This window comes from Wenzhouxiangella sp. AB-CW3 (assembly GCF_014725735.1).
In the GTDB taxonomy this organism is placed as follows: domain Bacteria; phylum Pseudomonadota; class Gammaproteobacteria; order Xanthomonadales; family Wenzhouxiangellaceae; genus Wenzhouxiangella.
This window is the reverse complement of sequence record NZ_CP061368.1, coordinates 834,750-1,296,122: the sequence shown is the minus strand read 5'-3', so window position 1 is coordinate 1,296,122 and position 461,373 is coordinate 834,750. Positions and strand designations below refer to the sequence as shown.

Sequence of the window (461,373 nt, the reverse complement as noted above, 5' to 3'; positions counted from 1 at the left end):
TCCGTCGGTGGTTCGGTACCGGTACTCGACGAAGGAGTCGATACTGCACCGGGTGCTGTAGCCTACGACCTCTCCGCTGTCGCCATAGACTCGGAAGCCCGGAGGATCGGAGGCATCAACGTTTGGCTGAACACCCAGTTCGGCCGCTACCGAGCAGACGAAGGGCTGCTGTTGCGGACCGGAAAACAGAGGACCACTGATCGGATGCGCGGTCACCTCGACACTGCCGCCCGGCACGATGGAAAACATGCCATTGGCGAACCGGAAGTGCCATGCTTCGATCGTATTGCCGCCCTCCCTCAGGCCCTCGACCCGATACCCAGACCCACGTTTGATGTGGCGCGGATCGGTTGCAGCCAGTTCACCATTGACCATGATCAGACTGCCCAGGTAACCGTCCGGGCCATCAATCGAGATCAGCACGTCATTGCCGGTGACCTGGTCAGGCTCACTGGATACCACCGTGATTCCGGCGATGGACAGCGGGTGGAAGAAAAAAAGCAGGAAAAGACAGAAAAACACATGGCGAGCCGATGTCCGGCTGCGTGGAACAATGATCATGGCAGATCTCCCTCTATTGGTGACCCCGCCCCTTGTTTTGCCGTCGCGCCCTGAACCGCCTGCCCCAATCTAATACCCGGAGAGTCTCCGGTCAAACGCCCTCGCCCAACCCGCCTGTTGAAAGCCGACCCTGATTTTTCAGTCTTCGGCCCCGATCAGTTCCAGGCTGAGTTCGCGCAACTGCCGGCGAGCCTCGGCATCATAGGCCTGGTCTTGGGCACGGCGGGGGCTGTGGTCGCGAAAGTAATGACCACTGCCAACCTCGTCGGTAACCAGCTGCATGACGGCATCCGCGCCTTCATCCACGGTGGTCTGCGGCTCGATGCCGGCCCGCCGCACCATGTAGGTATCCATGAAGGTGGCCGGGTGCAGGGCGTTGATGGTCACGCCCGTGTTCTCCAGGCGCTCGGCCATGTCATAGGCATGGAGAATCTGGGCCAGCTTGCTCTGGGCGTAAGGCCGCCCGATCTGGCTCCCGTCGGGCTCCCAGTGCTCAAGCATCACATCGTCGAAATCGATTGCGGCCTGGGCGCCGGAAGAGACATTGATGATGCGCGCCGGTGCGCCAGCCTCGAGCAGTGGCAGCAACTGCTCGGTGAGCAGGAAATGAGCAAGATAATTGACCTGAAACACCGGCTCGACGCCATCGACGGTGCGCTCCATGCCGTCCTCGGCCGAGCCGATGCCGGCATTGTTGATGAGCAGGTTCAGTCGCTCGAAGTCCCTGTTGATGCTTTCAGCCAGCTCCCGCACCCGGTCCAGTTCGAGAAAATCGGCCCGGCGAAACTCGGCACTTCCGCCCTCGGCCTCGATTTCGGCCACCACGTCCTGGCCACGGTCAATATCGCGTCCATGCACGATGACGTGATGGCCCATGCCTCCTAGCCTGCGCGCCACTTCCGCACCCAGTCCCTGCGTGGACCCGGTCACCAGCGCCACCGGCTGGTCTCGCTCCGCATCATCGCCCGCGCCAGACGCCGAATCGGAGGCCGGATCGCCCCTGCCCCCTGCCTCATGGCATCCGGTCAACAACAGCATCATGAGCAGCACCATCGCTATGGGAAGCCGGAAAGCCGACGGGGTTGTCATGGTCGTTACCTGCATCATGCATCTCCTCGTTGAAACTCGCTCCGGGACCTGGAATCGTGCCGGAACGCAATCGAGCCCCTGCAGTCTATCAGGCCGCCGTCGTGAACGCTTTTTGCGCCGCTGACGACCGGCACGTTATATTAACCGGCTTGTCCCGAGGTTTCGCTCCAGCATGAAAACGATCTCCGTACGCGGCGCCCGCACCCACAACCTGGCCAATGTCGATCTCGACCTGCCGCGCGACCAGCTGATCGTGTTCACCGGCCTGTCGGGCTCCGGCAAGTCATCGCTCGCCTTCGACACCATTTACGCGGAGGGACAGCGGCGTTACGTGGAGTCGCTGTCGGCCTATGCGCGCCAGTTCCTGTCGATGATGCAGAAGCCCGATATCGACCATATCGAGGGCTTGTCACCGGCCATTTCCATCGAGCAGAAGGCGGCCAGCCACAACCCTCGCTCCACGGTCGGGACGGTTACGGAAATCCATGATTACCTGCGCCTGATGTATGCGCGCGTGGGCACGCCACGTTGTCCGGATCACGATGAAGTGCTCGACGCCCAGACCGTCTCGCAGATGGTTGATACCGCGCTGGGCTTTCCCGTGGGCAGCAAGCTGATGCTGCTGGCGCCGGTGGTGCGCGGACGCAAGGGCGAACACCTGCAGGTGCTCCAGGAGCTGCGCGCCCAGGGCTTCGTGCGGGCGCGGGTCAACGGAAAGGTCATCGACCTGGATGACGATCTGCCGAAGCTGGAGCTGCGCAGGAAGCACGATATCGAGGCCGTGGTCGATCGCTTCCGGGTGCGTGACGATATCGCCCAGCGCCTGGCCGAAAGCTTCGAGACGGCACTGGCGCTGGCTGACGGCCTGGCGATCATCGCACCCATGGACGAGGGCAGCGAGATGGCCGAGACCCTGTTCTCGGCCCGCTTCGCCTGCCCGGTGTGCGACTACAGCCTGCCGGAACTCGAGCCTCGCATGTTCTCGTTCAACAATCCCAACGGTGCCTGCCAGACCTGCGACGGGCTGGGCGTCAAGCAGTACTTCGACCCCGAGCGCGTGGTCGGCAACCGCGAGCTGTCTCTGGCCGGCGGCGCCATCCGTGGCTGGGACCGTCGCAACGCCTATTATTTCCAGCTTATCCAGTCGCTGTCGCGGCATTTCGACTTCGATATTGAAACCCCATTCGGCGAGCTGCCGGAAAGAATCCAGCAGGTCATCCTGCACGGCAGTGGCGAGGAAAAGATCGCCTTTCGCTATCTATCCGAGCGCGGCAGCCAGACGCGCAAGCACCCGTTCGTCGGCATCATTCCCAACCTGGAGAAGCGCTACCGGGAAACCGAGTCGCGCATCGTGCGCGAGGAGCTGTCGCGCTATATCTCCACCCGCGCCTGCCCGGAGTGCAACGGCCAGCGTCTGGGTCGCGCGGCCCGGCATGTATTCATTGCCGGCACATCGCTGCCCGATGTGTCGAGCTGGTCGGTCGAGCGCTGCCTGGCTTTCTTTCAGGAGGTCGAACTGGACGGCTGGCGCGGCGAAATCGCCGGACGCATTCTCAAGGAGGTGCGCGAACGCCTGCATTTCCTGGTCAACGTCGGCCTCGACTACCTGACCCTCGACCGGCAGGCCGATACGCTGTCCGGCGGGGAAGCCCAGCGCATCCGTCTGGCCAGCCAGATCGGCGCCGGGCTGGTCGGGGTCATGTATGTGCTCGACGAACCATCCATCGGCCTGCACCAGCGTGACAACGCCCGTCTGCTCGAAACCCTGACACGGCTGCGCGATCTCGGCAACACGGTCATCGTCGTCGAACATGACGAGGATGCCATCCGCACGGCCGACCACGTCGTCGACATAGGCCCCGGGCCGGGCGTTCATGGTGGACAAATCGTCTATAGCGGCACACCTGAAGGGCTGATCGGCTGCACCGAGTCCATGACCGGCGACTATCTCTCGGGCCGGCGCGAGATCGCCATCCCGGAAAAGCGCCACAAGCCCGATCGCAAACGAATGTTTCGCATCGAAGGCGCGACGGGCAACAATCTCGGATCAGTCGACCTGGAACTGCCGGCCGGCCTGTTCGTCTGCGTGACCGGCGTGTCAGGCTCGGGCAAGTCGACCCTGATCAACGACACCCTCTACAAGGTACTGGCACGAGAACTCAACGGGGCGGCCGAGACGCCGGCACCTCACACGGGACATTCCGGACTGGATTTGTTCGACAAGGTCGTCGATATCGATCAGAGCCCGATTGGACGGACGCCACGCTCCAACCCGGCCACCTACACCGGCCTGTTTACTCCTATTCGCGAACTGTTCGCCGGCACCCAGGAGGCGCGTGCACGCGGCTACAAGCCCGGGCGCTTTTCCTTCAACGTCAAGGGCGGGCGTTGCGAGGCCTGCCAGGGCGATGGCGTAATCCGGGTCGAAATGCACTTTCTGCCCGACATCTTCGTGCCCTGCGATGTCTGCCAGGGCAAGCGTTACAACCGCGAGACCCTGACCGTTCAATACAAGGGCAAGAGCATTCACGAAGTGCTGGAAATGACGGTCGAGGATGCACTGGAGTTTTTTGAACCGGTACCGGCCGTGGCCAGGAAGCTGCAGACGCTGATGGATGTGGGCCTGAGCTATATTCAGCTTGGCCAGAGCGCAACCACGCTTTCAGGCGGCGAGGCACAGCGCATCAAGCTTGCACGTGAGCTGTCCAAGCGCGACACTGGCCAGACGCTCTACATCCTGGACGAACCCACCACCGGGCTGCACTTCCACGACATCAAGCACCTGCTCGAAGTGCTGCACCGCCTGCGCGACGAGGGCAACACCGTGGTGGTGATCGAGCACAACCTCGATGTCATCAAGACCGCCGACTGGATTGTCGATCTGGGCCCAGAGGGCGGCGAGCGCGGCGGCCAGATCATCGCCACCGGCACACCCGAACAGATCGCCCGGACCAAAGGTTCCTGGACCGGCGAATACCTAGCCGGGTTATTGCCAATCAAACGCAAGCGGAGGAAGTCAGCCTGATGTCGGAATTCAACATTCAAATCGACGTACGCTGGGGTGACATGGACGCCTTCGGTCACGTCGGCAACGCGGTCTACTTGCGTTATTTCGAAGAGGCGCGGGCACGATGGATGGAGTCTGTGGCCAGTCACTGGCAGGGCGACGCCAGCGGCCCGGTGGTGGCCAACATCAACATCAACTATCGCCGGCCGCTGCACTGGCCGGCACAGTTCGAGGTCACTCTGAAACCGCGGTCACCGGGACGATCAAGCATCAAGCTGGAGCACGAGATTCGCATGATCGACCCGTCCGGCAGCACGGTCGTGCATGCCGATGCCACCTGCACCCTGGTCTGGATCGACAAGAAATCCGGCGAGCCGGTGCCGTTGCCGACCAGCATCCGCGGACTGGCCGCGGAACAGCACTAATAGCTACTAACCCTTCTGCCCCAGGCGCTCCACCAGCGCTTTGAGGGTGGCCTGGGTCGGCTCGGAAAACCAGCCAGCGACAAAGGCATCAATATCCAGGGCCTCGCGACTGTCGAACAGTGCGGCGAGATCGGCCCGGCACAGGGTCCGGGTGGCACGCATGGCGTGGGCGGGCAATCCCAACATCTCCCGGCACCAGGCCACAGCACGTTCGACAACCTGCTCAGGTGCCGCCAGCTCATCGACCAGACCCAACTCCAGGGCCTCGGCTGCCGGCACCATCTGGCCGGCCACCAGGTGGCGTTCAGCCGGATAGACGCCGATCAGTCGAGCCAGCGCCTGGTGTATCACCGGCGGCACGACCAGGCCCACCTGTACCTCGTTGAGGCCCAGCTGAAAATCACCCTCGGCCTGCACGCGGTAGTCGCTGAACAAGGCGATCACCGTCCCGCCGGCCGGGCTGTGACCGGTCAGTGCGCTGACCAGGGGCACTTCAAAGCGGGCGACCCGCTCCAGAAGTCCGAAAAAGTCCTGCCAGAAACTGTGCATGCCGGCTTCGTCCAGGGTCAGAAGCTCGGGCACATCGAGTCCGGCCGAGAAAAGACCGGGCCGGCCCGAAAGCACCACGGCACGGGCACCATCTGCTCCGGCCTTGGCCAGTGTCTGATCGAGCCGAGCCACCAGCTCGGGGTTGAGTGCATTGACCGGCGGGCGATCCAGTCGCAGTTCGAGAATGTCGTCGGAGTGTTCAATGGTTTCGAGCATGATGGCCTATTCATCCGGGTTCAGACTGACCCGCATTATGCACGAGACGCTGTCTCCGGATTCTGAGATAATTTCATCTCGAACCCAGACAGATGCCCCTCATGAGACACTTGCGCTACTTTTTTGCCGCCCTGCTGTTTTTCGCTGCCAGCACCCTGCTGGCCGATGTCGCGCTGGAGTTCGAAGATCCCTGGGCGCCGCTCGCGCCGCCGGGGCGCACCATGGCCGGTTTCGTAACCATTCACAATCATGGCGACAGCGATATCACCCTGGTCGATGCGCACAGCCCGCAGTTCGGTCGCGTGGAGATCCACACCATGAAAATGGATGACGGCGTGATGCGCATGCGCCGCCTCGAAGAGCTCGTGGTCGAGGCCGGCCGTCACATCATCCTTCAGCCCGGCGGACGCCACCTGATGCTGTTTGAACCCGAAAGAACTTTCGAGGATGGCGATCAGATCGACATCGAACTGGTCGACGATCAGAACCAGCGCCATGTGCTCACCGCCACGGTCAGGCCACGGGACTGACTCTTCCGGTCACTGAACGCGCTTCCACGAATTACAGAATCGCCTTACCATTGATGCGGTCAACCTGACCGGATCAATGCGTGTTCGAGACCGAACCGACAACCACTGCCCTGCTGCTGGCCGCGTTTGGCTTCCTGCTGCTGCTCAGCGTACTGTTCAGCCGCGCATCGGAGCGCATCGGCATACCGGTGGTCCTGGTCTTTCTGCTGATCGGCCTGCTGGTCGGTTCCTATCTGCCCGAGCACTTCGTCGATTTCGACCTGGCCTTTCGCATCGGCACCATGGGTCTGGTGCTGATCCTGTTCGATGGCGGCCTCAACACGCCGTTTCGCCAGGTTCGACGCCACCTGGCGCCGGCATCACTGCTGGCCACGGTGGCCGTGGCCGGGACCGCGATACTGGTAGCCGCTGTCGCCTGGCTGCTGGGACTGGGCTGGATGGAGGCCATGCTGCTCGGCGCCATTGTCTCGTCCACCGACGCCGCGGCCGTATTTTCCTCCCTGCGCGGTTCCGGCATCCAGTTGCGCCGGCGTGTCGGTGCCACGCTGGAGCTGGAATCCGGCCTGAACGACCCGATGGCGGTCATACTGACGCTGACCGTGACCACGCAACTGCTGACCGGGGAACCCTTTACGCCCGCCGGCTTCGTCGCCGACGTGGCGCTGCAGCTGGCCATCGGGGTGGTTGCGGGCGTGACCATCGGATGGTTGGGCACCCGCTTGCTGGCCCGGATTCGCGTGCCCGCCGCCGGCCTGTACCCGGCCCTGACCCTGGCCCTGGCCCTGCTGGCCTTCGGCCTGCCCACCATTTTCATGGGCTCGGGCTTTCTGGCCGTCTATATCGCCGCCCTGATGCTGGGCAATCAGCGCCTGCCCTACCGCTCCGGCATACTGCGCGTCCACGACGCCATGGCCTGGCTGGCCCAGATCTCCATGTTCCTTGTGCTGGGCCTGCTGGCCGTGCCGGAACTGTTGCTGGCCGCGGGCTGGCAGGGCCTGGTCCTGGCCCTGGCATTGGCCCTGATCGCGCGCCCCGTCATGGTGGCCCTGTGCCTGCTGCCGTTTCGCTACAGCCTGCGGGAGACCGGCTTCGTATCGTGGGTCGGCCTGCGCGGAGCAGTTCCGATTCTGCTGGCCACGTTTCCGGTACTGGCCGGAGCCGAGAACGGCATGGAGCTGTTCCACCTGGTGTTCTTCATCGTCGTTGTCAATGCCCTGATCCCCGGTGCAACCGTGCGCTGGGCCGCACGCCTGATGGGCATGGAACAGGCCGGTGCCGAGCGCCCGACCCCGGTGCTGGAAATCAACGCCATCGACAGCCTGCCGGTGCAGATCATTTCTTTCCGACTTGATCCTGCGGCCATGGCCACGGGCAACCGCGCCGGCATGCTACCCCTGCCCCAGGGCGCCGATATCCTGTTGCTGGTGCGCGAGCGCCAGGCCCTGCCGGTCGACGCCGATACCGTGCTCGAGGCCGGTGACCATGTGCATGTCATGGTCCGTCCCGAAGACAAGCGTGCCGTGGAGCTGATGTTCGGGCTGCGCGAGGAAGACTGAACGGCCATAGCTGCCGGCCTGCAGGGAACTGGCCGTGGATCAGTCGGCCAATTGCATGAGGATGGCTGCCGTCGCGCCCCATACCAGACGAGGCGAACGGGTGGCCATGGAGACCAGCTCGTAGTGATGATGCCCCCGGACCACCCGGTGCCGGCGATAGCTTTCCTGGCGGATCACCACCTGCCATGGCAGACTGAAGATCGATTCGACTTCTTCGGGACAGGGGTGCAATCTGGCCTCTGGGCTGAGGCGAGCCACAACCGGCACCACCCGGTAACCGGAAATGGTGTCGTAGCGATCGAGCAGACCCAACGGCTCGATCATGGCGGTATCGATTCCGATTTCCTCGCAGGTCTCGCGCAGGGCCGTTTCGACTGGGAAAGTTTCGGGTTCGCGGCATCCACCCCCGGGAAGCGAGACCTGGCCGGCATGATGGGGCAACTGCCGGCTACGCACCGTCAAAAGCACCTCCGGGTCATCGCTATCGATGATTGGCACCAGCACGGCCGCAGGGCGCGGATGCCAGGATGCGGGCTCAGGCGAGCGATAGCCTCTTACGGGAAGTCCGGACAGTGGCTGTTCGAGCGGATGAAGCCGGCGGGCCAGATCCCTGATCCAGCCCGAAGGCTCAATCATCGAACAAACGCTGGGCCCGTCCGGGCAGATCATCCATGATCTCGCGTCGCTGCTGATCGCTGTAGCTCAGCCAGGCGGCGATCTCTTTGCCGCTGCGGAAACATCCCACACAAAGCTGCTCGGGACCCAACGTGCAGGTCCCGATGCAGGGCGACTCGACCTGTGGAATCGGACAGACCGGATCGTTCATGCCGAAGCTTTAGTTCTGACCCGGCGCCTGGGCCGCTTCATCCATGTCTTCCGGCTCGCCGATCTTGACCAGGCGGATGTCGAACTGCAGGGCTTCGTTGGGGCCAATGACCGGCGGATCGCCACGAACGCCAAAAGCCAGCTCCGGCGGGAGGAAGACTTGCCACATGTCACCTTCACGCATCAGCGGCAGCACTTCCTGCCAGCCCTCGATAACCGAGTTGACCTCGAACACGGCCGGCACGCCCCGAGCAAAGGAGCTGTCGAACTCGCGGCCGTCGACCTTCGATCCACGGTAGTGAACGGTGACGACATCGTCCAGGCCGGGACGTTCGCCGTCACCTTCCTCGATCACGCGGTACTGCACACCGCTAGGCAGAGAGACAATACCGGTGCGCGACAGGTTGTCTTCGAGAAACTGCTCGGCTCGATTCTGGTTCTCCTCGGCCAGCTGCTGAAAGGCCTCCATGCGCTCCTGGCGAATCTGCTCCTGCAGTGCCATCATGAGCTGGCGCATCTCCTGCACATCCACCTGTGGCTCGCGCTGCTCATAGGCATCGCGGATGGCCTGGAACACAGCATCCAGGTCCAGATCAATGTCATAACCACCCAGTTCGGCGCCAAACTCGTAACCGATGGAGTAACCGAGCTTGCCGGCCTCGGAGTCCAGATCCTGCGCCGACAGTGGCGCGGCAAAGACCAAGGCCGCAACCAGGGCCATGATTGACTTGTACATGCTTCCTCCGACTTGAAGAGCTTTGATGTTCGTGGGCGAAAAAACAGGCATTGTACCTGACCATTCGGGCATCTGGCCACGCGCAATGCTTTCGGCATTGTCCGGGCTGCAATCTGGTTCGTGCAGGCAATGGACTCTTTCCGGTACATCGAGGTTCCCGCCCCAGCTCGGGTTAAATTCACCCCTTCATTGGCTATTTTCGCCGCACCCAAACCAGGCAGCACTCCAAGTTACTGATTTTACGAGCGCCTCACTTTTGGCATGGCTCATGCTTACTGATGGGCGAGATCAATTCAAATCCTGAACACGCAAGGAGTGAGAACAATGGGCATCTTTTCGCGCATGGGCGACATCATCAACGCCAACCTGAACGCAGCACTGGAGAAAGCCGAAGACCCGGAGAAGATGATCCGGCTGATGATCCAGGAAATGGAAGACACCCTGGTCGAGGTGCGCTCGGCGACAGCCAAGTGCATTGCCGAAAAAAAAGAACGCACGCGGCTGCTCAAGCGCCTGGAACAGCAACGCACCGAATGGGAGCGCAAGGCCGAGCTGGCCCTGGACAAGGGACGCGAGGACCTGGCCAGGGCGGCCCTGGCCGAGAAGACCGCCCTCAGCGACCGTATCGACTACCTGAAGGAAGAGCTGGCCCAGTACGAAGACCAGCTGGCGCGCTATGACGAAGACATCGGCAAGCTGCAGGCCAAACTGACCGATGCGCGCAATCGCCAGCGTGCCCTGGTCATGCGACATCGATCGGCCAGCCACCAACTCAAGACCCGCAAGCACATCTACAACGACAAGGTCGACGAGATGCTGCACCGTTTCGACTCGGCCGAAGAGCGCATCGAGCGGATCGAGTCGGAGGCCGAGTCGCTGGACATGGGTCGCAAGGGCCAGTCACTGGAAGCGGAGTTCCGCAAGCTTGAACGTGACGAGCGAATCGAAGCCGAGCTAGAGGCGCTCAAGTCGAAGCACAAGCAGGGGTAAAACGTCATGTGGTTTGACAGCCTGTTTCCACTGCTCGTCATCTTTCTCATCATCGTCGCCCCGATCTGGCTGATTCTGCACTATGCAACACGCAACTCGGCCAATCGGCGGCTCAACAGCAAGGATGAAGCAATGCTCGAGGAGCTCATCGAGAGCGCGCAACGCATGGAGGATCGCATCCGCACACTGGAGCGCATTCTTGATGCCGACACCCCCGAATGGAGGAATCGGACATGACCGACTACAACCCGCAACGCCCGAGCCGCAACCGTCTGTATCGGGACAAGGACCGCGCCATCCTGGCCGGTGTCTGTGCCGGGGTGGCCGACTGGACCGGCGTCAATCGGATCGCACTCAGACTGATCGTGATCCTGCTGGCGATCCCATTCACTCCGGTCATCATCATCGGCTACCTGGTGATGTGGATTCTGGTTCCAAAGCGACCGCGCGATCTTTACCGCGATGAACGCGAGGAGGCGTTCTGGCAGGAGGTCCGCCGGGCGCCGCGCGACGGTGTCGGCCATCTCAACCGGCGCTTCCGTGATCTGGACGAACGACTGCAGCGCATGGAAGCCTGGTTGACCTCCAGCGAGTACCGGATCGACCGCGAGCTGCGCGACTGACCATCCGGCTGCATTCGAGGGAGCACGACATGCATTGGTTCGCCATCATCGCGTTTCTTCTCCTGATGGTTCCGGCCGCCCTGGCCGGAATCATCTCGGGCCTGGCCCAGTGCCTCAGTCACCAGCCCGACCCGGATGCCATCCTTGAACATCTTGGCGCCCTGCTGGAGGTCGTGGGTCCGTTCGGCTCCGGGCTGCTACTGATGATTTCGGGACTGGCCGGACTGGCGCTGACCCTGGCCCTGCTCGGCCGGCAGCGCGGGTAACCCCGGACCGGGCCCCCAAGCACCCCCCTCGCGCCTACAATAGGCGCGAATTCCAACCTCAAGAGCCCTATCCATGTCCCATGACAATCTGCTGATCGACGATCAAGACGGTGTTCGCACACTGACCATCAACCGCCCCGATAAGCTCAACGCCCTCAATCGCCAGACCCTGCTGGAGCTCTTTCAGGCCATTACGCAGGCTCATGGCGACGACCAGGTCCGCGTGATCGTCCTGACCGGCAGCGGCGAGAAGGCCTTTGTGGCCGGCGCCGACATTGGCGAGATCCGCGATCAATCCGCCGTACAGGCCAGAGCCTTTTCAGCCATGGGCCAGAACCTGATGGCAATCATCCAGAACCTGGACAAGCCGGTTATCGCGGCCATCAACGGCTTCGCGCTGGGCGGCGGCATGGAACTGGCCCTGGCCTGTCATCTCCGAATCGCCTCGGACAAAGCCCGTCTCGGACTGCCAGAGATCAAGCTGGGCATCATGCCCGGATTTGGCGGCACCCAACGGCTGCTGCGGCTGGTCGGCACCACGCGCGCACTTGAAATGAGCCTGACCGGCGAACCCATCGATGCCGAACGTGCCCGCGAAATGGGCATCGTCAATCGAGTGGTCACCCCCGATGCGCTGAAGGCCGAAGTCATGCAACTGGCCACACAGTTGGCCGGATCGGCGCCGGAAGCCGTCAGCGGCATCCTGCAGGCGGTCAACCAGGGGGCCGACACCGATCTCAACACGGCCCTGGCGCTGGAAACCGCGCGCTTTGCACTGTGCTGCTCGACCGAAGACATGCGCGAGGGCACAAGCGCCTTCCTGGAAAAACGCCAACCCGAATTTCAGGGCCGGTAGCTCAGTAGTCCGAGAACCCGATCTCCCCGGCATAATCCAGCTCACCGGCCTCGACCCTCAGGTCGAGCCGGTTGGCCGGGGGTGGCAAGGGGCAGGTGGAATACTCGGTAAACGTGCAGGGCGGGTTGTAGCTGCGGTTGAAGTCGAGCACCGTGCGGCGCTCATCATCGGGCATGGCGGCATAAAGAAACCGACCGGCGCCGTAGGTCTCATGGCCGGTGGTGCGATCGGCGAAGATGAAAAACAACTCGTCGCTGTCACGATCGGCAACCGCCTCAAGCCGGTATTCGCGACCATCCACCCTGAACACCGCAGCGCCCAGATTGGGTTCGTCGATGACATCTCCAAGCACGCTACCGACCGGCAGGGTCGTGCCTTCCGGGTGGTACTCGAACCGTGCCTCGACAACCCAGGCCGGATCGAAATCAAAATACTCCAGCCCCTGGAAATCGACGCGTGCCGGCGACTGGGGCCAGCGCGTTCGAACGGCCAGCCGGTCACCACGCGCGACCAGCTCGATGCGTACTTCCTCAGCGGTCAGGTAAGCCGAATCGGCATCCCGTGGATAGAGCTGCCAGTCATCGCCGGACTGTCCGTCGACCAGCAACGCGACCTCATCGCTGGAGGGTTCGAACCGGGCCTGTGCCTGTCCGATTGTCAATCTCCCCCACTCTGCCGGCCCGGCCGGCATAACCAGGTCGGCGTCGGGGTCACTGCCAACGACATGCTCGCCGGCCGCGGGGAACTCCAGCCCAACCAGACTGAGCCATCCGTAGGGTTCGGTCAGCCGTTCGAGCCGGTCCTCGCGCCATGCCATGGCCGCCGTCTCGGCCTGTTCGGCGGATGCAAGCAGATCATCAGTGGGCAACTCAACCGCTTCATCCCTGGAGCAAGCCATCAGCACAGCAGCCATCAACAGGGACAAGACAATCTGCAGCATTGACTTCATGGGTAACTCCGAGCCTGGCATCAGTTTCGGCCGTAAATGTCTTCAAGCCGTTCGATATCGTCTTCGCCGAAGTAGCTTCCGGTCTGGACCTCGATGATTTCGACATCGGATTCGCCCGGGTTTTCCAGGCGATGAAGACTGCCCACCGGAATCTGCACGGTCTGGCCGACCTCGAGCAGAAAGTCCTCATCGTCGAGACGAACCCTGGCCGTGCCGCCCACCACCGTCCAGTGCTCACTTCGATACTGGTGGCGCTGCAACGACAGCACACCACCGGGGCGAACGACCAGGCGCTTGACCTTGCAGTCATCGGCATCCTCGAGCACGGTATAACTGCCCCATGGCCTGTGCACGGTGCGGTGATGGACCGCGGCATCATGAGAAGAACGCATCAGTTCCTCGACCACCGCCTTGACTTCCTGGGCGCGATCGCGACTGGCAACCAGAACGGCATCGCCGGTATCGACGATGACGAGGTTATCGACACCAACCGCCGCCACCAGCCGACGCTCGCCCTGCACAAAGGTGTCGCGGGTGTCAACCAGCACCGCTTCGCCCTGGATGCGATTGCCCAGCGCATCGGTCTCGTACAGATCAGATATGGCCTGCCAGGAGCCGATATCGCTCCAACCGCAGTCCACGGGTACGACCGCTCGTCGACCCGCCTTCTCCATCACGGCGAAATCGATAGACTCCGGGCGCACGGCAGCAAAACTCTCTGGTTCCAGTTCTACCGGCTCGTGCTCCACGTCACTGGCCCGAAAACACAGCTCAACCTGCTCCTGTATATCGGGGGCATGCTCGGCCAGGGCATCCAGGATGGCATCGGCCCGGAAACAGAACATGCCGCCGTTCCACAGGTACTCGCCGGACTCGTAGTAGCGGCGGGCCGTATCCGGATCGGGCTTCTCGACAAAGGCTTCGATCTCCCGACCGGCTTCACCCAGCGCACGACCGGACCGGATGTATCCATAGCCGGTTTCCGCATGGGTCGGCGTAATACCCAGGCAGGTCAGCCAGCCTTCGGCGGCCAGCTCTCGGGCCTTGGCCACTGCATCAGAAAAGGCATCGACATCACGCACCATGTGATCAGCGGGCATGACCAGCAGACAGGCCTCCGGACCAAAACGCGCCTGCACCCAGAGCGCGGCAGCGGCAATAGCCGGCGCGGTGTTGCGGCCCTCGGGCTCGAGCATGAAATGATGCTTCGCCTCGCCCGCGGCCTGCTGGTACTCATCACGCGTCAAAAAGAAATAATCGCGCCCGGTCACCGTCAGGGTTTCGGGAACATCGGCCACCGCCAGCGCGCGACGAACGGTGCTGGCGGCCAGGGTCTGCCCATCGACCAGCCGCATGAACGGCTTGGGATGGGCCTTGCGCGATACCGGCCATAGTCGAGTACCGGCACCACCCGAGAGAATCACGGGAATGAGCATGCAACGTCTCTCCACTGATCCAGACATTCCGCCAGGGCGGCCCGCGCATCCGGCAGGGGCCGGCCGGTCCACTGTTCATATCGACGACCATCCAGCACCGACCAGGCCGGCCGCTTCGCCTTTTGCGGCCACTGGTCACTGCTGATCGGTTCAACATCAACCTCATGGTTGATCATGCCACGGCCGGCCGCCATCTGCACAGCTTCCAGCGCCAGTTTATGCCAGCTCATCGCCCCCTGCCCGGCCACGTGCATCAACTCGGGCCGCTCGACGCGTTCTGCCGCGCGCTCGAGCAGCACTAGCGTGGCATCCGCCAGACTGCCGGCCCAGGTCGGTGAACCCACCTGATCCGACACGACCTTCAGCGACTGACCTCGCGCCGCACGGCCGAGGATGGCCGAGAGAAAGTTGCCCGGCAAGGCGCTGTAGACCCAGGCGGTGCGGAGTATCAGTGCGCGGCAATCCGTTGAGATTATTGCCTGCTCACCGGCCAGCTTGCTGGCACCGTAAACGGACTCCGGCGCCACCGGATCGTCCTCGCGCCAGGGACGACCGGGTTGGCCGCTGAACACGTAGTCGGTCGAGTAGTGAACCAGCAAGGCATCATTGTCGCGGCACCAGGCGGCCAACCACGCCGGCAGGTCGCGGTTGAGCCGATAGGCGGCTTCGCCGTTGGTCTCGGCATCATCAACCGCCGTGTAGGCGGCGGCATTGACAATAACCGAAGGGCGCAGCGAATCAAGCAGGCTGACCAGCGCGCTCTGGTCTGCCAGGTCACAGGCATGATCGGCGCAATTGCGTGCGCAAGTCGCCAGGTCGTTGGCCCTGGCACGCAGGTGTTGCCCAAGCTGACCATTGGCACCCAGCAAGAGACGACTCATGATGGCAGACGATCGGCTGACAGCTCGGACAGGCGCGGCGCGGCCTCGTCCTTGGCAGACAGACCCGACGGTGCCAGCGGCCACCTTACACCGATATCCGCATCGTTCCAGGCGATGGCCGCATCGAACTCGCCGCGATAGGGACGGGTACAGAGATAGTTGAACGTGGCCGATTCGCTCAAAACCTGGAAGCCATGAGCAAATCCCTCCGGGACCCACAACTGACGATGACTGTGTGCATCCAGTTCCACGGCCGTCCACTGCCCGTAACTTGCCGAGGACGGACGAATATCCACGGCGACGTCAAACACCCGGCCGTGGCTGACCCAGACCAGTTTGCCCTGCGGTTCGGGCCACTGGTAATGCAGTCCGCGCAGCACGCCCTTTGCGGAGTGTGAGCAGTTGGCCTGGACGAACTCCGGGCCGATACCATGCTCGGCGTAGCGCTCTGCGCGCCAGGTTTCGAGAAACCAGCCCCGCTCGTCACCGAAGGCCGTGGGCTCGATGACCAGCACGCCCGGCAGATCGGTCGGCGTCACTTTCATGGCTGATCGGCCGTTCGGGCAACCATGCGCAGGTAATCACCATAGCCGCTGGATGCCAGGGGCTCGGCCAGTGCCAGCAGTTGATCAGTACTGATCCAGCCCTGGCGAAAGGCAATCTCTTCCGGGCAGGCCACGCGCAGACCCTGGCGCGATTCCAGCGTTTCGATATAGCTGGTGGCCTGCTGCAGCGACTGGTGCGTACCGGTATCCAGCCAGGCATACCCCCGCCCCATGCGCTCGACGGTCAGGTCTCCGGCATCCAGGTAACACCGGTTCAGATCGGTGATTTCAAGCTCGCCACGCGCCGAGGGCGCCAGGTCGGCAGCAAAATCACAGGCCCGCTCGTCATAGAAATACAGGCCGGTCACGGCATAGTTCGAGCGCGGCTGGGCCGGCTTTTCCTCCAGCGATCTGACTCGCCCCTGCGAGTCCATTTCCACCACCCCATAACGCTCCGGGTCGCTGACCCAGTAGCCGAAGACCGTGGCTCCCTGCTGCCGCTGGCTGGCCCGTTCGAGCAGCTCCCGCATGCCACCGCCGTGAAAGATGTTGTCGCCCAGGATCAGGCAGGAGGGCTGCCCGTCGATGAAGTCCCTGCCGATGATGAAGGCATCGGCCAGGCCTCTGGGCTCATCCTGCACCGCCCAGGACAGTTCGATACCCCACTGGCTGCCATCGCCCAGCAACTGTCGGAAAAGTGGCTGCTCGTGAGGGGTGGTGATGACCAGTATCTCGCGCAGGCCCGCCTGCATCAGCGTCGAGAGCGGATAGTAGATCATCGGTTTGTCGTAGACCGGCAGCAACTGCTTGGAGATGACCTGTGTCAGCGGGTAGAGCCGGGTCCCGGCTCCGCCGGCAAGGATGATTCCTCTTCTGTTCATCGGGGCAAGGGGAGTTTTGAGTGTGAAGTGTGAAGTGTGAAGTGTGAAGTGTGAAGTGTTAAGTGTTAAGTGTGAAGTGTTAAGTGTTAGAGGTGGATTTTATTCGGGTGGTGCCTAGTCTTTGGGAGCGGTAGCGGCCGTCTCGGATGCGTTGCCACCAGTCGCGGTTGTCCAGGTACCAGTCGATGGTGGTGGCCAGGCCCTGGGTGAAATCCACTGAGGGTGCCCAGTCCAGTTCTTGCTGCAGTCGACTGGCGTCCACGGCGTAGCGGCGGTCATGGCCGGGGCGGTCGGTAACGTATTCGATCAGTTCGCGTCGCGGGCGGTCGGCCGGGACGCGCTCGTCAAGCAGGTCGCAGATCAGGTGGACGACATCGAGATTGGCCATTTCGGCGTTGCCGCCCACGTTATAGACGCGCCCGGCCTGCCCGGCATCCAGCACCCGCTCGATGGCCCGGCAGTGATCGGTCACGAACAGCCAGTCACGGCGCTGCTGACCGTCACCATAGACCGGCAGGCGCTCACCCTCCAATGCATTGATCAGCATCAGCGGAATCAGTTTTTCCGGAAACTGGTAGGGGCCGTAGTTGTTGGAACAGTTGGTGATCATGACCGGCAGCCGGTAGGTCCGGTGCCAGGCACGGGCCAGGTGATCGGCAGCCGCCTTGGAGGCTGCGTAGGGAGAGTTCGGCGCGTACCGGTGTGTTTCGGTGAATGCCGGTGCATCCGGACTCAGCGTTCCATACACCTCGTCGGTAGACACGTGCACGAATCGAAAATCGCTTGCTCGGCCCTGCCAGTGATCCAGCGCTGCATCCAGCAGGGTCTGGGTACCAACCACATTGGTACGAATGAAAGCGCCCGGGTCGTCGATGGAGCGATCAACATGACTCTCGGCGGCAAAATGGACGATGGCGTCCGGATCATGCTGGTCCAACACGCTTCGCACCAGGGCAGCATCACAGATATCACCGTGGATGAATACATGCCGGTCTTCCGGAAGACCGGCGATCGACTCACGGTTGCCGGCGTAGGTCAGCAAGTCGAGGTTGATCACCCGGCACTCGCTGTGCCCGATCAGGTGATGGACGAAGTTGGCACCGATGAAACCGGCGCCGCCGGTGACGAGTATCGTTCGCATGGTTCAGACCCGTGGTCGGAAACTGTGGCCGTATCGAATCAGAACGGAATGTCGTCTTCCAGGCCCGCGCCCCCATCATCCGGCGGACCACCGTAATTGTCACCCTGGTTATCGTAGCTGCCACCCGGCTCGCCCATCGGCGCGCTGCCACCGCGGCTGTCGAGCATCTGCATCTCGTTGGCGACGATCTCGGTCGTCCACCGGTCCTGCCCATCCTGGCCTTGCCACTTGCGGGTCTGTATACGACCTTCGATGTAGACCTTGGAGCCCTTGCGAAGATACTCGCCGGCAATCTCGCCCAGTTTCCCGAACAGCACGACCCGGTGCCACTCGGTGCGCTCCTGTTGCTGGCCGGTCTGGCGATCGCGCCAGCTCTCGGAGGTTGCAATCCGGATATTGGTCACGGCATTGCCGCCGGCAGTGTGACGGGTCTCCGGATCAGCACCCAGGTTGCCAATGAGAATCGCTTTGTTGATACCTCGGGCCATGACTCGGCCTCTCCTTGTGCGTTGTCAACTGAATGCGCTGAAGTCTAGCACAGCCCCGCCGGCTGGCCGCCGGGGAAATCCCTCGCATCGCGTAGGAAAACGCCCCGTATAATTGTCTTCCATGGAGCCCATTTCGATGCCAACCGAACCGGTCTGCCTGGACGATGTACTCAGCCTGGCCGAGACCGACCGTCGGGCGGTGGATGCCCTGATTGCAGATCGACTCGATTCCGATGTCGTGCTGGTCAACCAGATCGGCCAGTACATCATTGGTGGTGGCGGCAAGCGCCTGCGCCCTCTGGTGCACCTGCTCGCCGCCCGCGCTTCGGGCTACACGGGCCGGGATCATGTTCAGCTTGCTGCCATCATCGAGTTCATCCACACATCCACCCTGCTGCACGACGATGTGGTCGACGAGTCGTCACGCCGCCGCGGCAAGGAAACCGCCCATCGCATCTGGGGCAATGCTGCCTCGGTGCTGGTGGGCGACTTTCTGTATTCACGAAGCTTCCAACTCATGGTCGAACTCGACCACATGGAGATCATGCGCATTCTGGCCGACACCACCAACACCATCGCCGAAGGCGAAGTGCTGCAGCTGATGCAGATGGGTGATGCCGGACTGGGCGTGGACGACTACTTTCAGGTCATTTCCGACAAGACCGCCTGCCTGTTCGCCGCCAGCGCCCGGCTCGGCGGGGTACTGGGACAGCTTGATGAGCAGTCCTGCGAACGCCTGGCCGATTACGGGCTGCTGCTCGGCCAGGCCTTCCAGATCACCGACGACGTTCTCGACTATCGCTCTACCGACGGTGAGTTGGGCAAGAATGTCGGCGATGACCTGGCCGAAGGCAAGGTGACCCTGCCCCTCATTCTTGCCATGCGCGATGCCGAGCGCGACGACCGCCGCCGACTGAGCGAGATGATAGAGGCCGGCGGCAGCGACCAGCTCGACGATGTGCGTCGTGTCATGGAAGCCACAGGGGCTCTGGACCGGGCAATGTCGGAAGGCCGGCGCCTGGCCAGCCAGGCCAGGGACGCACTGTCGGTTCTGCCCGACTCCCCCCAGCGCCAGGCGCTGGAGTACCTGGCTCGGCACGCCGTTGACCGAACCATTTAGAGCACCACGGGCCCGGCACCCCGAGCCTGTTGGTCTTGCTCCTATTGCGGCTGCCTTGCTGAAACTCCTCGAGCAGCGGCAGCAAACCGCTCTCCCCGCTCCTCGAAGTCACGAAACTGCGGGAAACTCGGGGCACCCGGCGACAGCAGCACCACACTGCCCGGCCGGCTGAGACGACGGGCGCGTTGTACAGCCTCCTCCACGTTCTCGACGGCATGAATCACCAGCTCGGCCGGTCCGATACGGTCACGAAACGCCCGGCCGATGGCAGCCCCGTTATCCGGCAGCGTCAGCAAGGCCTGCAAACGATGAATTCGACTCCACGCGATGAGCTCCGACCAGTCGGCCGATCGATCCTTGCCCCCCACGATCAGAATGACCGGCACGTCCCCGAGCGCTTCAAGCGCGGCTCGTGTCGCATAAGGACTGGTCGAGATCGAGTCGTTGATCCAGCGCACGCCGTTCGATTCAGCCACCACTTCAAGCCGGTGCGACAGTGGCCTGAACGTCTTCAAAGCCGACAGCATGGACTCGAGGTCCAGACCCGAACGCCGACCGGCCTCCAGGGCCAGTGCCACGTTGTCGAGATTGTGCCTCCCCATCAGGCTCAGCGAAGCGGTCCCGCTCAACTGCTGATCGTCCAGCCAGAGCGCATCCTCGAGACGATGGATGCAGGGCGGCCGATTGGCCGCGATTCGCCCGGGAATGCCCTCGGTCGCCGCCATCAGTACGGGATCGTTGGCATTGACCAGCAAGGGCCGACCTGCCAGTAGCGCGGCCAGGCGCAGCTTGCTGTGGACGTAGTCATCCAGGCTGCCGTGCCAGTCCAGATGCTCCGGAAACAGGCGGGTCATCAGGCCCATGGCCAGACGACCCTCCAGGTCGGTCAACTGGTAGCTGGAAAGCTCCAGCACCACCGTTTCGGCATCGGTATCAAGGTGCTCGATCAGGGGAATACCGATATTGCCGGCCAGCAGGCTGTTGACACCGGCCTCGCGAAACAGGTGAGCCAGAACCGATGCCGTCGTGCTCTTTCCCTTCGAGCCGGTAATGCCAATCACGGGCACATCGGCACGTTCGGCCAGCCAGATCGAACTCGGGTTGATGACCCGGCCACCGTGGCGACGAAACTCGACCAGCGCTGGATGATCGACCGGCACCCCGGGCGAACGCAGCAAGAGTTCGTAGTCGAGCAAGTGGGCGTCAAACGGACCGATACGTGCCGGCACTTCCTCGGGCACCGATCCGGCCTCGATCAACACCGTCAGGTCGATATCGGGATCATGCCGCTTCAGCGCCCGAACCACGCCACGTCCCTCGCGTCCGTAGCCCAGCACACCCACACGGTGGCGACAGATGAATTCAAGCGTCGGCGAGCAAGTCATCCGGGATCTGGTGCGGTCCGTCGGGTCGGCAGAGTTGCGTCAGGGCCGGCAACGGTTCCGGCGGCAACTCCGGCAGCAACTGCCGCACCACGGCATGCGACGACCACATCGATGATGGTTCGCCCAGCGAAGCGAGTGCGACTCTGGCCTCCACCGCTTCACCGACACACTCGAACGGCTTGGCGCCGTCCAGGGCCAGCAGTTGCCTGAATCCATCAACCTGTTCGGGGTCATTCAGCAGGTCGCGGCCGAAAATGCCAACCAGCGCATCAGGCGCCATAAACGGTGCCAGGGCCAGGAACACGAAGTGACATTTGGGGCAAGTGCCGCACCAGCGACGGGTGCGCGCACCATCGAGGTGAAAGTTGCGGTTACAAGAGGAAAAATGAGCGTGGTAGGAATCCAGCTTGGCGAAATCACGGCAGATGGCCAACTCACGATCACGGCGCAGCAGCGAGAATACCGCTGTATCGGAAGCCACGTATCGACCGATCCAGTCGGACAGCATGCGTTCGAAAGAATAAGACTTGGAGAACTGGTGATTGACCGCCCTGCCCTTCGCGTCAGTCAGGGTCTGCTCATCGGCCGAACGCTCATTGGCAAACACCACCCGACCGAAACCAGCCAGCACGGCAAAAACCAGCAAGGCTGCACCATTGATTGCCGTGATCGGCACATGGCCATTCCATGCCCCCCTGCGATTGAGCTCGCCGAGTTGCGGATCAATGCGTCGCTCGATCACTCGGTGGTCGGTACCGGCGCAGTCTGCAACCTCACCTATAAGCGCGGCCTGCCCGACCTGTACGGTCACTGGATCGGTGCCCGCACTTCGCAAACGCTCCAGCGCCACCAGGGAGTCCTTGCCGCCGCCCATGGGCAGCAGCGTTCGCGCACCATCGTTCAGGCACGGCGGCTCGGACACTTCGGCCTGCCGCCCCGGAAACGCGGGAAAGTCGGTCACGTCCAGATCATTCTGCCAGGCGAACTCGGCCAGACCTTCGCGCCAGAGCCGACTCAGCCACGCCGACTGCCAGGCATCGGGTCGACGGCCGGCAAAGGTCAGCCGGGATGGACAGCCGGCCTTCCAGTAACTGATTCCGGCACTCCAGTGCAGCAGATCCAGAGCCTGCTCCAGTGCCCGTATTCTTGGCGGATCGAGCCGGAATGGCACACCTGGAAATCGAAAGCGCTCGGTCAGTTCGAGGTGATCCAGCCGGTAGTCCAGGCGCAGCCAGCCGGTCTCGACATCCAGCGCCCGGGAGACAAAACAGAACTCGACGCTGGCCTGGCGCGACCAGTCAAGACCGGCTTGAATGCTGGCTGGTTCAGCTGCCGGCTTCGGCATTCGCTCTCTCCGGCCGATCATCCGGCCGCGCCCGCGGCCACGCCCGCAACACGGCGTTGACCAGTGTGGCCAGCGGTATGGCAAAGAAAATGCCCCAGAACCCCCAGATACCGCCGAAGACCAGCACCGCAATGATGATGGCAACCGGGTGCAGGTTGACCACCTCGGAAAACAGAATGGGCACCAGCACATTGCCGTCCAGCGCCTGGATGATGGCGTAGGCAATCATGACGTACCAGAAACTGGCCGTCAGGCCGAATGTGATCAGGGCGACAGCGGCCACCGGAATCGTGACCACGGCGGCACCAATGTAGGGAATGATGACCGAAAAGCCAACCAGCATCGACAGCAGCATGGCAAACGGCAGGTTCAGCAGGGAGAACACGGCATAGGTCACCACCCACACAATCAGGATCTCCAGCACCTTGCCGCGGACGTAGTTGCCGATCTGGGCGTCGACTTCTTGCCACACACTGGCTACCAACGCCCGATCTCGCGGCAGATAGGACCGGATCCAGGCCACCAGCACGGCCTTGTCCTTGAGAAAGAAGAACACCAGCACCGGCATCAGGACCAGGAAAACCAGCAGGCTGACCATACCCATCACACCCGACAGCGACACCAGCGTGGCCCCGTAGTTGACCAGCTCGGCTCCGAGATTGTCCAGCATGCGGGAAAGCTGCTCTTCGGAGATCAGCGCCAGTTGCCGCTCGGCCTCCTCGGCGGCAATGAGCTGATCCTCGGCAGTCTCTGAAACCGGCCGGACATCTCCGTTGGCTGGCTCGGCCGGCGCCACGATCTGGGGATATCGATCCGGCAGAGTGGCCAGCCACTCCTGCGCATCGGCGATATAGCCGGGCAACTGCTGAACAATAACGGCCAGCTGCCTTGTCAGCATGGGCAGTACGCCGAAAATCAGGAATAACAGGGCGGTCATGAACGCTGCGAAAACGCTGATCACGCTGATCAGGCGCGGCAGACCAAAGCGCTCCAGCCGCTGCACTCCACCCTCGAGCAGGTAGGCAATGATCAGGCTGGCGACCACCGGGGTCAACATGCGCCCGAACAGGATCACCGCGACCACGCCAAGCACCAGGAACAACGCGAGGATCACGACCTGGGGATCGGAGAAGTGGCGCTGGTACCACTGGCTGAAACGGTCAAACATGGGTGGATTATAAAGCCTGGCTGCAAGAACAACAGCCCGCCCGGCCTGCCGGTCCCGGTGACCTTCCCCGCAGGAGGCCACCGGGCGCCGTTGCTTTCACTTTCAGGAGTGTTGTTTCAAGCGGGGATTCAGAATGCCATGCTCCAGGCTGCCTGGACCTCCAGCCCCTGGTCCAGCTTGTCGCTGACCACACCCAGCACGTTGCCACCGAATGCGTACTCGGGCGGTGCATAAGCGGCATTCAGGTGAAGCCTGCCCTGATTGATGCCTTTGGAAACACCGACCAGCATGGAGTTGCGAGCCAGCTCCGGGCTCAGGGCCGAAGCCAGCGAAGGCGCCGTTGGCGTAGGTTGTGTGCGGGTGCGATAATCGAAGAACAACTCGAGATCGTCGTCATTGCGCCAGCTCCAGCCAAGGTTGTAGACCATCAGGTCGTCCCAGACAAACCGCGGACTGCCGCTGTCGCCGAGCAGCGCATTGAAGCGAGCTGGCAATGAACGACTCGGGAACGCCCCGATCTCGCTGTAGAAGATCTGGGAAATCCCCAGTCTCAGCCGCGTGCGTTCGGTGGCATTCAGCTCCAGACCCAGCTGCAGTCGCGATGGTATGTCGAGCTCGGCGTGAGTGCCATGAACACCCCGCACGGTGGCGAACTCGCTCATGTCGATGCGCGACTGAAAAGCAGCCTCAAGCTGCACGTTGTCCAGCAACTGGCCGCTGAGCGCAAAGCGCAGACCGGCACCGTGAACGACTTCGCTGCGAGTCGGATCATCGATAAGGATCGATGACGGCATGCCAATCAGGTCATCGCTTTCGCGGAAATTCATTTCGGAAGCACCGAAACGCTGGCTGGCCAGAATGGCCGATACCGTCAATGCACTCTGATCGCTCATGCGATGGGTGACACTGGGCATGATCAGCGACTGCCGGAATCGATAGCCATCCGGCAAGCCGTCGCCCGAACCGAAGTCAGTCATCATCAGGCTGGAGCGCGACTGGCGCAGCGACATGCGCAATGAGCCAGAGTTTTTGCTGTCGGCCAGCATGCCTTGTGCAAAGTCAGGCACCAACAAATGCTGATCGAACTCCAGCCAGCTGACTCGCGGCTCATCGACTGTGGTCAGCCGATCCAGTTCGGGAGTCAGTTCATGAATCAGATACTCTTCCCAGGGCCCCAGCTCGAAGCTGACCAGGAACCAGCCCAGACCGGCATAGGGTTGAGTCTGCCAGCCATGCGCGGCCGAAGTCGGCATGGCATTCGCCACCGCGGTCGTGCCCAGAAGGCTGGTCAACAGAATAATGGTCGCAAAACGGTGTTTCACGGGAGTCGGAAGTCTGGTCTTGGCGCTCAGTTTAATCCCTTGCTTGGCAAAAATACAACGTTTAGGCAATGTTTTTTTTCGGCGCTCACAAGCCCTTGTTATTATTGCCACCCCGCGCCCACCAGATGTTGCAAATGAACAACAGGCCCTGCGTTCTGACGATTGCCGGTTCCGATTCCTGCGGCGGTGCAGGCATCCAGGCCGACCTCAAGACGTTCACCCATCACGGAGCCGAAGGTGCAAGCGTACTGACCGCCATCACGGCCCAGAACACTACCGGCGTAGCCGCGGTAGAAACACTCCCGCCTCAAATGGTGCGCGATCAACTTGATGCCGTGCTGTCCGACCTGCCCATCCGGGCCGCCAAGACCGGCATGCTGGCCAATGCCGCCATCATCGAAACACTGGCCGCGGGACTGGCGGCGGGACCATCGCTTGAACGGGTCATCGATCCGGTCATGGTCGCGACCAGCGGGGCGCGCCTGCTGGACCAGGACGCCGAGCGGGCACTGATCGAACACCTGCTGCCGGGTGCGGCGCTGGTCACTCCCAACCTGCCCGAAGCGGCCGCACTGACCGGACTGCCCGAGGAAACGCATCCCGAACGCCTTGCCGAGGCCATCCTGGCCATGGGCTGCAAGGCCGTGCTGGTCAAGGGCGGACATGCGCGCGGCGCGCGAATCGAGGACTTGCTCGTCACCCCGGCGGGCAGCCACAGGATGTCACATGATCGTCAGGACAGGCGCATCCATGGCACCGGCTGCGCGCTATCGGCCGCCATCACCGCCCGGCTGGCCGGGGGCGAAAACCTGCAAACCGCTGTCGGTGGGGCCATCGAGTGGCTGCAGCGCATGATCACCGGCGCCTGGCAACCCCTGCACGGCAATCTGGCGATGCTGCCGTTCGGGGCCAGCAGTAACCCGGCAGGTATGTAGGTCGCATTCAGCCGGGTTATCGAAACCGGGTCATGACCCCAGGCGTTCGCAGATCGCGTCGGTAAAGGTTTCAGTCGTGCCGCCTCCGCCCAGGTCCGGTGTTGTGCGGTCGCCGGCCTCGATCACCTCGGCAATAGCCCGGCGCAGGCGTGCCGCCTTGTCATGCTGGTCCAGATGCTCGAGCATCTGGGCGGCGCCCAGCAGCAACGCACAGGGGTTGGCGATACCTTTCCCGGCAATGTCCGGCGCCGAACCATGAACAGCCTCGAACATGGCCGCACGCTCGCCGATATTGGCGCCCGGGGCCAGCCCCAGGCCGCCCACCAGCCCGGCACAGAGGTCCGAGATGATGTCGCCGAACAGGTTGGTCGTGACCAGCACGTCGAACTGCTCGGGCCGCATCACCAGTTGCATGCAGGCATTGTCGACGATGATGTCGCCGAACTCGATGTCAGGGTAGTCGGCCGCCACCTCGCGGGCCACGTTGAGGAACATGCCCGAAACATCCTTGAGAATATTGGCCTTGTGCACCGCAGTGACCTTCTTGCGGCCGGCCCGGCGCGCCAGGTCGAAAGCAAACCGGATGACCCGCTCGCACCCGGCACGAGTGACCACCATCTTCGATTCCGCGCGACTGCCGTCCTCGGCCGTCATGGCGCCCTCGGCCAGGTAAGCGCCTTCGGTATTCTCCCGCACCGTGATGAGATCGATACCCTCGTAGCGTGAAGCGCTGCCCTTGAAACTGATCGCCGGACGAACGTTGGCGTAGAGATCGAAATGCTTGCGCAGTGCCACGTTGAGCGACTTGAAACCGCCACCGATCGGTGTAGTCAGCGGGGCTTTCAATGCCACACGGGTTCGCTCGATCGAAGCCAGAGTCGCGGCCGGGAGCAGTTCGCCGATATCTTCCAGCGCACCCAGCCCTGCTGGCTGAAAGTCGTATTCCAGTCCTGCATCCAGCTGATCGAGCACGCGTAGCGTGGCTTCCATGATCTCGGGGCCGATCCCGTCGCCCCGAATGACGGTGATTTGCTGCGTCACGCCTGAATATCCCTGGTTGTCGGTGTGGAACCATCGCGCCCGGACAGAAGACTGCCCGGCCTTTGCAAAAAACGCGGGCCGTTGCAGCCCGCATATAACCAAATATTATACCGCCAACAGAGACTGTCGGGAGGGTCGACGGCCGGTTTCAGACGGACCGGACTCAGACACGCAACAGGCGCTCGAGCGCCTCTTCCTGGTCCAGGGCATCCAGGTCGTCGAAGCCGCCGACATGCGCTTGTCCGATAAAGATCTGCGGCACGCTGGTCTGACCGCTGCGCGCCTTCATCTCCTCGCGCTTTTCAGGGGCTGCATCAACAGCCACCTCGGTCCAGCTCACACCCTGCTCACGCAGGAGTCTGCGGGCCCGTTCGCAGAACGGGCAGGTGCTAGTGGCATACATCAAGACCGGTTTGTGATTCAAAAAAGTATCTCCAGTGTCGGAATAACAAGAACCTGATTACGCATATTTCTCGGCCATTGTACTGACTTGTTTTTTGAAACCGCAGATCAACGCAGATTCTCAGCGTTCATCTGCGGTTCCCAAATTTCCCGCCCGGAAGATGGTTGAACCATCTGAATAATCAGGTATCCGCATTAATCCGGCACGCGGTCGCGCCGCATGAACCGGGCCGGATTCACCCCTACAAGGGAATGCTATAGACCAGGTCATCGCCATTGTGGAACTCGATCTGTCCGGCCTCGGGATTGTAGCGAAGTCGCACCTGCGCATCGGCGCCATCCAGAGCGATGTAATCGCCGGCGGCAATGCGAACAGCCTGCCCCGAATCGATCTGATCGATCACCAGGCCGGCACGTGATGCCGGTGAATGCCGGGCATGACCAAACTCCGGACCGGCCAGGACAATGCCATAACGCGGCTTGCCGTCCGGATGATCATTGCTGGTCATCACGCCCAGACCGAACTCGGTGGGAGCACTGCCGCCGTTGACAATATCGATGCCGCGCACCGTGGCCGGCCGATCCGAGTAGTTGAATCCGTTGACCTCCATACCCACCGCAGGACGGCCGTTGTAGCTCACTGCAATACTGTTCGACCCCCAGACGATGCCGCCCTCGCCATCGTTTTCTCCGTACAGCGTGGCCCCCACAGCCCGACCCCTGCCCTCCAGTCGGGCCATCGCGCCAAGCCCTCCGGTATCGACCTGCTCACCTTCCGGCACCACGGTGTAGAAAGCGGAATTGTCGAAACTGTCCTCGGTGGCCGTTGTGGCGACCAGCAACGGTGCATCTCCGGTGCCATCCTCCATGCCCCAGATACGCAGAATCGGCTTGGTGCCATCGCCCAGCACGACTGAACCGGCTGCCGTTCCCAGCATGGCGGCGACGAAAGAAACCAGGGCGACACTGCCCAGGGTACCCAGTGACTGCTGCATCACGCATCTCCACAGTTCGGTCAACCGCTGAAGCTAGCCCGAACCCCCTGCCGGGTCAAGCGACCGGCTGCAGTGTCAGATGCACCAGTCCGGTTTGGCCAGGCCACCGTACTTGCATGCCAGCCTGACCGGGCCGTCGGGGAACAGGCGATACAGTTCGCGACTGGAACCGGAGCCGAACTGCTCGCGCCACGCGGCAACAACGACCCGCATCAGTGGCGGATTGCCATAACGCTGATGGTGGTCACGCACCATGCGGATCAGCCACCAGTGCTGTTTGCCCAGCACGACACCGTCACTCGCCGCCAGCGCCTCGGCCACCTTGATCGACCACTGCTCCGGCCTGACCAGGAACCCCTCGTCATCCAGCACCACGGGGGCCCCGTCTCCGTCAAGCAACCGTCCGGGCATATCGCTCACAGGCGAATTGCTCCGCGGCTGCCTTCGAGCAAAGCGTGAACCCTCGCTGGCTCCAGGGCGACCGCCTCGATATCGGGCACCCGCGTGGCACCGCAATAAAAGACATCTGCCAGGCTGAAATCAACCAGTTGCCGCCAGGCCCGGACTTTCTCGCCGACCAGATGTTCGCAGCCGGCGCCCGAAAACAACACGGCAATCGGCAGCTCAAGGCTGGCCCCGGCAAGCACCAGCTCCAGCACTTCCTGGCTGTCGGGATCCGTCGGCGCCGAGGCGACAATCACCACCCATGGCCCGGCACCCACACCCGCTCCCTGTTCATCGTCGAAGCGAAAGCCACGCGCCAGCCGATGCCAGAACCAAACCAGGCTGGAGCGCTCGAAAGGCTCATCAAGCGTATCGTCGGTTCGGCGCTGCCATGCCGCGGAACAGACTTCCAGGGACAACCGTGGCGCCTGAATCCGGCGCCAGCGATCGGAATACGGTGCACTGGCCTGCATCACCCCGTCGCCGTGAAAAAAAACCACGATTTCACCCGTCACACGCTCCAGCAGATCGACCACGCGCTCCACTCCGGCCCGGCCTGCCGACGTGTCGGGCGCTGACCGGGTCAGCACAATGGTATTGTCCTGTGGCATGGCTTGCATCAGACTGTTCGACGCGGCATTTCGGCGTGGGTGAAACAACGTCCCGGTTTTCTGGTCTTAAGAGCGCAATGAAGAAACTGTTCTCCAAACTGACGCTGATGGTCGGCATTGTATCGCTTGCCGGCCTGGTCGCGGCGCAATCGGTGCAGCTCCCTGACATGGGCGGCACGTCCACGCGTGTCCTCCCCCCCGATGCTGAGCGGACCTTTCCGAAAGACATGGAACGGTTTCTCAGGGCCAGCCGGGTACTGATCGAGGACCCCATGATTCGCGGCTTTTTCGAGGACATGGGTTTTCGCCTGGTCGCTCAGTCCAGCCGCCCCTCGGCCCACTTTCATTTCTTTGTCATCAACGACCCGACCATCAACGCCTTCGCCGCGCCGGCCGGGGTGATCGGCCTGCACACCGGGCTGATCCTGACCGCTCACGATGAAAGTGAAGTCGCCGGCGTGGTGGCCCACGAAATCGCCCACATCACCCAGGATCACCTGGCCCGCGGCATGGAGCAGGCACAACAGGTGTCCCTGCCGACCATGCTGGCAACGCTGGGCCTGGCGCTGGCCGCCGGCGCCGCCGGGGCCGGGGCCGATGCCGGGCAGGCCATTCTGATGAGCGGCATGGGACTGGCGCAGCAGTTCCAGATCAACCATACCCGCCAGGCCGAAGCCGAAGCCGACCGCATCGGTATCGGACTGCTGGCACGGTCCGGATACGACCCGCATGGCATGACCCGCTTCTTCGAACGCCTGAACTCCGTCTCGCGTGCCATGGGTCAGGGCCCGCCAGAGTACCTGCGGACCCACCCGCTGACCGTCAACCGCATCGCGGAGGCCCGCGACCGCGCCGTGTCGCTCAAGGAGCGGGAACTGCGCGAGCCACGCGATGGCGAAGCATTCCACTTTGTGCAGGCACGGTTGCGGGCACTGATTTCGCAACGACCCGAGCAGGCCGAACAGTTCTTCAAGGCCAGACTGCAGGACGGTACGCGCCCGGAACAGGCCATGCGTTACGGTCTTGCGCTGACCTATGTGCGCGAACGTCGCCTGGACGAGGCCGCCGAACAGATCGAGTACCTGCACTCGAAAGATCCTGATCGCCAGATCTATCGCCTGCTGGAAGCCGACTGGTTGCTGGCCAGCGACCAGATCGATGACAGCCTGAAGCTGCTTGAGTCGCTGTACAATCGCTACCCGGGCAGCCGCATGGTCACCACCCAGTACGCCGAGGCATTGATGCACGAACGCGAACCGGAGCGAGCTGCACGGGCAGCCGACGTGCTGCGGCGCCACCTCAGACGTCATCCCGATGACCTGCCCATGACCGAACTGCTTGCACGGGCGGCCGATCGAGCAGGCGAACCGGTGCGCGCAACCGAAGCCCTGGCCGAGAGCTATTACATGCGTGGCGGTGTCTACGAGGCCATCGAACAACTGGAGCGCCTGATCCAGCGCGATGATCTCGATTACTACCAGCGCGCCCGGATCACTGCACGAATCGACGAACTGCGAGCAGAGCAGGTGCGACTCGGCAATGCCGGACGAAGGCGCTGACCTCCTCGCATTCAACCTGACGAAACTCATGCATTCATGGCGACCCAGCGCCTCGACCGAGGCCCTATGCAAGCGCGCAAGGCTGGTGGCCCGCATGCGCTCGTTTCTCGACCGGCGCGGGCTGACCGAGGTCAGCACTCCCCTGGTCACCGCTGGCGGCGTCACCGACCCTCACATTGAAAGCACGGCACTTGACCGCTCTGACGGCTACCTGAGAACCTCGCCGGAGTACTGGCACAAGCGCCTGCTGGCCGCCGGCTTCGGGGATCTCTACGAGCTGGGGCCAGTGTTTCGAGACGGTGAAAGGGGACGCCTGCACCAGCCCGAGTTCACCTTGCTGGAGTGGTACCGGGTGGGCTGGGACTGGCAGGAGCTGGCCGCGGAAGTGGTCGCGCTGATCGAGCATTGCCTGGACAGGCCGGAAGCCGGGCCGCCGGCATTCTGGCGCAGCTGGCGGGACTGCTTTCTCGATCAATTGGGCGTGGATGCGCTCACGGCCGAGCGGGAGCAGCTGGAGAATATCGCGGGCGAGACACCGCCGGGCCTGACCCGGGACATGCTGCTCGACTACCTGTTTGCCACCCGGATCCAGCCGGAATTCCCCGCAGACCGCATCACCATCGTGCACGATTATCCCGCCTCGCAAGCCGCGCTGGCCAGGCTCAAGCCCGCCGATCCGGCGGTTGCCGAGCGCTTCGAGGTGTTCGTGGGACCGGTGGAACTGGCCAACGGCTATCGCGAGTTGCTCGACCCGGAACAACAGCGCAACCGCTTTGAGCGCGACAACCGGATACGCCGGGAGCTGAAGCGGACGGTCATGCCCATCGACGAGGACCTGATCGCGGCACTGGAAGCCGGGATGCCGGATTGCTCAGGCGTGGCACTGGGAGTCGACCGACTGGTCATGCTCGCCACCAATGCCCAGCACATCACGGAGGTGATGTCCTTCCCCTCACCTCACCCCGGCAGCCCGTGATCGTCCAGGTAGTCGTCAATACGCCGGCTCAGCTCCGCCCAGGTCAGCATGGCACGCTGGGCCAGACTGAGCCGATTGGGGTGCAGTAACCGGCGCAGCTCGGCGACGGGCCACTCGACCGGCTGCTCGTCAGGCCCGACCATGACCACCACCTGCTCGGGATCAAGGGCCTCGACATCCGCAACGGCCGCTTGCAGTTCCTGCGGCAGCAAGGGCATGAGTGGCTCACCCAGGCCCGATCGCATCCCGACCAGGTACCCGCAAACCGACTCACCCTGCACGGACTCCATGCAGGCAATACCGGCCGGTCTGCTGCGGGCAATCAGACGCCCGTCCACTGCCTTACGGCCATCACCTGTCCGAATGAACTTGCGCTGGCTGTGACCCGCATCGTCTGCAACCACCAGTTCCGTAATGGCAACGGGCCAAAGCGGGATCAACGCATGCCGGGCCGGCAGGGCCAGGGCAACCAGCGCCAGCACCAGCAGCGCGACCCCCAACAAGCAGGCACGGAGCAAAGGGACTATTGCAGACATATCCGGTGCCGAATCGCTCCGCCACCGGAAATGGCAGCGCGGACAACAGCGAATGCGGGGCTGCCCCGCGGCGTGCCCATACCTGAACACATGATTGTTCGACCCCCTGCAAATGCAAAAATCAGCAATAGCCGTTTCAAGGCTGGCATCATGCGCAAAAATATAGCACGATAGCACCGTATAATTGATTCGCCCGGCTCCGGCAGGGGGGGCCGGGAATCTCTGATCAACCATCGCGTGAAGTGCCATGCGCGGTTGGATCGGGGCTTCTCAGGTTCGGGGAACACTGCGGGCATGGAATAACTTTGCCGGAGCATTCATGCAGGACGCTATAACGGTGCGGGCTGCCCGCACATCTGAAATTCCGACACTGGCCAAACTGGTCGAAACACGCCTGCCCGACATGATGTCCGGCACGCGCCTTGGCGGCAGTATCGAGTCGCGCCTGGCCAGTCTCGTTCCGGACCAGGCGCTGCTGGTGGCCACGCGCGGTTCCCGCCTGGCCGGAATGATCGCCCTGGATATTGACCACGCGCGCATCCTGGCCTGCTATCTCGACCCGGACAATGCCTCGCCCGAGACCCCCAGAGAGTTATTCGCCAACATCGAAAAGGTGGCCCTGATTTTCGGCATACGCCGGCTTTACGGCGTGGCTCGCCGGCGGGTTTCGGGTTTCATGAAATCTCTCGGCTACGAGATCGAACCTGGCGCCGATGCGCAGAGCAAAACGCTGGAGATCAGCAAGAATCTAGTGGCCGATGCCGACGAGGAGTTGACTCGTATTCTCAATCTGGGCGACGAGATCGGTCTGCCGGAAAACTACGGCCGGGCCCATCGAATGCCGATGGTGCGTGAGGCCCCCGAACTGGTGCCGGCCGGACTGGACATCTTCAAGCGCGAACAACGACTGATCCCGGCCGCCGCCGATGCCTGGTCAAGCATGAAGGTCGCCGCCACCAACGCCGGCGTCGAGTTGCAACTGGTTTCAGCCTACCGCAGCATCGGCTACCAGATGAATATCCTGCGCAAGAAACTCAATGAAGGCCGGACGCTCAAGCATATCCTGCGCGTCTCCGCCGCCCCGGGCTACAGCGAACACCACAGCGGACGGGCCATCGACCTGAGCACCATTGACTGCAAGCCGCTGGAGGAAGACTTTGCCGAAACCCGGGCCTACCAGTGGCTCCAGGCCAATGCCCGCTTCTTCGGATTTCGCGAGTCCTATCCTCGCAAGAACCGTCACCAACTCGCCTGGGAGCCCTGGCACTGGTACTACTTCAAGCCCTGATCTGCTGCCAGGCATCCAGGGCGCGTTGGCGGGAGCGTTTCAGGTTCACGATGGGCGCAGGATAGCCAAGACGAGCTGAAGCCTCCCGATCCAGCGGCTGGTGGATGCGCTTGCCCTTGATGCTGGCCAGCTCCGGGCACCAGGCTCGCACGTATGTGCTGTCGGGATCGAACTTTTCGCCCTGCAGCACCGGATTGAACACGCGGAAGTACGGTGCCGCATCGGCGCCGCAGCCCGCCGTCCACTGCCAACCCTGGGTGTTGTTGGCCAGGTCGGCATCGACCAGCGTGTCCCAGAACCAGCGCGCGCCCTCCTGCCAGGGAATGAGCAGGTTCTTGGTCAGAAACGACGCCACGACCATGCGGACACGGTTGTGCATCCAGCCGGTCGTCCACAGCTCGCGCATGCCCGCGTCCACCAGCGGAATGCCGGTTTCCCCACGCTGCCAGGCACGCAGGTCGTCCGCATAGTCTTTCTGGCCGCGCCAGGGGAATCGATCAAACGATGAATTGAGTGGCTTGTCCGGCAGCTCCTGACAGTGAAAGAGCATCTGAATCGAGAACTCCCGCCAGGCGATCTCACTCATGAAAGTCAGCGCCCCCTGCCCCGTAGGCAGTTCACCGGCATCGTCCAGTGCCCGGGCAACCTGCCACGGCGAGACCTCTCCGAAGTGCAGATGGGGTGACAGCCCGGATGTACCTGCGATACCCGGTCGATCACGACCTTGGGCATAATCGATCACTGTCTGTTCGACAAAACCTCGCAGGCGACGCCCGGCCCCTGTCTCGCCGGGTTCCCAGCGCTCACTGAAGCCGCCGGCCCAATCCAGTCGGGGCAGGAGTTTCAATTCATCCAGTGCCAGACTGACCGGCCAGCGAGCCGGTGGTGCGAGACGACGCGGCTCGGGGCGGACAGCTGGCACGATCCAGTGCCTCTGCATTTGTTTCCAAAACGGCGTGAAGACGCGATAGACGCCGCCATCGGACTTTCGCAATTGCCAGGGCTCGAACAACACCGAACCGTTGGCGCTCTCCACCTCAAGGCCGTCCCGGTCCCGAAGTGCGATCTTGATCCGCCGGTCACGTTCGACCAGCGCAGGCTCGTAGCAACGGTTCCAGTAGACCGCGTCGGCGTGACAGGCCCTGCTGATCCGACGCAGGGCCTCGAGCGAATCCCCATGGGCCAGAATCAGCCGACTGCCGCGCTGCCGCAGACGCTCGTCCAGTGCTGCCAGCGAGTGATGCAGCCACCAGCGGCTGGCTGCCCCCGGCGACCAGTGACCCTCGGCATCCGGGTCCCAGATGAATACCGGCACGACACGGTCGTGGGACCGGCGCGCCTGATCAAGAGCGGGGTTGTCGGCCAGACGCAGATCCCGTCGCAGCCAGACGATGGCGGTGGATGGCATGTAGCCACTCCGTATCGAGTCAGAAGCAAGAGTCTAACTGCGTAGACAGCGATAGCGTGTCATCACGGTGGCAAGCGGCCTCAGGAGCTGTTCTGGCGACGCTCCTTGCGCACGGCATCGGCGCGACGAGCCTCCAGGGCTTCGAGGTAACCATCCTCAAGCCCAGTGACGTACTGGCCACTGAAACAGGAGCTGTCGAAACCGGTCAGCCGCTCATTCTTGCCGCGCACGGCTCTTTCCAGATCACCCAGTTCCTGGTAAATCAGGCGATCGGCTCCGATATGCTCTCGTATCTGCTCCTCGCTGCGTCCCGAGGCAATCAGTTCACTGGCCGCCGGCATGTCAATGCCATAGACATTGGGGTAGCGTACCGGCGGCGAGGCCGAGGCCAGGTAGACCTTCTTGGCGCCGGCTTCACGAGCCATTTGAACGATCTGTTTGGATGTCGTGCCACGCACGATGGAATCATCGACCAGCAACACGTTCTTGTTGCGAAACTCCAGCGAAATGGTATTGAGCTTGCGCCGCACCGAGCGGGCCCGCTCTTCCTGGCCCGGCATGATGAACGTCCGGCCGATATAGCGATTCTTCATCAGGCCCTCGCGATACTTGGCGCCCAGCATGTGTGCCAGCGGCAGACAGGCCGTGCGCGAGGTATCCGGCACCGGGATGACAGCATCGATGTCGTGATCCGGCCATTCGTTCAGGATTCTCTCGGCCAGGGCTTCACCCATGCGCAAACGCGCCTTGTAGACCGACAGGTCGTCGATCATGGAATCCGGGCGGGCAAAATAGACAAACTCGAACATGCAGGGGCTGTAGCCCTCGGCGCGGTCACTGACATGCCGGTGCAACTCGCCATCCACGGTGATCAGCACGCTCTCTCCGGGGGCCAGATCACCCACCAGCTCGAAGTCGAGAATATCCAGCACGACCGATTCGGAGGCCAGAATGTACTCCGGACCGTCGGGTGACTCCCGCCGTCCCAGCACAATGGGTCGAATGCCGTGCGGATCACGAAACCCAAGCAAACCCACGCCGGCAATGACGGCCACGGTGGCATAGCCGCCACGGCAACGGCGAAACACGCCATCGACGGCATTGAATACATCGACCGGATGAATCCCGTTGCTGGTGTGCTGGCTCAGTTCGTGGGCCAGGCAGTTGAGCAGCACCTCGGAGTCGGACTCGGTATTGATATGCCGCCGGTCTTCTTCGAACAGCTCGCGGCTGAGCACTTCACTGTTGATCAGGTTGCCGTTGTGCCCCAGCGAGATGCCGCAGGGTGAGTTGACATACATCGGCTGCGCCTCGTCTGGCTGGTCCAGCCCGGCCGTCGGGTAGCGCACGTGACCGATCCCGTACTCGCCAGTCAATCCGGCCACCGACGACTCGGAGAACACATCGCGCACCAGTCCCAGCCCCCGGGCTGAACGCATCCGGCCACCATCGAGCGTGGTCATGCCGGCGGCATCCTGACCGCGATGCTGCAGGATGGTCATGGCGTCATACAGACGGGCGGCAACCGGCGCGCGCCCTGCGATACCTACGATTCCACACATATCAGGCTTCAGTCTCCGTCACGGACTCCACGGGCAGGTAGGCCTGGATCGACTCGGGAAAGAATCCGACCATCCAGATACCCAGCCGTTCAAACTCGGGCAGCAGGGTTGACTCCCGCCACCATGGATCTTCGACAAACGGGGTGAATGTCGCCAGAATCACCCCAATCGTCACGATAGCAATGCCCCGCAGGGCACCAAACAAGGCACCGAGCAGGCGATCGGTGCCGCTCAGGCCGGTTCCGTCAACCAGCCTGCCAAGCAGATAGTTGATCAGACCACCGATAACCAGCACCACGACAAACACGGCCACGAAAGCCACGATCACCCGCACCGAAGGCACGTCTATCGTGTCTTCGAGCCGCACCGATATTGGCCCGGCAGCCTGCAAGGCCACGTAACCGGCGGCAATCCAGACCAGCAAGGAAAATACCTCGCGGATAAAGCCACGAAAGAGACTGACCACGATCGATACCAGGCAGATGCCCAGAATCGCATAATCGGCCACGCTCATGGATGGCTGACCACAATCCCCTCGAGCCCGGCTTCATCCTGCAGCCTTGCGCGCAACTGGTCGGCGTCATCGCGCTCTGAGTAGCTTCCGACACGAACGCGGTAGATGGTTCGTCCACCGGAGACCTCCTCATGCTTAAAGGCTTCGAAACCAAGCTCCGACAGGCGTGCCATGAGACGGTCGGCGTTGTTGAGGCTGGCAAACGAGCCTACCTGTACCGCGTAGCCGGCCGGCACCTCATCGGCGGGAGCCACGCCACGCTCCCGCGATACGATGGCGGGTTCCACGCCGGCCACCGTGGCCGCAATCTGGCCACGCGCAGTCTCGGCATCCTCTCGAGATGCGTAGGGACCGGTTCGCAAGCGCCACAATGTGGCGTCATCGCGAGTCAGGCTATCGAGATGAACAGCATGACCGAGGCCGTCAAGCCGCTCGCTGATACGCTCGGCCGAATCACGCTGACTGAATACGGCCACCTGAACCTGCCAGTCACCATCGGCGACATCCTCGACGACCGGCTCGGGTGCAGGTTCGGGTTCCGGCTCAGGTTCCGGTTCCGGCTCAGGCTCAGGCTCGGGCAGGGGGTCGGGAACCGGTTCGGTTGGCGGCGCTTCTTCGACCAGCTCTTCTTCGGCGGGCATTTCCTCCGGTTCGGGCTCCGGCCTTTCAGCCGGTTGCGGTGGAACCTGGGGCTCGGGTTCAGGTGGTTCGGCCTCGGTCTGCTCCGGCACCGAGCGGACCTGGTCGGGATCCAGTGCCAGCCGGACCGTGTCATCGGGATCGGCCGGGCGCTCAGGCAAATCGAAATCCAGCTTGCGGGGGACACGCTCTTCTTCACCCCCGTCAAACAGCATGGGCAGAAAGATCACGGCCAGGGCGATCAGGATGGAGGCGCCAATCAACCGCTGCTTGAGTACCTTGTCCATTTCGCTAGCCTTGCTGCATGAGGGTGGGCCAGGCTTCGGCTACGGTCCGGAAGGAGCCGAAAACCACGATTCGGTCTTGCCGGCGGGCGCGAGCCAGCGCCCGTTCCAGCGCCCGCGGTACGGATTCTACCGTTTCCCGGCCTCCGGAAACAGGAATCGCGGCCAGTCCGGCATCGATCTGTTCGGCCGATTGCCCGCGATCCCCCGTCAAACCGGCAATCAGCCAATGATCGACAGCGTCGTTCATTACGCGACCGATTGCCTTGACGTCCTTGCCGGAAAGGGCTGCGAATACTGCCAGGCAGCGGCCCTGGTCCGATTCGAGTGCGCTGGCCAGGGTGCGGGCAGCGGCGGCATTGTGCGCCACGTCAACGATAATCTCCGGGGCCGAACCGAAGCGCTGCATACGCCCCGGCAGGCTGACCGTTCGAAGTCCGGCGGACAGGGCCTCCTCATTCAGGTCGAGGCGATGCTCCAGGGCGACCATGGCCGCCACGGCACAAGCAGCATTGGCTTCCTGCCAGCGACCGGGCAGTGCCGGCCGCGGCAGGTCCAGCACGCGCTGACCCAGCTCGACCCGGAGACCGGACTTTACTCGGCGCCACTTCAGTTGCCGCCCGGCCAGCATCATGTCGGCCCCGGCGCGGGACAGACTCTGCTCCAGCGCGGGCGGTCGACGCTTTTCACCCACGATTACCGGGCGTCCGGAGCGCGCGATTCCGGCCTTCTCGCGGGCAATGGCGGCACGCGTACGCCCCAGCCACTCGGTATGATCCAGGCCGATGGAGGTCAGCACCGCCACATCGGCGTCAACCAGGTTGACCGCATCCAGCCGACCACCAAGACCGACCTCGAGAAACAGCACGTCGGGCTTCATGCGCGAGGCCAGCAACAAGGCGGCAAGCGTGATGTGCTCGAAGTAGGTCAGCGCCACCTGGCGCCGTGCCCGTTCAACGGCTGCAATGGCCGCGGCAATCCTGTCATCCGGAGCCAGCGCACGGTCAAAACGCATGCGCTCGGCGAACTGCAGGATATGCGGGGAGGTATAAGCGAACGGCTTGAGACCACCGGCAACGGCCATGGCCTCCAGCATGGCGACCACCGAGCCCTTGCCATTGGTCCCGGCCACCGTGACCACCGGACAGTCGGGCCGCGCGATATCGAGCCGATCGGCCACCTCGCGAACCCGCTCGAGCCCCAGATCAATCCGCGACTCGGGGGTTCGCTGCTCCAGCCGATCAAGCCACGTGGCCAGCGAGATGTCGGACAAACTGCTGAACCCCGCCGTTTACGACGGTTCGTCAGGGGCGTCGTTTTCGAGCAGCTCACCCTCTCGGGCTGGATGCCGGCGCCCCCCCAGCAGCATGGACAGCAGGCTGTGAATCCGCTTGCGCAGTTCGCGCCGGTCGACGATCTGGTCGATGGCGCCTTTCTCCAGCAGGAACTCCGAGCGCTGGAAGCCTTCGGGCAGCTTCTCCCGCACCGTCTGTTCGATCACCCGCGGGCCGGCAAAACCGATCAGGGCATTGGGCTCACCGATATTGATATCTCCCAGCATGCCGAGACTGGCCGAGACACCGCCGGTGGTGGGGTGAGTCAGAACCGAGATGTAGGGAAGCCCTTCCTCGGCCATGCGCGACAGCCCCGCCGAGGTCTTGGCCATCTGCATCAGCGAGAACAGGCCTTCCTGCATGCGCGCACCACCCGAAGCCGAAAAACACACCAGCGGCAGCCCCCGATCCAGGCATTCCCGGGTCGCCCGGGCGAAGCGTTCGCCGACCACCGAGCCCATCGACCCACCCATGAAACGGAAGTCGAAGGCACAGGCCACCAACTCCATATCCAGCAACTGCCCTCGCAGGGCAACCAGTGCGTCGCGCTCGCCGGTGGCCTTCTGACTGGCATGGATGCGATCACGGTATTTCTTGGTATCGCGAAACCTGAGCCTGTCAACCGGCGACAGTCCGGCGCCGATCTCGATGTGCTCACCTTCGTCAAGAAAAGCCTCCAGGCGCGCACGCCCGGTCAGCGCCATGTGGTGGTCACACTTCGGGCATACGTTAAGGTTGCGCTCCAGTTCGGGACGATAGAGCACGGCATCGCAGGCCTTGCACTTGGTCCACAGTCCATCAGGCACCTTTCGGCTCTTGCCGCCCTCGGTGCGAATGCGTGCGGGCATGAGTTTCTGGAACCAGCTCATTGTCAGGCAGTCCGCTTGGTCTTGTTGGTTCTTGAAGGCGCGTTATTTTCCATCGACTCGCGAATCGGAGCAAGGTATTCATGCGCCGTGGCCACGGCCTGCTCGACATCGATGCACTCGCCCAGGCGACTGACCAGTGCCGAACCGATGACCACGGCATCCGCTGCCCGGGCGCTGGCGGCGGCCTGCTCGGGGGTGCGAATGCCAAAACCCACGGCCACCGGAAGATCCATGCGCGAGCGAATCCGAGCCACGGCCGGAGCCAGCGAATCGGTATCCAGAGTGGCAGCGCCGGTCACACCCTTGATAGAAACGTAATAGACAAACCCGCCGGCCAGCGTCGCGGTACGCTCCAGACGCGACTCGGTGGTCGTCGGTGCCACCAGGAAGATCTGGTGCAGCGAGCGTTGCGCCAGCGCCGACCGCATGTCGGCGGCCTCCTCGGCCGGGCAGTCGACGATCAGCAGGCCATCGACGCCGGCGTCTGCCGCCTGCTCGACGAACCGCGCCACGCCTCGGCGTTCAATTGGGTTGGTGTATCCCATCAGGATGACGGGGGTGTGCGGATCGTTGCGCCGGAACTCCGCCACCATCGCCAGCACCTCGTCGAGATGGGTACCCTGCTCCAGAGCCCGCGCACAGGCCTCCTGGATCACCGGCCCGTCGGCCATGACATCGGAAAACGGCATGCCGACTTCAAGCAGATCGGCACCGGCCTCGACGGCGGCATGCAGCACGGGAACGGTGGCCCCCGGCTGCGGATAGCCGGCAGTCACGTAAGGGATCAGGGCCGTGCGGCCGCTTTCCTTCAACTCGCGGAAACGCGCATCAATGCGATTCAAAACTCGATTCCCTCCAGTTCGGCCACGGTATTGATGTCCTTGTCACCGCGTCCGGAAAGATTGACCAGCACAATGTCATCGGCGCTCAACGTCGCGGCGAGTTTCATGCCATGGGCCACGGCATGGGCACTTTCCAGCGCCGGCATGATGCCTTCCCGACGCGTCAGCTCATGAAATGCGGCCATGGCCTCCTCGTCGCTGATGCCTACATACTGCGCTCTGCCACTGTCCTTGAGCCAGGCATGCTCGGGTCCGACACCGGGGTAGTCCAGACCGGCCGAGACCGAATGGGTATCGCGGATCTGCCCGGCTTCGTCGTCGAGCAGGTAGGTGCGCGACCCGTGCAGCACGCCGACGCGTCCGGCACACAGGCTGGCGGCATGAGCATCGCCGTCCAGTCCACGACCGGCCGCCTCGACGCCGTACATGGCCACCGACTCATCTTCGATGAAGGGGTGGAACATGCCCATGGCATTCGATCCACCGCCCACGCAGGCCACCAGGGCCGAAGGCAGACGCCCGTACTCTTCCAGCATCTGAGAACGCGCCTCGCGCCCGACCACGGCATTGAAGTCGCGCACCATGGCCGGATACGGGTGCGGGCCGGCCACGGTGCCAAGCACGTAGAAGGTATCGTCCACGTTCGTGACCCAGTCACGCATTGCCTCGTTGAGGGCGTCTTTCAGCGTCCTTGAGCCGGCATCCACGCTGATGACCTCGGCGCCGAGCAACTTCATCCGATAGACATTGACCGCCTGACGGCGTACATCCTCCGCGCCCATGTACACCACGCATTCCTGCCCCAGACGCGCAGCCACCGTGGCCGTAGCCACACCATGCTGTCCGGCACCGGTCTCTGCGATCACGCGCTGCTTGCCCATGGCGTGGGCCAGCAGGGCCTGGCCAACGGTATTGTTGATCTTGTGCGCACCGGTATGGTTGAGGTCCTCGCGCTTGAGCACGATACGCGCACCACCGGCTCGATCCGTCAGGTTCTCGGCGAGATACAGTGGCGAGGGCCGACCGACAAAATGGGCCAGGTCGGAGTCAAGACGGGCGACGAATTCGGCATCCGACAGGTACTTTCGCCAGGCCGCCTCCAGCTCTTCGAGCGCAGGCATCAGGGTTTCGGAGACGAATTTGCCGCCGAAAATTCCGAAATGCCCAGAGGCGTCGGGCATGGGTCCGGAAAGTACAGTCTGTCGGGCTGGTTCAGCCATTTCTCACCGCCTTGATGAATTGATCCATCAGCTTATCACTCTTCACGCCCGGACGGACTTCCACGCCACTGGAGACATCGACTGCGTCCGGTTTCAGTCGACGACAGGCTTCGGCAACATTGCCCGGGTGCAGTCCGCCGGCCAGCACCCAGGGTCTGCTGATCCGCGGCACGCGATTCCAGTCGAAGGTTTTTCCGCTGCCCCCCATGCCACCGGCGCCATGCGAATCCAGCAGCAGTGCATCGGCTGACTCGAATGCAGCCACGTCCGGCGCCCCGCCCGCGCCCATGGCCACGGCCTTGATCCACGGCCGCCCGAACTGACGGCAGAAATCGGATTCCTCGCCGCCGTGAAACTGCAGCCAGTCCAGCCCCACCTCGTCGAGCACCTGTCGAATCTGCCCGGCCCCGGCGTCCATGAACAGGCCCACGCGGCTGACGAACGGCGGCAGTGTGCGACAAATCGCACGCGCGGACTCAATATCGACATTACGGGGCGAGGCCGGCACGAACACCAGGCCGATGGCATCGACGCCGCTCCTCGCGGCCGCCAGTGCGTCCTCGCTTCGGGTCATGCCGCAGATCTTGATACGGGTCATTGTGACAATCTCGCTGGAAAGCCGACCTCCCGATGGGTGGGCAGCTCGGGGTAGTCGGGATAGCCCGGTGCCAGAAAGTAAAGCCCTTCGGCCGGCGCGGTCACGCCCGCGACCATCCGGTCGCGGGCGGCCAGCACATCGGCCGCCCAGGACACCGGGCGCTCTCCCCGGCCAATGGCGATCAATGTTCCGGCAATGTTTCTGACCATATGGTAGACAAAGGCATTGGCCTCGATGTCAATGACCAGCTCGTGGCCATCGCGGCGGACATCCAGACGATGAACCGTTCGCTTCGGTGACCTGGCCTGACAGCCCACCGCCCGAAAGCTGGAAAAATCGTGCTCGCCAATCAGCGCCCGGGCTGCTTCATGCATCCGTCCGGCATCCAACGGATGCCGGACCCAGGCGACTCGTCCACGAGCGATGGCCGGTCGAACCCAGCGATTGAGTATACGGTAGCGATAGTGCCGTCGGTTCGCCCGGAAGCGGGCATGGAATTCCTCGTCGACTTCACGTGCCCACAGCAGGCTGATCCCCGGGTGCAGGTGGGTGTTGGTGCCCAGCACCCACGAGCGTTCGTTGCGAACGGCCGGGGTATCGAAATGAACAACCTGGCAGACCGCATGCACGCCGGTATCGGTGCGGCCGGCGCAATGCACGGTAACCGGATGATCGGCCACCCGGCCCAGCGCCGTCTCCAGGCACTCCTGCACCGTCGGCGACTGGCGCTGACGCTGCCAGCCGAAAAAGCCACTGCCGTCGTACTCGACTCCTGCAGCCAGTCGCATTGCCGTCTACGGTCGACCGGCTAGAGCTCGTCGAGCAGCTTGCGCGCCTCGGCCTGCTTCTCGGGCGACGCTCCGGCAACCACCTCTTCGAGGATGGTGCGGGCAGATTCCGCCAGATCGACCGACATGTAGGCTCGCGCCAGATCGAGCTTGACCTCGGCATCCTCGTCACCGAGTTCTTCCTCGCCGGCATCCAGTGCCTCGGAGGACAATTCGGACCTGTCCCCATCCGGCCGTCCGGCCTCCTCCTGTTCCAGGGAGAAGGGATCTGCATCCAAGGACTGATCGTCATCTTCGATCTCTTCTTCGACCCCGGTTTCGACGTCATCCGGCGTCTCGCTTCGATCATCAGACAGGTCGCCCTCGAAATCCAGTGAAAGGTCTTCCATACCATCACCGGCGTCTCCGGCCTCGGCATCGGCCACCGAATCCGACAGGCTGTCGTCAGATTCCTCGTCGCCTCGGACAGCGTCGCCCGGGTCGAAGTCCAGCGACAGCCCGGCATCGACGCCCTCTAGTACATGGTCATCCTCATCGGCGTCGTCGGCGGCCTCATCCTCGGATCGATCCGTGTCGAGGATGAAGTCGAAGCCCTGATCGGCAGCTTGCGAAGTCTCCTGCGTATCGGGCTCGTTGTCAGCCGGCTCTTCCGGCAGCACATCGGGAACCGACAGTTCGAGAGCATCTTCGTCACCGGCTTGCGAATCCGTCGTTGCCGGCTCTTCCTCGTCATCGTCGAAATCCAGACTGAAGTCGTCGACGTCCGCTGACGCTGTATCCGTTCCGGAGTCCTCGACCTCGGCGGGTTGTTCCGACTCATCGATGGTATCGAACGTGTCGTCATCTTCGGAGTAGCGGCTGAACTCCAGATCATCGTCATCGTCGGCCGGCTCGTCGGCGGCGGCAAAGGGTTCGGGCTCATCGAGCCGGTTGGCCAGTTCGCCCAGATCCAGGTTCTCGCCCAGCTCACGCTCCCGGCGGGCCTCGTCATTGTCGGCGGCAGACGATTCATCCGCCGCGCCTACCGATTGCCTGTCGGATGCCTCGTCCTCGTCTTCAAGATCATCATCGCTATCGAACATGCTGAGCATTTCGTCGGTTCGACGAAGCAACTCGTCCTCCTCCTCTTCATCACCGGCCGGCTGGTCATCCTGTTGACCGTACCGTTGGCTTTCGGGGCGATCGGCGTCGTCAACCTCATCGGGCTCGTCCATCGTCACCGGTTCTTCAGGCGGCGTCAGCATCGGGTGATCGGGCGCGTGCACCGAGGCCAGTTCCAGCGCCTCGCGCCAGTGCTCGTCGTCCTCGTCGTCGACGTGCTGATACATCTGGTCAAGCGCGTCGGCAAAGCGCTCACTGTCTTCCTCTGCGCCCAGCACCTTCAGCAGCGCCAGGTGATTGGCCAGGTTGGCCGGATTGGCCGCCAGTGCCTTGCGAGCCAGTACCTCGGCATCGTCGACCGGCTCGGCGGCAGACATACCCGCACCTTCTGCGGCCAGGCGGCGCCGACGCAGGACCAGCAACACCACGGCGGCCACCATTGCCAGGAACAACGCCGCACTCAAGGCGATCCAGGTCAGGGGCAGTGCATCGCGTCCCGTGGCCGGCTCGGTTTCGGCCACGGCGGGCTCCGCGACGTCAGCCACCGGCTCGGGTTCGGGCTCGGCCACCGGCTCTTCGGTCTCTTCGACCGGGGCCAGCTCGGTGTCACGCTCTGCCAGTTCGGGTTCTGTTTCAGGCGCCTCGTCGGGAACGGGTGCCGGCTCTTCATCGACGTCAACCAGTTCGCGCTCCAGGCCCTGGAAATAGGCATCGACCGCATCGCGACGGCTCGGCGCCGGTTCCTCGTCCTCTTCACGCTCGCGTCGAGCCTCACGCAGGCGTGCCTCCAGCTCCGCGAGTGACTCTTCGGCGAAGGCCAGCCCCGCCATGTCGCGGGTATCCAGCGCCTCGCGGATCTCGGCCACGTGGTCCTCAAAGCGCTCGGCTTCCAGCCCCTCGGTGACAATCTCGTCCTCGAGTTCATCCAGCGCACCGCTGACCCGCTCAACCTCGCCATCAGACACCGCAGCGCCCTCGGCAAACGCGTCGTCCTCGGGGGGCACCACATCGAGCCGGTGTGCGGTTTCCTCTACTTCCTCGGCGGGTGTCGGCGCCGGCTCGGCGGGCTCTTCGACTTCCGGAACGGCGGCATCGGCCACCTCCGGGACATCCTCCGTCGGCGCCGCATGCTGCCAGGCCTGCATGTGTTCACGCACCCGCTGCTCGGCCTCCTGGCGGCCCACGGCCCGAACATCATCCAGCTCGGGCATGGTGAGCTCGGCGCCGCTGCGCAGGCGGTTGATGTTCTCGTCCATGAAGGCATGACGGTTGCGCTCGTAGATGGCCAGCAACACCTGGTCCATGCTTAGTCCCGGCTCCGGCCGCCAGTTGAACGCAATACTCCAAAGGGTGTCCCCCGAGGCCACGGTCACCGTGTCGTCAGCAGCCGGGGCCGCGGCCGGCTCGGGCGCGGGCGCCGGTTCCGGCTCTGCTTCTGGTTCCGCCGGCTCCGGCGCGGGCTCAGGACGTTCCGCAGGCGGTGGCGCGGGTTCGGGCTCGTCGCGCTCGACCACTCTTTCGTCCGCTGGCTCCGCCGGTGTTTCCTCGGCCGGATCAACCTCGTCAACGCGCCGAATCGGCGCGGGAGAATCAATCGTGGGCGGATCAAGAAACAGGGTGTACTCGCGCAGAATCCGGCCACTGGCGAAGCGGGCATCCAGCAAGACCTGAACGACCGGATCATTGACCGGGCGCTGCGATCGCAATTGAATGGTCGGTGGTTCGGCAGAACGGTCTATGCTGACATCCAGCCCCAGGGCCAATGCCTCCGATGGCAATCCGATTCGCTCGTAGTCGGAAGGCGAGGCAGAGACAACGGTCAGCGCCTCCACCGCATCGGAGTCGACATCCAGCAGGCGTATCGACACGTCCAGCGGCTGCCCCAGGTAAGAATCGACGCGCGCCTCTCCAAGCCCCAGCGCTCTCAGGCCCTCGGCGGGAAACAGCAACACGAAACCGCCGATCAAGGCGACGAGAGTCATTCGAAGACTGAAATTGGACATTGGCGCCGGCACCCTCTTTTCGGTCAATGGATCGCCCTGGTGGCTGGGGTCATCGGTACTCGATCCGATACTGTCATGATGCGTGCTCCCCGTCCTTCCGGAGAGCCAGATCCACTCTGGAAGGCAATTCGACAGCCCGAAGACCACCGCTGACCTCGTTGATATTCAAGCGAGTATACCAATGACTTCAGGCAATATGGAAGCAGCGGATCAGACGCCCCACCCGATCAGTTGCGAGCACGACCGGCCAGGTACTCGGCAATCTGGATGGCGTTGAGTGCCGCACCCTTGCGCACGTTGTCGGCCACGACCCAGAAACAGAGGCCCCGCGGATGGCTGATATCACGCCGCAGGCGGCACACGTAGGCCGGGTCGTTTCCGGAGGCATGAGTCAGCGGTGTCGCCAGTTCTTCGCCCTGCATGACCTCCACGCCCGGCGCGCTGGCCAGCAGTTCGCGTGCCTGCTCGACATCCAGCGGCTCGACCGTTTCCAGGTGCACGGCCTCGCCGTGACCGAAGAACACCGGCACACGAACCGCCGTGGCATTGACCGCGATGTCATCGGTTCCGAGAATCCGGCGGGTCTCGTTGTGCATCTTCATCTCTTCTTTCGAGTATCCGTTGTCCTGCAGCACGTCGATCATGGGAATGACGTTGAAGGCGATCGGGGCATTGAGCGCCTCGACTGTCGGATCCTTGAAATTGAACCGATCCTTGCTCTGCTGGGCCAGCTCCTCCATGGCCGCCTTGCCGGCGCCGGAGACTGACTGGTAAGTGGCCACGTTGATGCGCGACACGCCAGCCGCCCGGTGCAGGGGCGCCACGGCCAGGACCATCTGAATGGTCGAGCAGTTCGGGTTGGCAATGATGCCGCCACCCGAGAAGTCGTCCAGCACATCGGCATTGACCTCGGGCACCACCAGCGGGCAGTCGGGGTCCATGCGGAAATGCGAGGTGTTGTCGATGACCGTACAGCCGGCCTTCGCCGCGCGGGGCGCATGCTCGGCCGAAATACTGCCTCCGGCCGAAAACAGGGCAAAATCCCAGCCGCTGAAGTCAAACGTGGCCAAGTCCTCGACCGTCAGACTCTTGCCGCCAAACTGAACCTGGCGACCGGCAGAACGACTGCTGGCCAAAGCCGCAATCTCGCTGATCGGAAACTGACGCTCAGCCAGCAACTCCAGCATCACCTCACCCACGGCCCCGGTCGCGCCGACCACGGCCACTCGAAATCCTTTGTTTTGTTCGCTCATGCGTCCTTGTATCCGGTTTGGGGTCAAAGAAAGTGTGAAGTGTGAAGTGTGAAGTGTGAAGTGTTAAGAACGGCTTGCGGGTTGGGCTTTGGGTGCTTGGGGTTGAGGGGGCTACGGTGGGTTTCGGAGACTCAAAATTCAACTGCAAAACCCCAACTGAACCCCTGAACATCTAATGCCCAAACACCTAACACCTAACACCTAGTCACTTCACACTTCAAACTCTCTGCTCACGTCGGAATCCTCGGCGCCTGTTCCCCCACATCCCCGCACTGGGCGCGGTTTAGCAGGTAGTGGTCCATGATCACCAGGGCCAGCATGGCCTCGACGATGGGCACGGCGCGAATTCCGACACAGGGGTCATGGCGGCCGGTGGTGACGATTTCAACCGGCTGGCCGGATGTGTCCACCGTTTTGCCCGGCAATCTGAGCGACGAGGTTGGCTTGAACGCCACCGCCACCTCGACCGGCTGGCCGGTGGAAATGCCGCCCAGGACACCGCCGGCATGATTGGATTCGAATCCTTCCGGCGTGATCTCGTCGCGGTGCTCGGTGCCTTTCTGCGCCACCGAGGCGAAACCCGCACCGATCTCGACCCCCTTGGTGGCATTGATGCTCATCATTGCCGCGGCCAGGTCGCCGTCGAGCTTGGCGTAGACCGGGGCACCCAGCCCAACCGGCACACCTGTGGCCCGAGCGCGGACCAGCGCGCCCACCGAGTCGCCGGATTTCCACAAACGCTTCATGTAGTCTTCCAGCGCGGGCACCCGATCGGCATCGGGGCAGAAGAACGGGTTGGTCTCGATGACCGATGCATCGAAATGCTCATCACAGACTTCCTCGCCAAGCTGGCCGAGCCAGCCCGTGATTTCCACGCCCAGCTGCTCGCGCAGGTATTTCTTCGCCAGCGCTCCGGCCGCCACCCGCATGGCCGTCTCGCGCGCCGAGGAGCGCCCGCCGCCACGATAGTCGCGAATGCCGTACTTATGGTGGTAGGTGTAGTCGGCATGGCCAGGACGAAACTGCGCGGCGATCTTCGAATAATCCTTCGAGCGCGCATCGGTGTTGTGAATCAGCAGCGCGATGGGGGTGCCGGTTGTCCGCCCCTCGAAAGTGCCGGAGAGGATCTGAACATCTTCGGCTTCCTTGCGCTGAGAAGTCCAGCGGCTCTGTCCGGTCGCCCGCCGCATCAGCTCGGCCCGGATTTCCTCGGGCGTGATCGCCAGGCCCGGCGGAAACCCGTCCAGAACGCACCCGATCGCCGGCCCATGGCTTTCGCCGAAGGTCGTGATGGCCAGAACTCTTCCAAACGAGTTATTCATCTGCATGTCCGCAAAATTGCGGCCGCCCCCGGCTAGAGATTGGTGTAGTTGGGGCCTGATCCGCCTTCCGGCGTGACCCACTCGATGACCTGGTACGGATCGGCAATGTCGCAGGTCTTGCAATGCACGCAGTTGGCAGCATTGATCTGGATGCGCTTGCCATTCTCGTCCTCGACCTTTTCGTAGACATTGGCCGGACAGAAACGCGTGCAGGGGTTGCCGTACTCTTCCTCGCAGCGGGTAAAACACACGTCCGGCTCGATGATTTTCAGATGCACCGGCTGGTCCTCGTCATGCGCCGTGGCGGCAAAGTACACCGAGGCCAGGCGATCGCGCGGCGGCAGATCGCGCTCGACAAAGTCGTAGTTGAAGCCCTGTTCGTCGAGCTTGCGGAACTGTTCGTGATCGGCATGGTTGGGCAAGGTGCGCGGCAGCTTGCCCGCGGTCACGGTCTCGACGGCCGCGGTGGTCATGCCACGCCACAGGCCCTTGTTGAAACCGGGGCGCACATTGCGCACTTTCTTCAGCTCGGCGACGACGTCGGACGCGCGCAGCCGGGCATCGAACCCTTCACTGGACAGTTTCTCCGACAGGTGCTCGGCAGCCAGCATGCCGGACTTCAGCGCCTGGTGGGTACCCTTGATCTTGGGCACATTGAGCAGACCGGCCGAATCGCCAATCAGCATCGCGCCGGGCATCTCGACCTTCGGCAGCGACTGGTAGCCCCCCTCGACCAGGGCGCGCGCGCCGGCCGACAGGATCTCGCCACCGCCCAGCATCTCCTTGATCATCGGGTGATGCTTGAACTGCTGGAAGGCCTCGAACGGGCTGAAGTTCGGGTCCTGGTAGTCCAGCCCGCAGACAAAACCCACGGCCACGCGATCCTTGTCGAGGTGGTAAATGAAGCTGCCACCATAAATCTCGCCAGGCAAGGGCCAGCCCACGGTGTGCTGGATCAACCCGGGCTCGACGCGACCCTCGGGCAACTGCCACAGCTCCTTCATGCCGATACCGTAGGTCTGCGGATCGCTGTCGGCGTCCAGCTTGTACCGGGCGATCGCGCGCTTGGACAGGTGCCCGCGGCAGCCTTCGCCGAGCACGGTCACGGCCGCGCGGATCTCGATGCCCTGCACATAGGTATCCTTGTAGTTGCCTTCCTTGTCGACCCCCATGTCGCCGATGATCACGCCCTGAACCTCATCTTTGTCGTTGTATGACAAGTCGGCGGCGGCAAAGCCGGGAAACAGGTCAATACCCAGCGCCTCGGCCTTCGGTGCCAGCCAGCCGCACATCGCGCCCAGCGAGACGATGAAGTTGCCATGGTTCTTCTGCTGCGGCGGCGTGGGCAATTTGCGTGAACCGGTCTTTGACAGCTTCAGGAACTGGTCGCGACCGGCCGGCACGCAGATCGGCGGCGGATCATCGCGCCAGCCGTCAATCAGCGCATCCAGCGGTTCAGGTTCGATCACCGCACCGGACAGGATGTGGCCGCCGATTTCGGCCGCCTTTTCGATCACGCAGACATTGAGGTCGTCCTTGAGTTGCTTGAGCCGAATGGCACAGGCCAGCCCGGCCGGACCGGCACCGACAATGACCACGTCGTATTCCATGATTTCGCGTTCGGACATCGGGATTCTCGATTGCGAGGGCAGCGCCTGATTATAACGAACCGGACTGTCCCGTCCGTAACAGTCGTGGCCAGAAGAGAATTACCGAAGCAGCGGCTCGAGTTCCGGCCATAGACGATCAAGCATTCCGGGCTGGGCTTGGGCCGCGGGGTGAATGCCGTCGGGCATCATCATGCCGGGCTGGTCGAACAGTTCGTCGAGGAAAAAGGGAACCAACTCGATGTCATGACGTTCCGAGAGGGCTGGATAGACCTCCTCGAATCGACGCACGTAGGCCGGTCCCAGGTTGGGCGGCATGCGGATCTGCATCAGCGCCACTTTTGCTCCCGAGGCCTTGCCCTTTTCGATGACTGCCGCAAGATTGTCCTTGATCTGGCGCGGGCTGAGCGCGCGCAGGCCATCATTGCCGCCCAGTATGATCAGCAGCACATCGGGGTGATGATCGGCGAGCAGGTCGTCGATCCGGCTGGCGGCACCGGCGGTCGTCTCGCCGGAAATGCTGGCATTGACGACCTCGTAGTCATCGCCCAGGCGCTCGGACAGCAGATGAGCCCAACCGGCTTCACGTGGCATGTTGTAGGCATCTGACAGGCTGTCGCCGACCACCAGCAGCGTGCGCGCCTGCAGTGGTACGACGGCGCAGGCAAGACTCAGTACCAGCAGCGACAAGACCAATCTGGAATATTTTTTCATCATGAAGCACTCAACCCGGGAAATCCTCTCGTGTCAGCATGTCGGCTTTGCCGTCGACGCCCCCGGCGGGCGGCTCGTCATTCTCGACGATATCACCCTCAGCCTGAATGCAGGTGAAACCATGGCCATCGTCGGGGCGTCGGGGTCGGGCAAGACCACCCTGCTTGGCCTGCTGGCCGGACTGGAATTGCCGTCCTCCGGCCATATCCGGCTGGCTGATGCTGATCTCGGAGCCCTGGACGAAGATCAACGTGCCACGCTGCGACGACGTCAGGTCGGTTTCGTGTTTCAGTCGTTTCACCTGTTGCCCAGCCTCACCGCGCTGGAGAATGTCATGCTGGCGCTGGAGATTGCCGGCTTTGACCGCGTCAGGGACCGGGCCGTCGAGGCTCTGACGCAGGTCGGACTGGAACACCGCATGGCGCACTATCCCCGCCAGATGTCGGGGGGTGAGCAGCAGCGCGTGGCCATCGCACGTGCATTCGCCGGCAACCCGGACATCCTGTTTGCCGATGAACCCACCGGCAACCTCGACCGCCGCACCGGACAGTCCATCGCCGACCTGCTGTTCGAACTCAATCGCGACCATGGCACGGCCCTGATCCTGGTGACCCATGACCTTGAGCTGGCCCGGCGCTGCGGTCACATCGAGGAGATCGTTGACGGCAGGCTGCTGGAGTCGCCAGTGGAATCGGAGCGGGCGTGAACCCCGTCGTCCTGTCTTTTCGTTTACTGACCCGCCAGGGGCGCTCGGGCGCCCTGGCCATGCTGGCAGCCGGCCTGATCGTGGCCACGGCCGCGCTGGGCGCGGTCAGTCTGTTCACCGATCGCGTCGGTCGGGCGCTGGAACGGGAGGCCGGTGAAGCACTGGCTGCCGACCTGGTGGTGGCCGGACGCGAACGGCTGCCGCACGAGTATTTCGAGCGGGCCGAACAGTTTGGCCTGGATACCGCCGAAATCATTCTGCTCAGCACCGCCGTGTTCGTCGGCGACGAAAGCCAGCTTATTGATGTCAAAGGCGTGGGCGGCGGTTATCCGCTGCGCGGCCGGCTGCGCATTGCCGATCGCATCGATGGCGAGGAACAGACGGTAAGCCGACTGCCCGAGCGCGGCACGGCCTGGCTGGAACCTCGTGGCCTGCGGGCACTGGATGCCGAGACCGGAGACGTCACCGAACTGGGCTACAGCGAGCTGGTCATCGACCAGGCCCTGCTGTTCGAGCCCGATCGCGGTGGCGGTCGTTTCATGCTCGCGCCGCGCATGATGGTGCATCTCGACGATCTGCTCGACAGCGAACTGCTGGGCCCCGGCGCCCGTGCCCGTTATCGTCTGCTGGTCGCCGGCAGTGAATCGGCCGTCGATGATTTTCGCGACTGGGTCAGCTCGAGACTCGATGACAACCAGCGACTGATCACCGTGGCCGACGCGGAAGATCAGACCGGCGCGGCGCTGGCCCAGGCCAGTCGTTTCCTTGGCGTGGCCGCCCTGACGGCCGTGATCCTGGCCGCCGTGGCCATTCTGCTCTCGGCCATGCGATTCTCTCTCGCCCAGCGCGACCTGGTCGCCCTGCTCAAGGCTTTCGGCGCCAAGAGCGGTGCGGTCATGGCATCGATGTCGCTGATGCTGCTGTGGCTGGTGCTGATCAGTATCGTGGCCGGGGGTGCGGCCGCCCTGGTCGCCCAGGAACTGATTGCCAGGATTCTGGCCGATGGGCCCGGCAGCAACCTTCCCGGGGTGCGCTTTGGGCCGCTGGCCGGAGCCGGTGCATTTACCCTGCTGCTGGCTGCCGGTTTCGCGCTGCCGCCGCTTCTGAACCTGCGCGGTGTGCCACCGATGCGCATCCTCAATCGCTCGCTGGACCGGCGCATTGGCATCTCGCGTTTGTTGTGGCTGCTGCCCGTGGCCGCGGCCCTGTCGATTCCGGTTGTGCAGCTTGGCGATACCCGACTGGCCCTGATCGTGCTGGGCGCCAGCGCCCTGCTGGCTGGCAGCCTGGCCCTGTTCGGCTGGCTGGCCATGCTGGCCAGTGGCCGGCTGGCACGACGTGCGCGGGCGGCATGGCGCTTCGGACTGGCCGGTCTGCAGCGACGACGTGGCGCCGGCATCATCCAGGTCACCGCCCTGGGCCTGGGTCTGATGGCCCTGCTGCTACTGGTCATCGTGCGTGCCGAAATGCTGGAGCAGTGGCGGACCAGCCTGCCGGCCGACGCACCCGATCATTTCGCCGTCAATATCCAGCCCGATCAGGTCGACGAGGTCGAGCGCATGCTGCGCGACGCCGGGGTGATCAATCTTCAGGTCCGACCCATGGCCAACGCCAACCTGGTGGCGATCAACGGCAAGCGACCACCGGACGATCGCATGGCCGGCCAGGTCAATGTGTCCTGGATCGATACGCTGCCGCCAGCCAACGAAATCGTCGCCGGGCAATTCTTCGATGCCAGCACCACCGGCGAAGTCTCGCTTGCACAGATGTGGGCCGAACGTCTGGGCGTGGGGCTGGGCGACGAACTGACATTCGAGTCGGGTGCGCGCAGTTTCACCGCCACGGTCACCAGTATCCGCGAAGTGGACTGGAATTCGTTCAACGTCAACTTCTTCATCCTGCTGACGCCGGAGGCCGGTCAGATCCTGCCGCACCAGAAGATCGCCAGCTTCCACCTCGGTGATACCGACAGCGACCTGCTCAGGCAACTAACGCGCTCCTGGCCGAATGTCTCGGTCATTGATATTGGTGCGATCATCGCGCGCGTCGGCGAGATCATCGACCAGGTCAGCCAGGCCGCCCAGGTGGTATTCTTCTTTACCCTGCTGGCCGGACTGGTGGTGCTGCTCGCCGCCCTGGAAGCAACCCGGGACGAGCGCCGGCATGAAGCCGCGCTGATCCGGACACTGGGCGCCGACAACCGCATGGTCGGTCGCGGACTGCTGGTCGAGTATGGCGCCATGGCGCTGATATCCGCCGCGCTGGCCACGGCGGGAGCCGGCATCACCGGCTGGCTGCTGGCTGCGGAGTTGTTCGAGTTCCGCTATCAGCCTTCGGCCTGGCTGTTCCTGGCCGGCTTCGCTGCTTCCGCCCTGCTGATCGTGGGCAGTGGCTGGCTGGGCAACCGGTCGGTACTGCGCACACCACCGGTGAGAATCCTGCGCACGGGACACTGATCGCATCGTCATGCAACAGGAGCACACCCAGAATGCCTCGGTGCGCGATCACAGCGATCCGCACGCGCAGTTGATACTGGAAGGCCATCCCTGGCGGGTGGTCTGGCACATGGCCTGGCCGGCCGTGGCAGTCATGATGGCCCTGGGCCTGAATATGGTGATGGATGCCGTCTACATCGGTCAGTTGATCGGCGAACAGGCGCTCGCCGGTGCCGTCCTCGCCTATCCGATTACCCAGATCACCCTGGGGCTGGGTTCACTGGCCGGCATCGGGGGTGGCGTGGCGCTTTCGATTGCCATCGGCCGCGGCGACCAGGACACCGTGCGTCGCCTGCCGGGCACGGCACTGGCCATTTCCGCGGTTCTGGCGCTTCTTTATGCACTGGCTGGCGGCCTGTTTGCCGAAACCCTGGTGTTCGGTATGGGCGCGCGAGAAGCCCTGATCGACATCGCCGCCGAGTACCTGCGCGCATCGGCTCTGGGCGGCATCGGCGCCATTGCCGGCGTCACGCTGAACATGCTGCTGCGAGGCGAAGGCAAGATGAAGCTTGCCGCTGGCTACATGGGCATCGGCCTGGTGGCCAATATCATCCTGACCCCGGTTTTCATCGTCGTGTTCGACTGGGGCGTGGCCGGAGCAGCCTGGGCAACCAACATCGGCAATGCCATTGGCGGTGTGCTGGTATGGCGTCGCTACGTCCGTGGTCATGCCAGCTACCCGGTCGATGCCCGTTTTTTTGGTCTGCCGCGCCGGCTCACCGCTCGCATCGTCCGCCTGGGCACGCCCGCCATGATCATGAGCTCCATGGGACTGGTGCAGGCCATCGTGGTCTTCAACGTACTCACGCGCATCGGCGACGAGCACGACATCGCCTTTTTCGGGGCGGCCTGGCGTCTGCTGCTGTTCATCATCACGCCACTGTTCGGCCTCATGCGCGCCTTTCAGCCGGTCGCCGGCATGAATTACGGCGCCGGTCAATGGCAGCGGGTACAGCGCCACTACTGGACCTTTGTGGCTGCCGGGGCGCTGATGATCGTGCCGATCTGGGGGCTGATGAACCTGTTCCCCGAGCCGGTATTGGGGCTGATGCTGCCCGAGGCCAGCTTCAGCGCCACGGACCTTCATCATTTCCGGGTGCTGATGCTGGTCCTGCCGGTCCTGCCCATCGTGTTCATCGCGCTGGCGCTGCTGCCGGCCATCGAGCAGCCGGGCAAGGCCACCACGGTGTCGGTTTCGCGCCAGCTGCTGCTCTACACACCGGTGATGCTGGTGCTGCCGCAGTTGATCGGGGTTGGCGGAGTGTACTACGGCTCCACCGCCATCGATTTCCTGTGCGCACTTTGGCTGCTGCTGATCGTGCTGACCACTTTTTCCGGGCAGCGGGCGAACTCGCGCCGCTGGAGCCAGTCGCTGCGCTATTAGCCCGGCAACCAAACAGGTTGCTGGGTTAATGCCCGGACGGAACGGCCGGGGCCGCGAAGCGAAGGCATTTTCGGACATATGCCGCAAATGCCGCGCAACGAATACCGTAGGTATTTCGTTGCCGGTTTAATAGTGTAACGTGGAGTTGTCGACTCAGGCACACCCTGAAAGTTACAGGATTAACGACGGGGTACACTAGAATCCCTCCATGCCCCGCTTTGGAGTATGCGCATGTTCCGATCCGTCCTGGTGCTGGGATACATCCGCGGCATCCGCATCGAAATCCACGTCAGCTGGCTGATCATCTTCGTTTTGCTGCTGGCCTCCCTGGGGACCGGGCTTTCGCAGGCCTACCCCGACTGGTCGATAACCGCGGTTGTCATCACGACCGTGCTCACGGTCTTGCTGTTTTTCGCCAGCATCCTGGCCCACGAACTGGGACACAGTGTTGTCGCCATCCGCCGTGGCATTCCGGTGCGGGCCATCACGCTGTTCATCTTCGGTGGCATGGCGCAGATCAGCAGGGACTCGGAGTCGGCCGACGACGAGTTCTGGATCGCCATCGCCGGCCCGGCAGTCAGTTTCGCCCTGGCCGCCGGGTTCCTGATGCTGTCGCTTCCCGCCGCTCAGATCAGCGAGCCACTGTCAGTGGCCATGAGCTGGCTGGGTCTGATCAACCTCATCGTGGCCATCTTCAACCTCATCCCCGGCTTTCCCCTGGATGGCGGACGGGTTTTTCGCGCACTGGTCTGGAAGTTTACCGGCGATGCCGCCCGCGGCATGCGCGCCGCGGTCATGGGTGGCCGGCTGGTCGCCTACGCCCTGTTCGCCGTCGGGCTGTGGATCATGCTGGCCATGAACAACCTGCTGGGCGGACTTTGGATCATGATCATCGCCTGGTTTCTGCTCAACATGGCCGAGGCCAGCGGCCGCGACTACGGGATGAGAGAACGCTTGCGCGGCCTGTGTGCCCGCGATCTGGCCGATCGCAACCTGCCACTGGTTTCTCCGTCCACGCCGGTCGACGAGTGGGTGCACGACCACATGCTGGCGGGCGGGCTTCGCGCCCACTTCATCGGCGACAGGAACAAGGTAGTCGGGCTGGCCACGCTGTCCGATGCCCGCAAGCTACCGCGCGAACAATGGCCGCAGACGACCGTGGCCGACATCATGACACCGGTCGGAAAACTGGTGCGGGTATCGCCCGACAGCAGTGCCGAGGACATACTTCGCCTGATCAACGAGCACAGTCTCAACCAGGTGCCGGTCATGGACGACGACCGGGTCATTGGCTGGATCGACAGGCGCCGGCTGCTTGGCACCATCGAGCTGCACCTGGAGCTGAAAGCCTGATGCGGGCCATGTTGCTGGAACAGGTGAGCGCCATTGACGAGGTCGACGAGCCACTGCGCGCTGTCGAGCTTCCGGTGCCACAACCGGGCCCGGGCGAGGTGTTGATCCGTGTCCATGCCTGTGGCATTTGCCACACCGAGCTTGACGAGATTCACGGCCGCGTGCCCGCCCGACTCCCCGTCATACCGGGCCACCAGGTGATCGGCACCATCGAGGCTCATGGGCCCGGAACCGAGGACGCTCCGGCGATTGGCCAGCGTATCGGTGTGGGCTGGATATTCAGTGCCTGTGGCCAGTGCGATCGCTGTCTAGAAGGTCGGGAAAACCTGTGTGATGCGTTTCACGGCACCGGCTGTCATGTCCACGGGGGCTATGCCGAGTACATGACCGCGCCATCGGCGTTCGTCCACCCCATCCCCGGGCTGCTTGACGACATCGAAGCCGCACCGATGCTCTGCGGCGGGGCCATCGGCCTGAGAAGCCTTCACCTGTGCAAGCTGACCAACGGTCAGGTACTGGGCCTGACCGGCTTCGGCGGCTCCAATCACCAAGTCCTGCAACTGGCCCGCATCCTGTTACCCGACAGCCCGGTCATGGTCTGGGCGCGCAATCCGGACCAGCGCAGGCAAGCCCTGGGCTCGGGAGCCGACTGGGCCGGCGACACCGAGGAACAGGCCCCTCGACAACCCGATGCCATCATCGATACCACGCCGGCCTGGAAACCGGTCATGGAGGCACTGCGACAGATTGCACCCGGCGGACGTCTGGTCGTCAACGCCATCAGCAAGGAATCAGACGACCGGCACCTTCTGGCCGATCTGGATTACAGTCGACAACTGTGGCAGGAACGCATGATCCGGTCAGTGGCCAACGTGACCCGGGAAGACATCCGGGGCTTTCTGGAGATTGCAGCAAAACACCGTAGCCTGCGCCCGGTGACCCGACGCTATCGGCTGGAGCAGGCCAACCAGGCGTTGCGGGAGATGCAAGACGGGCAGATCCGGGGCGCCAAGGTGCTGGACCTGACCGCCTGAACCGCCCCCGACAGAAACATCAGCGCTTGCGCACGTCCTGAAGAATCTCGAAGCGGGCAAACTGTTGTTCACCCGGCTTGTCATCCTGACGATTGCCGGTTCGCTGATTGCGAAGCACACCCAGGTATTTCATGTCCGAGCCCGGAGCCTGCCGATATACCAGCAAAACCTTTCGCGTCTGGGGAAGCTCGTGGTCGGCAATCACCGTCAGATGGGCATCATTGTCCAGCGCCGCGACGGTCACCTTGGTGAAGCGGCGTTCATCGTCACCGACGCCAGAAATCGCACCCTGGAAGTAGGTAGTCTGACCGCGGCGTTCAAGGCCCAGCTTGGTGGACAGCGAAGCACACATCTCCTCGGCGCGGCGAACTGCATCGTCGGTCAGCGCTTCATAGAGTTCCTTGTCACGCGGCATAGGCCCGCTCCTGCCTGGAGGTTCACCCTATTATAGTGCTCCAGTTCACAAATTGAACAGCATGACCTGTCACGAATTCAGCTTGCGCTGTCTGGCCCACCAATCGAGCCGCCTGGCGACCTCACGCTCGAAGCCGCGCTCGGCCGGCCGGTAAAACTGCTGTCTCGACATCTCGTCGGGGAAGTAATCCTGGCCGGAAAAGCCCCGCTCGGTGTCATGGTCGTAGACATAGCCCTGGCCTCGACCCAGTTCCTTCATCAATCCGGTTGGTGCATTGAGAATATGGTCCGGCGGCATCAACGAGCCGGTATCGGCCGCCGCACGCATGGCCGCCTTCTGGGCCGTGTAAGCCGCGTTGGACTTGGGCGCGGTGGCCAGGTAGAGCAGCGCCTGTACCAGGGCCAACTCACCCTCGGGTGATCCCAGCACCTCGTAGGCCTGGCGCGCCGACAGGGCCTGGACCAGCGCCTGCGGATCAGCCAGGCCAATATCCTCGGAGGCAAATCGGATCAGGCGCCGGGCGATGTAGAGTGGATCCTCGCCACCGGCAAGCATACGTGCCATCCAGTACAACGCGGCGTCGGCATCCGAGCCCCTGAGCGACTTGTGCAGGGCCGATATCAGATTGTAGTGTTCTTCACGATCCTTGTCATAGACCGGTGCACGGCGCTGAATCAGGCGGGCCAGTGACTGCTCGTCGAGCTGTTCATCGGCAACAGCCAGGTCGGCGATGGCCTCGACCGTATTGAGCAGGTAACGGCCATCCCCGTCGGCCATGGCCAGCAGCATTTCGCGGGCCTTGTCGGTCAGCGGCAAGGCCTGTTTCAGGTGCGCCTCGGCACGGTGCAGCAGGCGGCCCAGCGCCGACTCGTCGAGCCGCTTGAGCACCAGCACCTGCATTCTCGAAAGCAGGGCGGCATTGAGCTCGAAGGACGGATTCTCGGTAGTGGCCCCCACCAGCGTGATCGTGCCGTCTTCCACGTGCGGCAGAAAGCCGTCCTGCTGGGCCCGGTTGAATCGATGAATCTCGTCGACAAACAACAGCGTGCCCCGGCCGTTGCCACGACGGACTCGCGCCGCCTCGAAAATCTTCTTCAGATCCCCCACCCCGGAAAAAATGGCCGAAATCTGAACAAACTCGAGATCGCCGACCCGCGCCAGCAGACGCGCAAGCGTCGTCTTGCCCGTACCCGGCGGCCCCCAGAACACCAGCGAAGCCACCTTGCCGGAATCCACCATACGCCGCAGCGGACCATCAACCCCCAGCAAATGATCCTGCCCGACAACATCATCAAACGAACCGGGCCGCAAACAATCCGCCAACGGACTGCCAACCCCACCCGCCGAAGACTCCTGACCAGAAAAAAGATCACCCATCACACCATCCTACCCAACCAAACCCCACACCAAACCCCACACCAAACAACCAGAAACTAAAACCACACCTCACCCACCCCGTCGTCCCGCCCGCAGAACCGAAACCTACCACCCCCGGCACCTGCACGGCAGCCATTGCTCAACCCCATGCCAGACCCACCGTGCGAGATCCCGGATATCGCCTACGGCGATTCCGGGACGACAAACCAAAATCACCCAACACCTACTCACTTCACCCTACTCACTTCACCCTTCACCCTTCACCCTTCACGCTCCCCACTTCACACTTCACACTTCACACTTCACACCTAACACCTAACACCTAACACCACCCCCCCGTGCCAAAAACCCTCCTCCTCTCCCCCTACCGCTCCGACAGCCACGCCGCTTGGGCCGACTGGTTGCAGAACCATATCACCGGGGTCGACTGGCAGGTACTGGAATTGCCCGGACGCCACTTTGCCTGGCGCATACGCGGCAACCCACTGAGCTGGCTCGACGAGATCCCGCGCGACCCACCCGACCTGCTGCTGGCCACCTCCATGGCGGACCTGGCCACCATTCGCGGCCTGCATCCGCAGCTGGCCAGGGTCCCGACCTGGTACTACTTCCACGAAAACCAGTTTGCCTACCCGGCCAGCGACCGGCAGATCACGTCCATCGAGGCGAGCATGGTCCAGGTCTACGGGGCACTGGCCGCTGATCGCGTGTTCTTCAACTCAGCGTTCAATCGCGACAGTTTTTTCGCCGGTCTGTCCGAACTGCTGGACAGGCTGCCCGACGGCGTGCCGGCCGATGTCCTGACGCGGCTGGAAACTCGCTCGGACGTGCTGCCCGTGCCGGTCGCGCCAGTGCCGTCAGCAGACCAGCGTGACCACAAGCTGATCGTCTGGAATCACCGCTGGGAATATGACAAGGCACCCGAGCGCTTCGCCACGGCCCTGATAGAGCTGGCGGAAGCCGGCATGGACTTTCGCCTGGCCCTGCTTGGTCGACGGCCCCGCAAAACCCCCACGGCACTGGCGCACCTGCGCCGCACACTGGGCGATCGAATCATCGCCGACGGCCATCTGCCGGCGCCGGATTATCGACTGCTGCTGGGGCAGGCCGGTATAGCCGTGAGTACCGCCATCCATGAGTTCCAGGGCATCGGCATGCTGGAAGCAACCAGTGCCGGCGCTCGCCCGCTGGTACCCGATGCGTTGTGCTACCGCGAACAGTATCCTTCGGAATACCGGTATCGGCCCGATGAGGACGGCGCCTTGGCAAGGCGCCTCGGTACCTGGCTGCAGGTAGGGCTGCCGCCGGCATGCCGGGTCGATGACTGGCTGGCCCCGGCGACAGGAAAGCGCTGGCAGATCCTCCTCGACTAGAGTTGATGCCTTCTGCCTGTCAGGAAGAGTCGGCCGGCTCCTCAATCAACTCACGATGCACGCACACGGCCGTGGCCCCGGGCTGAATGCGCTTGCCCCGGGCCTCCAGGTGCGCCCGTGTGATGGACGCCCCGTAGAGCAGAATCAGCGAGGAGTAGTTGACCCAGAGCAGCAACAAAACCAGCGATCCGGCCGCACCATAGGTGGAGGCAGTTGCGGTATTGGCCAGGTACATCGCGATCAGCGAGCGGCCCGCGGTAAACAGGACGGCCGTGATCAGGGCACCGGCCAACACGTCTCGCCAGCCCAGCACCACGTCGGGCAATATTTTGAAAATCGCCGCGAACAGCATCGTAATGACGGCCAGTGAGACTGCCATTTCAATGCTCACCATGGCCCAGCCAGGCACCGGCAACCACTGTTCGGCAAAAGCCATGATCGCCCGCATGGCAACGCTGAGCAGCAGCGAGACCATCAGCACGAAACCGATGGCCAGCACGATGGTCAGCGACAGCACCCGCGCCTTGATGAAGATCCACAGGCTGTTCTTCGACGGACGAGGCGCGACATCCCAGATCTGGTTGAGCGACTGCTGCATCTGAGCAAAGACCGTCGTGGCACCCAGCACTATGGCCACAATGCCGGCCAACGTGGGCCAGATGCCGCTCTGCTCGATCTGGGAATTGACCACGGCTGTCTGCACCACCTCGGCCGCCTGTGAGCCGAGCACTTCCTCGAGCTGATCCATCAGCTCGCCCTTGGCCGCGCGCTCGCCCAGCACCAGCCCGACCACGGTGACGACCACGATCATGACCGGTGCGATCGAAAACACGGTAAAGAAAGCCAGGGCAGCGGCATAGATGAAGGCCTGGCTCTGCAGCCAGTTCGATGCCGCGGCGACGAGAATGCTGCCCCAGTAGCGCACAAAGACGAGCAAACGTTGAACTGCCGATAATTCCATCGTGCAAGCATAGCGTATGGACTATGATCAGGCGCTCACCCCTGCAGCACATGAAGCTGGTCATGGCACGAGTACTGGTACTGAAGCATGTGGTAGCCGAACCGCTGGGTCTGCTCGATCCGATGCTGCGCGAGCGCGGCCATCGCATTCGCTACGTCAACTTCGCCCGCGACCCGGATGCCCGACCCCGACTGGATCGCTACCAGGCGCTCATCGTCCTGGGCGGGCCGATGCAGGTCGACGATGCCCAAACCCACCCCCATCTGCTGACCGAATGCCACCTGATCGAACAAGCCATGGCAGCCGACATGCCGGTACTGGGCATCTGCCTGGGCGCCCAGCTCATGGCCCATGTGCTGGGGGCACCGGTGGGCCCCTGCGAAGAACCCGAGATCGGCTGGTACGACCTCAAGCCCACCAACGTCACGTCACACGATCCGGTACTCTGCCCGCTGGAAGATCGGAGACCGGTCTATCAATGGCACCATTGGGGGTTTGACTGCCCGGCTGATTCGGTTTCTCTGGCGGTGTCCGACCAGTCCGGCTGCCAGGCATTCCGCCATGGTGAACGCGCCTGGGGGTTCCAGTTTCACCTCGAGCTCGACGAGCGTCTCATCCGGCGCTGGCTGACCCTGCCCTTCTATCGCAAGGACCTGGCCGCAGCGGGCCTGCGCAAGACACCGGAGGACTTGCGCGAAGCCACGCAACAGCATCTGCCGCAATCACTGCAACTGGCCGATCAGGTCTTTGGCAACTGGCTCGGGCTGCTCGAGAGCCCCCGGCGACGCGTGATTCTCGGTTCCCGTTAGCTATTATTAACCCGGCACGAATGTAGATCGCATTCAGCCGCAGTGTGCGCTTCGGCAGCAAGGCAGCGAAACGCCGCTGTAGCACTCCTACAGCAAGTTTCGATAACGCAGTCTGCCGAAGCGCACACTGCGGCCTGACTTTTTAGAATCAGATAGTTAGGGACTTCAATCAGGGCCCGACTCTGCGTTCTCGCTCTTGCCAAGGGAATCACCCTTGGCGGCGAGCGACGCCTTGATTCGGGCCCTGATTGAAGCCCTGAATGTGATCTGCATTCGTGCCGGGTTAATACTTACCCGGCAAAGCCGGAGGACATTTACTCGAGCCCCAGGTGTTCGATTTCCAGTGGCTCGCCAGGCTCGGGTGGCTGCGGTTGGATGTGCCAGTCCTCGCCGAGTTCTGCGGCATCATCGAGCACGGCCAGGATATGATCCATGGCCTGCCAGCCATACGGCAGAATGGGGACGTACTCGCCGGCAAAACCCGGTACGGCCAGCAAGGCATCGAAGTGCTGCGACTGCTCCACCTCCCAGTAGGCTATTCGGGCGCCGTTGTTGCGGGCCATGGTGACATAGGGGCGGCTGCTGAAAGCCACCGGAATCAGTCCATCATCGCGGCCATGAACCACCACCACGGGAATATCAGGCAGCACCGCGCTGGCCTGGGTGGCGCGCAGGGCGGCATGCAAGCTGTCGGATTCGGGGCCGTTGCCATCGACCAGTTCACGCAGGCACTTGAGGCCGGCAAAAGTCGAATCATTGCCGTCGGCCATCGTGTCGACGATTTCAATGCCGTTGCCGGGCGCAATACCGGAATGACTGCCCCACCAAGCCTGGCGCTGGGCGGCAGTGGCCTCCGCCGCCTCCAGAGCGAATCCGCAGGGCATGTCAAACGGCCCGCGCTGGAGGTAGGACGATGCATAGGTCACCAGCACCGAGCGCCACAGATCCAGGGCGATATTGACCGCGCTCTGGCTCAGGGCCGCGTCGTCAAAACCGGCCTCGGTCAGCACATCACGCGCCGCCGAGGGACTGGGCTCATCCAGCAGCCCCGCTTCGGCCAGCGACTGGCAACGAGCCTGGCCCATCACATCCATCGGTGACTGGCCCATGGGCACTTCGTCAAGAAAATCGGCATCGGCCAGCAGGCAGGGCTGGTAAAGCGCGGCCAGGCTGGCATAGTCAAACAGTGCCGGCTGTCCCAGCGGCGTGATGTTCGGACTCACGGCCACCACGGCATCGAGCAGGCCGGAATCGTCGATCTCTGCTGCCCGCAGGACTGCGTTGCCGCCGTTGGAAAGGGCAAACCCGAGAACACGCACCGAATCGGCATCGAGTTCGGCATCCAGCACCGAATCAATGACATCCAGGCCGAAGGCCGCCGCGGCAAGCACGTGCTGACCCCAGTCAGCTTCGGGCTGGTCGCCCGAGTGAGCATGCCGCATGCCCACGGTCGCGGCCGGTTCCTCGAGCGGCGCGAATGCCAGGCCCAGTTCGGCCTCGCCGGACTCGACTCGCCGCCCTGCCAGGTCGGTCCCCGTGCCATCGGAGAAATCGAAGATATCGGTACCGGCCGCCTTGTCGGTATAAGCCACGGCACAGCCACGCTCGAATGCCCAAGGCGCGGCCACGGCAATGGCCCCGTATGTCCCACGTGAGCCCGATGCCGGGCTGACAACCAGGCAGGCCGCATCGGCATCAAAGCTGTCGGGCAACTGCAGTGCCACTCGGAACGGCTGGCTGGCATCCGGCAGGGTCAGGAAGGCATGAAACTCATGTCCGGGCACTTCGGGAAGTCCGTCGAGCAGTCCGCCCAGGCCGGCGGCCGGTGACAGGGTGCCAATGCCCTGCCAGTTGGCATGAACGGCAAGGCGCCGCAACTCGGCGGCAGAGGGGGCTTCAGGGTCGGCAGGCGCCGGTGCAGTGCCGGTCAGATCCGCCACGTTCAGGCCGGCACTGACCAGATCATCGCCATCACGGTGTTCGGTCACCCGCACCGGAAAGGGAAACTGCAACCGCTCTGAGGGATCGGCGGCCACCGCCTCGGCGGGCGCCTCCTCGACCGGCTCCGGTGGCGGCTCGGGCGCCTCACAGGCGGCCAGAACAAACACCGCCCCGGCAGACAGCAAAAGCAACTCTTTCCTCATGCCCGCGTTTCCTGCAATGGTTGACCAACCATCACTTTAACAAGTCTCCCGCGCGACCCGTCATGGACTTTGGTACAGTCGGCACGCCCAGCGTCGTCTGCTAGCCTTTTCACCCGTTTCTGACAAGCGGCAGACATCGCCATGAACATTCTCATCACCGGCGCCGGCAGTGGCATCGGCGCGGGTATTGCCCACCACCTGGCCGGCGGGGGCCACAGCATCGTCGTGACCGATCTGGACGAGGGCGCGGCCGTCGCGGTCGCCGGCGAGATCGGTATTGCCGGCGGCCGGGCCATCGGACGGGCACTGGACGTTACCGATGATGCCAGTGTCGAATCATTGCTGCGGCAACTCGATCAGCCGGTGGACGTGCTGATCAACAATGCCGGCCTGCAGCACGTTGCCGCGCTGGAGGACTTTCCGATGGACAAGTGGGACCAGCTCGTGCAGGTCATGCTGACGGGCACGGCCCGGCTGACCCGCGGCCTGTTACCCGGCATGCGCCAGCGGGCATTCGGGCGCATCGTCAATATCGGGTCGATCCACTCCCTGGTGGCCAGTGCCTACAAATCGGCCTACGTGGCGGCCAAGCACGGCCTGATCGGCTTCTCGCGCGTGCTGGCGCTGGAGACGGCCGACACCGACATCACCATCAATACCGTCTGCCCGACTTACGTCAAGACACCGCTGGTTGAAAAGCAGATTGCCGACCAGGCCCGGGTGCATGGCATCTCCGAGGATGAAGTCGTCGAGAAAATCATGCTCAAGCCCATGCCCAAGGGGGTGTTCATCAGTTTCGAGGAGCTGTCCGGCATCTGCGAATTTCTCATATCGCCGCCAGCGCGCAACATCACCGGGCAGGCCATCGTGGTCGATGGCGGCTGGACCGCGACCTGATCGACACCGGCCCAGCCTCGACTTCTGGCATCATGGGGATTCCAACACGAGGATCCGCCCAGGGCCAGCCTGTCCGACATGACCACTCGAGTGCTGATTGCCGACGACCATCCGCTGTTTCGTGCCGCCCTGACCCAGGCACTTCATTCCAGCCTGTCGGATGTCGACATCATCGAGGCGGAGGATCTGCCTTCCACCACCGAGCTGCTGGAAACCGAACCGCCCGTCGATCTGCTGCTGCTCGATCTGCACATGCCGGGCAATCACGGCCTGGCGGGACTGGCCTCGATTCGCTGCATGTTCCCCAGCGTGGCAGTGGTGGTCGTTTCGGCCAACGAGGAACCGCGCACCATCCGTCACGCTCTGGATCACGGTGCCGCGGCCTACATTCCCAAAAGCACGCCCCTGCCGGAACTGACCCGGGCGCTGGAGACCGTGCTCGATTGTCGCGAATGGGTGCCCGCACACCTGCAGCATGCCGTCGAAGGACTCGACACGGATGACGAGGATCTGCTGCTGGCCGAGCGCATCGCATCGCTTACACCGCAGCAGTTCCGGGTTCTGGCGCTAGTCGCCGACGGCCAGCTCAACAAGCAGATCGCCGCCAGGCTCGATATCCAGGAACGCACTGTCAAGGCTCACATGAGCGAGATCCTGCAGAAGCTCGATGTGCGCAACCGGACCCAGGCCGGCATTGCCTTCCGCCGGCTGGAGCTGGTCGATCCGGCCTCGAGAATGGAGCGGAGCCCGGGCTGAGCCCGGCCCCGCAATGACCTCAGAGCTCTGGCAGAATGCGGTACATGGCATCCAGGCAGGCCCGGCCCAGGTGACGACAGCGGCCCGGTGACCAGCCGATCTCTGGCACGGGCCGGTCGGCGGTGTCCTTGAATGGCATTTCCAGGGTCACGGCTAGGCAGTCGAAGGTCTCGGCCATGTAGTCGGAGTTCTTCTTCATGTCGGCACTGCCCGGTGCATCCACCTCGTAGCCGTGGTCGGTCTGGAAATCCGGCGTGATCGCGGCCAGCAACTGCTTGAAGTTGTCCAGCTGACGCTGCTTGTGCTCGTTCCACGAAGGTGTGCCCTCGGGTCCGGCAATGAAGTTGTACGGCAGCGCCTCGTCGCCGTGCACGTCCAGCGCGAAATCCACACCGGTCTCGTGCATCTTCTGGCGCGTGTAGTACACCTCGGGCGACTGGTCCGCACAGGGTTCGGCCCATTCACGGTTGAGGTTGCGGCCATGCGCATTGGTGCGCAGGTGGCCGCGCACGGCGCCATCGATGCACATGTTGGGTACCAGGTAGACCACCGCCTGTTCGAGCAACTCGCGCGCCACCGGATCTTCCGGGTCCAGCAGGCGCTCGACAAACCCTTCCACCCACCATTCGGCCATGGTCTCGCCGGGATGCTGACGGGCGATGACCCACAGCTTCTTGCGACCTTCGGCCGCTTCGCCGATGGTCAGCAGGGTATGGGCATGGCCGTCGGGTGTCGTGCAGAGTGTCTCGGAGAGCACCCGGGAATGCTCCAGCGCCGAGGAGATCAGCTGCTGGTGCTCGCGCAGGCTGTAGGGTGCGAAATAGGCCACGTAGACGACGTCGGATTCCGGGCGGTGCCGGATGACCAGCTGCTTGCCGTCAAACTCGGTATCGGTACGGAACCAGTTCTCCAGATCGGTGCTGACCACGGCCTGGTAGTTCTCGAATCCATCCGGGTAAGACACTTTTCCGGCATTCTCGATAACCATGGTGCAGTCGGTATCGCGCGCGTCGCAGAGCTGGAAGAAAAACCACTGCATGTGCTCGCCACCGGCGTCGGGCCGGATCTTCAGGCGAATATCGTCGGGTGTGTCGGCGGACGACACTTCGATGTTGCCACCGTCAAAATTGGAAAGAATGCGCATGGTTATGGATTACCAGTTGGAGGCTCAGCGGTATACTGGGGGCATGATAGACCAGATGCAAATCGTTCGGCACATTGTGGATCGACTGCCGCAAACACAGGCAATCTACCTGTTCGGCTCCGCGGCAACAGATGAAATGCTGCCGGGCAGTGATGTTGATATTGCCGTACTGTTGCCTCCGACTGTGGCGCGAGATGCCAGCAAGCTGACCGGCAGCCAATTGCATCTCGACCTCGAATCAGGACTCGCACGCGACGTCGATCTGATCAACCTCAGAGAGGCGACGACCGTCTTTCAGAAGGAAATCATCATCAACGGAAAGCGTATTCACTGCCCCGATGTCAACGCCGCCGACGAGTTCGAAATGCACGTGCTGTCGCTGTACCAGAAGCTCAACGCCGAACGCGCCGAAATCCTGGCCGAGGGCCGATCCTCCGGTCGCTTTCTGCAGACATGAATGATGTTCTGGTCAACAAGAAGATCAGCATCGAACGCTGTGTCCGACAGATTCGAGAGTACTATCGCCTGGATTCCGATTTGCCCTTTGAACGGGATCATCTGCGCCAGGATGCCATCGCGATGAATCTCCAGCGTGCCGCTGAGCTCTGCATCGATATTGCAAATCACTTGGTGCGCAAGAGAAAACTGGGATTGCCCCAGGACAGCCGAGACAGCTTTTCCCTCCTCAATGAGGCCGGAATCATTGGCGATGAGCTGGCCAACAGGCTGAAGGGCATGGTCGGTTTTCGCAACATTCTCGTGCATGAGTACCGAAAACTGGACCTGGACATCATGGTGGATGTCATCGAAAACCGGCTTGACGGCTTGCTGGAGTTTGCCCGCCTGGCCCTTGAAGCAGACTAGGGAGCCCGGCTTGCGTCTATCTGGCCGAACACCCGGTCGACAACCTCCGTGAACTTGTCATTCAGAGAAGCTGCAAGCCGGATGTCCCTGCATTCGTACGGGTGCCGCAGTTCAAGGCTGGCGGCATGCAGCAGCAGGCGGTGGCAACCCAGGTGCTGCCGGAACAGGCGATTGTGGCGACCATCGCCGTAGGTGGTATCGCCAATCAGGTGATGCGAAATGTGCTTGAAGTGGCGCCGGATCTGGTGACGCCGTCCGCTTTTCGGAACCGCCTCGACCAGCGAATAGCGCACGGTATCATGCTCACCCATGGGAAATGGCAACTCGGCCTTGGCCAGCCGGCGGTAGCCGGTTTGTGACGGCTGCCCTTCTGCCGCTGTCTTGTGTTTCTTCAGCGGGTGGTCGATTTCGCCCGCCGCATCCACCCAGCCGCGAACCACGGCCAGGTAGCGCTTGTCCACGCTCTGGGCCATGAACTGCCGGCCCACGGCGCTTGCTGTTTCCCGGTCGAGCGCAAACAGCAGCACGCCCGAGGTGGCCCGGTCGAGGCGGTGCACCGGCCACACCTTCTGTCCAATCTGGTCACGCAGCAACTGCACCGCGAACTGCCGATCGGTGCCCAGCTTGCTCTGATGCACCATCAGGTCGCAGGGCTTGTCGATGGCGCACAGCCACTGATCCTGATAGACGATGCGAAATCGAGGGGAGGATTCCAGGCTGACAGTCATGAGCAAAATTCATTGATCCGGCGGCAAAAAGGGCAGCGAAACGCCGAATCGTACCTCATTGAGGTGCCTGGTGCCCGCCACCATGCCGGCGACGCAGCGAGATCTTCGTCGCCGGGAAACCACGGCGATTTACCCCGCTCAACTGGCCGTCTGGCGCCCCGAAAACAGGCTCCGAAGCCCACGAATACCACCCTCCCGCAGGCGTTGGAAATGACGCTGATCAATTCCACGCGTCCGAAAAAATGCAAAAGTTGACCGAAATCAAGCTTGCATAATCGGACTGGCTACTTGCATAATCAAACTTAAAGGTTGCGTAAGTGGACCTAACGGACCAGCTCAGCTGCCCGGTTACAAGGGAACGACAACCCCTAAATCTACAGCCGAGGCTGCAGAAAACATCAGATCAAAGAAGGAATTTCACGTCATGCGGATATTTTGGAGCCTTACCTGTTTTCCGATCGCGATTCTGTTCATCATGCCGTCCGTCACAGTTGCAGAGGATGAGGAGCCAGATGAGCGGGTTGAAGTCGCCCGAGCGGTGCTGGATAGAGTCACCGTGACCGCACAGCGGATCGAAGAAAGCCTCCAGGATGTGCCCATTGCTGTATCGGCAGTCGAAGCCGAAACCCTGGAACAATCCGGAATCAGCAACGTGGATGACCTGAGCATGCGAGTGCCGGGGCTGAGCATCGGCCGCTTCAACCCGGCCCAGCCACAGATCTACATTCGTGGAATCGGCTCCACCGACCAGTCGGCCTCGGGTGACCCTTCTGTCGGTGTATTTATTGATGGCGTTTACATCTCCCGCCATGGCGCAATGGATCTCGATTTCTTCGATCTGGAGCGTGTAGAAGTACTGCGCGGACCCCAGGGAACACTATATGGCAAGAACGTGGTTGGTGGCGCAATCAACTACGTCACCCGGCCACCTTCCAGCGAGTTCAGCGGGCGCGCCGAAGCCCAGTTCGGAAACTTCAACCGGCAGGATTTTCGCGGGCTGGTCGAAGGCCCGATTTCGGATAATGTCAATGCCAAGATGACGCTTAACCGGAACAAACGTGATGGCTACTCTGTCAACGCCACCACGGGCAACGATCTGAGTGACGAGAACAGCATTGGACTCCGGGGGCAACTGCATTTCTTGATGGACAACGGCCTCGATATCCTGGTCTCGGCCGACTACAGGAAGGCCCGACTGGCTGGCACCAATCGCGAGTGCGTCGGCGAACAATTCATCTTCTTCCCCTGGTTTGCCCCAGGTTCTCCGTTTGCCGCCTCCCCTTGCAGCTCCGACCCGTTCGTCAACGAAAAGACCGAGGATGGTTTCACCGACACCGATGTCTGGGGCCTTTCGGCCACTGCGACCTGGGCAATGGACTGGGCCGAGCTGACCTCCATCACCTCGTTCCGGCGCGCAGAGATTGACTTCAAGGATGACTTCAGCGGGTCAGATGCCCCCCTGGTCATACGCAATGTCAATGACGACAGCGATCAGTGGACCCAGGAGCTTCGCCTGACCGGCGGCGATCCCCAGCAATTGCAGTGGCTTGCCGGATACTACTTCCTGTATGCCGATATCGACCGGCTGGAGAACAACGATTTTTCCGGAAATGATGTTCCTCTTGAGCTGCCACCGCCATTGAGTTTCAACCCATTCTATTTCCAAAGCAATAAGACGACCAATCATGCCTTCTTCGGCCAAGTGACTCGTGCCCTGACTGACCGCCTTTCATTGAAAGTGGGAGCACGCTACACCTGGGAAGAAAAGCGCGCAAATATCCGGACCGAGGGCTTTGACCCCACCGGAACTTTTTTGGCGGAACCCTATGATGTCAGCCCGAGCGAAACCTGGTCTTCGTTCACGCCCATGGTATCTCTCGACTATCACTTTCATCCCGGCGCAATGGCCTACGTGTCTTATTCCGAAGGATTCAAGAGCGGAGGCTTCGATGGCACCGCACGTGATGCCGAAGCAGCTGAGCGCGGCTTCGATGAAGAACATGCACGCCAGTTCGAGGTCGGGCTGAAGTCCCAACTTCTCGATGACCGGGTACGTTTGAATCTTGCCGCCTTTCATATCGACTATTCCGACCTGCAGGTCTTTCAACTTGTCGATGGCGCGTCACTTGTCGTGTCGAATGCAGCTGATGCCACCAGCCAGGGCTTTGAAGCCGAGGCCTGGGCCGTGCTCAGCGATAACTGGCGCCTTCAGGGAAGCTATGCCTATCTTGATGCCACATACGATACGTTCATCAATGAAGATGGCCAGGACTTCAGCGGCAACCGTCTGACCCGATCACCAGAACACAGCTACAACGTCGGCCTGAATTACGACTCACGCATCGGTGACAACATGCGCTTTTCTGCACTGGCCGAATACAGTTACCGTAGCCGAATCTTCTATGACCCGGACAATTTCCCCCTGGTTGGTGATTCCTCGGTAGGACTGCTCAACGCTCGAGTCACACTAGGGGTTGGTGACCACTGGTCATTCTCGCTCTGGGCGGATAATCTGACCGATGAAGTCTATCGACTCAATGTCATTGACGGACGCGGCCCGTTCAACCTCAGTGAAAGCGGCTCGGCAGTCATAGGCCCGCCTCGCATGTGGGGATTGACGGCCGATTATCGGTTCTGATTCTGTAGAAGACGCTTCAATCTATTGTGGTGCTGACTGTCCGCCCCAGCAGGCAGCATCGACCCTTGACCGGAGATCCCCCGCTGGATACTCCGGTCCTTTTCGGCAAATGATTTTCGGCCGGGAATTATTAGCCCAGAAAGCCAGCGGATCTGCTCAGCCACATGATCTATTCGGCTCCCCCGTCGAGAATGGCCTCAGTGGTGTCCGGCTTGATCGGAGACTCACATTGACTGCATATCACCAACCCTTTCAGTGGCTTTCCGCATGGGTCATGTCGGAACAACAACGGTGGACCTTCCGGACCGGAGTACCAGCGATCGCCCCATTGGGTCATGGCCATGAGCATGGGGTAGAGGGAAAACCCCTTTTCGGTCAACAGGTACTCACTTCGAGGCGGACGAGACTGATACTGACGCTGCCGGAAGATCTCCATTTCCACCACGCGCTTGAGACGATCAGTCAGTATATTGCTGGCCAGTTTCAGGGTCTTCTGCATTTCGTCGAAACGCCGAATGCCGAAAAAGCCCAAGGCCACGACCTGCGGGGTCCAGCGATCACCGATCAAGTCAAGCAATTGTCCGGACACGGGAAGCGCCTGCCTGGAACTGGATGCAGCCGTCGTTCTTCGACGACGTCGCTTGTTGCGCATGATCCAGCTAGCACCCGGGCCATCGCGAAATGTCACTTCCCGCGCATCGATTGGCTTGCGGCAATCGGCACAGACCATGACCGGCGTTATCGCCTTTCCGCACCCCAGGTGCCTGACTGCCGGCTTATTGAAACGAGGCACCCATTGCTGCTGCCAGGCCAGCGCCATCAAAGCGGTGTCAAACAGGTCCCGCCCCTTTTCGGTCAACAGGTAGTCCAGGCGTTGATTGGGGGTCGAAGAAGGAGCACGCGACAGTATCCCTTGATCAACCAGCATGCGCAGGCGCGCACTCAACGTGCTGCGAGGAATATCGAGTCGACGTTGAAAGTCCTCGAAGCCGTGGACGCCGAGAAAGCATTGCTGAAGGATCACTACAACCCAGCGATCACCGATGACCTCAAGCACCCGATGTATTGAACTGGCCTTGATCAGATGTCGAGTATCCACAGGAGTCCCCATCGCTACAAATTGCCTTGCAATAACCGGATGGGAATCGTAGCATAACCTTAAGTCCAGCTAAGAAAGTAACTTTAATGAATTCCTTTGAACGCCTGATGGGCGATCTGCGTTTACCGCTGATCGCGGCCCCCATGTTTCTCGTATCCGGTCCGGACCTGGTCCTGGCAGCATGTCGTGCTGGCATCATTGGCGCTTTCCCCGCACCCAATGCACGCACCCCGGAAATCTTTGCCGAGTGGTTGCAGGCCATTCGTGAAGGACTTGCCGACACTGGCCACCCCTGGGCAGTCAACCTGGTCATGCACAAGAGTTATGCCCGTCGCGACAGCGACCTTGAAATGACCGTTGCAGCCAAGCCGCCTCTGGTCATCACCGCACTGGGCAGCCCACGCGATGCGATCGAGGCTGTTCATTCCTATGGCGGACTGGTACTGGCTGATGTCAACAGCGTCGACTTTGCCCGCAAGGCGGTCGATGCCGGTGCCGACGGTCTGGTGCTGGTCAGTGCCGGAGCAGGCGGACATACCGGCCAGGTCTCCGGTTTCGCGTTCGTGGACGCGGTCAGGCAGTTCTTCGATGGTCCGCTGGTTCTGGCTGGATCAATTTCGACGGGCCGGGCCATACGGGCAGCCGAGGTACTGGGAGCTGACATGGCCTACATGGGTACCCGGTTCATCGCGACACGAGAAAGCCTGGCCAGTGATGATTACAAGTCCATGCTGGTCGAAGCCGGTCCTTCCGACATCGTTTGCTCACCGGCCATCACGGGTGTTCCGGCCAACTGGCTCAAGCCCAGCCTGGCATCCGCCGGCTATGATCCGGACAATCTGGAAGCAGGCAAAAAGCCCAACTTCGACGACCCGCACCAGAGCCTCAAGGCCTGGAAGCATGTGTGGTCTGCCGGCCAGGGAGTGGGCGCGATCGACCAGGTACAGACCGTCGCTGAACTGGTCGACCAACTAACCGAGGAATATCAGGCCGCCTGTCAACTTCCGGTCGCTGGAAAGCGCTCCTGAAGTGGACTACAGCCGGATCGACCGACACTCAGAACTTCTTGCACTTTTTAGAGGATAGAGTACATGCATGAACATAAGTACCCGAAGGTAGAAGAACGCGTACGTGAATATGTCCGACGCGGCTGGTGGGGCGAAACGACACTGAGCGACCTGCTTGAACAGGCAGTCGCTGCGCATCCCGAAAGGATGGCATTGGTCGATCAACCCAACCGGGAGAGCCTGGACGGTGATACCCCAAAACGATGGACCTGGGCGGAGCTCAGCGATGAAGTCGAGACCTGCGCGCGCGCATTATCCAGGCTGAACATCGGTCGGGGCGATGCAGTGGTCGTGCAGTTGCCCAATGTCGCCGAGTTCGTCGTTCTCTACCTCGCCTTGGCACGCATCGGAGCCGTCATCAGTCCGGTACCGGTGCAGTACAGCCGTCATGAGCTGAGCATGATTGCCGAGGCACTTGAGCCGGCCCTGTTTATCGGGATCACCCGTTTTCACGACCACGATCTGACCCAGGCCGCCAAGGCGGTCGGCTTCCGGCAATGTGTCTGGCTGGGCCCGGAACCACCCGATGGCGACGCCCCCTTTTCCAGCCTGCTCGATCAGGCCCGATCGGAAACCGACACGCCGCCGGTCAATTCGAATGCCAATGACATCATGACGGTCTGCTGGACTTCAGGCACCACCGGCTCCCCCAAGGGTGTGCCGCGCACGCACAATCAATGGATGGCCATTGCTCCGGCCACCTACGAGGGTGCGGAGATGCGCGAGGGCGATGTGCTGCTCAATCCGTTTCCGTTCGTCAACATGGCAAGCATTGGCGGGTTTCTGATCAACTGGCTGCGTTGCCAGGGCACGCTGGTTCTCCATCATCCACTGGAATTGCCGGTTTTCCTCAGCCAGATTCCTCAGGAAGGGGTGACTTTCACGATTGCCCCGCCGGCTCTGCTCAACATGCTGCTGAAAAACGACGAGTTGATGAGCCAGTTCGATTTGTCCAACCTGCGCTGCATCGCATCGGGTTCGGCGCCCCTGTCGCCCTGGATGGTCAAGGGCTTTGCCGACAAGTACGACATCGGCGTGGTCAACCTGTTTGGATCGAACGAAGGCGTCAGCCTGGTCAGTGGCCTTGAGGACATGCCGGACCCAACCCTTCGTGCCAGCTATTTCCCGCGCTTTGGCGTCGATGGTATCGAATGGAATGCCAGTGTTTCGAAGATGGTCAGCACCCGGTTGCGCGACCTGGAGACCGGCGACATCATTACCGAGAAGGGGCAGCCCGGAGAACTCGAGATCAAGGGCGCGACCATCTTCGACCACTATCTCGGCGACACTCCGGACAATCCCGAAGTCTTTACCGACGACGGGTACTTTCGCACCGGCGACCTGTTCGAGATTTCCGGCGATGGCAATCCGCCGCCGTTCTACCATTTCGTCGGTCGCAGCAAGGACATCATCATTCGTGGCGGCAACAACATTTCGCCCGACGAGCTCGACACCATGCTGGCTGCCCACCCTGCCCTGGCCGAAGCGGCCACCGTAGGCTATCCCGACGAAGACCTGGGCGAGCGCGTGTGCGCATTCGTGGTCCCCAAGCCCGGCGAGCAGGTGAGCCTGGATGACATTACCGGTTTCCTGCGTGAACAGGGGCTGGCCGTGTTCAAGTTGCCCGAGCGCCTGGAAACCATCGACGCCCTGCCGCGCAATGCACTGGGCAAGGTGGTCCGTGACGAGTTGCGTCAGCAACTATGAGACCGGTCTATATCCTTGGTGGCAGCCAGAGCGACTTTGCCCGCAACCTCGCCCGCGAGGACCGGGAACTGTTCGACCTGTTCCGGGAAGTGCTGACCGACGGCCTGGAGCAAACCGGTCTGGCGCCAGATCAGATTGGCGTCGGTCACGTCGGCAACTTCGTTGCCGAACTGTTCACCGGCCAGGGCCATCTGGGCGGCTTTTTTGCCGAGGCGGACACCCGCTTCGACGGCATGCCGTCCGTACGCCACGAGGCGGCGTGCGCATCAGGTTCCATGGCCCTTCTGGCTGCCATGGCCGACATCGAAAGTGGACGCTACTCCTGTGCCTGCGTGCTCGGGATCGAGCAAATGCGCAATCTCGATGGGCAAACGGCTGCCGACCACCTGGCCGCCGCCGCATGGCGCGGGCACGAAAGCGAAGAGGCGCGCTTCCTGTGGCCGGCACAGTTTGCCGAGCTGGCCCGGGCCTACGATGAACGCCATGGTCTGAAGCGAGAATGGCTGGTGGAGCTCTCGCGCAATGCCTTTGCCAATGCGCGCAGGAACCCGCTGGCCCAGACGCGAAAATGGACGGTGGGGGCAGCCCAGTTGTCGGAAGACGATGAAGCCAATCCACTGATCGAGGGATGCCTGCGCAAGCAGGATTGCGGCCAGATCACCGATGGCGCCGCCATGGTCGTCCTGGCCGATGCCGACTTCGCCAGCGCCTGGTGCCGGAGGCATGGTCATGATCTGGCAACCATTCCGAAGATTGCGGGCTGGGGCCACACCGGTGCCCCCATTCGTCTGCAAAGCAAGCTCGATGGCCAAGCTGCTTCGGGCGCCATGCTGCCCCACGTGGCCGGGGCGTTCTTTGCCGCTCTGAAACGGGCCGGACTGCAGGACGCGAGTCAGCTGGATGCCATCGAACTGCACGATTGTTTCAGCATTACCGGTTACATGCTGCTTGATCACCTGGGACTGGCCCCGCCGGGTCAGGCCTGGCAGGTGATCGAGCGCGGCATCGGCCTGGATGGTGAATTGCCGGTCAATCCCGGCGGTGGCCTGATTGGATTGGGTCACCCCGTTGGCGCAACCGGCGTCAGGATGCTCAACGATGCCGCACGTCAGGTCCGTGGCGAGTCCGGAGACTGCCAGGTCGAAGGAGCCCGTCACGTGGCAACACTCAACGTCGGTGGCAGTGCGACCACCGTTGCAAGCTTTGTGGTGAATCGATGAATGCAATGATTTTCGATGCGGTGCGAACACCGCGTGGTGCGGGCAAGGCCGATGGTGGCGCCCTGGCCGATGTGGCACCGCTGGAGCTTTGCGCCCAGCTGCTCAAGGCCCTGCCCGAACGGACCGGACTGGATCCGGCAAATGTCGAGGACGTGGTCCTGGGCTGCGTGACCCAGATCGGCGATCAGGGCGCGAATCCTGCCCGCATCGCGGTTCTGCATGCCGGCTGGCCCGACCCGGTCGCCGGCATGACCGTCAACCGCTTCTGCACCTCCGGGCTCGATGCCTGTGCGCTGGCCGCTGCCCGGATTCAGTCAGGTGAGTGCGGGATGCTGGTTGGTGGCGGGGTCGAATCAATGTCGCGGGTGCCGATGTTCAGCGATCAGGGCGCCTGGTACAGCGACCCGGCCATCATGAAATCGACCCGCTTCACACCGCTGGGCATATCGGCCGATCTGCTCGCCACCCTGGAAGGTTTCAGTCGCGAGGACCTCGATGCACTCGCCCTGGAGAGTCAAACTCGCGCGGTCAGGGCAAGATCCGAAGGGGCATTCGACAAGCACCTGGTGGCGGTCACCGCCCCCGACGGAGAGGTCGTGCTCGATGCCGACCAGCCGCCGCGCGACGGCCTGAGCATGGAAAAACTGGCCGGCCTGCCGGCAGTGTTTGCCGAAATGGGAGAGAAAGGTGCCGATCGCCGCGCCCTGACCGCCTTCCCCGACCTGGATCGCATCGAACACCTGCACAGCCCCGGCAACTCGCCGGCGCCGGCCGACGGGGCCGGCCTGGTCCTGATCGGATCCGAGCAGGCCGGCAACGACAGCGGCCTGGCACCGCGCGCCCGGATCCTGGGATGGGCAAGCGCGGCGGCCGATCCGGTGCTGATGCTCACGGCCGCCGAAGATGCCACCCGAAAGGCCCTGCACAGGTCGGGACTTGAAGCCGGAGAGATCGAGCGCTGGGAGGTCAACGAAGCATTTGCCGCCACCCTGCTGCGTTATCGCCGGGAATTCGCCATCGACCCCGATCGACTCAACGTCAATGGCGGCGCCATTGCCCTTGGACATGCCATGGGTGCCACCGGCGCCATGCTCATCGCCCAGCTGCTCGATGCCCTGGACGCCTGCCAGGGGCGTTACGGCCTGGTTGCGGTGGCCGGCGGTGGCGGGCTGGGCAGCGCCATGGTTGTGGAGCGTCTGCCATGATCAACAGCAATGATGTGATTGGCGCCTGGCGGCTGCTGGCCTGGGAAATCGACTTCGAGGGCCTTGATGAGCCGGTCCATCCGTTCGGCACAGATCCGATCGGCTGGCTGGTCTACAGCGCGGACGGTGCGATGTCGGCCCAGTTGATGAGTGCGGGGCGAACTGGTCTGGGCGGACGGTCGATTCGCAAGCTGTCCGACCAGGAGCGAATCGATGTGCTCGAAACCTTCTTTGCCTATGCCGGCCGCTACCGGATCGAGGGCGATGTCATCATCCACGAGGTGGATGTGGCCCTCAATCCCGACTTTATCGGTCAGGACCAGCATCGCAAGGCAGTGCTGGAAGATGACCGCTTGATTCTCACTGGCAATGAAACCGATGCCCGGGGCCGCCAGCGTCGACATTGCCTGAAGTGGCAACGCATTTGAGGAGCAGATTGATTGATGAATTTCGAACCCACCGGAATCGACCCCTTGCTTGATGAGGCCCTGTCGGCCATTGCAACCCGCAGCGCGTTCAGCGGTTTCAAGGAGTCGGGGAGCAGCCGCATCCACGGTACCGAGAAGCCGGCCGCCGGAAAAGCCGCGTACGAGGCCTGCCTGGGACAGGCGTTTCGCCTGGATGACAGCGAAGCCGACTTCATTGCGGCCGAGGAAGTCTCTCCGTTCACCGGCGAGGCCCTGGGCATTCGCTATGCCGGTCCGGACCCGGACCGGCAGTTCGCCGCCGCTCGCGCGGCCATGAAAGGCTGGGCGAGCGCTTCGGTGGAGCAACGCATCAAGCTGTGCGTCGAGATGCTCCGGCAAGTGGATGAACACGGCTTCGAGATCGCTCACGCCATCATGCACACGGCCGGTCAGAGCTTTCCAATGGCCTATGCCGGCAGTGGCGCCAATGCGCTCGATCGTGGCCTGGAGGCGGTGGCCTGGTCATGGTTGATGATGAATGCGCTGCCGTTTCAGGCCAGCTGGCAAAAGCAGGTCGGCGCCGGCGACCCGGTGCGCCTGGCCAAGCGCTGGCGTCTCATGCCGCGCGGACCGGCGGTGGTCTTCTGCTGCGCTTCCTTTCCAACCTGGAACGGCTACCCGGCCATGATGGCCAACCTGGCCTGCGGCAACCCGGTTCTGGTCAAGCCTCACCCCACCGCGGTGCTGCCGATGGCCATTGCCGTTCGCATCATACGCAAGGTGCTGGCCGAAGCGGGATTCGATCCGGGCCTGATCCAGCTTGTGGTCGACAGCTCCAGCAAGCCCCTGGGCAAGGTGCTGGTCGAGCATGACCAGGCTGCCATCATCGACTTTACCGGCAGTGCCCGATTCGGATCGTGGGTCGAGCAGCATGCCGGCAACCGTCCCTGCTATACCGAGACCAGCGGCATCAACACGGTCATCCTGGATGGTGCCGAGGATATCGACGCTGCACTCGATTCGGTGGTCAATACCCTGTGCCTGTTCTCAGCCCAGATGTGTACCAGCCCGCAGACGTTCTACGTGCCTGCCAGTGGCATGAGCGACGGCAACGGTCGTTGCCTGTCAGCCGATGAAGTCGAGGCGGCGCTGGCCGGGCGCATCGATGCACTGGCCGCCAACCCGAAAAGGGCGGCCAGCGTCATGGGCTGCATCCAGTCGCCCGCGACCCTGTCGCTGATCGACGAGTGGACCGGTTTGGCCGAGTCCGGCCGCTACCGCCTGCTTCATCGCAGTGACCATTACGCGCATCCGGCTGGACCCGATGCCCGCACCGCGACCCCGCTGGTGCTCGGCCTGGATCTTGAAGACGGCACCGCACCTCAGGAAGAGGTTTTCGGGCCGATCGCCTTTGTGATCCGCACTGCCGACCGCGATCAGGCCCTGCAACACGCCGCCGACAGCGCGCGACGTCACGGCGCCATCACGGCCTACCTGTATTCCACCGATGAGGACTACATCGAGTCGGCCACCGATGCGTTCGCCTGGGCCGGAGCCGCACTGACCTGCAACGTGACCGGCAACATGCCGTTGAATTTCTCGGCCGCTTACAGCGATCTGCATGTCTCCGGCCTCAACCCGGCCGGCAATGCCACCCTGGCCGAACCGTCGTTCATTACCGGACGCTTCCGCTACGCCCAGGTGCGCCGGCCACTTTCGGGGGACGGGGATGAGTGAAACCAGCCACCCGGCATTCGACCTGAGCGGAAAGGTGGCCCTGGTCACCGGTGCCTCGCGCGGCATCGGCGCGGCCATCGCCACCTGCTATGCCCGGGCCGGAGCACGGGTCGCGGTAACGGCGCGAAGCCTCGAGTCTTTGCAGGACATCACCACTGCCATCGAAACCGATGGCGGGCAGGCCCTGCCGCTGGCCGCTCACAGTGGTGATCGCGATGCGGTGAACCAGGCCCTGATCGAAGTCGAAAAAGCCTTCGGCGGAATCGATATCCTGGTCAACAACGCGGCCACCAATCCGCATTTCGGTCCGGTACTAGATGCCGACGAAACGCTCTGGGACAAGATTCTCGATGTCAATGTCAAAGGCTATGCCCGCTGGGTTCGCGCCAGTGTGCCGGGCATGCGTCAGCGCGGAGGCGGCAAGGTCATCAATGTCGCATCCATCCTGGGGCTTGCACCCGGTGAAGGCATGGGGTTGTACGCGATCAGCAAGGCCGCGGTCCTGATGCTCACCAAGGCGCTGGCCACGGAGCTGGCCGATGACGACATTCAGGTCAATGCCCTGGCGCCGGGCTTCATCAAGACCCGCTTCAGTGCCGCACTGTGGGCCGATGAAGCGCGCAGCGCGGCATTGAACTCGCGCATTCCGCAAGGCCGGGTGGGCGAGGCAGGAGAATTGACCGGCATGGCCCTGTATCTCGCCGCGCCGGCCTCATCGTTTACGACCGGCTCGGTCTTCGTGATCGACGGTGGCCACTGTGCCGGCAGCCTGAACATCGGAGGATGATTTCACCATGATGCATCTGACCCCCATTCCCTCGTTTCCACCGGTCAGTGATGAATTCAGCGCGCGCCTGGAGCGGCTGCGCGAGTTGGTCGACGAGGTGCTCATTCCGCTCGAGCCGCTGATGCTTGGCCATCAACAGTCCGAGTTCGAATCCGCCCTGGAACAGGTTCGGGCGCGAATGCGCGAAGAAGGATTCTGGCTGCCCCAGGTGCCGACCGGGCACGGCGGTCAGGGACTGAGCCTGTATCAGCATGGCCTGGTCAGCGAGCAGCTGGGCCGCAGCCTCGTCGGGCATGTGGCCTGCAACTGTCAGGCGCCCGATGCCGGCAACATGGAAGTGCTGATCGAGCGAGGCACGGACGAGCAGCAAGCGACATTTCTGAAGCCGCTGCTGGCCGGCAAGACCCGCAGCGCGTTCGCCATGACCGAGCCCGGACATGCCGGTTCCAACCCGGTGGTCATGTCGACGCGCGCGCGCCGCGACGGCGAGGAATACGTCATCGACGGTCACAAGTGGTATACGACCGGCGCCGATGGCGCCGCCTTCCTGATCGTGATGGCGGTGACCGATCCGGACGCACCGCCCCACCAGGCCGCCAGCCAGATCATTGTCCCGGCCGACACGCCGGGCTACGAACTCGTCCGCAACATTCCGGTCATGGGCGAAACCGGCTGGGGACATCACTCGCATGCCGAGGTTCGCTTCAACAAGGTACGGGTGCCCCTGACCCATCGAATCGGCGCCGAGGGCGAAGGCTTCAGAATTGCCCAGGAGCGCCTGGGGCCGGGCAGAATTCATCATTGCATGCGCTGGCTGGGTATCTGCGCCCGCGCCTATGAACTGGCCGGGCAGCGGGCGGCACAGCGCCAGTTGGGTCCGGACCGGATGCTGGCCGATCAGCAAACCATACAGAACTGGCTGGCCGAAAGCCGGGCCGAGATCGAGTCGGCCCGACTGCTGGTTCTGGACACCGCGGCGCGCATAGACCGGGACGGACAATATGCCGCCCGCAGCGCCGTGTCCATGATCAAGTTCCATACCGCCGGCGTTTTGCAGCGCGTGCTCGATCGGGCATTGCAGATTCACGGCGCCCTGGGCATGTGTGACGACACGCCGCTGGCCTACTGGTATCGGCACGAACGGGCTGCCCGCATTTACGATGGCCCCGATGAAACCCACAAGATGGCACTGGCCCGTCGTCTGATTCGGGATTTTGCGACATGAGTGCCCGTGACGTCATCGAGGTTCGACCGGATGAAACCTTCGACGAAGCCAGGCTGCTGGCGTGGTTGCGCCAACAGGAACTGCCCGGGCTCGAGGGGTCCATGCGCGTGCGTCAGTTCGGCGGCGGCAAGGCCAACCTGACCTATCTGCTCGAATTCGACCAGGCCCGCTACGTCCTGCGTCGCCCGCCGCTGGGTGAGATCCCCAAAGGCGCTCACGACATGAGCCGGGAGTATCGGGTCCTGTCCAGACTGCATCGCGAGTTTCCACCCGCACCCCGTGCCTGGTTGTTCAGCGACGACCACGACATCATCGGCGCCGACTTCTTCATCATGGAGTATCGCCAGGGGGTGGTCGTGCGCGAGCAGATGCCGGCCGAATTCGCCGCGCTCGATGATGCGCCCGAGCGCATGAGCTTCGCCCTGGTCGATGCCCTGGCCGATCTTCACCGGGTCGATCCGGAACGGGCGGGCCTGGGAGAACTGGGGCGGCCGGAGGGGTTCATCCAGCGCCAGGTCGAAGGCTGGTACAAGCGCTGGCAAGCGGCTGAGCTGGATCCGGTCGAGGAAATGGATCAAGTGTGCCACTGGCTGCGCGAGCACCTGCCCGAGAGCCAGCGCGTCTCGCTGATCCACAACGACTACAAGCTCGACAATGCCATGCTGGCAAGCGACGACCCCGGTCGCATCGTGGCCATATTCGACTGGGACATGTGTACGCTGGGCGATCCTCTCAGCGATCTGGGCGCCCTGCTCACCTACTGGACCCAGGCTGATGATCCGGCCGAGTTCCGCGCCATGGCCATGATGCCGATCGATCCCCGCTTCCCGTCACGTGAGCAACTTGTCGAACGCTACGCCAAGCGCTCCGGCCTGGATGTCAGCGCCATTGCCTTCTACCACGTGCTGGGGCTGTTCAGGCTGGCCGTCATTCTGCAGCAGATCTTCATCCGCTATCACCGCGGCCAGACCCGGGACCGGCGTTTCGCCGGTTACAGCGAACTGGCCGGCCTGGCGGCTCGTCGAGCCCTGGCCACGACCGACCGGAGCACACACGACAAGGCTTGATGCAGCAGGCCGGCTCGCTTGAAGCGACGGTCGATATTCGGTAGACTTTAGTTACTTTCATAAGCAGACTTTCCTGCTGTCGGAGAGTCGAACCACGAGGAGATACAGGAATGAGCCAGGTCAACATGTCAGCCCGGGAAATGGACTATTCCCCCGAGGCGCCATTCGGTCAGGAATACGGTCCGGTACTGATGGGACCATTTGCCCCGGTTCTGGAGGAAACGGTGCTCGATGACCTGGAGGTGGAAGGAGAAATCCCGTCCGATCTCAACGGCGTCTACTTACGCAACGGTCCCAACCCGCGCTTTCCGCCACAGGGCCGCTACCATCCGTTTGACGGCGACGGCATGATCCATGCGGCCCACTTCGAGAACGGACGGGTCGTTTATCGCAATCGCTGGGTCCGCACCGCCGGCCTGGTCGAGGAAATGCAGGCAGGCAAGGCTACCTACTGGGGCATTCGCGAAACGCTCAAGGGGCGCGACGACAAGCGTCTGAAGGATACGGCCAATACCGATGTGATCGGCCACGGCGGCATTGCCCTGGCCAGCTGGTACATGTCCGGTGATATCTACAAGATCGACCCGGTCACGCTCGAGACCCTCGGCACCGCACCCTACGCTCAGGGACTGGGCGGAGGCTATTCAGCACACTCCAAGGTCGATGAAAGCACCGGCGAGTTGATGTTCTTCGACTACTGGAACGAATCTCCGTACATGAGCTACGGCGTAGTCGGCGCGAATGGCGAGGTGAAAAACCACGTCCCGATCCAGTTGCCCGGCCCGCGGCTGCCGCACGACATGGCCATCACGAAGAACTATTCCATCCTGCACGACCTGCCGCTGTTGCATGAAGAAAAGGCGCTGGCGGCCGGCCGTCACAAGCTGGAGTTTCATCCAGCAATGCCGACCCGTTTCGGCGTCATCCCGCGCTACGGTGATTCGGACTCCATTCGGTGGTTCGAGTTTTCACCCTGCTTTCTCTATCACACGGTCAATGCCTGGGAGGAAGGCGATGAAGTGGTCATGGTGGCCTGTCGCTACATGCCGGCACGAACGACCTCCGGCGACATCGATTCCAACCGCACCGCCCGTGACATCGCACAGCTGAAGATGAATGCGCGCTTGTGGCGCTGGCGGATGAACATGAAGACCGGCCAGTGCAAGGAAGAGCCCATCGACGACCGCTACAACGTCGAGTTCCCGTCCTTCCGGGCCGAGCACATCGGGCAAAAGACACGCTATGCCTACCTGGTCGACCATAATCCCGAAATACTGCACTGGACGGGTATTCGCAAGTTTGACACCGACACCGGCCAGTTGCTGGGGTCATTCAGCGATGGCCATGAACATTCATGGTATTCGGAGCCCTGGTTCGCGCCGGCCGATGGCGGTAGTGCCGAAGACGATGGCTATGTCGTCGTTTTTCGCTGGGATCAGGCCAATCGCGAGCAGCAGCTGCAGGTATTCGATGCCCGCGATATCGATGCCGGCCCGGTCGCACGTGTGAAAATGCCCGTGCGCGTGCCATCGGGTTTCCACGCCTGCTGGATCAACCGAGAACGCATTGCCGATACTCGCAGCGCCTGATCGGCATCCCCGGATCGAACAGATCGATCGGCAAGCAACAGCTGGCCACGATCTGTCGATCCGCTTCCGACGCAGACGCGGAATTTGCTCGGAAAAGACAAGGTTTCAGGGTTCAGCTTTCAGGTTTCAGGATGCGAACGGATCGTTTTCCCGAAACCTGGAACCTGAACGCTCTCCTACTTTCGTTCAAACTCCACCACGCGCGTGTAATCGGCCGGGTAGACCCCTTCCTGCAGTAACTTCGGGCGCAGGGTGAAGCGCACTTTCAGGGCGTCGGGCTGGCCATCCTCGCCCAGCGTGAACCACACGAACTTCTTGCGCTGGGCCGGATTCTTCCAGTGGCCGCGGAAGGTATCGTGGTGCCAGTGCTCCAGCGTCAGTACCTGGCTGTCGTCGTCCCAGAAGGTCACGGTAAGTTCGCCGTCGACCAGCTCCACCTCGGCGCTGTCGTAAAGCGGGTCATGGTATCGACCGGCATAGGCACCCAGGTCCTGGCTGGGGCGTGTTCCCATCTGCCGATCGGCATGCACCGCCTCGCGCGCTTCGCGGGCTTCCTGTCGGCGCTCGGTGTAGTCGGCATAAGCCTCATCGGCCCAGTCCTGTTCCTCGAAGCCTGCGACACGATCGATGATGTGCTTGAAAACGGGGTCGCGCATGGCGGTAAAGGTGTTGGCGCTCATGACAATGCCCAGGTCGAGTTCCGGCAGCAGCCAGATCTGGGAATTGAAGCCGTCGGTGGCGCCGCCATGACGCAGCACGTGATGACCGCGATAGCTGGCGATACCCCAGCCCAGCGCATAGGCATTGACCGACTGCTCGTCCTGGTCGAACCCCGTCAGGCTGGAAGGCGAGTGAATACGGGCCATGACCTCCTCGTCGAGGACGGTTTCGTCATCCAGCACGCCGGGCTCACCCAGGTTGAACCGCATCCAGCGCACCAGGTCGTTCATGCTGGTATTGACCGCGGCAGCCGGCCCCGAGTAGCCCCAGTCACGCCGCTCGATGGGCACCAGCTCACCGTCGATATCCTGGTGCGGCAGCGCGGCGTTGTCGCCAAGCTCATGAATGGAGGTATTGCTGCGATTCATGCCCAGCGGCGCGAACAGGCGGTCAGCCAGAAAGCTTTCCCAGCTCTCACCCGAGACCCTTTCGAGCACCTCTCCGGCCACCGTGTACATGGCATTGGAGTAGACATAACCCTGGCGGAAGGGCTGTTCGAAATCATGATGGCGCAGGTGTGCCATGAAATCGGCACGCGAGCGCTTGGGCATGAAGGTCAGCCGGTTACCGAACAGTCGCCCGACCCCGACCCGGTGACTGAGTAGGTCGCGCACGGTAACCTGGCCGGTGACCCAGTCGTCGCTCAAGCGGAACTCCGGCAGGTGATCGACGACACGGTCGTCCCAGTCGAGCTTGCCCTCTTCAACCAGGATGCCCAGTGCCGTTGCCGTCATGGCCTTGCTCAGGCTGGCAACCCCGAACTGGGTGTCGGCGTCGACCGGGCGTCCATCTTCCAGGCCCAGGCGCCCGAAACCGCGGGCATAGACCAGTTCGTCCTCGTGCACCACGGCGATGGCCAGGCCGGGGACGTTCCAGCGCTCGCGTTCGTTCTCGATCCAGTTGTCGAGCCCCTCGAGGGCATCGGCCTGGACTGTCAGCGCGGCAAGGCCAAGCAGCGTGGCTGCCGTCCATCGGGTGATCGTCATAGTGTCGACCTGTGTCTGAACCAGTGCGTCATGGTAGCCCAAAGTGGGGAGTTGGCACCGGGCGGTACCGGGCGCAACGGGAGGAAAGGTGCAATCGGCCTGGTCGCCAGGTGAATGCAAAGGGGCGTTTTGGTGCCACCGAAATCAGGATAGAGCCGAGGCACGCTGCCTGCCTTCGAATGAGCTCACTGCCACGGATAGTACGGCCGGATTGGAGCTGAAGTCCGTTGCATCTTTCCTCCCGTTGCGCCCGGCACTGCCCGGTTTGTGAGGGGAGAGTTCAGAAAATAAGGATCATGGCAGGGCCATCAGCTTTCGCCGGTTCAACTATCGTGAAACCTCCAGCAGCTTGTCGATCACCCGGTTGAACACGCGCCGCTCTTCGGGATCGAGTCGCTCCAGCAGACGTCGCTCGTAGTCCAGGGCGGCCGGGGCGATGGCGTCGAAAACCTTCACGCCTTCCCTGCTCAGGCGCAGGTGCCGGGTGCGGCGATCGGCATCGCTCTCGCGGCGTTGCAGCAGATCACCATCAAGCAGTCGGCGAACCGCGCGGCTGACGGCAACCTTGTCCATGGCCGAGCGCTCGGCCACTTCGGTGGCGGTCAGATCGGGGTAGCGGCCGAGAATGGCGATCACGCGCCACTCGGTCACGCTCAGGCCAAAACGCCCGGCATAGGTCTCGGCGATGCCCCGGCTGACCTGGTTGGACAGCACGGAGAGCCGATAGGGCAGAAATTTTTCCAGCTCCAGCATGGTCGAATGAGTGTGAACCGGCTTGAAATTAGTTTCAAATGTAACTAATATCGAGGGCAGTCGCAAGACACGCGAACACGCAGACAAACATCACCAACAGATTCGGGTAGTTCCCCAAGGAGAGCCGACATGACCGAAGCACGTCCCAATCCGCTGGGTGTCCAGCAGTTCGATTTCATCGAGTACGCCGCGCCGGACGCGTCGCTGCTCCACAACCTGTTCAAGAACCTGGGTTTCACCGCGGTCGCGAAGCACAAGTCCAAGCCGATCACCCTGTATCGCCAGGGCGACATCGACTTTCTGGTCAATGAGACACCGGACTCTTTTGCCAGCGATTTCGCCGCCGAGCACGGCCCCTGCTGCACCGGTTTTTCGCTGCGCGTGGCCGACCCGAAGGAGGCCTACGAAAAGACCCGCGCCAATGGTGCCAAGGATATCGAGCACAAGGCCGATACCCTGGCGGTCGACACCCCGTGCATTTCCGGCATCGGCGGCAGCGTGCTGTACCTGACCGGCGGCAAGGAAGACTACGAGAAGGAATTCGAGTTCGATCCTTCCGTCGACCGCAACCCCGAAGGCGTCGGCCTGACCTTTATCGATCACCTCACCCACAATGTCTACAACGGCAACATGGGCGAGTGGTCGGAGTTCTACACCAAGCACTTCGGCTTTTACGAAGTCAAGTACTTCGACATCAAGGGCAAGGCCACCGGCCTGAAGTCACAGGCCATGACCGCGCCCAACGGCAATATTTCCATCCCGATCAACGAGTCGGAGGACCCGAAGAGCCAGATCAACGAATATCTCGACGAGTACAACGGCGAGGGCGTCCAGCACATTGCGCTGTATACCGACAATATCTACGACACCGTCGAGAAGCTGCATGCCGCCGGCATCGACTTCCTGGACACGCCGGGCACTTACTATGACGTCATCGACGAACGCATCCCGGGCCACGGCGAAGATCTCGAGCGCATGCGCAAGAACTCGATTCTGATCGATGCCGATCGCAACGACAGCAGCAAACAGCTGCTGCAGATCTTCACCAAGACCAACATCGGCCCGATCTTCTTCGAAATCATCCAGCGCAAGGGCAACGATGGCTTCGGCGAAGGCAACTTCACCGCGCTGTTCGAAGCCATCGAGCGTGACCAGGAGAAGCGTGGGGTGTTGTAAAGGCGGTAAAAGGTTAATGGTGAAAGGTAAAAGGACTTTTCCTTTCCACCTTTCACCTTTTACCTCTCACCTTTCACCGCGCAGCGAAAACGGAGAGAGCATATGAAAAAGTGGATCAGTCACCCCAAAGTGGAAGGTCGCAGCAGCCGGCAGGCGCATGCGAATCTGCCGGAGGGCACCTATGAACGCGAGATGGGCAAGGAAGGTTTCTTCGGCCCGGCCTCGCATATGTATCACACCCACATGCCCACCGGCTGGAGTGACTTCGAAGGTCCGCTGCAACCCCGGGCCTTCGATGCCACGAAGATCGGTGAAACGGCCGATTCTCCCTGGTCCGCCAAGGAACTTCTGCACAACGCCCATACGCGCATCCGTTTCTGGAAAACGGGCGGCAGCATGGCTCACCTGGTACGAAACGGCGACGGCGACGAGTTGCTGTTCATCCACGACGGCACGGGCGACCTGTACTGCGACTACGGCCACATGACCTTCCGCGACGGCGACTACATCGTGCTGCCGCGCGGGACGATGTGGCGCATCGAGTCCGACGGGCCGGTCGAGGGCCTGCTGATCGAGGCCACCAACTCCAGCTACATGCTGCCCGACAAGGGGCTGGTCGGCCCGCACGCCATCTTCGATCCAGCCATGCTGGATACTCCGGAGATCAACAATGCCTTCCGCGCTCAGCAGGGCGAGGACGAATGGAAAGTCGTGGTCAAGCGCCGCAATGCACTATCGACCATCACCTACCCTTTCAATCCGCTCGACGCGGTCGGCTGGAAGGGCGACCTGATGCCGGTCAGGATCAACTGGCGCGATATCCGCCCGCTGATGAGCCATCGTTACCACCTGCCGCCGTCGGCCCATACCACTTTCGTGGCCCATCGCTTCGTCATCTGCACCTTTGCACCGCGTCCCTTCGAGAGTTCCGAGGACGCGCTCAAGGTGCCGTTCTTCCACAACAACGACGATTTCGACGAGCTGCTGTTCTACCACGCCGGCAACTTCTTCTCGCGTGACAACATCCATCCGGGCATGATGTCGCTGCACCCCTGTGGCTTCACCCATGGCCCGCACCCCAAGGCCATGAAAAATGCCTTCGAGCCCAAGGCCAAGGCCACCGAAGAAGTCGCCGTGATGGTCGATACCCGCGATGCGCTGGAAGTCACCGGCGAGGCGGAGAAGATCGAATTCAAGGAATATGTGAATAGTTGGAAAGGATAGGACACAGGGTTCAGGTTTCAGGTTTCAGGGCGGGCTTTGATTGTTTTGGATGCCGCTCGAGCCTTTAAGGTATTTTCGGGCTTCGAGCCTGCTTCAGTGCAGTCCGGAGCCTCCCCTGAACCCTGAATCCTGAACCCTGAAACCTTTCCTGCCAACCCCGGCACCGCAACCGAATCACCCATCAATCATCTGATCAAAGGCAACGCATCATGAAACTGGCAACCCTCAAAGAAGGCGGTCGCGACGGTACGCTGATCGTCGTCAATCGCGACATGACCCGAGCGGTGGAGGCGAAGGATATCGCCGCCTCGCTGCAGGATGCACTCGACGACTGGGGCCAGACCGCGCCCCGGCTCAACACGCTCTACGATGAACTCAATGCCGGCAAGGTCGAGGACGCATTTGACCTGGACATGAGTGAGCTGGCTGCTCCCCTGCCCCGCTGCTACCAGTTCCTCGACGGCTCGGCCTACTTGCCGCATGTCGAGCGCGTGCGCAAGGCACGTGGCGCCGAGGTGCCGGAGAGCTTTTTCACCGACCCGCTGATGTACCAGGCCGTGTCCGACGGCTTCATGGGGCCGCTCGACGACATCGCCATGGCCTCGACCGAATGGGGCATCGACTTCGAATCCGAGATCGGCGTGATCACCGACGACGTGCCGATGGGCGCCACGCCCGAGGAATGTGCCAGCCACATCCAGCTGGTGACCATCCTCAATGACGTCTCGCTGAGAAACCTGATTCCCGGCGAACTGGCCAAGGGCTTCGGTTTCCTGCAGTCCAAGCCGCGCTCGGCACTGGCCCCGGTGGTCGTGACCCCGGACGAGCTGGGCGATGCCTGGCAGAACGAGAAGCTGCACCTGCCGCTGCTCACGCACTTGAACGGCGAACTGTTCGGCGAACCCGAAGCGGGCGAGGACATGCAGTTCTCCTTCGCCGAGCTGCTCGCCCACGCCGTCAAGAGCCGTCCCCTGGCCGCCGGCACCCTGCTGGGCTCGGGCACCATCGCCAACCAGGACACCAGCAAGGGTGCGTCCTGCCTGGCCGAGAAGCGCATGCTGGAAATCATCGCCAACGGCAAGCCGGAAACGCCGTTCATGCAGTTCGGTGACAAGGTGCGCATCGAAATGAAATCCCGCGACGGCGAATCCCTCTTCGGAGCCATCGAACAGGAAGTGGTGCGATACGAGCGCTAGTGGGCCACGCGGCCAACTGGGTAGCACTCAGCCGTCGCACAAGCGTCGTGGGCAAGGCGCGCGAGCGCAGGACTGGCCGTCGCCAATTCAAGCGAGCGGAACACGTGCAGCGGCTCCACTCGCAAGGCTTCATTCGCTACGCGAAAGTCGCCATGCGGTTTCGCCTGCCCTGCCCACGGCGCTTGTGCGACGGCCCTTCGGGAGTCACTGTGCTGGCGCGACTCGGCGTTGCGTTTCCTGGCAAGGACGCTCCATTCCCTGCGAAACGCGCCTTGATTCCCGCCAGCACAGTGGCTCTGAGCGTTACCTTATTATTAACCCGGCACGAATGTAGATCACATTCAGGGCTTCAATCAGGGCCCGAATCAAGGCGTCGCTCGCCGCCAAGGGTGATCCCCTTGGCAAGAGCGAGAACGCAGAGTCGGGCCCTGATTGAAGCCCCTAACTTTCTGATTGTCAACGACCACCGGCTAAAGCCGGTGGCTTGCTGTTACGGCTCAAAGCCGGATCGATCGGCCGTTCGGCCGATTGAAACCACCTCGAAATCATCGTCCGGCTCCGGGGGCGTCTGATTCTTGATGTATTCCTTCCATACGTCGTCGGTCACGTTGCCGCTCGACGCAACCCAGTAGCCCCGGGCCCACAGGTGCTGGCCCCAATACCGCTTCTTTAGTGCCCGGAACTCCGATAACAGCTTGTGGGAACTCTTCCCCTTAAGATACTGCACCGCCCGAGACACCGACAACTGCGGGGGAATACCAATCAGCATGTGCACATGGTCCCGATTGATCGAGCCGGCGTAGATGATCATCTCCTTGCTCATCGCAATTTCACGCAACAGCGCCCTGCACCTCAGTCCAACATCACCGCCCAGCACCTGATAACGGTACTTGGTCGTCCACACCAGGTGGTACTTGCAATCCCAGACCGTATGGCTGCCGCGCTTGTAATCCTCCATCGCCTCACAATATCATCCATCGCCTAAAGGCGAGGGGTTTACGGATCCCCTATCGGGGACTCTAAAAAGTCAGGCCGCAGTGTGCGCTTCGGCAGACTGCGGCTGAATGCGATCTACATTCGTGCCGGGTTAATAACCGCATGGCCCACTAGCTAGTTGCCGCTTCTCGGTCCTGCCTTCTATCAGGCATTTGAACAACCGAGAGTCCGGCTACTGCATTGCCAGAACCCGGGCCGCTTGAGACCGCGCCATCCACCACCACCCCCGCTTCCTTACGCTTCAGCCACAACCGCTCGATTTGAGGGGAGGGAGAAGAGAAACACAAAACCATCTAGTACCCCCAAGAAACCTTCTCCAACCTTTCAGGCGGGTGGTATGGGGTATTTCCTGGTCGGTCAGGACAGCGGAAACGTTCTATAGACTAGCCGTACCATCCGTTGGAATGGTGTCACTCGAACGCTAAAGGGGTTGTCCGGCACGATCCTGATTTCGGTGGCACCAGAACGCCGCTCCGGCCCCAATCTAGCGCCTATACCGATTGTCCTGACCGACCAGGAAATACCCCATACCACCCGCCATGCCCCCTAACTCCCTGTGGGAATGACCAACTCCGACCCGGGGTGGATCACGTCTCCGTTTAGGTTGTTGACCTGGCGCAGCCGGCTGACCGAGACCTGGTATTTCTGGGCAATTGTTCCCAGGCTGTCGCCACGCTGAACGACGTGGCGCGAGGGCTTGCGGTTGTTGGCAAACCAGGTGCCCTGCGGTGCAGTCTGTTGAAAATGGCGCTCGACTCCCGAGGTGATCGCACGGGCGACCTTGCGCTGGTGTTCGGCCGTACTAAGTTCCTGCTCATCACGCGGATTGCTGATAAAGCCGACCTCGATCAGGACGCTGGGAACATCGGGTGAGCGCAGGACGACGAAGTTGGCACGCTCGACACGATCGCGATGGCGGTGACGCACCGTTCCAAGCTGATCGAGGATGGTTTCGGCAGCACTGTTGCTGTACTCAAGCGCCGCACTCTGCGACAGATCGAGCAGCACGGAACTGAGCACATCATCGCCCCGGTCCAGATTGACGCCGCCGACCAGGTCGGCCTTGTTCTCGCTTCGGGCCAGAAGCCGCGCCGCCTCGCTGGACGCGCCGCTGCGCGAAAGCACGTAGACCGAGCTGCCGCGCACTCTGAAGTCCTGAAAAGCGTCGGCATGAATCGACAGGAAGAGGTCGGCGCGGGCCTTGCGGGCCCGGTCGTAGCGCTCGGCCAGTGGAATGTAATAGTCGCCGGTGCGAATCAGCACCGCCTGCATGCCCGGCGCTTCATCGATGCGCCTGGCCAGTTCCTTCGACAGCGCCAGCGTGATTTCCTTCTCGAAAGTGCCACCCGGACCGATCGCGCCAGGATCTTCACCGCCATGACCGGCATCGATCGCGACGATCATGTCGCGCTCGCCATCGGTAGAAGCCGATCGTACTGCCTCTTTCACCCGCTCACCCGGAGAAACGGCTCCTTCCGGGTACAGGTCAATGACCAGTCGGTGCCCATGGTCTCCGGCCGGCTCAAGTAGAAAACTCTGGGGGCGGGCCTTGTCGTCGAGATCAAAGACCACGCGCAGATCACTGCCGTTGCGCGCTCCATGGCGAACCCCCTCGATGATGCCGCTGTACTCGCGGTCAAACGTGAGATCGCCATCGATATTGGCACTACTGATGTCGACCACCACCCGATGAGGGTCGTCCAGCGTGAACAGGCGATAATCCACACGGCCATCAAGATCCAGCACGGCCCGCGTGCTTTCAGGCCCCGACCAGACGCGCAGGTTCTGCACCTGCCCGGCCTGGGCCAGCGCCCAGCCTGCCAGCAGCACAAATACGGTGCAGATTTTGAATATTTGCATGATGCGACCCCGCCCGGTTCCTCGCGGTTTCACCAATCATGCACCCTTCAAAGGCTTTTTTCAAGTGAAATCGGAAAGATACGGCGACTTCCGAGAAACCGGTTTCAGGTCATCCGAAAAGCCCCGGAATCAGGCGTCAATGAGTCGGATGCCCAGCTTCCTGCTCAGCCCCGGTAGCTGGCGGGGATGGAGAATATCGGCCAGGCTGTACTGATCGAGCGTATCCAGGAACGCCGTACGCGCCTCTTTGAGCATGCCCGTAAGCCGGCAGCTGCCCGTGATCACGCATTCGTTGTCCGGACGCAGACACTCCACCAGGCCCAGGTCTGGCTCCATGGCCCTGATGAGGTCGCCGACCATCATTTCCTCGGGTGGATGCGCCAGCGTCAATCCGCCACCCACGCCACGTGTCGAGACAACGTAGCCTTCCGCCGCCAACTGCTGGACGACCTTCATCAGGTGATTGCGTGACACACCATAGGCCTCCGATATCTCACGGATGGTGCAGCGTCGGTCCGACTGCAGGCCCAGGTAAATCAGGACGCGCAGCGAGAAGTCTGTGTACTGAGTCAGGCGCATAAGACAATTCTAACCCAGCACTGGTCAAGAAGGTGGCACCACATGCCGGTTCACTGCATTCGATATACTCCCCGACCAATGCCAGCGACCAGGCCCTGCACCCATGACTGATTCCACGACGCCCGATCACGGATCCGCCGGAGCCACCCCTCGCCTGCATGAAGGCGGCTCGACCACTCACGAGGTCATCAACCAGCCGCCCCCGCTACCAGCCCACAATGCATTCGACCAGCATCCTGCACTGCGTGAGGCCCTGCAGCGCGAAGGCGGCCAGGCCTTCGAAGGCCAGGTGGTGGAGTACGGTCGCGTTGCCGGCCACGACATTCTCAGGCTGGGTGAGCAGGCCAACGAGCACTTGCCGCGACTGCAAACCCATGATCGGCACGGCCGGCGGGTCGATCGGGTGGAGTTTTATCCGACCTACCATGAACTCATGGCGCTGGGGCTGGGTCATGGACTGGCCTCGCTGACCTGGTCCGGGCGCCCGGGCGCACGCGTGGCCCGAGCGGCCATGATGTTTGTGCACAGCCAGTTCGAGGCCGGCACCATGTGCCCGATCACGATGACCCACGCGGTGCTGCCATCGCTCAGGCTGCAGCCGGAGATCGCCGCGGAGTGGGAGCCTCGCGTACTGGCCAGTACGTACGATCCGCGCTTCCTGCCGGCCGAACAGAAGAAGGGCGTGACCCTGGGCATGGCCATGACGGAGAAACAGGGCGGCTCGGATGTCCGCGCCAATACCACGACTGCCACGCCCCTGGGCGAGCCGGGCCCGGCCCGGGAGTATGAACTGGTCGGTCACAAGTGGTTCTGCTCAGCACCCATGTCCGATGCCTTTCTGACCCTGGCCCAGACCGAAGCGGGGCTGAGCTGCTTTCTGGTGCCGCGCTTCAGACCCGACGGCAGCCTCAACCCGTTTCATCTCATGCGCCTGAAAGACAAGCTGGGCAACCGTTCCAATGCCTCGTCGGAAGTGGAGTTTCCCGGCACCTGGGCGCAGATGGTCGGCGAACCCGGACGCGGCGTGGCCACCATCATCCGCATGGTGGCCGAAACCCGCATGGACTGCGTGATCGGCTCGGCTTCACTGATGCGACAGGCAGTTGTCGAGGCTGTGCATCATTGCTGTGGCCGATCGGCCTTCGGCAAGCGACTGGTGCATCAGCCTCTGATGAAGAACGTGCTGGCCGACCTGGCCGTGGAGTCGGAGGCGGCGACGGTACTGGCCCTGCACCTGGCCGGACTGGCCGAGCGCGGCGAGTCTGACGAGCAGTCGGCCCTGATTGCCCGCGTGGCCACACCGGTGGCCAAGTACTGGGTCTGCAAGCGCGCCGTTGGCGTGGCCTATGAAGCACAGGAATGCCTGGGCGGCGGCGGCTACGTGGAGGAATCCATCCTGCCACGCATCTACCGCGAGGCGCCCGTCAATGCCATCTGGGAAGGATCCGGCAATGTGCAATGCCTTGACGTGCTGCGCGTGCTGCAACGCGAACCGCGTTGCCTGGATGCCTTGATGGCCCGCCTCGAATCCCACTCCGGTGACCACCTCGGGCTGGCACACAGGATCGCTGCCATCAAGAAGGCCGTCAGCAGCGGCAGTCAACTCGAGCAGCAGGCCCGCCGTCTGGTCGAAGACATGGCGCTGTGCCTGCAGGCGATATTGCTGATCGAGTCCGGCAGCACAGCCGTTGCCGAGGCCTTCGTATCCGGCCGCCTGCCGGCCGGTCATGGCCTGCTGTTCGGCAACCTGCCCGAGTCAATCGATTTCGACACCATTGTTTCCCGCACATGGCCCCCGGCTGAGGCATGACACCACAACAATCCGCACGCAAGACACCCGACACCCTGGTCATCCTGTTCTGGGTGGCCCTGGCGCTGGTCGCCCTGAGTTTTCTGGTTCCGGCCGGCAGTTTCGACGTCACACTCGATGCAGACGGCAACCGCCTGCCAGTGGAGCTGTCGAGCTTCGAGTTGAGCGACGAGGGCCCGCCCGGCACACCGTTGTTCAATGCCGACCCGGAAAGAACGGGTTTTCTCAATGCCCCGTTCGAGGGCCTGATATCGGGGTCGCGCTACTCGGCAGCCATCGGCATCATGGGCTTTCTGCTGGTCATCGGCGGCGCCTTCGGCATCATCATGAAAACCGGCTGCATCGACCGCGGCATCCGCGCCCTGATCAGCCGCACCGAGAAAGACCCCATCGTCATCCTGCCCTTGCTGTTCTTCCTGTTCTCGCTGGGCGGGGCGATCTTCGGCATGAGCGAGGAGACCATCGCCTTCGTGATTCTGCTCGCGCCCATCATCGTGCGCCTGGGCTATGACGCCATCACCGCCGTGCTGGTCACTTTCGTCGCCAGCCGGGTCGGCTTCGCCGCCAGCTGGATGAACCCGTTCAACGTGGCCATTGCCCAGGGCATCGCCGATGTGCCGCTGCTTTCGGGCGCGCCGCTCAGGGTCGTGATGTGGATTCTGTTCACGCTGGTCGGCATGGCCGTGACCATCTGGTGGGCACGGCGCGTCTATGCCAACCCGGAAAGCTCCCCGGTCCATGAGTCCGACCGTTATTTCCGCGAAAGCGAGGTGACGGCTGACACCCACGGCGATTTCGACTGGCGAGACGCCACCGCTCTCACCCTGATCGTTGCCGGCATCGCCTGGGTGATCTGGGGAGTGACGATGCACCAGTATTTCATTCCCGAAATCGCGGCACAGTTCTTTACCATCGGCTTTGCCGTCGGCCTGCTCTATCTGCTTCCAGGCCCCCATCGGATGGATGCCAATCACCAGGCCCGCGCATTCCGCGAGGGCGCGGCCAGCCTGATTCCCGCGGTACTGGTGGTCGGTCTGGCCAAGGGACTGGTGCTGCTGCTCGGTGGCACGGATCCGGATCAACCCTCGGTCATGAACACCATTCTGTTCTTTCTCGCCTCCGGGCTGACGCATGTGCCAGAGATGATCTCGGCCTGGCTGATGTTCTTCGTTCAGGCACTGATCAATTTCCTGGTGCCTTCGGGTTCGGGCCAGGCCGCCCTGACCATGCCGCTGATGGCCCCGCTGGGTGACCTGGTCGGCGTGAGCCGACAGATCACCGTGTTGTGCTTTCAGCTGGGCGACAGCCTCACCAACCTGATCATCCCCACCTCGGCCACCCTGATGGGTGTTCTGGGAGCCGCCCGCATCGACTGGGCCATCTGGGCCCGCTGGATCCTGCCCATACTCGGCATCTACGCGGCCCTGGCACTGACGTTCATCGGCGTGGCGGTGGCGATCGGGTATTCGTGAATCCAAGGTTTCAGGTTTCAGGGGTCAGGTTTCAGGATTCAGGGCGGGCCTGGTTATGTGTTTGGAGCTGCTTCGAGTTTTGTCATGCCTGAAGGGTGTGAAGCGGCTTCCAAGATAATCGAAGCCCACCCTGAAAGCTGAACCCTGAAACCTTTGCCGTGTTAGACTGACGGGTTCATCTCAACCCACGGAATATCAATGCAAATTTCCCAGAACTCCGTCGTCTCCATCGACTACACACTCACGGGCGACGACGGTCAGGTGATCGACACCTCCGAAGGCCGCGAGCCGCTGGTCTACCTGCATGGGCACCAGAACATCATTCCCGGCCTGGAAAAAGCCATCGAAGGCGCATCGGAAGGTGACGAGCTCGACGTGGCCGTCCAGCCCGAGGAAGGCTACGGCCCTTACCGTGACGAGCTGGTGCAGGATGTGCCGCGTGATGCTTTTGCCGGTGTCGACAAGGTCGAGCCCGGAATGAGCTTCCGTGCCGAGTCCAACGCCGGACCGATGACGGTCGTGGTGCGCGAAGTGGGTGACGACACCGTAACCGTCGATGGCAACCACATGCTCGCCGGTCAGGTGCTCAACTTCAAGGTCGCCATCAAGGGTGTGCGCGAAGCCACCGAGTCGGAGATCGAGCAGGGTACGGTCGAGGCTGCCTGACCACCCGGCACCCGGCCGAACGGGGGTGGAATCTGCTCCCGTTCGTACTCGATTACACATCCGGCATGACCGGATTCCGCTAACATGAGCTGACGATTCCACATGACGGGACCGGAGGCGAATGAACGACAAGCAAGCGGACTGGCACGCACTGGAAACCAGTGCGGCCATCGACAAGCTGGCCACGTCCGAAAAGGGCCTGTCGCAGGATGAAGCGGCACAGCGGCTTGAAAAACATGGCCCCAACTCCCTGCCCCGCGCGCCGCGCCGCCCCGGCTGGCTTCGATTTCTCTCCCAGTTTCACAATGTCCTGATCTACGTCCTGCTGATTGCCGGCGTTGCTGCAGCCGCGCTGGATCACTGGGTCGATGCCGCGGTCATTCTGGCTGTCGTTTTGATCAATGCCGCCATTGGCTTCATCCAGGAAGGCAAGGCCGAGAAAGCCATGGAGGCGATCAGCGAGATGCTGGCGCTCAAGGCGCGCGTGCGGCGCGGCGGCCAGTGGCGAAGCATCCCCGCCGAAGAGCTTGTACCCGGCGATATCGTCGAGGTTCGTGCCGGCGATCGGGTACCCGCCGATATCCGCCTGCTTGAAACCCATGGTCTGCGCGTCGACCAGGCCGCACTGACCGGCGAATCGGTTCCGGTCGGCAAGCGTGCCGAGGCCGACGAGGAAGACACCGACCTGGCCGACCGGCGGGCCATGATCTATTCCGGCTCGATGACGACCAACGGCCAGGCCACCGGGATGGTCACCGTTACTGGCGAGAAAACCGAACTGGGTCGAATCAGCGACATGCTCCAGCATGTGGAGCAGCTCACCACCCCACTGTTGCAGCGCATCAACGTATTCGGCCGCTGGCTGACGGTGATCATCCTGCTGCTCACCGTTCTGGTCATCGGGCTGGGCGCACTGTTCCACGGCCTGCCGCTGTCAGAGGGTCTGCTGGCCGGTATTGCACTGGCCGTGGCCGCCATTCCCGAGGGCCTGCCGGCCATCATCACCATCACCCTGGCCGTTGGCGTTCGCCAGATGGCCGACCGCAAGGCCATCATTCGCCGACTGCCGGCGGTGGAAACCCTGGGTTCGGTCAACACCATTTGCAGCGACAAGACCGGCACACTGACGCGCAACGAGCTCAAGGCCCGCCACGTGGTGCTGCCCGATTCCGACTTTCGACCGGAACAGGAACAGTCCGAAGCTCCGGCCGCCGACGCCCTGCTGCAGGCTGGCGCGCTGTGCAACGACTTCGAGCCCGGTGGCGACGGCGGCGATCCGCTCGAACGCGCGCTGATCGAGCTGGCCGAGGCCGGCGGGCTGGATATCGAAACGCTCAGAGCCAACCACAAGCGGCTGGGCCTGATCCCTTTCTCTTCGGATCACAAGTTCATGGCCGTGCACACACCCGGGCTGATCAGCGTCAAGGGTGCCCCGGAAGCGATACTGGAACTGTGTGACCGGCAGTATGCGGAGGATGAAACCGAAGCGGTCGATCTGGACTACTGGCAGAACCAGCTCGAGCAACTCACCAGCGAAGGCCTGCGGGTACTGGCCGTTGCCCGGAGAGATGTACCGGAAGATGCCGAGGCTCTCCAGCCCGAAGACCAACTGGAACAGTTGTGTTTGATCGGCCTGGTGGGCTTTGCCGACCCCCCACGTGACGAGGTGCCCGCGGCGGTCCGCGAATGCCAGGACGCTGGTATCCGCATCAAGATGATCACCGGCGACCACGCTGCCACGGCCGTGGCCATCGCCCGTGAACTGGGCATCGGCAACGAGAACGCGAAGGCACTCAGCGGGCGGGACATCGACGGGATCGACGACGAGGAGCTGGCCCGGAGGGTCGGCGATACCGATGTATTTGCGCGCACCACGCCGGAACACAAGCTCAGGCTGGTCAAGGCATTGCAGGCCCGACGCGAGGTCGTGGCCATGACCGGCGACGGCGCCAACGACGCGCCGGCCCTGAAGCGGGCCGATATTGGTGTGGCCATGGGCATCAAGGGGACAGAGGCTTCAAGGCAGGCGGCCGAAATGGTGCTGGCCGATGACAATTTCGCCACCATCAAGGCCGGCGTGGAAGAAGGCCGCGGCGTCTACGACAACATCCGCAAATCCATTCTGTTTCTGCTGCCGACCAACACCGCGCAGTCACTGGTGATCATCCTGGCCGTGCTGGCCGGCCTGGCACTGCCGATCACACCGGTCCAGATCCTGTGGGTCAACATGGCCACCGCCATCACCCTGGCACTTGCGCTGGCCTTCGAGCCGCTGGAGTCGGACGTGATGAAACGACCGCCACGTCCCATCAGCCAGGGGCTGGTCACCAGTTTCGTGGCAGTGCGCGTGATCTGGGTGGGGCTATTGCTGACCGCCGGCGCCTTCTCGCTCTACGGTGCGGTACTGCAAGCCACTGACAACGAAGCCCTGGCTCGAACCATGGCAGTCAACGTGCTGGTCGCCGGCCAGATCTCCTACCTGTTCAATTGTCGACGCTGGCAGGCACCCAGCCTGGCCCTGCAATATCTGTTCGCCAACCCATGGGCCTGGGTGACAGCTGGCCTGCTGATTGTCATGCAGCTTGGCTTTACCTATCTGCCGTTTGCCCAGAATGTCTTCGGCACCGCCTCGCTGCCGGCCAGTGCCTGGGCTCCGATTGCCGGCTTTGCCCTGCTGGTGTTCCTGCTGGTTGAGCTGGAGAAACTGATAACCCGCCGCCTGCGGCTGGACTGGGCATCGCCGGGCGGGTCGGTCTGAATGTGCCGTTTCAGTCCTGCCACACCAGCCGGTCCCTGCCCCCGGCCTTGGCGCGATAGAGTCGACGATCAGCCTGCCCGATCAGTGCATCGGTATCGATCTGGTCGGACTGGAACTCGCCGGCGGCCACCAGTCCACTGCTGGCCGTAATACTGTAGGTCTTGCCATCGACCTCGAAACGGTGCTGGCGAATGGCATCCAGCACCCGTTCCATCGTGGTCACTGCGGCGCTGGCTTCGATCTCGTCAAGAACGATCACGAACTCTTCACCACCGTAACGTCCGACTACGTCGTTGCCGCGCGATGCCCCATCTACCACCCGTGCCATGGATTCAAGCACGGCGTCGCCAGCCAGGTGGCCATGACTGTCGTTGAACTGCTTGAAGTGATCAATATCCAGCAAGGCCAGGGCAAACGGCACCCCTTCACTGCGATAGCGCTCGATGACCTGGCGCAACCACGCCAGCAGATAGCGACGATTGAACAGGCCGGTCAGCGGATCGGTCTGCGAACTGCGCGTCAGCTCCTGCTCCAGCCGCATCTTCTCGAACACGTCGGAGAGCAGGTTGGCCAGCACAATCAGCAGTGAATCGAGTTCGCGCTCCCAGGTATGCGGCTTGCAGGCATCAAACCCGAAAAAGCCAATCATTCGCTCGCCGGTCTTGAGCTGCATGGTCACCAGCGTCTCGATCTCCTGACCTTCAAACAGACGGCGCTCGGACTCGGCATCAGGGGGAAGGGCTGCAACATCACGGATATAGAAGGGCGTGTTGCCCCGCATATGTTCCATGGCCTGGGCGAACCACCATGGATAGTCAGCCCGGGCAAGCACGGCATCCTCTTCCCGGGTCGGTTCAACCCGCTCTGAAGACCATTCATGAATCAGTTCAATCCGGTCGTTGTTGTCGTTGCTGCGATAGATGTATGCCCGATCGACATCGAAAAAACGTCCCAGCTTCCTGAGCATGTGCTCCATCACCGCATCGATCCGGTTGATGGGCGCATTGAGAATGTCGCTCGAAATCTCGGCGATCAGGCTGCGAAAAGCATGCTGTCGGCGACGCTCCTGTTCGGCTGCCCATTCGTCGGTCACATCGCGGGCAATTCCGGAAATACCCTCGACCTGCCCCTCATCATCGATCAGCGGTGCCGCGTTGGAAGAAAACCAGCGCTCCTGACCATCGAGATGGAGCAGTCGGAACTGTGTCCCCTCGATACTCTTGCCCTGCCCGGCGACTTGCTCGACCAGGTCTCGGACCACGCCAGCATCATCCGCATGGACAAACTTCTGCAGCGGCCGCTCGGCCACCGCCTCGCGCCGATGCCCGAGCATTTCGGTCCAGTTGGGTGAGACATACTCGATCCGTCCACCCGGTGAGAGGTGGTACACGATGTCAGTGGCATTTTCGACCAGCATTCGGAACTTGCGCTCGCTGGCCATCAGCCGCTGCTCGAGCCGGTAGTGTTCGGTCAGGTCGTAAATCGTCCCGACAGTCATCGCGCCCTGGTCGAGAAACACCACGTCCGCGGTCAACTCGACCCAGCGCACCTCGCCATCGCGACGAATGATCCGGTAGCGATACTGTCCCGGCACCCGCTCGCCCTGCTGGCGTGCCCGTGCCCGCTGCAGCACGAACTTCCGGTCGTCAGGGTGAATAAAGCCCGCCAGGCTGCGCCCCAGCAACTCCTCGCGGGCATAGCCGGACAACTCGACCAGGGCATTGTTAACCGCGGTGAAGCACTCTCCCTGCATCAGGAAGATGCCGGCACCGGCATTCTCGAACAGGCTGCGGAACAGCTCTTCCTGTTCACTGAGTTGCCGGGTTCGCTCGGCCACCTGCTGTTCCAGCAGTCGGCGCCGGCGCACCAGAAACACGGCATAGACCAGCAGGGCCAGTACCACGCCGCCTCCGGCAATCGCCGGAAACAGCCAGACCGGCAGCACTTCAACCTGCTCGCTGCGCATCCAGCGTTGCAGCATCCGACGCAGATCCGCCTCATCCAGGCTTTCCAGAGCCTGGTTGACCTCTCTGAGCAGCGCTTCATCGCCACCCCGTACAGCGGCATGCAGAGAATTCTGGTACAGGCGCACCAGGGGACGAAAGGCCGCAGGCTCCCGATGCATGTCCAGCAGGTACATGCCCACCGGGTAATCGGCCACGAAGACACTGACCTCGCCGGCCAGGGCCGCCTGCACCATGCGGTCGTTGTTGGCATACTCGCGCACGGCCACGTCGGGGTGGTGCTCGCTCACGAACTCCAGCTCCATGGAGCCGGCCACCACCCCCACTTCGAAATCGACCAGGTCCCGGGTACCCATGAGCGGCAGCGAGGCCTCCACGAAGACAAAGGCACTGAGCGGCATCAACTCGACTGAAAAGTCCAGCAGCTCCTCGCGCTCCCGGGAACGGAACAGACCACCATGCACATCGGCCCGGCCCTCGGCCACCTGGGTGATGGTGTCGGGCCAGTCCACCAGCCTGAACTCGACTTCCCACCCCCTCTGCTCACCCAGTTCGCGCCACAGATCGATCAGCAGCCCCTCGGGCTCGCCGGCATCGTTGCGCCAGGCAAACGGCGGCCATGCGTGGTCCTGTGAGACGATCAGGGTCCCGGAGGCATCTCCCTCATCACCCGCAACCGCGCCCGACAAGACGACGAGCAGCGGGAACAACATTGCGCACAAGTGCCTTCGACAGCCCTGTTCAGTGCAGGTGGAAAACAAGAAGCGCCCCTTGCGGAATTCCTGAATCAACACAGTTTACTGGATCACCGCACCCTCCGGTGTGATTCAGGCATAACGGAAGCCGCGGACTCCCGGCACCAGCAGCAGCGGCACGATGACCACCCAGGCCAGCAAAACAAGCCCCATCGTCAGCAGGCTGACCTGCCAATCGAGCAGCAGGCCCAGAACCACCGGCCCGGCCGCGGTCGACAGCACCATCAGCGCGGCATACACCCCTCGAATCATGCCAAGCTGACGGGTCCCGAACAGTTCGACCCACACCGCACCACTGATCACACCGTTGAGACCGGCGGTCATTCCCAGCCCCGCGAACATCAGCCACATGGCCGGTCCGGCCGGAATCACACCAAGCCCCAGCACACCGAGACCCGCCGGCAGCAGGTGAAAACGCAGCAGGGCTCGCGCACTGAATCGATCGACCAGTCGCCCCCCAGCAAATGCCGCCGAGCCCTGCATCAGGGCGAACAGCACAAAGCCCGATGCCACGGCCGTCAAGGACCATTCCAGTCTGTCGGCCAGCGCGCTCTGGTGCAGAAACAAGGCCGTGACCACGAATGGCGGCACCAGGACCACGGCCAGCACGCGCAGAAAACTGCCATGCACAAACAGTTTGCGGCGCGTCATCCATTCGGGCGGCGTCCCGGAGGCTTGGTGCGCGTCGTCACCACCACTCCCTGCCAGCGGACGGGCCATCCACCACAAGGCCGGCAGCGCAACAAGTAAAATGCCTGCGCCCGCGCATAACCACACGCTTCGCCAGTCCATCCAGCCCAGGGCAAAAGCCACCAGGGGCGGGAAACTTGCCTCACCGAGGATGAACCCGTAGGTCGCCATGGCAACGGCGCGGCCGCGGCGCTTCCGGGCATAGCGGCCGGCGGCCACCACCGCCAGGTGCCCGATCAGGCCCTGCCCGGCCAGACGCACGAGAAACAGTCCGGCAACCAGCCATGCCAGCCCGGGGCTCAGACCGATCATGAAGGCGCCGATTGTAAGCAGACAGGCGGTCAGCACGATGGCACGGCGCATCGGCAGATAATCAGCAATCGCACCCAGCCAGAACATCAGCAAGCCACTGGCCAGGGTGGCCAGGCCATAAAAGCTGCCCAGCGCCGTTTCGCTCAGCCCGAACTCGGCTCGAAAGCCGCTGCCGAACAGGCCGATGAAGAAGGTCTGCCCCACCGATGAACACAAGGCCGCGGCCAGCGCGAAACGACCGGCGGGAGGAAGACCCTGAACAGGGGAATGATTCAATGAATGGTCCGAAAAAGTCTGCCCGCGAATCATACTAACCCGAGCAGCGATGATGATCTCGAGCGACTCAGCCAGCCCCGGACCCGCGGGGCTGGCATGTCATCGTTGTAGCTCTCGTTCCTTAGAATCGACCCTTAGAATCGACCATTCAATCTCAGCCACATACTGCGCCCCGGCTCGGGCACCCGGCTAGGCTCGGCGCCCAGTTCGGCCAGGCCCTGCTGAATGTGTTCCGCGTAGTGGCGATCCAGCAGGTTGTCGATGCCCGCGGTCAGCCTGATACTGTCGGAAAAGCGGTAACCACCGTAGATGGACAGCACCGCAAATCCCGGGGTCTCGCCCGAATCGAGTGAGTAGATGGTGCCGTGCCCCGGATGGATGCGATCCTGGCGTGCCACCGCGCGCAGCAGCCCACCGGCCGACCAGGTGCCATCGTCGTAGTCCACACCCAGGGTGCCCTCGAGCGGTGGGGTCTGGGCCAGCGGCACATTGTCGGTGTCGTTGTCGCTGCGAACCCAGGCCAGCGTGGTCACCAGCCCGACACGATCGCTCAGCTCGTAGCTGACATCCAGTTCGCTACCCACCGTGGTGGCGTCCACGTTGCGCGCCTCAACGGCATGCTCCCCCGGCACACTGACCAGGATGTAATTGTCGAGCTTGCCGTAGAACAGCGCCAGCGTACCGCTGAGACGGTCGCCCGCGTAGCGCAGACCGGTATCGAACTGGGTCAGCACTTCCGAAGACAGGTCGAAGTCACGCCGTCGCTCCCAGAAGTCGGCGGCCCGCTCGGCCCGACCCACGCCGGCATACAGCATGACCGGCGCGGCAGCCAGCTCATGGCTGTAGCGCGCAAAAGCGCTGGTCTGTCCCGAGCGGTCCACCGTGCCTTCAGGCGCACCACCCAACCCCCCTTCGGCCAGCACCTCGGCCCGGCTGCGATCCAGACGCAGGCCGGTGGTGAAGCGACCCTGATCGCCTGCCGGGCGTGACAGTTCGCTGAACACACCGTACTGCCGGAACTCGATGCTGTCATTGCGTGGCACCTGGCGGAACTCGAATGCCGACGGCCCCATCAGGCGGTTGGCGCGATGGGTGTCATCAAGTCCGTCCACCCCGAACGCCAGCTGGGTGTCGTCGGCAGGCAGCAGTTCAGACGTCAGTCGAAAGCCGCGTGTGCGGCGATCCGGGTAGCTCACCATCGGCATCCCGGGCGGTTCACGCAATGTGAAGTTGTCCATGACATGGTCGATGTGGTTGTAGTACAGCATGGCCTCGACCTCCTCGACGTAGCGACCGAGATCGCGACGCACCGCGCGCAGCGACACTCCGGTGCGGTCGAAACTGGAGCCGTCCATGCCACGATCATCGTAGGCTGCCTCGGCATCGGAACGGTCCAGGCCCACCTCGACCAGGGTGTGGTCGTCCGGTCGCCATCCGAACACGCCCGAGGCGCTCCAGCGCTCGTACTGCGAGTGCACGCGGCGACCGTCTCCGGCCCTGTAGTCATCCTGTTCAGACCAGGTGCCAATCACGCGGCCATACCCGGCACGACTGCCAGCACTGGCCTCGAAGGTGACATCACGCCGGCCGAAGCTGCCCAGCGTGGTACTGGCATAGCCGGCCAGCGGACGCTCGTCGAACACCGGCTCGGATCGTTCGAAGCGCACCACGCCGGCCGCACTGGCGCCATGGCGCACCGACTGCGGCCCCTTGAGCACCTCGATGCTGTCATAGGCTTCCGGAAACACGTAGGCGGTGGGCGGGTCCATGCGTCCGCCACAGCCACCCAGGTTGGTGGTGCCGCCGACCAGAATGTTCAGGCGCGAGCCACCCAGTCCTCGCAACTCCGGGTCGCCACTGGTGCCGCCCTTGCGACTGAGCGTGAAACCGGGGATGGACTTCAGGTAGGAACCGCCGTCGTGAGCCGGCAGCGGGAGGCGCGGCTGACGGGGGTCGGTGCTGAGACTGTAGGGGTCGATCATCAGTGGCGCGGTCACCACGATGGTGTCCATCACCAGCAGCCCCCGCAGGCGCTCACTGATCAGATACCCCGATTCATGTTCTTTTCGTTCGTCCTCGTGGGCATCAATGGCTGTTGTCCAAGCCAGCGCGCACGACAATACAACGGCTGGCAGCATGCCAACTGCAGGTCTGTTCATGATCTTGAATCTCCTGTTTCATAGCGAGCCGGGCGCTGCAATGCCGCGGCTCCGAAAAACTCGATTTCGGGAGTGGGTCAGGAGATCGAGACAGGAGGTGCACGAGTGGGTGGAAGGCCGGTGAGTCGTTGCCCCGCATGATCCACCGCGGCCAGGAAAGGCGGCTGGTGAACGGGAGCAATGGTGGCCAGCGAGTCCGGTGTCGGCACCGGCACGGCGCTGGAGAACACGGACTTCCAGGGACACTCCGGCGCATCGTCGTGGCCATGGCCATCGTTACCATCTGATACAGCCACGCCATGCAAGCCGCCGGAAGGGCAAACCTTGAGACCGTCCTCGCTGGGCATGTAGCCGTCGACCACCGCACCCCGCGCCAGAATGGCGAGCAGCAGAAACGGAAGCCAGTAGCGGTTGTAGCGATCAGTCACGGTCGGTGCCAGGACCTGGAAACGGCGATGGGGCAATAGTAGCGTCCAATATGCATCTTCATTATGATACAGATCAAATCGGACAACTACTTGCCGCGCACGAAACGACGAATCTGACGACGCTGGCGCTTGTCGGGACGCCCTGCCGGCCCCTCACCCGCCGCACGCTCCTGGCGCCGCTGCTCGATCTGCTGCTCGCGCGCCTTGCGGCCGGCTTCGGTTTCGGCATACATCTCGCGGGCCAGCGGCGCCGATACCCGGCGTTCGCCCAGTTGCTCGACGATCACCTCGAAGACCAGTTCACCACGGGTAATGCGCAAGCGATCGCCCACGCGCACCAGCCGCGACGGCTTGGGGCTGGCGCCGTTGATCTCGACCTTGCCGCCACGCACGGCCTGGCTGGCCAGCGAGCGGGTCTTGAAGAAGCGGGCGGCCCATAGCCATTTGTCTAGTCTTACGGGGGGCATGGGGATGAGGGTTAAGTGTGAAGTGTGAAGTGTGAAGTGTGAAGTGTTAAGTGTTAGGTGTTAGGTGATGGGTTAGTTGCGTTCTTCCAGGCGTTGGAGGCGTTGGTTGATGTTGCGTAGTTCGCGTAGGACTTCCTGGCGGGCCAGTTCTTCTTCGTCGGCGTGGATGGATTGGGTGGCTGTCACGATGATGGCGATGAACAGGTTGAGGACCATGAACGAGGAGATCAGGATGAAGGGTACGAAATAGACCCAGATCCAGGGATAGACTTCCTGCATGGGGCGGGCGATGCCCGATGACCAGGACTCCAGCGTCATGATCTGAAACAGGGAAAACAGGCTGGCGCCCAGGTTGCCCCAGTACTCCGGGAAGCTGTCGCGGAACAGCATGGTGCCCATGACGGCGAAGACGTAGAAGATCAGCACCAGCAGCAGCGCGGTCCAGCCGATGCCGGGCAGCGAACGCATGATCGATTCGATGATGGCGCGCAGACGCGGAATCTGGGACAGCAGCCTGAGCACGCGCAACACGCGCAGGGCACGCAGGATCTCGAACGGGCCGGCGGCCGGCACCAGCGAAATACCTACGACGAAGAAGTCGAACAGGTTCCAGCCCGAACGGAAGAAACGCGGGCCGAACGCCACCAGCTTGAGCAGGATCTCGACGACAAATACCGCCAGGATGAGGGCATTGGTGGTCAGCAGCAGGCCGCCAGCCTGCGCCATCACCGCCGGCGAGGTCTCCAGCCCCAAGATCACCGCGTTGATGATGATCAGCGCGATGATAAAGCGGGTAAACGGAACGCCTTCGACCCAGTGCCCCAGGCGAATACGCCAGGGGGCAAAGTCTGTCGTGTCGATATCAGGACGAGGCGGCATGCTGCCCATCCCCGCTGTCGTCCTTGCCGGCCCTTGGAGCCAGCGCCTCGACCAGCAGGGTATTCACCCGGCGCACGTAGGCGGCCGGATCAGCCAGCTCGCCACCCTCGGCCAGCAGGGCCTGGTCAAACAACAGTTGTGAGAGCTCGCCGAAGCGCTTGTCGTCACTGATCCCGTCCATGGCCTGAAGCAGTGGGTGACCGGCGTTGATCTCCAGATCAGGCTTCGTTTCAGGCACCTCCTGGCCGGCCTGGCGCAACATCTTCTGCATTTGCAGCGTCATGCCGTGCTCATCGGCCACGATGCAGCCCGGGGACTCGGTCAGACGTGTGCCCGGCTGCACATTGCCGACCACATCACCCAGTGCCCGCTTGATGCGCCCGGCCAGTTTCGAGGCCGCTTCGTCGGGTTCGGCTGCCTCGTCATCCAGATCCAGCTTTCCACGGGCTACCGACTTGAGCTTCTTGCTCTTGTACTCGTCCAGGTGGGCGACCAGCCATTCGTCGATCCGGTCGGTCAGCAACAGCACTTCGATGCCGCGCTGGCGAAAGGCTTCGAGGTGCGGGCTGTTCTGGGCCACCTTTAGCGAGTCGGCCGTCAGGAACCAGATGGTGTCATCATCTTCGCCCATGCGCGACAGATAGTCGTCCAGACCAACCGTCTCGCCTGCGCTGTCTTCATGGGTGGAGGCAAAACGCAATAGCGAGGCAATGCGCTCGCGTTGCTCGAAGTCCTCGATCACGCCTTCTTTCAGCACCGACCCGAATGCCTTCCAGAACTGCTCCCAGCGCTCACCGCCTTCCTTGGCCAGCTTCTCGATCAGGTCGAGACTGCGCTTGACCACCGTGGCGCGAATCTTCTTGAGCAGCGGACTGTCCTGCAGGATCTCGCGCGAAACATTGAGCGGCAGATCGGCCGAATCCACCACCCCGCGCATGAAGCGCAGATAGCGCGGCACCACCTGTTCGGCGGCATCCATGATGAACACACGTTGGATATAGAGCTTGACGCCCTCGCGTTCATCGCGGTTGATCAGCATGTCGAACGGCGCCTGGCCCGGCAGGTACAGCAGCAGGCTGTAGCGCTGGCTGCCCTCCACATGGTGATGCGCCCAGCTCACCGGTTTTTCCGTATCGCCGGTCAGGCTGGAATAAAACTCCTCGTATTCGGCCTGCTCGATGTCGCTCCTGGGCCGCGACCACAGCGCCTGGCTGTCGTTGACGGTGGCCGCGTCCTCATCCTTGCCGGCCTCGGTCAGCCGGATCGGGAACGCGATGTGATTTGAGTAGTGGCGGATAATGCGCTCGATCTGCCAGCGATTGAGCAAATCCCGATGCTCTTCACGCAAGATCAGCGTGACGCGGGTGCCGTGGTCGGCCAGCTCGCAGGGCTCGATTCGATACTGGCCATCTCCAGCCGATACCCAGCGCACCCCCTGCTCGGCTGTCGCTCCGACACGGCGGGTTTCCACCTGGACCTCGTCGGCAACGATGAAGGCCGAATAAAAACCCACGCCGAACTGCCCGATCAGGCTGGCATCCTTTTTCTGGTCGCCGGTCAGCGACTCGAGAAACTGGCGGGTGCCCGAGCGCGCGATGGTGCCCAGGTTGGCCACCACCTCATCGCGACTCATGCCAATGCCGCGGTCCGACACCACCAGCGTGCCGGCCTCCGGGTCGATGCTCACGTCAATGGCCAGATCCTGGTCCAGTCCCTTGAGGGCCTCGTTGGTCAGCGCTTCGAAACGCAGCTTATCGCTGGCATCCGAGGCATTGGAAATCAGCTCCCGCAGGAAGATTTCCCGATTGGAATAGAGGGCGTTGATCATCAGCTTGAGCAGCTGATGGACCTCGGTATCGAAAGACCGGGTTTCGGCACTGAATGCTTCGCTCATGTCACAACTCGACGAACAGCTTGAGAGACGGGACAAAATTGGGCCTCGTCGGGGCCGTTTTCAAGTCGTGCCACACCCGCCCGGGCCCGATTTGCATCGAGCCGCCCCTCCCCGCATAATAACTCGCTGCCCGTGACGACGGGCCTGGCCGGAAAACGGATCCACGAGCCGACATGCGGCCAAGCGGCTCGCGGGCGTCATTGCGCCCGCAAAAACCAGCCAAAACCACAAAGAATCGCCATGCGTCATCGTTACCAGATCACGATCACCGACTACCGCGGCGCGCGCCACTTCACCCTGAGCCAGCTGATGCGCCGAACCCTGGCCGGAATCGTGGCCGGGCTCGCGCTGATCTTCCTGGGCGGGTCGCTGATGATACATATGCTCGCGGGCAAGGTCGGCAGCCTCAACGCCGAGGTCGACGAGCTCCAGGCCCTGCATGACACCATTGCCAGTAGTAACGCTGCACTGCTGTCCGAGCGCGCCCAGCTCCAGGACGAAGTTGAAGACAAGGCCCGCGCCCTGTCGGCCATCAGCGCCGAGATAGACCAGATCGAGATCCTGGTCGGACTGCAACCCGAACCCGAGCGCCCGCTGGTCCAGCGCATCGACACCGCCAGCCAGACCGCTTTCGAAAAGCGCCTGATGCTCGAATCCATACCGTCGGGCTACCCCGTGGAGTCCGGCCGGGTCACCAGCAGCTTCGGCATGCGACGCCACCCCATTCACGACCGCATGGCCAAACACGGCGGCGTCGACCTGCGTGCCCCCCGCGGCACCCCCATCTACGCCACCGCCGACGGCCTGGTGGAATGGGCCGCCAAGCACCACAACAGCGGCCTGGGCAAGATGGTCAAGCTGATCCACAACTACGGGTTTTCGACCGTGTACGGGCACCTCGACGAGATCAAGGTCGAATCGGGCAGCTACGTCAAGCGCGGCCAACTGCTGGGATATTCCGGCAACACCGGCGCATCGACCGCCCCACACCTGCATTACGAGGTCCGCTACTTGCAGCGGCGGCTAGACCCCGCCCCCTTCCTGCAGTGGTCACTTGAGGACTACGATGTTTTGTTTACCAAAGAGGATCGCGTTCAATGGGAATCATTAGCCGAGGTCGTGCGCAGAACGGCCAGCGTGCCGGAACGACCGTCATTGCAGCAGGCACAAAGCTGGTCGGCGACCTTGCCCTGACCGACAACCTGCATATTGACGGCCGCATCGAAGGCACGGTGCAGTCCGATGCCGAAGTAGCCATCGGCGAGCAGGGCAGCATCGACGGCGAAATTCACGCAAGCCGCATACTCGTCAGCGGCCACTTTCAGGGCAACATCGAGGCCGAACGGCTGGAAATCGCCGCGGGTGGGCGCGTTGACGGCGATGTAGTCGTGGGCGAACTCATTATCGAGTCCGGCGCACAGTTCAACGGCTCGAGCAAGATCCGCGGCCAGGAACCACCACGCCAGCTGGGACACATGAGCGACGGGGAAGCAACCGAAGAATCAGAAGAATCAGCAGCCGACCAAGGGACTGACAACCAGAAAGACAGCAAGAAGCCCGCAAAAACCTCCTGACTGGCCCCTGACCCCACTAATGTGCGGTCATCACGATCGCAGAGCCCGCAAAAACAGAAAAGGCCAGCTCGGAGGCTGGCCTTTCGCTATGCAAAGCGCTGGAAAACCGGATCAGGCGCGAGCGCGGTTCCGGGCGCGGCCGGTCAGCTTTTCCTTGATGCGGGCGGCCTTGCCTTCCAGATTGCGCAGGTAGAACAGCTTGGCGCGACGCACCTTGCCCCGACGCTTCACCTTGACCGACTCGATCAGGGGGCTATAGGTCTGGAACACACGCTCCACCCCGGTGCCGTGGGACACCTTCCGCACGGTAAAGGCCGAATTCACGCCGCGATTGCGCTTGGCAATCACCACACCCTCAAAGGCCTGCAGTCGCTGGCGATCGCCCTCACGCACCCACAGATTCACGACGACTGTATCGCCGGCACCGAATTCCGGGATTTCCCGCTCGGTCTGTTCCTTGTTGATTTCGTCGATGATGTTGCTCATGACTGCTCTTCCCGAATCGTTCAAACAGGCCTCATGACGAGGCAGACAAGCCGGCAAGTATAACCGATCCTGCCACTTCATTGGAAGACCCATTCCCCTCCGGATTTACGCGCCCCCGGCGCCCTCAGGCCACTACCCGGCGCCTCGAGTCCCTGCCGGAGCAGCCACCGCCCCCGAGGGGGGGCTGTCGCCATTTGGGCCAGACGGACAGTTGCGGTCATGGGTACGTCATTTGCGGTCGGTACAGTCTGATTCGGCTGAGTGAACTCGGCGGACCATGGAGACCTGATTGAAGATCTCCGGTGACCGGGCCTGGATGTCTGGCCACCCGGATCTTTGGGATACGAAAGCAACCTTCCAACCATGAGGAAAAGATCATGCTGAGTCGATTTACCCACATACCCTCTACCTGCCTGGCACTTGCCGCCATTCTAGCGATTGCCACGAGCATACCGGGAGCAACTGTTGCCCAAACCGATGGTGCCACGACTTCCGACACGATGACCTTGTACATCGTGCGTCACGGACAGACAGACTGGAATGCACAGGACCGGATTCAGGGCGATACGGACAACCCGCTCAACGATACAGGCATTCAACAGGCAGAGCAGGTCGCGGCACAACTGGGGGGCGGTCACAGTCGATCGGATTTATCCCAGCGCGCTGGTGCGCGCCATTCAGACAGCCGAAACCATCGCTGACAGCATCGGCGCCAAGGTCGTGCCTGACGAGCGTTTGAACGAGCGCTCTCGAGGGATTTACGAGGGTCGAGTTCAGTCCGAAGTGCGGTCCGAATTTCAGCCACGCTTCGCCGCCCTTGATGACGACATGAATGGCGGAGAAAGCCTGCGATCCATCGCCGAAAGGGTCGGAGCATTCACCCGCGAAATGGTTGAAAAGCATATGGGCCATACCGTGATGGTGGTAGGACATAGTGGCGTGAACCCGCTTGTGATTGGAGAGCTGATCGACCTCGAACCCGAGCGTGCCATTGCAGAAGTCAGACAAGGCAACGATGAAGTCTACAAACTCGAAGTCTCCAGCAACGGAGCGGTAGCCATCTGGAAGCTCATTCCGGAAGATCGCCTGGAACAGCTTTGACAAGAACCTGGCTGCCCCGGGCCCTCCGGGGCAGCCCAAGCAGTAAATATCCCCCGGCTTTGCCGGGGGATATTTACTGCCCACCTGATTCACCACCCGCCCTGCTGCGGCGCCGCCAGGCCCAGCGTCTGCGGCGTTTCGCTCGGTCGCAAGTCCTCACCGTAGCAGTGGCTACGCCTCCGGCTTGCTCGGTCGCGAAACACCAGAGCCACAGGACCTGACGACCCCTCCCGACGGACGGGTGGTGAATCAGGTAGGTCAATACTGGCATCCAGCGCCACCCAGACATGCTCGAGGATCCAAACAAATTGAACACTGCGCCATCAGAGTAATCCTCGTCAATAAGCAAAAACCAACGATTAATGCCAGGCTCAAGATCATGTATCGGTCTTGATATGTTTCCCGACCTTTTTCGGAATGAAAAAGAGGACTATGGTCTTGACCCGCTTTCGTGGACACCTGATCCTTTGAGAATAGGAGGTGTTCCAAATGCCAAGATCCCATTCCCCGTATCCGGAGGAGTTCCGCAAACAGATGGTCGATCTGGTCCGTTCAGGCCGCACGCCCGAGTCACTGGCCAAGGAGTTCGAACCAACCGCACAGTCGATCCGCAACTGGGTCGTCCAGGCCGACCGCGATGAGGGCCGGCGCGGCGACGGTCTGACCTCGGCCGAGCGCGCTGAACTGACGAAATTGCGCGGTGAGAACCGGCGGCTGCGCCAGGAACGCGAGATCTTAAAAAAAGCCGCGGCCTGGTTCGCCAGGGAGAGCGAGTCGTCCCCGAAGAAGGGTTCCGGTTCGTGAGCGCTCACCGGGCCGAATTTCCGGTTGCCACGATGTGCCGGGTGCTGGGTCTCTCCACCAGTGGGTACTACGCGTGGCGCCGACGCGATATCTGCCGCCGCAAGCGCGAGGACGCGCGTCTGTTGGCGCGCATTCGCGCCCATCATGCGGCCTCGAAGGGCCGCTACGGTGCGCCAAAGATCCACGCCGACCTGGTCGAAGAAGGCTGGCAAGTTGGTCGCAAGCGGGTCGCGCGCCTGATGCGCGAAGACGGCCTGGTGGGCGTGACCCGGCGTCGCTGGGTAGTGACCACCCGACGCGGCCGGACTGACCGTGCCGCCCCGGATCGCGTTGAGCGAGACTTTACGGCCGAGCGTCCGGATCAGCTCTGGGTCGCCGATATCACCTACATTCCGACCTGGTCGGGTTTTCTGTATCTGGCGGTGGTGCTGGACGTGTTCAGTCGCCGGATTGTCGGCTGGTCGATGGCCGGTCATCTGCGGGCCGAGCTGGTGCTCGATGCCCTGGAGATGGCCATCCGGCGCCGGCAGCCGAGTCGGGTGATCCACCACTCCGACCAAGGCTGCCAGTACACCTCGCTGGAATTCGGCGAGCAATGCCGCAAGGCCGGGATAGTGCCTTCGATGGGCAGCGTTGGAGACTGCTACGATAACGCCATGGCCGAGAGCTTCTTTGCCACGCTCGAGTGCGAACTGCTTCAGGGCAGCCGGTTCCGGAACCATGCGCAGGCCCGCCGGGCTGTGTTCGAGTTCATCGAAGGCTGGTACAACCCTAGGCGTCGACATCAGAGTCTCGGTCAAGTCGCACCGATGGAGTTCGAGAAGCGCTATGCTCAATTCACTTCAACCCCAAAACCTGAACTGTCCACTGAAGCGGGGTAAGACCATTCCTTTTTAGCTGTTTATGGGACAGCAGTGATACTGCTTGAAACTGGCATCCAGCGCCACCCAGGTGTCGGCTTCCACCATATAACGACCGCCTGACGGGATATAGTCAATGGCCGCTTCGACCCAGACATGCTCCAGGATCACGTTGGTGACCGAACTGTTGTTGCTTGAGCTCATGCCAACCGGAATGCCGCCGGCGCTGGCATGTTGCATGGCGGCGTTGACGTGGCGGAAGTTGCCCATCCAGTTGGTGAACTTCCGCGCCACGCTCAGTTTTCTACCTCTCGTTATGCCCCCCCTAACGAACCTTTCATGGACGCTTGGGGCTTTATGGCAAGAAATATCGCCAAACCAAAATATGCGCATAGCAAGACGGTCATTAAGAGCCACAAGCCGTACTTATCGGGCGTCCAAATAAAATATGACAAACCAGCTGTCGTTGTTGCCAAAATGGCGTATTGGGCCAATACTGCCATCCGCTGTGAAGCCGGCGGATACTCGGCGATCCTTTGGTCTTCCTCGGCAAAACCTCTCTCTTTCTTCTGGGTATTTAGAAACAAGTAAAATATCATGGATTTTCTAGAAGAGTGAATCACCAAATGCAAGAAGACCACCACATAGAGGTTTGCCATGATAATCCCCGCCAGAAACATGCCAGAACCAATCGCAAGTATCACAGAAAGACAAACCCACATTACCCCAACAGCACATATCAACCACCTCTTATAACATGTTTCAGAGGCAATGATTGCCAATGCGACGGGTGGAAGTACGGCGGACCACAGAACAACTTTTGTATAGGACTCTCTCATCCAAATCACTCCGTGTCTGGACAGAACAATTTATTCCAGCAATCGCTTCCGCAAGGGCAACCGCAAAAGCCGAGACGAGCACTAGCACGATCGTTACAAGCACTACCGCACCAAGTGTAGACAAAAACAGACTCAAAGCGACAAAGATAGCAAGTATCGCTAGTAGTGTTTGGAAAATGCGTGGATCACAGCCAGCATCACTTAGGACTGTGTGGGCCTCTATAAGAGCATGTACCGCCGAAATTAGCGTATAAATGGCTAGCGCTATCAACAACCACAAGGGAAGTACTTTTCCTGCACCGCCAACAAACAGCATGAATGATGATGAACCCTCAGGCCAGGAAAAGCCCCCATTCCTTCCCCCATCAATCATATAACTCCCGGCCCCGGTCTCCGGGTCGGTCAGAATATATCCACTCCCCCGCCATCCCGGTACGGTAATGGACGCTTCATGCACAAGCGCCTCATAGCCAAACTGACTCACAGCCCGCTGAATATCCTCCCGTGAAGCTTGACTGATACTGATCTCGGCCATGACATCGTTGAGATTGTCTTGGGTTACCCGAAAAACCCGCTGCCCCTCGGCCTGGGCTATTGCAATGGCCGCGACCGCACTCACCCCCTCGACCGGCTCCTCTTCGGTGCTGAACTGTTGTTCGGGAACCACATTCTCAAGGATGCTCTTAAGCATACCCAAAGGCCGGGCGGCCTCGGTGCGCTGACTGGCACTGCCATTGTGCTTGGTCAAGTGACTCGGCACATAGTCTAGATCCATATGCACCCCACCGGCATCCAATGCCATGGGCATTCCGTAAACATATCTGACCCAAGGCTGGTAGCCATAGGTTCCCACACTCAGGTTGGTTCGATACTCCGCACTCATCTGGGCCGCCATTAGTCCTCCAAGCCCCTCCAGTTGGGCATGATAGGCCAATACGCCGGCGTAGAATAAATCCCCCATCAGGCGTTCTCTGTCGATCTGGTCGTACTGGTCTTCAAGCTCGTTCTCGAGGATGTGCTGGGCCTCCTCAGCACGCTGTTGTGCCGCCTCCAGCGCGTGAGTAGAAACACTCCCCGCATTGGACATGATCGCCACGTAACTCCCCTTCGGCACCGGCGCCTGAAACGGGATCGCCCACTTGGTGTTGCCCGCCAGTTGCTGCACCTCGAACGCCAGCATGGTCTCCCCCTCTGTCAGGATAGTTGTCGTCTCCTCTAAAATAGTCTCCAAGAGGGGGCGGACAGGAGCTGACAGTGAAGTATTCAGAAGAACGCAGAAAATCAGTGCTGGCCAAATTGTGCCCACCACATAATCGAACGGTCCGAGAAGTCGCCGCTGAGGAAGGCATTTCTGAGCCGACGGTGTACTTGTGGCGCAAGCAGGCTCGGGAGCGCGGAGAGCTGTACCCCGATGCCGGATCTGACGCCCAGGGCTGGAGTGCTCGGGACAAGTTCGCGGCCGTGATTGAAACGGCTTCGATGAACGAGTCTGAGCGCTCGGAATACTGCCGCAAGCGCGGCCTGTATCCTGAGCAGCTGGCTGCTTGGCGTCGGGCCTGCGAGCAGGCCAACGACTGGGCCGAGGAACGCACCGCCAGCCAAGTGAAGGCTGACCGGGAACAACGCCGGAAGATGCGCGAACTCGAGCGCGATCTGGCACGCAAGGAAAAGGCCCTGGCGGAGACGGCTGCCTTGCTTACCTTGTCAAAAAAAGCCCGGGCGATCTGGGGGACGGAGAGGACGAATGATCAGCACCCCGGATCGCCAGAAAGCTGTTGAGCTGATCGACGAGGCCAGAACCGCTGGCGCCCGTCTCAGGCCCGCCTGCCAGGTGCTGGGCATCACGGCACGCACTTATCAGCGCTGGACGGCTGATGGCGGCGTGCGCGCCGACAAACGGCCTGAGGCAGTGCGCCCGTTGCCTTCTCACGCGCTCAAGCCTGAAGAACGGCAAGCGATTGTAACGGTCTGCAACGAGCCCGAGCACGCTTCCATGCCGCCGGGCCAGATCGTGCCGAAGTTGGCCGACGAGGGCCGCTACCTGGCCTCTGAGTCGAGCTTTTACCGCGTACTGAATGACGAGGACCAGCAGCACCATCGCGGTCGTGCCCGCAAGCCTGCAGCGGCCCGGCCGCCAGCGACGCACTGTGCCGATGCGCCCAACACCGTTTGGTGTTGGGACATCACCTGGTTGCCGGCCGATATCCGTGGGCGCTTCTTCTTCCTGTACCTGATCATGGATCTGTTCAGCCGCAAGATCGTAGGCTGGGAAGTGCATGATAGCGAGAGTGCCGTGCTGTCCAGTGAGCTGGTGCAGCAGACGGTCTGGCGGGAAGGCTGCGTCGATCAACCGCTGGTCCTCCATGGTGATAACGGCAGCCCGATCAAAGGTCAGACCGTCCAGGTCATGCTCGGCAAGCTGGGTATCACGGCCTCGTTCAGCCGACCGCGGGTCAGTGATGACAATGCCTTCGTCGAATCGTTGTTCCGAACCTGCAAGTATGTGCCGGACTTCCCGAAGACTGGCTTTGCCTCGCTGGAAGCGGCACGCGAGTGGGTCGCGCGCTTTGTCGAGTGGTACAACCATCAGCACAAGCATCGCGGGATCAACTACGTCACCCCGCACCAGCGCCACACTGGACAGGACATTGAGATCCTGGCCAAACGCCATGCCGTCTATCAAGCGGCGCGGGACAAGCATCCACAGCGCTGGAGTGGGGATACCCGCAACTGGTCTCCGGCAGGAGCCGTGTAACCGGTCATTCGGGGCCGTTCTTCCCCAAGCGGATGTGGGCCGCTAACCTGCTCCCGAACTCACCAAGGAGCAAACCATGTCACGCACGACCCGTATCCGCCGATCTGCTGATCAATGGAGAAGTCTGATTTCCAAGCAGGCTGATAGCGGCTTGACTCAAAGCGTCTTCTGCCGACGCGAGGGGCTTTCATTGAGCACCTTTTGTAACTGGAAACGCAAGCTGTCATCGGAATCTGACTCTCGTGCCGAGGAATCGGCAGAGTCTGAGCCATGGATCGACCTGGGGGGTCTGGCGGCAACTGACCCTGGCTGGGACATTGAGCTGGACCTCGGTAATGGTGTGTGCCTCCGCTTCCGTCGCAGCTGATGTTCTTTCCAGAAGACCGTGTTCGAGTGTGGCTGTACGCGCGGCCCACCGACATGCGCAAGCAGTTTGACGGGTTGGCGGCACTGGCGCGCAACCAGCTCAATGAAGACCCGATGAGTGGTCACCTGTTCGTGTTCATCAATCGCCGACGGACCTACATGAAGGTGCTGTACTTTGATCGTGGCGGCTACTGTCTTTGGTCCAAGCGACTCGAGCAAGGGCAATTCAACTACAACTGCCAGCGTGGCGAGAAACAGGCCTTGAGCTGGACGGAGTTGAAGCTGTTGCTTGATGGTGTTCAGGTCCAGAAATCGCGTCAGTTCAAGCGCTATCAGCATCCTGTCGGCGCTGTAGCAAGGTATAATGCAGCCCATGGTTGAGGCCACTTCCAAGACGGATAGCACGACGAGCGAGAATGTCCAGTTGCGTAATGAGAATGACGCGCTGCGCGAGGAGCTTCAGTCCGTCAAGCAACAGCTTGCCTGGCTTCAACGTCAAGTCTTTGGGCGCAAGTCCGAGAAGCGCCTGATCGATCAGGATGCCCGTAGCGGACTGCTGTTCAATGCGTTGCCTGAATCAGAATCCCCGACACCGACTGAACAAGTCAGCTATACCCGTCGCAAGGGTGCCAAGGAACGCGGTGATGCGGTTACCGACTCGGGTCTTCGCTTCAACGAGGACGTGCCGGTCGAAGTGATCCATGTAGCGGATCCGGAGGCCGAATCGATCCCCCGGGAGCACCGTGAGGTGATCGATGAGAAGGTCACGCATCGTCTGGCCCAACGGCCCGGTAGCTACGTGGTGCTGGAGTATCGCCGGGCCGTGGTCAAGGACAAGCGTAGCGACCACATCCACACCGCACCCACCCCGGCCAACGTGCTGGAGGGCAGCCTGGCCGATGTCAGCTTCCTGGCCGGCCTGCTGATCGACAAGTTCTGCTATCACCTGCCCCTGTACCGTCAGCATCAGCGGCTGGCTATGAGCGGCATTACGGTCAGCCGCAATACGCTGACCCAACTGGTTGAGCGAGCCATCAGGCTGCTCAAGCCCGTTTATGATGCCCAGCTCGAACACATCCTGCGCTCGAAAGTCCTGGCGATGGACGAAACGCCGATCAAGGCTGGACGTGGCAAGCCGGGCAAGATGAAACAGGGCTGGTTCTGGCCGGTGTATGGGGAGGATGATGAAGTCTGCTTCATCTTCTCCGACTCACGCGGCAGCAAAGTCGTGACCCAGGCTCTGGGTGAGCACTTCGATGGCACCTTGGTGACCGACGGGCACTCGGCTTATACCAAGTATGTGGACCAACGTCCTGCCGTCACTCATGCCAACTGCTGGGCGCACGCCAGACGCAAGTTCGAGGCGGCGCTGAAAGCCGAGCCCAAGGCTGCCAACGAGGCGCTGGAGCTGATCGGTCAGCTCTACCAGATCGAGCGCCAGATCCGCCAGAAGGATCTGCATGGCGACAAGAAGCTGACTTGGCGGGCCGAGCACAGTCTCCCGGTCGTCAAGGCCTTCTGGGCCTGGTGTGATCAGCAGCGTCAACGCATGGATCTGGCCAGGTCCAGCCCTTTGCTCAAGGCGCTCGGCTATGTGGCGGGGCGTCAGGCCGCTTTGCAGGTGTTCCTGAGCGACCCCGATGTCCCGATCGATACCAATCATCTGGAGCGGGCCCTTCGGCCGATCCCGATGGGCCGCAAGAACTGGCTCTTTAGCTGGTCGGAACTCGGCGCTCGTCATATCGGCGTGATCCAGAGCCTGCTGGTGACCTGCCGGCTGCATGAGGTCGACCCCTACACCTACCTGGTGGATGTGCTACAGCGCGTCAACGAGCACCCGGCCAGCCGGGTCGGAGAGCTGGTGCCACAGGTCTGGAAAGACACGTTCGCTGGCGAACCGCTGGTGTCGGACTTGCAGAGGGTCAGTCGGTAACGGTCTGTAATGACCGGTTACGGAGCCGTGTGGTTGAACCCGGAAAAGGAAAAGCAGCCGGAAAGTCAGGCTGCATGAGTATGGAAAAGGCGACTTCTATCTTGACAACCACCGTACCGCCGTAGTCGAAAGCGGAAATAACAACGTCTATCCGATACCCGGGCGGCCACTGTCCGCAGCTTTGCTCGTCCTGGCATCGGGAATTGAGCAAATTCGTCCACGAACGGAGTGGAAATGGTCGTCCAGTCGACGAAATTGAGGAAATTGCCGAGGTAAAAGTAGCGAAACTCGACAATCTTTGATCAAAAACATGCGATTTCTCTACCGCTCGCTTACTGTGGACAGTGTGGACAGGACACCTGGTTCTTTCTCAGAAACAGCTTGCCGCACCTTTCAAGAGAACGATCGTATGTACTGTTGTGGGTAAATTGCACTACAACTTGTTACAAGTACAACCCGGACAGCAATGGCATGTCATGTCTCCTTTTCACACTTCGAACCCCCTTTACGCCGTTCTTTCTCAGCTGATGTGTGAAAATCGCCCGATGCAAAGATTAGCAGTATACCTAAAACAAATACAACCATGGCAGCCTTAAAGGAGGCCTCAAAAATCCCCATAACAAAAATAGGGCCACTAATGGCAACGGCCCAACCTAAATAGGAAATAAACTTCTTCATACTAGCTCACAAATTACGTTACTCGATACACGCTGAAATCGCATCCATCCTATTCGAGAATTTCCCTGTTAATGCTGCCAAGGCAATTGCCTGAAGTCCACCAGTAATACCGCCTGTTTTGAAAGCGGCAATAACGCTAGCAATAGCCAGACCGATGAGTCTCCCAACGTTTACGCACTCTTGCTGCGCATCCGAATCAAACACTTGATCCGCATAGCTCATCACAATCAACAAAACAGGGAGCAACGTTCCCAATATTAAGATCAGAATCCCAATTACTGCAAAAAGACCAAAAGGTATCGCCGCAAAAACTGCGATGATCATTGCTGCCAATGCAGTCCCTTGCGCCATGCCAGTCAACATAGCGAGGAACCCACCATTCTTCCCCCCATCAATCATATAACTCCCAGCCCCCGTGTCCGGGTCGGTCAGAATATACCCACTCCCACGCCAACCCGGAACCGTGATCGGCGCCTCATGCACAATCGCCTCGTACCCAAACTGTGACACCGCCCGCTGAATGTCCTCCCGTGAAGCCTGACTAATGCTGATTTCGGCCATAGCTTCGTCAAGATTGTCCTGCGTAACATGAAACACCCGCTGCCCCTCAGCCTGGGCTTTGGCAATTGCGGCGACTGCACTCACCCCTTCGGCTGGCTCTACCTCGGTACTGAACTGTTGTTCTGGAACGACGTTTTCAAGGATGCTTTTCAGCATCCCCAATGGTTGTGCCGCTTCAGCGCGTTGGCTCGCCGATCCATTGTGCTTGGTCAGGTGGCTTGGCACATAGTCCAGGTCCATATGCACACCACCCGCATCCAGCACCATCGGCATGCCGAATACATAGCGCACCCACGGCTGGTAGCCGTAGGTGCCCACGCTCAGGTTGGTTCGATACTCCGCGCCCATCTGTGCCGCCATCAGTCCTCCAAGCCCCTCCAGTTGGGCATGATAGGCCAATACGCCGGCGTAGAACAAATCTCCCATCAGGCGCTCGCGGTCGATCTGGTCGTACTGGTCTTCCAGCTCGTTCTCGAGGATGTGCTGGGCCTCCTCAGCACGCTGTTGTGCTGCCTCCAGGGCATGGGTGGACACACTCCCCGCATTGGCCATGATGGCCACGTAGCTGCCCTTGGGAATCGGTGACTGGAACGGGATCGCCCACTTGGTATTACCCGCCACCTGCTGCACCTCAAACGCCAGCATGGTCTCCAGGGTGAAGGCGTTGACCGTGGTCGGGCCGGTCAGGATGATCTCGCCGTTGAGCTTGATCTCCGGTGTCAGGCTGATGGAGTGGCCCGGCAGGGTCTGGGGGAGCTGGTCCAGGTCGGTGATCTCGCCTTCGGGCAGCAGGGCCAGCAGGGCCTGTTCGTCGGCCTCCGTTGTGGGGCGGTAGGACATCGTGAGCCGATGGTTGTTGACTTGTGCCCAGGGCAGCACCACCCCGCCCTGGGGCTGGCCGGTGAGGTAGTCGACTTCGAAGGTCACGCGCAAGCTGTTGCGCAGCACATCGGGCAGGCTGGGCCAGCTTGGGCCGCGCATGAGAATGCGGTTGTCGGGCCGCTCGGTCAGCTCGCCTCGCTCCTGGACGATGGCCTTCGGTGGTTGTCAAGATAGAAGTCGCCTTTTCCATACTCATGCAGCCTGACTTTCCGGCTGCTTTTCCTTTTCCGGGTTCAACCACACGGCTCCTGCCGGAGACCAGTTGCGGGTATCCCCACTCCAGCGCTGTGGATGCTTGTCCCGCGCCGCTTGATAGACGGCATGGCGTTTGGCCAGGATCTCAATGTCCTGTCCAGTGTGGCGCTGGTGCGGGGTGACGTAGTTGATCCCGCGATGCTTGTGCTGATGGTTGTACCACTCGACAAAGCGCGCGACCCACTCGCGTGCCGCTTCCAGCGAGGCAAAGCCAGTCTTCGGGAAGTCCGGCACATACTTGCAGGTTCGGAACAACGATTCGACGAAGGCATTGTCATCACTGACCCGCGGTCGGCTGAACGAGGCCGTGATACCCAGCTTGCCGAGCATGACCTGGACGGTCTGACCTTTGATCGGGCTGCCGTTATCACCATGGAGGACCAGCGGTTGATCGACGCAGCCTTCCCGCCAGACCGTCTGCTGCACCAGCTCACTGGACAGCACGGCACTCTCGCTATCATGCACTTCCCAGCCTACGATCTTGCGGCTGAACAGATCCATGATCAGGTACAGGAAGAAGAAGCGCCCACGGATATCGGCCGGCAACCAGGTGATGTCCCAACACCAAACGGTGTTGGGCGCATCGGCACAGTGCGTCGCTGGCGGCCGGGCCGCTGCAGGCTTGCGGGCACGACCGCGATGGTGCTGCTGGTCCTCGTCATTCAGTACGCGGTAAAAGCTCGACTCAGAGGCCAGGTAGCGGCCCTCGTCGGCCAACTTCGGCACGATCTGGCCCGGCGGCATGGAAGCGTGCTCGGGCTCGTTGCAGACCGTTACAATCGCTTGCCGTTCTTCAGGCTTGAGCGCGTGAGAAGGCAACGGGCGCACTGCCTCAGGCCGTTTGTCGGCGCGCACGCCGCCATCAGCCGTCCAGCGCTGATAAGTGCGTGCCGTGATGCCCAGCACCTGGCAGGCGGGCCTGAGACGGGCGCCAGCGGTTCTGGCCTCGTCGATCAGCTCAACGTAACCGGTCATTCGGGGCCGTTCTTCCCCAAGCGGATGTGGGCCGCTAACCTGCTCCCGAACTCACCAAGGAGCAAACCATGTCACGCACGACCCGTATCCGCCGATCTGCTGATCAATGGAGAAGTCTGATTTCCAAGCAGGCTGATAGCGGCTTGACTCAAAGCGTCTTCTGCCGACGCGAGGGGCTTTCATTGAGCACCTTTTGTAACTGGAAACGCAAGCTGTCATCGGAATCTGACTCTCGTGCCGAGGAATCGGCAGAGTCTGAGCCATGGATCGACCTGGGGGGTCTGGCGGCAACTGACCCTGGCTGGGACATTGAGCTGGACCTCGGTAATGGTGTGTGCCTCCGCTTCCGTCGCAGCTGATGTTCTTTCCAGAAGACCGTGTTCGAGTGTGGCTGTACGCGCGGCCCACCGACATGCGCAAGCAGTTTGACGGGTTGGCGGCACTGGCGCGCAACCAGCTCAATGAAGACCCGATGAGTGGTCACCTGTTCGTGTTCATCAATCGCCGACGGACCTACATGAAGGTGCTGTACTTTGATCGTGGCGGCTACTGTCTTTGGTCCAAGCGACTCGAGCAAGGGCAATTCAACTACAACTGCCAGCGTGGCGAGAAACAGGCCTTGAGCTGGACGGAGTTGAAGCTGTTGCTTGATGGTGTTCAGGTCCAGAAATCGCGTCAGTTCAAGCGCTATCAGCATCCTGTCGGCGCTGTAGCAAGGTATAATGCAGCCCATGGTTGAGGCCACTTCCAAGACGGATAGCACGACGAGCGAGAATGTCCAGTTGCGTAATGAGAATGACGCGCTGCGCGAGGAGCTTCAGTCCGTCAAGCAACAGCTTGCCTGGCTTCAACGTCAAGTCTTTGGGCGCAAGTCCGAGAAGCGCCTGATCGATCAGGATGCCCGTAGCGGACTGCTGTTCAATGCGTTGCCTGAATCAGAATCCCCGACACCGACTGAACAAGTCAGCTATACCCGTCGCAAGGGTGCCAAGGAACGCGGTGATGCGGTTACCGACTCGGGTCTTCGCTTCAACGAGGACGTGCCGGTCGAAGTGATCCATGTAGCGGATCCGGAGGCCGAATCGATCCCCCGGGAGCACCGTGAGGTGATCGATGAGAAGGTCACGCATCGTCTGGCCCAACGGCCCGGTAGCTACGTGGTGCTGGAGTATCGCCGGGCCGTGGTCAAGGACAAGCGTAGCGACCACATCCACACCGCACCCACCCCGGCCAACGTGCTGGAGGGCAGCCTGGCCGATGTCAGCTTCCTGGCCGGCCTGCTGATCGACAAGTTCTGCTATCACCTGCCCCTGTACCGTCAGCATCAGCGGCTGGCTATGAGCGGCATTACGGTCAGCCGCAATACGCTGACCCAACTGGTTGAGCGAGCCATCAGGCTGCTCAAGCCCGTTTATGATGCCCAGCTCGAACACATCCTGCGCTCGAAAGTCCTGGCGATGGACGAAACGCCGATCAAGGCTGGACGTGGCAAGCCGGGCAAGATGAAACAGGGCTGGTTCTGGCCGGTGTATGGGGAGGATGATGAAGTCTGCTTCATCTTCTCCGACTCACGCGGCAGCAAAGTCGTGACCCAGGCTCTGGGTGAGCACTTCGATGGCACCTTGGTGACCGACGGGCACTCGGCTTATACCAAGTATGTGGACCAACGTCCTGCCGTCACTCATGCCAACTGCTGGGCGCACGCCAGACGCAAGTTCGAGGCGGCGCTGAAAGCCGAGCCCAAGGCTGCCAACGAGGCGCTGGAGCTGATCGGTCAGCTCTACCAGATCGAGCGCCAGATCCGCCAGAAGGATCTGCATGGCGACAAGAAGCTGACTTGGCGGGCCGAGCACAGTCTCCCGGTCGTCAAGGCCTTCTGGGCCTGGTGTGATCAGCAGCGTCAACGCATGGATCTGGCCAGGTCCAGCCCTTTGCTCAAGGCGCTCGGCTATGTGGCGGGGCGTCAGGCCGCTTTGCAGGTGTTCCTGAGCGACCCCGATGTCCCGATCGATACCAATCATCTGGAGCGGGCCCTTCGGCCGATCCCGATGGGCCGCAAGAACTGGCTCTTTAGCTGGTCGGAACTCGGCGCTCGTCATATCGGCGTGATCCAGAGCCTGCTGGTGACCTGCCGGCTGCATGAGGTCGACCCCTACACCTACCTGGTGGATGTGCTACAGCGCGTCAACGAGCACCCGGCCAGCCGGGTCGGAGAGCTGGTGCCACAGGTCTGGAAAGACACGTTCGCTGGCGAACCGCTGGTGTCGGACTTGCAGAGGGTCAGTCGGTAACGGTCTGTAATGACCGGTTACAGCTCAACAGCTTTCTGGCGATCCGGGGTGCTGATCATTCGTCCTCTCCGTCCCCCCAGATCGCCCGGGCTTTTTTTGACAAGGTAAGCAAGGCAGCCGTCTCCGCCAGGGCCTTTTCCTTGCGTGCCAGATCGCGCTCGAGTTCGCGCATCTTCCGGCGTTGTTCCCGGTCAGCCTTCACTTGGCTGGCGGTGCGTTCCTCGGCCCAGTCGTTGGCCTGCTCGCAGGCCCGACGCCAAGCAGCCAGCTGCTCAGGATACAGGCCGCGCTTGCGGCAGTATTCCGAGCGCTCAGACTCGTTCATCGAAGCCGTTTCAATCACGGCCGCGAACTTGTCCCGAGCACTCCAGCCCTGGGCGTCAGATCCGGCATCGGGGTACAGCTCTCCGCGCTCCCGAGCCTGCTTGCGCCACAAGTACACCGTCGGCTCAGAAATGCCTTCCTCAGCGGCGACTTCTCGGACCGTTCGATTATGTGGTGGGCACAATTTGGCCAGCACTGATTTTCTGCGTTCTTCTGAATACTTCACTGTCAGCTCCTGTCCGCCCCCTCTTGGAGACTATTTTAGAGGAGACGACAACTATCCTGACAGAGGGGGCCTTGCGGCCACCCAGCACGTCGCCGGTGGTGGGGTCTTCCATCTGATCTTCGATGAAATCCTGCATGGCATTGGCCACCTGTTCCTGGGCGGCCTCGATCAGGCTGACATCCAGGTTCTGGACATAACCCAGATCCTCATCGACGGTGCCGCTGGCGGCAAAGTCGTCGACCAGTTGCTCGACGTCCAGCCCTGAAATCTCAATCGCATCCAGGCCCTGCAGATACACGTACTGCTTGAAACTGGCATCCAGCGCCACCCAGGTGTCGGCCTCGGGATGTACCGGCCGCCTGAAGGAATATACAAGCGGCCTCAAAACTACTGCGCGTGCGCCTGACGGCGTCCGGCGGCACTCGGAATCCTCATGTATTTTACACATACACTGCGGTTCCTGCGTTCCGGCGGCCACCGTCAGCCACCCGCTCGCTACGTTTTGAGACCGCTTGTCGTCAATGGCGGCTTCGACCCAGACATGCTCCAGGATCAAAACAAATTGAACACTGCGCCATCAGAGTAATCCTCGTCAATAAGCAAAAAACCAACGATTAATGCCAGGCTCAAGATCATGTATCGGTTTTGATATGTTTCGCGACTTTTTTGGGGAACGAAAAATAGAACTATGCCAAAACCAAAAATTACCCCAAGGAGTGCATGAAGATCCCTGAACGCCGGAAAGGCTAACAAAGTGACCCAAGAAGCAAGAACAAACAACATGAAATATCTGTACATCAGCTTTCGCAATAAAACTCTACATTTTGATCTTTCATCCAATTTGCTAGAACACTAGTTATTCCAAGCACTATAAAGGCCAATACGAGAAAACCAGCGGCTCCTAGCATAATGACAGGAATAAGTGAAATGGCAAGCACAATCAAGTGCCCGATGGTGATGGCAATGGCTTCGGGCAAACCACAATCTTGGAAAATTTGAATTATGTCCCATGCCTCCAGTATTTTCCCAATCGGCCCCTTAATGAATTCTATAATTATGCCAATGAGGTTTTTAAGCCAGTCTGGTGCTTCACCGGCACCAGCAAACAGTAACCCATTAAGTTCACTAAGAAACCCTCCATTTTTCCCTCCATCGATCATATAACTCCCAGCCCCGGTCTCCGGGTTGGTCAGAATATACCCACTCCCCCGCCACCCCGGCACAGTAATCGGCGCCTCGTGCACAATCGCCTCATATCCGAACTGCGATACCGCCCGCTGGATATCCTCCCTCGAGGCCTGACTGATACTGATCTCGGCCATCACCTGGTTGAGATTGTCCTGGGTGACATGAAAAACTCGCTGACCTTCGGCTTGCGCTTTAGCGATAGCAGCGGCCGCGCTCACTCCTTCAGTTGGCTCATCCTCCGTACTGAGTTGGTATTCGGGAACCACGTTCTCCAGAATACTCTTTAACATACCCAACGGTTGTGCCGCCTGGGCGCGTTGGCTGGCTGATCCATTGTGCTGGGTCAGGTGGCTGGGCACATAGTCCAGGTCCATATGCAGCCCGCCGGCATCCAGCGCCATTGGCATGCCATAAACATATCTGACCCATGGTTGGTAGCCATAGGTGCCCACGCTCAAGTTCGTTCGATACTCTGCTCCCATCCGCGCAGCCATCAGCCCTCCAAGCCCCTCTAGTTGGGCATGATAGGCCAGAACTCCGGCGTAGAACAAATCGCCCATCAGCCGTTCTCTGTCGATCTGGTCGTACTGATCTTCGAGTTCGTTCTCCAGGATGTACAGAGTCTCTTCGGCGCGTTGTTGGGCCGCCGTCAGGGCGTGGCAATGGATGCGAACTCCTCTTAGTTCCGCTCCTCTTTATGGCTACACAACACAGATTGGTTCGACCTCAGTGTATAGAAACAAATCCCAGTATAAATCAGCAGCAAGACACTATAAAATGCTAAAGGAAGAATGAAGAGGTATGTCAAAGATTCGAGAACGTCATTTTCTGAGCCTATGCGTGAAAGAACTCCTATTGTAGTTAAACCATATGTACCGGCTGCCCCAAGCAGCGCAAAAAATGTACAATACATTAGGCTCAAAACACCATAGATCGCACTATCGGTCATCACCCCTACTCTCGAGAATTCTGGAATACTTTTCCAAATCACGTGATTCATGATAAGCCCAAGCAGAATCCATGCCACACCGGGTTTGTCAAGAGTAAATACAATACCAGAAGCGAGCAGAACAGACACGGACAGGACGTAGAGCACCCAAATACCGCCAATGATCTTGCCCTTGAATCGAACAGCAACAACCCGTCTCGATGGTTCCCTCATGCGCTTCAATTTCAGAGTAGTCAGCTCCTGATAGGGAACCAAACACTCAAGAACAATCTTCCCAATAGACTTATTCATTCAGGCAGAGAACACACAGCATTTGCACCTGCAGACAATCCATTCGTGCCTATAAACGCAGCCATGAAGAAGCGTAAGGCACTGAGCCCATCCGGCCCAGGAATCAAAGAAATGGCCGCCACAACAAGATAGAGTTTAATCGCCATTTCGCCATCACCACCATAACAGCGAAGATTATCGAGAAATGCGATAAATCCCGCAGTTATCGCTATAAGCGCAAGTGCAACCACAAATACTCCAGAGCCTACCCCAATTATAGCGAGAATTGGTGCAGCAATAGCAAGGAGCATATGTATAGCAAAAGCCCCATTCTCCCCCCCATCAATCATATAACTCCCGGCCCCAGTCTCCGGGTTGGTCAGAATATACCCACTCCCCCGCCAGCCCGGAACTGTAATCGGCGCTTCATGCACAACCGCCTCATACCCAAACTGCGATACCGCCCTTTGAATATCCTCCCTTGATGCCTGACTGATGCTGATCTCAGTCATGACCTGGTCAAGATTGTCCTGAGTAACATGAAACACCCGCTGCCCCTCAGCCTGAGCTTTGGCAATGGCGGCTACTGCACTCACCCCCTCGGCTGGCTCTTCCTCAGTACCGAACTGCTGTTCCGGAACCACATTCTTCAGAATGCTTTTAAGCATCCCCAGTGGTTGAGCTGTATCAGCACGCTGGCTGGCGCTACCATTGTGCTTGGTCAGATGACTGGGTACATAATCAAGATCCATATGCACCCCACCGGCATGCAGCACATCGGGCAGGCTGGGCCAGCTTGCTCCGCGCAGCAGGATGCGGTTGTCGGGACGCTCGGTCAGCTCGGCGCGTTCCTGGACGATGGCCTTGCGCCCACCGAGCACATCACCGGTGGTGGGGTCTTCCATCTGATCTTCGATAAAGGTCTGCATGGCATCAGCTACCTGTTCCTGGGCGGCCTCATTCATGTGCCGGCCACCGGAGGGAATAGAATCGATGGTTGCTTGGCTCTCATAGCACCTTCAAAGCATGGGCAATCTTGAGTTCAGTTAAATAGATGCCCTGATAGAAACACAACACTGCATCGACCAAGCAATGCCTATCTGGATCAAGCAACAACCAGACCCAATAACCCTCCATAACCAATCGAGTAGCAATACATACCCGCACTCAAAATCCCCTTATACATCGGCAAGCCTCTCCTTCCGATCATGAATGCGCATTCAACCATAACCGCCAATATCGCCGCAGAAAGCAAAACCCACCCTAGAAAACTAACCCACGAAAATGCATAGAACCCGAAACTTGGCAAAATCAGCATCACAATAGGAGATGGCCGATGCAAGTTATCGCCGCCTCCTCCTTCAGATACACTTGAGAACGAATAGATTACCAGCTTTATTTGAATCGCTGTAGCAGCGAGACACATGGAGAAGGCCAAAAAACTCACGAGAGCACCCTCCCCTTGTGCCTATCATTATCTTCACTTAATCTTCTTAACTGTTCCAATAAGGCTCCGATCGCACCTAGCATGACAGAAAATGCTTCCAGTGCAATCTGAGCAGTAATAGTGGCCATTAGGCCTGCAAGAAACTTAGCAACAAGAGCAAGCACTGCCACAAGCGCTGCACCCAAGAGCACACCAGAGAGCAAATCTCCCCAATCAGCTTCAGGATCTGTAATGACAGTCTCAATAGCAACACCCATCGCGATGGCGCCAATAATTGCTGCTGCCAAACCCATGAGAAAGCCCATAATTGGGGCAAAAATCATCAAAAAGACACCACCAATAAGCAAGGCCGTTCCAAGCCCTGCCATCAAGACCACAAACGCTCCATTCTTCCCCCCATCAATCATATAACTCCCAGCCCCTGTCTCAGGGTCGGTCAAAATATACCCACTCCCCCGCCAGCCCGGAACTGTAATCGGCGCTTCATGCACAACCGCCTCATACCCAAACTGCGATACCGCCCGCTGAATATCTTCCCTTGAAGCCTGGCTGATACTGACCTCAGCCATGACTTCGTTCAGGTTGTCCTGGGTGACATGAAACACTCGCTGCCCCTCTGCCTGAGCTTTTGCGATAGCGGCTACCGCACTCACTCCCTCGGCAGGCTCTTCCTCCGTGCTGAACTGCTGTTCAGGAACCACATTCTCCAGAATGCTCTTAAGCATCCCCAGCGGCTGAGCTGCCTCAATCCGCTGGCTGGCACTGCCATTGTGTTTGGTCAGATGACTGGGCACATAGTCCAGGTCCATATGCACCCCACCGGCATCCAGCGCCATCGGCATGCCGTAGACATAGCGGACCCACGGCTGGTAGCCATAGGTGCCGACACTCAGGTTGGTTCGATACTCAGCACCCATCTGTGCCGCCATCAGCCCTCCCAGCCCCTCTAGCTGGGCATGATAGGCCAGAACTCCGGCGTAAAACAGCTCACCCATCAAACGCTCGCGGTCGATCTCGTCGTACTGGTCTTCAAGCTCGTTTTCGAGGATGTACTGGGCATCTTCGGCCCGCTGCTGCGCCGCCTCCAGCGCGTGGGTGGACACACTCCCCGCATTGGACATGATCGCCACGTAACTCCCCTTCGGCACCGGCGCATGAAAAGGTATCGCCCACTTGGTATTACCGGCCACCTGCTGGACTTCGAAAGCCAGCATGGTCTCCAGGGTAAAGGCATTGACCGCGCTCGGGCCGGTCAGGATGATCTCGCCGTTGAGTTTGATCTCAGGCGTTAAGCTGATGGAGTGGCCCGGCAGGGTCTGGGGGAGCTGGTCGAGGTCGGTGATCTCGCCTTCGGGCAGCAGCGCAAGCAGGGCCTGTTCGTCGGCCTCCGTGGTCGGGCGGTAGGACATCGTCAGGCGGTGGTTGTTGACTTGGGCCCAGGGCAGCACCACCCCGCCCTGCGGCTGGCCAGTCAGATGATCGACCTCGAATGTCACGCGTAGGGAATTACGCAAGACATCGGGCAGGCTGGGCCAGCTTGGGCCGCGCATGAGAATGCGGTTGTCCGGGCGCTCGGTCAGCTCGCCACGTTCCTGGACGATGGCCTTGCGTCCACCCAGCACGTCGCCGGTGGTGGGGTCTTCCATCTGATCTTCGATGAACTCCTGCATGGCATTGGCCACCTGTTCCTGGGCGGCCTCGATCAGGCTGACATCCAGGTTCTGGACATAACCCAGTTCCTCATCGACGGTGCCGCTGGCGGCAAAGTCGTCGACCAGTTGCTCCACATCCAGACCCGAAATCTCAATCGCATCCAGGCCCTGCAAGTAAACATACTGCTTGAAACTGGCATCCAGCGCCACCCAGGTGTCGGCCTCAACCATGTGGCGGCCACCGGAGGGAATGTAGTCGATCGCCGCTTCTACCCAGACATGGTCAAGTATCACGTTGGTGACCGAAGCGTTATTGCTGGAGCTCATGCCCACAGGAATGCCGCCGGAGCTGGCATGTTGCATGGCGGCGTTGACGTGGCTGAAGTTGCCCATCCAGTTGGTGAACTTGGGTGCCTCGACTTCGATTACGCCATAGACGTAACGGGCCGGGATGCCGGAGGCACGCAGCAGGGCGATCAGCAGGCTGCTGGTGTCTTTGGCATTGCCGCGGCGCGCCCCCAGGGTCAGTTCGGCGTCCTGGGTTGCGCCCCAGCCGGGCAGGAAGTCGATCTGGTTGCGCACAAAGTGATAAATGCGGATGGGATCATGGTCGAGTTCGGCGGCCTTGGCTTCGATCGCCGGGGTGATGACCACTTCGGGGGTCTCGGCCAGGTACTCCGGGTTGCCTGCATCCCGCAAGGCGCCCAGGCCCAGGCTGGCCTGGCGCGCTGGGGCCATCTGCAACGGCCCCGGGGGCTCCTGTCCCATCAGAGTCAGTTCTTCGGCACTGCGCGGTACATTGTCCGGATCAGGCTCCATGACCGCAAAGCTGGGCTGCTCGAAGTTGTTCTGCTTGTGCGTGGGCCGGGTCTGCATGTCGGCCAGCATGGCGGTCATGCCCTCCAGGTTGCGCTTCGAATCATGACTAATTCCACCCGTCAGATTACTGTAATTCACATAATGATCCTATGAATTCGCCCGAATGACTGACATTTGAGCCCGCGGAACTCGATCAGACAAAGCTCGTCCCTGATTCTATGGACATACATCCCAGTTCTTCATGCAAACTCAACACCCAAGTATCGAGAAAGCATAGCGAGCACCCATAAACTAAACGCCATCATGAAGATCCACCATCGTCGATACAGGCATTTGTCCAGCCCATTTTCAAGAAATAGCCACCCGCACCTATCACCGAGTGTTCCTCCATTTGATGAATCGCTTAGCCCTTCATAAACGGCCCACACGATCCATACTCCAATCAGAAATAATGAGACTATCGCCATGATTACCTTCCTATTGCATAGATCCCCAGGGTAGATCCCAACGTTGCATAAACTTTCGGGCCGGAATCGCTATGCTGCCCGGTATAGCGGCATTTCCGCGGCCTGTACTCGCGTTGCCAATCCTCACGCAGGGTGAAGCTACGCTCCGGTTGGCAACACTCCGTGCAGCCCGCGGAAATACAACTCTCCGGGCTTCCAGCTCCGAAAGTTTATGCAACGTTGGGGTAGAACTCAGCAACATGCGGCACTCTCTGGGATTGAATCAGGGATCACGCACAAACCACTCTGGGGTAATGGATGCCTTCGTCCAGATTGGAATCTGAGCCAGCGTGAGAACGAGCACTCCGAACCATAAGAGCAATTGATCTGGATCTGGCAGGAGATACAATGATGTAATTGGAATAGTAAGAACCCCAACTAAGAACACCCCAGAGAGATTCAGAACAACGACAGCAACCGCTCGTTGAATCCGGGAGTTTCTTGTTTCCGGTGAAACCAACCTGTCAATTCCTGCTATAAGCAGAAAAACCAACCACCCGGGCCAAAGCCAGGCAATGAGAAATTGATTGGTCACGACAAACCAGACCACAACGAGGGAGATCCACATGACGAAGAATACAATAAGGCCTTTACGGGAGTATCTACCCCAATAAACTGCCAGGATAAGAGCGACTGGGGCCGCAAAGACTATCATCAAACCGAATATCAGGTTCTCTGAACTCAAACCACTTAGCTTCTTCATATCAGCCATCTTCCGGACAGAACAATTCGTTATCTTTCAAACCATCAACAAGACCACGGAAGAGTTGCTCTATCCAAATGGCCATAAAAGCCATAATTAAAACTGCACCAACCGCCCCAGCAAACAATGCAATAACAAACGTAATAACTAAAGCAAAAACCACCAACTTGAATATGTATGGATGGCAATTATTCTCTTCGAGTTTCTCACTCAACTCTATGATCGCTAAGGTTACAAGGATCATACTTATCCCAGCAATAATCAATAATAAAAGGGGCGGCAAAGCGGCACCCGTTACTCCTCCAATCAACATAGCCTGACCAAAGCCACCACCTTCTTGGTACCCCCCATTCTTCCCCCCATCAATCATATAACTCCCGGCCCCCGTTTCCGGGTTAGTCAGAATATACCCACTCCCCCGCCACCCCGGCACCGTGATCGGTGCTTCATGCACAATGGCCTCCATGCCGTGGTTCAACACCGCACGGCGGATATCCTGTCGCGACTCGGAACTGATACTGATCTCAGCCAGCGCTTCATCCAGGTTGTCCTGCGTGATATGAAACACCCGCTGCCCCTCGGCCTGCGCCTTGGCAATGGCTGCAACCGCACTTACTCCCTCTGCAGGCTCTTGTTCGGTACTGAACTGTTGTTCCGGAACCACATTTTCCAGAATACTTTTCAGCATGCCCAACGGCTGGGCCGCTTGGGCGCGTTGGCTAGCCGATCCATTGTGCTTGGTCAGATGACTGGGTACATAATCCAGGTCCATATGCACCCCTCCGGCATCCAGCGCCATCGGCATACCGAATACATAGCGCACCCATGGCTGATAGCCGTAGGTGCCCACGCTTAAGTTGGTGCGGTATTCGGCGCTCATCTGTGCCGCCATCAGCCCTCCAAGCCCCTCCAGTTGAGCATGATAGGCCAATACGCCGGCGTAGAACAAATCTCCCATCAGGCGCTCGCGGTCGATTTGGTCATACTGGTCTTCCAGCTCGTTTTCGAGGATGTACTGCGCTTCCTCGGCGCGTTGTTGTGCTGCCTCCAGGGCGTGAGTAGAAACACTCCCCGCATTGGCCATGATCGCTACGTAGCTGCCCTTGGGAATCGGCGACTTGAACGGTATCCCCCACTTGGTCTGGCCAACCAGCTGCTGGACTTCAAACGCCAGCATGGTCTCCAGGGTGAAGGCATTGACCGCGCTTGGGCCGGACAGGATGATCTCGCCGTTGAGCTTGATCTCGGGAGTTAAGCTGATGGAGTGGCCCGGCAGGGTCTGGGGGAGCTGGTCAAGATCGGTGATCTCGCCTTCGGGCAGCAGGGCCAGCAGGGCTTGTTCGTCGGCTTCGGTGGTGGGCCGATAGGACATCGTCAGGCGGTGGTGGTTCCAGATTTTCACCATGCAGTAAGGACTGCTATACAGACGGTTGCCAACACACCAAAAAAAGCTGTATAGAGAACCATTGCGGTGGCGATCCAAGCTGTCCGGAATGCTAGCTCTCTACTATCAATTCGGTACCATACAGCAATAATCAAGCCAGGCACCGTCACTGCAAGAAAGGCTATTGGCAGCGGGTTAGGCCACCAAGGCAACACAAGCAGACTAATTGAAAGGACGGGAAATAGCCCAATGGGAAGCAGCCTCAGCATAGAATCTTCTAACTTCATTGACCAGGTAAAGGCAAGAACGAACACCTTCAGTTGAACTAGTGCTCCTACCAACAAAAATGTCCAACTGATTACTTTCATATCCGCTCCATTCGACCTCGCGTATCATCATCTTCACCCAGCCGTTTCAGTTGATCCAACAACGCAAGAATTGCTCCAAGCATAGCTGTGAGCGCTAGAACTACAGAATGAACTGTCACGGTCGCCAGGAGTCCTGCAAAGTATGCAGCCACGGCATACAGCACTCCAAATAATGCGATCCCCAGGCCAACCCCTGAAACCAAATCCCACCAATCTGCTTCAGGCTCCGTAATGTAACCGGTCATTACAGACCGTTACCGACTGACCCTCTGCAAGTCCGACACCAGCGGTTCGCCAGCGAACGTGTCTTTCCAGACCTGTGGCACCAGCTCTCCGACCCGGCTGGCCGGGTGCTCGTTGACGCGCTGTAGCACATCCACCAGGTAGGTGTAGGGGTCGACCTCATGCAGCCGGCAGGTCACCAGCAGGCTCTGGATCACGCCGATATGACGAGCGCCGAGTTCCGACCAGCTAAAGAGCCAGTTCTTGCGGCCCATCGGGATCGGCCGAAGGGCCCGCTCCAGATGATTGGTATCGATCGGGACATCGGGGTCGCTCAGGAACACCTGCAAAGCGGCCTGACGCCCCGCCACATAGCCGAGCGCCTTGAGCAAAGGGCTGGACCTGGCCAGATCCATGCGTTGACGCTGCTGATCACACCAGGCCCAGAAGGCCTTGACGACCGGGAGACTGTGCTCGGCCCGCCAAGTCAGCTTCTTGTCGCCATGCAGATCCTTCTGGCGGATCTGGCGCTCGATCTGGTAGAGCTGACCGATCAGCTCCAGCGCCTCGTTGGCAGCCTTGGGCTCGGCTTTCAGCGCCGCCTCGAACTTGCGTCTGGCGTGCGCCCAGCAGTTGGCATGAGTGACGGCAGGACGTTGGTCCACATACTTGGTATAAGCCGAGTGCCCGTCGGTCACCAAGGTGCCATCGAGTGCTCACCCAGAGCCTGGGTCACGACTTTGCTGCCGCGTGAGTCGGAGAAGATGAAGCAGACTTCATCATCCTCCCCATACACCGGCCAGAACCAGCCCTGTTTCATCTTGCCCGGCTTGCCACGTCCAGCCTTGATCGGCGTTTCGTCCATCGCCAGGACTTTCGAGCGCAGGATGTGTTCGAGCTGGGCATCATAAACGGGCTTGAGCAGCCTGATGGCTCGCTCAACCAGTTGGGTCAGCGTATTGCGGCTGACCGTAATGCCGCTCATAGCCAGCCGCTGATGCTGACGGTACAGGGGCAGGTGATAGCAGAACTTGTCGATCAGCAGGCCGGCCAGGAAGCTGACATCGGCCAGGCTGCCCTCCAGCACGTTGGCCGGGGTGGGTGCGGTGTGGATGTGGTCGCTACGCTTGTCCTTGACCACGGCCCGGCGATACTCCAGCACCACGTAGCTACCGGGCCGTTGGGCCAGACGATGCGTGACCTTCTCATCGATCACCTCACGGTGCTCCCGGGGGATCGATTCGGCCTCCGGATCCGCTACATGGATCACTTCGACCGGCACGTCCTCGTTGAAGCGAAGACCCGAGTCGGTAACCGCATCACCGCGTTCCTTGGCACCCTTGCGACGGGTATAGCTGACTTGTTCAGTCGGTGTCGGGGATTCTGATTCAGGCAACGCATTGAACAGCAGTCCGCTACGGGCATCCTGATCGATCAGGCGCTTCTCGGACTTGCGCCCAAAGACTTGACGTTGAAGCCAGGCAAGCTGTTGCTTGACGGACTGAAGCTCCTCGCGCAGCGCGTCATTCTCATTACGCAACTGGACATTCTCGCTCGTCGTGCTATCCGTCTTGGAAGTGGCCTCAACCATGGGCTGCATTATACCTTGCTACAGCGCCGACAGGATGCTGATAGCGCTTGAACTGACGCGATTTCTGGACCTGAACACCATCAAGCAACAGCTTCAACTCCGTCCAGCTCAAGGCCTGTTTCTCGCCACGCTGGCAGTTGTAGTTGAATTGCCCTTGCTCGAGTCGCTTGGACCAAAGACAGTAGCCGCCACGATCAAAGTACAGCACCTTCATGTAGGTCCGTCGGCGATTGATGAACACGAACAGGTGACCACTCATCGGGTCTTCATTGAGCTGGTTGCGCGCCAGTGCCGCCAACCCGTCAAACTGCTTGCGCATGTCGGTGGGCCGCGCGTACAGCCACACTCGAACACGGTCTTCTGGAAAGAACATCAGCTGCGACGGAAGCGGAGGCACACACCATTACCGAGGTCCAGCTCAATGTCCCAGCCAGGGTCAGTTGCCGCCAGACCCCCCAGGTCGATCCATGGCTCAGACTCTGCCGATTCCTCGGCACGAGAGTCAGATTCCGATGACAGCTTGCGTTTCCAGTTACAAAAGGTGCTCAATGAAAGCCCCTCGCGTCGGCAGAAGACGCTTTGAGTCAAGCCGCTATCAGCCTGCTTGGAAATCAGACTTCTCCATTGATCAGCAGATCGGCGGATACGGGTCGTGCGTGACATGGTTTGCTCCTTGGTGAGTTCGGGAGCAGGTTAGCGGCCCACATCCGCTTGGGGAAGAACGGCCCCGAATGACCGGTTACTCCGTAATGACTGTATCGATTGCGATCCCCATTGCAATTGCGCCTATGATCATCGCCGCCAAACCAACAAGAAAACCCAACAACGGCGCAAATAGGATAAGTAGGACACCACCAATCAATAGTGCTGTGCCAAGCGCAGCCATCAGGACAACGAATGCCCCATTCTCCCCCCCATCAATCATATAGCTCCCCGCCCCAGTCTCCGGGTTAGTCAGAATATACCCACTCCCCCGCCACCCCGGCACCGTGATGGGCGCTTCATGCACGATGGCCTCCATGCCGTGATTTAACACGGCACGGCGGATATCCTGCCTGGATTCGGAACTGATACTGATCTCAGCCAGCGCTTCATCCAGGTTGTCCTGCGTAATATGAAACACCCGCTGCCCCTCAGCCTGGGCTTTGGCAATGGCTGCAACTGCACTCACCCCCTCAGCCGGTTCTTCTTCAGTACTGAACTGCTGCTCTGGAACCACGTGCTCGAGAGCACTCTTAAGCATCCCCAACGGTTGTGCCGCAGCCGCTCTCTGACTGGCACTGCCATTGTGCTTGGTCAAATGACTGGGCACATAGTCCAGGTCCATATGCACCCCGCCGGCATCCAGCGCCATCGGCATGCCGAATACATAGCGCACCCACGGCTGATAGCCGTAGGTGCCCACGCTCAGGTTGGTTCGATACTCCGCACCCATCTGTGCCGCCATCAGTCCTCCAAGCCCCTCCAGTTGAGCATGATAGGCCAATACGCCGGCGTAGAACAAATCCCCCATCAGCCGCTCGCGGTCGATTTGGTCATACTGGTCTTCCAGCTCGTTTTCGAGGATGTACTGCGCTTCCTCGGCGCGTTGTTGTGCTGCCTCCAGGGCGTGAGTAGAAACACTCCCCGCATTGGCCATGATCGCTACGTAGCTGCCCTTGGGAATCGGCGACTTGAACGGTATCCCCCACTTGGTCTGGCCAACCAGCTGCTGGACTTCAAACGCCAGCATGGTCTCCAGGGTGAAGGCATTGACCGCGCTTGGGCCGGTCAGGATGATCTCGCCGTTGAGCTTGATCTCGGGGGTTAAGCTGATGGAGTGGCCCGGCAGGGTCTGGGGGAGCTGGTCAAGATCGGTGATCTCGCCTTCGGGCAGCAGGGCCAGCAGGGCCTGTTCGTCGGCCTCTGTGGTCGGGCGGTAGGACATTGTCAGGCGGTGGTTGTTGACTTGCGCCCACGGCAGCACCACCCCGCCCTGGGGCTGGCCGGTCAGGTGGTCGACCTCGAACGTTACCCGCAGGGAGTTGCGCAACACATCGGGCAGGCTGGGCCAGCTTGGGCCCCGCAGCAGGATGCGATTGTCGGGACGCTCCGTCAGCTCATTGCGATCCTGGACGATGGCCTTGCGCCCACCGAGCACATCACCGGTGGTGGGGTCTTCCATCTGATCTTCGATGAAATCCTGCATGGCATTGGCCACTTGTTCCTGGGCGGCCTCGATCAGGCTGATATCCAGGCCTTGTACATAGCCCAGCTCCTCATCAATGGTGCCGCTGGCAGTAAAGTCGTCGACCAGTTGCTCCACGTCCAATCCAGAAATCTCAATCGCATCCAGCCCCTGCAGATACACGTACTGCTTGAAGCTGGCATCCAGCGCCACCCAGGTGTCGGCCTCACTCATGTGGCGGCCACCGGACGGGATATAGTCGATGGCGGCCTCGACCCAGACGTGCTCCAGGATCACATTGGTGACCGAAGCGTTGTTGCTTGAGCTCATGCCCACGGGAATGCCGCCGGAGCTGGCATGTTGCATGGCGGCGTTGACGTGGCTGAAGTTGCCCATCCAGTTGGTGAACTTCGGTGCCTCGACTTCGATCACGCCGTAGACGTAGCGGGCCGGGATGCCGGAGGCGCGCGGCAGGCTTCTCGAATCTGTCCGACTAATATAACCACCGGACTTTGGGCCAGAGCATTTCGACTCTGAAGATGCAAGCTGGCACGCCAATGTTCATTCCGATCTCTCGACGCTACACTGATCTTGGAGCTTCCCATAGAACTCCTCTGCAGCGAAATCACTGTCAAAGAATACCCTAACCTTCTTCCCTCTAAAATGCTTAAACCCAACCCAGACAAGGGGTGGAAAGGAAAGCCGATCCAATATCACTGACTCAGGATCTATGCTGGCAATGGGAATTTCGCTGACGCGAATGTCATTGATCCTGGAGTACACCCTTCGCAACACAAGCCTCTCACTATCCAATGCAAGCTCCAAGCACCTGCTATCAAAAATAGACTTCACAAGATTTACTCCAAGCAGCAAAAGAGCAGTGATGGAAGCAGCAACCCATGCTTCTATATCCTGATACAACCAGAAGAAGAGAAACAGTGCTGGTCCAATCAAAAACCAGTCATAAGGCAGCGCACTCAATCGTGGATAGACTACACTTTCCCAAGGATTAACCCTATCGATACGGCCTTCACCTTCCTCTTCCATCCTCATATACCTCTATGGAGTAACTGACTCGCATGCTGGCGATGCAGAAGTCAACATATTACTTGTAATCCAATTCGCGATAATAACTGAGAGCATTTCAGCGCCCATTTTTATTCCCGCAAACTGCGCTATAAGGCGCATCGCCAAAAACGCGATGGTTCGACCCCAGCTAAGTGCAACGTACGCGTCTGGACAACCATTTTCTAGAATCTCCAGATTGTCTTGTAACATTGAAATGAAAGTGTTGAATATCAAGAGAGCAATGACTATGATCGCAACAAAAATGGGAATACTACCACCCAGCAACACGAGACCTGAGATTAACATCAGTACCAGAGAAACAAATCCACTGTTGTAGTCATCAAGAAAACTTCCATTCCTTCCCCCATCAATCATATAGCTCCCGGCCCCAGTCTCAGGATCGGTCAGGACATAACCACTTCCTCGCCACCCAGGCACAGTAATCGGTGCCTCATGAACAATCGCCTCATACCCAAACTGACTCACAGCCCGCTGAATATCCTCACGGGAAGCCTGACTGATACTGATCTCGGCCATCACTGTGTTGACATTGTTTTGGGTTACACGAAAAACCCGCTGCCCCTCGGCCTGGGCTATTGCAATGGCCGCAACCGCACTCACCCCCTCGACCGGCTCCTCTTCGGTGCTGAACTGTTGTTCGGGAACCACGTTCTCAAGGATGCTCTTGAGCATACCCAAGGGCCCGGCGGCCTCCGTGCGCTGACTGGCACTGCCATTGTGCTTGGTCAAGTGACTCGGCACATAGTCCAAGTCCATATGTATTCCACCTGCATCCAAGGCCATAGGCATACCGTAAACGTACCTAACCCAAGGCTGGTAGCCGTAGGTTCCCACACTCAGGTTGGTTCGATACTCAGCACCCATCTGTGCCGCCATCAGCCCTCCAAGCCCCTCTAGCTGGGCATGATAGGCCAATACACCGGCGTAGAACAGATCGCCCATCAAACGCTCGCGGTCGATCTCGTCGTACTGATCTTCGAGTTCGTTCTCCAGGATGTATTGCGCTTCCTCCGCACGTTGTTGCGCCGCCTCCAGCGCATGGGTAGAGACACTCCCCGCATTGGACATGATCGCCACGTAACTCCCTTTCGGCACCGGCGCATGAAAAGGTATCGCCCACTTGGTATTACCGGCCACCTGCTGGACCTCAAAGGCCAGCATGGTCTCCATGGTAAAGGCATTGACCGTGGTCGGGCCGGTCAGGATGATCTCGCCGTTGAGCTTGATCTCGGGGGTCAGGCTGATGGAATAGCCCGGCAGGGTCTGGGGGAGCTGGTCGAGGTCGGTGATCTCGCCTTCGGGGAGCATGGCCAGCAGGGCCTGTTCGTCGGCCTCTGTGGTCGGGCGGTAGGACATTGTCAGGCGGTGGTTGTTGACTTGCGCCCACGGCAGCACCACCCCGCCCTGGGGCTGGCCGGTCAGGTGGTCGACCTCGAACGTTACCCGCAGGGAGTTGCGCAACACATCGGGCAGGCTGGGCCAGCTTGGGCCCCGCAGCAGGATGCGATTGTCGGGACGCTCCGTCAGCTCATTGCGATCCTGGACGATGGCCTTGCGCCCACCGAGCACATCACCGGTGGTGGGGTCTTCCATCTGATCTTCGATGAAATCCTGCATGGCATTGGCCACTTGTTCCTGAGCGGCCTCGATCAGGCTGACATCCAGGTTCTGGACATAACCCAGATCCTCATCGACGGTGCCGCTGGCGGCAAAGTCGTCGACCAGTTGCTCCACATCCAGACCCGAAATCTCAATCGCATCCAGGCCCTGCAAGTAAACATACTGCTTGAAACTGGCATCCAGCGCCACCCAGGTGTCGGCCTCAACCATGTGGCGGCCACCGGAGGGAATGTAGTCGATCGCCGCTTCTACCCAGACATGGTCAAGTATCACGTTGGTGACCGAAGCGTTATTGCTGGAGCTCATGCCCACAGGAATGCCGCCGGAGCTGGCATGTTGCATGGCGGCGTTGACGTGGCTGAAGTTGCCCATCCAGTTGGTGAACTTCGGTGCCTCGACTTCGATCACGCCGTAGACGTAGCGGGCCGGGATGCCGGAGGCGCGCAGCAAAGCGATGAGCAGGCTGCTGGTGTCCTTGGCATTGCCGCGGCGCGCACCCAGGGTCAGTTCGGCATCCTGGGTCGCACCCCAGCCTGGCAGAAAGTCGATCTCGTTGCGCACGAAATGGTAGATGCGGATCGGATCGTGTTCGAGCTCGGCGGCCTTGGCCTCGATGGCCGGAGTGATGACGACTTCGGGCGTCTCGGCCAGGTACTCCGGGTTGGCCGCATCGCGCAAGGCAGCCAAACCCAGGCTCGCCTGGCGCACGGCATCCATCTGCAGCGGCCCGGGGGCTTCCTGGGCCATCAGGCTCAGCTCCTCTTCAGCACGCGGCACATTGTCCGGATCGGGCTCCATGACGGCAAAACTGGGGTTCTCGAAGTTGTTCTGCTTGTGCGTGGGCCGGGTCTGCATGTCGGCCAGCATGGCGGTCATGCCGTCCTGGTTGCGCTCGGCAACGTAGCCCATGAAGCGCTGGTGGCGCTCTTCATAGCGATCCAGGGCTTCATGATGGCGGGCAATAATCTCGGCCGGCACCTGGGCCTGCTCGAAGCGGTTCAACGTGGCCTGCCATTCGGCCCGGAAGAGCTGGTCGAGATCGTTCAGTTGCGCCTGCAAGGCCGACCAGTCCGGTGTGCGCGGCGCCTGGTTGAGACGCAGGCCCGCACCGGGCACCAGATCCTGCTTGAGCTGATCCAGAAAATGGCCAAACTTGCCGGCGGCACTGGCCGGGATCAGGCTGTCTTCCAGCATCTGCTGGCGGTCCTGCTGATCCTTGGACTGGTGAACGGCGGCGGCGGTGGGCGAGCCGTAGAGCATGAAGAAGGCCAGGGTGACGAACAGCAGTATCGGCACGGCCAGCAGGCGGCCTCGCAACAGATCGAACAACTGCCGGGAACCTCGGGCACGAACGGGGGTGGGGTAATCAAACATGACGCAGTCTCCGCTTCCGGCAGGCGGTCAGTAACAACAGGACAATCAGGAACCAGGCCGCCCACGGCGACAAGGGCACGGGGATGGGCGGCGGCCCGACCCCCGGGCCGCCCTGTGGTGCGGCTTGCAGCTCGATGGCCGGAACTTCCATTCCGTCGTAGCCCTCATCAGCGCTGGATGCCGGCCCGAACTCCAGCCAGGCGGTGATCGCCTGTTCGCGTTCTTCCGGCTGCAACTGGATCTGGACCGTGCGCTCATCCTCCCAGTCGTCCGGGCTGAACTCCAGTACTTGCGGGCTGATGGCAAAGTCAATGTCGTCCGACAGGCTCAATGGCAAGCTCACCGGATCGAACGGGCGGTTGAGCATGCGGACGGTAATCGTCGCAGTGGGCTGATCCTCATCGAATTCGGGCAAAGAAGTCGGGCTGACCTCGATGCCCGGCTGATCGATGTCGCGATTGATGATGCTGAGCGGCTCGGCTTCCAGCCCGTCATAGGCCAAATCGGCACTGGCCGCCTGGGCATGCAACCAGATGGTCTGGTCGCCATCGCGGATGTCATCGGGCAGCCCGGTAATTGTGACCAACTGCGCCTGGTCCCAGTTGTCGGCATCGAACTGCAGCTCGTCGAGATCCAGTTCGATTTCGTCGGGACGATCATGGCTGACGCTGACCGTCACCGGTGCCGCCGGGAGCGTCCCCAGGGCCAGGGCGAGGGTGGTCTGACTGCCGTCCTCGCTGACCTCGTCCGGGCCTTCCAGCCACATCAATACGGTCGGTGGTGCTCCGGCCAGTTCGAAGGCCGCGGTGCCCAGGACTTGCCAGTGCTGATCCTGCCAGGCTTCCAGCACGCACAGGTACTCACCGGCCTCCAGCTCACCGTCGAAATGGCGCTGGGTGAGCCGGCTTTCGGCCGGCGCCAGGTCCAGGTGATACTGGCGCAGGTCCGCATCGGATTCGGTGTCGAAGTGAACCAGTCGCGCCTGCACCGGCAACTGCTGCACGCCGGACAAGGACTGGTTGCGCACGGTGTCGGTACAGTAGGGCTGACCTTCCAGCCAGCCGACCGTTACCTGGCCGCTGATGGCGATCTGATCGAGCACTTCGAAACCGGTGCCGGCAGTGGCCAGCGGCGACGGGTTCTGGCCGCTGATCAGCGTGGCTTCGATGCGGTAGTCGCCTATCTCGCCTTCACTCAATTCCAGACTATGGTGACGCTGAACCTGTTGCCCGCCACTGATGTTGCCCAGCGGAATGCTGGCTGCATGCACTACATCGTTGTTCGGGGCAGTTACTTGCAACTCGATGCGTGCCTGGTTGATGCTGATGGCGCTGTGACGGTTCTGAGCATTTAGCTGCACACGCACCGTATCGTCGCGTCGGTAGGCGCTCTTGTCCGGCAAGATCGTCAGACCGGCCATCGGCAGGTCACCGTCCACGGCCAGGATCTCGAAGTCGGCCTGGGTCAGATCCACTGGCTGCCCATCGGGGCCAAGCAAAACGGCCTCGACCCGGTGTACTCCCTCAATCAGCGACAGGGGCAACCAGTCTGGTTCAACTGTCAAGGCCTCTTGCGGAGCAAGAACCGGCAGGGTTTGCCGGCCGATCTCGGAGATGAACTGGCCCTGGGCATCGACATGACGCCAGTGGACGCTGAACTCGGCCGGCAGCCGCCCCTGGTTGGAAACCGTTGTCGGCAAATCCAGCGGCTCGCCACGGAGCACCTCGTCGGGTTCGAGCTCAAGCTCGATCTGCCCGCTGGGAGCAATCGCCTGCCAGGGCAGCACGGCATGGTTGTTATTGTCGCGACACTCGTTGGCCGCCTGGTCGCGATTGATCCAGACATGCAACTCGCCGCTGTCCAGCTCAAGCGGCAGATCATCCACCCGGATGTCCACGAAACTGCCAGGATCCAGGCCGATCAACTGCTGCATGACCAATCGCTCACCACCGGCGGCCGGATCGCCGTCGAACAGCTCCAGGCGCGGGTGATCGTGCGGATTGACCAGGCCACCGCTGCCGATTCGCGCCTCAAGGGAAATATTGACCCCATCATCGATCAGGCGCACACGGCCCAGTGTGATATCAGGCAATGCAGATGGGTTCTCACCCTGGTAGGCCGCACGGAAAGTGTTATGGGTCAACCAGGAAGGCTTCTCCGTAAGGGGCACCGCGCCGTCATCCTCGATATGGTTGATCGAGTAATGATGCTGATTCCACAAACCGCGCGCCGCGGCCCATCGGCCATTGTCAGCCTCGTAGACACGAATGCCCGGCGTACCGGCTGGAAAGTCAGTGCGATTGTTGCCAGGCACCACGAAGTTGGCCTGTCCATCACCGGTAACATCGGCGATGACCGGATACTCGGAAATGGTGATCGAGGTGTTTCGAATGCGGAAGTACTCGACCCCGGTGGCGCCATCGAGCAGGCGGAAGTTGACCTCGTCCATATGCAGGATTTCCAGCCAGCCATTGCCGTTGATATCGGCAATCGAAACCGATACCCAGCCACTGGGATCCTCAATCGGGGCGGTCCAGAGCAGATCACCATTGTATCGGTAGACCTGCAGCACAGTATTCTGGGAAACCACGATCTCGGGCTGTCCATCGCGGGTCAGGTCAGCAATGGCGACATCACCGGCGTCATTGTCGGGCAGGTCGATGGGCCCCCAAAGGTCGGTTCCGTCATGGTTGAGTACGCGCAGGGTGCCGTCGATCACCATGACGATTTCGGCATAGTCATCCTCATCGAAGTTGCCGACGGCCACCATGCCGGAAGTCGATATACAGTGACCATCCCAATCACAGAACTCACTCCCGAGATCGTCACGGTGCCAGATGACGTTACCTAGCCGGTCATAGAGTGTGCGTCCCGCAAGAATCTGCTTGTCACCATCCAGATTGATGTCTGCCGCGAATGAGGACAGACCGTCGCCAATCGGAATCGGGTTCTCGCCAGCATGACCGCCAAGATGTCCACCGTGATCACGATCTCCTTCCCAAAGCATGCTGCCATCGATCCCTCGAAACACCCGCCTGCCATACACGATGTGAGCTTCGGCATCCCCCTCAAGATTGGTGATGCTGACGTAATCGCCAGCCCAGGCCCAGGGTGGAATGATCGGGCGCGGACGAGAAGGACCATCCAGCGGCTGTTTCCACAACAGACTGCCATCATGATTGACCGCCACCAGGTGGGAACGTGTTCTGGTGACCCCGACAATATTGATATATCCGTCCTTGTTGATATCGGCTGCGGCCAATTGTGTGTAGTGACTGAGATCGTGGTCGACTGCCCACAGCTCCCGACCATCATCGCCACTCAGCGCAACCAGGCGGGTTTGTGAAGGATTGGTGTCATTGCGCATGTCGCCGGCAACAAAAACGATATCGGGAATGTCATGCTGATCGATCACTCCGTCATCGTTGTCGTCAGTCAACTGAACCACCAGCGGGGTAGTGGCGACATTGGCGATTCTTTCATCTCCGGAATATTCGCTCCAGTTCCAGCGTTCTCTAATACCGTCACTGCTCAGAGGTGCGGGATCGATTCGACAACCTTCGGCAGTGCTGACCACGGGGTGCTCAAAGTTGAGTTGCATCACCTCCTGTTCGCTGTCTATCCAGACCTTGACTGGGGCATCACGGAAACCCACCTGGCCTTCAAGCGAAATAACCGCTGCCTTCTCTTCGCCAACTGTCAGCCCACCCGCTATGCGTGCGCTGCCGACCACCACATCCACTTCCGGGTCAAATTCATCATTATCGGCAGCATCGATGAATGCTTTTAACGAAAAACTCTTGTTCGTACTGGCCGTGCCACGATTGGCCACCGTAACCTCGACGGCCTGAGTGAGCTCGAACGAATCGGTGTCAGTGACGGTCAAGTCGATATCGGCAACGACCAGGTCGGGGAGATAAGCCTGCATTCGGATGGGCCGCAGCGGTATATCACCCAGTTCGCGCACGTCAAGTGGCGGCACCGCCACACTCAGACGCAGTGGATGAAAACCGGTCGCCTCGATTTCCAGCACGGCACTGTCGAAAGCCAGCTCATTGAAGGAAAACTCACCCGCGTCATCGGCGCGCCCAAAACGAACTTCATCACCATTCGTGATATGCAAATCTGCGCCATCAATGCCCTCACCATTGGCAGCGCTGACAACACGACCTCGTAAACCGGCACCCTCAGGGGTCGGACCATCATCGGGACGCAGAAACGGCGAGTAGTCGATCAAACCGCCAGCAGTCACCATGGTGTTCCACTCCGCTGAGTGGTACCCCGGAGCTGAGACCACGATTTGAACAGGACCGGGCTGTGGCAGCACCGTCTCGTACTCGCCGCCAACCTGGGACTGCAGGCTGGCCTGGTTGGCTCCGGCAACCTCGATGACCGCACCGTCCAATGGCTGGCCGGTGTCCTCGGCACCCACAACCCCCCGCAGTATTGCCCCGGTATGGTGGCCGGCACCCGGCGCAAGCGTCGGCGAGAAGTCCACAACCATGCCAGCCTCACCAAAAGCATCTGCACTACTTGCGTAATAGCCTTCGGCTTTGGCACGCAGTTCCAGGTCACCGGGAGGCACGGACAGCAACTGGTACCGTCCCTCGTCATTGGTCGTGGCCGCTACGCCACCCCCTTGCACCGTGGCACCGACAATCGGTTCACCACTTTCGGCGTCGCTGACCAGTCCGCGAACAACCAGGGTTTCGGAACCGCCGCCCATAAATAGTTGAATCTGGCCGACATCGTAAACCTGGTTGAAGGGGACGGTCAGTTCAGCTTCAAAGGGATCGTGGTCTGGATAGCTCAGCGAGAGCGTATAGGAACCGGCATCCAGCTCGTCGACTTCGAAGTGGCCATTGATATTGGTAGCGGTCTGACGCACGCCTGTCGAACTGGTCAGAGTCACGCCAACGGTAGCCATGGGACCACCGGTGTCGGCAGAAATGACCTGACCACGAAGCTCAGACAACCTGCCGGATGGAGGGGGTGGCTGGTCGGCCTGATGCAAGGCCAGCAGCGCCCAGGCAGTGGCAAAGGTATCTCCCGAGTAGCTGCCATCTGGCTGCTGCAAATCGACAAAGGCCTGCGTCGCGGCGTCAGTCTCGGCATCTCCAGGAGCGTCAACCAGAAGGAAGCGCAATGCTGCTGCGGATGCATGGGGCTCCCCCCACAGTGCATCACCTTCGCGCAATTGCACCAATGCCTGGCGGGAGAGGGAAAGCTGGGCAGAGAGCTCGTAATCGTGACGCAATGCATACAGGAAATGAGCGGCACGAGCCGTAATGAAGCTCGAAGGCTTGAGCGGCTGACCGGCATACCAGGCACCGTCTGCATGTTGCTGGTCGACCAGCCAGCCAAAAGCACCATTGAATGCAGACGCATGCACACCACGCTGATCAAGCAGCGCTTCCAGCACCGTCATTGTGGCGTGCAGATCTGCGCTGCCACCGAGATACTTGGCGAACCCCCCACCCGCAACCTGACGCGACAGGACCGCCTTTCGCCAGGTTTCAGTGGGTTGGCCCAGGAAGTAGCTGGCCAGCCAGGCATGGGCCAGCTCCTGGGTGGTCATGGCATCCAGGGTATAGTATTCGGCATTCAGCATCGAGGCCGCAATGGCTCCGTCAATTCGTTCACTCACCCCCAGGGCGGATACCGCCCGCAAGCTGGCAAGCTCATCACTGACAACCGGAGCGGGGTTGGCGTAGCCATTGGCATTCCGCTGCTGATCCAGCCACTGCGCGGCCTGATCCAGGGGTGATGCACCAACTGCCGTTGAAAGCAACAGGGCCGCGACAGCCAACCAGTTTTTTGTATTCATCGGATAGTTCTCGTTCAATCTTGTTCGAAGCGGTCATTGAACAGACGGTCTTCATCGCCGTCAGCCGGCTCAATATGGATGTCCACCTGCACTGTGTTGGATACTTCGCCATTACGTCTCAGGCGGTACTGGAACCAAGTCTTGCCCGAGAATCCCGCTGCTGGCGTAAAGCTGAAACTGCCATCGGCCTGCAGGCTCACGCTACCGTGCTCGCTGGGCATGGAGCCGACCAGCTCGGCAACAGCACCACTGGCGTCATCATTGTCGAGCACTCCCGGTGCAGGCACATCCAGATGCTCGTGACCCACTTGCCAGTAGGCATTCTCGCGCGCAACCAACGGTGGTCCGCTACCGAGAAATTCCAGCGTGACCAGCGCGCTAATGCCGTCGACATCAGCCAGGCCGTAGCGAAAGTACTGGGTGCTACGAACCTCGGAATCAGCCTGGTAGGTAAAACCGCCGTCGGCATCCAGGCTCAACTGTCCGTACTCCGGCGCCTCAAGCAACACGACCTGCTGACCGGCGACATGCATGTCGTTGGCCAATACCCCCTGGGACGCTGCTACCAGCAACTGCTGCCCTTCAACCAGATAGTGATCGTCCTGAAGTTCCGGCAATGGCGGATCACCCTCCTGAATGACCCGCATTTCGACTTCGGCCGCATCAACACCCCCCTTGCCATCACGCACCTGGTAACTCCAGGTCACGATCTGCGAGGGGCCGGATGGGGAATGGAAAACGAAAGAGCCATCGCTGGACAGATTCAACTCTCCAACTGACGGCGGACGAACCAGATAAGCCTGCAAGGGGTCGTCATCAAGATCATAATCATTGGCCAACACGCCTTCCTCAGCACCGACTGTCAGCGTTGAACCCGACGCCACCTCGTAGACATCGTCGACGGCCACGGGCGGTGAGTTGACATGGCGGACAACCAGGGTGACCTCCGCTTCCGCAGTCAATCCGGATTCATTGATTGCCCGATAGCGGAACCGATCCTCCCCATGGAAAGTCGCTTCGGGCACATAGACAAAGCTCCCGTCCGCCTCAAGCGTCAGCTCACCACGCTCGGGGGGAGTGGCCACGCCATCGACCCAGAAGTCCAGGCCATCCAGTTCCTCGTCGTTCGCAAGCACGCCGTGGGTGGGTGGTATAACCAGCGCCGTGTCCTGATAGCCACGATAAAGATCCGGCTCCAGTTGGAGGGGATGACGCACTCGGAATATCTGCAGCGTGACTTCCACCGGTGCAGACCAGCGTAAGCCGTTGCCAACCTGGTACCAGAAGCGATCCTGGCCGTGGAAATTCTGATCAGGCTGGTACTCGAAGCTGCCATTGGAGCTCAGCTGCAGGCTTCCATGACAGGGGCCACACTGACCGGAAGGCCTGTAACGTCTTACCCTGAGGTTCGTGGTGTCGACATTGGGGTCGCTGTCATTCTCCAGTACGCCCGGGGCCGGCACTGACAAGGTGCTGTTCTCGTCAAGCTGGTAGAAGTCAGGCTGCCCTACTGGCGGTGCATTGACTGTCAGGGTTACCGTGGCGGAATCATCCCGGCCGGTTCCATCATAGGCTTCATAGACAAATGTGTCGGTGCCGTTGAATCCGGCGTCGGGTGTGTAGCGGAAAGCGCCATCCATGTCGAGTACGATGCTGCCATGCTCCGGCGGCTCGATCAGACGCGCGCGAGTTGGCTCGGTATCGGGGTCGAAGCAGCCATAGCTCTCGAACTGCTTGTCGGGATCATGGTCGTTGCTGAGCACCCCATCCTCAGATGGTATGTCGGCAGTGGTATCCGGAAATACAAGATAGTGGTTGTCTTGTGAAACCGGGGGATCGGGAGTCGGAGCAACATCCACATAGATTTCACCACGGGTTCTGGCAATGCCATCGGTCACCCAGTATCTCAAGGCCCCGGAATCACCGCAGAAGTTGTTGCGTGTCTCAATCGACAGTTCACCATCCTGCTGCAGACAGACCCGAATGCTACCCCGTGGCCTGACCCAGCTACTGCTGGGCGACCTAACCCAGGTTTCACATATCGGATAGTTGCCGGTTCGCGAATAGATCCAGACCTCACCACCATCAGGATCGTGGGCCCCATCCAGTGGATTGGGCAATGCGCCATAGTCGTAGAGCGTATCCTCCACCAGGTCCAGATGCAGCGAGGTGGTGACTGGTGGGCTGTTGGTCGTAAGCGTGACGGTCGCTGTATCCCAGGCATCTCCGGCACTCTGAGTCGCTCGATAGACAAAGCTGTCCTGACCGACAAAGCCGGCATCGGGCTGATAGGTGAATGAGCCGTCGGTGCGCAGATCCAGCTCCCCATGTTCGGGCCCGGACTCCAGAGTGACCACCAGGTTGCCGTACAACAGGTCGCGGGAGTCGTTGCGCAGCACACCTCGCGAGGTGCTGACTTCCAGAGTCTCGCCCGGGGTCAGGCCATAGCTGTCATCGCGCGCGTTAACACCCTGATTGACTGGCTCAAAGCTGACATTGACAGTGGCCTCATTGCTGATGTGACTGCCATTGAAGGCCACGTAGCGGAAACTCAGGTTGCCCCTGAAGCTGGATGACGGCGTGATCTCAAAAGTGCCGTCATCGTTGAGATCCACCGAGCCCGCGTTAGAGGGATTCAGGCTGCCCGGCACGAACGAGGCTTCCATGGGCAAGTCATTGGGCTCGAAATCGTTATCGAGCACACTGTCTTCGTACACCAGCGCTTCGCCCTGCTGCCCGACAATGCCGTCAATGCTCTGTGCGATCGGAACACTTGTTGTACCAACAGCAAAGGTCACCGAAGCCACATTGGAATCGGCTTGTCCCGTGGTCGCCACATACTCCAGATAGTCAATCCCCTGAAAGCCAGGGTCGGGCTGGTAGATCAAATCGCCATCTGTCGCAAGAGTCGCCACGCCATGCTCTGGCTCGCGCACCAACACTGTCGTCAGATCATGATTCTGTGGCTGATGATAGTCGTTGTCCAGAACACCGGGGGCAGCTACTTCGAGTGTCTCGTCCACGGCGAGGAAGTAGACATCGTTCAGCGCCATCGGGCCGGGGGTCACCTCGATGGTCACAATCGCCTGCCCCTCCAGACCTTCGGGATCGCGGGCAGCATAGACGAAATCATCGACGCCGAGAAAGCCCGTGTCAGGCAGGTATCGGATGGCGCCATCCTCATCCAGTTCGAGCTGGCCATGCCGAGGCGGCTCAACCAGGTGGGCTGTCAGCGGGTCGTCATGGATATCGCTATCGTTGGATAGAACTCCTTCATCGGCCATCACCTCCAGTTCGGTCTGATAATCAGCGATGAAGTCCAGTGGGCGTGCGATGGGTTCGTGATTGACTCGGGCAATATTGATCAAGACCGTAGCTGGATCGGAAACGCCCCCGGCATAGACCAGGCGATAGGAGAATGTCACCTCGCCATAAAAGTACTCCACCGGGTCGAATACAAAGCTGCCATCGGCCTGCAGCTGCAGGCTACCACTGGATGGCCCCTGAACCAGCTCGACGGTGACATCATGGCCATTCAGTTCATCGTTGGCCAACACACCCCACTCCGGCGCTACGGCCAGAATCTCTCCCTCGGTCGACGAGTAGTTGTCATCGACGGCGACTGGTTCGCCGGCCACCGTAATACTGACCGTGGCCGTATCACTCAGCCCCTCTGGATCCACCGCCCGATAGGTAAAGCTCACTGCACCCATGAAACCACTCGGCGGGTCATAGGTGAAACTGCCATTGGAATACAAGCTCAGATCACCTTCAGAGGGCGGCTCCTTGAGATCAGCAATCAGTTCATCGCCATCGGGATCATGGTCGTTAGCCAGAACCCCCGGCGGCTCGACAAGCAAGGATTGATCAATGCTGGTTACATACTGGACATCTTCGGCAATGGGCGGGCGGTTCGGGGGAGTGACATGGATGGAAACCGTCGCCTGATTGGAAACCATACCGTCCGAGTGAACACGATAGTGGAAACGGTCACTACCATGAAATCCGGCAGCCGGTTGATAGACAAAACTGCCGTCCGACTCCAGTTGCAGACTGCCATTGAGCACATCGGAAACCAGTTCCAGCTCGTCCACACCCAACGGCAAATGGTCGTTCTGGATCACGCCCTCGGCTGCATCCACAACCAGCTCTGTATCTTGCTCAATAGAATACTGGTTGTCACGCGCGATCGGCTCCTCGCCCGGCTCCTCGATTTGCAGCTCGACTTCGACTGATTCTTCTGTCTGGTAGCCATGCACATCGATGGCGCGAACGCGAATCACATGAGGGCCCGGCACAAAACCTTCTATCGCCCAGTCCATTTCAAATGGGGGACTCTGCCGGCTGCCGAGCAGTTGCTCGCCCACATGGAATCGAACCTGTGTCAGTGGATGCACGGAACTGACCTGGGCGCGTATCAATGTATCTTCGGTAAGGATCTGTCCACTTGTCGGATCAAGAATGGTAACTTCCGGCCACGGCGCCTGGAACTGGATGACCTGTGGCAGATTGACGACGACGCTATCGCCACCCGGCCCACGGAATTCCACGTATACCTGCTTTTCTCCTGATTCAGAGCTGAGCACGAACTGCGTCGATTCGGCGTAAGGCTGAAAATCGATCCCCTGAAACCCAGGATCCTCTGACAAGCGCATGTCGACTGCGTGACGACACTGCAACAGCAACTCGATCTCGGGGTTGGTACGCTGGTAGAGCCCACCAGCCAGCTCGACCTGGCAGCCACCCATGGGCGGACCATCAAGGAATGGCTCGAAAAGAACACCGTCGCTGACAGCATCACCGAGCCCATCTGGATTGAGTACAGAGTGGTTGGGGCCGCTGGCATCGCCCCACCAGTTGTATCGGGCATCAACCTCTGCGCTTGGGGTGAGGCTTCGAACGGCATAGTCAACCTGCCCCCCGAAGTCTGAGTCACGGATCACCGGCATGGCCAGCCCCTCAACCTGGACACCAACATGATTGTCCAGCAGAACAAGATTGGTCAGCTCAGCACCCGAACCATCAGTGAGCCACAGGCCCAGTTGATTGTCCTGCAAGGTTAGCGAGCTCAGATCAAAATCATGCACCAACGGACCCAGGGCAATGGCCGCGTAGCGCAAGGTCAGACCGAACAACTCAAGGGCATCCTCCTCCGCTTCGGGGTCAAGTTCCACGCCACGCCAGAACCCTGGCCATGGAACAGGGTCACCAGCGCTTGCCGTTCCGCCATGCTCCGGATCGTTCAGCCCTGTCAGGACTGCTCCTTCGTCAGCAACCAGTCGCCCCTCAACGACAAGTCCTGCATCAGCACCAAACTGCACTACCACACCGTCACCTATTGCCAGGCTGCCGCGATCAGCCAAGCCGATGACCGGCAACAGGGCCAACAGCACGCCCAGGACCGGCAAGAATGACCTTCTCCCCAAAGTCATCATGGCGACACCTCAACCTCCGCGCTGGTACGCGGCTCCAGCCCGCTGCCGCTGGCCGTGATCTGCGCGTGACCAATGCCCACGGCTTCGATGCCGACCCAGCCACTTCTATTGCCTGAGCTGATCGTGGCCGTTTGATCGAGCAGACCCAACACCGACGGAAAGTTGCTGCTCAAATCGAACACGAAAGGCTCTTCGACCTGGTACGAAAGCGACGACTGGCTCTCATCGACTCGCAGGCGCAAGCGATAGGTTTGTTGGCTACCCTCGCTCATGCTGGTTGATAGATTGGTGAACTGTATCCGCGGCCGATAAGTCGTCACCGGAATCGAGCTCGCTGGCAAATGCCCGGCGGCACTGGCCGACAATGTGGTTGCACCGGTTCCGGTACCGGTCAACGGTACGCTCACTTGATGACTGCCGGCACCGAGCGTGATGGTCTCCGGGGTGCTGCACACCTCGACAGCGCTGCAAGTCAGGCTGATAGTGACATCCTCAGCGGTTGCGCTATTGCTACCATCCGCCTGTCTCCGCACCCAAAGATACCCGCTGGTGGAGGTCATGCCCTCACCGGCCACGGCTTCGCTGCGCGAAAATCGCAGTTCGGGGAGAACCACGGTTTGGACGCCGGATTGCTGGTCAAGCAGACCCGGGATTTCAGCCGATACCCGGTAGCTTCCTGCCATGCTGGGTGTACCAACGTAGATCCAGTCCGAACGGTTGCTGTCGGCGGCAAAGCTGATCTGGGTAATCAACTCTCCTTCAGAAGCACTGTTCCAGATACCGTCGATCAATCCGACTGGATCATCCCCTACTATGGACAGGGCGACAGTGCTCGTCTCCGCCATTCTGGAACTCAGGCGATTGCTCGATGTACCTCCGGGAACCTCCCACCGCAAGCGCAATGAATCACGTGCACTGCCGACGCTGCGAGTCCCGGCCAGGTTGTCGAAGCGAACCTGCGGATCGACGACTTCGATGCCGGCCGGTTCGGCCGGTTCATGGCCTGCAGCGCTGGCAAGAACCGTTGTCACACCAACCCCCGTTCCAGTCACGGGAATCCAGACCCGACTCTGGCCGGCCGGAATGGTGACGGTCGCCGGCACCTGGCATATGTCGGTGTCCTCGCAACTCAGGTGAACCTCAATCGACTCGATGCCATCGAACAAACTACCGTCGACCATGCGCCGGATCTCAAGTACTCCGGGAGCGCTCACCAGTCCGCGCCCAGCCACCATGGAAGCACGATTGAAGGAAAGCTCCGGAGGCAGCACGGTCTGCTCGGCTGAGACCGAATCGACCAATCCGTCGATATGCGCGCGCACCCGATAGACCCCCGCCTGATCCGGCGTTCCTACATAGAACCAGCTTGAGCGATGGTCGCCGGAGGGAAAGGTCAGCGACTCGATCGGCTGTCCGCCGTCACTTGTACTCCAGAGGCCATCAATCAAGCCCTCTGGCTCGTCCTCGACAATGGACAGCTCCACTTCGCTGGTCTCTGCCATGGTCGACCATGAGTAGTTGCTGGATGTACCCCCAGGAACATACCAGCGCATGCGTGCCGAGTCGCGCGCGCTGCCAACGCTGCGTATGCCGGCCAGGCTCTGGATGCGAAGCTCGGGGTCTACCACGGAAATCTGGGCCGGTTCGGCATCCTGGTAATCAGGTGCAACAGCGGTCAGATTGGTTTGCCCCAAGCCCGTTCCGGTTACTGGCACCTGGGTCCGGCTCTGATGGGCCTGGATGGTTACAGTTGTCGGTGCCTGACAGATCGTTTCATCTTGACATGCCAGGTCCACTTCCAGCGGCTCGGCGCCGTCGAATGCACTGCCGTCGACTTGGCGTTCAATCTGCAACACCCACGGATAGCTGACCAGCCCACGACCGGTCACCATGGATGATCGCGTAAAGGCCAATTCCGGTGTCTGAACGAACTGTTCGCTAGAGACCGATTCGACCAGCCCATCGATGGCAGCGCGCACACGGTAGCTGCCATCGGTCGCGGGAGTGCCGACGTAGAACCTTCCAGTTCGATTGGTTCCGGCTGATATCTCGAATGCGGTGATCTGCTGACCACCACTGCTCTGATCCCAAATGCCGTCGATCAACCCGGCCGGTTCATCTTCCACGATTGAAAGCTGCACCGTGGACGTCTCTGCCATCGTCGAATGCTGCGAATTGCTTGAAGTGCCATCAGGCACATACCAGCGAAGTCGAACCGAGTCCCTGGCACTGCCGACACTGCGTGTTCCCGACAACTCCTGGATACGCAGCTCAGGATCGACCACCGTTACTTCCGCTTCAGTGCCGACCGCCAGCATCTCGCTATCAACGTCCAATAGGCTCTGGCCCACCCCCAGGCCATGCAAGCTCACCCGGGTCGACAAGTCCCCCTGAGCCACGACTACCGTATCCTGGAGCTCACAAATGGCGGGTTCGGCACAGACAATGGGCAATTCGAAATCCTCGAAAGGTCGAAACTGCTCATCGCCCGACCAAAGCGACGCGTTGAGTACCGAGGGATGGCTGATAAGGCCGCGACCAACAGTCATGGACGTGCGTGAGAAGCGCACTTCCAGCGCCTCGGTCACACGTACCGGGTAGACACGAGGCTGACTGCCCTCAAAGGACAGCTCCAGTTCGGTCTCACCCATCTCCGCCCCGGTCATCGACAGCGATTCGGTGGCCTGAATCTGGCCTGGCGGGATGATCAACGTTTCGGTACTGAGTTCAACCTGATCTGGATTGGTGACGGACACGCTGATCTCCAGCCCACCAGCAGGGGCTGGATCAGACAGACGCACTCCATAATTGCGACTGACCCCTAGCGGCAGCCATGGATCGGTATCCGGGTCCAGTGCCAGACTCAGCTCCGCGACCGTCACCTGCATCTGGCCTTCGACAAAGTCATCGGCACTGGCGGTGATCATCACTTCACCTGTTTCCAGCCCGCTGATTTCAAACTCGGCATCAGTAGCCCCGGCATCCACAAAGACGGAATCCGGCAGCTCAACCACTCCGGGATCAGATGCCGACAAACTGACAGCCAGACCCACCTCCGGCGCAGGGTGAGAAAGACTCAGTGGCACGGTCCGGCTGGTTCCAGGGGAGGCAAAGATCGCCAATGGAAGCTGGATGCTTGGCGGAATGACATCGACAGGCGTCGAGACAGCCACATACCCGTCGGCCGACAGGGTGAGCATGGCGCTGCCTTGCGCAAGCCCAGAAACTCCGAAGCTATCGCTCTCTCCGCCTTCAGGAATAAACAATTGCTCTGGTGTGTCGAGTATTCCTTCCGGCTCCGACGTAACCGTCACAGGCAACCCGCCGGTTCCGGCAACCTCGGATAGCGAGGCATGAAACAGCACGCTTTCGCCGATACCAATACTGGGAGACTGGGGCTCCAGGTCCAGAGAGGGAGGCTCGACGACTTCAACCATTGCACTGGTCAATCCCAGAGAGGAATGACTCGCAGATACCTGTGACTCTCCCGGAGCCATCGCTTCGATCAGAAAGGTGGCCTGAGACTGTCCGGATTCGAATTCGACTGTATCTGGCACCCATGCAACACCTGGCACTGAACTGACCAGATCAAGCTCCAGGCCTTCAGCATCGGCAGGCTGTGGTATCACCACCTCCAGCTCGGCGACCACACCGGTAGTCAAGGTTAACGACTCGGGCAACAATGCATAGGCGGACCGGCCCACCCGAATTTCGCCTTCCTTCAGCACATAGGGAATGCCGCGCAGTGCCCAGACCACGTCATCAACAATCTGCCCCGGCGGAACGCGGATACCATCAATGGTGTTGCCGCTGGCCGTCAATCCTTTTCCGTGCGGCGATGCGGCCAGATCCAGATCTATCGCTGCACCAGAGTTACTCTCCAAGTGCACGTGATTGATCTGCGGTGAACCACCCAGAATCTGAATGCCATGGCCATGCCGGACATGAACATGCTCAAGTAGAGTTGCCGACATCTGAGCACCAGGTGTTATCACGACGCTGCCCCAGTCACCGGCACCTGGCGATTTGCCTTCAATCTTGCGCAGACTGACGAACTGCACCGGATCGTTCACTGTTCCCTGGGCATGCAAGGCCCCGGAAACGACTTCCAGCGAGACTCCATGGTCGAAAGCCACGATCACTCCCGGATCCACACGCAATTGCGCGCTTTCCTTTACCTGCAACGATGAGCTGACGATTACCGGGGAGTCCGCCAAAGTCCAGTGCGCGTCATCGACAATCAATCCGCCGACAGTCAGCGCATGCAATGAACTGCTCAAAGTCAGCGCAAGCGCTGCAATCAGAACAGGAAGTGACGAGGTAACTGATGACGACAGCGAATTCGAAATCGCTTTGTCATTAACACGCTTGGCATTTGCAACCTGACGACGGAAGACATACCGCCGCAATACTCCGACCCTAAAGCACATGGTCCCCACCACAAACTAAAAATCTCCCAACACCCAAGTGCCCAAAAGCACTGGATGCGTACAACGTGGATTGGTGGGGTAGCTAACTAACTGACTAAATGCCTGCCTGCGCGACCTTTCCCTCCCTCGGCCACGAGCTTTCCACCAACACCATCCCCCCGGATAGCAAACGGAATACTACCCAAGACCGTGATGGAGTGCAAGTTTCCTGGGTGGAAAAAGGAAAAAAGTCCCGCTATCGCATCAAAGCCAATCAGCCCAACATCACCCTATTTTTCGGACTCGTGATGATCTTTCAGCAGGTCCGGGCGACGGCGGCGGGTGCGGTCAAGGGATTGTTGGTGGCGCCAGTCGGCGATGCGGGCGTGATCGCCGCTGAGCAGGACTTCCGGCACGCTCTGGCCGCGCCAGGTTTCGGGGCGGGTATAGTGCGGGCAGTCCAGGAGGCCGTCGGCGAACGAGTCTTCCACGGCGGATTGGTCATGGCCCAGCACCCCGGGAAGTTGACGGACCACGGCGTCGATCATGACCGCGGCGGCCGGTTCGCCTCCGGAAAGCACATAGTCGCCGATCGACCATTCTTCGTCGATCAGCATTTGAAGGACGCGTTCGTCGATGCCTTCGTAGCGGCCGCAGACCATGATCAGGCGCTGATAGTCGACCAGCTCCATTACTCCGGACTGGTCCAGGCGCCGGCCCTGGGGGCTGAGGGCCACGACCCGGGCTGGTGGGCCGTCTTCTTTTGCCGACTCGATGGCGCGGGCCAGCGGTTCGGGTCGCATGACCATGCCGGGACCGCCACCATAGGGGCGGTCATCGACACTTCGATGTACACCGCTGGCGTAATCGCGGGGGTTCCAGCAGCGGAGGTCGACCCGACCCTCGGCCAGGGCCCGCCCGGTCAGCCCGAGCGCCTTGAGTCCGTCGATCCACTCGGGGAACAGGGTAATGACGTCGATGCGCTCAAGACGCATCGTCGATCCACTCCAGGGGCCAGTCGACCACGATCCTACTCTGGTCGAGATCGACCTCCCGCACGAATTCATCGATGACGAAGGGGATGAGGATCGTATCGCGGGTTCCGCCACGGACATCGAGCACATCGTGAGCGCCGGTTTCGATCAGGGCGGCCACCTGGCCAAAGTGGTGCTGCTGGAGGTTGTAGACCTCCAGCCCGATCAGGTCATGCCAGTAGTAGTGTCCGGGAGTGGACTCGGGCAACTCGGAGCGGGCCACCCGGATGTTCGAGCGACCCAGGGCCGCGGCCTGTTCCGGCGTGGAGATACCGCTTAGGCGCGCGACCAGCCTGGGACCGGCCTTGCGCCAGTCCTCGACCACCACTTCAGTGCCGTCTTCGGCCAGCCAGGGGCCGTAGTCGAAGATGGCGGCCGGGGGCCGGGTATGGGAGAAGACTCGCACCCAGCCCTGTACGCCCCACGGTCCGTTGAAGCGGCCGACGACGACCGGCTCCGACGACCGCGGGCCGTCCATTACGCAGCCTGCTGGGCCTTGCGCGCCTCGATCACCAGCTTGCTGACGCGCTCGGAAACCTGCGCGCCCTGCTTGACCCAGTGGTCGACGCGATCGGTATCCAGGCGCAGGCGCTCATCCTGACCACGAGCGACCGGGTTGAAGAACCCCAGACGTTCGATGTTGCGGCCGTCGCGCGAGTTGCGGCTGTCGGTCACCACGATGTGATAGAAGGGCTGCTTCTTGGCGCCACCCCGGCTGAGACGAATCTTGACCATGTTCTCTCCTGAAAATGAGCCCCGAAGCCACTTCGGCCCCGGCACTGCTGAAACTTGCTGAATCGGCAAACCCGCAATTTTACCTGACTCTGTCAATGAAGGGAAGAGGCGGAAAGGCGCCTCAGAACGGCATGCCGCCACCGCCGGGCAGTCCGCCACCGGGCAGGCGCTTCATCATTTTTGCCATGGCGCCCTTGGAGCCGACCTTCTTCATCATTTTCTGCATCTGCTTGTGCTGCTTGAGCAGCCGGTTGACGTCCTGGATCGGCAAGCCGGCACCGGCGGCAATGCGGCGCTTGCGCGAGCCCTTGATGATGTCGGGATAGCGTCGCTCCTGCGGTGTCATCGAATTGATGATGGCGACCATGCGCCGGGTCTGGCGGTCATCGACCTTCGACTTGACCGCATCGGGCAGATTGCCCATGCCCGGCAGCTTGTCCATCAGCGACCCCATGCCGCCAAGATTCTCCATCTGCATGAGCTGGTCACGAAAATCGTCGAGCCCGAAACGCCGGCTGGCCTTGCCGACCTTGCCGGCGAGCTTTCTCGCCTTCTTCTGGTCGACCTTGCGCTCGACTTCCTCGACCAGACTGAGCACATCGCCCATGCCCAGTATGCGCGAGGCCAATCGGTCGGGGTGAAACGGTTCGAGCCCGTCGACCTTCTCGCCAGTGCCCAGAAACTTGATCGGCGCGCCGGTGATCTGGCGAACCGAGAGCGCTGCACCGCCGCGGGCGTCGCCATCGGTCTTGGTCAACACGACGCCGGTCAGCGGCAGGGCTTCATGGAAGGCCTTGGCGGTATTGGCGGCATCCTGACCGGTCATGGCATCGACCACGAACAGCACTTCTGCCGGGTCGACTTCGCCGTGGACCCGGCGAATTTCGTCCATCATGGCCTCGTCGACGGCCAGGCGGCCGGCGGTATCGAGAATCAGGACATCGGCGAACTGGGTACGGGCATGATCCCTGGCATCGCGGGCGATGGCCACGGCATCGTCGCTGTGCTCGGAACGGTAGAAGTCGGCATTGACCTGCCCGGCCAGGGTCTCGAGCTGGTCGATGGCCGCCGGGCGGTAGATATCGCAACTGGCCATGAGGACTTTCTTGCCGTGGCGCTCGTGCAGCAGTCGGGCAAGTTTGCCGGCGGTGGTGGTCTTGCCCGCGCCCTGCAGGCCGGCGAGCAGAATGACCACCGGCGCCTGACGCTCCAGGTTCAGCGGCGACTGCTGCTCGCCCAGCACCCGCTTGAGCTCCTCGTGCACAATCTTGACCAGCGCCTGGCCGGGCTTGAGGCTGGCGCTGACTTCCTGGCCAACGGCGCGCTCGCGAACCTGGGCGATGAAGTCCTTGACCACGGGCAGGGCCACGTCGGCCTCGAGCAGCGCGACGCGAACCTCTCTGAGTGCTTCGCGGATGTTGTCCTCGGACAGGCGTCCGCGCCCCTTGAGGCGGTCGAGTGTTCCGGTCAGGCGTTTACTGAGTTGATCGAACATGAGAATGCTTCTTACGAATCGTCCTTGAGACATTATACTGGGACGGAGTTTCCTCAATCGGCAATCCTTGGACAATAACGCTCTCATTTTTCTGCTGCCCATCGCCGTCTACCTGGGCGCGGCCATCGACCTGGTGATGGCGGAGCTGCGCGACCGGCACCGTTTTCGGCACACCGGGCTGATACTGGCGGCGCTGGCGGTTGTGCTGCATGCCATTGCCGTGGCCCACGCCGTGGGTACGGCGCCGGGCTGGGATGTGAATTTCATCAACATGCTCTCGCTGGTCGCACTGCTGATCGTGGCCACGCTGCTGATCACCAGCCTGCCGACCCGGTCGTTCGAGGCCGGCATCATCGCGCTGCCAGGCGCGGCGCTGTGCGTCAGCCTGCAGTGGCTGGCACCGGCCGAGCCGCTGATCCTCGATGCGCTGTCGACGACCACCCGCCTGCATATCGTCAGCTCGCTGATGGCTTTCAGCCTGCTGTCGATCGCGGCGATCAATGCCATACTGCTGGCCGCCCAGGATTACGCACTCAGACACCCGCCACTGGTCCGGCGGCTGGAGTTTCTGCCGCCGCTGGCGGTCATCGAGACGATCATGTTCCGGCTGATCGTTGCCGGATGGGCCCTGCTGACTCTCGGGCTGATCAGCGGCATGGTGTTTGTCGATAACCTGTTTGCCCAGCACCTGGTGCACAAGACCACGCTGTCCCTGCTCTCCTGGGTGCTTTTCGGGGCATTGCTGGCCGGTCGCCACTGGCTGGGCTGGCGCGGCAGACGGGCCGTTCGCTGGACGCTGGTGGCCATGTTCGTCCTGGCACTGGGCTACTTCGGATCCAAGCTGGTACTTGAGGTCTTCCTGGATCGCAGCTGGATGATCTCGGCCGGGGCCTGAGAGCGACCTGCCATGGCCCAGCTTCCCCTGACGACGCTGTTCATTCTGCTGGCCGTTCTGGTGGTGTTGTCGGCATTCTTCTCCAGCTCCGAGACCGGGCTGGTGGCGCTCAACCGCTATCGGCTGCGGCACCAGGTCGGCAAGGGCCACCGGGGTGCGCGCCTGGCCCAGCGCCTGCTGGCCAAGCCCGACCGCATGTTCGGCCTGATTCTGCTGGGCAACAACCTGATCAATATCCTGGCCGCATCCATCGCCACCGTGATTGCCTTGCGCCTGCTGGGCGAAGGCGGCATCTGGGTGTCTACGCTGGCCCTGACCCTGGTCATCCTGATCTTTGCCGAGGTGGCCCCCAAGACCCTGGCCGCGCTCTTCCCCGAGCGCATTGCCTACCCGGCCAGCTATGTTTTGACGCCGCTGCTCAGGGTGCTCTACCCGGCCGTGTGGCTGGTCAATCTCATGGCGGCAACCCTGCTTAGACCCTTCGGGGTCAAGAAGCAGGGGCTGCACCAGGATTCACTAAGCCGCGAAGAGTTGCGCACGCTGGTCAAGGAGGGCGGCCGGCAGATCTCGCTCGATCACCGGCAGATGCTGATCAACATCCTCGACCTCGAACATGGCACGGTCGACGATGTCATGGTGCCGCGACAAGACATCGTCGGCATCGATCTCGACGCCGACTGGGACGACATCATGCAGGCCCTGACCGGCAGCATCTACACGCGCATGCCGGTCTGGCGCGGCGACCTGGACCATATCGTCGGCCTGCTGCACATCCGCACCATCATCTCGCGCCTGATCCAGAACCGCCTCGACCGCGACGGCCTGCTCAAGGCAGTGCGCAGCCCCTACTTCGTCCCCGAAGGCACACCGTTGACCCAGCAGATGCTCGAATTTCAGAGCCGCGAACGGCGCCTGGCCCTGGTGGTCGACGAATACGGCGACATTCAGGGCCTGGTGACCCTGGACGACATCCTCGAAGAGATCGTCGGCGAATACACCACCGAAGGCGGCGGCCGTCAGAAGCTGATTCGCAAACTCGAAGACGGCGGCTGGATCATCGACGGCGGCGCCACGCTACGCATGCTCAACCGCCGCCTCGACTGGGAACTACCCACCAGCGGCGCCAAAACCGTCAACGGCCTGATCCTGGAGCACCTGGAATCGCTACCCGACGGCCGCACCAGCCTCAAAATCGGCAACCAGATCTTCACCATCGTCGACATGGTCGACAAACGAATCCGCAAGGTCAAAGTAAAAGAACTAACCCCCAACACCTAACACCTTCCCTCATCCCCCGTCATCCCGGCCGCAGCGCCGGGACCCCGCACGCCCGACATCGACACGACAGCCTTCGTTCAACCCCATGCCAGACCCGCCGTGCGAGATCCCGGATATCGCCTACGGCGATTCCGGGACGACAGGGAGAGGGCACATGCCCGCCACTCCTTCACACCTTCCCTCATCCCCCGTCATCCCGGCCGCAGCGCCGGGACCCCGCACGCCCGACATCGACACGACAGCCTTCGTTCAACCCCATGCCAGACCCGCCGTGCGAGATCCCGGATATCGCCTACGGCGATTCCGGGACGACAGGGAGAGGGCACATGCCCGCCACTCCTTCACACCTTCCCTCTTCCCCCGTCATCCCGGCCGCAGCGCCGGGACCCCGCACGCCCAGCATCGGCACGGCAGTCTTCGTTCAACCCCATGCCAGGCCCGCCGTGCGAGATCCCGGATATCGCCTACGGCGACTCCGGGACGACAGGGAGAGGGCACACACCCGCCACTCCTTCACACCTTCCCTCTTCCCCCGTCATCCCGGCCACAGCGCCGGGACCCCGCACGCCCAGCATCGGCACGGCAGTCTTCGTTCAACCCCATGCCAGGCCCGCCGTGCGAGATCCCGGATATCGCCTACGGCGATTCCGGGACGACAGGGAGAGGGCACATGCCCGCCACTCCTTCACACCTTCCCTCTTCCCCCGTCATCCCGGCCGCAGCGCCGGGACCCCGCACGCCCAGCATCGGCACGGCAGTCTTCGTTCAACCCCATGCCAGGCCCACCGTGCCAGATCCCGGATATCGCCTACGGCGATTCCGGGACGACAGGGAGAGGGCACATGCCCGCCACTCCTTCACACCTTCCCTCATCCCCCGTCATCCCGGCCGCAGCGCCGGGACCCCGCACGCCCGACATCGACACGACAGCCTTCGTTCAACCCCATGCCAGACCCGCCGTGCGAGATCCCGGATATCGCCTACGGCGATTCCGGGACGACAGGGAGAGGGCACATGCCCGCCACTCCTTCACACCTTCCCTCATCCCCCGTCATCCCGGCCGCAGCGCCGGGACCCCGCACGCCCGACATCGACACGACAGCCTTCGTTCAACCCCATGCCAGACCCGCCGTGCGAGATCCCGGATATCGCCTACGGCGATTCCGGGACGACAGGGAGAGGGCACATGCCCGCCACTCCTTCACACTTCACACTTCACACTTCACACTTCACACTTCACACTTCACACTTCACACTTCACACTTCACACTTCACACCTAACACCTAACACCTAACACCTAAAACCAAGAACCCACCTTCAATCCTCCCCCTCCATCATCCCCGCCAACTGCGCCATCAACTGCGGCCAGTCCACCAGCCGCCGGTGACCGACAATGTCCAGGCGCGGCAGTGCCCGGCCCTGAACAATGTAAAAGCCACCGGACTCATGCGCTGCAATGCCATCGATGTGGCAGATGTTGTTGCTGAGCCGGCAGGCCAGTCCGGCCCGGCGGTAGGGAAACTCGTCGAACACACGCAGCACCGTGCCGGTAATCAGCGCCCCGCCGGCCCCGCCGAGGTTTGACAGGTTCTCCACGGCACGCTGGCTGATTCTGCGCCGTCGGGCATCGTCGTGCGTGAAGATTCGCGCATCCATGGCCACCGGCCGCCAGTCCAGCAGGCGCAGGTCGCGCATATGGCCCGAAAGCTGCCCTTCCATGTGTCCGAAATTGAATGCCCCGGTCAGCTCGGCCAGGTCCAGGCGTCTGAACTCGACCTGTGCCGCCATGGCCGGCAAGGTGCCGAATGGCCGTTCTATGGCCAGCTCATCCAGGCGTATCTCGCCGGAAAAGGCCTGGATATCGATGCCGCCGGTAAAGTTCAGTACTTCGTCGACATACCGCACGCCCGGGAAACGGCCTGACAACACGCCGCCGAACACCGGAAAGCCCAGCAGGCTTGTCAATTCGGCCAGTTCCAGCGGCTCGATTCGTGCATCGAGCTGCAACTCGCGTTCATCACTGTCGCCCTGCTCCCAAAGCAGTCGTTCCACCACCACCGCGCCGTCGAGCAGCGGCATCGACAGGGGTTCGACCAGCACAAGCTGCTCGTCATCACCGGCCAGGCGAAGCGACGACGCCCCGAACGGCAAGCCGTAGAGCGACATCGCGGCCCACTCCATGACAAGCGAGTGCCCGGAATCGTCGATGCGCGCATCAGCTGTCATCTCTTCGATAAAAAAACGGCCCTGCGGGTCGTCCACGGTCAGCGACTCGATCTGCGCATCCAGCCCGAACTGCCCCGGGGCCAGCTTCAGGTTGCCCGCAAGTCGCCCCGCGGCATCCAGTCCGGCCAGGCCGTGCGCGGACAGCGGACCATCCAGCCAGCGTTCCCAGGCCAGCGGAAAACGCAGCTCAACGATATCGAACTGAAGCTGATCCAGATTCCAGCCCGACTCACCCGCCGACAACTGCAACTGCCCCTCCAGGTGCACGGCATCGGGATCGTCGAGTCTGATCCTGCCGATCCGCCAGCGGCCCTCGTCAAACGTCATCCCCGCCAGTTCGATGCGCATCGTTTCATCCGGCGGGGGCAGGTAGAGCGAACCGACCAGCAGCTCACCGGCCGACACGTCCAGTTCCAGGTCGAGGACCGGCGGGGCCTGGTCGAGCATCAGCGCCAGGCCTACATTCAGGTCCAGCGCAAATCCAGCGGTATTGCCGTCTTCGCTGTCAAAACCCAGCCCTGCAACACGAAGGCCGCCGCCCAGCTGCCCGGGTTCGAAGTCCACCCGGCCCGACACCTGCCCTTCCAGCTCACGCAGTCCCTGACTGGCCAGGAACGCTTCGGGCAGTGCGCCGAGATCGAGACCATCCAGCACGACCGAGGCCGACAACAAGCCGGCATCGGCTGACCACTGCATGCTGGCGTCCAGCCATTGACCATCCAGGCTCAGACGCACCCCGTGTTGATCGCTATCCAACCCGAAGGCGGCCTGCCATTCCAGGTCCCAGGGGCCGTCAAGCCAGTGAATGCGACCATTGCGGCAGACCGGGCCGCCAACAACCACACGCCCGTCAAGACACTCCAGCCGGACCTGCCCCAAGGCACCGAAACCGGCCCACTCCAGCCCGCTGACCTGCAGCCACCACTTCCCGGATTCGGCTGCACCGGCCGGCACGTAACGCGTGCTGATTTCCTCCCAGGTCAGGTCTCCGGCACGACCCGGTCCACTTTCGATCACCAGCTCCGAGTACGCCTTGCTGCCTGCGGAGACCAGAAGCCACGTGATCAGCAGCACAGTGCTGCGCAATCCAGGCTTGCAAGCTGGCGCGCTCGGGCTATATTGGGGGCATGACATCGAAGCGCTCATCGACTTACTCAGTGGAAAACCTGAGTGTGCTGGCCGTCGACGACCACGAGATCAACCGGGAGTTTCTCAAGGCCGGTCTGGGTCGTTTTGTTGGCCGCATCACCCTGGCCCCCAGTGGGCACCGCGCCATCGAATTGTGCGCCGACCAGGACTTTGATGTCATTTTGATGGATCTGCACATGCCACAACTCGACGGACTGGCCACGGCCAACAGGATACGCGATCTCGAAACCCGCTCCGCGCACGCGCAGATTGTCGCACTGACCGCCGACGCCCGTCCGGAAGAACGCGTCCGACTGCTCGACGCCGGCTTCGATGACTACCTCAACAAGCCCATATCCATACCAACCCTGCTCAACGCCATCGAGGCCCTGTTCGACCCCTCGGCCGAACGCAACCCGCAGGAGGACCAGAAGATCGCACCCACCCAGTTGATCGATCGTGAGCGCGCCCTGGCCGCCTCCAACCACGACGTCGACCTGGCCACCCGCCTGCAGGACATGCTGGCCGCCGAACTGGACGAAAAACTCCCCGAGCTCGATGAGATGATTTCGCAGGGCGACTTCGAAACGGCCTCGAAGCTGCTGCACCAGTGGGCCGGTGCCGGCGGCTACGCCGGGGCCACACGCATGACCCAGGCCTGCCACATGCTGCGCCAGCGCCTGATCAGTAGCCTGGACAGTTCGCCGGGCACCACCTATCTCAACTTCCTGCGCGTGGCGCATGCAACACGCCAGTCACTCAAGCACATCTGAGCATTCAGGACATCAGGCGCTTCATCTCGCGCACCGCGGCATCCAGGCCGGTAAACACGGCACGCGACACGATGGCATGCCCGATATTGAGTTCGGCAATGCCGTCAATGGCGGCAACCGGCCCAACATTGTGGTAGTTCAGTCCATGCCCGGCATTGACCGTCAACCCCAGCCGACGACCGGCCTCCACGGCCGCGCGCAAACGCGATAGCTCATCAACGGCCACCCGCCCGCGGGCTTCGGCGTAAGCGCCGGTATGCAGTTCGACCACCGGGGCACCGCAGTCCACGGCAGCCTCCAGTTGCGCCGGATCGGCATCCACGAACAGGCTGACGCGCATGCCCGCCTCGCCCAGGCGCGCACAAGCCGCGGCAATGTTTTCGCGACCGGCGATTACGTCAAGTCCGCCTTCGGTGGTTAGTTCCTCGCGGCGTTCCGGCACCAGGCAGATATCTGTCGGGCGGATGCGTTCGGCAATGGCCAGCATCTCGTCGGTGACCGCCAGCTCCAGGTTCATGCGCGTGGCGATGGTTTCGGCCAGCAGGCGGACATCATCGTCCTGAATATGACGCCGGTCTTCGCGCAGGTGGATGGTGATGGCGTCCGCCCCGGCCTGCTCGGCCACCAGTGCGGCCTGCACCACCGAGGGATAATGCCCGCGTCGGGCCTGTCGCAGCGTGGCTACATGATCGATATTGACGCCCAGCAAGGGTGTGGTCATCAGACTGTCAACTCCGCTTTGGACTCGATGGTTTCTCGAACAGACGACGGCTTTCCAGCGGCCGTCCGGCCAGTTGATGATCGATCAACTGGCGCATCAGGCGTCTCGAATCGAGCGCACCCGCGGCGGACTCTTCGACCTGTCCGGCCAGGGCCAGAATGGTCTGCCCGGCATAGACGGCCTGTCCGTCGCGCTGGACCGGCAAGAATCCGGCCTCGGGGTCGAGATGATAGCGTGCCGAAGGGTCAATCGGCGACCCATCGTTCGCGTCATGCGTGAAATCCGGAGCCACTCCCAGCGCACCCAGCAATGCCAGCTCAAAGGTCCGCACGGCCGACGCCAGGGGCTGATCATTGCCCAGTTGCTCGATCAGCAATGCATAGGCCTCGAAGATTTCTGGTGAGGGATCGTCGCGGGCCAGCAGCTTCATGATCAGCTCGTTGGCATACAGCCCGCACCATAATGCCCGGCCGCTGAGCATGACACGATGGCCGGCCGGTTCCAGCCCGGTGAGTGTGCCCATCTCGCCGCGCCGGGTCCACCGCGCCGAAAGCAACGCAAAGGGCTCGGCCAGCCCGCGCCACGGCGACCTTGCCGAGCGCGCGGCCCGCGCCACCAGTCCGGTGCGCCCCTGTTCACGGCCAAAAAACTCGATCAGCAGGCTAGATTCACGCCATGGACGCCGGTGCAGCACCCATCCGAGCTGCGCCTGATCGGCGCTCATGAGGAATAACCGAACTCGTCGAGCGCTCCCTCGTCATCGACCCAGCCATCCCTGACCTTGACATGCAGCTCCAGGTGCACGCGCTCTCCCAGCAGCTCGGCAATCCGGTGACGCGCCCGGCTGCCCACGCGCTTGAGCACCTGCCCCTGGCGCCCGATGACCATGCCCTTGTGGCGGTTCGATGCCACCAGGATCAGACCCTTTATCTCCACTCGCCGGGCACTGCGGTCGAACTGTTCGATCTGCACCGTCAGTCCGTAGGGAATTTCCTGGTGCAGTTGCAGCATCAGTTGTTCGCGAATCATCTCAGCGGCTAGAAAGCGTTCCGAACGGTCGGTAAACAGTCCCGGCTCGAACACCGGCTCGCCCTCAGGCAAGGCACGGAACACCTCGTCGATCAGGTCGTCGAGTCCATCGCCACGTCGGGCCGACAGGTATACGACGGCATCGAAATCGACCTCCGCGGTCAACTCCGCGGTTTGCCCGAGCAGGACGGTTCGATCATCGAGCTGGTCGATCTTGTTGAAAGCGAGAATCTTCGGCCCATCCTGCTTCTTGACCAGGTCGAGCACCATGCGATCCTCGTCGGTCAGACGGCTGGCATCGAGCAGCATCACGGTGACATCGACGCCACGACGGGTATCGGAGGCAATGCGGTTGAGACGACGATTGAGCGCATGATCGCGGCGCCTGTGCAAGCCGGGCGTATCGACGAAGATCGCCTGACCCTGGTCGCGGTTGACGATGCCGGTGATCCGGTGGCGCGTGGTCTGTGCCTTGTGCGTCACGATGGCCAGATGCTCGCCCACCAGCGCGTTGAGCAACGTCGACTTGCCCACGTTGGGCCGGCCCAGCAGGGCCACATATCCGCATCGGCCGGTCATGATGGTTGGGTTCCGTTTGCCTCGTTCACTTGACTTCCTTCATCGGCCCGGCCGTCGAAATGTTCGACCAGGCGTTCGTGCATGATTCGGGCGGCGGCCTGCTCGGCCTTGCGCCGGCTGCCTGCCTCGGCGGTGACTGGCGCAATCAAATCCTGCGCCCGGCATTCGACTAGGAAACGCTTGGCATGATCGGCCCCTGACTCTTCGATGACCTGGTATTCCGGCAGAGCGTATCCTCGCGACTGCAGCAGCTCCTGAAGCCGGGTTTTCGGATCCTTGAGCGAATCGGCATCGGGCAGGGATTGCAGCCTGGGCTCGAACAATGTGCAGATCACCTGCCGGGCCGCATCGAAACCGCCATCGAGGTAAATGGCTCCGAGCAGCGCCTCGAACACATCGGCCAGTATCGAGTCACGCAGAAAGCCGCCGCTGCGAAGCTCGCCCGCACCCAGCCTGAGGTGCGGGCCCAGATCCAGTTCGCGTGCCAGCGAGGCCAGCGTGACATCACGCACCAGGCGGGAGCGAAGCCGGCTGAGATCACCTTCAGGAGCGTGTGGCCAGCGCCGATAGAGCTGCTCGGAAATGACCAGGCTGAGCAGGCTATCGCCGAGGAATTCAAGCCGCTCGTAGTGCCCCGGCCCGCAACTTCGGTGGGTCAGCGCACGTTCGAGCAGACCGGGGTCTCGAAACTGGTAGTCGATGCCGGGCAGGGCCCGCGGTCGGTCAGTCCTGGAGTCGTTCGACACGTTGAAACTTGACGATCGCATCGATGTTGGCGATCAGATGGGTCTCCACTTCGTACTCGACGACCATTTCCATACCGACATCGCCACGCTCAATGCTGACGTGATCGGCATCGACATGGTCCACGTAGCTGATGTTGAACCGGTCCATCAGCTGGCGGGTGATGGCCTGGGGCGTTTCACTCGCGATTCCGGACTGTTCGGCCACCGCCTTCATCTCGCTGACCACGGACATGTGGTTGAGATAGATGGGGACCAGCTTGATGCCGATGTAGGTAAAGAACAGCACCAGGACCAGCAGCCCCATGAAACCCGGCAGGCTCAGCCCGCGTTGTCTTTCGATTGCGGTCATTCCTTGCGTTCCCTCGCTGCTATCCCGGCATATTCAGTCTCTCGACCCCTTTTCACTGAATTCTATCACCAATTCTTCCCCAGTCCACACAGCCGCGCGAACAGTCCCAGTGCATCCAGATGCGCACGGCGCGGCCCACCAGGAGGTCCTCGGACACAAAGCCCCAGGCCCGGCTGTCGAGCGACTGGTCACGATTGTCTCCGAGCACAAAGTATTGCCCCTCGGGCACGGTCCAGGTGCGCGTTTCGACATCGGGACGATCAGGGTAGATGACGATATTGTGAGGCTCTTCTCCGAGGTGTTCCAGGCGCTTTTCCGGGCGCGTACCGGGTGGATTCCGGTTCAGGCCCTCGCCCACCCAGCGGCCTTCACTGTCCTGGGTGACCGGCTCGCCATTGATGAACAGCACCTTGTTGCGATAGGTCACGGTATCGCCGGGCAGGCCGATGATGCGCTTGATGTAGTTGATGCGCGGATCCACCGGGTAGCGGAACACGGCCACGTCACCGCGCTCCGGATCGCCGATCTCCATGAAACGGTGATTGCCAACCGGCAGCCTGAGCCCATAGGCATACTTGTTGACGACGATGAAATCGCCAATCCAGAGCGTCGGAATCATTGAGCCGGAAGGAATCTTGAACGGCTCGAACAGAAAGGACCGGAACAGCAGCACGATCAGCAGTATCGGAAACAGCGATCCGACCACCTCGACGGTCTTTTCAACCGGTTTTTCGGCCTCGGCCTGCCGGCGCTTGCGCCAGAAGCGCTCGATCACCCAGAACACGAAGGTGACCAGCGTCAGCACGGTCAGGATCAGGGCAAAATCCAGATTCATGATGCTTATTTCTCCTGGTCGGTTCGCAGCACGGCCAGAAACGCTTCCTGGGGAATGTCGATCTTGCCGACCTGCTTCATGCGCCGTTTACCGGCCTTCTGTTTTTCCAGCAACTTGCGCTTGCGCGTGATATCGCCGCCATAGCACTTGGCCGTGACATTCTTGCGGTAAGCCTTGACCGTGGACCGGGCAATGATGTGCGAGCCAATGGCCGCCTGGATGGCAATATCGAACATCTGCCGCGGTATCAGCTCGCGCATGCGTTCGGCCAGCTCGCGGCCACGCCTGTCGGCCGCCTCACGGTGCACGATGGTCGAAAGCGCATCCACCTTCTCGCCGTTGATCAACAAGTCAAGCCGCACGAAAGGCCCGGCCTGGTGACGGAGGAAATCATACTCGAAAGAGGCGAAGCCGCGACTGACCGACTTGAGCCGGTCGAAGAAATCCATCACCACTTCCGACATCGGCAGCTCGTAGGTCAGCTGGACCTGTCCGCCGATAAAGCGCATGTCGCGCTGGTGGCCCCGCTTTTCCTCGCACAGCCCGATGACCGGGCCGACATAGTCCTGCGGCACAAGAATATTGCCCAGAATCACCGGCTCGCGGATCTCGGCAATCTTGTTGACCGGCGGCATGCTCGCCGGGTTGTCCAGGGTGAGCACTTCGCCGTCAGTCAGTTCGACCTCGTAGATGACCGTCGGTGCGGTCGTGATCAAGTCGAGATCGTACTCGCGCTCGAGACGCTCCTGCACGATTTCCATGTGCAGCATGCCGAGAAACCCGCAGCGAAAGCCGAAGCCCAGGGCCACGGAGGTTTCGGGCTCGAACTGCAGCGAGGAATCATTGAGCTGCAGCTTGTCGAGTGCTTCGCGCAAATCGGGATAGTCGGATGAATCGACCGGAAAAATGCCGGCGAACACCCGTGGCTGCAGCGCCTTGAATCCCGGCAACGGCTTTTCGGCCGGCTCGCGGGCGGTGGTGATGGTGTCACCGACCGGTGCACCATGCACTTCCTTGATGCCGGCCGAAATGAAGCCGACCTGTCCGCAGTGCAGCGTCTTGCCGGGCGTGCGCTTGGGCGTGAAAATGCCGATCTGGTCGGCGCCGTATTCTTCACCGGTCGACATCACCCGGATCTTGTCGCCTTTATCCAGCCGCCCCTCCTTGATGCGCACCAGCGAGTTCACGCCCAGGTAGTTGTCGAACCAGGAGTCGACAATCAGCGCCTTGAGCGGGGCGTCGGAGCGGTCTTCCGGTGCCGGAATCCGGTCTACCAGGGCTTCCAGGATCTCGCGCACCCCGTCACCGGTCTTGGCACTGACCAGCAGGGCATCTGAGGCATCAATGCCGATGATGTCCTCGATCTGGTGCCTGACGCGCTCGGGATCGGCAGCCGGCAGGTCGATCTTGTTGATTACCGGAATGACTTCCAGGCCCTGCTCGACCGCCGTGTAGCAATTGGCAACACTCTGGGCCTCCACGCCCTGCGCGGCATCGACCACGAGCAATGCACCTTCGCAGGCGGCCAGTGAGCGCGACACCTCGTAAGAAAAATCTACATGCCCCGGTGTATCGATAAAATTGAGCTGGTAGATCTGCCCGTCGGCCGCCTGGAAATCCAGCGTCACACTCTGGGCCTTGATGGTAATCCCGCGCTCGCGTTCAAGATCCATCGAATCCAGCACCTGTGCGGCCATTTCCCGATCGGTCAGCCCGCCGCAGACCTGGATGAAACGATCGGCCAGGGTGGACTTTCCGTGATCGACATGCGCGATGATGGAAAAATTTCGGATTCGGCGGGTATCGGTCATAAGTTCACAATCGAAACGCCCCCGGCAGACCGGGGGCGTGTGGTCGGGACAACCTGAGTATATTAACCCAAGTGGGCCGCACGGCTGAGGCAGTCATGCTCGACCGTGCGGTGCGCCGGGCGGCGATCAGTCGCCCTGTCCTTCCGGCTGGTAGGCGATAAAGGCCGTGTTGCCGTCGGAGCGCTGGACCAGCAGCGCCACTGTCCGGCCTTCCGGCAGGGCATCGACAATGGCATTGAAGTCGTCCATGCCGCCAATGCGCTGGTTGTTGATCATGAGAATGAGCTGGCCGCTGCGCACGCCGGCACGATAGGCGTTGTCGCTTTCGACATCGCGAATCAGGACACCGCCTTCCGGATCGCCCATGCGACGACGCATCTCACTGCTGAGCGGTTCGACCACCAGGCCCAGGGCATTGGTCGGTTCAACCGGCCCCTCGTCGGCTGGCACGTCGACATCGTCTTCATCGAGCTCATGCAGACGGGTGGTCAGGGTCTTGCGCTCACCCCAGCGCCACACGACCAGCTCGACCTCCGAGTCCGGCCTCACCATGCCGACCATCGGCGGCAGGTCGCCACTGCGCTTGACCGGCAAACCATTGAATTCAATGATGATGTCGCCCACTTCCACACCGGCGGCCTCGGCTGCACTGTCGGGCTGCACCCGGCTGACCAGGGCGCCTATGGGCCGGTCCAGATCGGCTGCATCAGCATGGTCACGAGTCACCTCGCCGATTTCCACGCCCAGGTAACCACGGCGAACGCGGCCATGTTCCAGCAGCTGCTCGACCGAATTCATGGCCACTTCGACCGGAATGGAAAACGACAGGCCGATATTGCCGCCGTGCGAGCTGAGAATCCAGGAGTTGATACCCACCACGCTGCCATCGGTACGAATCAGCGGCCCACCGGAATTGCCCCGGTTGATGGCGACATCGGTCTGGATAAAGGGCACGTACTGCTGCTGCGCCCCCTGGGTTCTTCCCTTGGCGCTGACAATGCCGGCGGTGACCGACTGTTCGAACTGAAACGGTGAACCGATCGCGATGACCCACTCGCCGGGCTTGAGCGACTGGGTTTCTCCGAACTCCAGGGTCGGCAGGTCGGAGGCATCGATACGCAGCACCGCGATGTCGGTCTGGGCGTCCGAACCGACCAGTTCGGCCTCGAACTCGCGCCGATCGGCCAGGCGCACGATGATCTCGTCAGCACCTTCGATCACATGATGATTGGTGATCACCAGACCGTCATCATCGATGATGAAACCCGAACCGCCACCACGTCGATCAGGACGACCTCGCGGGCCCTGACCATGCGGATCGAAGAAGCGCCGGAACATCTCCGGCAGGTCTTCGGGCATGTCGCTGCGTTCTTCAGGCTGCTCGGACGGCCGTGAACCGAAGCGCGTGGTCTCGATATTGACCACCGCCGGAATCGAGTTCTCGACCAGGTCGGTGAAATCTTCACGTGCGCCATGGGCATCCTGCAAAGCGAATGCGACCAGGCAGACAGTGATGCTCAGGAATCTATTCAGCATGATTGCTCCGGAGTTCTGATTGGACTCGTCAAGTGGATGATCTGGAGGTGGTCGGTCGGCAAGACAATGGCTCGATAACCGGGCGCACCTGGCGTGGCAACAACACCTGGCCCAGTCGCCAGCCGGCCATTGCCAGAGCCAAGCCAAAAATCAGCGCCAGCAAGTCGCGCAACGGACCGCTGTCGACCAGAAAGTGAGCCGGCAACAGCCCGAACACGAAGCCGCTCAGCGGCAAACCATAGACCAGAGCGGCCGCCAGGGCCAGTGACCGGTTCGGCAACCCCACGCGCACCCAGTCGCCAACGGTTGCAAGCGGTTCGCCATGCACATCGATCTCAAGCCGCCGGCGCGGAAACAGGGCCGCGAACACACCGGCGCCACATCCCTGCCCCGACCGGCAGCGCTGACAGAAATCAGGCCGGTCGAAACCGAGGCGAAGGTGCCCTTCGCGGCTTGCCAGGACTTCGGCAACCTGCCAGGAATGCTCCTGCATCAATCGCCGGAAGGACCACTTTCCCCGCTTCCAAGCCGGAAGCGCTGACCGACATACTCAACCGTTTCAGCAGGGACTTCGCCGACCACGGTCAGCGAACGCCCACCGCTCTGGTCGGTGAACACGTGTACTGCACCCATGGCCTTGATGCGACTACCCGTTGATTCGGGCCCGGCCGGTTCGAGATAAATGGAAAAACTGGCCAGGCCGTCGCTGAACAGCAGATGTTCGAATTCTTCCCCGTTCTCGGCACGGCCCTGGCCGATGTTGGCCAGCTTGAAGCCCGGCGGCACACGGTCCTGGAAGGCTTCATGACGCCGGCCAGTGCCCACCCGGCCCTCGTTGTCGTCGAGCAGGGTGGTCAGGGTTCTCGGCGCCTCGGTCATCGCCGGGGCCAGCTCGGAATCGGAAATGGAGGCACCCAGTTCGATACTGGTAAAGGCAAGCTGCTGCAGCTGGCGGCCTTCGGGGTCAGTCAGTGCATAACGCAACAGCATGCCGGTGCTTTCCTCGAGCCATAGCCGGTAACCATATCGATACTGGTCTCGCGGATCGATACTGATCCTCCGGGTCATCATGCCGGCCACCCGGTCCTGCCCTTCCAGACTCATGTTGTAAGCCGACTCCGGACTGGTCAGGCGATTGACCGGCAGATGGGGCAGCAGGCGACCGGCCAGCTGGCTTTCCATCACCTGGGGCTCGTCACCGGGCAACAGGCAGCGAACCTTGTTGCCATCACGCAGGACTTCTCGCGGTTCGCCATCGACAGCATAGATGCGCTCGCGCACGCCGTCTTCATCGGCCCGGTGAATGATCCGCAGGGTATCGACACGATCTTCGCGCACGTGAACCAGGGTGCCGCGGTAATCCAGCGTTTCGACCGCTCGGGCCATACGATCGAGCCAGTGCTGAACTTCCTCGTCGGCCTGCAGGGGGCCACTGATCAGGGCCGCGATCCACAGCGTGGTCAGGGCCGTGAGACCTCCATTGCGGAAGGAAGCTTTCATGATCTAGCGTCCCGTGGAGCCTGAGTCCCGAGCCGGCCTTTCATCTTCCGACGGTCGTGGCTGCAGGCGAATCTCCACGCCTTCGCTGCTCACGCCGGTCACGATGGGAACATATGAAACAAAGCCGGCGCCACCGGAGGCCTGATGATGCCTGAGCACATGTCCACTGATACGTTGGCGCTCGGCATCACTGCTGTCGGAAAAGCTCACCGGCACCGTTGAACTGACTGTGGAGCGCGCAAATGGCTGATCCAGCGACGTGGACTGACTGACAAAACCGGGCTGTTCGGACTGGGACGTCTGATGATCGACCATGGTGGTGTTGATGCCGACGATGGCCACCAGGGCCACGCTGGCGGCAATGGCGCCACCGGCCACCGGCTTCAGCCAGGTTCGCAGGCGGCTGTTGCTCGCACCAGGTACGGGCTCATCGGCCAGCGCCTCGGCCACTCGTTGCGACAGGTCGGAACCCCCCTGGAATTCACCGTGCAAGCAAGCTCGAACCGTGTGGAAGCGTTGCCAGGCAGACTGCATATCGGAGTCGTCGCCGATGCGCCGCAGCAGAAACTTTTGCGCACCGCGTTCGAGTTCCCCGTCCATCAGGCTGGAGAGGTGTTCCCGGTTCGATTCACTCATCGTTTGTCGTCCGTATTCATTGATTGTCGAGAAGGGGGCGGAGGCGAGCGTCAATGGCCTCTCTGGCCCGAAAAATCCTTGATCGCACGGTGCCGATCGGGCAATCCATGGTCGTTGCAATCTCTTCGTAGCTCATGCCTTCCATTTCCCGAAGCGTGATGGCCACGCGCAGATCCTCGGGCAGGTCGGCAATCGCCTCGTTGATGGTGCGTTCGATTTCCTGTCGAAGCAGCTCATGCTCGGGCGAATCCTGTTCCTTCAGACGCGTATCAACCTGAAATTGTTCCGCGTCCTGGGCATCGACATCCGAAAGCGGCGGACGGCGGCCCTGAGCGACCAGGTGATTCTTGGCCGTGTTGATGGCGATCCGGTAGATCCAGGTGTAGAACGCGCTGTCGCCGCGAAACCGTGGCAAGGCCCGGTAAGCCTTGATAAAGGCTTCCTGGGCCACGTCCATGGCCTCGGCGTGATCAGAGACATAGCGTGAAATCAGGCTGATGATCTTGTGCTGGTATTTCGAGACCAGCAAGTCAAAGGCCTTCTTGTCTCCTTTCTGTACACGCTCTACCAGCGCTTGATCAACTTCCCGTTCGCCCATCTGGGCCGTCCTCGGCTTTCTTGGCAGACGGCCGGGCACCTGGTCAACTGACCACAGCCCGGCCGGATAGTTTCGATAACCCCGGCTATTGCCGACCATTGCGGACACATAATCCCGGAGCATCTTGCGTCCGGGGCATCGCCGGGTTGACTCGTTTGCGCTCAAGGGTACACAAACCGGCCGGCCGCCTTCATGGCGGCGGGTTCAGCCGGGGAAACACCCTCGATTCCTGCCGGCAAGAATATCATGCTGCGCTCTGACTCGCGCCGCCATCGGTGCGATAATGGTCTGTTTCCAAATAAAGCCCAATTCGAGAGGAACACCAGTACCATGAGCACACACAGCGACCTTCTCAAGCGCCTCGGACTCAACGACATCAACCCCGGCGTCTGCTTCGGCCCGGGCCAGTGGTCCGAGATCCGCGATGACCGGCTGATCGAATCGATCAATCCCACCGACGGCTCGGTGATTGCGAAAGTCAGCGCCGCGACACAGGCCGAATACGAAAAGGTTATCCAGACCGCGCAGGAAGCCGCCGATGCCTGGCGCATGATCCCCGCACCCGAACGCGGCAATGCCGTGCGCCTGGCCAATGATGCACTGAGGGATTACAAGGACGCACTCGGCTCGCTGGTGTCGCTGGAGATGGGTAAGATCAAGCCCGAGGGCGACGGCGAAGTTCAGGAAATGATCGATATCGGCGATTTCGCCCTTGGCCAGTCGCGCATGCTCTACGGCAACACCATGCATTCCGAACGACCCGGGCACCGCATGTACGAACAGTGGCATCCGCTCGGCGTGGTCGGGGTGGTTACCGCCTTCAACTTTCCCGTCGCCGTCTATGCCTGGAACGCCTTCATCTCGGCCATCTGCGGCAATGCCACCGTGTGGAAGCCCAGCCCCAAGGGCGTGTTGTGCTGTGCGGCGGTACAGAACATCATCAACGAGGCGCTGGCCGATACCGACTATCCGCCGGTGTTCACATCCTTCATGGAAGACGGCCACGAACTGGCCGAGCGCTTCATCGACGACGAGCGCGTGGCCCTGATGTCGTTTACCGGATCCAGCCAGGTCGGTCGCATGGTCGGTGAACGCGTTGCCAAGCGCATGGGCAAAAGCCTGCTGGAGCTGGGCGGCAACAATGCCATCATTCTTGACGAGACTGCCGACCTGGACCTGGCCGTGCCGGCGATTGTCTTCGGTGCCGTCGGCACCGCCGGTCAGCGCTGCACCACCACGCGGCGACTGATCGTGCACGAATCAATCGAAGAAAAGGTCACCGAAGCGCTGGTCAAGGCCTACGGGCAGGTACGCATCGGCGACCCGCTGGATGAGGACACCTTGATGGGCCCGCTGACCGACGAAAGCGCCGTCGAGCGTTTCGAACAGGCAGTCGAACGGGCACAGGCAGCCGGCGGCAAGGTACTGACCGGCGGCAAGCGCATCGACCGCGAAGGCTTTTTCGTCGAACCGACCATCATCAAGGCCGAGAACGAATGGGACATCGTGCAGGAGGAAACCTTCGCGCCCATCCTGTACGTGATCTCCTACAAGACCCTGGAAGAGGCGATGGAAAAGCACAACAACGTGCGCCAGGGCCTGTCGTCTGCCATCTTCACCACCGACCTGCGCAATGCCGAGTTCTTCCTTTCACACAAGGGTTCGGACACCGGCATTGCCAACGTCAACATCGGCACCTCGGGCGCCGAGATCGGCGGTGCCTTCGGTGGCGAGAAGGAAACCGGCGGCGGACGCGAGTCCGGCTCGGATTCCTGGAAGGCCTACATGCGCCGCCAGACCAACACCATCAACTGGTCGCGCGAAATGCCGCTGGCCCAGGGCATCAAGTTCGACCTTTAGAGGTACGAGGTACGAGGTTCGAGGTCCTAGGTACGAGGAAATCCACACCACTGAACACCTCGAACCTAGAGCCTCGAACCCAGAACCTTATGTATACCTGGCTGAGAAACGGACTCTTTCTTCTCCCCCCGGAGATGGCGCACGATGTCGCGCTGAATGCGCTGTCGGCGGGCCGCTTCGTTGGCCTGCCGCGGTTGGTGGGTGGTTGTCCGCGTTCGGCGCCTGTTGAGCTGATGGGACTGAGCTTTCCCAACCCGGTCGGGCTGGCGGCCGGGCTGGACAAGAACGGGGACCATATCTATGCACTCGGCCAGCTCGGCTTCGGCTTTGTCGAAGTCGGCACGGTCACGCCCAGGCCCCAGCCGGGCAACCCGAAGCCGCGCATGTTCCGGCTGCCCGAACACCAGGCGCTGATCAATCGCCTGGGCTTCAACAACAAGGGAGTCGACCATCTGGTCGATCGATTGAAGTCCACCCGCTACGACGGAATTATCGGCGCCAATATCGGCAAACAGAAGGACACGCCGGTGGACGAGGCAGCGGCGGATTACCGCTTCTGCCTGGAAAAGGTTCACCCGCACTGCCACTACATCACGGTCAACATCTCCTCGCCCAATACCGCCAACCTGCGCGAACTGCAGGACACCGGGCACCTGCGCGAGTTTCTCGACGAACTGGTCCGCGCACGCAACAGCCTGGACGAGTCAAATGAAACCTGCCGCCCCTTGCTGATCAAGATCGCCCCGGACTGGGAACCGGCCGCGCTGACCGCGTCCCTGGAAGTGATAGCCACCTCGGGCATCGATGGACTGATCACCACCAACACCACGCTGGACCGAACCCGGGTGGCCGGCCATGCCCACGCCGACGAAGCCGGAGGACTCAGTGGGGCGCCGGTCAAATCCCTGGCCGATGCCACGCTCAGGCGTGCACGCGAAGTCCTGGGTACCGACTTCCCCATCATTGGCCTGGGCGGCATAACCCGTGGCGAGGATGCCGCGGACAAGCGGCGCTGCGGTGCCGATCTGGTCCAGATCTACACCGGCTTCATCTACCAGGGCCCGAGGCTGGTCCATGACTGCATTCGCGCCTGGCAGACTGTCGATGAAGACACCGCCGCCTGAAATCATCACCGACGCCGACATCACGGCACTGAGCAGTTTCCGACTGCCGGCCCGCGCCAGGGAACTGATCCTTCTGAACCACCCCGACCAGCTTGGCCAAATGCCACCCACCGAGCTTCGGGAGCTGATGCTCGGCGGAGGCTCCAATACCGTGTTCATCGGTGACTGGCCCGGCCGGATTCTGCTCAACCGCTTGTCAGGCGTGAGTTTCGAGCCCGTAGACGACGAACAGGTGCTGGTCACGGCCGCAGGCGGGGAAAACTGGCACCGGCTGGTCGTCCGCTGCATCCGGCGCGGGCTGCACGGGCTGGAGAACCTGATCATGATTCCCGGCTCGGTAGGTGCGGCGCCCATGCAGAACATCGGTGCCTACGGCATCGAACTGGCCGAGGTTTTCGAACGGCTCAGGGCCTGGGATCGCCAGACCGGTCGGATGCGAACCTTCGAACGCGAGGACTGCGCGTTCGCCTATCGCGACAGCTATTTCAAATCCATTGCTCCCGAACGCTTCCTGATCACTTCGGTCACGGTCCGGGTGTCGCGCCGCTTCCAGCCACAGACCGGGTATGCCAGTCTCAAGAATGCCATGGACGCAGCCGGCATTCGCCAGCCCACGCCGGAACAACTGGCCGCACACGTCATGCGACTGCGGCGCCACCGCCTGCCCGATCCGGCACGGATGCCCAACGCCGGCAGCTTTTTCAAGAATCCCGTGCTGGAGGCGAATCACGCCGAGCAGGTGCTACGTGACCACCCCGACCTGCCCCACTGGCCCATGCCTGACGGGGACATCAAACTCGGCGCCGGCGCCATGATCGAGCGCCTGGGGTGGAAAGGCCGGTCGGTCGGCGATGCCGCCGTCTATGACCGCCATGCACTGGTCCTGGTCAACCGCGGCCAGGCCAAGGCAAGCGACCTCAAGACACTGATCCAGGCCATCATCGATTCCGTGCAACAGACCTATGGTCTCCGACTGGAACCCGAACCCCGACTCATGGGCCCGCAAACATCTTAGACTTGTCAAAGCGAAACTCACTTCGAAGAGAGCGTCAAACCACCATGACTCCCACAGATTTTGTCAACCGACTCCGCCAGACCCGCGCTTCGGCCATCCTCAGAACCGATTCGGCCGAAGCGGCCATCGGCGCCATGGAGGCGGCGGTGCGCGGTGGATTCACCATCTGCGAGTTCACCCTGACCATCCCCGATGTCTACGATCTCATCGGTGAATTTTCACGGCGCCACCCGGATGTCATCGTTGGCGCCGGTACCGTGCTGGAAGTCGACGAGGCCCGGCGGGCGGTCGAGGCCGGTGCCCGCTTCCTGGTTTCGCCCGTCGTCGACGAGGCCGTCATTGGTGCCGCCACAGAGCTTGACGTGGCCGCCATGCCGGGCACACACACACCCACCGAAATGCTGCGCGCGCATCGCGCCGGCGCACCGCTTCAAAAGCTGTTTCCAGCCCCCGGAATCGGCCCTGATTTCGTCAAGGCCTGCCTGGGGCCCATGCCCTTCCTCAACATCGTGCCCACCCACGGCGTGACCCGGGACAATGCCAGCAAATGGCTGGAAGCCGGCGCCCTGGCCGTGGGCTATGTCGCCCCTCTGTTCGACCCGGAACTCGTCCTTGCCCACGATTTCGATGCCCTTGAGCAACGAGCCCGGGAGCTGCTGGGAGCGCTTTGATCACTCCGGATGAACTGATGCGCCGGTCCCCGGCGCATCAGCCAATCTCAGCCACCTTCCGCCTCGTCCTTGCTTTCATGGCGAGTACCAGCCGGATGCTCGGGTGGTGCGTACACAGTGTAGAGTTTCAGCGGCCGAGTCCCGGTATTGATGAAGTTGTGCTCGACCCCGGCATGAACGAAGACCAGATCGTTGGTTCCCACTTCACGCACCTGGCCATCGAGCACGGCCTGGCCGTTGCCTTCGACGAAGACCAGGATCTGGTCATGATCATCGTGCACCTCCGAGCCAATCTCCTCGCCAGGCCTGATACTCATCAGCACGACCTGGCACTCCTTGCCGGTCATCACCTCATCGCGAAAGGCATCATTGTTCATTGCCTCCCGAACTATGGGAACGATGGACTGATCGACTTTACTCATGGACTTTCTCCTTCGAAAACACTCTTCCTCGGCCATCAGTGCTTGCTCATTTCTCCCCGGGCAACAGCCACGATGGTCCGGCCGGCGACAAGCAGAATCACCGCGGTAGTCAATGCCACCAATCCAATCTGAATTGCCCCCGGCTCCAAACCGTACTGCTCGACAAACGCCAGACTGGACACGGTGAACGCCGCCAATGGAAAGGTATAGGCCCACCAGGACGGGAAAAAGGGCAGACGGAAAAACCGCGGTAGCTGTGGGAGCAGCACAAGAAATGTAAGCAGCGCAACGGCGTAGAAGAAATAGCCCGGCCCGTTGAGCTCACCGGCGATCTGGAGCCAGGACAGAAAGGCCACCGAGGGGGGCGCCAGCATCACTACCAGCGTTGGCTGCATGGGGGGCTGCATGGGAGGCTTGGTGACCAGTCGGTAGAACACCATCGTGCCCAGAATGACCCAGAAAAACAGACCGATACTCATGAAAAACCAGGCCACCAACTCCTGCCCGGAAGGTATCGCGGCCAGCGGCACCAGCACATTGCCAACCGCCGGTATGAACCAGGCAGGGTTGATCGAATCCGCCGGACGCTCGGCCTCGAACCAGACATTGACGATGACAATGGTCAGAATCAGCTGCAGCAATGCACCGGCCTGCCACAGCCCGTCGGACACTGGCCCCAGCCAGGGTCTGGACAGTATGCCCAGCAGAATGAGGTTGATCGAAAGTGTCGGCAGAAAATTGATGCGCACCGGGTGGGCCAGCTCCACCATGACCCTGGAACGATAGCGAACCGACTTGCAGACATAAAGCGCCAGCAAAACGACAAAGACCACGGCGGCCGCCACCGTGGCCGCAACCGACACCACCGGCGCCAGCCCCCAGGCCTCCTCCGCTGCACGCCAGACCAGCCCGAGCCCGGCAATCCCCATGACCGAGGCAAACAACGGCAGCGGCACATGGGCACAGAGAGGTTCGGAACGGGATTCAGTCATGGGCCTGGGCATCCTGATGCTGGATAAAACCGTTATTATAAGCCCTATCTAATATTGCATGTGCGCATCCGCTGTATCTGTCGGACAGGAACCCACTCGCCAAAGGATGCCGCCTCCACTTCACACTTCACACTTCACACTTCAAACCCCACCCTCCCCGTCGTCCCGGCCGAAGAGCCGGGACCTCGCACGCCCAGCATCTGCAAGGCAGCCCTTGTTCAACCCCATGCCACGACCACCGTGCGGGGTCCCGGATATCGCCTGCGGCGATTCCGGGGCGACAGGATCCAAAACGGACTTGACAGAAGCACCCCCCTTCTCCATAATGCCTCGCTTTGCGACGCGCCCGTAGCTCAGCTGGATAGAGTACCTGGCTACGAACCAGGCGGTCGGAGGTTCGAATCCTTCCGGGCGCGCCAATTTCAGATTAAGCCCTGTCACCTTGACGGGGCTTTTTCGTATCCAGCGACTCAATTCGAACCTCCGACAATAACAATCAGGTTCGCATTGTGCGCGTCAGCGCACAATCGCTGGAGCGAAGCGACAGCCCGAAGGGCAAGCCCGCGACAGCGGGCGCAGCAATCCTTCCGGGCGCGCCAAATTTAGAAAAGCCCCGTCACCCCAGACGGGGCTTTTTCGTATCCAGCGGCTCAATTCGAACCTCCGACAATAACAATCAGGTTCGAATTGTGCGCGTCAGCGCACAATCGCTGGAGCGAAGCGACAGCCCGAAGGGCAAGCCCGCGACAGCGGGCGCAGCATTCCCCTTTTTACTCGTCTCCGAGGTGAAGGCCCAGCCTTGGCAGCAGGATTCGGTGAAAGAAAAGAATCACCGCAGTCACCAGCAAAGCCCCGAAAAACACGCCCAGGGCGCCACGAATATCGTGCATCAGCTCCGGAGCAAGCAGCAGGACCCCGGCCAGCGCCAGCATGATGATGCCGCCGATCAGCTTGAGGATGCGGCCATGCCGTTCCTCGAACCGATCCACCCGCAGCGTGGCCAGTGCGATAAAGAAGATGACCAGCTCGATGGCCAGGTAAATCAGAAGATAAAGTCCCAGCAGGAATGTGAAGTGGAGCCAGTCGACATCGTGGCTGGCCACGATGCCGCTCCAGATCACCGGAAACCCGGCCGTGCACGGCAGTTCGATGAAGGCGATTCCGGCAGCCATCAGAACCGTGGCCCCGATCAATGCGGTCACCGACCGGCCGCTGCGGATCAGGTCGCGCATGCGGCGGTAGATCCCCGGCTTGTGACGCTCGTCGATGGTGAACGACAGGCCGCGCTGAAACCAGAAGTAATCCTTGATGTTGACCAGGGCAAAAGTCAGCGCGAACACGGCCACTACAGGGTACAGCCAGCCCGACATGGCAACCAGGTTCATGGCGCCGAATACGCCGGTGATGAACAGGCCGTAGATCGAGGCGGTCACCGCCAGAAAGGTGAGCCCGACGATCAGGATACGTTTGCGCGAACCGGAATGGATCACCAGCGCCAGCAGGATCGTCAATACCCAGAGCGAGCAGGGGTTGAAGCCATCCACAAAGGCGATCAGGGCCGTCGACAGTGTCAGCGGCTGGACCATCAGGTCGATGGTGCCGACCAACGGCAGGTCGAAGGCAACCGGATCGCGAGCTCGCTCTCCAGGTTCGAACACCTGATCGGTTCGGGTGGAGTCCGGGCAATCGCCCTGTTCAAGGCAGTGCTCGACATGAGCGGTGATCTGCCGACGGATCAGGCCGCTGTCGCCCACCCAGGCGCGCCCGCCCACGAAGATGGCCGGTACCGAGTCGGCACTCTCCTGATGAGCCGCGGCCACAGCGCGGAAAAGCTGGCGGTGTTCGGCAACCTGCCTGACCTCGTAGTGTTGCACCACCAGACCGTCATGCGCCGCTTCCAGAGCATCGAGAAAGGGTTCCTGGGCCTGGCAATGTGGACAGATGTCGCTGTGAAAGACCAGCATCTGCAACTGGTCCTGCTCGCCGGCCATGAGTGGCCCGACGGCAAGCCAGGGCACAAGCGCCAGCCAAAGACTTCGGATCATGGAAGACATCTCGGCCAGGGCACCTCTTGTCGACGACGCTACAGTGCTCGTTTCAGGCAGTCGCTGACCCGCTCGATCTGTTCGTCGGTCATCTCCGGAAAGACCGGCAGCGAAAGGCAGCGTTTGCTGACTTCTTCGCTGACCGGCAATCCATCGTGCACGCCCAGATCGGCAAAGGCCGGCTGCTGGTGCAGCGGTGTCGGATAGTAGACGGCACTGGCGATGGACTCGTCTCTGAGCGCCTGCATCAAGGCCTCGCGCCGCTGTTCGGGCACAAGCATGGTGAACTGGTGGTAGACATGACGACCGATGCCGTCCTCATACGGCATCACCAGCTCGGTGTCGCCCAGCAGGCGACCGTAGGCCTGTGCCACGCGTCGGCGCTGTTCATTGAACTGATCGATACGAGCGAGCTTGACGCGCAGGATGGCGGCCTGGATCTCGTCGAGTCGACTGTTGTAGCCCACCATCTCGTGGTAGTAGTCGCCGGCCTTGCGCCCATGGTTGCGCAGCGTCCACAGGGTCTCGAAGAGCTGATCGTCGCTGGTGGTGATCAGTCCACCGTCGCCATAGCAACCCAGGTTCTTACTGGGGAAGAAACTGAAACAGCCGGCCAGCCCGAATGAGCCGGTCTGCCTGCCATCGATAGCGGCACCGAAAGACTGTGCGCAGTCCTCAATGAGCAACAGCCCGTGCTCCTCGGCCAGAACCTGCAGCGCGGCCATGTCGGCCGGCTGCCCGAACAGGTGAACCGGCAGCAGTGCCCGCGTCCGGTCCGTGATCGCAGCACGCGCGGCCTCCGGATCGACATTGAAGGTCCTCGCGTCGATATCGACGAATACCGGGGTGGCGCCGCAATAGGCGATGGCTTCGGCCGTGGCGATGAAGGTAAACGGCGTGGTGATCACCTCGTCGCCGGGCCCTATACCGGCCGCTCTCAGCGCTAGGTGCAGGGCGTCGGTGCCAGAGGCGCAGCCCAGGGCATGTTTCACCCCCAGATAGTCGGCTGCTTCCTGTTCGAACTCGGTCACATTGGGACCCAGGATGAAACGGGTACCGGCCAGCACATCGGCAATGGCCGGGTTGATTTCGTTTTCGAGCTGACGATATTGCAGCTCGAGGTCAACCATGGGAATCGGGTTCATTGATTTGATCCGGGATAGTTGGCTTGCACCATGTCGGTAATGCGGATGGCCGTTTCCAGCGCGCGCTCGCCATCTTCGCCGCTGACCACCACCGGCACACCCTGCTGAATGGATTCCAGGAAGGCGGCGATCTCGGCCTTGAGCGCGTCGTTCTTCTCGAAGGTCGACTCTTCGCGCAGTATCTCAGGCACGCCAGGGAACATTTCCTTGTCGCCGATGCGATGGATGGCCAGCCCGGAGTTCTGAAAATCGATCGAGATATAGGCGTCGGACTGAAACATGCGCATCTTGCGCTCCGATTTCATGCTGACCCGGCTGGAGGTGACGTTGGCCACGCAGCCGTTCTCGAACTCCAGCCGCGCATTGGCAATATCAATGCCTTTCGAGAGCACGGGTGTGCCGCTGGCGGCCAACGATTTCACCGGGCTGCCGACGATACCGAGGATGAGGTCGATGTCATGGATCATCAGATCCAGCACCACGTTGACATCGGTCGCCCGGGGCTTGAAAGGGGCCAGCCGGTGACACTCGATGAAAAGCGGCGCGAGGTCGACGTCGGCCAGGTCCAGAAAGGCCGAGTTGAATCGCTCCAGGTGACCGATCTGGAACACGACGTCCTGCTCGCGAGCGATCCGGTTGAGCTCGCGCGCCTCGTCGAGCGTGCTGGTCATGGGCTTTTCCAGCAACACATGCGTGCCGCGAGACAGGAAGTCGCGCGCCACCTCGAAGTGATGCACCGTGGGTACGGCAATGGAAACCGCATCAACCTCGCCGAGCAGCTCGCGGTAGTCGGCCAGGGCCGGGCAGCCGCACTCCGATGCGCTTGACTGTGCGGCCTGGCGGTCGACATCGACCACGGCCCGCAGCTCGGCATTGGGCAATGCGGCATATTTCTGGGCATGGAACTTCCCCAGGTAGCCAGCGCCGATCACGGCGCAGGACGTCATTGGCATGGCAGCACTCCGGATCACAGTGGCAATGGGTCGTCAGGCAGAGAATGTCCGCGCCGGGACCGCAACAATGATGCCACAAGCACCACCACTCAAGCAGAACGATTCACCCCGCCCCCGGCACTGCCGGTAAACTGGCCTTCATCAATTGCCGAGGACAGACCGCCAATGGAGCATCTCGCCGAATACGCCATCTTTCTGGCCAAACTGGTCACCTTGCTGCTGGCCGTGCTGGTCGTGATCGCCGCCATTGCCGGACGCATGCAGCGTGGTCAAAGCGGAGCGCCCTCGCCCGGCAGCCTGGAAGTGCGCAAGCTCAACGAAGACTACCGACGGGCAGCGATGACCATCAAGGCCAATCTGCTGCCGGGCAAACAGTTCAAGGCCGAGCGCAAGGCCGAGAAGGCACGTCGCAAGCAGCAGGCCGCTGACAAGCGGGCGCGCCTGTGGGTGCTCGATTTTCACGGCGATATCCGCGCCTCGGCACTGACCGGTCTACGAGAGGAAATCACCGCGCTGCTGACCACGGCAAGCGAGGACGACGAGGTACTGGTCAGGCTCGAATCCGCCGGTGGCCAGGTTCATGCCTACGGGCTGGCCGCCGCCCAGCTGATGCGAATTCGCGATCGCAATATCCGGCTGACCGTATCGGTCGACAAGATCGCCGCCAGCGGCGGCTACATGATGGCCTGCGTGGCCGACCGCATCATCGCCGCGCCGTTTGCCATCCTCGGCTCCATCGGAGTAATCGCCCAGCTGCCCAACTTCAACCGCTGGCTCAAGGAACGCGACATCGAATACGAGCAGTTCATGGCCGGGGAACACAAGCGTACCGTCACGCTTTTCGGCGAGAACACCGAGGAAGGCCGAAGCAAGTTCCAGGAAGAAATCGAGGACGTGCACGCGCTGTTCAAGGAATTCGTCGGCACTCACCGCCCGCAGGTCGACCTGGACGAGATCGCCACGGGTGAATACTGGCTCGGCACCCGCGCCATCGACCACAAGCTGGCCGACGAACTGATCACCAGCGACGACTACCTGCTGAAAGCCAGCGAACAGGCCGACCTGTTCCACCTGCGCTGGACCGGCAAGCAACCCTGGCTGGCGAGGATGCTGTCGCAGACCGCCAACGCCCTGGTTCGGTAGTCGTTTCGCCAGGGATTCGCGCAGTCGGCCTTCGCGCGACCGCTTCTTGCCTGTGGCAAAACGCACCCGCACTTCGACCTCCGCTACCCCGGCCTACGCAAGGGGGCACGTTATCGAGTAGGCCGGCCCTGCGTGGCCGGCGCTTGCGGGCTGAGGCGGATTCAGGCGGGAATAGCGCCAAACTGCCCGGTGGAAAAGTCGTGCAGGGCCTGCCGGATCTCCTCTTCGGTGTTCATCACGAAGGGGCCGTGACCGACGATGGGCTCGTCGATGGGCTGACCCGAGAGCACCAGCACGGTCGCGTCGTTGTTGGACTCCACGACCACGCCTTCGCGCTCGGCACCGAGCGCCACGAGCTCGCCTTCGCGGGCAATCTCGGCATCGTTGATTTGCACCGTGCCCCGAAGCACCACCAGCAGGCCGTTCCAGCCCGCGGGCAGATCGAGCCGGGCGGCGCCGTCACGGTTCAGCCGCAGATCCCACACGTGCATTGGCGTGAAGGTGCGCGCCGGGCCGCGGTGGCCGTCAAGCTCGCCGGCGATGACCCGCACCTGTCCGGCGCCATCGGGTAGATCGACCGCCGGAATATCGGCATCGAGCAGCGTCTGGTAGGACGGATCGGTCATCTTGTGCGCGGCCGGCAGGTTGACCCACAGCTGCACCATCTCCAGGGTGCCGCCGGCGCGGGTGAATGCCTGCGAATGGAATTCCTCGTGCAGAATGCCGCTGCCGGCGGTCATCCACTGAACGTCTCCCGGGCCGATCCTGCCGCCGGCGCCGGTAGAGTCCCTGTGCTCGACCTCGCCTTCATAAACGATGGTCACCGTCTCGAAGCCGCGATGCGGGTGCTCGCCCACGCCACGCGGCCTTTCGGCCGGCTCGAAGTCCATCGGGCCGGCGTGATCGAGCAGCAGAAACGGGCTGACGTGCCGGCCATGGCTGTTGTACGAGAACAGGGAACGAACGGGGAAGCCGTCACCCACCCAGTGACGCGGCGGTGCGCTGTAGATTCCGGAGATGCTTTTCATGTCGTCCTCCTTGCGAACGTGATCATCAGGTTGGAGGACATTCTGAAGCCAGAACGCTGGCGCCGGTAGTAGGTAGAATTTATACTCACCGTTCCATATTCGGAACGGTGTATCGGTGCAGGATCTCAACGATCTCTACTACTTCGCGCAGGTGGTCGACCATGGCGGTTTCGCACCCGCCGGTCGCGCGCTGGGCGTACCCAAGTCCAAGCTCAGCCGGCGCATCGCCGCGCTGGAGGAGCGCCTGGACGCGCGGCTTCTCAACCGATCGACCCGGCATGTCAGCGTCACCGAGATCGGGCGCATCTACCACCAGCACTGCAAGGCCATGCTCATCCAGGCCGAGGCCGCCGAAGAGGCCATTGAAAGCCTGCGCAGCGAACCCTGCGGCGTCGTGCGCATCAGTTGCCCGGTGGCCTTGCTCGATGCGCGCGTGGCCGACATATTGGCCGATTACCAACAACGCCACCCGCGGGTCGAACTGCATCTGGACGCCACCAACCGCCGCGTGGACGTGATCGAGGAAGGCTTCGATATCGCCATTCGTGTGCGCCCACCGCCGCTGGAGGACAGCGACCTGATATTGCGGACCCTGGCCGACCGCGGCCAGTGCCTCGTGGCCAGCCCGGATTTACTGGAACAACATGGCCGGCCCGATACGCCCTCCGACCTGGCCGCCCTGCCCAGCCTCGCCCTGGGCCGGGCCCAGCACCGCCACCAGTGGCACCTGCTCGGCCCCGACGGATCGGATGTGCGAATCAACCACCACCCGCGCCTGGTCACGCGCAGCATGAACAGCCTGCGGATTGCCGCCGTGGCCGGCATCGGCGTCGTCCAGTTGCCCACCATGATGATGAGCGAGGAACTCGCGCAGGGGCGGCTGGTGCGAGTGCTCGAAGGATGGGCGCCGCCGCGTGAGATCATTCACGCGGTGTTTCCCTCGCGTCGCGGCCTGCTGCCGGCGGTGCGCGGATTGATCGATTTTCTGGCCGAACGCTTCGCGGCCCTTCAGGAGGATTGAGGAATGATCGTCACTCGCAGAATCTCGCTGGCCAAGCTGCTGTGGTTCACCTGGCCCCGGCTATTGTTGCTGGTCGCTTTCACGGCGCTGGCCTGCCTGGTCATGGAGCAGTTTCCCCGGGAACTGCTGAAAGCGCTGTCCTATGCCGCCGGATTCCTGGGTACGGCCCTGGCCTTTCTGATCGGCTTTCGCAACAACTCGGCCTATGGGCGCTGGTGGGAAGGGCATCGGATCTGGTCGAAGCTCAAGTACGACTCGCGCAGTTTCGCCCTGCTGGTCAAGGGTCTGATCAGCGGCGGCGAGGCCACTGCCGAAACGCGCCGAGCACTGGTCCACCGCCAGATCGCCTTTGCCTGGTGGCTCAATCGCTTCCTGCGCAAACTCCCGCCCGGCAGCGAACTCGACGGATTGCTGTTGGATGCCGAACGCGCCGCGGCCGCCAGGCGCCAGACCCCGCCCCTGGCCCTGCTCGAGACCCAGGGAGCGACGCTGCGGCAACTGGCCGACGACGGCCACCTGGACGCCTACCGTCACGTGCGCTTCACCGAGCTGATCCAGGGTTTCAACGAGTCATTGAGCAGTTGCGAACGGCTCAAGAAAACCCCCTTCCCGATGCAGTACACCTGGTTTGTCTATTACACCCTGGTGGTCTTCCTGTTCGTGCTACCCCTGAGCCTGGCCGGTCACCTGGGCTACTGGGCAATTCCGTTCGCGATCATCATCGGCTATGCCTACATCATGCTCGAGTACGTCGGCCGCTACATCGAAAGACCCTTCGAGAACGCGGTCAACGACGTGCCGCTGGACTATCTCGCCCGAACCATCGAGATCGACCTGCGTGAACTGTTGGGTGAGGAAAACCTGCCCGAACCGGTGAAACCGCGCGGGCTGGGATACCTGTTCTGAGTCTCTCTTAACGCAAAAGGCGGCCCGCGGGCCGCCTTTGCTCAAACCGATTACAACAGATTCTCAGGCTTCGAATCGAGCCTTGAGCTTCTTGAGCGCAGCCGCCTCTAGCTGGCGAATTCGCTCTGCAGATACCCCGTACTTGTCGGCCAGCTCCTGAAGCGTGGCCTTGGGGTCGAGCAACCAGCGGCTCTGGATGATATCGCGCGAACGATCGTCCAGATTCTCGATGCCGTCAAACAGCAGGTTGTGGTGATGCTGCTCCCAATCCTGGGCCTCGGCGGCTTCGTCGGGAGAGGCTGACAGCCCTTCCAGGTAGGCGGCCGGAGCAACGTAGGTCGAATCGTCGTCGTCGTTGGACATGTCGAAACCGATATCCTGGCCCGACAGGCGCGATTCCATTTCCATGACCACCTCGGGCTTGACGCCCAGATCTTCGGCCACGGCGTTGACTTCGGACTGGTTCAGCCAGCCCAGGCGCTTCTTCTGCTTGCGCAGGTTGAAAAACAGCTTGCGCTGCGCCTTGGTGGTGGCCACCTTGACGATGCGCCAGTTGCGCAGGATGAACTCATGGATTTCGGCACGAATCCAGTGCACGGCAAACGACACCAAACGCACGCCCTGGTCAGGGTCGAAGCGCTTGACCGCCTTCATCAGGCCGATATTGCCTTCCTGGACAAGATCGCCCAGTTGCAGCCCGTAGCCGGAGTAGCCACGGGCAACATGCACCACGAAACGAAGATGCGACATGACCAGCATGCGCGCAGCATCGAGATCCTCTTGGTCGCGGTAGCGACGCGCCAGGCTCTGCTCTTCTTCCAGGCTCAGGACCGGAATGCGGTTGACCTCCTGAATATAGGAGTCCAGCGATCCGGTGCCGGCCGGTGCGAGCAGATGGCTTGGTACGAGATCCTTGCCCATTCGTTCCTCCTTCAAATCCACCCGATATTATATCAGTTGGAGTGCAATCCCGCTATACGGGAGTAAATCGGTACTTTTTTGTCTCACTCGGGCAATTCGACCGGTTTCTCCTCCCCGAAGTTCCAGACCTTGGGCCACAGCAACGCCATTGCAAGCAGGCGGCGGCATTCACCACAGAGACACAGAGATCACAGAGTTTTTCAACTGACTGATTTTCCTCTGTGCACTCTGTGCCTCACGTGGCGAAAACAGCGGTCGGGTATCGGGCTACTCAGCAAGGCGGTCGTGGAGGTAGCTGTACATCAGCGCCGAGATGTAGGCCTGCTGCTCCAGGTTGGCCGCGCCGCCGTGGCCGCCCTCGATATTCTCGTAATAGAGCACGTCGTGGCCCTGATCGAGCATCTTCGCCACCATCTTGCGGGCATGCCCCGGGTGAACGCGATCGTCACGCGTGGAGGTGGTGAAAAACGCCTTGGGATAGTCGGCATCAGCCGAGACATTCTGGTACGGCGAGTATTCCTTGATGTAGGCCCACTGCTCCGGATCATCCGGATCACCATACTCGGCCATCCAGCTCGCACCGGCCAGCAGCTTGTGGTAGCGCTTCATGTCCAGCAGCGGCACCTGGCAGACCACGGCATTGAGCAGGTCCGGACGCTGCACCATGACCGCACCGACCAGCAGCCCGCCATTGGAGCCACCCTGAATGCCCAGGTGATCCGGCGAGGTGATATCGCGCTCGATCAGGTCTTCGGCCACGGCAATCAGGTCATCGAATGCACGCTGGCGATTCTCCTGCAGCGCGGCCTGGTGCCAGCGCGGACCGAACTCGCCGCCGCCACGGATATTGGCCAGCACGTAGACGCCGTCGCGCTCCAGCCAGGAGGTGCCGATCACGCCCGAGTAAAACGGCGTACGCGAGATCTCGAAACCACCGTAGGCGCTCAGCAAAGTCGGGTTGCTGCCATCGGCCTCGAAGCCGGCCGGCTTGACGACAAAATACGGGATGCGCTCGCCATCGGCCGATTCGGCCTCGTACTGTTCGACCACCATCCCCTCGGCATCGAACCAGCTCGGCTCGGAGCGCACTTCTTCGTGACTGTTGTTGGCGGCATTGGCCTCGAACAGGGTCGAGGGGGTGAGAAAGCCGGTGTAGTTGTAGAAGAAGCGGTCGGAACGGTCATCGGTGCTGACCACGCTGACCGACCCCATGTCCGGCACCGACAGCGACTCCGAATGCCACTGATCACCGTCATGCGTGAAGCGCTCGAGACGGCTGACCACATTGTCCAGAACATTGACCAGGACAGAACTCTCGGTGGTCGACACGCCCGCAATCGAAGAACGCTCTCCGGGCTGGTAGAGCACAGACAGCTCTGGCGACTCACTTTCAAAGCTCTCCATGGGACCGGCCACCAGGGCGCCCTGCCGGAACGTGGTCTCGCCCACTGTCCAGTCAGACTTCAGATCCACCAGCAACTGGCCGTTGATCAGTCCGACGATACTGGCATCCTCGGGCACGTTGATGCGGCTGACCTCGCCATCCGTGTAGTGATAGTAATGGCGGGTGAAAAATCCGGGGGCGCGCACGATCATGTCGTAGTAGTCGTCCCCGTCCCAGATTCGCATGCCCGAGACCGAGACATCGCCGCGCTCGCCTTCATAGACCAGCTCGGCATCCTCCGGCGGCGTGCCGCGCTCCCAGATGCGCACGGTGCGCGGATAACCAGAGTCGGTCATCTCCTCGTCGTTAAAAGCCGGGCCGAGAAAGACGCTGTCGCGATCGCGCCAGGCAATCTGGCTCTTGGATTCGGGCAGCACGTAGCCGTCCTCGACAAAAGTGCGCGACTCGAGGTCGAACTCGCGTCGCACTGCGGCATCAGCCCCACCGATAGACAGGCCCACCAGGCAGCGATCGTAGTCCGGATAGCGGCAGCTCGATCCGGCCCAGACCCAGTTTTCGCCTTCTTCCTCGGCGAGCTGATCGAGGTCGATGATCACGTCCCACTCCGGCGAGTCGGAGCGGTAGCTCTCGCGCGAGGTCTTTCTCCAGATGCCGCGCACGTGGGTACCATCGCGCCAGAAGTTGTACACCTCGCCCCCCATCAGCGAGGGATAGGCGATGCGATCGTCGGAAGTCAGAATTTCCAGGACGCGGTCGTGGATGGGCTCAAACTGGGGCTTTGACTTGAGATAGTCCAGCGAGCGTTCGTTCTGGCCTTCGGCCCACTCCAGCGCCTTCTCGCCCTCGACTTCCTCGAGCCAGAGAAACGGATCATCTTCGGCCATGACCACTCCCGAGACTGCCAGGCCGGCAGCCATTGCCACACTGCATGCTTTTTTCATGTGTCACTTCCATGGGGTATGAGCAAAAACCCACTCATGATGCCAGATTCTCCTTCCGGTACAAGTCATGGCTGAAACAGCCGCCCCGCAAGGACCCCTTTTGGCGTATGGTGTCGGCCTTTCGCGCCGACTCGCCGATCATGCCACCAGCCCAGGATCGTGGATTGCTTCGTAATGCCGCACCCGGCCTGGCCGTGACCCTGGGCGTGGCAGTGGCGGCCGGATTGCTGGTGTTCGGGTTGCAACAGTTGCCACCGCCGGTCGGTCGCTGGCCTGTCGGCATGATGCTGGTTGCCATCCTGATGGGGCTGGCGCTGTCCGGTGCGGCGGCCGGACGACCGACATGGAGCCCGGGCCTGGCCCTGGCAAGTGGCGGCTTGCTCAAGTTCGCCGTCGCCCTGATCGGGCTGCAACTGAGCCTTTTCGAGCTGGGACAGCTGGGTGTCCGGGCGCTGCCGCTGGCCGCTGCCACCACCTTGCTGGGACTGGCCCTGGCCCTGTGGCTGACCCGGCGATTCGGCAGTGGGCCACGCCTGGGCGCACTGCTGGCCGTGGGTACCGCGATTTGCGGCGCATCGGCCATTGCCGCGGCAGCCCCCGGTATGCGCGCCCGAGCCGAAGAAACCAGCTATGCAGTGGCCTGCATCGCCCTGATCGGACTGATCGCCACCGTGCTCTATCCGCCCATGCTCGAACATCTGATAGCCGATCCACAGCGTATCGGCCTGGTACTGGGGTCGGCCATACACGACACCGCACAGGTCACCGCCAGCGCTGTCATGCACGAACAGATTTCCGGCAGCGACGCCACCGTGACCGCGGCTACAGTCAGCAAACTGATTCGAAATGCGGCCATGCTGTTGCTGATTCCAGCCGTGGTCTGGATGGTCAGCCGCCGGAACGAGCCCGGCGCGGCAGGCGTGGCACCGCCACTGTTCATACTGGCCTTCATCGCGCTGTCGTTCGTGCGCAGCATGGGCGACGCCTGGCTGGGGCCCGAACATCCGGCCTGGGAGATGCTGATTGATGCCAGCACACAGATCAGTCGCCTGGTCTTTGCCATGGCCATGGCCGCACTGGCCATGGCGGTGCGGCCCGCCCATCTGCGAGCCATCGGCTGGCGACCGGCTGTGGCGGCCGGCCTGGCGGCCGTGGCCATGCTGGGGCTGGCCATCATCTGGGTCTGGTGACCCGCAGGCGAGCCGGCAGGAAGACTGGCGCCACAGGCCTGTCGGATAAGGCTAAACTGCCTGATTGGAAGCCTGAAAAGCAAGAAGACTACCCATGCAATGGTTCACTCATAAATTCGGTGGCACCAGCCTGGCTGATGCCGACTGTTTCCGTCATGTCGCGGGCCTGCTGATCGAACGCGACGACCCGGCCCAGGCCGTGGTGGTTTCGGCCATGGCCGGTGTCACCAACGAACTGGTGGGCCTCACCGGCCAGGCTGCGGCCGGGGAGTCCGGATGGCACGAGCGTATCGATGCGCTGCGCGCACGGCATCTCGATACGGCAAGCGCATTGCTTGATCAACCCGATGAACTGGAATCCACCCGGGCGCACATCAACCAGACCTTTGATGAACTGAACCAGTTGCTGCTCAGCCTGGCACTGATGGGCACGGCGCCGATCGAGGCCATCGAGCTGATTTCCGGCCTCGGCGAAGTGCTGTCGGCACGCTTGCTTTCGGCCCATCTGCGCCAGCTCGGCGAGGACGCGGTGTTTGTCGATGCGCGCGAGGTATTGCGCACCCGCCCGACGGCCATGATGACGGCTGTCGACTGGACGGAAAGCAGCGAGCGTCTTGCTCGCCTGAGACGCGAGCAGCCATCAAGCCGCTACGTCATGACCGGTTTCATCTGTCGTCGGGCCGACGGTCGTATCTCCACGCTGGGCCGAAACGGTTCTGACTATTCCGGAACCATCTTCGGGCGTCTGTTCGACGCCGACGAGATTCATATCTGGACCAATGTCGATGGCCTGCTGTCGGCCGACCCCGACCAGGTGCCGCAGGCGCAACTGCTGGATCACCTCTCCTACCGCGAAGCCTTCGAGCTGGCCTACTTCGGTGCCCGGGTCATTCACCCCCAGGCGCTGAGCCCGGCGCTGGAGGCCAATATCCCGGTGCTGGTTCGCAACACCTTCAAGCCCGACTGCGCAGGGACCCGCATCGACTCCGACGGCCACCCGCAACCACCGGTCAAGGGCATTTCCGGCATCAGCGACATGGCCCTGGTCACCATCGAGGGGGCGGGCATGATCGGTGTGCCGGGCACAGCCGAACGGGTGTTTTCCGCACTCAACCGCGCCAGCGTGTCGGTCACCATGATCTCGCAGGGATCCTCCGAGCATTCGATCTGCCTGGTCGTGCCTCAGAATGATGCCGAGCGCGCCTGCCGCCTGCTCGAAGAGACCTTCGAGCGCGAGATGCGCCATGGACTCATCCAGCGCATTTTCAGTTCATCGGGCATTCGTGTACTGGCCATCGTCGGCGAGGGCATGGCCGGCACACCCGGCGTGGCGGCACGGCTGTTCTCGTCGCTGGCGCGGGCCGGCATCAATGTGCGCGCCATCGCCCAGGGGGCTTCGGAGCGCAATATTTCCGTGGCCGTCGACGAGGTCGATGCCGAACGTGCGCTCAAGGCCATTCACGCCGGCTTCTATCTGTCGGAGCAAACGCTTTCGATTGGACTGATCGGCCCCGGCCAGGTGGGCGGAGTCCTGCTGGAGCAGCTTGAGCAGGCCCGCCAGCGGCTGTTCGAGCAGGGCCGGCTCGACATTCGCCTCAGCGCCATTGCCGCCTCGCGCCGCATGCGGCTGTCGGGTGCCGATGGCCACCTCACCGATCATCGCCCGCTCAACGATGACGATCTGACCGCCGATCTCGATCAGCTCACCGATCATATCGATGATGGCCACATGCCGCACGCACTGATCATCGACTGCACCGCCAGCGATCGAGTTTCCGACCGCTACGCCGACTGGCTGAAGCGCGGCATTCACGTCATCACGCCCAACAAGCATGCGGGCAGCGGTCCGCTGGAACGCTACGTTTCAATACGAGACCAGGTCAGCCGTGGCGGTGCACGCTGGCGCTACGAAGCCACCGTCGGCGCCGGACTGCCCGTGATTCAGACGCTGCGCGACCTGCTCGATACCGGCGACCGCATACTGCGCATCGAAGGCATTTTTTCCGGCACCCTGGCCTGGCTGTTCAATCGCTTCGAGCCGGGCATGTCATTTGCCGCACTGGTGGCCGAAGCGCGCGAGGCCGGCTACACCGAACCCGACCCCCGCGACGACTTGTCCGGCACCGATGTGGCCCGCAAGCTGGTGATTCTCGCTCGCGAAATGGGACTGGAGATCGGCCTTGACGACATCGAGGTCGAGAGCCTGTGCCCCGATCACCTGACGCGGCTGGATGTGGAGCGCTTCATGGCCACCCTGCCCGAGCAGGACGAGATCATGGCCGATCGTGTCGAGAAGGCCAGCGCCAGCGGACAGGTGCTGCGCTACATTGCCTCGCTCGATGAGTCCGGCCGCGCTTCAGTGCACCTGGCCGAACTGCCCGACGATCATGCCTTTGCCAACCTGGCCCTGACCGACAACGTGGTGGCCTTCACCACCGAACGCTACCGCGACAATCCGCTGATCATCCAGGGCCCGGGCGCCGGGCCAGAAGTCACCGCCGCCGGCGTGTTCGCGGATCTGCTAAGGGTGGCAGCCCACCTCGGGGCACGATTGTGAACGCAAGGCCAGCCCAGGCCACAGCGTTCGCACCGGCCTCGGTTGGCAACGTCGGTGTGGGTTATGACCTGCTCGGCCATGTCATCGAAGGCCCCGGCGACCGGGTCACCGCCCGGCGCATCGAACAGCCTGGCGTGCGCATCGCCGCCATCAGCGGCACGGTCACCGATCTGCCCCTGGCAGCCGAAGACAACACCGCCGGGCGTGCCGTCATTTCTCTGCTCGAGGCTCATGACCGCAAGCTGGGCGTCGAGCTGCACATTGAAAAAGGCATACCACTGGGCTCGGGCCTGGGTGGATCGGCCGCTTCGGCCACCGCGGCGGTGGTCGCGGTCAATGCCCTGCTCAAACGTCCCTTGCCGCACAAGGCCCTGTACCCGCATGCCCTGGCCGGGGAGTCGGTCGCCAGTGGTTCGCTGCACGGCGACAACGTCGGCCCGCAACTGCTCGGCGGGCTGGTGCTGGCCACGCCAGATCGCCTGGTACCGATACCGGTGCCGGCCGGCCTGCATGCCGCCGTTATTCATCCTCACTTGCGCATCAACACGCGCGATGCGCGCCGTGTACTGGATCGTCATTACGACATCGACACCATTGTTGCCCAGCAGACACACCTGTCCCTGGTACTGGCGGGCTGTTTTCGCGACGATCTCGGCCTGATCCGAGCCGGCCTGTCCGATGTGCTGGTCGAACCGCACCGAATGGCCCTGATCCCCGGATTCGAGGCCGTCCAGCAAGCAGCCCTGAAACACGGCGCCATGGGCGCTTCGATTTCCGGCGCCGGACCGTCGGTTTTTGCCTGGTTCGATGCTCGCCCACGGGCCGAAGCCGCCGCCGGGCACATGAAACAGGCCTTCATTGCCCAGGGAATTGAGGCCGATGCACTGGTCAGCCCGGTCGATGCGCCGGGTGCCCGACTGATCGACGACGAGAACAGCGAACAGCAGGCACCATGAATTTCATTAGCACACGAGATCAGACTGCACCGGCCACGCTGGCCACGGCGCTGCGTGCCGGGCTGGCACCGGACGGTGGCTTGTATGTTCCCGAGTCGCTGCCCGCATTCTCACCGGCGGACCTGGCCGGTTGCAGCGACCTGCCGGCAACGGCCGAACAGGTACTGGCCGACTTTTTCGCCGACAGCGAACTGACCGACGAGCTGGCCACCATCTGTCGCGAGGCGCTGGATCTTCCGCTGCCGCTGACCGGCATCGGCCCCTACACCTGGATGCTGGAGTTGCACCACGGCCCTACCGCCGCTTTCAAGGATTTTGCCGCCCGCTTCCTTGCCGCCTGCCTGCAGCGCCTGAGGAAAGAAGACGAACCCGAGCAGACCGTCATAGTCGCCACCTCGGGAGATACCGGTGCGGCAGTCGCCGCAGCCTTTCATCGCCGGCCGGGGTTTCGCGTCGTCATTCTCTACCCGGACGGGCGGGTATCGGAGCGGCAGGCCCACCAGCTCGGCTGCTTTGGCGACAACATCACGACATTTCGCGTCGATGGCGATTTCGACACCTGCCAACGCCTGGCCAAGTGGGCGCTGGGCGATGCCGACCTGGCCCGACAGCTTGCACTGACCTCGGCCAACAGCATCTCGATCGGCCGTTTGCTGCCGCAGATCGCCTATTTCGTCCACGCCACGGCCGCACTGTGGCGGTCGATTGAGCAGCCCGTGGATGTCATCGTGCCCACCGGCAACCTCGGCAACGCCCTGGCCGCCATCCTGGCGCGCGAAATCGGCCTGCCCATCGGCGAAGTCGTGCTTGCCACCAATGCCAACCGCACCCTGCCCGACTTCTTTTCCGGCCAGCGCTACCGCGGTCGCCCGGGCATCCGCACGCTGGCCAATGCCATGGATGTCGGCGATCCCTCGAACTTCGAACGGCTGGCCTGGTTCTTTCGCGATCGTGATCTGCGCGATGCCGGCATCGACGCCGACACGGTCGATGACGACACCATTCGCAGCACGATCAAGACGGTCTTCGATGGCGAGGGCCGGGTCATCTGCCCGCATACCGCCTGTGCCATGGCCGTGCTGGCCCGTCGACGCGAGGCCGGCAACCGGCAGCCGACCGTGATTGCCGCCACCGCCCACCCGGCCAAGTTCGACAGCGTGGTCGAACCGCTGATCGGTCGATCTGTTGCACTGCCCCCGGCACTGGCGGAGTTGATGGAACGGCCATCACGAGCCGAAGCGCTTGAAGGCAGCATCGAGGCGTTCAGGGAACGACTCAAAGCATGGCAAAGATGATGCCGGCGGCCGTGGCCAGTATCGGAATCAATACGGTGACGACAAAGATGTCGCGATAGGCTTCGCGATGCTTGAGTCCCATGATGGTGAGCATGGCGATCACCGCCCCAGAATGCGGCAGTGAATCCAGTCCGCCCGAGGCCAGCGCGGCAATCCGGTGCAGATCCTGCGCGTCCACGCCCATGGCCAGGTAGGTTTCGGCGAATGTCTGCATGAAGATCTGCAGGCCGCCCGAGGCCGAACCGACAATGCCCGATACCACGCTGATGGAAGCCGCCACGGAGACCAGCGGCGGCAGATCCAGCCCGATGACTGCCTGGGCGAAGCCGGCGAAGCCCTCGGTCTGCGTAACCACCCCGCCAAAGCCGATGACAGCCGCGGTGTTGAGCAGCGGCATCACGCTGTCGTTGGCACCCGCCCCCATCGCCTCGAGGGTGCGTTCGCGCAGTGTGGCAAAGAACAGCACGCTGAACAGCGAACCCAGCAGCAGAGCAAAGCTGGGCCAGACGACCGGCTGAGCATTGGCGAACGCGAACAGCGAACCCAGCCACGGCGTGCCGTCATCGACCAGCCCGACCGCCACACTCAGTCGGGGCACAAGAATGGTGCCGAGCACGATGACCAGCGGCAGCAGAGCCATGGGCCAGGAAGGTCCGTAGGCCATCTTCGGCGCCAGTTGTTCCATTTCCACATCACGCTGGTTGGATTCGTAGCCCTCGCCGGCTGTGCGCGCCTTGCGCCATTGCCATTCCAGGTAGGCCATGCCCCCAGCCATCATCACCAACGCGGCCACTAACCCCGGCCCGATACCGGCAAACAGGTCCGTACCCAGGGCCGAGGCGGCAATGACATTGTGAATCGATGGCGTGCCCGGCAGGGCGGTCATGGTGAAAGTGCCGGCACCCAGCGCCACGGCCCCGCAGAACAGCCGCTTGGGCAGGTTGGCCTCGCGCATCAGGGCAATGCCCAGCGGATACATGGTGAAGATGACCACGAACAGGACAACGCCGCCATAGGTCAGCATGCCGCAGGCCAGCACCGTGACCAGCAGAGTGCGCCGGACCCCCAGCCAGTTGGTCACTGCCCGGGCCACCGAGGCCGCCGCGCCGCTGGTCGACATCATCTTGCCGAAGATGGCCCCGGTCAGAAACAGGATGAAGAACTGCCCGGCAAAGGTGAACGCCCCCAGCGGACCGGCCGGAAAATATTCCAGCAGGGTTTCGGCCATGCCCAGTTGATTGGTCACCGCCACGATCAGGCTGGCCACCAGCGCGGCGACCAGGATGTTGATACCGCGCAATGCCATGAAGATCAGCGCTGCCAGGCCCAGCAACAGGCCAATGTTTCCGATCATCGATTCCACTCCTTGCAATTGCAACGGCGCAGGACGCGCCGACGGCCCGATGCTACCGTCATCGATCCGATTCGGCCACGACGGCAAGCAGACGATCGTCCAAAAGCTGCTCGATACGCTGGTCGAGTCGGCGCAGCAGCGTTGCCGGCTCGGCCCATGGGGTGGGTGCGACCTGGCACCAGCCATTGCGCCCGGTCTGCTTGACCCGGTTCAGCGCCTTCTCGGCCAGTGTGACCGTGTCTTCCCAGGTCAGCGCACCGGGTTTCTCGGGATAGGGCGGATAGGCCGCCATGCCCAGGGATGCGGTCAGCTTCACGGCCTGCCCGTCATCAACACTGAACGTACGCTGCCGCACCATACCGGCCATGCGCTCGGCCACCCCCGGGATTTCGTCATTGGGCATGGGCCGGAAGACCACCAGAAACTGTTCACCACCCCAACGCACCACGTAGTCGCCACGACGGACGAACTCGCGCAGGGCATCGGCCAGGTCGCGCAGTATCCGGTCGCCGCCGCCATGTCCATGTTGCTCGTTGATGTCGCGGAAACGGTCCAGATCGAGCAGCGCAAAAAGCATGGCCCGGCCGGCATCGCCATCGCGCGCGATCTCGCGATGAAAATGCGCCAGGTCAGCGGGCAACTGGTTGACCAGGTAGCGGCGATTCCAGGATCCGGTCAGAGGGTCGGACATGCTCACCGTTTCCATCCGGCTGCTGTATTCCTGCAGGCGTTCGTTGGCTTCACGCAGCGCCTCGGTGCGCTCGGCCGCCTTGCTCTCCAGCGCGGCATGCTGGTTCTGCAACTTGCGCAGGCGCAGGTTGAAAATCAGCCAGATAATCAGCACGCTGGCAAACAGCAGCAATGCCCTGAAGACATGAGTTTCCCAAAGGCGCGGCGGCACGCTCAGCTTCAGTCGGGCCGGTTCGGTCGACCAGACACCGGCGTTGTTCGTGGCCCGCACCTCCAGCGCAAGCTCCCCGGTGGGCAGGTTGGTGTAGAACAATTGCCGCTGGCCCGGGTCGTCGAGTGCCAGCCAGCGCGGCTGGTAGCCCTCCAGGCGATACTCGATCTGCACACTGTCGGGGTGTTGATAGCTGAGTACGGCGATGCCGATGTTCAGGTCACGCTGGCCCGCTTCCAGCTCCAGCCGTTCCACGCCGGCCAGATCCTGCCAGTGTCCATGCGTTCGCATGCGGTCCAGATGCACTGCCGGGGGTTCGGGATTGCGCACGATCTGCTCGGGCTCGAAGCGCGCCACGCCGCCGCGCGTCGGAAGCCAGAAAGCGCCCTCGGACATGAAGCCCCGGGCATTGCCAGCCCCGTTGCAGCAAAGCCCCTTCTGTGCCCCCGGCACATCACCGCGTTCGTTGACCACCATGCGCCCGGGCAATACGGGAATCTCGCCGGCCAGGTACTGATCCACCGCGGCCATCGGCAATTCATAAATGCCACGCAAGCCCGCCACCCACAGCGTGTTGTCCTGCAGCCCCAGGAAAAAGGCACTGTTGTCGGGCAGGCCATCATCGCCATCAAATCCGTGCCATTGACCATTGCGCTCAAACCAGAGCCTTCCATCCATGGTGCCGACAATCAGGCCCGCATCGGACTGCGCAATGGACGAAACATCCTGCCCCTCGGCAGCCCCGGCGACCGGCAGAAAGCGTTCGCCGGTCCAGCGCAGCAGGCCATTTCGCTCGCCGGCCAGTAGCTTGTCTCCGTCGCCCACGAACAGCACGCGCACGTCCCGCCCGCCCGGCTCATCGGCGTCGGCCATTCGCTCCATGCGTTCGCCATCCCAGCGCCAGATGCCGTCGTTGGTGGCCAGCCAGTAGTCTTGGTGCCATCGCACGATGCCATTGACCTGGGTGCCGTTGAGCGGGGCAAAGCCCGATGGCTGGTCGATGCGCTCTTCAAGCCGGTTCCAGACGAACAGGCCGGCCCGGGTGCCCACCCAAACCTGCTCGGCCTCCGGCAGCAGTGTGTAGGCATGCGGGTGCGGTTGTTCATTGCCGGTGGTCAATTGCCGGAATCGACCGTCCCGAAACACGGCCAGGCCATCCAGGGTGCCGGTCCAGACCTGACCCTCGGCATCCCGGGCCACCGACCAGACCAGGCTGTTGTGCAGTCCCTCGGGGCGATCGTAGTTGAGCATCCAGCCGTTCCACAGCCGCGACAGGCCGCTCCACTGACTGCCCAGCCACAAGTTGCCCTCGTGGTCCTCGGCCGCGGCGCGCACGCTGGGCAGAGCGTAGGGGGCATGATCGTCGATCACTTCCAGCAGTTCACCGTTCCTGAGACGAAGCAGGCGTCCTGCCGCACCGATCCAGAGGTTCTCGTCACGATCCTCGAACAGCATTTCAACAACCAGATCGGGTGGCAGGTCGGGCAGTCTGACCTGCTGCCACTCATTGTCGTCGAGCACCAGCAGTCCGCGTGTGCTGCCGGCCCATAGCCGGCCATCATGGCGGGCAAATGCATTGACCTGTGCTGCACCCATGGTCGCTGGCAAGACTTTGCGCCGCCACTCGCCGTTCTCGTTATGAAATACGACGCCGCGCCCCCCGGCCACGCTCAGGCCATCGTGGTGAAAAACCGACCACAGCGGTTCGTCGGGAAAATCCTGCGGCTTGAGCAGCACGTCATCGAACAAGCGCAGCAACCCGCTGGTGGTGGCCGCCAGCAGTTCGCCGGCATCGGTTTCGGCAAAGCCGAACACGTCGTACTCGCGCCCGAACCCGTCATCCACGGCACGGAATGCGCCCTGCGAGTACACCGCGGCACCCCGGTAACTGCCAATCCAAAGACGATCCCGGCTGTCGACGAACAACGCACGCAGAAACATGCCCTGCAGTTGGGGAGTGTCCTCGGGGCTGAAATTGGCAAAGCGCACGCCATCAAACCGCGATAGCCCGGCCTGGGTAGCCGCCCAGATATAGCCATCCGGGCCCTGCACCACCGCATTGACGGTGATCTGGGGCAGGCCTTCCTCGATGCTCCAGCTATCCTTGACGTAGTGGTGAAAGGCCCGATCCGGGGCCAGTGCCCAGCCATCACCCGCCAGACCTGCCAGCACAAGCATGTGCAGCACTAACAGGATAAAGGCACCGCTACGGGCCAGCTTGATGATTGCGATCCCTCCCTTGGAAATTGATTGGCTGTCGGCGCACCGGCAAACAATACCGTGTGCCGGTTCACATTACTGCAAACAAATCAAAGACTGCAACGGTCTGACTGGCAGCACCCTCATCGCACCAGTTCCGGCCGCCCGAAGTACCAGCCCTGGGCGCAATCGCAGCCGACCTCGCGTACGAACCCGGCTTCGGCCTCGGTTTCCACGCCCTCGGCAGTCACCCGCATGCCCAGGTCGCGCGCCAGCGAGCTGACCGCACGCACGATGGCACCGCTGGTGGCGTCGTCCTCGATATGCCGGACAAAGCGCTGATCGATCTTCAGCCGCTGCACCGGCAGGCGGCGGGTGTAATCGAGCGAAGAGAACCCGGTTCCAAAGTCATCGATGGCCACACTGATTCCGGCCTCGCGCAGGCGCCGGATCTGGTCGATGGGTTCAAGTGCATCTTCCATGAAGACCCGCTCGGTCAGCTCCACCTCCAGCCGCCCCGGATCCAGGCCCACCTCTTCGGCCAGCGCCACCAATTGATCGCAAAAGGTCTCGTCGAGCAACTGTGAAGGGGCAATATTGATGGCCAGACGCAAGCCCGTATCCATGTTGGCAACAGCGCTCATCGCGCGTCGATACACCTGCTCGCCAAGCTGGGCAATCATGCCGCGGTTCTCGGCCATGGCGATAAACCGGTCCGGCGAAATCCAGCCGTCGTCACTGTGGTGCCAGCGCGCCAGGGCCTCGACGGCCACTGGCCGACCGGTTTTCAGCGACACGATGGGCTGCAGCGCCACCTGAATCTCGCGCCGCTCAATGGCGGTGCGCAGCTCGGTTTCCAGGTAACGCCTTGCCCGCGCCGCCTCGGTCAGCTCCGGCGAATACCGCGCCCAGTGCCCCGGACCGCCGGCCTTGGCCTTGAACAGGGCGGCATCGGCATGCCGCACCAGGTCCTCGGCATTGTCGGCATCCTCGGGAAACAGGCTGATCCCGCAGGAGACGGTCATGCGCACCTGGCGACTTTCCAGGCGCATGGGCGCCTTCATCGCCTCGGCCACGGCCGCGGCCAGCGCTTCGGCCCGTCGATCCGCGGCGACCGTGCGCAGTATGACCAGGAACTCGTCACCGCCCAGCCGACCAAGCGTGCAATGCTCGTCCATGGTCTCCCCCAGGCGGGTGGCGACCCGGCGCAGCAGGCGATCGCCGGCGGTATGGCCCCAGGCATCGTTGATGTCATTGAAACTGTCGAGGTCAAGATACAACAGGGCCAGCCCCTCGCGACGGGCCGCAGCCAGGGCCAGTTCATCCTCGAGCATGGCATAGAGATGCGCACGGTTGGGCAGACCGGTCAGATCGTCGGTGTAGGCCAGCCGGGTCAATCGCTGCTCGAGACGCTTGCGCCGGGTGACCAGGCGGGCAAAGCCGTGCCAGATGATCGAACCGTCCATGCGGCGTTCCGGCCCCGAGTTGACCTCCACCCACTCCACGGTTTCGTCGTTGCACGGCCCGCTGGGCGGACACATCCTGAACTGCTGGTAGAACGGGGAAAGCCCGCTGGCGCTGACTTCGACCGCGCGCATCACCCGCTCGATATCGTCAGGGTGGATGCGATCGAACAACGCTGAGGCATCATCGGCCACCTCGCCATGGCTCACGCCGAACACCTCGCGGATCTTGGCGCTGGCAAACGGCATGCTGAAATGCCCGCCGTCGCCATCCCGCTGCAACTGGAAGATCATGCCCGGCACGTGCCGGGCCAGCCGCTTGAGGTGCGCGCGCTGTACCTCGTGCTCTTCCTCCACCTCCATCACCCGGGAAATATCCAGCCCGGCCCCGGCCAGGCAAGTGCGCCGGCCTAGCTGTGCGCGGCGGGCCTGGAAATGGTAAGGCACCTGTTCACCCGAAGCGGTCTTGATCGCCGCCTCTAGCGAAACGCTGCCGGCATCGAACCCTCGCTCGATCGCCCGTTCAACTCGGCCGGCCTCGGCCGGGCCGAAAAAATCCAGCGCCGACCGCCCGGCGATCTGCTCGCCGTCGATCCCCACCAGCTTCTCCAGCCGCCGATTCCACAGGCGCAGCCGCCCGGCCCGATCGAGCAGGAAGAAAATGCCCGGCGAAACGTCGAGCAACAGCGCGGTCAGATCTTCCAGTGAAATGTCACCGACCAGATCCAGCCTGGGGCCTTCGAGAGACCGTTGTTGCACCATGCCGTTCGAACCTCCCTCTTTACAATCGCTCCGGCCTTGCAGTCACCGGAACGATCACGCAATCGCCACCCCGTTTCAGTGTAAACGAGATCAATCGCGGCAAAATGCCAGCGCCGCGGCGCCCCCGCTCATGGCCGATGTGTGCAGACACTTGCGGCAATTACCAAGCGTCAACACACCCCGGTAACTGGATGCCGGAACAATGTTGCCATCGCGAGTATAATCCCCGCCATGCCGCGAAAGAGTTTGCGCGTCGCCTTGCTGCTTGCCGTCCTGGCGCTGACCGTCACCATCCTGCTCGACACCCGCGTTCCACCGCCACCGGACTGGGACGAACCATTGCGCGTGGTCATCTACCCCTACAACGCCGACGGCAGCCAGGCGGTCGCCGACCACATCGCCGACCGGCGCCTGGCAGACTTTCTCCCCGTCGAGGATTTCTTCGCCGAACAGGCTGCCCGTTACGGGCTGGGACTGGAACGCCCCTTCGAACTCGCCCTGGGTGCAGAAATCGAAGTCGCACCCACCGCACCACCGCGCTCGCGCAACCTGCTCACCCGCGCCCGCTGGGGGCTATCAGTACGCTGGTGGCACTTCCGCTTCCGCGACCAGGTCAACAAACCCGACATCATCGTTGTCGCCCGCTACCACAATCCCAACGAACTGCCCCGCACCATGCATTCCATCGCCATCGCCGCCCAGCGCCTGGCCGTGGCCAAGCTGGTCGCCGATGACCTGCACAACGCCAACAATCATGTGGTCCTCGCCCACGAAATCCTGCACACCGTCGGCGCCGGGGATCTCTACGACCCGGCCACCGGCCTGCCACTCTACCCCGAAGGCTACGCCGACCCGAACCGAACCCCCTTGCATCCCCAGCACCAGGCCGAAATCATGGCCGGCCGCATCCCCCTCACCCCGTTTCGCAGCCGCGAAGCCATCAGCCTGCACGAAACCCTCATCGGCCCGGCCACCGCCCGCGAAATCAACTGGCCAACCAACCCACCCGAGTAGGTCGGGGTAACAGCCCCGACGGACGACACATAATCCCCTCCCAACGTCCGCTATTTCACTGCAACCCACCCCCATAACTCCACACCAAAATCACACCCCACACCTATCCTCGCCGCATGCCTCGAAAAATCCGAATAGCCACCCTGCTGTGCATTCTCGCCGCCGTCATCTGGCTGGCCGTCATCGACCGTTCGCCGCCGCCACCGGACTGGAACCAACCGCTAAAGATCGTCATCTACCCCCACAACGCCGACGACAGCGACAGCGCCGAGCGCCATATCGCCGAACAAACCGCAGAAGACTTCCAGCCCATCGTCGAGTTCTTTTCCGAGCAGGCGGCCCGCTACGACCTCCCCATCGCCCGCCCCTTCGAGCTGGCCATGGGTTCACCCCTGAAATCGGCTCCCGTCTCGCCGCCGTGGCCCGGCACCTTACTCGAGCGCCTGCGCTGGGGGATATCGATCCACTGGTGGAAACTCAGCTTCCGCGACCGCGATAACAACCCCGACATCGTCGTCATCGCCCACCACTACGACCCCGACAACCATCCGTCCATGCCCTGCCCCGTGGCCGTGGACGAATACCGGCTGGTGATCGCCAACATGGTCACCGGCAACACCGACTGCCAGGGCGGCCTGGTCGTCATCGCCCACGAAATCCTCCACACCGTCGGCGCCACCGACTTGCACGACCCTCACACCTTGATCCCGCGCCATCCGGAAGGCTACGCCGAGCCCGGCCGCAAACCGCGCTATCCCCAGACACAGGCAGAACTGATGGCGCCCCGGATTCCCCTATCGCCCTACTCCGAGCGGGAAGCCCGCAGTTTCGAAGAAGTGACCATAGGCCAGCGCACGGCTCGAGAAATTGGTTGGTTTCACGGACCCTAGCGCTTACGAGGCTGCCCGGCGTTGCCGACACCCCACAACGTCACTTTCCCTATCGCTCAAGCCAGGCCCTGATCACCGAACGGGCAAAGCCATAGTCACCCCTGGCACGCACCAGCGAGCCGTACTCGCTTTCCACCGCGCCAGCCTCCTCCTTCCGCCCCTGGCCAATCAGCCCCAGTTGCAAGCTGGCAAACGCGTACGCATCGAACTCTCGTACCGAAGGCGGCAAGTTTTCCCGATCTTCCAGCCAACCGCGCCCCAGGCGCTCCATTGCGACAGCATCACGCCGGGCATTAGCCGACAGAATATCCAGAACGCGCTCAACACCATCTGGCAAAGTTTCGCAGTTCAGCCATAACGGGTCGATCAGAACCCCTCGCAACGCTTCGGCGTCCAGGTACGGTAGCGTGAGTTCCGCCAACTGAAGGAGTCGAACCGTGAGCCACTGGCCGGCCAAATGGTCGCCACCATCCATCGCGCAAATGTGTCCGGCTGCACTAAGTTCAAGTACCCACTGGCGCGACTGGCTACCCAGTTCATCAATCGCATCGCGGTCGGCATCGACCAGAACGCGCCTGATCGTACGCGCGTCGTTGGCCAGATCGTCTGCAGGATAATGGCCATATTGCGGCAGCGGCAGTGAACTGTCGGGGACTGCTCGATCCATCATCCATTCAATCAATGGCAAATCAAGATAAGGCAGACTCCGAAGCTGAGATGGCGTCATCCCGCGAAAGCGAGTTCGCGGCGCCTCCAGGCTAAGGATCGGGAAATAGTCGCTGTTGGCCGGGGACCGGTATAGACTTGCAAGAGCCCACAGCAATTCACGGTCGGCCACACGGCGAAAGCCCAGTTGATCCGGCTCCGAGATTCCCACATGTGCCAGCTCATCGGCCATGGCCCCTTCAAAAAGGCGTTCATAATCTACCCGCTGTTCAAGCGGCTCCTGGCTGGCCACCAGCAGCAGATCACCGGAGTTCGACAGGTAACCATGGACATCGGCAAAAGCCGGCAGCATGGCATTCAAGACCGAGCCGACCAGCCGCTCGTCAATCTCGTAGAGCTGCAGCCATTGCACGAACACCCCATCGTCAGCTAGAAAGTTGGGCACGAAGCGGTAGAACTCCTTGGAAAACAGTGCACCCACGCCGCTGATCCATGGATTCGATGGTTCGGAAACGATGACATCGTAGCGGTGCTGCTGCCCGGCGAAATAGCTCTTTGCATCGTCGATGATGATCTGCGAGCGCTCATCCTCGTAGGCGCGCGCCACGCGCTCGCCAAACCACTCGGCCCCTTCCACCATCTCGCGCTCGATCTCGATGGTATCGACCCGCTCCAGACCGGGTTCAGCCAGCAGCGTGTGAGTGGTCATGCCGGAACCGAAGCCAATGACCGCCGCGGTGCGCGCCTCGGACAGATAGGCCAGTGGCAGAGCGCCGGCAATGATCATGGTCGGTTCATCGCTGGTCGGCGGCTGGCTGGGGATGTTCTGCAATGAAGCGTCCGGCTTGCCATTGGTGGCAATGACGATGGTGCCATTCGGAAGATAGACCACCGAGATACTGGCCGTCTTGCCGTCACGGTAGAACAGCATATCGGTCTGTTCATCCAGCTGCACCTGGCCGGTGCGGTACACGCCGGAGCTCAGTCGCAACGAATCGAAAGGCACCAGGTTGACCACCAACCAGGTGCCCGCCATCATCACGGCCACACCCGCCCCGACGTTGACAAAATCGCGCCGTCGAGCCACCACGCGCCGCAACAGGAAAACACCAATCGCCATATCGACAATGGCGGCAACTATCATCGCCAGCTTGATCCCGAAAACCGGAATGAGGAAGTGAATCGCCGCAAACACGCCAACGATGGCGCCAATGGTATTGAATGCATAAACCCGGCCGATCGAGGGCTCGCCCTGCCCGTCGCGCAGTAGCGCGACCGTAAACAGCGGCAGCGTGGTGCCGGCGAAAAAGGCCGTCGGCATCATGATCAGAATGGCAATGGCCGCCGTACCCAGGTTGAACAGGCTGTAGCCGCCGTCGGTGCGCGAGAGCGAGTCCATCATGAAGCCCACCCAGGTAAAGGCGTTGGCATACAGCGCCAGGGCCAGCAGCGCGGTCAGTCCCATCAGGATCTGCAACACGCCGACCAGTTTCAGCGGCATCTCGCTACGATCGGCCCGCTTGCGAATCCACAGCGCCCCCAGCGCGATCCCGGCGATGAACGAACCCAGCATCAGCTCGAAGGCATGCAACGTACTGCCCACCGCCAGGCTGAGCATGCGAACGAAGATGATCTCGTAGGCAAACGAAGCCGCGCTGGAAAGGAAAGTCGCGCCCAGCACCAGGTAAAGCAACCGTCGGCTGCCTCGACTGCGCTTGGCATCCCCTGTGACGGTAGCCGGGCGCGGCGTTTCGCCACCACTGCCCAGCCACCAGGCCAGGCCGGCAACCACAATATTGATGATTCCGGCGGTGATCATGGCACCGGGCAGGCCGAAGGCCGGCATCAGGACAAACGCGGCCACCAGCACGCCCACCGCGGCACCGATACTGTTGGTGAAATACAGCCCACCGAGCGCATTGCCGTCCTGGTTGGGGTAGCGCCGTATCAGCCCGCCACTCATCAACGGAAACGTCATCCCCAGCAGGATGGTCTGCGGCAGGATCAGCGCACCGGCCAGCAGCCACTTCCATGTGTTGACCAGCCAGGGTGCGCCCAGCGCCGGCATGACGGCATCGTAACTCAAACCCAGCATGCCCACGAACACCCAGTGGAACACCAGCCCGAACAGACCGATGATCAGCTCGACGACGGCATAGCCCCGCACCAGGTTGCGCCAGCGCGTGCCGAACTGCGCCACCAGCGCCGCACCAATGGCCATGCCGCCCATGAACAAAGCCAGGACCAGCGCCTGGGCATAGGCCGCGTGTCCCAGAAACAATCCCAGGTAGTGGGACCAGATCGACTGGTAGATCAGTCCGGCAAAGCCGGACAGTACGAAGATGATCAGCAGCAGGCCGAAGCGGCGTCGCAGCAGGGAGGATTCCATCGATTCCCTCGGATTTATGGGGCAAGAAGTCAAGGCAGAGCTTATACCGGTGACCGGAAATCGGCAAATCAGGAATGGTCGGAAGAATCAGTCCTGTCGCCTCGGCGGCCCGTCGAAAAGGAACCCAAGACCGCCAAAACGGCCCAGAATGTGACGTCTGACGTCACGTTTTGACGACTTTTGTCACATACTAAGGGGCAACCCCGACGCTCTGGTCTTGACCCGCTTTCGTGGACACCTGATCCTTTGAGAATAGGAGGTGTTCCAAATGCCAAGATCCCATTCCCCGTATCCGGAGGAGTTCCGCAAACAGATGGTCGATCTGGTCCGTTCAGGCCGCACGCCCGAGTCACTGGCCAAGGAGTTCGAACCAACCGCGCAGTCGATCCGCAACTGGGTCGTCCAGGCCGACCGCGATGAGGGCCGGCGCGGCGACGGTCTGACCTCGGCCGAGCGCGCTGAACTGACGAAATTGCGCGGTGAGAACCGGCGGCTGCGCCAGGAACGCGAGATCTTAAAAAAGCCGCGGCCTGGTTCGCCAGGGAGAGCGAGTCGTCCCCGAAGAAGGGTTCCGGTTCGTGAGCGCTCACCGGGCCGAATTTCCGGTTGCCACGATGTGCCGGGTGCTGGGTCTCTCCACCAGTGGGTACTACGCGTGGCGCCGACGCGATATCTGCCGCCGCAAGCGCGAGGACGCGCGTCTGTTGGCGCGCATTCGCGCCCATCATGCGGCCTCGAAGGGCCGCTACGGTGCGCCAAAGATCCACGCCGACCTGGTCGAAGAAGGCTGGCAAGTTGGTCGCAAGCGGGTCGCGCGCCTGATGCGCGAAGACGGCCTGGTGGGCGTGACCCGGCGTCGCTGGGTAGTGACCACCCGACGCGGCCGGACTGACCGTGCCGCCCCGGATCGCGTTGAGCGAGACTTTACGGCCGAGCGTCCGGATCAGCTCTGGGTCGCCGATATCACCTACATTCCGACCTGGTCGGGTTTTCTGTATCTGGCGGTGGTGCTGGACGTGTTCAGTCGCCGGATTGTCGGCTGGTCGATGGCCGGTCATCTGCGGGCCGAGCTGGTGCTCGATGCCCTGGAGATGGCCATCCGGCGCCGGCAGCCGAGTCGGGTGATCCACCACTCCGACCAAGGCTGCCAGTACACCTCGCTGGAATTCGGCGAGCAATGCCGCAAGGCCGGGATAGTGCCTTCGATGGGCAGCGTTGGAGACTGCTACGATAACGCCATGGCCGAGAGCTTCTTTGCCACGCTCGAGTGCGAACTGCTTCAGGGCAGCCGGTTCCGGAACCATGCGCAGGCCCGCCGGGCTGTGTTCGAGTTCATCGAAGGCTGGTACAACCCTAGGCGTCGACATCAGAGTCTCGGTCAAGTCGCACCGATGGAGTTCGAGAAGCGCTATGCTCAATTCACTTCAACCCCAAAACCTGAACTGTCCACTGAAGCGGGGTAAGACCACTCCCAATGACAAATTTTGTCACCCCGCCAACAGACTGAATCCTGGATGAACCACGCCAAGCACACTCTTTACACACTGGCACACTACATGCATGTATTAACCCCGAGGAGCAAATACGACCGCTCCCTGTGTGGTCCACGGGACCGCAAACTGGCAAACGGAACTAGCGGAGTTTCCCCTCCCGAATCCGACCCAACCTTAATTAAGGAGCAAACCATGCGTAACATCAAGACCCAAGCACAGAAAGGCTTCACGCTCATCGAACTGATGATCGTGGTGGCCATTATCGCCATCCTGGCCGCGATCGCCATTCCGGCCTACCAGGATTACATGGCCCGCTCGCAGGCCGGTGCCGCCCTGTCCGATGTCCGTGGCGGCGTGACCGCCTTCGAAGAGCTGGTCAACCGTGGCCGCTCAATCGACGACCCCGGCGACATCGGCCTGCAGACCGCAACCACGCGCTGTGGAGAGATCAAAGTTGCTGATGGCGAACAGGGCAGCATCTCATGCCTTGACATTAAGGGTAACCCGAGGGTTGCGGGTCAAAAGATTGTTCTCAACCGAGACACAGACGGCACTTGGACCTGTGACGCGACTGACATCGACGAGCAATACCGTCCTGACGGCTGCGACGGCTGATTAATCGATGCGTTTTGGGCTCGCACCGAGCCCCGGGGATCGGGGGCCAATGGCCCCCCATCCCTCTTAGCACTGTGCAGGCAGGGTGCATCTTTACTCTCGCTCTGGAGCCGCTATCATGGCAAATCATCAACGTCACTCCGGCTTCACCCTGATCGAACTAATGATCGTGGTTGCCATCCTGGCCATCCTTGCCTCGATTGCAATGGCTGCCTACCAGAACTACACGATTCGCGCCCAGGTCAATGCCGGTCTCTCGGACATTGCCGGCGGCAAGACAGCATTTGAATCGCTGGTGGTCGCCAACAGCCTTACTACCTTCGATGTGACCGACATCGGCCTGCAGACTTCAACCACGCGCTGTAGCGAGATTACAATGGAGCCCGGTGCCGATGGATTCATCCGCTGTGAACTTGCAGGTCATCCCAGGATCGCTGGTGTCGAACTTACCATCGACCGAGACGATGAAACCGATCTCTGGAGGTGCACGATTCCGATAGATGACCAATACCGGCCCGACGGTTGCGATCAGAATTGAGGAGGCCGCCCAGGAGCGCTCTCCACTCCAGCTTCCCTTCCCGCTCCAATTAATTTACCCTTACCCACTTAAGGTATTGGGAAGCAAACTTGAGCGCTTCAGAAACACCCCCGGTTGAGCACTGTTCTCCATGAATCAAATCGCGCTCCCCGGCCAGGCTCGCGGAATTTCGCACTTTGCGCTAGCTGCCGCGGCAATCGGGCTAGCGGTTCTTATCCTCTATTGGCCGGGCACAAGCGGCTCCTTCATCTTTGACGACATCCCGAATATCACTGAACAGCAGGCTGTACACGCCGATGCAATCAATCAGGACACGCTCAGTGAAGCGGCCGGCGCCTACAGTTCGCGATTCTTGCGCGGCCGCCCCCTGGCCACCATCACATTCGCAGTGGATCATGCCCGCGCCGGTGGCCTGGATGCCGGCGCTTTCAAGCAAACCAACCTGTTCATCCATGCCTTCAACGCTCTGCTTGTCCTGCTACTGGTCTCCCAGCTCCTGAAGCAAGCGCAGACACTACGACTCAACGACACTCAGTCCACCGCCCCAGCGCCGGGAACGAGACACCTGATCGTGTGGGCGGGCACCATTACCCTCCTATGGGCCATTCACCCACTACAGGTCTCGACCGTACTCTATGTTGTCCAGCGCATGGAGATGCTGGCAGTCACCTTCACCCTGCTGGCACTCATCAGCTACTGCCATGGCCGACGCCGGCAGATCCAGGGGCGGCAACGCGGGGGGGCACTTGTAGCCGGCGCATTAGCCCTGGCCGCCATCGGGCTGCTGGCGAAGGAAACCGCCGTGCTGTTCGTGTTATTTGCGTTCAGCCTGGAGTTGACCCTGTTTGGTTTCGGAGCCAGAAAACAGCACACGGCGTTGATGATCAAGGCTTCCCATGGGCTGATCCTGCTTGCCGCGCTGGCCATCTATCTATTGGTCGTAATCCCCACCTTCGCCCGGCCGGAAGCCTTTCAGATTCGGGACTTTACCTGGCATGAACGGCTTCTGACTCAGCTCCGAATCTTGCCGCTGTATCTTTCCCAGATCCTGATGCCCATCTTGGACCGGATGCCGTTTTTCTACGATGACTACACGCCGTCCACCAGCCTCTTCAAGCCCCTGTCCACATTTTTTGGCGGGCTTCTTCTCGCCAGCCTTATCGCGCTGGCCGTGGCCGTTCGCCGAAGCGCACCCCTATTGACACTAGCCATTCTCTGGTTCTTTGCTGCACATGCGCTGACCAGCAACATCTTCAATCTTGAGCTGGCCTTCGAGCACCGTAATTACTTTGCGGTGCTCCCGGTTTTGCTCGGCTTGGCCTGCCTTCTGACCTGGCTGCCCAATATTCGAGTCCGGTTCTCACCGGCGCTCATTGGCATCCTGGCCATTGGATTGTTTGCAACTCTCACCATGATCCGTGCCGCAACCTGGGGCGATCCGCTTAATCTGGCAATGCATCATGTCGCGATCAACCCCGAATCGGAGCGAGCAAGGCTGGAAATCGGCTTCATCTACGGAAGCATGTCGGGAGGCGACACGAACTCGCCTTTCTATGCGATTGCCGTCAGCACCTTTGAGAATGCTTCGGGATTGCCACGCAGCTCACCCATGCCGGAACAGGCCCTGATCGTACTGGCTGCCAGCGCCGATGCTGAAGCTGAGGAGGACTGGTGGAACAGCTTTGTCAACAAGCTCGAATCCCGCCCCATGGGTGCTCAGACCCGGGGGGCGGCAAACGCAATAGTTCGTGCAAGACTTTACCCATTGCCGATAGACGACGAGTGGCTTGCGAAAACTTATGAAACACTGGCAGGGAGGCCGGAAACACCGCCGGACCTACTCATGCCATTCGCCAGCTATGCTCTCCGGTTCCCAGAAAATAGTCACCTGGACCCCAGGACGGTGCTAGGAGAAGTAAGGCAACGCGCAAGCCAGGATCAGGAACAGCTCGATGATTGGGCCGCCCAACTGACTGCAGCCGGGCATCCCGAGGCTGCCCAATTCCTTGTCGGCCGACGAGATTGACCCAACCATATAAGCGCCAGGAAGCACTAAAGTTGCGACTTGGTCCTAACCCTCAAGCAGGTGCAGCACGCCCTCGTCGGCAAGTGATCCGCGCAGTCTCTCAAGCGCTTCGCGGTCGTCACTGATGGCATCGGCAGCTTGCCGAAATGCCAGGCCTGCCAATTCAACGTCATCGAGGACTTGTACGGAAAAGTACCCAACCTGTACAAGAACCGGGGCAGGGACAAACCGCCGCTCAACAAGGGTGCGGCACATTGCATCCAGTTTCGCATCGTCCAGTTCGGCACCGTCTCGCCGCTGTCGCAGAAGATTAAGCACGACATCAAAGTCTCTTGACCGCAATGCCTGATCACGAAGCTTCCCGATCAAACGGTCCCACAGATCGGGTGGGGTCGCCCTGCCCGAGTCCAACTTCATGAGCACCAGAGCCTGATCCGGAACAATGGACGCGCCATCGACAACTGCAACCCGCTCGAACTGCCGCATTGCCGACTCAAAAAAGGGTGATGTACTATATCCATCCGAATAGTCCAGGTACAACTCGCCAAGATCAAGGCCAGCACGCTCGGAATCCGGATTTCGCTCGACCAGGGCAAGTGCGAGGTTCATCTGATTGCCCCAAGTCGCCGTTTGTGTGGCGGTAATGGCACCCAGGCCAAGCACCAGCGCGGCCGCCGCTACCGCCACTATTCGCCGGTTCAGCGACGCAGCGATCATTTGAAGGAGGCCGGCGACAGCCAGCAACCCCCCCAGCACCGCGAAATAGTTTCGGTGCTCAAACACAAGCTCCAGACTGAATACATTGCTGGTCAGGATATGAGCCACAAAGAACCAGGCAATGCCTAACGCAACCATCGGGGATCGGTTTCGTACCAGCCATGCAACCACACCGAGCGAGGCCAGAAAGATTCCTCCCAGGAGCGTTGTAACCGGGCGCAACAGGCCCTTCGAGTGAGAAAATTGGTCATAGTAAAACAGATAATGATCCGGAGCCGGCACAAGCACCCAGTAAATATACATTGGCAATACACGTAACTGAGTCAATAGCCGCTCGTACTGGGTAAATTCTCGATGAGCCCATCGGGCGGGATCGACCTGCTGCGGTAGCACCCAGACCAGAAACACCAGCAGGTAGAATCCAACGAGGCTGACGAAAAAAGCTTTCAAGCGGCGTGCTGACTGTTCCGTCGAACACGAAAAACGAAAGACCACGAGCTCCATGGCCAACATAAGCAACGGCGCCAATACCCCGATCTCCTTGCTCAGAATCGCGAGTATGGTGCAAATCATGGCCAGCGCAAACCATCCGGCAGCCTTGCCCGATCCACCTATCATATGGCGCCGCCCCTGGAGATAGCCAATCAGCGACAATAAAATAAGCATTACTGCCAGCATCTCCATGCGCTGAACGACATAGAGCACAGTAGAGACCTGCAAGGGATGGAACGCCCACACCGCGGCAAGAACGAACGCACTCCAGGGTGGCCAGAATTGATGGAATTGCCGGTTGACCTCCCCCTGCAGTTTAAGCAGCAGCAACAGTACCAACGATGCATTCAACGCGTGGATGAGTACGTTGGTCAATTTGAAGCCAAAGGCGTCCTCACCCCAGAAGTAATGGTCCACGGCCAGGCTGAGAGTCGCAACCGGCCTATGTGGCAACCCACTACCATAGGCCGTCGCCGCATCCTCTACAGCCTCCAGGCTCCACTCGTCCACATGAACGGCCGGGTTTTCCACAAAATTATGAAAATCATCAAAAATAAATGCGCCTGAAAGGCCAGGCCAGTACAACAGGATTACCGCCAGAAACAACCCAACTGCCAGAAGCTTTTGCCACATCTGCCACAACTGTACTATCGGTTCACTTTTCACGAATACACCAAACTGCTACTTCAAACTAGATAAAAGCATTTTGTCATTCATCTTCCTGCTGAATCACACCGCAGCCTGTTGACCCCGCAACAGCCCTCAACGCCACTGGAATCCTGGCCATGCCACCGCGCAATTGTCACTTTGCACTGCAATCTGAAGATTCCTTCAAGGAAGAATCATCCATAACCTCGAAAAATTCAACTGACCTTTCCAATCCAAGATAGGCCTGTCGGTTCTGACCAGACCCATCATAAACACGTTCATTCAAGCACCATATCTCTCATCAACTGGCCTAACCTGCCAAACTCCACAATCGATACCACTAATCCTAACCCAGCAATGTAATCCGTAAGCCGAAGCAGTCGATCATATATCATATCAATCAAGCTTTTGTTTCCACTCATCTTCCAAGCCATATTGAAACCGTCTCATGAGCCCACCGCAGAGTTGGTGAACAAGCCTGGCCTGAGCGCTATCCCAGTCGCGCCATTCGGGTGAATTCCCTGCACTGGCATTCTGCACCCTGCCTGAGAAGCCTGAAGGTATCCTAAATGGATAGTTCTTAGCGTCGTGGCTGGCTGAAAACTGAACCAAATCAAACATGGCACTCGTATCTTCCCTATTGAAAACGTCCTCGAATCGAAAAAATCGGCAATTAGGGTTAGTCTGCATGTGTCGATAAAGCCTTCCGTAGACAAACCGCCACTCCCACGCCAGGCGGCCGAAGGTGTCAAATCGTTTCCATTGAGACACCCACTGTTCGTCTCCAACGTCGGCAGGCCTGAGGCGCCCGGGAGGTATCAATTTAACCGGATCGTATGGCCTTTGGTGATACCCCTTGTTCATCCATGAACGAATCCACGATCTGGGGTCCCGGATAACAACGACAACCCTCGCATGAGGCCACAAGCGTGCCAACTGGTCAACGACATAAAGCCATTGTGAATTGCTCTCGGCAATCAGAGATTGAGGAATGCTGTTGTAGTAATGATCTCGCATCTGATGCAAACGTTGAAGAGCCTCTCGCTCGTCGATTTGTCCGGTAATCAACCTCTGACCAATGACCCGAAGCCCGCTTCTCTGTAGTAACCGGTCTATTACCATGTGGCGAAAACCAAAGGTTCGTATTCGACTCATTACCCTTTCGCGGAAAACGGATAGGATATCGGGGTCATGTACCGAGAAACAATCTTCTATAGCAGAACCAAGCTGATCTCCAAAAAACTGCGTCCCGGTACGTCCACCGGACACAACGAAGACCAGATTCTTGCCAAAACAGTCATCAGGCATCACCTGCACCCCTGCGCCAAAAGCCAAACGGAACAAGCATGCCGGCTATAACAAGAGTTGACACGCGGTTGAGTGCAGTTGCCATAAAGGCAGCCGCAGGCGCCAAAGACAATGCTGTCGCCATCGTGGCAGCAAGCGCCTCGCTGATACCCAGTCCGGCCGGGAAAATAGCGGCAGCACTTCCCAGAATGACGGCACCGGATATTGAAACAGCTTCAGCCAGGGTCACACTGACTCCAATCCCCAGAAAGCAGAGCTGAACACGCAATACCAAGATGAGTGCCCGTCCAAGCCGGAGAAATACAAATGCGCTGGCGAGCGCACGTCCGGCAGTGTATTTGACGACGAGAACAGAGCCGACAAAAACCGGAAGCCCTGCTATCAAAAGGATAATAGCCAGAGCGGGCATCGAATCCAGTAGCGCAACGCCCACCAGGGTAGCAATCAGACCCAGGGTCGCAAGATTTCCCAACAATATGACACCACCAGCTTGAGCCAACCCAACCCCTCGGGCTGACAAGGCTGAAGAGTGCAATATGGTTCCGGCTGGAACTGGAAGAATGTTTGTCACCATCGCCAGAATCGTTACATGAAATGCATGAAAAAAACCGATGGAAATACCCGTTATTCGTCCCGCCACCTGCAAACCCATGGCATTGAAGCAGATTGCTATGGGTGCACCAATCAACAGATTAGCCACCAAAGGTAACAGATTCAACTCCGTCAATTCGAACTTCAACGACCTAAGTGAGATCCATAGGCCAATGACGAAGAGCATCAACGCCACTACCCCGTATATAAACCGATACCTTCTGGCGTGTGACGAAAGGCGCTCAAGCCAATCTGTTACGCGAACAGACAAGGCTTCATGCTGATCGAGAAACCAGAAACGCCTCTGCATGGCCTAACCCTTCCGGGCCGTAGAATCTGTACCGCTTCCCCAAGCGCCAGCAGCATAAAGCAACTCATCATAGGCCATTCTGGCAACATCTACACACTCCTCAAGCAGTCGCTGATGACGACGCTCCAATTCACGGGGATCTGTTTCAAGTGCATTCAAGATGGCAGAGGATATCGAATCCGGATTCGGTCGGTCGACATGCCATGCCAGACCAAATCGCTCCTGCTGTTGCTCTATGTATCCCCTGAATGATGGTGCTGCATATACCGCCGGAACGCCCATTACTACAGCCTCTGATGCCATGGTTGCGCTCTCACCGACAACCAGCCGGCAATGACCCATAACATGATGAAGAGCATCTGGACTACCGGCATAAGCCAGCTCTTCAAGCTCCTCGGGAAGCTTTTCTTCTGCAGAGATGAGAACTCGCCCATGTTGACGCAAAATACCCACAACCCTTTTGAGTGTATCGATACTCCAGCCCTTGAGACCGATATCATGACTCGCATTCCATGAGACTACCCTTATTAGAAACGTATCGCCTTCAGGATCCAATCCATTGGCTATGGCAACCGAAACATCGGGCTGAAAACGGGAAGGGTGGAGCCTTGCCAATTCATGATAGCCAAGATATCGGCACCCCTTTCTCTTTGGAACCCAACCACGGTAAGCGTCGGGAACAATTATTCGATCCGCAAAGGGGTATGTAAGGAAATTCTGAATGTGTGCCCGTTCCGTGTTGTAAAAGACTACGGTAGGGCAACCAAGGTACCACCCCACCTGGGCTGCAGAGGTTCCACCGACCCCTGCCATGACATCCGGCAAGAACTCGCGCACCACATTGGCCAATGCCCTATTCCTCAGGAGCAGCTCCCTCGCCATAGCCAGACTTCCACCGCCGGAGTGGACTGACAAGCATTGATGGGGAATATCAAGCTCGTCTAGAAGCACCAGTGTGCAATCCTTGTCACGACTCGTCACTTTTACCTGATGGCCAGACTCAGCCAGCCACTCAATTGGGTTACGAAAAAAGTGGACGTGCGCTGGGTGCGTAATTTCTATGAGAAACTTCAACTATGATTTCTCTTGGTGGTAATGGACAATCAAACCGAATCCTTGTAGTTAAGAGCTGTAATCTGTTCAGATATTAAACCGATTAGAAAAATTATGACGGCTGCACTCAAGAGCAGAAGCGTCATATTGGTTAGACGCCCATAAAGAGTAAACGTGTAGGCATAATAACCAGCCCCGGCGACAAAAAATAAGGCACTTGCTGGCAAGAACAGTTTAAGTGGTGCGTACAAGGTCGCAATTTTGAAAATGATGACCATAAAGCGAATACCGTCACGGATTGGGCGAATATGACTCTTGCCCTGTCGCTTGCGGGCTTCGATGTCCACAAATTCCACCGGATGACCAGAACGCATGAAGGCCATGGTGATGGTCGTCGGGTAGGAAAATCCGTTGGGCAGCAAATAGAGAAATTTCCGGAATTTGTCGGCGCGGGCGGCGCGGAATCCCGACGTGAGATCCGGGATGTTGTGACTGGTGACCATGGAGGCGACCAGGTTGTACACGCCATTGGCCATCAGGCGGCCGACGTTGGCATGGGATCTGGCGGTTGCGCGGGCTCCCACTACCATGTCATGGCCCTCTTCCAGTTTTTCCAGCAGGCGCGGGATGTCGGCCGGGTCGTGCTGGCCGTCGCCGTCGAGGAAGACCAGGATATCGCCTGTGGCCTTTCGGGCGCCGGCCTTGACCGCCGCGCCGTTGCCCAGGCTACGGGGGTGGCTGAGCACGTCGGCGCCGGCCTTTCGAGCAGTCTCGGCCGTGTCATCGGTTGATCCGTCATCCACGACGAGGATTTCGGCCTTGGGATATTGCTCTCGAATGCCGGCTACGACGTTTCCGATGCTGGAATCCTCGTTCTTGGCGGGGATGATGACGGACAGGTTCATGGATTGGTGGCGGGCGGTCTTTGATGGCTGAAGAGTAGTGTCCGGGTGGTCGAAGTATGGCAGATCGGTTGGGGGAGCTCAAAGGGGATTGTGGAGGTGGCGGGGGCGTCACATATTGCGGCGGGGGCAATTGAGGTCTCGTCCGTCGGCCACGTTGGGCCGACCTACACGGGTAAAAACTTTGCAAAACCAGCGCTCAACAGCTAGGATTTCAGGCAGTATTTCAAGGAGTACGGTTTCATGCCCGCCCAACCCGCCAGCGCCATGCGCCTACCTCTGCTGGCCCGCAAGATGGTCGAGGCCGGCCTGTTTGACGAGAACAAGGCGCAGGAAGCCGTCGAGACGGCTGGCAAGAAGGGGCGCACCTTCACCAGTCACATCGTGCGCGAGAAGCTGGTCGATGCCATGGCCTATGCCCACCTGGCCTCCGAGGATTTCGGCATGCCGCTGATCGACCTGACCGCGGTGGATCTGAAGAACGCCCCCACCGATGCGGTCAAGGAAGAGTTGCTGCGCAAGCACTTGATCGTGCCCATTCTCAAGCGCGGTCGGCGCCTGTTCGTGGCAGTGGCCGACCCCGGCAACAAGGCCGGACTCGACGAGATCACCTTTACCACCGGCTTGCAGGTCGAGGCCGTGCTGGCCCCCTACTCGGCGATCGAACCGGCCCTGGACCGGGCCACCGCCGGTTCGGCTTCGGCCTTCAACGAGCTGACCGAGGAAGAGGACAATCTCGAAAACCTGGAATTCGACCAGGGTGAGGAGCAGCAGGATCAGCAGCAGGATGCCGCCGGCTCGGATGACGCCCCGGTGGTGCGCTTTGTCAACAAGGTGCTGGTCGATGCCATCCGCAAGGGCGCCTCGGACATCCACTTCGAGCCCTACGAAGAGGAGTATCGCGTCCGCTTTCGCGTGGACGGCGTACTGGTGACCCAGGTGCGCCCGCCCAAGCGCATGTCGCCGCGACTGTCGGCGCGTCTTAAGGTCATGGCCAATCTGGATATCGCCGAGCGCCGCATTCCGCAGGATGGCCGCATCAAGCTCAATATTTCCAAGGGCCAGGCCTACGATTTTCGTGTCTCGACCTGCCCGACACTGTGGGGCGAGAAGATCGTGCTGCGTATTCTCGATTCCTCCGGCGCCTATCTCGGCCCCGAGAAACTGGGCTTTGAGCCCAAGCAGCAGGAAGACTACCTTGCCGCCATCAACAAGCCCTACGGCATGGTGCTGGTCACCGGCCCGACCGGTTCCGGTAAGACGGTCACGCTCTACACCGCCCTGGGTATACTCAACGACGAGGGCCGGAATATTTCCACCGTCGAGGATCCGGTGGAAATTCGCATGAAGGGCATCAATCAGGTCCAGCAGAACACCAAGCAGGGCCTCACCTTTGCCGCCGCGCTGCGCTCGTTTCTGCGCCAGGATCCCGACATCATCATGGTCGGCGAGATCCGTGACCTGGAAACGGCCGAAATCGCCATCAAGGCCGCCCAGACCGGTCACCTGGTGCTCTCGACGCTGCACACCAACGACGCCCCGGCCTCGATTGCCCGACTGACCAACATGGGTGTGCCGTCCTACAATATTGTTTCCACCGTCCACCTGGTGCTGGCCCAGCGCCTGGGCCGTACCCTGCATACCTGCAAAAAGCGCGAGGAAGTGCCCGACGACGCCCTGCTGCGCGTCGGCTTTACCGAGGACGAAGTGGCCGAGGGTATCCAGATCTACGAGGCCAATGGCTGCGACCAGTGCACGGCCGGCTACAAGGGCCGGACGGGTGTGTTCCAGGTCATGCCCATCACCGAGGACATGGAACGGGTGATTCTGGAAGGCGGCTCGGCGCTGGACCTGGAAAAGCAGGCGGCCCGCGAGGGCATCGTCGATCTGCGCCGCGCGGCGCTCAACAAGGTCAAGGCCGGACGCATCAGCCTGGCCGAGATGAACCGCGTAACCAAGGATTGACGTGAAGCCCCACCCCTTGTCGTCCCGCCCCCCCATTGTCGTCCCGGACTTGATCCGGGACCTCCCACCCTGAAACCGATACCAGCGCCGTGCCAGAACCACCATGCGAGGTCCCGGCTCTCCGCTGACGCTACGGCCGGGACGACGAAGTGTGTTGATGGCCCGAGCAAGCGAACCCCTTGTCGTCCCGGACTTGATCCGGGACCTCCCACCCTGAAACCGATACCAGCGCCGTGCCAGAACCACCATGCGAGGTCCCGGCTCTCCGCTGACGCTACGGCCGGGACGACGAAGTGTGTTGATGGCCCGAGCAAGCGAACCCCTTGTCGTCTCGGACTTGATCCGGGACCTCCCACCCTGAAACCGATACCAGCGCCGTGCCAGAACCACCATGCGAGGTCCCGGCTCTCCGCTGACGCTACGGCCGGGACGACGAAGTGTGTTGATGGCCCGAGCAAGCGAACCCCTTGTCGTCCCGGACTTGATCCGGGACCTCCCACCCTGAAACCGATACCAGCGCCGTGCCAGAACCACCATGCGAGGTCCCGGCTCTCCGCTTCGCTGCGGCCGGGACGACGGGAGGGGCTGGCTTGGGACCAACGCCGTGCCGGGGCCACCGTGCGAGGTCCCGGCTCTTCGCTTCGCTGCGGCCGGGACGACGAGGTGTCTATGATGGCCGGGACGACGAGGTGTCTATGATGGCCGGGACGACGGGGTTCTTGCCGCCGCCTTGCATTCGCCAACGAAACTGCGCAAAATCACGGTATTGTGAAGACTTGTGCAGGCCGCTTGCCAGCAACCGGCCGCCACGGCCCACCCCGGGAGACAGGCACTAGATGGCTACAACCAAGGACCAGATGCAGACCTTCCTGTGGGAAGGCAAGGACAAACGCGGCAAGAAACTCAAGGGGGAGCGGCTTGGCCGCAACGAGCTGCTGGTAAAGGCCGAACTGCGCCAGCAGGGCATCATTCCCGGCCGCATCCGCAAGAAACCCAAGGCGCTGTTCGGCAGTTCTGGGCGCCGCATCACGCCCAAAGACATGGCGGTCTTCACGCGCCAGCTCGCCACCATGATCCACTCCGGCATTCCGCTGGTACAGGCGTTTGCCATCATCGGCCAGGCGGCGGAGAACCCGCGGATGAAGAAGCTGATCTCCGACATCCGTGTGGATGTCGAGGGCGGCACGACCCTGGCCGAGGCGCTGGCCAAGCACCCGCTGTATTTCGACGAACTCTACGTCAACCTGGTCGAAGCCGGCGAAAGTGCCGGTGTGCTCGACCAGGTGCTGCACTCCATCGCCAGCTACAAGGAGCGGATGGAATCGATCAAGGGCAAGATCAAGAAGGCCATGTTCTACCCGGCCGCCGTGCTGGCCGTGGCCATCGGCGTGACCGCGCTGCTGCTGATTGTCATCATCCCGCAGTTCGAGGACATGTTCGTCGGCTTCGGCGCCGATCTGCCGGCTTTTACGCGCATGGTCCTCGATCTTTCGGACTTCATGCAGCGGCGTGGCTGGCTGGTTTTGCTCGGCACTATTGTCGCCATTGTCGGCGTTATACAGCTGAAAAAGCGCAACAAGAAGTTTGCCCACGCCCTCGACCGCCTGTCGCTGCGCCTGCCCATACTTGGCGGGGTGCTTGAGAAGTCGGCGCTGGCCCGATTTGCCAGTACCCTGTCCACGACCTTCGCCGCCGGTGTCCCCTTGGTCGACGCACTGCGCACGGTGGCTGGCGCCACCGGCAACGTCGTGTTCGAGGAGGCCGTCTACCAGATCCGCGAGGACGTGGCCACCGGACATCCCCTGCAGTTGGCCATGCAGCAAACCGGGCTGTTTCCGCCAATGATGGTGCAGATGACCGCCATCGGCGAGGAAGCCGGTTCACTCGATGCCATGCTGGAGAAGGTCGCCGCCTTCTACGAGGAAGAGGTCAACAACACCGTGGACGCGCTGTCCAGCCTGATCGAGCCCATCATCATCGTGATCATTGGCGTACTGGTCGGCAGCCTGGTGGTCGCCATGTACCTGCCCATCTTCCAGATGGCTGCGGTTATCTAAGGTTCGAGGTTCGAGGGTCGAGGTTCGAGGTTAGAGGCTGGTGGAGAAAGAGTTAGCGGACCAACCAACGAACAAACAAGAAGACTCATAAACCAATGATCGAAGTTATCCAGGCATTGCACCCGGCGGTCCTTGTGGCCGCCGTTTTCGTTTTCGGGTTGTTGATCGGCAGCTTTCTCAATGTGGTCATCCTGCGCTATCCGCGCCGGCTGCTGCATGACTGGCAATGCCAGTGCCGTGAGCTGCTCGAACTGGAGCCGCCAACCGACCAGCCGCCGCCCGACCTGGTGAAATCGCGTTCGCATTGCCCATCGTGCCGGAACACGATTGCCTGGTACGACAATATCCCGGTAATCAGCTGGATCGTGCTGGGTCGCAAATGCCGGCATTGCGGTACGAGCATCGCCTTTCGCTATCCGCTGGTGGAACTGGCCACGGCCATTCTCTCCGCGGTGGTCATCTGGCATTTCGGGGCCAGTACCGAAGGCCTGGCCGCGCTGGTGCTGACCTGGACCCTGATTGCGGCAACCGGCATCGATATCGATCATCAGCTCCTGCCCGATCAGGTCACCCTGCCCCTGCTCTGGCTGGGCCTGGCCCTGAACCTGTGGCTGGGGCTGTTTGCCACGCTGGAGGATGCCGTTATCGGCGCGATTGCCGGCTATGGCTCGCTGTGGCTGGTCTATCACGGTTTCCGACTGGCCACTGGCAAGGAGGGGATGGGCTACGGCGACTTCAAGCTGCTCGGCGCACTGGGCGCCTGGCTGGGCTGGCAGGCGCTGCCCATGATCATCCTGGGCGCCTCGCTGGTCGGTGCCATTGTTGGCCTGGTCCTGATGGTCGCCATGCGTCGGGGTCGCGAGATCCCCATCGCTTTCGGACCCTACCTGGCCGCGGCCGGGTGGATCGCGATGATCTGGGGTGACAGAATTCTTGATTTCTGGCTGGTGTATTGATGGTTTCGGCGTAATAGTACGTGTAGCGCAGGGGATACGCGCAGTTGGCCTGCGGTTGGATGGGCGTTGTGCCGGGGATGCACCCCCGGCCTACGGATTGCAGGCGTTGTGCCGGGGATACGAACGGGCGCCCCTGTTCTACCCCGGCCTACGGTTGGGGGCATTGCGTGGGACTGCAATTCCGGCGTGTCCGGGATGCGTCCGTTGTGTAGGCCGGCGCTGCGTCGCCGGCGTCCAGCGATGAAGTCGCCCGGAAACCCGAGCCAGAACGACCTTGCGAGACAAGGAGAATGAAAGATCGACCCGCAGGAGAGTCCGGTCATGCAGCGAGCTGAAAACACATACCGCTCAAGCCCCGGTGCCTGGCTGATTCTGATCTTCGTGGCCGGATACCTGCTGACCGCCTGGACCGTCAGCTACCTTTCTGACTTTCATGGCCATGAAATCGGCTGGCTGACACGGATCTGGCCCGCTCATCTTCGTGATACCAGCAGTGGTTTTCTCTGGTTCGAGCTGTTCGGCGAGCATTCGCCCACAGAATAGTTGCAGCGACTGTTTCTGCTGCTCGGCGCGCTGTTCTGCCTGTTGACCGGCTTTCGTTCACAGGCTCAGCGCAGCCTGTACTGGGCCATCGGCTTGACGGTGATTGCACTGGTCTGGATGTACCTCGAAGACAGTCAGAATATCCGTCATGCGCTGTCAGTCTGGATGGGAGAAGCCGTCTGGGCCTATGACCCGGAATCCATCGAGTGGCGACGCAGCCTGATTCGAACCCTTGTAGAGTTGACCGTTTACGCGCTCATGGGGGCCGTGGCCCTGAGCGGACTGGTCCTGCTGCTGATGCACACCGGCGTTCGACATACCGGTGGCCGATGCCTAGTGGTCGGCGTGGTAGTCTTCGGTGTGGCCGCGGCAGCTTCGGCCACACGCAATGTAGGTGATTGGTATGCCCGAGCCGGCGACGTGCTCTTTCATTGGGTGGCGGCAACCGGTACCGTCGAGCACGATAGTACCCGGGTGGCCTTCCTTGAGGACCCCGTTGGCTTCTGGTTTTTTGATTTCGTGATCGAGGAGTCCCTGGAGCTGATCGGTGCGGCCTGCCTGTGCGCCGGCTTGGTCTGGATTTACAGCAACCGTGAGCGGCTTTTCTAGAAGGACGCTGCCTGACTGCCAGAACACCGGGGATACGCGTGGACAATCTTTGGTCGGTTGATAGCTGAAGCTCTCTCACCCACAAGGCAAGTGTTGATTGATCTTTCCTTGACGCACATCACTACTCTTGTGCTCTCGCGAGAATACCATCACAGTGGCGCACTCCGAGGGTTTGCGCGTGTTGATCATTCGACCGGAGTAACAGCCATGACCAGATTTATCTTGTTGACGGGAACAATCATGTCCATGATTCTCATGAGCCTTCTTGCGTCGGACCAGTCGTCTTTGATTGAGTCCGCACATGCCGACGAGGAAGCAAGTGTTGATCGAATTACCGTGTTTGCTCCACGCATCACACGGGAACGATCACGCAGGGGCAGTATGGCCCATGTGGAAAAAATGGAGCGGACTGCCGTCGTGGACTTCAGCGATCTGGACCTGAGCCGAACAGCCGACTTGTTTGAGCTCGAAGACCGCATTCATGAAGCCGCCTCCACGATCTGCGAGGAATTGGCAGAGTCCTATCCGCAAGGTCAGCCGGCCACCCCGGTATGCATTCGGCGCGCCGTGGACGATGCGATGGCCGATGCAAGACTGCTGGCACGCTCCCCGCAGTAGACCGGAATGCACCCCGGGCCTGCGACCCGGCGCTGGCCTGACTAGGCCGGCGCTGCGTCGCTGGCGTTTGGCGGCAGAGAACTCCACCAGCCGCTTAATTCTGCGGAAACAGGCGCGCGACGGTTTGTGCGGCATGGTCACCGTCGATTCGGCGCCGGGCCTCGATCAGCCATTGTCGAGCATCTTCGGCTGTCGCGGGAGGAGGTTCGCGCGGTACTGACCCGGCGGGCGGTGTCGCTTGCCGGGTCGGGTCCAGCAGCAGGAACCAGTCCAGCCATGCGGCACTGATCCAGATCCGGGGGCGTTCATCATCGCTGCACAGTGACAGGGCCCGCCGCTCGCGCAGCAGTTGCGCAAACCACCCGGTCCAGCCGCCGGCCGGCCGGGGCGCACCCAGACCGATGCCGGTCTCACCCTCCCGCTGGGTCAGAAAGCCGGCTGCATGGAGCAGATCATCCAGCGCATCGGCGCTGGGACGGATGCCGGCCACGCCGGCAATGGCGACAGCATTGTCCGGCGGCGACGGTTCGCCGGCCATGGACCGGGCCGCACCACCGGAACCCGGCATGGCGCGGGGCAGCCGGGGATGGCTTGTGGTGGCCGGCTGCTCGAAATTCCGGGTTCGGCGCTCCTCGGCCGCGGCTTCGTCTAGAAAGCTGTGGGGCGGAGCGTGAATCATGGCCTCGGCCAGGGGCGAGGGTTGCGAGGTTTCGACGGCATGCACCTGCAGCCGGCCCTGTTCGATGCGCTCGAGCAGGTCGATCAGCCCGGGCAGATCCATGTAGTCGTTGAGACAGTCGTTCAGGGCCTGTCTGACCAGCGGATGATCCGGCACCTGTCTGGGCCCGCTGAGGTTTTCCAGGCAGGCCAGCTGATCGGGAAAGACGCAGGCAATCAGGTTCTCGGCCTGGCTGCGCTGGCGCTGGGCGGGAATGCGGCCGGCCGGACCGGTCTTGAGCAGCACCAGGGCATTGTTGGCACACCAGCGAAACCGGGTGAGAAACAGGGGGGTGTCGAGCAGGGCCTGGGTGAGCACATCGGCCACGTTGTGAGAGCGCACGAACGAGACCACCTCGGCCAGTTCGAAGCGGCTGGTCACACCCAGCGATATCAGGATACCGTCGTCGGTGGCGGCCGCCTGCAGTTCAAAGTTGAACTGGCGGCAGAAACGCTTGCGCAGCGCCAGCCCCCAGGCCCGATTGATGCGGGCTCCGGCCAGGGTATGCAGCACCACGTGCCGATCGCCGCCCGGGTCGGTGACCTGCTCGATGATCAGCCGGTTCGGGCCGGGCAGGCAACCCAATACAGATCGGGATTCGGCCAGCATCTCCATGGCCTGGGGGTGCAAGGACGCCGCCCGCTCGCCGTCGTACACGCCCAGCACCGCGGCGGCGACTTCCCGGGTTCGTCCCGGTCCTTCGCCGAACCAGAACGGCAGCTCGGCCGGTTCGTCATCGGCCGGATCGACCAGTACCTCACCGGTGCTCACACGCAGTATTTTCCAGGCCCGCCTTCCCAATTGCAGGACCTGCCCCGGGGAGGATTCGAAAGCAAACTCCTCGTCCAGCCGTCCCACCGTCTCGCCGCTGTCGGCCCGCACCACGTCGTACTCGAAGAACTCGGGAATGGTGCCGGCATTGGCCAGTGCCAGCCGTCCGGCGCGCGGCGCCACCCGCCAGCCACCGGATCCATCGGGCTCCACCAGGGGCTTGAACTGCTGCAGGGGCATGTCTTCGGGACTGGCCGCAAGTGCCGCGAGCAAATCTTCCACCGTCTGCCGCGATACTTCGCCGAAAGGGCGGGCGGTTTGCACTGTCTGCAGGATGGCAGGGACGTCCAGCCTCTCGGCCGCCAGCATGGCCACCAGGTGCTGGGCCAGCACGTCGCTTGCCCCGCGTGGAATGGTCGTATGGTCGATGGTTCCGGCATCAAGACAGCCGGCCAGGGCGGTGGCCTCGATGAGTTGATTACGGGTCAGCGGGAACAGGTGCATGCAAGGCCGCTTGCCGGGACGGTGTCCACTGCGCCCGGCACGCTGCCGGACCAGATTCACCGAGCCGGGCGCGCCGATCTGGCAGACCCGGTCGACATGCCCCAGATCCAGCCCCAGCTCCAGTGAGGCACTGCTGACCATGACCCGCAGCGCCCCCTGCCTGAAGCGGCTTTCAATTGTTTCGCGGTGGCTGGTATCCAGGCTGCCGTGATGCGCGCCGACCTGGCCCGGCTGGCCATGCTCGACGAGACGCTCGTCAATCGCGGCGGATGTACGTTCGACCTGGGCGCGGGTCTGGCAGAACACCAGCAGCGAGCGATCGCCCAGTGCCAGCGAAACGATGCGGTCGTGGATCTGCTGCCAGTGCACTGTTCCCGGCCAGGCACCCAAGGGCGTTTCCGGCAATTCCAGCTTCAGCGCCACGGCGCCCGGTGGCTGCGGATTGATGACCTCGCAGGGCCACTGCCCGCCCAGCAACTCGGCCAGCGCTGTCGCCGGTCTCGCGGTGGCCGACAGGCCGATGCGCTGCACCGGCCTGGCGACCAGCCTGTCGAGTCGCGCCAGTGACAGGGCCAGGTGTGCGCCGCGCTTGGTATCGGCCAGGGCATGGATTTCATCAACGACCACGGCTTCGACGGATCGCAACAGGGCCCGCCCGCCGTGGCTGCCCAGCAGAACGAACAGGGATTCCGGCGTGGTCGACAGCAGGTCGGGGGGCTGCTTTCGCTGGCGAAGACGCTCAAACTGCGGGGTATCGCCACAACGCAGGCCCATGGTCAGCGGCCGCCCGCTCACCCGGCCGGCCGCGGCCAGCATGGGCGCCAGATTATGAGTCATGTCGCGGGCCAGGGCCTTGAGCGGAGCGATGTGCAGGGCACGCACGGCGCGCTCTTCGTCGGATTGATCGGCCAGGCGTTCGACCACCGGTCGCCAGGCCGCCAGCGACTTGCCCTGTCCAGTGGCGGCAATCAGCAGGGCATTGCGGCGTTGGCGCAGCAGCGGCCAGGCTTCGCGCTGAATGGCGGTCGGGGAGCCCAGTTCGCGCTCGAACCAGACATCCAGTTCATGTTCGGCGCCAAACAGCTTCATCGGACTCCCGTGATCAGGCTCCTTTCAATCTGGCCAGTGCCTGCTCATCGAGCCGGAAAACGGTCCACTCGTCCATGGGACGCGCGCCCAGGCTCTTGTAGAAATCAATGGCCGGTTGATTCCAGTCCAGCACGCTCCACTCCATGCGGCCGTATCCGCGCTCGCGGGCGATGCCGGCCAGGTGCAGCAACAGGGCCTTGCCGATTCCAAGTCCGCGAAACGCTTCGCGGACATACAGGTCTTCGAGGTAAAGTCCGGGTTTGCCGACGAATGTGGAGAAGTTGCGAAAGAACAGCGCGAAGCCGGCCACCTCTCCGTCCCATTCGGCCAGCGCCCCTTCGGCCACCGCCTGCTCCCCAAACAGCGACTCGGTCAGAAGCGCGGGCGTGGCTTCAACCTCATCGGCAAGACGTTCATATTCGGCCAGCTCCCTGATCAATTGCAGCAGGAGCAGTTCGTCACCGGGTACGGCACGGCGAATCACCAGGGTCTGACTCATCAGGCCTCCTCTCCGGATTTCTCGCGCGAAACATGCAGCAGCCCGGCATCCACCAGCGCTGGAATGCCCTGCTCACGAAAACGGGGCATGAATTCAGCCGTCGCGGCACCGGGGCGCAGGGCCAGGCTGACCCAGCGATCCCGGCCTTCGCGCTTGGCCAGGTAATTGGCTGCATCGGCCAGCTCGATGACCTCTTCCCAACTGAGCATTTCCGGCTGCTCGGCCAGGGCCGGATAGGTGGCCACACCGATCGAGCAGCTGACATTGATCTCGCCGCGATCGGTATCGAAAACCTCGCTTCTGACGGCGGCCATGATGCGCTCGGCACAGGCGGTGGCCTGATCACCCTCGCTGTGACGCGCCACGATCAGAAACTCTTCGCCACCCCATCGCACCACGTAATCGGAATCACGAACCTGGGCCTGCAACAGCTGCGCGAACCGGGACAACACCTGGTCACCGGCTGTGTGCCCGTAGCGATCGTTGATCTGCTTGAAGTGGTCCAGATCGACCATCAGGAAGCTGATGTCCTCATTGGCATGCTTGCCCTTGCGCCGGTACACCCGGTCGACGCCGGCAATGTCATGGGGGATCTGCTCTACCAGGAAACGTCGATTGCGCAAACCGGTCAGCGGATCGGTCAGGCTGGCATCGAGCAACTGCCGGTTCACTTCCTTGAGCTGCTCGGTGCGCTCGCGCACCATGTGTTCGAGCAAGCGTCCGCGACGACGCAGGTGGCGAACACTGTAGCGCCAGCCCAGATAGAGCATGATCAACACCAACACGGACACCAGCAGCCGGAACCAAAGGGTCTGGTAGTAACTTGGTTCGAGCTTCAGGGTCAGCACGGCCGGATCGTCACTGTAGAGCCCCTGCTCATTGCCGGCAAGCACCTCGAACCGATAGTCGCCGGGGGGCAGGTTGGTGTAGAAAGCCGTACGGCGGGCGCCGGCCTCGACCCATTCATCATCGAAACCGATCAGTCGGAAACGATGCTTGACACCCTTTGGCCAGCGGAAATCGAGCCCGGCAAAGTCCACCTCCAGGTCGCGCACGGCCGGCGGCAGGACCAGTTCCGCGGCTTCAACATGACCCAGCTCATGCTGTTCGCCGCCAGCACGCACCCGCGCCAGTCGTGGCCGGGGTGGCGGCGGATCCTGTCGGGCCTGGGCGACATCAAGAATCAGAACGCCCTCAAGGCTCGGACACCAGAGAAGGCCTGCATCAGGCTGGTACAGACCGGCCTGGCCCAATCCACCGTTGCACTGGGCAATGACAGGATGATCCAGCCCCCCGTAGATCCGAGGCTCGAAGCTGCTGCGCTCGCCACGGTCGATCTCGTCGAACTGTTCCAGCGGAATGCGCTGGATGCCCTCGTGAGAGGTTGCCCAGATTTCATCGCCGATGCGGGTCATGAACGAGGCCACCGTGGCACTGAGCCCGCGACCGTCGGTATACGTGCGCACCCGCTCATCATCGACTCGCATCCAGGCTCCCTGCATCATGGCCCAGATCTCGCCATCGATCTCGAACAGGCTCGATACCGAAAGCTCTCCAATCTCGGTGTCTTCGCCCACCGGCTCGAATCCGTCCACGCCTCCCCGGAACAGCCCGGTATCCGTCCCCACCCAGATCTCGCCGTGGCTGTCTTCCATGACGTCCCGCACCCGTGCCTGGGTCACGCCCTGCTGCGAGCCGACTCGCTGCAGTTCTCCGTTGCGCCACCAGTAGAGCCCCTCGAAACTGGCCATCCAGTAGCGCCCGTCGCTGGCACGGAATACGCGAGAAACATTGCGCTCGGGTAAATCCGCGGGAGTATCCAGTGGCTCAAGCGTTGAGCGGTCAAACCAGGCGACTCCGCCGCGGGTATTGACCCACAGTCGGTTGCCTTCTTCGTCGGCATAGATACCCATCACCATCGGGTGCGGCAGCGCATCGGGCGCCACCGCCTGCTCGAAGCGCTCACCGATCTGGCGAAACAGCCCCTGGTCATTGGTGCCGACCCAGACGGTGCCATCGCGATCTTCCTCGAAGGACCACACCATGCCATCGATCAGACCATCCACCTCGGTAAAACGGCGAAAAGGTGACGGAGCAAGCCTGATCACGCCGTTGGCCTGCGTGCCGACCCACAAGTGTCCACGGTCATCCAGGCTCAGTCGATGCAGCCACTCGCTGGCCGTGATATATCCGGTCACAACCGGGGCCGGCGCGGCATCGCCCGACAGTTGCCGGTACAGTCCCGATACGCTGCTGATCCAGAGCGTGTCATGGCGATCGATCAGCAGATCATGAATCTCGTGGCCATCCAGCGTCCGGTGCCAGTGGGCGGGATCGGTGCCGGGGCTCGCCTGATACATGCCATCGCTGGTCCCCACCAGCAATGTATCTCCGGATACCAGCAATGCCGTGAACTCATCATCGGATCGATCTTCGGGCAGGACATGCTGGTGCCATTGCCCCTCCTCCTGCCACCACAGCTCACCTCGACCGCCGGCAAATGGTCCATGCACCGGATCGTGAGTAATCGAGAACAACGAGCCGGCAACCCCCTCGATACGTCGCGGAGACGTATCCCTGAACTCGAACAGGCCGTGTTCGGTGGCGGCCCAGACACGATCTCGGCCGGCATCAACGGCCAGGTCCCGGACCGGACCGCTACGCTCTTCACCAAAGTCCACGGCGTGGAATCGATCCCCCTTGAAAACGCTCAGACCGCTTTCATGGCCAATCCAGATCCGTCCCTCTGCGTCCTCGGCCAGGGCATTGACATGATTGTGTCCCAGCCCGGCATGGGTGTCGGGATGAAACACTTCGAACTCATGGCCATCGAAGCGCACCGTGCCGTCCTGGGTGCCGATCCAGATCATGCCGTTGCCGGCCTGCAGCACATCCTTGCCGGTGATCTGGGGCATGCCATCGGCCACGCCCCAGCGCTGCTCGTGCAGTTGATGCGGCGGAACTTCAGGCGGCAGCGCCCAGGCACAGGGCAAGGCCAGGACAGCGACCACCAGAGCGATCAGCCGTCCCGGCCCGAGCAATCCCCAGTCAGTCATCGAATCCACCGCACCCGGCTCCTCCAAGGAGTTCAGAATCACCTGCTGGGCAGGATTGATGATCCGAAAGGACAACTAGAGCGACTTCTCCAGCTCCGGCACAAGCTCGAATAGATCGCCCACCAGCCCCAGATCGGCCACTTCGAAAATCGGTGCTTCCGGATCCTTGTTGATGGCCACGATGGTACCGGCATCCTTGATGCCTGTCAGGTGCTGGATGGCACCGGAAATGCCGATGGCGAAATACAGGTCCGGGGCAATGATCTTGCCGGTCTGGCCGACCTGCAACTCGTTGGGCACGTAACCGGCGTCCACCGCCGCGCGCGACGCGCCGACCGCGGCATTGAGTTTTTTGGCCAGCGAATAAATGATATCGAAACCTTCCGACGATCCCATGGCGCGACCACCGGACACCACTACGGGTGCCGAGGCCAGGTCCGGCCCTTCGCCGCCACCGCCTTCGAGTTTGACGAAGCGGGTGTGACCCGGATCAGATCCCTGCGCATCACGCGACTCGATCTCGGCCGAGCCACCCTCCCCGGCCGCGGCAAACGACGCGGTGCGGATGGTAGCCACCACCGGCTGCCCTTCGGCCACCTTGACGGTGACGATGGCGTTGCCGGCATAGATCGGGCGCTTGAAGGTGCGCTCGTCGATCACTTCCTGGATATCGGAGACCTGGTTGACGCCGATGAGTGCGGCGGCACGCGGCAGCACATCCTTCCCGAAGGTCGTCGACGGTGCCAGGATGTGTGAATAATCACCCGCCAGGGCCTTGATCTCCGGCGCCAGGCGCGCGGCCAGGGCATGCGTGAAATCCTCGCCGGCAATGCTCAGCACGCGGCTGACGCCCTCGAGCTTCGCGGCCTGCTCGGCAATCGGAGCCGGATCGGCGGCAAATACCGCCACATCGATGTCGGAAACTCCCAGCCCCAGCGCGCCGGTCAGCGCCTTGGCCGTGGACGGATTGAGCGTTTCGCCGTCATGTTCGGCGATGATCAGAATCTTGGACATTACAGCAACCCCTTCGCCTTGAGTTCGGACACCAGTTCATCCACGCTTTCGACGATTTTGCCGCCACCACGCTTGGGCGGGGGCTCGAAGGTAGTCATCTCGATATCGGCAACGCGCTCCACTTCCAGATCGTCCAGCGACAGGGTCTCAAGCGGCTTGCGCTTGGCCTTCATGATCTCGGGCAGCTTGACGAAACGCGGCTCGTTCAGGCGCAGATCCGAGGTCATCACCGCCGGCAGATCCACCTCGATGTATTCCAGCCCGGCGTCGACCTCACGGGCCACCGTGGCCGTGCCATCGGCAATCTCGACTTTCGAGGCAAAGGTGGCCTGTGGCCGGTCCCACAGCGCGGCCAGCATCTGGCCGGTCTGGTTGCAGTCATCGTCGATGGCCTGCTTGCCGAGAAACACGATGCCCGGCTCTTCCTTTTCGACCAGCTTCAGAAAGATGCGGGCGGCGGTCAGGGGCTGCACCGGCGTTTCTGCATCCACCTGGATGGCGCGATCGGCGCCCATGGCCAGGCCGGTGCGCAGCTGCTGCTGCACCTCGTTGCCGCCGATCGAGGCGACGATCACTTCCTCGGCCTCACCGCGCTCCTTGATGCGCAGCGCCTCCTCCAGGGCAATCTCGTCAAACGGGTTGATCGACATCTTCACGCCGTCGGTCTCGACGCCGGAGCCGTCGGATTTCACGCGCACGCGCACGTTGTAGTCCACCACCCGCTTGAGGGTGACCAGAATCTTCATGGTGAAATTCCCGAGTTTGGTGACACAAGCCCGCTATTGTAACGGCAAGCGGCCTGGCGGTGCCTCATCCGGTTTTGCTGCACCAGAGCAGCATGCTATTCTCCACATCGAATGCCCTGTGCAGGGTGCGATCGGGCAAACAGAATGAAGAACGATGGGAGGGGTTTGGGGCCCATGAGTCAACACCGGCAGTGGCGGGCGGTGCTGTGCCGCCCGAAACAGGAACGCAAGGCCGAGGCCCACCTGGAGCATCAGGGCTTCGAGGTTTTTCTGCCGCGCCTGCGGGCACGCCGCCTGTTGCGGGGTCGGCCCATCGCCCGGGTCGAACCGCTGTTTCCCCGCTACCTCTTCGTTCGACTTGAGGCCTTCGCCGACGACTGGTCAACCATTCGATCTACCCGGGGCGCCATTGGCCTGGTGCGCTTCGGCAACGAATTTCCAGTGCTGGAAGACGGTATCATTTACGAGTTGAGAGCCCGGCAGGACGATCAGGGTCTGATCGACCTTTCTGCCGCCATGGACGTCCGTGCCAACGATCCGGTCGAGATCACCAGCGGCGCGATGGCCGGCCTGAGAGCGGTTTTTCGAGCCCGAACCGGCGAGGATCGCGTCATAGTGCTGCTCAAGCTCCTCAACAAGGAACGAGAAATCGAACTGCCACGCGACCATATCCGGAAGGTGGTCTGACCCAAGACGGCGAAGGGTGAACGGGTGAATCGACAACACAACCGCGCTCATAGCCGTGCCAAACCGAACGGTGCGAGGCTCCGGAGATCGCCTGCGGTGATTCCGGGGCGACGTGCATGATGTTTCCCTGAAACCTGAACCCTGGAACCTTCAATTTATGTGCGGAATCGTAGGCGCTACCTCACCGAGAAACATCACCCCCATACTCATCGAGGGGCTGAAGCGGCTGGAATACCGCGGCTACGATTCAGCCGGCCTGGCCGTGCTGGTCGACGACCAGCTCGAACTGAGGCGCGCGGTCGGCAAGGTCGAAAAACTGGTTGCCGCAGTCGAGGCCAACGGCGCCGACAGCCACAGCGGTATCGCCCATACCCGCTGGGCCACGCACGGCCGACCGACCGAGGAGAACGCACACCCGCATGTCTCCAACCGGCAACTTGCGGTGGTGCACAACGGCATTATCGAAAATCACGACGAATTGCGCGCCTTGCTTCAGGCCGAGGGCTTCGAGTTCGCTTCGGAGACCGATACCGAGGTCATTGCCCACCTGATCGCCCACGAAGTCACTGGTGCCGGCGATTTTCGCAGTGCCTTTCTGCGTGCGGTCAGTCGACTCGAAGGAGCCTATGCCATCGCCGTCGTCACACCGGAAGACCCCGAGGCGGTCTACTTTGCCCGCATGGGCAGCCCGCTGGTGGTCGGTGTCGGGCTGGAAGAGAATTTCGTTGCCTCCGATCCGCTGGCACTGCTGCAGGTCACCGACCGCTTCATTCACCTGGAAGACGGCGACCTGGGCCGGATCGACCGCGACATCATTGCCCTGTTCGACCGTTCAGGCGAACCGGTGGAACGACCAAGTGAACGCTACGCTCATGACGACCAGGTGGCCAGCAAGGGCGACTATCGTCACTTCATGCTCAAGGAGATTCACGAGCAGCCCGAGGCCGTCGCCAACACGCTGGTCGGCAAGCTGGGCAGCCGTCATGTGCTGACCGAATCGCTGGGGCCGGAAGCCAATGCCATTCTGCCCGACATCGAGGCGATCCATATCATCGCCTGCGGCACCAGCTACCACGCCGGCCTGGTGGCGCGCTACTGGCTGGAGGCCATTGCCGGCATTCCGGTCAACGTCGAAGTCGCCAGCGAATACCGCTACCGCAAGCCGGTCGCTCCGCGCAATACACTGTTTGTCGGTATCTCGCAGTCAGGCGAGACTGCGGATACCCTGGCGGCCCTCAGATTCGCCAAACAGGCCGGGTATTGCCAGACCCTGGCCCTGTGCAACATGCCGGGCTCTACCCTGGTGCGCGAGTCCGGACTGAGGCTGCTGACCAATGCCGGGGTGGAAATCGGTGTGGCCTCGACCAAGGCCTTTACCACCCAGCTTGCCGCGCTGTACTGGTTCACCATCGCCCTGGCGCGTGCGCGCGGGCAGATCGACGAGGAAACCGAAGCCGCCGCCGTTGCCGAGCTGCGCGAGTTGCCCGAACAGATCCGGCAGACGCTGTCGCTGGAGAGCGCCATCCAGCAACTGTCAGAGACCTTCATCGACAAGCATCACGCGCTGTTTCTAGGGCGCGGCACCCACTATCCCGTGGCCCTGGAAGGCGCCCTGAAGCTCAAGGAAATCAGTTACATCCATGCCGAGGCCTACCCGGCCGGGGAGCTCAAGCACGGCCCCCTGGCGCTGGTCGACGAGGACATGCCGGTCATCAGTGTCGCTCCGGGCGACAACTTGCTGGGCAAACTCAAATCGAACCTGGAAGAAGTCCGCGCGCGCGGCGGACAACTGGTCAACTTCGTGGCCAGCAGTGTCGACATGCACGAGGGCACGGGCGTTACCAACATTCATGTGCCGGGCATGGACAATGCGCTCAGCCCGCTGATTGCCACCATCCCGCTACAGTTGCTGGCCTACCACGTGGCCCTGCTCAAGGGCACGGATATCGACAAGCCCCGCAATCTGGCCAAGTCGGTCACGGTCGAGTAGGGGAAACCAGGAACACCCCTTCCCCTCCGTGTTCGAAGTCCAGCCAGGTGGCCTCGATCTTTCGCTCGGCCAGCAGACGATCGGCGGCTTCGGCGGCTTCGCCCACTTCGCAGACCAGGATTCCGCCGGGTTCCAGGTGATCGGATGCCTGATCGAGCAGGTGCCGGACCAGGTCGAGCCCGTCGTCGCCGGCCTCCAGACCGAGGACGGGTTCGTGGCGGTACTCCTCGGGTAAATCGGCCATCGAGGCGGTCGGCACGTATGGCGGGTTGGCGAGGATGACGTCGTACCGACGCTCCCCCAGCCCTTCGAGCAGATCCGATTCGATGCAGTCGACGCGCTCGGACACGTCGTGCCGCTCGGCGTTACGGCGGGCCAGTTTTAGTGCTTCGGGGCTGATGTCAACCGCATCCACTGTCGCTTCGGGCCAGCGCTTCGCCACGGCAATGGCGAGACAGCCCGACCCGGTGCCCACATCCACCACGCGCCTGAGCCTGCCCGGCTCCATCCAGGGTGCAAACCCCTCAACGATCAGCTCGGCCAACGGTGAGCGCGGCACCAGCACATCTTCGTTGACCTCGAAGGCCATGCCGCAGAACCAGGCCTCGCCCAGCAGGTAGGCCAGTGGCTTGCGAGTCGCAATGCGTTCGGCCACCAGGTCGCGCAAGCGGTTTTCCTCGGCCGATGCCAGCTCGCGCTGGAATACCGATTCATCGAAGTCCGGCGCCAGCCCCAGAGTCGCCGAGGCCATCCAGCAAGCCTCGTCAAAGGCGTTGTCGGTGCCATGCCCGAAATGCAGACCGGCGGCTTCCATCTCGGCGACATGCTGATGAATATGGTCGATCAGTTTCATGGCTGATGCTCGGGATTGGGATTGGGGGATGCGACAAGGCCGGTCAGCGCCTGCCCCATGCGAACCCGGGCGCCCGGAACAAGATCATCATGCCACCCGGGAAAGTCTCGGGGCGTAAGGACAATGACGGTGGACCCCCAGTGGAAGCGACCGAGCTCGGCTCCGCGGTCGAGAAAATGGCGATCAATGGCGGTGGTGCGCGATTCACGACCCGGGCGACGGTCGGCGGGGCTGCCCCAGACGGTTTCTATACCGGCGACCAACATGGCGGCAACCATGACCACTGCGACCGGCCCGTGGGCGGTATCGAGCATGGCGACCATGCGTTCATTGCGTGCGAACAGGCGCGGTACGGTCCGCACGGTGGCCGCCGAGACACTGAACAGGTCGCCGGGCACTCGCACCTCTTCGGTTACGTGGCCGGCGATGGGGCTGTGAACCCGGTGATAGTCGTATGGGGCCAGGTAGACGGTCACGAAGTGTCCGTCGACAAAGGCTTCGGCCCGCTCGCGTGAGGCCAGCAACTCGGCGGCAGTGTAGTCGATGCCCTTGACCTGGACAATGCGGTCTTCACTCAGACGGCCAAGCTGACTGACGGTTCCGTCGGACGGGCAGACCATGCGATGGCGCTGATCGGCCAGTGGTCGAGCGCCGGGGGCGAGAGCCCGGGTGAAGAAATCATTGAAGTTTTCGTAGTCGCCCGGTTTGTCGCGCTCGGCCTCGGCCAGGTCGACACCGAACAGGCGAATGAACACGGCGATGAATGGCCGCCGGAACCAGCCAGAACGACAGGTCGACAATCGCCAAGCCAGCGCGGTCAGCAGGTGCCGGGGCAGCAGGTATTGCGGCCAACTACGCAGCCGATCCGAAAATGAGGCGCTCACCGGGTCAGCGCAAAGACATCGGCGGTCACATCTTCACTGGTCACGGCCGGACCGAAGCGACCGTAAAGGCGGCCTTCCGGGTCGATGATCAGAATCGAGGCCGAATGATCGACGTTGTAAAAGCCGGTCTCCTCATCGGCTTCCTCGTGGAAATACACCAGGCCAAGCTGGCGCGTGAAACGGTCGATCTCCTCAAGATCTCCTGTCACGCCGATGAAATCATCATGGAACCAGCGGACATACTCGGCCAGGTGCTCACCCTGATCCCGCTCGGGGTCCACAGACAGGAAAACGACCTGTGGCAGGGTCTCCTGGCGCATCATGTCAAGATCGCGCATCGATTGGGCCAGCACCGCCAGGGTGTCGGGGCAGATATCCGGGCAATTGGTGAATCCGGCAAACAGCAGTGTCCACCGGCCTTCCAGGTCACTGCGCGTGAACGACTCGCCGGCGGCCGTCTCGAGCTGAAACTCATCGACATGACGTGCCTGCGGAAAGAGCCGGGCCTCGCGCAGGTCCAGCGTACGCTGCATCAGGTTTGACGACACCACGATTCCGCCGGCGATGGCGGCCACCGCGATAGCAATGATGATGAAGATACGGCCGTTTTGGGTTCGGAAACCGGGCATCTGGTTCATGGGCAAATTATATCGTTCGGATGTCAGGAAATTGATCGGGCATGGAAAAAGCGAGAGCCGGCCGATAAGCCGGGTTCTGTCGTGGACAGTCATTCATCTTGGACGGTTGTCGCCAACCGCCTCCAGCAGCCTACCCGGATGCAGCGCGGGCCACGCCGTGGCATCCCTATTTGGCCTTGCTTCGAGTGGGGTTTGCCCTGCCATGACTGTTACCAGTCACGCGGTGCGCTCTTACCGCACCATTTCACCCTTGCCTGTGCCTTGAAAAAGGCCATCGGCGGTATGTTTTCTGCGGCACTTTCCGTGGATCGGTGAAGACCCCCCAGGCGTTACCTGGCACCCTGCCCTGTGAAGCCCGGACTTTCCTCCATGCCCTCAACGGACACAGCGACTGTCTGGCCGGCTCTCGCGGGCATTATGACCGATCCGGAAGGCAAGGGTTCACTCATGTGCCATCCAACTCCTCGTCAGCTTTTCACGCGGCTCAACGCAACTGCGAAGAATTGATGACAGTCAACATCCGGTCAATCGCGCATGACTAGAATCGACCCCAACTGGATACTCCAACAGGGTTTGCATTATGTCGAAGGATTACCTGGCCGTGCAGGCCAGCTACGGGCGCTGCACGCGCCAGAAGGGTTTCATCACTCGCTTCTACGAATTGCTTCTGGACCGCGATGAGCGCATTCGGAAGATGTTTTCGACCACCGACTGGAGCCAGCAGAATCGGGCGCTGCGGCGAGGCATCAGCATTGCGCTGACCTATGCCGGGGGCTCGGACATTGTCGAGCGTTCGATGAACGAGATGGCCGATGTGCACAGCCGCAAGGGCCGCGCACCGGTCGATCCGGAGCTTTACAGGCACTGGCGCGAAAGTCTGCTTCAGGCCGTGGAGGAATTCGATCCGCGCCTCACGTCGGAGCTGCGCCAGGATTGGGCCGATGCACTCAGGAAAACCACCGACTATTTCACGGCGAAGTATTGACAGCCCCTAGCCCAGCCCCACACTTGGCCGCGCACTTCCTCGAACCCGCAGGCCGGAGATTGCGCGCGCATCCCTGGCGGTCTCGGCCTGTCCGAAAGCCTGAATGTGGCCGGGATGCATCAGGGACGCAGGACGCGCAGCCACCACCAGAAATTGACCAGGCTCATCAATGAGGCGGCCACGTAGGTGAAGGCCGCCGCGCGGAGAATGCGGCGGGCATGGGGGCGGTCCTCGGGCTTGAGGTATTCGCCCTTTTCCAGCAGCGGCATGGCGCGCCGGAAGCTGGCATCAAGCTCGGTGGGCAAGGTCATGATATGAACGACGATGCCCGAGGCCAGTGCGGCGATGGCGAGCATCAGCATGATTAAACCGGCTCGCGGCAGGCGCAACAGCACCATGGCCAGCGGGGCCAGCGCGATCAGGACCACACCGATGCGCTGGAAGCGCTGTACGGCCTGCACCAGTTTCGTACGCCATACCAGCGGCTTGTAGCCATCGGCGTGCTGAATGGCGTGGCCCACCTCGTGCGCGGCCACGGTCACCGCGGTCAGCGAGGCACCATCGTGGTGCTCAGGACTGAGCCGAACCATGCGCGCTTCGGGGTCATAGTGGTCGGCACCGGGTTCGGATCGCTCGACGCCAACCGACTCCAGTCCCAGCCGATCCAGCAGGTGGCGGGCCAGTTCACCGCCGGTGCCCTGATAGCGGTCGTCGGGCTGCCGATACGTCGCCAGTACGCGCTTGACCCACCACTGCGGCAGGAAGATGACTGCGCCTATCAGGATCAGAAGCAGGATAATGTGCATGGTCAGATCCGCATCACGAGTCGTTTTGCTCCACCAGGGCCCAGGCTTCGCGACGACTCATTCCGGTCAGCCTGGCCAGCACTTTGGCCGCGCGCGACGGCGGCAGTTCCCGGGCCAGCTCACGCAGTAAAGCCCGGGGTCGGACAGGCCCGCCGGGTGCGGCATTGCCCGCGACCACCACGACGGCTTCTCCGCGCTGCTGGTCGGGATCGCTACCGACCCACCCGGCCAGTTCCGCCAGGCGGGCCCGCCGCACCGTTTCATGCCACTTGGTGAGTTCTCGGGCCAATGTGGCCAGGCGGTCCTCACCGAACGCCGCCGACATGTCGCCAAGAATCTCCGGAAGATCCCGTGCCGGCGCGTAGAAGATCAGGGTGACATCCATGTCGGCCAGATTGTCCAGTCGCGTCCGCCGCTGGCCGGCGCGGGCGGGCAGAAAGCCTTCGAAGTGAAAACGGTCGGACGGCAATCCAGCCACCGACAGGGCGGCAATAGCAGCGCAGGGCCCCGGCACGGTGCGCACCGGTATGCCGGCCCCATGCGCTGCCGCAACCAGACGATATCCGGGGTCGGAAACCAGTGGTGTACCGGCATCGCTGATCAGGGCGACTGAATCGCCGGCGCTCAAGCGTTCGATCAGCCGGTCGAGTTGCGCAGACTCATTGTGCTCATGCAGGCTGATCATTTCCGGGGCCGGTCTTTCAGCAAACAGTCTCCGACTGGTTCGGGTGTCTTCGGCGGCCACCACCTTGACCTGTTGCAGCACGTCCAACGCGCGCGGGCTCATGTCCCCAAGGTTGCCAATGGGCGTGGCAACGACCCAGAGCGCGGCGGGATCGGTTTGGATTGAATCGTTCATGAGGGCATTCTATATTCCGTAGCCCTTGCCCATGCGCAATGCGACAACCCGGTTTATCATGAGCGCCATGAACCGTCTGTATGCCTTGATCATCTCCGTACCGCTCCTACTGCTCGTCGCCTGCGCGCCGCCGGGGCCGGACGTTCGCCCCGATCCCGTCGACGACCGCCAGGCCGAAGCCGCTGAACTTCAGGCCCGGGGCGAATACATCGATGCCGCTCAGACCTGGCTGGAACTTGCCGAACACCATCCCGAGCGAGCCAATCGTTTTCGCCTGCATGCCGCCGAAGCACTGCTCGAAGCGGGCGAACTGAATGAAGCCGAAGATGTTCTCGGCGTCGTCAGCCCCGATGCGGCCGACCGTGCTTTCGAGGCACGCTTCGAACTGGCGCGTGCCGAGCTGGCCATGCTGCGTGGCGATCTGGGCATGGCCGGGTGGTTGCTCTCGCATGCCGCAGAAGATCTGCCCGGAGGGTTGGTCGAGCGCCACCAGGCACTCGAGGACCGGCTCGAGATGCTGGAAGATCAACCCGCACGGCAGGCGCTCGCAGCGCTGGAGTCCGCCATTGCCGAGGATGACTTCGAACCTGAACTGGCGCTGGCGCTATTGATCGAATACCCGCTGGAAGCGCTGGAAGGCATTGTTTACCAGTATGGCCACCGCAGCGAATTGCTGCCCTGGCTGGATCTGGTGCTGAGTGCCCGTGAGCACCTGCTCGACCAGCCTGCCCTGCGGCCGGCCCTGGAAGCCTGGCAGGCGCGCCACCCCCAGGCGGGCTACAGCGCTGACGAGGCACTGGTCTGGCTGGCGGCCTGGCGTCAGTCGCACCCGCGCCCTGCTCGGGTCCATGTTGCCCTGCCTGCCCCGGAAACACCGCTGTATCGACCCGGCAATGCACTGCGCGACGGGTTGGTATCAGCCTGGCTGGAAACACCCCCGGACCATCGCCCGGAGCTGCATTTCCACTATGTCGGCGGCAATGCCGACGACATGGTCGCCACCTGGTTCGATGCCCGCGAACAGGGAGCAGACCTGCTGATCGGGCCGCTCGACCGCAACCAGGTCAATGCCTTGCTCGAGCTTCCCGATGCCGACATGCTGCCGACGCTGCTGCTCAACCTCCCCGACGAGTCGACAGCACTGGAGCAGGCGCCCGGGATGACGGCGCTGGCGCTGCCTCCGGAAGAAGAGGCCGAGCTGGCCGCCGCCCGCGCCCTGGTCGATGGCCACCAGCGGGCCGTGGTGCTGGCCCAGTACACCAGCTGGGGCGAGCGGGTTGCAGGCACGTTCGCCGACAACTTCGAGCTTGGCGGAGGCCGCGTGCTGGAGAACCGGATCTACGATGCGGCAAGCACCGACCATTCCCACCTGCTGCGCGAAGTGATGCGCATTGACGCATCGGAGGAACGCGCACGACGACTGCAGAGGCTCATCGGTGAGTCGATCGAGAGCGAACCCCAGCGTCGCACCGACCTGGACATGATCTTTCTGGCGGCACGCGCCGACGACGGGCGCCTGATGCCGCCGCAATTGCGTTTTTTTGATGCCGGCGACGTGCCGCTGATGGCGACCTCGCAGATCATAGCCGGGGCGCCGGACCCGGGACGCGACCGTGACCTGGACGGCGTCATCGTGCCGATCGCACCATGGTTTCTGGATCACACCGCGGCCGGAAGACATCGCATCCAGGCCGAGCGACACCATGCCCACCTGGGCAGCGCAACCTTGTCACGGCTGCACGCGCTGGGCCGGGACGCCATGTCGCTGGTGCCCTGGCTGGTGCTCATGCGAAGCGATCCGCAGCTCTACCTGCCGGGAATGACGGGTCGTCTTTCCCTGCCCGAAGGCCAGGTCGTGGTCCGCGACCTCCCCTTCATCAAGCTGGAAAACGGCCGCGGGCTGCCGCACTGACCCATGGCATCGACGCGAGGCGAATTCGGCGAACGACAAGCCGAACAATGGCTGCATGGCCAGGGCCTGGAAACCATCCAGCGCAACTATCGCTGTCGCGCCGGCGAGATCGACCTGGTCATGCTCGACTGTCAGGACAGTGACTGCCATGTGCTGAGCTTCGTCGAGGTACGCCTGCGTGGCCCCGGCGCCCGGGTCGACAGTGCCGACAGTGTCGATGTCCACAAGCAGCAACGCCTGGTCAATGCCGCCCGGCACTTTCTGATGTGTCATCCGGAATGGTCCGAACATGCCTGCCGCTTCGATGTCATAGGCATTGATTCGGAGGAGCAGGGCTTGCGCTGGATCCGCGATGCTTTCGAAGCCGACGAATAACGACGAACTCCCAAGGTGAAATCATGAACAAGCTGATTCGATGCGTCATCGCGCTGCTGGTGCTGTCCATGCTGAGCGCTTGTGCGGCACTGGTTGTTGGCGGTGCCGCGGCCACCGGCATGGCGGTACACGACCGGCGCAGCTTCGGTACGGTTGTCGACGACCGCGTGTTGCGGATCCGGGTCAGCGATGCCCTGCACCGTCACGAAGCCATGGCCGGTGAATCGACTCGCCTGCGCATACTCGCCTACAACGGCTGGGTGCTGCTGGCCGGCGAGGTGCCGGACCAACAAGCGGTCGATCTGGCCACCGAAGTGACCGAGGATGTCGACGGGGTCCGGCGTGTGATCAACGAACTGGCCGTCACCGAGCGCGCCGGAATGGGGCAGTCCAGCACCGACCGATGGATTTCGAGCAAGGTCAATACCAGCCTGGCAAGGGTGCGCGACATCCAGGGCTTCGATCCCACCCGGGTCAAGGTGATCTCCGCACGCAATATCGTTTACTTGATGGGCCTGGTCAGCAATGAAGAAGCCGAGGCAGCCGTCGAGCAGGCGCGCACGGTCCGTGGCGTGGAACGGGTGGTAACGGCGTTCGAGTATCTTGAGTCCGGCTGAGCCTGATTCAGGCTGGCCCGGGCCAGCGTAGAGAAAGGGGAACAGACATGAGCGAATCGAACGACAAGCGGCCGCTGGATACCGACGGCGCGACACGACTGGAAACCCTGGTGGAATCCGATGATGTCGTGGATCAGCCTTCAGCGACCGACGAAGCACTTGAAATCGGCTCATTCCGGCTGATTCGGGAACTGGGCAGCGGCGGCATGGGGCGTGTCTTCCTCGCCCGCCAGCTCGATCCGGTCGAACGCGACGTGGCGTTGAAGGTAATTCGCCAGCGGGTACTCAGTCAGCAAACCCTGGCGCGCTTCGAGGTCGAACGCCAGGTGCTGGCGCAGATGCAGCACCCGGCGATTGCGCAGGTCTACGATGCCGGCACCACGCCCCAGGGCTTTCCCTGGTTTGCCATGGAGTATGTCGAGGGCGAACCGCTCGACCAGTTCTGTGCACGGCACCGTCTGTCCCTCGATGACCGCCTCGAGCTGTTCGTACGCATCTGTCATGGCGTTCAGCATGCTCACCAGCGCGGCATCATTCACCGTGATCTCAAGCCGGCCAACATCCTGGTCACGCGAATCGACGGAGTGCCTCAGCCCAAGATCATCGACTTCGGCATCGCGTCGGCATCGCGTCGCGACGATGACTCAGCCGCGATCCGTGACGTTGCCGGCACACCCCAGTACATGAGCCCGGAACAGTTCGCCGACGGCGACGGCATTGTCGATACCCGCAGCGATGTCTATGCCCTGGGGGTGATTCTCTACGAGTTGCTGGTCGATCAGCCACCCATCGACCATCGCCACTTTCGCCGCGACGGCCCGCTGCACTTCTCCGATCTGCCCGACACCGGCACCATTGCCGCGCCCTCGAACCGGCTGTCGAGCGCCGGCGAGCAGCGAGACGAGGTGGCGAGCAAGCGATCCATCCCGTACCGGCGCCTGCATCGGACACTACGTGGCGACCTGGACGCCATCGTGCTCAAGGCCTTGAGCATCGAGCGCGAGAAGCGCTATGCCTCACCGGCGGAGTTTGCCGACGACATCGGCCGCTACCAGGCCTGCGAACCGGTGCGGGCCCGCCCCTGGACCCAGGGTTACCGTATGCGTCGCTTTGTTCGCCGCCATGCACTCGCCCTGGGCAGCGCCAGTGCCATCCTGCTGGCCCTGATCGCAGGTCTTACCGCGGCCACGCTGGGCATGCTGGAAGCGCAGCGCCAGTACGATATCGCGCAAACCCGAAGCCAGGAACTGGAACAGGTCGCGGCATTCCAGCAATCCATGCTGGAAGACATCGACCCGACCACGATGGGATTCGGCATTCTTGAAGTGCTGCGCGACCAGGTCAGGGAAGGCCTGGCCGGCATCGAAGGCAGCGGGTCTGACATCGAGTACGAGCAGTTCGAACGCTCTCTGGGTCTTGCCAATGCCAGCGACCTGGCGCACACCGTGGTCGACGAGCACATTCTTCAGCGTGCCCTTGAATCCATCGACCGAGATTTCGTCGATCAGCCCTTGCTGCGCGCCGACCTGCTCGAAGCGGTGTTCCAGGTCTACTACGCGGTCGGCCTGGTCCATGCATTGCCTGAACTGGGTGAGCGCATCATCGAACTGCGTATGTCGCAACTCGATGAAGCGGCGCTCGATGTACTCAAGGCGCACAACCAGCTGGGCGAAGGCCTGTATCGAACCGCCGATTACGAGCAGGCAGAGAAGCAGTTCCATCACGTCCTCGATACGCTCGACCCGAATCGGGACGAACACCAGGCTTTGATGCTGAAAACCCGGGCCAACCTGGCGTTGCTGCTGGTTGATCGGGGCGAGAATGAAGAGGCCATTGATCTGGCTGCCGAGAATATCGATCTGTCCCTTTCGGGCTGGGCCGAAGACGAACGGGACTTGCTGGGCATGTACGGAACCATGGGCTACGTACTGGCCCGCTCCGGCGATGTCGAGAACGCCCTGACCTGGTTTCAGAAGCAGCTCGACGGCCTGCGCGAGCATCCCGATGTCAGCAATCACACCATTGGGCGCAGCATGATCAATGTTTCGGCCGCACAGGGCGCCCTGGGCCGGCTGGAAGAATCGCTGGCAACCAATCGGGAAGCAGCTGCACTGCTGGAAACCGATCTTGGACGCCGTCATCCCGACACGCTTCGGGCCATGGCCAATGTAGGCAACACCCTCTACCAGCTGGGCGAGCGTGATGAATCCATCGCCGTCCTCGAGGAAGCAGTGAACCTGCGCTCGGAGGTCATGGGCCCCGGCCATCCGCTGACCCTGCGGGCGATGCTGAATTTGACCAGTGTACTGGTCGGCACTGGCGCGCTGGATGAAGCCGGCAGCCTGATCGGCAAGGTGGTCGATCAGCGCCGCCTGCTGCTCGGCGAATCGCACCTGGATACGCTGATGGCCAAGGAGTTCAAAGCCGATATCCTACTACGACAGGGTGACACGGAAGCCGCGCTAGCCATCATCGAGCCGGTTTACCAGCAGCGGCTGGAACAACTGGGCAGGGATCACAACCAGACCCAGGACGCCGGCTGGGTGCTGGGACGTACGCTGCGAAAGACCGACCGGCTCGATCAGGCCAGACCGCTTCTGAAAGCCACGCTGCAGCATGACTTTGACCGCAATGGCCCGGAAAGCGGCACCACGCTGAGAAAGGCGCTGGAGTACTATCGTGTCCTGAAGGATCTGGATCAGGTCGAGGCGGCCCGGGAAGCGAGAGCAGACTACCTGGCACCGATTGATGTCGATGATATCGATGAGCTCGACGACCGCCTGCACGAGCTTCACCAGATGCTGAACGCAGTCGACTGACCCAGCAGCAGGTCAGCCGGCACTCAGCCAATACATTGCCGGCACGAGTACCAGCAGGGTGAAACCGGCAGCCAGGGCATCATCGAGCATGACACCAAAGCCGCCGTGTACGCGGCGATCAAACCAGCGAATCGGCCACGGCTTGGCGGCATCGAAAATGCGAAACAGGACAAAAGCAGCCAGCCACCAGCCCCAGTGGAACGGCACGAAAAGCAGTACCAGCCACATGCCGACAAACTCGTCCCAGACAATGCCGCCGTGATCGTGCACCCCGAGTTTTTTCCCAATGATCCCGCACAGGGGGACGCCGATCAGAAAGCCGGCGATGACCACGGCGAGCGCCACTGAGAAGGGCAGTTGCACAATCAGGGCGGCAAACGGCAGCGAGGCAATGGTGCCGGCCGTTCCCGGCGCGACCGGAGCCAGGCCGCTGCCGAAACCGAAGGCGAGAAAGCCGGTGGGCGTGGCCAGGGCAATCTGGCGGGTGTCGGCGCGATTCATGACGCGAAATGATCCCATCCCGGCACCAGATCGGCAAGTTCACGGCCGCGGTCATCCAGGCAGCGCACCTTGCCGCTGTCGTCGATGCGACCGATATCGGTCAGCGTGGTACCGGCGGCCTCGGCCAGTTGGTCCAGTGACTGTTCCGGGTGTGCCGGCACGGCCGCCAACAGTTCGTAGTCGTTGCCGCCACCGGCCTGCAATGGCCAGCGCACGTGTTTGTCGCCCACGGCGGCCGTGAGAGCGCCAGAGGTCGGCAATCGGTCGAGGTGAATCTCGGCACCGAGCTGCCCGCCGAGAAGATGACCGAGATCAGCCAGCAGGCCGTCCGAGATATCAATCAGCGCATGCGCCGGCCCGGCCAGCACATCACCGGCGCGGACACGCGCCTGGGGGCGATGCAGACGTGCCAGCAGTGCTTCGGGAGCATCATCGCCCAGTGCCAGTGCGGCGGCGGCATCGCCCAGGGTTCCGGTCACGATCAGCCTGTCGCCGGGGCATGCGCCACGGCGCGTGGCAACGCGGTCGGGAGCAACTTCCCCCAGCAGTTCGACCGCGATATTGAGCGGCCCGGAAGAGATATTGCCGCCGACCAGTGCCACGTCGGCAGATTCGGCAGCACCCAGGAACCCATCGAGAAATCCATCCAGCCAGTCGGGATCGCATTGCGGAAGAGTCAGGGCCAGCAGGGCCCAGCGCGGCCTGGCGCCCATCGCGGCCAGGTCGCTGAGGTTGGCATGCATGGCCAGATGACCGATATCCGAAGGTTTCCAGGCGGCGGTGAAGTGACGGTCGAGCACCAGGGCATCCGTGGTCGCCACCAGCGCCCTGCCCGGCGTCGGCATGATGACAGCCGCATCGTCCCCGATGCCCACCGGCACCGATTCAGACGCCCGGATTCGGCGACGAATCCGTTCGATCAGGTCAAACTCACCCACTGCCCAGTTCGGCGTCGCGCTCGAGCTTGCGGCAATCGGCAGCCAGCCGGTCGAGCACACCATTGACAAAAGTGTGCGCCTGCTCGGCACCAAAACGATGCGCCAGCTCCACGGCCTCGTCGAGGATCACGCGATAGGGCGTCTCGATGTGGTGCAGCAACTCACAGGCACCCAGGCGGAGTATGACGCGTTCCATCTGATCGAGGCTGGCATCGACACGGGCCACGTGCGGGGCCAGCGCCTGGTCGAGCTCGTCGCGACGCTCGACCACTTCCCGAACCAGGGTTTCGAAATAATCCTCGTCGACGCCTTCGAAATTCTGCTCCTCCAGAAACTGCTCGACGATGGCCTGAGCCGTGTCGTCATTGAGCTGCCACTGATACAGTGCCTGCAGGGCTCGGCGCCGGGCACGACGGCGCGGCTCGAAGGTCCCGGCCGGCTTCTTCCTGCGCTCCCGTCGGCTCACGAGCCCGCCTCCGAGCGCAGTTCGATCATGTCCAGCGCCGCCAGGGCGACTTCCCGGCCCTTGTTCTTGCGTTTGGGGTCGGCCCGCTCCAGCGCCTGCGAACGGCTTTCAGGCGTAAGCACGCCGAAAGCCACCGGGATACCGGTGTCGAGTGCGACCTGTTGCAGGCCACGAGCGCATTCGGCACTGATGAATTCAAAGTGCGCGGTCTCGCCACGGACCACTGCGCCGATGGCAATCACCGCGTCAAACGATCCGCTCTCGGCCAGGTACTGGCTGGCCAGCGGCAGCTCCCAGGCGCCGGGAACATCAAAGACCTTGAGACGCGCATCATCCACGCCCGCGGCCGTCAAGGTCTGGCGCGCACCTTCGAGCAACATGCCGGTGATGGTCGGATTGAACTGCGCCACAGCGATGGCGATGCGCCAGTTGCCGGCACCGGGTCGGATCGATATGTCACTCATTGGCTTTCCCCTTCTCCCTCCGGAACCACGTATTCGACGATCTCCAGCCCAAAGCCATCCAGTGCATGAAGGCGCTTCGGTGCTCCGAAAACCTGCATCCGCCGTATGCCCAGCTCGGCGATGATCTGAGCGGCAATGCCATAGCTGCGCAGGTCGTGTTCCTGGTTGTCCTGATCTGTCTGTTCGTCATGCCCGCTGGTTGAAAGCAGGCCATCCAGTCGCGACTGGTCATCCTCATCATAGCCCAGCACCAGGGCCAGCCCGCGCCCGCGACGGGCGATATCGGCCAGGGCGGCGTCCAGCGGCATGCCGAATCCGGGATCGGTGATGCCAATTACGTCGCCCAGTAGCTCGGGCACATGGACACGGACCGGGAATGGCTCATCGGGCTGCACCTCGCCACGCATCAGGGCCCAGTGCAGCTTGCGGTTGATGCGATCGCGAAACACCTTGAGCTCGAAAGCTCCGTGCGCCGTGCCAACGGTCTGTGAATGCACGCATTCCACGCTCTGCTCGGTGCCCAGCCGGTAACGGATGAGATCGGCCACGGTGCCCATCTTCAGGCCGTGTTCGGCAACGAACTTCTCAAGCTGCGGGCGGCGTGCCATGGTGCCGTCTTCGTTGAGAATCTCGACCAGTACGCCGGCGGGCTCCAGGCCGGCCAGCAGCGCCAGGTCCATGCTCGCCTCCGTGTGCCCGGCACGCGCCAGGACGCCCCCGGGCTGGGCAACCAGCGGAAAGACATGACCGGGCTGGTTGAGATGATCAGGCTGGGCGTTGGGGGCCACTGCCGTACGGATGGTATGGGCCCGATCATAGGCCGAAATGCCGGTGGTCACGCCTTCGGCAGCTTCGATGGACACCGTGAAGTTGGTCCGGTGGTGCCGATCGGTATCGCGCACCATCAACTGCAGACCCAGTTGCCGGGCGCGATCACGATTGAGCGACAGGCAGATCAGCCCGCGACCGTAGCGGGCCATGAAATTGATGTCCTCGGGCCGCACCATGCTGGCGGCCATGATCAGGTCCCCTTCGTTCTCACGATCCTCGTCATCGAGCATCACGACCATCTTGCCGTCTCGAATATCGGCCAGGATGGATTCAATCGAATCGAACTTCATGCTTTTCCTCGCATTTCGACCAGCCGATCCAGGTAACGGGCGACCAGATCGACTTCCAGGTTGACCACCGCCCCGGCATCCAGACGGCCCAGGGTAGTGACCTTCAGGGTATGGGGTATGAGATTGACCTCGAAGGCGTCATCATCGACCGCATTGACGGTCAGGCTGACGCCATCGAGTGTGACCGACCCTTTCTCGGCCACAAAACGCGCCAGGTCTCCGGGCACGCGAAATCGGAAAATCCGGCTCTCGCCCGACGGCTGGATGGATACCACCTCGGCCAGGCCGTCGACATGGCCGGTGACCAGGTGACCGCCAAGACGATCACCGGCAGCCAGCGCCGGCTCCAGGTTGACCGGATCGCCCTCCCGGAGCTGGCCAAGACTGGTGCGCGTCAGAGTCTCGGCCGACAGGTCGGCGCTGAAGCCGTCCTCGTCGAGATCAAGGACTGTCAGGCAGCAGCCGGCCACGGCCACGCTGTCGCCTTCGTGCCAGCGATGCGGCTGCAACTCTGCGCAGTCGATGCGCATGCGGCAGCCGCCGCCCCGTTGCACCCGGGCCGATACCCTGCCCTGGGCCTGAACGATTCCGGTAAACACGATGTCAGGAACCTGTCTGTCTGTCCGGTTGATGGGCCGGTTGATAGAGAAAACGCCAGTCCGGGCCGACCCGGCGGCTTTCGATCAGGTCTAGATGGAGGCGGTCGGCGAATTTTTCCATCCCTGCCATCGCCAGCATTGGCTTTCCCTTACCGATCAGCACCGGAGCCTGGTATACGAGTAGTTCATCAACCAGCCCGGCACCCATCAATGCCCCGCACAGCCCGGAGCCCGCCTCAACCTGAATCTCGTTGATATCACGCTCGGCCAGCCGCTCGAGCAACACTGTCAGATCGACACGCCCGTCGGCCAGTGACGGCAACTCGCACCATTCCACCCCACCGCGCTCCCAGCCCGGATGCCGGCGCCCGGCCACGATGACGGTTCCGGCCAGTCCCAGCATGCGGGCGTTTTCGGGCATCCGGCCATTGGAATCGACCACCACGCGAGTCAAGTGTCGATCGACACCGGGCAAACGCAGGTTCATCTGTGGATCATCGGCGAGCACCGTGCCAATGCCCGTGAGGATGGCCGAGGCACGCGCCCGCCACTGCTGCACATCCTCGCGCGCGGCTGCCGAGGTAATCCACTTCGACTGGCCATCGGCACCAGCGACAAAGCCGTCGAGACTGACGGCCAGCTTGATCCTCAGCCACGGGCGACCCCGCTCGTGACGCGCGACAAACCCACGGTTAAGCGCTCGGGCGGCCCGCTCCATCAGCCCCGAGCGCACTCGAACGCCGGCCCGGGAGAGTTGCTCATGACCGCTGCCATCAACCCGACCGTGAGGGTCGGCCATGGCTGAAACCACCTCGGACACACCCGCATCGATCAATGCCTGGGCACATGGGGGTGTTCGCCCCTGGTGACTGCAGGGCTCCAGCGTGACGTAGACCGTTGCACCACGAGCCCGGTGTCCGGCTTCGGCCAATGCCAGGGGCTCGGCATGCGGCTGCCCAGCCGCCCGATGCCAGCCTCGCCCGACCACTTCGCCACCGTTGACGATCACGCAACCCACCGCCGGGTTGGGATCGGCCGTCAGCCGGCCCAGTTCGGCCAGCCGCAGGGCTTCGGACATGTAACGGTGATCGTCAGCAGTAAAATTCATGCACACACTCCCGACCCCTTGCCCCAGCCCTCGACGCAATGCCTGTCACATCCCAAGTCTTCTTCCCGAGTGGTTTCTGTCGTCTCGGTCTCCCGCCTCAGGCCTCACTGTCATCAAGCAAGGATATCTGCCGCCGATCGATTACGCCGGGGTTTTCCCGCTCCAGCCGCTCGATTTCCTCGCGGAAGGCCTGGACATCCTCGAAACGGCGGTAGACCGAGGCAAAACGGACGTAAGCCACCTGATCAAGTCGCGACAGCTCAGCCGCGACCCAATCGCCAATGCGCTCACTGGAAATCTCGGCCTCCTCCAGCGTCCGGACCTCGCGCAGCAGCTTGCGAATGGCGCGCTCGACCTCCTGGGTCTCGACCGGGCGCTTCTCCAGCGCCTTGAGCATGCCGCCACGGAGCTTGTCCTCGTCGAAAGCCTCGCGCGAGCCGTCGGACTTGATCACGTTGGGCGCTTTCAGCGCCGGGGTTTCAAAGGTGTTGAAACGGGCGCCGCAGGCCGCGCATTCGCGACGACGCCGGACCTGAAACCCGTCCGTGGCCAGCCGCGAATCGACCACGCGGGTGTCGGTGTGATTGCAGAAGGGGCACCACATGGCTGGTTACGGGTGACAGGTGACGGGTGACAGGTGACGGGGAAACATGGGTAGGGTCATTCCTGGATCCTTTTGTTGGTGTGCTTTATCAAACCACCGATCAACCCGAACAAGCGCCCCACCAAGCCTTCGACGCTTTCATAGTCGTCAATGTAACCGAGCCGTTTGGCGATATGTAGCTGAGTTTCCAGTTCACTCAATGACCCCCGGGCAATTCCCAGAAATCTGACAAACTCCCTATCTCCAATCCTGCCAGCGCCCTCCGCGATGTTGGATGGCACACTGACTGCAGCCCGTCGAATTTGAGCCGTCAATCCAAATCGTTCCTGCTCTGGGAAACGCATTGTCAGTCGATAGATCGATTCGACCAGGTCAACTGCCACCTTCCAAGCCACCAGGTCACGATGTGATCGCTCTGTCCCCACCTCACCTGTCACCTGTCACCTGTCACCTGTCACCTGTCACCCGTCACCCGTACACCGGATACCGCCGACAAAGCTCAAGTGCGGCTTCCTTCGTTCTGGTCTCGACGCCTTCGTCGCCCATGTTGTCGAGCACATCGCAGATCAGGCCGGCCAGTTGGCGGCAGTCGTCGGCGTCGAAGCCGCGGGTGGTCACCGCCGGGGTACCGATGCGCAGGCCAGAGGTAACGAAGGGTGAGCGCGGTTCACCCGGTACGGTGTTCTTGTTGAGCGTGATGTTGGCCCGGCCCAGGGCGGCTTCGGCGTCCTTGCCGGTGATGTCCTTGTCGATCAGGTCGACCAGGAAAAGGTGGTTGTCGGTACCGCCTGAAACAACCTTGTAACCGCGCTCGACGATGACCTTGGCCATGGTGCGCGCGTTGTCGACCACGCGCTGCTGGTAATCCTTGAACTCTGGCTCCAGCGCCTCCTTGAAGGCCACGGCCTTGGCCGCGATGACGTGCATCAGAGGCCCACCCTGGCAGCCGGGGAAAACCAGCGACTGGAATTTCTTGGTGATTTTCTCGTCCTCGCCGGTCGCCAGGATAATGCCGCCGCGCGGCCCTCTGAGCGACTTGTGGGTCGTTGAGGTGACCACGTGCGCATGCGGCACGGGGTTGGGATAAACACCGGCGGCAATCAGCCCGGCCACGTGCGCCATGTCGACCATGAACCAGGCGCCGACCTCGTCGGCAATCCTGCGCATTCGGGCCCAGTCAACCACGCGCGAGTAGGCCGAGAAGCCGCCAATGATCATCTTCGGCTGGTGTTCCCGGGCCAGGTCGGCCATACGGTCGTAGTCAATCTCGCCCGTCTCGCGGTTCAATCCGTAGTGAACGGCGTGAAACACCTTGCCGGAGAAGTTGACCGGAGATCCATGGGTCAAGTGCCCGCCTTCGGACAGGTCCATGCCAAGAATGGTGTCACCGGGCTCGAGCAACGCCAGGTACACGGCCTGGTTGGCCTGGGAACCGGAGTGGGGCTGCACGTTGGCATATCCGGCGCCGAACAGCTCCTTGACCCGCGCGATAGCCAACTCTTCGGCCCTGTCGACATGCTCGCAGCCGCCGTAATAGCGCTTGCCCGGATAACCCTCGGCATACTTGTTGGTCAACACCGAGCCTTGCGCCTCCATTACCCGCGGACTGGCGTAGTTCTCCGAAGCAATCAGCTCGATATGCTCTTCCTGACGTTGCTCCTCGGCGGCAATCGCGCCGGCCAGTTCGGGGTCAAATCCGGAGATCTTGTAGCTGCTGTCAAACATGGAACGAATTCTCGGTCAGTAGGAATGTCAAGGGCCTGATTCTAGCACCAAGCCTGGCCCGACTTTGTATCCGACAACCGCTGATTCAGCCCCTTTCCTGCTGCTCGCCGTCCGGACTGACCCAGGGGAAACGTCCTTCGATTTCCAGGTGCAGGGCAAAGACCAGCAGTGTGCGAATCAGGATGATCAAACCGAGCATGAGCACACTTTCCATGGTGTAATCCACGGCCACGGTCTTGATGATGTCGGCAGCCACCAGAAACTCCAGCCCGAGAATGAGCCCCCGGACACTGCGGCGTCGATACTCGACATAGGCCTGGTGGGTGGACTGTGTGCGCATGTTGATCAGGAAGATCCAGGTGGCATGGAGAAAGCCGCCCAGAATGACCACGATGCCCACGGCCTCAAGAAAATGAACCAGGAAACTGACGGTATCGAAAAACAGTTCCAGCATGAGACTTTCTCCCCGCGTTTCAACCCTCCCGGTGCCCTGCCTGGGTCACCGCCGGCTGACGATTGACCCGATCGAGATCACCGGCAATATTCGGAAGTGACAACAGCCGCCGGTCCATCACCCGAAACCATAGTGACGGGATGTAGGCCAGAAGAAACATGCCGAAGTAGCCGGTCGGCAGGCGTGGCACATCATCGAAATGCCTGAGTGACTGGTACCGTCGCAGCGGGTTGGCGTGATGATCAGAATGACGCTGCAGATGAAACAGCAGCAGGTTGGAAAAGACGTGATTGCTGTTCCAGGAATGATGCGGCTGGCAACGTTCATAGCGACCGTTTTCGTCCTTGAGCCGCAACAGCCCGTAGTGCTCGACATAGTTTGCACTGGTGAGCTGAAACCAGGCCACCAGGTTGTGAACAAGCAGAAACGGCAGCAGGGACAGACCAAAGACCAGCAGCAATCCCCCCTGCAGGAAAAGCGTGATCAGCCAGGACTGCACAATGGTGTTGCGCAGGCTCCAGGGACCATGGCCGCGTCGCTCCAGTCTCTGCCTCTCGATTCGCCATGCCCGAAGCACACCACCCGGCATCTCGCGCAACGCAAAGCGATAGATGGATTCTCCCATGCGTGCACTGGCGCAGTCTTCCGGCGTGGCCACATGCTTGTGATGACCGAAATTGTGCTCGACGGTGAAATGGCCGTAGGCTGGAACGGCCAGGGCAATGCGACTGAGCCACTGATCCAGACGCTCGCGCTTGTGGCCCATCTCATGTGCCGTATTGACCGCCACGCCCGAGAACAGACCGGCCACCAATGCCAGGGCCAGCCAGCCGGGTAGCGACAGATCCTGGGTCGCCACCCACCAGGCGGTCACCAGCAGGGCCAGCACGTGCAATGGCACAGTCAGCCAGGTCAGCACCCGGTAGTAGTGGTCATTCTCGAGTTCGGGAACCGTCAGCTCGGGAGGATTGCTGCGATCCTCACCCAGCATCCAGTCCAGCAGCGGACCCGCACCGTAGCTGAACACGAGTGGGAACAGCAAGCCCCATTCGCTGGCGGTTGCATAATGCATCCAGACGGCAAACGCCGGCATCAGCGGAAAGACCACCGACAGGAGCCACAGGACGCGCTTCCGGTCCCGATAGGTCGACGGGCGCCCATCAGGGGCAGTGTAATGATAGGTTCGGGTCAGCAAGTGGCACCTCCTTGGGCGACACGCCCGATCAGTATAGGTGATGCGCTTGCGGATGTGGACCGATGGGTCGCCACTGCCATGAATCCGCCGGCAAGGCACGCAGCCGTCTGACTGCATTTTGCGGTAGGATGCCAGCAAACCCTCTCTGGCAGAAGGACGAACGTGCGCTCACTTCCCAACTCTCCCTTCAAGGCCTACGACATCCGGGGCCGGGTGCCCGATCAGCTCGATGAAACCCTGGCACGTCGCATCGGCATGGCCTACGCTCAAGTGGTCGATCCAAAGGGTCCGGTGGCCATCGGTCATGACATGAGGCCTTCGAGCAAACCGCTGGCCACGGCCCTGGCCGCCGGCCTCAATGCTGCCGGCATCGACAGTTGCGACATCGGCCTGTGCGGCACGGAGGTGGTCTACCACGCCGCATCCCAACCGGGCATGGGCGGTGGCATCATGGTGACTGCCAGCCACAATCCGGCCGACTACAATGGCATGAAGATGGTGCGCGAACAAGCCATCCCCCTGAGCGCCGATTCCGGCTTGAGGGAGATCGAAGACCTGCTGGCCAGCGACACTGAACAACAGCCCTCGGCGTCTGCCGGACAGCATCGGCGAATTGACGTCTTCGATGACTACGTGCATCGGGTACGCTCTTTTGTCGATCTCGAGCAACTCAAGCCCATGAAGCTGGTGGTCAACGCCGGCAATGGCTGCGCCGGACCGGCCTTTGACGCCATAGCACGCGGCCTGCCGATCGAAGTGGTCCGTCTGCACCATGACCCGGACGGCAGCTTTCCCAATGGTGTTCCGAACCCGTTGCTGTCGGAGAACCGCGCCGTGACGGCGGAGGCCGTCGTCGAAGCCGGTGCGGATTTCGGCATTGCCTGGGATGGCGATTACGACCGCTGTTTCTTCTTCGATCACCAGGGCCGTTTCATTGAAGGCTATTACCTGGTCGGATTGTTTGCCCGCCAGTTGCTCGAGAAGCAACCAGGCGAGAAGATCATTCTCGACCCGCGCCTGACCTGGAACACGCTGGAAGAAGTGCGTTCTGCTGGAGGCCAACCACTGATCAACAAGAGCGGGCACGCCTTCATCAAGGAGCGCATGCGCGCCGAAGACGCCCTGTATGGTGGCGAGATGTCGGCACACCACTACTTTCGGGACTTCGCCTACTGCGACAGCGGCATGATCCCGTGGCTGCTGCTGGCAGAAAGGCTGAGCATCAGCGGGAAGTCGCTGGCCGAGCTGGTCGACGAACGCCTGGCTGCCTATCCCTGCAGCGGTGAGATCAACTTCACTGTGGAGGATGCCGAAACCGTCATCGCGCGCGTACTCGAGCACTTCGCTTCGGACCACCCGGAGATCGACCGCATCGATGGCATCAGCCTGGCGTTTTCCGACTGGCGCTTCAACCTGCGTTCATCGAATACCGAACCGGTTGTGCGTCTGAACGTGGAAACCCGGGCTGATGAAGGCCTGCTGGCGCGAAAGACCCGGGAGCTCACGGAACTGATCACTGGCCGGGATCATTCATGACCGGGCTAGCCCGGCACGGTAGTCTGTTGCTGACCGGCGAGCCAGGAAGTAATTTCTGACGCCGACAGGGGTGGGCTGAACAGGTAACCCTGGTAGCAATCGCAGCCCAGCCGGCGGAGGATTTCGAGCTGTGATGCATCCCCGACACCTTCTGCCACCACGTTGAGATGCAGGCAGTGGGCCATGCTGATGATGGCCGATACCAGGTCGCGATCTGCTGCTTTTTCGACCAGCTCGGTGATGAAACTCTGATCGATCTTGAGTGTGTCGACGTCGAATCGGCGCAGGTAGGACAGCGAGGAATAGCCGGTACCGAAATCGTCCAGCGACACATGCACGCCCAGCTCACGCAACTGACCCAGCAGATTCTGCCCGGTTTCGATCTGCTCCATCAGCATGCTTTCGGTCAACTCCAGGTGCAGCATGGCAGGTGCCAAGCCGGACTGCTCAAGTGCATGCTCGACATCGGCTAACAGACCGCCGGTCCGGAACTGCTGAGCCGAGAGGTTCACCGCGACTGGCAGGGGACGTCCAATCAGCTCCGGCCAGCGTGCCGCCTGTTGGCAGGCCGATTCAAGCGCCCAGCGCCCCAGCGGCACCACCAACCCGGTCTCCTCTGCCGCGGCAATGAAGTGTTCCGGCGCCAGCAGATTGCCATCGGCCTGTTGCCAGCGCAGCAATGCTTCGGTTGCGCAGGGCCGGGGCGTCCCGGGACCGGCCATGATCGGCATGAAGTGCAGGGTGAACTCCTCACGCTCTAGCGCGCGACGGAGCCGGGCATCAAGCTGGAGGCGCTGGCTGGCCCGGCGCACCATCTGGGCCGAGAAGTAGTGCCAGGCGTTGCGCCCGGCCTTTTTGGCCTCGAACATCGCTGCATTGGCATACTGCAGCATTTCCATCGCCGACCCGGCATCGTCTGGATACATGGCAATGCCGATGCTGGCCCTGACATACACCTCGCGCTGATTGGGCAGCACGAACGGCTCGGCGACAGCCTTAAGTGTGGATTGTGCACAGCGTTCGATCTGCTGCTCACCGCTGATGTCTTTCAACACGATCAGGAACTCATCGCCCCCAAGATGGGCCAGCAGCGCGCCCTCGGGCAGCCGGGACTGAAGACGCCGGGCCACCAGCACCAGGAGGTCATCCCCTACTGGATGCCCGAAACTGTCGTTGACATTGCGGAAGTGATCCAGGTCGACATACAACGCGGCCATTTTCTGTTGCGGCGAGTCGGCCAGCTGCCGACGAAGCAGATCACTGATCTGAAGGCGTGACGGCAGCCCGGTCAGGGCATCATGGTAGGCAAGGTCCTCCAGCCGCTTCTGCGCCTCCTTGAGACGGGTGATGTCAGTAAAGATCCAGGCATACCGATCCTGGCCGTCACGGCCCGCACCCAGATGAGTCACGGTGACCTGGTGGGGCTGCTCGCTACCATCGGGGCCCAGATTCCAGATCTCGCCGGTCCAGTAGCCTCTTTCATGGATGTGATGGCGGATGTGGAAGAAAAAGTCGGTATCGTGCCGGGACGAGTGCAGGGTGGCCAGATCAACGCCCTCCAGCAGCACCTCCGGGCGGCCCACCATGCGCACAAAAGCCGGGTTGACCTCGGTAATCCGGTTGCGGTGATCGGTAATGATCACTCCCTCATGGGTGCGCTCGAAGACGATGGCCGTTTGCCGCAAGCGGCGTATCAGACTGTGCTGTTCGGCCAGCACCCGCCAGCTCAGCCAGAAGACCAGTACCGCGCTGGCCAGAACGAACAGCCACCACTTGTAGGCCTGAAAGGCTGCCAGAACGGCCATGTCATCGGTCATCCGCTCGACCAGGCCATCACTGAACAGGATCCACAACGCACCCGCGGCCGCATAGACCAGAGCAACCATGAGCGCGTAGCTTCCCCTTAATTTCATCGGCATCTCCGACGACGGGCCGGCTCGATGTTTTCGGCATAGAGCCGGCAATGATTTGCTGGTTGCATTCACTATACTACGCCGAGGCAATCGTTGTATCGTGTACCCACTGCCAACCCTGCACATTTCGAAATGACCAGCCAGAGCCTTTCCAGACCATTCATTGCCATCGCCCTGATCGCCCTGTTGGGCGCCTGTGCAACCACGCCTTCGGACGACACCCTGATTCGCGAATCCGAAGCCACCGTGGCTCGCTTTGTCGAGCGCGACCCCGGCATCCAGCGATGGGTCGACCAGGCCCATGGCTACGCGGTCTTCCCGGACATTGGCAAGGGCGGATTCGGAATCGGCGGCGCATTCGGCCGTGGCATCGTGTTTGAACAGGAACGACCGGTCGGTCGCACCACGGTATCGCAAGGTACGATCGGGGCGCAGATCGGCGCACAATCCTACAGCCAGATCATTTTCTTTCGCGACGAACGCGCCCTGCAGACCTTCCAGCGCGAGAACTTCGAGTTTTCCGCCCAGGCCACGGCCGTGGCAGCCACCACGGGCGCCGCGGCAACCACCAGTTATGAGCGCGGCGTTGCGGTGTTCATCATGTCGCGCGGCGGCCTGATGGCCGAGGCCACGGTAGGCGGCCAGAGGTTCCGCTACACGAATCTGTAAACCACCGCCAGCTCACAAACGATCGGGCGGCTACATCACAAGGCTTCCGGGGCCTTCCGGTCGGTTTCGTCAACGAACTGAAGGCGCGCCAGGCGGGCATAGAGACTGTTGTCGCGCACCAGTTCATCGTGTGACCCGTCAGCCACCAGGCGACCCTGCTCCAGCACCAGTATGCGATCGGCACGTCGGACCGTGGCCAGCCGATGCGCGATCACGATAACTGTGCGATCCCGGCTGAGCTCGTTGAGCGCCTCCTGAACCAGCCGTTCGCTCTCGGCATCAAGGCTGGCGGTTGCCTCGTCGAGCAGCAGCAGCGGTGGCCGCTTGATCAGGGCACGCGCAATGGCGATTCGCTGCCGCTGCCCGCCCGACAGGCGCATGCCCTTCTCCCCCAGGAAGGTGGCGTAGCCCTCGGGCCACTGATCGATAAACTCCTCGGCATGCGCCGCCTGAGCGGCCTGGCGAACGCGATCGTGATCCGCCTCTTCCACGCCATAGGCAATATTGTCCGCGGCCGATCCCGAAAAGATGTCCACCCCCTGGGGAACCAGGCCAAGTGTGCGCCTGAGCGCCACCGGATCGAGCTCGCGGAGGTCTTCACCTGCCACTTTCACGCAACCGGAATCGGGATCGTAGAAACGCAGCAACAGCTGAAACAGGGTCGACTTGCCAGCCCCGGAGGGCCCGACAATGGCCACTGTTTCCCCGGGCTGGATGACGAAGGACAAATCACGCAATACCGGCTGATCGGGTCGTGTCGGATAGGCGAAATTGACCTGCTCGAAACACACCGAAAGGGGAGCGGCCGGTAGCGTCCGCGGCTGATCCGGGCCGGTGATGGTCGGTCGAGCCTCAAGCAGTTCTGCAATACGTTCCATGGCGCCGGCTGCACGCTGCAACTGGCTCCAGATTTCGCTCAGGCTGGCCGTGGAACCGGCTGCAATGGCGGCATACATCACGAACTGGCCGAGCTGCCCGGGGGTCATTTCACCGATCAAGACCGAGCGCGCGCCCAGCCACAACACGAAGGTGACCGCGCCAAAGGTCATGAGAATGATCAGCACGATCAGCAGTGTGCTGGCACGAATACGGTTGCGTGCGGCAAGAAAAGCCGCCTCCACCGCCTGGGAGAAGCGCCGCGATTCATGCGACTCCCGGGCAAAAGCCTGCACCGTCTGCACTGCATTGATGGATTCGTCACCCAGGGCACTGAAATCGGCCACCCGGTCCTGGGCACTTCTCGACAGGCGTCGAACCCAGCGACCAATCAGAACAACCGGCACGACGATGACCAGGATCAGCAGGCCGATGATCCCGGCGAGACTGGGCGCGGTCAGCACCAGCGCAATCGAGCTGGCCACCAGCATCAGCAAGTTACGTATTCCGAACGACACGGTGGAGCCGATCAGTGTTTCGACCAGCGTCGTGTCCGTGTTGAGACGTGACAGCACTTCGCCGGTGCGGGTCGTGGCGAAGAACTCAGGGCTCATGTTCAGCACCCGCCTGTAGACCGCCTGCCGGACGTCGGCGACCACACGCTGCCCCAGCCAGCTGACCCAGTAGAAGCGCAAGCCACCGCCCACGGCCATGACCGAGGCCGCCGCGAACAGCAACCAGAACCAGCGATTGATATGCTGAAGATTGTCGGCCATGAAGCCGCGATCGATGACCTGGCCCACAGCCAGCGGAATGGCCAGTGCACCGGCAGCAGATACCAGCAGGAAGAGCGCGGCCAGGGCGATCTGAATGCGGTAACGGGCCACAAACGGCCGCAGGGCACGCAGCGAACCGAACCGTCGGCTGGCCGGCCTGGTGGAGGCATCAGGGGAATTCATGGCCGATACTATACTGTAAGCCGAAGTTCAGGGGGCATGGCCGACGACGTGCAATCTGGCCACGCTGTCATTGTCTGCCAGCTCATATCTTCAGTGAGAGTCCCCGCTGCCCTGCTGCCCATCGCCGTCTGATTCGGCGCTTGCCGAGCGCCACTGTCCCGACAGCGCGATCTCCTGCCCTTCACCCTCCGGCACCAGGTGCCCGACCAGCTCGCCCTCATCGAGCTGAAGCGATACCAGTCCGGTCAACTCGCCAGCGGCAGACCTCAGCTCTAGCTCCGGAACATCGAGTCGGCCAGGCGATTTCAAGAATGTCCCGGCCATTCTCTCGAACTCGAACTCCTCCCCGTCGTCGAGCACCCAGCGACCTTCCCAGAACTCGAACCGCCCCTCTCCACTCGACACCGGAGTCAATCGCGCGGGGCGCTCCAGGGCCCTCCATTCGATCTGTCCGCTTCCGCTGACCAGCCCGGGAAGTCCAAGCGCAGGGAGACTTTCAGCCAGATCATCGGCCACCAGGCTCAAGTCCAGCCGACCAGCAGCGGGGTCTGCCATGAGATCCCACCGGCCGTTGCCGGCAAGTACTCCGCCAGGCAGTAATGCCGCCAACTGACTCAGTTCGGCAACACCATCCTCGACCCCCAGTTCCAGCAGCACCTCGCTGGCCGAGAGCCCTCCGACTTCCAAGTGTTCGACGTTCAGGGCCAGCTCAAGGTCCATGCCACGCAGCAGCGGCACGAGTTGATCGCTGACTGGCGGAATCCCAAGTGGATCGGCTGGCATGCTCAGCATCTCGGATTCACCCTGCACTCGCATCTGGCCCCGTTCCCCGCCCATGTATGAAGCCTGGAGACCCAGCGCCTGTTCGGAGAGTTCCAGGCGGCCATCATCGAGTTGCCAGCCAAAAGCCGGGCGTGAATCAACCGACATCTGTCCAAGCAACACCAGGGGTTCGCCACTATCGGCCAATGCCCCCCTGAGGCGCATGTTGCCCAATCGTATGGGTTGCTCCCGCGAGGAGGGAACGTGCAGCAGACCATCGACGATCATGCTGGAAAACAACGCGGGATCGCCGACATTGCCCTCAAAGTGGAATTCGACGGTTCGGTCCAGCGCGAAGTCCTGAACCACCACGTTCTCAATCTGGAGGTGCCCGGAAGGCCCCAGCCCGAAACCGCTGACGTCCACCCGCACATCCTCCAGCCGCATGCGGGGCATCGCGGCGCCGGCCGGTATGCCATTGGGACTGGCTGCCGCACCGTTGTCCGCAGACTCCGCCCGACCCAGCAGACCGTCGAACGTGGCTCGGCCACGTTCATCACGATACAGATTGACCGCCGCTCCTGTTACGCTGACTTCGGACGGTTGCACCTGGCCACGCAGCAACGGCCACATCCGCACGGCTACCGACATCTGCTCGGCATTCATCAACGCCGGCCCGTCCTGACCCGGTGGACCGGACACGATCACGTCCCGAGCATCAATGCGAATGCCCGGAAACAGCTGCAGGGATACGGAGCCGCGAATCTCGACGTGCCGTCCGGACTGCTCACTGAAATGACTGGAAAGCAGGCGCTGCAGCCGTGCCTCGTCCAGGTATAGAACGGCCGTGCCCCACAGGCCCATGACAATGATCAGACTGCCTGCCAGAAAAATCAGGGTTCGGCGCATGAACAACTCCAACCGGACAACTGCCCCATTCTAGCGCACAGACCCGCACCTGACCCGCTCACGCCGCCGTAAAAAAGCCCGGCGCGATGGCCGGGCTTCCTGAACCTCCGGTCAAAACCGGAAAATCAATCGGCGGCTTCGGCCGACGGCGCATCAGGCCGGTCAACCAGCTCGACATACGCCATGGGGGCTTTGTCTCCGGGGCGGAAGCCACACTTGAGAATACGCAGATAGCCACCCGGGCGCTCACGGTAGCGCGGACCAAGCTCGCCGAACAGCTTGCCAACCGCTTCCCGATCACGCAGACGATTGAAGGCCTGCCGACGCGCGGACACACTGTCTTCCTTGGCCAGGGTGATCAGCGGCTCGGCGACCCGACGCAGTTCCTTGGCCTTGGGCAAGGTGGTCTTGATCAGCTCATGCTCGATCAGGCTGGCAGTCATGTTGCGAAACATCGCACGACGGTGCGACGAATTCCGGTTCAGTTTGCGACCTGCTTTACGATGACGCATTGCGATTTACTCCTCAGTGCTCGGCACGCGCCAACGAGGGCGGCGGCCAGTTTTCCAGTCGGGTACCCAGCGACAAATCGTGGGTCGCCAGCACTGTCTTGATCTCAGTCAGCGACTTCTTGCCCAGGTTCGGGGTCTTGAGCAACTCCGTCTCCGTGCGTTGAACCAGGTCGCCAACATACTGAATATGCTCGGCCTTCAGACAGTTGGCCGAACGAACGGTCAACTCCAGGTCGTCGATTGGCCGCAGCAGAATCGGATCGAAGGTTTCTGCCGAATCCTCGTCCTCGTCCTTTTCGCGAGCAACAAACTCGACGAAAACCGACATCTGATCAACCAGGATGCCGGCGGCCAGCTTGACTGCGTCCTCGCAAGACATCGTGCCGTTGGTCTCGATATCGAGCACCAGCTTGTCGAGGTCGGTGCGCTGACCCACACGAGCACTCTCGACGCTGTAGGCAACGCGGTGCACCGGGCAATAGGATGCATCAAGCTGCAGACGGCCAATGGTGCGTGTTTCTTCCTCGTTGAACTTCAGCGCCGCTGCCGGCTGGTATCCCACGCCACGAGTGACCTTGAGCTGCATCCGCAGATCGGTGTCCTTGGTCAGATTGCAAATGACCAGTTCGGGATTCACGATCTCGATATCATGATCAAGCTGGATATCGCCCGCGGTGACCGGCCCCTTCTTGTTCTGACTCAGCGTCAGCGTGGCCTCTTCGCGATTGTGCATGCGAACCGCTACTTCCTTGAGGTTCAGCAGCACCTCGACGATGTCTTCCTGCAGACCTTCGACCGCGGTGTACTCGTGCAGCACACCGTCGATCTCGGCCTCACTGATCGCGCTGCCGGGAATCGAGGACAGCAGGATGCGTCGCAGGGCATTGCCGAGCGTGTGCCCGAAGCCGCGCTCCAGCGGCTCCAGCGTGATGCGAGCACGGCGCGAGGAAATCTCATCGACGATGAGACCCTTGGGCCTGAGCATCTTGCCGACGAGTTCAGTTATCTGGCCTGACATGGATGAATGCCTCTCCAAAATTCGGATTGAACAATGACTGCCTGCACAACAGGACAGATTACTTCGAATACAGCTCGACGATCAGGCTCTCGTTGATGTCCGGCGGCAGATCATCCCGATCGGGTGCGGCCTTGAAGACACCTTCCATCTTGTCGAAGTCCACATCGACCCAGGCAGGCACGAGGTCAAGCTCGCGTGCCACGGTAATGGCTTCCTGAATTCGCAACTGCTTGCGCGCCTTCTCCCGGATGGACACCCGATCTTCCGGACGCACCTGGTAGGAAGGGATATTGACGACCTTGCCGTTGATTTCCACGGCCTTGTGGCTGACCAGTTGGCGAGCCTGGGCGCGGGTCACGGCAAATCCCATACGATAGACGACATTGTCGAGCCTGCCTTCCAGCAACTGCAGCAACACCTCGCCGGTCGCACCCTTCTGCCGGGCTGCTTCCTTGTAATAGTTGCGGAACTGGCGCTCAAGCACGCCGTACATCCGCCTGACCTTCTGCTTCTCTCGAAGCTGCAAGGCGTAATCCGACAAGCGCTGGCGACGGCTGTCACCATGCTGACCCGGCGGCTGGTTGAGCTTGCACTTCGACTCCAGGCCCCTCGCCGGGCTTTTGAGATTGAGATCCACACCCTCGCGGCGGGCGAGTTTGCAGGTCGGTCCGGTATATCTAGCCATAATCTGTTAAATCCGCTCTTGTGCCTTACACGCGACGTTTCTTGGGAGGACGGCAGCCGTTATGCGGAATCGGCGTCACGTCGATGATATTCGTGATCTTGAAACCGACCGCATTGAGTGACCGTACGGACGATTCACGACCCGGCCCCGGACCGTTCACCCGAACTTCCAGGTTCTTCATGCCCACTTCCTGGGCGGCCCGTCCAGCACTGTCTGCCGCCACCTGGGCGGCAAACGGGGTCGACTTGCGCGAACCGCGGAAGCCTGAACCGCCCGAGGTCGCCCACGACACGGTATTGCCCTGCCGGTCGGTTATGGTGATGATGGTGTTGTTGAACGAGGCATGCACGTGAGCGATGCCATCGACAACGGTCTTCTTGATCTTCTTCTTTCCCTTGGAGCTTTGCTGCTTGGCCATGGTGTTCTACCTCAACGAATCGGACGACGCGGACCCTTGCGGGTGCGAGCATTGGTGCGCGTGCGCTGACCGCGAACGGGCAGACCACGACGATGGCGCAGGCCGCGATAGCAGCCCAGATCCATGAGTCGCTTGATGCTCATCGACACCTCGCGGCGCAGATCGCCCTCGACATCGTACTTGCCGACTTCCTGGCGCAGCTTTTCCTGCTCGGCTTCGGTCAGGTCGCGCACCTTGGTGTCCGGGGCGACCCCGGTTGCCTCGCAAATCTGGTAGGCGCGCGTGCGCCCGATACCGTAGATATGCGTCAGAGCGACCCAGGTGTGCTTCTGCACGGGGAGGTTGACGCCTGCAATACGTGCCATTCTTGTACTCCGTAAAACCGTATGCGTTCAGTCGGCGCAAACCGGCAATTGTACCGGGATGCGCCGATTTTCACAAGCCCCATTTTCGGGGCGACGACCGCCGGGAATCATCCCTGGCGCTGCTTGTGCTTGGGATCGCTGCAAATCACGTAGACGACGCCACGACGCCGTACCACCTTGCAGTTCCTGCAGATTTTCTTGACCGATGCCTGAACCTTCATCTTCCTTACTCCGGATGCGCTAATGTCACGGTTCCGGCCCTCAGCGACGCACGACGCCGCTGCGACCGTAACCCTTCAAGTTCGATTTCTTCAGCAGGCTGTCGTACTGATGCGACATCAGGTGAGCCTGGAGCTGGGCCATGAAATCCATGGTCACCACGACAATAATCAGCAACGAGGTTCCGCCGAAGTAGAACGGCACGTTCCACTGCATGATCAGAAACTCGGGCAGCAGACAGACCGCCACCAGGTAAATCGCGCCAACCGTCGTCAGGCGGGTAAGCACATAGTCGATGTAATCGGCGGTCTGGCGACCAGGGCGGATGCCCGGAATAAATGCGCCCGACTTCTTCAGATTGTCCGCCGTTTCCTTGGAGTTGAAAACAATCGCGGTGTAGAAGAAGCAGAAGAACGCGACCAGGCCACCAAACAGCGCGATGTAGATCGGCTGACCGGGGCTGAGCTGTTGAGCCACGTTCTGAAGCCATGTCGCACCCTCGGCCTGACCAAACCAGGTCGAAATCGTTGCCGGGAACAGCACCAGACTGGAGGCGAAAATGGCCGGAATCACGCCGGACATATTGACTTTCAGCGGCAGGTGCGTGGACTGGCTGCGGTACGCTTTTCTGCCCTGACGCTGCGCGTAGTTCACCGTGATTCGGCGCTGTCCGCGCTCGACGAAGACCACGAAAGCGGTCACCAGCAAGGCCATGATCAACAGCAGCGTGGCCGTTGGGATACCCAGCTGGCCGGTTCGCACCAGCTCCAGCGTGGAACCCACTGCCGATGGCAGTTCGGCGACGATGCCGGCAAAGATCAGAATGGAAATACCGTTACCAATGCCGCGTTCGGTAATCTGCTCACCCAGCCACATCAGGAACACGGTGCCGGCGGTCAGCGTGACCACCGCAGCCAGGACGAAGCCCGGTCCGGGTGAAATCACGACCGGCAGCCCGGCCCCGGCACTCTGGTTCTGCAGCGCAATCGCCACGCCGAGGGACTGGAATGCGGCCAGCACCACGGTGAAATAGCGGGTGTACTGGGTAATCTTGCGCCGTCCGGCCTCACCTTCCTTCCTCAGCTGCTGGAGCTGCGGAATGGCGTGGCTCATCAACTGCATGATGATGGCCGCGGAGATATAAGGCATGACCCCCAGGGCGAAGATGGAAAAGCGCCCAAGCGCACCACCGGAGAACATGTTGAAAATGTCCACAATGGTGCCCCGGGTCATGTCCATCAACTCGACCAGGGCAATCGGGTTGATGCCCGGCACCGGGATGAAGGTACCGAAGCGGAAAACCAGCAAGGCGACCAGCACCAGGAACAGGCGCTGCCTGAGCTCCTTGAGCCGGCCGATACCGCCCAGCATTCCAGCCATGTCCGATGCGCTGCGAGCCATTATTCGACCTTGCCACCTGCCGCTTCGATCGCCTTGGTGGCGCCAGCGGTTACGTGAATGCCCCGCACGGTAACGGCGCGTTCAATCTCGCCCTTGTTGATCAGGCGAACCCGACGCGTTTCGTTATCGACGACACCGGCCTTCTTCAGGGTATCGAGATCGATCACATCAGCCTCCAGACCGGCAATCTGGTAGAGCCGCACTTCACGCGTGAATCGATTGACGGCAGAGTTGAAACCGACCTTAGGCACACGGCGCTGAAGCGGCATCTGTCCGCCCTCGAAACCGACTTTGTGATAACCGCCGGAACGAGACTTCTGGCCCTTGTGGCCCCGGCCGCCGGTCTTTCCCAGACCCGAACCGATGCCTCGACCGACGCGCTTGCGTTCCTTGCGGCTGCCTTCGCCTGGCTGCAGTGAATTCAGTTTCATGTCGCTATCCAATACGGTTTCAGTTTCAGGCCTCTTCGACCCGAAGCAGGTAATCGACCTTGCGGATCATGCCGCGAATGGCCGGAGTGTCTTCCAGTTCCACAGTCTGATGCATGCGCCTCAGACCAAGACCACGCACATTGTCGCGGTGACGACGGATCGTGCCATTGGTGCTGCGCACCAGGGTGACACGCAGCTTGCCGGGATTCTTCTTAGCCATGATTATCCAGAATCTCCTCAATGGGTTTGCCACGCTTGATCGCCACGCGCTCCGGGGTCGCCATGGACTGCAGGCCCTTCATCGTGGCTCTGACAAGGTTGATCGGATTGTTCGATCCGATGCTCTTGGCCAGAACGTTGTGCACACCGACTGCCTCGAATACGGCACGCATCGGGCCACCGGCGATCACGCCGGTACCTTCACTGGCAGGCTGCATGTAAATGCGCGAACCACTGTGGCTGGCCTTGACCGGGTGCCAGAGTGTGCCCTCATTCAGGGAGATCCGGACCATGTCCCGACGCGCCCGCTCCATCGCCTTCTGGATGGCCAGCGGCACTTCTCGCGCCTTGCCATAGCCAAATCCGACCTTGCCTTCGCCGTCACCGACCACCGTCAGTGCCGTAAAGCTGAACTGCCGGCCGCCCTTGACCACCTTCACCACGCGGTTGACGGCAACGAGCTTCTCGATCAGGTCGTCGGTGCTGTTATCTCTAGCCATGTTCAATTCCGTCTCGGTTTAAAACTTCAGTCCGGCTTCACGTGCGGCATCGGCCAGGGCCTTGATGCGACCGTGATACTTGTAACCCGAACGATCAAATGCGACGCCATCGACGCCGGCTTCAATACTGCGCTCGGCCACCTTCTTGCCAACCGCCTGAGCAGCCTCAACACTACAGGTGCTCTTCAGATCCTTGGCCAGGTCTTTCTGCAGGGTCGAGGCAGCGGCAACGGTGTGACCGCCGCCGGCCGCGATGACCTGTGCGTAAATGTGGCGCCCGGAGCGATGCACGGTCAGACGCGGCTGGCCTGAACGATGAATCTGTGCTCGCGTCCGGCGTGCCCGGCGCAATCTGGAAATGTTCTTGTCCTTCATCAGTCTGTCCTCTTAAGCCTTCTTGGCTTCCTTCATCACCACGCGCTCATCGGCGTAGCGAACACCCTTGCCCTTGTACGGCTCAGGCGGACGAAATGCCCGGATCTCGGCGGCAACCTGGCCAACCAGTTGCTTGCTGCAGCCTTTGACTACCACCTCGGTCTGGCTCGGCGTTTCCACCGTCACGCCATCCGGAATCTCAAAATCAACCGGGTGGCTGAAACCCAGCTGCAGGTTGAGCTTCTTTCCCTGCACCTGAGCACGATAGCCCACGCCCACAAGGTTGAGCTTGCGCTCAAAGCCATCGGTTACGCCATGCACCATGTTGGCAATCAGTGCACGCATGGTGCCAGCCATGGCCATGTCGCTGTCCTTGAGGGGACGAACGCTGACCACGCCTTCCTCGAGAGACACTTCCACTGCCGGGTGCAAGTCCATCTCCAGAGTGCCTCCGGATCCCTTGACCCGGATGGCTCCATTGCTTTCCGTGAACTCGACGCCCTTGGGCAGTTCGATCGGGCTGTTTGCGATTCTAGACATTGCTCAACTCTCCGAAAGGGTCAGGCCACCAGGCAGAGCACTTCGCCGCCATGACCCTTGGCACGCGCCTGGGAATCGGTCATGACGCCGTGCGAGGTGCTGACGATGGCCACGCCCAGGCCATTGAGTACCCGCGGCAGCTCGTTCTTGCCAAAGTAGCGACGGCGACTCGGTCGACTGAAACGCTCCAGCCGGTCGATGACACCACGGCCTTCAACGTATTTCAGTTCGATGATCAGCGTGCGCTTGGCACCTTCGTCCTCGACCTGGAAATCACGAATATAGCCTTCATCCTTGAGAACGCCGGCAATAGCCACTTTCAACTTCGATGCCGGCATGCTCACGGCACGCTTGGCCACGCCCTGGGCATTCTTGATGCGGGCCAGCATATCGGCAATGGGATCACTCATGCTCATTGCTCTATCTCCTTACCAGCTCGCCTTGCGCAGGCCCGGAATATCGCCCCGCATGGCTGCTTCACGCAGCTTGTTGCGAGCAAGACCGAACTTGCGATAGTAACCACGCGGCCGACCCGACTGACGGCACCGGTTGCGCTGACGGACCGCGGCGGAATCACGCGGCAACTTGTTGAGTCGATGCATTGCATCCTGCTTTTCCTCGAAGTCTGCTTCGGGGTCGGCAATAATGCGCTTGAGTTCGGCGCGCTTTTCGGCATAGCGGGCCACCAGCTTGGTCCGCTTCTTGTCGCGCTCGACCATTGAAACCTTAGCCATAAATCTATCTCTCCTTACTTGGCCCGGAACGGAAAGCCGAACGCTTCGAGCAGGGCCAGGCCCTCCTCGTCGGTCGGGGCCGTCGTGGTAATCGCGATATCCATGCCGCGAATCGCATCGACCTGGTCATAGTTGATCTCGGGGAAGATGATCTGCTCCCGAACACCCAGGTTGTAGTTCCCGCGACCGTCAAATGCCTTCCGCGGAATCCCACGAAAGTCGCGCACGCGCGGCAGCGACACGTTGACCAGCCGATCGATGAATTCATACATGCGAGTACGGCGCAACGTGACTTTGCAACCGATCGGGTAGCCGTCGCGAATCTTGAAGCTGGCCACCGACTTGCGAGCGGTCGTGATGATGGGTCGCTGACCGGTGATCGACGTCATGTCGCCCACGGCCTTTTCGATGACCTTCTTGTCACCGACTGCCTCGCCCACGCCCATATTGACCGTGACCTTCTCCAGCCGCGGCACTTGCATGACGTTGTCGTAGCCGAACTTCTCGACCAGCTGACCGACAACGGTGTCGCGATAGTATTCCTGCAACCTAGCCATTTCCTATTGCCTCAGATATCCACGACTTCGCCGGTGGAACGGTAGAACCGAACCTTGCGGCCGTCTTCGAGAAACTTGAATCCCACGCGATCGCCCTTGCCCGTTGCCGGGTTGAACAGCATCACGTTGGACGCATGAATCGGCGCCTCGCGCTCGATGATTCCGCCAGGCTTCTGTGCCTGCGGGTCGGGCTTTTGGTGGCGCTTGACCATGTTGACGTTTTCGACCAGAAAACGTCGGTCCTTCAGCACCTTGAGCACATGACCGCGCTGGCCCTTCGAGCGGCCGGCAATCACGATCACTTCGTCGCCCTTGCGAATACGTTCCATGATGAACTCTCCTTACAGCACTTCCGGAGCCAGGGAAACGATCTTCATGAACTGTCCGGTTCGCAGTTCACGAGTCACCGGCCCGAAGATTCGCGTGCCAATGGGTTCCAGCTTGTTGTTCAGGAGCACCGCGGCATTGCCGTCGAAGCGGATCAACGATCCGTCCCGGCGACGGACACCCTTGCGGGTGCGCACCACGACGGCGTTGTAGACCTCGCCTTTCTTGACCTTGCCACGCGGGATGGCTTCCTTGACGGTCACCTTGATGACATCACCGATGTTGGCATACCGGCGCTTGGACCCGCCAAGCACCTTGATGCACATCAGCTCGCGTGCTCCGCTGTTGTCGGCTGCCGACAGCCTGGACTGCATCTGAATCATTTCTGTCGCTCCGCTTACTGGGCCCGCTCGACCACTTCAATGACCTGCCAGGCCTTCGTCTTGGAAACAGGCCGGGTCTGCTCGATACGCACGGTGTCACCTTCGTTGCAGGTGTTTTCCGGATCGTGCGCATGAACCTTGCTCGAACGGCGAATGTACTTGCCGTAGAGCGGATGCTTGACCAGGCGCTCCAGACGGACCGTCACGGTCTTGTCCATCTTGTTGCTCACCACGCGGCCGGTAATGCTGCGCTGCTTGCGGTCTTCGCTGCTCATGCCTTGTCTTCCTGCTTCTGGTTAAGCACGGTCTTGACCCGTGCAATGTCCTTGCGCACACGGCGCAATTCATGCGGCGAGCCGAGCTGGCCGGTGCCGTGCTGCATGCGCAGCGTGAACTGCTCCTTGCGCAGATCCAGGAGCATCTCATCAAGCTCACTGGGGTTCTTGGCTTGCAATTCGCTCGCTTTCATCACATCGTCCTCGATACAAATGCCGTCTTGACGCTCAACTTGGCCGATGCACGACGGAACGCCTCGCGGGCCACATCCTCGCTCACGCCCTGAATTTCGTAAATCACCCGGCCTGGCTGCACCGGGGCAACCCAGTACTCCACATTACCCTTGCCCTTGCCCATGCGGACTTCGACGGGCTTCTTGGTGATCGGCTTGTCGGGAAACACACGAATCCACAACTTGCCGCCACGCTTGACGTGACGCGTAATGGCCCGGCGGGCGGACTCGATCTGACGGGCAGTCAGAAAGCCACGCGTGGTGGCCTGCAGGCCAAACTCTCCGAAACTGACCTTGTTACCAACATGGGCCAGCCCGCGGTTGCGGCCTTTCTGCTGCTTTCTGAACTTGGTACGCTTCGGCTGCAGCATGACTTATTTCTCCTTGCGTGCGCCGCCCTTGGCCGACGCATTCTCTGCACTCTTTTCGGCATAGAGGTCGAATACTTCGCCCTTGTACACCCACACCTTGATACCGATCACGCCATAGGTCGTTGCAGCTTCGGCGACACCGTAATCAATGTCGGCCCGCAGGGTGTGCAGCGGCACACGGCCCTCGCGGTACCATTCTGTCCGCGCAATATCGGCACCATTGAGACGACCACCTACCTGCACCTTGATGCCCTGGGCGCCGAGACGCATGGCGTTACCCACCGCGCGCTTCATCGCGCGACGGAACATCACGCGGCGCTCGAGCTGCTGTGCGATGGAATCGGCAACCAGCTTGGCGTCAAGTTCCGGCTTGCGAATCTCGTTGACCCGGATATGGGTCGGCACACCCATGATCTTGCTGACCTTGGCGCGAAGCCTTTCGATGTCTTCACCTTTCTTGCCGATGACGATACCCGGGCGAGCCGTATGCACCGTGATTTCGGCAGACTTGGCCGGCCGCTCAATGTCAATGCGACTGACCGCCGCATGCGACAGCGTCTTGTGCAAATACTCGCGCGCAGCCAGGTCGGTATTGAGCTGGTCGGCGAACTGACCGCCTTCCGCGTACCACTTCGCACCCCAGTCCTTGGCGATGCCGAGACGAATTCCGGTTGGATGTACCTTGTGACCCATTGTCTTTCCTAGTCCTCTGCCACGACGATGGTGATGTGACTGGTGCGCTTGAGAATACGAGTGAACCGACCCTTTGCTCGCGGACGACCGCGCTTGAAGGTGGGTCCTTCGTCTACGAAGACGGTGCGCACCTTGAGTTCGTCCACATCGGCGCCGCTGTTGTGTTCGGCATTGGCAATCGCCGACATCAGCACCTTGCGAACGATATGTGCACCCTTCTTGTTGCTGAAGGAAAGCACTTCCTCGGCACGCTCGACCGGCAGGCCACGAATCTGGTCAGCGACCAGCCGTGCCTTCTGCGCCGAAATGCGGGCGCCCTTGAGCTTTGCTGTAGCTTCCATCACCTGTAACCCTTCTACTTGGTCTTGCGGTCAGCAGCGTGACCCTTGTAGGTCCGAGTCGGCGCGAACTCGCCGAGCTTGTGACCCACCATGTTTTCGTTAATCAGGATCGGCACATGCTGCCGACCGTTGTGCACAGCAATGGTCAGACCGACCATTTCCGGCATGATCATGGAACGGCGTGACCAGGTCTTGATCGGACGCCGGCTGTTGGCTTCGACAGCCGCCTCGACCTTCGCCTGAAGGTGATGGTCGATAAACGGCCCTTTCTTGATCGAACGTGGCATAGCGGTTTCCTGCGTTACTTGCGCTTGCGCGAACGGGTGATGTACTTGGTCGTGCGCTTGTTGGTACGGGTGCGCTTGCCCTTGGTCGACTGACCCCAGGGGGTGACCGGGTGGCGACCACCGGAGGTCCGCCCTTCACCACCACCATGCGGGTGATCAACCGGGTTCATGGCCACACCGCGAACCGTCGGACGGATGCCCTTCCAGCGCTTGCGGCCGGCCTTGCCGAGCTTCTCGAGATTGTGCTCGACATTGGCAACCTGGCCGATAGTGGCGCGGCAACGCGAATGAATCTTGCGCATCTCGCCCGAGCGCAGAATCACGGTCGCGTACTGACCTTCCCGGGCGACCAGCTGAACGGTGGAGCCAGCGCTACGCGCCAGCTGACCGCCCTTGCCCGGCTTCAGCTCAACGTTGTGAATCTGCGTACCCACCGGAATCGAACGCAACGGCATGGCATTGCCCGGCTTGATCGGCGCTTCGGACCCGCTGAGGATCTCGTCGCCGGCCCGGACATGACGCGGCGCCAGAATGTAACGACGCTCTCCATCCATGTACTTGACCAGTGCCAGGTGAGCGCTGCGATTCGGATCGTATTCGATCCGCTCGACCACGCCGCGCACGCCGTCCTTGTCGCGCTTGAAGTCGACAATCCGGTAGTGCTGCTTGTGACCACCACCGCGATGCCGGGTGGTGATCCGACCCCGGTTGTTTCGACCGCCGGTCCTGCTCTTGGAATCGAGCAGCGGTGCGTGGGGACCACCCTTCCAGAGGTGGTCGTGCTTGATCTCCACACGACCGCGACGGCCCGGCGAAGTTGGTTTTGCCTTGACGATAGCCATGATATCTGCTTCCCGGCCCTTTACGTGTCTGCCTGTACTTCTTCGATGGTCTGTCCGGCCTTGATCCGAACATAGGCTTTCTTCCAGCCTTTTTGCCGTCCCGGCACGAACCGGAAGCTCTTCTGCTTCCCTTTCACGTTGACGACCTGAACCTGCTCGACGTCGACATCAAACAGCCCTTCGACTGCGCGCTTGATATCGGTCTTGTTGGCGTCGGTTCGAACCTCGAAGACATATTGATTCGAATCGGCCTGCAACCGTGCGGTCTTCTCCGACACGTGCGGCAGGCGGATGATTTGGTACATGCGCTCGGTTTTCATCCCAGCCACTCCTCGATCTTGTTGACGGCAGCCTTGGTCATGACCACCTTCTCGGCGCCGACCAGGGCAACCGGATTGATGCTTTCGGTGGTCAGCACCTGAACATGCGGCAGGTTGCGGCTGCCCAGGTAGAGGTTGGTCTCCAGGTCGGCATCGACTACGAGACCACGCTCCAAGCCCAGCTCGGCGAGCTTTTCCTTGACCAGACGCGTCTTCGGCTCGGCAAGCTCGATGCTGTCGACTACAACGAGCCGGTCCTGGCGTACCAGTTCGGACAGAATGGACTTGATCGCACTGCGGTACTGCTTGCGATTAACCTTCTGCGAGTGATCACGCGGCTGTGCGGCAAAAGTGACACCACCACTGCGCCAAAGCGGGCTACGGATGGTTCCGGCCCGAGCGTTACCCGTGCCCTTCTGACGCCATGGCTTACGGCCACCGCCGGAAACGGCAGAGCGGTTTTTCTGCGCCTTGGTCCCGGCACGTCCGCCGGCCAGATAGGCCGTGACAACCTGATGGACCAGCGATTCGGAAAAATCACGACCGAACACGTCGTCGGAGACCTTGATCTTGCTGCCGCCAGCAACTGACAGTTCCATGATTGACTCCTTTAGGCCTTGATCGACGGACGAACAAGTACGTGACCGCCGCGTGCTCCGGGCACGGCGCCGCGCACGAGCAGCAGATTGCGCTCGGCATCAACACGCACAACTTGAAGATTCAGGGTAGTGACACGCTCGTCACCCATGTGACCGGCCATTTTCTTGCCCTTGAAGACACGACCCGGCGTCTGACACTGGCCAATGGAGCCCGGCGCGCGGTGCGCCAGCGAATTACCGTGGGTAGCATCCTGGGTGCGGAAATTGTGACGCTTGACCACACCGGCAAAGCCCTTGCCCTTGCTGGTGCCAGTCACGTCAACGACCTGCCCGGCCTCGAACCGCTCGACCGTCAGTTCTCCGCCGACTTCAAAGTCGCCACCATCTTCGTCGTCGAGGCGGAATTCCCACAGGCCTTCACCGGCTTCGACACCGGCCTTGGAAAAGTGGCCAGCACTAGGCCGATTCACCAAAGACGTACGGCGGCTGCCACAGGTGACCTGAATGGCCATGTAGCCGTCCTTATCCTTTTCACGGATCTGCGTGATCCGGTTGGGGCTGACTTCGATCACTGTCACGGGCACAGAGTTACCCTCTTCCGTGAAGATTCGCGTCATGCCTCGCTTGCGTCCTACCAATCCGATAGCCATTGTTCTCAACTCGCTTCGCCGCTCAGTACAGCTTGATCTGAACATCAACGCCCGCAGCCAGGTCCAGCTTCATCAGGGCATCGACAGTCTTGTCGTTGGGATCCACGATATCCAGCAACCGCTTGTGGGTGCGGATTTCGTACTGGTCACGCGCGTCCTTGTTGACGTGCGGAGAAATCAGCACCGTGTAGCGCTCCTTGCGAGTGGGCAGCGGGATAGGGCCCCGAACCTGCGCACCGGTGCGCTTTGCAGTGTCAACGATTTCCTGGGTCGACCGGTCGATCAGACGGTGATCGAACCCCTTCAAACGAATACGGATCTTCTGTTCGGCCATTGCCGTACGCCTTCAGTTATAAAAGAACCAAATCATTAGCGCCCTTTCGGACGCCCCGTTCACGAACTCCAACCGGGAGTTCGACAGAACCGGTCACGGAACCGGCAGCCAGTAACAGACCGCCGTCATCCGCCGATGTTCCCGTTTTTTTAAGGGTTCAGGTTTCAGGTTTCAGGTTTCAGGAATTCTCGGCAAAGCCGCACCCTGAAACCTGAACCCTGAACGCTGAAACCTTTATTCAATAATCTTCGCAACCACGCCGGCGCCAACGGTACGGCCGCCTTCGCGAATAGCAAAGCGCAGACCGTCTTCCATGGCAATCGGGGCAATCAGTTCAACCTTCATCTGAACATTGTCGCCCGGCATCACCATCTCCGTGCCTTCAGGCAGCTCCACCGAACCGGTCACGTCCGTGGTCCGGAAGTAGAACTGCGGGCGATAGCCCTTGAAAAACGGCGTGTGACGACCACCTTCGTCCTTGGAAAGCACGTAGACTTCCGCCTCGAACTTGGTGTGCGGAGTGATCGAACCCGGCTTGGCCAGCACCTGGCCACGCTCGACTTCGTCACGCTTGGTGCCGCGCAGCAGCACACCCACGTTGTCACCCGCCTGACCCTGATCCAGCAGCTTGCGGAACATCTCCACACCCGTGCAGGTCGTCTTGGTCGTGTCCTTGATGCCGACAATCTCGATCTCGTCGCCAACATTGATGATGCCGCGCTCGACACGGCCGGTTACCACCGTGCCGCGACCAGAAATCGAGAACACGTCCTCGATCGGCATCAGGAAATCCTTGTCCAGGTCACGCTCTGGCTCCGGAACGTACTCGTCCAGCGCCTCGACCAGCCTCAGAATCGACGGCACGCCAATGTCGCTGTCGTCGCCTTCCAGCGCCTTGAGCGCAGAACCGGTCACGATCGGGGTATCGTCACCCGGGAAGTCATAGTCGCTCAGCAGCTCGCGGACTTCCATCTCGACCAGCTCCAGCAGCTCCTCGTCGTCGACCATGTCGGCCTTGTTCAGGTAAACCAGAATGCACGGAACGCCCACCTGGCGAGCCAGCAGAATGTGCTCGCGCGTCTGCGGCATCGGGCCGTCGGCAGCACTCACCACCAGAATGGCGCCGTCCATCTGCGCTGCACCCGTGATCATGTTCTTCACGTAATCGGCGTGACCCGGGCAGTCCACGTGCGCATAGTGACGGTTGTCCGACTCGTATTCCACGTGCGCCGAAGCAATCGTAATACCGCGCTCGCGCTCTTCCGGCGCATTGTCAATCTGGTCGTAGGCACGGAACTCGCCACCACGCGCTTCCGCGCAAACCTTCGTCAGCGCCGCGGTCAGCGTCGTCTTGCCGTGGTCAACGTGACCAATCGTGCCCACGTTCACGTGCGGCTTCGTGCGTTCGAACTTTGCCTTGGACATAGCTGCCTTCCTCTTTCCTGTTCCTTATGCGCTCTTTTTCATCACTTCTTCAGCGACACTGTTCGGAGCTTCCGAGTAATGCAGGAACTCCATCACGTAGGTCGCACGACCCTGGCTCATGGAGCGCAGGTCAGTGGCATAACCAAACATTTCCGACAGCGGCACGTTGGCACGAATGACCTTGCCGGCCGGCACGTCTTCCATGCCCTGAACCAGCCCGCGTCGACGGTTCAGGTCACCCATGACATCGCCCATGTATTCTTCCGGACTCACAACCTCGACCTTCATGATCGGCTCGAGAAGTACCGGCTTTGCCTTCAGCGCACCGTCTTTGAATGCCATTGAACCGGCAATCTTGAAGGCCATTTCGCTGGAGTCGACTTCGTGGTACGAACCATCGAACAGGATGGCGCGAACATCGACCATCGGGAAGCCGGCAATCACACCGTTCTGCATCTGCTCTTCGATACCCTTACCCACGGAACTGATGTAGTCCTTGGGTACGACACCACCAACAATCTGGTCGACAAACTCGTATCCACCACCTTCATCCATCGGCTCGAGCTTGATCTTGACGTGCCCATACTGACCACGACCACCCGACTGCCGAACAAACTTGCCTTCGGCTTCAACAGCCTGGCGAATGGTCTCGCGGTAGGCGACCTGAGGCTTGCCGACGTTGGCCTCGACCTTGAATTCGCGCTTGAGGCGATCAACGATAATATCGAGGTGCAACTCACCCATGCCGGAAATAATGGTCTGGCCGGACTCTTCGTCGGTGCGCACACGGAAGGACGGATCCTCCTGGGCCAGCTTCGACAGGGCAATACCCATCTTCTCCTGGTCGCTCTTGGTCTTGGGCTCCACGGCCACGGCAATCACCGGCTCCGGGAACTCCATGCGCTCAAGCGTGACCACATTGGAAGGATCGCACAGGGTATCCCCGGTCGTGACATCCTTCAGGCCCACAGCGGCAGCAATATCGCCAGCACGCACTTCCTTGATTTCCTCGCGGGAATTGGAGTGCATCTGCAGCAGACGGCCAACGCGCTCTTTCTTGCCCTTGACCGGATTGAACACGGTGTCGCCGGCCTTGACCACGCCGGAATAGACACGGAAGAAGGTCAGGGATCCGACAAACGGGTCGGTGGCAATCTTGAAAGCCAGGGCCGCAAAGGGCGAGTCATCATCGGACGGGCAGCGAACCTCTTCGCCGCGCTCGTCTTCACCACGAATATCCTTGACTTCCGTCGGCGAGGGCATGTACTGAATAACCGCATCCAGCAACGCCTGCACACCCTTGTTCTTGAAGGCCGTGCCACACAGCACCGGAACAATCTCGTTGGCCAGCGTGCCTGCACGCAGGCCCTGCATGATCTCCTCTTCGGTCAGCTCACCTTCCTCGAGATACTTGTTCATGAGCTCTTCGGAGGTTTCTGCAGCACCTTCGATCATGAACTCACGCGCCGCGGCAGCATCATCGGCTCGCTCGGCCGGAATGTCGCGCAGCTCAAAAGACATACCCATGTCTTCGGTATTCCAGTAGATCGCCTTCATGCGGACCAGGTCGATCACACCCTCGAAGTCCTCTTCGGCACCGATCGGCATCTGGATCGGAACAGCGTTGGCGCCCAGACGCTTGCGCACCTGCTCGACCACACGCTGGAAGTCGGCGCCGGTACGATCCATCTTGTTGACGAAAGCCATGCGCGGGACCTGGTACTTCGTGGCCTGGCGCCACACGGTCTCGGACTGGGGCTCTACGCCGCCGACAGCACAGAACACCGCCACGGCACCGTCAAGCACACGCAGGCTGCGTTCGACCTCGATGGTGAAGTCCACGTGCCCCGGGGTATCGATGATATTGATCCGATGCTCCGGGAAATTCTTGTCCATGCCACTCCAGAAACAGGTCGTGGCCGCAGAAGTGATCGTAATGCCACGCTCCTGCTCCTGCTCCATCCAGTCCATGACGGCCGCACCGTCATGCACCTCGCCAACCTTGTGCGAGACACCGGTATAGAACAGAATGCGCTCGGTCGTCGTGGTCTTGCCGGCATCGATGTGAGCCATGATGCCGATATTCCGATAGCGCTCGATGGATGTTTTGCGTGACACGTCTAAATCCTCGGGTTGCTAATGCTTACCAGCGGTAATGGGCAAAAGCCTTGTTGGCTTCGGCCATCCGGTGGGTATCTTCACGTTTCTTGACTGCGGCACCACGCTCTTCCATGGCATCCAGCAGTTCGCCAGCCAAACGGCGAGGCATGGTGTTCTCGCCACGCTTGCGGGCCGACTCGATGGTCCAGCGCATGGCCAGGGCCTGCTGCCGCTTGGGGCGCACTTCGACGGGCACCTGATAGGTGGCACCACCGACTCGCCGGGACTTGACCTCCACAGCCGGGGCCACATTGTCCAGGGCCTGCTCGATGGCTGACAGGGCGTCACCATGGCCCTTGGCCTCCATCTCCTCGATGGCGCCATAGACGATGCGCTCGGCGACGGACTTCTTGCCGTCCTGCATCACCATGTTGATGAAACGGGCTATCATTTCACTGCCGAACTTGGGATCGGGCAGGATGTCGCGTTCGAAATTTGAATGCTTGCGGGACATGATTATTGAATCCGTCAGTTCTTCGGACGCTTGGCGCCGTACTTGGAGCGACCCTGGCGACGGTCGGACACACCAGCGGTGTCCAGACTGCCACGCACCGTGTGATAGCGAACACCCGGCAGATCCTTGACACGACCACCGCGAATCAGCACCACCGAGTGCTCCTGCAGATTGTGCCCCTCACCACCGATATAGCTTGTGACTTCGTAGCCATTGGTGAGCCGCACACGAGCTACCTTGCGAAGCGCCGAATTCGGCTTCTTGGGAGTCGTGGTGTACACACGGGTGCAGACGCCGCGCTTCTGAGGCGAAGCCTCGAGCGCCGGAACGTTTGACTTGTAATGCTTGGCCCGCCTTGGCTTGCGAACCAACTGATTGATCGTCGCCATAGTCTTTTTGGTATCTCAAGAAAACAAACGACAGGCCGCAAAGTCGGCCTGCCGAAGAACGAGAATTCTAAAGGGTCCGTTGGAGCCTGTCAAGCGGCATTAGGAATGCAGTGCAAGATTGGCTGGGGTTCGCCGCCCGCCGGCGGCGGTTAGTTGCAAGTTGTCAGTTCTAAGTTGCAAGTCGACTCCGGTTGTGATGGGTCAACGGCCATTCGGCCTGCCCCGCTCGCCCGGCGGAGCTACCCCACCAATTCCCGCAGTTGCCGACTTACAACTAGCAACTGACAACTTACAACTAACCCAACCCAGCCCGAGGGCGCCGGAGTCCGACGCCGCAGCAGGGCCAGCCGAAGATTATTCGTCCCCGGCCGACTCCTCGGCCTTCGCTTCTTCCGCTTCGCCATCCGAAGCCTTGAGCAGCGCGGCCAGCTCGGCATCGGCCTCTTCGTGACGGCGCTCGCGGCGACGCTGGGCGGCGACGCGACCGGTGCCGGCCGGAATCAGGCGGCCGACGATCACGTTTTCCTTCAGCCCGCGCAGGCTGTCCACGGTGCCACGCACGGCGGCGTCGGTCAGCACCCGGGTGGTTTCCTGGAAGGATGCTGCCGAGATGAACGACTCGGTCGCCAGCGAGGCCTTGGTGATGCCGAGCAGCACGTTCTGCCAGCTTGGGGCCAACTTGCCCGACTCAGACAAACGTTCATGCTCTTCCTGGGCGCGGGTGGCCTCGACCTGCTCACCGCGCAGGAAGTTGCTGTCGCCGGCTTCCTGGATTTCGACCTTGCGCAGCATCTGACGAATGACCACCTCGATGTGCTTGTCGTTGATCTTCACGCCCTGCAGGCGGTAGACGTCCTGAATTTCCTGCACCAGGTAGTCAGCCAGCTTCTCGACGCCAAGCAGACGGAGGATGTCATGCGGATTGGGCTCGCCGTCGACGACGGTTTCGCCCTTCTCGACATGCTCACCCTCGAACACCAGCACCTGGCGCCACTTCGGAATGAGCTCCTCGTGGGCCTCGCCGTGCTCGTCGGTGATGACCAGGCGCTGCTTGCCCTTGGTCTCCTTGCCATAGCTGACCACACCGGAGGCCTCGGCCAGAATCGCGCCTTCCTTGGGCTTACGCGCCTCGAACAGATCGGCCACTCGCGGCAGACCACCGGTGATGTCACGGGTCTTGGACGATTCCTGCGGGATACGCGCGACAATGTCGCCGACCTTGATCTCGTCGCCATCGGCACAGTTGATGACCGCGCCGGCCGGCAGGTAATACTGCGCCGGCTGCTCGGTGCCCGGGATGTTGAGCTGCTTGCCGTCCTTGTCGACCAGGCGCACCATGGGCCGCAGGTCCTTGCCTTCCGAACCACGCTTCTTGGGATCGGTGACCACGACACTGGTCAGGCCGGTGACGTCGTCGACCTCTTCGGTCACGGTCACACCGGAAATGAAGTCGTGGAAGCGGGCAAAACCGGCCAGCTCCGCGACCACCGGGTGAGTGTGCGGGTCCCAGTTGGCCACGTTCTGGCCCACTTCGACCTTGTCGCCTTCACGCACGCTGACCATGGCGCCGTACGGAATCTTGTAGCGCTCACGCTCACGGCCATGGCTGTCGATCACCGACAGTTCACCGGAGCGCGACACCGCGACCAGCTTGCCTTCGGTATTCTCGACCGATTTGAGGTTGTACAGGCGAATCGAACCGCCCGACTTGACCTCGATATGGTCCACAGCCACAGAACGCGAGGCGGCACCGCCGATATGGAAGGTCCGCATGGTCAGCTGAGTGCCGGGCTCACCAATGGACTGAGCGGCAATCACACCCACCGCTTCACCCTGATTGACCAGGGCGCCGCGGGCCAGATCGCGGCCATAGCACTGGGCACAAATGCCATGTCGCGTCGCACAGGTGATGGGCGAGCGGACCAGCACCCGGTCCACACCGGCACTCTCGAGCTGCTCGACCCACTGCTCGTCGAGCAGCGTGCCGCGAGCGCAGAACACCTCGTCGCTATCGGCAAGATAGATGTCCTCGCCAACCACGCGACCAAGAATTCGCTCACCCAGAGGCTCGACGACATCGCCGCCTTCCACGATGGGCAGCATTTCCAGGCCCTGCTCGGTGCCGCAGTCCTCTTCGATAACGACCAGGTCCTGAGCAACGTCGACCAGGCGACGGGTCAGGTATCCCGAGTTCGCCGTCTTGAGCGCCGTATCGGCCAGACCCTTACGGGCACCGTGCGTGGAAATGAAGTACTGCAGAACGTTCAGGCCTTCGCGGAAGTTGGCCGTGATTGGCGTCTCGATGATGGAGCCGTCCGGCTTGGCCATCAGGCCACGCATGCCGGCCAGCTGACGGATCTGGGCAGCAGAGCCTCGGGCGCCGGAGTCGGCCATGATGAAGATCGAGTTCATCGAGTCTTCCTTGACCTCATTGCCGTCACTGTCGATGCGCGTCTGCTTTCCGATGCGTTCCATCATCGCGCGCGCCACTTCCTCGTTGGTGCGCGACCAGATATCGACCACCTTGTTGTAGCGCTCGCCGGAAGTCACCACACCGGAGGCGTACTGGTTCTGGATATCAAGCACTTCCTTTTCGGCACGCTCGAGAATGGCCTTCTTCTCTGGCGGCACTTGCAGATCGTCGAGACCGATGGACACGCCGGCACGGGTTGAATAATGGAACCCGGTGTACATGAGCTGGTCGGCAAACACCACGGTCTTTTTCAGTCCCAGCTTGCGGTAGCACTCGTCGATCAGACGCGAAATCTGCTTTTTCTTCAGCACCTGGTTGACGAGTTCGAACGGCAGACCTTCAGGCAGGATCTCGCGCAGAAGCGCCCGCCCCACCGTGGTCTTGATTCTGGCAAAAGATTCGATCCGCTCACCGTCTTCGGTGACTTCAACGTCTCGCACCCGAACCGTGATGCCAGCCTGAAGGTCCACCTGACCATTGTTGTAGGCGCGGTGCACCTCGGCCACCCGCGAGAAGTACATGCCCTCCCCGCGCTTGCCGGCGATCTGCCGGGTCATGTAGTACAGGCCCAGCACCACATCCTGGGTCGGCACGATGATCGGTTCACCGTTGGCCGGAGACAGGATGTTGTTCGAGCTCATCATCAGCGCGCGCGCCTCGAGCTGGGCTTCCAGCGAAAGCGGCACGTGCACGGCCATCTGGTCACCGTCGAAGTCGGCGTTGAAGGCGGTACAGACCAGCGGGTGAAGCTGGATGGCCTTGCCCTCGATGAGCACCGGCTCGAAGGCCTGGATGCCCAGTCGGTGCAGGGTCGGCGCACGGTTCAGCAGTACCGGGTGCTCGCGGATGACTTCCTCGAGGATGTCCCAGACTTCCGACTCTTCGCGCTCGACCAGCTTCTTGGCCGCCTTGATGGTCATGGCCAGACCGCGGCGCTGCAGCTTGGAGAAAATGAACGGCTTGAACAGTTCCAGCGCCATCTTCTTGGGCAGGCCGCATTCATGCAGCTTGAGCGTCGGGCCGACCACGATGACCGAACGGCCGGAGTAGTCGACACGCTTGCCCAGCAGGTTCTGACGAAAACGGCCCTGCTTGCCCTTGATCATGTCGGCCAGCGACTTCAGCGGGCGCTTGTTGGTGCCGGTGATGGCCCGACCACGACGGCCGTTGTCAAGCAGTGCATCGACCGACTCCTGCAGCATGCGCTTCTCGTTGCGCACGATGATGTCGGGCGCGTTGAGCTCAAGCAGGCGCTTCAAGCGGTTGTTGCGGTTGATGACGCGGCGGTACAGATCGTTGAGATCTGAAGTCGCGAATCGCCCGCCGTCCAGTGGTACCAGCGGCCGGAGGTCCGGCGGCAGCACCGGCAGCACGGTCATGATCATGAACTCGGGTCGGTTGCCCGACTCGATAAACGCCTCCATCAGCTTGATGCGCTTGGAAAGACGCTTGATCTTGGTTTCCGAGTTGGTCGCGGCAATCTCTTCCCGAAGCTGGGTCAACTCGGTATGGAGATCGATGTTCTTGAGCATGTCGTAGACGGCTTCGGCGCCCATCTTGGCGACAAACTCGTCGCCGTACTCCTGCATCGCGTCGAGATACTCCTCGTCGGTCAGGAGCTGGCCGCGCTCAAGCATGGTCATTCCCGGATCGAGCACCAGATAGGACTCGAAGTACAGCACCCGCTCGATGTCCCTGAGGGTCATGTCCAACATCAAGCCGATGCGGCTGGGCAATGACTTCAAGAACCAGATATGGGCCACCGGCGAGGCCAGGTCGATATGACCCATGCGCTCGCGGCGCACCTTGGTCAGGGTGACCTCGGTGCCACACTTCTCGCACTTCACGCCGCGGTGCTTCATGCGCTTGTACTTGCCGCACAGGCACTCATAGTCCTTGACCGGCCCGAAAATGGCGGCACAGAAGAGGCCTTCGCGCTCGGGCTTGAAGGTTCGGTAGTTGATAGTCTCCGGCTTGCGAACCTCGCCGAATGACCACGACCGGACCAGCTCCGGCGGAGCCAGGCCGATGCGAATCGCGTCAAAGTCGGTTACCTGGGACTGACGCTTGTATAGGTTGAACAGGTCGCGCACTTGCTGCCTCCTCCTGCTAATCAGGACTCTTCGAGTTCGATATTGATGCCCAGCGAACGGATTTCCTTCACCAGCACGTTGAAGGATTCCGGCATGCCCGCGGTCATCTGGTAATTGCCGTCGACAATGGATTTGTACATCTGGTTACGACCCTGTACATCGTCGGACTTGACGGTAAGCATTTCCTGCAGGGTGTAGGCCGCGCCGTAGGCTTCCAGCGCCCAGACCTCCATTTCACCGAAACGCTGCCCGCCGAACTGGGCCTTGCCGCCCAGCGGCTGCTGGGTGACCAGCGAGTACGGGCCAGTCGAACGTGCATGCATCTTGTCGTCGACCAGGTGGTTAAGCTTGAGCATGTACATGTAGCCCACGGTCACCGGGCGATCAAAGGCGTTGCCGGTACGACCGTCATACAACGTCATCTGGCCGGACTCGGGCATGTCGCCCATCTTGAGCAGCTTCTTGATCTCGTTCTCGTCGGCACCGTCGAATACCGGGGTGGCCATCGGCACACCGCCGGTCAGGTTGCCGGCCATTTCCTCGACCTCCTCATCGGAGAACTGGCTCATTTCAACCCGACCTTCACGATCGGAGTTGTAGATCTCGCCGAGGAACTTGCGGACCTTCTCGGTTTTCTCGTTGGCCTCGAGCATGTCCTCGATCTTGCGACCCAGCCCGCGGGCAGCGAGCCCGAGATGGGTTTCGAGAACCTGACCGATATTCATGCGCGAAGGCACGCCCAGCGGGTTGAGAACAATATCGACCGGTGAACCATCGTCCATGAACGGCATGTCCTCGGTCGGAACAATGGTGGAAATCACACCCTTGTTCCCGTGACGACCGGCCATCTTGTCACCCGGCTGCATACGCCGCTTGACGGCCAGATAGACCTTGACCATCTTGAGAACGGCCGGTGCCAGCTCATCGCCGCGGGTGATTTTCTCCTTCTTCTCCTCGAAGCGCTTGTCGAAGATCTTGCGCTGCGATTCGATCTGGCGCGCCGCCCGCTCCAGCAGGTCCTGGGCGTCGTCGTTGCGCATGCGCAGCTTGAACCAATCGTCTCGCTTGAGCTCTTCAAGGTAGGCCTGGGACACCTTGGCGCCCTTCTTCAAGCCGCCGGGGCCCTTGTCGGCCACCTTTCCGATCAGCACGGACTCCAGCCGCGCAAAAATTGCGTCTTCCATGATCCGGAGCTGATCATCCAGATCCTTGCGGACCTGGCGAATCGCGTCCTTCTCGATGGCAATGGCACGCGAATCCTTCTCCACACCCTCGCGGGTGAAGACCTGGACATCGATCACCGTGCCGTCCATGCCAGTCGGCACGCGCAGAGACGTGTCCTTCACGTCGGAGGCCTTCTCGCCGAAGATGGCCCGCAGCAGCTTCTCCTCCGGGGTCAGCTGTGCCTCGCCCTTGGGCGTGACCTTGCCGACCAGAATGTCTCCTGATTTAACCTCGGCACCGATGTAGACGATGCCCGACTCATCCAGCTTGGCCAGTGTGGACTCTCCGACGTTGGGAATGTCGGCCGAGATTTCCTCTGAACCCAGCTTGGTATCGCGGGCGACACAGGTCAGTTCCTCGATGTGAATCGAGGTAAAGCGGTCTTCCTGGACCACGCGCTCGGAGATGAGGATGGAGTCTTCGAAGTTGTAGCCGTTCCAGGGCATGAAGGCCACGAGCATGTTCTGTCCCAGCGCCAGCTCACCCAGATCGGTGGACGGACCGTCAGCCAGCACATCGCGCTTCTCCACCCGGTCACCCACCTTCACCAGCGGACGCTGGTTCATGCAGGTGTTCTGGTTGGAACGTTCGTACTTGACCAGGTTGTAGATGTCCACACCCGGGTCATTGTCACCAATCTCGTCGTCGTTGGCACGAACCACGATACGCCCGGCGTCGACCTGATCGACGACACCGCCACGGGTCGCGACCGTGGTCACGCCGGAATCGGTCGCCACGGAGCGCTCCATGCCGGTTCCGACCAGCGGCTTGTCGACACGCAGGGTCGGCACGGCCTGGCGCTGCATGTTCGACCCCATCAGGGCGCGGTTGGCATCATCGTGCTCCAGGAACGGCACCAGCGATGCAGCCACCGAGACGATCTGGCGCGGCGAGACGTCCATGTACTCAATCTCGTCGGTCCGCTTGAGGGTGAACTCACCCTGGTGACGGCACGGAATCAGCTCATCACGGAATCGCTTGTTTTCATCCAGGTCGGCATTGGCCTGGGCAATGACGTACTCGCCCTCCTCGATGGCAGACAGGTACTGCACTTCCTCGGTGACCTGCCCGTTCTCGACCCGGCGATAGGCGGTTTCCAGAAAACCGTACTGGTTGGTGCGGGCATAGCAGGCCAGGGAGTTGATCAGGCCGATGTTCGGACCTTCCGGGGTCTCGATCGGACACAGACGCCCGTAGTGCGTGGGGTGCACGTCACGCACCTCGAAGCCGGCGCGTTCACGCGTCAGGCCACCCGGGCCCAGTGCCGAAACACGACGTTTGTGCGTCACTTCCGAGAGCGGATTGTTCTGATCCATGAACTGCGACAGCTGCGAGGAACCAAAGAATTCCTTGATGGCAGCGGCCACCGGCTTGGCATTGATCAGATCCTGCGGTGCCGAACCCTCGCTTTCGACCGTGGTCAGCCGCTCGCGCACGACACGCTCGACACGGACCAGACCGATGCGGAAGGCATTCTCGGCCATTTCGCCAACCGACCGCACACGGCGATTGCCGAGGTGATCGATGTCATCGACCGAACCATTGCCATTGCGGATATCGATCAGCACGTCGATCACCGAGAGGATATCCTCGCGGTCGAGCACGCCCGGGCCCTCGATGTCCTTTCGACCCACGCGGCGGTTGAACTTCATGCGTCCGACGGCCGACAGGTCGTAACGATCGGCCGAGAAAAACAGGTTGTTGAACAGATTCTGCGCGGCCTCCTTGGTCGGAGGCTCGCCCGGGCGCATCATCTTGTAGATCTCCCACAGCGCCTCGAGCTCGTTGCTGGTGGGGTCGATACGCAGGGTGTTGGAGATGTACGGACCCTGGTCGAGATCATTGACGTAGAGAATGTCGAAGCGCTTGACCTTGGCCTCTCGCATCGACTCCAGCAACTCGCCGGTGATCTCGTCATTGGCGCGCGCCACCAGTTCACCGGAATCGGTGTCGACGATATCGTGAGCCAGAATCTTGCCGACCAGATAGTCGTCGGGCACATCCAGCGTCTTGACACCAGCCTGCTCGATCAGCTTCACGTGACGCGCAGTAATACGCTTGTCCTTGGCCACAATGACGTTTCCGTCACCATCGACGATATCGAACAGCGCATTCTCGCCGCGCAGTCGCTGCGGCACGACGTCAATCTTGGCATCACCCTTGCGCAGCGTCACCTTGGTCTTTTCGAAGAAGAAATCCAGCATCTCTTCTTCGTTCATGCCCAGCGCACGCAGCAGGATGGTCACCGGCAGCTTGCGCCGACGGTCGATACGGGTAAAGATGCAGTCCTTCGGGTCGAACTCGAAGTCCAGCCATGAGCCACGGTAGGGAATGACGCGGGCCGAGTAAAGCAGCTTGCCCGATGAATGCGTCTTGCCCTTGTCATGATCAAAGAACACACCGGGAGAACGGTGCATCTGGTTGACAATGACCCGCTCGGTACCGTTGACAATAAATGTACCGGTATCGGTCATCAACGGCAGGTCGCCCATGTAGACGTCCTGCTCCTTGATCTCCTTGACCCGCTTGTTCTTGGCCGGGCTGTCCTTGTCGTAGATAATCAGGCGGACCTTGGACCGCAGCGGTGCGGTATAGCTCAGCCCCCGGAGCTTGCATTCAGTCACGTCGAACTCCGGCTCGCCGAGCTGGTAACTGACATACTCCAGGGCGGCATTCCCCGAATAGCTGGTGATCGGGAACACCGAATTCAGCGCTCCGTGCAGGCCGATATCCTCGCGATCGTGTTCAGGCACCCCCGCCTGCAGGAATGTCTTGTAGGATTCGATCTGGGTGGCCAGCAGAAAGGGCACTTCCAGTACCCGCGGGTGCTTGCCGAAATCCTTTCGGATACGCTTCTTTTCCGTGAAGGAGTAGCTCATGAGCGTCTTACCCACCTGATGTTGCGTCGGCCGGGATTTGTCCTACAATGCTGCCACGGCACCCGGTTCCAGCCTGGGCAGCAGGTGTTGCCACTTTCAGAAACAGGATCGGGCCGGGCACCAGAGGCACCCAGCCCAAGTCCATTTCTTCACAACTCGCAAGGCGTAATGGTTACTTGACCTCGACGGTCGCACCCGCCTCTTCGAGCTGCTTCTTGATGTCTTCGGCGTCTTCCTTGGACACACCTTCCTTCAGCGGAGCCGGTGCGCCTTCGACCAGGTCCTTGGCTTCCTTCAGCCCCAGACCCGTGATGCCGCGGACGGCCTTGATGACGGCGACCTTGTTGGAACCGAAACCAGCCAGAATCACGTCGAACTCTGTCTGCTCTTCGGCTTGAGCGCCACCATCACCACCGGCAGCGCCACCAGCGGCAACAGCCACCGGCGCAGCGGCGGACACGCCAAACTTCTCTTCCATGGCTTCGATGAGGTCAACAACCTCCATCACGCTCATGCTGGAAATAGTTTCCAGAATATCTTCTTTCGAAACGGCCATTGTTTGTTACTCCAAAATCTCTAATGAAAACGTAAAAGGTAAAAGGTGAAAAGGTAAAAGGGAACGTACAGTAGTTCGTTGTCCTTTCAACCTGCAACCTTTCAACTTTCCTCAGCCTTTTAGGCAGCTTCCTTGCTGTCGCGTACCGCAGCAACCGTGCGAACGAGCTTGGCATGCGGCTCGGCAAGGGTACGAACGAACTTCTCGATCGGCGCCTTCATGACACCCATCAGCATGGCAATCGCCTGATCACGCGTCGGCAGCTTGGCCAGGCGTTCGAGCTCGGTTGCACCGTGCAGCTCTCCGCCCACGGCAACCAGCCGGGCAATCAGGTGATCATTTTCCTTGGCGAAGTCCTCGACCAGCCTGGCCGCCGCGCCCGGGTCCTCCATGGAGAACGCGAACAACAGCGGGCCGGTCAGATCATCGGCCATGCATTCGAAGTCGGTACCCTCAACGGCCCGCTTGACCAGCGTGTTCTTGGCAACCTTCAGAAACACACCCTCGCTGCGCGCCTTGCTGCGCAACTCGGTCATGTCTCCGACGGTCAGCCCACGGTACTCGGCAGCAACCGCAGAGTGCGCGATCTTCGCCACTTCGGCGACTTCCGCCACGACTGCCTTCTTCTGCTCAAGTGTGAGCGCCATTGGCTACCTCCGTTGAGTTCGGATCAGCCGGCCTCGTCGACCAACGTCTCCATACCATTCCGGACCTTTCGATCCGGACCCTTGGTGGCCGTTTCCCAACAATCGGGATCGGGCGACACCATCTACGCAGGCGACTCAGACGAGCCATTACCGTTTCCGACCTGCGGTCTTGGACGGGCGCTCCCATTCGGAGCGTACGCCCGGGAGGAGAAACGGTTCAGGTTTCAGGGTTCATGTTTCCGGGCGGGCTTTGGCAATCCTCGCGGGTAGCTCTTGCCTTTCCGAAACCTAGATCCTTGTCACCTGCCAACCATTCCTACTCCAAACTCTTTCCTGAAACCTGAAACCTGAACCCTGAAACCTTTCAGTGTCAAACGCCGAGCGAGCCGGTATCGACGGTCAAGCCCGGGCCCATGGTGGTGGACACGGCGACCTTCTTCAGATACTGACCCTTGGCGGCCGGTGGCTTGGCCTTGACCAGCTCTCCGACCAGCGTCTTGAGGTTGTCGCGCAGCGCGTCGACCTCGAAGTCGGCCTTGCCGATGGTGCTGTGGACAATGCCCGCCTTGTCGGTGCGGTACTGCACCTGGCCGGCCTTGGCATTCTTCACCGCGGTTTCCACATCGGTGGTCACGGTGCCGACCTTGGGGTTGGGCATCAGGCCGCGCGGACCGAGCACCTGACCCAGCCGACCGACCACACGCATGGAATCCGGCGTGGCGATACAGACATCAAAGTCGATCTCGCCGCCCTTGATGGTCTCGGCCAGGTCATCCATGCCGACGATATCGGCACCGGCTTCCTTGGCCTTGTCGGCATTCTCGCCCTGGGCGAACACCGCCACGCGCACGCTCTTGCCCGTGCCGTGCGGCAGCACGATGGCGCCACGAACCACCTGATCCGACTTACGTGGGTCTACACCCAGGCGAATGGCGACATCGACCGATTCGGTGAACTTCACCTTGCTGAGCGACTTGAGCAGGTCCAGTGCTTCGTCAAGGGAGTAGGCCTTGCCGGTTTCGATCTGCTCGCGCATTGCACGAATTCGTTTGCTTCTGGCCATTACTCGACTCCTTCCACGTTGAGACCCATGCTGCGGGCACTTCCAGCAATGGTGCGCACGGCAGCATCCATGTCGGCAGCCGTCAGATCCGGCTCCTTCATTTTCGCGATCTCTTCGAGCTGTTCGCGCGTGACCGTACCCACCTTGCGGGTATTCGGCTCACCACTACCCTTCTGGATCTTGGCTGCCTTGCGCAGCAGCACGGCTGCTGGCGGGGTCTTGGTGACGAAGCTGAAGCTGCGGTCGTTGAACACGGTGATGACCACCGGAATCGGCAGGCCCTGCTCCATTTCCTGCGTCTGGGCGTTGAACGCCTTGCAGAATTCCATGATGTTGACACCATGCTGACCCAGCGCCGGACCGACCGGCGGACTGGGGTTGGCCTGACCGGCAGGCACCTGCAGCTTGATGTAACCGCTGACTTTCTTGGCCATGTCTATATCTCCTCGGGTTCAGGCGCCGGGACATCGAAAGCCCTGAAAACTACTGCGCGTGCATCTGACGGCGTCCGGCGGTGCTCGGAATCCTCATGCACTTCAACGTGCACTGCGGTTCCTGCGCTCCGGCGGCCACCGTCAGATGCCCGCTCGCTACGTTTTCAGAACCCTCGAGAGACCATCGGCTCCCCGTTTGGTTCAGTTTCCGGTTGCTTGCCCGGCTCGTTCCAGATTCCCGAACCGCGCTTTGCGGGTGCGGGTGGTTCCTGTCTTCCCTTCAGCGGGCTTCGGATATCTCCAAGCCGGCTGAAGGAGATCCCGGATCACGCTATCGCGCGTCCGGGATCGAAAAGCTCTAACGCATTCGCGTTAGAGCTTTTCGACCTGTGTGAAGTCCAGTTCCACGGGCGTGGATCGACCGAAGATCGATACCGCCACCCGGAGCCGGCTCTTCTCGTAGTTGATTTCTTCAACCACGCCATTGAAATCGTTGAACGGACCTTCGGTGACTCGCACCATTTCGCCCGGTTCGAACAGCACCTTGGGCCGCGGCTTCTCGGCACCTTCCTGCACACGTTGCAGAATGGCGTCGGCCTCGGCCTTGCTGATCGGTGCCGGACGGTCCTGTCGGCCACCGATAAATCCCAGCACCTTGGGCACATCCTTGACCAGATGCCAGGTGTCATCGTTCATTTCCATCTCCACCAGCACGTAGCCGGGGAAGAACTTGCGCTCGCTGCGGCGCTTCACGCCCTTCTTCATCTCCACCACTTCTTCGGTGGGGACGAGAATCTCGCCGAACATGTCTTCCATGCCGGCACGCCTGATGCGCTCCTCCAGCGACCGCTTGACCGCCTTTTCGAAGCCGGAGTAGGCCTGGACGACAAACCACTGACGGGCCATCACGCGCCTCCGCCGGCGCCAATCAGGCGACGAACGATCCAGCCAAACAGCGTATCCATCAGGAACAGCATGATGGCCACGATAATGGTGATGACCAGAACCATCAGGGTGGTCTGCAACGTTTCATCCCTGGTCGGCCAGACCACCTTGCGGCGCTCCACATCGGTTTCGCGCAGGAATCCGAACATGCCGCGACCGCGAGCCGTCTGACCAACAATCGCCAGGGCGACGCCGACAGCGGCAAGCAGCCCGAGCACACGGAACAGCAACATGACCTCACCGGCAAAGTGAATGAAGCCATACAGACCGGCAGCCAGGACCAGAAGCCCGGCAGCCCAGAGCAGATTGTCGCGCGGTGACGTCTTTTCGGCAGCCATGGATTCGTTCAGTTCAATGGAGTGGCAGGCGAGGAGGGACTCGAACCCCCAACCTGCGGTTTTGGAGACCGCTGCTCTGCCAGTTGAGCTACTCGCCTAAATCTTTTCGAATCATGCGGCCGGTGCGGCTTTCGCGAAGCGAAAGAAGCACCGGCCACATTCCTTCGATTACTCGATAATCTTCGCAACCACGCCGGCACCAACGGTACGGCCGCCTTCGCGAATAGCAAAGCGCAGACCGTCTTCCATGGCAATCGGGGCAATCAGTTCAACCTTCATCTGAACATTGTCGCCCGGCATCACCATCTCCGTGCCTTCAGGCAGCTCCACCGAACCGGTCACGTCCGTGGTCCGGAAGTAGAACTGCGGGCGATAGCCCTTGAAAAACGGCGTGTGACGACCACCTTCGTCCTTGGAAAGCACGTAGACTTCCGCCTCGAACTTGGTGTGCGGAGTGATCGAACCCGGCTTGGCCAGCACCTGGCCACGCTCGACTTCGTCACGCTTGGTGCCGCGCAGCAGCACACCCACGTTGTCACCCGCCTGACCCTGATCCAGCAGCTTGCGGAACATCTCCACACCCGTGCAGGTCGTCTTGGTCGTGTCCTTGATGCCGACAATCTCGATCTCGTCGCCAACATTGATGATGCCGCGCTCGACACGGCCGGTTACCACCGTGCCGCGACCAGAAATCGAGAACACGTCCTCGATCGGCATCAGGAAATCCTTGTCCAGGTCACGCTCTGGCTCCGGAACGTACTCGTCCAGCGCCTCGACCAGCCTCAGAATCGACGGCACGCCAATGTCGCTGTCGTCGCCTTCCAGCGCCTTGAGCGCAGAACCGGTCACGATCGGGGTATCGTCACCCGGGAAGTCATAGTCGCTCAGCAGCTCGCGGACTTCCATCTCGACCAGCTCCAGCAGCTCCTCGTCGTCGACCATGTCGGCCTTGTTCAGGTAAACCAGAATGCACGGAACGCCCACCTGGCGAGCCAGCAGAATGTGCTCGCGCGTCTGCGGCATCGGGCCGTCGGCAGCACTCACCACCAGAATGGCGCCGTCCATCTGCGCTGCACCCGTGATCATGTTCTTCACGTAATCGGCGTGACCCGGGCAGTCCACGTGCGCATAGTGACGGTTGTCCGACTCGTATTCCACGTGCGCCGAAGCAATCGTAATACCGCGCTCGCGCTCTTCCGGCGCATTGTCAATCTGGTCGTAGGCACGGAACTCGCCACCACGCGCTTCCGCACAAACCTTCGTCAGCGCCGCGGTCAGCGTCGTCTTGCCGTGGTCAACGTGACCAATCGTGCCCACGTTCACGTGCGGCTTCGTGCGTTCGAACTTTGCCTTGGACATGAGTCAAACTCCGTTTAACTTTATGTTTAGTCTTCAAAACTGGTGCCCACGACTGGACTTGAACCAGTGACCTCTCCCTTACCAAGGGAGTGCTCTACCGCCTGAGCTACGTGGGCGCGATTTTTTGGAGCGGGTGATCGGAATCGAACCGACATCATCAGCTTGGAAGGCTGAGGTTCTACCATTGAACTACACCCGCCTGGTTCCTTTTGCACCGCCCACTCCGGTCGGTGCGAAAATCTGGTGGAGGGGGCAGGATTCGAACCTGCGAAGGCTAAGCCAGCAGATTTACAGTCTGCCCTCGTTGACCGCTTGAGTACCCCTCCGGCAATTCCGGGCTCACCAGCCTCGATTCCGGCATCATCCCGATGTTTCCAGACGAAGCCCGCAATTCTGACTGAACATCGACCGCAAGTCAACAGTATCGTTTGATTCATTGACCGCTCAGGAGCCCAATCGCCGCAGGTACTGATTCACGACGATCCAGGAACCCAGCAGGCCGAGCGCGCCGCCGCCCAGAACCAGCAGCGCCACCGCTTCCCGAGAGGGCATCTGCAGTTCAAATGTCGTGCCGTAGGTCTCGCCCAGCGCCGCGACCGGCCCGCCCAGCATCAGCACGGCCGCCACAAGAATGACCCAGGCCAGCCCCCCGCCCGCCAGACCGAACCAGAGGCCGGAGTACAGGAACGGCCGCCGAATAAACCCGGCCGTCGCCCCGACCAGCGCCATGACCTCGATTTCTTCGCGCCGATTGTGAATATCCATGCGGATGGTGTTGCCCACCACAAAGGCCACGGCCGCGGCGAACAGCACGGCCAGCACCAGGGTCAGCATCCGGATAACATCGACCATGGCCGCCAGGCGCTCCAGCCACTGCAAGTCCACGATAACGGCATCCACGCCATCTTCCATGTCCAGCCGCTCTGCCAACGCGGGCAGATCCCCGGCCGAAACCGGCGTGATTTCCAGCACCCACGGCAGCGGATTGTCTTCAATGGCTTCGAGCGCCTCGCCCAGCCCCATCTGCCCACTGAGCTCGGCCAGCCCCTCCCCCGGGCTGATCGGATCGACCGCGGCAATCTCCGCCCAGGCGCTGAGACGCGAACTCAGGCGCATGGCAACCGACTCTTCAACCCCTTCATCGAGAAACACCGACAGGGTGTCCAGACGCTCCCAGTCCTGCCCTACGCGCGAGGCGTTGTCCAGAGTCAGCCAAAGCCCGGCCGGCAGGCATAGCGCCACGGCCAGCACCATGACCGTCATGGCCGAGGCAATCGGCTGCCGGACCATGGTGCCCAGTGACGACAGCAGGCTGAAAGCGTGCCGGCGGGCCCAGGCTCTCAACCCGCCCGGCAAGCGCGCTGAACCGGACCCAGCCCCTCTGGTGCTTCCAGAACTCACGCCCCAGCCTCCACACGCACCGGCACATCATCGATCAGCCGTCCATCACGCAACACCAGCACCCGGCGCCGCAACCGGCGGATCAGCTCAAGGTCATGACTGGCAATCAGCACCGTGGTTCCGAGTTCGTTGAGCTGCAGGAAAAACCGCATCAAATCGGCCGACAACTCCGGGTCGAGATTGCCGGTGGGCTCGTCGGCCAGGATCAGCGGCGGCTTGGCCACCAGGGCGCGGGCGATGCCCACGCGCTGCTGCTCGCCGCCCGACAGCATGGGCGGATACATGCGCTCTTTGTCGAGCAGGCCAACCTTGTCAAGCACGGCGCGAACGCGGCGCCGGATCTCCGGGTAGGGCGCCCCGGCAATGACAAGCGGCAACGCCACATTGTCAAACACCCGCCGATCTGTCAGCAGGCGATGATCCTGGAAAATGATGCCGATGCGCCGCCGCAGCGCCGGAATATGCCGACGCGCGGTACGACCGATATTGCGACCCTCGAACAGGACCTGGCCCCGACTCGGACGTTCCAGCAGGGCGATCAGGCGCAGCAATGTCGACTTGCCGGCACCGGAGTGCCCGGTCAGAAAGGCCAGCTCTCCTTTTTCGAGTCGGAAGCTGACTTCCTTTAGGGCCTGAACCCCGCCGGAGTAACGCTTGGCCACGTGTTCGAATACCACCATGACTCAACCTCCCAGCAACTGGCTCATACTCATGATGGGCAGCATGATCGCCAACACGATGTACAGCACGATCAGCCCAACGGTCAGGATCAACATCGGTTGCAACACGGCCAGCAACATGCTGGAGGCCGACTCGAGTTCACGTTCCTGAATATCGGCGGCATGCTCCAGCATCGCGGCCAGCTCGCCGCTGCGCTCACCACCGCTGATCAGGCGCCTGGCCATGGGCGGCAGCCAGCCACGCCCGGCCAGGGACTGACTGAGCGAGACCCCTTCGCGCACTTGCATGGCCGCCTGCCGGACATCTTCACGCACCACCTGGTTGCCGACCACATCGGCGGCCACTCGCAACGCCTCGACCAGCGGCACGGCACTGTTGACCAGAATGGCCAGGGTTCGGGTAAAGGTCGCCGTCTCGCGCGCCCGCACCAGCCGGCCAGCCACCGGCGTGGCCAGCAGCAGCCGGTCCAGCGCGCGACGTGGCCCGGACTGCTTCAATGCCAGGGCAAAAGCAACGGAGAGCAGAAACAGGACCAGCAGGGCCAGCCACCCCCAGTTGGCCACCAGGTCGGACAGACCCAGCAGGCTGCGCGTGACCAGGGGCAATGTCTCGGCCGCCTGCTCGAACACACCGATCACACGTGGCACGACAAAAGCGATCAGCCCCCAGACCACGGCAATGGCCACGACCACCAGCAGAACCGGATAAACCAGCGCCATGCCGAAGCTGCGGCGCATTTCTTCGCGGTTTTCGGCATGGCCTGCCAGGCGTTCGAGCACGGCATCCAGTCGACCCGCGCGCTCACCAGCCGCCACCGCCGCGCTGTAGAGTTCCGGGAAGAGCCGGGGATGCTCGGCCATGCCGGCCGACAGGCTCTGGCCCTCCATTACCCGCGAACGGATCGCGCCCAGCTGGCGTCGCACCTGGGGCTGGTCGGTCTGCTCGACCAGTACCGACAACACTTCCTCCAGCGGCAGCCCGGCTTTGAGCAGGGTCGACATCTGCCTGAGAATCAGCGCCCGCTCGCGGCCGCGGTGCAGAAACCCACCGCCGCCACGCGCTTCACCCTCGACAGCTCGAACTTCCAGGGGAATCAGGCCGCGCTCACGAAGCTGACCGCGGGCGGCGCGTGCCGTATCGGCCTGCACCACTCCCCGGGTGCTGGCGCCGGTGCCGTTGAGTGCCTGGTATTCGTATGCTCCCATCTTGGCTCGCGTTCGCTCGCAGGTTCCAGTCGTCCGTCGGGGACGTGGCCCCGACCTACGCAGCCCTCGTTACTCGCAAGACCTCTTCCAGCGAGGTCGTGCCATGCAGTGCCTTTTGCCAGCCATCCTCCAGGATGCTTGGCGCAAGTTCGCGGGCCAGCTCCTCGAGGGCCTGTTCGCTGGCGCCGTCGTGGATCAGTGTGCGCATGCGGTCGTTGACCGGCACCAGCTCGTAGATGCCAGTTCGTCCGCGATACCCCGTGGCGCCGTCTGGCAGGTCAACGCGCGGACGATACAGTGTTGCCGCATCATCCTGGCTCAAGCCAAGACGCGACAGTTCTTCGGCCGACACCTCGTAGGCTTCGCGATGATCGGGATCGAGTACACGGACCAGGCGCTGGGCCAGCACGCCGATGGTACTGGAGGCCAGCAGGAAGGGCTCGATGCCCATGTCGACCAGCCGGGTTATCGCGCCCACCGCGGTATTGGTGTGCAATGTCGACAGCACCAGGTGGCCGGTCAGGCTGGCCTGCACGGCAATGCGAGCGGTTTCCAGATCGCGAATTTCACCGACCATGACCACGTCCGGGTCCTGCCGCAGGATGGCACGCAGGCCTCGTGCGAAGGTCAGTTCCACCTTCGGGTTGACCTGGGTCTGCCCGATGCCGTCGAGATCGTATTCGATCGGGTCTTCAACCGTCATGATGTTGCGACTGCGGTCGTTGAGTCGCATCAGCGCGGCATACAGCGTGGTTGACTTGCCCGAACCGGTCGGGCCGGTCACCAGCAATATGCCGTGTGGACGCGCCACCAGCGCTTCCATGCGCGACCGGGTGTCTTCATTCATGCCCAGTTCGGCCAGGTCCAGCCGGCCGGCCTGCTTGTCGAGCAGACGCAGCACCACCCGTTCTCCATGACTGGATGGCAGAGTGGACACCCGCACATCCACGGGACGACCGGCTATTCGCAGTCCGATCCGGCCATCCTGGGGGATGCGCTTTTCAGCAATATCCAGACGGGCCATGACCTTGATGCGCGAGACGATCAGGCCGGCCAGGCCACGCGCCGGGCTCATGACTTCCCGCAGCACGCCATCGACCCGGAACCGGATCGACAGGCGATCCTCGAACGGCTCGAGGTGAATATCGGATGCACCTTCACGAATGGCCTGGGTGAGTACGCCGTTGATCAGACGGATGATCGGAGCGTCATCCTCGCTTTCGAGCAGGTCGGCCGGCTCGGGCAGATCCTCGGCCAGCCGCGCCAGGTCGAGGTCATCACCCAGGTCCTCGGCCACCTGGCGGGCCGTCGCATCACCCGACTCGTAGAGGCTGACCACCAGTTTCTCGAACTCCGCCTCGGCCAGCCGCTCCACGGCCACCGGGCCATCGAGTCGCCGTCGCACTTCCTGCAGGGCGCTGACGTCTACGGGCTCGCGCACGGCCAGGCGAACCCGTCCGTCGCCATCGCGCCCGGCGACCGTCACACCACGGCGACGCGCAAACGCATAGGCCGGCCGAAACTCACTGCTCATCAGGTGGCGTGCGCGCTGGCGGTGTCTGCAGAAAATCATCCAGCTCGGGCAGCAGGGGCATCTGCGCACGAGGCGTCATGCCCCGGGGCCCATCGCGCTGCTCGAGTTGAACATCCCGAATCCGCGTGTACTTCGAACGCGTGACATCGCGCATCAGGTCGTCATCACGCAGGATTCGGGGCCGGATGAACACCATCAGATTGCGCTTGACGTTGGTCGAGGTGCGATACTTGAACAACTCGCCGAGCAACGGTATGCGGCTCAGGCCGGGTACGGCTTCCTCCCCCTCCTGGAGGTCATCGCTCATCAGTCCGCCAAGCACCAGAATGTCGCCATCGGGCACCATCACCCGCGTCGAAATGGTGCGCTTGTTGGTAATCAGGTCCACGGCACCGGATGAAGGTGCCAGCGTCGACACTTCCTGCCCGATATTGAGCACGATCATGTCGCCCTCGTTGATGTGCGGAGTGACATTGAGCTTGATGCCGATCTCTTCGCGGTTGATGGTCTGGAAGGGATTGACCTGACCTTCTCCCGTCGCCACACCGGTCTGCGAAAAACTGCCCGACAGGAAGGGCACTTCCTGGCCCACGTTGATGCTGGCCTCGTGATTGTCCAGGGTGACGATCGATGGCGTGGACAACACGTTGGTGTTGGAGTCGCTGGCCAGCGCCCGCGCCAACCCGCCGATCTCAAGCACCTCGACGCCCAGCAGGTTGGAACGGCCACGCACGTAGCCGAGATTCATGCCGCGGCCGGGCAGGACGGCGCCGTCGTTCTCGCCGGCCAGGCCAGCGCTGAGGTTGAGCAGATTGCGCCCGCCGCTCTCGAAGTTGGTGCCGCCAAAGAATCCGCGTTCACCGGACTCGAAAAACTGCCACTGAATTCCCAGTTCGCGACTGGTATCCACCGCCACTTCGGCGATGATGGCCTCGACCAGCACCTGGGCCCGGCGCACGTCGAGCTGATTGACCACCGACTGAATGGAGCGATAGACCGACGGCGATGCGGTCACGACCAGCGCATTGGTTTCCTCGTGGGCCTGAATGCGAACACGCTGCCCGTCCTCGGCATCCAGATCGAGTATGCCCTCCAGCACGGGCACCAGCGTGTCGGCCGTCGCATAACGCAGGTAGATCACCTGGGTGCTGCCTTCGGTTTCCAGCGGCGTATCAAGATGACTGACCAGCGTTCTCAGGCGCAGCCGACGGCTGGGATCGCCGGTGAGAATGACAGTGTTGGTGCGCTCATCGGCAACGGCGGCATCTCCACCGGCGGCATCGGGATAGATCTGGTTGACCAGGCGGACGATCTCATCGGCATCGGCGTGATTGAGGGCGATGACCTCGATGTCATGATCGGTGGCTGCATCAAGGCGGCGCACAATCGTCTCGACCCGGCGGATATTGGCCGAGCGATCACTGATGATCAGGGAATTGGAAGGCTCGTGGTAGGCCATGTAGGCCGACTGTGGCAGCAACTGACGCAGGAGCGACGACACCTCGGAGGCACGCACATGCTCGAGCTGAATGATCCGGGTGACGGGATTATCTCCGCCCGCACGCATGTCATCGACCGGCACCTGGCCGTCCTGGCGGGCATTGACATCGGGAATGATGCGCACAGTGCGGTCATCCACCACCGCGGTATAGCCATGCACCCGGAGGATGGACTGGAACACCTCCCAGACCTCCTCGGATGACAGGGACTGATTCGATATCACCGTCACCCGGCCCGATACCTGGGGATCGACGATGATGTTGCGGCCCGTCATGTCGGCCACCGCAGTGATCAGCGCACGGATGTCGGCATCCTTGAAATTGAGCACATGCTCGTCGTCATCCGCGGCCAGAAGCGGCGCTGTCATCAATGCTAGGACCAGCACAAGGCGTTGAATCATGTTCACTCCAGGGATTGGAGAATGTCTTCCAAGTCAGGACGCAACGTCATCTCGCGTCCCTGGCGATTGATGGTAATGGCCACCTCACCGCGCCGCATGATATCGGCAAACAGCGCCTGAACGTCATCCTCGGACTCCAGCGGCTGACCATTGACGGCAGTGACCACATCATTGACCTGCAGGCCAAGATCGGCAAACAACCGGGCATCACGCCCGGGACGAACGCGGAAGCCGCCACCCGACACCGGCAGGACATTGATGGCACCGGCCAGTTGCTGCAGGTCCCTGCGCCCTTCCCCGGCAGCGGTTGGCAGGGTCGGGATATTCATTCCGGACCCCGATTCTCGACCATCCAGGCCGCGAATGCCGGCCAATTGCAAGGGCTGATCGGATGAGGCCGCGGTTCGTGAGGCCGAAGTGCCGCCGGCCGGCAATTGTGCCGTCTCCAGTTCCAGCGATTCCACCTGGCCATCACGTTCGATCAGTACGCGGCGCGCCTCGACCGCCTCGATGCGCGCACCGCCCGACAATTCGTCTCCGACCCGGTACACCTGGTCCTCGCCATCGGCATCGGCGATGACGGCATACCCGCCCTCACCCGCCGCCATCACGCCCTTGAGGCGCAACGAAAGACTGGTTGCAGGAGGCGGCTGGACCATGGCCGGGCGCCGCCCGGTATCGCTGTCTCCGAACAATGCCCAGCGAAACGCTTCGTCGGACGCATCCTGAGGTGCCGCCCGCGGCACCGGCGGCAGTGGTGCCGGCTCGACCTCCGGGCCATCGACAAGCATCCAGCCCAGGCGCACCACTGACCAGACGATCATCAGCGCCAGCAGGGCGGCCAGCGCCAGGGCCAGGCGACCGGACCACGTTGGGGAAATGGGCATGGGCAAAACGCGCGCTGGAAATCCGGAGTCGACTGCCCGGAGATTAGCACAATCGCCAGCACCCCGGGGTCCGTTGCACCGGGTTGCGGCGCGGGCCGCGTGTCACTTCGACCGGCTATCGCCGCGCCCCGAGCTGCCGCCCCGACGGAGCCCGCCGCGGCGCCCCTTCTTCCTGCCACCGCCGGTCGGCTTGGGTGGCCGGGGGCGTTCGAGGCTCGGCAGGTCATCGGGATCATGCGCTTCGACCGGCAGCGGCATCTCGATGTACTCCTCGATCTCGGGCAGGTGAAATGCGTAGTCCTCACAGGCAAAACTGATGGCGTCTCCCGTCGCCCCCAGGCGGGCCGTTCGGCCGATACGGTGCACGTAGTCGGCCGCATCCTGAGGCAAATCGAAGTTGATCACGTGGCTGACATCGGGAATATGCAGCCCGCGCGCGGCCACATCGGTAGCGACCAGCACGTCGATTTCTCCATCATGGAAGCGCTTGAGCAGCGACTGGCGTTTCTTCTGAGGCACGTTGCCAGCCAGCATGGCCGCGTTGATGCCGTTGGCCTTGAGTGTCCGCGCGACGCGGTCGGTCTGGTGCCGGGTGTTGACGAAAACCATGACATGCCCGTCTTCCATGCCACGCAGCAACTTGACCAGCAGAGGCAATTTCTCACGGTTGGCCGGGTAATAGACCACCTGGGTGACGCGATCGCTGGTGACCTGCTCCTCCTCGAAGCGGATGGTCTCGGCATCGTTCATGTGTTCGTAGGCCAGTTCCGTGACCTTGAGCGGGAAGGTGGCCGAAAACATCAGGGTCTGGCGCTTGTCGACCGGCGGCATGCGCCGGAACAGGTAGCGGATATCCTTGATAAAGCCCAGATCGAACATGCGATCGGCCTCGTCGAGCACCACCACCTCGATGTGCTTGAGGTTGTAGACCCCCTGCTTGAAGTAATCGATCAGACGGCCCGGCGTGCCGATGAGGATATCCACCCCGCTGGCGATCTGCTCGCGCTGACGCGCGTAGTCGACACCACCGTAGGTCAGAACGGTACGCAGTCCCGTGTGCTTGCCCAGCAACTCGGCATCGCGATGAATCTGAATGGCCAGTTCGCGTGTCGGCGCGATGATGATGGAGCGCGGATTCGGGCCCGGCCCGACGCTGTCATCGCTGAGCAGGCGCTGGAACACCGTGAGCAGAAAGGCCGCGGTCTTGCCGGTGCCGGTTCGCGCCTGGCCGGCGACATCGCGGCCCGACAGCGTCAGCGGCAGTGTGCTGGCCTGAATCGGGGTACAGCATTCGAAGCCTGCATCGAGCAGGCCCTGGCGAATGGCTGGAAAAAGGTCGAACTGATCGAATCGGGTTTCGGTAAGTACTTGCTGTGGACTGGAGTTGTCTGTCACTGAAACTTGTTATCCTTGAAAAATGGAAGGCCCGCCTTGACCTAAGCGCTGACCAATGATGCGCTGACAGGTTTGCTGCGGAAATGACGTCTTGGGCAACCGCCACCCCCTAGTATAGGGTCTTTTGAAGTGTCGTTGCCGACACCTAGCGCAATTTGCCCCACTCTTCAAGGAGTTCATAGTTGTGACCGAGAACATCATCCACGTAAATGACAGCGATTTCGAGGACAAGGTCCTCAAGGCCGACGGACCGGTGCTGGTTGACTACTGGGCGGAATGGTGCGGTCCGTGCAAGATGATCGAGCCGATTCTCAACGAACTGGCCGATGAGTACGGCGGCCGCCTCAAGATCGCCAAGCTCAACATCGACGAGAACCAGCAGGTGACCACCCGCTACAAGATCCGCGGCATCCCGACCCTGATGATCTTTGAGAACGGCGAACATCAGGGCACCAAGGTCGGTGCACTGACCAAATCGGCGCTCAAGGAGTTTGTGGAGGAAACCCTGTCCTGAGCCTGATGGAGCGGATGCGCCATGGCCACTGGACTTGCCGGTACATTGGTGCTAATTTAGCGACATCCAGGCGGCAGCCCGCCTGGTAACCCCTGTTTCCCGAAAACCCGCCCCTGGCGGGTAATAACATACTTTCAAGAGTCCATTCACGCTCGCATTCCGGCTGCCATCGCCGGCGAACTTCCCTGTTTGCTCGTGGCAACCCTTCGTAAATCTCTGGCAGAAAACCTCATGAACCTGACCGAACTAAAAAGAAAATCCGCCAAGGAACTGGTCGATATGGCCGATGAGCTCGGCATCGAGAATATCGGCCGCTCGCGCAAACACGATGTCATCTTTGCCATCCTCAAGGCAAAGGCCAAGAAAAAGGAAGCCATTTACGGTGACGGCGTACTGGAGATCCTTCAGGACGGCTTCGGCTTCCTGCGCTCCGCCGAGGCCTCCTACATGGCCGGCCCGGACGACATCTATGTCTCACCGTCCCAGATTCGCCGCTTCAACCTGCGCACCGGCGACTACATTTCCGGCAAGATCCGCCCGCCCAAGCAATCCGAGCGCTATTTCGCCCTGCTCAAGGTCGAAGAACTCAATTACGACAAGCCGGAAGCCGCCAAGAACAAGATCCTGTTCGAGAACCTGACCCCGGAGTTTCCGCGCGAGCAGCTCGAACTGGAGCGCGGCAATGGTTCAACCGAGGACATCACCGGGCGCATCATCGACCTGATCGCACCCATCGGCAAGGGCCAGCGCGGCCTGGTGGTCAGCCCGCCCAAGGCCGGCAAGACGATGATGCTGCAGAACATCGCCACGGCGATCCGGGCCAACAACCCGGAAACGCACATGATCATCCTGCTGATCGACGAGCGTCCCGAGGAAGTCACCGAAATGGAGCGCAGCGTCGATGCCGAAGTCATCTCGTCGACCTTCGACGAGCCGGCCACCCGCCACGTGCAGGTCGCCGACATGGTCATCGAGCGCGCCAAGCGCCTGGTCGAGCACAAAAAGGACGTCATTATCCTCCTTGACTCCATCACTCGCCTGGCTCGCGCCTACAACACGGTGGTGCCGTCATCGGGCAAGGTGCTCACCGGTGGTGTGGATGCCAACGCCCTGCAGCGTCCCAAGCGCTTTTTCGGCGCCGCCCGCAACATCACCGATGGCGCCAGCCTGACCATCATTGCCACCGCCCTGGTCGACACCGGCTCGAAGATGGACGAAGTCATCTACGAGGAATTCAAGGGCACCGGCAACATGGAAGTTCATCTCAGTCGCCGAATCGCCGAAAAGCGCGTCTACCCGGCCATCGACATCAATCGCTCCGGCACCCGCCGCGAGGAACTGATGATCGACAACGACGAACTGCAAAAGACCTGGATCCTGCGTCGCATTCTCCACCCCATGGATGAAATCCAGGCCATCGAGTTCATGCTCGACAAACTGAAGGTGACGAAGACGAACGAGGAATTCTTTAATTACATGAAACGCTGAGGCTGACGCGTTCGCGTCAAGGTGAAAGGAAGAAAGGTAAAAGGTAAAAGGAGAGAAACCCCTTTCACCTTTCACCTTTCCCAGCCGCCGCAGGCGGCCTTCACTCCCCATTGACACCCACCCCGTAACCTGCTCCCATTCACCAATGTGAAGGAGCTGCCTTCAATGTCCGACAGTCCCAACGCCACCATCCTGCTGGTGGAGGATCATGATGATCTCGCCGCCACCATCGGCGCCTACCTGGAAGCTTCCGGCTACGCCTGCGACTATGCCGCCGACGGCGCCATCGCTCTGAATTTGCTGGAAGAAAACGAATACGACGCCGTTGTGCTGGATCTCATGCTGCCCCGGATCAGCGGGATACGGGTGGCGATACGCATGCGCGAGCGCGGTGACGGCACACCGATTCTGATGCTGACCGCGCGTGATCAGCTCGACGACAAGGTCGAGGGCTTCGAGGCCGGTGCCGACGACTACCTGGTCAAGCCCTTCGAGTCCGAAGAACTGCTGGTACGCCTGAAAGCATTGATACGGCGCGCCCGAGGCGAAACCGGCGAGGGCCAGCTCAAGGTCGGCGACCTGGTGTTCGACCCGCGCCTGATGCGAGTTGAGCGCGCCGGTCAGCGCATCAACCTGTCACCCACCGCGGTTCGCATTCTGAAAGTACTGATGCGCGAGTCGCCGCGAGTGGTCAGTCGCGAGCAGATCGAAAACGAGCTGTGGGGCGATACCCTGCCTGACTCCGACACGCTCAGAAGCCACATGTACAACCTCAGGAAAGGCATTGATCGCCCGTTCGACACCAAGCTGCTGCATACCATTCAGGGGATGGGGTTCAAGCTGGCGACGCCGGAGGATGCCTGAGCGGCGTTGCCGCTCAGGTTTCAGGTTTCAGGTTTCAGGGGTCAGGTTTCGGGGTTCAGGCAGGCCAGGTTTTCCTGAAACCTGAAACCTGAACGCTGAAACCTTCCCCCATCACCGCCCCGCATCAGTCAGCCTGGCAATGCGCTCCCAGTGCCGCTCCCGCAGCTCACGCCACTCCATCCGAAACCATGGCGCGACCGGCGCCTGCTCGTCGGCGACCAGCTCGTCAACATCCACGGGTGAGAGAAATTTCCAGTCGGCAATCTCGGCGGGGTTGGGGCGGACCTCGCTGACGGTGGTGCGGCCCGTGTAGACCCAGCACAGCTCGTGCTCCGAACCCAGCTCGCCGTAGCGAGCGTGGTACTGGAACTTGTAGACGAACTCCAGTTCGGCCGCCACACCCAGCTCTTCCTCGACCCGCCGCCGGGTGGCTTCATCCATGTGCTCGCCGGCACGCGGATGCGAACAGCAACTGTTGGCCCAGTACAGCGGCCACAGTCGCTTGTCGGCGGCGCGTTGCTGGATGAGCAGACGGCCCTGAGGGTCAAACAGGAATACCGAAAAGGCGCGATGCAGGACACCGTCGCCATCATGGCAGTCTCCTTTCGACAGCGTGCCGAGTTCGCGGTCGTGCTCATCGACAAGTATCAGCTCCTCGCTGTCGGAAGACACGATCCGGGCCGGACCGGCCTGATCAAGTCTGGCCAATGGACACCTCCAGGGCGTGATAACCCGCCTCGCGGATGGCCCGAGCCACCCGGGCACTGTCATCGGGGCACAGGGCAATGATTGATCCACCGCCCCCACCTCCGGTCAATTTCGCGCCCACCGCACCATGGTTGCGGGCCACCTGGATCAGCTCTTCCAGCTCCCAGCTCGAAACCTGCATGGCGTTCAGCAGCCCCTGGCAGACGTTCATCAGCTCGCCCAGGGTTTCGTAGTCACCGCTCTTGAGCGCTTCCAGTCCCTGGCCGGCCAGGGTATCGATTTCATCAAAAATGCGATCGTAAAGATCGGGATTGCGCTGCCAGGCCTCGCGGACCCTGGCCACGGTACGCGCTGTGAGACTTTCAGTCCGACTCATGCCGATCACGATCGGCAGCGGCTGACTGACCTCGATGATTTCCCGGCAGGCGTCCTCGCCGCGGCGAAAGAGCGTGAACTCACCGTAGGTTGCCAGGGTATTGTCCAGCCCCGAAGGCGTTCCATGCGCCACCTTCTCGCACTCAAAGGCCAGCTCGTTGATGCGCTCATCATCCAGCCCGAGGCGGAAATGCAGGTCGATGGCGCGGATGACAGCCACGGCCAACGCGGCCGAACCGCCCAGCCCCATCGCGCGCGGCACATTGGGGAACACCTCGATACGCATGCCGCGATTCTCGAGATCCAGTGCCGACAGCACACGCGCCATGGACTTGGCAAACGATGGCGGTCGCTTGGCCTTGAAGTCCAGCCGCTGCTCGATCCCCCAGCGCGGGATGATCAGCTCCACGCCTTCCGGCGCATCTTCGACCCGGGCCTGAATGGCCAGTGGGATGGGCGCGGCAATGGCCCGGCGACCATAGACCACGGCATGTTCGCCGAGCAGGATGATCTTGCCGTGACCGGCACCCAGTCGTTCGCCTTCCAGCGTCTCCTGTTCTTCAGTCCGGGACACGGCACGAATCGAGGATGCACTCTGCTCGGCGACTTCGCGCATGATGTCCGCGGCCTTCCAGACCTTGATCTCGCCCGAGGCAATCAGGCGCTCGACCACCGTATCGAACAGCTCGGGCGGCACCCCGGCAGCGGTGGCCACGGACCGTGCATGCAGCGTCATGTGTCCCTGCTGAATGCCTTCGGTGACCAGTGCACGGATGGCCGAGAAATTCTGGGCCAGCCCCACCGCTCCCATGACTTCCGCAAGCTCGCGAGCACTCTCGACGCCCAGCATGCGCAGGTTCAGCGCCACGGTCGGGTTGGTCTGCAGCGGGCCGCCCACGGTACCGACCTTGAGTGGAATCTCAAGCTCTCCGAGCAGGTCGCCGTTGTCGGCACAGGTCCAGCTGGTCAGCGAGGTGTATCGGCCGCCCCGGGCGGCATAGGCATGGGCGCCGGCCTCGATGGCCCGCCAGTCATTGCCGGTGGCCAGGGCGACCGCATCCACGCCGTTCATGATGCCCTTGTTGTGGGTGGCGGCCCGGTAGGGGTCAACGCGGGCGAAATCGTTGGCCACGATGATGCCGTCGCGCACCTGCTCGCCATCAAAGCCCTTGCCGGTCAGCAGGCTCACGGGAATCCGCACCTTCGCCCGCACCAGTGCGCGGTCGGTCAAGTTTGACAGAATCCGGAGGAAAACCCGCCCGTCGGCCATGTTTTCGACCAGCGAGGCAACGCCCTCGCACATGGTATTGACCAGGTTGGCGCCCATCGCATCGCAGGTATCGACCAGCAGATGGGCAACGACCATGTCACCGCCAATGCCCTGCGAGGGATGAATGTAGACTTCCAGGTCCTTGGCCCCGCCGCCGCGGGCAATCATCTTCGGGTGAAGGCTGTTGGCAAGGTTGAGAATCTCGTCCTTGCGCTGCAGCAGGGTGGCTTTTGCCCGGGCCGGATCAGCGACATCGACGATCTGGATCTGGCCGATCAGGCGGGGTTCGGTGCTTTCGACCGTGAACCCTCCAGCCGAGCGCGCCAGCTTGGCCGCCGAGCCGAGCGCGGCCACGATGGACGGCTCTTCGACCACCAGGGGAACCACGTATTCCTTGTCGTTGATCAGGAAGTTCAGCCCGAGACCGACCGGCAGGCCCATCACGCCGATGACATTCTCGATCATCTTGTCGGCCAGCTGCACCGACAGCGTGTGCCGACCGGACTTCAGGACCTGGTAGTCCTCGGGTCCCAGCAATCCACGGTCATGCACCGTGCGCACTCGCTCCGGCACGGACATTTTGTAGAACTGCGGTATGCGTGATCGTTCCATGCGGCAGGCTCCGTTTCAGGCCTCGGTCACCCGGCTGCCATCCTTGCCGGCAGCCAGCGAAAATGCATCCAGTCCGGTCCCGCGCAGTGCATCGGCCAGGCTGGCCAGGGCCTGCGGGGAAGTGGCGGCCGCCACAGCCAGGTCGCCGCCGCCGGCCCCACAGGGCTTGCACACGGCACCATGCTCAAGCGCCAGGTCCATGGCCCGGCGATGCGCAGCAGTAACCACCGGGATTCCGGCGCAATCGCCCATTGTACCCAGAACACGCCCGTACTCGCCGATCTGCCGGACCAGTTCACCCGCATCGCCGGCCTGCTGCGCTTCCAGTCCTTCATGGCATACCCGCCGCATCGCATTGACGAGCTCGCGGGCATCGTCCGGGTGACGCCTGAGGAAACGAAACCAGGCCGCGACCAGATCAGGCGTGGAGGCCGCCTGACCGGTCCAGATGAACATCAGGTGCAGCCCCTCCGGCAGGGCCACGGGCTGCACGACCGGCCGAGGGCCGGCCAGGCGATAGGCAATCGCCCCACCGTAAAGACTGGTGGCCAGATCAATGCCGCTGCCATGCCCACCCTGGCTGCTGCGGTAAACGGGGAGCAGCCGCTCGAGCACCTGTTCGGGCGATTCACGGCCACGACGGCGGCTGGCATGTGCGGTGATGGCCGCATCCAGGGCCACGACCGATGCCGCGCTCGAGCCCAGACCCAGCTTGATACCGCCGTGAAACAGCCCGCCTGTATCAATGCGCAGCTTGAATGGCTCAACTCCACCGTATCGGCGCCAGGCATGGGCAACCAGGTGTTCCAGAATGGCCGCGGTTCTCCGGAACGCGGCCAGGCTGTTCTCGGCGCCCGACCAGCTCAGGGCGCCATGGGCGCCAATCTCGAATGCAATGGGCTCGATATCAAGCTGAGGCGCTTCGATGCGACCCACCCCGGAGCTCGCCTCCAGGTCCACCCGCGCACGGCGATCCACCGCCAGGGACAGTGCTGGCGCACCATCGAGCACCGCGTACTCTCCGAGCAGTACCGCCTTGCCCGGCGCACCGGCTTTCAGAGGCATCAGGACACAACCTCCGCACCCGGACCCAGGCGGGCCTGCACCACCTGCTCAACGCCATCGATGTCAGCCAAACGCCGGGCCACCCGCTTGCCCTGTCCCGGCAGACAGACGGCCTTGACCTGCGGCCCGGCATCCACGGTAAAGCACACGCCGGTGCCGGCCAGGCGCATCGACCGAATTTCGTGCAGACAGGCCACGGTGGCAGCGTGCCAGTAAAGGATACCGGGCTGAGCCGCCAGGGCCGAGGCGTGCATCTTCAGGGCACTGGATTCGGTCACGGCCACGAGCTGCTCAAAATCCCGTCGGGCGATCGCGTTTCGGGCCTGCTCCAGATCCGCATCCATGCCACTCAACCAGGCCGGGTAATACGGTGAGGTCGACATGGTGTGATTCATACCCTCGGTCGAAGCCACCGCCTTGGCCTGGCGGGTGGTGATGGCCACCACCACCTCCAGCGGCCAGTGCGGAGCGTCCGCCAGCGCGCTGGCATGGGCATCCGATCCATCGACGCGGGTACCGGAAGCCATCTCGACAAAGCCCCCAAAGATCGAGCGGGCGGCCGAGCCCGAGCCCAGCCGGGCCTCGATGGACAGTCCCCGTTCATCCAGTCCGGTCGCGAAGGCGGCATCGGCGGCCGTCACCAAGGCGGCAAAACCGGATGCAGAGGAAGCCAGGCCGGCGCCGGTGGGGAAATTGTTCCGCGTTTCCACCCGGCACCTTGCATCCACGCCCGAGCGAGCACGAAACCGGTCGAGCACCGGTCGAATACGCGCGGGATCAGCGGACTGGCCGTCGAGTTCCAGCCGGTCATCGCTCAGATCGGCCATCGGCGCCACGGTGGTCTGCGTTTCCAGCTCGGCCAGGGTGATCGAGATCGAGCCGGCTGCCGGCAGATTCAGGCCGGAATCACGCTTTCCCCAGTACTTGACCAGGGCGATATTGGCGCCGGCCCGGGCAGTGGCAGGTTGAAGAGACATTGCAGGCCTGAATTCATGACATGGACCTGCCAATGATACTGGCTGCGCTCGACTTCAGGGTGGCGAATCAGTTTGCAAAGCCGTTGAGGGTTTCAAGCCGTATTCATGATCGCAACCAGGTTACCGGCCGCCGAAGGGCTTGAAGGTCGCCTGCGGGAACTCGATGCGGATCTCGGTCCCGGCCCCCAGCTCGCTGTCGGCATGGATCTTCCAGCCGAAGCGATGGCAAAGCCGTCGAACAATGGACAGACCCAGACCGTAGCCTTCATTGGAGCGATCATGGCCGCGGTAGAACGGCTCGAACATACGCTCCAGGTCGGCCTCGCTCATGCCGCAACCCGTGTCCTGCACGGTCACGCCATTGCGATCGATCAATACCTGTACCCTGCCTTCGGTGGTATAGCTCAGGGCGTTGCGCAGCAGGTTGGTGAAGATGATGGCCAGTACGCGCTCCGGGGCCTCGATCTCCATGAGACCGGTAGCCTGCACCCCGGCTTCGACCCGCGGCCGATCCACTGCACGCTGGACCTGGTCAAGCACTTCAGCCACCAGGTCGTTGATCACCACCGACGACCAGTTGAGCCGCGATTCGCTCTCGCGCGCCAATATCAGCAAGGTTTCGACCAACCCCTCCATGTCTCGCACGGTCCGCGCCATACGCTGCAACGTCGGAGCGTCAGGCGAGTCTCCCGCTTGCTTCCGGGTAAGCAGATCGAGGTTGGCACGCAAGACTGCCAGCGGCGTCCTCAGCTCATGACTGGCGTTGCGGGTGAAGTTGCGCTCGCGCTGAATGAACCATTCCAGACGATGAATGAACTGGTTGAAGGCATTGATCAGCGCCAGGGTTTCGGTATCGTTTCCGGCTTCGAAATCTTCAGGGTTCAGTTCCTCGAGTCGGCCCTTGCGGAAATCGTAGTTGCGCACCGCCTCAGCGAGCTGAACCACCGTGGATACGGCACGCCTCGACATCATGTATCCAAGCCAGGTCAGAATATAGATCAGCAACAGCACCCCGGTCAGCGGAGCCACCCCGAAGTAAAAGGCCAGTTGCGATACCTGCACTTCGTCGAAGACCAGGTAAAGGCGATCGCCGTTGCGATCGCTGACGTGGATGACCGGTTCGGAATCCGGCCCCTCGTCCACGCGCCGGAAACCGGGCTCCTGCCCCTGCAACCACTCCGGCACTCCGGCTTCATCACCGCCGGGCGCGAGGTATCCTTTCAGGTTATTGGTGTTGGGCAGGGCGAATCCGGGGTCGGCTTCGTAATGGCTCCAGAAATGGTTGGCCTCACCGTTGAGCGCCTCCTTGACCAGCACCCGCTCGACCACCCAGGCTGCCGCATAGACGCCCAGTACCGTGGCAACACTGATGGCCATGATCTGAAGCACAAAGACCTTGACCAGCTTGGTCCGGATTCCACCGGTAAAGAGACGTCCAAGAGGCATGAGTCAGCGTCGAATGAATCGGCAATGGGCAACCAGCCAGGCATTGCCCCGATCAAAACCAAACAGCTCCTCGCAGGCCATGAAGAACATCCGCCAGCGCTGTCGCCAGCGTGCGGCATCATCGCCGTAAGTGTGCTGCATCACCTGGTCCACCTTCGAGCGGTGGGCATCCATGTTGTCCAGCCAGGCGCGCGCGGTGCGGGCATAGTGCGTGCCGGAAAACAGCCAGCGCTTGTCGATCTGTACATCATCGGCAAAGTGTAACAGGGTGTCGGCGGCCGGCATCAGCCCCCCGGTAAAGAAGTACCGGCCCATCCAGTTGCCATCGCCTTCAGTCTCGAAGGGATAGGCCAGGTAACGGTGACAGAAGATGTGCACGAACAGATACCCGCCGGGCTTCAACCATTCGGCCACCCGGGCCAGAAGCTGCCGATAGTTGCGCACGTGTTCGAACATTTCCACCGAAACCACACGATCGAACTGTCGACCCAGCTCCAGATCATTGACATCGCAGGTGATCACTTCGATGTTGTCATACCCCAACTCCAGCGCCCGCGCCTCGATATGAGCGCGCTGCGAAGCGGAATTGGACACGGCGGTGATCCGGCTTTTGGGATACCGACCGGCCATCCAGAGCGTCAGCGAACCCCAGCCGCAGCCCAGCTCGAGAACGTCCTGTCCGTCCACCAGATCGGCATGCTCACAGGTGGATTCCAGCATCACCTCTTCGGCCTTTTCCAGCCCCGTCACACCTCTTGACCAGCAGGCCGATGAGTACTTGAGCCTTGGACCCAGTGCCAGCTGGTAGAACACGGTCGGCACCTCGTAATGCTGTTCATTGGCCTTGTCGGTCTCGATGGCAATGGCCGATTGACCCAGCTCCTCGAGCAATGCCTGATAGCGACGCGACTGTGCCTCTGGATCTTGAGCATGCTCCTGTTTCAACCGACGCCTGAGCAAAGCTCTGATGCCAAGCCGTATCAGCCAGTCCGGCAAAAGTGCGCGCTCGGCCAGGTCAATGATCTTCATGAAGGTCTCCGTTGTAGGTGACGCGTGGCGACTGGCTGCGCGCCGATGGCGGGCCCGCAAGCCAGAACAGCGCGGGAAGGATCAACGCCCAGCTCAACCCGGTGGCCACGACAACCTGCCAGGCCGGCGCGACCCACTCGACGGCACCAAAGCGGGCACCGGCGAAATAGGACAGGGGTGAACCCACGGCGCCCAGTACCGCGATCAACGCCAGGCGCCGCTTGAACAGCGCCATGGAGTGATTGATGACCAGCGCCAGCGCCAGCCAAAGCAGGAGAATCCAGGCCGGCGCGAACTCGGCTGACGGCCAGGCCATGCTGTACTCCAGCAGCCCCAGCCTGATCCAGGCGGTGTCAAGCAACAGCCCTGTGACCAGGCAAATGATGATGATCTGCCAATCCCGGGGATGACGGCGCACGGTTTGCAGTTGCCAAAGCGCCAGGCTGCCCACCACCATGCCGCCAATCCAGCCCACCCCCTGGGCTGCACCAATGACACAGGCCGGCCAGGCTATCTGAAAAAGCCCCTGGTTGACCAGGAAGTCGCGAGTCATCATGAGCCGCCGGTCAGGCCAGCAGCGGATGAGGCCCGCCAGTCCGGGCCGGCCAGAAGCAGATGGACATCGCTGATGGCGCGCTCGCGAAAACCACCCTCGCAGTAGGCCAGGTACCAGCGCCAGCGACGCCTGAAAGACTCGTCGAAACCCATCTCGCTGATTCGATCCCAGGCCGATTCGAACCGCTGCCGCCAACGCGCCAGCGTCAATGCATAACTGTTGCCGAAATCAGCCAGCTCGATCAGACCCAGACGGCTTGATCGTGCCATGGCGCCGGAAATGGCACTGACCGAGGGGATGAAGCTGCCGGGAAAAATGTAGCGCTTGATGAAGTCGATATTCGACAGCGCCGAACGGTATCGCGAATCCTCGATGGTAATCGCCTGGATCAGGGCCAGCCCACCGGGCCTGAGCAAGCGGTCAATGGCGCCCATATAGGTATCCAGATACTGATGCCCAACTGCTTCGATCATTTCGACCGAAACCAGCTTGTCGTACTCGCCATCCAGATCACGGTAGTCGCGCATCAGGACCTCGACACGATCGGCCAGGCCGGCACGGGCGACCGCTTCCCGGGCGTACTCGAACTGCTCCCGAGAAATGGTGGTCGTGGTCACCCGACAGCCGTAGTGGCGCGCGGCATGAATGGCCAGACCACCCCAGCCCGACCCGATTTCAAGCAGATGATCCTCCGGCGCGAGGTCCAGTTTCTGGCAGATCCGATCCAGCTTGTTGAGCTGAGCCTGCTCCAGGCTCTCTTCGGCATCCAGAAACAGCGCGCTGGAATACATCATGTGTTCATCAAGCCAGGCACTGAAGAACTCGTTGCCCAGATCGTAGTGTGCAGAGATGTTGCGTCGGCTGCCATTGAGGCTGTTCCGATTGTGGGCATGCCACAAGCCAAGCAGGGCATTGCTCACGCGCGCGCCGCCCCGCTCAAGCTCCGGCATCACATGTCGGTTGCGTGCCAGCACCTGCACGACCGCCACCGGATCTGGCGTATCCCAGAGACCGGCCATGTACGCTTCAGCCGCCCCCACGCTGCCGCCGGTGGCCATGAGACGCCAGAAGTGCAGGTCATGAACGCTGACCTCCGCTTGCAGCTCTGCGCCCGGTTGACCAAGAAAAGTTACACCTTCCGGGTCCCGGATGGTCAAGCCGGCTCGCTTTAGACCGGTCAGTCGTGCCAGCAACCGTCGCCTCAACCAGCGATCGAATGCGTTGCCACGTCGTCTCCGGACATTGTCGGTAGCAGTCGTGATGGTCGATTGATTCATGATGGATGGCGCTCAGGTCCTGTCCGGATGAGGAAAAAAAGGCATGCGCTTCAGCCACAGCCTGAATGCCTGCCAGTAGATTGCCGCGACCACTCGCAGGGTCATGAGGGGAAACTTCAATGGCATTCGACCCATGGCCGAAGCGGTCATCGGCTGCAACTGCAGCCTCATGCCGGCTGAAAAGTATTCTGCATTGAAGTGGTTCAGGCGCATGTGAATGTCGATGCCCGAATCATCGACCCTAAAGCGCCAGTCGTACTGGATATCCATGGGCAGAAACGGCGAGACGTGAAATTGCTTGTCGAAAACGAACCGGTACTCCGGCCCCTCTTGACCACGGCAGTCCAGCACGTAGGCATGCCTTTCATCCCACGGTGTATTGTTGATTTCCGCGACAATGACCGACAGTCGTCCGCGTTCGTCGTCGCAGAAATAGAAACTGACCGGATTAAAGCACACGCCCCACTGTCTGGGGTGGGCAAGCAGGCGAATGCGACCGGGGGGACAGTAGCCAATCCGCGACAGCACCAGTTCGCGGACCACCTGGTCGAGTCGAAGATCGACAGGTGCCATGTAGTCGCGCCGACGAAAACTGACCAGGTTGATGCGCTCCATGGACCACAACCGGCTGCGGGCGAACGTATCTTCGAGATCCCCCAGATCCAGCAGACTGTAGTAAACGCGATATTCAAACCGATGCGGTTCAGGCAGATTGCGCTTGTGCCAGACGTGGCCGAGGGCCAGTGCATTATTCATCTCGGCTCTCGATATCGTCGATGACACGGCGGGCGCTTCGAGCACCATCTTCATGAAAGCCCCAGCCCCACCAGGCGCCACAGAACCAGGTTCGTCGCGGACCATTGATGCAGGCCCAGCGTTCTTGCGCACTGACAGCCGCAGGTGTGAATACCGGATGGGAATAGTACCGACGCGCGATGATCGATTCCTCGGCAATGCGTTCAGCCTGATTGAGCGAAACCATGTACTGGCGCCTACTCGGGATGCGCTGAAGCGCATTCATGTAGTAAGTCACCCTGCACTGCTCGTCGTCAGCACTGTCGAGTCGTACGTTCCAGGCGGCTCGGGCCCTGGGCCGGCGCGGAAGCACCGACACATCCGTGTGAAGCACGGCCTCGTTGGGCTGATAGGCAACCGCCCCCAGCACTGCTCGTTCGGTCGGACTGACATCTGCCAGCACGGACAACGCCTGATCAGAGTGACAGGCCAATATGACACCATCAGCACTCAGTTCACCATGGTCGGTCCGGATCCGCACGCGATCAGCCTCGCGCAGTACCTGTCTGACCGGACTACCCGTCTGAAAGCGGGCCTGACACCGGGTTGCCGCTTCGACATAGCTGCGACTGCCGCCGGTCACGGTTTTCCAGGCGGGCCGGCCGGTGAGCTGCAGCATGGCGTGGTTGTCCATGAAGGCCAGCAAATGTCGCATGGGGAAGGCACCGATCTGTCCCATGGGAGCCGACCAGAGTGCCGATGCCATGGGCATCAGGTGGCAATCGGCAAACATCTGGCCCATGCCGCTGCCAGCCAGCCATTGAGACAAGGTGGTCTGATCGTCCAGTGAGTTCATCAAAGCCGGTGCCGAGCGATAGAATCTGACAATGTCGGCGATCATGCCGTAGAAGCGTGGACTCACCAGATTGCGGCGCTGACAGAACAGACCGTTGAGAGTGGTGGCGTTGTACTCGAGATTCCGAAACGGATCACTGACACCGAAGCTCATATCGGTCTTCTGGCTGGACACGCCCAGCGATCGAAGCCAGTCCGAAAACAGCGGATAGTGCTGCTCATTGAAGACAATGAACCCCGAGTCGATGAAATGCTCACCCTGCTCGTCGACCACCCGGTGGGTATCGGCATGCCCACCCAGGCGCTCTTCTGCCTCCAGCACGATGACCTCGTGCCGACGCGAAAGGTGCCAGGCAGCGTACAGACCTGCAATACCGGCGCCCACGATGACAAACTTCATGGCGACGCCTCGATCCGGCGTGCGTTCAGTACACGCTCGGGTACCGACTTGAGACCATGGATCAACCTTACGCGTGCCATCAGCCAAAGCACGTAGTAGCTGATGTCGACCTCCCACCAATAGAAACCCTGGCGGGCCGATCCGGGAAAATGATGGTGGTTGTTGTGCCAGCCCTCGCCCAGCGTCAGCAGGGCCAGCAGGCCATTGTTGCGACTGTCATCCCGTGTTTCGAATCGTCGGCTGCCCCAGACATGGGCCAGTGAATTGATAGTCAGCGTGACGTGAATCAGTACCACCGTGGAGACGAAATATCCCCAGACCAGCAACTGCCAGCCACTGGTATTGAGCCCGGGGGCCCAGCGCTCCAGGACCAGGCCCAGTCCGAACAGTCCGGCAGCATAGAGTACGGGCACGATCAGATCGAAACGATCCAGCCAACGAAGCTCGGGATATCGAGCCAGATCCGGCACCTGCTTGAGATCGGTTCCGAAATGACGCCTGCTCAGAAACCACCCCATGTGACTCCACCAGAATCCCGCAGACGGCGAGTGCGGATCGTCGGATGTGTCGGCATGTCGATGGTGCTGTCTGTGATGGGCCGCCCACCACAGCGGTCCGCGCTGAGTCGCCGAAGCACCCAGCAAGGCAAATGCAAACTGCATGGGGCGCGAGGTTCGAAACGCCCGATGCGAAAAGTAGCGATGGTAGAACGCAGTGATGGCAAACATCCTGATGAGGTAGCTGGCCAGAAACACCACCAACGCCGTGGCGGAAACCCCAACCAGGAGAACGCCCAGGCATGCCAGGTGCAGCCCAATGAACGGCAGTATGCGAAGCCAGTCTATACGGTGCGGGTCTGCATTATCGGAGTGGTGGTAGCGCCCAGAGTCCAGCCAGATGCGAAATGGGTTCATTCAGGGTCTTTCACTTCCGTCAACATTCCCGCTTATTGAACTTGTCGGGCAGTGAATCGGCAGTGAAGACCCACGCAGACGGCCACGCACGACGCCCGTCGACATTCGGACGGCCAAGCGGCGAAAGGGGAGAGACCAGGGGTTCACCGGGGCTTGACACGACGTACCTGACACTGTTGCCATGAAATTCACCTTACTCATCAAGCTGTGTCTCGTGACCGTCCTTCTGGCGGCCATGACGGCTGGCTGCATGGCCCGGAGTATGACGATGGATGCAACCACCGTGAGCGAGTATGATCAGGCCTTGTCCCGTTTCGCCGGTCAGGATGCTCAAATCGAACAGGGTCTTGAACGGTTCGCTGCCGCTTTTTCCGACCTGACAGCTCCCGACCTGGCGGAACGATTCCAGGCCCTGTACGCGTCAGAGATCTACTTCAATGACACCCTTCACGTCTTCCACGAGCGTGATGCCCTGGTCGACTACATGCGCCGTACCGGAGCCTCCCTGACCGAAAGCCATGTCGAGATCAAGCAAGTCATTCAGGATGAAGCCGACGTCTACGTACGCTGGGTCATGGAGTTCAAGACCCGTGCGGCCGGACGTGATGTGCATTCACATTCCATTGGCATGACGCATCTGCGCTTCGACGAGAATGGTCAGGTCGTACTGCATCAGGACTTCTGGGATAGCGGTCACGCGCTGTATGCCCACCTGCCCTTCGTGGGATTCGCCATACGTCAGGCCCGCAACCGCATGGAGTGATGCGCATGTATCTCCTTCGCACCGCAAGCCGGGCGGGCCTGCTGATCCTGCTGCTGACATCCATGCCTGCCGCGGCAGATGATGCAGACAAGTTGACGCAGTGTGCCGAGGTGGAGCTACGGGTTGCCGGACTGTTCAATGTCGGCACGGCACGTCTCTACCTGGCCGAGTGCAAGGATGCAGAGCGTATCCTGGAGTCGATCCCCAAGCGTTTCTCGCTGGAACTGGCGCGCGACATGAGCGGTCGGGATCTGATCGACAGCGCCAACGACACCCTGGTCGATAACCTGGATCTCAAATCTCGGGACGAGCTACCCCGGGATCTGGCCTGCCTGGCCAACGCCTACGTGGATGCCGAACGTGGCGAACGCTTCGATGTGGTCTACGAGCCCGAAACCCGCCTTGCCCTTTATCGAAACGGCGATCTGCTGACCGAATGTCCCGACCAGGGTCGTGGCGCCGAGTATTTCAATATCTGGTTCGGCGAACGCCCCTTCCACCATCGTCTCAAGAACAGACTGCTGGATCAGTCGCTGAGTGCCGCTGGCTCATTCCAATATTCGCCATATCGGTGGCATATTCTCCGCACAGAATCCGTTTAAGCCGGGCGCAGAATGAACGTAGAGCCCGAAAAACAACGGAAGGAGTGATCATGTCCCAGCCATTCTCATTTATGCACTGGCAACCGAACACCGGCAAACAGACACTGGCAATGATGGTATTGCTACTAACCACCTCGATGGTCTTGGCAGAAACGGAGATCGAGCCGCCGCCGCTGATCGGTGGCCACAACCCAGAACATCGTGAGCTGGTCTCCGTGCCCGGTGGCGTGTTCCCCCAGCACGCACTCGGCGGAGAAAAGTTCCGGCACCAGGTCAATGACTTTGCCATCGGCCGTTACCCGGTCACCTACGAACTTTGGTACACCGTGCGCCAGTGGGCCGAGGACAACGGCTATACCTTTGATCGCAAGGGCCTGGAGGTCCTTCGAAGCGATGAAGGCGCGGCTCCTACCGAAGAAGGCCGGTTTCACCCGGTCACCCGCGTCACCTGGAATGACGTGATCGTCTGGACTAACGCCTACAGCGAGATCGCCGGACTGCAACCGGTCTACTACCTGGACTCCGAACACAGTGAGCTGGCCACCGATGCCACCGACCTGCCCACCATGCAGAACGACTGGGTGGACTGGTCGGCCACTGGCTACCGTCTTCCCACGGAAGGCGAATGGCAGTACGCGGCCAGCTGGCGCGGCAGTGAGACCAGCGAACATGCCGTGGAACAACCCGATGGTGAGCTGCTCTACTGGGCGGCACCCGATTGGCCCAGCGGTGCCGAGGCCAGCCATGAAGATGAAGCGGCCAGTGACGAAGTGGCCTGGTATCGCGCCAACGCCGATCGCCAGGTGCAACCCGTGGGCAAAAAGCAGCCCAACCAGCTGGGCTTGTACGACATGAGTGGCAATGCCGGCGAGTTCGTCTGGGACTGGTCAGCAGACCTCCCGACATCCGACCAGTTGGACTATCGCGGTGCGGAGTCGGGAGACACGCGACTGTTTCGCGGGGGCAGCTGGCACCACAATGCCAATGCCCTGTCGGTCGGCCATCGCAACAACAGCCTGCGACCGGCCGGTTCGGCCCCCATGATTGGATTCCGCGTGGCGCAAACACGCCAGTAGACTGCCACAAGCCACCCCTGCCCCGGCACCACTCATTCTTTCCAAGCCACCCAACCCTTCAGAACGGGTGGTGTCGTGCGGCAGGGTTTTGGAGACGGCGCGGAATGCTGCAAGAAAATAGCCGTTCATTCAGTCTCCGCTCAGGCGGTGTCGAGGCCGCTGATCCAACCAGACCCGCAGCGGCAATCGTACCGGCACCAGAACGCCACCACGCACCAATGAACCCCCGAAATCGAAAGCCGTCGGAGACACCCTGCCGCACGGCACCACCCGTTCACCCCCTGACCGGCCCGATCCAGACCTGCTGCGCATTCACGAACTCGTGGATCCCGTGCGGCCCCAGCTCGCGTCCGATGCCGGATCGCTTGATACCGCCTGACGGCAGCCGCGGATCAGTCTTGACGATGCCGTTGATCGCCACCTGCCCGGTTTCCAGTTTTACCGCCATCTCCTCGCCGCGCCCGGCATCGGTCCACACCGCCGCGGCCAGGCCGTAGCAGGTGTCGTTGGCCATGGCCAGGGCGTCGTCGGCACTGGCCGCCTTCATGACCACGGCAACGGGCCCGAAAGTTTCCTCGCGCGCGGCCGCCATATCGGCGGTGACATCGGCCAGCAGTGTAACCGGATAATAGAAACCGTCCTCATCGGGCAACTCGCCGCCAAGCAGGCAACGGGCGCCGGCCTCGATGGTTTCGGTGACTTGGCGATGCAGATTGTCGCGCAGGTCTTCGCGTGCAATGGGGCCGACATCGGTGTCCTCCTCGCGCGGGTCGCCCAGACGCAGGGCGCCAAGCTTCTTATCCAGCAACTCGACCATGTGGTGGTAGACCGATGCCTCGACGATAATGCGCTTGGCCGCAATGCAACTCTGCCCGGCATTGATGATGCGAGACAGCGTGATGGTGTCGGCGGCCTTTTCCAGGTCGGCATCAGCCAGCACGATGGCCGGATCGGACCCGCCCAGTTCCAGCACGGAATGCTTGATCTCGGACGCGGCGATGGAGGCGACGATCCCACCGGCCTCCTCGGAGCCGGTAAACGACACCGCCTGAATCCGCTCATCGCGAATCACCCCTTCGACCTTGTCGGTCTCGATGGGCAGGTTTTGGAAGATGCCGGCCGGTGCATCGACGCGCTCGAACAGCTTGCCGATGGCCTCGGCGCAGGCGGGCACATGCGGATCGTGCTTCATCAGGCAGGTATTGCCGGCCATAAGCGTGGGTGCACCGAAACGAAACGCCAGCCAGAACGGCGCATTCCACGGCAGGATGCCCAGGATCGCGCCCAGGGGCAGGTACTGCACGTAGCTGGAGGTAGCGTCCGAGGCCAGCACGTCGATTTTCAGATACTCCTCGGCATGCTCGGCATAGTGTTCAGCACACCAGGCCGCCTTCTCGACCTCGCCCCGGGCTTCGCGAATGGGCTTGCCCATCTCTTCGGTCATCAGCAGGGCCAGGTGCTCGACATCCTCGCGCATCACTCGCGCCACGTCTCTGAGCACCTTCGCACGCTCGGCAAAGCTCGTGTCCCGCCAGTCCGGCCAGGCCGACTGGGCCCTGGACAGTATCTTCTCGACCTGCTGGTCGGAGGCCGGCTGGACTTCGTGCAGCAGCTTGCCGGTGGTCGGATTGATCGCCTTGAGCATGACTTCTCCTAGGAATATAAGAATTCACCACAGAGACACAGAGGGCACAGAGGAAGAAATTGAAAAGTACTAATTTTGGAACTTAACTCTGTGTGCTCTGTGCCTCTGTGGTGAATTCTTCTTGGTTCAATCTAAGTTCATCCGCGTTCATCCGCGGTTCGAACGCCTTTCACGGGACTCTTGCCGGCCGCGCGTTTTTTGATCTCGCGCGCCTTGTCATCGGCCAGCGGTAACTCGCGCACTGCGTGTTCGGGCTTGACCGTAAAGTCCTCGTCCAGTTCGAAGAACGAGGCACAGCCGTCGGCGGTGATGTAGATGGTGTCGGAGATACCGACGGTCTTGTTGCCATCCACCCCCCACATCCAGGGAATGATGTGGAAGGTCATGCCTTCTTTCAACACACGCGAGTCGCCCTGCTTGAGGCTGATGATATAGCCCTCGTCCCAGCTCGGTGGAAAGGCAATGCCGATGGAGTAGCCCGAGCGCGTGATCAGGCGCGCGCCCACGTCATTGTCGCTGATGATGTTGCGCACCAGGTTGTCGGCATCCGACACGGTCATGCCCGGTCGCAACACCGACTTGAGCTCTTTCAGGGCATGTTTCATCCGCTCCTGTGCGTGTTCCATCGAGCGCGTGAGATCGCCCAGCACGACGGTGCGCATCATCGCCGTGTGGTAGCGGCGGAAACAGCCGGCGATCTCGAGAAAGACATGCTCGCCCGGTTGCACCGTGCGTCCCTCCCAGGTGGCGTGACCGATCATGGTGCGTGGCCCCGAGGTCACATAGGGCATGACAGCCGGCGGCTCGCCGCCGATGCGAAACATGGCATCGGATATGGCCGCGCCGATCTCGTTTTCGGTCACCCCGGCAGCCGCCGCTTCCAGCCCGGCCTTCATGCCGCACTCGGTAGCACGCGCGGCCTTCTTCATGATCTCGATCTCGGCCTTGGACTTGCAGACCCGCCCTTCCTCGACGATGCCGAAGCAGTCGAGCAGCCGACCTTCGAGGAAGGTGGTGTGAATGCTGTCCTGGTGATAGGCCGGAAAGAAGTAGCTGTTGCGCTCGTAGCCGATATTCTTGCCATGCAGACCGAACTCGCGCATCGACTCGACCAGCATCTGGATGGCATCGCCGGTATCCGGGTAGGGCCGGGTTTCTTCGACCCAGGTACGGGCATGGATGTTGGATTCCTCCATGGCACGGGTGATCATGAACGGCTCGTCGGCCAGCGGCACGACCAGTGCCTGGAAGAACGAGTAGCCGGTGGTCTGATAGTCGGTCAGATACATCAGGTTTTCCGGATCGCTGATCACCACCGCGTCGAGCAGGCGTTCTTCCATGCGCTCGCGCAATTCGCGCAGTCGCCGCTCGTACTCCTCGAACGGAAAGGTCATGTCGTCGCGCTGTCTCATGCCGCCTTCTCCACGCTGTGTTCAATGGCCGACTCCAGCAGGTCCAGGCCCTCCTTCAGGTCGGCTTCGGGGATGGTCAGCGGCGGGATGAGCTTGAGGACCCGGCCTCCGGTACCACAGGCGCCGATCAGCAGGCCCGACTCGAAAGCCCTTGATGCGGTGCGCTTGGCCAGGTCGCCATCGGCCACATCCAGCCCCTGCATCATGCCCTTGCCGCGCACGCTGAAGCTATGACCAGCATGTCGCTCGGCGATGGCCTCAATCCGCTCGCGCATCATGCGGCCCTTGGCGCGGGTCTCGTTCATCAGCTCGTCATCGTCGAAGTACTTCAGCGCCTCGACGCCGGCGACGAAACTCAGGCCCTGGCCGCGGAAGGTGCCGGTGTGCTCGCCGGGCTGCCAGTGCTTGTCGTACTCGGGCTTGATCAGGTTCATTGCCAGCGGCGTGCCGAACCCGCCGATGCCCTTGGCCAGGGTGACGATGTCCGGGTCCAGGCCCAGATCGTCGAAGCTGAAGTAGCTGCCGGTGCGCCCGCAACCGGCCTGAATGTCGTCGAGTATGACCAGCGCGTCGATCTCGCGCGCCAGCGCCTCGACCGCCCGGAGCCATTCGGGATGGGCCACGTGCACGCCGCCCTCGGCCTGGATGGGCTCGATGACGAAGGCGGCCGGCAGCTCGACCCCGGCCGAGGAATCGGTGAACATCTCGCGCAGGCTTTCGACCTCGGCCAGGCACTGCTCCAGCGGGCGCTCGTCGCCGCCGAACGGTTGCCGGATCACATGCTCCAGCGGCACACCGGCGGCATTGCGGAAGTAGCTGTTGGCCGTCAGTGCCAGCGAGCCCAGGGTCATGCCGTGAAAGCCGTGCATGTAGGCCACGACATTGCCGCGGCCGGTGACCTTGCGTGCCAGCTTGAGCGCGGTTTCGACCGCGTTGGTGCCGGTCGGACCCATGAACTGCAGCTTGTGGCTCCAGCCACGCGGCTTGACGATGGTGTCGACGAACTTCGTGATGAAATCACGCTTGACGTCGGTGTACATGTCCAGGCTGTGGGCCACGCCATCGCGCTGGAGAAAGTCGATCATGGCGCGCTTCATGCGCTCGTTGTTGTGGCCGAAATTCAGCACCCCGGCACCGGCAAAGAAGTCGATGTAGGACTTGCCGTTCTCGTCGACCTGGCGGGCGTTGGAGGCCGACTTGAACACGGTCGGATACAGGCGGCAATAGCCGCGGATGTCGGATTCCCATTGTTCGAAGATCTGCATGTTTTCCTCCTTGGCAATATTGCAGGTCAGGCCGGCACCGGGACGCCGGCCAGCCGGGCAAAGACCGCGGCCACGGGCGCGATCAGCCGGTCGTTGAAGTCGTACATCGGGCTGTGGCAGGGATGGTGATGGTTGTTGCCGTCATCGGCACCGACCAGTGCGAAGGCACCGGGAACTTTCTTGAGGTAATAGCTGAAATCTTCCGACGCCATGATCGGCAGCGGCAATTCGCGGTCGATGACGGCATCGCCGAGTTCGGCGACCAGCGCCTGGCGGTAGCGTGCCGCCTCGGCCGGATGGTTGACCGTTGCATCGTAGCGCGGGTGGACGGTGATCTCGCAGTCCACGCCATGGGCCCGGGCGGTGCATTCGGCCACTTCTCGGATCAGCTGCGACAGCGGCTCGCGCGTGCCGCTGTTGCCCAGGCGAAAACTGCCCCTGAGCGTTGCGCTGTCGGGAATGACGGTCAGCGCGCTCGGCGCCTCGAAGGAAGTCACCGACAGCACCGTGGCGAACTGGGGCGACAGGCGCCGGCTGACCACCTGCTGCAGGGCCACGACAATGGCCGAGCCGGCCAGCACGGGATCGCGGCAGGCCTCGGGCTGGCTGGAATGACCGCCGCGGCCTTTCACTACAATCTCGAAGCTGCCGTTGCCGGCCATCACCGCGCCGTCGGGGCAGACCGCCTTGCCGTAGGGAATGGCCGGCCAGTTGTGCCAGCCAAAGATGGCGTCGACACCATCCAGCGCCCCGTTCTCGATCATCCGCCTGGCACCGTGGCCGCCCTCTTCGGCCGGCTGGAACAGCAGGCTGACCGGGCCAGGTAGTTGATCTTCATGTTGTTTCAGCCAGGTGGCCGCCGCCATCAGCGTGGCGGTGTGACCATCATGGCCGCAGGCGTGCATGAAGCCGGGACGCTCGGACACCCACTCGACCCCGCTTTCTTCGTTGATGGGCAAGGCATCGATGTCGCCGCGCAGGGCGATGTGCCGGCCGGGTCGGTCGGCCGCCAGCAAGCCGATGGTGCCGGTGCCGGCACACTCGCGCCAGCCGATACCCAGCTCATCGAGCCGGGCACGAATGGTCGCGGCCGTGCGCTCTTCCTGCCAGGCCAGTTCCGGCTGACGGTGCAGCGCATGGCGCAGGTCGACGGCGGCATCGGTCATGCGCTGCCAGACGGGGTCGAGTTTCGCGCTCACTCTCGCTCCTTGTCATCGAAAGCCACCCCGGACACGTTCCGGGATCCGAACCCTTGCGTCCTACCCTAGTAGTGACCTTTGCAGCATTGCAAGTTCCTTAGCCACGAGACAGTTTGGTGCAAAATAGTCAGCCTGGAACAGGACTGAACGACATGAAACCCTCGCACCTGCGCTGGCGCCTGAATCTGTACCCGCCGTATTTCGGCACCGGGATTCGGGTCACCCATATCGCTGAAGATTTCAGCCACCTCATCGTGGAAATGCCGCTGCGCTGGTACAACAGGAACTACGTTGGCGTGCACTTCGGCGGCAGCCTGTCGGCCATGACCGATCCCTTCTACATGCTGATGATGATCCAGATCCTGGGGCGCGACTACATCGTCTGGGACAAGGCCGGCACCATCGACTATCGCAAGCCCGGTCGCGGGCGGGTGCGCGCGGAGTTCGTCATCGGCGAACAACTGGTCGAGGAGATTCGCCAGGCCACCGCCGATGGCTCGAAGTGCCTGCGGGTCATGCCGGTCGATATCGTTGACGAGGACGGCGACGTGGTGGCGCATGTGACGCGGACCTTGTATGTCCGACGCAGGTGAGAGGTGGCGGCACCGGGTGGCGCCGGCCGTTCTGGGCTGAAAACGGTGGTCGGCGGATGTGGCGCGTCAGGTTGTGGTGGCGTGGTGGTGCCACTGAAATTATGCTGGTGCCATGTAGGGAATGCTGGCTTCGGATTGACGTCATGCCACGGATGGTGCGGAAGGGTCGTACAAGAATCCGCACCGTTTTCAGCCCAGCCCGGCCGGTACCACCCGGTGCTGAGAGGTGGGGTAGTTATTGAAGACCATTGCCGAAAATGTATCCGAGCCGGTTTTCGCGGAGTTACTGGCTCCCTAAAACACCTTGGGATAGCCCACCTGGGAAACGATCCACATCGTGGCCCTTTAATAGGGCTTCTGCCGGTATACCTCCCTGCGGTGACCGATGCGGTAACGCCAGAATTCAGTCAGCTCGCCGCGCAAGGCCTTGCCCTGCAGACGAGGGTCATCAAGTGATTGAACTCGACGGAGAGGACAATCCGACCGGCATCAGTGGCACCGATCTTGTCGAGTTGCTTACGAGCTCGGGATGTCAGCTCAATCCGCCAGGCCAAGGTCGCGCTCTACTTCGTCCAAGCTGTAGGTTCGTTCCTTGCCTTCGCGCACTTGCGCTAGTGTCTGCTCAGCGAGATAGAGATCTTCCAGGTCTTCGAGGTGCTGCTCGATTGCCTCGCGAATATAGAAAGTGGCCGTGCGTCCGGTCTTCTCGGCCAAGGCCTTCAGTCGCTCATAGGTCTCGTCAGTCAATCGAACGGCAGTCTGTCTGGACATCTCGGACCCCCGGGGAAAACATGGTATGCATGTATACCATGTCGCACAAATGTCTGCAAATCCTATGCGCCTTCCGCCAACGCCTCATCAAGACCTCTCACTACAGTTTCCATTTGCTTCTCAATGGCTTGGCTCTGTGAACTCCGTGTCTCTGCGGTGAGCCACCCACGCAGGGCCATCACATGGACCAGAGACTGGTGAAATCCGGTATGGGCATTCCTGCCAGGGTCTCGAAGTCGCCGCAGGCCTTGAGGATTTCTTTGCTTCGGCGGGCCGGGAAATGGCCGCGAACGGCGCGTTCGAACTTGTCTTCGAGCAGCGGAATGCCCTCTTCCCGGCGGCGACGGTGGCCGACGGGATAGTCGATGGAAACCTTCTCGGTGTGGCTGCCATCGGCGAAGAACACCTGCACGGCGTTGCCGATGGCACGCTTGTCGGCATCGAAGTACTCTTCGGTAAAGCGCGCATTCTCCCTGACCGTCATCTTTTCGCGCAGGGCGTCGATGCGTGGGTCGGCTGCCGTGGCATCGGTGTAGGATTCGGCGGTCAGCTCGCCGAAGATCAGCGGCACGGCGACCATGTACTGTAGGCAGTGATCGCGGTCGGCATAGTTGTCCAGCGGGCCGGTCTTGTCGATTATGCGCACACCTGCCTCCTGGGTTTCGATCTCGACGCGCTCGATCTCGTCGATGCGGTCTTTGACCTGCGGGTGCAGTTCGAGCGCGCATTCGACCGCCGTCTGGGCGTGGAACTCGGCCGGGAACGCGATCTTGAACAGGATGTTTTCCATCACGTAACTGTCCAAGTCCCGCTCAAGCACCAGCTCCTTGCCGCCGAACAGGACATCCTGGAAACCCCAGCCCTTGGCCGTCAGCGCCGAAGGGTAGCCCGGTTCGCCGGCCAGGGTGATCAGGGCAAGCTGCACCGCCCGGCGGCAGGCATCCCCGGCCGCCCAGCTCTTGCGCGGGCCGGTATTGGGTGCATGGCGATAGGTTCTCAGCGCACCGCCGTCGACCCAGGCCTGGCTGAGCGCATTGATCACATCGCTGCGCGAACCACCGAGCATGCGCGTGACCACGGCCGTCGAGGCCACGCGCACCAGCAGGACATGGTCCAGCCCGACGCGATTGAAGGAATTTTTCAATGCCAGCACACCCTGGATCTCGTGGGCCTTGATCATGGCATCGAGCACATCGCGCATGGTCAGTGGCTCGCGGCCTGCTGCGCGGTGGTCGCGCGATCGCCAGTCGGCCACGGCCAGGATGGCGCCCAGGTTGTCAGACGGGTGCCCCCACTCGGCAGCCAGCCAGGTGTCGTTAAAATCCAGCCAGCGCACCAGCGCCCCGATATCAAACGCTCCCTTGAGCGGGTCGACACGATGCAGTGTGCCCGGGACGCGAACACCCGCCTCCATGCTCATGCCCGAAACCGGTGGGCCAAGCAGCTTGACGCATTCGGGGTGTTCAAGGGCCAGCAAAGCACAGGCCAGGGAGTCTTTCAGGCAGTAGTGGGCCGTCTGCCGGGCTTCGCTGGAATCGACCTCCTGGCCGCAGACATAGTCGGCCACCTCGACAAGCAATCGATCAGGCCCGGGACGGGAGGCTGATCGATGATCCGTTGCACCACCCATGGTGAAGCTCCTGTGTCTACCGGCGTACTCCTACCTTATCGCAAGCTTCGAACCGATCACACAACTCGGACGATCAACCCATTCGGTTCACCACAGAGACACAGAGGACACAGAGAAGAAAATAGCTGGAGAAGTGCTTTCAGTTTCCTTTCTCTGTGGACTCTGTGTCTCTGTGGTGGGTTCTTTACTTCCACCGGCACAGCGCGCCCCCCGCATCACCTGGAAGCTTTCTCAGGATGGGTTTCTGGAAGCCGCCCACTCGGCCAGTTGGTTGCGCCTGATCTTGGCATTGTGGCGGATATCCACGGGGAAAGACTTGTGAAACTCGATGCGCTTGATCGCCGCGGTGTCCGCGCGCGAATCCAGCACTTCACGCACCCGGGCCTCCACTGAGGTCCGATCGGCATCCGCCTCGGGCTCGATGATGATGACCGGCTCCTGTGTTCCGGGCTCGCCGACGCCAACCAGCGCGGACCGGAACACCCCTTCCACAGCATTGACCGGGCCCTCGACACATTCGGTATACAGCGTGCCCTGAGCGGTGCGGACTCGCTCGGACTTGCGGCCGCAGAACCACAGCCGTCCTTCTTCATCGAACCAGCCCAGATCTCCCATGCGATGCCAGATGCGCCCCTGGGCATCGGTCATCTTGGCTGCCCGGGTCTGGGCCTCGCGCCGGAAATAGGTGTCGGTTACGGTCGGCCCGGTCACGCAGATCTCGCCGATCTCGCCCTGCGGCACTTCACCGGCATACTCGGTCAGGTCAATCGGATCATCAGAGACCGAAATGATGCGCACCTCGTTGGCTGTCAGAGGGCGGCCAATGCAGATACCCCGTCCCTGACGGTTTCCGTCCGACAACTCGCCGACCAGTTCACGACCTGCCACGGTGGCCACCGGCAAGGCCTCGGTCGCACCATAAGGTGTATGGATATCCGACCAGGGGTCGAGTGCGCCATGCATGCGTTCGATCACCGCCGGTGAAACCGGGGCCCCGGCCGACAGCGCGCGTCGCACCCCCGGCAATCTGAGCTGACCAGCTTCAAGGTGGCGGCTGAGTGTGTTCATCAGCGCCGGTGAGCCGAACAGGTGGGTGACATCATAGTGATCGATCAGACTGACCAGCATATCCGGGTCGGCCTGGGCCGGGCGCGTGAAATCCATCAGTGGAATCACCGAAGTCATGCCCAGCGCCGGATCGAACAGGGCAAAAGGCGGGAAGGTCGGCAGGTCCACCTCACCGGGACTCATGCCGAAGGTGTCGCGCAGCAGATCGACCTGGGCGGCAAACATGCGGTGGCGGTAGACCACTCCCTTGGGAATTCCGGTCGAGCCGGAGGTGAACAGCACCGCCGCCTCGTCATCACCGGTGACGGCGGGCGGTTCGAAATCAGATCGGGCGGCCTTGATCAGATCCTTGTATCTCAATCCCCGCCACAGCGGGCGCGGTCCGACGGTCACGACCTGGCGGATACTGCCGCGCGCCCAGCCCAGTATCATGCGCGCCACCTGGGCCCGGGTCACACCGATAAAGACTTCCGGTTCGGCCTCGGCCAGGCAGGTCTTGAGCGGCTTGAGCCCGATGCCCGGATCGATCAGCACTGGCACACAGCCGGCCTTGAACATCGCAAAAAACAGTGCAAAGAACTCCAGCGAGGGCGGCACCATGAAAGCCACACGCGTGCCCTGCCCGATACCGTGCGCGTGCAGGCCGGCGGCCAGGCGATCGGTCAGCTCATCGAGCTCCTGGTAGGTGTAGCGCACATCCTCCCAACCTGTTTCCGTGCGCCGGGTTGGCATGATCAAGGCAATTCCGTCAGGCTGGTTTCGAGCCTGCTCGCTCAGGGCATGGGCAATATTGGAAACGTTCATGGCACAGGGTCCGATCCATCAACGCAATAGGATAACCGTTAAGAAACCCCATCAAGAAACCTCATCCGGTTGATATCGGATCCGAACCCCAAAACCCGCAACCCGACAGGCGTCACGACTTGGCCGGGGCACCGCCCAATCTTGGGATCGGCTTACTGCAGGTGCTCGCGCACTCCGCTCAGCACGCGCTGCGGGGCGTCTTCGATGACATAGTGGGCAGCGCCCTCCAGGACGTGGTAGTCGGCATCGGGCCAGATTTCCTGCCAACGCGTCAGCGCGCGATCATCGAACACGAAATCCTTTCTGCCCCAGATGAAACGAATGGGTTTGTCGGCCAGTTTCTGCAGTCCGGCTTCGGTTTCGGCCAGCACCGACCAGGCCCGGTCGGATTCTCGCAACGGGATATCCTGAACAAATCGCAAGGTGGCCAGGCGACTGCGCGGGCCGTTGCGGTAGGGTGCGGTCAGACCCTGCGCCACTTCGCGGTCCAGCTTGCCTGCCGACCCGAGCCGCGCGGCCAGCCCGGAGAATGCATTGAAACGATTGATCAGGAAGCCACCCACGCCGGTTCGGGCAAACTTGAGCGCGGCCGGCAGTGGCATATCCGAAGGAATGGTGAATGCCCAGGTGTTGAGCAGCACGATGCGACGCACTCGTTCCGGGTGACGCACCGCCCAGGCCATCGCAATGGCACCGCCCCAGTCATGCACGACCAGGTCGACGGGTCGTTCCGGTTCAACCGCATCGATAAAATGTCCGAGGTCGGCCACACGACTGGCCATGGTGTATTCGTATTCCGCCTCATCGGCCCGGTCGGACAACCCCATGCCGACGTGATCCGGCGCCAGGCAGCGATAGGCATCGCTCAGCTCGGCAATCAGGCGACGATAGTAAAAAGACCAGGTCGGGTTGCCGTGCACCATGACCACGGGTTGGCCGTCCACGGGTCCCTCATCCACGTAGTGCATGCGGTGACCCTGGGACTGGACGTGAAAATGACGCTCAAAGGGAAACAGTTTCTCGGGAACCACGGGCATTGGAACTGCCTTCGTCAGACGGGGGAGCGGGTCGGATGGGCCGATCGGACGCCGATCGACCCGATATGGATCTACCAGACGATCTCGGTCATGCAGCAATTCAGCCCCGAACCGATTCCCATCAATGCGATGCGATCGCCGCGATTAACCTGACCGTTGTCGACGATCTTGCTCAAAACGGTGGGTATCGACGCCGGCCCGACATTGCCCAGCTTCGGAAAGATGCGATAGACCTTGTGCGGATCAACGCCAAAGGCGCGGATAAAGGCTTCGGTATGCACCAGTGAAACCTGGTGAATAACCACGTGATCGAGCTCATTGGCCACCCAGCCCATCACCTGACGGGCCGTGCCGTAGGTGGCGCCGGCCAGCTTGATGCCTTCGCGCAGGAGGCTCTTGGCATCGGTCCACATCAGGTGATTCCAGCCGCGACACAGGTTGTTGAACTCGGTGGCCGCGCGCGCCACACCGCCCCTGTACTGGTGCCCGTCGGGCTCGAGATCGCCACGCGACATGACCATGGCGGCGGCGCCGCAGCCCAGGGTGAGGCTGGCGAACTCGCTCTTGAACTGCTTGCGCGTCACGCTGGGTTCCAGCAGGCGATCGATTGTGATTTCACAGACTTCACGAATGTTCTCTGCATTGACGATCAGGGCATAGTCGATTTCGCCGCGGTCGAGCATGCGCGCCGCGATATTCATGCCGTTGATGAAGGCGAGACAGGCATTGCCGACATCGAAGCTCTCGCAGGTATTCGACAGCTTGAGGTTGCGGTGAACCATGCAGGCAGTCGAGGGTTCGAGAAAATCGCGCGTGACCGATGTATTAATCAGGATTCCAACCCGGCTGCGGTCGATATCGGCCCGGGCCAGTGCCTCTTCGGCAGCCAGCGTGGCCGCATCGGAGGGCTGCACGCCGTCATCCCAGAAGCGTCGCTCCTCGATGCCGGCCACATCGATCAGCGGATTGCCGCGCATGCGCAACTTGCGGAAGGTCGGTTCGAGGCGATCGCCGATCTCCTCGCTGGTGACCGGATGCGGCGCGTCGATTGAGGCAACCGACTTGATGACGACATTATCAAACAGCATGCAGAATTCCCTGGCCGCGACGTTTCGAGGCAATTGTGGAGATTAACACGTCATTATAGCGCGAAACCATGGTGGAATCCCGCTCCTGAACCATAGCTCCGACACACGACTGGCCCGCCGCATTACCGAGGCCGCCACCGCCCTGCGCCAGGCCGAACAGCCGCTGCGCATACTCGGGTTGCTGGCCTGGCCGATTGAGGTGCGCGAGAGGTTTCTCGCCGCCGGTGGACGGGAACTGCCTCGGGTCACCTATCCCGAAGTCGACACCCGCCCCGTCGACCATGCCCTGTCCACGGCCCGACCCCTGATTGAACAGTCCGGCCCGGCACGCGACTGGCTCGAACGCATCGCCGATCGCCTGGCCGTGGCCAGCCGTATGCTCAACCATCTTGGACAGCCGGGCTTTTTCGGGGCCAGCCACGAACTCTACGGCGCGCCGACCGAGGCCCTGCCCGACTCGTCGGACAACCCACTCCAGCTTGCCCGCCGGCTTCGGCGCATCATCGACCAACTCAACCACCTCGATCTGGGCGCGCCGGCCAACGCCACCGCCACGGCCGAGGACGTGGCACGCCGCATGCAGGCTGCTGTCCTGAAATTCTTTGGCGACCAGGCCCCGATGGTGGAGATCGTCGATACCCTGTCGGCCAACGCCACCGCCGGCGCCGATCGTGTCCGCATTCGTGCCAACGCCCATTTCACCGATCGCGATGTCGACCAGCTCATCCATCACGAAGCCGGCATTCATGTCACCACGGCCCTGAACGGTCGCGCCCAGACCGAATTACCCATACTGGCATCGAGCCATCCGGGCACCACCCGCGCCCAGGAGGGCCTGGCGGTGTTTTCCGAGTTCATTACCGGCTGCATGGACGTGGACCGATTGAGCCGCCTGGCCGATCGCGTTCTGGCCATACAGATGGCGGTCGACGGGGCCGATTTTCTCGAGGTATACCGGTATTTTCTCGACAAGGGGGCGACGGAAAAGGCGGCTTACGAGCAAACCCGACGTGTGTTTCGCGGCGGTGTACTCACCGGTGGTGCGCCGTTTACCAAGGATGTGGTCTATCTCGACGGCCTGCTACGCGTGCACGATTTCCTGCGCTCGCTGATCGCCGCCGGCCGTGCCGACGTGCTGCAACTGCTGTTCTGCGGCAAGCTGGCCCTGGCCGATGTACCGGTATTGTGCGAGCTGGCCGAGATGGGGCTGCTCAAGGCACCGAAGTTCCTTCCGCCATGGGCATCGGACCGACGATTCCTGGTCAGCTACCTGGCCTACTCGGGCTTTCTCGGTCGGGTGCGCATGGGCAAGGTTCACGAGCGCTACGCCACCATTCTCGAGACCTCGCCGGTCGTCAAGTTCTCCTGATTCGGCGGCCCCGCCCAGAACCCCGACTGTGCCGGGTGCCCGCCGGAGCTCAGCCGATGGCACGCGAGCCAGACAGGGGCCGAAGCAGGCGCGACATCAGCGATCTCAGGGCCAGGGGGCGGATCGGCTTGTGCAGCAGTTCGCAACCGCTTTGGCGGGCGGCCTGTTTCAGGTCGGCACCGTGATCGGCGCTGATCAGGATGGCGGGCGCCGTGCAACCGTCAGTCCGCAGCGCTTCGAGCACTTCCAGGCCCGTCCGCCCGCCATCGAGGTGGTAATCGAGCAGCAACAGCGACGGTGGATGCGACTGCGCCAGCTCGCGGGCCTGTTCCAGCCTGGCGGCGGTCGCAACCTCGAAGCCCCAGTCACCGAGCAAGGTGTTCAGCGAACCGAGCATGTCCGGGTCGTTGTCGACCACCAGCACACGCGCCGAGTCCGGCTCGCCGGCCAGATCCGGACCCGCCGCGGCCGGTCGCTCGGGTGCCACGCGCGGTACCACCACGCCAAACAGCGTGCCGCGTCCAGGCCGACTGTCAAGCACCAGTTCGTGTCCGAGCAGGCGCGTCATGCGCTCGGCTATGGCCAGTCCCAGCCCAAGCCCCGGCGCATGTTGCTCGTCATCCAGGCGACGGAATTCCTCGAAGATGACCCGGCGATATTCACCGGGAATACCCGGGCCGGTATCCCACACACCGATCATGATGTCGTTGCCGCGGCGACGACATCCGATCAACACCCGCCCGCTCTCGGTATAGCGCACGGCATTGGAGAGGAAGTTCTGCAGGATACGGCGCAATAGCTGCGCATCGGTTTTGACCCAGGCCCGGGTGGGCATGCAATCCAGGCGCAGGCCGGCTTCGCTGGCCAGCACCGAAAACTCGCCGTGGAGCTGATCGAACATCTCCGACAGGGCAAAACGACTGATCCTCGGTTCCAGCCCGCCGGCATCGAGCCGCGAGATATCCAGCAGGCCCTCCAGCAGGTCCTCGGTCGCCCCCAGCGCACCCGAAATCTGCGACAGCGACTGCTTCGCCCGCGGACTGTCGACCTGCGTGCCCAGGGAGTGGGTCAGCAACTGCGCGGCATTGAGCGGTTGCACCAGGTCGTGACTGACGGCTGCGAGAAAACGGGTCTTGGCGGCATTGGCGTGTTCGGCAGAAAGCTTGGCCTGCTCCAGCTCGCCGGTGCGCTCGGCCACCCGCTGTTCCAGCGTTTCGTTGATGCGCTTGAGTTCCTGCTCGGCGTGCCGGAAGGCGGTTACATCGGTGAAGGTGGCCACGAAACCACCACCGGGCATGGGATGGCCACGAATTTCAATAATCCGCCCATCGGGCCAGGGGCGTTCCACGCGATGTCGTGTCCCGGCGCGTTTGTGCGCCAGCCGGCGCTCGATCATGGCATCGACATCGCCGCCTTCCATCAGCCCCTGGCAGGCGTTGTGCCGAAGCAGGTCGGCCACGGGCCGACCGACGCGGATCAGTTCGTCCGGGTAATCGAACAGGGCCAGGTAGCTGCTGTTCCAGGCCACCAGGCGCATATCGCGGTCGACCACGCACACGCCCTGGCTCATGTTTTCCAGCGCACCCGACAATACTTCCTGGCTGAAACGCGCCTGCTCGGCCGCCTGGCCGACCAGGTCGGCCACGGTATCCAGTGGTGCCGGCGTACGCCGGCGGGCGGCATCCATCAGCAGCCGGGCGGAAGCCGACCCCACCACGGCAGTCAGCTCGTGTTCCAGGCGGCGCGCAAGCTCTCGTGCATCGCTTTGTCCCCGCGAGAGCATCTGCACGCGCTGAGGGGGAAGAAAACGATCAGCCAGCGTCCAGAACACTTTTGTATCCAGCGGTTCGGCCGCCGCCCCCTCGCCGCCGCCAGAGGGACTGAAGCGGACCATCAGCAGGATGACCATGCAATTGACCAGCAGACTGGCCACCACAGCCCGGGCCAGCGGTTCTACCGCGGTCATGCCGAACAGGTTTTCCGGCGCCAGCCAGGTCAGCCCCAGCGGGCCGGCACCCATCCAGTCGGGACGCAACCCCAGTACCGCCAGACCAAGCGGCAGAAACAACACGTAGGCCCATGTCGCGACACCGCCGGCAATACCAGCGATGATGGCACGAGCGGGCAGACCAGGACGGTAGACAGCCAGTACGACGGCAGGACCAAGCTGGGCCAATCCGGAAAACGACAGCGCACCGATGTCGGCCAGCGCCTCGGCCATTCCCACGGCACGACTGTAGGCATAGGCCATCAGCAACACAACGGCAATGCCGACGCGCCTCTGCAAGCGCACCGGAACCCGCAAATCGCCCACCGCACCCCAGCGCCGATTGAGCAGGGCCGGGGTCAGCCAGTGATTGCCGATCATGATCGACAGCGTGAGGCTGGCCAGGATGACCATGCCGGTCGCCGCGCTCAAGCCGCCGAGAAATGCGAACAGCGCCAGCCCGTCGGCCTGGCTGGTCAGCGGCAGCATCAGGACGTACAGGTCCGGCGCGATGCCGGCCTCGCCGAAATGGGCCATGCCGGCACGCGCCAGCGGCACGATGGGAAGCGCGATCAACACCAGGAACAACGGAAACAGCCAGCGCGCGACCTTAAGGTGCGAGTCCGACCGGCACTCGACCACCCCGATGTGGAACTGGTGCGGCAGGGTGAACATGGCCAGGGCACCAAGTAGCATCAGGGTCAGGAAGCTGTCGGTGCCCGAAAAAGCCGGCGTGACGGTCTGCTCGAACATGTCGCCGGGGCCTGGGTAGAGCCAGAACAGCACGAATACACCCAGGGCGAGCATGGCCGAGAGCTTGAGCAGCGACTCGAACCCCATCGCCAGCACCAGCCCGCGGTTGTGCTCGGTGGCCGATGCGCGCCGGGTGCCGAAGAGCACGGCAAAAATGGCCATGAAAAGAGCGACGTAGAAGGCCAGATCCTGCCAGGCGGCCGGCTCGGCCACTTCCGTGCGGCCCAGCGTCAGCGCGCCGAAGCTCATCGCCACCGCCTTGAGCTGCAGGGAGATATAGGGCACCAGGCCCAGCAGGGCGACGCCGGTAACGACTGCGGCCAGCGCCGAGGACTTGCCGAAACGGCTGGCGATAAAGTCGGCGATGCTGGTGGCGTTGGCGGCCTTGCTCAGGCGCACCAGGCGCCTGAGAAACGGAAAGCAGAAGACGAACAGGATGATGGTGCCGACAAAGGTCGGCGGAATCGGCCAGCCATGTGCCACCGCCTGCGTCGTGGTGCCGTAAAAGGTCCAGGCCGTGCAGTAGACCGCCAGCGACAGCGAGTAGACGACCGGCCAGATTCGGCGCCAGCGCTCGGGCGAACGCTCGCCGGCCAGGGCCACGGCAAACAGCAGGCCCAGCCAGACAATGCCGGCTGTCACCACCATGACGGTCGACAGGCTCAGCAAGATTCAGTCACCTGGAGTGCTGTGTTTCATTGCGTCATGCAAGTCAGCCCGGTGGTGGTCGAACCTGAATCACACCGGGAGCGGATCGACACCGGACCGTTCAGGCCCGGCGCCGACCCTGCCGGTTCTCAGCGTTTGACGAACTTGAGGGTGAAGCGGTCGCTTTCACCGATGGCACGATAGTGGTCCTCGTCGTCGCCCTCTTCCACGCGCAGCGAGGGCGGCAGGTTCCAGACACCGTTGGGGTGGTCGGCGGTATCGTCCGGATTGGCATTGATTTCAGAAGCCTCGACCAGCCGGAAACCTTCGGATTCGAGCACGCTCACCACCCAGCTCTGGTGGACATAGCCACTGCGAACCTCGGGATCCTGCTCATGATCTTCCGGCAGTCGGTGGCTGACCACGCCGAATACCCCACCGGGTTTGAGCACTTCATGAGCGGCACGGACGACGTCGCGGAATGTTCCAGCGCGCTTCCAGCTGTGGACGTTGCGGAAAGTCAGCACCATGTCGGCCGAGCCGGGCTCGCCGAGTTCAGACAAAGCGGGCGGGTCGAAAGACACCAGCTCGATCTCGCCGAAACGATCGGTATCGGCAATACGCTCTTCGTACTCGCCACGGATGCGGACGTAGAAATCCGGCACATCGCCGTCCAGGTTCCAGTGAGCGGCTATCAGCTGCCCCTCATCCTTCAGATACGGGGCCAGGATCTCGGTATACCAGCCACCGGCGGGCGACAGCTCGACCACGGTCATGTCGGGCTCGATGCCGAAGAACATGAGGGTCTCGTAGGGATTGCGATACGGATCGCGCTCGACCTGATCGGCCGGCCGATCGGAGTCGGCAATGACCTCCTTGAGGCGCTCATCGGCCAGGGCCGGTGCGATCATCAGGCTGATGGCCAGCATCGCCAGCAGAGATTGAATCTTCTTGTTCATCGGGTTACTCCCAGGTTGACAGTCAACTTACAGAGCCGATGTCGGCTGTCGGCGTACTTGCGCTCGAACGGGCTGATCGGCTCGTCAATGGCCAAAGATACCACTTCGACATCACTCACGCCGGCCAGCGCCAGAGCACGGGCGAACTCATACGCGTAGGTTTCGAAGTTGGTCCGTAGCTCCAGCCACCCCCCCAGCGCCAGCAGGTTCGGAAAAACGGGATGGGCATGCCAGCGACGCTTGAGATGGGCCGGCTTGGGCCAGGGGTTGGGGTAGAGCAGGTAGTGGCGAACGGGTCGCAGGCCATCCCGGATCAACAATCGCCAGAAGTCGGCCAACTCCGCCCGAAGCAGCAGGGCATTGTCCGGCAGTTCGGGCGCGCGGGCCAGCCGGGCCGATGACTTGTCGATTCCCACCACCAGCGCATCGGGATGCCGGCGCGCCAGGATGCCGGTGGAACTTCCGGTTCCGCAACCGGAGTCAAGCACCAGCGCAGGGGCCGCCTGAAGGCGGGCCAGCACGGACTCGAAGGCCTGAACGCTGTGAGAACGAAGCGGCTGTCGCCAGCCGGAAGCCAGGTGCCGCATCACCACGTCATCCAGCCGGCGGTGAAGTCCGGTCTGGGAAGTTTCCGGGATGCGGGAGACAGGCATTGAAAAATGGTGGGCCGTGAAGGACTCGAACCTTCAACCAATAGGTTAAAAGCCTACTGCTCTACCATTGAGCTAACGGCCCGGAATGCAACCAAGCGCGGCATTATACTCAGAACTCCAACTCAGCTCAATCGCCGCCTGCAAAGAGGCGGTAGAGCCTGTTGCTTCATTCGCAGTCCGGTTCCGGGTTCCGGTAAATTTCGAAGGGTCGGCGGGCGCGCTGCATGACTTCTTCCCCTTCGACCATAATCGGTACGGCCAGCACCCGTACCCGACAGGCTTGCGGCATGGCGCTATCATCGTCGGTAGCAGGCTCCAGGTAGTCGATGACAACCTCCACCCCGGATCCAGCCGGCAATTGGCTCGCACCGGGCAGCTCGAAGTGCCTTTCATCGGTCAGGCTGAGCACAAGAAAGGTTTCATCGGTCATGGCCGAAGCGTCGAACAGTTGAACCTGCTCGACGACTCCCTCGGTCTCACCCGTCTGAGCCACGGCCGTGCCCATGCTGGCAATCAGCACCCAGATCAACGCGATTCGCTGAAACACTATGCAACCTCCTGGAAGGACATGACCCGATCCCACAATGCCTGTCGCCGCTTGCCTCCGATCAGGACCACCAGGTCGCCGGGCCGCCCCATGTTCAGCGCCTGATCAAATGCCTCGAATTCGTCGTAAACGCACTCGATACAGGCCGGATCGACACCGCCCCGAATCAGGCCTTCACGCAGCAGATGCGGACCCTCGTGAGGTTCTCGACCGAACAGCAGCCCGAAGTTTTTGCAGACATAGGCATCGAAACGGCCGGCCGCCGCCTCGCCGATGGCACGAATCACCTCGTCAGTATTGCCATTATTGGCCGAAAAGCAGAGTATCCTCCGGCCGCTGATCGGCTGACGATCGACAAACTCGGCCAGGGCGCGCAACCCGGCCGGATTGTGGGCATAATCCATGCAGACCCGAAACGACAGATCCTCGCGAAAGTTCAACCTCCCCAGCACTCCGCCGGATCCGGTCTCCAGCGCGGCCAGTCCACGCGCGATGACTTCGGGAGTAACGCCGATCATCCAGGCGGCCAGCGCGGCATGCAGGGCGTTTTCCAGGTTGAACCGGGCGCTGCCACCGAAGGCTATCGGCAAGTCCTCGACCGCCATCAGTGCAATTCGCTGACCTCCGGCGTGCAAGACCAGCCATTCCCGGCCATCCACCGTTTCCAGTACGGCCACCGCTCCACCGGCACCGACCCGGGCCAGCAATTCCTCGGCTTGCCGGGACAGCGAGACCAGGCCCACGCGGCGGGAGCCGGGCTCCTCGGTCATGGCCAGGCAATGCGGATTGTCGGCATTGAGGACCACCGCCCGATCGGCCCGATCAACGATTCTGCGCTTGACCTCGGCCAGATCCGCGACCCCGTTCAGCCCGACGAAATCCCCCAGATGATCGGCGGTGACATTCAGGCAGATGGCCACATCGCAACGCGCATACCCCAGGCCGGTGGTGGCCACCGCCCCGCGGGTGGACTCCAGGACGGCAAACTCCGTGGCCGGATGGTCGAGCACGGTCATGTGGCCATAGATGTGCCCGTCTTCGTATTCCGAGACTTTCTCGCCGGCAACCCAGCAGCCTTCTGATGTCGCTTCTCCGGCTCGGTAGCCGGCAGCCGCAGCAATACAGGACAGCAGACGGGTCGTCGTGGTCTTGCCATTGGTGCCGGTCACGGCAATGATCGGGACCCGGGCCGATGCCGGCTCGGGAAACAGCCAGTCCACAAAGGCTTCGGCGGCCTGCTTCATCAGGGTATGCCCGGACGGCAGGAGCCGGTCCAGCCGTGGCGCCAGCTCGACATCGACAATGGCGCCATTGGCCTGGTCCAGGGGCCGGGCGGGGTCCGGTGTGATCACGCTTATCTGCAACAAGCCCACATCGAGGGATTCGGCCAGCCTCTCGGCCAACTGGCGGGTCGAATCATGCAGATCACCAAAGGATCGCCAGCCTGCGCCACGCTCTGCGCCCTGCTGCACCAGACAGGCCAGAAAACGCCCGCCGGCAACCAGCACCTCGTAAGCCCTGCCGTCAACCGGGCGCTGCACCAGCACCTGGCGGCTGTGTCGAAGCGCCCCGGTCACCGCTCGTGACACTTCTTCGCGACTGTGACACGGCCCGGAATGATCCAAACTGCCTCCGCGCTGGTCGGAACGAATGACCACGGGATAGCCCAGCGACTCGGCCTGACGCCCGGCCCGGTTTGCTGCCACCACCCAGGTGGGTGCGGACTTCGGCAACGGCAGGTCCAGTTCGACCAGACGCTCGAACAACGCGGCCCGATCGTGCACCATCCTGACCACCGGCTCCGAACGGCTGACGGCGAACGTACCATCGACGGTGTGCTGCCCACGACCATGACCCAGTCTGAGCAGACCATTGGGGCGCAGGCGAAAATCCCCGCGAATGGGGTCGAATGGCGGTCGATCCATGCGAGCTACCGGAATGCCACGTGCCAGGGCCGCACCCTGAATGGCCAGGCTGTCTGCCGGCATGGCCCGGGGCCTGGCCCGGGCCAGATACTCGTCGATGCGCGTGACCAGCGGTGCCATATCGGCCTTCGCATCCAGCAGGGCCGTGAGCAGCTCCCGGGTCAGCTCCACCGCTTCCTCGGCGGTATCAGGCTCTTCAAACTCGAACCAGAAACGGCAATGGTCCACTCCCCACCCGGCCAATCCAGCCTGGCTGACCTGATGCCCGGCAGCCTGCTGCAAGGCCAGGGCGGTGCCGGCGAACAGGGTAGCCAGCGACGATGGCGACAGCCCATCGAGTTCCAGGCCAGGCGCATCGACACTCAGTACCGGATGCAGGCCGGCCAACCCGGCTTGCCAGTGCCGGACCGGCTGCCCGGCCAAACGTTCTGCCTGCCCGACGGACAACTCAAGGGTCAGTTCCTGCGCGGGGCAGTCGCAGCGACGATTGGGGCCGAAATAGGACAGTCTGAGTGTTTCCTGCATGGTTGACTTCGATCAGGGCTGAAAGAACGTTGCGGATGCCATGGGGCGCTCTACCGGACTGTAAACAGCATGGTGGGACAGCGTTCGCCGAGTTCATAGGCAGGTGTTCGACAGGCAAGTTCCTCGAACGAAACCGACAGCGCCGCACGGGCTTCATCCAGTTTCGGGAAGGTGTATCGGGCCGTGGCATGGCGGTAGGCCTCGATGGTTTCAATCTCGGCCAGCGGCCAGCCCTGTTCTGCAGCCAGCCTGGCCGGCGCAAACCCGATGTCCCGCCAGGCCTGCCAGATATCGGCTACCGGCACGGCACCGCTGCTGTCATCGACCAGGGCCATGGCCAGCCGCCACTTGAATACATGGAAGTTGCCGATTCGACCGGCATTCAGATCGGCAACAATCTCGTCCAGTGTTTCGGCCGAATGCGGGCGAATGAACAGGCGCAAGACCAGGCACCCTCCGGGAGCCAGGATGCGGGCCAGCTCCGAGCCGAAACGACGGTGGTCGCCGGCCGATTCCAGCACGGTCAGGCAGCCATCTCCAACGACGAGATCGAAACTGCCATCGGCAAACGGGAGTTGCAACCAGTTGCCGCAGACACCCGCGGGATCGGGCCGCTCCGACAGCATGGCACCGATCATGCCGGGACAACGATCAATGGCAGCGAGACGGGTCCGCTCCGGCCAGCGCATGTCCAGCAGCTCCGGCGTCACGCCCAGAACGAGTGCTCGAGGCGAGGTCAGGCTCAGATGTTCGGTTGCCCGCGAAACCAGCTCGCGGGCCACCGCAATATCCGCATCCGAAGGACGCAGGGGGTGGCCGACATGCGCCCACTGGGCGGCATGACGAGCCCAGTGATCCTGACCGAGGCCGGGGTCGGTCATGCTGTTTCCACCTTGGCCTGTCGGTACAGGTCTTCGAGGGCGTCGGCATCCAATTCCGCCAGCGCCTGACGGCTGCCCGCGGCCAGCATTTCCATGGCACGGAAACGCCGCTCGAACTTGATGTTGCTGCGCCGAAGCGCCGACCCTGGATCCACCTCCAGCTTGCGGGCCAGGTTGGTCACGGCAAACAACAGGTCTCCGAGCTCCTCCTCGATGCCGTCAGTGTCGTCCGCGGCCACGGCGGCCCCGAGTTCATCGAGCTCCTCGATGATCTTGTCAAACACCGGATCGACCGCTGGCCAGTCGAAACCCACCCTGGCCGCGCGCTTCTGCAGCTTGACCGAGCGCCGGAGTGCCGGCAGGCCACGCGACACCCCGGCCAGCAGGCTGTCGTCGGTTTCGCCCTTCTCGGCCCGCTCGGCGGCCTTGATCTGTTCCCAGTTGACCGTCTGTGACCGGGCATCGCCAACTACGGCGTCGCCAAACACGTGCGGGTGGCGACGCTCCATCTTGTCGGAAATCGCGGCCACCACTTCGGCAAATGCAAACGCACCCTGCTCCTCGGCCATGCGGGCATGAAAGACCACCTGAAACAGCAGGTCACCGAGTTCGTCTTTCAGATCATCGAGGTCGCCACGTTCGATGGCATCGGCCACTTCATGCGCTTCCTCGACGGTATAGGGCGCGATGGAGCGAAAATTCTGCTCAAGGTCCCACGGGCAGCCGCCCTCCGGATCGCGCAGCCTGGCCATGATCTCGAGCAGACGGTTGATGTTGTGCCGGTCATTCATCGTGCCGGAAGCATAACCCGTATCGCCGCTCCGCCCAGCGAGGATTCGGCCAGTGTGATGCTGCCACCGCAGTCCTCGACCAGCTCTCGGCAGATCGACAGCCCCAGGCCCTGCCCGTCACGCTGCTCGTCACCGCGCCGACCACGCACGAGAAACTCCGGCAACTCATCGTCGGTGATGCCCGGGCCATTGTCCTCGACCAGGATCTCCACGCCGCGACGACCGGCTTTCTCCCGGCGGACACGGGCGCTGACCCGCATGCGGCCGTGACCATACTTGGCCGCGTTCTCCATCAGGTTGCCGCACAGTTCCCACAAGTCGCGTTCGTCCATGCGCACCCGGACCCTGTCATCACCCTCGACCTCGATGTGCAGATCCTCCGCGGCATGCAGCCGCATCAGCGAATCGGCCAGGCGCGACAGCACGGGAACGACGGCGACCGGCTTGTTGATGGCCTGGCGGGTCGAGCGCGCCGCCCGCTCCAGCTGGCGACGAATGAGTTGCTCCATGTTGACCAGCGAGTCGGACAGCTCGGGCTGTTCGGGGTGCTGCGACGACTCCAGCCGGGCACGCAACACCGCCACCGGCGTCTTCAGGGCGTGAGCAAGATCAGACAGCGCCTGTCGATAGCGACGGGCGTTGTCGCGCTCGCTTTTCAGCAGGGCATTGAGATTGCCGATCAACGGCATCAGCTCGCGCGGATAGCGCCCGGCAATGCCGTCCCGCTCGCCGGCTTCCACCTCCCTGACCTCGTGAGCGACCTGGCGCAATGGACGCAGCAGCAATAGCAGGATCAGAAACTGCGCACTGATGATCAGTGCTGCGGCCAGGCCCAGCCATTGCCACAGGTCGCGACGAAAGCCGGCCAGGGTCATGGCCTGTCGGTTGGGATCCTCGGCAGCCCAGATGGTCAAATCGACGATTTCGCCGTCAGGCTGCTCCCAGCCCAGACCGATGGCAAAGGCATTCCAGGTGCCGCCGGCCTCCGTGCCTCGAAACAGCTCACGCCCACGCTCGATCACGCGCGCGGAAGGTTTGGGCGTCACACCGTAGAGCGACGGCGATTCCCAGGCCCCATGCGGGGTCATCGCGCCGCCGAACAGGCCGGAGCCGGGTTGATTCAGGCGGGGCTCGGCCAGCGTTTCGGTCACGGCGGGCTTGCCCTGAACGTCGACCTCCACGGTGGTGAGAATCAGGTAGACGACCGCCTCCAGGCGCTCCTGCATGGCTTTCTCGGCCGCGCCCTGAAAGGCCCGGTCGACCGCCAGCCCCACCAGGGCAAGCGCCAGCATGAGAGCCAGACCGGCTCCAAGAAGCAGCCGCACCCGCAGCGACAGGCGGGCCTGCGGCCAGCTCATGCCCAGCATGGCAGCGCCCCCGTTCCAGTGCCGGTGGACTGGGAAGTCACCCGGCGCGCGTTATCCAGTGGCGCGAAAGCGGTAGCCGCGTCCGCGCAAGGTCTCGATGGGTGCCCAGTCACCGTCGGGGTCCAGCTTCTTGCGCAAGCGGCCGATGATGACCTCGATGACATTGCTTTCGGGATCGGCATCCTCTTCGTAGAGATGCTCGTTGAGCTCCATCTTCGAGACCACCTGGTCGGGATGCAGCACGAAGTATTCGAGCACCTTGTACTCGAAGGTCGTGAGGTCCAACGCCTCTCCACCCAGCGCCACATCCTGGCTGGAAAGATTGACAGTGAGCGGACCAAAACTCACCTCGGGGGCCGCATGACCGGCCGAACGGCGCAACAGGGCGTGCACGCGCGCCATCAGCTCCTCGATGCGAAACGGCTTGGTGACGTAGTCGTCGGCACCGATCTCCAGCGCCTCGACCTTGTCCTGCCAGTCCGAACGCGCGGTCAGCACGAGGATGGGAAACGTGCGTTCCCGCTTCCTCGCTTCGCGCACGATCTCCATACCGCTGGTGCCAGGCAGACCCAGATCGATAATGGCCAGATCGACCGGGTACTCGGTGGCACAGTGCAATCCGTCCGTGCCGTCGGCACACAGATCGACGGCGAAACCCTGACGCTTGAGCGCGCGCCCCAGCAGTTCCCGCAACGCCGTTTCGTCCTCGACCACCAGCACTCGCATCAGATCACCTCTCGTCAGCCGGCACACGTACGGTACGAACCACACCATCCCGGGTCAGGATGCGAATGACGTGAATGCGACGCCCGTCTCGCTCGACCGTACGCGCCGACACCACCTCGGCATCATACTGCCGCGCAACCCGCTCGGCCGCTTCCTGCAGACTGAGCGCCCACGCCGACACCACCATGACCATGGTCAGGGTAAGCGCAAGCAGCATATTCTTGATCAGACGAAACATGAGCGTTTCCGGCACTCCGGATGGCTGGTTGTCGATGATTTTAGCGGGTTGGGCTTAATGGTGGTTGAATGTGAACGGCAAAAGGTGAAAGGGAAAAGGTGAAACGAAAAAGGTAACACGAGGGAGAGATTCAGGTGGCCAGGCGGTAGTCAATGGGATTTGTCGTGCCATTGGCCCTGGAGCCATCAACGCTACCCGCTCGACCCTTTCACCTTTCACCTTTCACCTTTCACCTTTCACCTTTCACCTTTCACCTTTTACCTTTTACCTTTTACCTTTTACCTCATCAATATATCTCCGCCACACAACACCGCAGGCTGCCCCCGGCCTTTTCGATCTCGTCAAGTTCGACGCCGTGGATCCTGAATCCCCAGCTTTCGAGCTTACCCAGGCTCTCGGGCTTCAGAGCATCGATGGCTGTCTGGCTGAAGAACACATCCTGGTCGCTGACGGCGATGCAGTTGCCGGCAAAGGCCACTTTTTCCTCGGCCGTGATTTCCAGCACATGGCCGGGATAGGCTTCGGCGATGGCCGCCGGAACGTCGGGGTCGACAAATGCCGACGGACAGATCACCAGTGCGCGCGAGGCCAGAACCGCCATGACCACGTTGGTGTGATACTCGTCGGCTTGCAGTTCGAACTGGAAACTCAGCGCCAGGCCGAAGGCCTCGTGCATGGCCTGGCAGCCGGCATCGTCAACCCGCTGCGTCATGCCGCAGAAACCGATACGGCGTGCCCGATCAATGATCAGCGCTCCGGTGAGTTCGGCCACCATGTCGCGTCGGGACAGGTCGATTTCCTCATATTCCAGCAGGCCGGTAAAGAAGGACCGAATATCGCCCCGCTGCGCTTCGGCCTGACGATCCGGGTAACGCATGGCACCGACGATGAAACGCCCCGGTGCGGTGGCAAAGACATTGTTCGGAAACAGATCATCGGGCGTATCCGGCCCGCCGGGGAAGCGCACCACCGGCACGCCGCAGGCGGTAATGCGCTCGGCCAGCTGACGATGCTGATCCAGACGCCGGGCGGCATCGATATCGACACTCAGGTCCATGTAGACGTTGTCACGAGCCGACTGCTCGGACAGGTGGGCAGTGGCCGGCTCGACCAGGAACACGGCACGCGGCACGGCCAGCGAATCGTTGTTGAGCCAGCCGGCATCAATCTGCCTGCGAAATTCCTCGGGAGTGCGAACGATCACGAAAGTCGGTTCCTTGAAGATTGCATTGGGGATGAAGTCACTAATGAGTTCGGGCAGTCGCGGGGGGCAGACAGACCCGATTGCTGCAAGCCCGAACGGGCCAGCTACATATGATCCCACATTCGACGCTGAACCGCATTGCCGATAACGGCAATTGCACAACCAGGTCCGGGAGAAAACAGCAAAGTCCAAAGGGGGAACGTGAACAGCAGCATCAGTGCTGCGGCCAGCAGCGTTCCGAGCAGCAATTGCAGAACAATCTCCGCGTCGCCGCCAAATGTCCGCTCTGGGGACAAGACGGCGAAGAAATAAGTCATGGTCGCCGACCAGAACATCATTTCCTTCCAGTTCGCCGACCAGGTTTCCACATCGGCGAAGACCAGAACAACCACGTAAACCACCAGCACGAGCGCCGCTTCGGTTTCCACCTCGGCCTTGTTTCGTCCGACCAATGGCGTGTGCCGTGGCAGGCGCCACTCCGGGTCCTGGATGAGGCCGGGCACGGCCGGATTTCGCAGGTTCACCCGCACCTTCGCGAGGCGACGTGCCCAGCCGGAGGCGACTCCGGGGTCGCATCGTAGAACAGTTCAGGCCCGGCATCGGGCAGGTGCATGTTCTGGCTGAGCTTCTGACGCCAGCCACGGGCGCCGGGTTGACAGTGGAACAGGCCGAGCATGTGGCGAGCGACCTGCTGCAACCGACCGCCTCGCTCGATGTGACCGCGCGCATAGTCGCCCATGCGCTCGATCACGCCGCGCCGCGACTCGGCGGCCGGCAGGCCCAGCCGCTGGCTGAGTTCGGCCAGGATCCAGGGATTCTGGTAGGCAGCGCGGCCAAGCATGACACCATCGACGTGCTCCAGCTCGGCAGCCGCGCCGGCCACATCGACCACGCCCCCGTTGAGCACGATGGTCAGGTCGGGGAAGGCCTGCTTGATGCCATGCACCCGTTCGTAGGCCAGGGGGGGAATCTCGCGGTTCTGCTTCGGGCTCAGCCCGGAAAGCCAGGCCTTGCGGGCATGCAGAATGAAGACCTCGACGCCGCTTTCGGCCACGGTGGCGACAAACTGGTGCAGAAAAGTCTCGCTGTCGAGGTCATCCACACCAATTCGGGTCTTGACCGTTACCGGCGCCGCGACGGTCTCGCGCATGGCAGCCAGACAATCCCGGACCAACTCGGGTTCTTTCATCAGGCAGGCCCCGAAACGGCCCTTCTGCACCCGGTCGGACGGGCAGCCGACATTGAGGTTGATCTCGTCATAGCCGAAATCCGCGCCGATCGCCGCGGCCCGGGCCAGCTCATCGGGGTCGCTGCCACCAAGCTGCAGGGCCACCGGATGCTCGGCTGGATCGAATCCCAGAAGGTGTTCGCGATCGCCATGAATCACGGCCCCGGTGGTCACCATCTCGGTATACAGCAACGCAGCCGGTGCGAGCTGACGGTGGAAGTACCGACAATGACGATCGGTCCAGTCCATCATGGGGGCCACGCTGATTCGGCGATCAAGCATCATTTGCCGACTTTACTTGAGCCGGTCGATGCCGCTTTCGGTCGCCACCAGCACCACGTCGGCCCGTCGGTGGGCAAACAGTCCGCAGGTCACCACTCCCGGCAACTGGTTGATCTCGGTTTCCATCTTCAGCGGATCGACCAGGTCGAGGTTGCGCACATCCAGGACCAGGTTGCCATTGTCGGTCACGAAGTTCTCGCGCAGTTCCGGCTGGCCTCCCAGGCGCGTGAGCTGACGCGAGATGTAGGCGCGCGCCATGGGAATGACCTCGACCGGCAACGGAAACTCGCCGAGCAGCTTGACGCACTTCGACTCATCGACAATACAGACGAACTGCCGGCTGGCCGCGGCGATGATCTTCTCGCGCGTCAACGCCCCGCCGCCGCCCTTGATCAGGCGCCGGTGCGGATCGACCTCGTCGGCGCCGTCGATGTAGAGAGAAAGATCGCCGGTGTGATTGAGATCCATGACCTTCACGCCGATGTCTTCCAGTCTTTGAGTGGTGGCTTCCGAGGATGACACGGCGCCTTCCAGGCGTTTGCCGGAGGCGGCCAGTTCGTCGATGAAGGCGTTGACGGTGCTGCCGGTGCCCACCCCCAGCAACATGCCGTCTTCCACGTACTCGAGCGCGGCCCGCGCCACCTCGATCTTGAGTCTTTGCTGGCTCATTCGTTTTCCATGCCCACGATGTAGTCGAAATGCTCGGCCGATACCGGCATCACGGAAAGGCGATTGCCGCGCTTGATCAACTGCAGGCCATCGAGCGCATCGGCGTGCTGCTTGATCTCCTGCAGCGAAATCGGGCGCTTGAGATGACGCACGTACTTGACGTCCACCAGGATCCAGCGCGGATCATCCGGATCGCTCTTGGGGTCGTAATACTTCGAGTCCGGGTCAAACTGGGTCGGATCCGGATACGGCTTGCTCGCCACTTCCGCAATTCCGACAGCAGCCGGCGGCTTGCAGTTGGAATGGTAGAAAAGGATCCGGTCGCCCACCTTCATCTCGTCGCGCATGAAATTGCGCGCCTGGTAATTGCGCACCCCGTCCCACGGCTCGGTCTGCTTCGGGCGCGCCTTGAGATCATCGATTCCGAACACATCGGGCTCGGATTTCATCAGCCAGTAGTTCAAATCAGTGCCTCCGTTCGCTTGAGCGTGTCAGCCAGGGAGTTTAGCAAGAGCGGAGTAAGGTAACAGGTGACGAGTGACAGGTAACGGGTAAAAATCTGGCATGGTTATCGGATGTTCAATGGACATTGGCTATCGGCAGGGCCACTCCATTGGCCACCGAAGCATTTCAAGGCCACCAGGCCCTGCCCCTGTTACTTGTTACCTGTCACCTGTCACCTGTCACGCCCTAAACCTCCTCACCCCACGATCCGTCACCACCGCATCCAATGGCACATCCCATTCGTCGGCCGGCAGGCCGTCGACTTCCTGCAGGGCGTAGGCGGTGCCGACCAGCCGGGGTCCGGCGTCGGGATCGTCGAGTCGGAAGCCGAAGGTTCTGTCGTAGAAGCCGGCTCCCATGCCCAGACGGGTGCCGATGGGTGAAAAGGCGACCAGCGGCATAAAGACCAGATGCAGGCGGTCCGGCGGGCACTCGGGACCGCCAACGGGTTCTGGAATCCCGAAACGATTGGGCCGCATTGCCATGTCAGGTGTCCAGCGCAGGAAATGCATGCGTTGATCGTTGACGACCGGCAAGAGAATGCGCCGCCCGGCATGATGCAGGGCCTCGAGAGCCGGCATCAAATCCGGCTCGCCGTTGAACGCGATGTATGCGGCCAGATTCTCGCCCTCATCCCGATCGGCCAGTCGTTGCAGGTGGGCACAGATCTGGTCGTCCAGCTGCTGCCTGCGGGCGGCAGTCAGCCGCTGACGTTCAGCCACCAATCGGGCACGCAAATCGGACTTGCGCTCATCCTTGCCTGACACGGTGCTCATAATGCGCAGGATAGCGCATCGGGGAAATCAAGCGGCGCTCTCCACCTGTGCCGCTGCGGGTCGGTGACCTTGAACCAGAGGTTCAGGTGGGTTGGCTCTTCCAGCCTTCAGGCGATTCGCTCGGTCGAGCGAATATGCACACCAGCCGGAAAGTCGCCATCCCTAGGTCGGAAAGTAGGGACAAGGCATAATGCGATCCCACTGGCGAACACTGCAGAGAGCGCCTTGGCCACCAGTCTAATCCTGTCCCAGCGCCTTATCAAGTTGATCGGCCAGATCACGGACTCTCTGATCGACCTTCTCGCGCCTTTCACTGGCCTCCTGACGCAGATGCAGCAGTTCCTCGGAGAGATTCAATGCCACCATTACGGCAATCTTGTCGATCGAGGAAACCTTGCCGGAATTGCGGATCTCGCGCATCTGCTGATCGAGAAACAGTGCCGACTCCATCAGGTTGCGACGCTGGTCCGGCGTGCACATGACCCGATACTCCCGGTCGAGAATCCGGACGGTCACCGGCTCGGCCGGCTGATTGAGATCGTTCACGTGCCCGCCTCTTCGAGTGCCTTGAGTCGCTCAATCATGCCTTCGACCCGCGATCGCGCTTCCTCGTTGCGCTGCACCAGCGTGGCCCGTTCGGCCACCAGGGACTCCTGTCGGGCACGCAGTGAATTGTTCTCTTCCTCCAGCCGGTTGAGCAGCTCCAGCAGCTCCGAGAGCCGCTGTTGCAACCGATCCAGATCTCCCGTCGTTTCTTGCAGCGAGTCCATGGCGCCCCAGGATTCTTGTTTTTACAAGGGCTTAATGATAGGACTTTATGCATCGGTTCTACAAGCACCATGATTCAGGAACCTCCGGGGGCACGGGTTGCATCCTCGCCCGGCACCGGCACGCCGGACCGGCAGCCCCGGTGATAAACTGCCGTTTTTCAACCGCGACTAGCCTTTCAATGAGCAGTGAACAGGAATCCCGACTGGCCTGGCTGCTGGCCCTGGCGGCCGACAGCGACCCGGCCAGCGTCTCCGAAACCCACGCCGTGGTGGTCGGCCTGCTGTGCGCCCGGCCCAACCAGGAAGAGAAGGAACTGGCCACACACCTGGCCGCCCTGCAGGTGGGTGACTGGAGCTCGGAGCGCATTCTCGACCAGCTCGGCCCGGCGCTGAAAGTGCTCAAGACCGAGCTTGGCTCTAGCGACATGAGCTTTCGTCTGCTGCTGCCCAGCGAAGACCGGCCGCTCAAGGAGCGCACCCGCTGCCTGGCTCACTGGTGCTCGGGTTTCCTGACCGGTTTCGGCGCCGCTGAACCGGTCATCGAATCGGAAGAAGCCGGCGACGCCCTGCGCATGATCGAGCAGATTGCACGGGCCGCTACCGACCCGGAATCCGACCAGGAGGAAGAAGAGTCGGCCTACACCGAACTGACCGAGTTCGTGCGCGTGGCGATACTGCTGCTGCGCGAGGAGTACCTGACGAGATCGGCACGTTCGTCATGATCCAAACCCAAGAGTTCTGCCGCCGACGCGAACGCCTGATGGCCGAAGTCGGCAACCACAGCATGGTGGTGCTGGCCGCCGCACCCGAACGGCCGCGCAACGGCGATACCTTCTATCCATACCGTCAGGACAGTGATTTTCTCTACCTGACAGGCCTCAACGAGCCCGAGGCCATGCTGGTACTGCTGCCCGGCCGCGAGGCCGGTGAGCAGATCCTGTTCTGCCGTGAACGCGATCCGGACCGCGAACGCTGGGACGGCCCGCGCCTGGGGCTGGACGGCGCGCGCGAGCAACTGGGCTTCGACGACGCCTTCCCGATCACCGACCTCGACGACATCCTGCCCGGACTGATGGAGGGCTGTACCCGGCTGCATCACCTGGTCGGCAAGGATGCCGGCCTGGACCAGCGCATCATCGGCTGGCGCAATCGCCTGCGCGCCGAATCCAAGGGCGAGAAGGGACCAGGCGAAATCGTCTCGCTCGAACACCTGCTGCACGAACAGCGGCTGATCAAGTCGCGCGACGAGCGCCGCTGCATGGCGCGAGCCGCGCGCATCTCGGCCGATGCCATGACCCGGGCCATGCAGACCTGCGCCCCGGGTCTGAACGAGGCCGAACTGACCGCCGAGCTGTTCCACGAGTACCAGCGCCACGGCTGCCCGCCGGCCTACCTGCCGATTGTCGCCGGCGGCGCCAATGCCCTGGTGCTGCACTACATCGCCAACAACCAGCCGCTGCCCGATGACGGCCTGGTGCTGATCGACGCCGGCTGCGAGTTCGAAGGCTACGCGGCCGACATTTCGCGTACTTTTCCGGTCAATGGCCGCTTTTCCGCCCCGCAGCGCGAGATCTACGACATCGTGCTGGCCGCCCAGCACGCCGCCATCGACCAGGTCCGTGCCGGCCGCCCGTACGAGGCGTTTCACGATGCGGCCGTGCGCGTGCTGGTCGAGGGCCTGGTCGGGATCGGCCTGCTGTCCGGCGATGTCGACAGCAACATCGAACAGGGCCTTTACCGGCGCTTCTACATGCACAAGACCGGCCATTGGCTGGGCCTGGACGTGCATGATGTGGGCGAGTACCGCATCGACGAGCAGTCGCGCGTGCTGGAAAAGAACATGGTGCTGACCGTCGAGCCCGGCCTCTACATCGGCGATGACGACGACATTCCGGCCCATTTCCGCAACATCGGCATCCGCATCGAGGACGATGTGCGCGTGACCGAGGGCGATCCCGAGGTGCTCACCGAGCGCGTGGTCAAGGCGCCCGACGACATCGAACAGGTCATGCGGGGATGAAGCATTTCGACGTGGTCATCGTCGGCGGCGGGCTGGCCGGTTCGGCGCTGGCCATCGCGCTGGGCCGGGCCGGGCGCTCGGTGGCGCTGATCGAGGCCACGCCGCGCCAGACCGGTGCACCACCGGGCTTCGACGACCGTACCCTGGTAGTCAATGCCGCCTCGCTCAATATCCTGGGCAACCTCGGCATTCTCGACTCGCGCCCGACCGCCTGCGATATCCGGCGCATCGAGATCACCCGCGCCGGCGCCCCCGGTCACCTGACCCTTGAGGCCGGCGACTACGGCTACAAACGCTTCGGTGCGGTCATCGTCGCGCGCGAACTGGGCGCAGCCATGCTGGAGGCGCTGGAGCGTACCGAAGGCGTCGAGACCTACTGCCCGGCCAGCCTGGCGGGCTTCAGGACCAGCGACAAGGCGGTTCAACTGCAGCTCGAGGATGGTCGGGAGCTGAGCGCCGATTTGCTGGTGGGCGCCGACGGCACGAACTCGATGGTGCGCGAACTGGCCGGCATCAGCAGCCAGCACCACGACTATGGCCAGTCGGCCATGATCTTCAATGTACTGGCCGAGAAACGTCGCCCCGACAGCGCCTTCGAGCGCTTCACGGCCGAAGGGCCGCTGGCCTTGCTGCCGCAGCCGGCCGGTCGCGTGGGCGTGGTCTGGATCGACGACAGTCACCGCATCGACTCGGCACTGGCACTGGAAGACGACGAGCTGGCATGGCAACTGCAACAGCGCTTCGGCTCGACCCTGGGTCGATTCCAGCGCCCCGGTCAGCGCGCCTGCTACCCGCTGGCCCTGCTGCGCACCGAACGCCCCGTTGCCCGCCGCACGGTGGTGATCGGCAATGCGGCCAACACGGTGCATCCCGTCTCGGCCCAGGGCTTCAACCTGGGCCTGCGCGATGTCGCTGCCCTCGCCGAAATCGTTGCCGGGACCGACGATCCGGGCGCGAGCGAAACGCTGGCTGCCTATCTCGACGCCCGTCGCCATGACCAGCAATCCACCGTGTCCTATACCGATACGCTGGCGCGCGCCTTCACCAATCCCTCGCTGGCCGCACGGCTAGGCTCGTCACTGGGCCTGGTCGCCCATGCTGCCTGGCCGTCGCTCAACGGCCGCCTGGTGCGCTCGGCCATGGGCTTTCGCGAGCCCGTAAGCTCGCTGGCCCGGGAGCCGTCAGCATGAGCAAGGATTTCGATGTCGCCTTGGCCGGCGGCGGCGTGGCCGGGGCGGTCACCGCCGCCCTGCTCGCCCGCCAGGGCCGGCGCGTGGCGCTGGTTGATCGCAAGCGCCCTAGCCCGCTCGATCCGAAGTCGGAGTTCGATCCGCGCGTGGTTGCCATCAGCCCAGGCGCAAGAAACGTACTGATTGCCGCCGGCGTCTGGCCCAACGTGCCGGCAGAACGCATCGGGCCGTATGCGCGCATGGTCGTGCACGCCGACGGCGGCCGGGTCGAATTCGCTGCCAGCCAGCACGGGCTTGAGGACCTGGGCTGGATTGTCGAGATCCCGGCGCTGCAAGCCGCTGCCTGGGCGCTTTTGGACAATGAAACCAACGTCGCCTTGCTGGCTCCGGCCGGGGTCGCGGCATTCGAGGCGCGCCGAAACCGGTTGCAACTGGACATCGACCCGGGCGACCCCGTCCGCGCGAAACTGCTGGTCGCCGCCGACGGCGCCCGCAGCCGCCTGCGCGAACAGGCCGGCATCGAAACCGACCTGTGGCACTACAACCAGCACGCGCTGGTCACCCACATCACCACCCAACAGGCCAACCCCGGCATTGCCTGGCAGCGCTTTACCGAGCATGGCCCGCTGGCCCTGCTGCCGCTGGCCGACGGTCGCTCTTCCATCGTCTGGTCGCAGCCGGCCGAACGCGCCCAGACGCTGCGCGACATGGACGAGGCCGATTTCCTGGATGAACTCAACGACCATCAGGACGCCCCGTTCGGCCCGGCCTCGGCCTGTACCCGGCGCTACACCCTGCCCCTGGTTCGCCGCCAGTCCAGACAACTGGTGGCCGGCCGTCTGGCCCTGCTGGGCGATGCCGCACGCACGGTGCATCCCCTGGCCGGCCAGGGCCTGAACCTGGGGCTGATGGATGCCGCCGCGCTGGCCGAAGTACTGGCTGACTGGCAGGGAGAAGAGGATCCTGCCAGCGCGCTGGCGCGCTACGAGCGCTGGCGCCTGAGTGCCGGCACGCTGATTGCCGGCGGCATCCATGCCATCAATGAAATCACCGCCGGCAATCCGCTCGGCCGGCGCGCGGCTGCCATCGGCTTCGGCGCGGCATCCGCCCTGTGGCCGCTGAGGCAACTATTCGTCAAGCGAGCCTGCGGCCTGGACAGCGACAGCCCCCGACTGGCCAGACACGCACCGTGAACGCCCCCTCGCCTCTCAAGGCGGGCCTGTTCGTACTCGCTGGCGCCATCATGATCTCGTTTGCCGCCATCTTCGCGCGGCTGACCGAGATGCCCCCGACCACCTCCGGTTTCTACCGCATGGTGTTCGGATGTCTGGCCTTTGCCGGACTGCTGCTGTTCAGACCCGAAATACGCGTCGGCCTGAAGGACAACTGGTCGGGCTCGTTTCTCATCGGTGCGCTGTTTGCCGCCGACATCTGGTTCTGGCACCGCGCCATCGAATACATCGGTCCCGGCCTGTCGACCCTGATGGCCAATCTCCAGGTCTTCGTGCTCACCGCCGTGGGCGTGATCTGGATGCGCGAGCGGGTGGGCTGGCGCTTCGCCAGCGGCCTGGCACTAGCCATGGGCGGGCTGTGGCTGCTGTTTGGCCGCGACTGGGCCAACCTGCCGCCCGATTACCGCCTGGGCGTGGTGCTGGGCGTGCTGACCGCGCTGGCCTACGCCTTCTACCTGCTGGCCCTGCGGGGCTTCCAGATCCGCCACGGCCACATCCGGCCCGAGGCCCGACTGTTGCAATCCACGCTGTGCTGCGGCCTGGTGCTGGGCCTGGCCAACCTGCTCGAAGGCAACGACTTCGTCATCCCCACCTGGCAGGCGTTCTGGTCGCTGGTCGGGCTGGGCGTGTTTTGCCAAATGGTCGGTTGGCTGCTGATCACCCGCGGCATGCCGTTCCTGCCCGCCGCGCTTGTCGGCCTGTTGCTGCTCATCCAGCCGTCCTCGTCCATTATATGGGACATGATCCTGTTCGGCCTCAGGCTCGAACCCTGGCAGATCGTCGGCATCGTGCTGGCCCTGATCGGCATCTACCTGGGCATGCGCTCGGCGGCCCGGCGCAAGATCACCGAGGGATAGGCCTCGATATCGCTTCAATTCAGCCGCCAGTCGATTGGCACAATGCCCCGACTTTCCAGCCACTCATTGGCCTTCGAAAAATGCCGACAACCAAGAAACCCGCGATGTGCCGACAACGGCGAGGGGTGCGGCGCCTTGAGGACAAGGTGGCGCTGGGTGTCGATGCCGGAGCCCTTGCGCTGGGCATGACTGCCCCACAGCAGGAAGACGACGTTGTCGCGACGTGTATTGACGGCATCGACCACGGCATCGGTGAACTGCTCCCAACCCTTGCCCTGGTGGGCGCCGGCATTGCCGCGCTCGACTGTCAACACGGCATTGAGCAACAGCACGCCGCGCTCGGCCCAGGACTGAAGATAGCCATGCCCGGGCATGCCGATGCCCAGGTCGGCTTCGATTTCCTTGTAGATATTGACCAGCGACGGCGGAATCCGCACGCCCTTCTGCACCGAAAAGCACAGTCCATGCGCCTGACCGGGACCATGGTAGGGATCCTGCCCGAGAATCACCGCCTTGACCTGCGACAACGGCGTTGAATCAAGTGCATTGAAAATATGCTTGCCCGGCGGGTAAACCGTCGCCCCCGCCCGGCTACGCTCGACCAGGAAGGCGCGCAGCGCTTTCATGTATTCCTTGTCGAATTCCTCGCCGAGGACGTCCAGCCATTCGGGGTGCAACTTGATCTCACGCTGATCATTCATGATTTACGGGTTACGGGTTACGGGTTACGGGTTACGGGTTACGGGTTACGGTTCCCGGCAGATGATACTCGCGCGTAAACCGTCTTTTCCCTGAAACCTGAACCCTGAAAGCTGAAACCTGACTGCAGCCTGCCGGTTATCATATCCACTCACTCCAATCCCCACGTCATCCGTGAGCGAAACCAACGCCCCAATCCAGACCGATGCAGTCATTGTCGGCGCCGGCCCGGTCGGCCTTTTCCAGGTATTCGAGCTCGGCCTGCTGGGCCTCAAGGCCGAAGTGATCGATTCGCTGCCCCAGGTCGGCGGGCAGTGTGCAGAGCTGTACCCGGAAAAACCCATCTACGATATCCCCGCCTGGCCGGTGATCGGCGCGCAGGAACTGATCGACAAGCTGATGGAACAGATCGCGCCGTTCGATGCCGGCTTTCATCTCGGTCAGCAGGTCACGCGCTTCGAGAAACGCGAGGATGGACGGTTCACGGTGGTCACCTCGAAGGACAAACACTTCGATGCCGGCGCGGTCATCATCGCCGCCGGGTTGGGCGCGTTCCAGCCGCGGCGCATCAGGGCCAAGGGGATCGAGACCGTCGATCAGGCGCGCATTCATTACAAGGTCACCGACCGGGAACGCTTCCGTGGCAAACGTTTGCTGATTCTCGGTGGCGGCGACTCAGCGCTGGACTGGACCATGGACCTTGCCGATATTGCCGAGTCCATCGAGCTGGTGCATCGGCGCAAGGAATACCGCGGCCAGGTGGCCTCGGTGGCCAGGGTGCGGGAGCTGGCCGGCGAAGGCCCGGTCAGCGAGCGCCAAGGTATCATCTCGCAGATCGAGCCCACCGATGACGGAGGTATTCGACTGCAGATGATGGACCTGGACCGCAACCGTTTCACCGTCGAAGGTGACGAGGTGCTGGTTTTCTGGGGCCTGGCCCCGGATCTGGGTCCGATTGCCGAATGGGGGCTGGAACTGCAAAAGAAGCAGATCCAGGTCGACACCGAGATGTTCCAGACCTCGATCGAGGGCATCTTCGCCATTGGCGATATCAACTGGTATCCCGGCAAGAAGAAGTTCATTCTCTCGGGTTTCCATGAAGCCGCGCTGGCCGCCTTCGGCGTGCAGAAGTATGTCTATCCGGACGCGCGCCAGTTCGTGCAGTACACCACCACCTCGCCGATCATGCACAAGCGCCTCGGGGTCAAGGGCGAATAGCGATATTGCAACCGTCACGGTAAAGTATTACCACGGGTATTACATTTCCCGCGGTGCCTGACCATGCCGACCACGGTGACCAGCAAAGGGCAAGTGACCATCCCCAAGCGGGTACGTGACCACCTTGGAATCAAGCCGGGAGACCGGTTGGAGTTTCATATCGATGGGAGCGGGAACGTGCATCTGGAAACTGGCAACAAATCCATTCGCACCCTGAAGGGTCTGTTGCCGCGGCCCGAACAGGCGTTGACGCTGGAGGAAATGAATGATGCCATAGCGCGGGGCGCCGCCCGCGAATGATTGGCGTGGATACCAACATCCTGGTGCGATACCTCACCCAGGACGACCCGGCACAGGCAAGCGCCGCCACGGATCTGCTCGAATCCAGGATCAGCACGCAACAACACGGTTACGTTTCACAGGTTGTCCTGACCGAGCTGGTGTGGGTACTGGACCGCGGATACCGCTACGCCAAAGCCGATATCATCCGGGCGGTTAGCGGGTTGCTGTCCGTCCGCGAATTAACCATCGAGAAGGCCGATGAGGCATGGGCTGCGCTGCAGCAGTTCGAAACCGGCCAAGCCGATTTCGCCGACTACCTGATCGGGCTATCGGGTCGATTGGCAGGCTGTACGACCACTTTCACGTTTGATCGCCGCGCTGCCCGGTCTGCGCGGCACACGGTGCTCGATTACTGAATCCTCTCCAGCGCGCGACCGTAGGCCTGCGGCGAGAAGCCGGCCATGCGCGTCTCGCCGATGAAGATCAGCGGCACACCGCGGCCGTTGACTTCCTGGAACTGGCGGTTATTGGCCGTTGAGGCCTCGACGTCGACTTCCAGGTAGTCGACCCCTTGATCGTCCAGGTAATCGCGGGCCTGGTCGCAGTATCCGCACCAGGGCGCGGTGAAGAACACGATGTCATGCTCGGCACTGATATCGCGCGCCTCGACCGAATCGACATCCACGGTGAGCAGTCGCCAAGCCACGATGGCCAGCAGGGAGAAAATCAACAGGCGGACAAAGATCGCCATTCAGCCCTCCGGCTGCAATTGCAGATCGAAACGCAGGTCGACGCGGTCGCGGATAAAATCGGTATCCTCGAACTCACCGGTCCCCACTTCCCAGTCCAGGCGCATGATCTCGGCGCTGCCGGACAAAACCCGGGATTCGCCATCGCTCTGGAGAGACAGCGTAACCGACTGTGTCGACTCGAGCGACTTGATCGACAAGCTGCCCTCGGCAAGGTAGTCATCCCCGTCGCGCGCGATCTCCGTGCTGACCCAGCGAGCCTCGGGAAACCGGTCGACGGCAAAAAATTCGTCGTCCTTCAAGGCCTGGTTGCCGTCGCGGTTGCCGACATCGGCCGAGCCGGTCTGGACGGTCACTTCGATGTCCGCCGCGGTCAGGTCGTCGCCTGGCAGGCACAGGCGCACAGAGAACTCGCCGAACTTGCCTCTGAAGGGACTGCCTTCGGCCACGCCGGAGAACCGCAGTTCACCGTTTTCCTGACCGGCGGTGTAACAGCTCTCATCGGCCTGCACGACCGTCGTGGCCAGCATCGCAGCCGCGGAAATAAGGGTAATGATTATTGTTTTCGCCATATCGGCAGCATCCTTTTCAGCACGTCGTCCCTGATCCAGAAGTGGTGCCGAAGCGCGGCCAGCGCGTGACCGATGGCGACCACGCCCAACGTGATGCCCAGCACCTGGTGGACCCGGGCCATCAGGTCTTCCAGCGCTTCGTTCGAGTCGACCAGGCTGGGGAAGTTCACCGGGCCCCACCAGTAATCACCCAATCCCGCCGCCGAGGAATACAACCAGCCCGACAACGGCATGGCGAAGATCAGCGCGTAAAGCAGCCAATGCCCGGCGTGGGCACCCAGCCGTTCCCAGCGCGCCATGTGTTCGGGCAGCGGCGGTGGTCGATTGAACAGGCGCCACAGCAGCCGCAGCAGCGCCAGCCCGAGCACCACCATGCCGATGGTCTTGTGCTGGGTGACCAGCTCGAACCGGGCCCTGAAACCTTCCACATTCGAGATTCTCCACGCCCAGGTGTACTGGAACAGGATCAAACCGACGATCAGCCAGTGGAACAACTGGCTGACGAGTCCATAGGCGGTTTCGGTGTTTCTGAACGGAATCTTCAAGTTGCAGCTCCCGCAAATAGACGGCAACATTAACAGCATGAGGGTACAAGTTATGTCACTGGTACTGCTGGCATTGCCCGTGCTGGTTGGCTGCCAGGCCGCACCCCGCAGTCCGGCAGCCATGGATGCTGTCTCGCGTCCGGCGGGCGACGAGCCGTCAGAGTTGCCGTCCGGGCGCCGCTACGTTGTTCTCGACGGTCAGTCCGAAGCACGCTTCGTGGTCTACCCGGCCGGCAGGCTGGCACGCCTGGGTCACCCGCATGTGGTCGGAGGGTCTGTTGTATCGGGCGAGATCGTCCTGGCCGATGAATTCCACGACTCCGGGCTGAGCCTGGAGATCTCGGTCAACGACTTCGAGATCGACCACCCTCGCTGGCGAGAGGACGAGGGCTTCGATCCCGACATGTCGGGATCGGCCATCGAGGACACGCGCGAGAACCTGCTCGGTGAAGACCAGCTCGACGCCGCGAACCATCCGCTGATCACGATCGAGTCGCTGGGTGTCAGCGGACCTGTCTGGCAACCCGATATCGAGGCGCGCATTACCGTGGCCGGCACGGCCCGCGAACTGACCGTGCCCGTTGCCCTGAACTTCAACGACCACGAACTCAGCGCCATCGGGCGCTTCGTCATTCGCCAGAGCGAGTTTGATATCGAGCCATTCAGCGCCGCGGGCGGCAACCTGCAAGTGGCCGACGAAGTCCTGGTCCGTTTCCGAATCGTGGCCATGGGCATCGACGATTGATCAGTCGATCATTCCGGTCTCTCGCAAAATCCTCTCCAGACGCTGCTGACTTTCCTCGGTCAACGGCGCCAGCGGGCTGCGCACGCTGCCCACGGGGATGCCACAGAGATTCATCATGGCCTTGATCGGCACCGGGTTGGTCTCGATGAAGGTGGCCTTGAACAGCGGCAGCAGTTCATAGAACGTCTGCTGCGCCGAGGCCAGGTCACCGGCCGCGGCGGCATTGACCATCTCGACCATACGCTCGGGCACCAGGTTGGACGCCACCGAGACCACGCCATGGCCACCGATGCCCATCAACGGCAAGGTCAGCGCGTCATCGCCGGAGACGACATAGAACGGCTTGTCGGAGGCCCGGGCAATGGTCATCATGACATCGGCCATCTGCCCGAGATCACCCGAGGCTTCCTTGACCGCCACCACCGAGGGCAGTCTTGCGATCTCGGCCAGGGTGTCGGTCTCGACATTGACCGCCGTGCGGCCCTTGATGTTGTAGACCATGATGGGCAGATCGCAGGCCGAGGCAATATCGTTGAAGTAGCGATACAGGCCCTTCTGGCTGGGCTTGTTGTAATACGGCGTGACAATCAGCGCACCGTCGGCCCCGGACTTCTGCGCCTCGCGCGTGGTGCGGATGGCCTGCTGGGTGTTGTTCGAACCGGTACCGGCCCACACCTGGATTCGCCCGGCCGCTTTTTCGGCGGTATAGCGGATGACCTCGTCGTGTTCGGCGTTGAACATGGTCGGCGATTCGCCGGTCGTGCCCATGGGCACGACGCCGGAAACGCCGGCGGCAACCTGGCGCTCGATGATTTCGCCAAGCGCGTCGTAATTGACCTCGCCGGCCTCGTCAAACGGCGTGATCAGCGCGGTGTAGACGCCTCTTACCTGCATGATGCTGCTCCGTAATCCAGTCGTTTCCAGTCGTAATAATGACAACGGCCCGGCCAAGGCCAGGCAAGACAACCTCTTATGATACCTGTCCAGCCGGCCCCGCTGGACAATCCTGTCGGAGCGCGCGCCGTCGGGATTCACTGCCGCCGTGCCGGACGGGCGGCCGGCACGTGCCAGGCTTACCCGGGCATCGGGTATTTCAGGCCAGTCGCGCAGTTGAACAGCACCACTCGTGTGTCCGCATCCAGCCAGCCCTGATCCAGTAGTTGCCGGTAAGCGGCATGGGTGGCCGCCCCTTCCGGGCACATCAGGATGCCCTCCTCGCGGCTGATCTGCTGCCAGGAGTCCATGATGGCCTGCTCGCTCACCGCCACGGCGGTGCCAGCCGACTCACGCACGGCACGCAGGATGAGAAAGTCACCCGCGGCGGCCGGTACGCGGATGCCGGCGGCCCGGGTCCGGGCGTGCTCCCAGCGCTGTGCGAATTCTTCACCGTTGTCGTATGCCCGCACCATCGGCGCACATCCCTCGGCCTGCACCGCCACCATCCTCGGCAATGGGCCGTCAATCCAGCCCAATTGCTTCATCTCGGCAAAGGCCTTCCACATACCGATCAGGCCGGTGCCGCCACCGGTGGGATAAAAAATGACCTCAGGGAGCTGCCAGTTCATTTGCGCGGCCAGCTCCAGGCCCATGGTCTTCTTGCCTTCCAGGCGGTAGGGTTCCTTGAGGGTGGACACGTCGAACCAGCCTTCCTTCTTCGCCCGCTCGGCCAGTTGCCTGCCGCAATCGTCAATATAGCCGTCGATGCAGACGACTTCGGCACCGAGCATACGGGTTTCGTCGATATTGATCGGCGGTGTATCTGCCGGGCAGTAGACCAGCGATTTCAGCCCGGCGCGGGTGGCATAGGCCGCCAGCGCCGCACCGGCATTGCCGTTGGAAGGCATCGAGAGCTTTTCCAGCCCCAGCTCCCGCGCCATGGCCACGGCCAGCGCCAAACCACGCGACTTGAACGACCCGGTGGGCAGCCGACCCTCGTCCTTGACCACGACCCGGGAGCCATGCAGGTGGGCCAGAGGAATCAGCGGCGAATCAACCTCGCCCAGCGCCGGGATGCGGTCCCATTCGCTGACCGGCAACAGTTCGCGCCATTTCCAGAATCCACCACTGCGGGCAGCGACTTCGTCGCGATCGACCGAGCGACCCACGCCGTCGAGGTCATAGTGCACCAGCAGGGGCCGGCCAGCTTCGGACAAACCATGGACCCGTCCCGCCTCGGCTTTCTCTCCGGTCAACCCGCATTCAAGATGGATGATGTAATTCGAGTGCATGCCATCGCCCTGCCTGCTCATGGCCATGGCAAGGCGATCGGCTCGGGACGCGGACGCGATGCCGGATCGTCACGGCCTTCGAAATAGCGCTCGATATCGGCCCGCGCCAGGCGGCGATGCGCGGCCTCCTCATCACTCAGACGCTCGCGGCGACGCGGCTCCAGCGACTCGGCCAGCTCATGCAGCCGGGCCTCCGCGGCAGCACGCACGGAAAAAACAGCCCGAGCATTGCCGGCCAGGTCCAGCAGGCCATCCAGCACGCTGCGCTGGGCCACGCGGATCAGGGCCGCGTCATGACCATCGGCCGCCGCCCCGGCATCCCGCTCCCAGGTGGCCGCAATCAGCCGATCCATGACCTCGCCCGGAGCGGGCACGTCATCGTTGCGGGCATGCTGGCTTGCCGAGCGTGTCATGCGGGCCGGTTCCAGCAGGCGGGTAACGATCTCGAAAGACCAGCGATGGGCCACGTCAACGGGATCGAACAGCGTGTCGCCGGGTGATTCGATGGCACCGGGGTCGACGTACCACTGCCAGCCGCCGTCCCAGCCCATGGGGGCCGGCGCCATCAAATCGGCAATGCGGTCGCGAATGCGCAGCTCGGAAGGTTCGAGCGCCGCCACGGCCTCGTCGAGGGCCCGGTACTGGTCATCGGCCGGCACCGGCCGGGTCGGGTCCAGACCGTCGCGCTTGAGCGCGTAGGAAAACGCATAACCACCGACGTGCTTGATCACACCGATCAATGCGGTGCGATGGTGCATGTAGACATGCGCAAAGCGGCGCTGCAACACGACGTAGGGTTCGTCATCGCCCAGTGCCCGGTCATCGAAATGCTCGAGCAGCACCTGGCGAACCGCGCGGGTGCGCTCGTAGGCCGAAAACATGTCGTTGCCCTCCACCCAGCGGGTAGCACCCGGGTAACTGCCATCGTCGGCGGCATGCCCCCCGGTGATGAAGGGCTGATCGTGCTCGGCCATTTCGGCCAGGATCTCGGCCAGACCTTGGCGCTCGCTCTCATCGTCGGGGAACCAGGTGTAGGCATAGCGTATGGCCAGCTTGTCGAACTCGCCGATGCCCTCGGCATAGGCATCCGACAGATCCACGTGACCATCGTCATCCAGGCGCACCAGCGGTACCGGGTAGTCCATCACCGAGGCTCGATCGCGGGTGGCGGCAATGAAGTTGTGGGCCATGCCCAGCGAGTGACCAATTTCGTGGGCGGTATGCTGGCGCCGCCGCGCCATTGCCATTTCCTCGGAACTCACCGCCAGGCCATCAGGCCCGGCGGCCGGCAGAAAGCCCATCCACAGGTCGTGATTGACCAGCGAACGGAAGGAATCCATGCGTGTCTTGGCGCTTATGATCTCGCCGGTGCGCGGGTCGCGGTAGTTTGGACCCACCGAGGGACCGCGTTCGTTGCGATGCACCCACACCAGCATGTTGTAGCGAATATCCATGGGATCGGCATCCTCGGGCAGGTCGCGCACCTCGAAGGCGTTGCTGAACCCGGCCGCCTCGAATGCTTCTGCCCACCAGTTGCCGCCCTCGCGGAATGCAGAGCGATACGGCTCCTGGATGGCCGGGTCGAGGTAGAAAATAATGGGTTCGACCGGATCGACCAGCTCACCGGCCAGGTAAGCCTCCGGGTCGGAAGGCTCCAGCCGCCAGCGCCAGATCCAGCGCTGCTCGTAGCCTTCTTCCAGCGATCGGGCAAAGTTGAAAAACACGTGAGGGAACGCGCCGGAACGCGGGTGATACTCGCGTGGACGATAGCCATCATCTGGCAGGGCCACGAAGCTGTGCTGCTGCTCGAAAGCCAGCGAACGCGGATCGGCAGCCTGGCGGCGCAGGCGGCGATCAGGTTCATCAACAGCCAAGGTCAGTGCAACGCGAATCTCGGTGTTGTCCGGAAACGCGCCGCTGCGATCGGCGCGCACGTAGCTGCGATCGCTATCCAGCGACACCCGGCCAAGGTCGGCTGCTTCCAGCCGGGCCGCCACGTCGTATACGTCCGACAGCACGAAGTCAGTCGCATCGACGACCACGCCACCATCGCGCTCCTCCTGTACGGGCATGGCGGCCAGCACCGAACGCGGAAACGACTCACGCACTGACTCGACCAGAGCTGGATTGTCCGAGATCGCCCGGTAGGCCGGATTGTCCCGAATCAACAGCACCTTGTCGCCGTGACGCTCGAACACCACCAGCGCGCTGTCACCGGTATCGCCGCGATCAAGCAACGGTGAGGGCGTACCCAGACCGGTGGCCAGAGTGTTGGTGTAGATCAGCGGCTCATCAAAGGCCTGTATTTCCAGCAGGACGCGACCGGATTCGGACTCGAGATCCAGCGGCAGCATGACCTCGTCGGCCAGGGCACTGGAACCGGCAAGAAGCAGCGAAGCAAGCAGCAATGAAAGTGATGCAAAACGAAGCTCTGGCATGAAGGCGGCCTGTGTGGGGGGGGGCGGCCAGCATACAGAGAGCCCATAAGAGCGGTCAACGCGATACGCGTTGGCCTTCAGGCGATATCGACATCGATCTCGGTACGATTTCGTCCCCTCTCCTTGCCCCGGTAAAGTGCCTGATCGAACTCTTCCTGGACGGACAGCGCACCCCCCATGCCCTGCCGGGCCTGCATCTCTCCTTCCCGATCTCCCAACTCGGCATACTAATGCGGGTTGATCACGACGCTGCGGATTTCTTGCGCCATGTCACGTCAGGGAATGCCGGCAAGCGCTAGTCTGAAGTATTGCAAGGTGTTTTGAGGACAACTTCGGGTGCCCCAAGTGCAAGAACTGATCATGCCATGTCTGATCTTCAGTACCGCGGGGATGGGCAAGAAAGGCAACGTCATCATGACTTTGGCAAGACAGACATTGAAAAGCACCAAGCTGCCAGGGGGGTTACGTTGAGCGGCGCGCTGATGGCCGCACTGGCGCTGGCTGCACTGGCGGTACTCCTTTCCAGCGGCCTGTTGCTGGCCGGACGCTATCTACGTGTAGAGGAAGACAAGCGCCTGGAAAAGCTGGTCTCCCTGCTGCCGGGCACCAACTGCGGGGCCTGCGGCCAGCCCGGCTGCCGGGCATTTGCCCAAGCCTTGCTCGCCGGCGAAGCGGTGCCGGCGGCCTGCTCGGTCAGTTCCATTCAGGCGCAGCAGTGCGTCGCCGACTTTCTCGGTGTCGCGGTCGGCCAGGCCGAGCGGCGCGTGGCGCGACTGGCCTGCGCCGGCGATCGCAACACCGCGCGCTTTCTGGCCGACTACCAGGGCGAGCCGACTTGTGCGGCTGCCACGGTGGTCGACGACGGCGGCAAGGCTTGCGCCTGGGGCTGCTTGGGTCTTGGCGACTGCGAGCGCTCCTGCGACTACGATGCCATCGCCATGAGCCCGCTGGGCCTGCCCGTGGTCGACGAGGCCAAGTGCACCGCCTGCGGCGACTGCGTGCGCGCCTGTCCCAAGGACCTGTTCCGGATCGTTCCCGAAAAGCAGCCACTATGGGTGGCCTGCAACAATCCGCTGGAAGGCAGCGAATTGCTCGAGACCTGCAAGGTCGCCTGTACGGCCTGCGAGCGCTGCGTGCGCGATGCGCCGGAATGGCTGGCCATGCAGGGCAATCTGCCGGTGCCGGTAGCCGGCGCGTCAGGTACCCCGCCACGCAGCGCCATCGACCGCTGCCCCACCGGCGCCATCGTCTGGATCGAAAACGGTCAGCCGCAACTCGGCGCCAGCGCCCGAATTCCGATCAAGTTGCGGAGGCTGGGGCATGCGGGATTCTGATTACTGACATGCTTCAACCATTTTTCAGCGAAATTTTTGAACCGCGGATGAACGCAGATGAACACAGATTCAATCAGTTGCAGCAGAAATTCCCGCAGCAAACATCTGCGTTCATCAGCGTTCATCTGCGGTTTCATTATTAACTGAGACTGCACCATGGTTTAACCAGGACGCACATTGCCCGAATTGCAATAAATGCCCAGGAAATTCTTATGAAACGAGCCACCCGTCGCCAGTCCGAAACGCAGCCCCGATACCCCGGAACGCGCGCCGCCATGGACGGCAACAGCGCGGTGGTCGCGGTCGAGCGCGATGCCAGCGATGCCGCCGGCGCCTACCCGATCACGCCATCGACCCAGATGGGCGAAGGCTGGGCCGAGGCCGCCGCGGCCGGCTACCACAACATTTCCGGCCGGCCGCTGATCTTCATCGAGCCCGAGGGCGAGCATGCCGCCGCGGCCGTGACCGCCGGCATGGCCATGAGCGGGCTGCGCGCGGCCAACTTTTCGTCCGGCCAGGGCGTGGCCTACATGCACGAGTCGCTCTACCCGGCCGTCGGCAAGCGCTTGACCTACGTGCTCAACGTGGGCTGCCGCGCCATCACCAAGGCCACGCTCAATGTACACGCCGGCCACGACGACTATCACTGCGTCGACGACACCGGCTTCTTCCAGGTCTTTGCCCGCGATGCCCAGGCCGCGGCCGATCTCAACCTGATTGCCCACCGTCTGGCCGAGCTGGCGCTCAATCCCGGCATCGTCGCCCAGGACGGGTTTCTGACCACCCACCTGATCGAATCGCTGATGGCGCCCGAGCGCGAACTGGTGGCCGAATATCTGGGCCGTCCCGACGACATCATCGAATGCCCGACACCGGCCCAGCGACTGATCTACGGCGACACGCGCCGGCGCGTGCCCGAGCTGTGGGACGTGGACAACCCGATCATGTCCGGCACGGTGCAGAATCAGGATTCCTACATGCAAAGCGTGGCCGCCCAGCGCCCGTTCTTCTTCGACGCCATTGCCGACCTGGCCGATCAGGCCTTCAATGAGTATGCCGAACTGACCGGGCGTGCCCATGCGCGCGTCATGGGGTATCGCGCCGACGATGCCGAGTATCTTTTGCTGGGTCAGGGCAGCGTGATTCCCACCGCCGAGGCCGTGGTCGACTACCTGCGCGACAAGCGCGGCATCAAGGTCGGCGTGATCAACCTGGTGATGTTCCGTCCCTTCCCGGCCGATCGGATCGGCCGGATGCTGCAGGGTCGCCGCGCGGTCACCGTGCTCGAACGCGTCGACCAGCCACTGGCCGTGGACCCGCCGCTGGCGCGCGAGATTCGTTCCTCGTTAGGCAAGTGCCTGGAAAACGGTCGCGCCGGCGACCGGCCCATCCATGCCGGGCTGCCGGTCTACGACAAGCTGTCCGACGCGCCCGACCTGTACTCGGCCTGCTTTGGACTGGGCAGCCGCGATGTCACGCCCGGCGATCTCATCGGTGCGGTGGAGAACATGCTGCCCGATGGCGCAGCCCGGCGCATGTACTACCTCAGCATCGACTTCCTGCGCGAGAAACCACTGCATCCCAAGGACCAGATTCGCCAGGAGCGTCTTGCGCGCGACTACCACGGGCTGGCCGACCTGGTGGTCAAGGGCAGCGAAAGTCCCAACCTGATGCCGCCTGAATGCGTTACCGTGCGCATGCACTCGATCGGCGGCTGGGGCGCGATCACCACCGGCAAGCACCTGGCCACCACGCTGTTCGACCTGCTCGGCTGGCATATCAAGGCCAACCCCAAGTACGGCTCGGAAAAGAAGGGCCAGCCGACCACCTTCTACCTGGCCGTCGCGCCCGAGCCGATCCGGGTCAACGGCGAGTACCAGCATGTCGACGTGGTGCTCTCGCCCGATCCGAACGTATTCGGTCACACCAACGCGCTGGCAGGCCTGCGCGAAGGCGGCCTGCTCATCATCCAGTCCGATGCGGCCACGCCCGAGGCGCTGTGGCAACACATTCCCGATCGCTACCGTCGCCAGATTGCCGAGCGCAACATCCGGCTGTGTTATCTCGACGCCTTTCGCATCGCGCGCGAGGAAGCCAGCGACGCCGACCTGGAGCAGCGCATGCAGGGGATCGCCTTCCAGGGGGCTTTCTTTGCCGCCACCGGGCTGCTCGAAGAGCACGGCCTGAACGAGGAAAGCCTGATCGATGCCATGCGCGAGCGCCTGGAACACAAGTTCGGCACGCGCGGCGCGCGCGTGGTCGAGGACAACCTGCGCGTGATCCGGCGCGGATTCGACGAGTTGAAAGAACTCACTGACTTTGACCTGCCCGACGAATCCGTCGAAGAGGTGGCAGCGCCACGCATGCCGATCACCGTGCGCACGCTGCCGGCCAGCCAGGCGCCGTTGAGCGACATCCAACGCTTCTGGGCCGACACCGGCAGCCTGTACGCGCACGGCATGGGCAACGACAACCTGGCCGACCCGTTCATGGCCTTAAGCACCCTGCCCGCCTCGACCGCGCTGTTTCGCGACATGAGCGGCATCCGCAACGTCCACCCGGTCTGGCTGCCGGAAAACTGTACGGCCTGCGGCAACTGCTGGACCGTGTGCCCGGATACCGCCATCCCGGGCCTGGTCAATTCCTTCAGCGAAATCCTGGCCACCGCCATGGAACGCATCAGGAAACACGGCCACCAGCCGCGATTGCTGCCGCGGGTGATCGGAGCGCTGGAGGGCAAGGCCCGCAAGCTGTTCGACGAGGCCGGCGCCGGTACCGCCGCACGCGGCCTGATCAGCGAAGCCATCGAGGCCCAGCTTGCCGACACCACAGACCCGGAAGAACGCGCCGAGCTGGAAACCGAGTTCGGCTGGCTGGAGAGCGCTTTAAGTGATTTCCAGTGGTCGCTGACCCGCCCCTTCTACACCCAGCGCGAGAAGAACGAGGCCGGCAGCGGCGGTCTGCTCAGCATCACCATCAACCCGGAAACCTGCAAGGGCTGCGGCGAATGCGTGGCCGTGTGCGACGACGGCGCGCTCGAGCAGGTCACCCAAACCGGCGACTCCCTGGACACCCTGCGCCGGCGCTGGGACATCTGGCGTGACCTGCCGAGCACCAATGATGACTTCCTGCGCATCGACGACCTGGAACAGGCCATCGGCGTGCTCGACAACATCCTGCTGAAAAAGGAAATCTACCTGCCGTTCACCAGCGGTGACGGCGCCTGCCTGGGCTGCTCGGAAAAGACCGTGATCCGCCTGTTCACCGCCACCGTGGAAGCACTGATGCAGCCGCGGATCAAGGCCTGGGTGGCGCGTCTCGATGAACTGATCGACCGCCTCAACCAACGCCTGAGCCAGGCGGTGGTCGAAGGTCTGGATATCAGCCACGTGGACGATCTGGCCAGCGACGCTGAAAGTCAAATGAGCCTGGCCGAACTGGTCGACAAGGCCAGTCAGGACAATCCCGACGCGACCCAGATCGACCGCGACTGGCTCAAACGGGTCTCGGGCCTGATCCGCAAGCTGGAGAGCTTACGCGAGCGCTACACCGGCGGCACCACCGGCCGCGGGCGCGCGGCCATGGGCATCACCAATGCCACCGGCTGCTCGTCGGTGTGGGGCTCGACCTTCCCCTACAACCCCTACCCCTTCCCGTGGGCCAATCACCTGTTCCAGGACAGCCCCTCGCTGGCCATGGGCCTGTTCGAAGGGCACATGAGCAAGATGGCCGAAGGCTTCCGCGCCGTGCGCGAGGCCGAGCTGGAACTGGCCGGAGAGCAGGCCTCGAGCGAAGACCGCGAGGCACTCGAACATTTCGACTGGCGGTCTTTCTCCGACGAGGAATATGCGCTGTGTCCGCCGGTGGTGGCCATCGGCGGCGACGGCGCGATGTACGACATCGGCTTCCAGAACCTCTCAAGGCTGATGATGTCGGGCAAGCCGATCAAGGTGCTGGTGCTCGACACCCAGGTCTACTCCAACACCGGCGGCCAGGCCTGTACCTCGGGCTTCTTCGGCCAGGTCTCGGACATGGCCGCCTTCGGCAAGGCTGCGCAAGGCAAGCAGGAAGTGCGCAAGGAGCTCGGCCTGCTGGCCATGGCGCACCGCACCAGTTACGTGCTGCAGAGCACCATCGCCCAGCCCAGCCACATGATCGAGGGCTTCATCGAGGGGCTGACCAGCCGCACGCCGGCGGTGTTCAACTGCTACACCTCCTGTCAGCCCGAACACGGCATTGCCGACGACGCCGGTTATGCCCAGGCCAAGCTGGCGGTGGAATCTCGCGCCTACCCGCTGTTCCGGTTCAGCCCCGGCCGCGGTGCGCGTTTCAGTGACGGCCTGGATCTGTCCGGCAACCCCGCGCCGGACGCCGACTGGCCCGAGTACAAGCTCAAGTACCGTCGCCACGGCATCAAGCGCGAACTCGAACTGCCGCTGACCTTCGCCGACTTCGCCGCCAGCGAGGGCCGATTCCGCAAGCATTTCCGCGCCGTGCCGAAAGAGGCCTGGCATGACGGCATGCTGCCGTTGGCCGAGTACCTGGAGCTGGGCTCGGACGAACGCGAAGACCGCTTCCCGTTCATCTGGCACCTGCTGCCCGACGGCGAACCGGGCCGGCTGCTGGTCTCGGCCGACCTGGTGGCCTCATGCGAGGACCGGCGCGATTTCTGGCGCCTGCTACAGGAACTGGCAGAGCCGGCCGCTCCGCCGGCGACCGAACGCGAGGAAATGGTCGAACAGATCCGCGCCGAACTGATCGGGCGGCTGAGCGATTCCCTGCTGCGCCTGGCTGACGGCGAGGAGGCCCCGACCAGCACGGAGGCCAAGTCCACCCCGGCACCATCACCAGAGCAGAAGTCGGCTCCGACCGAGGACAACTCCGACTACATCGCGCCCTGGATCGACACCCCGGAGTGTTCGGCCTGCGACGAATGCACCCTGATCAACCCGCGCATGTTCGCCTACAACAGCGACGGCAAGGCGGTGATCAAGAACCCCGACGCCGGCCCCTACAGCGACCTGGTCAAGGCCGCCGAGCGCTGCAAGGAGGGCATCATCCATCCCGGCCTGCCGCGCGACCGCAGTGCTTCGGACATCGAGCGCTGGATCAAGCGCGGCGAAAAATACAATTAAATGTTTCGGCATCGAACATCATTCTCGGGCGGTATCAAGTTGGCAATGCCTGATCGTATCGCCGCCGATGCCGTGGTCCGGCAAATGCCGTTTGCACCGCTCTTGCGCCTGCCCTTGAGGCAGCATGCCGGAGCAGCGGCGGTGGCCGTGGTGCGCGCCGGCGAAGAGGTGTTGCGCGGCCAGTTGCTGGCCCGAGCCGAAGACGAAACGGCCGTGCCGCTGCACGCACCGGCGACCGGACGCGTGGTGCGTATCGGGGAACAGTCCGACGGCGCCGGCGGCACCGTGGGCGTGATCGAGCTGGCGCCACTGCCGGGCGATACCCAGGAGCAAGCGCGCGAGCGGACTTTCGACGCGGACCGGCTCGATGCCGACGAATTGCTGGCCGCCATCCGCGAGGCCGGCATCATCGGACTCGGCGGCGAGCGCGGCCCCACCCATCAACGCCTGCAGCGCGCCCGCAAGCGCGGTGTCGCGGTGCTGGTCATCAACGGCATCGAGGGCGAGCCGGGTTTTACTCGTGTCCCTGCACTACTCGCCCGGCATGGCTCCGATGTGATCAGCGGGGCGCGCTTTCTGGGCAAGGTGCTGGGCTCGCAAGACGCCGTGCTGGCGGTCGAGAAGCCCGATGCCAACTCTGCCAGCGCCATGCTGGCCGATTCGGAAAACCATGACCGCCCTGTCCTGGCAGTTCTGCGACCGCGCTATCCGCAGGGTGCGGCCGAACTTCTGGTGCGAACCCTGGCCAGGCGCCCTGTCGAGGGAATCCCTGCCTTCAACGCCGAAAAAGCGATGGTGTTCAGCCTGGCCACCGTGGCCGAGATCGGCCGCCTGCTCTCGCATGGGCTGACCATGACCGATCAGTTGATAACACTGGCAGGCGACGGCCTGCGTGATACCGGCAACTACCGAGTGCCACTGGGCACACCGGTCGGCTTCGCCCTGGCCCAGGCCGGGGCGCATTCCGAGCTCGACCGCGTACTTGACGGCGGGCCGATGCGTGGCCACGCGCTGGGCCACCTGGACCGACCCATCACCAAGGGCGCGACCGGCTTTGTCGCCATGGTGGCAAATGAACAGGCATCGCTGCCCGAGCCCATGGCCTGCATCCGCTGCGGCGAGTGCGTGGCCGCCTGCCCGTTGCAATTGCACCCGGCCGAGCTGGGCTTGCTGGCGCGCCGCGGCGAGATCCAGGCCATGGTCGAGGACTGGCACCTGGAACGGTGTTTCGAATGCGGCTGCTGTGCCTACGTCTGCCCCTCGCATATTCCATTGGTGCAGATGTTTCGTGCCGCCAAGAAACAGTCGCGACGCGCCAAAGCGCTCGCGGCCGGGGAGGAACCGGCATGACGTCGCCGACCTGCCGCCTGCGTCTGTCCACCTCCCCGCATCTGCACGCCGGCGCTGCCGTACCGCAGTGGATGCTGCACAGCGTCATCGCGCTGCTGCCGGTCACCCTGTTTGCCGTCGCCGTGTTCGGACTGGCGGCACTGGCTACTATCACTGTGGCCATACTGGCCTGCCTGCTGGCCGAGCGCGCCTGCGCAGCGCCTTCGGCGCTGGACGACGGTTCGGCCATGCTCACCGGGCTGTTGCTGGGCCTGAGTCTGCCGCCGGCGCTGCCGCTGTGGATGGTGGCGGTCGGCGGTTTTGTTGCCGTCGCAATCGGCAAGCATCTTTTCGGTGGCCTGGGCGGGCCGGTTTTCCATCCGGCACTGGTCGGCCGCGTCATTCTGCAGGCCGCCTTCCCGACCGCCATGGCCCAGGCCTGGGTCACCCCCCTTGCCCCCGGTCGCGTGAGCGAACTGCCAGCCACCAGCCTGGCGCAGCCGTTCATGTCACCCACCGCGCCCTATGACGGACTCAGCGGCGCCACGCCGCTGACCGCGACGAAGGCCGGTGAGGCCGGCGCCCCGACCGCCGATCTGTGGCTGGGCATCGTGGCAGGTTCGGTCGGCGAGACCAGTGCCGTGCTGTTGCTGCTCGGCGGGGTGTACCTGGCGATCAGGCGAATGATCGACTGGCGCATTCCCGTCGCCCTGCTGGGCACGGTCGCCGCACTCAGCGCCCTCCTGCACGGGCTGGATGCCGAACGCCATCCGGAGGTATGGACGGCACTGGGCAGCGGCGGGTTGATGCTGGGCGCCTGGTTCTTCGCCACCGACCCGGGCATTTCGCCGACGACACGTCGCGGTGCCTGGATCTACGGGCTGGCCATCGGCGCGCTGGTGGTGGTGATGCGCCAGTTCAGCGGCCATGTCGAAGGCGTGATGTATGCGCTGCTGCTGGGCAGCGCACTCACACCGCATATCGATCGTTGGACCCGGCCACGGCCGCTGCCCAAAGGAGTGGAACGATGACAGGCGCAAGCAATCAAGGTGTCGGCTCCGTCCTGCGTATCCAGGCCGTGCTGGTGACCATCGCCCTAGTGGCCGGCCTGGCGATTGCCGTGGTGCATGAATGGACCCGCCCCATGGTCATGGCCCAGCGCGGCGGCGAGCTCGGCGAGGCGGCGCTGACCGTCATGCCGGGCGCAGAAAGCTACCTGATCTATACGCGTGATGCCGATGGTCGCCCGCGTTTGAGTGAAGAAGGCGATAAACATGAGTTGTTCATCGGCCTGGACGATCGCGGACAGGCGGTGGGCGCGGCCATCGTCAGCAGCGGCTCAGGCTATGCCGACACCATCGAGCTGGTGTTCGGCCTGCACCGGGATCTGGACCGGCTGACCGGCATGCGCGTGGTCGCCTCGCGCGAGACCCCGGGCATCGGCACGGTCATCACCGATGACAAGGAGTGGGTCGAGAGCTTTACCCGTATCCAACTGCCGTTCGACGATCAGCAGCGCCTGCAGCGATTGCAGGTGCGCGAGAACGCGCGTTACGAGGATGGCGAGGTCGATGCCATCAGCGGAGCCACGGTGTCCGTGTTTTCCGTCACCCGTATCATCAACCATGGCCTGGCCGACTGGCTGCCCATCCTGCGCGAGGACTTTGATGAATTGGCCGGAGGTCGAGGTGGCTGATTCGATCCCGGCGACCGAGCGCGAGAACGGGCCCGAACGGCTCCGGGCCGGGCTGTGGCGCGAGAACCCCATCCTGGTCCAGGCCCTGGGCATGTGCCCGGTGCTGGCGGTCAGCAATACCGCCGTCAATGCCCTGACCATGAGCCTGGCCACCGCCTCGGTGCTGCTGGCCTCGGCCATCGTCATTTCCTCACTGAGAAGCATCATTCCGCCGCAGGTGCGCCTGGCCTGTTTCGTGCTGATCATCGCCACATTCGTGACCCTGACCGACATGCTCATCGAGGCCTTTGCGCTGGAGCTGCACCGCGCCCTGGGCGCGTTCCTGCTACTGATCGTGGTCAACTGCATGATCTTGAGCCGCATCGAAATCACGGCTTCGCGCCAGCCGGTGTCGGTGGCGGCACTCGATGCGCTGGGCACGGGTGCGGGCTTTGCGCTGGGGCTGGTCACACTGGGCAGCCTGCGCGAAGTGCTGGGTCGCGGCACGCTGTTCGGCAACCAGGTGATGCCGGAGAACTTCGAACCCTGGCATGTCATGCAGTTGCCCGGCGGCGGCTTCTTCACCCTGGCCGCGCTGGTGGTCGGTTTCACCCTGCTCGACCGGCGATTGAAGCGGCGGGAGGTGCGCGCATGAACGAGACCGAACTGTGGGCGCTTTTTTTGAATGCCACCCTGGTCAACAACTTCGTGCTGGCCTATTTCCTGGGCATCTGTCCCTTTCTGGGCGTTTCGGCCCAGCTGCAAAGCGCCAGCCGCATGGGCCTGGCCGTCACCTTCGTCATGCTGGTGGCCTCGTTGTGTGCCTGGGCCATCGACCGCGTGCTGGGCCTGATCGGGGCCGAATACCTGTCGCTGATCAGCTATATCGTGGTCATCGCCTCGGCCGTGCAACTGGTCGAGATGTTCGTGCGCAAGACCAGCCCGGCCCTGTTCAAGGCGCTTGGCATCTTCCTGCCGCTGATCACCACCAACTGCGCCATCCTGGCCGTCGCCCTGTTCCAGACCCGCCGCGACTACGGCCTGGTCGAGGGCCTGGTATTCGCCTTCGGCGCCGGCGCCGGCTTCACCCTGGCACTGGTGCTGATGGCCGGCATGCGCGAGCGTCTGCGCCTGGTCGATGTACCCGACCCGGTCCGCGGCGTGGCCGTCACGCTGGTCCTGGCCGGCATTCTGTCGCTGGCCTTCACCGGCTTTTCCGGCATCGGAGGGACGACATGAGCCAGATCTGGATCGGACCTGTCGTGCTCGTCGTGCTGTGCCTGGTCTGGTTCGCGGTCCAGCGCGCCTGGCTCAAGTGCATGGATCAACCGGCCGAAAGCGATGCACTTGCAAGACCAAGTGCCTGCGGAACGAGTTGCGCCTGTCAAACGGACTGCCCGCGTCGGCGCGAAGGCACTGCGGCCGAATCGAGCAAAGAGGAGAAATGACGTCATGAGAATCGAGGATCTTGATCTGGGTGCAAGCTGGGCGGCGAAGGTCATTGCCAATACCGCCCTGACACCGCCGGAGGCACGCGAGGAAGTGCGCGAACTGTTGCTCGAAACCGTTGAAGACGAACACGACTTCCGCGCCGGACAGAGCGTGGCGGTTTCGGTGACCGGGCCACATGAATTCGGCCAGCAGGAGCATGTGCGCCTCTACACGGTCGCACGCACACCCGCCGAGCTCGGCCCCGGCCGCTTCACGCTTTGCGTCAAACGCTGCAGTTTTATCGACCCGTACAGCGGGGAGCGCTTTCCGGGGATCGCCTCGAACTACCTGTGCGATCTGCAGCAAGGCGACAGGCTCTCGCTGGCCGGCCCGGTGGGGTTGCCGTTCCTCATCCCGAGCGATCCGTACACGCCGTTGCTGATGATCGGCCTGGGTACCGGCATTGCGCCATTCCGCGCCATGCTGCGCGAACTCTACGAGGAACGCGACTGGCAGGGAAAGGTCATGCTGTTCCACGGCGCACGCACCGGCCTGGAATCGGTCTACAGCAGCGATGTAAACGAGATATCCGAGCGCGCAGAGGGCTTCTCGCCGGTGTCCGTGGTCAGCCCGCGTCCGGCCTGGGGCGACCGCGAAGACCTGACCGCGGCCATTCGCTCGCACCGAGACGAGGTCTGGCAGTTGCTGGGCGAGCCCGAGGTTCACGTCTACATCGCCGGCCTGCACTGGGTGGGCGAGCAGTTCGACCAGGCCATGGCCGAAGCCGCCGGCAGTGCCGGGGCTTGGGCCGAACGCAAGCAGGAACTCGAGTCGGCTGGTCGTTGGACCAGCCTCTTGTATTGATAACCCGGCCTATGACCGCACTGGCCGTCAGGGCAACTCCACCGGCTGGTTCGTTCCCAGCCCCGGGCCGAGGATGAGTGCGTTTTCGAGAATGCGCATGGCGCCGAGTTGGGCGGCGCGGAAAGCCGGGGCGTGGGCGAACAGGATGACCTGGCCCCTGCCGACCGACTCACGCGTGACCCAGGCGGCGTTGGCGATGCGGTCGCGTGCTTCTGGCCACAGCAGGCCGCCGGCACGCACCATCAGCTCCTGGCCTTCCGGCACCGGGCCCCAGCCGACCAGGCGACCGTCGGCCTCGCCTTCGCTGTAGACACCGACGCGCAGCGGCGCCTGCACCGGCGGCTTGCTCATCATGATGGGCGAGTTGGAAAACAGCACTGTGAGGAAATCGCCCGTGCCGCCGGCCAGCCAGTGACCGCTATCGACGCGGGCACCTACCAGCGTACCGGAGGGCATGAACTGGCTTTGCCACTGATCGCGGCGCTGGCGCTCGTCGGCGGGCAGTTGGCCCTCTTCGATACCACTCCAGGGGTACTCGGCACTATCACCCGCCGAATGGCCCCAGATATCGTCGGGCAGCGGCCGGTTGTGGCCCAGCCATTCGCGGTGAATGGCATCCTGATAGTCGGTCAGATCTTCACCGATCACCTGGGGTAGGTCGCGCGTCGAGACCAGCGGCTCTTCGCCACTCATCAGCGCACGTGCCGAATTGCCCACGGCCACTAGCGTGCCCCCGGCGCGCACCCATTCTTCGAGCTGACGGTTCAGGCCATCGGGCAGCGAACCGCCTCCCCAGCGCTCGGGCAGGTAGAGCACGTTATAGCGCTGCAGATCGGCGAAACCGATGCGCTCTTCGTCAAGATGGCTGTGACGCACGCCGACGCGGTGATCCAGGGCATACCAGACCGCCCCGAAATCCAGCATGTTGTTTGAGCCGCGCGAGAGCAGCGCGATCTTCGGCTGGGTCAATACCTGCCACTGGCGACCGCCCAGGTCAGCCAGGTCGCCGGGTGCGCGGCCATGGCCAACGGCATGCACGCGTACACCCAGATCGGCAGCGGCTTCGCGAACCGGACGAGTCCAGTCATCAAGGTGTCGGTTGTCATCAAGCGTGACCGCGATTGAACCGACTGGAAGATCCACGCTTTCAAGCTCGGAAGGCCGCACATTGGCCCGCACGTGCACATCGCGCTCCATCAGGCGTGCGGCCAGCGCCACCGCACGGTCATCGCTGCCCGGCACGATCAGGGCGACCGCATTGCCGATCGACGGAAAGGCCGGCGACTCGAAACGCTCGGAGAAATCGATCGGTTCGACATTGCTGTCGATGTGCTGCGGCACGGTCAGTGCCTCCAGGCCGAACATCATCGAAATGTTCCAGCCGGTGGTGTCGTAGATGGTGGAGCTGCCTTCGGTGAGGATGCGCTCGCGCTCGACGGTCAAGGCCTTCTCCGAGAGCCTGGGATCGAACTCGAACATGGCCGCGATAAGTCGTGCCTCGGGCTGGCGGTTGGGAATGATGATCGTGCCGGCCGGCAGGGTCAGGCTGCGCTGCTCGCGTCCGAGCTGGTCGGTCGCGCGCGAAACACGAGTATCGCGGGTCAGGCGGTAGGCCTCGAACTGCTGTACGTCGAGCAGGTCGAGCAGATCATTGATCCGGCCCTGGTTGTCGGTCGGCAGGATGGCAAAGCTGCGGCTGCCGTAGGGACCGCGCGCCGAAACCACGTTGGCGCGATCCTCGGCGTACTCGCGCAGCATGGATTCGCGCTCGCGCTTGAGCGTTTCGAGATTGGCGAAGGTCGCCAACACCTGGTGGTGCACCGACTGCTTGTAGCTGATCAGGTGAGTCGGGCGCTGTACGCCGTCCTCGGCAATGCGGGCCTGTTCGTAGAGAATGCCCTGGGCGCCGCGCAGGCTGGCCCAGGCATCGGTATAGCCGGGATACCAGTCTTCGTGCCATTCGCCCGAGTAATACGGATAGCCGAACTCGTCAAAGGCCTCGGCCATGTCGTCGGCCAACTCGTCGCCGCGCGGGTAGCGATACGGCGGGAAGTGCGGGTTGTGCGGCTCCCGGGCCGGCGAAAACAGGTAGGTATCCTGCGAACCCATCTCGTGGGCATCGACAAACAGCAGCGGGCGCCAGTCGATGATGTGCGGAATGCGACCACGAGTCTCGGGGTGGCGCACGTAGATCCAGTCGCGGTTGAGATCGAACAGATAGTGGTTGCCGCGCCCGTAGGGCCAGTAGCCAGCATGCACCAGCGAACGGTCGTCTACGTTGGGCTGGGCGCCACGGGTCTGGTGCACGGCATTGACAAAGCGCATGCGCCCATCCGGGTTCATGTTGGGATCGACAATGACCACCAGCTCATCGAGCATCTCGAGCGTGACCTCGGAACGGTCGGCGGCCAGGTGATACATCACCGCCAGTGCCGAGTCCGCGCCCGAACTTTCATTGCCGTGAATGGAATAGGCCATCCAGGCCACGCCGGGCAAGTCGGAAATCAGCTCCTCGCGCTGGCTCGACGATACATCGCGCGGATCGGCCAGCTTGCCCAGATCCTCTCGGATCGTTTCAGAACGGGCCAGATTGTCGGGCGAGGAAAAAACCAGGTAGAGCAGATCGCGGCCCTCGTAGGTCTGGCCGTACTCGACCAGCTCGACACGATCGGAGGCCTCGGCAACAATGCGCGCGTACTCGGCAATCTGCTCGGATGTGGCCACTCTCTGGCCAACCGGGAAACCCAGCACCTCGTCGGGCGTGGGGAAATCCGGATCGTGATCGGCACCGGCCGGATAGAGGGATTCGGTGTACTCCAGCCCGGCCAGCGGCGACGGCGCCGGATCGGGGTACGGGGTATCGGCCAGCATCGGCGTGCAGGCCAGCAACATTACCAGGGCAAGATATCGCATCAACATTGCTTCCTTCTTTTTTGTGACATGTTTCGGCTGCAGGAGAGCGTTTGATTCTCGTTCTGATCTCCCTGCATGCTGTAGTGCGTGGCATGCATTGTCCGATGATGAGCTACGAACGATCAAACCACGGCAATTCGTTATGATCCCGTTAACGGCGGAATAGTTCATCAAAATTTCCACTGCAACACGCAACCTACCGGCACGCAAGCCGAAACGCTATCATTGACCCATGAAACCGTCATTCAGAACCGCTGGCCGGATCGACGAGGTGCGCTACGAGATTCGTGGCGCGCTGGCCCGGCGAGCGCGCGAACTCGAGCAGCAGGGCAACGACATCCTGCATCTGAACATCGGCAATCCGGGGGCGTTCGGCTTTCGCACGCCCGAGACCATGCGTCGGGCGATCGTGCGAAACCTGAAGTACTCGGAAGGATACGGGCCACAAACCGGAATCTTCCCGGCACGGGAAGCCGTGGCGATGCAGTTCCAGTCGCGCGGGCTGACCGATACCCGCTACGACCAGGTCATCGTCGGCAACGGCGTCTCGGAGCTGGTCGATATCGTGCTGCGCTCGCTGCTCGATCCCGGCGAGGAGGTACTGGTGCCCGCGCCCGACTACCCGCTGTGGACCGCGGCGGTGACGCTCAACGGCGGCCAGGCGGTGCATTACCCCTGTCGAGCCGGCAATGGTTTCGTTCCCGATGTTGCCGAACTGGAAAAGCTGGTCACGAAGAAGACCCGGGCACTGGTGGTGATCAACCCCAACAACCCGACCGGCGCGGTATACCCGGAAAGCGTACTGAAGCAGTTGGCCGATTTCGCCACCCGGCATGACCTGATCCTGTTCTGCGACGAAATCTACGACTCCATCTGCTATGACGAGGCACGCTTTCAGCCCATGGCGCCGCTGGCGCCGGATACCTTGTGCGTAAGTTTCGGTGGCCTGTCCAAGGTCTACCGCGCCTGCGGCTGGCGCGTCGGCTGGGCTGTGTTTACCGGTGCGCTGGAGCGGGCCGAGGAATACCGGCTGGCGGTGGAGAAGCTGGCGGCATTGCGCTTGTCGGCCAATGTCCCGGGCCAGTGGGCAGTGCAGACCGCGCTGGGCGGCTACCAGTCCATTGCCGACCTGGTCGCGCGCGGCGGACGCCTGTACGATTCGCGTCAGGCGGTCATCGAGGCCTGCCGGAGAAGTCGCTTCCTCGACCTGGTCACTCCGATGGGCGCGATGTACGCATTCCCGTCGGTCAACCCGGAGGTCTTTCCCGATTTCGACGACCACCGCTTCGCCGCCGAATTGCTCGAGCACAAGCACATCCTGATCGTGCCCGGCTCGAGCTTCAATATCCGCGAACGCAACCACTTCCGGCTCACCCTCCTGCCGGAAGCCGAGGAGCTGACGGCAGCTTTCGGGCGCATTGACGATCTGCTCGAGGAACTCGCCGACGAACCGCAACGCATCCAGGCCGTAGAATGACTCCAACCGAAAAGGACAATCCCCTGCTGGCGCCGGGGCTGCCCCGTTTTGCCTCGATCCGACCCGAACACGCGCTGCCGGCAATCGAGCAGCGATTGGGCGAATACCGACGGGTCATCGAGACCATCGAGCAACTCGACCAACCCGACTATGCCAGCGTGGTCGAGGCCGAAACCCTGGCTGATGACGCGCTGAGTGCGGCCTGGTCGAGCATCTCTCACCTACACGGAGTGACCAACACGCCGGAATGGCGCGACGCCTACCAGCAGTGCCTGGAGCCGATGACCCGCTTCCATACCGAGCGCGGTCAGAACCGGAAACTGTTCGAGGCCTGGCAGACGCTGGCCGCACGCGACGACTTCGAATCGCAATCCGATGCACTCCGGGCCACCGTCGAGCACGAATTGCGTGATTTCCGCCTCTCCGGCGTCAAACTGCCCGAGGACGAACGCCAGCGCTTTGCCGAGATCGAGCTGCGCCTGTCGGAGCTGGGCAACCGCTTTGGCAACCACGTGCTCGATGCCACCGAGGGCTACAGCGAACACTTCGCTGATGCCACGGCCCTGGCGGGTCTGCCCGATTCGGAACTCGAACTGCTGGCCGGCCTGGCCCAGCAGCACGGCCAGGATGGCTGGCTGGCCAACCTGTCCTTCCCGGCCTACCGCGCCATTGCCACCTATGCCGACGACCGGGAACTGCGCGAACGTTTCTACCGGGCCTTCGCCACGCGTGCTTCCGAAACCGGGCCTCAGGGCGGGCAGTTCGACAATTCACCGATCATTCGCGAGATGCTGGCCCTGCGACAGGAACAGGCCGCACTGCTGGGATTTGAACACCACGCCGCGCTGCGCCTGTCCACGCGCATGGCCGAAAGCGCTGATCAGGTCGAGTCCTTCCTGCGTGACCTGGCCGAACGCGCCCGCCCGATGGCACGCGAGCAACTCGATGAGCTCACCGAGTTTGCCGCCCGGCACGGCGAACCGACACCGCTTGCGCCCTGGGATATCGGCTACTGGAGCGAGAAGCTGCGCGACGAGAAGCTCGGCATCAACCAGGAAAAACTCAAGCCCTGGTTCGAACTCACACGCGTGTTCGATGGGCTCTTCACCACCGCCGGCGAATTGTTCGGACTCAGGTTCGAAGCCGATGAGACCATAGAAACCTGGCACGAGGACGTGCGCTATTTTCATGTCACCGGCGGCGACGGCCAGCCGGTCGCGGGCCTGTATCTCGACCTGTATTCGCGGGCGCGAAAATCCGGCGGTGCCTGGATGGATGTATGCCGCACCCGCCTGAACCTGGGTGAACACCTGCAACTGCCGGTTGCCTACCTGACCTGCAACTTTGCCCCACCGTCGGATGGACGGCCCAGTTTGCTGACCCACGACGATGTCGTCACCCTGTTCCACGAATTCGGTCACTGCCTGCATCACATGCTCACCAAAGTGCCGATTCCCGCCGTCGGCGGCATCAGCGGCGTGGAGTGGGATGCGGTGGAACTGCCCAGCCAGCTCATGGAGGGCTGGGCCTGGGACGAATCGGCGCTGGCGCGCTATGCCCGTCATGTCGACACCGGCGAGCCGTTGCCGGCCGACCTGCTCGCCGGCCTGAAAGCCGACCAGCAGTTCCACGGTGCCCTGGCCCTGATCCGGCAGGTGGAGTTCGCCCTGACCGACCTGACCCTGCATGCCGAGACCGATGCCGACCCGGTCGAAGTCATGCGCCGCATCAACGGCGAGGTGGCGGTGATTCCCGCACCGGAGTTCAATCGTTACCTGATGAGCTTCTCGCACCTGTTCGACGGCGGCTACGCGGCCGGCTACTACAGCTACCTGTGGGCCGAGCGGCTGGCGCGCGATGCCTTCGAACTGTTTGTCGAGCAGGGCCTGTTCGATCCGCGACTGGGCCGACAACTGGCCAGGGAAATACTGGAAGTCGGTGCCAGCCGACCGATGCGCGATTCCTGGCAGGCGTTCCGGGGCGAGGAGCCCCGACTGGAGCCCCTGCTGGCCTCCTACGGCGTGGCGGCGCAAGCCACCGGATAGCGCCGGCCCGGACTGACCGGGTCAGGAACCCAGGGCAGCCCGGGCCTTATCAAGGTATTCGGCCGCTTCGATCGTGCGGTGGTAGGATTCGCCGGCCGTGTCCAGCAACATCTCATGGGCTTCGAGCAGCAGCTGCTTGGCCGCCTCGGCGTTTTCCCGCGCCAGTTCGCTGCGGCCCAGCCCGAGTCGTAGCATGCCCTGGACATGCCGGTTCTGCGACAAATGCTCCTCGCCCAGGGCCAGCGCCTGGCGGTGCAGCTCGACCGCTTCCTCGTACTGCCCAAGATCCCGATGACAGTTGCCCAGGTTGTAGGTGGCGAAAATGGTCTGTGGATGTTCCTGACCGAAGTGCTCCCGGAATAATTCCAGTGAATACTGGTAGTGCGGCAGGGCCTCTTCCGGCCGGCCCTGCTGCCGCAGGCTCCCGCCCAGGTTGTTGATGGCCTGGCTGGTCAAGGGGTGACCTTCACCATACAGCTCGCGTTGCGCCTCGATGGCTTCCCGCAACAGGGGTTCGGCCTCCGCGTACTGCTGCTCGCGCAGATAGACCACTGCATGATCACTTAGGGCTGCGAGACGGTGACGTCGGGCCGCGGGATCATCCCAGTCTTCGACCGACTGGAGCAAAGCCTCGTACACTTCGTGCGCCTGGTCGAAGTTCATCTGGTCGGAGTGGATCTGGGCCAGGGTGCGCATGGTCTCGTAATGGATATTGCGCATATCGCTTGACTCGTCTCCGGCACTGCTGGCGATCACCTGCATCGCCTGCTCCTCGGCCGCCTCGTAGTCTCCGAGCATCTGCAACAGGTAGGCACGAATCGCCTGACTGTCGAGCACCTGGGGATGATCCGCCGGCAACTCGCCTTCAATCGATGCCAGCAAGCCGTCAATTTTCGCCAGACCCTCCTCGAAGTCACCCCGGCGACCATGCAGTTCGGCGATATGCCGCAGCACGTCGACATGCAGGTTGCGAAGATCCGGGTCGCTTGCAGTCAACTCCCGCGCCGTCTGGAAATGAGAGCCCGATGTATCGTGTTCGCCGATCAGGAAATAGGCCCGCCCGATGGTGTGTTCAATCTCGGCCAGAATGGCCGGTCGATCGGCGAGCTCAGACGTCGCGCGCTCGGCTGCATCATCCAGTACGCGCCGCATCAGCGCCGTATCGGCACCATCAGCATAATCCGGGTTGATCGAACCGAGCATTCGGGTCACGAAACCGGATGTCTGCTCGGCCCGTTCGGCCTGCTCCTGTGCCCGGTCACGCTCGTACTGCACTTGAATCAGCAGCCACAGCGACACCGCCAGTCCAATAACCAGCGAAACCCCGACCAGGCTGCCGGCGGTCACGGGCACACGATGCTTCCAGAGGAACTTGCGCCAGTGATAGCGACGCGTGGGGGGAACGGCCCGGACCACATCACCATTCAGGAAGCACTCCAGGTCTCTGGCCAGGGCCGCGGCCGACTCGTAGCGGTCATCTCGGTCCGGCGCCAGCGCGCGGGCCAGTATCCAGCGCAATTCATAGTCAAGACTCGATGCGGAGGCCAGGGCTTCTTCTACCGGTTGCGCGGTCGGGTTGCCTCCAGCCGGCCGGCTGCGTCCCGGTGAGCTCAGCGACTGGCAGAACGATTCCAGTGTTTCCGAATCGCGGCCTGCCGGCGGCCGATGCCGGGTCAGCAGTTCAAACAGCATGACCCCGAGCGAAAAGACATCGGTGCGGGTATCGATGGCCATGCCGTCTTCGGCATTCTGCTCCGGGCTCATGTAGCCAATGGTTCCGGCCCGGTCGCTGCTGATATTCCGGCTGCCGCCCTCCTCGTCGATCACACTGGTGGCGACGCCGAAATCGATGATCTTGGGCAAGTACTCACCGTCGATTTCGGAAACCAGCACGTTGGCGGGCTTGAGGTCGCGGTGGATGATGCCCCGGTGATGCGCATGCTGCACGCCCTGGCAGACCCGCATGAACAGCCTGACCCGCTCCACGCGCTCCAGCTCCCGGTGCTGGCAAAAGGCATCGATTGGTTTGCCCGGCACCCATTCCATCGCAAACCACGGCCGGCCTTCGCCGGTCGTGCCCGCGTCGTAAACCTGCGCGATATAGGGATGGCGCATCTGCGCCAGCATCTGGCGTTCGACCTCGAACAGAGCTCCGGCCACGCCCTTTCCGGTTTGCTGCCGGACGAGCTTGAGTGCCACCTTGCGGCGCACCGGCTCGAGCTGCTCGGCCAGATAGACGGCCCCCATGCCGCCACGACCCAGCAGGCTGATCAGTCGATACGGACCGACACGAGACAGCTCCCGAGCCGCCTCGTTGCGCTCGAATTCATCCCCGGCTGACTCGACCTGGGTCGCATCATCGTCCGATGGTCTGTGAGTCATAATCCGTCCTCCCGAGTCAGGAAGCCAAGATGCATTCTACGAGATGTCTCACCGCCTACCCTGCCGGAGCCGTCACCGCAGCTTGGGCCAAAGGGGTGTTCAGCAGATCTGGTTGCGACCGGAACTCTTGGCCTGGTAGAGCCGGCGGTCGGCCTCGCGCAACAGGTCGCTCATGTCTTCGAAGGCGCTCGACCACGACGCAATGCCGCCGGACAAGGTCACCTTTCGCACTTCGCCACCGACATTGAAGGTTTCCATTTCTATGGCCTTGCGAATCGACTCGGCGATGCGGTGTGCATCGGCAATGTTGGTATCGGGCAGAATGACCGCAAACTCCTCGCCACCGATACGGGCGAAGGTATCGGAGGCTCGCACCCGGTCGCGGGCGATCTCGGCCACCTTGCGCAACACGCCATCGCCGGCCAGGTGACCGTATTCGTCGTTGATTTCCTTGAAGAAATCAAGATCCAGGATCATGACGGTGAGTTCCCGGTCGGGCTCCCGCTCGGCCTTGGCGACCTCGGTCTTGAGCAAGGCCATGGCGTGGCGACGGTTGTACAGGCCGGTGAGCGCATCGCGAATGGTGCTTTCATGCAACTCCGAATGGTAGCCGGCCTCGATATTGCCCTCATCGACGAACTTCAGCACCGTCTGACTGATGCGAATGTGATCCCCATCACGTAGCGCGGAACGCTCGACGACGTCCTCGTTGAGATAGGTTTGGTTGGTCGAGCCCAGGTCCTCGATCCAGTAGCGGTCACCCTCGGCAATGATGCGGCAGTGCTGCCGCGAGATGCTGCGCTCGGATATCTGGAAGTCGCTGTCGATACTGCGCCCGATGACCACGGGCTTGCGACCCAGCACGATGCGCGAGCCCAGGCGTGGGCCGCGAATGATGACCAGGCAGGCATCGTGGTTGTCCCGCGTTTCACGCCGGGTACCAGCAATGACCGTCTCCGAATCAGTCCGGGTGCTCTTGTCAGTCTTGTCGACCAAGTCTTTGTCCGTTTCTCGTCCTGGCCCACGTCCCCGGCTTCGGAGTTTACAACGTATTGCCGATGGCTGCCCGACAACCCGCCGGAATGCCTGCCTGATTCGGCCGTCGCTCTACCAGCGCTTCTCCAGGCTGGCAAACAGGCTGCGGCCGGGCCCGGGGAAGTAGCGGAAATTTCCGAAGGCAAAGTCCGCCCGCTCGGCGTAGCGGCGATTGGTCAGGTTTCTCAGGCGTAGCGACGCGGTCCATTCCGCCGCCAGATCGCGTTGCAGAAAGGCATGCCACAGGGTGTGGCCACCGTAGCGGCGCGTGTTTTCGGCATCCAGCCAGTAGCCTCCGTTGTGTTCGACGGCCAGCTGTGCCAGCCAGTCATCATCCGGGCGCCAGGTCAGATCGGTGCTGGCCAGCCGGCGGGGCGCGGAGGACACGTCGCGACCCCGCTGGATCAACTCGCCGCCGAGATCGCGATCGAAGCGATACCAGTGAATGGCGTAACTGCCGCGGGCGGCCACAGCAAGGGTATCGCTCAGTTGATGGCGCAGGGAGAACTCGACGCCGCGGTGGCCGGTTCTGCCGTCGCTGACATTGAAGCCTTCGGCATCGCGAAAGATGAAGTTGCGCTTGCGCTGGTAGAAGCCGACCAGCTCCCATTCCAGCGGTGAGCTACCCCGCACTCCAAGCTCGACGGCATCGAGTGCTTCGGCATCCAGGTCGGCCACGTCCTGTCCGCGCTGCAGCCGGTAGAGCTCGGTTGCCTGTGGTGCGCGGAATCCGCGCGCCAGGCGCAGCCAGGCCATGCCCTCGTCAAAGTCGCGGCTTATGGTCAGCTCCGGCGCCACTTCCAGGTAGTCGTCACTGCGGTCGGCGGGCCGGTTGTAAAGGCACCCACCGAACTCACAGGTCGTGCCATCCTCGGCCAGATTACCCTCGGCCATGAGGTTGTCGTAGTCATAGCGCACCCAGTCGGCATGCACTCCAGCGCGAATGCGCCAGTCCGGCGCCGGCTCATGTCCCAGCGCCATGTAGCCGCCCAGGCGCTGACCATCGACCTCGTAATCGTAATGACGGCCAGGTGGCCGGATGCCCGCCATTGGCGGGGGGGCATCAGCCTCGCCGTCCTGGGCCTGGAACAGGAAACCGTTGAACCATTCGGCATCCACGCCCCACTGCAACGCACCGAGTGCGACCTCCCTTTCCTGGTCGAACTGCAGGCCGGCCGAAACCTGGCCGTTTCTTTCCAGCGGCTGCCCCGGCAGGAAGTGCTGGAGGAAGGTCATGCGCGAACGACGGGCAAACCCCGTCAAACGGTTCTCCGCACCAGACTCATCCACCCACTGGGCGCGACTGACCAGGCGCGCTGCCGAACCCGTTCGGAAAGCCTCCGGATTGAAGTTAGCCTGTCGCAGCTCCGGGTCGGCATAGGCACGCTCGCCCTGGACGAAACCGGCGGTGTCCTGATCGAGCTGTGCCGCGCTCAGCACTGTCTCCCACTGGCCGCGCTCGGTTGGCACGGCATGGTGCAGCGTCAGTAAGCGGTGGTCGTAGCCTTCGTCTTCGCGAAAACTGCCGGCGTCGACCATCGTCGCATCCAGCGCCAGGGCACCATCGCCCAGGTCTCCGGTCAGCCGCAGCTCGCCGCGCAGGTAGTCATCGCTGCCTCCTTCCAGGCGCACCGCGTTGAGCGGTTCGGTCAGCGGCGAGCGCGTGCGCACATCGATCACGCCATGCAGACCGCCGGAAGCGTGACCCAGCCCTCCGGGGCCGCGCAGCACGCTCACGTCCACGGCCTGGTGCATGTTGACCTCGAACAGGTTGTTGACATTGCAGAAACCGGGCGGCCGAATCGGAATGCCTTCTTCCAGGATCAGCAAGGCGCCGCAGCCGCCGGCGCCGGCCAGCAGCGGCGAGCGCACGGCGCTGAGATGCTCCTGTCCGCTGCCCCGGGTCACCCAGGAGCCGGGCAAGCGTGTCATCACCTCCGAAGGATGGGTGGGACGAATGGATTCCAGCTCCGCCGCGCTCAAGCGGGCCGTAGCCTGTTCTCCATCCGGGGCGATATCACGTCCCCGCACTTCCACGCGGTCGGTCACGGCGGCCTCTCCGGCCAGCATGAAGATCAGCAGCCCTTCAAGCATGATGTTCGCTTGCTCCTTGTTGTTTTTCCTTGCGGTGCAGCCGGGCAAGAATAACGAACGTGACGGCACCACCCAGGGTCAATGTGAATGGAAATACCAGCACCCATCGGCCCAGACCGGCATCGACACTTTCCAGCAACTGGTAGCAGGCCACGCCCAGTAGCGGCGCGATCAGTCCGCGGATGCCGGTCAGTGTGACGTGAATACCCATGTAAAGGGTCGACTGGTCATCCCGGGCAAAGTCGTTGTGCCCCAGGTTCCAGCCCAGCTTCCCGCCGGCAAAAGCCATGCCCAGGGCCAGCGCACCGGGCCAGAACAGGAACTTCCAGCCGGCCACCGAGGCCAGCATGAACAGCGCGGTCGAAAAGACGAACATCCAGGCCTGGCGGGCACGGTAGTCCAGCACATGCACCGCGTCGAATCGGCGTGCCCAGATGGGCGTGAAGATCGACAGGGTCAGCAGGGGCAGCGTGGTGGTGATCATGACCTGCTCGAAGCGGGCAAACCCGAACTGTTCGTTGAGCAGGATGACCAAAAGACCGATCACCATCAGGTTGCCGCTGCCGAATGCAAACATCGTCAGCATGTAGCGGCGGTACCAGCGATCCGCCCTGAGAATATCCAGGCTGGCGCGCAACTGCCCGCCGTCACGTGACCGGCGCTGATTGAGTTCTTCATTCTGCAACTGCCGTCCGCCTCGCACTCGGGTCGCCAGGTATCGCCACGCTGCCCACAGGCCACACAGCCCGGCCAGCGGAAAGAGCACGCGCCAGATCTCCGGCCACCAGGACATCGCCAGGCCGATGGCCGCGGCGGTCACGGCTATGATGAGCGAGTAGATGATCGTGATACGGCCGGTGATCCGGGCGCGCACGTGACGCGGGAAATTGGCCCGCCATATGGCCGCGCGCAAGGTGATCACGCCGGCCCAGGCCAGGCGGGCCACGATCATGCCGGCCGTGATCATGACCAGCCCGAATGCGCTGAGCGGCGCCATGGCCATCAGGATCAGGAACACGGCGGTCACCGCCATAAGGGCCGAGACCCACAGTGGCTTGTCACGCCCCTCGGCCATTCCGGCAATGCCCAGGCTGGCCATGTTGGCAAATGCCGGCGCGCCGGCCACCAGCCCCACAGCCAGGTTGACCCAGGCCGGATCGGCCACGGACTCGAACTGGGTCTTGACCACCACTCCGACCAGCCCACCCTCCAACGCCCCCAGGGCGATGGCCATGGCGGCATTGGCTCGGATCTCGCGCGGCATCAGGTGCCGGGCGATGAATGGCAGCGGGGGCTGGGCGGGCATCGGGATATTGTAGGCCAGAGGGTGGGAGAAAAAGCGTGAGTGAACGAAAGACAGAAAGCGCGCGCCTGTCATCGCCGTCGTCCACCGCTCTACAATATCGCCATGAATTCCATTACTGATACCGATCTCGACGAGCGCCAGTGGCTGGAGCATGTCCTGACGTCGGACATTCCGATGGGCGGCGCCATGGCACTTCAGGTAGCCCAACTCGACGCGGCCGGGGTGGTGCTTGACCTGCCCCTGGCGGCCAATGTCAACGACAAGGGCACGGCCTTTGGCGGTTCGCTGGCCAGCGCCATGATTCTGGCCGGCTGGTCGCTGCCCCGGCTGCTCCTGCGCCGTGCCGGCGTGCGCGCCGAGCTGGTCATCGGCCGCTGTGAAATCCACTTCACCCGTCCGGTCAACGGCCGCTTCCAGGCCCGGTGCCCCTGGCCCGCGACCGGCGATTGCGAACGCTTCACCCGCCGCCTGGAACACGCCGGCCGAGCCAGCCTGGTCCTGGAACCCGACATTCTGGCCGAAGGAAAAGTGGCAGCCAGGCTGACGGCGAAGTATGCTGCTCTGATTCCATCCGGGAGTTCGAAGTGAAGGGATCTGTCATCACGCTGGTCATGCTGACCCTGCTGCTGGCCGCCTGCGGCTCCAGTCAGCGCCACGATGACCGGCAGCAGGCCATGGACCGCTGGGAAGCGCTGATTCGCTGGAGCGAGTACGAAGCGCTGGTCGACATGATTCATCCCGAGTGGCTGACGGACAACCCCATACATCCGGTCGAGCTGGATCGCCTGGAGCAGTTCCGGGTCACCGAGTACCGCGTCCGCCAGGTACTGGTCGACCACGAAGGCGAGGGCCTGGAGCGCCACGCCCGCATCCGGATGTACCATATTCGCAGCGCCCAGGAGCGAGTGGTGGATCATATCGAGGTCTGGCGCTTTGACGACGACCTCAACCGCTGGCTGTTGCATTCGGGGCTGCCGGATCCGAGCCAATCGTAAGGGGTGCCTGTTTCGAACAACGGAGGGCCTGACCATGCGAACCATTGCCGTCGTCAACGCCAAGGGAGGTTGCGGCAAGTCCACCATCGCCACGTCGCTGGCCGCCGCGCTGGCCTGGGAGGGTCACGCAGTGGCCTTGGGCGACCTGGACCCGCAGCAGTCATCGGCTGACTGGCTGACGCTTCGCCCCGAGGACTATCCGGAAATCCTGCCCGCCACCGAACACCACGGGCAATTGCGCGCCCCTCCGGAAGCCGACACCCTGGTACTCGACACACCGGCCGCCATCACCGGCGCCGAACTGGGCAACGTCCTGCGCCGCTCCCAGACCATACTGGTGCCGGTGCTGCCCTCACCCGTAGACATGCGAGCCGCATGGCGCTTCCTCGACCACCTGCTCTCGCTCAAGCCCGTGCGCAAGCATGAGGCACAAGTCGGACTGGTCGCCAACCGAGTCAAGCCCCAGACCATCATCTTCCGCGAACTGACCGGCTTTCTCGACACCTACCGAATCCCGGTAGTCGGCCACCTGCGCGACTCGATGAACTACGTACGCGCCTTCGAACAAGGCCTGTCAGTCTCCGACCTCCCCTACTACCTCGCCTGGCAGGACTGGGAACAATGGGAGACCCTGCTCGGCTGGATCCGGAGCGGCAAATCGGTGGGGAGATGAAAGAAAGGGTGAATAGGGGATAGTGTGAAGAAAAGACAGTGTGAAGTGTTAAGTGTTAAGTGTGAAGGGGCGGGTGCTTTGGTAGGGGCCGATGGCTTCGTGGTGGGGAGAAGGTATCAGCCATCAGCAACCCCTGCCCATCTCATTGATCCTTAACACTTTTTCTCTTCACACTTCACGCTGTCTTCCCCCCCACCGCGACGTTGTCGATGAGGCGGGCTTTGCCCAGCCAGGCGGCGGCGAGGAGTCTTGAGGGGTGGTCGGGGCGTGGGGGGCTGAGGTCGCGGGCGGTTCGCCATTCGATGTAGTCGGGGTGGAAGCCGGCGGCTTCTAGTTGTTCCAGGGCGGCTGTGTGCAGGGCCTTGAAGTCTCCACCGGCGGCCAGCGATTCGGCCATTTCGACCAGTACTCGGTGCAGCGTTGGGGCCCGCCTTCTCTCGTCCTGGTCCAGGTAGGCATTGCGTGAACTCATCGCCAGGCCGTCGGACTCTCGAATGGTCGGCAGGCCGATGATGTCGATGTCCAGAAAGAGGTCCGCGACCAGGTGGCGGATGATAACCAGTTGCTGGTAGTCCTTTTCGCCGAATACTGCGCAGTCCGGCCTGACCTGGCTGAACAGTCGCAGGACAACGCTGGCCACGCCGTCGAAATGACCCGGGCGCGAGGCGCCACAGAGCTGATCGGCCAGCGGATCGGGCACGCGCAGCATGAAGGCGGCGTCGAACGGATACATGGTTGCAACATCGGGGCGCCAGACCAGGTCGCAACCGGCCTGCTTCAGTGCCGCCAGATCTGCATCCAGGGTTCGCGGGTAGGATTCATAGTCCTCGTTGGGTCCGAACTGGGTCGGGTTGACGAACAGACTAACCACGGTGCGCCGGGCACGTTCGCGCGCCGCGGCCACCAACGCCAGATGACCATCATGCAAGTTGCCCATGGTGGGCACCAGGGCAATCGTCTCGCCCGCGCGACGCCAGGCATCCAGCGTGGCGCCCAGGTCAGGCAGTTGTTCGATCAGCTTCATGCTCAGGCGTAGCTGTGGTCGGCATCCGGGAAGCGGCGCTCGCGCACGGCTTCGACATAGGCGCGCAGCGCCTCGGGAATACTGCCGGCACCGGCCATGAAATCACGCACGAAGCGGGGCCGGCGGCCCGGACTGATGCCGAGCACGTCATAGAGCACCAGCACCTGGCCATCGACATCGACGCCGGCACCTATGCCGATGACCGGAATCCGCAATTCATCGGCAATACCGCGCGCCAGATCGGAAGGGACGCACTCGAGCACCAGCATGCCGGCCCCGGCGGCCTCCAGCGCGCGGGCATCCTCCTGCAGCGTACGCGCAAGTGCCTCGTCGCGCCCCTGCACGCGATAGCCACCGAGACGGTGCACATGCTGGGGCGTCAGGCCTAAATGACCACAGACGGGAATGCCCTGGGCAACCAGGTCGGCCACGATCGGCACCACGACCGCACCGCCTTCGAGCTTGACCATGCCGGCTCCGGCTCGCATCACCGCCGCTGCGGCGGCCATGGCCCGGGTCCGATCGTGGTAGCTCATGAAGGGCAGATCGGCGATCAGCAAGGGGTGCTGCAGGCCACGACGCACGGCTTCGACGTGATAGACCATGTCATCGATGGTCACCGGCAGGGTCGAGTCCCGCCCCTGGATGACGTTGCCGAGCGAATCGCCAACCAATACGCAGTCGACGTCGGCCTGGTCAATCAGTTGGGCAAAACTGGCGTCATAGGCCGTCAGCATGGTAATGGGCTGGCCGGCGGCCTTCATGGCCGACATGGCAGGCACGGTGCGAACACTGCGTTCCTGGGTCATGAATCCTCCAAGGGTCTTGATTCCGGGTCGAAGGCCAGGGATCCGGCCGGCTGCATGGCGCGGATATCGCTATCGTCCAGCGCCATCAGCAGTTCGTCAACCCGACCGTGACCGGGCACGGTCAATGTCGGGGCCACCGCGTGCAGCGGCACGAGCACGAAAGCGCGCTCGGGAATACGTGGATGCGGCACCGTCAAGTCGGTCTCGTCAATGACATGGTCGCCATGGAGCAACAGGTCGAGATCGATTGCTCGTGCGCCCCAGCGCTGTCCGTCCCTGCGCCGGCCGAGTTCTGCCTCGACGGCCAGCAGAAGGTCCAGCAGGGCACGGGCGTCGAGGGAGGTGTCGAGAGCGGCCACGGCATTGAGGTACCACGGCTGGTCTTGCACGCCCCAGGGCGGCGTCCACCATGCGGGAGACACCTCGGCGACCCACACCCGCTCCGACCGGTGCAGCCGTTCAAGCGCGGCGGCCAGATTTTCTTCGGGCTGGCCGAGATTGGCGCCCAGTCCGATCCAGCTACGCGTCAATGGACTGCCTTGCGCTTTCCGGATCGTGCGCGCCCGCCTCGCTTCCGGCCGGGACCCGAAATCATGCGCTGGCGTTCGTCGGCATCGACCTCCTGAATGGTCGTCCACCAGTCGGCCAGCTCCTGCAGCCCGGGATCCTCGATGGCGCGCAGCAGCAGAAAATCGTAAGCGGCACGGAAGCGGCGCTCCGACATCAAGCGCAAAGCCCGCTTACCCCGGCGCTTGCGAAAGCGCGGCTGCATGCACCAGATTTCCTTGGCAATGGTCGAGAAGCGGCGATGAATGGCCACGCGCCGGGCCTGTGCGGAAATAGCTTCCTCGCCCGCGGCGGCCAGTGCCTCGACCGGTGCCAGGCCCTGATCGATCAACTCCTCGGCACGCTCCGAGACCCGCTGCCAGAGAAAGGCGGCAAACAAAAAGCCCGGGGTGACCGGCTTGCCCTGTGCAACCCGGTCATCGGTGTTTTTCATGGCCTGCTCGACCAGCACCGGCGGATGCGCCGGATCGTCGAACAGCCCCGGGAACAGGGGTTCCCACAACTGGCTGCGCACCAGCGCCTGGTAGGTGGGCCAGGCCCGCCCGCTCATAAACAGTTTGAGAATCTCGTCGAACAGACGTGCCGGCGGAATGTCGTGCAGCAGCGGCGCCATGGTCACCACCGGGCCGGCGGTCTCGGGCTCTAACTTCAGATCGAGTTTGACCATGAAGCGCACCGCACGCAGCAGACGCACGGGGTCTTCGCGATAGCGTGTGGCCGGGTCACCGATCAATCGCAACCGTCGATCCAGCAGATCCTGGTAGCCACCGACATGATCGCGAATCACCGCCTCGGACGGGTCGTACATGAGTGCATTGATGGTGAAATCGCGTCGCCGGGCGTCCTCGCTTTCCGAGCCCCAGACGTTATCGCGCACCAGCCGGCCGGCGTCCAGTTCGCGGTGCTCATCGTCGCCGCCCTCGCCCGAACCGCGAAAGGTGGCGACCTCGATCACTTCGCGACCAAACCGCACGTGGGCCAGGCGGAAACGACGGCCGATCAGGCGTGCATTGCGAAACACCCCGGCCACTTCCTCGGGGGTGGCGCTGGTGGCGACGTCAAAATCCTTGGGGTCGTGACCGAGCACCAGGTCGCGAATACTGCCACCGACCACGAAGGCCTGGTGGCCGGCCTCCTGCAGTCGATCAATGACCTTGCGCGCGTTGGGGCTGATGCGTTCGGGACGAATGCCGTGTTCATCCAGCGCGATGATGCGGAGCTGATTACTCAATGGTTGCTTGCCTGGAGTCGTCTTGCCTGAACATGAAATACGCCATTCAGGCCACCTGAATGTGCGGGTGAATTGTTATCATAATGGCCGCATAGCATAGCACCATGGCCGGCCGCGGGTCTTCCCGGACGGTGTTGACCCGAGCACAGAAGGAACTGATGCGATCATGACCTTTGTAGTGACCGAAAACTGTATCAAGTGCAAGTACACCGACTGCGTCGAAGTCTGTCCGGTCGACTGCTTTCACGAAGGCCCGAATTTCCTGGTCATCGACCCGGAGGAGTGCATCGACTGCACACTCTGCGAGCCTGAATGCCCGGTGGATGCGATCTACCCCGAAGACGACCTGCCGGCCGGACAGGAGCAGTTCCTCGAACTCAATGCAGAGTTGTCCAGGGAGTGGCCGGTCATCACCGAGATGAAACCGGCGCCCGAAGACGCCAAGGAGTGGGAAGACGTGCCCGGCAAGCTAGAGCACCTCGAGCGCTGAGCACGTAGGCAGCATGAGGCCACGCCACAGGCGACGTGGCCCTGTACTCAACCGAGCTCGTCGCGCAGGCGTGCCAGCACCGTCTCGGCGCGTTCCATTTCCAGGATCTCGCCATCAGGGTCGAGCAGGATGAGCTCCGCGGTCTCGCCCTCGCCGTCACGCACCTCGATGTGATAATCACCGCTGTAGTCAACGGTATCGCCACGCCGCCAGAATGCCAGACGGGCCAGACCGGTACGGCCGAGCTCGGGCGCATCATGATCGAAATGGAAGCGGTAGCGACGCTGCGATTCGTCAATTTCGCGCACTTCCATTCCATCACGGTCAAGCGTGGCAGCCAACCGGTCCCAGACACTCTCCGGCTCGTCCTCGACGGCCAGAAACAGCCCCTTGGCACCGAAGCGAATATGGGAGCGCGACCTTTCGGCCACGGCACTGGGCTGAACGTGCGGCGGTCGTGCGCTGCTCTGTCCGGCCAGTTCCGGCAGGAAATAACCGGGCACTTCGTAGGTCATGCGGAACTGCGGCTGATCCAGTCCGGGCGGCGCCTCGATCGGGTCGATCTCCTCGCTGTCGGCATAAATCGGCTGACGGTCGCGGGCGCAGCCGCCGAGCATGGCCAGCAGGGCAGCCGCCAGCAGGATGGAAGAAATGGTATTCAGAATTCGAGTCATACCCCTTGGGTCCGATCATCTAGTAGGTTGGTGAAATGGTTCCCGGGCCAGATCCCGGCAACATCGTTTGACCACGCAAAAGCATGGCAGTTTAGGCAACTTGAGGCGGTCCCGTCCAGTCAGGCGAACCCACCCCGGACGACCGGGCGGATGACGGCCTGATGACAGCGCCGGGCAATGACTTGCGGCCTGCCGGGCGCACAAGTATTCTGACAGTGTAACCCGAAACGCTCTTGCCAAGGGCGAATTTTTCACACAACCCATTGATAAAACAAAATTTTTACATTTCATGAGTAATTCCGACATCCAACTCTCCTCGCCCTCTCTGCCCGCCACCATCCACGGCGAAGTCGCGCTCGAGTCGTTTGCCGGCAAGCCGCTGGTGCTGTATTTCTACCCGCGTGACAACACCCCCGGATGCACCCGGCAGGGCCAGGGATTTCGCGACCTGTACGACGAATTCCGCAAGCATGAATGCGAGATCGTCGGCGTCTCGCGCGACAAGCTGGCCTCGCACGAGAAATTCGCGGCCAAGCACGAGTTCCCCTTTCCGCTGATTGCCGACCCGGATGAAACCCTGTGCCGACAGTTCGATGTCATCAAGGAAAAGAACATGTACGGCAAGAAGGTCATGGGCATCGAGCGCAGCACATTTCTGTTCGACCGGGACGGTCAGCTCGTGCGCGAATGGCGCAAGGTGCGCGTCCCCGGACATGTCGAGGAAGTGCTCGAGGCCGTCAGGGCGCTGTCCTGAACCGGCCGTTCCACTCCCGCATCACGATTCCCGTTACCCCCAGGAGAAAACCACCCCATGGCCGAACGACCGCGGCTCTATCTGCTCGACACCAATGTGCTCATGCACGATCCCACGGCGCTGTTTCGCTTTGCCGAGCACGACATCTACCTGCCGATGATCGTGCTCGAAGAGCTCGACCGGTCGAAGAAGGGGGTGTCCGAAGTCGCCCGCAACGTGCGCCAGGTCAGCCGCTTCATCGGCGAGTTGATGCACCCCGGCGACCGGCTCGAGAACGGACTGGCGCTGACCGAGCCCGAAGGCCTCAATCTGCAGGCCGGCAGCGGGCGGCTGTATTTTCAGACCGAGCAGTTCGAGAATGGCGCCGAGCTGGTCGGTGATCGCTCGCTGGCCGACAACGAGATCCTGCTGGCCGCGCTGTGCCTGAAACGCAGCATGCCCGACACCCAGGTCATCCTGGTGTCCAAGGACATCAACCTGCGCATCAAGGCGGCCATTCACGGCATCACCGCCGAGGACTACTACAACGACCGCGCGCTCGACGACCTCAGCCTGCTCTACACCGGCATCACCGAGCTCAATGGCGACTTCTGGGACGCGCATCCGGCCGCCGACTCCTGGTCGGAGGCTGGCCGCACCTACTACCGGCTCAGTCGCCAGTCCGACGATGAATGGCACCCCAACCAGTGCCTGCAGCTGGCTGAAGACAACGGACTGGAAGCCCTGGTCCGCGAAGTCACCGACCAGGAACTGATCATCGAGGTGGCGCGGGATTTCCGGCGCGAACAGCACAGCGTCTGGGGCATTCAGGCCCGCAACCTGGAACAGAATTTCGCGCTCAACCTGCTGATGGACCCCGACGTGGACTTCGTCACCCTGCTGGGCACGGCCGGCAGCGGCAAGACCCTGCTGGCGCTGGCCGCCGGACTCGCCCAGACCCTCGACGAAAAGGTCTATCGCGAGATCGTCATGACCCGGGCCACCGTCTCGGTGGGCGACGAGATCGGCTACCTGCCCGGCACCGAGGAGGAAAAGATGACGCCGTGGATGGGGGCGCTGACCGACAACCTGGAAGTGCTGACCGAACCCGAGGATCCCGGACAGGGCGGCGAATGGGGGCGCGCCGTGACCAACGAGCTGATGGCCTCGAGAATCAAGATCCGCTCGCTCAACTTCATGCGCGGGCGCACCTTCCTCAATCGCTACCTGATCATCGACGAGGCCCAGAACATCACGCCCAAGCAGATGAAGACGCTGATTACCCGTGCCGGGCCCGGCACCAAGATCGTCTGCCTGGGCAACGTCGAGCAGATCGACACGCCCTACCTGACCGAGACCACCTCCGGCCTGACCTTCGCAGTCGATCGATTCAAGGCCTGGCCGCACGCGGGTCACGTTACGCTCAAGCGCGGCGAGCGTTCTCGCCTGGCCGACTTTGCCTCGGAGGCCCTGTAGGCCTGCTGGCCGACACTGCTTGCAGCGGTTATGCTGGTCGGTCAAGGGAGACGACCAGCTACACCCATGTCCGGGAACAATCACGACAATGATGCCGACGACCTGACCCGCCCCGCCACCCAGGTGGAGGGCTGGGATGAACTGCCCGAGGCTTCGGCCGAGCAATGGCAGCCCGGCCAGCGCCTGGGCCCCTTCCTGCTCAAGAAGCAGCTTGGCAGCGGCGGCATGGGCCTGGTCTGGCTGGCCGAGCAGGTCGCCCCCCTCAGACGTGAGGTGGCGTTGAAGGTCATGCGACCCGAGCGTCGCTCACGCCTGGCCGAAGCGCATTTTGAAGTCGAACGGCAGGCCCTGGCGCAACTGTCCCACGACGCCATCGCCCGCATCTACGATGCCGGAGAGTTGCCTGACGGCAACCTTTTCTTCGCGATGGAGTATGTCCCCGGCAAGCCCCTGCATGAGCACATTGCCGCTCACCCTCCCTCGCTCAGGGAGTTGGTGGCATTGATGGTGGAAGTCTGCGGCGGCCTGCAGCACGCACATCAGCACGGCCTGATCCATCGCGATATCAAACCGGCCAACATCCTGGTCGGGCAACGGTATCAACGCCCGCAACCCAAGATTATCGACTTCGGCATTGCCATCGAGAGCGTCGGCGAGAACCTGGGTTCGGGACGCGGCCTGTATCGGGCCGGCACCGCCGCCTACATGGCGCCGGAACAACGCGATCGCGACGGTGGCCGCATCGATGTACGCACGGATGTCTATGCCCTGGGCGCCGTGCTGGCCCATTGCCTGCTCGTCCACGCCGGCGCCGAACTGAGCGAAGGCCAGCGCTTCGACGGCACCACGGCGTACTCGGCCCTGGGCCGGAAAAGCGGCGCGGGCAACCACGCATCAACCGAGGCATTGCCGGAGTGGACGGCCCGTCTCGCCGCACTGCCAGCCGAACTGCGCGCCGTGGCCAGGCGCGCCATGGCCCCCGAGCGCGAACACCGCTACCAGTCGGCCACCGCCATGGCCGAAGACCTGCAGCGCTGGCTGGATGCCGAACCCCTGCAGGCCATGGGCGACAGCAGAAGCTACCGGCTGCGCTGTTTCCTGCGCCGCAACGCCCTGGTCAGCGCGGCCGGCGGCCTGATCGCCCTGGCCCTGATGGGCGGTACCGTGGCTGCCCTGTACGGACTAACCGAGGCGCGCGAGGGTCGCAGCCAGGCCGAAAGCGCACTGGAGCTGGCCGAAAAGCGCAGGATGGAAGCCGAGGAACTGATCCAGTTCATGCTCGGCGACTTTGCCGAGCACCTGCGCCCCATCGGTCGCCTGGACCTGCTCGACTCCATCGGCGCCGAGGCCCTGCGCTACCTCACCGCCCGCGACGCCGGAGACGACTGGGAAAGCGCACTCAGCCGCGCCCGCGCCCTGCGCACCCTGGGCGAAGTCCAGGTCAGGCGTCAGCAGTTCGATGAAGCCACCGACATCCTGGCTCGAAGCGCCGATCTGCTGGAACCATGGCACGAAAAGCAAGCCTCCGAACTGGCAGAGCTTCACTTTGAAGCCGGCCAGATTGCATTCTGGCGCGGTCTGGCCACCTACCGCGAGCGCGATTGGGAGACCACAGAAGTCCATTGGCTGCAGTACAAGCAGCACGCCCAGCGGTTTGCGGAACTTGGCGATGACAAACTGCTGGGACGCCAGGAATTGAGTTACGCCTACAACAACCTGGGCACACTGGCCGAGGCACGCAACCAGTTGACCGAGGCACACGACTACTTCCAGCAGACTATTGAGATGCGCCGCGAATTGGTGGACGAGAACGACGTAGAGAGTGTCATCAACCTGGCTAATGCGCTGTCCTGGTCGGCCCGGATCAAGTCGGCCTTGGGGTTGTCATCCGATGCATGGCGAAGCAATGGAGAGGCGCTGGACTTGCTGGAGGCAGCACGCGACATTGCGCCCGAACATGCTCGCCGTCGCAGCCTGGAGATTAATTTTCGATCCATCCTGGCACGCGATGGCGACACCCTGGGTTTCCATGAGTACGCCCGCAATCAACTGCGCACCGCGCTGCAACAGGCCGAGGTCGATGTCGCCAACGAGCCGGAGCAACCCCGCCGCCAGGCAAACTTGGCCCGAATCGCTTTCCTGCTGGCAACCCTGACCACTCCTGACCACCAAGAGCGAACTGAGCTAGTCACACGCGGTGAGCGGGCGCTGGAGGCTGCCATGGAGCTGGGCCTGGACACACAGCGCACAGTGGAAATACCGGCAGAAGGGTTGCGGGCACGATTGCATGACCCTCGCTACATGCCCAGCGAGGCCGACCTGGCCATCGCCCGGAGAGTATTCGAGGCACTGGAGGAGCGCGAGGAATTCGATGCCCATTTCTTTAACCTGGTAACAGTGGCCACTGCGCTGGTCGAAGCACTGATGGATCGCAGCATCGACCTGCCGAACCGATGGATGGACACGCTGCAGGCACAACTCGATGCCGTGCCGCAAACACAGCACGACAACCTGCGCTACAAGACCACTCGCTATCGACTGGGCCGGATACTGAATCCGCAGGCGTCAGAACTTGAAAGCCTGAAGGAGCGTATCGACAAAGTGCGCCAAGCCGTCAAAATGCACATTCAAGCAGATGAGGCTTGAACTTCGTCACATTTTTTGACTACCATCCAGCTTCATCACGAACCACAAACCACGAAGAGAGACCTCAAACATGAGCAACACACCGGTTACCGTGACCATCGCCAATGACCAGCCACCCTACCGGGTCACGCTGAACCCGCCCGGTCCCTACCGCATCACCGAGCCCAACTCCACGATCACCATGCAGCTGGATGAACAGAGTGCGGGGGCCGGGTTCAAGATGTTCGGCATCGGCTTTCGCGAACCGGAGGCTGAAGACCAGCTCCATGCCAATGTCACGACCACCCGGCATCAGGACGATACCCTGAGGGTCACCGATGCCAAGACCGAGAATGGCCGCTTCGAATTTGTCGTGCTTTACCAGGATCAAGGTGGCGGCACGACAGTCTACGGTTACGATCCAGAAGTCGACAACGACGACTGAAGCCATCCGCCGGCCCGGCAATGCCGGGCCGTACCATCTTCAAGCCACACGTCCCGAGCAGGTCAGACGTACAGGCCCTCTCACCTAGCACCTCGCACTATGTGCGCAAAGTGAATTCATACCGAAGTTCTCCCGATGGCTGGCCGGCGGCAGCATAACTACGTTCGGCCACCAGGCACCGCGACTGCAGGGCCAGCACGGTGGTGCAGCGCGTGCCGTAACGCTCACCCACGATAAAGGGCGATGACAGAAAACGCTCCAGCTCGTCGCCGACGCCGGTATCGGGCAATTCGTCGTCGGGGGCAGTGGCGCGATCCTGCATCAGCCCGAACAGGCGCTTCGCATCGATTTCGGCTGATGACGGCAAACCTTCCAGCGCCGTAGCCACACGGCGCGACTTGGGCCAGGGTTCGTCTAACAGCCCATTCGAAAGCGCGTGAATACCCGGGCCGACAGCAGTCGGCCCGGCATGGGTCGAGCAATACCACAGCGTGCCCCGATCGCCCGCCAGCAGGTTGAACGGCCCGTAATCTCCCCGACGCCGGTAAACGGCATGCACGTAGTCGGCCGGTGAGCCATTCCCCCTGATGAAATCGGTCGGCAGTTCACCACGCGAACGCTGGCCACTTTTGCCGCGCGGGTCGCGAAAATTGGTCACCGCCGCCCAGCGACCATCCCGCCCCACGGCCAGCCAGGTGCCACCCGCCTGTTCATCACGCCCGGCCAGTGGCCCCACCGGCCAGTCCCACCAGGCCATGGGCCGCGTCGGCCGCTCATGAAACTCATCGCGATTTGCGGCCAGCAACAGGTGGCGTGGCTGGTGGGGGGTGAAGGCGAAGGTGATCAGGCACATGGGGGGATGGTAGCGGGGGGAAGTGTGAAGTGTGAAGTGTGAAGTGTGAAGTGTGAAGTGTGGAGTGTGGAGTGTGGAGTGTGGAGTGTGGAGTGTGGAGTGTGGAGTGTGGAGTGTTAAGTGGGAGGTGGGAGTTGGAACCAGTCAGGGGGAAACCCAGAAAACCGTCGTCCCGGAATCGCCAAAGGCGATATCCGGGACCTCGCACGCTGCAGACCAGCACGGCTCAAAGGCTTCACCCAAAGCCGTGCCAGCTCAACCCTGCGAGGCCCCGGCGCCAAGGCCGGGACGACAGCGCTCCCCACCCCCAAAAACCGTCGTCCCGGAAAATGCGAAGCATTTATCCGGGATCTCGCACGTTGCGGAACGGCACGGCTCAGAGGCTTCGCTCAAGGCCATTCCACCTCAACCGTGCGAGGTCCCGGCTCGGAGCCTGTCCCGGACTTGATCCGGGAGCCGGGATGACAGGATTGGCGACAAGATGCAGGTGTGGGCGAGGTGTTGGGGACTCAGAAGATTTCGGCCTCCAGGCCAGCGGCCATGGCCATGCCGAGTTCTTGGCACTGGTGCAGAAAGTCTTCATTCCACTCGCCGTGGCAAATCAGTGGCTCCTGTACGGCTTTCCAGTTGAGCCCCCCACAGATGCTCTCGATGGCTCGTCGAGTGCCCGTGCCATCCTTGCCGGCGCGGATGAACATCGCGTAGGGCATGGCGTCGGTCTTTTCGATGACGTCGTAGAAACAGCGGTCGAAAAAGTCCTTGAGCGCGCCGCTCATGTAGCCCAGGTTCTCGGTGGTGCCGAACACGACCGCGTCGGCACCCAGCACATCCTCGGCATTGGCCTCCAGCGGCCGGACGTGACGGGCCTCGACCCCCTTGATGGCCTCGTCTGCGGCGCCGTCGAGCACGGCCTGCACCATTGCCCGGGTGTTCGGAGAGGGATCGTGGGCGAGGACGAGCAACTTCCGCATACGGCTTCCTTCAAGCTGCAAAACGTCCGGCCAGTGTAGACCGGGGTTGCACCCCCGGTACTCCAAACCTCACTGATCGCCATCAAAGCGCCAGATGCCACCATCATTGACGACATACTAATGCGGTCACCCTCGAGACTGGCCACCGGGCCGCGATAGCGATAGCCCCCGGTGACCGCACATTCCGGCTGGCTGTTGATCGGGTATTCCAGCACTGGGAACAGGTGATCGTGAGCACATGGCTGCGCCGGAGTCTGGTACGGATAGGTATAGCTGGCCTCGCACAGCTTCCAGCCGTATTCGACACCGCCACCATGACCTGCCGGCTCGAAATGGACTTCCTCCCATCGGTTCTGCCCGACATCGGCAATCCACAGATCGCCCGTGTCACGATCAAAACTCCAGCGCCAGGGATTGCGCAGGCCGTAACTCCAGGTTTCCTCCTCCGGCTCCCCCTCGCACCGCAGACTTGCCCCAGCTTACCACCATGACTTGAAGTGACTGTATCGAGTGTCTAGACTCGACCAACGCCAAGGAGGATCAGCGACCACCCACCATGCTTATTCGACTAACGTGTCTGCCTGCTCTTGCAGCCCTGTTCTTGTTGGCTGGCTGCGCCACTTCGCCCCTTCCCTTCGAATCCGGTCAGCGGCCGGAGATGAACCAGGCGTTGTTCGGTGAACCCGTCCCGGTGCCTAATGAAGCAGAGGTCTTTGAGCTGTCGCAACAGCAAATCGATGCACTGGAGCGGTTTCTGTCCCGGTACGACGATGACGCCAACCTGCACTGGCAGCTCGCCCGCTTCATCGAAGGTCATCTTTCCAACTTCGATTACTATGGGCAGACGCTGACCGCTTCACAGGCGTTGCAGGACCAGAAAGGCGACTGCATGTCGCTGGCCATCATTACTGCCGCCTTTACCCGGCATCTCGGTCTTGAGCACAACTATCAATTGATGCTCACGCCGCCCACATTCGAACGTCACGACGACCTTGTGCTGGTCAGCGACCACGTGCGCACCCGCGTCTACCCTCCAGCAGGCCTGGAGGACAATGACCGCTCCGACCGATCGACGCGACGGGCCATCATCGATTACTTCCCCAGTCGCGAACGTCAGCCTTCGCGCCCGGTTGCCGAAGACGAATTCCTGGCCATGTATTACCGCAACGTGGCGGCCGAAGTGCTGGTCGAGGGCGAGCTGGAGCATGCTTTCTGGTTGATCGAAAAGGCCGCCCGTATCGACCCGGACAACGCATCGGTGCTCAACCTGGCGGCCGTCATTCATCGGCGGGCCGGAGACTACGACACCGCCGAGGCCCTGCTCCGATACACCGCCGGCAAACACCCAAATGACGTCAATGTGCTGCACAATCTGCATACCGTGCTGGAACGCCGTGGGCACGACACGGAAGCACGGGCCGTGCTGGAACGACTGGCCCACCTGCCCGACCACAACCCATATCCCCGCCTGATGCTGGCCCGCGAACTGGTCGAGTCCGGTCAGCTTGACCGCGCCCTGGAAATCTACGAAGCGGTCATCGAACAGATGCCCTATGTCCACATGGCCTACTGGGGACTGGCGACCGTACACTACAAGCAGGGCGACGAGTTCAGGGCACGGCAGGCCATGGAGCAGGCCCTGGAACTGGCCCATGCCCCGCGACACGAGCGCATGTATACGGCCAAGCTCGATTCACTGGAAGTCGCCAACCCCAAGGGTCACGCCATGCCGTAACGCTGCCTTCGGCGGCGAAAAGCACAATCCGCGACGGCAATTTGGCATCCCTCGCCCCACTTTTGCGTTGGTAGTGGGCAGGCAAGAAATGTTGAGTTGTCATGGATCACATCAAGAATCGCACCCACTGGGCTACCGGCGTATTGTTGCTGACCTTGGCCGGTATGCCGGCACTGGCCGACGAGCCCGATACTGTCTGGACCGGACAATCAGGCAGCGACTGGTTCGAGGCCGGAAACTGGAGTTCGGGCGTACCCGAAACGGGCGACCGGGTCCATATCGATACCAGCGACCCCAACCCCACCGAAGTGACAGCTGCCGGGACCGAGGAAATCGGTGATCTGGTTGTCGGAGTGGAAGACGAAGGCAGCGCCACTCTGATCATCGAACAAGGCGGGGCACTGGACCAGCAAGGCAGCACCAACATCGCGCTGGAGTCCGGCTCGGAAGGCTCGGCGACGGTCTCGGGTTCCGACTCGACCTGGATCGCGGGTGCGGAGCTGATCGTCGGAGAGGAAGGCGACGGAACGCTGCTCATCGAGGATGGCGGCACCATGACACACCAGAACTTTGTCAGCGTCGGTGGCGTAGCCGGCGGGGAGGGGTCGGTGACGGTCACCGGCGCCGGATCGACCTGGAACGCCGGCGGCACGATGAATATCGGGCGACACGGCACCGGGACGGTCACAATCGAGTATGGCGGCGAAGTCTTCAGCGGAGCGGCCCGGGTCCCGATTGGCGGTGGCCTGAGCGATGGCACCCTGATCGTCCGGGGCGCCGGCTCCAAGCTGGAACTGGCCGAAGGGACCGCCAACAGTCACCTCACCCTGGGCTGGACTGGCGCCGGCGAGATGCTGATCGAAGACGGCGGCCGGGTAGTGAACGAGGATGGACGCATCGCGTTTGGCACGGGCACCACCGCCACGGCCACCATCGACGGCCCGGACTCGGAGTGGATCAACGATGCCGGGGTGCAGATGCGCGCCGGCGCCGGCACGCTCAACATCCGCAACGGCGCAACCGTCAGCGTGGACGGCGGCAGCGGCACGGTGGATGTCGCTGAGGAAAGCGATTCCGAATCGGTCATATACATCGGCAATGGAGAGCAACCCGGACTGATCGATGCCACCACGATTTCCGGCGGCAGCGGCGATGCCGAACTGGTGTTCGATCACAACTCCGGCGGACATTACTTCACCACGGACGGAACAGCCGCGGGTAACGAGATCGAGTTGACTGGTTCGCTGGCGCTGCGACATGCCGGACCGGGCAACACCACCCTGCCCGGCAACCATTCCCATGCTGGAACCACGCTGGTCACGGGCGGCACACTGCGAGTTACCGGCGACATGACCAGCACGGTGACGGTGGACGATGGTGGCGCGCTGGCTGGTGCCGGCAGCACGGGGGCCGTCGAGGTCAACAACGGGGGCATACTGTCGCCCGACGCGATGGCCGAGAGCCTGGAAATCGACTCCAGCCTGACCATGAACGCCGACGCCAACGCAAAGTTCCGCCTGGCCGAACCGGCCGCCCCGGAAAACAGTCATGTCGAGGTCGATGGCGACCTGGTCCTCGACGGCACCATCGATGTTCAGATACGCCAAGGCTTCACGGAAGGCACCTACGTCCTGATGACCTACACCGGCACACTGCAGGACAACGGAATCGATCTCGGGCAGTTGCACGGCAGCGGCTACCTCGACACCGGCACACCGGGTGAGCTTCGTCTTGTGGTTGAGGAGGTCGATCGCATCATATTCGATGACCGGTTCGAGAGCTGACACAGAAGGTACACTGGCCTGACAGCACGCACACGACATCGCGGATGAAAGACAGGCCCGACCGGGAACCAATACTCAAGTATGCCGATGCGCGCATCGACCGCGCCGCTGCACTGCGCGAGGATCCGGGCTGGGTCGAAAAGGCGCTGAAACAGTCTGACGCCCGCATCATTGCGACCTGGCGCAGTCGTCATCTGCTTTGCATCACGGAGTCCGACCAGCCGCGGGCCGTGCGATTGAGCCCGGAGCATCTGGCCGAACACATGGTCGAGCATGGCGAGGCGGTTTTTCTCGGCATGGAAGACAGCATGACGCTGTTTGCCGTCGACCTGTCGGACCGGATCGATCCCGAGCCCGAGCTGGAGCCGGAAGCCAGTTTCGTCGACCTGCGCCGCTTCGGCCCCCTGCTCGATGGCCATGACGCCAACCTGCTGGCCTATGCCCGCGCCATGCTCAACTGGCATCGCAACCATCAGTACTGCGGCCGCTGCGGCGCGGCCACGGCCAGCAGTGCCGGCGGTCATCGCCGTCAATGCACCAGCAAGGACTGCGGGCACATGAGCTTTCCCCGCACCGATCCGGCCATCATCGTGCTGGTCGAACATCCAGGCGACGACGATGGCCCTCCGCGTTGCCTGCTCGGTCGCTCGGCCCACTTTCCGGAGGGCATGTATTCCACCCTGGCCGGATTCGTCGAACCGGGCGAAAGCCTGGAACAGACCGTGCGCCGCGAAGTCTTCGAGGAAGCCGGCATCGAGCTGGCCTCGGTGCGCTACCTGGCCTCCCAGCCCTGGCCCTTCCCCGGTTCGCTGATGCTCGGATTCCACGCAACAGCCAGCAGCACCATCATTCGGCGCAACGACGAAGAACTCGAAGCCGTACGCTGGTTCAGCCTCGACGAAGTCGACCAGTTTGGCGAATCGGGCGAAACCGATGGCCTTTGCCTGCCACGACCCGACTCCATCGCGCGCTTCCTGATCGACCACTGGTGCGACAAGATGCACGGGCGCGAATCCAAGGGGAATTGACTGCCTGAAGGCTTTGGCATAGGCTATGGCATATGCCATGGCTGGAGATCTGGAGATGACGACATCGGAACGACAGGTGCGACTGTTCCGCAACGGGCGCAACCAGGCATTGCGTATTCCCCGCGAGTTCGAACTGGAAGGCGACGAGGCCATCCTGCACAAGGAAGGTGATCGGCTGATCATCGAGCCGGTTCGCAAGGGCAAGCTGCTGGCCCTGCTGGCCTCGCTCGAGCCACTGGATGTGCCGTTTCCGGACGTGGACGAGGATCTGCCTGAACTGGACGACGATGCATTGTGAGTAGCCGCTTTCGCTACCTGCTCGACACCAATATCATTTCCGACCTGGTGCGCCATCCGCAAGGCCCGGTCGCCCATCGCATCTCCGAGCTGGGGGAGGACACGGTCTGTACAAGTATCGTGGTTTCCGCCGAGCTGCGATACGGTGCGGCGAAATCCGGATCGGAGAAACTGGCTCACCGAGTCGAACTGCTGCTTTCGGCCCTGGAAATTCTACCGCTCGAATCCCCGGCCGATCACCACTATGCAGAACTCCGTGATCATCTGACCCGCCAGGGAACCCTCATCGGTCCCAATGACTTGCTGATCGCCGCTCATGCGCTGGCTATGGGCATGACAATCGTGACCGCAAACGAACGCGAGTTCTTGCGAGTCCCTGGACTTGGGGTCGAGAACTGGCTGCCTGGTTCGGATCGGGACAGGTAAACTCTCGGGCCATGCCGGGCTCGAATGGAAGACAAATTCTTGAGCGATTCCAGGTGCTGGTCTACCTGGCCGCCATTGGCACCGGTCTGGCCGTCGGTCTCGCCGCGCCGCCGGGGCTGCATGCACTGGCGGTTGTGGTCTGGCCCCTGCTGGCGCTGCTCCTCTACACCGTCTTTACCCAGGTGCCGCTGACTGGTCTGCGCGAGGCCCTGACCGACTGGCGTTTCCTGCAAGTTGCGGTGATCGGCAACTTCCTTGTCATCCCGGTTCTGGTGTTCGGCCTCATGCATCTGCTGCCCGACGATCCGGCCATTCGCATCGGGGTGGTTCTGGTATTGCTGGTCCCATGCACCGACTGGTTCATCACCTTCACCCACCTGGGCGGCGGTGACACCAAGCGCGCACTGGCCTTCTCGCCGGTCAGCCTGCTGATGCAATTTCTGTTGTTGCCGTTCTACCTGTGGCTGTTTCTGGGAGATTCCTTTGTCGTGGCCATAGCCCGGCGGGAAATGCTGCTGGCCTTCGCCGGGCTGATCGTCCTGCCCCTGCTGGCCGCGTTCGTGACCGAAAAACTCGCCGATCGCTCGCGGCCCTGGCAGGATTGGACACAGACGCTGGGCTGGTTGCCGGTACCGCTGCTGGCCATGGTGGTGTTCGTCATCTCGGCCACGCAGGTACAACCGATACTGGGTTCAGCGCCGCTGCTGTTGCATCTCTTGCTTGTCTACACCGGCTTTCTACTTGCCGCGGCCATACTGGCAAAATGCCTTGCCCGCTTCTGGACACTGCCGATAGAGCAGGGACGTGTGCTGGCATTCAGTCTCGGCACGCGCAACTCCTTCGTCGTACTGCCACTGGCACTGGCCTTGCCGGCAACCCACGAACTGGCCGTCGTGGCCATCGTCTTTCAGTCATTGGTCGAACTGCTCGGGATGGCCGTGTTTCTCTGGTGGGTGCCCCGCAAGCTCTTCCCGACACCGCACTATTAACCCGGTAACCAAACAGGTTGCTGGGTTAATGCCCGGACGGAACGGCCGGGGCCGCGAAGCGAAGGCATTTTCGGACATGTGCCGCAAATGCCGCGCAACGAATACCGTAGGTATTTCGTTGCCGGTTTAATAGCGGGCCATGCCTGAATGCCGTGATTGTCAGAACCCGGCAGATCGACTGCGTCACCAGGTCAAGCACTGTGTCGGCAACGAGATTCGTGGCACGGTTGACTGGGACTCGATCCCGAATGACCTGGCGCTGGTGTATGACCATGCCAGGGCCCATCCCGATATTGATCCCGACCGAATCGTCGTACTGGTCCACTCGGAAGGCGTGGTGCATACCGCCCGCCTCATCAGTGATCAGCGCATCAATCCGCTCGGACTGGTCCTGCTGGCCAGACCTGCCGAAAGCCCACGTAACACTGTCCGCTGGCAGTGGGCCAGCCGGGCCGCAACCGGGTTTCTCGAACAGGTAGGCGGTGCTGGCAGTCAGGCGGTAAGCAACGAAGGCATCGCTGGTTGGTGCCGGGAGCAGGGTATGCCCGATGCCAGCTGCGAGCAGTTCATGGCACCGAACGAAGGCTGGAGCGACTCAACACTGACAGAAACGATGAAAGGTCGAGAATTCGAGACGATGAAGGAGAGTTGGCTGTCGCTCCCGGGAGAAGACCCATACGCGCATCATCTCGCCGAGGCAGGCGGCGTGTTTGCTTCCATGAACTGGTGGCAAGGCTGGCTGAGTGATCACACCCCCGTCGTTGATCGCTTGAAGAGCTACGAAGGCGCCATTTCTGTAGTACTTGGGGATACAGACGCCGTGGTGCCGCTCGATCGTCAGCGAGATTTCTACGAGAACCTTGCTCGATCACAGCCGGACACATTCGAGCTGGTGGTCATGCCCGGTAAAGTCCATGCGCTCGGTTCCAATGCCGTCTCCGGCCCCATGTCCGAACAAGCGAAACTGCGTGTAACCGAGACCATAAGGACAATGCTGGAAATCAATAAACCAGACTCATGACAAGGGTTGCATCCGGTTTCTCAAGGCCAGAATTGCTCACCAAGCCGGGCCTCTCCCTGGTGTTCGCAATACACGGACTCGAGCCGGGAGCAACCGTGCCGAATGGCACTGTTGCAGGCCAATGCTTGCGTGATAAAAAGGGTCACAGAGCAAACCGCGTGAAACTTCGTAAACAGCCATTCCCTGTTCCGTGATCGAGGCACACACACCAAGGCAATCACGCTTCCAGCCAGGCACCATACTGGCTGGTCATCGCCACCGTCATGCCTATGCCGCATTGGTGCTGGAAGGAGAGTATGAAGAACTTAGTGTGGATGGGCGAGTACATTGCCCAACTGGTGCAATCGTTTTGCACCCGCCCTGGCACATGCATGCGGACCGTTTCGGCTGCCACGGGGCATTGGTCATCGACCTTGAATTGCCCGATGATTTTGCGTGGGAAACAGGATATCGAGCGTGGCAAGTCGACTCGATCGAGAAATTGGCTTGTCTGGCTCAACGTGATCCGGCAATGGCATTTGACTGCATCGCCGCTAGCGCCGAAAGCCTTGCCTTGATCGAGCCGCCTTTGTGGCTGGAGCGCTTTGTCCGTGGGCTGATTGGCAACTCACTTCCGATCACTCTTATTGCGAGAAGGTGCGGCGTAACCCCGGAGCATGCCAGCCGGATGTGCCGGCGCTGGTTCAGTGCCAATCCAACTATTATTCGCCGGGAATTTCGTGCCCGCAAGGCACTGGAACTGCTCAAGGCTGGCTGTCGTCCCGCCCAGGTCGCTACCGAAGCCGGATTCGCCGACCAACCACACATGACCCGAACCCTGAAGTCCATGACGGGAGCCACGCCAGCACATATCCAGTCGAACTGGAAAACAGGCAGATAGATCAGGTGCGTTCAAGACTGCCTGGTAGTTTGCTCAGATAATGGCCATCAGGATCAAACGGAACCAGGCGACTGATGAACAACCTTTGGTTCAGCCTTGCCCTGCTGGCCGGCACGATGCTGACGAATACGACGACTGCACAAGAGGCCGAAGGAACCGAATGGATAGTCTCGACTTCTCCAGGACTTGATGCACTGCTCTTGATTGGAATGGCAGCGGGAAACGAACTGCAGGAAGAGCGGTATGCCGACGAAATCTCCTGGCTGATGGAGCAAATAGATGGCAGCGGAAAGGAAGCCCTGAAGCAGTTGGACAAGCATATCCGTCAGGACTCCGGGGCGCTGACCGGTCCTGCGCTATGCCTCTTCTTCTCCGGATACCCGACTGCATCGATCGACGATCTGTTGACATCAGCCCGACAGATGGAGGCCAGGATCATGTCGCCACTGAAGGAATCTCCCTTCTGGGGCGGCGAGGACAGCAGAGAACTGATCGAGAGGACAGTTCCGCCTGTCAAGGTGATTCTCGAACAGTTGCAGCAGGCCGGGTATGCCGAATGGTACCAGGATCAGTTTGGTGATCAGTTGCAACAGGCTGTTGAAAAGTTTGATGACGCGCTGTCCGGCTACGACATCATCCCGATACAGCAGCACCTTCTGGGCCAACCTCTGGATCCACACCTTCGTGTCGATATCCTGAAATTCTCGTGGCCCCATGGCATTCGAGTTCTTGGCCAGCGCTTCATCAGTCATCCCGAATACGATATCGAAATCACGCTCCATGTGGCCAGGCATGAATTATTCCATCCACCCTTCGATTTTGAAGATCAACACTACTGGCAAGCACTGGCGGAACTCGAAAAAAGCGAATTAATCCAATCCATCCTTGAGCATTCCAATCCAGCCTACGGCTATAACTCATTCGAGGCACTCGTAAACGAGGGTTCTGCGCAGGCACTGGACCATCTGGTTGCCGAAAAGATGGATATGGCGCACGATCCCGGAGAACGCTGGAGAGAGTCAGACGGCGGCATGCACCTGCTGGCAGCCGCACTCTATCATGCAATGAAAGAAGATGAGTATCACCTCCGGGGTGGTGACTATGGCAAATGGTTGTTGTCGGCCGTTGAACGAGGTTTGATCAATGGCGATGCGGTAAGGGAAAGAGCCATCGAGGTTGTTGGGCGAGAGGCCGTGGAGTCGTGGATATCACGCAAGGCGGAGTCTGACTGATCCGCCTCTACAGCCCCGTGCCAGTCGCCGGCCAAAACGGCCGGCGACGCAACACCGGTATCACGCCTCAGGGCATCTCCAGCTCCAGGTAGGGCCCAAACTCTTCAATATCACCGTTTTCGAACGAGAACGGAGCAAATGGCGTTCGACGATCCGGCCGATCGACCGCTTCACCGAACAGCACTTTCTGCACCTCATCCACATCCGAGGTCACGATGTGCGGTTGTTCCCGAAGCTCCTGCACCATGCGGCTGACGCCACCGCCTTCTGACCGGGCATACACGCCGATGAAGGGGCTGTCGAAGTTCTCTTCGTTCCAGCGCACAACCAGGCGTGCTTCGCTGCTGGTGTCAACAACTTCGGTCTCGCCCACCGGGTCGCCCTGGAAAGTATAGGCATCCACTCTGACCTCGTCCCAGTCCACTTCGGGGTCATAGGCAAAGAAGCGCCGACCGCCCAGCGACCGGCCCAGCTTGTCGTCGCCGAGGTAGAACTTGTAGCGACTCGCCTCGTCGATCTCTCGCCACTCCACCAAAACCACCTCTTCCACTTCCATATGCACCTCGGGTTCGGCGTGCACATTCTGTACGGGCAGCATCAAGGCCAGGCCCACGGCAACCATTCCGGCCAAACACACAGAGTTTTTCATGCTGAAACCTCCTTTGGTTTATTGGGTTCGTAGCTGTCTCAACGAGAAGGGGGTCGGTTTAGTGCCACACCGGGTTGGATGAAGGTACGTTCACGCCCTACCCGAGACCGGGGTTAAATCCCCGGCAGACCCTGTCACGACAAACTCGCTTCACGAATGAGGACCCGGATCAGGACCGCAACAGCCGTTGTCGGGTTACCATGCAATCTGGTTGTCTTCATATAAGCTATGGCTGAGCAGGACCGCATGGAACAGGACGTCGGGTTTGTCGGATTGGGATTGCCTGAGGGCTTGTTGAAGGCCGTGGGGGAGCTGGGGTACGAGGCGCCTTCGCCAATTCAGTCCAAGACCATTCCGGTGTTGATGGACGGGCGGGACCTGGTCGGACAGGCGCAGACGGGCACGGGTAAAACGGCGGCTTTTGCATTGCCGGTGCTGGCGCGGCTGGGGCAGGCGAAGTCCAAGCCGGCAGCACTCGTGCTGGCGCCCACGCGCGAGCTGGCCATCCAGGTGGCCGAGGCCTTTCACCGTTACGCCGCGCACCTGCCAGGCTTTCATGTTCTGCCGATTTACGGGGGGCAGGCTTACGGGCCGCAGTTGGCCGGCCTGCGCCGTGGCGCGGATGTCGTGGTGGGCACGCCGGGGCGGGTGATCGATCATATCAACAAGGGCACGCTGGATCTGAGCGGCCTGGGCACGCTGGTGCTCGACGAGGCCGATGAAATGCTGCGCATGGGCTTTATCGACGATGTCGAACAGGTGCTCTCGAGAATCCCGGATAGCTGCCAGATCGCACTGTTTTCGGCGACCATGCCGCAGCCCATCCGGCGCATCGCCCAGCGCTATCTCAAGAATGCCGAGGAAGTCACCATCGAGGCGAAGACATCGACGGCCGCCTCGATCCGCCAGCGCTACTGGCTGGTCAGCGGGCTGCACAAGCTCGATGCGCTGACCCGGATTCTGGAAGTCGAGCCCTTCGAAGGGATGATCGTCTTTGCCCGTACCCGCGTGGCCACCGAGGAACTGGCCAGTCGCCTCAACGCGCGCGGGTTTTCGGCCGCCGCACTCAATGGCGATGTGCCGCAGAATCAGCGCGAGCAACTGGTCGACAAACTGCGCAAGGGAGAGATCGACATCCTGGTGGCCACCGATGTGGCCGCGCGCGGGCTGGACGTCGAGCGAATCAGCCACGTGGTCAATTACGACATTCCCTACGACACCGAGGCCTATGTGCATCGCATCGGGCGTACCGGTCGGGCCGGACGGGCCGGCGAGGCGATCCTGTTTGTCGCACCGCGTGAACGCGGCATGTTGCGCGCCATCGAGCGGGCCACCCGTCAGCCGATCGAGGCCATGGGCGTGCCGTCGGTGGCCGATGTCAACGAACAACGCATCGCACGCTTCAAGGCGGCCGTGGCCAATGCGCTGGAAACCGAAGAACTGGATCTTTACCGCGAAGTGGCCCAGGCCTGCCAGGCCGAGACCGGGGCCGAAATGGTCGATATTGCCGCCGCCCTGGCACGCCTGATGCGCGGTGGCGACGATTTCCTGCTGAGCGAACGCGAACCCCCGGCGAACTTTGCCCCGCGCCCCGAACGCAAACATGAAAAACAACGCCGGCCGGACCGATCCGAACGACCGTCCCGCCCTCGCCGTTCAGAAGACGACCAGGACAAGGCTACCTTCCGCATTGATGTCGGCCGCAGCCATGGTGTTGCCCCCGGCAATATCGTCGGCGCCATCGCCAACGAGGCCAACCTGGACGCCAATCAGATCGGCCGGGTACGGATCCAGGAGAATTTCAGCCTGGTCGATCTGCCCGCCAACCTGGATACCGCCGTGTTCCGGCACCTGGCCCGCGTGCGCGTCGGCGGCCGCCCCCTGAAAATCAAGCCGGACAAGGGCCCCGGGCATCATCCGAAAACCACCGACCGATCGCAGACTTCGGATCGCCCCGCACCGCGCGGTCGCCGCCACACCGACTCAAAAGACCGCCGACCGTCACACCCGGACAAACCGCCACGCCGAACCCGCCAGGAGAGCTCATCAGCTCCCGAAGACCGCGAGCGGCCCAAGCCAAAAGACAAAAGGCCGCCGCGCAAAGCCAGGAAGCCGGAGAACCAGAGCGGCGAAGCACCGCCGCGGAAACGTCCGTTCCAGACCCGCGCACAGAAGAAGGCGGGGCACAGGGTCAGGAAAGTGATCAAGAAATAGCGGAGGAACACGAGCCTTCGGTCACTTCATTCCTCCACTTCCTCGAACAGGCGGGCTCCGGGGCCTGACTCTGCGGCGATATCCTGCGGGTTGCGCAATGGGCAGCTTTGCAGTGAAAGGCAGCCGCAGCCGATGCAGCCATCGAGTTGATCGCGCAAGCGAGTGAGTTGTTCGATGCGAATGCTGAGCTCTTGCTGCCAACTGCGCGAAAGTTCCTGCCAGTCACGTTTTCCGGGACTACGATGCGCCGGCAGGGTGGCGAAAGCGGCCCTGATTTCCTTCAGAGGTATGCCCAGGCGCTGGGCGGACTTGATGACCGCCACCCGCCGCAACACATCGTGCTTGAAGCGACGCTGGCCGGCCGGGCTGCGCTCGCTGTGGATCAGTCCTTCGGCCTCGTAGTAGCGCAGCGCCGAGGCGGCAATGCCACTGCGACTGGCGACCTGCCCGATGCCCAGCGTCCCGTGCCGCCGCCGACCGTTATCCATGGGCTTTCCACTCGCTGTCATTTCGAACTCTATCCGGGGTTGGCTTAAAGTGCACTTTAACTATTAGGCTGTTTTTCCGCAATCAACAATCACCACAGGAAATCGCCATGAGACAAGTACGCCCCGACCTCTGGGAAACCGAAAGCTTCAGCCCGTTCGAAGGACTGAAAACCCACGCCTACCTGCTCACCCGATCCGATGGCAACGTGCTGTTCTACAACACCGGTCATGTCGATGAACTCGACCCCATCGCACGGCTGGGCGGTGTGTCCCGGCAGTACCTGAGTCACGAAGATGAACTCGGTGACACCCTCAACACCATCGCCGAGCGCTTCGGTTCAAAACTGGTCGGGCATCGTGCCGAAAGGGAATCCTGGCGCAAGGTCCGTGCTCCCGACGAGGTCTACGACCGGCGCGGCCTTCACCTTGGCAATATCGAGGTCATTCCCACACCGGGGCACAGTCCGGGCAGTACCTGCTTCCTGGTCGAATCCCCCACCGGCAAGACCTACCTGTTTACCGGCGACACGATCTATTTGGGCTCCGATAACCGCTGGCGCGCAGGATTCATCGAAAGCGCCCACGAAGAGAAGGACAAGCCCGTCTTGGCCGAAAGCCTGAAGCTGCTGCGAGGACTGAACCCCGACCTGGTGTTCGGCAGCGCCTACACCGGCGACGAAGGATTCGAGGACGTCACCGATGGCAGCTGGCCGGACAAGGTCGATCAAGCGCTGCAAACACTAAGGGATCAGTAACAGCCCGATCATCCCGGGCCAAGCCGCCAGGCAGGCCCCGGGCCTGCCTGACCTTCTCCGGCCGTCATCGACTACTGGGCAGCTTCGGGCGAATCAGAACGAATCAGTCACGAACCGACTCGGCCTTGATCATGCGAAGTTCCAGGCGCTTGACTTCGCGCATGACGCGGTTGGCTTCAAAGTGCATTCCCATGAAACTGCGCAGGAACACGATCAGCTGTATCAGGATCACGGCCACAACGCCCCAACGCCCCAACGCATGGCAGGTAATGCACCTGCTTGCCGGCTCCCTTGAATCACGTCGTTATATGCAGAGTGTCCGGAAACGGCATTTGGGTTCAATTGGCCGGAGGGGATCGTTTTTCAGACTCAGAGGCATGCCGGCTCGAATGGGTGCCGACGCTTGAAGGGTTACAGGTGCTGATCTGCCTGGCAATGAGTGGTAATGGCCTGACCGTTCAGTCTCGGTCGTGACCAGGAACGAGCCCGGGCTTCATGCACCTGAACCACCCAATCGGATCGGCGCATGAAACCCGGGCCTGGAAGAAATCACGTGCCTGGTCAGCAGCGGTTCTGCATGAACCTCCGGCCTGCCAGTCCCGCGAGCAGCAGTGCCATCAATACAATCGCAAGCGGACTCAGGCTCGGTACGGGAACTGTCTCCAATACAGCTCCACGAACTGTAATGTCTTCCGGGCTGCTATCGGCATTGCTGAAAAGCCCGACACTTGACTCGTATTCACCGGCCCCGATGACTTCAGCGTTGAAGGTCACTTCGAGGTCGCAGCCGTCGCCAGGCTGGATGGGGTCCTGAATGTCAAGGCAACTGCCTCCTGCAAGCGCAAACGGCAAGTCGGGGTCGGTAATCTGTTTGATAAGAAGTTCTCCAGTACCCGTGTTGGTCAGCACAACAACCAGTGAAGCCTGGCTTCCTGCGGCCAGCAAGCCGAACTCAAGCACATCCTGATCGAACTCAACTACAGCCGGCTCGGTTGAGCACTGGACTTCTACGTCGGCAACATCCGCCCCGTCCAGCGTGCCGCTTCCGTTGGTGACCGTGCAGGTCTGGATGGGATTGGTGGGCTGGATGGAGATTGTCACATCATAGGCGGTGCCATCGTCCTGGGCATTGAAGGTGAAGGTGCCGTCCGTGGCAACCACCTGATCATCTTCGCCGTTGTTCTGGAGAACGACCTGGTCGCCTTCTAGCCCGGTCACGGTACCCCCGACCGTGTATTGATTGGTCGTGCAGACAACCTCGACATCGGTGACGTCACTCCCGGACACGGTTCCTTCGCCGTTGCTGACTTCACAGCTCTGGAAGTCAGGTTGTTCCAGAACGATGACCTCGTAGGTATCGCCATCGATGAGCGAAGTGCTGAACTGGAAGGGACCATTGGCATTGATCTCCAGAAGCTCCTCACCATTGAGGTCGAGCGTCAGAGCGCTGGAGGCAAGACCTTCGACCTCCCCGCCAATAGAAAGTAGAGAAAGAATTTCCAGTACAAGCTCCGCTGGTTCGGAGTCGCCAACCGGGCTTTCTAGTACGCCTGAGAATTCGGCTGATCCGGCAGATACAGCCTGCAATTGCACGTCGATCTGACAGCTGGATTCAGCGGCCACGCTGCCATCGGACCAGAGAATGGCGGGTACATCGTTAATCTCACCCAGTTCGATATCACCCCCCAGACAGTCCGAAACAAACGGGTCTGATCCATCCAGATCAAGTTGTTCAGGCAATGGAAGTGCCAGCATCAGATCTTCCAGGTCGATGGGGTTGCTGACGTTATCAACAGTGATCGTCAGCTCCAGTGTCTGGCCTGACGGGACCGGGTTCTCAGAAACGTCAAGCGATATATCAGGGATATTGGCCAGTGCATGAACGCGAAGCTCACCGACAAGCCAGTACCAGCCCCAGGCGCCGTTATCATCGAAGTCAAATCCGATCTGGAAGCTATCTCCTTCGAGTGCTTCGATGATTTCAGTCACCGAAGTTGATCCTTCGGCCGGAACGCTGCCAATGGTGGTTGTGTGAACGATCACAGGGGACCAGTCATCATCATCGTTCTCACGAACCACGACTGAGCCAGTCTGAGAGCCAAGTGCCCGGTACATATGATCATACTCGGCGAAGTATCGAAATCCGGGCGCAGAAGCGGTCGAGACGTCGGGTGATGCCAGCCTTGCCCGAAGGCGGCCGGCACCAGCGCCTGCGACATCACTGTCGATGTAGGCGTAATCGCAATTCAATGTTCCTCCCGGCTCACGCGGGCAGCCGAAGTCCCAGTCGACTTCGCCTTCGAGAATGCTGGTCTCCCAGTCCTGCTGAGTTGCCTCATCATCGAAATCCGCCACATAAATGGTCTCTACGATATAGTCTGGATTAAAATCAGCGACGCCGGATATCGGCCAGACCAAGGCGGAGAAAAGAAGCCAGATGCCCAAGCGATGCCCGGACAAGGGCAGTTTGATGTCATTCATAACAGTCAGTCCGTTTGTGTTGCGCTGTCGAAACGCATGCTAGAAGTGCCGCCCCAAGATGGCAAGCGCATGAATATCGTAGCATTCCAGCTTAGTAGACCAAAAAAATGGTCAGCTTCGAGAGCTCTGGGCCCCTGCCGAAGGAATTGGTGTTTAATGGAGCCTTTTCGGCGAATTTGGCCTGAGCGTGTCCGCGCAGAGTTATTCAGAGGCCGTCTAGTTGCCGGTATATTCAATAGTCAGGGTGATTGTTCCCTCATAATTTCCGGGCTCCTGGGTAGGAGTGGGATCAATCGTTCCTCCAATGTAAACAAACAACTCTCCGTTTGCAAAATCGAGGGAGGTCGTAGCCCCTGTGTCCGGATCGAAGGAAGTGCCAGCCGACGCATCGTCACTTGTATTGTGACGTGCTGAGGTAGGCGAGAAATCTATGTCCATCGTCAACGAAGGGTCAAAAGTCTGCTCAAGTACGGACGGAAGCGAAAAGGTCACATCGACTTCGCTGCCGGCTTCCCCATTGACAAAAAAGCTTCCGGCTTCGGCGTCTTCCGGGCTCACCGTGCTGCTCTGCCCCTGAACGACATCTCCGAATTCAAGATCATTCACGGCAGTAACCGTTAAGGTTTCCAGCACCGTTGCAAGCACGTCAATATCAGCAGAGCCTTGGCCTTGTGCCTGCGCTCCCAAAGGCAGCAGGGTCAAAACCATGACGGTGAAAAGTACTTTGACATTCCAAGTACCCATATCCTTACTCCTGGGTGTGATCTGGTCACGCATGGGATTCAGCCATTCCTCATAATCAACTAAAAGCCTGTATATTCTACAGTCAAGGTGATTGTTCCTTCGTAACTACCCGGTTCCTGCGAAGCGCCGGCGGTGAGCTCTCCGCCGACAAAGACGAACAGATTGCCCGTTGATCCTTCCAGGTTGGCTGTTTGATCAACTGCCGGATCGAAAGACGTGCCTCCCGCCGGCTCTGAAGCAACATTGAACACAGCATCACCGGCTCCAAAATTTATGGGCATGGTAATGGAAGGGTCCGTTATCAGTTCCAGGACCATGGGCAGAGCAAAACCCAGAGTGACTTCGGCACCCGGATCTCCCTGAATGGCATATGATCCGGCATCGGCATCGCCCGGCGCGACGCTGACCGACGTACCGGCAACAACGCTGCCGAAATCCAGATCGCCTGTTGCCTCTACTTGCAGTGACTGCAGTACATCGGCCGTTGTGGAAATATCGGTTTGTGCCAGTGCGCCATTCAGCCCCGCAAGAAACAGGATTGCGCATGCGAAGAATGCCGAAAAAGATTGACTCATGGTTAAGAGATTGCTTTTCCGGGAGCGCGAGCAGTTGGCCGCTAAAGTGGGCATGAAAAGCGCTTTTTTGAAAGGTCGATACCACTTGAAAACTACACGCCTGCCCCACGCCTGTCAATCCATTGAACCTCTATCTGCCTCCCGGTGTTTCCACGCCCGGAGCACTCTGCTCTGTGGGGCGGAGAATGAAGTCGAGTCCGTCCACGAAGTCGCCCTCGCGGGTGATCTGGATTATGAAACGCTTCATCTCGGGCTCGGAACGTACTCCCAGGCGCTCGAGCTGAACCGGATCCACCTGGATCTCATACTCCCCGGGCGACAGGCCCATATGATAATGACTGCCATCTGAGAACACGGGTACGCGCGCCTCGTAGTCGCCGTCCACTTGTGTGAGCAGCAGGCGAAGCCCGCCGACGGGCCGCTTATCACCCTCGACCTTGCGCATCACCGTCCCGTCGATGAATCCGCTCACGTAAAAGGGGATATCGATGGGTTTGAATCGATTGGGGTCTGTTACAAACGAAAACTCCGGGAGGCTCGGCACCCAGAGTGGATTGCGCACCCGATCCTGATCGATGTCCACGCTGTATCTCCGGTAGGCCATCAAGTTATATGCCCTGTCCACGCCGTCGGGGTCGCTACGAAGCGACACCGGCTCCCGGAATCGCACGAGGCGATCGTCGATGATGTCATCGCCCGAGTCAAAAGTGCCGGTTCCTTCGTAATCGACAAACGCACGAAAAGTAGCCCCGGCCGATCCTGTCATGGGACGCGACTGGCCGACCAGCCGTCCGTGATCGGGGTCGTAAGCAACGCTGCCCCGGAAGGTCTGCACGGCCGAGCTCGTACCCCGGCCCGCCCGGTACGTGCTGGTGGAACGGGCAGAGTCGAAGTCGAAAGTCAGCGCAAGCTCGGCGATATTTTCCCCGGTAGGACGATCATGCTGCCAGCTCATCCGCAGCCGGGCACTTCGAGTGAAACTGGCGGTGGCATCCACCTGAAAAGTGTCGCCCCGCGAGTGCCGGATATCGTGGCGGTAGCGCGTGCGCACGATGAGGTTGCGCAGGAAACCACGCCGGGCCAGCGAGGTGCGGGTTCCGCCGGTGAGGTGTGTCTCCCGGGCCTCTCCCCGCGCCTTTTCCAGGCCAAGACTGAACAGCGTTCGCCGATACCGGACATCAATCTCCGGATTCCAGGAATAGGTGGTAGCTCGTTGCTCACGGTCGGTCGCGCGGCCTCGAAGGCGAAACGCGAAGCGATGTTCGCCCGCGGTAAACGGCACAAACAGAGATCCACTCGCCTCGCTACGCACACCCGAGGATCCGTAGAGAGGGTGATCGCTAAAGCGAGTGAGCCGTGTCTCCCAATTGACCTGGTTCGGGTAGAAGGCGCTGACAAACACCCGCTGGAGGGCGCCCGGGGCATTCTCCAGGACGAAAAGATGGGCATCGCCCAGCCGGTAGTTCACCCTTTGATAGAAAACCGCCGAGCGAAAATCCTCGTCGACGAAGGGCTCAAGGTAATCGACGCCGACTCCCAGGGTCAGGCGATCGGTGAGGCCGGCGGCGAGCGAGCTATGCAGAAGATCCCTGCCCTCGACATCCGTTCGGCCCGCATCCAGCGAGTAGTTCACCTCTCCGGCTGGCAGGAATCCGCTCGGGATGGTCAGACGCCGCTCCTCTTCTTCGAACTCACCAGACGGCCCAAAGAACCGCAGGGTCGTCTGCTGCGAACCATATCCGAGCGGAATATCGAAACTGTAGTCGCCCGTCGGGCCTGCCTCGACCGTGTCGACCAGACGATTGTTGATGTAGAGCTCGACGTCCCAGCCGGGCTCGGTCTGGCCCCGCAGCTGATAGGAACCAAAATGCCGGCGCGGCGTGATCGGCTCATTGGTCAGACGGACACCCCGGTGAGAGCGGCCCTCCAGCCCCCCTGACGCCATTCTGCCGGCCTGGAATTGGGTCAGCGCCGGATTGGGGTCGAACACATAGCGCCAGCGCAGGTCGTCAAGCGAGGTATCAAAAGCCCGTCCCGGACTGGCTCCGCGAAAAGCGCCCTGCAAGTCGCCGCCCAGCACCTCGCCGCCGCCGCGCACGCTGTAGTTGTGAACAGCCTCGCCGCCCTGGTAGCGCGATGCCCAGGCGTAATCGAAGAACGCTCCGCCGAGCAGACGCCGATCGCGGTCAAAAACCAGTGGTGCCTCCTCCCGCATCCCCCCCGGAATCTGTGTGTGCCCCCGGGCCCGTTCCCGCTCCTGCTCGGCGATGACCGGCAGTGTGTCCGGTGTGGTCAGGCCGAGAGTCAGGCGGCGAAGATTGACCGAAAACGACAGCCCGAAGAGGGCTTCGTAGAAGCGCGGGAGAAAATAGACATCCAGCTCGGTGACAACAAAGCGGTCCGAATCGAAGGCTTGGACACGGCCGTCGATTTCCGCGACTCCCGCGTCGAGGTCAATCCGGTAGTCACGGTCGGATTCCAGGAAAAAGCCTTCGATCCGACGACCGTCCGGGTCGAGGCGGTAGTCGATGCCCAGGATCTCGAAAAGCTCCGATAGCGGCAAGTAAAACTGTTCGCCGTCGTACCGGCCGCTGATCATCGTATTGACCGCCCCGTGGTAGCGGAACTGAAGCAGCGCCTCGTCGGGTTCTGCCCATTCAGCCTCCGAAAGCACCAGAGACGGCAGGCAGAAAAGAACCAGAGCAAGCCCCCTCAGACACAACCGGCTCATCAACGCTCGGGGATTTGAAAGCCAATCTCCGCTGAAACCGGATCCATCGAGATCCGATCCGCGCGGGCAATATCGCGCTGTCCGGCGCGGAACTCCAATTCCGCCCGATAATCGCCGGGGGCCAAGTCCTCCACGGACGCCGTCAATCGTCGCAGCAACTCGAAATACAGCGACACATTCTGCTCGCTTTCCAGGACGACTTCCCCGGCGTCGTCGAAAATACGCAGGTGGCTGCGACCGATAAAGGGCGCGTTGCCGGTCCGCTCCAGGTCGGCAAGAATCACCAGCTCGTCGTCCTCGATATTGGCCTCCAGGCCATGGACGTCCACCCCCGTGTGCGCGTCTCCCTGCTTGAACAGGACCGTGGTCACATGTCGAATCTGGAATGCGATCCGTGCCCCGACACCCTCCTGAACTTGTCGGGTCTCCACATCCTCGTCGCGAGGGTTGGAGGTCGTGACGATCCGGCTCCAGTACACGCCGTCGACCGCGTCGGCATCCGGGCTCACCATCAGGCGAACGGTTTGCTGTTCCCCGGGGGGCAGGACAAACGCCCGGGGAAAGGCCCGCACCCGCTCGCCGAGATCACGCGGTTCACCCTGTGCGACGTCCTCGTATTCCATGTAAATCTCGCCTTTCTCGTCGGACCTGGGATAGCCGAACTGAAAGCTGATCCTGACTTCCTGGGGGGCAGCCGACTGGTTGGCGACGATGAACTCGCCGAAAGGATTGCGGTTTTCCATCACCACCGTAGTGGGAGCCACGGAAACCTGTGCGTGCGCTTCCGGCAACCCGGCAAACGCCACCGCCAGAAGGAAGGAAAGGGAAACCAACGATGTGCGGAACAATGCCTTCACTGTTTCTTTGCGATTAAGGAGGCTCAGAATAACTCTACGCGGGCGCGCGGCTTCCCCAGCCCGCTGGAACCGTTCTGAAGGAGCGCACTAATGGAAAAGACGGAACGACCCGGACAGCCCCTTCACGGGGCTACGATGCATACTTCGATCGGAAAACTACACCCCCGCCCACGGCCTGTCAAGGCCGTGCACGAGCCAGGGTGAGACGACGAAAAAGCAACCTGATCGACAAACCTGTGAAGTCAACGTAGACCGGGGCTGCACCCCGGTGTTCACTCGATCCACGGGTATTACCACCCGGCAGATTCGGATTCCCTGGTGCCGAGTTTTCCGGAAATGGGATCAACCTGCACCTACATTAGCCCGGCTATGCCATAAACCTCCGGCGCAGGACCGCTCTGCTGCCCGGCATAACCATTTAACGTCGCAAAAACTATACAGAAAGACTTGTTTTGTGCTATTAATGCGTCATTATGAAGAGGCGAACCGACCCACTACCGCCTAAGCTGGCGCGCCGCGCACACGCCCTGGGAGATCGCCTCCAAAAAGCGCGCCTGCGACGCAAGCTTGCCAGCGAGCTGGTGGCGGAACGTATTCGCGTTTCCCGCTCTACGCTTTCACGCCTCGAGAACGGCGATCCTTCGGTTTCACTCGCAACCGTATTGCGGTTACTGAGCGTCTACGGCCTGGATTCCGATATCGAAGTCCTGGCCGCGGATGACGAGGTGGGGCGCCGCTTGCAGGACGCCGATCTGAGAACCCCGCAACGCGCACCCCGGCGCAGGCGTTCCTCGGAGCCGAGTGATGGGTGATCCGGCGGCGCTCCGCGAGGTTGCCGTTGATCTGGGCCCTACATCGGAGACCGGACCAAATTGCCTCGGCCGGCTGTCGCACGAGCGCGGAACGTTGCGATTCGAGTACGAGTCAGCCTGGGTCGATTCGCCCGACTTTCTTCTATTGGACCCGATGATCGGCGCCTATCCAGGCCCCCAGTTTCCTGCCTCCGGACGGGACAACTTTGGTCTGTTTGAAGATGTATCGCCAGACCGATGGGGGTGTGTGTTGATGCAACGCCGGGAGGATTTGCGCGCCTATGAACAAGGGCGTAAACCACGCGCACTGAACGCCTGGGATTACCTCCTGGGCGTCCAGGATGAAACTCGCATGGGCGCCATGCGGCTGCGAGCACCCGACGGCCAAGTATACCTCGACAATAGCCCGAAACCCGTGCCCCCGGCGACGGAGCTGCGCACGCTGGAGGCGGCGTCACGTGAACTGGAGACCGCGCTTGAGCGCGGCGATCTCGAAGCACTCGACCGTTGGATACGTGTGCTGATTGCACCGGGCAGCTCGCTGGGAGGTGCGCGCCCCAAGTGCAGCTTCCGCATGGTCGACGGCAGTCTCTGGATCGCCAAGTTTCCTGCGAAAGATGATCAGCGCGATGTCGCGCTGTGGGAGCAGGTCCTCGCCCGCTTGGCGGAAAACGCCGGGATTACGACCGCGGTCAGCACGCTGTACCCATTTGGGCAGCGGTACCACACATTCTGCATCCGCCGTTTCGACCGGCGCGGTGATCGGCGCATCCCGTTTGCATCAGCAATGAACTTCACCGCGAAAACTGACGGTGACGAGGCTAGCTACCTTGATATGGTGCAGGCGCTCGACGACCATGGAACCTATGAGGTCAAGCGCGACCTGGAGCAGTTGTTCCGGCGCGTCTTGTTCAACATTCTCGTAAGCAACCGAGACGATCATCTCCGCAATCACGGCTTCTTCGTCACCCGCGACGGCATCCGACTCGCGCCCACTTACGACGTTAACCCGATGCCCGAAAAAGCCACTCATGCCCTGTCGATCGACGAAACGTCGGCCGCTCCGGACTTATCGCTGGCACTGGCGACGGCAGGCCTCTACGGACTCGACAAGCCTGCCGCCAACCGCATTGTCGCCACGGTGCGCGATGCAATTGCACCCTGGCGGGAGGTCGCGCGGGAGCTGGGCGCAAGCCGGGCAGAACTGCTATCGATGGAGTCCGCATTCTCGGACCGGAGCAATTGATGCTTTGTGCCTTTGCGAAAAATTCGGGAGACGGGAGACGGAAGCCGGAAAGCGATCCGGGTTCTCATTGATCCAGCGAAGCAACCGTAGACCGGGGGTCGCGCCCCCGGTCTTCAATGCACCAGCCCCCTAGAAAACGTAAATCAATCCAATGCCTACCTCGGCTTCATAGTTGCTCCGTGCGATCGGGCTTCGCCGGATGTTGCTGCCGTAGTGCTCATAGAGCACCTCGCCGAAGATCTGCCAGTTCCTGTTGATGTAATGGCGATAGTTATAGTGAAGCCCGACCGAACGGTATCCGCCACTCAGGTTGGTCTCAGCCAGTCCCGACGCAGCGGCCTGGGCAGCCGTTATGCCGAAATCCTTGTTGGCGTAGTCGCTATCGTGAAAGAGCACAGCCACGGCAAGTTCAGAACCGGACCCGTCGATACGGTGGCCAAAGCGCCGCCCTACCCCGAAAAGACCAAGATTTCCGTTTTCAGTGGCGATCACCCGACCATCGAGCCAATAACGCCAGTCGGGGGAGAAAGCGCGTCGGGTTTGCAGTACGAATTCAAACTCGTCATCGGAGTCACCGAGTCCATCAAGGCGACCGTCAGACGAATCACTTTCCTTGCGACCCTCATCGAAACCGATTGTCGCCTCAAACAGCCATGTGTCCGCTCGAAGTCCACGCCAGCCTATTGCCTCACCCGCCCAGTAGAAGATGTCATTGCCTCTCCGCCACTGGACCGCACCGGCAGGATCGACTTCGAAACCGAATTCATCCGACCCTTCGTAGGCCGATTCGTATTCAACACCCAGCCCCAGCCCGAAGGCCCAACCATTCTCCCCCCTCGTGAAGTCATCGAGAGAGGGCAAGGGAACCAAAGCGGCATTTTCCTCCTGAGCGACTGCAGTTTGAAAGAAGAGAGCATTCAAGAACACCACCAACAAAAAGCCGGTAAACGTTTTCATTTTCATTGCACTCAAACACTATGGGAAGCAAAGTATTCACATTTGTGTGTGACGCTTTTGTGAGGGATGTGTCTGCAGTTCCTTTACGAACTATCTGATTGATTATCGGCGCATTTCGAGGTCTTATCGTGAGACACGAAACCTTGTCCCGGTTTCCTGGAAGACGGTGGTCGGTAGTCAGTGGTTGGTGGTCCGCGGTCTGAGATCTGAGCCGGCAGTCCAGGAAACGACGAAAAGACCAAACGACAATCCCCCGGAAACCGGAAACCGGAAACCTGAAACCTTGAGCCTTGCGCCTAGAACTCCCCCTGTATGGCAATGGTGAAGATCGGGCCGATGCGGCGGTCGCGTTCTTCGATGAAGGCAATCGGTTCGGTGCGCCGGCCCTCGTGCACGGTGCGGTTCCACATGCTGCGTGCGCCGAGCAGATTGCCTACAGTAGCGCGTACGGTGTGGCCCAGGACGTCGCGGTGTTCCAGGTAGAGGCTGGCCCATACCGGGCCTTCCCACATCCGTCCCTGTTCGGTCAGTCTGACGTTCCTGGACTGGTAGGCGTAGGAAGCATCGATGCCCCAGCCCCAGTCGCTTCCCGGTGGATCGCTTCTGAAGCCGAGTGTGGCCTGGTTTTGCAGGCTGTTGCTGATGGCGCGTGTTTCGCCGGTCAGCGGATCTTCGACGCGGCTGTCCTGCCACAACAGGCGGGTGTCGATGCGGCCACCTTCCCAGCCCAGTGTTTCGAGCCGAATCGTGTTGCTCCATTCCGCGCCATAGCGCCAGGCACGGTCGATATTGCCCGGCGATTCGCCGCTTTCCCCGATGGGGATGATGTCGACGATGTCGTCGATCCGGTGCACGAAGGCGCGCAGGGTGGTTGTGACTACCTCCCCTGCTTCGGTTGACAGCTCGGTTTCCAGTTCCCAGGTCTGGGGTGGCCTGAGGTCGGGGTTGGCGGCATCCTGAACATCATCGAACAAGTCTACGCTGGCGAGAAAATCGCCAAAGTTGAGTTGTCCGACCCGGCGTTGCAGTCGGAAACTGACGTCCGTTTCGGACCCGGCCTTCCAGGCCAGTGCCAGCGATCCCTTGGGCCGATGAAAGTGCCGTGTCATGCCGCCCGCGCCGACCTGCTCCAGGCGTGAGTATTCTCCGCCGGCAGTGGCTTGCACGGCCCAGCCCTCTCCCAGGGGGCGGTTGTAGCCTGCCATCAGCTCCACTCGCTCTTCTTCGACAACTGCGCTGAGGCCGGGCAGCGGTACCGGCTGGAACTGGCCATCGGCGAGCTGGAACAGGCTGGCGTCGCTTTCCAGGCGATTGAGAACCGTCTCGCCCGAAAACTGCCATTCACCCGTCTCGCGCGCAAGACGATACTCGCTGCGCACAATGTGTTCGGTTTCTTCGTTGCGGCGATCAAAGCGGCTGCCGCTGTCCGGGCGATCTTCGGCGTAGTCGGTCAGCAATCGATTGGAGAAGTCGAACGTCTGCCCGCGCGTCAGGCCGATCAGCTTGAGGCGTCCCGGCCCCCAGCCGAACTCGTAGTCAGCGCCCAGCTCGTAGTTGTAGCCCTGACCGGAAAGGCGCACCTGGCGCTCACGGTCGACCAGGCTCGGACCGCTGCGTGTGCCGTCTTCCTCGAATCGCTCGCGAATGCGCCGGTAAAGCAGGTTGATATTGGCGACCGAATCGCCCAGGTCATTGATCTTGAACCGGCCACTCAGGCGCGGCTGGTTGAAGCGGGAGTTCCATTGTTCTTCGCGGCGCTCGATGACATCGCCCTGTCCATCGAATATGAGCGTTGGACCATCCGCACCGCCGTGGCCGGAAAGGTTGTCCAGGCCCAGCGAATATTCCACCCGCCCCGTCTGTCCGCTTGCAGAGACTTCAAAGTTCGACAGGCGAGGCTGGGTGTTGTAGGGCCGGAATTCCGGTCTCCAGGCATAACGTCCGCTGATGCGCTCTGCGCTGATCACGACGTTGGCGACCAGGCCGGAAAGTCCCGGGACATCCAGCGTGGAGGCATCGACGATCTCGATGCGAATAACGTTGCTCACCGGTATCCGCCCCAGTTCCGAGATCACTTCATTGCTCTTGCCCGACATGCGCTGACCATTGATCAGTACATTGCCGGTGGCTTGTCCCAGTCCGCGTTCCTGTACCTGTTGTCGGATCAGGAAACTGGGCACTTGCTCCAGCATGTCCAGGGCGGTGCGCGGGGCATAACGCTGAAAGTCTTCGGGTGTGTATACCCGCTTGCCGTTGTCAGGCAATGCCAGGTCGCTGTCGGCCGGCACCGAGCCGGAAAGGACCAGCAACATCAGAGAAAAGCACATAAGCACGGTCATACGACCCTGAAAAAAGGACATAACTATCTCCCAAGGGCGTGCTGATACGCCCTGATCAGTGGTTCTAAGGGTTTACGAGGTGTGGGGTGTCGCGGTCAGTCTTGCTTGCGGACTTCGATGCTGCCGCTGAAACTTTTCGATTCCACCTGAACACTGCCGTCGCCGGTACGGTGATCGAGCCGTTCGCCCGGGCCGCGACCGCTCCGGACTTCGCCGCCGAAATCGCTACTGATGCGTCCGGAGAAAGTGTTGGCGCGCAGGTCCAGCGGCGTATCTGCGGGCAGTATCAGATCGATGTTGCCGCTGTGGCTGGTGATGCGATAGCGGGCGTTGGCCGCTGGCTTCAGATTGATGGTGGCGCGGCTCGATACGGTTTCGATATTGAGTTCTTCCACATCGGCCCCGTCGAGCCTGATGCCGCCCGAAACGCTGTTGACGTCGATCCGCCCGGCCAGGTTGCCGGCCTCGATATTGCCGCTGACCGAGCGCAGGCGATTGCCGCGTAATCCAGCGGCATCCATGCGCTGTTGGCCGCTGACGGTCTGCACTTCAAGTTGTTCCGGCACAACGCCGTTCAACCGTATCGAGCCGCTGACCGACTGAAGATTGACCCGGCGGCCCGCGAGATTCTCGGCTTCGATATCGCCACTGACCGTGCTGGCTTCGACTTCCACACCATGCGGCACGGCGATGGTCAGGTTCGAGCTGCTGGCGCCGCGCGACATGCGGCCCCCACCCCGGACCGGATGGAGTTTGACGTTCCAGGAAGATTCATCACCGTCGATGCTGAGTTCGCGCACATCCGCGCCAAGCGTTCCGGTAATGGTGAGCCGGTCATCGTCGCTACCCGTGATCCGGTACTCGCCGGTAACGGCACTGAACTGGATGCGTCCGTCGGGACTCATTGGACGCTGTTCATCGACGGTCTCCGAAGCAAGGGCCGCGGATGCCAGGAAGCAGAGAATCAGGGCGAATACGGACTGCTTGTACATAATCAAAGACTCCAGGTCTGCGCCGCGTCCGTCGAAGACGTGGCTTGGTGAATCAGTTCGCTCTGCCGCAGGCGGGCCTGCGCCAGGAATTCCATCAGCATCAGATTGTCGGGGTTCCGGGCCAGGGCCTGTTCCAGTTCGGCAATGGCTTGCTCGTTCTCGCTCCAGGCCGTTGTAAGACCCGCGTTGATGACATCCGGCTGCGGCACATCGGCCCAACTGACCTGATGCCGCATGGCCTCGATCTCCGACGAGATGACCCATTCACTGATACGGGTCGGCGTTGAATCCTGTGGCATGGTGACCAGCAGTACGACCGCCAGGGAGGCGGCAACGGCCAGGCCGCCGGCAATGCGGCCGAACCACTGTTGCTGCTTTGGGGCGATACGGGATTCGATCGCCTGCCAGGTGCTCCCATCCGGATCCGCCTGTCGCGGCAGGGCGGCGAGTCTGTCATCGAGTGTTCGGTCGTCAAGCGTCATGACAGCGTTTCCTTGAGCAATTGGCGCGCACGGTGCAATTGGGCCTTGGAGGTGCCAATTTCGACCTTCAGGCTTTCGGCGATTTCCTGGTGACTGAAACCTTCCAGGCAAAACAGCACCAGCACGTCGCGGGCCCGCATCGGCAGTTTGGCGATGGCACGCTCCAGATCAAGATCGGTAGCCGGCCACGGCGGTTCGATGTCGGTCAGGTGCGGCAGGGCATCATCCGTACCCGACACTTTAAGCCGCCGGCGATCGGCCAGCGCGACATTGACCGCCAATTGCTTGAGCCAACCGCCGAAGCGTTCGGGCTCGCGCACCTGGTCCAGCTTCTGCCAGGCCTGCACGAAGCTGTCCTGCAGCAGATCCTCGGCCAGGCCGCCATCGCCACCGGCAAGTCGCCACAACAGGGGCCGCATCCAGCCGGCATGGCGCCGGTAAAGGCCAGCGAAGGCACTTCGGTCGCCATTGCGCGCGGCCAGGACGAGATCGGTGTCCGGCTCCGCATGCGTGGGCTGCTGATCGGTTTGCGCGTGCATGCTCTCAATGATGCGCCCAATTCGCAGAAGGTTGGAAGATGCCGGAAGTACTGGTAGCTGTCGCTCACAGACAGCACCCCAAAGCATCCCGGGGATACGCTCCGGCGGCACACCGCCCCACCAGAAGGGGACCAGCACCAGGCTCAGGCTGAACAGGCAGGTTTGGCGAAATGAGCGTTCCATGCCCTGAATAGATGCGAAGGATCACGAAATGGTTGGAACGGCGTAAGGAGCGGATGCGCGGCAGAGCGCTTCGGCGAACAGCTCCGGGCGAGGGCCTTTCAAACAATGTCTGCCCTGGATTCCGGGTAGTCGGTAGTCAGAAGACGGAAGACGGAAGACGGAAGACGGAGAACGGAGCCACCGGGTAGGTCGGCGTTACATCGCCGACGGACGAGGTCTCGGCCACCCCCACACGTAAGCTTGCGCTCTAGGTGTAGCAGCGAAATTCACGCTGAGGAAAGGAAGGTACACGTTGGCGAGCCGCCTTCGTCAGCTGATGCGGGGCTTTCGAGGTGGGTCGAAGAATGCATGTTCCGGCTTTTATCAACTGATCGCTGCCGGCGCCCATGCCAGGCAAGCCACAATGCTCAGCAAGTTCAGACCTGCCAGCGCCCATGCAACCCGCTGCCAAACAACGGCACCCGACGCCCCGGACTTCAGCCACCAGCCCGAAACCCCAGCCAACAAGGCGCCCACCAGCCATGCAGGAAAACTGAACAGAACCAATCCGTAAGTCATGATCGAGGGCTGGCCATCCAGGAGGATAGCGACTGGAATCGCCAGACCCACCAGCAGACTGATGCCTGAGATGGCAAGGAGGATGGTGGGCAGGCGATGAGGCCGGACTGATTCGGGAGCACCTGTACCGGATTCCTGTGAAGTAGCCTTCATCTTGCACGGTGCTCGAACGGGCAGTGCTCACTATTATGCCTATTCCAAAAATCCCGAAGTCGGAGGTCGGAAGTCTGTACGTCTATACGTCGGTGCATCCGTGAGAATTCGGGAAACCTCGGCGCTGTCGTCCCGGCCGTAGCGAAGCGGAGAGCCGGGACCCCGCACGCTAGGGAACTGCATGGCCTACTGGCGCACAGCCGCACAGCCGCACTGACGCAAAGCGGCACAGACCTCAGACATCCGGAAACCAGAACCCTGAACCCTGAACCCTGAACCCTGAACCCTGAACCCTGAACCCTGAACCCTGAACCCTGAACCCTGAACCCTTTATCCTTCCGTCTGTCGCCGCCCCGACCAACCCCAACGTACTCTTCCCAACGCTCCAATCACGCCTGGCCAGCACCGACCACCGGCCCACAACGGACGCCAAAGCGTTCCGCGACCTTGTCGAGCGTGCGCCTGTAATGTTCGCGCTCGCGCTTGTGGGTCAGCATGAAGCCGATCGATGCCCGCAAGCGTCGCGGAAGCGGATACCAGCGATTGAAGTCCAGGCCGTTCCGGGAGACGATCTTTCTGAACTGCCCTGCCGGGATCGCCTCTGCCATCAGACTGAGGTTGTAGAGCTGAAGCGGAGTCAGTCCGACGGCCATCACGTATTGGGGTGCCTTGCGGCGCAGCTCCTCGACGTCCATCGCGTAGAGGGGCACCTGGGTCAGCTTGTCGAGAAACATCAGGTGGGTGAGGAAGTACGCGGCGGCCCCGCCCGCGGGGAAGGGGATCGTGGCCGAGCGGTTCTGAATCGACAGCACCCTGCCGCTGGCCGACGCGTAGGGCTCGTATGAATGCTCGCCGCGCATCAGCGACCCGGTGCAGTTGACCACCCAGCTACCGGGCTCGACCGGCATCGTGGCCCCGGACCGAAGGACCAGCTCGGCACCACCATCGCGATCGACAACGTCGTCGAAATAGTCCATGACGACCTCGTTGAGTCCCTTCGCAATGGTGTCATTCTCGGCCTCGGAGAGAAACGCGAACAGGAAGTTGCCGGTCTGCGGTGTCAGGCGCACTCCGTAGTTGTCGCCGAACCAGCTCATGACATCGGCCTCGTTGGTGCCGTCGAAGCGGCGAGCCATCTCCATGGACAGCAAGCTGATGGGCTTGCCCTGGCGCCACCGGCGCACCCCGCCCGGAAAGAAGCGATCACGGCTGGCGAAAAGCGTGCCCGGCCCGGCAATCAGATTGACCTCCCTGCCGGGCTGATCGGAAATCAGCGCGTGGGCCGTATCCATGCCGGTCTTCCCAGCGCCGACGATCCACACAGGCTCATCGCTGGCCCGCATCTCCGTCCCCCGCACGTCGAAGCCATCCGGTGAGACCGAGCGGGCGCGGGTGCTCGACAGCTTCAGTGGTGGGTTCGTTTCAATTCCCTGCCCGTATGCCTTGATCAGCCGGTCGGCCTCAAGTTCCATTGTGCGACCTTCACTGGAGCGGCAGGTGATACGGACTTTCCCGGCCAACTCCTCGGAATTCTCGAACTCGTATCCGAACAGCTCGGTCACCCGGATGCGACGTTTGATCACTTCAAGGCAGTGGTGCAAATGCTCCAGCACCTCCTCCCTGGTTGCGAGGTAATCAGGTTTCTTGCCCAAGGTCCACTCGATGTTGCCGGCGGTAAACAATGAATGCGGCTGATGGAGGCGGACATAATCGTAAGTGTCCATCCACATGCCGCCCGCGCGAGAACGGCGGTCAACCAGGATCACCCGCTGGTCGCGGGAGAGATACTGGCTGGCGACGAACAGGGCATTCAGCCCCGAGATTCCCGCGCCGACAATGCAAGCGTCATATCGATCTGTCATTGCGTTTCCCTTGTCTTGAATTCAAGGCTTCAATAAGGATCGCGCAGCCTGCACAAGCCGAGCCCGCTCGCCGAATCAGAAGACATCTGCACTCGCAAAGTAACACGCAAACCCAAGTCATCACCCGCCATTGCGCTGAGTCGGCAATCAGAAACCCGAATGTCCTGGTTTCTGCAGGCCCGAAGTCCGAGATCCGAGGTCTGAGGTCCGAGCCGGAAGCCCAGGAGATGACAAAACGACCAAAGGACAGAACGACAAAACGACCAAACGACAATCCCATGGAACCCGAAAACCGCTCCTGATTCTCATTGCTCCAGTAAAGCCACCGCTCACCAGGTCTGCACCCCCGGTGTTCACTATCCGTCTCAGATGTGTTCGACACGCTATTGCGAAGTCGGCCTGGCATAGTCGATCAACGAAGCGTCTTCAGCACCGTATTAGGGAAACCAAGAGGTGAGTATGGTCTTGACACCATATGCCTTAGGGTGCATAATTGCGCCATGCAGTGGGAAGTCAGGTTTGCCGACGAATTCGATCCTGAGTTCGACGAGTTGCCCAAGATCGTTCAGGACGAAATTCTGGCAAGAGCGAAAGATCGATTTGACAAGCACCTGAACAGAGAGAAATGACCATGGCACGTACATTGACCGACAAGTTGAATTCATTGCCTGCCGATCGACGCAAGCGTATTGAGTTCCGTGCCGCTGAGCTGATCGATCAGGAACTGACCTTGCGCGAACTTCGCAAGGCGCTCGACATGACCCAAACAGCGTTGGCCGAGCGGCTCAACGTTGGCCAGGACACCGTCTCACGCCTGGAGCGCAGGACGGACATGTTGCTCAGCACTCTGGATGACTATGTTCAGGCTCTGGGTGGTCGCCTCGAGCTGAACGTGGAATTTCCGGGCCATAAGAAAATCCGGCTCAAGTCCCTGCATGAGCCAAGAACCAACGACGAAGAAGCGGCCTGATCAACAAACCACTGAAGCCACCGTAGATCGGGGTTGAGCCGGCAGTCAAGGAGATGACAAAACGACAATCCCCCTGAAACCTGAAACCTGAAACCTGAAACCTGAACGCTTTCCCGAATTTGCATTCCCCCACCCCCACGCGTTACAAAAGGGGCCACCTGGCGTATGAGCATGCCCTGGGGACGGGGCGGAAAGGGAGGCAGCATGGCGAAATTATCCATTCTCAAGCGAATCGATTCGGGCGAGTGGGCGTGCCTGATTCCCATGAGGACTGCGCGGCAGAAGCAACTGGCGGTCAGCCCCGCTCAACGGAAGGGAATGGCGTTCTGGTCTATTGCCGTTGGCATCACGCTCGTGTTTTCCACCCTATTGATGATCGAAGCCAGCGCCCATGCCGGCGATCCAGACTCGGAGAAGTTTTCAGAAGAGACCGCCCAGCACGTCGCGGAAAGGCGCAAGAAGATCAAACGCGAGATCGAGCAACTGGCTGATCATCCGTGGGCCGGAGAGTATTACGCAGGCGATGGCACGGCAGTCAACATTTATCTGTGGCTCGCACCTGAGTCCGGGTTTGTTTTTGAGTGGCACGGCTGCCTGGGCCTCTACGACATCAACCATGGAACGATTGGATTTGACGGAAAAACTATCCACCTTGATTTCAAGCACCCCAATGAGAGGGAGGGGTTCCAGGGCTTGGCGGAAGCGCTGATTCCCATTGAATGGGGCGACCGAAGGTATCTGGTTCCACCCGACGAGATGGGTGAATTCGCAAATGACGTCAATGCCTGCCTCGAAACACGGCAAGGTTCTCGTGGCGGACATTTGCTTCGAAGAGGAGATCACGAGCTCAAAGCTTCCGGGTACCCAATTCTCCCGGAAGAATTCGCAGCATACTTGCTAGAGGATCCGATTGACGCCACCATCACAGACGTGGTTTCAGTTAAAGAATGGACAAACAGCCTGGGATGGAATATTAAGGAAGTGACAGTTGATCTGGACGTAGGCCAGCAGAATGGACTGTTCCCCGGCATGCGGTTTTACGTCTATTCACCCGAATACATATCTCATTGGCTGACAGTTTCTGAACTATCAGAAGATACCGCTCATGCGGTTGTCACGCAAACGGTCGAGGAAGACTTGGACGAGGTTGACCCGCAACCCGGTTGGCGCCTGACCACCGAGCATCCATGGTTTTGTGGGGACGAGACAACCGAGACTGCCTATTAGGTCATTCCAGCTCACGGATCTGAATTCGGGAGATTCCCATTCGGAGCAACCATTTTCGTTGCGGCCGACTGTTAATGGCCAACTAAACTGACCCACTATTGGCCAACAATTTTGACCCACCCCGGGTGGCTTTGGCCACAAAACACTGTAGCGTCCCGTGCCAGACAAATAAGCCGGGACAGATCATTGAAGGAGTGGGTTGTGATTCACAAAATCAAAGCATTACACGATCAGGGGCGGGGCCTATCGGTCCGGGCGATCAGCCGGGAACTGGGCATTGCCCGTAACACGGTTCGCAAGTACCTGAGACTGAACGAGATGGCGATCAGCCAGGCCCAGGAGGATCCCTCGCGTAGCAAGCGTCTGGACGAGTATCGAGATTTCCTCATCCATCAGCTCAAGACGTATCCCCGGCTGAGCGCCATCAAGCTGGCTCGGCGACTTCGTGAGAAAGTGGGCGAGTTGCCAGCCTCTGAGCGTAGCCTGCGCCGCTACGTGCGAGCGCTCAAGGAGCAAATCGCCAACGGCCAGACTCGTTATTACGAGCCGGTGGTTGACGCCGTACCCGGCGTTCAGTGCCAGGTTGACCCCGGCGAGCTGCGCGGAGTGATGATCGCAGGGGTGGAGCGGGTGGTCTACTTCGTGGTCTTCGTTCTGGCCTGTTCACGGCTGATGTACGTGGGGGTGCGATTCCAGCCTCTGGACACCGAGGCGTTCATCCAGCTTCACGACGAAGCCTTCCGCTACTTTGGTGGTGTGCCTGAGGAGTGTGTATACGATCAGACCAAGCTCGTGGTGATCCACGAGCGGTACCGAGAGCTGACGCTCAATCAACGCTTTCACCAGTACGCCACGACTGCCGGTTACCGGATCCATGCCTGCGAGGGCTATGATCCCGAGAGCAAGGGCAAGGTGGAGGCCGGGGTCAAGTACGTCAAGCAGGACGCCCTTTACGGGGAGTGCTTCGAGAGCGAGACGGCGCTGTGCCAGCACCTGCAAGGCTGGTTGGAGGCCGTGGCCAATGTTCGCAAGCACGGCGCCACCGGTCGCCAGCCGCGGGCCCACTTCGAGGCCGACGAGCGCGCACACCTGCGTCCCTACATTGTGGCGCAAAGCCTGCTTCAGGCTCGCCCTGACCACGAGACCCGCCGGGCCGACAAAACCGGGCTGATCTCGTGGAAAGCCAACAAGTACTCAGTGCCCCTGCGCTGGCAGCGGGCCCAGGTGGGTGTCTCTGAACAGGAGGGGCACCTGCATATCCATGACCTGGAGAGCGGCGAGCACATTGCTGAGCACGTGCTGTGTCTGGAGAAAGGCCGCACGATCAAGAACAACCACCACTACCGGGATCCGGCCCAGCGCATCGCGGATCTGGAAGCGGCCATCTGCCAACAGCTGCCCGACGGTCAGGGCGAGACGCTGTGCCACCTGCTCAAGGTGACCTCGCCGAGGATCTACAAGGACCAACTGGCAGGCCTGCGTGATCTGCTCAACCGGCATGGACCCGTCGACGCCGAACTGCTGCAGACACTGACTCAGCAGCCCCGGTTGACCGCCAGCACCGTGCAACGCTACCTGGAGGCGTGGCAGCAAGCTCGAGACCGCGGGCGAGCCCCCGATACCAACACAACGCCTGATCATGAGGACCGAATGCCTGTCTCGGCCCTGCAAGCCTATGCTCAGGTTGGCCGCTCCAGTGGCCAGGAGGTGACCCATGAGTCGGCTTGAACAGACCCAGTCCCAGTACCGCAGCCTGCGCCTGAGCGCCACCGCCGGGCACCTGGGTGAGCTGCTGGCCCAAGCCGAAGCCAACGAGCTGTCCTATCTGGAGCTTGCCCGGCAGATCGCCGAGCACGAGCTGGCCGAGCGCACCCGCCGCCGCATCGACCGGCACCTGAAACAGGCACAGCTGCCGGCGCACAAGCCGCTAGAAGCGTTCGACTACCGCCACCAGACCACCATCACCAAGCGTCAGGTCAGCGCCCTGCTGGACTTCGGCTTCATCGATGAGCGCCAAAACCTGGTGTTCATCGGTCCGCCCGGGTGGGCAAAACGCACTTGGCCATCGGCATTGCTCTGAAGGCCATTGAAGCCGGCTACAAGGTGCTGTTCCGCACGGCACTGGCGCTGGTCGAAGACCTGGAGCTGGCCGAGATGAAAGGTGAACTGAAAAAACGGCTGAGACAGTTGGGTAAGTACGATGTGCTGGTGATCGATGAGCTGGGCTACCTGCCCATGACCCGGCAAGCCCGCTACAACCTGTTCCAGCTGATCAATAGCCTGTATGAGTACCGCTCAATCATCCTGACCACCAACAAGGACTTCAGCAACTGGGGAGCCTTCTTCCACGATGACGCCGTGGCGGTACCGATCATTGACCGCGTCATCCACCACTCACACATCTTCATGCTGGGAGGAGAGAGCTATCGCTTGAAACAGAAAACCACGAGCTAGACGACACACGGTGGGTCAAAATAAATGGCCAAAAGTGGGTCAAAATAGATGGCCATTGACACTTCGTCTTCGTTGCTCCAGAAAATGATGATTTCGTAGCGGTACATGCTTTTACTCCGAGACAGCATGTTGGGAGTCTGCGACGGGTTGCCGGCCTGGCGCGGTTCAGTCATCTGCTTTCCTTTCGGCGACGGCATGAGTTCCAACCAGGTCTTCGGGGGACAGCAGGCGGAAATTCACGGTGGGAAGTTGCACCGGGCCCCATGGGGCGCGGGAGGTGAACAGGGCGACGAGTTCGCGCATGGCGGAGTAGAGGACGGAGGAGCCGTTGACGCGGATCAGGCGTTCCAGGTTGTCGTGTTCGAATGCTTCATCGACCTGAAAGAAGCCGATTACTTTGAAGTGCAGTTCGTAGGGTGACTTCTTGTCGTATTCGGCGCTGGTGTAGAAATCGACGGCGACCTGCCACTCATGCTCGGAGTCGGGGTTTGTTCCGAGCTCTACACGCAAGCCGAATCGACTGTCATCGGCGCGGTGCCAGTCTTGTATCTCTTCTGCCGAGATGTCGGCATTGGCAACGCAGTGCATGCGTTCGAAGAAGTAGTGCTCAAGCTGTAGCGGCGAGTTCATTGTCTTTTTCCGAAGTGCCGGATATGCGGTACTGTGTGCGATGGGTGATGTTGCGTCGAAGGTTTTCCGGGCTGGCGGGAGCCGGGCGCGATTTGATGGCGTGGAACCAGCGGGCGTCGTCCTCTTTTGCGCAGGCGCGCAGGTGCAGTTCGCCATCCAGGGCGCGCACGAGTTTGACCATGGTTTCCAGCGTGAAATTGCTGCTGCCACGGAGGATCTTGGTGATGTAGGCGGGGCTGGTGTCGATCCGCCGCGCCAGTTCGCTCTTGTTGACGCCACGGCGCTGCATGAGCGCTTCAAGCGAATCGGTGAAGTCCATTTCCACGTTGGCGAGCTCGTAGTCGAGCGTTTCGCGGAATTTGTCGAGAACATTGGATTGCTTCTGGCTCATTACCCGTCCTTGTGGTTGTCCTTGACCCATTCGAGCTGCTTGCTGGCACGAGCCTCTCGGAACTCGGCGAGGATTCGCTCTGCGCGTTTGATCTCTTTTTTCGGCGTCTTCTGGCTTTTCTTCACAAAGCCGCTGGTACACAGAATCAAGCGATTCCCGTCATGCGCGAAGAGAATTCTCAGCGATCCCTGAATCAGTTCCCATATATCATCCTGGATCTTGTGCATTTTGCCGTGCCCTGGCGAGGGCCGTTTCGGGCGACCCGGTCGAACAGTGCGGTCATGCGAGCAGCCTCTCGCTGTTTGTTGGCGCCCAGGCTCATCAGGAACCCGGAAACCAGACCGGTGCCATCGGCGTCGACTTTCTCGATCAATGTCCAGGTGCGCTGACTGAGTGACCGGACCCGCATGTTTAACCTATAGGTTAAGTTTTGTCAAATCAAGTGGACGCATATTAATTCTCGCGAAGCCTGAAGGCGCCGTCTTCGCTCTGTCTGACCATCCCGAGTTCGGTCAGGGCTTCCAGGACCTGGGTGACGGACTTTTCCGGTTTGCGCTTGTAGTGGCTGGCCAGGGATTGGGGGTCCATCGGAGCCGCGGCCAATTGGTCGCGGACGGCGCGGATTTGGGCTTGCAGGGACTTTGGCCAGGGCAATTTTGATTTGGGTCCCGGATCGGGTCCGGGATGCCGCTTCGCGGCAGTTTTGGGCTGTTCTGTAGCGAGTTCGGCCTGGGTGGCGGTTTCTTCGGGGGCCTGGTAGTCGGGTCTCAGCCAGCGGATTTTGCCCTGGGCTTCTTCGGCGGCGCGTTGGTGGTTGAGGTCGACGAGGCGTTGGAGGAGTTCTTCTTCGGCTTCTTGCTGCTCTTCGGGTTTTTCGGGCCAGGGGGTGGTGGCACCGGGACGGCCTACCAGTTTGTCGGCGAGGTCTTCCCAGCCGTAGGCCTGGAAGACGGCGCGGTCGAGGTCGTCGTGGAGTTCGCGAAGGACGGAGACCAGGCCTTGTTCGTGGATTTCCTTTTCCTTTTTCGTCAATTCTTCTTCGCGGCGCAGTTTTTCCAGGACGTTGTACATGCCGGTCATGGTGAGGCCGGGGTGTTGTTCCTGCTGGCGCTTGCGGTGGGTGTCGAGTTGTTCGGCCAGGGTGGCGATGCGGTTGGCGGTGGCTTCGTCTGGGGCCGGGAAGGGAAAGGTTTCGAAGCAGCGCGTTTTGTTGTAGCGCGGGCGATCTTCAAGGGTGCCGCCCATGCGCAATGCCCATTCCATGTGAAGGCGTGATGACAAAATGCCCAAATGTGATACTTGGTCCGTCGCGATGCACACCAGCATGTTGTCCGGGAGGATAGACTCGTCGAGAAACTGGAAAAATCGGTGTTTGCTGGTTTCGACCGTTGCAATATATCGACTGAGGCCTTCAGACGCTTTGCGCCACTCCCGCCGCGGTTCGCCAAAGATCCACCACTTTTCCCTGTAGCCCTTTCGGTTGTTCTGATCACGCTCGGGCTTTACCTTTTCTTGAACCCACTGATAAATGGCTGGATAGGCTTTTCTGGCCTCTTCGGACGTGTAGTGGAAAAGGTCAATGACCAAGACGCCCCTCGGATTCTTGGTGAGGTCGCGGCCATTTCTGTACTCACGAATGATTCGTTCAACCCCTTCCATATCACCAAGTCCGAGCTTTCTGGCTTGATCCGGTTCGACGATGAAGCCTGGGCCAATCAATTGCACACCCCTTGAGGATACCCCGCCGTTTGCCTGTAACTCGATGGCTGACGGAAGGTCTGCACCCGCGGTCAAGTTTGCATGAAGTTTTCCAACGCGCCATCGAATTTCGAAAAGCCGTGTCTCGTCATCGGTCTTGGTTTCATTATTCAGTGTGCCGAGCACGCCTGGATACTCACCACCAGCACCTACCGTCATCGCGATTCTGACCGCCGCACCATCCGCCCCATCCACCCACGGATGATCGGGAATGGCAAACACCAGCGACAGCGGCTTCTTCTCGTTCATATGCCGCTCGATGATGCGGCGATTGAAGGTTTGGCGGAGGCTGTTGGTGGTGATGAGGCCGAATTGTTTGATCTTGCCGTTTCTTGCCAGGTCGGCGGCCTTGTTCCACCAGTAGATGACGAAATCGGATGATTCGGGGACTTCTTTCCAGGTCTTTCTGAGGGCGTCGACGTAGCCGTCGCCGAGGGCGCGGCGCATGCTGGCTGCGCCGATAAATGGCGGGTTGCCGATGACGTAGTCGGTTTCGGGCCATTCGGCCTTTCTTGGATTGATGTAAACCTCCTCGGGCACCTGCGCGGACTCGTCCGGGATATCCTCGCCGGTGGTGGGGCTTTTCTTGTAGGTCTTGCCGTCCCAGCGCATGACGGGGCGGCCGGTTTCCTCGTCCATCTTGTATTCCCAGCGGTCGTAGGCGAGGACGGCGTCGCGGCATTCGATGTTTTCGAAGGCTCTGAGTACGGGCTGGGGCGGGTTGATGTGGCCGTGGGTGCGGAAGTGCCATTGCAGGTAGCCGATCCACAGGACCATTTCGGCGATGGCGGCGGCGCGGGGGTTGATTTCCAGCCCCAGGAACTGGTGGGGGTCGACGGTGTTGCCCTGCATTTCGAGCAGGTTCTGGCCTTCGCCCAGGTCGGCCAGGGTGGTGAGCACTTCGCCTTCCAGGCGTTTCATGTGTTCGAGGGTCACGTAGAGGAAGTTGCCGCTGCCGCAGGCCGGGTCGAGTATTCGGATGTCGCAGAGTTTGCGGTGGAAGTTGCGGATTTCCTCGACGGCTTTTTTATGTTTGTCCTGTGCTTCCAGGGCGGCGGCGGCGGCCTGGACGTCTTTCCATTCGTCTCGCAATGGGTCGATGACGGTGGGCATGACCAGTCGTTCGACGTAGGCCCGCGGCGTGTAGTGGGCGCCGAGTTTGTGGCGTTCTTCGGGGTCCAGCGCGCGCTCTAACAGGGTGCCGAAGATGGCCGGTTCGACTTCGCTCCAGTCGTGGCGGGCGGCGTCGATGAGGAGCTGGATCTGTTCGGCGTTGAGCGGGATGGGGTTGATCTCGGTGAACAGGCTGCCGTTGAAGCGCAGGATCTGTTCGTTGAGCACGCCGCTGTAGCCGCCGGTATTCATGGTTTCCCACAGGTCGCGCAGGGCGTGGGGGAAGTTGTCGGGGGATTTTTTCAGGCGCTCGAGCAGGGCGGTGAACTGGCCCCTGGGCAGCAGGCCGACATCCTCGCAGAACATGGTGAACAGGCAGCGCTTGATGAAGTGGGCGACGCGTTCGACCTGGTAGCCGTCCTTTTCCAGCGCGCGGGCGAGCGTGGCCAGGGTTCTGGACAGTTCGCGGGTGACGCGGGCGGCGCGTTTGGACGGATCGAGGCTGTCGGGGTCGGTCCAGATGTGCCGGAGACGCTCGCGGACGGACTCGTCTTGCAGGTCTTCGAGATGGATGCGGTGGCTGCGGGCGTCGGGGAAGGGCACGTAGGTGCCGCCGGAGCGCGAGAATTCGGAGTAGACCTCGATGGTCTTGCCGACATCGCAGGTGAGCAGAAACGGCGGCCGGCCTTCGCCTGCGGGCAGGGCGCGGATGTAGGTGTCGGCCTGGGCGGCGGCGCGCAGCATGGCCTTGTCCCAGCGGCTGGAGGCGTGGTCTTCGGTCACGCGCTTGGCTTCGAGCACGAAGTGGCCGCGCTTGTACAGGTCGATGTAGCCGCGTGATTCGGTGCCGTCGGGATGGCGGATATCGACGCGGTGTTCGAAGACGTATTCGTCCTCGGCGGGGTCGTCGCTGGCCGGCTGCGGGCCGGGCAGGTCGAGGAGTTGGCAGAGTTCGGTCAGGAAGAGCTGGTAGTTGGCGCGTTCCTTGCCGCCGGTGTTTTGCCAGCGGGTGATGAATTGGTCGATGGGTGTTTCGTTGTTGTTGGTGGTGTCGTTCATGGGTGGTGCGGCCGGGCCCCTCGTTGCCTGGGTCAAGGGTAGCAGTAGTGGGGGTGGAGGGGAAATGGGGGTATTGGCTATCGGGGCGGGCTGGCGTGGTGGTACTCCACTCCCGTCGCCCCGGAAATCGCGGAGGGATTATACGGGGCCTCGCACGGTGGGGATAGCTGGGCCGTGCTATTGGATAGGTGCGGGATCCCGGATATTACCTTTGGCAATTCCGGGACGACAACCTGACCGATGTCATCCCGGGCCTGATCCGGGTTCTCGCAGGGTAGCTTTGGCATTGGCTGTGCTATCGGCAATGTGCGGGGTCCCGGATATTGCCGTTGGCAATTCCGGGACGACAGGTGTGAGTGGGTCGAGATGACGGTCGATCCATTCAATATCGATGATGGTGTGATTTGACACGAGAATGCGGGGCACATGCGCCAATATGACACGCCCGGATTGGCACAATCATGGGTGAAATCGCATGCGACTACGGAAAATCAGTAACTTGCGATGAAGGCATGGTAGTTGCTTATTCATCTCCGCAAGATTTTTTACTCGCAGCAAAAACAGGAGTTATGCAAATGACCCTTCGCAAACTGATTACTCTGATGACGTTCTCCATTGCCCTGGCTATCGGTGGTGCCGTTTACGCACAGTACGATGAAGCTCCGCCGCCGGCTGAACCTGAGCAGACTGACGTGTCCGATCAGGAACTGCAGCAGTTCGCTGAAGCCCAGACTGAAATCTCCAGCATTCAGCAGGACTTCTCGGCCCGTCTGCAGGGAGTCGATGACCCTGAGGAAGCCCACGAGCTGCAGGTTGAGGCAAACGAGAAGATGACCGATGCCGTCGAAGACGCCGGTCTTGATGTGGAATCGTTCAACCGTATCGCGATGGCGGTGCAGAATGATCCCGAGCTGCAAGAGCAGTTGACTGACATGATTCAGTAATAAAGCTGAATCCGGGGCTACTCGATAGCCTCAAACCGGACGACCGGGGCCCTGCGAGGCCCCGGTTTTTTCGTGGCACAATCCGAGCTGGCTCGTGCACGAGTCTGCCCAGGCTGGATGATCGGCAGCGCAAGAAAAGGGCTGGCGGTGTGCGCTGGGTCAGCGCTGGCTGAAGTGTCGCCTTGAGTCCATTGTTTCGATCTGGTAACTTCCCGGGGAGAGGGGGCCCGGGATTTCCGGAGCGCTTTCACCAGCATGACAAATCGTCAGCCAAATAGGGGATTCTCTCCAATGCACACTAGCCAAACCCGTAGTCTGGGTCGTCCGGGGTCGGTTGTTCAGGCCCTGATTCCTGTTCTGTTATTCGCGATCCTGTCGCCCCCTTCGGCGATAGCTCAAGCTTTTTACGAGGACTTTGAAACAGATCCGCCTTGCGCTGGCATTGGAAATCAATGTGAAACATTCACGAGAACGCTTGAAGGTGTTGTGTTTGAGTTTATTTTCACTGAAGAAGGTGACGGTGGAGACTTTATCTGGGAGGAGGAGTTTGGTGAAAGCAACTCCCCATCCATGAATGCTCTGTCAGGCGACTTTGACACAACCACCACAGAACGTATCGTCATCAAAAGAGAAGACGGGCAAGCCTTTTTCTTCGAAAGCATTTTTCTGAGGAACGATAACACTGCAGACACTAGTGTCCGGTTTAAAAGCCGAATAGATTCAATTGGTTACCGTCTTTGATCTGATCCAGATCGCTTCGGTCGATCGTAACCGCCTGTTTCAACTGTGTTTTTTCAAATACAGTTATGGAGATAATCTGTAGCATTGCGTGCAGCGAAATATCGAGGTCCAAACGCTTTTTGATGATGGCGATCAGCACATAGGTCGACACAGCAATCCAAATTTGTGTCTTGACTGCGTTCTCCGATCGGCCGAAGAAGCACTTGATACGGAGATTTTGCTTGATCCACTTGAAGAACAGCTCGACCTGCCACCGGCTTTTGTACAACGCGCAGATCGTAAGAGCCGGGAGTTGGAACTGATTGGTGAGAAATACCAGGGTCTTTCCGGTTTCCGGGTCCTTGAAGCGAATGCGTCTCAAGTGTTGAGGATAGTACTTGCTTGGACGCTGGCCGCAGAGCGCAATAGTTTGGTCGCAGATCAGCCCAGCTTGCCGATCTGTAGCAGCAGAATAGACCCGCCGGAAGTCCAGGTTTGATTTGGCCCGGATTACAAAGAAGGCGCCGGCCTGGGCCAGATTGAATAGTCGAGCATAGTCCAGGTAGGCCCGATCCATCACGTAAAACGAACCTGCCTCCGGAATCAGCAAGTCTAGAACATTGACGTCGTGCAGCTTGCCGTCGGAGATATGAATGAAGCTGGGAATCGATCCGCGCAGATCCAGCAGGGTATGAAGTTTGACTGCCGCTTTTGCCGTGCGAAATGGTGCCCATGGGAACATCGACAGACATAGGTCGATGGTGGTTGAGTCGAGTGCGTAAACCGTATCGGGAAGACCCGAGCTTATGGATTCGTCGACATAGAGGCTTCTCGCTTGTGCAATCAGATGCTGGGCATAGTCGCCGTAAATTCTCCAATCTCGCGACTCGTTTGCATCGGCAAGAGTTGCTCGACGAATCGGCTGGCGAAAGCCCATGTGGTAAAGCTTTGCAGACTGAACCTGGAGACAGGCTTCGATGTCCCGCAGGCTCTCGCGGTAGGTCAGCTGGGCAAAGGCCATACAGCGGAACTGTTCGGCGCAGCTCAGAGTTCGCACTCGCCGGTTGCCGTCGTATCGGTCGACGGTGCGGTGGAAAGTCTTCCAGGGAAGGAAATCCATAATCTGAGCAAAAAGCGTCTTGCCGATGTTCATTTGCCACTCCGGAGGGCACGGTATCGGCTTGGTTATACACCGCGAACTCCGCGTTCAAATCGGGGACACCTTTTTCCGCTTGTAATGTGCTGTAAAACATGCGATTTTCGGGATTCAGAGCACTTTTAACCGGACACTAGTGCACTGCAGAGCAAGACATTATTGCCCAGGGGTATTTGGGTGACAGTCCGGTCGGCCCGCAGAACACAATTTCCGATGGTGAGAGCGGGGTCTATGATTTCAACGTTGCGGTTGATGAGGTACGGTTAGAGTCTAACGATTTCGCCACCTTCAATATTGATTCTTTCCGTGGAGATGTTTCGGTACCTGCCGACCCTCCCACCGTTACCACAGCCGCCCCCACCAGCATTGGCACGACCTCGGCCACCCTGGGCGGCAATGTCACTGATGATGGGGGCGCTCAGGTGACCGAGCGGGGTGTGGTTTATAGCACCAGCCCCGATCCGACGACGGACGATAATGTGGTCGAGATCGGTGAGGGGACGGGGTCGTTCAGTCAGAATGTGACAACGTTGAGCCCGGGAACGACGTACTTCGTGCGGGCCTACGCCATCAATTCCGAAGACACCAGTTACGGGGCCGGGCAGCCATTCACCACCCTGGTCGATGTCGTCACGATTGACAGGCTGGATCCAACTCAATCCACGACCAATGCCGACGAGGTGGTCTTCCAGGTTGTGTTGTCGGGGCCGGTCACCGGGTTATCGGCCTCCAACTTCTCACTCGACACCACTGGTCTGTCAGGAACCTCGATTGCCGAGGTATCCGGTAGCGGAGACCAGTACGAGGTGACCGTGAACACGGGCTCCGGCGATGGAACCGTGAGGCTGGATCTGGGTAATTCATCCGGGGTCAGTCCGTCCATCACTTCACTCCCTTACACCGATGGCGAAACCTACACCATCGACCGGACGCCTCCACAGGTAGCGTTGATTTCAAGTGTGGAGGTGACCGGCGAGCCGGTGGTGCCGATCACTGTCGAGTTCTCACAGGCGGTTTCGGGTTTCGGGGCCAGCGATATCGTCGTGGACAACGGCTCGGTGGATGCCGGGTCGTTTTCCGATCAAGGCGGCGGGTCGTTTGCGGTCGATATCATTCCCGCCAATACGACCGCCGGCCAGCTCTATGACATCACGATCAGTATTCCCGAAGGCGTGGCCGAGGATGAGGCCGGTAACGCCAGTGAGGCGAGCGAGGAGGACCTGGTCATCACCTTCGACAGCATCGCGCCCGAGGTGGAGATCACCGCCACCGACGTCAATGAATTCGATGGCATCGGGTACACCAATCAGAGCCCGATCCCGGTCACCATTACCTTCAGCAAACCGGTATTCGGCTTCGAGGCCTCGGATATCGCAATCGATAACGCCACCTTCTCGAATTTTTCCGGTACCGACGGTGATTCGGTCTATACCGTGAATGTCGATCCGCCGCCCGGTGCCGGGCCCTCGGCCATTGACGTGGACATTGCCGCCGGAGCGGCCGAGGACGATGCCGGCAATTCCAGTGAAGCGGCCGAAACCCTGGCGCTGGTGTTCGATCAGGTGCCACCCGCCCCGGTGGTCTCCACCACGGCATCGGCCA

General features: G+C 61.8%; 411 protein-coding genes, 6 tRNA genes, 3 other RNA genes and 3 pseudogenes (2 of these 423 running past the window's edge). 148 read left to right on the top strand and 275 right to left on the bottom strand.

From position 1 onward, the window contains the following. Positions 1-561: the beginning of a DUF6351 family protein gene (locus IC757_RS05615; RefSeq protein ID WP_190976386.1), read on the bottom strand. Its footprint begins 1,779 nt before the window's first position; only the first 561 of its 2,340 coding nucleotides appear in the window; the start codon lies at positions 559-561; its stop codon lies off the left edge, out of view. Between the two features lie 138 nt (positions 562-699). Then, the gene (locus IC757_RS05610; protein WP_223846269.1) at positions 700-1,668 is read right to left on the bottom strand and encodes an SDR family NAD(P)-dependent oxidoreductase; all 969 of its coding nucleotides are present in this window, start codon (positions 1,666-1,668) and stop codon (positions 700-702) included. 154 nt (positions 1,669-1,822) lie between these two features. Here IC757_RS05610 and uvrA point away from each other — a divergent pair, with 154 nt between their 5' ends. Then, positions 1,823-4,675: an excinuclease ABC subunit UvrA gene (gene uvrA, locus IC757_RS05605; RefSeq protein ID WP_190976385.1), complete on the top strand. Its 2,853-nt coding sequence runs from the start codon at positions 1,823-1,825 to the stop codon at positions 4,673-4,675. After that, positions 4,675-5,082, top strand: coding sequence for an acyl-CoA thioesterase (locus tag IC757_RS05600; RefSeq protein ID WP_190976384.1), 408 nt, complete (start codon positions 4,675-4,677; stop codon positions 5,080-5,082). The genes uvrA and IC757_RS05600 overlap by 1 nt, the downstream gene beginning before the upstream one ends. Before the next feature lie 6 nt (positions 5,083-5,088). Here the strand turns inward: IC757_RS05600 and IC757_RS05595 are convergent, their stop codons facing one another. Next, positions 5,089-5,847 carry an enoyl-CoA hydratase/isomerase family protein gene (locus tag IC757_RS05595; RefSeq protein WP_190976383.1) on the bottom strand — a complete coding sequence of 253 codons (759 nt, stop codon included), beginning with the start codon at positions 5,845-5,847 and terminating at the stop codon, positions 5,089-5,091. Between the two features lie 101 nt (positions 5,848-5,948). Between IC757_RS05595 and IC757_RS05590 the strand changes: the two genes are divergently transcribed. Next, positions 5,949-6,377 (top strand): copper chaperone PCu(A)C, encoded by a 429-nt coding sequence (locus tag IC757_RS05590; RefSeq protein ID WP_190976382.1) that lies wholly within the window; start codon positions 5,949-5,951, stop codon positions 6,375-6,377. Positions 6,378-6,457: 80 nt separating this feature from the next. Further along, complete coding sequence (locus IC757_RS05585) at positions 6,458-7,933, top strand: potassium/proton antiporter (RefSeq protein WP_190976381.1); 1,476 nt, start codon at positions 6,458-6,460, stop codon at positions 7,931-7,933. 39 nt (positions 7,934-7,972) lie between these two features. Here IC757_RS05585 and IC757_RS05580 read toward each other — a convergent pair whose 3' ends face one another. From IC757_RS05580 to IC757_RS05570, 3 genes are read right to left on the bottom strand one after another with little or no spacing between them, the layout of a single operon-like run. Beyond that, on the bottom strand, positions 7,973-8,569 hold the full coding sequence (locus IC757_RS05580) for an NUDIX hydrolase (protein ID WP_190976380.1): 597 nt from the start codon (positions 8,567-8,569) through the stop codon (positions 7,973-7,975). Continuing rightward, positions 8,562-8,759, bottom strand: coding sequence for a DUF1289 domain-containing protein (locus tag IC757_RS05575; RefSeq protein ID WP_190976379.1), 198 nt, complete (start codon positions 8,757-8,759; stop codon positions 8,562-8,564). Before IC757_RS05575 ends, IC757_RS05580 begins: the two co-directional genes overlap by 8 nt. 9 nt (positions 8,760-8,768) lie before the next feature. After that, positions 8,769-9,494, bottom strand: a complete 726-nt coding sequence (locus IC757_RS05570; RefSeq protein ID WP_190976378.1) for an FKBP-type peptidyl-prolyl cis-trans isomerase — start codon at positions 9,492-9,494, stop codon at positions 8,769-8,771. Positions 9,495-9,818: 324 nt separating this feature from the next. Between IC757_RS05570 and pspA the strand changes: the two genes are divergently transcribed. From pspA to IC757_RS05545, 5 genes are all read left to right on the top strand, one after another. Then, positions 9,819-10,484, top strand: coding sequence for a phage shock protein PspA (gene pspA / locus IC757_RS05565; protein WP_190976377.1), 666 nt, complete (start codon positions 9,819-9,821; stop codon positions 10,482-10,484). A gap of 6 nt (positions 10,485-10,490) precedes the next feature. Continuing rightward, positions 10,491-10,721, top strand: a complete 231-nt coding sequence (gene pspB / locus IC757_RS05560) for an envelope stress response membrane protein PspB (RefSeq protein WP_190976376.1) — start codon at positions 10,491-10,493, stop codon at positions 10,719-10,721. Further along, positions 10,718-11,107, top strand: a complete 390-nt coding sequence (gene pspC / locus IC757_RS05555; RefSeq protein ID WP_190976375.1) for an envelope stress response membrane protein PspC — start codon at positions 10,718-10,720, stop codon at positions 11,105-11,107. The genes pspB and pspC overlap by 4 nt, the downstream gene beginning before the upstream one ends. A gap of 29 nt (positions 11,108-11,136) precedes the next feature. Beyond that, positions 11,137-11,373, top strand: coding sequence for a hypothetical protein (locus IC757_RS05550; RefSeq protein WP_190976374.1), 237 nt, complete (start codon positions 11,137-11,139; stop codon positions 11,371-11,373). Between the two features lie 73 nt (positions 11,374-11,446). After that, the gene (locus IC757_RS05545; protein ID WP_190976373.1) at positions 11,447-12,229 is read left to right on the top strand and encodes an enoyl-CoA hydratase/isomerase family protein; all 783 of its coding nucleotides are present in this window, start codon (positions 11,447-11,449) and stop codon (positions 12,227-12,229) included. A gap of 1 nt (position 12,230) precedes the next feature. On the opposite strand, the gene IC757_RS05540 is transcribed toward IC757_RS05545, so the two are convergent. The 7 genes from IC757_RS05540 to ssb all read right to left on the bottom strand — a co-directional run bounded on the left by IC757_RS05540 (position 12,231) and on the right by ssb (position 18,550). Beyond that, positions 12,231-13,178 (bottom strand): DUF1684 domain-containing protein, encoded by a 948-nt coding sequence (locus IC757_RS05540; RefSeq protein WP_190976372.1) that lies wholly within the window; start codon positions 13,176-13,178, stop codon positions 12,231-12,233. A 20-nt stretch (positions 13,179-13,198) separates the two neighbouring features. Then, the gene (locus IC757_RS05535; RefSeq protein ID WP_190976371.1) at positions 13,199-14,614 is read right to left on the bottom strand and encodes a mannose-1-phosphate guanylyltransferase/mannose-6-phosphate isomerase; all 1,416 of its coding nucleotides are present in this window, start codon (positions 14,612-14,614) and stop codon (positions 13,199-13,201) included. Beyond that, a complete protein-coding gene (gene rfbD / locus IC757_RS05530; RefSeq protein WP_190976370.1) occupies positions 14,599-15,495 on the bottom strand; it encodes a dTDP-4-dehydrorhamnose reductase in 897 nt (298 codons plus the stop codon). Before rfbD ends, IC757_RS05535 begins: the two co-directional genes overlap by 16 nt. Further along, positions 15,492-16,040: a dTDP-4-dehydrorhamnose 3,5-epimerase gene (gene rfbC, locus IC757_RS05525; RefSeq protein ID WP_190976369.1), complete on the bottom strand. Its 549-nt coding sequence runs from the start codon at positions 16,038-16,040 to the stop codon at positions 15,492-15,494. Before rfbC ends, rfbD begins: the two co-directional genes overlap by 4 nt. Then, the gene (gene rfbA, locus IC757_RS05520) at positions 16,037-16,921 is read right to left on the bottom strand and encodes a glucose-1-phosphate thymidylyltransferase RfbA (protein ID WP_190976368.1); all 885 of its coding nucleotides are present in this window, start codon (positions 16,919-16,921) and stop codon (positions 16,037-16,039) included. The genes rfbC and rfbA overlap by 4 nt, the downstream gene beginning before the upstream one ends. Before the next feature lie 79 nt (positions 16,922-17,000). Beyond that, positions 17,001-18,062, bottom strand: a complete 1,062-nt coding sequence (gene rfbB, locus IC757_RS05515) for a dTDP-glucose 4,6-dehydratase (protein ID WP_190976367.1) — start codon at positions 18,060-18,062, stop codon at positions 17,001-17,003. Between the two features lie 38 nt (positions 18,063-18,100). Continuing rightward, positions 18,101-18,550, bottom strand: a complete 450-nt coding sequence (ssb, locus tag IC757_RS05510) for a single-stranded DNA-binding protein (RefSeq protein WP_190976366.1) — start codon at positions 18,548-18,550, stop codon at positions 18,101-18,103. A 136-nt stretch (positions 18,551-18,686) separates the two neighbouring features. Here ssb and IC757_RS05505 point away from each other — a divergent pair, with 136 nt between their 5' ends. Further along, positions 18,687-19,670, top strand: coding sequence for a polyprenyl synthetase family protein (locus tag IC757_RS05505; protein ID WP_223846268.1), 984 nt, complete (start codon positions 18,687-18,689; stop codon positions 19,668-19,670). Positions 19,671-19,711: 41 nt separating this feature from the next. Here IC757_RS05505 and murD read toward each other — a convergent pair whose 3' ends face one another. The 4 genes from murD to IC757_RS05485 all read right to left on the bottom strand — a co-directional run bounded on the left by murD (position 19,712) and on the right by IC757_RS05485 (position 24,890). Then, positions 19,712-21,055 carry a UDP-N-acetylmuramoyl-L-alanine--D-glutamate ligase gene (murD, locus tag IC757_RS05500; RefSeq protein ID WP_190976364.1) on the bottom strand — a complete coding sequence of 448 codons (1,344 nt, stop codon included), beginning with the start codon at positions 21,053-21,055 and terminating at the stop codon, positions 19,712-19,714. Then, positions 21,033-22,400 carry an endonuclease domain-containing protein gene (locus tag IC757_RS05495; RefSeq protein WP_190976363.1) on the bottom strand — a complete coding sequence of 456 codons (1,368 nt, stop codon included), beginning with the start codon at positions 22,398-22,400 and terminating at the stop codon, positions 21,033-21,035. Before IC757_RS05495 ends, murD begins: the two co-directional genes overlap by 23 nt. Next, entirely contained in the window at positions 22,381-23,568 is a 1,188-nt protein-coding gene (locus IC757_RS05490; RefSeq protein WP_190976362.1) for an AI-2E family transporter, read from the bottom strand. Before IC757_RS05490 ends, IC757_RS05495 begins: the two co-directional genes overlap by 20 nt. A 128-nt stretch (positions 23,569-23,696) precedes the next feature. Continuing rightward, entirely contained in the window at positions 23,697-24,890 is a 1,194-nt protein-coding gene (locus IC757_RS05485) for a hypothetical protein (RefSeq protein WP_223846267.1), read from the bottom strand. A 134-nt stretch (positions 24,891-25,024) separates the two neighbouring features. Between IC757_RS05485 and thiD the strand changes: the two genes are divergently transcribed. Further along, complete coding sequence (gene thiD, locus IC757_RS05480; RefSeq protein ID WP_190976360.1) at positions 25,025-25,825, top strand: bifunctional hydroxymethylpyrimidine kinase/phosphomethylpyrimidine kinase; 801 nt, start codon at positions 25,025-25,027, stop codon at positions 25,823-25,825. Between the two features lie 30 nt (positions 25,826-25,855). Here the strand turns inward: thiD and IC757_RS05475 are convergent, their stop codons facing one another. From IC757_RS05475 to IC757_RS05455, 5 genes are all read right to left on the bottom strand, one after another. Next, positions 25,856-26,866 (bottom strand): isocitrate dehydrogenase, encoded by a 1,011-nt coding sequence (locus IC757_RS05475; RefSeq protein ID WP_190976359.1) that lies wholly within the window; start codon positions 26,864-26,866, stop codon positions 25,856-25,858. A gap of 163 nt (positions 26,867-27,029) precedes the next feature. Then, positions 27,030-27,269: a glutaredoxin 3 gene (grxC, locus tag IC757_RS05470; RefSeq protein ID WP_190976358.1), complete on the bottom strand. Its 240-nt coding sequence runs from the start codon at positions 27,267-27,269 to the stop codon at positions 27,030-27,032. A gap of 241 nt (positions 27,270-27,510) precedes the next feature. Further along, a complete protein-coding gene (locus IC757_RS05465) occupies positions 27,511-28,263 on the bottom strand; it encodes a hypothetical protein (RefSeq protein WP_190976357.1) in 753 nt (250 codons plus the stop codon). Positions 28,264-28,338: 75 nt separating this feature from the next. Further along, a complete protein-coding gene (locus IC757_RS05460; RefSeq protein ID WP_223846336.1) occupies positions 28,339-28,674 on the bottom strand; it encodes a TusE/DsrC/DsvC family sulfur relay protein in 336 nt (111 codons plus the stop codon). Between the two features lie 5 nt (positions 28,675-28,679). Then, a complete protein-coding gene (locus IC757_RS05455; RefSeq protein WP_190976355.1) occupies positions 28,680-29,327 on the bottom strand; it encodes a DsrE family protein in 648 nt (215 codons plus the stop codon). 68 nt (positions 29,328-29,395) lie between these two features. Here IC757_RS05455 and IC757_RS05450 point away from each other — a divergent pair, with 68 nt between their 5' ends. Together IC757_RS05450 and epmA are read left to right on the top strand one after the other, a co-directional pair. After that, positions 29,396-30,877 (top strand): M48 family metalloprotease, encoded by a 1,482-nt coding sequence (locus IC757_RS05450; protein WP_190976354.1) that lies wholly within the window; start codon positions 29,396-29,398, stop codon positions 30,875-30,877. Between the two features lie 28 nt (positions 30,878-30,905). Further along, a complete protein-coding gene (gene epmA / locus IC757_RS05445; RefSeq protein ID WP_190976353.1) occupies positions 30,906-31,853 on the top strand; it encodes an EF-P lysine aminoacylase EpmA in 948 nt (315 codons plus the stop codon). Here epmA and IC757_RS05440 read toward each other — a convergent pair. Continuing rightward, positions 31,835-32,389, bottom strand: a complete 555-nt coding sequence (locus tag IC757_RS05440) for a hypothetical protein (RefSeq protein WP_190976352.1) — start codon at positions 32,387-32,389, stop codon at positions 31,835-31,837. The genes epmA and IC757_RS05440 overlap by 19 nt on opposite strands. A 319-nt stretch (positions 32,390-32,708) precedes the next feature. Here IC757_RS05440 and IC757_RS16685 point away from each other — a divergent pair, with 319 nt between their 5' ends. Further along, complete coding sequence (locus tag IC757_RS16685) at positions 32,709-33,677, top strand: M15 family metallopeptidase (protein ID WP_223846266.1); 969 nt, start codon at positions 32,709-32,711, stop codon at positions 33,675-33,677. Here IC757_RS16685 and IC757_RS05430 read toward each other — a convergent pair. The 15 genes from IC757_RS05430 to IC757_RS05360 all read right to left on the bottom strand — a co-directional run bounded on the left by IC757_RS05430 (position 33,667) and on the right by IC757_RS05360 (position 51,738). Continuing rightward, the gene (locus IC757_RS05430) at positions 33,667-35,085 is read right to left on the bottom strand and encodes a cryptochrome/photolyase family protein (RefSeq protein ID WP_190976351.1); all 1,419 of its coding nucleotides are present in this window, start codon (positions 35,083-35,085) and stop codon (positions 33,667-33,669) included. The two genes, IC757_RS16685 and IC757_RS05430, sit on opposite strands and share 11 nt — an antisense overlap. Positions 35,086-35,165: 80 nt before the next feature. Further along, positions 35,166-36,647 (bottom strand): amidophosphoribosyltransferase, encoded by a 1,482-nt coding sequence (purF, locus tag IC757_RS05425; RefSeq protein ID WP_190976350.1) that lies wholly within the window; start codon positions 36,645-36,647, stop codon positions 35,166-35,168. Between the two features lies 1 nt (position 36,648). Then, positions 36,649-37,161 carry a CvpA family protein gene (locus tag IC757_RS05420; RefSeq protein WP_190976349.1) on the bottom strand — a complete coding sequence of 171 codons (513 nt, stop codon included), beginning with the start codon at positions 37,159-37,161 and terminating at the stop codon, positions 36,649-36,651. Next, on the bottom strand, positions 37,158-38,087 hold the full coding sequence (locus tag IC757_RS05415; protein WP_190976348.1) for an SPOR domain-containing protein: 930 nt from the start codon (positions 38,085-38,087) through the stop codon (positions 37,158-37,160). The genes IC757_RS05420 and IC757_RS05415 overlap by 4 nt, the downstream gene beginning before the upstream one ends. A 4-nt stretch (positions 38,088-38,091) precedes the next feature. Further along, entirely contained in the window at positions 38,092-39,357 is a 1,266-nt protein-coding gene (locus IC757_RS05410) for a bifunctional folylpolyglutamate synthase/dihydrofolate synthase (RefSeq protein WP_190976347.1), read from the bottom strand. Between the two features lie 18 nt (positions 39,358-39,375). Further along, positions 39,376-40,287, bottom strand: coding sequence for an acetyl-CoA carboxylase, carboxyltransferase subunit beta (accD, locus tag IC757_RS05405; protein WP_190976346.1), 912 nt, complete (start codon positions 40,285-40,287; stop codon positions 39,376-39,378). Positions 40,288-40,289: 2 nt separating this feature from the next. Next, entirely contained in the window at positions 40,290-41,129 is an 840-nt protein-coding gene (gene trpA / locus IC757_RS05400) for a tryptophan synthase subunit alpha (RefSeq protein WP_190976345.1), read from the bottom strand. After that, positions 41,126-42,310, bottom strand: a complete 1,185-nt coding sequence (gene trpB, locus IC757_RS05395; protein ID WP_411913477.1) for a tryptophan synthase subunit beta — start codon at positions 42,308-42,310, stop codon at positions 41,126-41,128. The genes trpA and trpB overlap by 4 nt, the downstream gene beginning before the upstream one ends. A 31-nt stretch (positions 42,311-42,341) precedes the next feature. Further along, positions 42,342-42,947 (bottom strand): phosphoribosylanthranilate isomerase, encoded by a 606-nt coding sequence (locus IC757_RS05390; protein WP_190976343.1) that lies wholly within the window; start codon positions 42,945-42,947, stop codon positions 42,342-42,344. Continuing rightward, positions 42,944-43,735, bottom strand: coding sequence for a tRNA pseudouridine(38-40) synthase TruA (gene truA, locus IC757_RS05385; protein ID WP_190976342.1), 792 nt, complete (start codon positions 43,733-43,735; stop codon positions 42,944-42,946). The genes IC757_RS05390 and truA overlap by 4 nt, the downstream gene beginning before the upstream one ends. 20 nt (positions 43,736-43,755) lie before the next feature. Further along, positions 43,756-46,818 carry a FimV/HubP family polar landmark protein gene (locus IC757_RS05380; protein ID WP_190976341.1) on the bottom strand — a complete coding sequence of 1,021 codons (3,063 nt, stop codon included), beginning with the start codon at positions 46,816-46,818 and terminating at the stop codon, positions 43,756-43,758. 248 nt (positions 46,819-47,066) lie between these two features. Beyond that, positions 47,067-48,092, bottom strand: coding sequence for an aspartate-semialdehyde dehydrogenase (locus IC757_RS05375; protein WP_190976340.1), 1,026 nt, complete (start codon positions 48,090-48,092; stop codon positions 47,067-47,069). A gap of 230 nt (positions 48,093-48,322) precedes the next feature. Further along, positions 48,323-49,414: a chorismate synthase gene (gene aroC, locus IC757_RS05370; RefSeq protein ID WP_190976339.1), complete on the bottom strand. Its 1,092-nt coding sequence runs from the start codon at positions 49,412-49,414 to the stop codon at positions 48,323-48,325. 32 nt (positions 49,415-49,446) lie between these two features. Then, the gene (locus IC757_RS05365) at positions 49,447-51,042 is read right to left on the bottom strand and encodes an electron transfer flavoprotein-ubiquinone oxidoreductase (protein WP_190976338.1); all 1,596 of its coding nucleotides are present in this window, start codon (positions 51,040-51,042) and stop codon (positions 49,447-49,449) included. Between the two features lie 81 nt (positions 51,043-51,123). Beyond that, entirely contained in the window at positions 51,124-51,738 is a 615-nt protein-coding gene (locus IC757_RS05360; protein ID WP_223846265.1) for an arylesterase, read from the bottom strand. On the opposite strand from IC757_RS05360, the gene IC757_RS05355 reads away from it, so the two are divergent. The 5 genes from IC757_RS05355 to IC757_RS05335 all read left to right on the top strand — a co-directional run bounded on the left by IC757_RS05355 (position 51,737) and on the right by IC757_RS05335 (position 58,707). Then, a complete protein-coding gene (locus tag IC757_RS05355; protein ID WP_190976337.1) occupies positions 51,737-52,441 on the top strand; it encodes an ABC transporter ATP-binding protein in 705 nt (234 codons plus the stop codon). The genes IC757_RS05360 and IC757_RS05355 overlap by 2 nt on opposite strands. Next, positions 52,438-54,897 carry an ABC transporter permease gene (locus tag IC757_RS05350; protein WP_190976336.1) on the top strand — a complete coding sequence of 820 codons (2,460 nt, stop codon included), beginning with the start codon at positions 52,438-52,440 and terminating at the stop codon, positions 54,895-54,897. The genes IC757_RS05355 and IC757_RS05350 overlap by 4 nt, the downstream gene beginning before the upstream one ends. A 10-nt stretch (positions 54,898-54,907) precedes the next feature. Further along, the gene (locus tag IC757_RS05345; RefSeq protein ID WP_190976335.1) at positions 54,908-56,320 is read left to right on the top strand and encodes an MATE family efflux transporter; all 1,413 of its coding nucleotides are present in this window, start codon (positions 54,908-54,910) and stop codon (positions 56,318-56,320) included. 231 nt (positions 56,321-56,551) lie between these two features. Next, positions 56,552-57,673, top strand: coding sequence for a site-2 protease family protein (locus IC757_RS05340; protein WP_190976334.1), 1,122 nt, complete (start codon positions 56,552-56,554; stop codon positions 57,671-57,673). After that, complete coding sequence (locus tag IC757_RS05335; RefSeq protein WP_190976333.1) at positions 57,673-58,707, top strand: alcohol dehydrogenase catalytic domain-containing protein; 1,035 nt, start codon at positions 57,673-57,675, stop codon at positions 58,705-58,707. Before IC757_RS05340 ends, IC757_RS05335 begins: the two co-directional genes overlap by 1 nt. Before the next feature lie 19 nt (positions 58,708-58,726). Here IC757_RS05335 and IC757_RS05330 read toward each other — a convergent pair whose 3' ends face one another. Together IC757_RS05330 and IC757_RS05325 are read right to left on the bottom strand one after the other, a co-directional pair. Then, on the bottom strand, positions 58,727-59,122 hold the full coding sequence (locus IC757_RS05330) for a hypothetical protein (protein WP_190976332.1): 396 nt from the start codon (positions 59,120-59,122) through the stop codon (positions 58,727-58,729). A gap of 69 nt (positions 59,123-59,191) precedes the next feature. Next, a complete protein-coding gene (locus tag IC757_RS05325) occupies positions 59,192-60,499 on the bottom strand; it encodes a replication-associated recombination protein A (protein ID WP_190976331.1) in 1,308 nt (435 codons plus the stop codon). A 338-nt stretch (positions 60,500-60,837) separates the two neighbouring features. Between IC757_RS05325 and IC757_RS05320 the strand changes: the two genes are divergently transcribed. Then, positions 60,838-61,872 (top strand): DUF3524 domain-containing protein, encoded by a 1,035-nt coding sequence (locus IC757_RS05320; protein WP_190976330.1) that lies wholly within the window; start codon positions 60,838-60,840, stop codon positions 61,870-61,872. Between the two features lie 19 nt (positions 61,873-61,891). Here IC757_RS05320 and IC757_RS05315 read toward each other — a convergent pair whose 3' ends face one another. Continuing rightward, a complete protein-coding gene (locus IC757_RS05315) occupies positions 61,892-62,833 on the bottom strand; it encodes a YihY/virulence factor BrkB family protein (protein ID WP_190976329.1) in 942 nt (313 codons plus the stop codon). Positions 62,834-62,895: 62 nt separating this feature from the next. On the opposite strand from IC757_RS05315, the gene IC757_RS05310 reads away from it, so the two are divergent. After that, entirely contained in the window at positions 62,896-63,642 is a 747-nt protein-coding gene (locus tag IC757_RS05310) for a type 1 glutamine amidotransferase (protein ID WP_190976328.1), read from the top strand. A gap of 314 nt (positions 63,643-63,956) precedes the next feature. On the opposite strand, the gene IC757_RS05305 is transcribed toward IC757_RS05310, so the two are convergent. After that, positions 63,957-65,786: a 3-hydroxybutyrate oligomer hydrolase family protein gene (locus tag IC757_RS05305; RefSeq protein ID WP_190976327.1), complete on the bottom strand. Its 1,830-nt coding sequence runs from the start codon at positions 65,784-65,786 to the stop codon at positions 63,957-63,959. A 141-nt stretch (positions 65,787-65,927) separates the two neighbouring features. Between IC757_RS05305 and IC757_RS05300 the strand changes: the two genes are divergently transcribed. After that, on the top strand, positions 65,928-66,683 hold the full coding sequence (locus IC757_RS05300; RefSeq protein ID WP_190976326.1) for a 3-hydroxybutyrate dehydrogenase: 756 nt from the start codon (positions 65,928-65,930) through the stop codon (positions 66,681-66,683). A gap of 78 nt (positions 66,684-66,761) precedes the next feature. Continuing rightward, the gene (locus tag IC757_RS05295) at positions 66,762-67,439 is read left to right on the top strand and encodes a response regulator transcription factor (protein ID WP_190976325.1); all 678 of its coding nucleotides are present in this window, start codon (positions 66,762-66,764) and stop codon (positions 67,437-67,439) included. 19 nt (positions 67,440-67,458) lie between these two features. On the opposite strand, the gene IC757_RS05290 is transcribed toward IC757_RS05295, so the two are convergent. Further along, complete coding sequence (locus IC757_RS05290; protein ID WP_190976324.1) at positions 67,459-68,583, bottom strand: M14-type cytosolic carboxypeptidase; 1,125 nt, start codon at positions 68,581-68,583, stop codon at positions 67,459-67,461. 55 nt (positions 68,584-68,638) lie between these two features. On the opposite strand from IC757_RS05290, the gene mntA reads away from it, so the two are divergent. Both mntA and hepT read left to right on the top strand, forming a co-directional pair. Then, the gene (gene mntA, locus IC757_RS05285; RefSeq protein WP_223846264.1) at positions 68,639-69,040 is read left to right on the top strand and encodes a type VII toxin-antitoxin system MntA family adenylyltransferase antitoxin; all 402 of its coding nucleotides are present in this window, start codon (positions 68,639-68,641) and stop codon (positions 69,038-69,040) included. Further along, complete coding sequence (gene hepT, locus IC757_RS05280; RefSeq protein WP_190976322.1) at positions 69,037-69,447, top strand: type VII toxin-antitoxin system HepT family RNase toxin; 411 nt, start codon at positions 69,037-69,039, stop codon at positions 69,445-69,447. Before mntA ends, hepT begins: the two co-directional genes overlap by 4 nt. Here hepT and IC757_RS05275 read toward each other — a convergent pair. Continuing rightward, positions 69,444-70,175, bottom strand: coding sequence for a pseudouridine synthase (locus tag IC757_RS05275; RefSeq protein WP_190976321.1), 732 nt, complete (start codon positions 70,173-70,175; stop codon positions 69,444-69,446). The genes hepT and IC757_RS05275 overlap by 4 nt on opposite strands. A 556-nt stretch (positions 70,176-70,731) precedes the next feature. Here IC757_RS05275 and IC757_RS05270 point away from each other — a divergent pair. After that, complete coding sequence (locus IC757_RS05270) at positions 70,732-72,813, top strand: TonB-dependent receptor (protein ID WP_190976320.1); 2,082 nt, start codon at positions 70,732-70,734, stop codon at positions 72,811-72,813. A 169-nt stretch (positions 72,814-72,982) separates the two neighbouring features. Here the strand turns inward: IC757_RS05270 and IC757_RS05265 are convergent, their stop codons facing one another. Beyond that, positions 72,983-73,912, bottom strand: coding sequence for a winged helix-turn-helix transcriptional regulator (locus IC757_RS05265; protein WP_190976319.1), 930 nt, complete (start codon positions 73,910-73,912; stop codon positions 72,983-72,985). 86 nt (positions 73,913-73,998) lie between these two features. Here IC757_RS05265 and IC757_RS05260 point away from each other — a divergent pair, with 86 nt between their 5' ends. The 10 genes from IC757_RS05260 to IC757_RS05215 all read left to right on the top strand — a co-directional run bounded on the left by IC757_RS05260 (position 73,999) and on the right by IC757_RS05215 (position 85,923). Continuing rightward, positions 73,999-74,940, top strand: a complete 942-nt coding sequence (locus IC757_RS05260; RefSeq protein ID WP_190976318.1) for an NAD(P)H-dependent flavin oxidoreductase — start codon at positions 73,999-74,001, stop codon at positions 74,938-74,940. 63 nt (positions 74,941-75,003) lie between these two features. Continuing rightward, positions 75,004-76,686 carry a class I adenylate-forming enzyme family protein gene (locus IC757_RS05255; protein WP_190976317.1) on the top strand — a complete coding sequence of 561 codons (1,683 nt, stop codon included), beginning with the start codon at positions 75,004-75,006 and terminating at the stop codon, positions 76,684-76,686. After that, positions 76,683-77,906, top strand: coding sequence for an acetyl-CoA acetyltransferase (locus tag IC757_RS05250; protein WP_190976316.1), 1,224 nt, complete (start codon positions 76,683-76,685; stop codon positions 77,904-77,906). Before IC757_RS05255 ends, IC757_RS05250 begins: the two co-directional genes overlap by 4 nt. Beyond that, positions 77,903-79,111, top strand: a complete 1,209-nt coding sequence (locus tag IC757_RS05245; protein ID WP_190976315.1) for an acetyl-CoA C-acyltransferase — start codon at positions 77,903-77,905, stop codon at positions 79,109-79,111. Before IC757_RS05250 ends, IC757_RS05245 begins: the two co-directional genes overlap by 4 nt. Then, the gene (locus IC757_RS05240) at positions 79,108-79,539 is read left to right on the top strand and encodes a lipocalin-like domain-containing protein (RefSeq protein WP_190976314.1); all 432 of its coding nucleotides are present in this window, start codon (positions 79,108-79,110) and stop codon (positions 79,537-79,539) included. Before IC757_RS05245 ends, IC757_RS05240 begins: the two co-directional genes overlap by 4 nt. A gap of 15 nt (positions 79,540-79,554) precedes the next feature. Beyond that, positions 79,555-81,255: an aldehyde dehydrogenase family protein gene (locus IC757_RS05235; RefSeq protein WP_190976313.1), complete on the top strand. Its 1,701-nt coding sequence runs from the start codon at positions 79,555-79,557 to the stop codon at positions 81,253-81,255. Further along, entirely contained in the window at positions 81,248-82,042 is a 795-nt protein-coding gene (locus tag IC757_RS05230; protein ID WP_190976312.1) for a glucose 1-dehydrogenase, read from the top strand. Before IC757_RS05235 ends, IC757_RS05230 begins: the two co-directional genes overlap by 8 nt. Before the next feature lie 7 nt (positions 82,043-82,049). Next, on the top strand, positions 82,050-83,267 hold the full coding sequence (locus IC757_RS05225; protein ID WP_223846263.1) for an acyl-CoA dehydrogenase family protein: 1,218 nt from the start codon (positions 82,050-82,052) through the stop codon (positions 83,265-83,267). Continuing rightward, complete coding sequence (locus IC757_RS05220; protein WP_190976311.1) at positions 83,264-84,334, top strand: phosphotransferase family protein; 1,071 nt, start codon at positions 83,264-83,266, stop codon at positions 84,332-84,334. Before IC757_RS05225 ends, IC757_RS05220 begins: the two co-directional genes overlap by 4 nt. 110 nt (positions 84,335-84,444) lie before the next feature. Beyond that, positions 84,445-85,923 (top strand): carotenoid oxygenase family protein, encoded by a 1,479-nt coding sequence (locus tag IC757_RS05215; protein WP_223846262.1) that lies wholly within the window; start codon positions 84,445-84,447, stop codon positions 85,921-85,923. 176 nt (positions 85,924-86,099) lie between these two features. Here IC757_RS05215 and IC757_RS05210 read toward each other — a convergent pair whose 3' ends face one another. Next, entirely contained in the window at positions 86,100-87,629 is a 1,530-nt protein-coding gene (locus IC757_RS05210) for a serine hydrolase (RefSeq protein WP_190976310.1), read from the bottom strand. A gap of 327 nt (positions 87,630-87,956) precedes the next feature. Further along, on the bottom strand, positions 87,957-88,382 hold the full coding sequence (locus IC757_RS05205; RefSeq protein WP_190976309.1) for a MarR family winged helix-turn-helix transcriptional regulator: 426 nt from the start codon (positions 88,380-88,382) through the stop codon (positions 87,957-87,959). Between the two features lie 129 nt (positions 88,383-88,511). Between IC757_RS05205 and hppD the strand changes: the two genes are divergently transcribed. The 3 genes from hppD to IC757_RS05190 all read left to right on the top strand — a co-directional run bounded on the left by hppD (position 88,512) and on the right by IC757_RS05190 (position 91,978). Beyond that, positions 88,512-89,558, top strand: a complete 1,047-nt coding sequence (gene hppD, locus IC757_RS05200) for a 4-hydroxyphenylpyruvate dioxygenase (RefSeq protein WP_190976308.1) — start codon at positions 88,512-88,514, stop codon at positions 89,556-89,558. A 102-nt stretch (positions 89,559-89,660) separates the two neighbouring features. Further along, positions 89,661-90,782 (top strand): homogentisate 1,2-dioxygenase, encoded by a 1,122-nt coding sequence (locus IC757_RS05195; protein ID WP_190976307.1) that lies wholly within the window; start codon positions 89,661-89,663, stop codon positions 90,780-90,782. Between the two features lie 209 nt (positions 90,783-90,991). Next, positions 90,992-91,978 (top strand): fumarylacetoacetate hydrolase family protein, encoded by a 987-nt coding sequence (locus IC757_RS05190; RefSeq protein ID WP_190976306.1) that lies wholly within the window; start codon positions 90,992-90,994, stop codon positions 91,976-91,978. Between the two features lie 490 nt (positions 91,979-92,468). Here IC757_RS05190 and tnpA (IC757_RS05185) read toward each other — a convergent pair whose 3' ends face one another. The 3 genes from tnpA (IC757_RS05185) to IC757_RS05175 form a co-directional block, all read right to left on the bottom strand. Beyond that, entirely contained in the window at positions 92,469-92,936 is a 468-nt protein-coding gene (gene tnpA / locus IC757_RS05185) for an IS200/IS605 family transposase (RefSeq protein WP_190976305.1), read from the bottom strand. A gap of 584 nt (positions 92,937-93,520) precedes the next feature. Beyond that, on the bottom strand, positions 93,521-94,834 hold the full coding sequence (locus IC757_RS05180; protein WP_190976304.1) for an N-acetylmuramoyl-L-alanine amidase: 1,314 nt from the start codon (positions 94,832-94,834) through the stop codon (positions 93,521-93,523). A 129-nt stretch (positions 94,835-94,963) separates the two neighbouring features. Next, positions 94,964-95,413 (bottom strand): RrF2 family transcriptional regulator, encoded by a 450-nt coding sequence (locus tag IC757_RS05175; RefSeq protein WP_190976303.1) that lies wholly within the window; start codon positions 95,411-95,413, stop codon positions 94,964-94,966. A gap of 103 nt (positions 95,414-95,516) precedes the next feature. Here IC757_RS05175 and IC757_RS05170 point away from each other — a divergent pair, with 103 nt between their 5' ends. The 4 genes from IC757_RS05170 (at position 95,517) to IC757_RS05155 (ending at position 102,119) form a co-directional block, all read left to right on the top strand. Continuing rightward, positions 95,517-97,223: an acyl-CoA dehydrogenase family protein gene (locus IC757_RS05170; protein WP_190976302.1), complete on the top strand. Its 1,707-nt coding sequence runs from the start codon at positions 95,517-95,519 to the stop codon at positions 97,221-97,223. Beyond that, positions 97,220-98,695, top strand: coding sequence for a putative basic amino acid antiporter YfcC (gene yfcC, locus IC757_RS05165; protein ID WP_190976301.1), 1,476 nt, complete (start codon positions 97,220-97,222; stop codon positions 98,693-98,695). The genes IC757_RS05170 and yfcC overlap by 4 nt, the downstream gene beginning before the upstream one ends. A 198-nt stretch (positions 98,696-98,893) precedes the next feature. Beyond that, the gene (locus tag IC757_RS05160) at positions 98,894-99,361 is read left to right on the top strand and encodes a peptidylprolyl isomerase (RefSeq protein ID WP_190976300.1); all 468 of its coding nucleotides are present in this window, start codon (positions 98,894-98,896) and stop codon (positions 99,359-99,361) included. Positions 99,362-99,482: 121 nt separating this feature from the next. Continuing rightward, positions 99,483-102,119 carry a cation-translocating P-type ATPase gene (locus tag IC757_RS05155; protein ID WP_190976299.1) on the top strand — a complete coding sequence of 879 codons (2,637 nt, stop codon included), beginning with the start codon at positions 99,483-99,485 and terminating at the stop codon, positions 102,117-102,119. Positions 102,120-102,129: 10 nt separating this feature from the next. On the opposite strand, the gene IC757_RS05150 is transcribed toward IC757_RS05155, so the two are convergent. The 7 genes from IC757_RS05150 to htpG all read right to left on the bottom strand — a co-directional run bounded on the left by IC757_RS05150 (position 102,130) and on the right by htpG (position 111,943). Further along, positions 102,130-104,796, bottom strand: a complete 2,667-nt coding sequence (locus tag IC757_RS05150) for a PAS domain S-box protein (protein ID WP_190976298.1) — start codon at positions 104,794-104,796, stop codon at positions 102,130-102,132. Between the two features lie 114 nt (positions 104,797-104,910). Next, positions 104,911-106,116 carry an MFS transporter gene (locus tag IC757_RS05145; protein WP_190976297.1) on the bottom strand — a complete coding sequence of 402 codons (1,206 nt, stop codon included), beginning with the start codon at positions 106,114-106,116 and terminating at the stop codon, positions 104,911-104,913. A 134-nt stretch (positions 106,117-106,250) separates the two neighbouring features. Then, complete coding sequence (locus IC757_RS05140; protein ID WP_223846261.1) at positions 106,251-108,275, bottom strand: TonB-dependent copper receptor; 2,025 nt, start codon at positions 108,273-108,275, stop codon at positions 106,251-106,253. Positions 108,276-108,352: 77 nt separating this feature from the next. Beyond that, complete coding sequence (locus tag IC757_RS05135) at positions 108,353-108,739, bottom strand: DUF2946 family protein (RefSeq protein WP_190976296.1); 387 nt, start codon at positions 108,737-108,739, stop codon at positions 108,353-108,355. Positions 108,740-108,789: 50 nt separating this feature from the next. Beyond that, the gene (locus tag IC757_RS05130) at positions 108,790-109,170 is read right to left on the bottom strand and encodes an RNA-binding S4 domain-containing protein (RefSeq protein WP_190976295.1); all 381 of its coding nucleotides are present in this window, start codon (positions 109,168-109,170) and stop codon (positions 108,790-108,792) included. 72 nt (positions 109,171-109,242) lie between these two features. Continuing rightward, positions 109,243-110,049 carry an ion transporter gene (locus IC757_RS05125; protein ID WP_190976294.1) on the bottom strand — a complete coding sequence of 269 codons (807 nt, stop codon included), beginning with the start codon at positions 110,047-110,049 and terminating at the stop codon, positions 109,243-109,245. Further along, a complete protein-coding gene (gene htpG / locus IC757_RS05120) occupies positions 110,033-111,943 on the bottom strand; it encodes a molecular chaperone HtpG (RefSeq protein ID WP_190976293.1) in 1,911 nt (636 codons plus the stop codon). The genes IC757_RS05125 and htpG overlap by 17 nt, the downstream gene beginning before the upstream one ends. A gap of 240 nt (positions 111,944-112,183) precedes the next feature. Between htpG and IC757_RS05115 the strand changes: the two genes are divergently transcribed. Together IC757_RS05115 and IC757_RS05110 are read left to right on the top strand one after the other, a co-directional pair. Further along, entirely contained in the window at positions 112,184-113,137 is a 954-nt protein-coding gene (locus tag IC757_RS05115) for a M23 family metallopeptidase (protein WP_190976292.1), read from the top strand. Then, on the top strand, positions 113,041-113,517 hold the full coding sequence (locus IC757_RS05110) for a polymer-forming cytoskeletal protein (RefSeq protein ID WP_190976291.1): 477 nt from the start codon (positions 113,041-113,043) through the stop codon (positions 113,515-113,517). The genes IC757_RS05115 and IC757_RS05110 overlap by 97 nt, the downstream gene beginning before the upstream one ends. 111 nt (positions 113,518-113,628) lie before the next feature. Here the strand turns inward: IC757_RS05110 and rplS are convergent, their stop codons facing one another. Continuing rightward, positions 113,629-114,003: a 50S ribosomal protein L19 gene (gene rplS / locus IC757_RS05105; protein ID WP_190976290.1), complete on the bottom strand. Its 375-nt coding sequence runs from the start codon at positions 114,001-114,003 to the stop codon at positions 113,629-113,631. 377 nt (positions 114,004-114,380) lie between these two features. Between rplS and IC757_RS16850 the strand changes: the two genes are divergently transcribed. The 3 genes from IC757_RS16850 to IC757_RS05090 all read left to right on the top strand — a co-directional run bounded on the left by IC757_RS16850 (position 114,381) and on the right by IC757_RS05090 (position 116,789). Next, on the top strand, positions 114,381-114,704 hold the full coding sequence (locus tag IC757_RS16850) for a histidine phosphatase family protein (protein WP_263405584.1): 324 nt from the start codon (positions 114,381-114,383) through the stop codon (positions 114,702-114,704). Then, positions 114,670-115,104: a histidine phosphatase family protein gene (locus tag IC757_RS05095; RefSeq protein WP_190976289.1), complete on the top strand. Its 435-nt coding sequence runs from the start codon at positions 114,670-114,672 to the stop codon at positions 115,102-115,104. Before IC757_RS16850 ends, IC757_RS05095 begins: the two co-directional genes overlap by 35 nt. A 489-nt stretch (positions 115,105-115,593) precedes the next feature. Beyond that, a protein-coding gene (locus IC757_RS05090; RefSeq protein ID WP_190976288.1) for an IS3 family transposase occupies positions 115,594-116,789 on the top strand; the annotation gives its coding sequence in 2 pieces (ribosomal slippage) (positions 115,594-115,852 and positions 115,852-116,789; 1,197 coding nt in all). 12 nt (positions 116,790-116,801) lie between these two features. Here IC757_RS05090 and IC757_RS05085 read toward each other — a convergent pair. The 3 genes from IC757_RS05085 to IC757_RS05075 form a co-directional block, all read right to left on the bottom strand. Then, positions 116,802-117,062, bottom strand: a complete 261-nt coding sequence (locus IC757_RS05085) for a hypothetical protein (RefSeq protein ID WP_190976287.1) — start codon at positions 117,060-117,062, stop codon at positions 116,802-116,804. 20 nt (positions 117,063-117,082) lie between these two features. Further along, positions 117,083-117,427, bottom strand: a complete 345-nt coding sequence (locus IC757_RS05080; RefSeq protein ID WP_190976286.1) for a hypothetical protein — start codon at positions 117,425-117,427, stop codon at positions 117,083-117,085. 103 nt (positions 117,428-117,530) lie between these two features. Then, on the bottom strand, positions 117,531-118,787 hold the full coding sequence (locus IC757_RS05075; protein ID WP_190976285.1) for a hypothetical protein: 1,257 nt from the start codon (positions 118,785-118,787) through the stop codon (positions 117,531-117,533). Positions 118,788-118,861: 74 nt separating this feature from the next. Here IC757_RS05075 and IC757_RS05070 point away from each other — a divergent pair. From IC757_RS05070 to tnpC (IC757_RS05060), 4 genes and pseudogenes are all read left to right on the top strand, one after another. Then, positions 118,862-120,362 (top strand): annotated as a pseudogene (locus IC757_RS05070) (IS3 family transposase). Between the two features lie 76 nt (positions 120,363-120,438). Beyond that, entirely contained in the window at positions 120,439-120,729 is a 291-nt protein-coding gene (gene tnpA, locus IC757_RS16980; RefSeq protein WP_411913464.1) for an IS66 family insertion sequence element accessory protein TnpA, read from the top strand. After that, positions 120,729-121,109: an IS66 family insertion sequence element accessory protein TnpB gene (gene tnpB / locus IC757_RS05065; RefSeq protein ID WP_190975613.1), complete on the top strand. Its 381-nt coding sequence runs from the start codon at positions 120,729-120,731 to the stop codon at positions 121,107-121,109. Before tnpA (IC757_RS16980) ends, tnpB (IC757_RS05065) begins: the two co-directional genes overlap by 1 nt. Then, on the top strand, positions 121,102-122,661 hold the full coding sequence (gene tnpC, locus IC757_RS05060; protein ID WP_190976281.1) for an IS66 family transposase: 1,560 nt from the start codon (positions 121,102-121,104) through the stop codon (positions 122,659-122,661). Before tnpB (IC757_RS05065) ends, tnpC (IC757_RS05060) begins: the two co-directional genes overlap by 8 nt. Before the next feature lie 474 nt (positions 122,662-123,135). Here tnpC (IC757_RS05060) and IC757_RS05055 read toward each other — a convergent pair whose 3' ends face one another. The 3 genes from IC757_RS05055 to IC757_RS05045 all read right to left on the bottom strand — a co-directional run bounded on the left by IC757_RS05055 (position 123,136) and on the right by IC757_RS05045 (position 126,012). Next, positions 123,136-123,339, bottom strand: coding sequence for a hypothetical protein (locus tag IC757_RS05055; RefSeq protein ID WP_190976284.1), 204 nt, complete (start codon positions 123,337-123,339; stop codon positions 123,136-123,138). 18 nt (positions 123,340-123,357) lie between these two features. After that, on the bottom strand, positions 123,358-124,881 hold the full coding sequence (locus tag IC757_RS05050) for a hypothetical protein (protein ID WP_190976283.1): 1,524 nt from the start codon (positions 124,879-124,881) through the stop codon (positions 123,358-123,360). A gap of 93 nt (positions 124,882-124,974) precedes the next feature. Continuing rightward, positions 124,975-126,012 (bottom strand): IS3 family transposase, encoded by a 1,038-nt coding sequence (locus tag IC757_RS05045; protein WP_190976282.1) that lies wholly within the window; start codon positions 126,010-126,012, stop codon positions 124,975-124,977. Between the two features lie 68 nt (positions 126,013-126,080). Here IC757_RS05045 and tnpA (IC757_RS16975) point away from each other — a divergent pair, with 68 nt between their 5' ends. From tnpA (IC757_RS16975) to tnpC (IC757_RS05035), 3 genes are read left to right on the top strand one after another with little or no spacing between them, the layout of a single operon-like run. Then, the gene (tnpA, locus tag IC757_RS16975; protein WP_411913464.1) at positions 126,081-126,371 is read left to right on the top strand and encodes an IS66 family insertion sequence element accessory protein TnpA; all 291 of its coding nucleotides are present in this window, start codon (positions 126,081-126,083) and stop codon (positions 126,369-126,371) included. Further along, complete coding sequence (gene tnpB / locus IC757_RS05040) at positions 126,371-126,751, top strand: IS66 family insertion sequence element accessory protein TnpB (RefSeq protein ID WP_190975613.1); 381 nt, start codon at positions 126,371-126,373, stop codon at positions 126,749-126,751. Before tnpA (IC757_RS16975) ends, tnpB (IC757_RS05040) begins: the two co-directional genes overlap by 1 nt. After that, positions 126,744-128,303 carry an IS66 family transposase gene (tnpC, locus tag IC757_RS05035; RefSeq protein ID WP_190976281.1) on the top strand — a complete coding sequence of 520 codons (1,560 nt, stop codon included), beginning with the start codon at positions 126,744-126,746 and terminating at the stop codon, positions 128,301-128,303. Before tnpB (IC757_RS05040) ends, tnpC (IC757_RS05035) begins: the two co-directional genes overlap by 8 nt. Before the next feature lie 55 nt (positions 128,304-128,358). On the opposite strand, the gene IC757_RS05030 is transcribed toward tnpC (IC757_RS05035), so the two are convergent. The 24 genes from IC757_RS05030 to ffh all read right to left on the bottom strand — a co-directional run bounded on the left by IC757_RS05030 (position 128,359) and on the right by ffh (position 165,137). After that, a complete protein-coding gene (locus IC757_RS05030; RefSeq protein WP_190976280.1) occupies positions 128,359-128,853 on the bottom strand; it encodes a transposase in 495 nt (164 codons plus the stop codon). Continuing rightward, positions 128,795-129,238 carry a hypothetical protein gene (locus IC757_RS05025; RefSeq protein ID WP_190976279.1) on the bottom strand — a complete coding sequence of 148 codons (444 nt, stop codon included), beginning with the start codon at positions 129,236-129,238 and terminating at the stop codon, positions 128,795-128,797. Before IC757_RS05025 ends, IC757_RS05030 begins: the two co-directional genes overlap by 59 nt. A gap of 412 nt (positions 129,239-129,650) precedes the next feature. Next, entirely contained in the window at positions 129,651-130,601 is a 951-nt protein-coding gene (locus tag IC757_RS05020; RefSeq protein WP_190976278.1) for a hypothetical protein, read from the bottom strand. Between the two features lie 676 nt (positions 130,602-131,277). Further along, the gene (locus IC757_RS05015) at positions 131,278-132,225 is read right to left on the bottom strand and encodes a hypothetical protein (RefSeq protein WP_190976277.1); all 948 of its coding nucleotides are present in this window, start codon (positions 132,223-132,225) and stop codon (positions 131,278-131,280) included. A gap of 140 nt (positions 132,226-132,365) precedes the next feature. Continuing rightward, entirely contained in the window at positions 132,366-132,707 is a 342-nt protein-coding gene (locus IC757_RS05010; RefSeq protein WP_190976276.1) for a hypothetical protein, read from the bottom strand. Next, the gene (locus IC757_RS05005) at positions 132,704-135,178 is read right to left on the bottom strand and encodes a transglutaminase-like domain-containing protein (protein ID WP_190976275.1); all 2,475 of its coding nucleotides are present in this window, start codon (positions 135,176-135,178) and stop codon (positions 132,704-132,706) included. The genes IC757_RS05010 and IC757_RS05005 overlap by 4 nt, the downstream gene beginning before the upstream one ends. Before the next feature lie 729 nt (positions 135,179-135,907). Continuing rightward, positions 135,908-136,387, bottom strand: a complete 480-nt coding sequence (locus IC757_RS05000; protein WP_223846260.1) for a hypothetical protein — start codon at positions 136,385-136,387, stop codon at positions 135,908-135,910. Position 136,388: 1 nt separating this feature from the next. Next, positions 136,389-137,792, bottom strand: coding sequence for a hypothetical protein (locus IC757_RS04995; protein WP_190976273.1), 1,404 nt, complete (start codon positions 137,790-137,792; stop codon positions 136,389-136,391). Then, entirely contained in the window at positions 137,786-138,139 is a 354-nt protein-coding gene (locus IC757_RS04990; RefSeq protein ID WP_190976272.1) for a hypothetical protein, read from the bottom strand. The genes IC757_RS04995 and IC757_RS04990 overlap by 7 nt, the downstream gene beginning before the upstream one ends. Beyond that, a complete protein-coding gene (locus IC757_RS04985; protein WP_190976271.1) occupies positions 138,136-138,384 on the bottom strand; it encodes a hypothetical protein in 249 nt (82 codons plus the stop codon). The genes IC757_RS04990 and IC757_RS04985 overlap by 4 nt, the downstream gene beginning before the upstream one ends. 9 nt (positions 138,385-138,393) lie before the next feature. Further along, positions 138,394-139,059 carry an IS66 family transposase gene (gene tnpC, locus IC757_RS16845; protein WP_190976270.1) on the bottom strand — a complete coding sequence of 222 codons (666 nt, stop codon included), beginning with the start codon at positions 139,057-139,059 and terminating at the stop codon, positions 138,394-138,396. Continuing rightward, positions 139,056-139,952: an IS66 family transposase gene (locus tag IC757_RS16840; RefSeq protein WP_190976269.1), complete on the bottom strand. Its 897-nt coding sequence runs from the start codon at positions 139,950-139,952 to the stop codon at positions 139,056-139,058. The genes tnpC (IC757_RS16845) and IC757_RS16840 overlap by 4 nt, the downstream gene beginning before the upstream one ends. Further along, a complete protein-coding gene (gene tnpB, locus IC757_RS04970) occupies positions 139,945-140,325 on the bottom strand; it encodes an IS66 family insertion sequence element accessory protein TnpB (RefSeq protein WP_190975613.1) in 381 nt (126 codons plus the stop codon). Before tnpB (IC757_RS04970) ends, IC757_RS16840 begins: the two co-directional genes overlap by 8 nt. Beyond that, positions 140,325-140,615 (bottom strand): IS66 family insertion sequence element accessory protein TnpA, encoded by a 291-nt coding sequence (tnpA, locus tag IC757_RS16970; protein ID WP_411913464.1) that lies wholly within the window; start codon positions 140,613-140,615, stop codon positions 140,325-140,327. Before tnpA (IC757_RS16970) ends, tnpB (IC757_RS04970) begins: the two co-directional genes overlap by 1 nt. A gap of 76 nt (positions 140,616-140,691) precedes the next feature. Beyond that, on the bottom strand, positions 140,692-142,551 hold the full coding sequence (locus tag IC757_RS04965) for a hypothetical protein (RefSeq protein ID WP_411913469.1): 1,860 nt from the start codon (positions 142,549-142,551) through the stop codon (positions 140,692-140,694). 129 nt (positions 142,552-142,680) lie between these two features. Further along, positions 142,681-143,166 carry a hypothetical protein gene (locus tag IC757_RS04960; RefSeq protein WP_190976267.1) on the bottom strand — a complete coding sequence of 162 codons (486 nt, stop codon included), beginning with the start codon at positions 143,164-143,166 and terminating at the stop codon, positions 142,681-142,683. 12 nt (positions 143,167-143,178) lie between these two features. Further along, on the bottom strand, positions 143,179-146,202 hold the full coding sequence (locus tag IC757_RS04955) for a transglutaminase-like domain-containing protein (RefSeq protein ID WP_190976266.1): 3,024 nt from the start codon (positions 146,200-146,202) through the stop codon (positions 143,179-143,181). Beyond that, the gene (locus IC757_RS04950) at positions 146,195-152,029 is read right to left on the bottom strand and encodes a carboxypeptidase regulatory-like domain-containing protein (protein WP_190976265.1); all 5,835 of its coding nucleotides are present in this window, start codon (positions 152,027-152,029) and stop codon (positions 146,195-146,197) included. The genes IC757_RS04955 and IC757_RS04950 overlap by 8 nt, the downstream gene beginning before the upstream one ends. Positions 152,030-152,043: 14 nt before the next feature. After that, a complete protein-coding gene (locus IC757_RS04945; RefSeq protein WP_190976264.1) occupies positions 152,044-157,437 on the bottom strand; it encodes an Ig-like domain-containing protein in 5,394 nt (1,797 codons plus the stop codon). 23 nt (positions 157,438-157,460) lie between these two features. Then, a complete protein-coding gene (locus tag IC757_RS04940) occupies positions 157,461-161,744 on the bottom strand; it encodes a hypothetical protein (protein ID WP_190976263.1) in 4,284 nt (1,427 codons plus the stop codon). Between the two features lie 419 nt (positions 161,745-162,163). Next, a complete protein-coding gene (gene trmD, locus IC757_RS04935; RefSeq protein WP_190976262.1) occupies positions 162,164-162,868 on the bottom strand; it encodes a tRNA (guanosine(37)-N1)-methyltransferase TrmD in 705 nt (234 codons plus the stop codon). Further along, positions 162,858-163,385, bottom strand: coding sequence for a ribosome maturation factor RimM (gene rimM, locus IC757_RS04930; protein ID WP_190976261.1), 528 nt, complete (start codon positions 163,383-163,385; stop codon positions 162,858-162,860). The genes trmD and rimM overlap by 11 nt, the downstream gene beginning before the upstream one ends. Next, entirely contained in the window at positions 163,385-163,642 is a 258-nt protein-coding gene (gene rpsP, locus IC757_RS04925) for a 30S ribosomal protein S16 (RefSeq protein WP_190976260.1), read from the bottom strand. Before rpsP ends, rimM begins: the two co-directional genes overlap by 1 nt. A 121-nt stretch (positions 163,643-163,763) precedes the next feature. Beyond that, entirely contained in the window at positions 163,764-165,137 is a 1,374-nt protein-coding gene (ffh, locus tag IC757_RS04920; protein ID WP_190976259.1) for a signal recognition particle protein, read from the bottom strand. A 67-nt stretch (positions 165,138-165,204) separates the two neighbouring features. Here ffh and IC757_RS04915 point away from each other — a divergent pair, with 67 nt between their 5' ends. Next, positions 165,205-166,032, top strand: coding sequence for an inner membrane protein YpjD (locus IC757_RS04915; RefSeq protein WP_190976258.1), 828 nt, complete (start codon positions 165,205-165,207; stop codon positions 166,030-166,032). A gap of 12 nt (positions 166,033-166,044) precedes the next feature. Continuing rightward, positions 166,045-167,310 (top strand): HlyC/CorC family transporter, encoded by a 1,266-nt coding sequence (locus tag IC757_RS04910; RefSeq protein ID WP_190976257.1) that lies wholly within the window; start codon positions 166,045-166,047, stop codon positions 167,308-167,310. Positions 167,311-168,628: 1,318 nt separating this feature from the next. On the opposite strand, the gene IC757_RS04905 is transcribed toward IC757_RS04910, so the two are convergent. After that, complete coding sequence (locus IC757_RS04905; RefSeq protein ID WP_190976256.1) at positions 168,629-170,611, bottom strand: hypothetical protein; 1,983 nt, start codon at positions 170,609-170,611, stop codon at positions 168,629-168,631. 53 nt (positions 170,612-170,664) lie between these two features. Between IC757_RS04905 and IC757_RS04900 the strand changes: the two genes are divergently transcribed. Next, entirely contained in the window at positions 170,665-171,438 is a 774-nt protein-coding gene (locus tag IC757_RS04900) for a response regulator (RefSeq protein WP_190976255.1), read from the top strand. Between the two features lie 4 nt (positions 171,439-171,442). Here the strand turns inward: IC757_RS04900 and pdxJ are convergent, their stop codons facing one another. From pdxJ to rpoE, 12 genes are all read right to left on the bottom strand, one after another. Beyond that, positions 171,443-172,159, bottom strand: coding sequence for a pyridoxine 5'-phosphate synthase (gene pdxJ / locus IC757_RS04895; protein WP_190976254.1), 717 nt, complete (start codon positions 172,157-172,159; stop codon positions 171,443-171,445). Positions 172,160-172,166: 7 nt separating this feature from the next. Then, positions 172,167-172,883, bottom strand: coding sequence for a DNA repair protein RecO (gene recO / locus IC757_RS04890; protein ID WP_190976253.1), 717 nt, complete (start codon positions 172,881-172,883; stop codon positions 172,167-172,169). Further along, entirely contained in the window at positions 172,880-173,767 is an 888-nt protein-coding gene (era, locus tag IC757_RS04885) for a GTPase Era (protein ID WP_190976252.1), read from the bottom strand. The genes recO and era overlap by 4 nt, the downstream gene beginning before the upstream one ends. After that, positions 173,764-174,513: a ribonuclease III gene (gene rnc / locus IC757_RS04880; RefSeq protein ID WP_223846259.1), complete on the bottom strand. Its 750-nt coding sequence runs from the start codon at positions 174,511-174,513 to the stop codon at positions 173,764-173,766. Before rnc ends, era begins: the two co-directional genes overlap by 4 nt. Beyond that, on the bottom strand, positions 174,491-174,862 hold the full coding sequence (locus IC757_RS04875; RefSeq protein WP_190976250.1) for a DUF4845 domain-containing protein: 372 nt from the start codon (positions 174,860-174,862) through the stop codon (positions 174,491-174,493). The genes rnc and IC757_RS04875 overlap by 23 nt, the downstream gene beginning before the upstream one ends. 52 nt (positions 174,863-174,914) lie before the next feature. Further along, a complete protein-coding gene (gene lepB / locus IC757_RS04870; RefSeq protein ID WP_190976249.1) occupies positions 174,915-175,697 on the bottom strand; it encodes a signal peptidase I in 783 nt (260 codons plus the stop codon). 5 nt (positions 175,698-175,702) lie between these two features. Beyond that, the gene (gene lepA, locus IC757_RS04865) at positions 175,703-177,508 is read right to left on the bottom strand and encodes a translation elongation factor 4 (protein ID WP_190976248.1); all 1,806 of its coding nucleotides are present in this window, start codon (positions 177,506-177,508) and stop codon (positions 175,703-175,705) included. 126 nt (positions 177,509-177,634) lie between these two features. Continuing rightward, complete coding sequence (locus tag IC757_RS04860) at positions 177,635-179,044, bottom strand: Do family serine endopeptidase (RefSeq protein WP_190976247.1); 1,410 nt, start codon at positions 179,042-179,044, stop codon at positions 177,635-177,637. A gap of 28 nt (positions 179,045-179,072) precedes the next feature. Continuing rightward, positions 179,073-179,537, bottom strand: a complete 465-nt coding sequence (locus IC757_RS04855; protein ID WP_190976246.1) for a SoxR reducing system RseC family protein — start codon at positions 179,535-179,537, stop codon at positions 179,073-179,075. After that, complete coding sequence (locus IC757_RS04850; RefSeq protein ID WP_190976245.1) at positions 179,537-180,544, bottom strand: MucB/RseB C-terminal domain-containing protein; 1,008 nt, start codon at positions 180,542-180,544, stop codon at positions 179,537-179,539. Before IC757_RS04850 ends, IC757_RS04855 begins: the two co-directional genes overlap by 1 nt. A 3-nt stretch (positions 180,545-180,547) precedes the next feature. Then, a complete protein-coding gene (locus IC757_RS04845; RefSeq protein WP_190976244.1) occupies positions 180,548-181,180 on the bottom strand; it encodes a sigma-E factor negative regulatory protein in 633 nt (210 codons plus the stop codon). A gap of 16 nt (positions 181,181-181,196) precedes the next feature. Continuing rightward, on the bottom strand, positions 181,197-181,778 hold the full coding sequence (rpoE, locus tag IC757_RS04840) for an RNA polymerase sigma factor RpoE (RefSeq protein WP_190976942.1): 582 nt from the start codon (positions 181,776-181,778) through the stop codon (positions 181,197-181,199). A gap of 330 nt (positions 181,779-182,108) precedes the next feature. Between rpoE and IC757_RS04835 the strand changes: the two genes are divergently transcribed. The 4 genes from IC757_RS04835 (at position 182,109) to IC757_RS04820 (ending at position 186,448) form a co-directional block, all read left to right on the top strand. Beyond that, a complete protein-coding gene (locus tag IC757_RS04835; RefSeq protein WP_190976243.1) occupies positions 182,109-183,638 on the top strand; it encodes an aldehyde dehydrogenase family protein in 1,530 nt (509 codons plus the stop codon). Between the two features lie 89 nt (positions 183,639-183,727). Next, entirely contained in the window at positions 183,728-184,762 is a 1,035-nt protein-coding gene (locus IC757_RS04830; RefSeq protein ID WP_190976242.1) for a quinone-dependent dihydroorotate dehydrogenase, read from the top strand. Next, positions 184,743-185,777 carry a UDP-N-acetylmuramate dehydrogenase gene (murB, locus tag IC757_RS04825; protein ID WP_190976241.1) on the top strand — a complete coding sequence of 345 codons (1,035 nt, stop codon included), beginning with the start codon at positions 184,743-184,745 and terminating at the stop codon, positions 185,775-185,777. The genes IC757_RS04830 and murB overlap by 20 nt, the downstream gene beginning before the upstream one ends. 44 nt (positions 185,778-185,821) lie before the next feature. Then, on the top strand, positions 185,822-186,448 hold the full coding sequence (locus tag IC757_RS04820) for a bifunctional 4-hydroxy-2-oxoglutarate aldolase/2-dehydro-3-deoxy-phosphogluconate aldolase (RefSeq protein WP_190976240.1): 627 nt from the start codon (positions 185,822-185,824) through the stop codon (positions 186,446-186,448). Positions 186,449-186,495: 47 nt separating this feature from the next. Here IC757_RS04820 and IC757_RS04815 read toward each other — a convergent pair whose 3' ends face one another. Both IC757_RS04815 and IC757_RS04810 read right to left on the bottom strand, forming a co-directional pair. Then, positions 186,496-186,870: a cupin domain-containing protein gene (locus tag IC757_RS04815; protein WP_223846258.1), complete on the bottom strand. Its 375-nt coding sequence runs from the start codon at positions 186,868-186,870 to the stop codon at positions 186,496-186,498. A gap of 35 nt (positions 186,871-186,905) precedes the next feature. After that, positions 186,906-187,862 carry an SLAC1 anion channel family protein gene (locus IC757_RS04810; protein WP_190976239.1) on the bottom strand — a complete coding sequence of 319 codons (957 nt, stop codon included), beginning with the start codon at positions 187,860-187,862 and terminating at the stop codon, positions 186,906-186,908. Positions 187,863-188,204: 342 nt separating this feature from the next. Between IC757_RS04810 and IC757_RS04805 the strand changes: the two genes are divergently transcribed. Next, a tRNA-Arg gene (locus tag IC757_RS04805) sits at positions 188,205-188,281 on the top strand. Between the two features lie 351 nt (positions 188,282-188,632). On the opposite strand, the gene IC757_RS04800 is transcribed toward IC757_RS04805, so the two are convergent. Genes IC757_RS04800 through IC757_RS04790 form a run of 3 tightly spaced genes read right to left on the bottom strand, consistent with a single transcriptional unit; the run spans position 188,633 to position 192,005 of the window. Then, entirely contained in the window at positions 188,633-189,907 is a 1,275-nt protein-coding gene (locus tag IC757_RS04800; RefSeq protein WP_223846257.1) for a thioredoxin, read from the bottom strand. 38 nt (positions 189,908-189,945) lie between these two features. Beyond that, entirely contained in the window at positions 189,946-191,052 is a 1,107-nt protein-coding gene (locus IC757_RS04795) for a DegT/DnrJ/EryC1/StrS family aminotransferase (protein ID WP_190976238.1), read from the bottom strand. Further along, positions 191,049-192,005, bottom strand: a complete 957-nt coding sequence (locus IC757_RS04790) for a Gfo/Idh/MocA family protein (protein ID WP_190976237.1) — start codon at positions 192,003-192,005, stop codon at positions 191,049-191,051. Before IC757_RS04790 ends, IC757_RS04795 begins: the two co-directional genes overlap by 4 nt. Before the next feature lie 165 nt (positions 192,006-192,170). Between IC757_RS04790 and sohB the strand changes: the two genes are divergently transcribed. Then, entirely contained in the window at positions 192,171-193,148 is a 978-nt protein-coding gene (gene sohB / locus IC757_RS04785; protein ID WP_190976236.1) for a protease SohB, read from the top strand. 161 nt (positions 193,149-193,309) lie between these two features. On the opposite strand, the gene IC757_RS04780 is transcribed toward sohB, so the two are convergent. Further along, a complete protein-coding gene (locus IC757_RS04780; RefSeq protein WP_190976235.1) occupies positions 193,310-194,176 on the bottom strand; it encodes a pirin family protein in 867 nt (288 codons plus the stop codon). Positions 194,177-194,291: 115 nt separating this feature from the next. Here IC757_RS04780 and IC757_RS04775 point away from each other — a divergent pair, with 115 nt between their 5' ends. Then, positions 194,292-195,197, top strand: coding sequence for a LysR family transcriptional regulator (locus tag IC757_RS04775; protein WP_190976234.1), 906 nt, complete (start codon positions 194,292-194,294; stop codon positions 195,195-195,197). A gap of 3 nt (positions 195,198-195,200) precedes the next feature. Next, positions 195,201-196,103, top strand: a complete 903-nt coding sequence (locus tag IC757_RS04770; protein WP_190976233.1) for a bestrophin family protein — start codon at positions 195,201-195,203, stop codon at positions 196,101-196,103. A gap of 63 nt (positions 196,104-196,166) precedes the next feature. Here the strand turns inward: IC757_RS04770 and rpoH are convergent, their stop codons facing one another. Then, positions 196,167-197,024 carry an RNA polymerase sigma factor RpoH gene (rpoH, locus tag IC757_RS04765; protein ID WP_190976232.1) on the bottom strand — a complete coding sequence of 286 codons (858 nt, stop codon included), beginning with the start codon at positions 197,022-197,024 and terminating at the stop codon, positions 196,167-196,169. Positions 197,025-197,291: 267 nt separating this feature from the next. After that, positions 197,292-199,370: a prolyl oligopeptidase family serine peptidase gene (locus IC757_RS04760; protein ID WP_190976231.1), complete on the bottom strand. Its 2,079-nt coding sequence runs from the start codon at positions 199,368-199,370 to the stop codon at positions 197,292-197,294. Between the two features lie 107 nt (positions 199,371-199,477). Here IC757_RS04760 and IC757_RS04755 point away from each other — a divergent pair, with 107 nt between their 5' ends. The 4 genes from IC757_RS04755 (at position 199,478) to thrC (ending at position 205,368) form a co-directional block, all read left to right on the top strand. Continuing rightward, positions 199,478-200,560 carry a YeiH family protein gene (locus IC757_RS04755; protein WP_190976230.1) on the top strand — a complete coding sequence of 361 codons (1,083 nt, stop codon included), beginning with the start codon at positions 199,478-199,480 and terminating at the stop codon, positions 200,558-200,560. A gap of 94 nt (positions 200,561-200,654) precedes the next feature. Next, positions 200,655-203,117 carry a bifunctional aspartate kinase/homoserine dehydrogenase I gene (gene thrA / locus IC757_RS04750; RefSeq protein ID WP_190976229.1) on the top strand — a complete coding sequence of 821 codons (2,463 nt, stop codon included), beginning with the start codon at positions 200,655-200,657 and terminating at the stop codon, positions 203,115-203,117. Beyond that, the gene (locus tag IC757_RS04745; protein WP_190976228.1) at positions 203,114-204,073 is read left to right on the top strand and encodes a homoserine kinase; all 960 of its coding nucleotides are present in this window, start codon (positions 203,114-203,116) and stop codon (positions 204,071-204,073) included. Before thrA ends, IC757_RS04745 begins: the two co-directional genes overlap by 4 nt. Then, positions 204,070-205,368: a threonine synthase gene (gene thrC / locus IC757_RS04740; protein WP_190976227.1), complete on the top strand. Its 1,299-nt coding sequence runs from the start codon at positions 204,070-204,072 to the stop codon at positions 205,366-205,368. The genes IC757_RS04745 and thrC overlap by 4 nt, the downstream gene beginning before the upstream one ends. Here the strand turns inward: thrC and IC757_RS04735 are convergent. The 3 genes from IC757_RS04735 to IC757_RS04725 form a co-directional block, all read right to left on the bottom strand. After that, entirely contained in the window at positions 205,349-206,722 is a 1,374-nt protein-coding gene (locus tag IC757_RS04735) for a GntP family permease (protein ID WP_190976226.1), read from the bottom strand. The genes thrC and IC757_RS04735 overlap by 20 nt on opposite strands. A gap of 58 nt (positions 206,723-206,780) precedes the next feature. Further along, positions 206,781-209,801, bottom strand: coding sequence for a ligand-binding sensor domain-containing diguanylate cyclase (locus IC757_RS04730; RefSeq protein WP_190976225.1), 3,021 nt, complete (start codon positions 209,799-209,801; stop codon positions 206,781-206,783). A 164-nt stretch (positions 209,802-209,965) separates the two neighbouring features. Further along, positions 209,966-212,047 (bottom strand): putative bifunctional diguanylate cyclase/phosphodiesterase, encoded by a 2,082-nt coding sequence (locus tag IC757_RS04725; protein WP_190976224.1) that lies wholly within the window; start codon positions 212,045-212,047, stop codon positions 209,966-209,968. Positions 212,048-212,278: 231 nt separating this feature from the next. Between IC757_RS04725 and IC757_RS04720 the strand changes: the two genes are divergently transcribed. Beyond that, positions 212,279-213,061, top strand: coding sequence for a hypothetical protein (locus IC757_RS04720; RefSeq protein WP_190976223.1), 783 nt, complete (start codon positions 212,279-212,281; stop codon positions 213,059-213,061). A 116-nt stretch (positions 213,062-213,177) separates the two neighbouring features. Further along, positions 213,178-213,951 (top strand): hypothetical protein, encoded by a 774-nt coding sequence (locus tag IC757_RS04715; protein WP_190976222.1) that lies wholly within the window; start codon positions 213,178-213,180, stop codon positions 213,949-213,951. Positions 213,952-214,000: 49 nt separating this feature from the next. On the opposite strand, the gene IC757_RS04710 is transcribed toward IC757_RS04715, so the two are convergent. Continuing rightward, a complete protein-coding gene (locus IC757_RS04710) occupies positions 214,001-217,006 on the bottom strand; it encodes a fused MFS/spermidine synthase (protein WP_190976221.1) in 3,006 nt (1,001 codons plus the stop codon). 268 nt (positions 217,007-217,274) lie between these two features. Between IC757_RS04710 and IC757_RS04705 the strand changes: the two genes are divergently transcribed. The 4 genes from IC757_RS04705 (at position 217,275) to IC757_RS04690 (ending at position 221,678) form a co-directional block, all read left to right on the top strand. After that, positions 217,275-218,469 (top strand): IS3 family transposase gene (locus IC757_RS04705; RefSeq protein WP_190976220.1). Its coding sequence is split into 2 segments (ribosomal slippage): positions 217,275-217,534 and positions 217,533-218,469, totalling 1,197 coding nucleotides; the frame shifts between segments, so codons are not numbered across the junction. 222 nt (positions 218,470-218,691) lie between these two features. After that, positions 218,692-219,114 carry a pilin gene (locus IC757_RS04700; RefSeq protein WP_190976219.1) on the top strand — a complete coding sequence of 141 codons (423 nt, stop codon included), beginning with the start codon at positions 218,692-218,694 and terminating at the stop codon, positions 219,112-219,114. Between the two features lie 118 nt (positions 219,115-219,232). Then, positions 219,233-219,652, top strand: a complete 420-nt coding sequence (locus IC757_RS04695) for a pilin (RefSeq protein ID WP_190976218.1) — start codon at positions 219,233-219,235, stop codon at positions 219,650-219,652. Between the two features lie 130 nt (positions 219,653-219,782). Next, positions 219,783-221,678: a hypothetical protein gene (locus tag IC757_RS04690; RefSeq protein ID WP_190976217.1), complete on the top strand. Its 1,896-nt coding sequence runs from the start codon at positions 219,783-219,785 to the stop codon at positions 221,676-221,678. A gap of 45 nt (positions 221,679-221,723) precedes the next feature. Here IC757_RS04690 and IC757_RS04685 read toward each other — a convergent pair whose 3' ends face one another. The 5 genes from IC757_RS04685 to IC757_RS04665 form a co-directional block, all read right to left on the bottom strand. Continuing rightward, the gene (locus IC757_RS04685; protein WP_190976216.1) at positions 221,724-223,553 is read right to left on the bottom strand and encodes a hypothetical protein; all 1,830 of its coding nucleotides are present in this window, start codon (positions 223,551-223,553) and stop codon (positions 221,724-221,726) included. Positions 223,554-223,931: 378 nt separating this feature from the next. After that, positions 223,932-224,843, bottom strand: coding sequence for a sulfotransferase (locus tag IC757_RS04680; RefSeq protein ID WP_190976215.1), 912 nt, complete (start codon positions 224,841-224,843; stop codon positions 223,932-223,934). Beyond that, a complete protein-coding gene (locus tag IC757_RS04675) occupies positions 224,836-225,744 on the bottom strand; it encodes a hypothetical protein (protein WP_190976214.1) in 909 nt (302 codons plus the stop codon). Before IC757_RS04675 ends, IC757_RS04680 begins: the two co-directional genes overlap by 8 nt. A gap of 3 nt (positions 225,745-225,747) precedes the next feature. After that, positions 225,748-226,818 carry a DUF354 domain-containing protein gene (locus tag IC757_RS04670; protein ID WP_190976213.1) on the bottom strand — a complete coding sequence of 357 codons (1,071 nt, stop codon included), beginning with the start codon at positions 226,816-226,818 and terminating at the stop codon, positions 225,748-225,750. Between the two features lie 29 nt (positions 226,819-226,847). Then, positions 226,848-227,702, bottom strand: coding sequence for a glycosyltransferase family 2 protein (locus IC757_RS04665; RefSeq protein ID WP_190976212.1), 855 nt, complete (start codon positions 227,700-227,702; stop codon positions 226,848-226,850). Between the two features lie 240 nt (positions 227,703-227,942). Between IC757_RS04665 and pilB the strand changes: the two genes are divergently transcribed. The 6 genes from pilB to IC757_RS04635 all read left to right on the top strand — a co-directional run bounded on the left by pilB (position 227,943) and on the right by IC757_RS04635 (position 234,447). After that, positions 227,943-229,664: a type IV-A pilus assembly ATPase PilB gene (gene pilB / locus IC757_RS04660; RefSeq protein ID WP_223846256.1), complete on the top strand. Its 1,722-nt coding sequence runs from the start codon at positions 227,943-227,945 to the stop codon at positions 229,662-229,664. Positions 229,665-230,500: 836 nt separating this feature from the next. Further along, positions 230,501-231,721, top strand: coding sequence for a type II secretion system F family protein (locus tag IC757_RS04655; RefSeq protein ID WP_223846255.1), 1,221 nt, complete (start codon positions 230,501-230,503; stop codon positions 231,719-231,721). Between the two features lie 95 nt (positions 231,722-231,816). Beyond that, positions 231,817-232,677: a prepilin peptidase gene (locus tag IC757_RS04650; protein WP_190976211.1), complete on the top strand. Its 861-nt coding sequence runs from the start codon at positions 231,817-231,819 to the stop codon at positions 232,675-232,677. 321 nt (positions 232,678-232,998) lie between these two features. Beyond that, entirely contained in the window at positions 232,999-233,220 is a 222-nt protein-coding gene (locus IC757_RS04645; RefSeq protein WP_190976210.1) for a hypothetical protein, read from the top strand. Further along, positions 233,221-233,829, top strand: a complete 609-nt coding sequence (locus tag IC757_RS04640) for a hypothetical protein (protein WP_190976209.1) — start codon at positions 233,221-233,223, stop codon at positions 233,827-233,829. Positions 233,830-234,036: 207 nt separating this feature from the next. Next, entirely contained in the window at positions 234,037-234,447 is a 411-nt protein-coding gene (locus IC757_RS04635; RefSeq protein ID WP_190976208.1) for a UrcA family protein, read from the top strand. Positions 234,448-234,541: 94 nt separating this feature from the next. Here IC757_RS04635 and IC757_RS04630 read toward each other — a convergent pair whose 3' ends face one another. The 5 genes from IC757_RS04630 to IC757_RS04610 form a co-directional block, all read right to left on the bottom strand. Next, entirely contained in the window at positions 234,542-237,529 is a 2,988-nt protein-coding gene (locus IC757_RS04630; RefSeq protein WP_190976207.1) for a DEAD/DEAH box helicase, read from the bottom strand. A 13-nt stretch (positions 237,530-237,542) separates the two neighbouring features. Beyond that, the gene (locus IC757_RS04625) at positions 237,543-238,028 is read right to left on the bottom strand and encodes a GNAT family N-acetyltransferase (protein WP_190976206.1); all 486 of its coding nucleotides are present in this window, start codon (positions 238,026-238,028) and stop codon (positions 237,543-237,545) included. Beyond that, the gene (locus IC757_RS04620) at positions 238,028-241,084 is read right to left on the bottom strand and encodes a ligand-binding sensor domain-containing diguanylate cyclase (protein ID WP_190976205.1); all 3,057 of its coding nucleotides are present in this window, start codon (positions 241,082-241,084) and stop codon (positions 238,028-238,030) included. Before IC757_RS04620 ends, IC757_RS04625 begins: the two co-directional genes overlap by 1 nt. Positions 241,085-241,159: 75 nt before the next feature. Then, positions 241,160-242,098: an electron transfer flavoprotein subunit alpha/FixB family protein gene (locus IC757_RS04615; RefSeq protein ID WP_190976204.1), complete on the bottom strand. Its 939-nt coding sequence runs from the start codon at positions 242,096-242,098 to the stop codon at positions 241,160-241,162. Then, positions 242,098-242,844, bottom strand: a complete 747-nt coding sequence (locus IC757_RS04610; RefSeq protein ID WP_190976203.1) for an electron transfer flavoprotein subunit beta/FixA family protein — start codon at positions 242,842-242,844, stop codon at positions 242,098-242,100. The genes IC757_RS04615 and IC757_RS04610 overlap by 1 nt, the downstream gene beginning before the upstream one ends. A gap of 174 nt (positions 242,845-243,018) precedes the next feature. Between IC757_RS04610 and IC757_RS04605 the strand changes: the two genes are divergently transcribed. Further along, a complete protein-coding gene (locus tag IC757_RS04605; RefSeq protein ID WP_190976202.1) occupies positions 243,019-243,531 on the top strand; it encodes a transcription termination/antitermination protein NusG in 513 nt (170 codons plus the stop codon). Positions 243,532-243,688: 157 nt separating this feature from the next. Beyond that, on the top strand, positions 243,689-245,521 hold the full coding sequence (gene glmS, locus IC757_RS04600) for a glutamine--fructose-6-phosphate transaminase (isomerizing) (RefSeq protein ID WP_190976201.1): 1,833 nt from the start codon (positions 243,689-243,691) through the stop codon (positions 245,519-245,521). On the opposite strand, the gene prmB is transcribed toward glmS, so the two are convergent. The 4 genes from prmB to rnpB all read right to left on the bottom strand — a co-directional run bounded on the left by prmB (position 245,508) and on the right by rnpB (position 248,303). Then, positions 245,508-246,374, bottom strand: a complete 867-nt coding sequence (gene prmB / locus IC757_RS04595) for a 50S ribosomal protein L3 N(5)-glutamine methyltransferase (RefSeq protein ID WP_190976200.1) — start codon at positions 246,372-246,374, stop codon at positions 245,508-245,510. The genes glmS and prmB overlap by 14 nt on opposite strands. After that, positions 246,371-247,258 carry an archaetidylserine decarboxylase gene (gene asd, locus IC757_RS04590; RefSeq protein ID WP_190976199.1) on the bottom strand — a complete coding sequence of 296 codons (888 nt, stop codon included), beginning with the start codon at positions 247,256-247,258 and terminating at the stop codon, positions 246,371-246,373. The genes prmB and asd overlap by 4 nt, the downstream gene beginning before the upstream one ends. Next, a complete protein-coding gene (locus tag IC757_RS04585) occupies positions 247,255-247,896 on the bottom strand; it encodes an SCO family protein (protein ID WP_190976198.1) in 642 nt (213 codons plus the stop codon). Before IC757_RS04585 ends, asd begins: the two co-directional genes overlap by 4 nt. Positions 247,897-247,945: 49 nt before the next feature. Further along, positions 247,946-248,303: RNase P RNA component class A (rnpB, locus tag IC757_RS04580), an RNA gene on the bottom strand. Positions 248,304-248,476: 173 nt separating this feature from the next. Here rnpB and IC757_RS04575 point away from each other — a divergent pair. Beyond that, complete coding sequence (locus IC757_RS04575) at positions 248,477-248,881, top strand: globin (RefSeq protein ID WP_190976197.1); 405 nt, start codon at positions 248,477-248,479, stop codon at positions 248,879-248,881. Between the two features lie 119 nt (positions 248,882-249,000). Here IC757_RS04575 and IC757_RS04570 read toward each other — a convergent pair whose 3' ends face one another. Beyond that, positions 249,001-249,687 carry a zinc metallopeptidase gene (locus IC757_RS04570; protein WP_190976196.1) on the bottom strand — a complete coding sequence of 229 codons (687 nt, stop codon included), beginning with the start codon at positions 249,685-249,687 and terminating at the stop codon, positions 249,001-249,003. Positions 249,688-249,700: 13 nt separating this feature from the next. After that, on the bottom strand, positions 249,701-250,546 hold the full coding sequence (rsmI, locus tag IC757_RS04565) for a 16S rRNA (cytidine(1402)-2'-O)-methyltransferase (protein ID WP_190976195.1): 846 nt from the start codon (positions 250,544-250,546) through the stop codon (positions 249,701-249,703). Positions 250,547-250,604: 58 nt separating this feature from the next. On the opposite strand from rsmI, the gene IC757_RS04560 reads away from it, so the two are divergent. From IC757_RS04560 to IC757_RS04545, 4 genes are read left to right on the top strand one after another with little or no spacing between them, the layout of a single operon-like run. Next, complete coding sequence (locus IC757_RS04560) at positions 250,605-252,458, top strand: penicillin-binding protein activator (RefSeq protein WP_190976194.1); 1,854 nt, start codon at positions 250,605-250,607, stop codon at positions 252,456-252,458. Positions 252,459-252,461: 3 nt separating this feature from the next. Next, on the top strand, positions 252,462-252,833 hold the full coding sequence (locus tag IC757_RS04555) for a YraN family protein (RefSeq protein ID WP_190976193.1): 372 nt from the start codon (positions 252,462-252,464) through the stop codon (positions 252,831-252,833). Positions 252,834-252,856: 23 nt separating this feature from the next. After that, entirely contained in the window at positions 252,857-253,450 is a 594-nt protein-coding gene (locus IC757_RS04550; RefSeq protein WP_190976192.1) for a BON domain-containing protein, read from the top strand. A gap of 47 nt (positions 253,451-253,497) precedes the next feature. Next, complete coding sequence (locus IC757_RS04545) at positions 253,498-256,269, top strand: serine/threonine-protein kinase (RefSeq protein WP_190976191.1); 2,772 nt, start codon at positions 253,498-253,500, stop codon at positions 256,267-256,269. A 12-nt stretch (positions 256,270-256,281) separates the two neighbouring features. Here IC757_RS04545 and IC757_RS04540 read toward each other — a convergent pair whose 3' ends face one another. The 12 genes from IC757_RS04540 to IC757_RS04485 form a co-directional block, all read right to left on the bottom strand. Then, the gene (locus IC757_RS04540; RefSeq protein ID WP_223846254.1) at positions 256,282-256,770 is read right to left on the bottom strand and encodes a phosphatidylglycerophosphatase A; all 489 of its coding nucleotides are present in this window, start codon (positions 256,768-256,770) and stop codon (positions 256,282-256,284) included. Next, a complete protein-coding gene (gene thiL, locus IC757_RS04535; protein WP_190976189.1) occupies positions 256,767-257,708 on the bottom strand; it encodes a thiamine-phosphate kinase in 942 nt (313 codons plus the stop codon). Before thiL ends, IC757_RS04540 begins: the two co-directional genes overlap by 4 nt. Next, positions 257,701-258,174 carry a transcription antitermination factor NusB gene (nusB, locus tag IC757_RS04530; protein ID WP_190976188.1) on the bottom strand — a complete coding sequence of 158 codons (474 nt, stop codon included), beginning with the start codon at positions 258,172-258,174 and terminating at the stop codon, positions 257,701-257,703. Before nusB ends, thiL begins: the two co-directional genes overlap by 8 nt. Further along, the gene (ribH, locus tag IC757_RS04525; RefSeq protein WP_190976187.1) at positions 258,171-258,638 is read right to left on the bottom strand and encodes a 6,7-dimethyl-8-ribityllumazine synthase; all 468 of its coding nucleotides are present in this window, start codon (positions 258,636-258,638) and stop codon (positions 258,171-258,173) included. Before ribH ends, nusB begins: the two co-directional genes overlap by 4 nt. Continuing rightward, positions 258,635-259,759 carry a 3,4-dihydroxy-2-butanone-4-phosphate synthase gene (ribB, locus tag IC757_RS04520; RefSeq protein WP_190976186.1) on the bottom strand — a complete coding sequence of 375 codons (1,125 nt, stop codon included), beginning with the start codon at positions 259,757-259,759 and terminating at the stop codon, positions 258,635-258,637. The genes ribH and ribB overlap by 4 nt, the downstream gene beginning before the upstream one ends. After that, entirely contained in the window at positions 259,756-260,358 is a 603-nt protein-coding gene (locus tag IC757_RS04515) for a riboflavin synthase (protein WP_190976185.1), read from the bottom strand. The genes ribB and IC757_RS04515 overlap by 4 nt, the downstream gene beginning before the upstream one ends. Positions 260,359-260,362: 4 nt before the next feature. Then, positions 260,363-261,466 (bottom strand): bifunctional diaminohydroxyphosphoribosylaminopyrimidine deaminase/5-amino-6-(5-phosphoribosylamino)uracil reductase RibD, encoded by a 1,104-nt coding sequence (gene ribD / locus IC757_RS04510; protein WP_190976184.1) that lies wholly within the window; start codon positions 261,464-261,466, stop codon positions 260,363-260,365. A 97-nt stretch (positions 261,467-261,563) separates the two neighbouring features. Next, on the bottom strand, positions 261,564-262,070 hold the full coding sequence (gene nrdR, locus IC757_RS04505) for a transcriptional regulator NrdR (RefSeq protein ID WP_190976183.1): 507 nt from the start codon (positions 262,068-262,070) through the stop codon (positions 261,564-261,566). 56 nt (positions 262,071-262,126) lie between these two features. After that, positions 262,127-262,453, bottom strand: a complete 327-nt coding sequence (locus IC757_RS04500) for a four helix bundle protein (RefSeq protein ID WP_411913468.1) — start codon at positions 262,451-262,453, stop codon at positions 262,127-262,129. Positions 262,454-262,538: 85 nt separating this feature from the next. Continuing rightward, on the bottom strand, positions 262,539-263,795 hold the full coding sequence (gene glyA / locus IC757_RS04495) for a serine hydroxymethyltransferase (RefSeq protein WP_190976182.1): 1,257 nt from the start codon (positions 263,793-263,795) through the stop codon (positions 262,539-262,541). A gap of 85 nt (positions 263,796-263,880) precedes the next feature. Further along, a complete protein-coding gene (locus tag IC757_RS04490; RefSeq protein ID WP_190976181.1) occupies positions 263,881-264,249 on the bottom strand; it encodes a DUF1622 domain-containing protein in 369 nt (122 codons plus the stop codon). A 19-nt stretch (positions 264,250-264,268) separates the two neighbouring features. Next, positions 264,269-265,444: an alkane 1-monooxygenase gene (locus IC757_RS04485; protein ID WP_223846253.1), complete on the bottom strand. Its 1,176-nt coding sequence runs from the start codon at positions 265,442-265,444 to the stop codon at positions 264,269-264,271. Between the two features lie 162 nt (positions 265,445-265,606). Here IC757_RS04485 and IC757_RS04480 point away from each other — a divergent pair, with 162 nt between their 5' ends. Continuing rightward, positions 265,607-266,980, top strand: coding sequence for a phosphomannomutase (locus IC757_RS04480; RefSeq protein WP_190976179.1), 1,374 nt, complete (start codon positions 265,607-265,609; stop codon positions 266,978-266,980). A 5-nt stretch (positions 266,981-266,985) separates the two neighbouring features. Here IC757_RS04480 and IC757_RS04475 read toward each other — a convergent pair whose 3' ends face one another. Further along, positions 266,986-268,893: a putative bifunctional diguanylate cyclase/phosphodiesterase gene (locus tag IC757_RS04475; RefSeq protein WP_190976178.1), complete on the bottom strand. Its 1,908-nt coding sequence runs from the start codon at positions 268,891-268,893 to the stop codon at positions 266,986-266,988. 132 nt (positions 268,894-269,025) lie between these two features. Here IC757_RS04475 and IC757_RS04470 point away from each other — a divergent pair, with 132 nt between their 5' ends. Continuing rightward, on the top strand, positions 269,026-269,562 hold the full coding sequence (locus tag IC757_RS04470) for a YSC84-related protein (RefSeq protein ID WP_190976177.1): 537 nt from the start codon (positions 269,026-269,028) through the stop codon (positions 269,560-269,562). A 35-nt stretch (positions 269,563-269,597) separates the two neighbouring features. Here the strand turns inward: IC757_RS04470 and IC757_RS04465 are convergent, their stop codons facing one another. From IC757_RS04465 to rplK, 40 genes are all read right to left on the bottom strand, one after another. Continuing rightward, positions 269,598-271,397, bottom strand: a complete 1,800-nt coding sequence (locus IC757_RS04465; RefSeq protein ID WP_190976176.1) for an ABC transporter transmembrane domain-containing protein — start codon at positions 271,395-271,397, stop codon at positions 269,598-269,600. A gap of 90 nt (positions 271,398-271,487) precedes the next feature. After that, the gene (locus IC757_RS04460; protein WP_190976175.1) at positions 271,488-273,068 is read right to left on the bottom strand and encodes an AsmA family protein; all 1,581 of its coding nucleotides are present in this window, start codon (positions 273,066-273,068) and stop codon (positions 271,488-271,490) included. A gap of 125 nt (positions 273,069-273,193) precedes the next feature. Further along, positions 273,194-273,580 carry a 50S ribosomal protein L17 gene (rplQ, locus tag IC757_RS04455; protein ID WP_190976174.1) on the bottom strand — a complete coding sequence of 129 codons (387 nt, stop codon included), beginning with the start codon at positions 273,578-273,580 and terminating at the stop codon, positions 273,194-273,196. 13 nt (positions 273,581-273,593) lie between these two features. Next, entirely contained in the window at positions 273,594-274,598 is a 1,005-nt protein-coding gene (locus IC757_RS04450; protein WP_317976966.1) for a DNA-directed RNA polymerase subunit alpha, read from the bottom strand. Between the two features lie 58 nt (positions 274,599-274,656). Beyond that, on the bottom strand, positions 274,657-275,283 hold the full coding sequence (rpsD, locus tag IC757_RS04445) for a 30S ribosomal protein S4 (protein WP_190976173.1): 627 nt from the start codon (positions 275,281-275,283) through the stop codon (positions 274,657-274,659). A gap of 25 nt (positions 275,284-275,308) precedes the next feature. After that, the gene (gene rpsK / locus IC757_RS04440) at positions 275,309-275,701 is read right to left on the bottom strand and encodes a 30S ribosomal protein S11 (RefSeq protein WP_190976172.1); all 393 of its coding nucleotides are present in this window, start codon (positions 275,699-275,701) and stop codon (positions 275,309-275,311) included. 11 nt (positions 275,702-275,712) lie between these two features. After that, positions 275,713-276,066 carry a 30S ribosomal protein S13 gene (gene rpsM / locus IC757_RS04435; RefSeq protein WP_190976171.1) on the bottom strand — a complete coding sequence of 118 codons (354 nt, stop codon included), beginning with the start codon at positions 276,064-276,066 and terminating at the stop codon, positions 275,713-275,715. A 107-nt stretch (positions 276,067-276,173) separates the two neighbouring features. Further along, positions 276,174-276,287 carry a 50S ribosomal protein L36 gene (gene rpmJ, locus IC757_RS04430; protein ID WP_190976170.1) on the bottom strand — a complete coding sequence of 38 codons (114 nt, stop codon included), beginning with the start codon at positions 276,285-276,287 and terminating at the stop codon, positions 276,174-276,176. Between the two features lie 40 nt (positions 276,288-276,327). Continuing rightward, complete coding sequence (gene secY, locus IC757_RS04425) at positions 276,328-277,686, bottom strand: preprotein translocase subunit SecY (RefSeq protein WP_190976169.1); 1,359 nt, start codon at positions 277,684-277,686, stop codon at positions 276,328-276,330. Continuing rightward, positions 277,686-278,117 (bottom strand): 50S ribosomal protein L15, encoded by a 432-nt coding sequence (gene rplO / locus IC757_RS04420; RefSeq protein ID WP_190976168.1) that lies wholly within the window; start codon positions 278,115-278,117, stop codon positions 277,686-277,688. Before rplO ends, secY begins: the two co-directional genes overlap by 1 nt. A 25-nt stretch (positions 278,118-278,142) precedes the next feature. Then, positions 278,143-278,337, bottom strand: a complete 195-nt coding sequence (rpmD, locus tag IC757_RS04415; RefSeq protein ID WP_190976167.1) for a 50S ribosomal protein L30 — start codon at positions 278,335-278,337, stop codon at positions 278,143-278,145. Next, positions 278,330-278,836, bottom strand: a complete 507-nt coding sequence (gene rpsE, locus IC757_RS04410; RefSeq protein ID WP_190976166.1) for a 30S ribosomal protein S5 — start codon at positions 278,834-278,836, stop codon at positions 278,330-278,332. Before rpsE ends, rpmD begins: the two co-directional genes overlap by 8 nt. An 18-nt stretch (positions 278,837-278,854) precedes the next feature. Beyond that, positions 278,855-279,211 carry a 50S ribosomal protein L18 gene (gene rplR, locus IC757_RS04405; protein ID WP_190976165.1) on the bottom strand — a complete coding sequence of 119 codons (357 nt, stop codon included), beginning with the start codon at positions 279,209-279,211 and terminating at the stop codon, positions 278,855-278,857. Between the two features lie 12 nt (positions 279,212-279,223). Further along, complete coding sequence (rplF, locus tag IC757_RS04400; protein WP_190976164.1) at positions 279,224-279,751, bottom strand: 50S ribosomal protein L6; 528 nt, start codon at positions 279,749-279,751, stop codon at positions 279,224-279,226. A gap of 20 nt (positions 279,752-279,771) precedes the next feature. Continuing rightward, entirely contained in the window at positions 279,772-280,167 is a 396-nt protein-coding gene (rpsH, locus tag IC757_RS04395; RefSeq protein WP_190976163.1) for a 30S ribosomal protein S8, read from the bottom strand. Between the two features lie 12 nt (positions 280,168-280,179). Further along, positions 280,180-280,485, bottom strand: coding sequence for a 30S ribosomal protein S14 (gene rpsN / locus IC757_RS04390; protein WP_190976162.1), 306 nt, complete (start codon positions 280,483-280,485; stop codon positions 280,180-280,182). 14 nt (positions 280,486-280,499) lie between these two features. Beyond that, positions 280,500-281,042: a 50S ribosomal protein L5 gene (gene rplE, locus IC757_RS04385; RefSeq protein WP_190976161.1), complete on the bottom strand. Its 543-nt coding sequence runs from the start codon at positions 281,040-281,042 to the stop codon at positions 280,500-280,502. A gap of 11 nt (positions 281,043-281,053) precedes the next feature. Then, positions 281,054-281,371, bottom strand: coding sequence for a 50S ribosomal protein L24 (rplX, locus tag IC757_RS04380; RefSeq protein WP_190976160.1), 318 nt, complete (start codon positions 281,369-281,371; stop codon positions 281,054-281,056). Between the two features lie 12 nt (positions 281,372-281,383). Then, positions 281,384-281,752, bottom strand: a complete 369-nt coding sequence (gene rplN / locus IC757_RS04375; RefSeq protein WP_190976159.1) for a 50S ribosomal protein L14 — start codon at positions 281,750-281,752, stop codon at positions 281,384-281,386. A gap of 14 nt (positions 281,753-281,766) precedes the next feature. Further along, positions 281,767-282,027, bottom strand: a complete 261-nt coding sequence (rpsQ, locus tag IC757_RS04370) for a 30S ribosomal protein S17 (RefSeq protein WP_190976158.1) — start codon at positions 282,025-282,027, stop codon at positions 281,767-281,769. Beyond that, the gene (rpmC, locus tag IC757_RS04365; protein ID WP_190976157.1) at positions 282,024-282,221 is read right to left on the bottom strand and encodes a 50S ribosomal protein L29; all 198 of its coding nucleotides are present in this window, start codon (positions 282,219-282,221) and stop codon (positions 282,024-282,026) included. Before rpmC ends, rpsQ begins: the two co-directional genes overlap by 4 nt. Next, entirely contained in the window at positions 282,221-282,631 is a 411-nt protein-coding gene (gene rplP / locus IC757_RS04360; RefSeq protein WP_190976156.1) for a 50S ribosomal protein L16, read from the bottom strand. Before rplP ends, rpmC begins: the two co-directional genes overlap by 1 nt. Before the next feature lie 3 nt (positions 282,632-282,634). Further along, complete coding sequence (rpsC, locus tag IC757_RS04355) at positions 282,635-283,324, bottom strand: 30S ribosomal protein S3 (protein ID WP_190976155.1); 690 nt, start codon at positions 283,322-283,324, stop codon at positions 282,635-282,637. Between the two features lie 8 nt (positions 283,325-283,332). After that, positions 283,333-283,665 carry a 50S ribosomal protein L22 gene (gene rplV, locus IC757_RS04350; protein WP_190976154.1) on the bottom strand — a complete coding sequence of 111 codons (333 nt, stop codon included), beginning with the start codon at positions 283,663-283,665 and terminating at the stop codon, positions 283,333-283,335. Between the two features lie 14 nt (positions 283,666-283,679). Further along, positions 283,680-283,952, bottom strand: coding sequence for a 30S ribosomal protein S19 (rpsS, locus tag IC757_RS04345; RefSeq protein ID WP_190976153.1), 273 nt, complete (start codon positions 283,950-283,952; stop codon positions 283,680-283,682). A gap of 14 nt (positions 283,953-283,966) precedes the next feature. Then, positions 283,967-284,794: a 50S ribosomal protein L2 gene (gene rplB, locus IC757_RS04340; RefSeq protein WP_190976152.1), complete on the bottom strand. Its 828-nt coding sequence runs from the start codon at positions 284,792-284,794 to the stop codon at positions 283,967-283,969. A 20-nt stretch (positions 284,795-284,814) separates the two neighbouring features. Continuing rightward, a complete protein-coding gene (rplW, locus tag IC757_RS04335) occupies positions 284,815-285,114 on the bottom strand; it encodes a 50S ribosomal protein L23 (RefSeq protein ID WP_190976151.1) in 300 nt (99 codons plus the stop codon). Then, a complete protein-coding gene (gene rplD, locus IC757_RS04330; protein ID WP_190976150.1) occupies positions 285,111-285,713 on the bottom strand; it encodes a 50S ribosomal protein L4 in 603 nt (200 codons plus the stop codon). The genes rplW and rplD overlap by 4 nt, the downstream gene beginning before the upstream one ends. An 11-nt stretch (positions 285,714-285,724) precedes the next feature. Beyond that, positions 285,725-286,363 (bottom strand): 50S ribosomal protein L3, encoded by a 639-nt coding sequence (rplC, locus tag IC757_RS04325; RefSeq protein WP_190976149.1) that lies wholly within the window; start codon positions 286,361-286,363, stop codon positions 285,725-285,727. Between the two features lie 22 nt (positions 286,364-286,385). Then, positions 286,386-286,697, bottom strand: a complete 312-nt coding sequence (rpsJ, locus tag IC757_RS04320; protein WP_116650688.1) for a 30S ribosomal protein S10 — start codon at positions 286,695-286,697, stop codon at positions 286,386-286,388. 234 nt (positions 286,698-286,931) lie between these two features. Next, on the bottom strand, positions 286,932-288,122 hold the full coding sequence (gene tuf / locus IC757_RS04315) for an elongation factor Tu (protein WP_190976137.1): 1,191 nt from the start codon (positions 288,120-288,122) through the stop codon (positions 286,932-286,934). Positions 288,123-288,146: 24 nt separating this feature from the next. After that, a complete protein-coding gene (fusA, locus tag IC757_RS04310) occupies positions 288,147-290,240 on the bottom strand; it encodes an elongation factor G (protein WP_190976148.1) in 2,094 nt (697 codons plus the stop codon). Positions 290,241-290,265: 25 nt separating this feature from the next. Further along, entirely contained in the window at positions 290,266-290,736 is a 471-nt protein-coding gene (gene rpsG, locus IC757_RS04305) for a 30S ribosomal protein S7 (protein ID WP_190976147.1), read from the bottom strand. A 14-nt stretch (positions 290,737-290,750) separates the two neighbouring features. Then, positions 290,751-291,125, bottom strand: coding sequence for a 30S ribosomal protein S12 (gene rpsL / locus IC757_RS04300; protein WP_190976146.1), 375 nt, complete (start codon positions 291,123-291,125; stop codon positions 290,751-290,753). Positions 291,126-291,479: 354 nt separating this feature from the next. Further along, complete coding sequence (gene rpoC / locus IC757_RS04295) at positions 291,480-295,691, bottom strand: DNA-directed RNA polymerase subunit beta' (RefSeq protein WP_190976145.1); 4,212 nt, start codon at positions 295,689-295,691, stop codon at positions 291,480-291,482. 20 nt (positions 295,692-295,711) lie between these two features. After that, positions 295,712-299,794: a DNA-directed RNA polymerase subunit beta gene (gene rpoB, locus IC757_RS04290; RefSeq protein ID WP_190976144.1), complete on the bottom strand. Its 4,083-nt coding sequence runs from the start codon at positions 299,792-299,794 to the stop codon at positions 295,712-295,714. Positions 299,795-299,966: 172 nt separating this feature from the next. Further along, positions 299,967-300,350, bottom strand: a complete 384-nt coding sequence (gene rplL, locus IC757_RS04285) for a 50S ribosomal protein L7/L12 (RefSeq protein WP_190976143.1) — start codon at positions 300,348-300,350, stop codon at positions 299,967-299,969. Between the two features lie 119 nt (positions 300,351-300,469). Beyond that, positions 300,470-300,997, bottom strand: coding sequence for a 50S ribosomal protein L10 (rplJ, locus tag IC757_RS04280; protein ID WP_190976142.1), 528 nt, complete (start codon positions 300,995-300,997; stop codon positions 300,470-300,472). 370 nt (positions 300,998-301,367) lie between these two features. Next, entirely contained in the window at positions 301,368-302,060 is a 693-nt protein-coding gene (rplA, locus tag IC757_RS04275; protein WP_190976141.1) for a 50S ribosomal protein L1, read from the bottom strand. Further along, complete coding sequence (gene rplK, locus IC757_RS04270; protein WP_190976140.1) at positions 302,060-302,494, bottom strand: 50S ribosomal protein L11; 435 nt, start codon at positions 302,492-302,494, stop codon at positions 302,060-302,062. Before rplK ends, rplA begins: the two co-directional genes overlap by 1 nt. A gap of 95 nt (positions 302,495-302,589) precedes the next feature. Here rplK and IC757_RS04265 point away from each other — a divergent pair. Then, positions 302,590-302,666: non-coding RNA, sX9 sRNA (locus IC757_RS04265), on the top strand. A 200-nt stretch (positions 302,667-302,866) separates the two neighbouring features. On the opposite strand, the gene nusG is transcribed toward IC757_RS04265, so the two are convergent. The 14 genes from nusG to IC757_RS04195 form a co-directional block, all read right to left on the bottom strand. Beyond that, a complete protein-coding gene (gene nusG / locus IC757_RS04260; protein ID WP_190976139.1) occupies positions 302,867-303,400 on the bottom strand; it encodes a transcription termination/antitermination protein NusG in 534 nt (177 codons plus the stop codon). Further along, positions 303,400-303,777, bottom strand: a complete 378-nt coding sequence (secE, locus tag IC757_RS04255) for a preprotein translocase subunit SecE (protein ID WP_190976138.1) — start codon at positions 303,775-303,777, stop codon at positions 303,400-303,402. Before secE ends, nusG begins: the two co-directional genes overlap by 1 nt. 22 nt (positions 303,778-303,799) lie before the next feature. After that, positions 303,800-303,875 (bottom strand) — tRNA-Trp (locus IC757_RS04250). Between the two features lie 70 nt (positions 303,876-303,945). Beyond that, a complete protein-coding gene (tuf, locus tag IC757_RS04245) occupies positions 303,946-305,136 on the bottom strand; it encodes an elongation factor Tu (RefSeq protein WP_190976137.1) in 1,191 nt (396 codons plus the stop codon). A gap of 40 nt (positions 305,137-305,176) precedes the next feature. After that, positions 305,177-305,252, bottom strand: a tRNA-Thr gene (locus tag IC757_RS04240). A gap of 9 nt (positions 305,253-305,261) precedes the next feature. Then, positions 305,262-305,335: transfer RNA gene (locus IC757_RS04235), tRNA-Gly, on the bottom strand. Positions 305,336-305,377: 42 nt separating this feature from the next. Next, positions 305,378-305,462 (bottom strand) — tRNA-Tyr (locus IC757_RS04230). A 118-nt stretch (positions 305,463-305,580) separates the two neighbouring features. After that, positions 305,581-306,480: a permease-like cell division protein FtsX gene (ftsX, locus tag IC757_RS04225; RefSeq protein ID WP_190976136.1), complete on the bottom strand. Its 900-nt coding sequence runs from the start codon at positions 306,478-306,480 to the stop codon at positions 305,581-305,583. Positions 306,481-306,533: 53 nt separating this feature from the next. After that, on the bottom strand, positions 306,534-307,217 hold the full coding sequence (gene ftsE, locus IC757_RS04220; RefSeq protein WP_190976135.1) for a cell division ATP-binding protein FtsE: 684 nt from the start codon (positions 307,215-307,217) through the stop codon (positions 306,534-306,536). A 3-nt stretch (positions 307,218-307,220) separates the two neighbouring features. After that, positions 307,221-308,423 carry a type II secretion system inner membrane protein GspF gene (gene gspF / locus IC757_RS04215; protein WP_190976134.1) on the bottom strand — a complete coding sequence of 401 codons (1,203 nt, stop codon included), beginning with the start codon at positions 308,421-308,423 and terminating at the stop codon, positions 307,221-307,223. Between the two features lie 55 nt (positions 308,424-308,478). Continuing rightward, on the bottom strand, positions 308,479-309,957 hold the full coding sequence (gene gspE, locus IC757_RS04210; RefSeq protein ID WP_190976133.1) for a type II secretion system ATPase GspE: 1,479 nt from the start codon (positions 309,955-309,957) through the stop codon (positions 308,479-308,481). Beyond that, entirely contained in the window at positions 309,947-311,857 is a 1,911-nt protein-coding gene (gene gspD, locus IC757_RS04205; RefSeq protein ID WP_190976132.1) for a type II secretion system secretin GspD, read from the bottom strand. The genes gspE and gspD overlap by 11 nt, the downstream gene beginning before the upstream one ends. A gap of 2 nt (positions 311,858-311,859) precedes the next feature. Then, positions 311,860-312,744, bottom strand: coding sequence for a type II secretion system protein N (locus IC757_RS04200; RefSeq protein ID WP_190976131.1), 885 nt, complete (start codon positions 312,742-312,744; stop codon positions 311,860-311,862). Between the two features lie 102 nt (positions 312,745-312,846). After that, positions 312,847-314,139, bottom strand: coding sequence for a DEAD/DEAH box helicase (locus IC757_RS04195; RefSeq protein WP_190976130.1), 1,293 nt, complete (start codon positions 314,137-314,139; stop codon positions 312,847-312,849). Positions 314,140-314,323: 184 nt separating this feature from the next. On the opposite strand from IC757_RS04195, the gene trxA reads away from it, so the two are divergent. The 3 genes from trxA to IC757_RS04180 all read left to right on the top strand — a co-directional run bounded on the left by trxA (position 314,324) and on the right by IC757_RS04180 (position 317,005). Next, complete coding sequence (trxA, locus tag IC757_RS04190) at positions 314,324-314,653, top strand: thioredoxin TrxA (RefSeq protein WP_190976129.1); 330 nt, start codon at positions 314,324-314,326, stop codon at positions 314,651-314,653. A 231-nt stretch (positions 314,654-314,884) separates the two neighbouring features. Then, a complete protein-coding gene (gene rho / locus IC757_RS04185) occupies positions 314,885-316,141 on the top strand; it encodes a transcription termination factor Rho (RefSeq protein ID WP_190976128.1) in 1,257 nt (418 codons plus the stop codon). 165 nt (positions 316,142-316,306) lie between these two features. Then, positions 316,307-317,005 (top strand): response regulator transcription factor, encoded by a 699-nt coding sequence (locus IC757_RS04180; RefSeq protein ID WP_190976127.1) that lies wholly within the window; start codon positions 316,307-316,309, stop codon positions 317,003-317,005. Positions 317,006-317,116: 111 nt separating this feature from the next. Here the strand turns inward: IC757_RS04180 and idi are convergent, their stop codons facing one another. From idi to IC757_RS04125, 11 genes are all read right to left on the bottom strand, one after another. After that, a complete protein-coding gene (gene idi / locus IC757_RS04175; RefSeq protein ID WP_223846252.1) occupies positions 317,117-317,713 on the bottom strand; it encodes an isopentenyl-diphosphate Delta-isomerase in 597 nt (198 codons plus the stop codon). Continuing rightward, positions 317,700-319,970, bottom strand: coding sequence for a hydroxymethylglutaryl-CoA reductase, degradative (locus IC757_RS04170; RefSeq protein ID WP_190976125.1), 2,271 nt, complete (start codon positions 319,968-319,970; stop codon positions 317,700-317,702). Before IC757_RS04170 ends, idi begins: the two co-directional genes overlap by 14 nt. 15 nt (positions 319,971-319,985) lie before the next feature. Next, complete coding sequence (locus tag IC757_RS04165) at positions 319,986-321,035, bottom strand: mevalonate kinase (RefSeq protein WP_190976124.1); 1,050 nt, start codon at positions 321,033-321,035, stop codon at positions 319,986-319,988. Continuing rightward, positions 321,035-322,012, bottom strand: a complete 978-nt coding sequence (gene mvaD / locus IC757_RS04160) for a diphosphomevalonate decarboxylase (RefSeq protein WP_190976123.1) — start codon at positions 322,010-322,012, stop codon at positions 321,035-321,037. Before mvaD ends, IC757_RS04165 begins: the two co-directional genes overlap by 1 nt. Positions 322,013-322,132: 120 nt before the next feature. Further along, the gene (locus IC757_RS04155; RefSeq protein WP_190976122.1) at positions 322,133-323,458 is read right to left on the bottom strand and encodes a sensor histidine kinase; all 1,326 of its coding nucleotides are present in this window, start codon (positions 323,456-323,458) and stop codon (positions 322,133-322,135) included. A gap of 3 nt (positions 323,459-323,461) precedes the next feature. After that, positions 323,462-324,487 (bottom strand): SAM-dependent methyltransferase, encoded by a 1,026-nt coding sequence (locus tag IC757_RS04150; RefSeq protein WP_190976121.1) that lies wholly within the window; start codon positions 324,485-324,487, stop codon positions 323,462-323,464. Continuing rightward, entirely contained in the window at positions 324,474-325,043 is a 570-nt protein-coding gene (locus IC757_RS04145) for a DUF2878 domain-containing protein (RefSeq protein WP_190976120.1), read from the bottom strand. The genes IC757_RS04150 and IC757_RS04145 overlap by 14 nt, the downstream gene beginning before the upstream one ends. After that, positions 325,040-326,320, bottom strand: coding sequence for an SAM-dependent methyltransferase (locus IC757_RS04140; protein WP_190976119.1), 1,281 nt, complete (start codon positions 326,318-326,320; stop codon positions 325,040-325,042). Before IC757_RS04140 ends, IC757_RS04145 begins: the two co-directional genes overlap by 4 nt. 12 nt (positions 326,321-326,332) lie before the next feature. Next, positions 326,333-327,076, bottom strand: coding sequence for a DUF1365 domain-containing protein (locus IC757_RS04135; protein ID WP_190976118.1), 744 nt, complete (start codon positions 327,074-327,076; stop codon positions 326,333-326,335). Then, the gene (locus IC757_RS04130) at positions 327,069-328,310 is read right to left on the bottom strand and encodes an NAD(P)/FAD-dependent oxidoreductase (RefSeq protein WP_190976117.1); all 1,242 of its coding nucleotides are present in this window, start codon (positions 328,308-328,310) and stop codon (positions 327,069-327,071) included. Before IC757_RS04130 ends, IC757_RS04135 begins: the two co-directional genes overlap by 8 nt. Further along, complete coding sequence (locus IC757_RS04125; RefSeq protein WP_190976116.1) at positions 328,307-329,224, bottom strand: acyl-CoA desaturase; 918 nt, start codon at positions 329,222-329,224, stop codon at positions 328,307-328,309. The genes IC757_RS04130 and IC757_RS04125 overlap by 4 nt, the downstream gene beginning before the upstream one ends. A gap of 268 nt (positions 329,225-329,492) precedes the next feature. On the opposite strand from IC757_RS04125, the gene IC757_RS04120 reads away from it, so the two are divergent. Genes IC757_RS04120 through IC757_RS04110 form a run of 3 tightly spaced genes read left to right on the top strand, consistent with a single transcriptional unit; the run spans position 329,493 to position 331,665 of the window. Next, complete coding sequence (locus IC757_RS04120) at positions 329,493-329,987, top strand: nuclear transport factor 2 family protein (RefSeq protein ID WP_190976115.1); 495 nt, start codon at positions 329,493-329,495, stop codon at positions 329,985-329,987. 5 nt (positions 329,988-329,992) lie between these two features. After that, positions 329,993-330,589 carry a chalcone isomerase family protein gene (locus tag IC757_RS04115; RefSeq protein ID WP_190976114.1) on the top strand — a complete coding sequence of 199 codons (597 nt, stop codon included), beginning with the start codon at positions 329,993-329,995 and terminating at the stop codon, positions 330,587-330,589. 50 nt (positions 330,590-330,639) lie between these two features. Then, complete coding sequence (locus IC757_RS04110) at positions 330,640-331,665, top strand: formylglycine-generating enzyme family protein (RefSeq protein ID WP_190976113.1); 1,026 nt, start codon at positions 330,640-330,642, stop codon at positions 331,663-331,665. Positions 331,666-331,939: 274 nt separating this feature from the next. Here the strand turns inward: IC757_RS04110 and IC757_RS04105 are convergent, their stop codons facing one another. From IC757_RS04105 to doeB2, 4 genes are all read right to left on the bottom strand, one after another. Next, entirely contained in the window at positions 331,940-333,310 is a 1,371-nt protein-coding gene (locus tag IC757_RS04105) for an NAD-dependent succinate-semialdehyde dehydrogenase (RefSeq protein WP_190976112.1), read from the bottom strand. A gap of 137 nt (positions 333,311-333,447) precedes the next feature. Next, positions 333,448-334,722, bottom strand: a complete 1,275-nt coding sequence (doeA, locus tag IC757_RS04100; RefSeq protein ID WP_190976111.1) for an ectoine hydrolase — start codon at positions 334,720-334,722, stop codon at positions 333,448-333,450. Beyond that, positions 334,719-335,987 carry an aspartate aminotransferase family protein gene (locus IC757_RS04095; RefSeq protein WP_190976110.1) on the bottom strand — a complete coding sequence of 423 codons (1,269 nt, stop codon included), beginning with the start codon at positions 335,985-335,987 and terminating at the stop codon, positions 334,719-334,721. The genes doeA and IC757_RS04095 overlap by 4 nt, the downstream gene beginning before the upstream one ends. Positions 335,988-336,013: 26 nt before the next feature. Next, positions 336,014-337,186, bottom strand: a complete 1,173-nt coding sequence (doeB2, locus tag IC757_RS04090; RefSeq protein ID WP_223846251.1) for a N(2)-acetyl-L-2,4-diaminobutanoate deacetylase DoeB2 — start codon at positions 337,184-337,186, stop codon at positions 336,014-336,016. Positions 337,187-337,338: 152 nt separating this feature from the next. Here doeB2 and IC757_RS04085 point away from each other — a divergent pair, with 152 nt between their 5' ends. Further along, a complete protein-coding gene (locus tag IC757_RS04085) occupies positions 337,339-337,779 on the top strand; it encodes a DUF4442 domain-containing protein (RefSeq protein WP_190976109.1) in 441 nt (146 codons plus the stop codon). A 537-nt stretch (positions 337,780-338,316) separates the two neighbouring features. On the opposite strand, the gene IC757_RS04080 is transcribed toward IC757_RS04085, so the two are convergent. The 5 genes from IC757_RS04080 to IC757_RS04060 form a co-directional block, all read right to left on the bottom strand. Further along, positions 338,317-338,550, bottom strand: a complete 234-nt coding sequence (locus IC757_RS04080) for a DUF6290 family protein (protein WP_190976108.1) — start codon at positions 338,548-338,550, stop codon at positions 338,317-338,319. A gap of 178 nt (positions 338,551-338,728) precedes the next feature. Beyond that, positions 338,729-340,180, bottom strand: coding sequence for a bifunctional 2-methylcitrate dehydratase/aconitate hydratase (locus tag IC757_RS04075; protein WP_190976107.1), 1,452 nt, complete (start codon positions 340,178-340,180; stop codon positions 338,729-338,731). A gap of 231 nt (positions 340,181-340,411) precedes the next feature. Beyond that, positions 340,412-342,052, bottom strand: a complete 1,641-nt coding sequence (locus IC757_RS04070) for a fatty acid CoA ligase family protein (protein WP_190976106.1) — start codon at positions 342,050-342,052, stop codon at positions 340,412-340,414. Between the two features lie 152 nt (positions 342,053-342,204). Further along, a complete protein-coding gene (locus IC757_RS04065) occupies positions 342,205-343,089 on the bottom strand; it encodes an alpha/beta fold hydrolase (protein WP_190976105.1) in 885 nt (294 codons plus the stop codon). A 71-nt stretch (positions 343,090-343,160) separates the two neighbouring features. Next, complete coding sequence (locus IC757_RS04060; protein WP_190976104.1) at positions 343,161-344,177, bottom strand: 3-oxoacyl-ACP synthase III; 1,017 nt, start codon at positions 344,175-344,177, stop codon at positions 343,161-343,163. Positions 344,178-344,355: 178 nt separating this feature from the next. On the opposite strand from IC757_RS04060, the gene IC757_RS04055 reads away from it, so the two are divergent. Next, positions 344,356-345,546: a flavohemoglobin expression-modulating QEGLA motif protein gene (locus IC757_RS04055; RefSeq protein ID WP_223846250.1), complete on the top strand. Its 1,191-nt coding sequence runs from the start codon at positions 344,356-344,358 to the stop codon at positions 345,544-345,546. 49 nt (positions 345,547-345,595) lie between these two features. Here the strand turns inward: IC757_RS04055 and IC757_RS04050 are convergent, their stop codons facing one another. From IC757_RS04050 to IC757_RS03955, 20 genes are all read right to left on the bottom strand, one after another. Then, positions 345,596-348,955: a PAS domain-containing hybrid sensor histidine kinase/response regulator gene (locus IC757_RS04050; RefSeq protein WP_223846249.1), complete on the bottom strand. Its 3,360-nt coding sequence runs from the start codon at positions 348,953-348,955 to the stop codon at positions 345,596-345,598. Between the two features lie 128 nt (positions 348,956-349,083). Beyond that, positions 349,084-349,893 carry a class I SAM-dependent methyltransferase gene (locus IC757_RS04045; RefSeq protein ID WP_190976103.1) on the bottom strand — a complete coding sequence of 270 codons (810 nt, stop codon included), beginning with the start codon at positions 349,891-349,893 and terminating at the stop codon, positions 349,084-349,086. Beyond that, positions 349,890-350,546, bottom strand: coding sequence for a tRNA (guanine(46)-N(7))-methyltransferase TrmB (gene trmB, locus IC757_RS04040; protein WP_190976102.1), 657 nt, complete (start codon positions 350,544-350,546; stop codon positions 349,890-349,892). The genes IC757_RS04045 and trmB overlap by 4 nt, the downstream gene beginning before the upstream one ends. A 7-nt stretch (positions 350,547-350,553) precedes the next feature. Further along, positions 350,554-350,628, bottom strand: a tRNA-Lys gene (locus IC757_RS04035). A gap of 84 nt (positions 350,629-350,712) precedes the next feature. Next, entirely contained in the window at positions 350,713-351,093 is a 381-nt protein-coding gene (locus IC757_RS04030) for a hypothetical protein (RefSeq protein WP_190976101.1), read from the bottom strand. Continuing rightward, a complete protein-coding gene (locus tag IC757_RS04025) occupies positions 351,093-353,543 on the bottom strand; it encodes a Mur ligase family protein (protein WP_190976100.1) in 2,451 nt (816 codons plus the stop codon). The genes IC757_RS04030 and IC757_RS04025 overlap by 1 nt, the downstream gene beginning before the upstream one ends. 50 nt (positions 353,544-353,593) lie before the next feature. Further along, positions 353,594-354,424: a class I SAM-dependent methyltransferase gene (locus IC757_RS04020; RefSeq protein ID WP_190976099.1), complete on the bottom strand. Its 831-nt coding sequence runs from the start codon at positions 354,422-354,424 to the stop codon at positions 353,594-353,596. Then, positions 354,421-355,215, bottom strand: coding sequence for a nucleoside triphosphate pyrophosphohydrolase (gene mazG, locus IC757_RS04015; RefSeq protein ID WP_190976098.1), 795 nt, complete (start codon positions 355,213-355,215; stop codon positions 354,421-354,423). The genes IC757_RS04020 and mazG overlap by 4 nt, the downstream gene beginning before the upstream one ends. Further along, positions 355,212-356,582 carry an ATP-binding protein gene (locus IC757_RS04010; RefSeq protein WP_190976097.1) on the bottom strand — a complete coding sequence of 457 codons (1,371 nt, stop codon included), beginning with the start codon at positions 356,580-356,582 and terminating at the stop codon, positions 355,212-355,214. The genes mazG and IC757_RS04010 overlap by 4 nt, the downstream gene beginning before the upstream one ends. A gap of 51 nt (positions 356,583-356,633) precedes the next feature. Further along, positions 356,634-357,308: a response regulator transcription factor gene (locus IC757_RS04005; protein ID WP_190976096.1), complete on the bottom strand. Its 675-nt coding sequence runs from the start codon at positions 357,306-357,308 to the stop codon at positions 356,634-356,636. Positions 357,309-357,312: 4 nt separating this feature from the next. Further along, a complete protein-coding gene (locus IC757_RS04000) occupies positions 357,313-357,546 on the bottom strand; it encodes a PepSY domain-containing protein (protein WP_190976095.1) in 234 nt (77 codons plus the stop codon). A gap of 286 nt (positions 357,547-357,832) precedes the next feature. Next, positions 357,833-358,750 carry an arginine deiminase-related protein gene (locus tag IC757_RS03995; RefSeq protein ID WP_190976094.1) on the bottom strand — a complete coding sequence of 306 codons (918 nt, stop codon included), beginning with the start codon at positions 358,748-358,750 and terminating at the stop codon, positions 357,833-357,835. Between the two features lie 104 nt (positions 358,751-358,854). Then, the gene (locus IC757_RS03990; RefSeq protein WP_190976093.1) at positions 358,855-359,274 is read right to left on the bottom strand and encodes a hypothetical protein; all 420 of its coding nucleotides are present in this window, start codon (positions 359,272-359,274) and stop codon (positions 358,855-358,857) included. Then, positions 359,271-360,263 carry a tRNA dihydrouridine(20/20a) synthase DusA gene (gene dusA, locus IC757_RS03985; RefSeq protein ID WP_190976092.1) on the bottom strand — a complete coding sequence of 331 codons (993 nt, stop codon included), beginning with the start codon at positions 360,261-360,263 and terminating at the stop codon, positions 359,271-359,273. Before dusA ends, IC757_RS03990 begins: the two co-directional genes overlap by 4 nt. 9 nt (positions 360,264-360,272) lie before the next feature. Next, positions 360,273-360,929: a ribose-5-phosphate isomerase RpiA gene (gene rpiA, locus IC757_RS03980; RefSeq protein ID WP_190976091.1), complete on the bottom strand. Its 657-nt coding sequence runs from the start codon at positions 360,927-360,929 to the stop codon at positions 360,273-360,275. Then, positions 360,926-361,393, bottom strand: coding sequence for an EVE domain-containing protein (locus IC757_RS03975; RefSeq protein WP_190976090.1), 468 nt, complete (start codon positions 361,391-361,393; stop codon positions 360,926-360,928). The genes rpiA and IC757_RS03975 overlap by 4 nt, the downstream gene beginning before the upstream one ends. A gap of 219 nt (positions 361,394-361,612) precedes the next feature. Then, positions 361,613-362,209, bottom strand: coding sequence for a 5-formyltetrahydrofolate cyclo-ligase (locus IC757_RS03970; protein ID WP_190976089.1), 597 nt, complete (start codon positions 362,207-362,209; stop codon positions 361,613-361,615). 34 nt (positions 362,210-362,243) lie between these two features. After that, positions 362,244-362,432: non-coding RNA, 6S RNA (ssrS, locus tag IC757_RS03965), on the bottom strand. Positions 362,433-362,446: 14 nt separating this feature from the next. After that, positions 362,447-362,755, bottom strand: a complete 309-nt coding sequence (locus IC757_RS03960; protein WP_223846248.1) for a cell division protein ZapA — start codon at positions 362,753-362,755, stop codon at positions 362,447-362,449. Continuing rightward, positions 362,752-362,979, bottom strand: a complete 228-nt coding sequence (locus IC757_RS03955) for a TIGR02449 family protein (protein ID WP_190976088.1) — start codon at positions 362,977-362,979, stop codon at positions 362,752-362,754. The genes IC757_RS03960 and IC757_RS03955 overlap by 4 nt, the downstream gene beginning before the upstream one ends. A 179-nt stretch (positions 362,980-363,158) precedes the next feature. Here IC757_RS03955 and IC757_RS03950 point away from each other — a divergent pair, with 179 nt between their 5' ends. Genes IC757_RS03950 through IC757_RS03930 form a run of 5 tightly spaced genes read left to right on the top strand, consistent with a single transcriptional unit; the run spans position 363,159 to position 368,278 of the window. After that, positions 363,159-363,701, top strand: a complete 543-nt coding sequence (locus IC757_RS03950) for a UPF0149 family protein (protein ID WP_190976087.1) — start codon at positions 363,159-363,161, stop codon at positions 363,699-363,701. Beyond that, a complete protein-coding gene (locus IC757_RS03945) occupies positions 363,698-364,999 on the top strand; it encodes an aminopeptidase P N-terminal domain-containing protein (RefSeq protein WP_190976086.1) in 1,302 nt (433 codons plus the stop codon). The genes IC757_RS03950 and IC757_RS03945 overlap by 4 nt, the downstream gene beginning before the upstream one ends. Next, on the top strand, positions 364,996-366,189 hold the full coding sequence (ubiH, locus tag IC757_RS03940) for a 2-octaprenyl-6-methoxyphenyl hydroxylase (protein ID WP_190976085.1): 1,194 nt from the start codon (positions 364,996-364,998) through the stop codon (positions 366,187-366,189). The genes IC757_RS03945 and ubiH overlap by 4 nt, the downstream gene beginning before the upstream one ends. Beyond that, entirely contained in the window at positions 366,186-367,382 is a 1,197-nt protein-coding gene (locus IC757_RS03935) for an FAD-dependent monooxygenase (RefSeq protein ID WP_190976084.1), read from the top strand. Before ubiH ends, IC757_RS03935 begins: the two co-directional genes overlap by 4 nt. Further along, positions 367,379-368,278, top strand: a complete 900-nt coding sequence (locus IC757_RS03930) for a DMT family transporter (protein ID WP_190976083.1) — start codon at positions 367,379-367,381, stop codon at positions 368,276-368,278. The genes IC757_RS03935 and IC757_RS03930 overlap by 4 nt, the downstream gene beginning before the upstream one ends. Positions 368,279-368,292: 14 nt before the next feature. On the opposite strand, the gene ung is transcribed toward IC757_RS03930, so the two are convergent. Beyond that, positions 368,293-368,979: a uracil-DNA glycosylase gene (gene ung / locus IC757_RS03925; RefSeq protein WP_190976082.1), complete on the bottom strand. Its 687-nt coding sequence runs from the start codon at positions 368,977-368,979 to the stop codon at positions 368,293-368,295. A 172-nt stretch (positions 368,980-369,151) separates the two neighbouring features. Between ung and IC757_RS03920 the strand changes: the two genes are divergently transcribed. The 3 genes from IC757_RS03920 (at position 369,152) to IC757_RS03910 (ending at position 370,893) form a co-directional block, all read left to right on the top strand. Next, entirely contained in the window at positions 369,152-370,195 is a 1,044-nt protein-coding gene (locus IC757_RS03920; protein WP_223846247.1) for an NAD(P)/FAD-dependent oxidoreductase, read from the top strand. 63 nt (positions 370,196-370,258) lie between these two features. Then, the gene (locus IC757_RS03915) at positions 370,259-370,495 is read left to right on the top strand and encodes an AbrB/MazE/SpoVT family DNA-binding domain-containing protein (protein WP_190976081.1); all 237 of its coding nucleotides are present in this window, start codon (positions 370,259-370,261) and stop codon (positions 370,493-370,495) included. Continuing rightward, positions 370,492-370,893, top strand: a complete 402-nt coding sequence (locus IC757_RS03910) for a PIN domain-containing protein (RefSeq protein WP_190976080.1) — start codon at positions 370,492-370,494, stop codon at positions 370,891-370,893. Before IC757_RS03915 ends, IC757_RS03910 begins: the two co-directional genes overlap by 4 nt. Here IC757_RS03910 and IC757_RS03905 read toward each other — a convergent pair. From IC757_RS03905 to IC757_RS03895, 3 genes are read right to left on the bottom strand one after another with little or no spacing between them, the layout of a single operon-like run. Further along, the gene (locus tag IC757_RS03905; protein ID WP_190976079.1) at positions 370,887-371,228 is read right to left on the bottom strand and encodes a glutaredoxin family protein; all 342 of its coding nucleotides are present in this window, start codon (positions 371,226-371,228) and stop codon (positions 370,887-370,889) included. The two genes, IC757_RS03910 and IC757_RS03905, sit on opposite strands and share 7 nt — an antisense overlap. Continuing rightward, positions 371,229-371,798, bottom strand: a complete 570-nt coding sequence (locus tag IC757_RS03900) for a YceI family protein (RefSeq protein WP_190976078.1) — start codon at positions 371,796-371,798, stop codon at positions 371,229-371,231. Further along, complete coding sequence (locus IC757_RS03895) at positions 371,783-372,343, bottom strand: cytochrome b (protein ID WP_190976077.1); 561 nt, start codon at positions 372,341-372,343, stop codon at positions 371,783-371,785. Before IC757_RS03895 ends, IC757_RS03900 begins: the two co-directional genes overlap by 16 nt. Positions 372,344-372,395: 52 nt before the next feature. Between IC757_RS03895 and IC757_RS03890 the strand changes: the two genes are divergently transcribed. After that, on the top strand, positions 372,396-373,088 hold the full coding sequence (locus IC757_RS03890; RefSeq protein WP_190976076.1) for a YceI family protein: 693 nt from the start codon (positions 372,396-372,398) through the stop codon (positions 373,086-373,088). Here the strand turns inward: IC757_RS03890 and dapA are convergent, their stop codons facing one another. The 3 genes from dapA to IC757_RS03875 all read right to left on the bottom strand — a co-directional run bounded on the left by dapA (position 373,089) and on the right by IC757_RS03875 (position 377,754). After that, positions 373,089-373,982, bottom strand: coding sequence for a 4-hydroxy-tetrahydrodipicolinate synthase (dapA, locus tag IC757_RS03885; RefSeq protein WP_190976075.1), 894 nt, complete (start codon positions 373,980-373,982; stop codon positions 373,089-373,091). 179 nt (positions 373,983-374,161) lie between these two features. Next, the gene (locus tag IC757_RS03880) at positions 374,162-375,343 is read right to left on the bottom strand and encodes a threonine synthase (protein WP_223846246.1); all 1,182 of its coding nucleotides are present in this window, start codon (positions 375,341-375,343) and stop codon (positions 374,162-374,164) included. Continuing rightward, complete coding sequence (locus IC757_RS03875; protein WP_190976074.1) at positions 375,334-377,754, bottom strand: zinc-dependent metalloprotease; 2,421 nt, start codon at positions 377,752-377,754, stop codon at positions 375,334-375,336. Before IC757_RS03875 ends, IC757_RS03880 begins: the two co-directional genes overlap by 10 nt. Before the next feature lie 365 nt (positions 377,755-378,119). Between IC757_RS03875 and IC757_RS03870 the strand changes: the two genes are divergently transcribed. From IC757_RS03870 to IC757_RS03830, 9 genes are all read left to right on the top strand, one after another. Next, positions 378,120-379,088, top strand: coding sequence for a (Fe-S)-binding protein (locus tag IC757_RS03870; protein WP_223846245.1), 969 nt, complete (start codon positions 378,120-378,122; stop codon positions 379,086-379,088). Positions 379,089-379,300: 212 nt separating this feature from the next. Next, entirely contained in the window at positions 379,301-384,223 is a 4,923-nt protein-coding gene (locus IC757_RS03865; protein WP_223846244.1) for a 2-oxoacid:acceptor oxidoreductase family protein, read from the top strand. After that, on the top strand, positions 384,224-385,573 hold the full coding sequence (locus IC757_RS03860) for an RnfABCDGE type electron transport complex subunit C (RefSeq protein WP_223846243.1): 1,350 nt from the start codon (positions 384,224-384,226) through the stop codon (positions 385,571-385,573). It abuts the gene before it with no gap. Then, positions 385,570-386,583 carry an RnfABCDGE type electron transport complex subunit D gene (locus IC757_RS03855; protein ID WP_190976072.1) on the top strand — a complete coding sequence of 338 codons (1,014 nt, stop codon included), beginning with the start codon at positions 385,570-385,572 and terminating at the stop codon, positions 386,581-386,583. Before IC757_RS03860 ends, IC757_RS03855 begins: the two co-directional genes overlap by 4 nt. Then, entirely contained in the window at positions 386,580-387,248 is a 669-nt protein-coding gene (locus IC757_RS03850) for an FMN-binding protein (protein ID WP_190976071.1), read from the top strand. The genes IC757_RS03855 and IC757_RS03850 overlap by 4 nt, the downstream gene beginning before the upstream one ends. Beyond that, positions 387,241-387,882 carry an electron transport complex subunit RsxE gene (rsxE, locus tag IC757_RS03845; RefSeq protein ID WP_223846242.1) on the top strand — a complete coding sequence of 214 codons (642 nt, stop codon included), beginning with the start codon at positions 387,241-387,243 and terminating at the stop codon, positions 387,880-387,882. The genes IC757_RS03850 and rsxE overlap by 8 nt, the downstream gene beginning before the upstream one ends. After that, positions 387,879-388,466, top strand: coding sequence for an electron transport complex protein RnfA (locus IC757_RS03840; protein ID WP_190976069.1), 588 nt, complete (start codon positions 387,879-387,881; stop codon positions 388,464-388,466). The genes rsxE and IC757_RS03840 overlap by 4 nt, the downstream gene beginning before the upstream one ends. Then, the gene (locus IC757_RS03835; RefSeq protein ID WP_190976068.1) at positions 388,463-388,675 is read left to right on the top strand and encodes a hypothetical protein; all 213 of its coding nucleotides are present in this window, start codon (positions 388,463-388,465) and stop codon (positions 388,673-388,675) included. The genes IC757_RS03840 and IC757_RS03835 overlap by 4 nt, the downstream gene beginning before the upstream one ends. 4 nt (positions 388,676-388,679) lie before the next feature. Beyond that, positions 388,680-389,522 (top strand): FAD-binding oxidoreductase, encoded by an 843-nt coding sequence (locus IC757_RS03830; protein ID WP_190976067.1) that lies wholly within the window; start codon positions 388,680-388,682, stop codon positions 389,520-389,522. 27 nt (positions 389,523-389,549) lie between these two features. Here IC757_RS03830 and IC757_RS03825 read toward each other — a convergent pair whose 3' ends face one another. Next, positions 389,550-392,435 carry a M14 family zinc carboxypeptidase gene (locus tag IC757_RS03825; RefSeq protein ID WP_190976066.1) on the bottom strand — a complete coding sequence of 962 codons (2,886 nt, stop codon included), beginning with the start codon at positions 392,433-392,435 and terminating at the stop codon, positions 389,550-389,552. A gap of 232 nt (positions 392,436-392,667) precedes the next feature. Between IC757_RS03825 and IC757_RS03820 the strand changes: the two genes are divergently transcribed. After that, on the top strand, positions 392,668-393,912 hold the full coding sequence (locus IC757_RS03820; RefSeq protein WP_190976065.1) for an aminotransferase class I/II-fold pyridoxal phosphate-dependent enzyme: 1,245 nt from the start codon (positions 392,668-392,670) through the stop codon (positions 393,910-393,912). Next, positions 393,909-395,957 (top strand): M3 family metallopeptidase, encoded by a 2,049-nt coding sequence (locus IC757_RS03815; protein ID WP_190976064.1) that lies wholly within the window; start codon positions 393,909-393,911, stop codon positions 395,955-395,957. Before IC757_RS03820 ends, IC757_RS03815 begins: the two co-directional genes overlap by 4 nt. Positions 395,958-395,978: 21 nt before the next feature. Here IC757_RS03815 and IC757_RS03810 read toward each other — a convergent pair whose 3' ends face one another. From IC757_RS03810 to IC757_RS03795, 4 genes are all read right to left on the bottom strand, one after another. Next, positions 395,979-398,339, bottom strand: coding sequence for a tetratricopeptide repeat-containing serine/threonine-protein kinase (locus IC757_RS03810; protein WP_190976063.1), 2,361 nt, complete (start codon positions 398,337-398,339; stop codon positions 395,979-395,981). A 99-nt stretch (positions 398,340-398,438) separates the two neighbouring features. After that, positions 398,439-399,335, bottom strand: a complete 897-nt coding sequence (locus IC757_RS03805) for a diguanylate cyclase (RefSeq protein ID WP_190976062.1) — start codon at positions 399,333-399,335, stop codon at positions 398,439-398,441. Between the two features lie 111 nt (positions 399,336-399,446). Continuing rightward, positions 399,447-401,468, bottom strand: a complete 2,022-nt coding sequence (locus IC757_RS03800; RefSeq protein WP_190976061.1) for a TonB-dependent receptor — start codon at positions 401,466-401,468, stop codon at positions 399,447-399,449. Then, on the bottom strand, positions 401,461-402,774 hold the full coding sequence (locus IC757_RS03795; protein WP_190976060.1) for an MFS transporter: 1,314 nt from the start codon (positions 402,772-402,774) through the stop codon (positions 401,461-401,463). Before IC757_RS03795 ends, IC757_RS03800 begins: the two co-directional genes overlap by 8 nt. 39 nt (positions 402,775-402,813) lie before the next feature. Here IC757_RS03795 and IC757_RS03790 point away from each other — a divergent pair, with 39 nt between their 5' ends. Genes IC757_RS03790 through IC757_RS03780 form a run of 3 tightly spaced genes read left to right on the top strand, consistent with a single transcriptional unit; the run spans position 402,814 to position 404,442 of the window. Continuing rightward, positions 402,814-403,362 (top strand): YiiD C-terminal domain-containing protein, encoded by a 549-nt coding sequence (locus tag IC757_RS03790; protein ID WP_190976059.1) that lies wholly within the window; start codon positions 402,814-402,816, stop codon positions 403,360-403,362. Beyond that, a complete protein-coding gene (locus IC757_RS03785; protein WP_190976058.1) occupies positions 403,359-403,769 on the top strand; it encodes a hypothetical protein in 411 nt (136 codons plus the stop codon). Before IC757_RS03790 ends, IC757_RS03785 begins: the two co-directional genes overlap by 4 nt. Before the next feature lie 34 nt (positions 403,770-403,803). After that, complete coding sequence (locus IC757_RS03780) at positions 403,804-404,442, top strand: ParA family protein (protein WP_190976057.1); 639 nt, start codon at positions 403,804-403,806, stop codon at positions 404,440-404,442. 175 nt (positions 404,443-404,617) lie between these two features. Here IC757_RS03780 and panC read toward each other — a convergent pair whose 3' ends face one another. Genes panC through pcnB form a run of 4 tightly spaced genes read right to left on the bottom strand, consistent with a single transcriptional unit; the run spans position 404,618 to position 408,073 of the window. Further along, complete coding sequence (panC, locus tag IC757_RS03775) at positions 404,618-405,466, bottom strand: pantoate--beta-alanine ligase (RefSeq protein WP_190976056.1); 849 nt, start codon at positions 405,464-405,466, stop codon at positions 404,618-404,620. Between the two features lie 2 nt (positions 405,467-405,468). Then, a complete protein-coding gene (panB, locus tag IC757_RS03770; RefSeq protein ID WP_190976055.1) occupies positions 405,469-406,275 on the bottom strand; it encodes a 3-methyl-2-oxobutanoate hydroxymethyltransferase in 807 nt (268 codons plus the stop codon). Beyond that, positions 406,272-406,805 carry a 2-amino-4-hydroxy-6-hydroxymethyldihydropteridine diphosphokinase gene (gene folK / locus IC757_RS03765; RefSeq protein ID WP_190976054.1) on the bottom strand — a complete coding sequence of 178 codons (534 nt, stop codon included), beginning with the start codon at positions 406,803-406,805 and terminating at the stop codon, positions 406,272-406,274. Before folK ends, panB begins: the two co-directional genes overlap by 4 nt. Then, a complete protein-coding gene (pcnB, locus tag IC757_RS03760) occupies positions 406,802-408,073 on the bottom strand; it encodes a polynucleotide adenylyltransferase PcnB (RefSeq protein ID WP_223846241.1) in 1,272 nt (423 codons plus the stop codon). The genes folK and pcnB overlap by 4 nt, the downstream gene beginning before the upstream one ends. A gap of 166 nt (positions 408,074-408,239) precedes the next feature. On the opposite strand from pcnB, the gene fdxA reads away from it, so the two are divergent. Continuing rightward, on the top strand, positions 408,240-408,563 hold the full coding sequence (gene fdxA, locus IC757_RS03755) for a ferredoxin FdxA (RefSeq protein WP_190976053.1): 324 nt from the start codon (positions 408,240-408,242) through the stop codon (positions 408,561-408,563). 47 nt (positions 408,564-408,610) lie between these two features. On the opposite strand, the gene bamC is transcribed toward fdxA, so the two are convergent. Continuing rightward, positions 408,611-409,237, bottom strand: a complete 627-nt coding sequence (gene bamC / locus IC757_RS03750; RefSeq protein WP_190976052.1) for an outer membrane protein assembly factor BamC — start codon at positions 409,235-409,237, stop codon at positions 408,611-408,613. Positions 409,238-409,526: 289 nt separating this feature from the next. Here bamC and IC757_RS03745 point away from each other — a divergent pair, with 289 nt between their 5' ends. From IC757_RS03745 to IC757_RS03730, 4 genes are all read left to right on the top strand, one after another. Beyond that, positions 409,527-409,991 (top strand): peroxiredoxin, encoded by a 465-nt coding sequence (locus IC757_RS03745; protein ID WP_190976051.1) that lies wholly within the window; start codon positions 409,527-409,529, stop codon positions 409,989-409,991. A gap of 57 nt (positions 409,992-410,048) precedes the next feature. Then, positions 410,049-411,446: a PhoH family protein gene (locus IC757_RS03740; RefSeq protein ID WP_190976050.1), complete on the top strand. Its 1,398-nt coding sequence runs from the start codon at positions 410,049-410,051 to the stop codon at positions 411,444-411,446. 66 nt (positions 411,447-411,512) lie between these two features. Further along, positions 411,513-414,092, top strand: coding sequence for a serine/threonine protein kinase (locus IC757_RS03735; protein WP_190976049.1), 2,580 nt, complete (start codon positions 411,513-411,515; stop codon positions 414,090-414,092). 70 nt (positions 414,093-414,162) lie between these two features. Continuing rightward, entirely contained in the window at positions 414,163-414,516 is a 354-nt protein-coding gene (locus tag IC757_RS03730) for a DP-EP family protein (RefSeq protein WP_190976048.1), read from the top strand. A gap of 97 nt (positions 414,517-414,613) precedes the next feature. Here IC757_RS03730 and IC757_RS03725 read toward each other — a convergent pair whose 3' ends face one another. The 3 genes and pseudogenes from IC757_RS03725 to IC757_RS03715 form a co-directional block, all read right to left on the bottom strand. Continuing rightward, a complete protein-coding gene (locus IC757_RS03725) occupies positions 414,614-415,369 on the bottom strand; it encodes an NRDE family protein (protein ID WP_190976047.1) in 756 nt (251 codons plus the stop codon). Positions 415,370-415,878: 509 nt separating this feature from the next. Further along, the gene (locus IC757_RS03720; protein ID WP_190976046.1) at positions 415,879-416,340 is read right to left on the bottom strand and encodes a flavodoxin family protein; all 462 of its coding nucleotides are present in this window, start codon (positions 416,338-416,340) and stop codon (positions 415,879-415,881) included. Between the two features lie 260 nt (positions 416,341-416,600). Further along, positions 416,601-416,807 (bottom strand): annotated as a pseudogene (locus IC757_RS03715) (PQQ-dependent sugar dehydrogenase); the annotation flags it as partial. 224 nt (positions 416,808-417,031) lie between these two features. Between IC757_RS03715 and IC757_RS03710 the strand changes: the two are divergent. The 9 genes from IC757_RS03710 (at position 417,032) to IC757_RS03670 (ending at position 425,732) form a co-directional block, all read left to right on the top strand. After that, complete coding sequence (locus IC757_RS03710; protein WP_190976045.1) at positions 417,032-418,075, top strand: tetratricopeptide repeat protein; 1,044 nt, start codon at positions 417,032-417,034, stop codon at positions 418,073-418,075. 101 nt (positions 418,076-418,176) lie between these two features. Beyond that, positions 418,177-419,859 (top strand): hypothetical protein, encoded by a 1,683-nt coding sequence (locus IC757_RS03705; protein ID WP_190976044.1) that lies wholly within the window; start codon positions 418,177-418,179, stop codon positions 419,857-419,859. Positions 419,860-419,903: 44 nt separating this feature from the next. Next, positions 419,904-420,887 carry an NAD(+) diphosphatase gene (gene nudC / locus IC757_RS03700; protein ID WP_190976043.1) on the top strand — a complete coding sequence of 328 codons (984 nt, stop codon included), beginning with the start codon at positions 419,904-419,906 and terminating at the stop codon, positions 420,885-420,887. 55 nt (positions 420,888-420,942) lie between these two features. Then, on the top strand, positions 420,943-421,185 hold the full coding sequence (locus IC757_RS03695) for an antitoxin (RefSeq protein WP_190976042.1): 243 nt from the start codon (positions 420,943-420,945) through the stop codon (positions 421,183-421,185). Next, complete coding sequence (locus IC757_RS03690; protein WP_190976041.1) at positions 421,182-421,610, top strand: type II toxin-antitoxin system VapC family toxin; 429 nt, start codon at positions 421,182-421,184, stop codon at positions 421,608-421,610. Before IC757_RS03695 ends, IC757_RS03690 begins: the two co-directional genes overlap by 4 nt. A gap of 11 nt (positions 421,611-421,621) precedes the next feature. Continuing rightward, positions 421,622-422,599, top strand: a complete 978-nt coding sequence (locus IC757_RS03685) for an arsenic resistance protein (protein WP_190976040.1) — start codon at positions 421,622-421,624, stop codon at positions 422,597-422,599. A gap of 139 nt (positions 422,600-422,738) precedes the next feature. After that, positions 422,739-423,620, top strand: coding sequence for a hypothetical protein (locus tag IC757_RS03680; protein WP_190976039.1), 882 nt, complete (start codon positions 422,739-422,741; stop codon positions 423,618-423,620). Between the two features lie 190 nt (positions 423,621-423,810). Beyond that, positions 423,811-424,500, top strand: a complete 690-nt coding sequence (locus IC757_RS03675) for a helix-turn-helix transcriptional regulator (RefSeq protein WP_190976038.1) — start codon at positions 423,811-423,813, stop codon at positions 424,498-424,500. A gap of 74 nt (positions 424,501-424,574) precedes the next feature. Continuing rightward, a complete protein-coding gene (locus IC757_RS03670; RefSeq protein WP_190976037.1) occupies positions 424,575-425,732 on the top strand; it encodes a hypothetical protein in 1,158 nt (385 codons plus the stop codon). 67 nt (positions 425,733-425,799) lie between these two features. On the opposite strand, the gene IC757_RS03665 is transcribed toward IC757_RS03670, so the two are convergent. After that, complete coding sequence (locus tag IC757_RS03665) at positions 425,800-426,381, bottom strand: hypothetical protein (RefSeq protein ID WP_190976036.1); 582 nt, start codon at positions 426,379-426,381, stop codon at positions 425,800-425,802. A gap of 246 nt (positions 426,382-426,627) precedes the next feature. On the opposite strand from IC757_RS03665, the gene IC757_RS03660 reads away from it, so the two are divergent. Continuing rightward, the gene (locus IC757_RS03660) at positions 426,628-428,595 is read left to right on the top strand and encodes a DEAD/DEAH box helicase (RefSeq protein WP_223846240.1); all 1,968 of its coding nucleotides are present in this window, start codon (positions 426,628-426,630) and stop codon (positions 428,593-428,595) included. 26 nt (positions 428,596-428,621) lie between these two features. Here the strand turns inward: IC757_RS03660 and soxR are convergent, their stop codons facing one another. Beyond that, positions 428,622-429,104 (bottom strand): redox-sensitive transcriptional activator SoxR, encoded by a 483-nt coding sequence (gene soxR, locus IC757_RS03655; RefSeq protein ID WP_223846239.1) that lies wholly within the window; start codon positions 429,102-429,104, stop codon positions 428,622-428,624. Positions 429,105-429,190: 86 nt separating this feature from the next. Between soxR and IC757_RS03650 the strand changes: the two genes are divergently transcribed. Then, positions 429,191-429,838, top strand: coding sequence for an MBL fold metallo-hydrolase (locus IC757_RS03650; RefSeq protein ID WP_190976034.1), 648 nt, complete (start codon positions 429,191-429,193; stop codon positions 429,836-429,838). A gap of 103 nt (positions 429,839-429,941) precedes the next feature. Here the strand turns inward: IC757_RS03650 and IC757_RS16835 are convergent, their stop codons facing one another. From IC757_RS16835 to IC757_RS03625, 6 genes are all read right to left on the bottom strand, one after another. Beyond that, a complete protein-coding gene (locus IC757_RS16835) occupies positions 429,942-430,094 on the bottom strand; it encodes a DUF6768 family protein (RefSeq protein ID WP_317976917.1) in 153 nt (50 codons plus the stop codon). A gap of 305 nt (positions 430,095-430,399) precedes the next feature. Next, a complete protein-coding gene (locus IC757_RS03645; protein ID WP_190976033.1) occupies positions 430,400-432,319 on the bottom strand; it encodes a DUF1573 domain-containing protein in 1,920 nt (639 codons plus the stop codon). A 216-nt stretch (positions 432,320-432,535) separates the two neighbouring features. Next, complete coding sequence (locus IC757_RS03640; RefSeq protein WP_190976032.1) at positions 432,536-433,096, bottom strand: DUF4402 domain-containing protein; 561 nt, start codon at positions 433,094-433,096, stop codon at positions 432,536-432,538. A gap of 26 nt (positions 433,097-433,122) precedes the next feature. Then, positions 433,123-433,638 (bottom strand): DUF4402 domain-containing protein, encoded by a 516-nt coding sequence (locus tag IC757_RS03635; RefSeq protein ID WP_190976031.1) that lies wholly within the window; start codon positions 433,636-433,638, stop codon positions 433,123-433,125. 130 nt (positions 433,639-433,768) lie between these two features. After that, positions 433,769-436,369 carry a hypothetical protein gene (locus tag IC757_RS03630; RefSeq protein ID WP_190976030.1) on the bottom strand — a complete coding sequence of 867 codons (2,601 nt, stop codon included), beginning with the start codon at positions 436,367-436,369 and terminating at the stop codon, positions 433,769-433,771. Beyond that, complete coding sequence (locus IC757_RS03625) at positions 436,369-437,226, bottom strand: hypothetical protein (protein ID WP_190976029.1); 858 nt, start codon at positions 437,224-437,226, stop codon at positions 436,369-436,371. The genes IC757_RS03630 and IC757_RS03625 overlap by 1 nt, the downstream gene beginning before the upstream one ends. A gap of 473 nt (positions 437,227-437,699) precedes the next feature. On the opposite strand from IC757_RS03625, the gene IC757_RS03620 reads away from it, so the two are divergent. Both IC757_RS03620 and IC757_RS03615 read left to right on the top strand, forming a co-directional pair. Beyond that, positions 437,700-438,038, top strand: coding sequence for a helix-turn-helix transcriptional regulator (locus IC757_RS03620; protein WP_190976028.1), 339 nt, complete (start codon positions 437,700-437,702; stop codon positions 438,036-438,038). After that, positions 438,031-439,284, top strand: coding sequence for a type II toxin-antitoxin system HipA family toxin (locus IC757_RS03615; RefSeq protein ID WP_190976027.1), 1,254 nt, complete (start codon positions 438,031-438,033; stop codon positions 439,282-439,284). Before IC757_RS03620 ends, IC757_RS03615 begins: the two co-directional genes overlap by 8 nt. A gap of 129 nt (positions 439,285-439,413) precedes the next feature. Here IC757_RS03615 and IC757_RS03610 read toward each other — a convergent pair whose 3' ends face one another. From IC757_RS03610 to IC757_RS03585, 6 genes are all read right to left on the bottom strand, one after another. After that, positions 439,414-440,241 carry a MipA/OmpV family protein gene (locus IC757_RS03610; RefSeq protein ID WP_190976026.1) on the bottom strand — a complete coding sequence of 276 codons (828 nt, stop codon included), beginning with the start codon at positions 440,239-440,241 and terminating at the stop codon, positions 439,414-439,416. Positions 440,242-440,537: 296 nt separating this feature from the next. Next, a complete protein-coding gene (locus IC757_RS03605; RefSeq protein ID WP_190976025.1) occupies positions 440,538-442,601 on the bottom strand; it encodes a TonB-dependent receptor plug domain-containing protein in 2,064 nt (687 codons plus the stop codon). Positions 442,602-442,675: 74 nt separating this feature from the next. After that, the gene (locus tag IC757_RS03600) at positions 442,676-443,572 is read right to left on the bottom strand and encodes a DUF4097 family beta strand repeat-containing protein (RefSeq protein WP_190976024.1); all 897 of its coding nucleotides are present in this window, start codon (positions 443,570-443,572) and stop codon (positions 442,676-442,678) included. Positions 443,573-443,574: 2 nt separating this feature from the next. Then, the gene (locus IC757_RS03595; protein ID WP_190976023.1) at positions 443,575-444,054 is read right to left on the bottom strand and encodes a hypothetical protein; all 480 of its coding nucleotides are present in this window, start codon (positions 444,052-444,054) and stop codon (positions 443,575-443,577) included. Then, positions 444,051-444,776 (bottom strand): RNA polymerase sigma factor, encoded by a 726-nt coding sequence (locus IC757_RS03590; protein WP_223846238.1) that lies wholly within the window; start codon positions 444,774-444,776, stop codon positions 444,051-444,053. The genes IC757_RS03595 and IC757_RS03590 overlap by 4 nt, the downstream gene beginning before the upstream one ends. Positions 444,777-445,876: 1,100 nt before the next feature. After that, complete coding sequence (locus tag IC757_RS03585; protein WP_190976022.1) at positions 445,877-447,349, bottom strand: NAD(P)-binding protein; 1,473 nt, start codon at positions 447,347-447,349, stop codon at positions 445,877-445,879. 631 nt (positions 447,350-447,980) lie between these two features. Between IC757_RS03585 and IC757_RS03580 the strand changes: the two genes are divergently transcribed. The 4 genes and pseudogenes from IC757_RS03580 to istB all read left to right on the top strand — a co-directional run bounded on the left by IC757_RS03580 (position 447,981) and on the right by istB (position 452,000). Further along, positions 447,981-448,319, top strand: coding sequence for a helix-turn-helix domain-containing protein (locus IC757_RS03580; RefSeq protein ID WP_190976021.1), 339 nt, complete (start codon positions 447,981-447,983; stop codon positions 448,317-448,319). 204 nt (positions 448,320-448,523) lie between these two features. Then, a complete protein-coding gene (locus IC757_RS03575) occupies positions 448,524-449,546 on the top strand; it encodes a hypothetical protein (protein WP_190976020.1) in 1,023 nt (340 codons plus the stop codon). 201 nt (positions 449,547-449,747) lie between these two features. Beyond that, positions 449,748-451,274, top strand: coding sequence for an IS21 family transposase (gene istA, locus IC757_RS03570; RefSeq protein WP_190974039.1), 1,527 nt, complete (start codon positions 449,748-449,750; stop codon positions 451,272-451,274). Then, positions 451,261-452,000, top strand: a pseudogene (istB, locus tag IC757_RS16965) (IS21-like element helper ATPase IstB). Before istA ends, istB begins: the two are co-directional and overlap by 14 nt. A gap of 165 nt (positions 452,001-452,165) precedes the next feature. Here the strand turns inward: istB and IC757_RS03560 are convergent. The 4 genes from IC757_RS03560 to IC757_RS03545 all read right to left on the bottom strand — a co-directional run bounded on the left by IC757_RS03560 (position 452,166) and on the right by IC757_RS03545 (position 456,951). Further along, positions 452,166-452,630 carry a protein-export chaperone SecB gene (locus tag IC757_RS03560; protein ID WP_190976019.1) on the bottom strand — a complete coding sequence of 155 codons (465 nt, stop codon included), beginning with the start codon at positions 452,628-452,630 and terminating at the stop codon, positions 452,166-452,168. Further along, positions 452,608-453,021, bottom strand: a complete 414-nt coding sequence (locus IC757_RS03555) for a transcriptional regulator (protein WP_190976018.1) — start codon at positions 453,019-453,021, stop codon at positions 452,608-452,610. The genes IC757_RS03560 and IC757_RS03555 overlap by 23 nt, the downstream gene beginning before the upstream one ends. Further along, positions 453,021-453,248 (bottom strand): type II toxin-antitoxin system RelE/ParE family toxin, encoded by a 228-nt coding sequence (locus IC757_RS03550; RefSeq protein WP_190976017.1) that lies wholly within the window; start codon positions 453,246-453,248, stop codon positions 453,021-453,023. Before IC757_RS03550 ends, IC757_RS03555 begins: the two co-directional genes overlap by 1 nt. Before the next feature lie 226 nt (positions 453,249-453,474). Then, positions 453,475-456,951, bottom strand: coding sequence for a class I SAM-dependent DNA methyltransferase (locus tag IC757_RS03545; RefSeq protein ID WP_190976016.1), 3,477 nt, complete (start codon positions 456,949-456,951; stop codon positions 453,475-453,477). Positions 456,952-457,412: 461 nt separating this feature from the next. On the opposite strand from IC757_RS03545, the gene IC757_RS03540 reads away from it, so the two are divergent. Together IC757_RS03540 and IC757_RS03535 are read left to right on the top strand one after the other, a co-directional pair. Further along, positions 457,413-457,895, top strand: a complete 483-nt coding sequence (locus IC757_RS03540; RefSeq protein ID WP_190976015.1) for a DUF4168 domain-containing protein — start codon at positions 457,413-457,415, stop codon at positions 457,893-457,895. Between the two features lie 255 nt (positions 457,896-458,150). Then, positions 458,151-458,636 (top strand): hypothetical protein, encoded by a 486-nt coding sequence (locus IC757_RS03535; protein WP_190976014.1) that lies wholly within the window; start codon positions 458,151-458,153, stop codon positions 458,634-458,636. Here IC757_RS03535 and IC757_RS03530 read toward each other — a convergent pair. Then, a complete protein-coding gene (locus IC757_RS03530; RefSeq protein WP_190974041.1) occupies positions 458,599-459,768 on the bottom strand; it encodes an IS4 family transposase in 1,170 nt (389 codons plus the stop codon). The genes IC757_RS03535 and IC757_RS03530 overlap by 38 nt on opposite strands. 440 nt (positions 459,769-460,208) lie before the next feature. Between IC757_RS03530 and IC757_RS03525 the strand changes: the two genes are divergently transcribed. Further along, on the top strand, positions 460,209-461,373 hold the 5' portion of the coding sequence (locus tag IC757_RS03525; RefSeq protein ID WP_190976013.1) for an Ig-like domain-containing protein. 2,261 nt of this gene lie beyond the right edge of the window; only the first 1,165 of its 3,426 coding nucleotides appear in the window; it begins with the start codon at positions 460,209-460,211; its stop codon lies off the right edge, out of view.

Coding starts and splice junctions, on each gene's coding strand:
- IC757_RS04570 (WP_190976196.1), bottom strand. CDS start 249,687: ATGCACATTATCCTGCTTCTGATCCTGATAGGCGCAGTCATCTTCCTG.
- IC757_RS16840 (WP_190976269.1), bottom strand. CDS start 139,952: ATGGTTGAGGCCACTTCCAAGACGGATAGCACGACGAGCGAGAATGTC.
- IC757_RS03560 (WP_190976019.1), bottom strand. CDS start 452,630: ATGAACTCGCCGCTACAGCTTGAGCACTACTTCTTCGAACGCATGCAC.
- IC757_RS03590 (WP_223846238.1), bottom strand. CDS start 444,776: ATGGAACGCTCATTTCGCCAAACCTGCCTGTTCAGCCTGAGCCTGGTG.
- IC757_RS05575 (WP_190976379.1), bottom strand. CDS start 8,759: ATGAACGATCCGGTCTGTCCGATTCCACAGGTCGAGTCGCCCTGCATC.
- rplN (WP_190976159.1), bottom strand. CDS start 281,752: ATGATTCAGATGCAGTCCAGGCTGTCGGCAGCCGACAACAGCGGAGCA.
- IC757_RS05600 (WP_190976384.1), top strand. CDS start 4,675: ATGTCGGAATTCAACATTCAAATCGACGTACGCTGGGGTGACATGGAC.
- IC757_RS05550 (WP_190976374.1), top strand. CDS start 11,137: ATGCATTGGTTCGCCATCATCGCGTTTCTTCTCCTGATGGTTCCGGCC.
- IC757_RS03900 (WP_190976078.1), bottom strand. CDS start 371,798: ATGGCGAAAACAATAATCATTACCCTTATTTCCGCGGCTGCGATGCTG.
- IC757_RS03870 (WP_223846245.1), top strand. CDS start 378,120: ATGTCTGATCTTCAGTACCGCGGGGATGGGCAAGAAAGGCAACGTCAT.
- IC757_RS04130 (WP_190976117.1), bottom strand. CDS start 328,310: ATGAAGTTTGTCATCGTGGGCGCCGGTATTGCAGGTCTGTACGCTGCC.
- IC757_RS05580 (WP_190976380.1), bottom strand. CDS start 8,569: ATGATTGAGCCTTCGGGCTGGATCAGGGATCTGGCCCGCCGGCTTCAT.
- rpmC (WP_190976157.1), bottom strand. CDS start 282,221: ATGAAAGCGAGCGAATTGCAAGCCAAGAACCCCAGTGAGCTTGATGAG.
- IC757_RS04955 (WP_190976266.1), bottom strand. CDS start 146,202: ATGTTTGATTACCCCACCCCCGTTCGTGCCCGAGGTTCCCGGCAGTTG.
- IC757_RS04165 (WP_190976124.1), bottom strand. CDS start 321,035: ATGCCTCTGAAAGCCGGTGCGCCGGGCAAGGCGGTACTGCTCGGAGAG.
- IC757_RS03660 (WP_223846240.1), top strand. CDS start 426,628: ATGGAACAGGACGTCGGGTTTGTCGGATTGGGATTGCCTGAGGGCTTG.
- IC757_RS03840 (WP_190976069.1), top strand. CDS start 387,879: ATGAACGAGACCGAACTGTGGGCGCTTTTTTTGAATGCCACCCTGGTC.
- IC757_RS04020 (WP_190976099.1), bottom strand. CDS start 354,424: ATGACCGACCCCGGCCTCGGTCAGGATCACTGGGCTCGTCATGCCGCC.
- IC757_RS05230 (WP_190976312.1), top strand. CDS start 81,248: ATGAGTGAAACCAGCCACCCGGCATTCGACCTGAGCGGAAAGGTGGCC.
- IC757_RS04730 (WP_190976225.1), bottom strand. CDS start 209,801: ATGCTTGTGCTGGCAGGTCTGGCGGGTGATGGCTGGGCACTGGCCCCG.
- tuf (WP_190976137.1), bottom strand. CDS start 288,122: ATGTCCAAGGCAAAGTTCGAACGCACGAAGCCGCACGTGAACGTGGGC.
- IC757_RS04700 (WP_190976219.1), top strand. CDS start 218,692: ATGCGTAACATCAAGACCCAAGCACAGAAAGGCTTCACGCTCATCGAA.
- IC757_RS05250 (WP_190976316.1), top strand. CDS start 76,683: ATGAGACCGGTCTATATCCTTGGTGGCAGCCAGAGCGACTTTGCCCGC.
- lepB (WP_190976249.1), bottom strand. CDS start 175,697: ATGAATCTGGATTTTGCCCTGATCCTGACCGTGCTGACGCTGGTCACC.
- IC757_RS05505 (WP_223846268.1), top strand. CDS start 18,687: ATGCCAACCGAACCGGTCTGCCTGGACGATGTACTCAGCCTGGCCGAG.
- IC757_RS04150 (WP_190976121.1), bottom strand. CDS start 324,487: ATGAAGATCATTGACCTGGCCGAGCGCGCACTTTTGCCGGACTGGCTG.
- IC757_RS04790 (WP_190976237.1), bottom strand. CDS start 192,005: ATGCCAATGACGTCCTGCGCCGTGATCGGCGCTGGCTACCTGGGGAAG.
- trmB (WP_190976102.1), bottom strand. CDS start 350,546: ATGCCTGTCTCCCGCATCCCGGAAACTTCCCAGACCGGACTTCACCGC.
- prmB (WP_190976200.1), bottom strand. CDS start 246,374: ATGAAACTGATCGACCATATTCATCAGCATGTCGCCGAGATGGAAGCC.
- IC757_RS04465 (WP_190976176.1), bottom strand. CDS start 271,397: ATGAATTCCCCTGATGCCTCCACCAGGCCGGCCAGCCGACGGTTCGGT.
- IC757_RS03955 (WP_190976088.1), bottom strand. CDS start 362,979: ATGGACTCGCTGCAAGAAACGACGGGAGATCTGGATCGGTTGCAACAG.
- mvaD (WP_190976123.1), bottom strand. CDS start 322,012: ATGTCTCTTCAACCTGCCACTGCCCGGGCCGGCGCCAATATCGCCCTG.
- gspE (WP_190976133.1), bottom strand. CDS start 309,957: ATGAGCAGTGAGTTTCGGCCGGCCTATGCGTTTGCGCGTCGCCGTGGT.
- IC757_RS04575 (WP_190976197.1), top strand. CDS start 248,477: ATGTCGAAGGATTACCTGGCCGTGCAGGCCAGCTACGGGCGCTGCACG.
- rpsM (WP_190976171.1), bottom strand. CDS start 276,066: ATGGCACGTATTGCAGGCGTCAACCTCCCCGTGCAGAAGCACACCTGG.
- IC757_RS03735 (WP_190976049.1), top strand. CDS start 411,513: ATGTCCGGGAACAATCACGACAATGATGCCGACGACCTGACCCGCCCC.
- IC757_RS04635 (WP_190976208.1), top strand. CDS start 234,037: ATGACCAGATTTATCTTGTTGACGGGAACAATCATGTCCATGATTCTC.
- rplO (WP_190976168.1), bottom strand. CDS start 278,117: ATGAAACTGAATTCACTGCAGCCAGGCGAAGGCAGCCGCAAGGAACGC.
- IC757_RS04075 (WP_190976107.1), bottom strand. CDS start 340,180: ATGGGTGGTGCAACGGATCATCGATCAGCCTCCCGTCCCGGGCCTGAT.
- IC757_RS04625 (WP_190976206.1), bottom strand. CDS start 238,028: ATGAGTCAGACCCTGGTGATTCGCCGTGCCGTACCCGGTGACGAACTG.
- IC757_RS05005 (WP_190976275.1), bottom strand. CDS start 135,178: ATGGAGCCTGATCCGGACAATGTACCGCGCAGTGCCGAAGAACTGACT.
- IC757_RS04155 (WP_190976122.1), bottom strand. CDS start 323,458: ATGCCTCTTGGACGTCTCTTTACCGGTGGAATCCGGACCAAGCTGGTC.
- IC757_RS04845 (WP_190976244.1), bottom strand. CDS start 181,180: ATGAGTGAATCGAACCGGGAACACCTCTCCAGCCTGATGGACGGGGAA.
- IC757_RS05455 (WP_190976355.1), bottom strand. CDS start 29,327: ATGCAAGCCATGCCACAGGACAATACCATTGTGCTGACCCGGTCAGCG.
- IC757_RS04490 (WP_190976181.1), bottom strand. CDS start 264,249: ATGCTGGAACTGTTTTTCGATACCGTCAGTTTCCTGGTTCATTTTCTT.
- IC757_RS03745 (WP_190976051.1), top strand. CDS start 409,527: ATGAGTAATTCCGACATCCAACTCTCCTCGCCCTCTCTGCCCGCCACC.
- IC757_RS04820 (WP_190976240.1), top strand. CDS start 185,822: ATGACTCCCACAGATTTTGTCAACCGACTCCGCCAGACCCGCGCTTCG.
- ssb (WP_190976366.1), bottom strand. CDS start 18,550: ATGGCCCGAGGTATCAACAAAGCGATTCTCATTGGCAACCTGGGTGCT.
- rpmJ (WP_190976170.1), bottom strand. CDS start 276,287: ATGAAGGTTCAGGCATCGGTCAAGAAAATCTGCAGGAACTGCAAGGTG.
- IC757_RS04045 (WP_190976103.1), bottom strand. CDS start 349,893: ATGAACAAGAAGATTCAATCTCTGCTGGCGATGCTGGCCATCAGCCTG.
- IC757_RS03860 (WP_223846243.1), top strand. CDS start 384,224: ATGTTTCGGCATCGAACATCATTCTCGGGCGGTATCAAGTTGGCAATG.
- IC757_RS05110 (WP_190976291.1), top strand. CDS start 113,041: ATGGGAATCATTAGCCGAGGTCGTGCGCAGAACGGCCAGCGTGCCGGA.
- IC757_RS05205 (WP_190976309.1), bottom strand. CDS start 88,382: ATGCTGGAGCTGGAAAAATTTCTGCCCTATCGGCTCTCCGTGCTGTCC.
- glmS (WP_190976201.1), top strand. CDS start 243,689: ATGTGCGGAATCGTAGGCGCTACCTCACCGAGAAACATCACCCCCATA.
- rplW (WP_190976151.1), bottom strand. CDS start 285,114: ATGAAAACCGAGCGCATGTACCAAATCATCCGCCTGCCGCACGTGTCG.
- IC757_RS05545 (WP_190976373.1), top strand. CDS start 11,447: ATGTCCCATGACAATCTGCTGATCGACGATCAAGACGGTGTTCGCACA.
- nusG (WP_190976139.1), bottom strand. CDS start 303,400: ATGGCCCGTCAGTGGTTTGTCGTCCAGGCCTACTCCGGCTTCGAAAAG.
- IC757_RS04630 (WP_190976207.1), bottom strand. CDS start 237,529: ATGAAGCTGTTTGGCGCCGAACATGAACTGGATGTCTGGTTCGAGCGC.
- IC757_RS04550 (WP_190976192.1), top strand. CDS start 252,857: ATGAACAAGCTGATTCGATGCGTCATCGCGCTGCTGGTGCTGTCCATG.
- IC757_RS05150 (WP_190976298.1), bottom strand. CDS start 104,796: ATGTTGTTCCCGCTGCTCGTCGTCTTGTCGGGCGCGGTTGCGGGTGAT.
- rplS (WP_190976290.1), bottom strand. CDS start 114,003: ATGAGCAACATCATCGACGAAATCAACAAGGAACAGACCGAGCGGGAA.
- IC757_RS03635 (WP_190976031.1), bottom strand. CDS start 433,638: ATGAGTCAATCTTTTTCGGCATTCTTCGCATGCGCAATCCTGTTTCTT.
- thrC (WP_190976227.1), top strand. CDS start 204,070: ATGAATTTCATTAGCACACGAGATCAGACTGCACCGGCCACGCTGGCC.
- IC757_RS05295 (WP_190976325.1), top strand. CDS start 66,762: ATGACCACTCGAGTGCTGATTGCCGACGACCATCCGCTGTTTCGTGCC.
- htpG (WP_190976293.1), bottom strand. CDS start 111,943: ATGAGCGAAGCATTCAGTGCCGAAACCCGGTCTTTCGATACCGAGGTC.
- IC757_RS04900 (WP_190976255.1), top strand. CDS start 170,665: ATGACATCGAAGCGCTCATCGACTTACTCAGTGGAAAACCTGAGTGTG.
- IC757_RS04985 (WP_190976271.1), bottom strand. CDS start 138,384: ATGACCGGTTACATTACGGAGCCTGAAGCAGATTGGTGGGATTTGGTT.
- thiD (WP_190976360.1), top strand. CDS start 25,025: ATGAACAACAGGCCCTGCGTTCTGACGATTGCCGGTTCCGATTCCTGC.
- IC757_RS04780 (WP_190976235.1), bottom strand. CDS start 194,176: ATGAAAAGCATCTCCGGAATCTACAGCGCACCGCCGCGTCACTGGGTG.
- mntA (WP_223846264.1), top strand. CDS start 68,639: ATGCAAATCGTTCGGCACATTGTGGATCGACTGCCGCAAACACAGGCA.
- IC757_RS03850 (WP_190976071.1), top strand. CDS start 386,580: ATGACAGGCGCAAGCAATCAAGGTGTCGGCTCCGTCCTGCGTATCCAG.
- IC757_RS05015 (WP_190976277.1), bottom strand. CDS start 132,225: ATGAATGAGGCCGCCCAGGAACAGGTAGCTGATGCCATGCAGACCTTT.
- IC757_RS03905 (WP_190976079.1), bottom strand. CDS start 371,228: ATGGCGATCTTTGTCCGCCTGTTGATTTTCTCCCTGCTGGCCATCGTG.
- IC757_RS03725 (WP_190976047.1), bottom strand. CDS start 415,369: ATGTGCCTGATCACCTTCGCCTTCACCCCCCACCAGCCACGCCACCTG.
- IC757_RS03605 (WP_190976025.1), bottom strand. CDS start 442,601: ATGTCCTTTTTTCAGGGTCGTATGACCGTGCTTATGTGCTTTTCTCTG.
- IC757_RS04540 (WP_223846254.1), bottom strand. CDS start 256,770: ATGAATCGCGCCGACACCCGCCAGATTGCCCTGGCCACGCCCACCGGC.
- IC757_RS05365 (WP_190976338.1), bottom strand. CDS start 51,042: ATGTCCGAACGCGAAATCATGGAATACGACGTGGTCATTGTCGGTGCC.
- panB (WP_190976055.1), bottom strand. CDS start 406,275: ATGACCCAGGAACGCAGTGTTCGCACCGTGCCTGCCATGTCGGCCATG.
- IC757_RS05415 (WP_190976348.1), bottom strand. CDS start 38,087: ATGGACAAGGTACTCAAGCAGCGGTTGATTGGCGCCTCCATCCTGATC.
- rfbD (WP_190976370.1), bottom strand. CDS start 15,495: ATGAGTCGTCTCTTGCTGGGTGCCAATGGTCAGCTTGGGCAACACCTG.
- IC757_RS03615 (WP_190976027.1), top strand. CDS start 438,031: ATGGGTGATCCGGCGGCGCTCCGCGAGGTTGCCGTTGATCTGGGCCCT.
- rpsK (WP_190976172.1), bottom strand. CDS start 275,701: ATGGCCAAGCAGCAAAGCTCCAAGGGAAAGAAGAAGATCAAGAAGACC.
- IC757_RS03815 (WP_190976064.1), top strand. CDS start 393,909: ATGACTCCAACCGAAAAGGACAATCCCCTGCTGGCGCCGGGGCTGCCC.
- rpsH (WP_190976163.1), bottom strand. CDS start 280,167: ATGAGCATGAGTGATCCCATTGCCGATATGCTGGCCCGCATCAAGAAT.
- IC757_RS05610 (WP_223846269.1), bottom strand. CDS start 1,668: ATGATGCAGGTAACGACCATGACAACCCCGTCGGCTTTCCGGCTTCCC.
- IC757_RS04830 (WP_190976242.1), top strand. CDS start 183,728: ATGTATACCTGGCTGAGAAACGGACTCTTTCTTCTCCCCCCGGAGATG.
- IC757_RS03945 (WP_190976086.1), top strand. CDS start 363,698: ATGATCCAAACCCAAGAGTTCTGCCGCCGACGCGAACGCCTGATGGCC.
- rplX (WP_190976160.1), bottom strand. CDS start 281,371: ATGGAACGTATTCGCAAGGGCGACGAAGTGATCGTGATTGCCGGCCGC.
- IC757_RS05260 (WP_190976318.1), top strand. CDS start 73,999: ATGAATTCCTTTGAACGCCTGATGGGCGATCTGCGTTTACCGCTGATC.
- IC757_RS04620 (WP_190976205.1), bottom strand. CDS start 241,084: ATGACTGACTGGGGATTGCTCGGGCCGGGACGGCTGATCGCTCTGGTG.
- IC757_RS03530 (WP_190974041.1), bottom strand. CDS start 459,768: ATGAACATCGGCAAGACGCTTTTTGCTCAGATTATGGATTTCCTTCCC.
- IC757_RS05115 (WP_190976292.1), top strand. CDS start 112,184: ATGCGTCATCGTTACCAGATCACGATCACCGACTACCGCGGCGCGCGC.
- IC757_RS04110 (WP_190976113.1), top strand. CDS start 330,640: ATGTCCCAGCCATTCTCATTTATGCACTGGCAACCGAACACCGGCAAA.
- IC757_RS04615 (WP_190976204.1), bottom strand. CDS start 242,098: ATGTCCAAGATTCTGATCATCGCCGAACATGACGGCGAAACGCTCAAT.
- IC757_RS03855 (WP_190976072.1), top strand. CDS start 385,570: ATGACGTCGCCGACCTGCCGCCTGCGTCTGTCCACCTCCCCGCATCTG.
- IC757_RS05495 (WP_190976363.1), bottom strand. CDS start 22,400: ATGCCGAAGCCGGCAGCTGAACCAGCCAGCATTCAAGCCGGTCTTGAC.
- IC757_RS03685 (WP_190976040.1), top strand. CDS start 421,622: ATGCCGGGCTCGAATGGAAGACAAATTCTTGAGCGATTCCAGGTGCTG.
- IC757_RS05330 (WP_190976332.1), bottom strand. CDS start 59,122: ATGCCGCGTGACAAGGAACTCTATGAAGCGCTGACCGACGATGCAGTT.
- IC757_RS05460 (WP_223846336.1), bottom strand. CDS start 28,674: ATGCCCGGACGGTTGCTTGACGGAGACGGGGCCCCCGTGGTGCTGGAT.
- IC757_RS03720 (WP_190976046.1), bottom strand. CDS start 416,340: ATGCGGAAGTTGCTCGTCCTCGCCCACGATCCCTCTCCGAACACCCGG.
- IC757_RS04085 (WP_190976109.1), top strand. CDS start 337,339: ATGAAACCCTCGCACCTGCGCTGGCGCCTGAATCTGTACCCGCCGTAT.
- rpsC (WP_190976155.1), bottom strand. CDS start 283,324: ATGGGTCACAAGGTACATCCAACCGGAATTCGTCTCGGCATCGCCAAG.
- rfbB (WP_190976367.1), bottom strand. CDS start 18,062: ATGCGAACGATACTCGTCACCGGCGGCGCCGGTTTCATCGGTGCCAAC.
- IC757_RS05595 (WP_190976383.1), bottom strand. CDS start 5,847: ATGCTCGAAACCATTGAACACTCCGACGACATTCTCGAACTGCGACTG.
- IC757_RS03630 (WP_190976030.1), bottom strand. CDS start 436,369: ATGAGCCGGTTGTGTCTGAGGGGGCTTGCTCTGGTTCTTTTCTGCCTG.
- IC757_RS05220 (WP_190976311.1), top strand. CDS start 83,264: ATGAGTGCCCGTGACGTCATCGAGGTTCGACCGGATGAAACCTTCGAC.
- IC757_RS05540 (WP_190976372.1), bottom strand. CDS start 13,178: ATGAAGTCAATGCTGCAGATTGTCTTGTCCCTGTTGATGGCTGCTGTG.
- IC757_RS05305 (WP_190976327.1), bottom strand. CDS start 65,786: ATGAGGAAAGAGTTGCTTTTGCTGTCTGCCGGGGCGGTGTTTGTTCTG.
- rpoB (WP_190976144.1), bottom strand. CDS start 299,794: ATGAGCTACTCCTTCACGGAAAAGAAGCGTATCCGAAAGGATTTCGGC.
- IC757_RS04140 (WP_190976119.1), bottom strand. CDS start 326,320: ATGAATCAATCGACCATCACGACTGCTACCGACAATGTCCGGAGACGA.
- IC757_RS05380 (WP_190976341.1), bottom strand. CDS start 46,818: ATGACTCTCGTCGCCTTGATCGGCGGTTTCGTGTTGCTGTTTCCCGCC.
- IC757_RS05080 (WP_190976286.1), bottom strand. CDS start 117,427: ATGGCAAACCTCTATGTGGTGGTCTTCTTGCATTTGGTGATTCACTCT.
- gspD (WP_190976132.1), bottom strand. CDS start 311,857: ATGATTCAACGCCTTGTGCTGGTCCTAGCATTGATGACAGCGCCGCTT.
- IC757_RS05490 (WP_190976362.1), bottom strand. CDS start 23,568: ATGTTTGACCGTTTCAGCCAGTGGTACCAGCGCCACTTCTCCGATCCC.
- lepA (WP_190976248.1), bottom strand. CDS start 177,508: ATGACCGATACCCGCCGAATCCGAAATTTTTCCATCATCGCGCATGTC.
- IC757_RS05195 (WP_190976307.1), top strand. CDS start 89,661: ATGAAAAAGTGGATCAGTCACCCCAAAGTGGAAGGTCGCAGCAGCCGG.
- IC757_RS03800 (WP_190976061.1), bottom strand. CDS start 401,468: ATGCTTGAAGGGCTGCTGATCTTCATGCTGGCCGGAGAGGCCGCCGTG.
- IC757_RS05310 (WP_190976328.1), top strand. CDS start 62,896: ATGGCACGAGTACTGGTACTGAAGCATGTGGTAGCCGAACCGCTGGGT.
- IC757_RS04875 (WP_190976250.1), bottom strand. CDS start 174,862: ATGACCGCAATCGAAAGACAACGCGGGCTGAGCCTGCCGGGTTTCATG.
- trpB (WP_411913477.1), bottom strand. CDS start 42,310: ATGCCCGACGCCTCTGGGCATTTCGGAATTTTCGGCGGCAAATTCGTC.
- IC757_RS05430 (WP_190976351.1), bottom strand. CDS start 35,085: ATGCCATCCACCGCCATCGTCTGGCTGCGACGGGATCTGCGTCTGGCC.
- doeA (WP_190976111.1), bottom strand. CDS start 334,722: ATGAGACAGCGCGACGACATGACCTTTCCGTTCGAGGAGTACGAGCGG.
- ung (WP_190976082.1), bottom strand. CDS start 368,979: ATGAATGATCAGCGTGAGATCAAGTTGCACCCCGAATGGCTGGACGTC.
- IC757_RS05130 (WP_190976295.1), bottom strand. CDS start 109,170: ATGCCCCCCGTAAGACTAGACAAATGGCTATGGGCCGCCCGCTTCTTC.
- tuf (WP_190976137.1), bottom strand. CDS start 305,136: ATGTCCAAGGCAAAGTTCGAACGCACGAAGCCGCACGTGAACGTGGGC.
- IC757_RS05290 (WP_190976324.1), bottom strand. CDS start 68,583: ATGCGCATTCTTTCCAATTTTGACGGTGGCAACATCGAAGTGTCGTCC.
- IC757_RS05420 (WP_190976349.1), bottom strand. CDS start 37,161: ATGAGCGTGGCCGATTATGCGATTCTGGGCATCTGCCTGGTATCGATC.
- IC757_RS05535 (WP_190976371.1), bottom strand. CDS start 14,614: ATGCTCATTCCCGTGATTCTCTCGGGTGGTGCCGGTACTCGACTATGG.
- IC757_RS05570 (WP_190976378.1), bottom strand. CDS start 9,494: ATGTACAAGTCAATCATGGCCCTGGTTGCGGCCTTGGTCTTTGCCGCG.
- murB (WP_190976241.1), top strand. CDS start 184,743: ATGAAGACACCGCCGCCTGAAATCATCACCGACGCCGACATCACGGCA.
- nrdR (WP_190976183.1), bottom strand. CDS start 262,070: ATGTGGTGCCCCTTCTGCAATCACACCGACACCCGCGTGGTCGATTCG.
- IC757_RS04755 (WP_190976230.1), top strand. CDS start 199,478: ATGGTGTCGGCCTTTCGCGCCGACTCGCCGATCATGCCACCAGCCCAG.
- IC757_RS04005 (WP_190976096.1), bottom strand. CDS start 357,308: ATGCGAGTGCTGGTGGTCGAGGACGAAACGGCGTTGCGGGAACTGCTG.
- IC757_RS04655 (WP_223846255.1), top strand. CDS start 230,501: ATGGCTACAACCAAGGACCAGATGCAGACCTTCCTGTGGGAAGGCAAG.
- IC757_RS04450 (WP_317976966.1), bottom strand. CDS start 274,598: ATGTCAGGCCAGATAACTGAACTCGTCGGCAAGATGCTCAGGCCCAAG.
- grxC (WP_190976358.1), bottom strand. CDS start 27,269: ATGTATGCCACTAGCACCTGCCCGTTCTGCGAACGGGCCCGCAGACTC.
- IC757_RS05300 (WP_190976326.1), top strand. CDS start 65,928: ATGAACATTCTCATCACCGGCGCCGGCAGTGGCATCGGCGCGGGTATT.
- fdxA (WP_190976053.1), top strand. CDS start 408,240: ATGACCTTTGTAGTGACCGAAAACTGTATCAAGTGCAAGTACACCGAC.
- mazG (WP_190976098.1), bottom strand. CDS start 355,215: ATGAATGACCGGCACAACATCAACCGTCTGCTCGAGATCATGGCCAGG.
- IC757_RS05340 (WP_190976334.1), top strand. CDS start 56,552: ATGTTCCGATCCGTCCTGGTGCTGGGATACATCCGCGGCATCCGCATC.
- IC757_RS04010 (WP_190976097.1), bottom strand. CDS start 356,582: ATGCTGGGCATGAGCTGGCCGCAGGCCCGCCTGTCGCTGCGGGTGCGG.
- rimM (WP_190976261.1), bottom strand. CDS start 163,385: ATGGACGGCCCGCGGTCGTCGGAGCCGGTCGTCGTCGGCCGCTTCAAC.
- IC757_RS03535 (WP_190976014.1), top strand. CDS start 458,151: ATGACAAATCGTCAGCCAAATAGGGGATTCTCTCCAATGCACACTAGC.
- rpsG (WP_190976147.1), bottom strand. CDS start 290,736: ATGTCCCGCAAGCATTCAAATTTCGAACGCGACATCCTGCCCGATCCC.
- rpsP (WP_190976260.1), bottom strand. CDS start 163,642: ATGGTCAAGATTCGTCTCAGCCGGGGTGGCGCCAAGAAGCAGCCCTTC.
- soxR (WP_223846239.1), bottom strand. CDS start 429,104: ATGACAGCGAGTGGAAAGCCCATGGATAACGGTCGGCGGCGGCACGGG.
- IC757_RS05125 (WP_190976294.1), bottom strand. CDS start 110,049: ATGCCGCCTCGTCCTGATATCGACACGACAGACTTTGCCCCCTGGCGT.
- pspB (WP_190976376.1), top strand. CDS start 10,491: ATGTGGTTTGACAGCCTGTTTCCACTGCTCGTCATCTTTCTCATCATC.
- rplF (WP_190976164.1), bottom strand. CDS start 279,751: ATGTCTAGAATCGCAAACAGCCCGATCGAACTGCCCAAGGGCGTCGAG.
- rho (WP_190976128.1), top strand. CDS start 314,885: ATGAACCTGACCGAACTAAAAAGAAAATCCGCCAAGGAACTGGTCGAT.
- IC757_RS03540 (WP_190976015.1), top strand. CDS start 457,413: ATGGGTGAAATCGCATGCGACTACGGAAAATCAGTAACTTGCGATGAA.
- IC757_RS04095 (WP_190976110.1), bottom strand. CDS start 335,987: ATGCAGATCTTCGAACAATGGGAATCCGACATCCGCGGCTATTGCCGC.
- IC757_RS04610 (WP_190976203.1), bottom strand. CDS start 242,844: ATGAAGATTCTGGTCACCCTCAAGCGGGTGGTGGACTACAACGTGCGC.
- panC (WP_190976056.1), bottom strand. CDS start 405,466: ATGAAGCTGATCGAACAACTGCCTGACCTGGGCGCCACGCTGGATGCC.
- IC757_RS04665 (WP_190976212.1), bottom strand. CDS start 227,702: ATGAACCTGTCCGTCATCATCCCCGCCAAGAACGAGGATTCCAGCATC.
- IC757_RS05020 (WP_190976278.1), bottom strand. CDS start 130,601: ATGGGCGATTTGTTCTACGCCGGAGTTCTGGCCTATCATGCCCAACTA.
- rpsN (WP_190976162.1), bottom strand. CDS start 280,485: ATGGCTAAGGTTTCAATGGTCGAGCGCGACAAGAAGCGGACCAAGCTG.
- pilB (WP_223846256.1), top strand. CDS start 227,943: ATGCCCGCCCAACCCGCCAGCGCCATGCGCCTACCTCTGCTGGCCCGC.
- rpsD (WP_190976173.1), bottom strand. CDS start 275,283: ATGGCTAGATATACCGGACCGACCTGCAAACTCGCCCGCCGCGAGGGT.
- IC757_RS05375 (WP_190976340.1), bottom strand. CDS start 48,092: ATGAGCGAACAAAACAAAGGATTTCGAGTGGCCGTGGTCGGCGCGACC.
- tnpC (WP_190976281.1), top strand. CDS start 121,102: ATGGTTGAGGCCACTTCCAAGACGGATAGCACGACGAGCGAGAATGTC.
- rplP (WP_190976156.1), bottom strand. CDS start 282,631: ATGCTGCAGCCGAAGCGTACCAAGTTCAGAAAGCAGCAGAAAGGCCGC.
- rplV (WP_190976154.1), bottom strand. CDS start 283,665: ATGGAAGCTACAGCAAAGCTCAAGGGCGCCCGCATTTCGGCGCAGAAG.
- IC757_RS04950 (WP_190976265.1), bottom strand. CDS start 152,029: ATGAATACAAAAAACTGGTTGGCTGTCGCGGCCCTGTTGCTTTCAACG.
- IC757_RS03890 (WP_190976076.1), top strand. CDS start 372,396: ATGTCACTGGTACTGCTGGCATTGCCCGTGCTGGTTGGCTGCCAGGCC.
- ribH (WP_190976187.1), bottom strand. CDS start 258,638: ATGAGTGACATATCGATCCGACCCGGTGCCGGCAACTGGCGCATCGCC.
- IC757_RS03825 (WP_190976066.1), bottom strand. CDS start 392,435: ATGCGATATCTTGCCCTGGTAATGTTGCTGGCCTGCACGCCGATGCTG.
- rplL (WP_190976143.1), bottom strand. CDS start 300,350: ATGGCCGTTTCGAAAGAAGATATTCTGGAAACTATTTCCAGCATGAGC.
- IC757_RS03545 (WP_190976016.1), bottom strand. CDS start 456,951: ATGAACGACACCACCAACAACAACGAAACACCCATCGACCAATTCATC.
- IC757_RS05450 (WP_190976354.1), top strand. CDS start 29,396: ATGAAGAAACTGTTCTCCAAACTGACGCTGATGGTCGGCATTGTATCG.
- IC757_RS04000 (WP_190976095.1), bottom strand. CDS start 357,546: ATGTTTCGTCTGATCAAGAATATGCTGCTTGCGCTTACCCTGACCATG.
- truA (WP_190976342.1), bottom strand. CDS start 43,735: ATGCGACTGGCTGCAGGAGTCGAGTACGACGGCAGTGGCTTTTTCGGC.
- dusA (WP_190976092.1), bottom strand. CDS start 360,263: ATGATGCTTGATCGCCGAATCAGCGTGGCCCCCATGATGGACTGGACC.
- IC757_RS03875 (WP_190976074.1), bottom strand. CDS start 377,754: ATGCCAGAGCTTCGTTTTGCATCACTTTCATTGCTGCTTGCTTCGCTG.
- rplK (WP_190976140.1), bottom strand. CDS start 302,494: ATGGCCAAGAAAGTCAGCGGTTACATCAAGCTGCAGGTGCCTGCCGGT.
- IC757_RS04115 (WP_190976114.1), top strand. CDS start 329,993: ATGTATCTCCTTCGCACCGCAAGCCGGGCGGGCCTGCTGATCCTGCTG.
- IC757_RS04645 (WP_190976210.1), top strand. CDS start 232,999: ATGCAGCGAGCTGAAAACACATACCGCTCAAGCCCCGGTGCCTGGCTG.
- hepT (WP_190976322.1), top strand. CDS start 69,037: ATGAATGATGTTCTGGTCAACAAGAAGATCAGCATCGAACGCTGTGTC.
- IC757_RS03835 (WP_190976068.1), top strand. CDS start 388,463: ATGAGCCAGATCTGGATCGGACCTGTCGTGCTCGTCGTGCTGTGCCTG.
- IC757_RS05050 (WP_190976283.1), bottom strand. CDS start 124,881: ATGCGCGGCCCAAGCTGGCCCAGCCTGCCCGATGTGCTGCGCAACAGC.
- IC757_RS03730 (WP_190976048.1), top strand. CDS start 414,163: ATGAGCAACACACCGGTTACCGTGACCATCGCCAATGACCAGCCACCC.
- IC757_RS05325 (WP_190976331.1), bottom strand. CDS start 60,499: ATGGGTGATCTTTTTTCTGGTCAGGAGTCTTCGGCGGGTGGGGTTGGC.
- IC757_RS05190 (WP_190976306.1), top strand. CDS start 90,992: ATGAAACTGGCAACCCTCAAAGAAGGCGGTCGCGACGGTACGCTGATC.
- IC757_RS03935 (WP_190976084.1), top strand. CDS start 366,186: ATGAGCAAGGATTTCGATGTCGCCTTGGCCGGCGGCGGCGTGGCCGGG.
- IC757_RS04065 (WP_190976105.1), bottom strand. CDS start 343,089: ATGCCCGTGGTTCCCGAGAAACTGTTTCCCTTTGAGCGTCATTTTCAC.
- rfbC (WP_190976369.1), bottom strand. CDS start 16,040: ATGAAAGTGACGCCGACCGATCTGCCGGGCGTGCTGGTCATCGAGCCC.
- IC757_RS16685 (WP_223846266.1), top strand. CDS start 32,709: ATGCAGGACGCTATAACGGTGCGGGCTGCCCGCACATCTGAAATTCCG.
- tnpB (WP_190975613.1), top strand. CDS start 120,729: ATGTTCTTTCCAGAAGACCGTGTTCGAGTGTGGCTGTACGCGCGGCCC.
- IC757_RS03610 (WP_190976026.1), bottom strand. CDS start 440,241: ATGAAAACGTTTACCGGCTTTTTGTTGGTGGTGTTCTTGAATGCTCTC.
- IC757_RS05345 (WP_190976335.1), top strand. CDS start 54,908: ATGCAACAGGAGCACACCCAGAATGCCTCGGTGCGCGATCACAGCGAT.
- purF (WP_190976350.1), bottom strand. CDS start 36,647: ATGTGTGGAATCGTAGGTATCGCAGGGCGCGCGCCGGTTGCCGCCCGT.
- IC757_RS04125 (WP_190976116.1), bottom strand. CDS start 329,224: ATGAACCCATTTCGCATCTGGCTGGACTCTGGGCGCTACCACCACTCC.
- IC757_RS04475 (WP_190976178.1), bottom strand. CDS start 268,893: ATGAAATTAAGGGGAAGCTACGCGCTCATGGTTGCTCTGGTCTATGCG.
- IC757_RS04770 (WP_190976233.1), top strand. CDS start 195,201: ATGATCGTCACTCGCAGAATCTCGCTGGCCAAGCTGCTGTGGTTCACC.
- IC757_RS05175 (WP_190976303.1), bottom strand. CDS start 95,413: ATGCGCCTGACTCAGTACACAGACTTCTCGCTGCGCGTCCTGATTTAC.
- IC757_RS04145 (WP_190976120.1), bottom strand. CDS start 325,043: ATGATGACTCGCGACTTCCTGGTCAACCAGGGGCTTTTTCAGATAGCC.
- IC757_RS03680 (WP_190976039.1), top strand. CDS start 422,739: ATGCCTGAATGCCGTGATTGTCAGAACCCGGCAGATCGACTGCGTCAC.
- IC757_RS05215 (WP_223846262.1), top strand. CDS start 84,445: ATGAGCCAGGTCAACATGTCAGCCCGGGAAATGGACTATTCCCCCGAG.
- secY (WP_190976169.1), bottom strand. CDS start 277,686: ATGGCTCGCAGCGCATCGGACATGGCTGGAATGCTGGGCGGTATCGGC.
- murD (WP_190976364.1), bottom strand. CDS start 21,055: ATGACTTGCTCGCCGACGCTTGAATTCATCTGTCGCCACCGTGTGGGT.
- IC757_RS05315 (WP_190976329.1), bottom strand. CDS start 62,833: ATGGAATTATCGGCAGTTCAACGTTTGCTCGTCTTTGTGCGCTACTGG.
- hppD (WP_190976308.1), top strand. CDS start 88,512: ATGACCGAAGCACGTCCCAATCCGCTGGGTGTCCAGCAGTTCGATTTC.
- tnpB (WP_190975613.1), bottom strand. CDS start 140,325: ATGTTCTTTCCAGAAGACCGTGTTCGAGTGTGGCTGTACGCGCGGCCC.
- IC757_RS04710 (WP_190976221.1), bottom strand. CDS start 217,006: ATGGAATCCTCCCTGCTGCGACGCCGCTTCGGCCTGCTGCTGATCATC.
- sohB (WP_190976236.1), top strand. CDS start 192,171: ATGGAGCATCTCGCCGAATACGCCATCTTTCTGGCCAAACTGGTCACC.
- IC757_RS04995 (WP_190976273.1), bottom strand. CDS start 137,792: ATGGTGAAAATCTGGAACCACCACCGCCTGACGATGTCCTATCGGCCC.
- accD (WP_190976346.1), bottom strand. CDS start 40,287: ATGAGCTGGTTCCAGAAACTCATGCCCGCACGCATTCGCACCGAGGGC.
- rplE (WP_190976161.1), bottom strand. CDS start 281,042: ATGGCTAGGTTGCAGGAATACTATCGCGACACCGTTGTCGGTCAGCTG.
- rplC (WP_190976149.1), bottom strand. CDS start 286,363: ATGGCTATCGGATTGGTAGGACGCAAGCGAGGCATGACGCGAATCTTC.
- IC757_RS04855 (WP_190976246.1), bottom strand. CDS start 179,537: ATGCAGGAGCATTCCTGGCAGGTTGCCGAAGTCCTGGCAAGCCGCGAA.
- ribD (WP_190976184.1), bottom strand. CDS start 261,466: ATGAATTTTACTGCTGACGATCACCGTTACATGTCCGAAGCCCTGCGG.
- IC757_RS04695 (WP_190976218.1), top strand. CDS start 219,233: ATGGCAAATCATCAACGTCACTCCGGCTTCACCCTGATCGAACTAATG.
- tnpC (WP_190976281.1), top strand. CDS start 126,744: ATGGTTGAGGCCACTTCCAAGACGGATAGCACGACGAGCGAGAATGTC.
- rpsS (WP_190976153.1), bottom strand. CDS start 283,952: ATGCCACGTTCGATCAAGAAAGGGCCGTTTATCGACCATCACCTTCAG.
- rpsJ (WP_116650688.1), bottom strand. CDS start 286,697: ATGGCCGAACAGAAGATCCGTATTCGTTTGAAGGGGTTCGATCACCGT.
- rfbA (WP_190976368.1), bottom strand. CDS start 16,921: ATGAACAGAAGAGGAATCATCCTTGCCGGCGGAGCCGGGACCCGGCTC.
- IC757_RS03575 (WP_190976020.1), top strand. CDS start 448,524: ATGGCGAAATTATCCATTCTCAAGCGAATCGATTCGGGCGAGTGGGCG.
- IC757_RS03950 (WP_190976087.1), top strand. CDS start 363,159: ATGAGCAGTGAACAGGAATCCCGACTGGCCTGGCTGCTGGCCCTGGCG.
- rplJ (WP_190976142.1), bottom strand. CDS start 300,997: ATGGCGCTCACACTTGAGCAGAAGAAGGCAGTCGTGGCGGAAGTCGCC.
- IC757_RS03740 (WP_190976050.1), top strand. CDS start 410,049: ATGGCCGAACGACCGCGGCTCTATCTGCTCGACACCAATGTGCTCATG.
- ffh (WP_190976259.1), bottom strand. CDS start 165,137: ATGTTCGATCAACTCAGTAAACGCCTGACCGGAACACTCGACCGCCTC.
- IC757_RS05355 (WP_190976337.1), top strand. CDS start 51,737: ATGAAGCACTCAACCCGGGAAATCCTCTCGTGTCAGCATGTCGGCTTT.
- IC757_RS04135 (WP_190976118.1), bottom strand. CDS start 327,076: ATGAATAATGCACTGGCCCTCGGCCACGTCTGGCACAAGCGCAATCTG.
- IC757_RS05255 (WP_190976317.1), top strand. CDS start 75,004: ATGCATGAACATAAGTACCCGAAGGTAGAAGAACGCGTACGTGAATAT.
- uvrA (WP_190976385.1), top strand. CDS start 1,823: ATGAAAACGATCTCCGTACGCGGCGCCCGCACCCACAACCTGGCCAAT.
- IC757_RS04180 (WP_190976127.1), top strand. CDS start 316,307: ATGTCCGACAGTCCCAACGCCACCATCCTGCTGGTGGAGGATCATGAT.
- rplB (WP_190976152.1), bottom strand. CDS start 284,794: ATGGCTATCGTCAAGGCAAAACCAACTTCGCCGGGCCGTCGCGGTCGT.
- IC757_RS05590 (WP_190976382.1), top strand. CDS start 5,949: ATGAGACACTTGCGCTACTTTTTTGCCGCCCTGCTGTTTTTCGCTGCC.
- IC757_RS04795 (WP_190976238.1), bottom strand. CDS start 191,052: ATGAACCCGATTCCCATGGTTGACCTCGAGCTGCAATATCGTCAGCTC.
- IC757_RS05055 (WP_190976284.1), bottom strand. CDS start 123,339: ATGAAGAAGTTTATTTCCTATTTAGGTTGGGCCGTTGCCATTAGTGGC.
- IC757_RS03820 (WP_190976065.1), top strand. CDS start 392,668: ATGAAACCGTCATTCAGAACCGCTGGCCGGATCGACGAGGTGCGCTAC.
- IC757_RS03865 (WP_223846244.1), top strand. CDS start 379,301: ATGAAACGAGCCACCCGTCGCCAGTCCGAAACGCAGCCCCGATACCCC.
- thrA (WP_190976229.1), top strand. CDS start 200,655: ATGCAATGGTTCACTCATAAATTCGGTGGCACCAGCCTGGCTGATGCC.
- IC757_RS04815 (WP_223846258.1), bottom strand. CDS start 186,870: ATGAGTAAAGTCGATCAGTCCATCGTTCCCATAGTTCGGGAGGCAATG.
- rpmD (WP_190976167.1), bottom strand. CDS start 278,337: ATGGCTAAGAAGAATCCCGGCAAGCTGCGTGTCACCCTGGTGCGCAGC.
- pspC (WP_190976375.1), top strand. CDS start 10,718: ATGACCGACTACAACCCGCAACGCCCGAGCCGCAACCGTCTGTATCGG.
- IC757_RS04800 (WP_223846257.1), bottom strand. CDS start 189,907: ATGATCCGAAGTCTTTGGCTGGCGCTTGTGCCCTGGCTTGCCGTCGGG.
- IC757_RS04200 (WP_190976131.1), bottom strand. CDS start 312,744: ATGCCCATTTCCCCAACGTGGTCCGGTCGCCTGGCCCTGGCGCTGGCC.
- IC757_RS05000 (WP_223846260.1), bottom strand. CDS start 136,387: ATGAAGAAGCTAAGTGGTTTGAGTTCAGAGAACCTGATATTCGGTTTG.
- IC757_RS05075 (WP_190976285.1), bottom strand. CDS start 118,787: ATGCTGGCGTTCGAGGTGCAGCAACTGGCGGGCAACACCAAGTGGGCG.
- IC757_RS04675 (WP_190976214.1), bottom strand. CDS start 225,744: ATGCAGAGGCGTTTCTGGTTTCTCGATCAGCATGAAGCCTTGTCTGTT.
- IC757_RS04470 (WP_190976177.1), top strand. CDS start 269,026: ATGACCAGCCAGAGCCTTTCCAGACCATTCATTGCCATCGCCCTGATC.
- IC757_RS03780 (WP_190976057.1), top strand. CDS start 403,804: ATGCGAACCATTGCCGTCGTCAACGCCAAGGGAGGTTGCGGCAAGTCC.
- IC757_RS03910 (WP_190976080.1), top strand. CDS start 370,492: ATGATTGGCGTGGATACCAACATCCTGGTGCGATACCTCACCCAGGAC.
- rpsL (WP_190976146.1), bottom strand. CDS start 291,125: ATGGCGACGATCAATCAGTTGGTTCGCAAGCCAAGGCGGGCCAAGCAT.
- bamC (WP_190976052.1), bottom strand. CDS start 409,237: ATGACTCGAATTCTGAATACCATTTCTTCCATCCTGCTGGCGGCTGCC.
- IC757_RS03555 (WP_190976018.1), bottom strand. CDS start 453,021: ATGAGCCAGAAGCAATCCAATGTTCTCGACAAATTCCGCGAAACGCTC.
- IC757_RS04120 (WP_190976115.1), top strand. CDS start 329,493: ATGGATGCAACCACCGTGAGCGAGTATGATCAGGCCTTGTCCCGTTTC.
- IC757_RS03650 (WP_190976034.1), top strand. CDS start 429,191: ATGAGACAAGTACGCCCCGACCTCTGGGAAACCGAAAGCTTCAGCCCG.
- IC757_RS04545 (WP_190976191.1), top strand. CDS start 253,498: ATGAGCGAATCGAACGACAAGCGGCCGCTGGATACCGACGGCGCGACA.
- IC757_RS05390 (WP_190976343.1), bottom strand. CDS start 42,947: ATGACCCGTATCAAGATCTGCGGCATGACCCGAAGCGAGGACGCACTG.
- epmA (WP_190976353.1), top strand. CDS start 30,906: ATGCATTCATGGCGACCCAGCGCCTCGACCGAGGCCCTATGCAAGCGC.
- rpsE (WP_190976166.1), bottom strand. CDS start 278,836: ATGGCTAGAGATAACAGCACCGACGACCTGATCGAGAAGCTCGTTGCC.
- pspA (WP_190976377.1), top strand. CDS start 9,819: ATGGGCATCTTTTCGCGCATGGGCGACATCATCAACGCCAACCTGAAC.
- nudC (WP_190976043.1), top strand. CDS start 419,904: ATGAAAGACAGGCCCGACCGGGAACCAATACTCAAGTATGCCGATGCG.
- IC757_RS05140 (WP_223846261.1), bottom strand. CDS start 108,275: ATGAACAGACCTGCAGTTGGCATGCTGCCAGCCGTTGTATTGTCGTGC.
- tnpA (WP_190976305.1), bottom strand. CDS start 92,936: ATGGAGGATTACAAGCGCGGCAGCCATACGGTCTGGGATTGCAAGTAC.
- IC757_RS04460 (WP_190976175.1), bottom strand. CDS start 273,068: ATGCGCCGAACCCTGATTTTTCTGGCAGGCAGTCTGATCATTGTCATG.
- IC757_RS04560 (WP_190976194.1), top strand. CDS start 250,605: ATGAGCGCCATGAACCGTCTGTATGCCTTGATCATCTCCGTACCGCTC.
- IC757_RS04860 (WP_190976247.1), bottom strand. CDS start 179,044: ATGCTGAATAGATTCCTGAGCATCACTGTCTGCCTGGTCGCATTCGCT.
- IC757_RS05440 (WP_190976352.1), bottom strand. CDS start 32,389: ATGTCTGCAATAGTCCCTTTGCTCCGTGCCTGCTTGTTGGGGGTCGCG.
- rpsQ (WP_190976158.1), bottom strand. CDS start 282,027: ATGAGCAGCGAAGACCGCAAGCAGCGCAGCATTACCGGCCGCGTGGTG.
- IC757_RS04105 (WP_190976112.1), bottom strand. CDS start 333,310: ATGCTCAAGGCGATCAATCCGACCACCGGCAAGCTGCTGCACGAAGTC.
- gspF (WP_190976134.1), bottom strand. CDS start 308,423: ATGGGAGCATACGAATACCAGGCACTCAACGGCACCGGCGCCAGCACC.
- tnpB (WP_190975613.1), top strand. CDS start 126,371: ATGTTCTTTCCAGAAGACCGTGTTCGAGTGTGGCTGTACGCGCGGCCC.
- glyA (WP_190976182.1), bottom strand. CDS start 263,795: ATGTTTGACAGCAGCTACAAGATCTCCGGATTTGACCCCGAACTGGCC.
- IC757_RS04720 (WP_190976223.1), top strand. CDS start 212,279: ATGCCGCGAAAGAGTTTGCGCGTCGCCTTGCTGCTTGCCGTCCTGGCG.
- IC757_RS03970 (WP_190976089.1), bottom strand. CDS start 362,209: ATGAGCACCGTGTCAGGCAAGGATGAGCGCAAGTCCGATTTGCGTGCC.
- IC757_RS03645 (WP_190976033.1), bottom strand. CDS start 432,319: ATGAATGACATCAAACTGCCCTTGTCCGGGCATCGCTTGGGCATCTGG.
- IC757_RS04850 (WP_190976245.1), bottom strand. CDS start 180,544: ATGAAAGCTTCCTTCCGCAATGGAGGTCTCACGGCCCTGACCACGCTG.
- IC757_RS04690 (WP_190976217.1), top strand. CDS start 219,783: ATGAATCAAATCGCGCTCCCCGGCCAGGCTCGCGGAATTTCGCACTTT.
- secE (WP_190976138.1), bottom strand. CDS start 303,777: ATGGCTGCCGAAAAGACGTCACCGCGCGACAATCTGCTCTGGGCTGCC.
- rplA (WP_190976141.1), bottom strand. CDS start 302,060: ATGGCCAGAAGCAAACGAATTCGTGCAATGCGCGAGCAGATCGAAACC.
- IC757_RS05210 (WP_190976310.1), bottom strand. CDS start 87,629: ATGACGATCACCCGATGGACGGCAGCCACGCTGCTTGGCCTTGCCGCG.
- IC757_RS05170 (WP_190976302.1), top strand. CDS start 95,517: ATGACTGATTCCACGACGCCCGATCACGGATCCGCCGGAGCCACCCCT.
- IC757_RS04070 (WP_190976106.1), bottom strand. CDS start 342,052: ATGAACGTTTCCAATATTGCCCATGCCCTGAGCGAGCAGGCTCGAAAC.
- IC757_RS04760 (WP_190976231.1), bottom strand. CDS start 199,370: ATGAAAAAAGCATGCAGTGTGGCAATGGCTGCCGGCCTGGCAGTCTCG.
- pdxJ (WP_190976254.1), bottom strand. CDS start 172,159: ATGACCACACCCTTGCTGGGCGTCAATATCGATCATGTAGCCACGCTG.
- IC757_RS05160 (WP_190976300.1), top strand. CDS start 98,894: ATGCAAATTTCCCAGAACTCCGTCGTCTCCATCGACTACACACTCACG.
- IC757_RS03600 (WP_190976024.1), bottom strand. CDS start 443,572: ATGTACAAGCAGTCCGTATTCGCCCTGATTCTCTGCTTCCTGGCATCC.
- ftsE (WP_190976135.1), bottom strand. CDS start 307,217: ATGGTGGTATTCGAACACGTGGCCAAGCGTTACTCCGGCGGGGTTCAG.
- IC757_RS05465 (WP_190976357.1), bottom strand. CDS start 28,263: ATGCAGCAGTCACTGGGTACCCTGGGCAGTGTCGCCCTGGTTTCTTTC.
- IC757_RS05240 (WP_190976314.1), top strand. CDS start 79,108: ATGATCAACAGCAATGATGTGATTGGCGCCTGGCGGCTGCTGGCCTGG.
- IC757_RS05155 (WP_190976299.1), top strand. CDS start 99,483: ATGAACGACAAGCAAGCGGACTGGCACGCACTGGAAACCAGTGCGGCC.
- IC757_RS04555 (WP_190976193.1), top strand. CDS start 252,462: ATGGCATCGACGCGAGGCGAATTCGGCGAACGACAAGCCGAACAATGG.
- rsmI (WP_190976195.1), bottom strand. CDS start 250,546: ATGAACGATTCAATCCAAACCGATCCCGCCGCGCTCTGGGTCGTTGCC.
- IC757_RS03585 (WP_190976022.1), bottom strand. CDS start 447,349: ATGACAGATCGATATGACGCTTGCATTGTCGGCGCGGGAATCTCGGGG.
- IC757_RS03880 (WP_223846246.1), bottom strand. CDS start 375,343: ATGGCCATGAGCAGGCAGGGCGATGGCATGCACTCGAATTACATCATC.
- IC757_RS04170 (WP_190976125.1), bottom strand. CDS start 319,970: ATGGAACGATCACGCATACCGCAGTTCTACAAAATGTCCGTGCCGGAG.
- IC757_RS03810 (WP_190976063.1), bottom strand. CDS start 398,339: ATGACTCACAGACCATCGGACGATGATGCGACCCAGGTCGAGTCAGCC.
- IC757_RS04910 (WP_190976257.1), top strand. CDS start 166,045: ATGGCCCAGCTTCCCCTGACGACGCTGTTCATTCTGCTGGCCGTTCTG.
- yfcC (WP_190976301.1), top strand. CDS start 97,220: ATGACACCACAACAATCCGCACGCAAGACACCCGACACCCTGGTCATC.
- IC757_RS04080 (WP_190976108.1), bottom strand. CDS start 338,550: ATGTCCAGACAGACTGCCGTTCGATTGACTGACGAGACCTATGAGCGA.
- IC757_RS03795 (WP_190976060.1), bottom strand. CDS start 402,774: ATGCCCGCCCAGCCCCCGCTGCCATTCATCGCCCGGCACCTGATGCCG.
- rplD (WP_190976150.1), bottom strand. CDS start 285,713: ATGGAACTGTCAGTTGCTGGCGGCAGCAAGATCAAGGTCTCCGACGAC.
- IC757_RS16850 (WP_263405584.1), top strand. CDS start 114,381: ATGCTGAGTCGATTTACCCACATACCCTCTACCTGCCTGGCACTTGCC.
- ubiH (WP_190976085.1), top strand. CDS start 364,996: ATGAAGCATTTCGACGTGGTCATCGTCGGCGGCGGGCTGGCCGGTTCG.
- IC757_RS04725 (WP_190976224.1), bottom strand. CDS start 212,047: ATGGTGCAACAACGGTCTCTCGAAGGCCCCAGGCTGGATCTGGTCGGT.
- IC757_RS04585 (WP_190976198.1), bottom strand. CDS start 247,896: ATGAACCAGATGCCCGGTTTCCGAACCCAAAACGGCCGTATCTTCATC.
- IC757_RS04680 (WP_190976215.1), bottom strand. CDS start 224,843: ATGCCTGATGACTGTTTTGGCAAGAATCTGGTCTTCGTTGTGTCCGGT.
- rplR (WP_190976165.1), bottom strand. CDS start 279,211: ATGAAGGACAAGAACATTTCCAGATTGCGCCGGGCACGCCGGACGCGA.
- IC757_RS03915 (WP_190976081.1), top strand. CDS start 370,259: ATGCCGACCACGGTGACCAGCAAAGGGCAAGTGACCATCCCCAAGCGG.
- IC757_RS03620 (WP_190976028.1), top strand. CDS start 437,700: ATGAAGAGGCGAACCGACCCACTACCGCCTAAGCTGGCGCGCCGCGCA.
- IC757_RS05335 (WP_190976333.1), top strand. CDS start 57,673: ATGCGGGCCATGTTGCTGGAACAGGTGAGCGCCATTGACGAGGTCGAC.
- IC757_RS04810 (WP_190976239.1), bottom strand. CDS start 187,862: ATGACTGAATCCCGTTCCGAACCTCTCTGTGCCCATGTGCCGCTGCCG.
- IC757_RS03580 (WP_190976021.1), top strand. CDS start 447,981: ATGGCACGTACATTGACCGACAAGTTGAATTCATTGCCTGCCGATCGA.
- IC757_RS04650 (WP_190976211.1), top strand. CDS start 231,817: ATGATCGAAGTTATCCAGGCATTGCACCCGGCGGTCCTTGTGGCCGCC.
- IC757_RS04990 (WP_190976272.1), bottom strand. CDS start 138,139: ATGAAAGTAATCAGTTGGACATTTTTGTTGGTAGGAGCACTAGTTCAA.
- rpoE (WP_190976942.1), bottom strand. CDS start 181,778: ATGGGCGAACGGGAAGTTGATCAAGCGCTGGTAGAGCGTGTACAGAAA.
- IC757_RS03595 (WP_190976023.1), bottom strand. CDS start 444,054: ATGACGCTTGACGACCGAACACTCGATGACAGACTCGCCGCCCTGCCG.
- aroC (WP_190976339.1), bottom strand. CDS start 49,414: ATGAATAACTCGTTTGGAAGAGTTCTGGCCATCACGACCTTCGGCGAA.
- IC757_RS03670 (WP_190976037.1), top strand. CDS start 424,575: ATGAACAACCTTTGGTTCAGCCTTGCCCTGCTGGCCGGCACGATGCTG.
- IC757_RS04735 (WP_190976226.1), bottom strand. CDS start 206,722: ATGATCGGAAACATTGGCCTGTTGCTGGGCCTGGCAGCGCTGATCTTC.
- IC757_RS04025 (WP_190976100.1), bottom strand. CDS start 353,543: ATGCAGGAAACACTCAGACTGTCCTATTTCGGCCCCAATCGTCGCTGC.
- tnpA (WP_411913464.1), top strand. CDS start 120,439: ATGTCACGCACGACCCGTATCCGCCGATCTGCTGATCAATGGAGAAGT.
- recO (WP_190976253.1), bottom strand. CDS start 172,883: ATGAGCGCCGATCAGGCGCAGCTCGGATGGGTGCTGCACCGGCGTCCA.
- IC757_RS05275 (WP_190976321.1), bottom strand. CDS start 70,175: ATGACTGTCAGCCTGGAATCCTCCCCTCGATTTCGCATCGTCTATCAG.
- tnpA (WP_411913464.1), top strand. CDS start 126,081: ATGTCACGCACGACCCGTATCCGCCGATCTGCTGATCAATGGAGAAGT.
- IC757_RS03695 (WP_190976042.1), top strand. CDS start 420,943: ATGACGACATCGGAACGACAGGTGCGACTGTTCCGCAACGGGCGCAAC.
- trmD (WP_190976262.1), bottom strand. CDS start 162,868: ATGCGTCTTGAGCGCATCGACGTCATTACCCTGTTCCCCGAGTGGATC.
- IC757_RS03550 (WP_190976017.1), bottom strand. CDS start 453,248: ATGCACAAGATCCAGGATGATATATGGGAACTGATTCAGGGATCGCTG.
- IC757_RS03705 (WP_190976044.1), top strand. CDS start 418,177: ATGGATCACATCAAGAATCGCACCCACTGGGCTACCGGCGTATTGTTG.
- IC757_RS04060 (WP_190976104.1), bottom strand. CDS start 344,177: ATGCTGTTTGATAATGTCGTCATCAAGTCGGTTGCCTCAATCGACGCG.
- IC757_RS05180 (WP_190976304.1), bottom strand. CDS start 94,834: ATGCAAATATTCAAAATCTGCACCGTATTTGTGCTGCTGGCAGGCTGG.
- rplQ (WP_190976174.1), bottom strand. CDS start 273,580: ATGCGTCATCGTAAAGCAGGTCGCAAACTGAACCGGAATTCGTCGCAC.
- era (WP_190976252.1), bottom strand. CDS start 173,767: ATGACCGGCCGATGCGGATATGTGGCCCTGCTGGGCCGGCCCAACGTG.
- IC757_RS05245 (WP_190976315.1), top strand. CDS start 77,903: ATGAATGCAATGATTTTCGATGCGGTGCGAACACCGCGTGGTGCGGGC.
- IC757_RS03830 (WP_190976067.1), top strand. CDS start 388,680: ATGAGAATCGAGGATCTTGATCTGGGTGCAAGCTGGGCGGCGAAGGTC.
- IC757_RS05360 (WP_223846265.1), bottom strand. CDS start 51,738: ATGATGAAAAAATATTCCAGATTGGTCTTGTCGCTGCTGGTACTGAGT.
- IC757_RS04715 (WP_190976222.1), top strand. CDS start 213,178: ATGCCTCGAAAAATCCGAATAGCCACCCTGCTGTGCATTCTCGCCGCC.
- IC757_RS03640 (WP_190976032.1), bottom strand. CDS start 433,096: ATGCGTGACCAGATCACACCCAGGAGTAAGGATATGGGTACTTGGAAT.
- IC757_RS05225 (WP_223846263.1), top strand. CDS start 82,050: ATGATGCATCTGACCCCCATTCCCTCGTTTCCACCGGTCAGTGATGAA.
- IC757_RS04960 (WP_190976267.1), bottom strand. CDS start 143,166: ATGGAAGAGGAAGGTGAAGGCCGTATCGATAGGGTTAATCCTTGGGAA.
- IC757_RS04605 (WP_190976202.1), top strand. CDS start 243,019: ATGAGTCAACACCGGCAGTGGCGGGCGGTGCTGTGCCGCCCGAAACAG.
- IC757_RS04835 (WP_190976243.1), top strand. CDS start 182,109: ATGAGCACACACAGCGACCTTCTCAAGCGCCTCGGACTCAACGACATC.
- IC757_RS03665 (WP_190976036.1), bottom strand. CDS start 426,381: ATGAAAAACTCTGTGTGTTTGGCCGGAATGGTTGCCGTGGGCCTGGCC.
- IC757_RS05045 (WP_190976282.1), bottom strand. CDS start 126,012: ATGACCGGTTACGTTGAGCTGATCGACGAGGCCAGAACCGCTGGCGCC.
- rpoH (WP_190976232.1), bottom strand. CDS start 197,024: ATGGGCAAGGATCTCGTACCAAGCCATCTGCTCGCACCGGCCGGCACC.
- tnpA (WP_411913464.1), bottom strand. CDS start 140,615: ATGTCACGCACGACCCGTATCCGCCGATCTGCTGATCAATGGAGAAGT.
- rpiA (WP_190976091.1), bottom strand. CDS start 360,929: ATGAGCCAGCAAAGACTCAAGATCGAGGTGGCGCGGGCCGCGCTCGAG.
- IC757_RS05235 (WP_190976313.1), top strand. CDS start 79,555: ATGAATTTCGAACCCACCGGAATCGACCCCTTGCTTGATGAGGCCCTG.
- ribB (WP_190976186.1), bottom strand. CDS start 259,759: ATGAAGTTCGATTCGATTGAATCCATCCTGGCCGATATTCGAGACGGC.
- dapA (WP_190976075.1), bottom strand. CDS start 373,982: ATGCAGGTAAGAGGCGTCTACACCGCGCTGATCACGCCGTTTGACGAG.